346 protein-coding genes, 6 tRNA genes and 15 pseudogenes (1 of these 367 only partly in view) are annotated in these 375,656 nt (G+C 64.8%); 261 read left to right on the top strand and 106 right to left on the bottom strand.

Annotated features, from left to right (window positions below):
* Positions 1 to 38 precede the first annotated feature (38 nt).
* The 3 genes from BJF89_RS06690 (at position 39) to BJF89_RS06680 (ending at position 2,704) form a co-directional block, all read left to right on the top strand.
* Complete coding sequence (locus tag BJF89_RS06690; RefSeq protein WP_083650531.1) at positions 39 to 776, top strand: ABC transporter permease; 738 nt, start codon at positions 39 to 41, stop codon at positions 774 to 776.
* A gap of 95 nt (positions 777 to 871) precedes the next feature.
* On the top strand, positions 872 to 1,333 hold the full coding sequence (locus BJF89_RS06685) for a PaaI family thioesterase (RefSeq protein ID WP_075813322.1): 462 nt from the start codon (positions 872 to 874) through the stop codon (positions 1,331 to 1,333).
* Positions 1,334 to 1,396: 63 nt separating this feature from the next.
* Positions 1,397 to 2,704 carry a threonine/serine exporter family protein gene (locus BJF89_RS06680; RefSeq protein ID WP_075813320.1) on the top strand — a complete coding sequence of 436 codons (1,308 nt, stop codon included), beginning with the start codon at positions 1,397 to 1,399 and terminating at the stop codon, positions 2,702 to 2,704.
* A gap of 49 nt (positions 2,705 to 2,753) precedes the next feature.
* Here BJF89_RS06680 and BJF89_RS06675 read toward each other — a convergent pair whose 3' ends face one another.
* Positions 2,754 to 3,014 (bottom strand): hypothetical protein, encoded by a 261-nt coding sequence (locus BJF89_RS06675; protein ID WP_075813318.1) that lies wholly within the window; start codon positions 3,012 to 3,014, stop codon positions 2,754 to 2,756.
* A 99-nt stretch (positions 3,015 to 3,113) separates the two neighbouring features.
* On the opposite strand from BJF89_RS06675, the gene BJF89_RS06670 reads away from it, so the two are divergent.
* Positions 3,114 to 3,797: an SDR family oxidoreductase gene (locus tag BJF89_RS06670; protein WP_075813316.1), complete on the top strand. Its 684-nt coding sequence runs from the start codon at positions 3,114 to 3,116 to the stop codon at positions 3,795 to 3,797.
* A gap of 16 nt (positions 3,798 to 3,813) precedes the next feature.
* On the opposite strand, the gene BJF89_RS06665 is transcribed toward BJF89_RS06670, so the two are convergent.
* Entirely contained in the window at positions 3,814 to 5,397 is a 1,584-nt protein-coding gene (locus BJF89_RS06665) for a succinic semialdehyde dehydrogenase (protein ID WP_075813314.1), read from the bottom strand.
* A gap of 200 nt (positions 5,398 to 5,597) precedes the next feature.
* Here BJF89_RS06665 and BJF89_RS06660 point away from each other — a divergent pair, with 200 nt between their 5' ends.
* Complete coding sequence (locus tag BJF89_RS06660; RefSeq protein ID WP_075813312.1) at positions 5,598 to 6,479, top strand: Bax inhibitor-1/YccA family protein; 882 nt, start codon at positions 5,598 to 5,600, stop codon at positions 6,477 to 6,479.
* Between the two features lie 104 nt (positions 6,480 to 6,583).
* Here the strand turns inward: BJF89_RS06660 and greA are convergent.
* Both greA and BJF89_RS06650 read right to left on the bottom strand, forming a co-directional pair.
* Positions 6,584 to 7,104: pseudogene (gene greA / locus BJF89_RS06655) on the bottom strand (transcription elongation factor GreA).
* Positions 7,105 to 7,252: 148 nt separating this feature from the next.
* Positions 7,253 to 7,687 carry a DUF4307 domain-containing protein gene (locus tag BJF89_RS06650; protein ID WP_075813310.1) on the bottom strand — a complete coding sequence of 145 codons (435 nt, stop codon included), beginning with the start codon at positions 7,685 to 7,687 and terminating at the stop codon, positions 7,253 to 7,255.
* 120 nt (positions 7,688 to 7,807) lie between these two features.
* Here BJF89_RS06650 and mca point away from each other — a divergent pair, with 120 nt between their 5' ends.
* Genes mca through BJF89_RS06635 form a run of 3 tightly spaced genes read left to right on the top strand, consistent with a single transcriptional unit; the run spans position 7,808 to position 9,852 of the window.
* Positions 7,808 to 8,716, top strand: coding sequence for a mycothiol conjugate amidase Mca (gene mca / locus BJF89_RS06645; protein ID WP_075813444.1), 909 nt, complete (start codon positions 7,808 to 7,810; stop codon positions 8,714 to 8,716).
* A gap of 36 nt (positions 8,717 to 8,752) precedes the next feature.
* Positions 8,753 to 9,100, top strand: coding sequence for a hypothetical protein (locus BJF89_RS06640; protein ID WP_075813308.1), 348 nt, complete (start codon positions 8,753 to 8,755; stop codon positions 9,098 to 9,100).
* Positions 9,097 to 9,852: an isoprenyl transferase gene (locus BJF89_RS06635; RefSeq protein ID WP_075813306.1), complete on the top strand. Its 756-nt coding sequence runs from the start codon at positions 9,097 to 9,099 to the stop codon at positions 9,850 to 9,852. The genes BJF89_RS06640 and BJF89_RS06635 overlap by 4 nt, the downstream gene beginning before the upstream one ends.
* Positions 9,853 to 9,883: 31 nt before the next feature.
* Here the strand turns inward: BJF89_RS06635 and coaA are convergent, their stop codons facing one another.
* Positions 9,884 to 10,813: a type I pantothenate kinase gene (gene coaA / locus BJF89_RS06630; RefSeq protein ID WP_075813304.1), complete on the bottom strand. Its 930-nt coding sequence runs from the start codon at positions 10,811 to 10,813 to the stop codon at positions 9,884 to 9,886.
* 129 nt (positions 10,814 to 10,942) lie between these two features.
* Here coaA and glyA point away from each other — a divergent pair.
* The 4 genes and pseudogenes from glyA (at position 10,943) to BJF89_RS19950 (ending at position 13,640) form a co-directional block, all read left to right on the top strand.
* A pseudogene (gene glyA / locus BJF89_RS06625) lies at positions 10,943 to 12,249 on the top strand (serine hydroxymethyltransferase).
* A gap of 21 nt (positions 12,250 to 12,270) precedes the next feature.
* Positions 12,271 to 12,849 carry an isochorismatase family protein gene (locus tag BJF89_RS06620; protein ID WP_075813302.1) on the top strand — a complete coding sequence of 193 codons (579 nt, stop codon included), beginning with the start codon at positions 12,271 to 12,273 and terminating at the stop codon, positions 12,847 to 12,849.
* A gap of 6 nt (positions 12,850 to 12,855) precedes the next feature.
* Positions 12,856 to 13,173: pseudogene (locus BJF89_RS19955) on the top strand (enoyl-CoA hydratase/isomerase family protein); the annotation flags it as partial.
* A 26-nt stretch (positions 13,174 to 13,199) separates the two neighbouring features.
* Positions 13,200 to 13,640, top strand: coding sequence for an enoyl-CoA hydratase-related protein (locus BJF89_RS19950; protein ID WP_369803661.1), 441 nt, complete (start codon positions 13,200 to 13,202; stop codon positions 13,638 to 13,640).
* Positions 13,641 to 13,842: 202 nt separating this feature from the next.
* Here the strand turns inward: BJF89_RS19950 and BJF89_RS06610 are convergent, their stop codons facing one another.
* Both BJF89_RS06610 and BJF89_RS06605 read right to left on the bottom strand, forming a co-directional pair.
* Positions 13,843 to 15,012 carry an acyl-CoA dehydrogenase family protein gene (locus BJF89_RS06610; protein ID WP_075813300.1) on the bottom strand — a complete coding sequence of 390 codons (1,170 nt, stop codon included), beginning with the start codon at positions 15,010 to 15,012 and terminating at the stop codon, positions 13,843 to 13,845.
* 658 nt (positions 15,013 to 15,670) lie between these two features.
* A complete protein-coding gene (locus BJF89_RS06605; RefSeq protein ID WP_139311917.1) occupies positions 15,671 to 16,006 on the bottom strand; it encodes a DUF5997 family protein in 336 nt (111 codons plus the stop codon).
* A 57-nt stretch (positions 16,007 to 16,063) separates the two neighbouring features.
* Here BJF89_RS06605 and BJF89_RS06600 point away from each other — a divergent pair, with 57 nt between their 5' ends.
* From BJF89_RS06600 to BJF89_RS06590, 3 genes are all read left to right on the top strand, one after another.
* On the top strand, positions 16,064 to 16,663 hold the full coding sequence (locus tag BJF89_RS06600) for a LysR substrate-binding domain-containing protein (RefSeq protein WP_139311911.1): 600 nt from the start codon (positions 16,064 to 16,066) through the stop codon (positions 16,661 to 16,663).
* A gap of 62 nt (positions 16,664 to 16,725) precedes the next feature.
* Positions 16,726 to 18,102, top strand: coding sequence for a PhoH family protein (locus BJF89_RS06595; protein WP_075813294.1), 1,377 nt, complete (start codon positions 16,726 to 16,728; stop codon positions 18,100 to 18,102).
* Positions 18,103 to 18,151: 49 nt separating this feature from the next.
* Positions 18,152 to 18,691 (top strand): GNAT family N-acetyltransferase, encoded by a 540-nt coding sequence (locus BJF89_RS06590; RefSeq protein ID WP_075813292.1) that lies wholly within the window; start codon positions 18,152 to 18,154, stop codon positions 18,689 to 18,691.
* 6 nt (positions 18,692 to 18,697) lie between these two features.
* On the opposite strand, the gene BJF89_RS06585 is transcribed toward BJF89_RS06590, so the two are convergent.
* From BJF89_RS06585 to glpX, 6 genes are all read right to left on the bottom strand, one after another.
* Positions 18,698 to 20,275: an MDR family MFS transporter gene (locus BJF89_RS06585; RefSeq protein ID WP_075813290.1), complete on the bottom strand. Its 1,578-nt coding sequence runs from the start codon at positions 20,273 to 20,275 to the stop codon at positions 18,698 to 18,700.
* A 71-nt stretch (positions 20,276 to 20,346) separates the two neighbouring features.
* Positions 20,347 to 21,045, bottom strand: a complete 699-nt coding sequence (locus BJF89_RS06580) for a TetR/AcrR family transcriptional regulator (RefSeq protein ID WP_075813288.1) — start codon at positions 21,043 to 21,045, stop codon at positions 20,347 to 20,349.
* Positions 21,046 to 21,115: 70 nt separating this feature from the next.
* The gene (locus tag BJF89_RS06575) at positions 21,116 to 22,036 is read right to left on the bottom strand and encodes a ribonuclease HI family protein (protein WP_075813286.1); all 921 of its coding nucleotides are present in this window, start codon (positions 22,034 to 22,036) and stop codon (positions 21,116 to 21,118) included.
* Positions 22,014 to 24,602 (bottom strand): excinuclease ABC subunit A, encoded by a 2,589-nt coding sequence (locus BJF89_RS06570; RefSeq protein ID WP_075813284.1) that lies wholly within the window; start codon positions 24,600 to 24,602, stop codon positions 22,014 to 22,016. Before BJF89_RS06570 ends, BJF89_RS06575 begins: the two co-directional genes overlap by 23 nt.
* Before the next feature lie 92 nt (positions 24,603 to 24,694).
* The gene (locus BJF89_RS06565) at positions 24,695 to 26,092 is read right to left on the bottom strand and encodes a class II fumarate hydratase (RefSeq protein WP_075813282.1); all 1,398 of its coding nucleotides are present in this window, start codon (positions 26,090 to 26,092) and stop codon (positions 24,695 to 24,697) included.
* Between the two features lie 98 nt (positions 26,093 to 26,190).
* Positions 26,191 to 27,222: a class II fructose-bisphosphatase gene (gene glpX / locus BJF89_RS06560; protein WP_075813442.1), complete on the bottom strand. Its 1,032-nt coding sequence runs from the start codon at positions 27,220 to 27,222 to the stop codon at positions 26,191 to 26,193.
* Between the two features lie 138 nt (positions 27,223 to 27,360).
* Between glpX and BJF89_RS06555 the strand changes: the two genes are divergently transcribed.
* The gene (locus BJF89_RS06555; RefSeq protein ID WP_255372512.1) at positions 27,361 to 28,005 is read left to right on the top strand and encodes a DUF4245 domain-containing protein; all 645 of its coding nucleotides are present in this window, start codon (positions 27,361 to 27,363) and stop codon (positions 28,003 to 28,005) included.
* 229 nt (positions 28,006 to 28,234) lie between these two features.
* Here BJF89_RS06555 and BJF89_RS06550 read toward each other — a convergent pair whose 3' ends face one another.
* Together BJF89_RS06550 and xseA are read right to left on the bottom strand one after the other, a co-directional pair.
* Positions 28,235 to 28,510 (bottom strand): exodeoxyribonuclease VII small subunit, encoded by a 276-nt coding sequence (locus tag BJF89_RS06550; protein WP_075813280.1) that lies wholly within the window; start codon positions 28,508 to 28,510, stop codon positions 28,235 to 28,237.
* The gene (gene xseA / locus BJF89_RS06545; protein ID WP_075813278.1) at positions 28,503 to 29,858 is read right to left on the bottom strand and encodes an exodeoxyribonuclease VII large subunit; all 1,356 of its coding nucleotides are present in this window, start codon (positions 29,856 to 29,858) and stop codon (positions 28,503 to 28,505) included. The genes BJF89_RS06550 and xseA overlap by 8 nt, the downstream gene beginning before the upstream one ends.
* A gap of 35 nt (positions 29,859 to 29,893) precedes the next feature.
* Here xseA and BJF89_RS06540 point away from each other — a divergent pair, with 35 nt between their 5' ends.
* Positions 29,894 to 30,928 (top strand): 4-hydroxy-3-methylbut-2-enyl diphosphate reductase, encoded by a 1,035-nt coding sequence (locus tag BJF89_RS06540; RefSeq protein ID WP_083650535.1) that lies wholly within the window; start codon positions 29,894 to 29,896, stop codon positions 30,926 to 30,928.
* Positions 30,929 to 31,012: 84 nt separating this feature from the next.
* Here BJF89_RS06540 and BJF89_RS06535 read toward each other — a convergent pair whose 3' ends face one another.
* Genes BJF89_RS06535 through BJF89_RS06520 form a run of 4 tightly spaced genes read right to left on the bottom strand, consistent with a single transcriptional unit; the run spans position 31,013 to position 35,319 of the window.
* Positions 31,013 to 31,813 carry a DUF6542 domain-containing protein gene (locus BJF89_RS06535; RefSeq protein ID WP_255372511.1) on the bottom strand — a complete coding sequence of 267 codons (801 nt, stop codon included), beginning with the start codon at positions 31,811 to 31,813 and terminating at the stop codon, positions 31,013 to 31,015.
* 22 nt (positions 31,814 to 31,835) lie between these two features.
* Positions 31,836 to 33,437: an AI-2E family transporter gene (locus tag BJF89_RS06530; protein ID WP_075813276.1), complete on the bottom strand. Its 1,602-nt coding sequence runs from the start codon at positions 33,435 to 33,437 to the stop codon at positions 31,836 to 31,838.
* A gap of 44 nt (positions 33,438 to 33,481) precedes the next feature.
* A complete protein-coding gene (gene metS / locus BJF89_RS06525; RefSeq protein WP_075813274.1) occupies positions 33,482 to 33,661 on the bottom strand; it encodes a methionine/alanine import NSS transporter subunit MetS in 180 nt (59 codons plus the stop codon).
* A complete protein-coding gene (locus BJF89_RS06520; RefSeq protein WP_075813272.1) occupies positions 33,658 to 35,319 on the bottom strand; it encodes a sodium-dependent transporter in 1,662 nt (553 codons plus the stop codon). Before BJF89_RS06520 ends, metS begins: the two co-directional genes overlap by 4 nt.
* A gap of 171 nt (positions 35,320 to 35,490) precedes the next feature.
* On the opposite strand from BJF89_RS06520, the gene ychF reads away from it, so the two are divergent.
* A complete protein-coding gene (gene ychF, locus BJF89_RS06515) occupies positions 35,491 to 36,576 on the top strand; it encodes a redox-regulated ATPase YchF (protein ID WP_075813435.1) in 1,086 nt (361 codons plus the stop codon).
* Here the strand turns inward: ychF and BJF89_RS18485 are convergent.
* On the bottom strand, positions 36,566 to 37,006 hold the full coding sequence (locus BJF89_RS18485) for a hypothetical protein (RefSeq protein WP_158026043.1): 441 nt from the start codon (positions 37,004 to 37,006) through the stop codon (positions 36,566 to 36,568). The genes ychF and BJF89_RS18485 overlap by 11 nt on opposite strands.
* A 551-nt stretch (positions 37,007 to 37,557) precedes the next feature.
* Between BJF89_RS18485 and BJF89_RS06505 the strand changes: the two genes are divergently transcribed.
* Positions 37,558 to 39,114, top strand: a complete 1,557-nt coding sequence (locus tag BJF89_RS06505) for an LTA synthase family protein (RefSeq protein ID WP_075813268.1) — start codon at positions 37,558 to 37,560, stop codon at positions 39,112 to 39,114.
* Between the two features lie 50 nt (positions 39,115 to 39,164).
* Positions 39,165 to 39,350, top strand: a pseudogene (locus BJF89_RS06500) (YchJ family metal-binding protein); the annotation flags it as partial.
* A gap of 107 nt (positions 39,351 to 39,457) precedes the next feature.
* On the opposite strand, the gene arr reads toward BJF89_RS06500, so the two are convergent.
* Positions 39,458 to 39,883: an NAD(+)--rifampin ADP-ribosyltransferase gene (gene arr / locus BJF89_RS06495; RefSeq protein WP_075813266.1), complete on the bottom strand. Its 426-nt coding sequence runs from the start codon at positions 39,881 to 39,883 to the stop codon at positions 39,458 to 39,460.
* Positions 39,884 to 40,035: 152 nt separating this feature from the next.
* Here arr and BJF89_RS06490 point away from each other — a divergent pair, with 152 nt between their 5' ends.
* The 4 genes from BJF89_RS06490 to BJF89_RS06475 all read left to right on the top strand — a co-directional run bounded on the left by BJF89_RS06490 (position 40,036) and on the right by BJF89_RS06475 (position 44,453).
* Positions 40,036 to 40,761, top strand: a complete 726-nt coding sequence (locus BJF89_RS06490) for an endonuclease/exonuclease/phosphatase family protein (RefSeq protein WP_075813264.1) — start codon at positions 40,036 to 40,038, stop codon at positions 40,759 to 40,761.
* Positions 40,762 to 40,848: 87 nt separating this feature from the next.
* Positions 40,849 to 41,958, top strand: a complete 1,110-nt coding sequence (locus tag BJF89_RS06485; protein WP_075813262.1) for a magnesium and cobalt transport protein CorA — start codon at positions 40,849 to 40,851, stop codon at positions 41,956 to 41,958.
* Positions 41,949 to 42,422 carry an acetyltransferase gene (locus tag BJF89_RS06480; RefSeq protein ID WP_075813260.1) on the top strand — a complete coding sequence of 158 codons (474 nt, stop codon included), beginning with the start codon at positions 41,949 to 41,951 and terminating at the stop codon, positions 42,420 to 42,422. The genes BJF89_RS06485 and BJF89_RS06480 overlap by 10 nt, the downstream gene beginning before the upstream one ends.
* A 189-nt stretch (positions 42,423 to 42,611) precedes the next feature.
* Positions 42,612 to 44,453 (top strand): BCCT family transporter, encoded by a 1,842-nt coding sequence (locus BJF89_RS06475; protein ID WP_083650528.1) that lies wholly within the window; start codon positions 42,612 to 42,614, stop codon positions 44,451 to 44,453.
* On the opposite strand, the gene BJF89_RS06470 is transcribed toward BJF89_RS06475, so the two are convergent.
* The 7 genes from BJF89_RS06470 to BJF89_RS06440 all read right to left on the bottom strand — a co-directional run bounded on the left by BJF89_RS06470 (position 44,416) and on the right by BJF89_RS06440 (position 50,716).
* Complete coding sequence (locus BJF89_RS06470) at positions 44,416 to 45,345, bottom strand: DUF808 domain-containing protein (RefSeq protein ID WP_075813256.1); 930 nt, start codon at positions 45,343 to 45,345, stop codon at positions 44,416 to 44,418. The genes BJF89_RS06475 and BJF89_RS06470 overlap by 38 nt on opposite strands.
* Positions 45,346 to 45,425: 80 nt before the next feature.
* Positions 45,426 to 45,923, bottom strand: a complete 498-nt coding sequence (locus BJF89_RS06465; RefSeq protein ID WP_075813254.1) for a hypothetical protein — start codon at positions 45,921 to 45,923, stop codon at positions 45,426 to 45,428.
* Positions 45,924 to 46,006: 83 nt separating this feature from the next.
* Complete coding sequence (locus BJF89_RS06460; RefSeq protein WP_075813252.1) at positions 46,007 to 46,537, bottom strand: hypothetical protein; 531 nt, start codon at positions 46,535 to 46,537, stop codon at positions 46,007 to 46,009.
* A 46-nt stretch (positions 46,538 to 46,583) separates the two neighbouring features.
* Positions 46,584 to 47,483 (bottom strand): patatin family protein, encoded by a 900-nt coding sequence (locus BJF89_RS06455; protein ID WP_075813250.1) that lies wholly within the window; start codon positions 47,481 to 47,483, stop codon positions 46,584 to 46,586.
* Entirely contained in the window at positions 47,477 to 48,145 is a 669-nt protein-coding gene (locus tag BJF89_RS06450) for an SDR family oxidoreductase (protein WP_075813248.1), read from the bottom strand. The genes BJF89_RS06455 and BJF89_RS06450 overlap by 7 nt, the downstream gene beginning before the upstream one ends.
* Before the next feature lie 52 nt (positions 48,146 to 48,197).
* Positions 48,198 to 49,979 (bottom strand): hypothetical protein, encoded by a 1,782-nt coding sequence (locus BJF89_RS06445; protein WP_083650527.1) that lies wholly within the window; start codon positions 49,977 to 49,979, stop codon positions 48,198 to 48,200.
* Positions 49,976 to 50,716: a DUF4232 domain-containing protein gene (locus tag BJF89_RS06440; RefSeq protein WP_158026042.1), complete on the bottom strand. Its 741-nt coding sequence runs from the start codon at positions 50,714 to 50,716 to the stop codon at positions 49,976 to 49,978. The genes BJF89_RS06445 and BJF89_RS06440 overlap by 4 nt, the downstream gene beginning before the upstream one ends.
* Before the next feature lie 117 nt (positions 50,717 to 50,833).
* On the opposite strand from BJF89_RS06440, the gene BJF89_RS06435 reads away from it, so the two are divergent.
* Complete coding sequence (locus tag BJF89_RS06435; RefSeq protein ID WP_075813246.1) at positions 50,834 to 52,003, top strand: acyl-CoA dehydrogenase family protein; 1,170 nt, start codon at positions 50,834 to 50,836, stop codon at positions 52,001 to 52,003.
* A 251-nt stretch (positions 52,004 to 52,254) separates the two neighbouring features.
* On the opposite strand, the gene BJF89_RS06430 is transcribed toward BJF89_RS06435, so the two are convergent.
* Positions 52,255 to 52,800, bottom strand: a complete 546-nt coding sequence (locus BJF89_RS06430; RefSeq protein ID WP_075813244.1) for a DUF402 domain-containing protein — start codon at positions 52,798 to 52,800, stop codon at positions 52,255 to 52,257.
* A gap of 23 nt (positions 52,801 to 52,823) precedes the next feature.
* Positions 52,824 to 53,543, bottom strand: coding sequence for a hypothetical protein (locus BJF89_RS06425; protein WP_075813429.1), 720 nt, complete (start codon positions 53,541 to 53,543; stop codon positions 52,824 to 52,826).
* A gap of 311 nt (positions 53,544 to 53,854) precedes the next feature.
* Here BJF89_RS06425 and typA point away from each other — a divergent pair, with 311 nt between their 5' ends.
* The 7 genes from typA (at position 53,855) to dapC (ending at position 60,702) form a co-directional block, all read left to right on the top strand.
* Positions 53,855 to 55,765 carry a translational GTPase TypA gene (gene typA, locus BJF89_RS06420; protein ID WP_075813242.1) on the top strand — a complete coding sequence of 637 codons (1,911 nt, stop codon included), beginning with the start codon at positions 53,855 to 53,857 and terminating at the stop codon, positions 55,763 to 55,765.
* 42 nt (positions 55,766 to 55,807) lie between these two features.
* Positions 55,808 to 56,650, top strand: coding sequence for an ABC transporter substrate-binding protein (locus BJF89_RS18480; RefSeq protein ID WP_075813240.1), 843 nt, complete (start codon positions 55,808 to 55,810; stop codon positions 56,648 to 56,650).
* The gene (locus BJF89_RS06410) at positions 56,536 to 57,690 is read left to right on the top strand and encodes an ABC transporter substrate-binding protein (RefSeq protein ID WP_075813238.1); all 1,155 of its coding nucleotides are present in this window, start codon (positions 56,536 to 56,538) and stop codon (positions 57,688 to 57,690) included. Before BJF89_RS18480 ends, BJF89_RS06410 begins: the two co-directional genes overlap by 115 nt.
* Positions 57,683 to 58,630, top strand: coding sequence for an N-acetyl-1-D-myo-inositol-2-amino-2-deoxy-alpha-D-glucopyranoside deacetylase (gene mshB / locus BJF89_RS06405; protein WP_075813236.1), 948 nt, complete (start codon positions 57,683 to 57,685; stop codon positions 58,628 to 58,630). The genes BJF89_RS06410 and mshB overlap by 8 nt, the downstream gene beginning before the upstream one ends.
* 4 nt (positions 58,631 to 58,634) lie before the next feature.
* A complete protein-coding gene (locus BJF89_RS06400) occupies positions 58,635 to 59,090 on the top strand; it encodes a hypothetical protein (protein ID WP_075813234.1) in 456 nt (151 codons plus the stop codon).
* Positions 59,091 to 59,189: 99 nt separating this feature from the next.
* Positions 59,190 to 59,513 (top strand): ferredoxin, encoded by a 324-nt coding sequence (fdxA, locus tag BJF89_RS06395; RefSeq protein ID WP_038547609.1) that lies wholly within the window; start codon positions 59,190 to 59,192, stop codon positions 59,511 to 59,513.
* A gap of 61 nt (positions 59,514 to 59,574) precedes the next feature.
* Positions 59,575 to 60,702, top strand: a complete 1,128-nt coding sequence (gene dapC / locus BJF89_RS06390) for a succinyldiaminopimelate transaminase (RefSeq protein ID WP_187344679.1) — start codon at positions 59,575 to 59,577, stop codon at positions 60,700 to 60,702.
* Positions 60,703 to 60,722: 20 nt separating this feature from the next.
* On the opposite strand, the gene BJF89_RS06385 is transcribed toward dapC, so the two are convergent.
* From BJF89_RS06385 to BJF89_RS06375, 3 genes are all read right to left on the bottom strand, one after another.
* Positions 60,723 to 63,371: an ABC transporter permease gene (locus tag BJF89_RS06385; RefSeq protein ID WP_075813230.1), complete on the bottom strand. Its 2,649-nt coding sequence runs from the start codon at positions 63,369 to 63,371 to the stop codon at positions 60,723 to 60,725.
* Positions 63,372 to 63,537: 166 nt separating this feature from the next.
* Positions 63,538 to 64,482 (bottom strand): 2,3,4,5-tetrahydropyridine-2,6-dicarboxylate N-succinyltransferase, encoded by a 945-nt coding sequence (gene dapD, locus BJF89_RS06380; protein ID WP_075813228.1) that lies wholly within the window; start codon positions 64,480 to 64,482, stop codon positions 63,538 to 63,540.
* A gap of 33 nt (positions 64,483 to 64,515) precedes the next feature.
* Positions 64,516 to 65,952 (bottom strand): amino acid permease, encoded by a 1,437-nt coding sequence (locus BJF89_RS06375; protein WP_075813226.1) that lies wholly within the window; start codon positions 65,950 to 65,952, stop codon positions 64,516 to 64,518.
* 64 nt (positions 65,953 to 66,016) lie between these two features.
* Here BJF89_RS06375 and dapE point away from each other — a divergent pair, with 64 nt between their 5' ends.
* The 5 genes and pseudogenes from dapE (at position 66,017) to BJF89_RS06350 (ending at position 70,677) form a co-directional block, all read left to right on the top strand.
* On the top strand, positions 66,017 to 67,198 hold the full coding sequence (gene dapE, locus BJF89_RS06370) for a succinyl-diaminopimelate desuccinylase (RefSeq protein WP_075813224.1): 1,182 nt from the start codon (positions 66,017 to 66,019) through the stop codon (positions 67,196 to 67,198).
* Positions 67,199 to 67,249: 51 nt separating this feature from the next.
* Positions 67,250 to 68,097, top strand: a pseudogene (locus BJF89_RS06365) (TIGR00730 family Rossman fold protein).
* An 11-nt stretch (positions 68,098 to 68,108) separates the two neighbouring features.
* Entirely contained in the window at positions 68,109 to 68,288 is a 180-nt protein-coding gene (locus tag BJF89_RS06360) for a hypothetical protein (protein WP_075813222.1), read from the top strand.
* An 88-nt stretch (positions 68,289 to 68,376) separates the two neighbouring features.
* On the top strand, positions 68,377 to 69,747 hold the full coding sequence (locus tag BJF89_RS06355) for a hypothetical protein (protein WP_075813220.1): 1,371 nt from the start codon (positions 68,377 to 68,379) through the stop codon (positions 69,745 to 69,747).
* A gap of 48 nt (positions 69,748 to 69,795) precedes the next feature.
* Positions 69,796 to 70,677 (top strand): methyltransferase domain-containing protein, encoded by an 882-nt coding sequence (locus BJF89_RS06350; protein ID WP_075813218.1) that lies wholly within the window; start codon positions 69,796 to 69,798, stop codon positions 70,675 to 70,677.
* Between the two features lie 17 nt (positions 70,678 to 70,694).
* Here the strand turns inward: BJF89_RS06350 and BJF89_RS06345 are convergent, their stop codons facing one another.
* Together BJF89_RS06345 and BJF89_RS06340 are read right to left on the bottom strand one after the other, a co-directional pair.
* On the bottom strand, positions 70,695 to 72,209 hold the full coding sequence (locus BJF89_RS06345) for a GH32 C-terminal domain-containing protein (protein WP_255372509.1): 1,515 nt from the start codon (positions 72,207 to 72,209) through the stop codon (positions 70,695 to 70,697).
* Between the two features lie 61 nt (positions 72,210 to 72,270).
* Positions 72,271 to 72,927, bottom strand: a complete 657-nt coding sequence (locus BJF89_RS06340; RefSeq protein ID WP_075813214.1) for an O-methyltransferase — start codon at positions 72,925 to 72,927, stop codon at positions 72,271 to 72,273.
* Positions 72,928 to 73,166: 239 nt separating this feature from the next.
* Between BJF89_RS06340 and sigE the strand changes: the two genes are divergently transcribed.
* The 3 genes from sigE to tatB are packed head-to-tail and all read left to right on the top strand — an operon-like array spanning position 73,167 to position 74,787.
* Positions 73,167 to 73,754 carry an RNA polymerase sigma factor SigE gene (sigE, locus tag BJF89_RS06335; RefSeq protein WP_075813427.1) on the top strand — a complete coding sequence of 196 codons (588 nt, stop codon included), beginning with the start codon at positions 73,167 to 73,169 and terminating at the stop codon, positions 73,752 to 73,754.
* 58 nt (positions 73,755 to 73,812) lie between these two features.
* Positions 73,813 to 74,238: a hypothetical protein gene (locus tag BJF89_RS06330; protein WP_075813212.1), complete on the top strand. Its 426-nt coding sequence runs from the start codon at positions 73,813 to 73,815 to the stop codon at positions 74,236 to 74,238.
* A gap of 39 nt (positions 74,239 to 74,277) precedes the next feature.
* Positions 74,278 to 74,787, top strand: coding sequence for a Sec-independent protein translocase protein TatB (tatB, locus tag BJF89_RS19945; protein WP_075813210.1), 510 nt, complete (start codon positions 74,278 to 74,280; stop codon positions 74,785 to 74,787).
* Between the two features lie 32 nt (positions 74,788 to 74,819).
* On the opposite strand, the gene BJF89_RS06320 is transcribed toward tatB, so the two are convergent.
* From BJF89_RS06320 to BJF89_RS06310, 3 genes are read right to left on the bottom strand one after another with little or no spacing between them, the layout of a single operon-like run.
* Complete coding sequence (locus tag BJF89_RS06320; protein WP_075813208.1) at positions 74,820 to 75,950, bottom strand: Mrp/NBP35 family ATP-binding protein; 1,131 nt, start codon at positions 75,948 to 75,950, stop codon at positions 74,820 to 74,822.
* Between the two features lie 37 nt (positions 75,951 to 75,987).
* Positions 75,988 to 76,527: a DUF1003 domain-containing protein gene (locus BJF89_RS06315; RefSeq protein ID WP_075813206.1), complete on the bottom strand. Its 540-nt coding sequence runs from the start codon at positions 76,525 to 76,527 to the stop codon at positions 75,988 to 75,990.
* Positions 76,528 to 76,534: 7 nt separating this feature from the next.
* Positions 76,535 to 77,830, bottom strand: coding sequence for a magnesium transporter MgtE N-terminal domain-containing protein (locus BJF89_RS06310; RefSeq protein ID WP_075813204.1), 1,296 nt, complete (start codon positions 77,828 to 77,830; stop codon positions 76,535 to 76,537).
* 140 nt (positions 77,831 to 77,970) lie between these two features.
* Here BJF89_RS06310 and BJF89_RS06305 point away from each other — a divergent pair, with 140 nt between their 5' ends.
* Both BJF89_RS06305 and BJF89_RS06300 read left to right on the top strand, forming a co-directional pair.
* Positions 77,971 to 78,165, top strand: a complete 195-nt coding sequence (locus BJF89_RS06305) for a hypothetical protein (protein ID WP_075813202.1) — start codon at positions 77,971 to 77,973, stop codon at positions 78,163 to 78,165.
* A 78-nt stretch (positions 78,166 to 78,243) separates the two neighbouring features.
* Positions 78,244 to 78,900 carry a hypothetical protein gene (locus BJF89_RS06300; protein WP_139311908.1) on the top strand — a complete coding sequence of 219 codons (657 nt, stop codon included), beginning with the start codon at positions 78,244 to 78,246 and terminating at the stop codon, positions 78,898 to 78,900.
* A 101-nt stretch (positions 78,901 to 79,001) separates the two neighbouring features.
* Here the strand turns inward: BJF89_RS06300 and BJF89_RS06295 are convergent, their stop codons facing one another.
* Positions 79,002 to 82,739: a multifunctional oxoglutarate decarboxylase/oxoglutarate dehydrogenase thiamine pyrophosphate-binding subunit/dihydrolipoyllysine-residue succinyltransferase subunit gene (locus BJF89_RS06295; RefSeq protein ID WP_075813200.1), complete on the bottom strand. Its 3,738-nt coding sequence runs from the start codon at positions 82,737 to 82,739 to the stop codon at positions 79,002 to 79,004.
* 294 nt (positions 82,740 to 83,033) lie between these two features.
* Here BJF89_RS06295 and BJF89_RS06290 point away from each other — a divergent pair, with 294 nt between their 5' ends.
* Entirely contained in the window at positions 83,034 to 83,810 is a 777-nt protein-coding gene (locus tag BJF89_RS06290; RefSeq protein ID WP_075813198.1) for a hypothetical protein, read from the top strand.
* Positions 83,811 to 83,847: 37 nt separating this feature from the next.
* Here BJF89_RS06290 and BJF89_RS06285 read toward each other — a convergent pair whose 3' ends face one another.
* The 3 genes from BJF89_RS06285 to BJF89_RS06275 form a co-directional block, all read right to left on the bottom strand.
* Complete coding sequence (locus BJF89_RS06285) at positions 83,848 to 84,459, bottom strand: hypothetical protein (protein ID WP_075813196.1); 612 nt, start codon at positions 84,457 to 84,459, stop codon at positions 83,848 to 83,850.
* 79 nt (positions 84,460 to 84,538) lie between these two features.
* Complete coding sequence (locus BJF89_RS06280) at positions 84,539 to 86,011, bottom strand: glyceraldehyde-3-phosphate dehydrogenase (protein ID WP_075813194.1); 1,473 nt, start codon at positions 86,009 to 86,011, stop codon at positions 84,539 to 84,541.
* 102 nt (positions 86,012 to 86,113) lie between these two features.
* Positions 86,114 to 87,550, bottom strand: a complete 1,437-nt coding sequence (locus tag BJF89_RS06275; protein WP_075813192.1) for an amino acid permease — start codon at positions 87,548 to 87,550, stop codon at positions 86,114 to 86,116.
* A gap of 90 nt (positions 87,551 to 87,640) precedes the next feature.
* On the opposite strand from BJF89_RS06275, the gene BJF89_RS06270 reads away from it, so the two are divergent.
* Positions 87,641 to 89,788 carry a DEAD/DEAH box helicase gene (locus BJF89_RS06270; RefSeq protein ID WP_075813190.1) on the top strand — a complete coding sequence of 716 codons (2,148 nt, stop codon included), beginning with the start codon at positions 87,641 to 87,643 and terminating at the stop codon, positions 89,786 to 89,788.
* Positions 89,789 to 89,824: 36 nt separating this feature from the next.
* On the opposite strand, the gene BJF89_RS06265 is transcribed toward BJF89_RS06270, so the two are convergent.
* The 4 genes and pseudogenes from BJF89_RS06265 to BJF89_RS19375 all read right to left on the bottom strand — a co-directional run bounded on the left by BJF89_RS06265 (position 89,825) and on the right by BJF89_RS19375 (position 93,921).
* Positions 89,825 to 90,496 carry an HNH endonuclease family protein gene (locus BJF89_RS06265; RefSeq protein WP_255372508.1) on the bottom strand — a complete coding sequence of 224 codons (672 nt, stop codon included), beginning with the start codon at positions 90,494 to 90,496 and terminating at the stop codon, positions 89,825 to 89,827.
* A gap of 100 nt (positions 90,497 to 90,596) precedes the next feature.
* Positions 90,597 to 92,224: pseudogene (gene putP, locus BJF89_RS06260) on the bottom strand (sodium/proline symporter PutP).
* Between the two features lie 219 nt (positions 92,225 to 92,443).
* Complete coding sequence (locus BJF89_RS19380; RefSeq protein ID WP_255372507.1) at positions 92,444 to 93,376, bottom strand: MFS transporter; 933 nt, start codon at positions 93,374 to 93,376, stop codon at positions 92,444 to 92,446.
* On the bottom strand, positions 93,373 to 93,921 hold the full coding sequence (locus BJF89_RS19375) for an MFS transporter (protein WP_255372506.1): 549 nt from the start codon (positions 93,919 to 93,921) through the stop codon (positions 93,373 to 93,375). The genes BJF89_RS19380 and BJF89_RS19375 overlap by 4 nt, the downstream gene beginning before the upstream one ends.
* A gap of 156 nt (positions 93,922 to 94,077) precedes the next feature.
* Between BJF89_RS19375 and BJF89_RS06250 the strand changes: the two genes are divergently transcribed.
* The 4 genes from BJF89_RS06250 (at position 94,078) to BJF89_RS06235 (ending at position 102,303) form a co-directional block, all read left to right on the top strand.
* Entirely contained in the window at positions 94,078 to 97,266 is a 3,189-nt protein-coding gene (locus tag BJF89_RS06250; RefSeq protein ID WP_139311907.1) for a DEAD/DEAH box helicase, read from the top strand.
* Positions 97,267 to 97,516: 250 nt separating this feature from the next.
* Positions 97,517 to 98,329: a hypothetical protein gene (locus tag BJF89_RS06245; protein ID WP_075813186.1), complete on the top strand. Its 813-nt coding sequence runs from the start codon at positions 97,517 to 97,519 to the stop codon at positions 98,327 to 98,329.
* Positions 98,322 to 99,581: a metallophosphoesterase gene (locus BJF89_RS06240; protein WP_075813421.1), complete on the top strand. Its 1,260-nt coding sequence runs from the start codon at positions 98,322 to 98,324 to the stop codon at positions 99,579 to 99,581. Before BJF89_RS06245 ends, BJF89_RS06240 begins: the two co-directional genes overlap by 8 nt.
* 7 nt (positions 99,582 to 99,588) lie before the next feature.
* Positions 99,589 to 102,303: an AAA family ATPase gene (locus BJF89_RS06235; protein WP_075813184.1), complete on the top strand. Its 2,715-nt coding sequence runs from the start codon at positions 99,589 to 99,591 to the stop codon at positions 102,301 to 102,303.
* Positions 102,304 to 102,384: 81 nt separating this feature from the next.
* Here BJF89_RS06235 and BJF89_RS06230 read toward each other — a convergent pair.
* Positions 102,385 to 102,457 (bottom strand) — tRNA-Arg (locus BJF89_RS06230).
* A 100-nt stretch (positions 102,458 to 102,557) separates the two neighbouring features.
* On the opposite strand from BJF89_RS06230, the gene argS reads away from it, so the two are divergent.
* From argS to thrB, 5 genes and pseudogenes are all read left to right on the top strand, one after another.
* The gene (gene argS, locus BJF89_RS06225) at positions 102,558 to 104,234 is read left to right on the top strand and encodes an arginine--tRNA ligase (protein WP_075813182.1); all 1,677 of its coding nucleotides are present in this window, start codon (positions 102,558 to 102,560) and stop codon (positions 104,232 to 104,234) included.
* Between the two features lie 9 nt (positions 104,235 to 104,243).
* Positions 104,244 to 105,646 (top strand): annotated as a pseudogene (gene lysA, locus BJF89_RS06220) (diaminopimelate decarboxylase).
* 66 nt (positions 105,647 to 105,712) lie between these two features.
* Complete coding sequence (locus BJF89_RS06215) at positions 105,713 to 107,038, top strand: homoserine dehydrogenase (protein WP_075813180.1); 1,326 nt, start codon at positions 105,713 to 105,715, stop codon at positions 107,036 to 107,038.
* Positions 107,038 to 108,120, top strand: a complete 1,083-nt coding sequence (thrC, locus tag BJF89_RS06210) for a threonine synthase (protein ID WP_075813178.1) — start codon at positions 107,038 to 107,040, stop codon at positions 108,118 to 108,120. Before BJF89_RS06215 ends, thrC begins: the two co-directional genes overlap by 1 nt.
* Positions 108,120 to 109,097: a homoserine kinase gene (thrB, locus tag BJF89_RS06205; RefSeq protein ID WP_075813419.1), complete on the top strand. Its 978-nt coding sequence runs from the start codon at positions 108,120 to 108,122 to the stop codon at positions 109,095 to 109,097. The genes thrC and thrB overlap by 1 nt, the downstream gene beginning before the upstream one ends.
* 41 nt (positions 109,098 to 109,138) lie before the next feature.
* Here thrB and BJF89_RS06200 read toward each other — a convergent pair whose 3' ends face one another.
* Complete coding sequence (locus BJF89_RS06200; RefSeq protein WP_075813417.1) at positions 109,139 to 110,917, bottom strand: long-chain fatty-acid--CoA ligase; 1,779 nt, start codon at positions 110,915 to 110,917, stop codon at positions 109,139 to 109,141.
* A gap of 569 nt (positions 110,918 to 111,486) precedes the next feature.
* On the opposite strand from BJF89_RS06200, the gene rho reads away from it, so the two are divergent.
* The 27 genes from rho (at position 111,487) to BJF89_RS06065 (ending at position 138,508) form a co-directional block, all read left to right on the top strand.
* On the top strand, positions 111,487 to 113,409 hold the full coding sequence (rho, locus tag BJF89_RS06195; RefSeq protein ID WP_075813176.1) for a transcription termination factor Rho: 1,923 nt from the start codon (positions 111,487 to 111,489) through the stop codon (positions 113,407 to 113,409).
* Between the two features lies 1 nt (position 113,410).
* Positions 113,411 to 114,487 (top strand): peptide chain release factor 1, encoded by a 1,077-nt coding sequence (gene prfA, locus BJF89_RS06190; protein ID WP_075813415.1) that lies wholly within the window; start codon positions 113,411 to 113,413, stop codon positions 114,485 to 114,487.
* Positions 114,488 to 114,494: 7 nt separating this feature from the next.
* The gene (locus BJF89_RS06185; protein WP_075813174.1) at positions 114,495 to 115,487 is read left to right on the top strand and encodes a HemK/PrmC family methyltransferase; all 993 of its coding nucleotides are present in this window, start codon (positions 114,495 to 114,497) and stop codon (positions 115,485 to 115,487) included.
* Between the two features lie 56 nt (positions 115,488 to 115,543).
* Positions 115,544 to 116,218 (top strand): L-threonylcarbamoyladenylate synthase, encoded by a 675-nt coding sequence (locus BJF89_RS06180; RefSeq protein ID WP_075813413.1) that lies wholly within the window; start codon positions 115,544 to 115,546, stop codon positions 116,216 to 116,218.
* A gap of 2 nt (positions 116,219 to 116,220) precedes the next feature.
* Positions 116,221 to 117,396, top strand: coding sequence for an MraY family glycosyltransferase (locus BJF89_RS06175; protein WP_075813172.1), 1,176 nt, complete (start codon positions 116,221 to 116,223; stop codon positions 117,394 to 117,396).
* Between the two features lie 34 nt (positions 117,397 to 117,430).
* On the top strand, positions 117,431 to 117,889 hold the full coding sequence (locus tag BJF89_RS06170; RefSeq protein WP_186314542.1) for a hypothetical protein: 459 nt from the start codon (positions 117,431 to 117,433) through the stop codon (positions 117,887 to 117,889).
* A gap of 309 nt (positions 117,890 to 118,198) precedes the next feature.
* Positions 118,199 to 118,999: a F0F1 ATP synthase subunit A gene (gene atpB / locus BJF89_RS06165; protein WP_075813170.1), complete on the top strand. Its 801-nt coding sequence runs from the start codon at positions 118,199 to 118,201 to the stop codon at positions 118,997 to 118,999.
* A gap of 92 nt (positions 119,000 to 119,091) precedes the next feature.
* Positions 119,092 to 119,334, top strand: a complete 243-nt coding sequence (locus BJF89_RS06160) for an ATP synthase F0 subunit C (protein WP_038547733.1) — start codon at positions 119,092 to 119,094, stop codon at positions 119,332 to 119,334.
* A gap of 65 nt (positions 119,335 to 119,399) precedes the next feature.
* Positions 119,400 to 119,957: a F0F1 ATP synthase subunit B gene (locus BJF89_RS06155; protein ID WP_075813168.1), complete on the top strand. Its 558-nt coding sequence runs from the start codon at positions 119,400 to 119,402 to the stop codon at positions 119,955 to 119,957.
* 5 nt (positions 119,958 to 119,962) lie between these two features.
* On the top strand, positions 119,963 to 120,781 hold the full coding sequence (locus tag BJF89_RS06150; RefSeq protein ID WP_075813166.1) for a F0F1 ATP synthase subunit delta: 819 nt from the start codon (positions 119,963 to 119,965) through the stop codon (positions 120,779 to 120,781).
* A 72-nt stretch (positions 120,782 to 120,853) separates the two neighbouring features.
* The gene (gene atpA, locus BJF89_RS06145) at positions 120,854 to 122,488 is read left to right on the top strand and encodes a F0F1 ATP synthase subunit alpha (protein WP_075813408.1); all 1,635 of its coding nucleotides are present in this window, start codon (positions 120,854 to 120,856) and stop codon (positions 122,486 to 122,488) included.
* A gap of 62 nt (positions 122,489 to 122,550) precedes the next feature.
* Entirely contained in the window at positions 122,551 to 123,531 is a 981-nt protein-coding gene (locus tag BJF89_RS06140) for a F0F1 ATP synthase subunit gamma (RefSeq protein ID WP_075813164.1), read from the top strand.
* Positions 123,532 to 123,533: 2 nt separating this feature from the next.
* On the top strand, positions 123,534 to 124,982 hold the full coding sequence (atpD, locus tag BJF89_RS06135; protein WP_075813162.1) for a F0F1 ATP synthase subunit beta: 1,449 nt from the start codon (positions 123,534 to 123,536) through the stop codon (positions 124,980 to 124,982).
* 12 nt (positions 124,983 to 124,994) lie between these two features.
* Positions 124,995 to 125,369, top strand: coding sequence for a F0F1 ATP synthase subunit epsilon (locus BJF89_RS06130; RefSeq protein WP_075813160.1), 375 nt, complete (start codon positions 124,995 to 124,997; stop codon positions 125,367 to 125,369).
* A 205-nt stretch (positions 125,370 to 125,574) separates the two neighbouring features.
* Entirely contained in the window at positions 125,575 to 126,030 is a 456-nt protein-coding gene (locus BJF89_RS06125) for a DUF2550 domain-containing protein (protein ID WP_255372505.1), read from the top strand.
* Between the two features lie 71 nt (positions 126,031 to 126,101).
* Positions 126,102 to 126,803 carry an endonuclease NucS gene (gene nucS, locus BJF89_RS06120; RefSeq protein ID WP_075813158.1) on the top strand — a complete coding sequence of 234 codons (702 nt, stop codon included), beginning with the start codon at positions 126,102 to 126,104 and terminating at the stop codon, positions 126,801 to 126,803.
* A 16-nt stretch (positions 126,804 to 126,819) separates the two neighbouring features.
* Positions 126,820 to 127,131: a hypothetical protein gene (locus tag BJF89_RS19370; RefSeq protein WP_075813156.1), complete on the top strand. Its 312-nt coding sequence runs from the start codon at positions 126,820 to 126,822 to the stop codon at positions 127,129 to 127,131.
* 11 nt (positions 127,132 to 127,142) lie between these two features.
* The gene (locus tag BJF89_RS06110; protein ID WP_075813154.1) at positions 127,143 to 128,120 is read left to right on the top strand and encodes a tetratricopeptide repeat protein; all 978 of its coding nucleotides are present in this window, start codon (positions 127,143 to 127,145) and stop codon (positions 128,118 to 128,120) included.
* Positions 128,121 to 128,188: 68 nt separating this feature from the next.
* Positions 128,189 to 129,055, top strand: a complete 867-nt coding sequence (locus BJF89_RS06105; RefSeq protein ID WP_075813152.1) for an ABC transporter ATP-binding protein — start codon at positions 128,189 to 128,191, stop codon at positions 129,053 to 129,055.
* 152 nt (positions 129,056 to 129,207) lie between these two features.
* A complete protein-coding gene (locus tag BJF89_RS06100; protein WP_075813404.1) occupies positions 129,208 to 130,062 on the top strand; it encodes an NUDIX hydrolase in 855 nt (284 codons plus the stop codon).
* A complete protein-coding gene (locus BJF89_RS06095) occupies positions 130,059 to 131,291 on the top strand; it encodes a class I SAM-dependent methyltransferase (protein ID WP_075813150.1) in 1,233 nt (410 codons plus the stop codon). The genes BJF89_RS06100 and BJF89_RS06095 overlap by 4 nt, the downstream gene beginning before the upstream one ends.
* A gap of 162 nt (positions 131,292 to 131,453) precedes the next feature.
* Entirely contained in the window at positions 131,454 to 132,242 is a 789-nt protein-coding gene (locus BJF89_RS06090) for an electron transfer flavoprotein subunit beta/FixA family protein (protein ID WP_075813148.1), read from the top strand.
* Positions 132,243 to 132,290: 48 nt separating this feature from the next.
* Positions 132,291 to 133,244, top strand: a complete 954-nt coding sequence (locus tag BJF89_RS06085) for an electron transfer flavoprotein subunit alpha/FixB family protein (RefSeq protein ID WP_075813146.1) — start codon at positions 132,291 to 132,293, stop codon at positions 133,242 to 133,244.
* Between the two features lie 195 nt (positions 133,245 to 133,439).
* Positions 133,440 to 135,272, top strand: coding sequence for a sodium:proton antiporter (locus BJF89_RS06080; protein ID WP_255372504.1), 1,833 nt, complete (start codon positions 133,440 to 133,442; stop codon positions 135,270 to 135,272).
* The gene (locus BJF89_RS06075; protein ID WP_255372503.1) at positions 135,187 to 136,305 is read left to right on the top strand and encodes a cysteine desulfurase family protein; all 1,119 of its coding nucleotides are present in this window, start codon (positions 135,187 to 135,189) and stop codon (positions 136,303 to 136,305) included. The genes BJF89_RS06080 and BJF89_RS06075 overlap by 86 nt, the downstream gene beginning before the upstream one ends.
* A 146-nt stretch (positions 136,306 to 136,451) precedes the next feature.
* Entirely contained in the window at positions 136,452 to 137,558 is a 1,107-nt protein-coding gene (gene mnmA / locus BJF89_RS06070) for a tRNA 2-thiouridine(34) synthase MnmA (RefSeq protein ID WP_075813144.1), read from the top strand.
* On the top strand, positions 137,555 to 138,508 hold the full coding sequence (locus BJF89_RS06065; protein WP_255372502.1) for a hypothetical protein: 954 nt from the start codon (positions 137,555 to 137,557) through the stop codon (positions 138,506 to 138,508). The genes mnmA and BJF89_RS06065 overlap by 4 nt, the downstream gene beginning before the upstream one ends.
* 18 nt (positions 138,509 to 138,526) lie before the next feature.
* Here BJF89_RS06065 and BJF89_RS06060 read toward each other — a convergent pair whose 3' ends face one another.
* Positions 138,527 to 138,862 carry an antibiotic biosynthesis monooxygenase gene (locus BJF89_RS06060; protein WP_075813142.1) on the bottom strand — a complete coding sequence of 112 codons (336 nt, stop codon included), beginning with the start codon at positions 138,860 to 138,862 and terminating at the stop codon, positions 138,527 to 138,529.
* Positions 138,863 to 138,955: 93 nt separating this feature from the next.
* Positions 138,956 to 140,961 (bottom strand): annotated as a pseudogene (gene ligA, locus BJF89_RS06055) (NAD-dependent DNA ligase LigA).
* A gap of 452 nt (positions 140,962 to 141,413) precedes the next feature.
* Here ligA and BJF89_RS19365 point away from each other — a divergent pair.
* The 5 genes from BJF89_RS19365 (at position 141,414) to BJF89_RS06035 (ending at position 145,902) form a co-directional block, all read left to right on the top strand.
* Positions 141,414 to 141,536: a hypothetical protein gene (locus tag BJF89_RS19365; RefSeq protein ID WP_255372501.1), complete on the top strand. Its 123-nt coding sequence runs from the start codon at positions 141,414 to 141,416 to the stop codon at positions 141,534 to 141,536.
* 147 nt (positions 141,537 to 141,683) lie between these two features.
* Complete coding sequence (locus BJF89_RS06050; protein WP_075813140.1) at positions 141,684 to 142,370, top strand: 3'-5' exonuclease; 687 nt, start codon at positions 141,684 to 141,686, stop codon at positions 142,368 to 142,370.
* A 39-nt stretch (positions 142,371 to 142,409) separates the two neighbouring features.
* Positions 142,410 to 143,945 (top strand): threonine ammonia-lyase, biosynthetic, encoded by a 1,536-nt coding sequence (gene ilvA, locus BJF89_RS06045; RefSeq protein ID WP_075813138.1) that lies wholly within the window; start codon positions 142,410 to 142,412, stop codon positions 143,943 to 143,945.
* A 3-nt stretch (positions 143,946 to 143,948) separates the two neighbouring features.
* Positions 143,949 to 144,839: a hypothetical protein gene (locus tag BJF89_RS06040; protein ID WP_075813136.1), complete on the top strand. Its 891-nt coding sequence runs from the start codon at positions 143,949 to 143,951 to the stop codon at positions 144,837 to 144,839.
* A 64-nt stretch (positions 144,840 to 144,903) separates the two neighbouring features.
* Positions 144,904 to 145,902 carry a hypothetical protein gene (locus BJF89_RS06035; RefSeq protein WP_075813134.1) on the top strand — a complete coding sequence of 333 codons (999 nt, stop codon included), beginning with the start codon at positions 144,904 to 144,906 and terminating at the stop codon, positions 145,900 to 145,902.
* 23 nt (positions 145,903 to 145,925) lie between these two features.
* Here BJF89_RS06035 and BJF89_RS06030 read toward each other — a convergent pair whose 3' ends face one another.
* Positions 145,926 to 146,573 (bottom strand): amino acid-binding ACT domain protein, encoded by a 648-nt coding sequence (locus BJF89_RS06030; protein ID WP_255372500.1) that lies wholly within the window; start codon positions 146,571 to 146,573, stop codon positions 145,926 to 145,928.
* 141 nt (positions 146,574 to 146,714) lie between these two features.
* Here BJF89_RS06030 and gatC point away from each other — a divergent pair, with 141 nt between their 5' ends.
* Positions 146,715 to 147,020 (top strand): Asp-tRNA(Asn)/Glu-tRNA(Gln) amidotransferase subunit GatC, encoded by a 306-nt coding sequence (gene gatC / locus BJF89_RS06025; RefSeq protein WP_075813130.1) that lies wholly within the window; start codon positions 146,715 to 146,717, stop codon positions 147,018 to 147,020.
* 19 nt (positions 147,021 to 147,039) lie between these two features.
* Positions 147,040 to 148,548, top strand: coding sequence for an Asp-tRNA(Asn)/Glu-tRNA(Gln) amidotransferase subunit GatA (gene gatA, locus BJF89_RS06020; protein ID WP_075813128.1), 1,509 nt, complete (start codon positions 147,040 to 147,042; stop codon positions 148,546 to 148,548).
* A gap of 29 nt (positions 148,549 to 148,577) precedes the next feature.
* Here gatA and BJF89_RS06015 read toward each other — a convergent pair whose 3' ends face one another.
* From BJF89_RS06015 to BJF89_RS06005, 3 genes are read right to left on the bottom strand one after another with little or no spacing between them, the layout of a single operon-like run.
* Entirely contained in the window at positions 148,578 to 149,237 is a 660-nt protein-coding gene (locus BJF89_RS06015; protein WP_075813126.1) for a TetR/AcrR family transcriptional regulator, read from the bottom strand.
* Between the two features lie 29 nt (positions 149,238 to 149,266).
* Positions 149,267 to 151,021 carry an ABC transporter ATP-binding protein gene (locus tag BJF89_RS06010; RefSeq protein WP_255372499.1) on the bottom strand — a complete coding sequence of 585 codons (1,755 nt, stop codon included), beginning with the start codon at positions 151,019 to 151,021 and terminating at the stop codon, positions 149,267 to 149,269.
* A complete protein-coding gene (locus tag BJF89_RS06005; protein WP_222843804.1) occupies positions 151,018 to 152,838 on the bottom strand; it encodes an ABC transporter ATP-binding protein in 1,821 nt (606 codons plus the stop codon). The genes BJF89_RS06010 and BJF89_RS06005 overlap by 4 nt, the downstream gene beginning before the upstream one ends.
* Before the next feature lie 105 nt (positions 152,839 to 152,943).
* Here BJF89_RS06005 and BJF89_RS19865 point away from each other — a divergent pair, with 105 nt between their 5' ends.
* The 7 genes from BJF89_RS19865 (at position 152,944) to pntB (ending at position 162,462) form a co-directional block, all read left to right on the top strand.
* On the top strand, positions 152,944 to 153,627 hold the full coding sequence (locus BJF89_RS19865) for an NUDIX domain-containing protein (RefSeq protein ID WP_075813122.1): 684 nt from the start codon (positions 152,944 to 152,946) through the stop codon (positions 153,625 to 153,627).
* Between the two features lie 82 nt (positions 153,628 to 153,709).
* Entirely contained in the window at positions 153,710 to 155,098 is a 1,389-nt protein-coding gene (locus tag BJF89_RS05995; RefSeq protein ID WP_075813396.1) for an MFS transporter, read from the top strand.
* An 18-nt stretch (positions 155,099 to 155,116) separates the two neighbouring features.
* The gene (locus BJF89_RS05990) at positions 155,117 to 156,145 is read left to right on the top strand and encodes an ATP-dependent 6-phosphofructokinase (RefSeq protein WP_075813120.1); all 1,029 of its coding nucleotides are present in this window, start codon (positions 155,117 to 155,119) and stop codon (positions 156,143 to 156,145) included.
* A 398-nt stretch (positions 156,146 to 156,543) separates the two neighbouring features.
* Positions 156,544 to 157,569, top strand: coding sequence for a bile acid:sodium symporter family protein (locus BJF89_RS05985; RefSeq protein WP_075813118.1), 1,026 nt, complete (start codon positions 156,544 to 156,546; stop codon positions 157,567 to 157,569).
* A gap of 11 nt (positions 157,570 to 157,580) precedes the next feature.
* Positions 157,581 to 159,098, top strand: coding sequence for an Asp-tRNA(Asn)/Glu-tRNA(Gln) amidotransferase subunit GatB (gene gatB, locus BJF89_RS05980; RefSeq protein ID WP_075813116.1), 1,518 nt, complete (start codon positions 157,581 to 157,583; stop codon positions 159,096 to 159,098).
* A gap of 345 nt (positions 159,099 to 159,443) precedes the next feature.
* On the top strand, positions 159,444 to 160,979 hold the full coding sequence (locus tag BJF89_RS05975; RefSeq protein WP_075813114.1) for a Re/Si-specific NAD(P)(+) transhydrogenase subunit alpha: 1,536 nt from the start codon (positions 159,444 to 159,446) through the stop codon (positions 160,977 to 160,979).
* 1 nt (position 160,980) lies between these two features.
* Positions 160,981 to 162,462: a Re/Si-specific NAD(P)(+) transhydrogenase subunit beta gene (pntB, locus tag BJF89_RS05970; protein ID WP_075813112.1), complete on the top strand. Its 1,482-nt coding sequence runs from the start codon at positions 160,981 to 160,983 to the stop codon at positions 162,460 to 162,462.
* Here pntB and BJF89_RS05965 read toward each other — a convergent pair.
* Positions 162,459 to 163,529, bottom strand: coding sequence for a glutathione S-transferase family protein (locus tag BJF89_RS05965; RefSeq protein ID WP_075813110.1), 1,071 nt, complete (start codon positions 163,527 to 163,529; stop codon positions 162,459 to 162,461). The genes pntB and BJF89_RS05965 overlap by 4 nt on opposite strands.
* 190 nt (positions 163,530 to 163,719) lie before the next feature.
* On the opposite strand from BJF89_RS05965, the gene BJF89_RS05960 reads away from it, so the two are divergent.
* Together BJF89_RS05960 and BJF89_RS05955 are read left to right on the top strand one after the other, a co-directional pair.
* Positions 163,720 to 164,889 (top strand): hypothetical protein, encoded by a 1,170-nt coding sequence (locus BJF89_RS05960; RefSeq protein WP_075813108.1) that lies wholly within the window; start codon positions 163,720 to 163,722, stop codon positions 164,887 to 164,889.
* Entirely contained in the window at positions 164,847 to 165,035 is a 189-nt protein-coding gene (locus BJF89_RS05955) for a hypothetical protein (protein WP_075813106.1), read from the top strand. The genes BJF89_RS05960 and BJF89_RS05955 overlap by 43 nt, the downstream gene beginning before the upstream one ends.
* Positions 165,036 to 165,039: 4 nt before the next feature.
* Here BJF89_RS05955 and BJF89_RS05950 read toward each other — a convergent pair whose 3' ends face one another.
* Positions 165,040 to 165,810, bottom strand: coding sequence for a LysE/ArgO family amino acid transporter (locus tag BJF89_RS05950; protein ID WP_255372498.1), 771 nt, complete (start codon positions 165,808 to 165,810; stop codon positions 165,040 to 165,042).
* A 70-nt stretch (positions 165,811 to 165,880) separates the two neighbouring features.
* On the opposite strand from BJF89_RS05950, the gene BJF89_RS05945 reads away from it, so the two are divergent.
* Complete coding sequence (locus BJF89_RS05945; protein WP_075813392.1) at positions 165,881 to 166,765, top strand: ArgP/LysG family DNA-binding transcriptional regulator; 885 nt, start codon at positions 165,881 to 165,883, stop codon at positions 166,763 to 166,765.
* Here BJF89_RS05945 and BJF89_RS05940 read toward each other — a convergent pair.
* Entirely contained in the window at positions 166,755 to 167,537 is a 783-nt protein-coding gene (locus tag BJF89_RS05940) for an ABC transporter permease (protein ID WP_075813104.1), read from the bottom strand. The two genes, BJF89_RS05945 and BJF89_RS05940, sit on opposite strands and share 11 nt — an antisense overlap.
* Positions 167,534 to 168,496, bottom strand: coding sequence for an ATP-binding cassette domain-containing protein (locus BJF89_RS05935; RefSeq protein ID WP_369803653.1), 963 nt, complete (start codon positions 168,494 to 168,496; stop codon positions 167,534 to 167,536). Before BJF89_RS05935 ends, BJF89_RS05940 begins: the two co-directional genes overlap by 4 nt.
* Positions 168,497 to 168,659: 163 nt before the next feature.
* Between BJF89_RS05935 and BJF89_RS05930 the strand changes: the two genes are divergently transcribed.
* The 4 genes and pseudogenes from BJF89_RS05930 to tctA all read left to right on the top strand — a co-directional run bounded on the left by BJF89_RS05930 (position 168,660) and on the right by tctA (position 172,809).
* On the top strand, positions 168,660 to 169,430 hold the full coding sequence (locus tag BJF89_RS05930) for a TetR/AcrR family transcriptional regulator (protein ID WP_075813100.1): 771 nt from the start codon (positions 168,660 to 168,662) through the stop codon (positions 169,428 to 169,430).
* A 265-nt stretch (positions 169,431 to 169,695) separates the two neighbouring features.
* Complete coding sequence (locus BJF89_RS05925; RefSeq protein WP_075813098.1) at positions 169,696 to 170,727, top strand: tripartite tricarboxylate transporter substrate binding protein; 1,032 nt, start codon at positions 169,696 to 169,698, stop codon at positions 170,725 to 170,727.
* The gene (locus BJF89_RS05920) at positions 170,724 to 171,275 is read left to right on the top strand and encodes a tripartite tricarboxylate transporter TctB family protein (protein ID WP_083650520.1); all 552 of its coding nucleotides are present in this window, start codon (positions 170,724 to 170,726) and stop codon (positions 171,273 to 171,275) included. Before BJF89_RS05925 ends, BJF89_RS05920 begins: the two co-directional genes overlap by 4 nt.
* Before the next feature lies 1 nt (position 171,276).
* Positions 171,277 to 172,809: pseudogene (tctA, locus tag BJF89_RS05915) on the top strand (tripartite tricarboxylate transporter permease TctA).
* On the opposite strand, the gene BJF89_RS05910 reads toward tctA, so the two are convergent.
* The gene (locus BJF89_RS05910) at positions 172,806 to 175,178 is read right to left on the bottom strand and encodes an excinuclease ABC subunit UvrA (protein WP_075813096.1); all 2,373 of its coding nucleotides are present in this window, start codon (positions 175,176 to 175,178) and stop codon (positions 172,806 to 172,808) included. The pseudogene tctA and the gene BJF89_RS05910 sit on opposite strands and share 4 nt — an antisense overlap.
* Before the next feature lie 31 nt (positions 175,179 to 175,209).
* Here BJF89_RS05910 and BJF89_RS05905 point away from each other — a divergent pair, with 31 nt between their 5' ends.
* Entirely contained in the window at positions 175,210 to 175,956 is a 747-nt protein-coding gene (locus tag BJF89_RS05905; protein ID WP_075813094.1) for an SDR family oxidoreductase, read from the top strand.
* 33 nt (positions 175,957 to 175,989) lie between these two features.
* Here BJF89_RS05905 and ilvD read toward each other — a convergent pair whose 3' ends face one another.
* From ilvD to BJF89_RS05890, 3 genes are all read right to left on the bottom strand, one after another.
* The gene (gene ilvD / locus BJF89_RS05900; protein WP_075813092.1) at positions 175,990 to 177,837 is read right to left on the bottom strand and encodes a dihydroxy-acid dehydratase; all 1,848 of its coding nucleotides are present in this window, start codon (positions 177,835 to 177,837) and stop codon (positions 175,990 to 175,992) included.
* 107 nt (positions 177,838 to 177,944) lie between these two features.
* The gene (locus BJF89_RS05895) at positions 177,945 to 178,535 is read right to left on the bottom strand and encodes a PH domain-containing protein (protein WP_075813090.1); all 591 of its coding nucleotides are present in this window, start codon (positions 178,533 to 178,535) and stop codon (positions 177,945 to 177,947) included.
* A 114-nt stretch (positions 178,536 to 178,649) separates the two neighbouring features.
* Positions 178,650 to 180,428 (bottom strand): mechanosensitive ion channel family protein, encoded by a 1,779-nt coding sequence (locus tag BJF89_RS05890; RefSeq protein ID WP_075813088.1) that lies wholly within the window; start codon positions 180,426 to 180,428, stop codon positions 178,650 to 178,652.
* 356 nt (positions 180,429 to 180,784) lie between these two features.
* Between BJF89_RS05890 and BJF89_RS05885 the strand changes: the two genes are divergently transcribed.
* The 3 genes from BJF89_RS05885 to ilvC all read left to right on the top strand — a co-directional run bounded on the left by BJF89_RS05885 (position 180,785) and on the right by ilvC (position 184,301).
* Complete coding sequence (locus BJF89_RS05885; RefSeq protein WP_075813087.1) at positions 180,785 to 182,644, top strand: acetolactate synthase large subunit; 1,860 nt, start codon at positions 180,785 to 180,787, stop codon at positions 182,642 to 182,644.
* Positions 182,644 to 183,150, top strand: coding sequence for an acetolactate synthase small subunit (gene ilvN / locus BJF89_RS05880; RefSeq protein WP_038547880.1), 507 nt, complete (start codon positions 182,644 to 182,646; stop codon positions 183,148 to 183,150). The genes BJF89_RS05885 and ilvN overlap by 1 nt, the downstream gene beginning before the upstream one ends.
* A 137-nt stretch (positions 183,151 to 183,287) precedes the next feature.
* The gene (gene ilvC, locus BJF89_RS05875; protein WP_075813085.1) at positions 183,288 to 184,301 is read left to right on the top strand and encodes a ketol-acid reductoisomerase; all 1,014 of its coding nucleotides are present in this window, start codon (positions 183,288 to 183,290) and stop codon (positions 184,299 to 184,301) included.
* Between the two features lie 9 nt (positions 184,302 to 184,310).
* On the opposite strand, the gene BJF89_RS05870 is transcribed toward ilvC, so the two are convergent.
* The 3 genes from BJF89_RS05870 to BJF89_RS05860 form a co-directional block, all read right to left on the bottom strand.
* Entirely contained in the window at positions 184,311 to 185,564 is a 1,254-nt protein-coding gene (locus BJF89_RS05870; protein WP_083650519.1) for a site-specific integrase, read from the bottom strand.
* A 99-nt stretch (positions 185,565 to 185,663) separates the two neighbouring features.
* Positions 185,664 to 185,969, bottom strand: a complete 306-nt coding sequence (locus BJF89_RS05865; RefSeq protein WP_075813081.1) for a hypothetical protein — start codon at positions 185,967 to 185,969, stop codon at positions 185,664 to 185,666.
* A 140-nt stretch (positions 185,970 to 186,109) separates the two neighbouring features.
* Entirely contained in the window at positions 186,110 to 186,475 is a 366-nt protein-coding gene (locus BJF89_RS05860) for a hypothetical protein (RefSeq protein WP_139311905.1), read from the bottom strand.
* A gap of 849 nt (positions 186,476 to 187,324) precedes the next feature.
* Between BJF89_RS05860 and BJF89_RS05855 the strand changes: the two genes are divergently transcribed.
* A complete protein-coding gene (locus BJF89_RS05855; protein WP_075813077.1) occupies positions 187,325 to 187,636 on the top strand; it encodes a hypothetical protein in 312 nt (103 codons plus the stop codon).
* Between the two features lie 394 nt (positions 187,637 to 188,030).
* On the opposite strand, the gene BJF89_RS19355 is transcribed toward BJF89_RS05855, so the two are convergent.
* The 3 genes from BJF89_RS19355 to BJF89_RS18845 are packed head-to-tail and all read right to left on the bottom strand — an operon-like array spanning position 188,031 to position 189,759.
* A complete protein-coding gene (locus BJF89_RS19355) occupies positions 188,031 to 188,825 on the bottom strand; it encodes a PH domain-containing protein (protein ID WP_075813073.1) in 795 nt (264 codons plus the stop codon).
* 3 nt (positions 188,826 to 188,828) lie between these two features.
* The gene (locus BJF89_RS05840; RefSeq protein WP_075813071.1) at positions 188,829 to 189,314 is read right to left on the bottom strand and encodes an ImmA/IrrE family metallo-endopeptidase; all 486 of its coding nucleotides are present in this window, start codon (positions 189,312 to 189,314) and stop codon (positions 188,829 to 188,831) included.
* Entirely contained in the window at positions 189,196 to 189,759 is a 564-nt protein-coding gene (locus BJF89_RS18845; protein WP_158026041.1) for a hypothetical protein, read from the bottom strand. The genes BJF89_RS05840 and BJF89_RS18845 overlap by 119 nt, the downstream gene beginning before the upstream one ends.
* A 157-nt stretch (positions 189,760 to 189,916) precedes the next feature.
* On the opposite strand from BJF89_RS18845, the gene BJF89_RS05835 reads away from it, so the two are divergent.
* From BJF89_RS05835 to BJF89_RS05825, 3 genes are all read left to right on the top strand, one after another.
* A complete protein-coding gene (locus tag BJF89_RS05835) occupies positions 189,917 to 190,144 on the top strand; it encodes a transcriptional regulator (protein WP_075813069.1) in 228 nt (75 codons plus the stop codon).
* A 62-nt stretch (positions 190,145 to 190,206) separates the two neighbouring features.
* A complete protein-coding gene (locus BJF89_RS05830) occupies positions 190,207 to 190,989 on the top strand; it encodes an antA/AntB antirepressor family protein (RefSeq protein WP_075813067.1) in 783 nt (260 codons plus the stop codon).
* The gene (locus BJF89_RS05825; RefSeq protein ID WP_139311903.1) at positions 190,986 to 191,429 is read left to right on the top strand and encodes a hypothetical protein; all 444 of its coding nucleotides are present in this window, start codon (positions 190,986 to 190,988) and stop codon (positions 191,427 to 191,429) included. The genes BJF89_RS05830 and BJF89_RS05825 overlap by 4 nt, the downstream gene beginning before the upstream one ends.
* Positions 191,430 to 191,929: 500 nt before the next feature.
* Here BJF89_RS05825 and BJF89_RS05820 read toward each other — a convergent pair whose 3' ends face one another.
* Positions 191,930 to 192,598 carry a hypothetical protein gene (locus BJF89_RS05820; protein ID WP_075813063.1) on the bottom strand — a complete coding sequence of 223 codons (669 nt, stop codon included), beginning with the start codon at positions 192,596 to 192,598 and terminating at the stop codon, positions 191,930 to 191,932.
* Between the two features lie 293 nt (positions 192,599 to 192,891).
* On the opposite strand from BJF89_RS05820, the gene BJF89_RS05815 reads away from it, so the two are divergent.
* The 59 genes from BJF89_RS05815 (at position 192,892) to BJF89_RS05535 (ending at position 236,644) form a co-directional block, all read left to right on the top strand.
* Positions 192,892 to 193,155: a hypothetical protein gene (locus BJF89_RS05815; protein WP_139311902.1), complete on the top strand. Its 264-nt coding sequence runs from the start codon at positions 192,892 to 192,894 to the stop codon at positions 193,153 to 193,155.
* A 29-nt stretch (positions 193,156 to 193,184) separates the two neighbouring features.
* Positions 193,185 to 193,403 carry a hypothetical protein gene (locus BJF89_RS05810; protein ID WP_139311901.1) on the top strand — a complete coding sequence of 73 codons (219 nt, stop codon included), beginning with the start codon at positions 193,185 to 193,187 and terminating at the stop codon, positions 193,401 to 193,403.
* Positions 193,400 to 193,672, top strand: a complete 273-nt coding sequence (locus BJF89_RS05805) for a hypothetical protein (protein ID WP_075813057.1) — start codon at positions 193,400 to 193,402, stop codon at positions 193,670 to 193,672. Before BJF89_RS05810 ends, BJF89_RS05805 begins: the two co-directional genes overlap by 4 nt.
* Positions 193,669 to 194,208 carry a hypothetical protein gene (locus tag BJF89_RS05800; protein WP_075813055.1) on the top strand — a complete coding sequence of 180 codons (540 nt, stop codon included), beginning with the start codon at positions 193,669 to 193,671 and terminating at the stop codon, positions 194,206 to 194,208. Before BJF89_RS05805 ends, BJF89_RS05800 begins: the two co-directional genes overlap by 4 nt.
* Positions 194,201 to 194,458, top strand: a complete 258-nt coding sequence (locus tag BJF89_RS05795; RefSeq protein WP_075813053.1) for a hypothetical protein — start codon at positions 194,201 to 194,203, stop codon at positions 194,456 to 194,458. Before BJF89_RS05800 ends, BJF89_RS05795 begins: the two co-directional genes overlap by 8 nt.
* Positions 194,455 to 195,090, top strand: coding sequence for a phage recombination protein Bet (gene bet / locus BJF89_RS05790; protein WP_075813051.1), 636 nt, complete (start codon positions 194,455 to 194,457; stop codon positions 195,088 to 195,090). Before BJF89_RS05795 ends, bet begins: the two co-directional genes overlap by 4 nt.
* Positions 195,057 to 195,311 carry a hypothetical protein gene (locus BJF89_RS05785; protein ID WP_075813049.1) on the top strand — a complete coding sequence of 85 codons (255 nt, stop codon included), beginning with the start codon at positions 195,057 to 195,059 and terminating at the stop codon, positions 195,309 to 195,311. The genes bet and BJF89_RS05785 overlap by 34 nt, the downstream gene beginning before the upstream one ends.
* Positions 195,292 to 195,666: a hypothetical protein gene (locus BJF89_RS05780; protein ID WP_075813047.1), complete on the top strand. Its 375-nt coding sequence runs from the start codon at positions 195,292 to 195,294 to the stop codon at positions 195,664 to 195,666. Before BJF89_RS05785 ends, BJF89_RS05780 begins: the two co-directional genes overlap by 20 nt.
* Entirely contained in the window at positions 195,666 to 195,929 is a 264-nt protein-coding gene (locus tag BJF89_RS05775; protein WP_083650517.1) for a helix-turn-helix domain-containing protein, read from the top strand. The genes BJF89_RS05780 and BJF89_RS05775 overlap by 1 nt, the downstream gene beginning before the upstream one ends.
* Positions 195,926 to 196,234: an HNH endonuclease signature motif containing protein gene (locus tag BJF89_RS05770; RefSeq protein ID WP_075813043.1), complete on the top strand. Its 309-nt coding sequence runs from the start codon at positions 195,926 to 195,928 to the stop codon at positions 196,232 to 196,234. The genes BJF89_RS05775 and BJF89_RS05770 overlap by 4 nt, the downstream gene beginning before the upstream one ends.
* Before the next feature lie 457 nt (positions 196,235 to 196,691).
* Positions 196,692 to 197,108 (top strand): hypothetical protein, encoded by a 417-nt coding sequence (locus BJF89_RS05765; RefSeq protein ID WP_139311900.1) that lies wholly within the window; start codon positions 196,692 to 196,694, stop codon positions 197,106 to 197,108.
* A 100-nt stretch (positions 197,109 to 197,208) separates the two neighbouring features.
* Positions 197,209 to 197,649, top strand: a complete 441-nt coding sequence (locus BJF89_RS05760; RefSeq protein ID WP_139311899.1) for a hypothetical protein — start codon at positions 197,209 to 197,211, stop codon at positions 197,647 to 197,649.
* Complete coding sequence (locus BJF89_RS05755; RefSeq protein WP_075813037.1) at positions 197,649 to 198,131, top strand: single-stranded DNA-binding protein; 483 nt, start codon at positions 197,649 to 197,651, stop codon at positions 198,129 to 198,131. The genes BJF89_RS05760 and BJF89_RS05755 overlap by 1 nt, the downstream gene beginning before the upstream one ends.
* 103 nt (positions 198,132 to 198,234) lie before the next feature.
* On the top strand, positions 198,235 to 198,786 hold the full coding sequence (locus tag BJF89_RS05750) for a WhiB family transcriptional regulator (RefSeq protein ID WP_075813035.1): 552 nt from the start codon (positions 198,235 to 198,237) through the stop codon (positions 198,784 to 198,786).
* On the top strand, positions 198,783 to 199,154 hold the full coding sequence (locus tag BJF89_RS05745) for a hypothetical protein (protein ID WP_075813033.1): 372 nt from the start codon (positions 198,783 to 198,785) through the stop codon (positions 199,152 to 199,154). Before BJF89_RS05750 ends, BJF89_RS05745 begins: the two co-directional genes overlap by 4 nt.
* Positions 199,151 to 199,387: a hypothetical protein gene (locus BJF89_RS05740; RefSeq protein WP_075813031.1), complete on the top strand. Its 237-nt coding sequence runs from the start codon at positions 199,151 to 199,153 to the stop codon at positions 199,385 to 199,387. The genes BJF89_RS05745 and BJF89_RS05740 overlap by 4 nt, the downstream gene beginning before the upstream one ends.
* Complete coding sequence (locus BJF89_RS18470) at positions 199,384 to 199,587, top strand: hypothetical protein (RefSeq protein ID WP_139311898.1); 204 nt, start codon at positions 199,384 to 199,386, stop codon at positions 199,585 to 199,587. Before BJF89_RS05740 ends, BJF89_RS18470 begins: the two co-directional genes overlap by 4 nt.
* Positions 199,584 to 199,880 (top strand): hypothetical protein, encoded by a 297-nt coding sequence (locus BJF89_RS05735; protein WP_075813029.1) that lies wholly within the window; start codon positions 199,584 to 199,586, stop codon positions 199,878 to 199,880. Before BJF89_RS18470 ends, BJF89_RS05735 begins: the two co-directional genes overlap by 4 nt.
* Before the next feature lie 110 nt (positions 199,881 to 199,990).
* Positions 199,991 to 200,188, top strand: a complete 198-nt coding sequence (locus tag BJF89_RS05730; protein WP_075813027.1) for a helix-turn-helix domain-containing protein — start codon at positions 199,991 to 199,993, stop codon at positions 200,186 to 200,188.
* On the top strand, positions 200,185 to 200,697 hold the full coding sequence (locus tag BJF89_RS05725) for a hypothetical protein (protein ID WP_075813025.1): 513 nt from the start codon (positions 200,185 to 200,187) through the stop codon (positions 200,695 to 200,697). Before BJF89_RS05730 ends, BJF89_RS05725 begins: the two co-directional genes overlap by 4 nt.
* Before the next feature lie 55 nt (positions 200,698 to 200,752).
* The gene (locus tag BJF89_RS18465; RefSeq protein ID WP_139311897.1) at positions 200,753 to 201,355 is read left to right on the top strand and encodes a hypothetical protein; all 603 of its coding nucleotides are present in this window, start codon (positions 200,753 to 200,755) and stop codon (positions 201,353 to 201,355) included.
* Positions 201,356 to 201,388: 33 nt separating this feature from the next.
* Positions 201,389 to 201,652, top strand: a complete 264-nt coding sequence (locus tag BJF89_RS18460; protein WP_139311896.1) for a hypothetical protein — start codon at positions 201,389 to 201,391, stop codon at positions 201,650 to 201,652.
* 234 nt (positions 201,653 to 201,886) lie between these two features.
* Complete coding sequence (locus tag BJF89_RS05715) at positions 201,887 to 202,705, top strand: hypothetical protein (protein ID WP_075813021.1); 819 nt, start codon at positions 201,887 to 201,889, stop codon at positions 202,703 to 202,705.
* Positions 202,706 to 202,992: 287 nt separating this feature from the next.
* Positions 202,993 to 203,322, top strand: a complete 330-nt coding sequence (locus BJF89_RS05710; RefSeq protein WP_075813019.1) for a hypothetical protein — start codon at positions 202,993 to 202,995, stop codon at positions 203,320 to 203,322.
* A complete protein-coding gene (locus BJF89_RS05705; protein WP_075813017.1) occupies positions 203,319 to 203,711 on the top strand; it encodes a hypothetical protein in 393 nt (130 codons plus the stop codon). Before BJF89_RS05710 ends, BJF89_RS05705 begins: the two co-directional genes overlap by 4 nt.
* A 50-nt stretch (positions 203,712 to 203,761) precedes the next feature.
* Positions 203,762 to 204,649, top strand: a complete 888-nt coding sequence (locus BJF89_RS05700) for an oxidoreductase (RefSeq protein WP_075813015.1) — start codon at positions 203,762 to 203,764, stop codon at positions 204,647 to 204,649.
* A 268-nt stretch (positions 204,650 to 204,917) separates the two neighbouring features.
* Entirely contained in the window at positions 204,918 to 205,115 is a 198-nt protein-coding gene (locus BJF89_RS05695; RefSeq protein WP_075813013.1) for a CsbD family protein, read from the top strand.
* 18 nt (positions 205,116 to 205,133) lie between these two features.
* Complete coding sequence (locus BJF89_RS05690) at positions 205,134 to 205,397, top strand: lipopolysaccharide assembly protein LapA domain-containing protein (RefSeq protein WP_075813011.1); 264 nt, start codon at positions 205,134 to 205,136, stop codon at positions 205,395 to 205,397.
* A 36-nt stretch (positions 205,398 to 205,433) separates the two neighbouring features.
* Positions 205,434 to 205,733, top strand: coding sequence for a GlsB/YeaQ/YmgE family stress response membrane protein (locus BJF89_RS05685; protein WP_075813009.1), 300 nt, complete (start codon positions 205,434 to 205,436; stop codon positions 205,731 to 205,733).
* A 171-nt stretch (positions 205,734 to 205,904) separates the two neighbouring features.
* Positions 205,905 to 206,543: a hypothetical protein gene (locus tag BJF89_RS05680; protein ID WP_075813006.1), complete on the top strand. Its 639-nt coding sequence runs from the start codon at positions 205,905 to 205,907 to the stop codon at positions 206,541 to 206,543.
* A 356-nt stretch (positions 206,544 to 206,899) separates the two neighbouring features.
* Positions 206,900 to 206,965 (top strand) — tRNA-OTHER (locus BJF89_RS18840).
* Positions 206,966 to 207,134: 169 nt separating this feature from the next.
* Positions 207,135 to 207,205: transfer RNA gene (locus BJF89_RS05675), tRNA-Gln, on the top strand.
* A gap of 29 nt (positions 207,206 to 207,234) precedes the next feature.
* Positions 207,235 to 207,867 carry an SOS response-associated peptidase family protein gene (locus BJF89_RS05670; RefSeq protein WP_075813004.1) on the top strand — a complete coding sequence of 211 codons (633 nt, stop codon included), beginning with the start codon at positions 207,235 to 207,237 and terminating at the stop codon, positions 207,865 to 207,867.
* 322 nt (positions 207,868 to 208,189) lie between these two features.
* Positions 208,190 to 208,426, top strand: coding sequence for a hypothetical protein (locus tag BJF89_RS05665; protein WP_075813002.1), 237 nt, complete (start codon positions 208,190 to 208,192; stop codon positions 208,424 to 208,426).
* A 132-nt stretch (positions 208,427 to 208,558) separates the two neighbouring features.
* The gene (locus BJF89_RS18985; RefSeq protein WP_075813000.1) at positions 208,559 to 208,834 is read left to right on the top strand and encodes a hypothetical protein; all 276 of its coding nucleotides are present in this window, start codon (positions 208,559 to 208,561) and stop codon (positions 208,832 to 208,834) included.
* Positions 208,835 to 208,974: 140 nt separating this feature from the next.
* Positions 208,975 to 209,337 carry a hypothetical protein gene (locus BJF89_RS05655; protein WP_075812998.1) on the top strand — a complete coding sequence of 121 codons (363 nt, stop codon included), beginning with the start codon at positions 208,975 to 208,977 and terminating at the stop codon, positions 209,335 to 209,337.
* The gene (locus BJF89_RS05650; protein WP_075812996.1) at positions 209,291 to 210,838 is read left to right on the top strand and encodes a terminase large subunit; all 1,548 of its coding nucleotides are present in this window, start codon (positions 209,291 to 209,293) and stop codon (positions 210,836 to 210,838) included. Before BJF89_RS05655 ends, BJF89_RS05650 begins: the two co-directional genes overlap by 47 nt.
* Positions 210,839 to 210,855: 17 nt before the next feature.
* A complete protein-coding gene (locus BJF89_RS05645; protein ID WP_075812994.1) occupies positions 210,856 to 212,271 on the top strand; it encodes a DUF935 family protein in 1,416 nt (471 codons plus the stop codon).
* A complete protein-coding gene (locus BJF89_RS05640; RefSeq protein ID WP_075812992.1) occupies positions 212,264 to 213,631 on the top strand; it encodes a head maturation protease, ClpP-related in 1,368 nt (455 codons plus the stop codon). Before BJF89_RS05645 ends, BJF89_RS05640 begins: the two co-directional genes overlap by 8 nt.
* 13 nt (positions 213,632 to 213,644) lie before the next feature.
* Complete coding sequence (locus tag BJF89_RS05635) at positions 213,645 to 214,034, top strand: hypothetical protein (protein ID WP_075812990.1); 390 nt, start codon at positions 213,645 to 213,647, stop codon at positions 214,032 to 214,034.
* Positions 214,035 to 214,057: 23 nt separating this feature from the next.
* Positions 214,058 to 214,972 carry a hypothetical protein gene (locus BJF89_RS05630; RefSeq protein WP_075812988.1) on the top strand — a complete coding sequence of 305 codons (915 nt, stop codon included), beginning with the start codon at positions 214,058 to 214,060 and terminating at the stop codon, positions 214,970 to 214,972.
* Positions 214,972 to 215,343: a hypothetical protein gene (locus BJF89_RS05625; RefSeq protein ID WP_075812986.1), complete on the top strand. Its 372-nt coding sequence runs from the start codon at positions 214,972 to 214,974 to the stop codon at positions 215,341 to 215,343. Before BJF89_RS05630 ends, BJF89_RS05625 begins: the two co-directional genes overlap by 1 nt.
* A 16-nt stretch (positions 215,344 to 215,359) precedes the next feature.
* On the top strand, positions 215,360 to 215,785 hold the full coding sequence (locus tag BJF89_RS05620; RefSeq protein WP_075812984.1) for a Gp19/Gp15/Gp42 family protein: 426 nt from the start codon (positions 215,360 to 215,362) through the stop codon (positions 215,783 to 215,785).
* Positions 215,782 to 216,144 carry a hypothetical protein gene (locus BJF89_RS05615; RefSeq protein ID WP_075812982.1) on the top strand — a complete coding sequence of 121 codons (363 nt, stop codon included), beginning with the start codon at positions 215,782 to 215,784 and terminating at the stop codon, positions 216,142 to 216,144. Before BJF89_RS05620 ends, BJF89_RS05615 begins: the two co-directional genes overlap by 4 nt.
* 3 nt (positions 216,145 to 216,147) lie before the next feature.
* Positions 216,148 to 216,423, top strand: a complete 276-nt coding sequence (locus BJF89_RS18455; RefSeq protein WP_139311895.1) for a hypothetical protein — start codon at positions 216,148 to 216,150, stop codon at positions 216,421 to 216,423.
* Positions 216,420 to 216,821 (top strand): hypothetical protein, encoded by a 402-nt coding sequence (locus BJF89_RS05610; protein WP_075812980.1) that lies wholly within the window; start codon positions 216,420 to 216,422, stop codon positions 216,819 to 216,821. Before BJF89_RS18455 ends, BJF89_RS05610 begins: the two co-directional genes overlap by 4 nt.
* 71 nt (positions 216,822 to 216,892) lie before the next feature.
* The gene (locus BJF89_RS05605; RefSeq protein ID WP_075812978.1) at positions 216,893 to 217,801 is read left to right on the top strand and encodes an Ig domain-containing protein; all 909 of its coding nucleotides are present in this window, start codon (positions 216,893 to 216,895) and stop codon (positions 217,799 to 217,801) included.
* A 59-nt stretch (positions 217,802 to 217,860) separates the two neighbouring features.
* Positions 217,861 to 218,244 carry a hypothetical protein gene (locus BJF89_RS05600; protein WP_075812976.1) on the top strand — a complete coding sequence of 128 codons (384 nt, stop codon included), beginning with the start codon at positions 217,861 to 217,863 and terminating at the stop codon, positions 218,242 to 218,244.
* Between the two features lie 118 nt (positions 218,245 to 218,362).
* Entirely contained in the window at positions 218,363 to 218,755 is a 393-nt protein-coding gene (locus tag BJF89_RS05595; RefSeq protein ID WP_075812974.1) for a hypothetical protein, read from the top strand.
* Positions 218,756 to 218,790: 35 nt separating this feature from the next.
* Entirely contained in the window at positions 218,791 to 219,120 is a 330-nt protein-coding gene (locus tag BJF89_RS05590; RefSeq protein WP_075812972.1) for a hypothetical protein, read from the top strand.
* A gap of 9 nt (positions 219,121 to 219,129) precedes the next feature.
* Positions 219,130 to 224,646, top strand: a complete 5,517-nt coding sequence (locus tag BJF89_RS05585) for a phage tail tape measure protein (RefSeq protein ID WP_075812970.1) — start codon at positions 219,130 to 219,132, stop codon at positions 224,644 to 224,646.
* Positions 224,647 to 225,447: 801 nt separating this feature from the next.
* Positions 225,448 to 227,040, top strand: coding sequence for a hypothetical protein (locus tag BJF89_RS05575; RefSeq protein WP_083650514.1), 1,593 nt, complete (start codon positions 225,448 to 225,450; stop codon positions 227,038 to 227,040).
* 20 nt (positions 227,041 to 227,060) lie between these two features.
* Positions 227,061 to 227,588: a hypothetical protein gene (locus tag BJF89_RS05570; protein WP_075812966.1), complete on the top strand. Its 528-nt coding sequence runs from the start codon at positions 227,061 to 227,063 to the stop codon at positions 227,586 to 227,588.
* Between the two features lie 3 nt (positions 227,589 to 227,591).
* Positions 227,592 to 228,377 carry a hypothetical protein gene (locus tag BJF89_RS05565; protein ID WP_075812964.1) on the top strand — a complete coding sequence of 262 codons (786 nt, stop codon included), beginning with the start codon at positions 227,592 to 227,594 and terminating at the stop codon, positions 228,375 to 228,377.
* The gene (locus BJF89_RS05560) at positions 228,377 to 230,140 is read left to right on the top strand and encodes a hypothetical protein (RefSeq protein ID WP_075812962.1); all 1,764 of its coding nucleotides are present in this window, start codon (positions 228,377 to 228,379) and stop codon (positions 230,138 to 230,140) included. Before BJF89_RS05565 ends, BJF89_RS05560 begins: the two co-directional genes overlap by 1 nt.
* A gap of 565 nt (positions 230,141 to 230,705) precedes the next feature.
* Positions 230,706 to 232,046: a C39 family peptidase gene (locus BJF89_RS18450; RefSeq protein WP_075812960.1), complete on the top strand. Its 1,341-nt coding sequence runs from the start codon at positions 230,706 to 230,708 to the stop codon at positions 232,044 to 232,046.
* Positions 232,046 to 232,498, top strand: a complete 453-nt coding sequence (locus tag BJF89_RS05550; protein ID WP_075812958.1) for a hypothetical protein — start codon at positions 232,046 to 232,048, stop codon at positions 232,496 to 232,498. The genes BJF89_RS18450 and BJF89_RS05550 overlap by 1 nt, the downstream gene beginning before the upstream one ends.
* Positions 232,499 to 232,945: 447 nt before the next feature.
* Complete coding sequence (locus tag BJF89_RS05540) at positions 232,946 to 233,287, top strand: hypothetical protein (RefSeq protein WP_139311894.1); 342 nt, start codon at positions 232,946 to 232,948, stop codon at positions 233,285 to 233,287.
* A gap of 2,412 nt (positions 233,288 to 235,699) precedes the next feature.
* Positions 235,700 to 236,644 (top strand): cation diffusion facilitator family transporter, encoded by a 945-nt coding sequence (locus BJF89_RS05535; RefSeq protein ID WP_083650513.1) that lies wholly within the window; start codon positions 235,700 to 235,702, stop codon positions 236,642 to 236,644.
* 3 nt (positions 236,645 to 236,647) lie between these two features.
* Here the strand turns inward: BJF89_RS05535 and BJF89_RS05530 are convergent, their stop codons facing one another.
* Entirely contained in the window at positions 236,648 to 238,012 is a 1,365-nt protein-coding gene (locus BJF89_RS05530) for a CitMHS family transporter (protein ID WP_075813386.1), read from the bottom strand.
* A gap of 276 nt (positions 238,013 to 238,288) precedes the next feature.
* On the opposite strand from BJF89_RS05530, the gene serA reads away from it, so the two are divergent.
* From serA to BJF89_RS05515, 3 genes are all read left to right on the top strand, one after another.
* Positions 238,289 to 239,884: a phosphoglycerate dehydrogenase gene (serA, locus tag BJF89_RS05525; RefSeq protein ID WP_075812954.1), complete on the top strand. Its 1,596-nt coding sequence runs from the start codon at positions 238,289 to 238,291 to the stop codon at positions 239,882 to 239,884.
* Between the two features lie 160 nt (positions 239,885 to 240,044).
* Entirely contained in the window at positions 240,045 to 240,581 is a 537-nt protein-coding gene (locus BJF89_RS05520; RefSeq protein WP_075812952.1) for a MarR family winged helix-turn-helix transcriptional regulator, read from the top strand.
* A complete protein-coding gene (locus BJF89_RS05515) occupies positions 240,578 to 241,798 on the top strand; it encodes an MFS transporter (RefSeq protein ID WP_075812950.1) in 1,221 nt (406 codons plus the stop codon). Before BJF89_RS05520 ends, BJF89_RS05515 begins: the two co-directional genes overlap by 4 nt.
* Before the next feature lie 6 nt (positions 241,799 to 241,804).
* Here the strand turns inward: BJF89_RS05515 and BJF89_RS05510 are convergent, their stop codons facing one another.
* Positions 241,805 to 243,133 carry a glycosyltransferase 87 family protein gene (locus BJF89_RS05510; RefSeq protein WP_158026040.1) on the bottom strand — a complete coding sequence of 443 codons (1,329 nt, stop codon included), beginning with the start codon at positions 243,131 to 243,133 and terminating at the stop codon, positions 241,805 to 241,807.
* A gap of 151 nt (positions 243,134 to 243,284) precedes the next feature.
* Between BJF89_RS05510 and BJF89_RS05505 the strand changes: the two genes are divergently transcribed.
* A complete protein-coding gene (locus tag BJF89_RS05505) occupies positions 243,285 to 244,334 on the top strand; it encodes a 3-isopropylmalate dehydrogenase (protein ID WP_075812946.1) in 1,050 nt (349 codons plus the stop codon).
* 36 nt (positions 244,335 to 244,370) lie between these two features.
* Here the strand turns inward: BJF89_RS05505 and BJF89_RS05500 are convergent, their stop codons facing one another.
* Positions 244,371 to 245,018, bottom strand: coding sequence for a response regulator transcription factor (locus BJF89_RS05500; RefSeq protein ID WP_075812944.1), 648 nt, complete (start codon positions 245,016 to 245,018; stop codon positions 244,371 to 244,373).
* Positions 245,015 to 246,121 carry a sensor histidine kinase gene (locus BJF89_RS05495; RefSeq protein ID WP_158026039.1) on the bottom strand — a complete coding sequence of 369 codons (1,107 nt, stop codon included), beginning with the start codon at positions 246,119 to 246,121 and terminating at the stop codon, positions 245,015 to 245,017. The genes BJF89_RS05500 and BJF89_RS05495 overlap by 4 nt, the downstream gene beginning before the upstream one ends.
* Positions 246,122 to 246,387: 266 nt before the next feature.
* Between BJF89_RS05495 and BJF89_RS05490 the strand changes: the two genes are divergently transcribed.
* Genes BJF89_RS05490 through BJF89_RS05480 form a run of 3 tightly spaced genes read left to right on the top strand, consistent with a single transcriptional unit; the run spans position 246,388 to position 249,004 of the window.
* Positions 246,388 to 246,978, top strand: a complete 591-nt coding sequence (locus BJF89_RS05490; protein ID WP_158026038.1) for an ABC transporter ATP-binding protein — start codon at positions 246,388 to 246,390, stop codon at positions 246,976 to 246,978.
* Positions 246,978 to 248,273, top strand: coding sequence for an FtsX-like permease family protein (locus BJF89_RS05485; protein WP_075812942.1), 1,296 nt, complete (start codon positions 246,978 to 246,980; stop codon positions 248,271 to 248,273). Before BJF89_RS05490 ends, BJF89_RS05485 begins: the two co-directional genes overlap by 1 nt.
* Positions 248,274 to 248,323: 50 nt before the next feature.
* The gene (locus BJF89_RS05480; RefSeq protein WP_139311892.1) at positions 248,324 to 249,004 is read left to right on the top strand and encodes an ABC transporter ATP-binding protein; all 681 of its coding nucleotides are present in this window, start codon (positions 248,324 to 248,326) and stop codon (positions 249,002 to 249,004) included.
* A gap of 199 nt (positions 249,005 to 249,203) precedes the next feature.
* Here BJF89_RS05480 and BJF89_RS19350 read toward each other — a convergent pair whose 3' ends face one another.
* Positions 249,204 to 249,326, bottom strand: a complete 123-nt coding sequence (locus BJF89_RS19350; RefSeq protein ID WP_255372497.1) for a hypothetical protein — start codon at positions 249,324 to 249,326, stop codon at positions 249,204 to 249,206.
* Here BJF89_RS19350 and BJF89_RS05475 point away from each other — a divergent pair.
* Positions 249,314 to 250,891, top strand: a complete 1,578-nt coding sequence (locus tag BJF89_RS05475) for a hypothetical protein (protein ID WP_139311891.1) — start codon at positions 249,314 to 249,316, stop codon at positions 250,889 to 250,891. The genes BJF89_RS19350 and BJF89_RS05475 overlap by 13 nt on opposite strands.
* Here BJF89_RS05475 and BJF89_RS05470 read toward each other — a convergent pair.
* From BJF89_RS05470 to BJF89_RS05460, 3 genes are all read right to left on the bottom strand, one after another.
* Positions 250,878 to 252,377, bottom strand: coding sequence for a cell wall-binding repeat-containing protein (locus BJF89_RS05470; protein WP_158026037.1), 1,500 nt, complete (start codon positions 252,375 to 252,377; stop codon positions 250,878 to 250,880). The genes BJF89_RS05475 and BJF89_RS05470 overlap by 14 nt on opposite strands.
* Positions 252,378 to 252,500: 123 nt before the next feature.
* The gene (locus BJF89_RS05465; RefSeq protein ID WP_075813378.1) at positions 252,501 to 254,573 is read right to left on the bottom strand and encodes an NADPH-dependent 2,4-dienoyl-CoA reductase; all 2,073 of its coding nucleotides are present in this window, start codon (positions 254,571 to 254,573) and stop codon (positions 252,501 to 252,503) included.
* Positions 254,574 to 254,609: 36 nt separating this feature from the next.
* Complete coding sequence (locus tag BJF89_RS05460) at positions 254,610 to 255,221, bottom strand: PadR family transcriptional regulator (protein ID WP_075812936.1); 612 nt, start codon at positions 255,219 to 255,221, stop codon at positions 254,610 to 254,612.
* A 133-nt stretch (positions 255,222 to 255,354) separates the two neighbouring features.
* Here BJF89_RS05460 and BJF89_RS05455 point away from each other — a divergent pair, with 133 nt between their 5' ends.
* The 3 genes from BJF89_RS05455 to BJF89_RS05445 are packed head-to-tail and all read left to right on the top strand — an operon-like array spanning position 255,355 to position 258,876.
* Positions 255,355 to 257,337 carry a putative nucleotidyltransferase substrate binding domain-containing protein gene (locus BJF89_RS05455; protein ID WP_075812934.1) on the top strand — a complete coding sequence of 661 codons (1,983 nt, stop codon included), beginning with the start codon at positions 255,355 to 255,357 and terminating at the stop codon, positions 257,335 to 257,337.
* Positions 257,334 to 258,011, top strand: a complete 678-nt coding sequence (locus BJF89_RS05450; protein ID WP_075812932.1) for an exonuclease domain-containing protein — start codon at positions 257,334 to 257,336, stop codon at positions 258,009 to 258,011. Before BJF89_RS05455 ends, BJF89_RS05450 begins: the two co-directional genes overlap by 4 nt.
* Positions 258,012 to 258,069: 58 nt before the next feature.
* A complete protein-coding gene (locus tag BJF89_RS05445) occupies positions 258,070 to 258,876 on the top strand; it encodes a fumarylacetoacetate hydrolase family protein (protein WP_075812930.1) in 807 nt (268 codons plus the stop codon).
* A 46-nt stretch (positions 258,877 to 258,922) separates the two neighbouring features.
* On the opposite strand, the gene BJF89_RS05440 is transcribed toward BJF89_RS05445, so the two are convergent.
* Positions 258,923 to 260,065, bottom strand: a complete 1,143-nt coding sequence (locus BJF89_RS05440) for an isochorismate synthase MenF (RefSeq protein ID WP_075812928.1) — start codon at positions 260,063 to 260,065, stop codon at positions 258,923 to 258,925.
* Between the two features lie 76 nt (positions 260,066 to 260,141).
* Positions 260,142 to 260,924: an SDR family oxidoreductase gene (locus BJF89_RS05435; protein WP_075813376.1), complete on the bottom strand. Its 783-nt coding sequence runs from the start codon at positions 260,922 to 260,924 to the stop codon at positions 260,142 to 260,144.
* A gap of 97 nt (positions 260,925 to 261,021) precedes the next feature.
* Here BJF89_RS05435 and BJF89_RS05430 point away from each other — a divergent pair, with 97 nt between their 5' ends.
* The 5 genes and pseudogenes from BJF89_RS05430 to BJF89_RS05410 all read left to right on the top strand — a co-directional run bounded on the left by BJF89_RS05430 (position 261,022) and on the right by BJF89_RS05410 (position 264,601).
* Complete coding sequence (locus BJF89_RS05430; RefSeq protein WP_083650509.1) at positions 261,022 to 261,768, top strand: TIM barrel protein; 747 nt, start codon at positions 261,022 to 261,024, stop codon at positions 261,766 to 261,768.
* A gap of 11 nt (positions 261,769 to 261,779) precedes the next feature.
* Positions 261,780 to 263,269: pseudogene (gene gltX, locus BJF89_RS05425) on the top strand (glutamate--tRNA ligase).
* Positions 263,270 to 263,391: 122 nt separating this feature from the next.
* A tRNA-Gln gene (locus BJF89_RS05420) sits at positions 263,392 to 263,463 on the top strand.
* Positions 263,464 to 263,499: 36 nt separating this feature from the next.
* Positions 263,500 to 263,572 (top strand) — tRNA-Glu (locus BJF89_RS05415).
* A 216-nt stretch (positions 263,573 to 263,788) separates the two neighbouring features.
* Positions 263,789 to 264,601 carry a histidine phosphatase family protein gene (locus tag BJF89_RS05410; protein ID WP_255372516.1) on the top strand — a complete coding sequence of 271 codons (813 nt, stop codon included), beginning with the start codon at positions 263,789 to 263,791 and terminating at the stop codon, positions 264,599 to 264,601.
* 4 nt (positions 264,602 to 264,605) lie between these two features.
* Here BJF89_RS05410 and BJF89_RS05405 read toward each other — a convergent pair whose 3' ends face one another.
* Positions 264,606 to 265,634: a winged helix DNA-binding domain-containing protein gene (locus BJF89_RS05405; protein ID WP_075812924.1), complete on the bottom strand. Its 1,029-nt coding sequence runs from the start codon at positions 265,632 to 265,634 to the stop codon at positions 264,606 to 264,608.
* 154 nt (positions 265,635 to 265,788) lie between these two features.
* On the opposite strand from BJF89_RS05405, the gene BJF89_RS05400 reads away from it, so the two are divergent.
* Positions 265,789 to 265,864 (top strand) — tRNA-Glu (locus BJF89_RS05400).
* Between the two features lie 166 nt (positions 265,865 to 266,030).
* Here the strand turns inward: BJF89_RS05400 and BJF89_RS05395 are convergent.
* On the bottom strand, positions 266,031 to 266,795 hold the full coding sequence (locus BJF89_RS05395; protein WP_083650508.1) for an IclR family transcriptional regulator: 765 nt from the start codon (positions 266,793 to 266,795) through the stop codon (positions 266,031 to 266,033).
* 133 nt (positions 266,796 to 266,928) lie between these two features.
* On the opposite strand from BJF89_RS05395, the gene leuC reads away from it, so the two are divergent.
* From leuC to BJF89_RS05375, 4 genes are all read left to right on the top strand, one after another.
* A complete protein-coding gene (gene leuC / locus BJF89_RS05390; RefSeq protein ID WP_075813370.1) occupies positions 266,929 to 268,419 on the top strand; it encodes a 3-isopropylmalate dehydratase large subunit in 1,491 nt (496 codons plus the stop codon).
* Positions 268,420 to 268,424: 5 nt separating this feature from the next.
* The gene (gene leuD, locus BJF89_RS05385) at positions 268,425 to 269,012 is read left to right on the top strand and encodes a 3-isopropylmalate dehydratase small subunit (protein ID WP_075812922.1); all 588 of its coding nucleotides are present in this window, start codon (positions 268,425 to 268,427) and stop codon (positions 269,010 to 269,012) included.
* 166 nt (positions 269,013 to 269,178) lie between these two features.
* Positions 269,179 to 269,847 (top strand): VOC family protein, encoded by a 669-nt coding sequence (locus tag BJF89_RS05380; RefSeq protein WP_075812920.1) that lies wholly within the window; start codon positions 269,179 to 269,181, stop codon positions 269,845 to 269,847.
* Entirely contained in the window at positions 269,847 to 270,056 is a 210-nt protein-coding gene (locus BJF89_RS05375; RefSeq protein ID WP_075812918.1) for a VOC family protein, read from the top strand. The genes BJF89_RS05380 and BJF89_RS05375 overlap by 1 nt, the downstream gene beginning before the upstream one ends.
* Before the next feature lie 40 nt (positions 270,057 to 270,096).
* On the opposite strand, the gene BJF89_RS05370 is transcribed toward BJF89_RS05375, so the two are convergent.
* On the bottom strand, positions 270,097 to 271,182 hold the full coding sequence (locus BJF89_RS05370) for an NUDIX hydrolase (protein WP_075813368.1): 1,086 nt from the start codon (positions 271,180 to 271,182) through the stop codon (positions 270,097 to 270,099).
* Positions 271,183 to 271,348: 166 nt separating this feature from the next.
* Between BJF89_RS05370 and BJF89_RS05365 the strand changes: the two genes are divergently transcribed.
* Together BJF89_RS05365 and BJF89_RS05360 are read left to right on the top strand one after the other, a co-directional pair.
* On the top strand, positions 271,349 to 272,386 hold the full coding sequence (locus tag BJF89_RS05365) for an NAD(P)H-dependent glycerol-3-phosphate dehydrogenase (RefSeq protein ID WP_083650507.1): 1,038 nt from the start codon (positions 271,349 to 271,351) through the stop codon (positions 272,384 to 272,386).
* 48 nt (positions 272,387 to 272,434) lie between these two features.
* Positions 272,435 to 273,537 (top strand): annotated as a pseudogene (locus BJF89_RS05360) (D-alanine--D-alanine ligase family protein).
* Between the two features lie 47 nt (positions 273,538 to 273,584).
* On the opposite strand, the gene BJF89_RS05355 reads toward BJF89_RS05360, so the two are convergent.
* Entirely contained in the window at positions 273,585 to 274,577 is a 993-nt protein-coding gene (locus tag BJF89_RS05355; protein WP_075812914.1) for a DUF3515 domain-containing protein, read from the bottom strand.
* Between the two features lie 103 nt (positions 274,578 to 274,680).
* Between BJF89_RS05355 and BJF89_RS05350 the strand changes: the two genes are divergently transcribed.
* Genes BJF89_RS05350 through BJF89_RS05325 form a run of 6 tightly spaced genes read left to right on the top strand, consistent with a single transcriptional unit; the run spans position 274,681 to position 281,008 of the window.
* The gene (locus BJF89_RS05350) at positions 274,681 to 275,664 is read left to right on the top strand and encodes a thiamine-phosphate kinase (protein ID WP_075812912.1); all 984 of its coding nucleotides are present in this window, start codon (positions 274,681 to 274,683) and stop codon (positions 275,662 to 275,664) included.
* On the top strand, positions 275,657 to 276,379 hold the full coding sequence (locus tag BJF89_RS05345; protein ID WP_083650506.1) for a uracil-DNA glycosylase: 723 nt from the start codon (positions 275,657 to 275,659) through the stop codon (positions 276,377 to 276,379). Before BJF89_RS05350 ends, BJF89_RS05345 begins: the two co-directional genes overlap by 8 nt.
* Positions 276,373 to 277,929, top strand: coding sequence for a DAK2 domain-containing protein (locus BJF89_RS05340; protein WP_075812910.1), 1,557 nt, complete (start codon positions 276,373 to 276,375; stop codon positions 277,927 to 277,929). The genes BJF89_RS05345 and BJF89_RS05340 overlap by 7 nt, the downstream gene beginning before the upstream one ends.
* Positions 277,930 to 280,197, top strand: a complete 2,268-nt coding sequence (locus tag BJF89_RS05335) for an ATP-dependent DNA helicase RecG (RefSeq protein WP_075812908.1) — start codon at positions 277,930 to 277,932, stop codon at positions 280,195 to 280,197.
* A 22-nt stretch (positions 280,198 to 280,219) separates the two neighbouring features.
* Entirely contained in the window at positions 280,220 to 280,432 is a 213-nt protein-coding gene (locus BJF89_RS05330) for a biotin/lipoyl-containing protein (RefSeq protein ID WP_075812906.1), read from the top strand.
* A 6-nt stretch (positions 280,433 to 280,438) separates the two neighbouring features.
* Complete coding sequence (locus tag BJF89_RS05325) at positions 280,439 to 281,008, top strand: RsmD family RNA methyltransferase (RefSeq protein ID WP_075812904.1); 570 nt, start codon at positions 280,439 to 280,441, stop codon at positions 281,006 to 281,008.
* A gap of 30 nt (positions 281,009 to 281,038) precedes the next feature.
* Here BJF89_RS05325 and BJF89_RS05320 read toward each other — a convergent pair whose 3' ends face one another.
* Entirely contained in the window at positions 281,039 to 281,422 is a 384-nt protein-coding gene (locus BJF89_RS05320) for a hypothetical protein (RefSeq protein ID WP_075812902.1), read from the bottom strand.
* A gap of 87 nt (positions 281,423 to 281,509) precedes the next feature.
* Between BJF89_RS05320 and coaD the strand changes: the two genes are divergently transcribed.
* The 22 genes and pseudogenes from coaD (at position 281,510) to rplS (ending at position 308,990) form a co-directional block, all read left to right on the top strand.
* A complete protein-coding gene (gene coaD / locus BJF89_RS05315; RefSeq protein WP_075812900.1) occupies positions 281,510 to 281,998 on the top strand; it encodes a pantetheine-phosphate adenylyltransferase in 489 nt (162 codons plus the stop codon).
* Positions 281,999 to 282,080: 82 nt separating this feature from the next.
* Positions 282,081 to 282,863 carry a DivIVA domain-containing protein gene (locus BJF89_RS05310; RefSeq protein ID WP_075813364.1) on the top strand — a complete coding sequence of 261 codons (783 nt, stop codon included), beginning with the start codon at positions 282,081 to 282,083 and terminating at the stop codon, positions 282,861 to 282,863.
* A gap of 37 nt (positions 282,864 to 282,900) precedes the next feature.
* Positions 282,901 to 283,467 (top strand): DUF177 domain-containing protein, encoded by a 567-nt coding sequence (locus BJF89_RS05305; protein ID WP_075812899.1) that lies wholly within the window; start codon positions 282,901 to 282,903, stop codon positions 283,465 to 283,467.
* On the top strand, positions 283,467 to 284,198 hold the full coding sequence (rnc, locus tag BJF89_RS05300) for a ribonuclease III (RefSeq protein WP_075812897.1): 732 nt from the start codon (positions 283,467 to 283,469) through the stop codon (positions 284,196 to 284,198). Before BJF89_RS05305 ends, rnc begins: the two co-directional genes overlap by 1 nt.
* A gap of 3 nt (positions 284,199 to 284,201) precedes the next feature.
* Positions 284,202 to 285,035, top strand: coding sequence for a bifunctional DNA-formamidopyrimidine glycosylase/DNA-(apurinic or apyrimidinic site) lyase (gene mutM / locus BJF89_RS05295; protein ID WP_075812895.1), 834 nt, complete (start codon positions 284,202 to 284,204; stop codon positions 285,033 to 285,035).
* Positions 285,036 to 285,092: 57 nt separating this feature from the next.
* On the top strand, positions 285,093 to 285,641 hold the full coding sequence (locus tag BJF89_RS05290; RefSeq protein WP_075812893.1) for a helix-turn-helix transcriptional regulator: 549 nt from the start codon (positions 285,093 to 285,095) through the stop codon (positions 285,639 to 285,641).
* 224 nt (positions 285,642 to 285,865) lie between these two features.
* Positions 285,866 to 286,732, top strand: a pseudogene (locus BJF89_RS05285) (serine hydrolase domain-containing protein); the annotation flags it as partial.
* Between the two features lie 127 nt (positions 286,733 to 286,859).
* On the top strand, positions 286,860 to 288,338 hold the full coding sequence (locus BJF89_RS05280) for a sodium:alanine symporter family protein (RefSeq protein WP_075812889.1): 1,479 nt from the start codon (positions 286,860 to 286,862) through the stop codon (positions 288,336 to 288,338).
* A 9-nt stretch (positions 288,339 to 288,347) separates the two neighbouring features.
* Entirely contained in the window at positions 288,348 to 288,638 is a 291-nt protein-coding gene (locus BJF89_RS05275; RefSeq protein ID WP_075812887.1) for an acylphosphatase, read from the top strand.
* Between the two features lie 16 nt (positions 288,639 to 288,654).
* Entirely contained in the window at positions 288,655 to 292,188 is a 3,534-nt protein-coding gene (gene smc, locus BJF89_RS05270; protein ID WP_075812885.1) for a chromosome segregation protein SMC, read from the top strand.
* An 11-nt stretch (positions 292,189 to 292,199) separates the two neighbouring features.
* Positions 292,200 to 295,832: a hypothetical protein gene (locus BJF89_RS05265; protein WP_255372496.1), complete on the top strand. Its 3,633-nt coding sequence runs from the start codon at positions 292,200 to 292,202 to the stop codon at positions 295,830 to 295,832.
* Positions 295,833 to 296,044: 212 nt separating this feature from the next.
* Positions 296,045 to 297,568, top strand: coding sequence for a signal recognition particle-docking protein FtsY (gene ftsY / locus BJF89_RS05260; RefSeq protein ID WP_075812883.1), 1,524 nt, complete (start codon positions 296,045 to 296,047; stop codon positions 297,566 to 297,568).
* A 175-nt stretch (positions 297,569 to 297,743) separates the two neighbouring features.
* A pseudogene (locus tag BJF89_RS05255) lies at positions 297,744 to 299,158 on the top strand (ammonium transporter).
* A gap of 135 nt (positions 299,159 to 299,293) precedes the next feature.
* A complete protein-coding gene (ffh, locus tag BJF89_RS05250) occupies positions 299,294 to 300,901 on the top strand; it encodes a signal recognition particle protein (protein ID WP_075812881.1) in 1,608 nt (535 codons plus the stop codon).
* Positions 300,902 to 301,129: 228 nt separating this feature from the next.
* The gene (gene rpsP / locus BJF89_RS05245) at positions 301,130 to 301,609 is read left to right on the top strand and encodes a 30S ribosomal protein S16 (protein WP_075812879.1); all 480 of its coding nucleotides are present in this window, start codon (positions 301,130 to 301,132) and stop codon (positions 301,607 to 301,609) included.
* A 352-nt stretch (positions 301,610 to 301,961) separates the two neighbouring features.
* Positions 301,962 to 303,305 (top strand): NADP-specific glutamate dehydrogenase, encoded by a 1,344-nt coding sequence (gene gdhA, locus BJF89_RS05240; RefSeq protein WP_075812877.1) that lies wholly within the window; start codon positions 301,962 to 301,964, stop codon positions 303,303 to 303,305.
* 32 nt (positions 303,306 to 303,337) lie between these two features.
* Positions 303,338 to 303,931: a ribosome maturation factor RimM gene (rimM, locus tag BJF89_RS05235; protein ID WP_075812875.1), complete on the top strand. Its 594-nt coding sequence runs from the start codon at positions 303,338 to 303,340 to the stop codon at positions 303,929 to 303,931.
* A gap of 11 nt (positions 303,932 to 303,942) precedes the next feature.
* Positions 303,943 to 304,806, top strand: coding sequence for a tRNA (guanosine(37)-N1)-methyltransferase TrmD (trmD, locus tag BJF89_RS05230; RefSeq protein WP_075812873.1), 864 nt, complete (start codon positions 303,943 to 303,945; stop codon positions 304,804 to 304,806).
* 103 nt (positions 304,807 to 304,909) lie between these two features.
* A complete protein-coding gene (locus BJF89_RS05225) occupies positions 304,910 to 305,695 on the top strand; it encodes a hypothetical protein (RefSeq protein ID WP_139311889.1) in 786 nt (261 codons plus the stop codon).
* 49 nt (positions 305,696 to 305,744) lie between these two features.
* The gene (locus tag BJF89_RS05220; RefSeq protein WP_139311888.1) at positions 305,745 to 306,137 is read left to right on the top strand and encodes a hypothetical protein; all 393 of its coding nucleotides are present in this window, start codon (positions 305,745 to 305,747) and stop codon (positions 306,135 to 306,137) included.
* Positions 306,134 to 308,491: a Tex family protein gene (locus tag BJF89_RS05215; RefSeq protein WP_075812867.1), complete on the top strand. Its 2,358-nt coding sequence runs from the start codon at positions 306,134 to 306,136 to the stop codon at positions 308,489 to 308,491. Before BJF89_RS05220 ends, BJF89_RS05215 begins: the two co-directional genes overlap by 4 nt.
* Before the next feature lie 157 nt (positions 308,492 to 308,648).
* The gene (gene rplS / locus BJF89_RS05210) at positions 308,649 to 308,990 is read left to right on the top strand and encodes a 50S ribosomal protein L19 (RefSeq protein ID WP_075812865.1); all 342 of its coding nucleotides are present in this window, start codon (positions 308,649 to 308,651) and stop codon (positions 308,988 to 308,990) included.
* A 146-nt stretch (positions 308,991 to 309,136) separates the two neighbouring features.
* Here the strand turns inward: rplS and BJF89_RS05205 are convergent, their stop codons facing one another.
* Positions 309,137 to 310,114, bottom strand: a complete 978-nt coding sequence (locus BJF89_RS05205; RefSeq protein WP_075812863.1) for a phosphotriesterase — start codon at positions 310,112 to 310,114, stop codon at positions 309,137 to 309,139.
* Between the two features lie 194 nt (positions 310,115 to 310,308).
* Here BJF89_RS05205 and BJF89_RS05200 point away from each other — a divergent pair, with 194 nt between their 5' ends.
* The 10 genes from BJF89_RS05200 to BJF89_RS05160 all read left to right on the top strand — a co-directional run bounded on the left by BJF89_RS05200 (position 310,309) and on the right by BJF89_RS05160 (position 319,329).
* Positions 310,309 to 311,850, top strand: a complete 1,542-nt coding sequence (locus BJF89_RS05200; RefSeq protein ID WP_075812861.1) for a class I adenylate-forming enzyme family protein — start codon at positions 310,309 to 310,311, stop codon at positions 311,848 to 311,850.
* Positions 311,851 to 311,931: 81 nt separating this feature from the next.
* Complete coding sequence (locus BJF89_RS05195) at positions 311,932 to 312,888, top strand: alpha/beta hydrolase family protein (RefSeq protein ID WP_083650505.1); 957 nt, start codon at positions 311,932 to 311,934, stop codon at positions 312,886 to 312,888.
* Positions 312,889 to 313,122: 234 nt separating this feature from the next.
* Positions 313,123 to 313,881, top strand: a complete 759-nt coding sequence (gene lepB, locus BJF89_RS05190; protein WP_075813362.1) for a signal peptidase I — start codon at positions 313,123 to 313,125, stop codon at positions 313,879 to 313,881.
* Between the two features lie 20 nt (positions 313,882 to 313,901).
* Positions 313,902 to 314,564 (top strand): ribonuclease HII, encoded by a 663-nt coding sequence (locus tag BJF89_RS05185; protein WP_075812857.1) that lies wholly within the window; start codon positions 313,902 to 313,904, stop codon positions 314,562 to 314,564.
* Positions 314,561 to 314,866, top strand: a complete 306-nt coding sequence (locus tag BJF89_RS05180; protein WP_038548047.1) for a DUF2469 domain-containing protein — start codon at positions 314,561 to 314,563, stop codon at positions 314,864 to 314,866. Before BJF89_RS05185 ends, BJF89_RS05180 begins: the two co-directional genes overlap by 4 nt.
* Positions 314,867 to 314,997: 131 nt before the next feature.
* Positions 314,998 to 315,465: a YraN family protein gene (locus BJF89_RS05175; RefSeq protein WP_083650504.1), complete on the top strand. Its 468-nt coding sequence runs from the start codon at positions 314,998 to 315,000 to the stop codon at positions 315,463 to 315,465.
* The gene (locus tag BJF89_RS05170) at positions 315,462 to 317,048 is read left to right on the top strand and encodes a YifB family Mg chelatase-like AAA ATPase (RefSeq protein WP_075812855.1); all 1,587 of its coding nucleotides are present in this window, start codon (positions 315,462 to 315,464) and stop codon (positions 317,046 to 317,048) included. Before BJF89_RS05175 ends, BJF89_RS05170 begins: the two co-directional genes overlap by 4 nt.
* Before the next feature lie 22 nt (positions 317,049 to 317,070).
* Positions 317,071 to 317,766: a DNA-processing protein DprA gene (locus BJF89_RS19345; RefSeq protein ID WP_255372495.1), complete on the top strand. Its 696-nt coding sequence runs from the start codon at positions 317,071 to 317,073 to the stop codon at positions 317,764 to 317,766.
* Positions 317,763 to 318,308, top strand: a complete 546-nt coding sequence (locus tag BJF89_RS19340; RefSeq protein WP_255372494.1) for a DNA-processing protein DprA — start codon at positions 317,763 to 317,765, stop codon at positions 318,306 to 318,308. Before BJF89_RS19345 ends, BJF89_RS19340 begins: the two co-directional genes overlap by 4 nt.
* A gap of 40 nt (positions 318,309 to 318,348) precedes the next feature.
* A complete protein-coding gene (locus BJF89_RS05160) occupies positions 318,349 to 319,329 on the top strand; it encodes a tyrosine recombinase XerC (protein ID WP_075813358.1) in 981 nt (326 codons plus the stop codon).
* A gap of 44 nt (positions 319,330 to 319,373) precedes the next feature.
* On the opposite strand, the gene BJF89_RS05155 is transcribed toward BJF89_RS05160, so the two are convergent.
* A complete protein-coding gene (locus BJF89_RS05155; RefSeq protein WP_075813356.1) occupies positions 319,374 to 319,892 on the bottom strand; it encodes a peptidoglycan DD-metalloendopeptidase family protein in 519 nt (172 codons plus the stop codon).
* Positions 319,893 to 320,515: 623 nt separating this feature from the next.
* Here BJF89_RS05155 and rpsB point away from each other — a divergent pair.
* From rpsB to BJF89_RS05130, 5 genes and pseudogenes are all read left to right on the top strand, one after another.
* Positions 320,516 to 321,352, top strand: a complete 837-nt coding sequence (gene rpsB, locus BJF89_RS05150; protein ID WP_038548102.1) for a 30S ribosomal protein S2 — start codon at positions 320,516 to 320,518, stop codon at positions 321,350 to 321,352.
* Between the two features lie 54 nt (positions 321,353 to 321,406).
* A pseudogene (tsf, locus tag BJF89_RS05145) lies at positions 321,407 to 322,224 on the top strand (translation elongation factor Ts).
* Between the two features lie 215 nt (positions 322,225 to 322,439).
* Positions 322,440 to 323,135, top strand: a complete 696-nt coding sequence (gene pyrH, locus BJF89_RS05140; RefSeq protein ID WP_222843805.1) for a UMP kinase — start codon at positions 322,440 to 322,442, stop codon at positions 323,133 to 323,135.
* A 150-nt stretch (positions 323,136 to 323,285) separates the two neighbouring features.
* Entirely contained in the window at positions 323,286 to 323,843 is a 558-nt protein-coding gene (gene frr, locus BJF89_RS05135) for a ribosome recycling factor (RefSeq protein ID WP_075812851.1), read from the top strand.
* Positions 323,844 to 323,878: 35 nt separating this feature from the next.
* Positions 323,879 to 324,775: a phosphatidate cytidylyltransferase gene (locus tag BJF89_RS05130; RefSeq protein WP_083650533.1), complete on the top strand. Its 897-nt coding sequence runs from the start codon at positions 323,879 to 323,881 to the stop codon at positions 324,773 to 324,775.
* A gap of 15 nt (positions 324,776 to 324,790) precedes the next feature.
* On the opposite strand, the gene BJF89_RS05125 is transcribed toward BJF89_RS05130, so the two are convergent.
* Positions 324,791 to 325,294, bottom strand: a complete 504-nt coding sequence (locus BJF89_RS05125; protein WP_075812849.1) for a lipopolysaccharide assembly LapA domain-containing protein — start codon at positions 325,292 to 325,294, stop codon at positions 324,791 to 324,793.
* A gap of 68 nt (positions 325,295 to 325,362) precedes the next feature.
* On the opposite strand from BJF89_RS05125, the gene rlmN reads away from it, so the two are divergent.
* On the top strand, positions 325,363 to 326,475 hold the full coding sequence (gene rlmN / locus BJF89_RS05120; protein WP_075813352.1) for a 23S rRNA (adenine(2503)-C(2))-methyltransferase RlmN: 1,113 nt from the start codon (positions 325,363 to 325,365) through the stop codon (positions 326,473 to 326,475).
* A 169-nt stretch (positions 326,476 to 326,644) separates the two neighbouring features.
* Here the strand turns inward: rlmN and BJF89_RS05115 are convergent, their stop codons facing one another.
* Complete coding sequence (locus BJF89_RS05115; RefSeq protein ID WP_369803650.1) at positions 326,645 to 327,145, bottom strand: DUF2631 domain-containing protein; 501 nt, start codon at positions 327,143 to 327,145, stop codon at positions 326,645 to 326,647.
* A gap of 217 nt (positions 327,146 to 327,362) precedes the next feature.
* On the opposite strand from BJF89_RS05115, the gene dxr reads away from it, so the two are divergent.
* From dxr to BJF89_RS05075, 8 genes are all read left to right on the top strand, one after another.
* Complete coding sequence (gene dxr / locus BJF89_RS05110; protein ID WP_075812845.1) at positions 327,363 to 328,547, top strand: 1-deoxy-D-xylulose-5-phosphate reductoisomerase; 1,185 nt, start codon at positions 327,363 to 327,365, stop codon at positions 328,545 to 328,547.
* A complete protein-coding gene (locus BJF89_RS05105; protein WP_075812843.1) occupies positions 328,544 to 329,770 on the top strand; it encodes an RIP metalloprotease in 1,227 nt (408 codons plus the stop codon). Before dxr ends, BJF89_RS05105 begins: the two co-directional genes overlap by 4 nt.
* A gap of 86 nt (positions 329,771 to 329,856) precedes the next feature.
* A complete protein-coding gene (gene ispG / locus BJF89_RS05100) occupies positions 329,857 to 331,029 on the top strand; it encodes a flavodoxin-dependent (E)-4-hydroxy-3-methylbut-2-enyl-diphosphate synthase (protein ID WP_075812841.1) in 1,173 nt (390 codons plus the stop codon).
* Positions 331,030 to 331,127: 98 nt separating this feature from the next.
* Positions 331,128 to 332,999 carry a penicillin-binding transpeptidase domain-containing protein gene (locus BJF89_RS05095; RefSeq protein WP_075812839.1) on the top strand — a complete coding sequence of 624 codons (1,872 nt, stop codon included), beginning with the start codon at positions 331,128 to 331,130 and terminating at the stop codon, positions 332,997 to 332,999.
* A gap of 11 nt (positions 333,000 to 333,010) precedes the next feature.
* Positions 333,011 to 333,895: a type I methionyl aminopeptidase gene (map, locus tag BJF89_RS05090; RefSeq protein WP_075812837.1), complete on the top strand. Its 885-nt coding sequence runs from the start codon at positions 333,011 to 333,013 to the stop codon at positions 333,893 to 333,895.
* A gap of 74 nt (positions 333,896 to 333,969) precedes the next feature.
* Positions 333,970 to 334,563 (top strand): carboxymuconolactone decarboxylase family protein, encoded by a 594-nt coding sequence (locus BJF89_RS05085; RefSeq protein ID WP_075812835.1) that lies wholly within the window; start codon positions 333,970 to 333,972, stop codon positions 334,561 to 334,563.
* Positions 334,564 to 334,687: 124 nt separating this feature from the next.
* Entirely contained in the window at positions 334,688 to 335,476 is a 789-nt protein-coding gene (locus BJF89_RS05080) for a hypothetical protein (protein WP_139311887.1), read from the top strand.
* On the top strand, positions 335,469 to 336,326 hold the full coding sequence (locus BJF89_RS05075; RefSeq protein WP_139311886.1) for a hypothetical protein: 858 nt from the start codon (positions 335,469 to 335,471) through the stop codon (positions 336,324 to 336,326). The genes BJF89_RS05080 and BJF89_RS05075 overlap by 8 nt, the downstream gene beginning before the upstream one ends.
* 936 nt (positions 336,327 to 337,262) lie before the next feature.
* On the opposite strand, the gene BJF89_RS05070 is transcribed toward BJF89_RS05075, so the two are convergent.
* From BJF89_RS05070 to BJF89_RS05060, 3 genes are all read right to left on the bottom strand, one after another.
* Positions 337,263 to 338,294 (bottom strand): ABC transporter substrate-binding protein, encoded by a 1,032-nt coding sequence (locus BJF89_RS05070; RefSeq protein ID WP_075812829.1) that lies wholly within the window; start codon positions 338,292 to 338,294, stop codon positions 337,263 to 337,265.
* Positions 338,295 to 338,477: 183 nt separating this feature from the next.
* On the bottom strand, positions 338,478 to 339,980 hold the full coding sequence (locus BJF89_RS05065; protein ID WP_075812827.1) for a mannitol dehydrogenase family protein: 1,503 nt from the start codon (positions 339,978 to 339,980) through the stop codon (positions 338,478 to 338,480).
* A gap of 34 nt (positions 339,981 to 340,014) precedes the next feature.
* A complete protein-coding gene (locus tag BJF89_RS05060; protein WP_075812825.1) occupies positions 340,015 to 341,367 on the bottom strand; it encodes an RbtT/DalT/CsbX family MFS transporter in 1,353 nt (450 codons plus the stop codon).
* Positions 341,368 to 341,524: 157 nt separating this feature from the next.
* Between BJF89_RS05060 and BJF89_RS05055 the strand changes: the two genes are divergently transcribed.
* The gene (locus BJF89_RS05055) at positions 341,525 to 342,376 is read left to right on the top strand and encodes a DeoR/GlpR family DNA-binding transcription regulator (RefSeq protein WP_075812823.1); all 852 of its coding nucleotides are present in this window, start codon (positions 341,525 to 341,527) and stop codon (positions 342,374 to 342,376) included.
* Position 342,377: 1 nt separating this feature from the next.
* Complete coding sequence (gene xylB, locus BJF89_RS05050; protein ID WP_075812821.1) at positions 342,378 to 343,799, top strand: xylulokinase; 1,422 nt, start codon at positions 342,378 to 342,380, stop codon at positions 343,797 to 343,799.
* Positions 343,800 to 343,967: 168 nt separating this feature from the next.
* Here xylB and BJF89_RS05045 read toward each other — a convergent pair whose 3' ends face one another.
* The 4 genes from BJF89_RS05045 to BJF89_RS05030 all read right to left on the bottom strand — a co-directional run bounded on the left by BJF89_RS05045 (position 343,968) and on the right by BJF89_RS05030 (position 346,694).
* Entirely contained in the window at positions 343,968 to 344,282 is a 315-nt protein-coding gene (locus BJF89_RS05045) for a hypothetical protein (protein ID WP_075812819.1), read from the bottom strand.
* Between the two features lie 52 nt (positions 344,283 to 344,334).
* Complete coding sequence (locus tag BJF89_RS05040) at positions 344,335 to 344,667, bottom strand: VOC family protein (RefSeq protein WP_075812817.1); 333 nt, start codon at positions 344,665 to 344,667, stop codon at positions 344,335 to 344,337.
* Positions 344,668 to 344,772: 105 nt separating this feature from the next.
* Complete coding sequence (locus tag BJF89_RS05035; protein WP_075812815.1) at positions 344,773 to 345,696, bottom strand: ornithine cyclodeaminase family protein; 924 nt, start codon at positions 345,694 to 345,696, stop codon at positions 344,773 to 344,775.
* 38 nt (positions 345,697 to 345,734) lie between these two features.
* Complete coding sequence (locus tag BJF89_RS05030) at positions 345,735 to 346,694, bottom strand: LysR substrate-binding domain-containing protein (protein WP_075812813.1); 960 nt, start codon at positions 346,692 to 346,694, stop codon at positions 345,735 to 345,737.
* Positions 346,695 to 346,856: 162 nt separating this feature from the next.
* Between BJF89_RS05030 and BJF89_RS05025 the strand changes: the two genes are divergently transcribed.
* Genes BJF89_RS05025 through BJF89_RS05005 form a run of 5 tightly spaced genes read left to right on the top strand, consistent with a single transcriptional unit; the run spans position 346,857 to position 351,415 of the window.
* The gene (locus BJF89_RS05025) at positions 346,857 to 348,230 is read left to right on the top strand and encodes a CitMHS family transporter (RefSeq protein WP_075812811.1); all 1,374 of its coding nucleotides are present in this window, start codon (positions 346,857 to 346,859) and stop codon (positions 348,228 to 348,230) included.
* A gap of 20 nt (positions 348,231 to 348,250) precedes the next feature.
* Positions 348,251 to 349,606 (top strand): acyclic terpene utilization AtuA family protein, encoded by a 1,356-nt coding sequence (locus tag BJF89_RS05020; protein ID WP_075812809.1) that lies wholly within the window; start codon positions 348,251 to 348,253, stop codon positions 349,604 to 349,606.
* Positions 349,606 to 349,938: a hypothetical protein gene (locus tag BJF89_RS05015; protein ID WP_075812807.1), complete on the top strand. Its 333-nt coding sequence runs from the start codon at positions 349,606 to 349,608 to the stop codon at positions 349,936 to 349,938. Before BJF89_RS05020 ends, BJF89_RS05015 begins: the two co-directional genes overlap by 1 nt.
* A complete protein-coding gene (locus BJF89_RS05010) occupies positions 349,935 to 350,756 on the top strand; it encodes a CoA transferase subunit A (protein ID WP_075812805.1) in 822 nt (273 codons plus the stop codon). Before BJF89_RS05015 ends, BJF89_RS05010 begins: the two co-directional genes overlap by 4 nt.
* On the top strand, positions 350,753 to 351,415 hold the full coding sequence (locus BJF89_RS05005; protein ID WP_075812803.1) for a 3-oxoacid CoA-transferase subunit B: 663 nt from the start codon (positions 350,753 to 350,755) through the stop codon (positions 351,413 to 351,415). Before BJF89_RS05010 ends, BJF89_RS05005 begins: the two co-directional genes overlap by 4 nt.
* Here BJF89_RS05005 and BJF89_RS05000 read toward each other — a convergent pair.
* The gene (locus BJF89_RS05000; RefSeq protein ID WP_075812801.1) at positions 351,407 to 353,233 is read right to left on the bottom strand and encodes a DNA/RNA helicase domain-containing protein; all 1,827 of its coding nucleotides are present in this window, start codon (positions 353,231 to 353,233) and stop codon (positions 351,407 to 351,409) included. The genes BJF89_RS05005 and BJF89_RS05000 overlap by 9 nt on opposite strands.
* Positions 353,233 to 355,191, bottom strand: a complete 1,959-nt coding sequence (locus BJF89_RS04995) for a DUF2075 domain-containing protein (protein ID WP_075813350.1) — start codon at positions 355,189 to 355,191, stop codon at positions 353,233 to 353,235. Before BJF89_RS04995 ends, BJF89_RS05000 begins: the two co-directional genes overlap by 1 nt.
* Before the next feature lie 848 nt (positions 355,192 to 356,039).
* On the opposite strand from BJF89_RS04995, the gene BJF89_RS04990 reads away from it, so the two are divergent.
* Complete coding sequence (locus BJF89_RS04990; RefSeq protein WP_075812799.1) at positions 356,040 to 356,735, top strand: histidine phosphatase family protein; 696 nt, start codon at positions 356,040 to 356,042, stop codon at positions 356,733 to 356,735.
* Between the two features lie 86 nt (positions 356,736 to 356,821).
* A complete protein-coding gene (locus BJF89_RS04985) occupies positions 356,822 to 357,178 on the top strand; it encodes an exonuclease domain-containing protein (protein WP_075812797.1) in 357 nt (118 codons plus the stop codon).
* Here BJF89_RS04985 and BJF89_RS04980 read toward each other — a convergent pair.
* A complete protein-coding gene (locus tag BJF89_RS04980) occupies positions 357,150 to 358,184 on the bottom strand; it encodes a DUF3375 family protein (protein WP_075812795.1) in 1,035 nt (344 codons plus the stop codon). The genes BJF89_RS04985 and BJF89_RS04980 overlap by 29 nt on opposite strands.
* A gap of 376 nt (positions 358,185 to 358,560) precedes the next feature.
* Between BJF89_RS04980 and BJF89_RS04970 the strand changes: the two genes are divergently transcribed.
* From BJF89_RS04970 to BJF89_RS04955, 4 genes are all read left to right on the top strand, one after another.
* Complete coding sequence (locus BJF89_RS04970) at positions 358,561 to 358,854, top strand: helix-turn-helix transcriptional regulator (RefSeq protein ID WP_075812793.1); 294 nt, start codon at positions 358,561 to 358,563, stop codon at positions 358,852 to 358,854.
* 297 nt (positions 358,855 to 359,151) lie between these two features.
* Positions 359,152 to 360,069 carry a HipA domain-containing protein gene (locus BJF89_RS04965; protein WP_139311885.1) on the top strand — a complete coding sequence of 306 codons (918 nt, stop codon included), beginning with the start codon at positions 359,152 to 359,154 and terminating at the stop codon, positions 360,067 to 360,069.
* Positions 360,070 to 360,478: 409 nt separating this feature from the next.
* On the top strand, positions 360,479 to 360,979 hold the full coding sequence (locus tag BJF89_RS04960; protein WP_075812789.1) for a putative molybdenum carrier protein: 501 nt from the start codon (positions 360,479 to 360,481) through the stop codon (positions 360,977 to 360,979).
* A 151-nt stretch (positions 360,980 to 361,130) separates the two neighbouring features.
* A complete protein-coding gene (locus tag BJF89_RS04955) occupies positions 361,131 to 361,685 on the top strand; it encodes a TM2 domain-containing protein (RefSeq protein ID WP_083650501.1) in 555 nt (184 codons plus the stop codon).
* Between the two features lie 244 nt (positions 361,686 to 361,929).
* Here BJF89_RS04955 and BJF89_RS04950 read toward each other — a convergent pair whose 3' ends face one another.
* Together BJF89_RS04950 and BJF89_RS04945 are read right to left on the bottom strand one after the other, a co-directional pair.
* On the bottom strand, positions 361,930 to 362,550 hold the full coding sequence (locus tag BJF89_RS04950) for a hypothetical protein (RefSeq protein WP_075812785.1): 621 nt from the start codon (positions 362,548 to 362,550) through the stop codon (positions 361,930 to 361,932).
* Positions 362,551 to 362,593: 43 nt separating this feature from the next.
* On the bottom strand, positions 362,594 to 364,099 hold the full coding sequence (locus BJF89_RS04945; RefSeq protein ID WP_075813348.1) for an MFS transporter: 1,506 nt from the start codon (positions 364,097 to 364,099) through the stop codon (positions 362,594 to 362,596).
* A 402-nt stretch (positions 364,100 to 364,501) separates the two neighbouring features.
* Between BJF89_RS04945 and BJF89_RS04940 the strand changes: the two genes are divergently transcribed.
* The gene (locus BJF89_RS04940) at positions 364,502 to 364,702 is read left to right on the top strand and encodes a hypothetical protein (RefSeq protein WP_075812783.1); all 201 of its coding nucleotides are present in this window, start codon (positions 364,502 to 364,504) and stop codon (positions 364,700 to 364,702) included.
* Between the two features lie 39 nt (positions 364,703 to 364,741).
* Here the strand turns inward: BJF89_RS04940 and BJF89_RS04935 are convergent.
* From BJF89_RS04935 to BJF89_RS04925, 3 genes and pseudogenes are all read right to left on the bottom strand, one after another.
* A pseudogene (locus BJF89_RS04935) lies at positions 364,742 to 365,609 on the bottom strand (SDR family oxidoreductase).
* Between the two features lie 59 nt (positions 365,610 to 365,668).
* The gene (mtr, locus tag BJF89_RS04930) at positions 365,669 to 367,132 is read right to left on the bottom strand and encodes a mycothione reductase (RefSeq protein WP_075813346.1); all 1,464 of its coding nucleotides are present in this window, start codon (positions 367,130 to 367,132) and stop codon (positions 365,669 to 365,671) included.
* Positions 367,129 to 368,244: an alpha/beta hydrolase gene (locus BJF89_RS04925; RefSeq protein ID WP_255372492.1), complete on the bottom strand. Its 1,116-nt coding sequence runs from the start codon at positions 368,242 to 368,244 to the stop codon at positions 367,129 to 367,131. Before BJF89_RS04925 ends, mtr begins: the two co-directional genes overlap by 4 nt.
* Before the next feature lie 218 nt (positions 368,245 to 368,462).
* On the opposite strand from BJF89_RS04925, the gene mqo reads away from it, so the two are divergent.
* Complete coding sequence (gene mqo, locus BJF89_RS04920) at positions 368,463 to 369,944, top strand: malate dehydrogenase (quinone) (RefSeq protein WP_139311884.1); 1,482 nt, start codon at positions 368,463 to 368,465, stop codon at positions 369,942 to 369,944.
* A gap of 22 nt (positions 369,945 to 369,966) precedes the next feature.
* Entirely contained in the window at positions 369,967 to 371,010 is a 1,044-nt protein-coding gene (cobA, locus tag BJF89_RS04915; RefSeq protein ID WP_075812779.1) for a uroporphyrinogen-III C-methyltransferase, read from the top strand.
* Here cobA and BJF89_RS04910 read toward each other — a convergent pair.
* A complete protein-coding gene (locus BJF89_RS04910; protein ID WP_075812777.1) occupies positions 371,003 to 372,151 on the bottom strand; it encodes an ATP-binding protein in 1,149 nt (382 codons plus the stop codon). The genes cobA and BJF89_RS04910 overlap by 8 nt on opposite strands.
* A 243-nt stretch (positions 372,152 to 372,394) precedes the next feature.
* Entirely contained in the window at positions 372,395 to 373,156 is a 762-nt protein-coding gene (yaaA, locus tag BJF89_RS04905) for a peroxide stress protein YaaA (protein ID WP_075812775.1), read from the bottom strand.
* Between the two features lie 51 nt (positions 373,157 to 373,207).
* On the opposite strand from yaaA, the gene BJF89_RS04900 reads away from it, so the two are divergent.
* Together BJF89_RS04900 and BJF89_RS19335 are read left to right on the top strand one after the other, a co-directional pair.
* Positions 373,208 to 374,965, top strand: coding sequence for a proline--tRNA ligase (locus BJF89_RS04900; RefSeq protein ID WP_075812773.1), 1,758 nt, complete (start codon positions 373,208 to 373,210; stop codon positions 374,963 to 374,965).
* Positions 374,966 to 375,069: 104 nt separating this feature from the next.
* The gene (locus BJF89_RS19335) at positions 375,070 to 375,276 is read left to right on the top strand and encodes a DEAD/DEAH box helicase (RefSeq protein ID WP_255372513.1); all 207 of its coding nucleotides are present in this window, start codon (positions 375,070 to 375,072) and stop codon (positions 375,274 to 375,276) included.
* Here the strand turns inward: BJF89_RS19335 and BJF89_RS04890 are convergent.
* Positions 375,202 to 375,656, bottom strand: the 3' end of a protein-coding gene (locus BJF89_RS04890; protein ID WP_158026036.1) for a hypothetical protein. It continues 511 nt past the right edge of the window; 455 of the gene's 966 nt are visible here — the last part of the coding sequence; its start codon lies beyond the right edge, outside the window; the stop codon is at positions 375,202 to 375,204. The genes BJF89_RS19335 and BJF89_RS04890 overlap by 75 nt on opposite strands.

The following is a 375,656-nucleotide window of genomic DNA, read 5'->3' as shown; positions in this document are numbered from 1 at the left end:
GTTGTCGTCCCGACTGTAGGAAAGTAGGAGGAGAAATCATGACTAGTCTGCTTTATGCCCTTCGTTCTGAGATCACGAAGTTGTTCAGTATGCGGTCGACGGTGGTGTACGCGATCCTGCTGACCGGGTCCCTCTTCGGTCCCGTGACCTTGATGGGACTGTTCGGTGACCGCCCCGACTTCGACTGGTCGACGATCACCTTCGGCTACCAGATCTTCCTGCTCATCGCCGTCGTGTTCGCCGCGGCCACCACGGCCGGTGACATCCGGAACCACATGCACGCCCAGGCGTTCCTGACCCAACGGGGACGCTGGGGGTGGGTCGCGGCGAAGATGCTGACCACAGCCGTGTTCATCGCCGTGCTCTACCTCGTCGGTACGGCCCTGTCGCTGGGAGTCGCGGCCGTCCTCGGCTCCGGGACGGATCTTAGTACCGGTCTCAGCATGTTCTATGTACCACTGATCGGGTCGGTCATCTTCTCGGCGATGACGGTTGGACTGGCCTGTGTCATCCGTAGCCAGGTAGCCGCTGTCGCTGTCCCGGTCGCCTGGGTGCTGCTGATTGACAGCATGCTGGGGTTCGCTGCCGAACAGATCGAGGCGTTCCGTCCCCTCGCCGCGATCGCCCCGGTTCAGCGCCAGGACCAGTTGATCAGTGGAGCTGATCCGCTGGGGCTCGGGATCAGCACCGTGGTGTGCTATCTGATCATCGTGGCGTGGTTCCTGGTGCTGGCAGGTCTCGGGCTGTGGCGCAACTCGTCGTCCGACGTCCGTTAGTTTCTCTGAGTTATCCAGTTCCGGGGGTGGGACCGGTCGGGTCGATATAACATCAGCAGCAACCTGTTCTGTATTGACCACTCCATGGAGGAGCTATGCTGCGACCCAGCCCGCGCCAACTGAAGACCATGCTGGGGGTCTTCCCGCCGTACCTCGGTTCCGGTATCCGCATCAACTACATCGCGAACGACGGCTCCCGCGTTGTGACGTCCCACCGGCCCCGTCGCATCAACGCCAACCTGGTGGGCACTGCTTTCGGGGGGACGATCCAGACGATGACCGACGGGTTCTACCTCTTCATGGGGCTGACCCGTCTTGGCGGAGCCTACAACGTGTGGGACGCCGAGTCGCACGTGACCTACCGTAAGCCCGGCCGGGGCCGCCTCGTGGCCGACATGCGTACTGACGACGAAACCTTCGACATGATCCGGGAACGCACCGCTGACGGGTCGAAGTACCTCCACTGGTTCGAGACCGACATCGTCGATGAAGCGGGTGACGTGGTCGCCAGTGTCCGCAGCCGCGTCTACTTCCGGAAGAAGCGAGCCAGGAGCTGATCTCCGTGACCAGTGGGATAACGGAGGCGGTATTCCCGCCAAGGTGCCCTAAGCTTCAGAGACATGGACAACACCCGACCTGAACCGGACTACTGGCTCGGTGCCAAGGAGATCCGTGACCGCCTGGGTCTCCTCGCCGATCTTGCCTGCGGTTTCCTCGAGTCCGGCCAACCCGGATGGCGCGTCGGGGACACCCTGGCCGAATGTGCGGACGCACAGGGGCTGGCTGGTTTCGGATTCACCACGGTCGGGCGCGTCGTCATCGTCGAGGCATCTCTGCCGGACAGCGGTACTGTGACGGTCACCACGACGGCGAAAGCACTGGATCTGATCGACTGCACCCGGTCCTGGCGCCTGCACCGTCTTGCCGAGGAGATCGCGGCCCCCGCCGGGGAGCAGCAGGGGGCTGTCTCCGGTGACATCGGCGCGTTGCGCGCGCAGGTGGCCAGGCTCAGGGCCATCAGCACCCCGTGGTGGGCGGTCGCAGGAGGTACGATGATGCTGGCGTTCGTGATCTCCATGCAACTCGGGGTGGGGTGGCAGTCCTGGGTGGCGGCGGCGGTGGTGCAGCTGCTCACCGCCTTCTGCGGACAGTTGCTGACGACGTTCAGACTGCCTGAGTTGTTCGCGGCCGTCATCAAGAGCGCCGTTGCGGGGACGCTCGCCACTGTCCTGGTACTCGTCGACGTCCTTGATCCCGTTGCTGCTGCCGCCGCGATCGCGGTGAACTGGCTCCTTCTGTTGCCGTTGCCCCAGATCATCGGGGCGATGTCGGATGTCATCGACGGCGACTACCTGTCAGCGGTGACACGGGCGGGAAGTGTGGTCGTGACCGCGTTCGGCATCAGTATCAGCGGTGTCTACGTGTTCGCGCTCGGTGAAATGCTGGACATGGACCACCCGCTGATCAGCGAGGTTCCCGGACTGCCGTGGTATCTCGCGCTGGTCTTCTCGGCACTGGGAGCACTGGCCAATGCTTTCGCGAACGGGGGATGGGTCCGTCTGGCGGTCCCGGCGATGACCATCGGTGTAGTTACCGGCACGGTCAACCAGTTCCTGATTCTGGTCGTGGGAGCCTCAGCGGTATGGGCGGCAGCTGGTGCGGCCACGGTACTGGGTGCAGTGGCCGTGGTGATGGCTGTACGGACCGGGTACCCCGACCAGGTCTTCGCACTGATGGGGGTGACTGGAGCGCTGCTACCCGGTATCGCCGTGGTCACCGGGATTCTCCAGGTCATGGGAGGAGAGTCTGGGGCGGAGCACTTCACGACGGCGGTCACGACGTGCGTGAGTATCGGTACCGGTGTCGCTTTCGGTGCCTTCCTGACCAACAGGTGGCGCGCCATGCGGAAGGCAGGGAAGACAAGATAGACGGGCCCGGGCCGTGCGAGCTGCACGGCCCGGACCCGTCGGGGACAACTCAGGCCCGCGGCTTGGAGGACTTGTTCTGCAGCTGCTTGAAGCCGAGCCACGCCACCAGGATGATCAGCAGGATCGGCAGCAGCTTCACGACGACCGCCACGGCCCCCGCGAACGCGGTGGAGATCGCGATCACGGCGAAGATCAGGGTGAGTACGGTCAGTGCGACGGAGAGTCCCTTGCGGTTCTGGTCCCAGGCGAACCAGGCGCCGGCCCCCGAGATCGCGCCGAGAATCAGGGTGGTGAGTGCGGTTCCGAACATGACGGTGTCCTTTCGCGGTACGTAACCTCATGGCGTGCTCGCGGAGCAGGTCAGCCCCGGCTACCTCCGAGCATACGGAAGGGCGGCTACGCTCGGGGCATGGACACTATGACAGATCATGGACAGGACGCACCGCTGGCACTCGTTACCGGGGGATCCCGGGGAATCGGGGCGGCTGTGGTCGAGGACCTTGCCCGTACTCACCGGGTGATCTCCTGGTCCAGTGCAGATATCGACCTGAGTGACCCGCGTTCCATCAGCGAGGCCGTCGCGACGTTGAAGGAGACAGAGCCGGACGCCCTGGAACGGCTCGATGTCCTCGTGCATTCCGCCGGCCTGGCGGGGGAGTCGACCATCGAGGACATGGAGTGGGAGCAGTGGCAGAAGATGTTCGCAGTCAATGTCTTCGGTGTGGCTGAACTGACCCGGCTCCTGCTCCCCGCGCTGCGTGAGGCACGTGGGACTGTGGTGGCCATCAACTCCGGGTCCGGCTACCGGTCCGGAGTGGGGCAGGCGCCGTACTCAGGGACGAAGTTCGCTCTCCGGGCGCTGACGGATGCACTGCGGGAGGAGGAACGGGGGCGGGTCCGGGTCAGTTCGGTCCATCCAGGACGTGTCGACACTGATATGCAGGTGGCCCTGCAGGAGGGAAAGGGAAACACCGACTACGACGGTTCACTGTACGTGGCACCGTCCTCGGTGGCAGCGGCAGTCCGCCTGGCGGTGGACACGACCGACGAGTCGATCATCGAAGAGGTGTCCGTCCGCCCGGTCCGCGGCTGACCCGGCCGTCGGTGACCTACTTCAGGATCTTGAAGGTCTTGCCGGCACGCAACAGCACCGTCATGACGGTGGCGTAGGCACGGGGCTTCAGGAACTCCGGACCACGGATCGGCAGTACCCGCTCGTCAGTGACGTTCTGGGTCTCGGTGTACTTCAGCAGACCGTAGGTGCCCTGGCGACGGCCCTGACCGGACTCGCGGGTACCGCCCATCTCGTTGTCCACCGAGGCGAATGCCGCGGCATAGCCGTCATTGATGTTGACGGTCCCGGAGAACAGGCGCTCGGCGATGCCGGTGGCGGTCTTCGAGGGGCCGAACACGGCGGAGTTCAGACCGTAGTCGGTGTCATTGGCTTTCTCGACGGCCTCGTCGTGGGAATCGACCTTCTCGACGTAGACCACTGGTCCGAAGACTTCGCCGCGTTTGAGGTCGGCCTCCTCGGGAACGTCGGTGAACACCGTCGGCTCGTAGAAGTACGGCCCCAGATCCGGGCGGGCCTTGCCGCCGGCGACCAGGGTGGCCCCCTTGTCCACGGCGTCATCGACCATCTTCTCCACGGTCGAGATCTGGCTGGCACCGATCAGTGAACCCATCTGGATGTTCCAGTCGAAACCTGCGCCGAGCTTCAGGTCCTTCGTCGCCTGGGCGAATTTCGGGACGAAGTCGTCGTACTTGTCCTTGTGGACGTAGATGCGCTCGATCGACACACACAGCTGCCCCGAGTTGGAGAAGCAGCCGGTCAGCACCGTCGGCATGATCTTGTCGACGTCCGCGTCCCCGGTCACGATCATCGGGTTCTTACCACCGAGTTCGGCGGAGTAGCCGATGAGCCGACGTCCGGCGATCTCGCCGAGCTTCTTGCCGGTCTCCGTGGAGCCGGTGAACATCAGGTGGTCGCACTGCTCGGCGATGGCATTGCCGACGACCCGGCCGGGGCCGGTGACCAGCTGGACGATGTCGCGGGGCATGCCGGCCTCGAAGAGGAGCTTGAACGCGTACAGCGCGGAGAAAGGGGTGGACGAGTCCGGCTTGGCCACCAGGGCGTTTCCGGCGGCCAGTGCGGGCATGGCGTCAGACAACGCCAGTGTCAACGGGTAGTTCCACGGGCTGATCTGGCCGATGACTCCCTTGGGGAGGTGGCGCTCCGTGGTCTTGGTGAAGACCGGCATCACGCCGGCACGGTGCTTGTCCTTGAGGATCTTGTGGGTCTGGTTGCCGTAGTAACGGGCGGTGATCGCACAGTGGATCACTTCCTCGTAGGCGGAGTCGCGGGACTTACCGGTCTCCAGCTGGATGATGTCCATCATCAGCTTCTGGTTCTTCAGCAGAATGTCGTGGAACGCCAGCAGGATCTTGCCGCGCTTCTTCGGATCGACCTTGGCCCAGCGCTTCTGGGCGATACGGGCACGACGGAACGCCTCGTCGACGTCCTCCTCGGTGCCCCGGCCGACCCACCCGATGGTCTCGCCGGTGAACGACCCCTCGATCTCGAGGCGGTCGCCGTTGTCGATGCTTCCGGTCGCTGCGTTTACGGTCAAGGCCCGGAGTTCTGATGCAAGTGCATCGGGGAGGGGGCCGAGAGACAGGGTCTTTTTCGTCATGTGAAGCACACTATCCGAGACGGGGTCGGTATGTCCCTGGTTTGTGTAATTGGGCCTACGGGAACACGGCGGGCCCGTCGTACGTTGTTAGGGTGTACATGAGTAACCGCGTTCACGCGGACGCGTCGCCCACCCGTTCTGTCCGTCAAGGACGAAGGGGAGGCCCAAGAAACCGACAGTGACGGAAGGACAATGACGTCGTGAGAAGCTCGAACCCCTTTATGAGTTCGTTGACGAAGGCGGAGGGCGCCCAGCAGGGCCAGCGTGGCGCGTCTGCCGCGTACCAGCAGGGCTACCAGTCCGCCGGCGAGCAGTGGGGCCAGCAGGATCAGCAGGGGATGGCCTACCAGCAGTCCCCGAACTACGGTGCCCCCACCAAGGCATCCGACCGGCCGATGACCATCGACGACGTCGTCACGAAGACCGGAATCACCCTGGCCGTCATCGTCGTCCTGGCAGCCGTGAACTTCATGGTCGGCACCAGTAACCCGAACGCGGCGATGGGCCTGACCTTCGTCGGTGCGATCGGTGGCCTCATCGCCGTCCTGGTCTCCTCCTTCGGAAAGAAGTTCGGCTCACCCGTTGTCACGCTGGTGTACGCCGCTTTCGAGGGGCTCTTTGTCGGCGGATTCACCTGGATCTTCGCCGGGGGAGTGGAAATCGGCGGTGCAAACGCCGGAGCGATGATCTTCCAGGCCGTCCTCGGCACCATCGGCGTCTTCGCCGGCATGCTGGTCGTCTACAAGACCGGTGCCATCCGGGTCACCCCGAAGTTCACCAAGATGCTCGTCGGCGCTATGATCGGAGTGCTGGTCCTGGTCCTGGGCAACTTCGTCTTCGCCATGTTCACCGGCGAGCAGACGATGCTGCGGGACGGCGGGCCGATCGCCATCATCTTCTCCCTCGTCTGCATCGGTCTGGCTGCCATGAGCTTCCTGGCTGACTTCGACCAGGCGGACAAGCTCATCCGCGCCGGCGCTCCTTCCCGGTACGCCTGGGGCGTCGCCCTCGGCCTGGCCGTCACCCTGGTCTGGCTCTACACCGAGATCCTGCGCCTTCTGTCCTACTTCAACCAGGACTAGCGCAGGGGGCTCACGCCCCACGTTGAGGCACAGAAAACCGCCCCACCGGATTCATTCCGGTGGGGCGGTTGTCTGCTGCCAGGGGCGGGGAGCGCCGGGAAGCGCTACTGCTCGGCGCGCGGGACGTCCCGGTCCGGGTCATAAGGCTCGGCCTTGACCAGCGTCACGGAGATCGTGTCACCCGTCGGGCTCTTGTACTCCCGGGTCTCGCCCTCCTTCGCGCCGACCAGGGCGGCACCCAGCGGAGCATCGGTGGAATAGGTCTCCAGGTCCGGGTTCGAGGACTCCAGCCACGGGTCCCGATCAGGAACGTCTCCTTGTCGTCCTCGTCACCGTCGTAGTAGATGTGCACGACGGAACCGACGAGAGCGACGCCGGACTCCTGCGGGGCCTCGCCGATGGTGGCGCTGTCCAACAGCTCCTCGAGGTAGGCGATCCGGGCCTCCTCCTGGCCCTGCTGCTCGCGGGCGGCGTGGTAACCACCGTTCTCCTTGAGGTCACCCTCTTCACGGCGCTCGTTGATCTCGGCGGCCAGAGCGGGACGATTCGCCTTCAGCGCGTTGAGCTCGTCATTGAGCCGGTCAAAGGATTCCTGGGTGAGCCAGGTCGTCTGATTGTCTGCCATGAGCGTTCGCGTCCTCCTGCAGGTAGACCACAGTGTCTGACAGGGACTGAGGTCGTTCGGAAAGATCGTGGGGGTACCCACGACACAGTTGTCGGGGCACAGTGTATCACCGCCGACATCCCGTCCATGCGCCGGTCAGTGACCGCTGTCAGTCCTCCGCGTCACCGGTGGTCCGGGTGTCATCGAGGTAGTCGGGGAAGACCGTCGAACAGCCGTAGACGTCGGGGGCGACGGGCGAACTGTTGGTCGGGATGTCCACCGTGAGACGGGTGCTCTCGGAGCCTCCGGCGGCGACGACGGCCTCGCGACGACCGATCTCGGCATGGGACTCGTCGAGTGCGGTCACGATGCAGTACGCAGGCTTGTCGACGTCGTCGCGGGTGATGTCGAGGTTCATCCGCAGGGTACTTCCGTCGACGACCTCATGACCGGTGGCGGTGCCCGAGGCGTCACCACTGGTGCTGTTGCGGAACTGTGAGAACACGTACACGCCGGCGGCGACCAGAACGATCACGATGCCGATGACGATGAACTTGCCGCTCACGCCCTGTTGACGGGAGGAACCGTAGGTCGCCTTGCTCATTCCTCAGATCGTAGGCGGTGCCGTCAGTGAATAGCCAGCCGGACGGATTGGACGCACCCCTGTCAAGAGCGTTGAATGGGAGAGTTGACCGGTACAGACGACACCGAAGGGGTGCGACACGTGAGCGATGGAGCTCTTCACAACAGCGCAGACCGACAGCGGTCCAGGCAGGGGTTGAGGCTCCTGGCCATTCACGCGCACCCGGACGACGAGTCCAGCAAGGGTGCTGCGGCGATGGCGCGCTACGCCGATGAAGGTGCGGACGTCATGGTGTTGACGTGCACGGGCGGTGAACGCGGCAGCATCCTCAACCCGAACATGGACGTCCCCGGCGTCGTGGAGAACATGAACGACGTCCGACGCCAGGAGATGGCGCGGGCCGCCGACATTCTGGGGGTCTCCCACCGCTGGCTCGGGTACGTCGACTCTGGGTTGCCGGAGGGTGATCCGCTTCCTCCTCTTCCTGAGGGGTGCTTCGCCCTCGAGGACACCGAGGCAGTCACCCTCGAACTCACGAGGGTGATCCGTGACTTCCGCCCGCACGTCATCATCACCTACGACGAGAACGGTGGCTACCCCCACCCGGACCACCTCAAGACCCATGCGGTCAGCATGCGGGCCTACGACACCGCGGCAGATCCTGACTACCATCCGGAGATCGGCCGCCCCTGGGAAGTGCAGAAAGTCTACTACACCCACGGTTTCATCCGACGCCGGTTCGAACTGCTGGCGCAGGCCAGTCTCGACGCCGGCGACGACAGGGCGACGGTGGCGCTGGACCGGTGGAAGGGGATGCCCGACATCATGCCGCGTGTCACGACCCGTGTGGACTGCGCCCCGTGGTTCGACCGGCGTGACGACGCGCTGCGGGCCCACGCGACCCAGATCGACCCGGAGGGGCCGTTCTTCGCGGTGCCGACCGGACTGCAACAGCAGGTCTGGCCCACGGAGGAGTTCGAGCTCGCCCGCTCGAGAGTGGAGACGTCCCTGCCCGAGGACGACCTTTTCGCCGGCGTCGTGCCCGAATGAGGCCGACCGCCGCCACCTTAGATAGGCTCTGAAGACATGATCACGGTTTCCCCGTCCCTAACCTCAACTGTTTCCCTGGTGGCCCAGGAACAGGTCAACCGTGGCCCGCAGGGGCCGGAGTTCGGAAAGGCCGCGCCTGTCGGCCTGCTGGTGATCATCGGACTTCTCGTCGTCATCCTCGCACTGGGGTACTTCTTCAACCGTCGGATGCGGAAGATGCATAAACGACGTGACTTCGCCGAGGCTCACGGTCTGGACCCCTTCGACATCGACACGATCGACCGGCGTATGGCCGAGGCAGAAGCCACCGGTGCCACAACCGCGTCGGCGGACGCCGGTGACCAAGACAGCAGTACGGAAGATCCAGGTGGCGACCAGCGGTGATTCTCTACTCGCTCTATGAGCGACGACTGCAGCGCGAACTCAAGGGCCGCCGTCGGCCCAAACATGTCGCCATCATGTGCGACGGAAACCGACGGTGGGCCCGCGAGAACGGCTTCACCGACGTCTCCCACGGTCACCGTGTGGGGGCGAAGAAGATCGTCGAGGTCGTCGACTGGTGCGATGAGCAGGACATCGAATCCGTCACCGTCTACCTGCTCAGTACGGAGAACCTGCGGCGCAGTGCCGAGGAACTCGACCTGCTGATGCGCATCATCGGGGACGTCTCGGATGAACTCGCCGCCGCCAAAGGGCGGTTCCGTCTGCACGTCATGGGTCGGCTCGACCTCATTCCCGATGAACTCCGGGAGCGTATGAGGTGCGCCGAGGCGCGGACAACGGAGCACTCCGGTGTACACGTCAACATCGCTGTCGGGTACGGGGGACGGCAGGAAATCGTCGACGGTGTCCAGAAGCTGGTCGACGAGTTGGCGGGTAAGGGCGTCCCCTCGGAGGAGATGAGCGCCCACATCACCGATGACGCTATCGGCGACCACCTGTACACCTCCGGGCAGCCGGATCCCGACCTGGTGATCAGGACGTCCGGTGAACAGCGACTCTCCGGATTCCTGCTGTGGCAGTCGGCGTACTCGGAGATCTGGTTCACCGACACCTACTGGCCTGCGTTCCGCCGGCTGGACTTCCTCCGTGCACTGCGGGATTTCTCGGTGCGTGAGCGACGCTTCGGTCAGTGAGCCGGCAGTAGTCCGGCTGCCGGTCCGTCTGTCAGATCTTGCGCATACGCACCGATTCCACCAGATGGTCGGGCCCCTTACGCAGGACCAGTGACGCGCGCACCCTGGTGGGGAGAATGTTCTCCACCAGGTTGGGGAGGTTCACCGTCTGCCAGATCTCGCGGGCGACCACCAACGCGTCCTCGTCGGACAGTGCGGCGTAGTAGCGGAAGTGAGCGTCGGGCTTACGGAAGGCGGTGTTCTTGAGCTTCAGGAACCGCTCGACATACCAACGTTCGATGTCCTCCCGTTCGGCGTCGACGTAGACGGAGAAGTCGAAGAGGTCCGACACCATCAACGTCGGACCTGTCTGCAGGACATTGAGACCCTCCACGATGAGGATATCCGGACGGTCCACGATATGGACCTCGTCCAACCGGTCGTACTTCTCGTGTGAGTACACCGGGGCCGGCACCTCCGGGGCCCCGGATTTCACGGCGGTGACGAAGTTCAGCAGCGCTTTCTGGTCGTAGCTCTCCGGGTAGCCTTTGCGCCCCATCATGTGGCGTTGGTTGAGTTCGTCGGCGGGGTAGAGGAAGCCGTCGGTCGTGATCAGGTCCACCCGGGGACGGGACTCCCACCGCTGCAACAGGACCTGGAGCAGACGGGCGGTGGTGGATTTGCCCACCGCGACGGAGCCCGACACACCGATGATGAAAGGGACGTGCGGCATGTCCTCCCCGAGAAAGGTCTCGGTGGCGCTGTTGAGCTGTCTGATCGCTTCAAACCGCAGGTCAATCATGCGGGAGAGCGGGAGGTAGACCTCACTGACCTCGTCCATGTCGATGTCTTCGCCGATACCCCTCAACTCCTCGAGCTCTTCCGGGCTGAGGACCTGGGGCATGGCGCGACGCAAGGACCGCCACTGCGACCGGTCAAGCTCGATGTACGGTGAGTACTCGTCGGAGTTTCGGGCTGGCATGGAGGCTATTGTGCTACCCGAAGATGTTTTGGACCAATCACCCGGCAACAGTGGCCCGGGCTGCGGCAGGTTATGATGTGTCCTGATTGTTCTGATCCAGTGCGGCCGACGTGAAAGGCGATCCACCCCATGAGCCAGACGAACCACCCAGACCAGTCCCAGCACAATGCGGAACTGGCGGATTTTGATCCGGAGGTGGCCGCGGCCATCGCCGGAGAACTCTCCCGTCAGCGTGACACGCTGGAGATGATCGCCAGCGAGAACTTCGTTCCGCGTGCGGTACTCCAGGCCCAGGCTCCGTTCTGACCAACAAGTACGCCGAGGGGTACCCGGGACGCCGGTACTACGGTGGCTGCGAGAACGTCGACATTATCGAGGATCTCGCCCGCGACCGTGCCAAGGCCGTCTTCGGCGCAGAGTTCGCCAACGTGCAGCCGCACTCCGGTGCGCAGGCCAATGCCGCTGTCCTGATGTCACTGGCAAATCCCGGTGACAAGATCATGGGCCTCTCCCTGGCACACGGCGGTCACCTCACCCACGGCATGAAGTTGAACTTCTCCGGGAAGCTCTACGAGGTCGCCGCCTACGAGGTGGACCCCGACACCTTCCGTCTGGACATGGACAAGGTCCGTGAACAGGCGATCAAGGAGAAGCCGACGGTCATCATCGGTGGTTGGTCGGCATACCCCCGTCACCAGGACTTCGCCGCATTCCGCGAGATCGCCGACGAGGTCGGCGCCAAGCTGTGGGTCGACATGGCACACTTCGCCGGGCTGGTCGCCGCTGACCTGCACCCGTCACCGGTGCCGCATGCCGACGTGGTCTCCACGACGGTGCACAAGACTCTGGGTGGGCCGCGTTCCGGCATGATCCTGGCGAAGCAGGAGTGGGCGAAGAAGCTCAACTCCTCGGTGTTCCCGGGGCAGCAGGGCGGCCCGCTCATGCACGTCGTCGCTGCGAAGGCCGTCTCCATGAAGATCGCCCAGACCGAGGACTTCCGCGACCGTCAGGCCCGCACCCTCGAAGGAGCGAAGATCCTCGCTGAGCGTCTCACCGCCGCGGACACCACCGAGGCCGGAGTGCAGGTGCTCACCGGAGGGACTGACGTGCACCTCGTCCTCGCTGACCTGCGTAACTCCGAGCTCAACGGGCAGGAGGCGGAGGATCTGCTGCACGAGGTCGGCATCACGGTGAACCGTAACGCCGTGCCGTTTGATCCGCGCCCGCCGATGGTCACCTCCGGTCTGCGCATCGGCACCTCCGCCCTGGCCTCCCGCGGGCTCGACGCTGACGCCTTCACCGAGGTTGCGGACGTGATCGGCACTGCCCTGGCGCAGGGTAAGGGTGCGGACACGGAGACCCTGCGCAGACGGGTCGACAAGGTCGCCGCCGATTTCCCGCTGTACCCGGGCCTCGAGGACTGGAAGATCAACTAGTCCGGATCTACTGTGGGCGCCATGAGCGCCCCACGGAAAGCCTTGATCGTCGTCGACGTCCAGAACGACTTCTGTCCCGGGGGATCCCTGGGCACCGAACGGGGAGCAGACGTTGCCGCGGCGATCAGTGCCCGTCTGCGTGCGCACAAGGATGACTATGCCGTCGTCGTGGGCACGAAGGACTGGCACATCGACCCCGCCGGGCATTTCGCACCCGCCGGGGTCGCACCGGATTTCGAGGACACCTGGCCGGTGCACTGTGTTGCAGGTACCCCGGGCGCCGACTCGCACCCTGAGCTTGATGCCGGGTTGGTGGATGCCTGGTTCCTCAAAGGGGAGTACACGGCGGCCTATTCCGGCTTCGAGGGGCATCTGGAGGGCGCGGAGACGGGCCTGGCGGACTGGTTGCGCGAGCACGGGATCACCGGTGTCACCGTGTGCGGTATCGCCACTGACTTCTGCGTGCGTGCCACAGCGCTTGACGCCGTGGCGGAAGGCTTCGAGGTGGAGCTGCTCAGCGACCTCTGTGCACCCGTGAGCGTGACCGGTGGCGCTGTGGCGGTCGAACAGATGGCGTACGTCGGGGTGACTGTAGTGTGAGGTGGCATGAACCTTGTTGACACCACCACCAGTGACGGAATCCGCGTCATCACCATCAACCGTCCGGACGCGCACAATTCGCTGAACCGCGACCTGCGACTTGAGCTGAAGGACGCTTTCGCCACCGCAGCCGCAGATTCATCGCCGGACGGTCCGGTGCGGGTGGTCGTGGTCAGGGCATCCGGCAAGGCGTTCTGCTCCGGGCAGGACCTCAAGGAGCAGCTGGAGGAGACCCGGCAGGGCGTCGACACGGACAAGGTCATCACCGAGTACAACCCGATGATGGACGCTCTGCTGTCTATCCCGGTGCCGGTGATTGCGGCAGTCCAGGGGGCTGCTGCCGGGGCGGGCTGGGGAATCGCGATGGCCTGCGACTTCCGGGTGCCTCGACGGCGGCAGCATTCAAGGGGGCATTCAGCGGCGTCGGCCTGGCCTCGGACTGTGGGCTGTCCCGCTCCCTGGCAGACACGGTGGGCCAGACCAAGGCACTGGAGCTCCTCCTGTTCGATGAGCGGGTCAGCGCCGCAGACGCAGGTGCGCTCGGTGTCGTCACCTCAGTCGTCGACCCCGACAACCTGGACGACGCGGTGCAGGAGCTGGCTCGGCGCTTCGCGGCAGGGCCGACGGCATCCTACCGGGAGATCAAGGCCCTCGTGCGCGACACGGCGGCTGTGAGTGCCCGTGCGGGGGAGGAAGCCGGTGCACAACGACGGCTGTTCCAGACCGCGGACCACAGCGAGGCCATCCAGGCATTCCTGGAGAAGAGGGCTCCGCAGTTCCGCGGGGCATAACTACCCGGCCCGGGGGAATACGCGAGCAACCCCTCAGGTCGGTCCTACCGACCTGAGGGGTTGCTCCGGGGCTGATCTACGACACCCGCACGTTCTGCGGGGCAGCCACGACGGGCTCCGTCGTGTGATCTACCAGGGGTGTCGTGGGAAAAATGGGGGACAGCGGGCGCGAAGCACACTATCCGACCATTGTTTCCGCAGGTCAGGCTCCCTTGGCGAGCTTCCGGCTGATGATCTCCAGCATGATCTCGTTCGGGCCGCCGTAGATCGGCTGCACGCGGGAATCGAGGTAGTGGGTGGAGATGGGGTACTCCAGCATGAAGCCGTAGCCACCATGCAGCTGGACGGCGGTGTTGACGACCTTGATCTGCAGTTCGGTGGTCAGGTACTTGGCCATCGAGGCGGTGGTCTCGTCGAGTTCCCCCTTGACCTTCGCGGCGACAGCGGCGTCGACGAAGGCCTGTGCGGACTGGATCTCGGTGGCCATCTTGGCCAGCTCCCAGCGGTAGGCCTGGTGGTCGACGAGTCGGTTGCCGAAGGTCTTGCGCTCCTGGGAGTGCTTGTAGACCAGGTCGAAGGCGCGGCGGGACGTGGCGATCGACCCGACGGCGATGGAGACACGCTCCTGGGCCAGGTTGGTGCGCAGGTAGCCGAAGCCCGCACCCTCCTCGCCGAGGAGGTTCTCCGCGGGGACCTTCACGTTCTCGAAGGAGAGCTCCGCGGTGTCCTGGGCCTTCAGTCCGACCTTCTTCAGCGGTGCGGCCTTGGTGTAGCCCTCCATGCCGTCCTCGACGATCAGCAGGGAGACGCCGGCGCGACCCTTGGACGGGTCGGTGATGGCCACCACGATGGTGAAGTCGGCCTGGATGCCGTTGGAGATGAAGGTCTTCGAACCGTTGAGGATGAAGTTGCCGTCCTCGTCGCGCGGCGCGTTGGAGCGGATGCCCGCCAGGTCGGCACCGGCACCCGGCTCGGTCATGGCGATCGCGGCGATCTTGTCACCGGCGCAGAGCGGTCGGAGGTACTTCTCCTTCTGCTCGTCGTTGGCGAAGCGCTCGAGGTAGGGGATCACCAGGTCGTTGATCACCTGGAGGGAGACGATGACCGAACCGCAGTCAGCTTCGGCGAGCTCCTCGGAGAGGATCGCGTTGAAGCGGTAGTCCGGCATGCCGCCGCCACCGAACTCCTCGGGGGACGTGATTCCCAGCAGGCCCAGGTTGCCCGCTGCCTTGAACATGGAGCGGTCGCTGTAGCCCTGCTCGTGCCACCGGTCGACGTGGGGACGGACCTCTGCATTGACGAAGTCCTTGCAGGTCTCGCGGAACATGTCGTGTTCTTCGTCGAAGATGGTGCGGGGGAGGTAGTTCTTCATGGTGTCCTTCCGGATCAGAGCCGAGCGTCGTGGAAGGGGCAAACAGTTTGTCCGTGTGATCCACGTCTCTTACTTGTTACAATTTCATATTAACGAGCGGTACCCGGAAGTGTGTAACTTGATCCCATCCGGGGGAGGATTGTGGGGTGGGAAACATTTAGTGCACGGGTATGAGGTGCGGCGGACATGGGGGAGTGGTGCGGGGGTGATGGCTGTCATTGTCGATATCCGAAAGGAAAAGGCAGGTCAGTCCACTGCGCGACGAGCGGACGGGAATTAGGACACTCTTTTGTTGTCTAATTGTTGACAGACCGGTTTAGGTCTCGCTAACCTCATGGATGTGTCGACGGCTAGTCACCTCGACGCACTGCAGTTGTGGATCAGCCGCAACGGCAGGTGGAACCCAGGGTTCAGTCTGAATCCGCGCACTCCGGCTTCCTCTTCTCACCGGAACGGCGCGCTCGGGCTGCGGCACCTCCAACGCGCTGCCCTGGACTGCAGTTCACCTGCCTGCTGTGGCACAGCGGAGATACTTCGCGTCGTCGGATTCGTCACCCGGCGGCTGCACTCTCCACGAGGGCCCCGCCCTTCCGGTTCGTCACCCGGAAGGACGGGGGCCCTCAACTTCTTTCTGTGCGGTGGTGCCCGGTAGAGGGGTTCAGCTCTCGTCGGTTCCTGCGCCGGGACGGTTCTCCGCCAGTGAACTACGGGCGCTGCGCAGCCACTCGGGCTGATTCTCCAGGAGCGCCTTGATGTCTGCGGTCGTCAGCGGCTTGTCCATGTCATTGGCCTTGAGGGCGGTAATGGTGATGCCGAGTTTGCGGGCCACCTCGGGCCGGGGGTGGGGGCCTTCACGGCGAAGATCCTGCAGCCACTGGGGCGGGTCGTTCTGCAGCGCCACGAACTCATCGTGGCTCACCGTGCTGTCCTGGAACTCCTGGGGTGTGGCGGGCAGGTAGATGTTCAGCTTCTTCGCCGCCGTCTGGGGTTTCATCCGGTCACTCATGTCTGCAGAGTCTATCTGGTCCGGGCGGAGACTAGGATGGCCGTCATGCATTACCTCCATTACCTCAAGGTCGTCTTCGCCACCGGTGTCGTCCCCGGAAAGTGGTTCGGCAGGTTCGATGAGCGCATGGACGGGTGGAAAGCGGCGTCAGCGGCGTCGGACGACCCGCTGGCCCACGTGCTCGACGGGACCGCGGACATCGGGATCGTCCGTCTGCCGGGCGAGTGGGAAGGGATGCCCGAGAGCAATGTGGACGCCGCCGCAATGGAGTCCCTCGATGTCCACCGGGTTGTCCTGTACGAGGAGACACCGGGAGTCGCAGCACCCAAGGAGCACGCCCTGGAGGCGGTGGGGGAGAACGAGGCTGTGACTCTGGAGGACATCGAGGGGGAGACGGTGCTCTACCGCGGTGTCGATCCGGGGCAGGTGCGCGAGAATCTTGAGGTCGTCGCCGCCAATGTCGGTGTCGTCGTCGCCCCGCGCCCGTTGCTCCGTGCAGTGAACCGACGCGGGGTCGTCCACCGGTCCCTGGCGGGGGTGGAAGGGACGTCGGTTGCGCTGGTCTGGCGACGCGACCGGGACGACGAGATCATCCAGCAGTTCGTCGGAATATGTCGGGGAAGACGCGCCTCCAGTTCCCGTTGAGTTCACCCAGTCTTCATCTCACAACCATGTGATCTACACGTGCGGTTCCTAGCCTCGGGGACATGACCAGAGCCACCACCGCCACCCCGTCCACCCTGACTTCGGCCGATGTTCCCGACGCTCCCGGCACCGTTCGGACCTACGTCGTCGACACCTCGGTCCTGCTGTCCGACCCCTGGGCACCGTTGAAGTTCGCCGAGCACCATGTCGTCCTGCCCATCGTCGTCGTCGGTGAGCTGGAGGCGAAACGCCAGCACCCGGAACTCGGCTGGTTCGCGCGCCAGGCACTGGGGCTCCTCGAAGACCTGCGTCGGGCCAGCGGACGTCTCGACCGGGAAATCGAGGTCACCCCGGACGGTGGCACACTGCGTGTGGAACTCAACCACGTCGACCAGTCGGTGTTGCCCGCCGGTCTCCGGGCACGGCCCGACGACGGTGCGGACAATGACCGGAGGATCCTCGCGTCCGCCCTCAATCTTCGTGCGGAAGGCGAGCACGTCACGCTGGTCACCAAGGATGTGCCCCTGCGGGTGAAGGCCGGCGCCGTCGGCCTGGACGCCGACGAGTACCGCGCGCAGGACGTCGTCCTGACCGGGTACGAGGGCATGGTGACGGCCGAGGTTGCCCCGGACCTCATCGACCGGATCTTCGCGGAGGGTGTGGTCGACGCCACCGGGGAAGTCGATGACGTGGTGGACCTCCCGGTGCACTGCGGCGTACAACTGACCTCCGGGAGCCAGTCGGCGTTGGCACGTGTGACCACCCACGGGGTCCTCCGGCAGGTGCCGCAGGACCGTGAGGCGTTCGGACTGCGTGGCCGCAGTGCACGCCAACGCGTGGCGCTCGACATCCTGCTCGACGAGGAGGTCGGAATCGTCTCCCTCGGGGGATCGGCCGGCACCGGAAAGTCAGCCCTGGCGCTGTGCGCCGGTCTGGAGGCGGTGCTGGAACGGCAGAGCCACCGCCGGATCGTGGTGTTCCGTCCGCTGCACGCCGTCGGGGGCCAGGATCTGGGCTACCTGCCGGGAGACGGCATCGAGAAGATGAACCCGTGGGCGCAGGCGGTCTACGACACACTCGACGGTCTGGTCAGCGGGAACGTGCTCGATGAGATCGACGACCGTGGGCTCCTTGAAGTGCTCCCGTTGACCCATATCCGGGGACGCAGCATCCACGACAGCTTCGTCATCGTCGATGAGGCGCAGTCGTTGGAACGGAACGTCCTGCTGACCGTCCTGTCGCGGTTGGGACGCAATTCCCGTGTGGTGCTCACCCACGATGTCGCGCAGCGGGACAACCTGCGGGTCGGGAGACATGACGGCATCCAGGCGGTGGTGGAGAAGCTGAAGGGCAATCCACTGTTCGCGCACGTCACCCTCACGCGGTCCGAGCGCTCAGCGGTCGCGGAACTCGTGACCAGTCTGCTGGAAAAAGGGTGATGTGCTGCTCCGCTGCGCAGGCGACCGCGGCACGTTTACAATGTCTTCCATGACATTCACGATTCGTCCTATGCGGGAGGACGACTACGCTCAGGTCGCGCGCATCCAGCAGTCCGGCATGGACACCGGCCACGCCACCTATGAGGGGGAGACCCTCTCCTGGGATGCCTTCATGGAGCACAAGATCGCCGACCTGATGTTCGTCGCCGACGAGGACGGTGACGTGCTCGGGTGGGTGTCGGCGTCCAGGGCGTCCCGACGGTCGGTGTTCGACGGGGTGCTGGAGGATTCGGTCTACATCGCGCCGGACGCCGCGGGGAGGGGAGTCGCCGGAGCGCTCCTGGACCACATGATCGCGGCGGCGACCGAGGCAGGGTACTGGGCGATGCACTCCACCGTGTTCCCGGAGAACCAGGGCTCCCTGAAGCTGCACCTGTCGCGCGGGTTCACGGAGATCGGTGTCGCACACACGATGGCACGGATGAACTACGGCCCGATGGAAGGCCGCTGGCGCGACATCCTCCTGCTGGAGAAGATCCTCGAGGGAGGACCCGCCTACCCGGAGTACCGGGCGCGGGTCGAGGAGTAGCCGCTCCTATTCGACGGTGTCCTTGAGCTTGTCCTGGCGGGTGAAGACAAGGACGATGCCGGCGATGACGGCCAGGGGGATCAGCACGGTGAAGATCGGCACGAGGGCATCGTTGTAGCTGGTGATCACAGCCTCGTGCAGCTTCGCAGGCAGCTGCCCGACCATGTCAGGTGTGATGCTCTGGGATCCGCTGTCGGAGAATGCGTCGGTGTACTTGGCGGCATCCGGTCCCATCTCCTGCATGGCGCCGGGGACACGCTCGCCCATCAGCGACTGCAGGCGGGACGTGAACACCGACCCCACGACTGCCGAGCCCACGGACATGCCGATCTGCCGGAAGAAGTTGTTCGAGGCGGTCGCGGTGCCGACCATGCTGACCGGGAAGGCGTTCTGCACGATCAACACCAGGATCTGCATCGCGCAGCCCAGGCCGAAGCCGAAGACGAAGAGAACCAGGCCCAGGTGCACGAGACCGTCGTGGGTCTCCAGTCCGCCCAGGAGGAACAGGCCGACGGCGGTGATGAACATGCCCACGACCGGGTACCACTTGTAGTTGCCGGTCCGGCTGACGATGATGCCGACGACGATGGAGGTCGGCATCATGCCGAGGATCATCGGGATCATCATCAGGCCGGCCTTCGTCGGCGACATGCCGTGGACCATCTGGATGTAGGTCGGCATGTAGGACAGTGTGCCGAGCATGACGACACCGATGACCAGGCCCGCGAGGGTGCACAGCACGAAGTTGCGGTTGACGAACAGCGTCATCGGGATGAGCGGCTCCTTGGCGCGCAGCTCCGCGACGACGAACAGGACCGCGCACGCCACGCTGGCGATGATCAGGCCGATGATCGTGGCCGAACCCCACTCGTAGTCCTTGCCACCCCAGCTGAGGAAGAGGATGAGGCAGGTGGCGAAGCCGGCCATGAAGACGGTGCCCCAGATGTCCAGCTTCGCATGTCCGCCACCACGGGCAGGCAGGTGCATGGCGAAGACGGCGATGACGATGGCGACGAGTGCCAGCGGCACGTTGAACCAGAGCGCCCAGCGCCAGCCCGGACCGTCGGTGAAGAATCCACCGAGCAGCGGGCCCAGCACGGCGGACAGGCCGAACACGGACCCCATCAGGCCCATGTACTTGCCGCGCTGACGGGCCGGGATGATGTCGGCGATGATGGCCTGTGAGAGCACCATCATGCCGCCGCCACCGAGACCCTGGATGGCGCGGGCGATGATGATGATCCAGATGTTCTGTCCCAGCGCACCGACCACGGAACCGATGAGGTACATGCTCAGGGCGAAGATGAACAGGGGCTTACGGCCGATCTGGTCGCCGAGCTTGCCGTAGATCGGAAGGCCGATGGTCTGGGCGAGCAGGAATGCCGTGATCACCCAGCTCATCTGGTTGACGCCACCCAGCTCGCCGACGACGGTTGGCAGAGCGGTGGCAAAGATCGTCTGGCCCAGTGACACCAGCAGCATGCCGAGCATGAGGCTGGCGAAGACCAGAGGAATGTTGTTCTTTGAGGCGCGTGTGTCCTCATGAGTCGTCGGTGACGACTCGAGTTTCTCAACTGTGCTCATGAAGGATCTCTTCTCGTGCTTTCTTACGTGTGGATCGAACGGTCAGGGGTTAGTCGGGGGCTAGTCGGGGGCTAGTCCCAGCCACGGGAGTAATTGGCCGCGAGTGCGGTCATGTGCCGGCCTGCGTGGGTGAGGACCTCCCACTTGGTCAACTCCGGCTGCTCGCGGTGGAGAAGCCCTCCTGTGGCCAGTGCTGTACGGATAAGGGCGGTCAACTGCAGTGCCTCGTGATGGACCGTCACGTCCGGAAGATGCCGGTGTTCCGGGAAACGGGTGAGGAATGCGGTGATGGCGGCGAGGATGTCGCCGGCCAGCGCGTCGAACCGTCGCATTCCCGCGGCGCTGAGTTCCGGTGTCTCCAGGACGATCTGGCGTCGACGTTCCCGGACCATCAGGCTGGTGGCCCGGTCAGGGGACAGGCGCAGCGAGGAGTCCGGGTCATTGTCGACGGCTTTCCCGATGTAGTCGAGGACATCACGGATGATGTTGGAGGAGTCGGTGGTGGCGAAGGCCTCCAGGTCGACCGCGGGGATCGGGGGGACACCCCGGCCCGCGGCGACCTGGTCCTTGGAGTCGAAGTAGTTGAAGAACGTCCGACGACTCACCTCGGCCTTCTCACAGATCTCGTCGATGGTGACCTGGTGGAATCCGTGTTCCAGGATGAGCGCAGTGGCGCAGTCCTCGATGCGCAGCCGGGTCTCCCGGCGTTTGCGCTCGCGAAGACCGCAGTCGACGGCGCTCTGTGTGGATTCATTCCTTGCCTCAGTCACGAGACAGGTCTACACGGAGTGAAAAGTTGCACGCAATGCAAAAATATCGTTAACCCCCTTATGGGGGTGGTCAGCTCTTGACTGTCTGCTGGTGATGGCGCAGAACGAGATGAGGATCACGCGAATCGTGCCGGACCCAGAGTGACGTCCGCACCGTCGTGCCGTAGGCGCCGGAGGCGGTGGAACGCACCAGCACTGCGTTGTCGGACAGTGCCTCGGTGACGACGTCGGAGATCTCGAGCCGGTCGAAGCCCCGGAGGGGCGCCAGGGACGCCAGGTACTCCCGGCGGTCCAGGACCGTGCCTGCGCTGTCGATGACGCAGAGGTCGGGGTGCAGGAGCGCCTCGGCGAACTCGGGGTTGCCCCTAACGTCATCGGTGTAGAGTGCGAGCTCCCGCTCTGCGGCGTCAGCGGTACCTGCTGCGCCGGTGTCCCCAGTGCCGCCGGTGTCGCCGGTGTCTCTGCCGTCTCTGGCGTCCTGCGTCCCGGTCGAGCTCCTATCCCGGACACCGCCGTACACGTCGAGGCCCGGCCCGGTCTCCGGGCTCCGGCCCGCGGAGTATGCGGTGGCTGCGGCGTTGGCCCGCTTGTCCGCAGCTTCATTCAGCGGATGCCCTGCATGTCCCTTCACCCACTCGAAGTCGACGGTGCGTCCCTGCATGGCTGTATCAATCGCCTGCATCAGCTCGACGTTCTGGACCGGCTTGCCGTCCTTCTTCTTCCATCCCTTGCGTTTCCATCCCGGCATCCATTTCGTGACGGAGTTGATCACGTACTGGGAGTCGCACAGGATCAGCAGGTGCTCGCCGGCGGTGGAGGGTTCGGCAGCCGTAGCCTCCAGGAGGTCCAGGACGGCCTTCAGCTCACCCATGTTGTTGGTTCCGTGGGGCCAGCCTCCGGCGCGCCAGGTGTCGTCGTCGATGTACCAGGCCCATCCCGCCGGGCCGGGATTTCCGAGGGCGGAGCCGTCAGCGGCTGCGGTGATCGTCATGGGATGTATCGTCGCACACGGCACGTGCGCAGTGCTGTGCGAGGTACCGCCCGGTCACCGACGCGGAGTCAGCCGCCACCTCGTCCGGTGTGCCTGTGCTGACGACCCGGCCGCCGTCGGCGCCTCCGCCCGGGCCCATGTCGATGACGTAGTCGGCGTTGGCCACCATGTCGAGATCATGCTCGATGACGATCACCGTCGCCCCCTGCCCGGTCAGCCGTTGCAGAACCTCGAGGAGCGTACGGACGTCGCTGGGATGCAGACCGACGCTCGGCTCATCGAGGACGAACACCGCGTCCCGTTGGGTCCGGTGCACCTCATTGACAAGCTTCAGCCGTTGCGCCTCTCCGCCGGACAGGGCAGGTGTGGCCTCACCGAGGACGAGGTAGCCCAGCCCCAGGTCAGTCAGTGCCGTGAGTCGTCGGTGGACTTTCGGAAGTCCGCTGACCACCGTGCGCGCTTCTGCGACAGTCATCCCGAGCAGCTCCGGCAGGCTCACACCGTCACGACGGTAGCGGTCGGCGTCGGGGGAGTACCGGCGCCCACCGCACTCGGGGCAGGGGATGTCGATGTCCGGGAGGAACTGGACGTCCAGCGACACCTCGCCGGTGCCCTCGCAGCGCGGGCACGCTAACGGATGTTTCCGTGACGTCTTCCGGGACCGGGTGTTGTAGGAGAAGTCAGAGGCGGTCAGTCCGTCCGCCACCGCCTCCCCGGTTGCGGCGTATGCCGCGCGGAGATCGTCCATCACACCGGAATACGTCGCTACCGTCGACCGGACGTTGATGCCGATCGGCGTCGCGTCCACGACGTGGACCGTGGCACCGGACGGAGCGTCGCACGCGGTCACATGCCCGGGACGATCACCTCGCAGCGCTGGTACCAGGGACTCGAGAATCAGCGTCGTCTTGCCGGAGCCCGACATGCCCGTCACCGCCGTCACACGTCCGACCGGGATATCGACAGCGAGAGGGTGGACGGTGTGGACCCGGTCCGTTTCGAGATGGATTGCCCCACCGTCGAAAAGTGAGTCCGCTCCGGCGCGGTCGCGAACCACCACCGGCTCGGCACCGTCGAGAAACCCTGCCAACCGCGAGACACCCGAGCCAGTGAGGTCGGTGGCGTCGCCAGCGGCCACCACCGTGCCACCCTGGCTGCCAGAGCCGGGGCCGATCTCGACGAGGTGGTCCGCCTGTCGGAGCACCTGGACGTCATGGTCGACGAACACCACCGAGTTTCCGTCCGCCACCAGGTCCGACATGACGCCCAGTAGTCCGTCGACATTCGCCGGGTGGAGTCCGATCGACGGTTCATCGAGGACGTACAGGACCCCGGTCGTGCGGTTACGGACCGCCCGGGACAACTGGACCCGTTGGCGCTCGCCGGTCGACAAGGTGGAACCGGCACGGTCCAGCGACAGATAGCCGAGGCCCAGTTCCGTGAGCCGTTGTGCCATCTGCCGGAGTGTGCCGACAAGCCCTCCGGCGAGAGCATGCATCTCCTCCGGCAGTGCGTCCGGCACCCGTGCCGTCCAGGCGAGTACGTCGTCGAGGGGAAGCGCGGTGACCTCCGCCAGGTTCATTCCTCCGTCGTCACCGTCCTCGCCGTCCCCACCGCTCCTGCTGACCATGATCCGAGGCGTGCGTGCGGCATCGCTCAGCCGCGTGCCGTGGCAGTCCGGGCACGTCCCGGTGGACAGGAACCGGCTCACCCGGTCCAGCCTCTTCTCGGTGTCGGCGCGCTCAAGTTCGCGGATCACCGTCAACCGCGCATTGCGGAACGTGAAGTCGAGTTCATGGACACCTTTCACCGATGTGACGGAGATATGCTTCTTCTCCTCCGGCCCGTCCAGCACGATCTCTTTCTCGGCGTCGGAGAGCGTGTTCCAGGGGACGTCGGTGCGCACGCCGAACTCCCGGGCGATGTCGGGCTGCACGTTGAAGCCGAACATCGACCACGGGACAACCGCGCCGTCGTCCAGCGTCTTCGTGGGATCCGGTACCAGGGTCGAGTCGTCGACGGTGCGGATCGCGCCGGTTCCTTCGCACCGGGGACACGCCCCACCGGAATTGAAGGCGAGGTCCTCCGCCCCCGGCGGCGAAACCGTCTCGCCACAGACAGGACAGGAGAACGGTCGTTCGGCGGCGACCGCGATCGTGGGCGCGACCCGGTGGCCGTTCGGGCAGACGTGGGACGACAGCCGGGAGAACATCAGACGAAGGACGTTGAGGAGTTCGGTGAGGGTGCCGAACGTCGAGCGGACCCCGGGTACACCGGGGCGCTGCCTCAGCGCCAGAGCGGCCGGCACGTGCTCCACCGAGTCGACCTCGGCCCGGGTGCTCTGCGCCATACGCCGTCGGGTGTAGGTGGACAGGGCCTCGATGTAGCGCCGCGAGCCTTCTGCGTAGAGAACCCCCAGTGCCAGCGAAGACTTTCCAGAACCGGACACCCCGGCGATACCCACGAGCCTGTTCAGCGGGATGTCGACGTCGACGTTCTTCAGGTTGTTGACACGCGCTCCACGGACGGTGATGTGACTGGGGGTGGGAGGAGAATCGACCGGCATGCTTCCCAGCCTAGAACGCCGTAGGGCACCGCGGCGGTGGAGCCACGGTGCCCTACGGCGTATGCGGGGTTCGGCGGGTGGGCCGAAACGGATCAGTCGCGGTCGGTGTTGGCCATCGCCAGCACGTCGAGGCGCTTGTCCAGCTCTTCCTCGGACAGTGTGTCCGGGACATAACCGAGGTCGATGGCCGTCTGCCGGATGGTCTTGCCCTCGGCAAGTGCGGTCTTGGCGACCTTGGCGGCCGCCTCGTAGCCGATCGCCGAGTTCAGCGGGGTCACGATGGACGGTGAGGACTCGGCCAGGGTACGCATACGCTCGTTGTTCGGCTCGATGCCGTCGACGAGGCGCTCGGCGAAGACGCGGGAGGTATTCGCAAGGAGCTTCGTGGACTCCAGCACGTTGCGGGCCATCATCGGGATGAACACGTTGAGTTCGAAGTGACCCTGGGCGCCACCGAAGGCGATGGCGGCGTCGTTGCCGATGACCTGGGCGGCGACCTGGGTCGCGGTCTCACACAGGACGGGGTTGACCTTGCCGGGCATGATGGAGGAACCCGGCTGCAGGTCCGGCAGGTGGATCTCGCCGAATCCGGTGAGCGGGCCGGAGCCCATCATCCGGATGTCGTTGGCGATCTTGTTCAGGGACACCGCGATGGTACGCATCGCGCCGGAGAACTCGACGAGCGCATCACGCGCAGCCTGTGCCTCGAAGTGGTTCTCGGCCTCGGTGAGCTGTTCGACACCGGTGAGCTTCTTGAGCTCCTCGGTGACCTTCGCACCGAAGTCGGCCGAGGTGTTCAGACCGGTCCCGGTGGCGGTACCACCGATGGCCAACTCGCCCAGACGGGGCAGGGTGGCTTCGACACGCTCGATACCGAGCTCGATCTGGCGGGCGTATCCGCCGAACTCCTGGCCCAGGGTCACCGGAACGGCGTCCATGAGGTGGGTGCGGCCCGACTTCACCTCGTTCTTCCACTCCTTGGCCTTGGCCGCGAGGGAGGTGTGCAGAACCTTCAGTGCGGGGATCAGGTCGGTGACGGCCGCCTCGGTGGCCGCGACGTGAGTCGCGGTGGGGAAGGTGTCGTTGGACGACTGGCCCATGTTCACGTCGTCGTTCGGGTGGATCTCCACCCCGTCCTGCTTCGCCAGTGAGGCGATGACCTCGTTGGTGTTCATGTTCGACGAGGTGCCTGAACCGGTCTGGAAGACGTCGATCGGGAATTCGTCGTTGTAGGTGCCCTCGGCGATGGCCTTACCGGCGGCGATGATGGCATCGGCCTTCTTCGCGTCCAGTGCGCCGGAGTCCTTGTTGACCTGGGCACAGGCTGCCTTCAGCAGACCCATTGCGCGGATCTGTGCGGCCTCCAGCGGACGGTCGGAGATCGGGAAGTTCTCCACGGCACGCTGGGTCTGGGCACGCCACAGGGCGTTGACCGGGACCTTGACCTCGCCCATGGTGTCATGCTCGATGCGGAATTCCTGCTCACTCATAATGAACTGTCGTGTCCTTCCTGATTATTGTGTCGACTGACATATAAGGGTACCCGCACCGCGGTGGTGACGGGACGCTGCGGGGGTGGGGACGGGCGTCAGATGTAGTCCTGGACCGAGTAGTCCTTGAGCTTCTGCAACTGGTGGGTGGCCTCGATGTTCCGGATCGTGCCGGACCGTGAGCGCATGACCAGTGACCGGGTGGTTGCCCCGCCGGCACGGTAGCTCACGCCGCGGAGCATGTCACCGTTGGTGACACCGGTGGCGACGAAGTAGCAGTTGTCCGAGGACACCAGGTCATTCGTCCCGAGGACGGTGTCCAGTGCCAGACCCGCGTCGATGGCCTTCTGGCGTTCGGCGTCGTCGGTGGGGGCCAGGATGCCCTGGATCTCGCCACCCATGCACTTCATCGCACAGGCGGTGATGATGCCCTCCGGGGTGCCACCGGTACCCATCATCAGGTCGACGGCGTGGCTCTCACCGGCGGCGGCGACCGCTCCGGCGACGTCGCCGTCCCCGATGAGGCGGACCTTCGCACCGGCGGCGCGGATCTCCGCGATCAGGTCGGTGTGGCGGGGACGGTCCAGGACGACGACGGTGACGTCGGAGGGGTGGACGCCCTTCGCTTTGGCGACGGCGTTGATGTTGTGCGCGGCGGGGGCCTCGATGTCGATGCTGCCGGCAGCTTCCGGGCCGGCGGCGATCTTCTTCATGTAGAACACGGCGGAGGGGTCGTACATTGACCCGCGTTCGGCGGCGGCGAGAACGGAGATGGCGTTCGGGCGGCCCTCGGCCATCAGCGTCGTCCCGTCCACCGGGTCCACGGCGATGTCGACGGCCGGGCCTTCACCGGTGCCGACCTGTTCCCCGTTGAAGAGCATCGGGGCCTCGTCCTTCTCACCTTCGCCGATGATCACGGTCCCGTTCATCTGCACCGTGTTGATCATCCGTCGCATGGCGTCGACGGCGGCACCGTCGCCGGACTCCTTCTTCCCGCGCCCGACCCATTTGCCCGAGGCCAGCGCCGCCGCTTCGGTGACGCGGACGAGCTCCATGGCGAGGTTGCGGTCCGGGGAGGAGGCAGGCAGTGCCTCGGGAGGGGTGGGGACGGAGTCGGGTCCGGAAGTCATGGAAGACCAGCTTTCTGATATCGGGAGAGCATCGGGGGTGCCCTCCATTGTTCCACGACTCCTCCCAGGTGTCCCCACACGGTCGCCCGATGGTGACGGTTAGGGCTCCGGGTGCGGTTGTCTGCAATAATCAATGCCGTGAAACTCGAGAAACCGCGCATGTTCACCTCCACCCGCGACCTGCTGATTTCGCTGGGCGTGCTGGGGTTGGTGATGGCGTTCTCTGTCGGCTTCACCGGATTGTGCAGCTACAACCCTGGCCCGGCAGACACGTCGGGGCAGGTCAACGAGGTGGACATCGACGCGATCCTGGGTACCGAGGCGCGGAGTCTGGGCATTCCGGTGCGTAATCCGGACGTGCCGGACAACTGGGAGCCTAATTCGGGGCGCCGGACGACCGTGGACGGTGAGCCGTCCTCGATAGCGGGGTGGGTCGTCGACGAGAAGTACTACATCTCACTCACCCAGACCGGCGCCGAACTCGAGGACGCTGTCGCGGACGTGGATGACGACTACCGCGAGGAGACCGACTCCCACAGCAGCTCCGCGTCCGGAAAGACTGCACAGATGGTCAGGGATGCCGGGAACAGTGGGGACAGCGGGGGCAGCGGCAACAACGGGAACACAGTGACCTGGCGAATCTTCACCGGTGATGACGCCCGCACCATCTGGGCGGCCGACCTGGGTGAATCCACCGTGTTGCTGTCCGGAACGGCCACCGGTGAGATCTACGAGACCCTGGCTGACAAAGTGGTGACGACCGACCCGATCGTCACAAGCTAGGTCTGCGTCTCCTGAAGGTGGGAGCCAGCTGACGCCGACTCCGCCGACTCCGACGACTCCGACGACAACGCCGACGACCCAGCCGGGGGAATAGTTCTAGCCTCGGGCACGAGTTTTTCCCGGATGTGTGCTCGGAGCTAGAACTATTTCGACGGAAACCTTTCAGAGGGCTCTGTGGGTATCACGTTGATGATCTCACGGGGACCTACATCTACTCCGCCTACTCCGCCTACTCCGGTTCGTCGGAGGAGTTGCCTGGACTGTCTGCGCCGTCGTCGTCGCGGCGGTTCTGCAGGGCTGCCTCCACCCGCTCGGAGGCACCGTCGAGGTAGCGCTCGCAGTAGGCGGCGAGTTCCTCTCCCCGCTCCCAGAAGCGCAGTGATTCATCGAGGCTCATCTGCCCGAGCTCGAGGATCTTGACGACCTCCACCAGTTCGTCACGTGCCTGTTCATAGCTCAGTTCCTCCAGGGGGCGGAACGTCTGCTTGTTGTCGCTGTCACTCATCGGTGGCGGGGTCCTTTCGGTCGGTACTTCGGTCTGGGCTGGAGCTGGTGGATGTGTCGTCCGGGGTTGGCGCGGAGGTTCCTTCGGCGCGCTGCACCGCCATGGCCGCGGCGGTGACGGATCCGTCGAGGACACGGATCCTCAACTGGGATCCTGGAGTGACGTCGTCGACCGTCGTCACAACCTGGGCTGGGGTGTGGTCCCGCGGTAGCACCTGCACCACGGAGTAGCCGCGACGCAGGGTCTGTGACGGCCCGAGCGCGTTGACCTGGGCTTTCAGCGACGTGACCTGGGAGCGCATGTCCCGGATGGTGATTCCCAACGCGCGGTCGTTGCGCTCGCGGGCTTCGGACACGAGGTCCTGTTCACGCCGGATCGGCAGCAGAGGGTCGGCGAGGACCGGACGGGAGCGGACGGTGGACAGGCCCCGCTGCTCATTGGCCACCCACGATCGCAGGGCCCCGGCCGCGCGGTCCCTGAGTTCGGTGACGAGCTCGAGTTCAGCGGCGACGTCCGGGACGACCCGTTTGGCGGCATCCGTCGGCGTGGCGGCCCTGAGGTCGGCGACGTTGTCGAGAATCGGGTTGTCGGGTTCGTGACCGATGGCGCTGACCACCGGGGTGGTCATCCGACTCACCTGACGGACCAGAGCCTCCTCCGAGAAGGGGAGAAGGTCCTCCACCGAACCACCGCCACGGGCCACGATGATGACGTCGACCCGCGGATCGGACTCCAGTTGCTGGAGCGCGGCAAGGACCTGGGGCACCGCCTGGGGTCCCTGGACGGCGGTGTTGATGACCTCGGTCTGGACTGCGGGCCACCGGTCGTGGGCGACGGCCAGGACGTCCCGTTCGGCGGCGGATCCCCGCCCGGTGATCAGACCGACCCGACGGGGGAGGAACGGAAGAGGACGCTTGAGGCGGAGGTCGAACAGCCCCTCGGCGTCCAGCGCACGCTTGAGCTGTTCCATCCGTGCCAGCAACTCGCCGACACCGACATGCTGGACACGTGAGACCCACAGGGAGAATGAGCCGCGCCCCGAGTAGAAGGCCGGTTTCCCGTAGACCACCACCCGGTCGCCGTTCTTCAACGGTGTGGGCATGGAACGTAGCATCGATGTCGAGCAGGTCAGAGGGATGGACTGCTCCTTCTCCACGTCGCGCAGGGTGATGTAGGAGAGCTTCCAGGACGGTTTCATGTTGACCTGGGTGATCTGCCCTTCCACCCAGAGATGGCCGAGACGTTCGATCCACCCCTTCACCTTGTCGTTGACCACGTGGACCGGCCACGGTGACTCCGCAGAGGTCGGTGACGGCGGTGAACCTGACGGCGGCGAGGCATCTGACATGGCTCTGATTGTAGAGGTCCGATAGCATGGGGGACATGACTGAGGCTTCACCTGTGGATAACTTCACCACAACTGCCCCGACGACCACCATCGACAATCCGAGGCCGGGCGCCGACAGGCGTGACAGCAAGCGGGTGATGCTGGCGGCGCCGCGCGGATACTGCGCCGGCGTCGACCGAGCCGTGGAGACAGTGGAGAAGGCGCTCGAGAAGCACGGTGCACCCCTCTACGTCCGTAAGGAGATCGTGCACAACAAGCATGTCGTCAAGACGCTCGAGGAACGCGGCGTCATCTTCGTCGACCAGACGACGGAGGTACCGGAGGGCGCGAACGTCGTCTTCTCCGCCCACGGCGTATCCCCGCAGGTGCACCTGGAGGCGAAGCAGCTGAACCTGAAGACCTTCGACGCGACCTGCCCGCTGGTGACCAAGGTGCACAACGAGGTCAAGCGGTTCGCCAAGCAGGGCTACCAGATCATCCTCATCGGCCACCACGGCCACGAGGAAGTCGAGGGGACCGCTGGCGAAGCGCCGGACGTGGTGCACCTGGTCGACGGGCAGGAGGACGTCGATGCGCTGGAGTTCCCGGAGGACACCAAGCTGATCTGGCTCTCACAGACGACCCTGAGCGTCGACGAGACGATGCGTACGGTGAAGCTCCTCCACGAGAAGTTCCCGCAGCTGGAGACACCGCCGAGCGACGACATCTGCTACGCGACCCAGAACCGGCAGGTTGCGGTGAAGGCCATCGCCCCGCAGGTCGAGCTGATGATCGTCGTAGGGTCGCAGAACTCGTCGAACTCGAAGCGTCTGGTCGAGGTGGCTCTTCAGCACGGTACGAAGGAGTCCTACCTGGTCGACTACGCGGAGCAGGTGGATCCCGCATGGTTCGACGGTGTGACGTCGGTGGGAGTCACCTCGGGAGCTTCGGTCCCGGAACTGCTCGTGCGTGGTGTGCTCGATCTGCTCGCAGAGCACGGTTTCTCCAGCATCGAGGAAGTCACCACCGCTACTGAGGATCTCGTCTTCTCGCTGCCGCGTGAACTCCGGCCAGCCCGGAACGCCAGCTGACTGCACCCCGGGACTTGTCGCGTCAGACGGTTCCGGGGTGCGCGCAGAGGATGTGGGGACAGTGGGGGAGTAGTGGGGGTTGTTCTAGTCCATGTCGAGGGGGCGGTCCTGGCTCCGTGACCGCCGACGGCGGCTCGCCTCCCGGAGCTCTGCGGCCGTACGGGTACGGGTTTCTGGACTGTCTGCTTTCTCCGGTTCATCCCGTCGGGTGGAGTACCGACGATTCTCATCGCGCGGTGCAGAGTACCGGGGGTAGTCGTCCGTCCGGCGTTCTTCCCGGGTGTCCCGGGTGTCGCTGGCGTCGCCGGTCGTCCGGTACGGGCGGGTGGCCTGTGTGCTCCGGTCCGGGCGGTCGGTACGATCCGCCTGTCCCTCGCCTGATGTGCGGTCGTAGTCGCGCACCCGCGCGTTCAGACGCTGGTTACTCTGCTCGGCATCACTCATCTGGCGACGACGTGAACGCTCACGCCTGTGCTGACTCTGCAGTACTGCAGCATCGATTCGCTGACGCACGACGGCGATGATCACGCAGATGACAAAGGTGGCGGCCAACCAGAGGAACTTCTCGATCGCGGGGTAGGCAGCGGTGATCAGTGTGGTCTTGAGGTTCGACGCGGCCGAGGTACCTCCGGCCAGTCCCGCACCTGTGATGCCGAAGAACCAGTACACAGGCAACAGGACGACGGTGAGGAACAGTCCACGAAGTTCGACCAGGGCAGTACATACGACCGCAGAGACAGCGAAGAGAACAATGTAGGCGGTTCCGACCCCGCCGAGCACGATCCCGGTGAGGATCACGGCCGCCATCACGAGGAGGGGCGCCCATACCGGAATCAGGCCCCTTCGGTTCAACGGGGCGGACTCGTCAGTAGCGTCAGAAGTCACGGGCGCTGATGTTACCCGATCCTCACGACGGCTTCGAAGCAGAGTCGTCACTCGGCTTGTCGTCCTTACCGTCCTTGTCATCCTTGTCGTCGGGCAGGAGAGGTGCGAGGAACCGGCTGAACGGCTTGGGCTCGCCGGACTCGTCGCTCGTCAGGGACTTCTTCCAGTCCTGCCACCGTTGGGCGGCCTGCTCGCGCTGGGCACCGGTCTGTTTTCCGGCAGACGTGGCGAAGGTGATGTCGGCCGAGTGCTTCTCGCCGGTGGCCAGGTCGGTGAGATCGCCGATGTAACGGAAGACCTCGGTGATCATCGCGGCCACGGGGACGGCCAGGAAGGCGCCGATGATGCCGAAGAGACCGCCCCCGACGGTGACCGACAGCAAGACGATGACCGCATGCATCTTCATCGCCTTGGACTGCAGGACCGGCTGCAGCACGTTGCCTTCAAGCTGCTGGACGAGCAGGACGATGCCGAGAACGATCAGTGCGGTGGTGAAGCCGTTGGCGACCAGCGCAATCAAGACCGCCAGTGCGCCGGCGGTGAAGGCACCGACGATCGGGATGAATCCGCCGAAGAAGGTTATGATCGCCAGCGCTGGCCACAGGGGGACATCGAGGATCCAGAGGCCGAGGCCGATGAAGAAGGCGTCGATGAAACTGACGATGGCCTGGGTGCGGATGAAACCACCCAGTGTGTTCCAGCACCGTGTGAGGACCTCGGTCAGGTGCCAGCCGACACGGCGGCCGGTGATACGGCGAACCATCGGCAGGAACTTCTCGCCGTCCTTCAGGAAGAAGAAGATCAGGACCAGCATCACGAAGAGGGTGATGGCAGCGGACGTGACCGCGGACACGCCTGTGATGGCGGTCTGGGTGATCTGGTCGGTCTGGTCCTGGACCCAGTTGGTGGCCTGGTCGATCATGTTGTCGATCTGGTCGCTCTGGAGGTTCAGCGGGGGACCGGCGACCCATTCCTGGATCTGCTCGACCCCCTTGGCGCCGCTGTCCACCAGCTGGGGGATCTGCTTGGAGACGCTCGGCATGATCGCGGCGATGATGCCGCCGATCACGGCGAAGAACAGGATGATGGTCAGCAGCACCGCAAGCGCATTGGGCAGGTGCCCCTTACGCAGCAGACGCACGACCGGCCACAGGACGGTACAGACGATGATGGCCAGGATGACCGGGAGGATGCCGGACCAGAGCCCGGACAGTGCGAAGCCGAGAACCCACAACGCCGCGGCGATGACCAGGAAACGCAGGCTCCAGCCTGCCGCCCACCGTGCTGATGTGCCGATGACTTCGGCACGGTCGCGGAGTTCGTCGCCGGGCCCGGTGTTCTCGTCGGACTGGAGGACGGCGGACTGGTCATCCGGTTCCTGCATGGCAGGGTCGTCTTCGAGGAAGATCGAGTCCCGGGAGGCCTCGGCCGGACTCTTCACCGTATGATCTTCGCCAGGCAAGGGGAGCGACGACTCGGGGTCCATACGCCCGGACCCCATGAGGATATCGGCGAAGTCGCGGCCGTCGACGACGTCGCGTGGGTCGGGGCTGTTCGGTCCGTCGGACTTCTTCCGCCCGGAGGACTCGTCTGTGTTCTTGGAATCACTGCTCACCCGACCCATTGTGCCCTACAACGCGGTGTGCGTCATCGGGACGTACCGGGTACTCACCCCGCAGGGTGGGATGTCGCGTGAAGGATGAGAGTCTCGTCGTCGGTACCGGGTGCGGTGCCGAGTTCCCCGGACTCCTCATCGGAATGATTCCTGAGGTTGACAGCGGCGATGACAAGGCCGCCCCAGAGGAAAACCATGAACAGGACCATCATGACGATTGCCGTTGTGCTCATCGGGTCGCTCCTTCTTCCTTGAGTGGGGAGGTGGCGGTGGAGCCACCGGCGAGCGGGTTGGGGATGCCGCGTCCACGGCCACCCGGTGGTACACCGAAGTCCGAACCCGGGGTGCCGTCGAGCACCAGGGACCTCCGGCGGTACGGGACGACGTGCATGATTACGGCGGCCACGGCCATGATGATGATCAGCAGCCATCCCCAGGTGAAGACCTGGTTGTCCTGGTAACCGCCGTAGCCCTCGTCGAGGAGTGTGGAGACCTCGCTGAGGAGGGTGAACGTGAGGATCACCGAGGTCACGTACATCAGGAATGTGCGCCACGTCGGGCCTACCTTGAACGAGGAAACGGCATTGAGATGCTGCTCCAGTTCGTTGATCCTCATGGTCAGCACCCCGACAACGATGATGGCGACAAGAGCAGCCAGGACGATGCCGATGTTGTTGGTGAACTTGTCCATGATGTCGAGTGTGACCAGACCACTGGTGGCCGAGAACGCCAGAACCGAGAGCACGGCCATCGGCACCCCCACGACAAGTGTGGCGGTACGTCGGGGGAGGTCGAACTTGTCCCGGACCGCTGAAGACACGACCTCGACGATGGAGATCAGTGAGGTGACGCCGGCAATGGCGAGGCTGGCGAAGAAGAGGATTCCGAACAGCTCGCCGGCGGGCATCTCGTTGATGATCGTCGGGAACGCTTCGAACGCAAGTCCGATGCCGGAGGTCGCCACTTCACTGACCGGAATTCCCGATGCAGCGGACATGAACCCGAGTGCGGCGAACACTCCGATGCCGGCCAGCACTTCGAATGAGGAGTTGGCGAAAGCTGTGACCAGCCCCGTGCTCGTCAGGTTGGACCGGGGTTTGAGGTAGGAGGAGTAGGTGATCATGATGCCGAACCCGATGGACAGTGAGAAGAAGATCTGCCCGTAGGCGGCGATCCACACCGAGGCGTCGGTCAACGCGCTCCAGTCCGGGGTGAAGAGTGCGTCGAGACCCGTCGCGGCTCCGTCGAGGAACAGTGCGCGGATCACCATGATGACGAACAGGACCAGGAGCAGGGGTATGAAAATGACGTTGAGCCGCCCGATGCCCTTGCTGACGTCCAGTGCGAGCGTGACCAGGACGATGATCCACACGATGATCATGGTGATGAGGATGGGCATGACGAAACTTCCGGAGAAGACGGTGTCCGTGTCTGCCTGGAGGAACTCGCCGGAGAAGTAGTCGCCCGGGTTCTCCCCCCATCCCTTCGTGAAGGACTTCATCGTGTAGAGCAGTGCCCACCCGATAATCGCCGCGTAGTAGACCGCGATGAAGAACGAGATCCCGACCTGGAACCATCCGAGGATCTCTGCCCGGGGGTGGATGCGACGGAAGACCAGTGGTGCGGAACCGCGGAACCGGTGGCCGAGGGAGAAGAACATCCACAGCAGCGGAATACCCGCGGTGAGCAGGGCGATCATGTAGGGGACGAGGAAGGCGCCGCCGCCCGATTCGTAGGCGACGTAGGGGAATCGCCAGATGTTGCCTAGGCCGACGGCGGAACCGATGGCGGCGAACAGGAAGAGGAGCCGCGAGTTGAATGTGTCGCGGGTGACCTTTCCATCCTTGCCGTCGGATCCGACCTGCGGCCCGGAAGGAGCGTCTGCAGACATGTGCGTGGGCCTCCGGGTGTCTAGTTGTGGCAGGTGAACAGAAGAAATCGAATCTATCCTAGATTCCCATCAGACTTACAGGAAACAGACAGTTAAGACATGGTTTCGCCGGGACCTGTGCGGGTGGGGGTGGACGGCGGCCTGTGCACGGCACCGGTTAGGATGGGCGCCGTGACCCTTACTCTCGGAATCGTCGGCCTGCCCAATGTCGGTAAGTCCACGTTGTTCAATGCCCTGACCCGCAATGACGTCCTCGCGGCGAACTACCCTTTCGCCACGATCGAGCCGAACGTCGGTCTCGTCGAGCTTCCCGACCCGCGTCTGAACCGCCTGGCGGAGATCTACTCTTCAGAGCGGATCCTTCCCGCCACCGTGTCCTTCGTCGACATTGCCGGCATCGTCAAGGGAGCCTCCGAAGGTGAGGGAATGGGCAATGCCTTCCTCGCCAATATCCGTGAGGCAGACGCCATCTGCCAGGTCGTGCGTGCCTTCTCGAACGACGATGTGATCCACGTCGACGGGCGCGTCGACCCGGCGACCGACATTTCTGTGATCGAGACAGAGCTCATCCTCGCTGACCTGCAGACCGTGGAGAAGGCCGTGCCCCGTCTGGAGAAGGAGGGACGCAAGGATCGCGATAAAGCGGACCAGGCGACGGCAGCCAAGCAGGCGCAGGAGATTCTGGAGGACGGACGGACGCTGTACTCCGCGTCCGTCTCCGGGGAGTTTGATCTGGCCGCGGTCCGTGAGCTTCACCTGATGACCGCCAAGCCGTTCCTCTACGTCTTCAACTCTGATGAGGCGGTGTTGACCGACGAGTCCCGCCAGAAGGAACTGCGGGATCTCGTGGCCCCGGCGGACTGCGTGTTCCTGGATGCCGCAACCGAGGCGGAGCTTCTGGAGCTCGACGACGAGGAGGCCGCCGAGCTGCTGGCCTCGGTGGGGCAGGACGAGCCGGGTCTGCAGACGTTGGCCAAGGCCGGATTCGCCACGCTTGGACTGCAGACCTACCTCACGGCCGGGCCGAAGGAGGCACGCGCCTGGACGATTCCCCAGGGTGCGACCGCGCCCCAGGCTGCTGGCGTGATCCACACCGACTTCGAGCGCGGCTTCATCAAGGCCGAAATCGTCGGGTTCGCCGATCTGGACGAGTACGGTTCCGTCGCTGAGGCCCGTAACCACGGCAAGGTCCGCCAGGAAGGCAAGGACTACGTGATGCAGGACGGCGACGTCGTGGAGTTCAAGTTCAACGTCTGAGCGCTCGCCGGTGCCCGCGGTTCTGCAGGAGATAGCCGATCGACGCTGGAGCGAGAAGAACCGGCCACAATGCTGCCGTCAGATAACACGCGAGACTGAGCCACGCCCAACCGCCGTACGTCTCCCCGGCGAACGGGTCGACCTTCTCCCAGGCGATGCTCGACATGACTACCAGCACCAGGAGAACTCCTGCTCCTGTCAGGCCGGCAACGCCGATCGCCGTTGGTATTGCGCGGCCGAGTCGAGCTGATGCGCGTGGGGGTACGACTCGCTCGACGGGGACGGCGAGGAGGAGGCAACACGCGGCAGCCAGCAGTTGGACCCCTGAGAGTCCCAGGACGTACCACGTCCCGCTTCCCGGGAGCTGCTGGAACTCCCTCCAGTCGGCAGGCGTGCCCAGTGTCACTCCGAGCCCGGTAATACTCTCCACAGTGCAGTAGGGAGCGCGACGGCGAAGGCTCCGATCGCGCACCGGCGAGTCCACACCGCTGTTCGTGTCTCGGCCATATGCACACGGCTCCCCTCGTAAATGTGCAAGCATTTGATACGGTATGTGGTCCACCTGAGAACCACAAGAGGGGTATCGCTGGCGCTGGCGATAAGGCTGCCGGGGGCGGTGGCGGGTGATCCAACGGCACCTGGAACTCACACGGGCGGAGCCGGAGCGTGGAAGATTCGGGCGGGGGTGCCTACGAAGTCCACCGGAGACGCGTCCGGGAGAGTGAGCGGGGACGTGCGACCCTCGACGTCAAACGAAACTACGTTATATATCGTTCCTGAACAGGAAGGATGTGGGGAAGTTCATCAGATTCACCCGTGCCGGGAGTGCCCCGAACACGCGCCGATTCTCGCATTGAGACGGTGAACTGTGGTTGAATCCCAGATATTAATCGGATGAATCTTCTGCCGACCTCGTGCATGGCGGCAGGACGGAGCGACTTGCGCGTCATGCGCATTGTGTCGGAAAGGTGAGATGTCCCAGTGTCTGGACCCGTCAAAATCACGGCCAAACGGGTCGGTTCCATTGTAGGACACCTGGCCGTATACCTGCTGATCTGGCTGGCCCTGACGCTGTTCATCGTCGGCATCGGGATCCACATGTTCTGGGGCTCGATCACAGTCGACCAGATGATGATGAACCTGGTCTCCATGCAGACCGACGGCGGCGGCGGTGATCTCGTCTGGCTGGGTATCCTCGCCTTCGGCGTCCTGCCGGTTGTGCTGACCCTCGGCATCGCTTTCTGGCACCACCGGCGTGTCCGTAAGCACCGTGCCAACCAGGACGAGGAACGACCGGTCGGTCGAACATGGGTGAAGCGTACGGTCTCCATCGTGTTGGTCGCCGCTGTTGTCGTGAGCGGTACAGCGATGTTCGGAACCTCAGTCCATGTCGGCGCCTACATCAAGGCGGCGAATTCCGACTACACCATCGACCAGTACTACAGGGAACCCGAGGTCGACTCGGCCGAGAACGCCCGCAACGTCGTGATGATCTATCTCGAGTCGGGTGAGGAGACTCTGTCTGACACCACGTTGTTCGAGAAAGATCCGTTCGTGCCGCTCAAGGACGTCACCCGGGAGGAGGACGGCTGGAACAGCGTCGACAACTTCCAGCAGTACGAAGGTGGTGGCTGGACCATGTCCGGCATCACCGGAACGCAGTGCGGTGTCCCGCTGAAGGGCAATGGCCTCATCACGGGACAGTCCGGGCTCAACTCGCTCGGTGGCGACGTCGGAAACTACCTGGGCGGCCTGACCTGTGTCGGCGACATCCTCAAGGAACAGGGGTACCGGAATGTCTTCATGGGCGGAGCGAACGGTTCATTCGCCGCGAAGGACCAGTTCCTCACTACCCACGGTTATGACGAACAGTACGATCTGGACGACTGGCGGGCGAAAGGCGAGCCGAGTGACCAGTTCCGTGACGACTGGGGTCTGAGTGACAAACGGCTCATGGCGAACGCGAAGGAACACGTCGATGCTCTGCACGAGGAGTCGGAGAAAACGGGTACGCCGTTCAATCTCTCGATGCTTACGGTGGACACCCACGAACCGGTGCATATCTACGACTACTGCGACGTGGACACGGAAAGCGAAGTCACTTCGATGTTCGCCTGCTCTATGACGCAGGTCGCGGACTTCGTGAGCTACATGGAGAAGCAGGGGTACCTGGAGGATACGGCGGTGGTGCTCATGGGTGACCATCTCAAGCACATGGGGTCCAGCAACGCGTTCGCCGAAGAGCTCGGTGACCACCCGAACCGCACCATCTTCAACCGTGTCTGGGTCCCCGGGGACGACAAGAAGACCTCGACGTTGCGCGGGGGTGTCGATCAGCTGAACATGATGCCGACCATTCTGGAAGCCGCTGGCATCGAGATGGAGGACCGCCAGGCGGGACTTGGTGTGTCAGCGTTCTCGGACAGGATCCCCACCGACTCTGCACAGGACCTGGACCCGGACATCTACAAGCAGTTGCTCGACTCGCGCTCGCAGGACTTCTACAGTTCCGCCTGGGCGGGTGAGGAGCTGCAGTAGTGGGCCGGAGCCACGCCGGTTCGCAGGAACCCGCGACCGCCGAGGCGTTGATGAGGTCGCGATTTGATGCCTTTCGACGGGCCGATGAGGCCTGGTTGTTGCGGACCTGGCATCCGACGACGAGACCAGCCCAGGTGGACCTGTCGGACAATCCTCTCTGGCGTGGGCTCCAGATCATCGACACGGTCGCAGGAGGTGTGGACGATGACACCGGTGTCGTGGAGTTCTGGGCCACCTATATCGCTGACGGCGGCGGCATCGGTGTGATGCAGGAACGCTCCCGGTTCTCCGCGAGGGCGGACAGTGGTTCTACCTTGACGGCGAGGTGGAGTGAGAATGCCGGTCAGTTGATGATCTCGGCACTGCTGTCGCGCATCGCGGTCAACCGGGTTCTCCAGATGTCGAGCGCTTCGGCTGAGAGGCGTGGCCAGTCGGTGATCTCTTCGACGATCTTCAGTGGGGAGGAGGTCCGGAAGGACAACGTCGGGTTACCGGGGAACTTCTTGTCCGTGACATTCGGGTCGTCTTCGAACGGGCCAGTGGGGGCGACCACGTAGACGTGGGGTTCGCGGTCTGCTCCACCGAGCATGACGGCAATCTCCGCGGCGAGGCCGGCACCGTCCTTCATAGCCGTGAAGTAGATGTGGTTCATGATGATCTCGGGACGGTAGTTTGACGGGTGCCCGGCACGCAGCAGGTCACCCACCGGCAGTGCGGCGCGCGTACCGTGGAAGAAAGGCCCATTCACCTGCGGGGAAGCTTGATTCATCGCTCTATTCTAGCAGCACGTCCGACGAGAGAACGGTGCCGTGAACCCATGCTCATCGGTCGCCCTTCACGTGCTTTCCTGTGGAAGACGGTACCGATCTCACTAGATTCACTCATCTATTGAGACCTCGGATGGACTATGCTTGTACACCAATGAAGCTGATTAGCTACAACCTGCATAAACACAACGCTGTCACCGAGCTCCTCCCGCTCGCAGGTGTTCATGTCCCGGATGCCATCTGCGTCCAGGAGGCGGACACCCGTCGGCTTCCGAGCCGTCTCGGCGGCCTGGAACTCGTCCACGCGACCACGGAGAACCGTCTCGGTCTCGCCGTCTACCTGCACGCCAACCGGTTCGATGTGAAGGATCTGCAGGTGACCGCGCTGGAGAAGTCTTTCCATGACCGTGTCATGAAACCTGCGTCCGAGCGGCTTGTCATGGTCAGGGCTCATGATGCCAAGCATGACCGTGACGTCGTCATCGCGTCTTTCCACGCAGCCCCGTTGACGGCGACGAACGCGCTCCGTCGTCAGCAGATCCGCACGTCTTTCGAGGCGCTGGGCCAGATCGGCGCCGGAGTGCCCTCCGTCATGGTCGGAGACTTCAACTACCCGTTGTTCCAGAGCGGCCTGCGGCGGCACGTCGACGCCCATGGTTTCGAGATGGCCAGGAGCACCGGAGCGACCTACTCCCGCTACGGCGTCCTGCGGGGGAACTACGACTTCGCGCTGTCGCGTGGTTTCAGGCAGTCCCGGGTCGATGTCCTTCCCCAGGGACGCTCTGACCATCTGCCGATCCTCGTGCAGACCTCGGTGGAGCGGCGCGGCGACGGTGCCGTCGCGGCCCGACGTGGTCTGCAACCTGTCGCGACTGCCTGAGACGCGTGCGAGTTACCCGCCTGGCCTGCCGGGGGCTAGGGTAACTCACGGACAACAGAGCACACCTCAGGCCGAGAGGGTAGACGTATGGGGAACCGCAGGATCAATGACGGCAGGACCGGTAGGTTCACCCGGGCGAAGCAGCGGGTCGAGGGGGCAGTGCCGGCACCGACCGTGACACCGCCCGTCATGACCTACGTTGACGACGGAAGCGCACACCCTGCCCCGGAAGACACCACGGTGGCAGAGGCGACGGCGTCCGCCGTCGATCATCCGAAGCGCATGGTGATGCTTCTGTATCCGGCACCCGGCAGAGACGGCATCAGGGAACTCGCCGACGCGTGGGACCTGCACCCGCTGCTCGTCGAGGATCTGGTGAATTCCCACCAACGCCCGAAGCTCGAGCGGTACGGCGACGTCCTGTTCATCGTCGCCAGGTCCGCCCGCTACAACGATGCGGCGGAGGATGTCGCGTTCTCAGAGTTCCATATCCTCGTCCGGGACGGTTTCGTTGCCGTGCTGTGCCAGGACCGACGATGGGTCGACGGGACCGACAGTGCCGCATTGGCCGCGTCGGACGGTAGCGACCCCCGCGAACGGACGTTGTTGGCGGACCGGGACGTCCTGCGACTGGGACCGGAGGCCGTGGTCTACCGGATCCTGGATGCGATCGTCGACGGGTACCCTCCCGTCCTCCGCGGTATCGCGATCGACAAGGAGCAGATCGAACGGCAGGTGTTCAGCGGTGATGCTGCGGTCGCGGAACGTATCTACCGCCTGAGCCAGGAAGTCATCGACGTCCAACAGACCATCGCCTCGATGGCAGAGGTACTTGACGCGTTGCGGGCGGGATTCGTCAAGTACGACATCCCCGAGGAGCTCCGTTCCTACCTCGATGACGTCGCTGATCACCTGACGCGTGCGGGGACATTCGCCGCAGATCACCGGGAGGCCCTGGCCCAGATTCTCAACGTGAACGCCACCCTCGTCGCACAGCGTCAGAACGAGGACATGAAGAAGATCTCCGGATGGGCCGCCATCCTCTTCGCCCCGACGTTGGTCGGTGCGATCTACGGGATGAACTTCGACGACATGCCGGAACTGCACTGGGCCTTCGGGTACCCCATGGCGTTGAGCATGATGCTCGGGGTGGCCGTCCTGCTCTACGTCTTCTTCCGCCGCAGCAAATGGATGTAGATTCATCTCCGACGGGACGCCCGTCATTACGACCGTGCCGCGGAGCGCACGAATACCCCCAACTCGTGGGAATCTGGCGATCTGCCGTCGATGCCACCCATGACTTCCTGACGGACGGGGACCGCGACGCCATCGAGTCGGCCTTGCCTGCGGAATATTTCCCTCAGGTACTGTTGACCGTCGCCGACCTCGACGGTGTCCCTGTGGGTTTCGCAGGCACGAGCGAGGGCAACCTCGAGATGCTGTTCGTCGATGCTGCAGCCAGGGGGAGGGGCATCGGAACTCTGCTCCTGGACGACGCACTGGACCGTCACGGCGTGCGCCGGGTCGACGTCAATGAACAGAATGCTCAGGCGGTGGCCTTCTACCGTCGGCGGGGATTCACCGCCACCAGCCGGGACGACCTCGACGATGCCGGACGCCCATACCCGATTCTCCACATGTCGTGGTCGTGCTCTCTCTGACCGCTACGGGGGACCGTCGTGACGGTTCCTGCAGCGCAGGAGGTTCTTCTCTACCGTTGTAAGGGTTGGCAGTGACGAACCACAAGAGAAGACAACGGAGAGAGCGACCATGGACCCCTCAGAACCTGGAGAGAAACGCGAGCAGACCGTATCCACCCGCAGGAATCCGCGAAGAGTTTCATCCGGGAAGTGACCTACCCGCACAGCATCCACCCGGCCCTGGTACCGGGTGTCTCTGTGGAGGATCAACGCATCAGGTACTCCATCGACTGGCGCATCGTGAGTGTGGTCGGCGGCCTGATCGTCGCGTTCATCGCGTGGGGTGTTCTTGACCCACAGCAGGTGTTCGATGTCTCGTCGGCAGCACTGGCATGGGTCATGGAGAACATGGGCTGGGTGTTCACCGCTCTGGCGACCGGACTGATGTTCTTCCTGCTCATCCTGGCCTTCAGCAGGTACGGAAAGATCCCACTGGGCCTGGACGGTGAGAAGGCCGAGTACTCCACGATGTCCTGGACGGCCATGCTGTTCGCCGCCGGTATCGGTATCGGCATCATCTTCTTCGGCCCGTATGAACCGATGAGCCACTACCTCGATCCCCGCCCCGGCGGTTACGACGCCGCCACCCAGGAAGCGGTCAAGGGTGCGATGTCGCAGTCGGCGATGCACTGGGGGATCAACGCCTGGGCCATCTACGCCGTTGTCGGGCTCGCCGTAGCCTACGTGTCCTACCGTAGGGGCCGGGTACCTCTGATGAGTTCGATCCTCATGCCACTGTTTGCGGTGAAATCCACCGACACACTTCCCGCGCGTCTCATCGACGGGATGGCCATCGTCGCGACACTCTTCGGCACTGCGGCGTCGCTCGGCATCGGTGCCCTGCAGATCGCCAAGGGCGTGGAGGTGGTGTCCGGCTGGTCGCCGGCGGGAAACACCTTCGCGCTCGTGATCATCATGATCCTGACGGTCGGCACCATCCTGTCCGCGGTCTCTGGTGTGGCCAAGGGTATCCGGTGGCTGTCGAACATCAACATGGTGCTCGCCATCGGGCTGGCGTTGTTCTTCTTCATCGTCGGCCCCACGGCGTTTCTCGCCAATATGATCCCCGCGGTGATCGTCGACTACGTCGGGTCTATGCCTGAGATGTTGTCGGCGAACATGGGCGAAGGTGAGGAGATGCAGGCGTTCCTCTCCGGGTGGACCACGTTCTACTGGGCGTGGTGGGTCTCCTGGTCTCCGTTCGTCGGGGTCTTCGTGGCCAAGATCTCCCGGGGACGCACAATCCGCCAGTTCATCCTCGGTGTCCTGTTCATCCCGTCGACGATCATCGTGCTGGCCTTCACGATCCTCGGAGGCACCTCGATCTGGATCCAGCGACAGTCCGGGGGTATCGCGCCGGGCGATGACCCGGCCGGTATGCCGGCGGCTGAAGAGATCTTCTTCACGGTGCTGGATCACCTGCCCGGTGCCGGCATCGTGGCGCCGGTGGTCATCGTGATGCTGGCCGTGTTCTTCATCACCACGGCGGATTCTGCCTCGCTGGTGAACTCCCAGCTGTCGCAGCGGGGGAACCCGGATCCCCGAAAAGGTGTGACGGTGTTCTGGGGTCTGTGCATGGCGGGTATCGCCGTCGTCATTCTTCTCGCAGGGGGCGAGGACGCTCTCCAGGGACTGCAGAACTTCATCACGGTGACTGCCTTGCCGTTCGCCGTCGTCCTGGTACTGATGGCGGTGGCCCTGCTCCGGGAACTCCGTACCGATCCGTACACGATCCGCGACGACTTCCAGGAGCAGGCGTTGTCGAACGCGGTGGTGCACGGTGTGCGAGACCATGGCGACAACTTCGCGATCGCCGTTGAAGAAACTGACGCAGACAGCGACTACGCCACCGGCGGTGACTTCAACTCCCGTGCAGCCGAAGTCACGGACTGGTACACGCGGACGGACGAGGACGGGAACCCTGTCGACTACGACTACGAACGGGGGGAGTACATCACCGCGTCTGAACAGTCACCCGACGGACGGCCGTGACAATTCCGACGGCAACAGAACCGACGAGGAGCCCGATCAACGCTGAGCAGCCGGTTTCCACCAACCACTGCACGGCCGCGCCGGCGGACGACACCAACTCCTCCAGATGATGGACGGCAGCATAGGGCGCGTGCCAACCCAGGTCGTCCGTACCTACCAGGAGAATATGCCCGCCGACCCAGAGCATCGCAGCCGTGCCGACCACCGACAGCGCGGTCAGGATGCGGGGCATCAGCGACACCAGTCCACGTCCCAGGCGACGGACGAACTCTGTCCGATCGCGGGCAGGGTCGGCGAGAGCCAGGCCGACATCATCCATCTTGACCAACAGCCCGACCACCCCGTAGACGACGAAGGTGATCACCAGCGCGACGCCGACGAGGATCGCCGCACGCTGGGGCAACCCCCGACCCGTCAGCTCATTGAGGGACAGGACCATGATCTCGGCCGACAGGATGAAGTCGGTACGCACCGCCCCTTTCACCAGCGAATCCTCGTCGTCCGGAGCGTCGGCGGTGCTGTCGTCAGGGCCACCGTGGATTACGGCGTGCCAGATCTTCTCCGCCCCTTCGAACGCCAGATAGGTGCCGCCGACCATGAGGATGGGTGTCAGCGCCCACGGTGCCAGCCAGCTGAGGAGAAGGATCACCGGCAGGATCATGACGATCTTGTTGACCAGTGAGCCTTTCGTGATCCTCCAGATGATCGGCAGCTCACGGGCGGGACTGACCCCCTGGACGAAGCTGGGGGTCACGGCTGCGTCATCGACGACGACCGCGGCGGCTTTCGTACTGGTGGTCGCCGCCGCCTGCGCGATATCGCGGCTGCTGGCGGCTGCTTTCCTGGCGATGAGGGTGACATCGTCGAGCAGTGCGATCAGACCACCGGCCATGGCGTACTCCGTAGAAAGTCAGGGGATGGGGGAGAAGTTCCCTATCCTAAGACATCCTGGCCCCGGCCGGTGGGTGGACGTCACGGAACGCGGAACGTACCTGCCCCGGGCAACGACGGCTGCCCCGCATCCGGGAACATCGCGGAGTTCGTCACTCGGATCGACACCGCGACCTGTCCGCCGCCGGTTCTCTCAGTGACGTTCAGCGGTGTCGGGTCGAGGTAGGTCGCGCACGGCTTCACCGTGACCTCACCGGCCTTTCCCGTCATGAGATTCAGGTAGTTGACGGTCACGTGTGAGCTGGCTGCGCTTCCGTAACAGATGGTCGGGTCCGCCGGGGCGGAAATGTTCACCTCACCAGGAGTGCCGGTGGTTCGGGCCACGACGGAGGCGAAGTAGGGGCCGGGGACGACGAGCCCATTGACATGAAGCCCGAGCGCCGGGATCTGGTAGACGGCCAACGGTCGGCCCTCCTGGCCCTGTGCAGGGCTGGCGATGCCGACGGCCAGCGCTGTGGACGCGGCCAGTGCGGCGACTCCGGCGAGGAGCCGCTGAGGGAAAGAGCGTGAGGATGACATGGTGCATCACTTCCAGGGTGGTGAGAAGTCCGATAGTGGTTCACTCACAAAAACAATCGCCTGTGCTGCGGAAATGTTACCCGCTACCGCATCTCTTCTTCCCCGACGGCGTTGAGCTGACCGACCAACCAGGCACGACTGGAACCCGTGACTGCGGACCTTTGGTCGACCTCGGGCAACAATTCGTGCATGGCGGACCGGAATGCCCGGTCCTGCCGGATGGTCCGACGGTGCAGTGCGACGCCTGCCCACAGATAGACCACACAGAGTACGCCGCTGAAGAAGCCGCCGAGGACCAGAAGCAGACCTCCGGCCGTCCCCGCGATATCCCAGATCCGCGGTTCGGTGACGACGGTGATGAGGCGGAACCCACCGAGGACGAGCAGTCCCGCAACGACTGTGACCACGATCGTCCACGCCATGGCGGACGCGGGGGACTGTGCCCTGTCCTCATTCGCGGTGATCATCATGTCGATGCGCCGGAGATCGTCCGTGGAGGCGGCGAGCTCAGCAGTGGGCACACGGCTGCGGTGAAGGAGCGCGCGTCGGTGCGCGATGACCTCGGGAAGATCGGAGGGGCGGAGGAGCCCGTCTCCGCGGGGCCTGGCGTCCATGGATCGAACTGTACAGGGTGGCCGGCGGCCGGTCAGCGACTACGGGTTACGCCGTGAGGAACTCCATCCACCGCGGCCAGTCGGCACTGGTCTGCGCCGCGCCGTCCTCGTAGGACGCCCGCAGTTTGTCGATCTTGCGTTCGGTGTTCGCTATCCGCATATGGTCCGGGAAGAACAGGAGTGCACGCCCCTCGGCCTCCAACTCGAGGAGACGGCGCTTGGTCGCGTTGTAGCGTGCGGGCCGGGTGATGACGGCCTCTGCGACAGCCGGCGTATCTCTGAGCACACGTCGTACCGCCCCGGGGTACTTGACGTCAGGTTTGACGTAATCGCGTGGGCGGGTGCAGATGACCAGGAACTTCCTGAAACCATCGTCCTCGGCCGCTTCCAGCAGCACCCCACCGGAGGACCCCAGTGCTCCGTCGACATACGGCTCGCCGTCGACCTCAGGAGTCTTCATCAGTACGGGCATCGTCGAGGACGCCCTGACTCTCTTCATCAACGACTGCAGGTCCGGAATGTCGTCCCGGCCCCAGTAGACCGTCTCGCCGGTCCGGGCATGCATCGCACCGATGCGGAACGGTGTCGGGTCAGCGGCGAACTCGTCCCAGTCGAACGGAAACTCGTTGCCTGGCAGCCCTGAGGTCTCGTAGATGAACTCGGCGTTGAAGTAGCCGTCGCCACGGAGGAAGGAGCTGATACCACCGGTGCCCGGGGCCGCACCGAACTCCACGAAGCTCTGCCTGGCACGCTCTGCGTCGTGAGACAGGAAGTTCACGGTGTGTGATGCACCGGCGGAGATTCCACCGACCCAGCCGAATCGGACCTGGTGCTCGATGAGTTCGGACACGCAGGCCGCAGTGTAACTGTTGCGCATCCCCCCGCCTTCGAAAAGGAGGGCGACGTCGGGGGCTTCCACATGTGCCGAGTCGGAGGGGGTCACCATTCGATCCTCCGCAACGCCTCGTGGGGGTCTTCATTGCCCTCGTTGAACCTGATCGTCCGCGCTGAAGTCTGTGGGCACTCCAGTGCAGCGACAATGGTCTGGGCCACGGTCTCCCGCGGCACTTCGGTGGCGTCGGTCCGTCCGTCGCCCTCCGGAAGGATCTCGATCCCACCGCGGTCCCGGTCATCGGTCAGTTTGCTCGGCGCGATGATCGTCCAGTCGAGTTCGGAATCGCGGAGGTGCTGGTCGGCAGCCGCCTTCGACTCTGCGTACGGGTAGAAGTCGCTGTCCTCGGGAATGCAGTGGTCGAGGTAGGAACCCGACCACGACACCATGATGAAGCGGCTGATACCGACCTCTTCGGCGGCGTTGATGGTGCGGATTGCCGCGTCACGGTCCACCGCCCAGGTGCGTTCGGGATCTCCTCCGCCGGCACCCGCAGCCCAGATGACGGTGTCATGCCCCTCGAGGAGTTCGGCGATGGCATCGGTGCTCATGGATTCGATATCCGCCACAGTGGGGGTCGCGCCGGTTTCCCTGACCTCATTGAACTGGTCACGGGAGCGGATCACCGACGTCACGGTGCTGCCCGACTCGACGAGCATCGGTGCCGTCAGCAGGGCCACCTTCCCGTGGCCGCCGATGATGACGATGTCGTACATGATGTGGGTGCCTTTCGTCGAGGTCGTTTGTGTCCTGAGTCTCGTCCCCAGCCTAGCGGGCCAGAAGCGGACCGACCGCGCCGGCACCGACACAGACGTGGGATCCGGGCGGGCCGTCGACCTCTGCCAGGATCGTCCCCCCGCCGCCGGACAGATTGACCCACCTGGTCACGAGATCAGTGCCCACGTCGACGTCCACGGTCCGTGCACGCCACTGCGATTCCTCCTCGAGGCCGTTGGGGGTGGACAGCCCGACGGTGACAGGCTGGTCGGCGGTCGCGGTGAACTCCCACGTCCAGTCCCCGAAAGGAAGCGCGGGATCAACGGTGATGATCTGCGGCTGGCCGGCTTCTACCCGAATACCGCAGCCAGGGGAGCCTCCCGTAGCGCTTCTGGCGATGTCGAGCACGGCGGCATCCGCGACCCGTCCGTCGGGTGTCACGACCCGCGGATTCGTGGTGACCGCACCGATGCCGTCACCGCCGTGCAACCGACCGGCCACCGCACCGACCGTGTTGTACGGCGACATCAGGGGGGTAAGCACCTCAAGGGGGGTGTTCTGGTCCGGGAGAGGAATACCGGAGGATTCAGCGTCATCGACCGCCTGGCGAACTCCGGCAAGATAATCGCCGGTCTCATCCCCGGACCACGCCGAGACCCAGGTGACGGTGGACGCGGTCGAGCTGACGATGAAGAGGAGGCAGACCGCCGCCGCGGCTGCCGTCTGCGGTTCCGCCCGGTCAGCGGACCCGGCGCGGCCAGTACGACGGGCCTCCGGGCGCACGGCCCCGCTCACGGCGGCGACGAGAAGGAGGACGGTGACGGCCCACCAGTCGGCGTAGTAGTGCATGCCACGGGCCAACAGGTCTGTCGACCCTTCGCCGGTGCGTCCCTCACGAAGCAGCAGCAGGATGACCACAAGGTAGCCGGCAGAACCCGCCAGGGCGGCAAGACCGACGACGATTCGGCACCTCAGGCGGACAACAAAGGCAGTGACGAGTCCTGCCACCACGAGTGCGGCCACCACCTGGACTGCTCCGGGGGTCGTCGAGAACGCGGGCGACGGGTTCCACCGGTCCCAACTCCAGGGACCACCGAGGACGCCCGGCAGCACCGAGGAACCGAGCGCGGTGGAGATCCCGTCGAGGGCAGGAGTGAACGCCCCCGGCGACCGGTCGACCAGAAGCAGGTAGAGAACGACCCACCCCACGGTCAACACACCCGGCAGGCTGAACACGGGCAGCGAGGTCCGTCGTCCGCCCGCGCGCAGTACCAGCGCCACCACGAACAACGCAGGAACCACTGACAGGGACTTCTCCGTCATACACAGACCGGCGAACAACACGAGGCTCGCGGCCAGGGAACGCGCCATCGTCGCACCCAGCCCCGAACGCGCCGGGGTGGACAGCACAATGACGCCGACTCCGGCGGCCGCGATCTGCCAGGCGAGGGCATTGTTGCCTGCTGACCACCAGCCGGAGGCGGTTCCCAGGAACGGCGAGAACATTATCGCGGTGAAGGAGGCGGCGCGGACCAGTCGCCTGTCCGTGAGGTGACCGAGCAGACGCCACCAGAGGAACGCTGCCAGAGCGGTCGCAGCAACCGTCAGGACTGCAGGTAGCCACCACTGCAAGGGGGCCACGGAGTCTGCGAGGATCTGTACGGCAGCCGAGCCGGGCATGAGGTGACCGTCGTAGGGGACCCACAGGCCGGTGTCCCGGAATCGGGCGGGAATGACAAGGTCATCCCAGTAGAAGGTTCGTTGGCTCAACTGCCATCCCCGCAGTACCAGGACGGCGACCGCGATGACGACGGGAGTAAGTGCCCGGATCACGCGCCAGCAGTGAGGGGCTGGACGGACAGCAGCTCCACCGAGTCGTCGGTGCACGCGGTGACCTGGGCGAGGTCGCCGGAACCGTCGGCGAAGCTCAGGACTGTGGTGTCGGTTTCCTCGGGCACGATGACCTGCAGTCCGCCGGCGGGAGTCGGGCCGCAGGTCTGGTCATCGTAGTTCTCCGCCCTGCTGATCTTCAGGGCTGCAGTAGCTGAGTCGCCGGGGCGGAGGTCGACAACTCCGCCGGGGGCGTTGTCCTCGCGGACTGCGGGGGCACCGAGCGGATCGCCGGCGTCGTCAACGAGCGTTACGCCGGGGAACCCGGACAGGGTGCAGTCCTCGGACGTGGAGTTGGTGAAGTTCACGTCCACCAGCAGGCTGCCGGCCGCGCCCTGGCTCTGGCCCAGTGCGATGTCGAGACCGTCAGTCGTACAGCGGCCTTCACCGCCCGAATTACCAGTGTCCCCGGCGTTGTCACCGCTGTCGGCAGGAGTATCGGCAGGAGTGCCGGCGGGGTCTGCGGCAGAGTCACTGGTGGACCCGGCGCCCTCGATCGGCGTCGTGCCCGCGTCCGTCGAACTGTCTCCGTCGGAACACGCGCTGAGGACCGACATCGCCAGGATCAGTGACGCCCCCACAGCTCCCACAGCCGCGGTGCGACGAAACCTGGCGCGACCTGCCACGCTGGTGGTGGTATCTGTGCTGTTCGGAGTCCCCTGCGGGTGCTGAGTAACCATGGCCCCCAGTGTAGGCTGAATCACATCATCGGGTTCGGCGTACCTCGGTGCAGACGGACCGTCCCGGGTAACGTCCGGTGCGAGCATTTCCAACGATTTCCCAGGAGACTGACGTTCATGGCTTTCAACCCTGATTTTGACCTTTTCCAGTTGCCGGACGAGTACCGCGAGCTCCGCGATAGTATCCGTGGACTGTCGGAGCAGGAGATCGCTCCGTACGCTGCTGCCGTCGACGAGGACGAGCGCTTCCCGGAAGAGGCACTGAAGGCGCTCAATGACAGCGGGTTCAACGCGATCCACGTCGGTGAGGCCTACGGCGGACAGGGCGGCGACTCCCTGGCTGCGGTGATCGTCATTGAGGAAGTCGCCCGCGTGTGTGGGGCGTCCTCACTGATCCCGGCCGTGAACAAGCTCGGCACGATGGGGCTGATCCTGTCGGGGTCCGAGGAGCTCAAGCAGCAGGTCCTCCCGGACATCGCCAACGGTGCGATGGCGTCCTACGCGCTGACCGAGCGTGAGGCCGGCTCTGACGCCGGTGGCATGAAGACAAAGGCCGCCAAGGACGGTGACGGGTGGGTCCTCAACGGTTCCAAGTGCTTCATCACCAACGGTGGAAAATCCACGTGGTACACCGTGATGGCCGTGACTGACCCAGAGGCCGGGGCCAACGGGATCTCCGCCTTCATGGTGCACAAGGACGATCCCGGATTCCGGGTCGGTGGCCTCGAGCACAAGCTGGGTATCAAGGGGTCACCGACCGCCGAACTGTACTTCGAGGACTGCCGGATCCCCGGCGACCGCATCATCGGCGACGAGGGGACCGGGTTCAAGACCGCCTTGGCGACCCTGGACCACACCCGGCCGACGATCGGCGCCCAGGCACTCGGTATCGCCCAGGGCGCGTTCGACGCCGCAGTCGAGTACGTCAAGGAGCGCAAGCAGTTCGGTAAGCCCATTGCGGCCTTCCAGAACACGCAGTTCATGCTCGCCGACATGAAGATGAAGATCGACGCCGCACGGCTGATGATCTACACCGCGGCCTCCAACGCGGAGCGCGGCGAGGCAGAGGGCGGGGAGAAGCTGGGGCTGCTGGCCGCCGGGTCGAAGACCTTCGCCTCCGACATCGCGATGCAGGTGACCACCGACGCGGTACAGCTGCTCGGCGGGTACGGCTACACCCGTGACTTCCCGGTTGAGCGCATGATGCGCGACGCCAAGATCACGCAGATCTACGAGGGCACCAACCAGGTCTGCCGCATGGTCATGGGCCGCCAGATCCTCAAGTAGAGGCCGGGGAACCCCCGGACACACAGTTAACCCCCGGCCCAGAGGGTCGGGGGGTTAACTGCTGACGTTTCAAGAGGAGAATGCTCAGCTGCCGTATACGGGGTGTCCTTCCGGTCGCTTCTCTGCCTGCCGGCCACCGTTGCGGTGGCTCTGACAATCAACTTACGACCGTGATCTTGGAGGATGCTGGCAGTGCCCTGCAGTGTCGGTGGAAATTCACGTAGTGGTGGCGCAGGGGCCTCCGTGGAGGGCTACGTCGATTCAGGGGCCGCCAGTGTGACCTCGTCGGCCCAGGACAGGTGGAAACCCCGGGTCGTCAACCAGCCGTCTACCCCGCCCTGGTCCAGCATCCCGTTGATGAGGCGTTGGGACGACTCAAGCGCCCGCGCAGCCGTCGTGGCGTCGATATGACCAGCGAGAAGTGCATCACCGAGCTCCTCCAGGTCGAGAACCTCCCATCGGCCCCCGGCATAGGTGACCAGGTCGACATACAGGTCGATGGTACGCCACTGGAGATCGTCACGGTCGATCAAGGCGATGTCGACGTAGAGATCCTGGCCGGCGAACCGGCCGCCTTCCCCGTCACGGAAGTGGAAGCGGTTGACGCGCAGATCAAGTGGCGGGATCAACCAGCTCTCGAGGTAGCCGAAGCGAGGGTGGTCTGCCGGCCTGGCCATGTACAGCATGCCGTCATGCTGGTGCCACTGGTCCACCCGACGGATGAATCCCTTCGGGTCGGTGTTGCTCAACCCGGCGATGTCGAAGCTCTCGGTCTTGGGCGGATGCGCTGCACTCATGGAGATGTCGTGGCGGTACGGGGTCAGCGGACGTTGAAGATCCCGGCGGTCGGCAGGAAGGTGCAGTTGCCCTGCGCGCCCTCCTCGTTGGTGGTCACCCCGCCCTCCAACAGGGCGAGGACATTACCGGGGCCGGTGTCTGCCAGGCCGTTGATGGTGGCGGGTCCCTCCGGGTTGATCCCGCCGTAGGCGAGTTCCGTGTGGCCGATCCGTCCGTTGTTGATGTTTACCCAGTGCACCCGCATTCCGGTGTTCTGCTTCTCGGCAACGGTTCCGGTGCCCAGTGCAGTGAAGACGAAGGAGACGTGGCCACCGGGAACACCGGGGAGCGGCAGTTCGGCGGGGCCGGGGACGCCCATGGCCAGGCCGACCGCATTACTTGTGCCCCCGATGCAGTTCGACGCGAGTGTCGGCCAACCGAACTGGGTGAATCCCGGTGCGTTGTCCGGGAGACCGACACCGGGTTCCCCGTCGCCACGGAAGAAGCTGACGACCCGCTTGAGGATGTCACTGACGTTGTCGGGGACGTCGGGACTGTTGGCGAAATCCTCGATCTGCTGCAGGAGCTCCGGTGTGGGGCGTCCGAGGTTGTCGACGGGAAGATCGGGGAGGCCCGGCAGCGCAGGGGCGGCATGTGCCGCCGGTGCTGCGGCCAACGACGCGCCTGCGGACACGGCTACAGCGGTCAGGACGGCGGAGACGGCGCGGGTGATGCGACGGGCGGGTCGTCCGGTCCGTGCGATCCGCGAGGTGCGGGTGAACTGGGAAAGCACTGTCAGCCTCTCGGTGGTTGTGAATCGTGCCGTCGGCGGGGACGCCACGAACGCATCAAACGTCACATTAGTCACAACAGTAACATGAGTAACAGGCAGTGACCAAGGTTCGCTTTTGACCACCATAGCAGTGACGGACGTTAACCCGCGCTGGATTGCGTCGATGAGAAAAAATGGGGCTCTGTCGAGTACCCTGGAGCGTCGTTGTCACCCCGGGGCCGCTCAGCGGTGCCCCGGGCCCCCGACCTCGACTGACTCTCAATTAGGAAGCTGAAGGATCTGTGTCACTGACTGAATTCCGTAATGTCGCCATCGTCGCCCACGTTGACCACGGCAAGACCACCCTCGTCGACGCAATGCTGCGTCAGTCCGGGGTGTTTGATGCCCACGGCGAGGTCGAGGACCGTGTCATGGATTCGGGGGATCTGGAGAAAGAGAAGGGCATCACCATCCTGGCCAAGAACACGGCGATCCGCCGTGCCGGCCTCGGTAAGGACGGCGGTGACCTGGTCATCAACGTCATTGACACGCCCGGTCACGCCGACTTCGGTGGCGAGGTGGAGCGCGCGCTGTCGATGGTCGACGGCGTCGTGCTGCTGATCGACGCGTCCGAGGGACCCCTTCCCCAGACGCGTTTCGTGCTGGGCAAGGCACTCGAGGCAAAGATGCCCGTGATGATCTGCGTCAACAAGACCGACCGTCCGGATGCCCGCATCGACGAGGTCGTCACCGAGGCGCAGGACCTGCTCCTCGAGCTCGCTGCCGCTCTCGACGACGAGGAAGCGGCAGCTGCCGCGGAGACGCTGCTGGATCTGCCGGTTCTCTATGCCTCAGGGCGTGCAGGCAAGGCCTCCACCGAGAACCCCGGTAACGGGAACGTCCCGGATGCAGAGGACCTCCAGGCGCTCTTCGACGTCCTCTACGATGTGCTTCCGGAGCCCTCCGCGGACATCGAGGCGCCGCTGCAGGCCCACGTGACCAACCTGGACTCGAGCTCCTTCCTTGGCCGCATCGGCCTGATCCGCGTCTTCGCGGGTACGATCCGCAAGGGCCAGCAGGTCTCCTGGATCCACTACGACGCCGACGGGGTCGAGCACACCAAGACCGCCAAGATCGCGGAGCTCCTGCGTACCGTCGGGGTGTCCCGTGTCCCGGCCGAGGAAGTCATCGCCGGTGACATTGCCGCGGTGTCGGGTATCGAGGACATCATGATCGGTGACACCCTCGCTGACCCTGATCATCCGGTCGCGCTGCCCCGGATCACCGTCGATGAGCCGGCGATCTCGATGACCATCGGTGTGAACACCTCCCCGATGGCCGGGCGCGGCGGTGGCGACAAGCTGACCGCCCGTGTCGTCAAGGCCCGCCTGGATCAGGAACTGATCGGTAACGTCTCGATCCGCGTCCTGCCCACCGAACGTCCCGACGCCTGGGAGGTGCAGGGGCGCGGTGAGATGGCACTGTCCGTGCTCGTCGAGACGATGCGCCGTGAGGGCTTTGAGCTGACCGTCGGTAAGCCACAGGTGGTCACCCGCACCGTCGACGGCAAGCTCCAGGAACCCTACGAGCACATGATCATCGACGTCCCGGAGGAGCACCTCGGTGCCGTCACGCAGCTCATGGCCGCCCGTAAGGGGCGCATGGAAGGCATGGACAACACCGGTACCGGCTGGATCAGGATGAACTTCACGGTCCCGTCCCGTGGCCTGATCGGTTTCCGCACGATCTTCATGACCGAGACCCGTGGTACCGGCATCGCCAACCACTACTCGGCCGGCTACGAGGCCTGGGCAGGGGAGATCAAGGACCGGCCCAACGGTTCACTCGTCTCCGACCGCACCGGCCAGATCACCGCCTACGCGCTGACCCAGCTCGCCGACCGTGGTGACTTCTTCGTCGAGCCCGGCACCCAGACCTACGAGGGCATGGTCGTCGGACAGAACAACCGTGACGAAGACATGGACATCAACATCACCAAGGAGAAGAAGCTCACGAACATGCGCTCCGCAACGGCGGACGCGACCGTGACGCTGGCCAAGGCCCGCAACCTGACCCTCGACGAGGCCATGGAGTTCTGTGGCCAGGACGAGTGTGTTGAGGTCACTCCGGAGAACATCCGTGTGCGTAAGGTCATCCTCGGCGCCAACGAGCGTGCGCGCGCGCTGTCGCGCATGAAGGCACGCAACAAGTAGGCCAACCCCTCCATAGTCCGGACCATGAGGAGCCGTCGCCAGGTGAAGCAGTTCAGTAGATCTCGGCGGCGTCCGTCGTCCGTCGTCGCGGTTGCCTCGGTCGTCACCGCCTGCGGGCTGGTGTTGTCCGCCTGCCAGGCCGATCCCGGTGACGCGCCCACCGTCGATGACGCGGAGGAGGCGGGGGAGGGCCGGCCGGATGATTCCGCGTCCGGGGACACCGATGACGACGCCTCTGCGGTCCCGGAGGAACTACGGACGATCACCGTCGGCGTGGACCGGATCCCCGCCGACCTGAACCCCCACCTGGTGAGCTCCAGGTCGATGCTGACCTCAACTGTCGCAGACCTGACGTTGCCCAGTGCCTTCACCGTCGGGGACGACGGTCGACGGACCGTGCTGAACTCCGATCTGCTGGAGTCCGTCGATGTGCGCTCCGGCGAGGAGGATGCCCCGACGGAGGTCCGGTACACGCTCGCGCGTGAGGCACAGTGGTCTGACGGTACCCCGATCAGTGGCTCGGATTTCCACTACCTGTGGCAACAGGTCATGACCATGCCCGGAACCACGGACAACGCCGGTTACGCCGACATCAGCGACCTGGAGGTGTCCGCCGGCGGCAATACCGTCACCGTCACCTTCTCCCGGCCCCAGCAGGACTGGCGTGAGCTTTTCTCCCACCTGTTGCCCAGCCACATCTACGGTGCCGAGGGGCGGAACTTCACCACCGTGCTCGGAACTCTTCCGGCAGCCTCAGGCGGGTCTACACGGTGCGGCAGTTCGACCCGGGGAGAGGAAACCTGGTCCTGGAGAGGAACACCAGGTACTGGGGAACCTCACCGGCGAGAACGGACCGGGTGGTTTTCTCCGAGTCGGGTGACCTGAACACGTCGACGCAGATGCTGCGTGCCGGCCAGTTCCAGATGTTGACGACGAGAAGCGGTGCGGTGACTGCGGAGTCGGTGGGTAGTCTGCCCGGTGTTGGATCGACCACCGTCGATCTGGATACCCGGATGGACATGGTCCCGAATGTCGCAGCCGGGCGCCTGGAGTCCGCCGAGGCGCGCAGGGCATTGTTGTCGAGCGTCGACTCCGACCAGATCGCCAGGCTGGTGACCGGTGATCCCGATGCTGTCGCGCCAGAAGGCGGCACCGGCGCTTTCCGGGGACGTACCGACTCCGGGAACGCTGCCGAGACGATCGGTGCCACCGCAGCTGACCCGTTGCGCATCGCTGCCGACACGTTGGATGACGAAGCCGTCGAGGCCGCCCGCCGGATCGTCGACCAGTTGGGCTCCGCCGGCATCCCCGCGACCGTCGTCACTCCGACGGCATCTGACCTGTATTCGGCGTTTCTTCCCCGGGGGGAGGTCGACGCGGTGGTGGTCTGGCAGGACCGTGAGCGATCACGTACCGACCTTCGCAGTATGTTCACCTGCGATGAGGCGGACCGTCCGCTGAGGGCGCCGTCCCAGCAGCTCCCGACGGAGTCCGAACTGTCTACCGAGGCAGACGGTGACGGTGACGACGTGACATCCTCGCAGGCACCCGAGTCGACGACCTCGGAGGAGGCCCCACCCGCCACGACGGAATCGGACGAGGTGGCGCCGAACGCCCGGGCGTCGAATATCTCGGGGATCTGTGATGCGGAGCTGGACGCTCTCCTCGAGGACGGAACCGACGACCAGGTGGGCGAATACCTCGCCAGTCAGGCACTGTCCCTGCCGTTGACCGGCGACCGGGTCGTGGTGGGGCGGTCCGCCGAACTTGCGGGGCCCCCAGGTAGGGTCGCGTCCTGGCCGGTGGGGGAGCGGTCCGGTCCTTTCGTCACCGTTCCGGAATGGTTCAGGGCCGGCGGTTCCGAGCCACACGACGATGAGACACACAACGACACCGACACGACCCGGGAGGCCGACAATGAGTGAGACACGCCTAAACGGCGACCTGACAGGGCTCCGTGTCGTCGCCGTCCACGCCCATCCGGACGACGAGTCCATCTGGGGCGGGCTGGCGATGGCGAACTGGAGCCGTCGTGGTGCGGACGTGACCGTGGTGACCTGCACCCTCGGGGAGGAGGGGGAGGTCATCGGTGACAAGTACGCCAGCCTCGTCGCCGACAACTGCGACATCCTCGGCGGGTACCGCATCGCCGAACTCCAGCGCGCACTCGGGGAGCTCGGACTGGGCCGGCCGGTCTTCCTCGGTGGGCCGGGCCGGTGGCGCGACTCCGGGATGGCAGGCACCCCTGCCGCCGAGCATCCACGTGCATTCGTCAACTCGGGTCAGCTCGCCGTCGACCAGCTCAAGGAGCTCTTCGATGAACTCCGGCCCCATGTGGTCGTCACCTACGGCCCCGACGGCGGCTACGGGCACCCGGACCATATCCGCGCCCACGAGATCACCCACCGTGCCGCCACCGACGCCGCCCGGGAGGGCCACTGGGCTCCGGCCAGGATCTACTGGACGGCACAGGAACGTGAACGCGTCGACGAAGGATTGCGCGCCCTTGACGCCCACGGCGCGCCGCCCGAGGGCTGGCTCCGTGCTCAGCCCGGAGATCTGGCGACTGTCCCGTCACGGGTTGTCGACGCCAGGGTCGAGGGCAGCGAGCAGGACGTCGCAGCCAAGAGACGAGCGATGGCGGCGCACGCGACCCAGCTGTGGGTCGCGGACGGCTCGGTCTCTGACGTCAACGACCGCCCACGGTTCTCCTCCGGGCCGACCGCCTTCTGCCTGTCCAACCTCATCACCCAGCCGTTGTTGGATTCTGAGAGCTACACGCTGGGAGAAGACTTCTCCACGAGGGGCAGTGTTCCCCCGGACGCTCTGGACAGACTAGACTGTCTATTTGCCGAAGGGAGGTGATCCGATGAAGTCTGAAGACACGACAGCCGTAGACCCCGTCGCCGAGCCGCACTGGGGTGATCCGGAGCGTTCTCAGGTTCGTCGGGACACCGCACGCTCGGAACGGGTGGCCGGTATCGTCTGGCTCTGCGTCGGGTCGCTGGTGGCGATTCTGCTGTCAGCACTCTACCTGGGGTCGAGGATCACCGTAGGTGACGTCTCGGTGCCGTTCCCCTGGCCGGTGATCGTCGGTCCGTGGTTCAATTACGTGCTCGTGAAGACGGCTCTGCTGTGGACCGACAACCGGCGAGTTGCAGCGGCGCCGTTATGGGTGTGGCTGGCCGGGTACGCTCTGCTGCTGTTCTGGCCGGCGTTACCCGGCCTGGGTGGCGACACCATCCTTGCCGGTACCGTGTGGGCCCTGCTCCTCCTTCCACTGGGAGCGGCCGGCGGCGGTTGGGCATTACTGCGGTTGAAGTGAGAAGATCACAGCGACGACTGCAGCCCCGGTGACTCCGGGGCGGCTGATGAATACATTGAGAACTCTTGACAGTGACGAATTCCAGAAGGTGACAACCAGATGACCTACGTGATCGCGCAGCCGTGTGTGGACGTGATGGACCGGGCGTGCGTTGAAGAGTGCCCCGTCGACTGCATCTACGAGGGCAAGCGTTCGCTGTACATCCACCCGGACGAGTGTGTGGACTGCGGTGCGTGTGAGCCGGTCTGCCCGGTCGAGGCGATCTTCTACGAAGACGACCTCCCTGACGAGTGGGAGGACTACATCGACTTCAACGTCGCGTTCTTCGACGACCTCGGGGACCCGGGTGGAGCTGCGAAGCTCGGCCCGCAGGACTTCGACGTGGAGGGGATCAAGAACCTCCCGCCGCAGAACCAGGACTGATCCCCGCCACCGCTGTTCCGCCGACGCCACCACCACTGTTGAGGAAACCTGAGGAAAAATGATGTCGAGCCGTTCCCGCCGTACCCTCTCCTCCGAGCTCCCCGACTTTCCCTGGGACTCCCTGTCCGGTGCGAAACAGGTGGCGACCTCTCACCCGGACGGGCTCGTTGACCTCTCGGTCGGGACCCCGGTCGACGAGGTTGCCCCGTCGATCCAGCTGGCACTCGCGGAAAGCGCGGCTGCTCCCGGCTACCCGCAGACTGTCGGCACACCGGAGCTCCGCCGGGCGATCGTCGAGGCGCTGGCGCGACGGTTCGGTGTCACCGGCGTCGGTGAGGACGCGGTTCTGCCTGTGGTCGGTACGAAGGAAGCCATTGCATGGCTGCCTTTCCTGCTCGGCGTGATGCCGGGACAGACGGTGGTGATCCCGGAACTCGCCTACCCGACCTACGAGGTCGGTGCCCGTCTCGCCGGGGCGAGGGCTGTCCGGAGCGACTCACTGCTCAAGCTCGGCCCGGAGACGCCCACGCTGGTCTTCATCAATTCGCCGGCCAACCCGCACGGCAAGGTGCTGGGGATCGACCATCTCCGTAAGATCGTGGAGTTCGCCAGGGAACGTGACGTCGTCGTCGTCTCCGACGAGTGCTACCTCGGTCTCGGATGGTCGGAGGAGGACGCCCCGGTGTCGATCCTTGATCCGAGGGTGAGCGACGGCGACCACACCAACCTGATCGCGGTTCACTCGCTCTCCAAGACCTCGAACCTCGCGTCGTACCGTTCCGGGTTCCTCGTCGGTGACCGGGGGCTGATCGCCGAACTGCTCAGCGTCCGGAAGAACGCGGGTCTGATGATGCCCGGTCCTGTCCAGGCGGCCACTGTCGCGGCCCTGGAGGATGACGGACAGGAGATCCTGCAGAAGGAGCGTTACCGTAAGCGCCGCGAACTGTTGTCTGCTGCGGTGGAGACAGCGGGACTGCGTATCGACGATTCTGACGGTGGTCTCTACCTGTGGGCCACGGAAGGACGCCCCTGTCGCGATACCGTGGACCGACTCGCGAGGCTCGGCATACTGGTGGCACCCGGCGACTTCTACGGTCCTGGCGGTGCCGAGCATGTACGGATCGGACTGACTGCCACAGACATGCAGATCGTCACCGCCGCCCGACGGCTCGCCGCGGGGCTTGAATAGAGCGCATCCGGCACCGTCTCCTACGGCTGGGCCGCTTCAAGGGGAGGGATCCGTGCCGCCCGGGCAGCCGGGGCCAGTGCCGCGACGACACCCAGAGGCACGGACGCGGCCAGGACTGACCCGACGAGCGGCCACGGCGCCACGACGGTGGAGAGTCCGATTTCCGACAGGATGCTGAGCAGCGCCCACCCCGCGGCGAGTCCCACCCCGGTACCGAGTACAGCACCGTAGACCGTCGTCTGCAGAGCTTCCACGACGACCATGCGGCGCACCTGCCCGCGGCTCATCCCCACCGCCCTGAGCATCCCTATCTCGCGGCGGCGTTCCACCACCGACAACGCAAGGGTGTTCACGACCCCTATCACCGCGACAACCACGGCCAGTGCGAGCAGGGCGTAGACGGCGAGGATCATGCGTTCGACCAGTACTGACTGTTCGCCGGCGAACTCGGCCGGTGTCTGGACGGTCACTGCCGCCGTGTCGCCGAGGACGCCGGCGAGCCGGGTGGACAGGGTGTCCTGTGAGACGGAGCCGTTGCCGGTGACCAGTACAGCTATCACACGATGCCCGGTGCCTCCCTGGGCCCCTGGTGCGATCCGCCAGAATGCACTCGCGCCGATGACGACGTCGCCGAGAATCCGGGACGTCCCATAGGTTCCGGTCAGCTCGAGCTCGACGGCGCGTGCCTGCCCCTGTGCCCGTACCGGGACACGGTCTCCGATGCTCCATCCGTGCGCGGCTGCATAGGACGCCGACATCGTGACACCGTCGCGGGTACCGATCTCCAGGTCACCGTGCTGTTCGCCGATATCCAGGACCGCTGACGGATCCCCGTTGCTCACAGTCACCAGCGGGAAACCGGGTTCGGGGCTGTCACCGAGTAGGGCGACCCCCTTTCCCAGCGGGAACGCGGCGCCGACGCCCGGGGCGTCGCGCACCTCGTCGACGGTGGAACCGGGGACAGGGACCTCAACGGCACCCCCGGGCGCTGCGACCACCAGGTCGGCGGAGACTTCCGTGTCGACCGTCTGCCGCAGCGACGCCACCGTGGACGCACCCGTCATCCCGGTCACCGTGACCAGACACATTGCCAGAGTGACAGCGAAGGCGGTTCCCGCGGTCCGGCGGGGGGACTGCCGGGTGGTGCGTACAGCCACCGTACCTGCCACCCGGAACGGTCTGCCCAGGGGGAGCACCAGCAACCGACCGAGATGTGGCAGTGCACGCCGGGCAAGTGAGGGGGACAGGAGATAGACCCCTGTGAGCGTCACGAGGATTCCTGCCCCGCAGATGACCACCCTTGTCCGGGTGCCTGAACCGAGGCCTGCCTCCACGGCCATACCGGCGGCCACGGCTCCGGTGACACAGACGAGAGCACCTGTCAGCGTCCGCGCCGGCCACGATGAGGCTGGGGAGGCCGCGAGATCAGTCCGGGCGACCGCCAGTGGGGGAATGGACGCGGCCCGGCGCGCAGGCCCCCATGCCGCGAGGACAGTGGCGAACGTTCCGACTACCCAGGGAAGTACGATCGCCGTCGCCATGAGCACCACGTCGTCGGTGGGGATGTCCGGTGCAAGGGGACCGGACATGGTGACAAGTCGTGTTGCGGCAGCGACCAGCCCGGCGCCGAGAAGCACTCCCGACGTGGAGCCGAGGATTCCGACCGCCACCGCCTCGCACAACACCGAGGCGGACACCTGGCGTCCGGACATTCCCAGTGCCCGGATGAGTGCGAAGTCCCGCATGCGTTGCCCCACAGTCATCGCGAAGGTGTTGGCGATGATGAACATCCCGACGACCAGTGCGATGGTTCCGAAAGCGCCGAGTATGTAGCGCAGGTACCCGAGGCCTGTGTCCAGCATGGTCGAGTCGGATCGTTCCACCTCCGCCGCGGTGCGGACGGACGGTACCGTCGCGTCGGAAGCCCCGTCAGCGGCGGGGTCGGCGGGGTCGGCAAGGTCGGCAAGGTCGGCGGTCAGGGCCGTGGCCACGGTTGCGGGCTCCGCACCAGGCGCGACCCGTAGGGCCAGTCCCGGGAGTCCGGTGGGGGCGACGTTGTCACGGTAGGTCCGTTCACCCATCGCCAGGGCGAAGTCTCCTGCGTCGTCGCTGCTGCGGGACATCCCGCTGATGCTGAGCGGAAAATCGCCGACTGGTCCGGTGACGGAGATCCTGTCACCTATCGCCAGACCTGTGGCGTCGGCAGCGGCGGTGGTGACGACCACCTCGCCGGGACCGGGGGGTGAACCTGCGACGAGGTGTTCCCGGGGATCGAGTGAGCGCTCCGGGCCGTACCAGGGTGTCGGGCGCACCGGGAGGCCGCCGGTGTCCACCGTGGTGCCGTCCGCGTCCGGCGCCCGGGTGAGGACGACGCTACGTCGGTCGTCGACGGTGACGCGGTCGACCTGCGGGTTGTCGAGAATCCGACGTTCCACGTTCTCCGGGAGTTCACGGTGGCCGTCGGCGGGGCGGACGATGATATCGGCGTTGCTGTAGTCCGAGGTGGTGAGTCGGCTGACGGAATCACCGAGGATCCCTGACAGCAGGGCCGTTCCCGTGAGGAAAGAGGTGGAGAGGACCACGGACAGTGTTGTCAGTACCAGCCGGGCACGGTGGGCCCGGAGACCGCGGACGCTCAGACGGAGCAGGGTCCGTGCTGCGCGGGTCATCGCTCTGCGGCGGTGGGGCGGGGGCCGGGAGGTGTGATGCGGGCCGGGTGGGCAGGTGAGGCTGCTGGATGTCCCATGGGGAGGAGATCTTTCCGACGGAGGTGTCGAGGAGGAGAGGGGAAGGGGAGAGGAGAGACGGGGGAGGGGAGGGGAACCCCGGCGTCGGTCAGTTCTTGTGGAGGTCTTCGTTCAGTTCCACTGAACCGGTGGTGCGTGCGACGGCCTCGACGGCGCCGGACACGGAGTTGCGACGGAACAGGACATTGGAGACGCCCGAAAGGTCGGATGCCTTCACGGTGCTTCTTTCAGGGGCACCGACTGCCTCGGCGACAGCGCCGGAGACGACTGCCTTGGTCCCGAAGGTGACGTAGAGGCCGGCCTCGACGACGCAGTCGTCGCCGAGTGAGATCCCGAGTCCGGAGTTCGCCCCCAGCAGGCAGCGACGACCGACGGAGATCACGGCTTTGCCACCGCCGGAGAGGGTGCCCATGATCGAGGCACCGCCGCCGACGTCGGAGCCGTCGCCGACCACGACCCCGCCGGAGATGCGTCCTTCGACCATCGAGGACCCCAGGGTGCCTGCGTTGAAGTTCACGAAGCCTTCGTGCATCACCGTGGTGCCTTCGGCGAGGTGGGCGCCGAGACGGACCCGGTCGGCGTCACCGATCCGGACCCCGGTGGGGACGACGTAGTCGACCATGCGCGGGAACTTGTCGACGGAGAGGACCGTGACCCGGCCATGCCGGCTCAGGCGGGCACGGGTGGCCTCGAACCCCTCGACGGCGCAGGGGCCGAAGTCGGTCCAGACGACATTGGCCAACTTGCCGAAGATGCCGTCCAGGTTGCAGCCGTGGGGCCGGATCTTCCGACCGGAGATCAGATGGAGGCGGAGATAGACGTCGGCGGTGTCGACGGGCGCGGCGTCCAGGTCCTCGATGACCGTGGTCACCACCGTGCGTCGGACGTCACGGTCGGCGTCCTCACCCTCCAGGTGGGAGAAGTCCGACGGGTCCGACGGTGCTTCCCCGAGACCGAACTCGGGGTACCACACGTCGAGGACGGTGTCGTCAGGTGTCAGGGTCGCAATTCCGGTTCCATATGCGGCAGTCATGGTGTCACAGTCTACCTGTCGCTCCCCGGGACTCTACGAGGTACGTTCGGGTTCCTCGTTCGCCACCGTGCGGGCGTGGTGCCGGGTGACGTACACACCCAACAGGCTCACCGCAGTGAATGCGATGGCTACGGTGATCACCTGGTCACGTGCGGTCTCGTCGAAGAGCATCAGCACCGCCAGGCCGACCAGCGCCACCAGTGTGATGATCGGGAGGACCGGCCAGGCCCACATGCGCACCTTCAGGCTGCCCTCGGCCTCAAGTTGCGGCCGGAGCTTCAGTTCGCTGAGCACGATGATGAACCAGATCACCAGCAGGCACCCACCGACGGCGTTGAACAGGATGTTGATCAGGTTGTCCGGCCCCCAGACCTGCAGCCCGACGGAGATGAAGGCGAAGACCAATGAGCAGATCACGGCGGCCGTCGGCACCTTCTGCGACGACACCTTCCGGAACAGCTTGGGCGCATTGCCCTGGTGGGAGAAAGAGAAGGTCAGACGCGAGGTCGCGTAGATCTGCGCGTTGAATGCCGACAGCAGCGCCAGGACGATGATGACTTCCATGAACCCGACGACGCCGGGGATGTCGGCCATGGCGAGCACGCGGGTGAACGGGGAATCCGCGGCACCGTCGGCGTCATCGAGGGTGGCGACGTTCAGCAGTGCGGTGATCACCAGCACCGAGCCGAGGTAGAACACCGAGATACGCCAGACGACGGCCCGCACCGCAGCGGTGATCGCTTCACTGGGCTTCTCGGACTCGGCGGCCGCGATGGTGACGATCTCGATACCGCCGAACGCGAAAGCCACGGCGAGGAGGCCGGCTGCGATGCCGGACACGCCATTCGGAGCGAAAGGCGTGAAGTTGTCGACGCCGACGGCGTCATGGCTGGGGAGCAGCCCGAAGATCAACAGCGCACCGACGACGAGGAAGAAGATGATGACCGCAACCTTGACGAAGGAGAACCAGTACTCGAACTCGCCGAAGCCACGGACCGCGAACAGGTTCACCACGGTGAACAGGATCACGCACAGTAGGCCCGGAATCCACCCCTCGACACCGAACCAGTTGCCCATGATGGCACCGGCGCCGGTGATCTCCGTGCCCATGACCATGATGAGCATGAACCAGTACAACCAGCCCGTGGAGAAGCCGGCCCAGGGGCCCAGAGCCATTTTCGCGTAGGTGGCGAACGTGCCCGACGCCGGGCGGGCGGCCGCGAGCTCACCGAGCATGCGCATCACGAAGACCACCACGATGCCGGCGACGATGTAGGACAGCAGAACCGCTGGTCCCGCAGCCTTGATACCCACGCCGGTACCGAGGAAGAGCCCCGCACCGACAGCGGAACCGAGTCCCATCATCGTCAGGTGCCGGACCTTGAGGCTGTGTCCGAGGTCCCGGTTGCCGGCCTCGGTCGGTGCCGCACCCTGAGAATCGGTGGGGGAGTCGGTGTGCTGTGTGCTCATACTTCCGGATTCTCGCACACTCGTCCGGCGTGCGAGTCCAGAGCCCACTAGAGTGAGTGCCACGATGACGAATTCTGTGCCCACCCCGCCGCCCACCTCACCGACCACCACCCTGTCCGCGTCCGATCTGTCAGCCTGTCCCGTGGAGTTGACGCGCACACTTGTCGACATCCCGAGCCGCTCCCACGAGGAGCAGCCGATCGCCGATGCGCTCCAGGTGGCGCTCGAGGGACTGCGGGAAGAACACCCGCACGTCACTGTCGACCGTCACGGCAACACCCTCGTCGCCCGGACTCACCGAGGGTTGCCGACCCGGGTGATCCTCGCCGGCCACATCGACACTGTTCCCCCCGCCGATAACCTGCCGTCGACCCGGCGTCCGGACGGTGAGGGCAGGGACAGCATCCACGGTCTCGGTTCCGTCGACATGAAGTCAGGGGACGCGGTGTACATCCATGCCTTCGCCAGTCTCGCCGACTCCGCCGACCTGGCCCACGATCTCACGCTGGTGCTCTACGAGGGGGAGGAGGTCGCCACCCGTTACAACGGCCTGGGTCATCTCGTCGAGGCTCACCCGACATGGCTCGAGGGCGATGTGGCACTGCTGGGGGAGCCGTCCGGCGCGGTGATCGAGGCTGGGTGCCAGGGAACGCTCCGGATCCGTGTGACCGCGCGCGGTACCCGGGCACACTCGGCACGTGCATGGCTCGGTGACAATGCGGTCCACCGGCTTTCACCCGTCATCGCCAGGGTGAGTGACTACCGTCCCCGCGACGTCGACATCGACGGCTGCCTCTACCGCGAGGGGCTCAACGTGGTCCACCTGGAAGCAGGCGTCGCCACGAACACGATCCCCGATGAGGCCTGGATGTTCGTGAACTTCCGTTTCGCCCCGGACCGGTCGGGCGAGGAGGCACTCGCCCACGCGCTGGAGGTCCTCGGGGTCGGGACGCCCGACGCCCCGTCTGAAGGCTTCAGCCTGGAGATCGATGACCTCGCACCCGGCGCCCTGCCGGGACTCCATCACCCTGCGGCGTCTGCGCTCGTTGACGCCACCGGTGGCAACGTCCGCGCCAAGTACGGGTGGACCGATGTCTCGCGCTTCTCGTCCCTCGGGATACCGGCGGTGAACTTCGGGCCGGGCGACCCCGGCCTGTGCCACACCCCGCAGGAGAACTGCCCGGTGGAGATGATCGAGACGGTGAGCGCCCAGTTGACCGACTACCTGACCCGGAAGGCACGGTGACGTGCAATGGCGAATGACAACCCGCAACCGTTCACTTTTCAGGGGCCGGTGATGCGTCGAGGTATCAACGGCGTCTACCCGGGGACCCCGTACCCCCGGTCGACGACGGACCAGAGGCTGCTGGACGAACAGCCGAACACCGACTGGCTACACTCCGACCCGTGGCGGGTGATGCGCATCCAGTCCGAGTTCGTCGAAGGTTTCGGTGCGCTTGCCGAGCTACCTAAGGCGGTCACCGTGTGGGGGTCGGCGAGGATCGCCGAAGACCACCCCTACTACGAGACCGGTCGTGAACTCGGACGACGGCTGAAGGAAGCCGGGTACGCTGTGATCACCGGAGGAGGTCCCGGCTGATGGAGGCGCCGAACCGGGGAGCGGCCGAGGACGGTGGACTGTCCGTGGGGCTGGGAATCGAGCTTCCCCACGAGCAGGGACTGAACTCGTGGGTGAATCTCGGTCTGAACTTCCGCTACTTCTTCGTCCGCAAGATGATGTTCCTGAAGTACGCGCAGGCTTTCATCTGTCTTCCCGGTGGTTACGGGACACTTGACGAGCTCTTCGAGGCACTGGTGATGGTGCAGACCGGCAAGGTCCGGCAGTTCCCTATCGTCCTGCTCGGCTGCGAGTTCTGGAGTGGACTGGTCGACTGGATCACCACACGCCTCGTTGATGAAGGGATGATCTCCGAAGGTGACCCGGACCTGTTCCTCGTGACAGATTCGCCTGAGGAGGCCGTCGCGTACTGTGTCGCGGCGCACCAGGGGCAGGTCGAGGAACTGGAGGAACGGCGTAGCCAGCTTCTCCAGGAGCTCGAGAACCTGGAGAAGCAGGCCGGACGGATGTCCGGTGAGGCCGGCTCCGGGAGCCGGAGCGATTCTGACGGTCAGTCGTTCGGGTAGTCTCGGCTGCCATGTATCTGCTCATCACCCTCATCGCGTCACTGCTGGTGGGACTGGTCCTGGTCTATCTGGTGCTGACCGCGTTCGATCGTGAGCCGGCGGCGCCGGGGCGTCCCCGGAGACAGCGACGGGCAGCGCACGTGGACCAGAGCGATGACGGGCACGAGGAACAGCAGGGGAAGGCACAGTGAAGAGGATTCCGAATCTACCTCGGCCGGTACCGGAGATCACGGTGGGAGCCACGGTGACTGGCAGCGATGTCATCGACTGCCGGATCGTGTGCGCGGACGTGTCGGAGGGCCCGTCGGTCGGGACCTCGGAGCCGATCTGGCTGCCGACGGCGTGTGGGAGATCAGTGTTCCCCGGCATGCGCGGCCGTTGACGGATCTCACGGAGTTGGCGGAGGAACCCCGGTTAGGCGATGACGGCTGGCGGGCGGCGGGGGCCGTGCTCATCCGGCGCCTCGGTGCGCTCGTCGACGGGCACCCGGTGCGTGCCAAGCGGCATACGGTGCAGATCCGTGTGCCGGAAGCCACGACCGTCCAGCAGCTCCGTAACCTGGCCCAGGGGATCGTGCTGGGAGGACGCCACCTCGTCGTGACGCGGAAAGACCCTGCCGCAGCCGTCCGTTCTGTCCACGTCGACATCGCTGACGTCGCCGATGAGACTGTGGTGCGGCGGGCGGAGGACAGTGTCTATCGCGGACGGGTGCTGGGTGCGGCCACGGTACTGGCCAGGGACATCAACGCTGTACCAGCGCCGTCGGCGACGTCGGTGTGGTGGCGGCGCAAGGCCAAGGCTGTCCTCGGTGACGTGGCCGGTACCCGGGTGAAGACCCACGGGCGCGGGTGGCTGCAGCGTAAGGGTTTCGGCGGCATCCTCGCCACCGCGACCGCGGGGGCCGGCGTCAACGATCCGGACGGGGAGGATGAGGTCGGTTTCGTCGAGATGTTCTGGGACCCTGCGGCGGCGGAGGGAGACCTCACCAACGACCGTCCGGAGGTGCTGCTCGTCGGCGGAGCGCCGGTACCTGCGGTGATCCGGGCGTTGGCGGAGTTGAAGGGACCGCAGAAGATCGTCGGACTGGTGCCGGTCCACGGCTACAGCCTCCCCGCCTGGGTGCCAGGACGCGCCCGGCCGGTTGTGGAACACGTCAACGGGACCACCACCCAACTGCCGGGTACCGCCGGTGAGGTGGAGCAGGCGGAGGTGTGCCGCAGGTTGGCGTTGGCGGATGCGGTGGCCTACGGCGTCCAGCGGTACCGTCCCCGCCGCGTGGTCGTCGTCGGTCCGGTGTCGACGGCGTCGAAGACGGCACTCGGTGAACTGACGGGGGCCGTCACCGGAGACGCACAGGCAGTCCGCAGGGTGACCTTGCGCGGCGCACGGGTCGGCGAGCGGTGGTGGCCGTTGCCGATGCCGGGGTACCTGGAGAAGAATGTCAGTGCCAGAGACGCCGACGTCACAGCGGCGCCCGAGGGGCCCGGCGCACTGACGGCGGCCATGTACCTCCGGCGTTTCGCAGACGGAGTGCCCTGCGCTGTCCTCGACACCACGGGTCCGTCGTGGTCGGACTCCGTACGGGGTGACGTCGACCGGGGCAGCACGGGTTTCGCGGCCCGTACTCTTGTAGAGTGGTTCCGGAAGTAGCCGACCCGGCGCTTTTTTGTTCCGCTATCGAGGGGAGACCCCGCACCCGTGCTCTCTGATGTCATCGACCTTCTCGCCGACCCGGTGGACGGCACCCCGCTGCGTGCCGGTGACGAGGCGTGGAAGACCCTGGTCTCCGAGTCCGGCCACAACTACGATGTGGCGCGGCAAGGCTACGTCACCCTTGCCGGTGGCGCCGGACTGCGCTACACCGGCGATGACGCCGAAATGATCCAGGCGCGGGAGACCTTCCTGTCCGGGGGGCACTTCGCGCCGTTCGTCGAGGCGATCACCGACCATGTCGGTCAGGCCCTCGATGACGCCGGCGTCGCCGACGACGCGCACCCGTCCATCGTCGAAATCGGTGCAGGTACCGGCTACTACCTGTCCCATACCCTGGATTCGATCGAGAACTCCCGGGGTGTGGGGATCGACGTGTCGGTGCCGGCGGCGAAACGGTTGGCGTCATGCCACCCCAGGATCGGTGCGGTCGTCGCCGACGCCTGGTCACGGCTGCCGCTGCGTGACGGGGTCGTGGACGCCGTCACGGTGATCTTCGCTCCCCGTAATGCCGCGGAGTTCGCGCGGGTGCTGTCTGCGCAGGGGCAGGTCATCGTGCTCACGGCAGATGCCGGCCACCTGGCGGAGCTGCGTGAACCGCTCGGCATCATCGATGTCGAGGAAGGCAAGGTGGAACGGATGATCACGCAGGCGTCGGGTCACCTCGTGCCCGTCGGTGATCCCGAGAGCGTGGAATTCCAGATGAACCTGGACCAGGCGTCGATCGCCGCGCAGATCGGCATGAGTCCCTCGGCACGACACATTCACCCCACTGTGCTGGCCGAGCGTATCGCGGCGTTGCCGGAGACGATGACCGTCACTGCACGCGCCGCGATCACCCGTCTGCGGCGCGATCCGCACCTCGGCTGAGGGGCGCGGATCGCGCGCTATTCGCCGGGGTCGACCCCGGCGGAGAGGTCCCGGTCGGCCAGGACCGCCTCGCGGATGAGTTTCTCCTGCTCGGCCGGATCGTCCAGGTGGGCGAGCTGGCGCTGAAGTTGGCGCCCCAGCGACTCCATCGCGGACAGGACCCGTGCACCGCCGGTAGCGCTGACGGAGAATCTGTCGAAGGCCCGCGGGCCGGTCAGCGCTGTAGTGAGGGAGACCAGTCCACCGTCGGCGAAGACCTCGCACACCGGTCCGTCCACGAAGATGGTGAGGGTGTCGCTGTCACCGTCGGCGAGGGGGGCGACCCTTGTATCGCCGTCACGGGTGACTGAGACCTGCTCACCTGAGTGGGCGACACTGACGATGACGCTTCCGTCCTTGTCCAGCAGATCCACCGTCGCAGTGCCCGTCTCGACCTCGAGCTGTGCCGTGTATACGGCGGCACGGTCGGTGTAGGAGCGGACGGCGGTGGGCAGTCCGATGACGTCCTGGTAGAGGTGACCGTCACGGAGGCTGAGGAAGCGGGGTACAGAGAGGCAGTTGGCCCAGGTGGCTGGTTCGTCGCCGTCGCCACTGTGGGGGAAGGCACCGACCAGACCGGAGAGGACGGGACGGGTGCCGGGTACCAGGCGTGGACGGGTGAAGTCGTGGCCGTGGTCGAGGACCTGGAAACCCGTCGAGGTGTGGAACGTCGTTCCGTCGAGCGTGCCGACGATGTAGCCCGTGGTTTCGCCTGCCCGCTCCCGGGAATCGGCGACGTGGTCGACGCTGTCGTCAGGGTAGGTGATGAACAGGACGTCCTTGTCCTCACCGGTTCCGCGGTCGGTCATCAAGGTCAGGCGAGGGGCGTACGGGCGCCCCGGAGGGACCGATTCACCGGCGAACTCGAGGGGTCCACGGACGGTCCATGTCTGCCGGTCCGTCGAATCCAGCACGATGATCCGGGCGTCCACGTCATCGACGAGGTCAAGTGCGATCATGGTCCACACGTCGCCGCGGCGGACGACGGACGGTGTCGCGAGATCGTGGACGGGGTACGCGGAGTCGTCGATCTCCACCGGGCCGAGGCGCTCGACGAAGGACGAGACCACGCTGGGGTCGTCGGAGACTTCTGTGGTGGCGGCACCGAGGTCGGCGATCCGTGCCCGCTGGATGGTGAAGGTCCTGTCGCCGCGGTGGCCGTGTGGGACGGCGTTCGAGCGGAGGCCGGAGGGGTCGCTGTCCGCGGCGGGCGTCGTGGTGACGAAGAAGAGTTCGACGCCGTCTCCCACGGGGACCGAGGAACCGGCCAGGCAGTCGATCTCGTTGTCGCGGGGGACGAGGACGTCGTCGCAGACGTCCCAGCCGTAGGGGATGCCGGAGGCGACCTGGTGGGCCCACCGGGCCCCGGCGTCAGGTCGGGGCCGGAACTGGTGGAAGACATGGAGGGAATCCCCCCGGCTCAGGGCTCCGGCTGGTGCCTCGAGAACGCCGACTTCCGCGGTGACGTGTAGTTCAGGTCTGTAGCGGTTCACGTCATCCCTGTATACCATCGTCGCCGACCTCGGCGCCGTGTCACGCGATGAGAGGTGTTTATCAGGCGGCGTGCTTGGTGATGACGGTGCATCCGGCGCCCAGCGGCAGTCGGGCCACGGTGATGTCCTCCAGGGACCGCAGGTGTTCCTCGGCGTCGGCGGCCGCACGTGTCTGCCTGTCGGTGTGGTCCGGATCGGCCAGCGTGCCGTCGAGGAGCGAGTCCAGCAGTACCAGTACGCCGCCCGGGCGCAGGACGGGGAGTGCCGCATCGACTGTCGCTGAAAGGTGTTCGACCATGGACTGGGAGACGATGATGTCGTAGGCGTCCGTGGCCAACCGGGACACGCCGATCAGCGGGGCGGACGGCAGGAACCGGTACGCGTTGGAACGGACGCCTGCGGAGTTGAAGGCACTGCGTGCGAGCGCCTGGTGCTGGACTTCCGGGTCGATGCAGGTGACGTGGCCGCCACCGGAGAATCCAGCAAAGAGGTGCAGGCCGATCACGCCGAAGGCGGGGGACATGACGACCGCGGTGGGTGACGGTGTGGTGATCTGGGCCGCCAGGAATGTGAGGAACTCGCCGGTCATCGCGTCGGGGGTGAGCAGCCCGTACTCAGTCGCTGAATCGCGGGCGGCGTCGAGTGGCTCGTCGGTTGCGGCTGTGCTGTTGACGTAGTCGCGGACGGCGTCGAGGGCGGAGCTGGATTCTGCGTTCACGGGTGTAACTGTAAGGGTGCTGAGCTGCCGATGTGGTGACCGCCCCCGGCGAGTCGGGCGGACACTGCGTAACGTGGGAAAACTGTGTTTGGTGGGGCGCAAGTTACATCTTTACAGGGGCCTGGAACGCAGGATATATTCTGAAGGGAAAGGCACCAGCGCGACGTACTCACAGTCTCACAGTGAATCCGAAGCGCCCAGGCACACAAAGGTAATGGACGTGCGTCAGGATGGAGACCATGAACACCGCAGCAGACTCCGGCCCTGACGGGGCAACGGGCGCTTTCGATCGCGGCGAAGGTGCGATGCCGTCGTGGAGTGAACTCGTCGAGGAACACGCGGACAGCGTCTACCGTCTGGCCTACCGGCTCAGCGGCGACAGGCAGGACGCGGAGGACCTCACGCAGGACACGTTCATGCGGGCTTTCCGGTCGTTGAAGTCGTACCGGCCGGGCACCTTCTCGGGATGGCTGCACCGCATCACGACGAACCTCTTTCTCGACATGGTCCGTCACCGGGGGACGATCCGGATGGAGGCCCTGCCGGAGGACTACGACCGCGTCGAGGGGACACGTGTCGGCCCGGAACGTGCCTTCGAGATGAACAACCTCGATCCGGCGTTGGAAAAAGCTCTGGACGATCTGAGCCCCGAGTTCCGTGTCGCGGTGATCCTGTGTGACGGGCTCGACATGACCTACGAGGAGATCGCCGACACGCTGGGTCTCAAGATGGGTACGGTGCGCTCGCGCATCCACCGCGCAAGGAGCCAGCTCAGGGCCAGCCTGGCGCGGTCTGCCGGTGAGCTCAGCTACATCCCGCAGTCTTAGCGCTATCATCGATGGCAGATGAGGCACGCGACGTGCGAGTCGTCAAGGAGGTCCAGTCATGTCGGAAGTCGGGAAGCTGTCTGATGTCGGCCATCTGACCCCGGAGGTTGTCGCGGCACTCGTGGACGGGGAGCTGTCCCGCGGGGCTGAGCACCGGGCGCGGATCCACCTGGTTCACTGTGTGGAGTGTCGGGACGAGGTCCGGGCACAGCGGCAGGCGTCTGACCGCCTACGGGGCAGTATTCCGATGGACCAGCTCCATGCCTCGGGGAGCCTGCTCAGCCGTCTCGTCCGCATCCCCGACGACTGTGCGCAGGGCGACGGCACCCCGCAGGATGCCCCGCTCGACAGCGATACGGTCGGTATCGACGGCTGTCGTCGCCCGGACAGTATCACCGGCCGCATGGCTGCTGCAGCGCGCAAAGTTCAGCGACGGACCACCAAGGGAAGGGCGAAATCGCCGCGTCAGCGCAGTGAGGGTTAGAATCAGGCAGTCGGCAGTGTCAAGAGAAAGGCGTGTCTGGTGTTCTCCAGCATCGGATGGGGTGAAGTCCTCGTCCTGATTGTCGTGGGCATTATCGTCGTCGGACCGGAACGACTTCCTCGGCTGATCACCGATCTCAAGGCTCTGCTCCTCGCGGCACGTACCGCCATCGCCAACGCCCGGCAGGAGCTGGACCAGGACTTCGGTGAGGACTTCGAGGAGTTCCGCAAGCCCCTGTCCCAACTCAACAGTGTCCGTCAGATGGGTGCCCGTGGGTTCATCACGAAAACACTGCTGGATGACGACGACAGCTTCCTCACGGACCTGGAGTCCTCGGCGAAGGATGTCACCGGAGCAGTGCGGGGCACATCCGCTCAGATCTCCGGCCGGGCACCGAAGAACCCTCCGAGACCGAGTGAGGTTCCCACCGCGCAGGAAAGCGAGGCTCCCGCGGCGCAGGAAGAGGAACGGGTGGAACTCCCGCAGCAGGACGAGGTCGGCCAGTCCCGGGACTGGGGCGACGCCGGAAACTACGACGACACCATGTAGGCACCGGGGCGGGGGTGTGCGTCGGGGGAGTGCTACCGCCCTGCTACACCGAGATTCAGCTGACGCCCGGCAAGGGACTGACGTCGTGTGGCGAGCTTCGACGCGATCGCTCCCAGCGCCACCCCCGCCGGTGAGTCGGGTTCGGAGATGGCGATCGGATTACCGAGGTCACCACCGATTCGGAGATTCGGATCAAGCGGAATCTGGCCCATCAACGGCACCTCGCCGCCGGTCAACTGACTCAGGTGGTCGGCGACGACCTGCCCGCCACCAGTGCCGAAGATATCCATCCTGGAGCCGTCCGGCATGTCCATCCAGCTCATGTTCTCGATGACGCCGCCGATCCGCTGACGGGTCTGCTGGGAGATGCTGCCGGCCCGTTCTGCGACCTCCGCCGCCGCCACCTGAGGCGTGGTCACGATCAGAAGCTCCGCATTAGGGACCAGTTGTGCGACGGAGATGGCCACGTCGCCGGTTCCCGGTGGGAGGTCGAGCAGCAGGATATCCAGGTCTCCCCAGAAGACGTCCGCGAGGAACTGCTGGATGGCGCGGTGCAGCATGGGACCACGCCAGACGACCGGCGAATTGCCGTCCAGGAAGTGGCCGATCGACATGATCTTCACCCCGTGCGCCTGTGGCGGAATGATCATGTCGTCCACCTGGTGGGGACGGTGGTTCGACCCCATCATGTGAGGTACCGAGTGACCGTAGATGTCGGCGTCGACGACACCGACCTGCAGGCCGCGTTGTGCCAGTGCGGTGGCGAGGTTCACCGTCACCGACGACTTGCCGACCCCGCCCTTGCCGGACGCGACGGCGAAGACCCGGGTCGTCGACTCCGGTTGTGCGAAGGGGATGACAGGTTCCGCCGCTCCACCGCGCAACCTCGTGCGGAGCTCCCGTCGTTGTTCGTCACTCATGACGTCGGTGGTCACCGTGGCCCGTTCGACTCCCTCGACGCTCTCGGCGGCGTCACGCGTCCGCGTCGTCAGCGTCGATTTCATCGGGCAACCCGCGATGGTCAGATAGATCTCGACGGCGACATGGGTGCCGTCGATATCGATCGACTTGACCATCCCGAGGTCGGTGATGGGCTTGTTGAGCTCCGGGTCCTCCACAGTTGCCAAGGCACTGCGAACCGCTGATTCAGTGACAGTAGACATTGACCATGATGATACGCCCACCCCAGTTCAGGGCCAATCACCGTGCGGCGTCGGAAGGGCTTCCGTCGGACCGTTCGTCGTTACGCTGATCCTCGAGCTTGTCCTCGATACGGCGGAGCAGGTCACCGAGGTCATCGAGTTCGCGACGCAGATAGTCCCGCGTGACGTTCTCACCCACCGCGATGCGCAGCCCGGCGAGTTCTCTGGCGAGGAACTCTGTGTCGGCCTTGGTCTCCTCGGCACGCCGGCGGTCTTCGTTCAGGGACACACGGTCGCGGTCGTCCTGCCTGTTCTGCGCGAGCAGGATCAGAGGCGCTGCGTAGGCGGCCTGGGTGGAGAAGGCGAGGTTCAACAGGATGAACGGGTAGACGTCCCAGTTCCACCAGAATCCGCCCACGTTGAGGCAGATCCAGACCACCACGATGTTGGTCTGCCACATGAGGTAGCGTCCTGTCCCGAGAAACCGGGCGACCTTCTCGGCACCGACACCGACGGCATCGTCGTTGTACGCGATCAGTCGACGTCGGGGCCCTGTCGAGGGAGTGTCCAGGTCAGTTCTGGAGAAGTTGTCCGGCATGGTGCTCTCACTCTCGTCCTGCGGTCAGCTGTGTCGGGGCGGACCGGTTGCTGCGCCAGTCCTCGTCGCGCCAGTTCTCGGGCAGCAGATGGTCAAGCAGGTCGTCGACGCCGACCACACCGAGCAGATGACTGTCTTCGTCGAGGACCGGGGCGGAGACCAGGTTGTAGGTGGCGAAGTACCGGGCAGCCGTCTCCTCGGTGTCCTCGGGATGCAAGGCGGGGAGCTCGAGGTCCAGGATTCCGCCGACCAGTGAGGACGGTGGCTCCCGCAGGAGCTTCTGCAGATGGACACAGCCGAGGTAGCGCCCGGTCGGCGTTGCCTGAGGAGGCCGCACCACGAAGATCAGTGAACTCAGGGAGAGCGGGACTTCGGGATTTCGGGCATGGGCCAGTGCTTCTGCCACTGTCGCCTGAGGCGTCAGGATGATTGCCTCGGACGTCATCAGGGCACCGACGGTGTCGGGGGAGAAGCTCATGAGCCGACGCACCGGTTCGGACTCCTCGGGGTCCATCAGCTCGAGGAGGACGTCGGCTTTGTCGCCCGGGAGTTCTCCGAGCAGGTCCGCCGCATCATCGGGGTCCATCTCCTCCAGGATCGTCGCAGCGCGCTCGATATTGAGTTCCTCGACGAGTTCGGTCTGCTCGTCGTCGGGAAGCTCGGCGATGACGTCGGCGAGGCGTTCGTCGTCGAGTTCCGAGGCGATCCGGAAACGTCGGTCCGGATCCATGTCCCGGAGGGCGTGGGCGATGTCGGCGTTGCGCATCGTGGTGAATTCGGCGATCAGTTCCGCGTCCACGTCACGTGGGCCCGCACCGGACGCAGAGAGGCCGTGGACATGCATGAAGGGGATCACCGCCGGAGTCGTCCGACGCCCCAGCCGACCGCGGGTAATCACGGCCACCCGGCTGAGCTCCCACTCACGGGTGCGGGTCCGTTCGAGTTCGACGTCGGATATCTCGACCGCCCGGCCGGCGAGGTGGCTGAACTCGGGGTCGTCGGTGTGCACCTTCGCCCCGATCAGGTCGTCCATCACCGTCAGCTCTCCTGCCCGGGACCGGAACGGACGGAGATTCACTGAGCTGGTGTTGAGGGTGACTTCCTTGGGGTCGATGGAGATGACGCGTCCCATCGGCAGGAAGATCCTCCGTTTGCCGGCGACCTCGGCGACGAGCCCGAGTGCGACTGCGCGCGTCGAACGGATCGTCAGGACGACATCCCGGATCCGTCCGAGAGACTCGCCGTCCGCGCCGAGGAGAAGCATGCCGGCGAGACGTCCGGCGAATACCCGTGTGGTGTCCATGAGACTAGAGGTTACGGCACAGTATCCCGTGGGCGCGCTGTGAACCGGTGTCCCGGCGGCGCCGACGCTTCTTCCGGTAACAGTTGTGCGGGTATTCTTAGGCCGATGTCGAGGTACTGCTGGAAGCGCGGGAGGAAACCATGTCACGACTGATCGCCGGCGGTCTGTGTGGGATCGCGGTGATCCTGGCCCTGTTGGGGAGCCCGTTGTGGATTCCCCATGCGGTGGGCGGGGTGGTGGCCGTGGCAGGGGCACTGCTCTCGGACCGGGCACGTCTGTGGGGTGTGGTCCCGTGGCTTGCGCTGGTGGGTGTCTACGTCGTGGCATGGTGGTGACATGATGGTGGCACTACCGGTGGCGGGCGGGACCCCATGCCCCGGTGCGAATCGAGGAAGAACGGACGGTACATGGGTGTGAGACGCTTCTGGAGGGCGACGGCGACGGTGCAGCCGGGACGTCGGCGGGACCGACGCGTCACTCTCGCGACGGCGGTGGCCTGCACGACGGTAGCGGTGGGACTCTCCGGTTGTTCGGCGGGAGGAGTGACCGGCCCGGCGGAGCTGCAGATGGCGGAGGAGACGTCCGGTCCGATCTACCTGGGTCTCACGGATGATCCGGTGCAGCACCGGTTGGCCGAGAGCTACGAGAACGCTTTCGCCGGGACAGGCCGCTCGGTCGAGCTCCGGGACATTGATGGTGCGGACCGGCTGGATCTGCTCCACAACGGTGAGGTCAACGTCGTCCTGGGGTGTGTCGGTGAGTTGCTCGACGTTCTTGACCCGGTGAAGGGCGAGGAGCTCCGGGGTCTCTATGCACAGGCGCGTGACGAGGGCGCAGATCCGAGCCAGTGGCGTGATATCGCCCACACGACCATGTTCTCGGCTCTCCCGACAGATCTCCAGGCCAGCGACCCGGGGGAAGCTGTCGCGTGTGACGATGATTCGCTACCGCAGAACACGGTTGCCGTCTACCGTAAGACGGCACTGGAGCGGTCGGACCGTCGGGCGCTGAACAATGTGGCGGGAGGCGTGTCCAGCGACGATCTCGCCGCCGACGGAGACGACGACTAGCTGACAGACGGCAGAAAACCCGGCGGGGAAGGTCACTGTCGTGTCTTCCCCGCCGGGTTTTGCGGACTACCGGGTGCCTACCGGGAAGGCAGGCTGAGGGGCTACTTTGCGAACGCCTCGTTGAGCAGCTGCTCCTGCTCAAGCTTGTGGACCTTGGCCAGGCCGGTCGCCGTCGAGGACTGGGCCCGACGGGAGACCCGCTTCAGTTTCAGACCCTCGATGCGCTCCGGCAGGTTCAGGGCAACGAAGGGCCACGGGCCCTGGTTGGCGGGCTCGTCCTGCACCCAGCGGAACTCCGCGTTCGGGTACCGGTCGAGAACCTCCTTGATGCGGTTGTGCGGCAACGGGTGCAGCATCTCCACGCGGGCGATGGCGACGTCGTCGCGCTCGTCCTCCTGACGCTTCTTCTCCAGGTCGTAGTAGATCTTCCCCGAGCACAGCAGGACGGTGGTGATGTCGTCGTGCGTGGCGGCGGAGTCGCTCAGGCGGGGATCATCGAGGACGGAGCGGAAGCTCGTCACGTCGGTGAAGTCCTCCACCGCAGAGGTCGCCGCCTTGTTACGGAGCATCGACTTCGGGGTGAAGACCACCAGCGGACGGCGCATCGTGCCCATGGCATGGCGCCGCAGCAGATGGAAGTGGTTCGCCGGGGTGGACGGCTGCGCGATCGTCATCGAACCTTCGGCAGCCATCTGCAGGAATCGTTCGATCCGGGCGCTGGAGTGGTCCGGGCCCTGGCCCTCGTAACCGTGCGGCAGCAGCAGGATCACACTTGAGAGCTGACCCCACTTCGCCTCACCGGAGGCGATGTACTGGTCGATGATCGTCTGTCCACCGTTGACGAAGTCACCGAACTGCGCCTCCCAGGCCACCACGGCGTCGAGGTTGCCGACGGAGTAGCCGTACTCGAAGCCGAGACCCGCGAACTCGGTCAGCGGGGAGTTGTAGGCACGGAAGGAACCACCGTTGCCGGACTCTTCGGCGAGCTTCTCGAGCGGGCTGTAGGGCTCAGTGGTCTCGGAGTCGAAGAGCACTGCGTGGCGCTGGGTGAACGTGCCCCGCAGAGAATCCTCGCCAGCCAGTCGGACGAGTCGACCGTCCTGCGCGAGGGTGGAGAATGCGAGGAGCTCACCGAAGGCCCAGTCGATGCCACCCTTCCGGGTCATCTCCTGACGACGCTTGACGACCGGCTTGACCCGCTGGTGGACGTTGAAGCCCTCCGGCACGCCGGTGAAAGCGTCCCCGACGGCCTCGAGGACCTCGCGGGAGATGGAGGTGTCCAACCCGCGGGTCAGGGACTGCGAACCGGCGATGCCGGTCTGCTCGGCAGGGGTGGCGCCCTTCTCTGCTTCCCGGACCTGGTTGAACACGGTCTCCAGCTGTCCCTGGAAGTCATCGGCGGCGCGCTGCGCGTCTTCCTCGGACAGTTCGCCGCGTCCGACCAGCGTGTCGTGGTACAGGGCGCGGACGGTGGTCCGGTCCTGGATACGGTCGTACATCTCCGGCTGTGTCATCGACGGGTCGTCGGACTCGTTGTGACCACGACGCCGGTAGCAGACGAGGTCGATGAAGACGTCTTTACCGAAGCGGCGGCGGTACTCGACCGCCAGGCGTGCCACCCAGACGACAGCCTCCGGATCGTCGCCGTTGACGTGGAAGATCGGTGCGTCGAAGCCCTTGGCGAGGTCGGTGACGTAGTGGGTGGAACGTCCCGCATCAGGGGTGGTGGTGAAGCCGATCTGGTTGTTGACCACCACATGCACGGTGCCACCGACGGTGTAGCCGTCGAGCTTCGCGAGGTTGATGGTCTCCTGGACGATACCCAGTCCGGTGAAAGCGGCGTCGCCGTGCATCAGGATCGGCATGATCGGGTGATCGTGACCGTTGGTGGAGATGTCCTGGTGGGCGCGGGCGATACCCTCCATCACCGGGTTGACAGCCTCGAGGTGCGAGGGGTTCGCCGTCAGGGTGATGTCGATGTCATTGTCGCCGAACATCTGGGTGTACTGGCCGGTCTGGCCGAGGTGGTACTTCACGTCGCCGGATCCACCGGCCACCGTGGGCTCGATATTGCCCTCGAACTCCGTGAATACCTTCGAGTACGGCTTGCCGACGATGTTGGCCAGGACATTGAGACGCCCGCGGTGGGGCATGCCGATGACAACCTCTTCAAGGCCCTGCTCGGCAGCCGAGTCAACGGCAGCGTCGAGCAGCGGGATGAGTGACTCAGCGCCTTCCAGGGAGAACCGCTTCTGGCCGATGTACTTGGTCTGCAGGAAGTTCTCGAACGCCTCGGCGGAGTTCAGGGTCTGCAGCAGGTACTTCTGCTCCGGGTTGGACAGCTTCGGCTGGCCACCCTCGATCTGCTCCTCCAGCCACTGACGCTCGTCGTGGTCGAGGATGTGGGTGTACTCGGAACCGACCTTGAGTGTGTACGCACGGCGCAACGTCGCGAGGACTTCGCGCAGGGTCATCTTCTCGCGTCCGGCGAATCCACCGACGTTGAAGCTACGGTCATAGTCCCAGAGGGTCAGTCCGTGGGTCTCGATCTCCAGGTCGGAGTGGTCGGGCACCGGAAGCCCCGGCTGGGTCCACTGCAGCGGATCGATGTCGGCGATCAGGTGGCCACGGCTGCGGTAAGCCTCGATGAGCTGCATGACACGGGTGGACTTGTCGACACCGATGTTCGGCAGGTCCTGGCTCCAACGGACCGGAGCATAAGGCACCGACATCGCGGCGAACAGGTCGTCCCAGAACTCGTCGTTGATCAGCAGCCTGCTGATGTCGCGGAGGAACTCGCCGGACTCCGCGCCCTGGATGATGCGGTGGTCGTACGTCGAGGTCATGGTGACCAGTTTGCCGACACCCATGTCTGCGAGACGGTCCTCGGACGCCCCGGCGAATTCCGCGGGGTAGTCCATGGCGCCGACGCCGACGATCGTTCCCTGACCACGGGTGAGGCGGGGCACCGAGTGGCGGGTGCCGATGCCGCCCGGGTTGGTCAGCTGGATGGTCACCCCGCTGAAGTCGTCCATCGTGAGCTTGCCGATACGGGCGCGCTTGACGATGTCCTCGTAGGCGTCGACGAATCCGTCGAAAGTGAGCGTCTCGCACTCGCGGATGGCGGCGACGACGAGGTTGCGGGCACCGTTCTTGCTGACCATGTCGATGGCCAGGCCGAGGTTGATGTGCTCGGGGGTGACGAGGACGGGCTTGCCGTCGACGACCTTGTAGCTGTTGTTCATCGACGGGTGGGCCTGAACTGCCTTGACCATTGCCCAGCCAATGATGTGGGTGAAGCTGATCTTGCCCTTGCCGCGGGACTGCAGGTGGTCATTGACCATGGCCCGGTTCTCGAACATGAGCTTGGCGGGCATGTCGCGCACCGTGGTGGCGGTGGGGATCTCCAGTGAGATGTCCATGTTCTTCGCGATGGACTTCTGGGCCCCCTTGAGCGGGTGCTCACCGGCGGCAGGTGCCTCAGCGGGCCCCTTCGGGGCCGGAGGTGCGACGCGTTCCGGAATCGGGTTAACCGATGCAGAAAGCGACTTCTTCGGGGAGGCCGGCGCACCCTTCGGCGCGCTCTTGGTCTTGTTCTCGACGGAGCCTGTGGCCTTCGTGGCCTTTGCAGCCGGCGTGCTCTTCGTCTCGGCGGGCTTGCCGCCGTTCCCGGAGGTCGTGGAGCTCGGGGACTGAGTCCCCGAGGCGTGGTCAACCGTGTCCGGCCGCTTGTTGAAGAGTTCCCGCCACTCCGGATCAACGGACTGGGGGTCTTCCTTGAACTGCTGGTACATCTGGTCGACCAGCCATTCATTTTGGCCGAAATTGGTGCTGTTCACAGCAGGTCCTCGCCTCATTTCATGATGTGGTCAATCTCGACGCTCCACCCTACTACAACACCGCGAACGGTGAATCCGTCGGGGTTGGCGTCGAAACAGGCAGATGAGGGTATGTTTTCAGTAACTTTCCCGGCCTGGTGTGACGGACGTCCTGTTCTGTCGGCAAAATGACCGTTTTCCGTCTCCGCTGCCGCGGCGGAACTGGGCTAGCATGGGGGAGTTCCGGTAGGCGGGCCGCGTGAGACCGGCGCGTGCTGCACAACGTTTGGACTAGGTACCTAGGAGGCACCCGCCATGGGGTTCTATGAGGATGTTGCAGAGTCCCTGGATTCGGAGGGGATCGAGTCCAGGGTCAACGACGGGACCCTTTTCGTTCCGGTGTCCACGGACCTGGAGATTCAGTTCGTCGAGATCGAGGACGGTGTGCCTGCCGGCTTGTCGGCCGCGAACGTCTTCCTTGCCATGGCCGACGTGGCAGAGGACGACGAGGAGTTCGAGGCGGCACTGGTCGGCGTGGTGTTCTCCGTGGAGGACGCCGTTGCCACCGTCGCACGACATGTCGCCACGGACCTCGTGGTGGGTGTCATCCGTGACTTGATCGACGGAACCGACTCGCGGATTGTCGATCTGCAGTTCGAGCAGGACGCCAGCGACGCGCTCCGTGTTTCGGCGGAGATCGGGGAGAGTTCCGAGCTGGTTGTCACGCTTGACGGGGAGTCCGTGGAGCCCACCGCCCACGTCGAGTTCATCTCGTTGGGGGAGGGCTTCGAGGATCTGATGGATCAGGCGATTGCCGACGTGTGGGATGACGGTGCCTTGAGCGAGGAGTATTCAGAGATGGAGCGTCAGGCCATGTTCCGTGGTCTCGTCGCCAATGTCGCGGACATGTCCGAGGAAGTTCTCGACCTGGGGGAGTACACAGATTTCGACCGACTCTTCGATGTGCTTGCGCTCGCGCAGGTCCAGGCGGCCCACTGGGAGTCGCTCCTGGTTCCGCTGGAAACGCTCTGGGAGGACGACGCCGCCGGGGACGGCCCCGCGGAGGACGAGGTCGGCGACAGGGAGCTGTGATCTGTCCCTGGGACCGAACCGCCGCCGGTTCCTCTGATCAGGCGACGTTGCCGTGCCTGCCCCGGAGGTCGCGTCGGTGACCGTGCGGCACGGGACGCCCGGGCTCCCCGTTGGTCAGGGCATGCCATGTCCACTCCAGGCGTCGCCCGTCGGAGGTCGGCTCGCCGCATATGTCCTCTGACAGCCAGGGGACACAGTCAGTGACAGAGAGTTCTCCCTCCTCTGGACGGTCGGCGTAGTCCGGTGGAATCAGTATCCTACGAAACAGTGAGTGGACGTCCACGGTCATATTTCGTTCTGACCCGCTGATTTCTGACGGCGTCACCAACGCCGTCAGTGTGACCAGATGGCATGCAGGTGCGGACCGGGAGTCTGGCGCGTCGTAACCGGTGAGTCTGCGCCACATCGCGGGCGACACCCGGTGGCGTGACAGGAACACCTGAGCGGGGCCCGTCGGCAGGGCGATCTGCAGTGAGGGTGCCTGCCAGCCCGGCGCCACCTGGATCCGGCTACGAGGGTGGCGCAGAACGCCCGCACACCGGTCGGCTGCGCGGCTGACGGAGGGGGAGGGCTTCAGCGCGCTGAGTGGCCGACGCATGAGGGCGCGGAGGGAGACTGCCGGTGCGGTGGCGCGGTCGGTGTTGTCCATGCCCCGGCACGTTACGGCCGGTGGTGGACACGCGGGTCGACCGAGGCGCCCCTGTCGAACATCCGTTCGACAGACCCTTCTACTGGAAGAGCTCCGCCGGCGAGACCCGTCGTGGGAAGACCCGGGGCCGGGCCCCGGCGATCTCCTCGACAATGCGGATGACCTGGTTGGAGTAGCCGTACTCGTTGTCGTACCAGACGTAGACGACCAGGTTGTTGCCGTCAGCAATCGTGGCCAGTCCGTCCACGATGCCGGCATGGGTGGAGCCGACGAAGTCGGTGGAGACCACCTCAGGAGACTTGATGTAGTCGATCTGCTGGCGGAGGTTGGAGTGCAGCGCGACCTTGTGGAGGTAGGTGTTGACCTCGTCACGACTGGTGGCGTTGTCGAGGGTGAGGTTCAGTACCGCCATCGACACGTCCGGGGTGGGCACGCGGATGGCATTGCCTGTGAGCTTGCCTTCGAGCTCCGGGAGGGCTTTGGCGACGGCCTTCGCAGCACCGGTCTCCGTGAGCACCATGTTCAACCCTGCTGCGCGGCCACGTCGATCGCCCTTGTGGAAGTTGTCGATGAGGTTCTGGTCGTTGGTGAAGGAGTGGACGGTCTCCACATGACCGTGGCTGATGCCGTACCTGTCGTTGATCACCTTGAGGACCGGGGTGATGGCGTTCGTGGTGCAGGAGGCGGCCGAGAGGATGTTGTCGGCGTCGCCGTCGGTGATGTCGGCGTGGTTGATGCCGTAGACCAGGTTGCGGACGTCTCCCTTGCCGGGGGCCGTCAGGAGCACCTTCCTGACCCCGGGTGCTGTGAGGTGCTGGGACAGTCCTTCACGGTCGCGCCACCGTCCGGTGTTGTCGACGAGAACCGCATCCGTGATGCCGAACGAGGTGTAGTCGACCTGTGCCGGATCGTTGGAGTAGATGACCTGGATCGGGGTGCCGTTGGCCCAGATGATCTCCTTGTCGGTGTCGACGGTGATCGTCCCGTCGAAAGCGCCGTGAACGGAGTCGCGTCGTAGCAGGCTGGCGCGCTTCTCGAGGTCGTCGTCACCGTTACGTCGGACGACGATCGCCCGCAGGCGGACGCCACCGTACGCGGCTTCGCGGGCGATGAGGATGCGCGCCAGCAGTCGGCCGATCCGTCCGAAACCGTAGAGTACGACGTCGGTGGGCTCCTTCTCGGAGTGGCCGCCGACCACCTCGGAGAGCTCACGCTCGAGGTAACTGCGGAGGCTCCCGGCGGAGGCACCTTCGGCCTCATACCCGGTCGCAAGACGGCCGAGGTCGATGGATGCAGTTCCCAGATTCATCTCAACCAGTTCCTGCAGGATGGGAAGGGTCGAGCTCAACGGCAGTTCGCGGTCCGTGACCAGACGTGCATAACGGTGGGACTTGATGACGTCGACGCCGGTGACGTTGATGAGCAGTCGTCCGAAGACGGACGTCACGACATTGTGCTCGCGGTGCAGTCGCGACAGCAGGGGAAGGATCTGTTCGGCGAGCAGAATGCGGGAGTTCCAGTCACTCTGGGAATCGGGGGCCTGTGCACTCATGGGCGGGGGAGCTCCTTGGGGTGATGGGCTGGGAGGGGTTGAATATCCCCGGTAAGGGGGTAAAAGGACACTACAAAGGTAAGTTAACGGGCCGTCAGACACCTAGTCGGCCGCCGGTTCATCCCCCCGGAGTGAGGTGGAAGCCTGGACTGCTGCGGCCCGGCGACGGGCGAGGGGGTAGAAGGCGGTCATGACAACCAGGAAAATGACGCCGGCCCACAACGCAGAGTGGTACTCGTCCATCCAGACCATGGTGCCGAACGTGACGAGAATGACCGCGATGGCGAAGTACTGGCCGACGGGCCACAGAGGGACGGGGAACGCGCGGTCCTCAGGAGCTGCATCGCCCTTGTCGCGTGACCGGTACCGGCTGCCGAGATGTGCGAGCAGGATCATCAACCACACGAAAACCGTGGCGAAGGTCGCCAGCGCGGCGATATTCTGGAACATGTCCGCGGCGGTGTCGCTCGCCAACTGCAGCGCTACGCCGACCAGCAACACAACCAGCATCACGCCGATCGTCGTCACCGGGACACCGCGGTGGTTGAGCCGGGCGAAGATCCTCGGTGACAAGCCCTGTCGTGCCATACCGAAAACCACGCGTCCGGCCCCGTAGAGGTCGGAGTTGATCGCGGAGAGCGCGGCGGAAATGACCACCACATTGAGGGCCGCCGCCGCCCAGCCGATACCGAGACCGCTGAAGATCTGGACAAACGGCGATTCCTCGCCGGTGATGTCGCGCCACGGGATCACCGCCACGATCACGAGGATCGCCAGAATGTAGAAGAGAAGGATGCGCATCGGCACCGTGTTGACCGCTTTGGGGATCGTCTTCTCGTGGTCAGTCGCCTCACCGGCAGTGACACCGATGATCTCCGTCCCGCCGAAGGCGAACAGAACGAGGATGAGTGCGCTGAAGACACCGGTGACGCCGTTGGGGAACAGGCCGCCGTCGTTCCAGAGATTGTCGAATCCGGCCGAACCGCCGGTGTCCACGTTGAACACAAGAATCGCGGCGCCGCCGAGGATCATGGCGATCACGGCGGTCACCTTGATAGAGGTGAACCAGAACTCCAGTTCGCCGTACCAGCGGGCACTGGCCAGGTTGGCCGCCCCGACGACGAGGAGGGCGACGGCCACCCACACCCAGCCGGGGGTCTCGGGGAACCAGAACGTCATGTACACCGTGATGGCGGTGAGGTCGGCGAGACAGACGATGATCATCTCGAAGGCGTACATCCAGCCCGTGATGTACCCGGCCCAACCTCCCAGGTAGCGACGGCAGTACTCCGCGAAAGAGCCCGGTGCAGGATCCTCGACCGCCATCTCGCCGAGTGCCCGGAGCATGAAGTAGACGACTGCCCCGCCGAGGAGATAGACGAAGACGACACCGGGACCGGCGGCCCCGATGGCACCGGAGGAGCCGTAGAAGAGGCCGGTGCCGATGGCGGAGCCCAAGGCGATGAAATGTATGTGCCGGTGGGTCAGGGTGCGGCGCAACTGTCGCGGTTGCCGTGCGGGGGCGCTTGTGTCACTCACGGACTCACATACTAACCATCGGAGAGTCCTATATCACAGCACAGGGCGGCCGAATCGCTTTTGCCGCTCCGACAACGTACTGTGAAGTCAATGTCTGAAACTGAGAACGTGACCGGCGACGAGAAAATGCCGGAAACATCCCAGTCGTCAGTACCTCAGGAGAATCTGCACGAGGATGCCGCCTCCCCGGTCACGGGGTCGACGGACCTCGGTGACGTAGTGGGCGCAGAGATTCCCGAGAGCACTGTGGACGGGGACGTCACCGAGAACAACATCCGAACAGAGAACGAGAAGACCGAGGAGAGCGCGGCCGACACCAACGGCTTCGATTCACTCGGCCTGCCGCAGAAGATCCTCGACGCCGTCGCCGGTGTCGGGTTCACCACGCCGTCGCCGATCCAGGCGTCCACGATCCCGACCCTAATGGAGGGACGGGACGTCGTGGGCCTGGCGCAGACGGGTACCGGCAAGACCGCAGCGTTCGCGCTGCCGGCCCTGTCTCGTCTGGACATCAACCAGCGCACGCCGCAGGTCCTGGTTCTCGCTCCCACGCGAGAACTCGCACTGCAGGTCGCTGATTCCTTCGAGTCCTTCGCCAACCAGCTCGGTGGTGTCAGCGTACTGCCGATCTACGGTGGTGCCCCCTACGGTGCCCAGTTGTCGGGTCTCCGTCGCGGCGCGCACGTGGTGGTCGGCACACCCGGCCGTGTGATCGACCACCTGGAGAAGGGCAGCCTCGACCTGTCCGGTCTGCGGTTCCTCGTCCTCGACGAGGCCGACGAGATGCTCAACATGGGCTTCCAGGACGATGTCGAGCGCATCCTGTCCGACACCCCGGACGACCGCCAGGTCGCCCTGTTCTCGGCCACGATGCCGTCGGCGATCCGTCGCCTGTCCAAGCAGTACCTCAATGATGCTGCGGAAATCACCGTCAAGTCCACGCAGCGTACCGCGGAGAACATCGAGCAGGACTACCTGTACGTCACCTACCGCAACAAGCTCAATGCGTTGACCCGCATTCTCGAAGTCACGGACTTCGAGGCGATGATCCTCTTCGTCCGTACGAAGAACGACACCGAAGAGATCGCCGAGAAGCTGCGCGAGCGTGGGTTCGATGCGGCGGCCATCAACGGCGACATTCCGCAGAACCAGCGTGAACGTACTGTCGACCAGCTGAAGGACGGGCGCCTGGACATCCTGGTCGCCACCGACGTCGCGGCCCGTGGGCTCGATGTCGAGCGCATCACCCATGTGTTCAACTACGACATCCCGCGCGACACGGAGTCCTATGTCCACCGTATCGGACGCACCGGTCGTGCAGGCCGCCACGGACGTGCGATCCTGTTCGTGACCCCCCGCGAGGGACGTCTGCTCAAGAACATCGAGCGGGCGACGAAGTCCAAGCTCAACGAGATTGAGCTTCCCGGCGTCGACAAGGTCAACGAAGCGCGCAAGAACAAGTTCCACGCGTCGATCACTGAGGCTCGGAAGGGTAAGCAGGTTGATACGTTCCGCGACCTGATCTCGACCTACGCCGAGGAGAACGAGGTTGACCCCACGGAGATCGCCGCGGCTCTGGCAGCGAAACTGCAGGGCAAGGAACCGTTCTACATGGAGGAAATCCAGGAGCCTCCGCGGCGGGATCGTCGGGACCGCAATGACCGACCGGATCGCAGGGACGGCTCTGAATCGCAGTCCGGTGTGCACCGCCCCTTCAACGAGCGGTTCAACAAGCAGGCTCCCACGGTCACTGACCGTAACGGCAAGTCCCTGTCCGTGTACCGGATCGGCGTCGGCCACCGCCAGCGCGTGCGCCCGGGTGCAATCGTCGGAGCTCTCGCCAACGAGGGCAACATGAACTCCCGCGATTTCGGTCGGATCAGCATTTTCTCCGAGCACTCTCTGGTCGAACTGCCGTCCGATCTGCCGAAGGAAGTGTTCGAGTCCCTTGACCAGACGCGCATTTCCGGCAAGCTGATCAACATCGAACCCGATCCCGGAGCTCCCTCCGGACGCCCGGCCCGACACCGCCAGGACGGCGACCGCGACCGTGGTGGCCACCGCGGCGGCGGACGTCCTCGCGGCGACCGCGGTGACCGTGGTGACCGTGGAGGACGGGGCCGCAACGACCGAAACGACCGCGGTGGACGTTTCGACCGTGACCGCAGTGACCGTGACCGCGGAGACCGCGGCGGACGTGGCAGCTACCGCGGTAACCGTGGAGCCCGCCGGGACTGATCAGGGCGTATGTGGGGGAGTGGTCGTCAGTGACGGTCACATCCCGCATGATTGTCTCGCGGTGGCGGCGTCGTCGTCGCTGACGGTCAGTTCGTAGCGGAGACACACAGCGAGATATCTCGCAGCATAGGCACAGCCGGCTTCCGAAGGGGAGCCGGCTTCTGCTGTCGGTGGAAGCCATTCGCCCAGACCCGCGTCGCTCTTCGCCTGGTTGACGGCGCTCGCCACGGCGAGCAGGTTCACGTCGAGGTCATTGGCGAAGGACACGCGCTCCGCGCGGTTCCACGCCCACGCGCCGTGATCCCAGGCTGCGGACAGGGGGACGACATGGTCGATCTCCACATCGTCGGGTGAGAGTGGCTCCCCGGTGTAGACGTCGGTGATCAGGCCGACAGGGGTGGGGCAGGAGCCCTCGTCACCAGGAGACCGGACGTCGAAGGTGTGCAACATGACGACGTGCCGGGTACTGCACTGGGCACCAGTGTGCCCGTCTGGGTCGCCGCCGGGGTCTTTCCACCATTGTTGTGCCCACCCGCCGAAGTGGTCGCGGGAGTAGCCGAGAACATGGATACGTCGGGGAACGGTGGTGAGGTGCTCCAGCGACTGCGCGACTGTGGAACGGTCGACAGGACGTGGTGCGGCCGTCCGACCACTGGTACCCGGTCCGACTGCATACCAGACTGGTAGAGCCAGCAGCAGGATGACCATGAGGGGCACCGTGACAGACGAAACCGGCCGGGGGAGTCTCATGAGTAGAGAGACCCTCCCGGCCGGTCCAGAGGTTCCCCTCCGGGTCAGATCATCACAGTCAGATCTTCCCCTGTGAGGATTCGGCGTCGACCTTGTCGCGGACGGCGTCGAGGTCAGCATCTCCGTCGCCGACGGTGAGCTGGGCGAAGCGGACCGCTTCGTCGAACTCGTCGGTGATTTCCTTGCTGGGGGCCTTCGTGGCGAGCGTGACAACCACCATCAGGATGACGTTGAGGGCGACGCCCGGGATCATCTCGTACAGGCCGAACGGCTTGTCCATGACCCCGAACTGAGGCAGTCCGCCCCAGATGAAGGCAACGAGGGCGCCCCCGATCATGCCGGCTGCTGCGCCTTGGGCGTTAAGACGTTTCCAGTAGAGCGCGGCAATGACGACCGGGCCGAAGGCCGCACCGAATCCTGCCCAGGCGAACTCGACGAGTCCGAGGATCGCAGAGTCCGGATCCAGTGCAATCAGAGCGGCGACGACCGCCACGAGAATGACCATGATGCGGGACAGGTTCTTCAGCAGTGTGTCCGAGGCATTCTTGTTGATCATTCCGGCGTAGATGTCCTCCACCAGCGCCGAGGCGACCACCAGCAGCTGGGAGGAGACCGTGGACATGATCGCCGCGAGCACGGCGGTCAGGATCAGACCTGCGACCAGCGGGTGGAAGAGCACCTTCGCCATGTCGAGGAAGTTGGTCTCGTAGTTCGCGGTGTCGGAGTAGAACGCATCGCCGTTCTCCGCGAAGAAAGCCGGGGCGCTGATGGCGATGAACACAGCGCCGACGAGGCACAGGAACATCCAGGTCACACCGTAGCGACGACCGGCGACTGCATCGGCAGGCTTGCGCATGGCCATGAACCGCACGATGATGTGCGGCTGACCGAAGTACCCCAGTCCCCAGGCGAGGTTCGAGATGATGATGATGAACGCTGCCCAGGCGGTGGTGTCATTGAACTGGAACAGGTTGTAGAAGTTCGAGTTCGCACCGACCATGTTCGCGACATCGCCGTAGTCGTTGTCGAGCTGGAACGTGAAGATGTCACCCGGGTTGTCCAGCGACGTGATGGCGAAGACCGGCACCAGGATCAGTGCCAGGAACATCATGGAACCCTGCACCACGTCGGTGTAGGACACCGCGAGGAAGCCGCCGACGAAGGTGTAGATCACGGTGACAGCGCCGATGATCAGCAGTCCGGTGAGGTAGTCGCCGTTGAAGCTGGACTCGAAGTACCGCCCGCCGGCGACCATGCCGGAGGACACGTAGAAGGTGAAGAACACCAGGATGATGATGCCTGCGACGACGCGCAGGGTATGGCTGTGGTCACGCAGGCGGTTCTCGAAGAACGACGGAACCGTGATGGAGTTGTTGGAGACCTCCGTGTAACTGCGCAGACGGGGAGCCACCAGCTTCCAGTTCATCCAGCAACCGATCAGAAGACCCACGGCCATCCAGATCTCCGAGAAACCGGACATGAACAGTGCGCCGGGCAGGCCCATGAGCAGCCAGCCGGACATGTCGGACGCACCGGCGGACAGCGCTGCGACGAACGGGTGGAGGCCGCGGCCTCCGACCATGTAGTCTCGTATTTATCAGTCTTGGTGAAACTCCAGACGCCGATGCCGAGCATCACAGCCAGATAGATCACCATGGCGATAATGAACCATGTTTGTTCACTCACCGTGGGCCTCCTTGGGGGGTCGTAGTGGTCGCTTGGTCAACAATCAGTTACGGCCGTCTCCGGAAAACAGAGACGGCGACACTGCAAGGTTTCCATGTCCACGGCCCGAACACCAGCCGAATGGCGAACAACGCCCATATTCCTGCCAGGTTCCTCCAATGATTCCGGAGGGAACCGTGTCAGTTGTGCCTGGGTACCCCGAGGGCGCCAGGGGTGCCGTCAGCGGGAGCTGTCGGGAACCGGCATGGTGTCGAGATCATATTTGTCGTTGGCGTCCAGGGTTTCGAGAACGTCGTGGACCTCATTCTCATGGTCCACGGTGGGCATTGACCCCAGAAGGTTGCGTCCTGCGCTTTCCTTCATGCAGTAGACACCGATGCCGCCGATGAGACAGGCGAACATGATGTAGTACGCGCCTGCCAGATCGGAGCCGATCGCCGACTGGATCGCACTGATGACGAAACCGGTTGTCCCGCCGAAGAGGGCGACGGCGATGTTGAACATGAGCCCCATCGCCGTGTAACGACTCTCGGTGGGAAACAGGGACGGCAAGGCGGACGCCTGGATTGAGACCTGGAACATCATGATGACTCCGACAATCATCAGGCCAGCCAGAGTGGACCAGACATGCCCCATCATCATCAACAGGAATGCTGGGACGGCTAAGACCAGGCCGAGTGCGCATCCTGTCAACATGACCGGGCGTCTCCCGATACGGTCGGAGATCATCCCGAACAGCGGCAGACAGAGGGAGACGATGAGGAGAACGGGCACCAGCAGGGCATTGCCGTGGAGGGTGTCGTACCCCAGGGACTCGGTCAGGTAGGTCGGCATGTAGGTGGTCAGCGCGTAGCCCACCACCTGTGCGCACATGACCAGCGCGGCACCGATCAGCATCTGCGGCCAGAAGCGTCGGAGCAGGTAGCGGATCTGGGCGAGCATTCCCTGGCTCGGCGCGGGGGCGCCGGCCGCGATCGCGGCGTCGGCCTGCCGCTGGGACGAATCCTGCGATGCTTCGAACGTGTGGGACTCCTTGATCCGTGAACGCATGTACACCCCGACCAGGCCCAGCGGCAGTGCCAGCAGGAACGGGATGCGCCAGCCCCAGCTCTCCATCTGGCCGTCATCGGTGAAGATCTCGATGACGGTCACCAGTAATGCAGCTGCGGCAAAGCCAGATAGGAGCCCAGGTCCAGGAAGGAACCCCAGAAGCCACGGCGACGGTCCGAGGAGTACTCGGCGATGAAGGTCGCTGCGCCGGCATACTCGCCGCCGGTGGAGAACCCCTGCACGAACTTCAACAGGACCAGCAGCACCGGTGCCGCGACGCCGATCTGGGCGTAGGTCGGTAGTACGCCGATAAGGGCGGTGCCCAGGGACATCATCACGATGGTGAACGCGAGGATCTTGCGTCGCCCGATCCTGTCTCCCAGTGGGCCGAGAATCAGCCCACCCAGCGGGCGGACTAGGAAGGTGACGGCGAGCGTGGCGAAGCTCGCCAGCCCACCCCACGGGTCGGGGAGTGGAAAGAAGTTGAGCGTGATGTAGGTCATCACATAGGCGAATACGCCGATGTCGAACCATTCCATGAAGTTTCCCAGGAGCGTCGCGCGGAGCGCTTTCTTCATTTCGTCCTGGTCGACCACATGTATGTCGGCCTCCGTCAGGCGGCCACCCTGTGCCGTCGTCTCGGTCATCATTTCACATCCTTCGGTATGCGGACGTCTGAGCATAGACCAGAAAGTGTGCAGAACCCACCAACTATGGGAACTATTAATTATCTCTATGGTGACGGTAAGCGGGAGGGGCGATCGGTGTCGTTCGGTGTCCGTGCCGCGTGGTACACAAGGGGAGTGACTGAGCATCAGGTGCATCTGCTGTGGCTGGCGGGCAGCGGCCTCCATGTCTGGGCGGAGCGGACGGAAGGGCATACGGCTGTCGTTGACGCCTCCGAAATCCCGGATGGGGGCCTTCCCGGGCCTCTGCGCACACTGATGCTGTCTCGCCCCTTGCGTCGTCGTGGCGACATCCGTGTGGCGACCCCGAAGGGACATATTCTGTCGCTGGCATTGCCGACGCAGGCGTACACGCCTGACCAGGCATTGGTCGTTCTCGGCAGGTTGTCCCGTTACCGTAGGGCGGCAACTGGCGTTGGCACCCCGTCCGGGGAGGCCGTCGACGCGGCAGTCGACGGTCTGAGCCCTGAGACGATGTGGCTTGTTCGTCTCTATGATTTTCTTCTCGACGCGGTCCACGCCGGGCGCGTGATGATGAAGATGCAGTTCACTGACGGCCAGTGGTATCCCACCTGGTGTCTGTCCACCAGCGGAGGGCATAACCGTGCGCTTCGCGAGTTCCAGGCGTCCGCTCCTGCGGTGCTCACCCTCAACGGCGGGCCGGATGTGCTGCTGCGTGCTGCGGACGAACTGGTGCACTGGATGTGCGTCCAGTTACTTCAAGACCGGGTCGACCTGGTCGGCGGCGTGCCGGAGAATCACTTCATTTCGTCGCTGTTCACCGGAGAGGCGGATTCGCGCGCGAATCCTGTGACGGCAGAAGCCCTCAATACCTGGCGTGCCTCGGCGCGGCAGGCATCGACCAGGATGGTGCTCTCGCTGGAGGAACCTGATTCTCTCGCAGGGACGGTGTCTGGTCGGCCGGACGAGGGAAAGCTCGACCACGCTGAACCGCGGTGGCGTCTTGAGATCAGGATGTCCGTGGACGACGGACCTGCCGAGCCGATCCCTGCCGCAGAAGCCACGGAGTCGCTGAGGCGCTCGCTGCGCGAAGGACTGGACCAGGCCTACCGTGCCTGGCCCGAGCTCAGGCAGTTCTCCGTGGCCGTGGAGGCATGGCTCCGGACTAAAGTGTGGTTCCCGCCGGCGTCGTCCCTGACGGGACGTCCCGAGAAGGACCGGGTGGTCTACCTTGCCTTGTCCACCGACCAGGTCGAGAGACTTCTCGCGGACGGTGCGAAGGCGCTGACTGCAGGTGGTACGGAGGTCCTCGTGCCCCGTGCATGGTCGGTGGTGCGGCCGGAGGTACGGGTGAAGGTCACTCCGGTCGGCCAAGGGCCGGGCTCGGGGAAGATGGGCTTGGAACAGGTCCTGTCGTTCGACTGGTCGGTGTCGGTTGACGGAGAACAACTCAGTGCGTCGGAGATGTCGACGTTGATGACCACGGCATCGTCACTTGTCGAGATTCAGGGACGTTATGTCCGCCTTGATACGCATTCGCTCGGTGTGGCACGCAGCTACTTCGCGAAGCTCCGTGATGCGGAGACGGAGACCGGGGATGACGGGGGCACAGCGCAACTCACTCTCGCTGACCTTGTCGATGCGCAGTTGACGTCTGTCGCCGACGGGGCTCCGGAGGCTCAGGCCGGGGACATCACTGTCGACGCCGATGGATGGTTGGCACGGATGGTCCGTTCGTTCTTCCCTGCGCCGGGAGAGGAGGATCAGCGTCCGACAATTGCGCCGCCGGAGATCATCGAGGTGCCTTCGGCTGTCCGGACCCCGCTCCGTGACCACCAGCGTCGGGGACTGAACTGGTTGGTGTGGATGTACCGGCACCGGATCGGGGCGATCCTCGCCGACGACATGGGTCTCGGCAAGACCCTCCAGGTCCTCAGTCTCCTTGCCTGGGAGCGGGAGGCCGGTGACTGTGACGGGCCGACACTGGTCGTCGCCCCGACGTCTGTCCTGGATACGTGGCAGAGTGAGGTGCGCCGACACGTTCCCACCCTGACCGTGCTCGTTGACCACGGTGCGAAGAAGGTGGCCGGTACCGGGTTCGTGGAGAAAGCGCAGTCATCCGACATCGTGCTGACGACTTACGGGACGGTGAGCCGCAACCCGGACAGATACTCCGGACTCGTCTGGGGGAGGGTCGTCGTCGACGAGGCGCAGAACATCAAGAATCCCGGCACCGCCCAGAGCAGGGCGGTCCGGGCGATCAGAGCGGGCCATCACCTGGCGTTGACGGGGACTCCGGTAGAGAACCGGCTTGCGGAACTGCATTCGATCCTCGACTTCTGCAACCCCGGAATACTCGGGAGTGCCCACGCATTCCAGAACCGTCTGGCCATCCCGATTGAGAGGTACGAGGACGGCGATTCTCTGGATCGGCTTCGTCGGCTGGTTGAGCCGTTCATTCTCCGACGGGTCAAGAATGACGAATCCATGGGGCTGAACCTTCCCGAGAAGCGGGAAGTGGTCGACACCGTGCGGTTGACGGAGGAGCAGGCAGCACTGTACGAGGCTTACACGAAGAGTCTCGAACAGCGGATCGCAGAAGCTGAAGGTAAGGGCCGCAGCGGCATCATCCTCGGAGCCCTGGTGCGGATCAAACAGATCTGTAACCATCCGGCCCATTTCTCGGGGGACGGGTCAGGACTCCTGAAGAACGGCCGACACCGCTCGAAGAAGGTCGAGCGGTTGTTCGAGATCATCGAAGACGCCCTGGCACGCGACCGTAAGGTGCTGGTCTTCACCCAGTTCCCGTCGTTCGGGGAGATGCTCGTACCCGAACTCAGACGGCACTTCGGGGCGCTCGACGAGGGTGTTCCCGTCCTTCACGGAGGGCTCAGCAGATCAGCGCGGTCAGCCATGGTCGACGACTTCCAGTCCGACGGTGGCCCCAAGGTCATGATTCTGTCGACGCGTGCAGGAGGTACCGGGATCACTCTCACCCGTGCCAGTGTGGTCGTCCACATCGACCGGTGGTGGAATCCGGCCATCGAGGATCAGGCCACCGACCGTGCGTACCGCATCGGGCAGGGTAGAGATGTGACCGTCCACAAGCTGGTGACCACCGGTACGCTGGACGAACGGATCAATGACATTCTCAGTTCGAAGCGGGAGCTGGCCGGTGACATAGTCACCAGCGGTGAAGGGTGGATCGCGAGCCTCAATGATCAGGATCTGGCCGAACTCTGGCAGCTCAACCGCTCGTCTGTCGCCAGAGAGACCGCCGGAAGCGACAGAGCGAGACCGGTGACAAACCACGCAGGAAGGACGGGGGACGACGATGGTCGATGACAGGCGTCGACGCCGGGGCACAGACCGGAAACGCGTCGGCATACCGCAGCCCGAATGGGGTGACAACGTTGTGTCCGCTGACTTCACCCGGCCCCGCGACAGGTCTGTGACGAGGCGGAGAACGCCTTCGTCGCCCGGGTCGACTGTGCCGACCCCGTCGGGGGCGCGTGGGCCGGAGAAGCCGCAGAAGTCGGTCGCGGAGAGGGAGGAACAATCCTCATCGTCGGAAAGTTGGTCGGCCGGACAAGTGATGCGGACGGCCACTGCGCTGGCGGATTCGGCTCGACTCTCACGTGGGCGCACGTACTTCCGTGGTGGGAATGTCCTCCGTATCGACTACGAACTCGGGCAGGTCGACGGTCTCGTCAGCGGCACCCAACTCGAACCGTTCGAGGTGCAGATCCGGTGGCGCCCGCTGACACGTCGCCAGATCGACTTCGTCGTCGGGGAATGCGGTGACCACCCGGAGAGCGTCCGTAACCTGCTGGCAGGGCGACGCCCCCAGTCATCGATAGCCACCGTCCTGTTCGGTGTTGAACACTACGTCGATTCGTACTGTTCCTGCCCGGACCATGCGACATTCTGCAAACACCGGGTATGTGTCGCCTATGCACTCGCCGCAGAGTTCACCGCCGATCCTTCCGCATTCCTGGCGTGGCGTGGTATCGACATGGACCGGCTCCTCGAGACCGTTGACGGCGGGGAGGAAAACGCCGGTACCCCGACTGACATCCAGGGTGAGGCCGGCGGAGCCGGCGATGACCAGGAAGCCATGTACTCGCCGGCGGAGTTCTGGGGGACGCCTGTGGATATTCCCGTGTGGGAGCCACTCGAGGTCGAGTTCGGACTGGAACTCGGTGACACGACTGCCCGGGACGCGGCGCTTCGCAAGTTCAGCTGGAACAATGCCGACCAGCTCCGGGTCCTCGACACCCTGACGAGGTGCTTCGAAGCGTTGACTGTGCTCGACAGTCCCTCCGGTGAGAACGACGGGGGTGGGCAGGTGTTCGAACGCGAACCGTGGCTGTCCGGGCCGGATGATAGTAGTGGTCACCATGACTGATTCTTTGCGGCAACTGCCGACGACGCCTGATCCTGGTGTCTTCCGGTTCCTCCATACGTCGGACTGGCAGTTGGGTATGGACCGTTGGTTTCTCGGGGAAGAGGCGGGGCCCCGCTACCGTGAGGCGCGTCTAGCAGCGGTGGAGAGACTGTTGGCCATCGCGGAAACGCGTCAGTGCGCAGCTGTCGTCGTGGCGGGTGACGTCTTCGACGACAACCTTGTTGACCCGGTGACCTGGCGGCGCACTGTGGACGTCCTCCGCCGGAGTCCGGTACCGGTGTTTCTCCTCCCGGGAAATCATGATCCGTACGACGCGGCCAGTGTCTACCGGTCGAAGGAGTTTGACGGGCTCGCACCGGCGGTCCAGGTCCTCAATGACAACCGACCGCGACCTGTCCCGGGGCGTGCTGACAGCTCTCCGGCCGCGGAGATCATCGGGGCGCCGTTGCTGTCGAAGTACATGAGCACCGATCCGGTGGCCTCCGTTCTCGCCCGAGAGGCGGGAGCCGGAGGACCGGACCACCCGGAGCATGCGGGTGGTCGGAACGTGAAGATTCTCGTCGGCCACGGTGCCACCGAGTCACGGTCGTCCGGGGAGGATCCCGCCGTCATCGACGTTGATGCAGCGGCCAGGGCCTGTCGCGAGGGTGTCATCGACATGCTGGCCCTGGGGGACACCCACTCCGTCACGTCCCTCCACCCTGACGGGACCGTCTGGTACTCCGGGAGCCCTGAGGTGACCGACTTCCGGGAAGAAGGAGGCGGCGGCGAAGCGAGATCAGGATACGCCCTGGTTGTCGACGTCCTGCCTACCGGCGGGGATGGTGCAGGTCGGGCCTCGCAGGTCAGTGTCGAGGAGGTCAAGACAGGTCGCTGGAGTTTTCTAGCGCTCGCCGCACAGATCAACAGCAGTGAGGACGTGGCCGAGTGGATCAACAGGCTCGAGGATATCCGGGACAAACGCACGACGGTCGTGAAGTACGCCTTGGCCGGATCAGTTGATCTGGCTACGGCGGCGGTGCTTGACGAGGAACTTGACCGCATCGCCCCGGCTTTCGCAGCGCTGTATCCTCGTCGTCGGTTGATGGATCTCCACGTGGTTCCCGGGGACGACGAACTGGCGGACGCCGACTGGCCAGGAGTGGTGGGTGCGGCGGCCCGGGGACTCGCCGAACGTGCCTCCCACGATGACGCCGATGCCCGCGACGCATTGCGCCTCTTGTACCGGCTCAGCGCACAGAAGGGGAACTAGGACGAACATGCTGAACTTCAGGTCACTCACCCTGTCCCACGTGGCAGGTGTCAGCCATGCCCATCTCGAGTTTCCCGAAAGCGGCGTGCTGGTCGTGCACGGACCCAATGAGGCTGGGAAATCGACGCTGCTCCGTGCGGTCCGTCTCCTGCTCGACGACACCCCGACAAGTTCCCGGAGGCGGGACGTCAAGGCATTGAAAGACGTCAGCGTCGACGAGCCGACCACCATCTCTGCCGAGCTCGTGGTCGGGGACACTCAACTACAGTTGACCAAGGCCTTCAACAAAGGAAGCGGACGTTGTGAACTGCGGGTCACAGCACCCAGGGCGGAAAGCCTGACCGGAAGGGAAGCGTCGGACCGGTTCGCCGAGATCATGCGGGGGGAAGTCGACACCGACCTGCTCGACGCGCTGACGGTGGAACAGGGGGCGAGTCTCGACCAACTCGCCGCTGCCGGCCTCGGACCGCTGGAGAGGGCGCTGAACAGAGACACGGCGGAGGGGGCTGAGAAGAACGACGGTGTCGGTGTCGCCGATACCGCCGATGGCGGGGGAGCGGCAGTCCTGGCGGACAGGATCGCCACGGAGAGGGCCCGCTACTTCACCCCGGGTGGAAAACCGTCGAAAGAGTACAAAGCGGCGATGGACGAGCACACGGCGGCGCTGGAGGAGCACACCGCAGCGGAAAAGGCGTATGACCAGGCGCAGACGCTGATCATCGACTTGGAGCGTCTGCGTGCGGAGAAAGAGACCATTGCGCAGCAGGAGCCCCACGCCAGGGAGGAGGCGAGAACCGCGGCTGTCAACGTGGAGAAGGGACGGGAGCGACAGCGCCGACTGGATGAATGTCGCGCGGGTGTGACCGGAGCACAGCAGCGACTGGAGCTGGCGGGACAACGCCTCCAGGTACGTCGGGACCGTGTCACTGAGCTGACCGATGCCGTTGACCTGTACGACAAGGCCACCGCAGAGGCTGTTGCGGCCTCGGAGGCCGCAGAGGGCGCACAGCAGCAGGAGGCTGAGCTGCGGACGGCGTTGACACGTGAGCGACGACATGCGCGCACCACGACGGCGTTCATTCGCTACCTTGACACGGTCCAGCACCGCGACACCGTGGCGGAGACGCTGCAGACGCTCCGGTCGAAGCAGGAGGACGCCCGCGGCATTGCGGAGAAGATCACCGTCACCCGTGAACTCATCGACCAGAACCCCGTTACTGCGGAGGTGGTCGAGACGGTGCGGCGCGCCGATGCCGATCTGACCAGGGCAGAGAGCGTCCGGGATGCCTCGGCCACGTTGATCGAGCTGACCGGTGTGTCGGGTGCACGGTACTCGGTCGACGGAGACGAGTACGAACTCGGTGAGGCCACGGAACAGCTTCGTGTGACCTCCCGGCACACACTGCAGTTCGGCGACTTTTCGCTCACGATCACCCCGGCGCAGGGTGTCGGGAGGCCGGAGGACGGCGGTGACGTCGACAGCGCAGCGGAGCGTCTGCAGTCAGCGCTCGCCGACGCGGGCGTCGACACCGTTGAGGCGGTGACCCGGAAAGCAGAGACACGCCGTCAGCTCCAGGCCGAGCTCGCAGAACTCAGGATCAAGGTCAGTCAGGCGACCGGCGGGCTCGGACTGGAGGAACTCGACCGGAACATCGAGGAACACGACCTGCAGCACCGGCGGGCGGAACAGGCGGTGTCTGTGGCACGTGCGGCCCTCGACGCCGAGGACCCGGACGACGAGGTTGAACTACCGCACGCCGAGGAGGCAGACAAGGAGGAGATGCTCCAGGAGACTGAAGCGTGTGAAGGACGGGTCGATCGGCTCCGCGAGGAGCTGGACACCCTCGCCAGAACCGGGGCCGCTGCCGTTCTGAACAGTCGGCTCGAGGAACAGAAACGGGCGGCGGCGCGGGTGGCGGATCTCACGGCGGCACTGGAGGGCCTGCGGGCGGACGTCAGTGACGATGAGCTGCGAACAGAGGTCGATCAGTCGCACCGTGAGCTGGAGGACGCGACGGAAAAACTGGAGGCGATGACCGCCGAGCTCGATCCTTCCGTCAGCGACCTCGACACCCTTGAAGGGCTCCTGGTGGGAGCCGAGTCGCGGGTGACGACGTTACGTGACCGTGCCGACCGGGTCAGTCACGAGATCTCGAGGGCGAACGGTGCCTTGGGTGAGCACAGTGGTGTGGCCGAACGACTTGAAGCGGCCGCCGCACGACTCCAGCGGGCACAACGGACAGAGGAACGGGTCGGGCGGCAGGCGCAGGCGGCGGAGACCCTTCACCGTGCCGTCCAGGCAGCACGGGACGACGCGCGGCGTCGCTATGAAGCCCCTTACCGTGCCTCCGTGGAAAGCCTGGCCAGGACACTGTACGGCCGTGCCGTGAGCATCGAGTTCGACGAGGACCTCACTATCTCGCGCCGGGTGCTGGACGCCACCGCGCTTGACGCTGCACAACTGTCCGGCGGAGCGCGGGAGCAACTCGCCATCCTCTCCAGGCTCGCGGTCGCGGACATCATCGGGCGCGGTGAAGGAGTCCCCGTCGTCATCGACGACGCACTCGGTTTCTCCGACACCGCCCGGATCCACCGGATGAACGTCGTACTGTCACAGTTGGCGAGGACGAACCAGATCATCATCCTCACCTGTGATCCGGGACGGTTCGACAGCGTCCCCGGGGCGACAGTGACCTCGATGGCGGAGCTGCAGCGAGGGTAGCGAGGGGAGACACCTTAACCACCGTGCGCATGCAGAAAACGGCCCGGCCACCATCAATGATGGTGGCCGGGCCGCAGGATGTGCCCCCGAGACGATTCGAACGTCCGACCGCTGGTACCGGAAACCAGTGCTCTATCCCCTGAGCTACGGAGGCAATGCGGTTACTATAGCACCGTGGGTCCACGGCACCGCAAAACCCCCGCACGGGACGCGATTCGCGGTGTGTTCACCCCTCCTTGTTACTCTCGTGGGTTGTGACTCCAGCTGAACTCGCCTCCATCATCACCGAGACCACCCGCACCGTCCTGACGGAGCATGATCTCGACCCCACTGTCGCGCCGGACCCGGCTACCGTCGAGCGTCCCCGAAACCCGGAACACGGTGACTACGCCACCAATATCGCACTGCAGACCGCGAAGAAGGCGGGAACAAACCCCCGCGACCTCGGGGCCTGGTTGGCTGACGAGCTCAGCCGCGTCGACGGTGTTGATGAGGCGTCCATCGCCGGCCCCGGGTTCATCAACATCCGGCTCGCCGCCGACGCCCAGGGCAAGCTTGTCGCGGACATCATCGAGGCCGGAGACTCCTACGGTACCGGCGACGACTACGCAGACCAGCGCATCAACCTGGAGTTCGTCTCCGCCAACCCCACCGGCCCGATCCACCTCGGAGGCACCCGGTGGGCAGCCGTCGGTGACTCGCTGGGCCGTATTCTCACCGCCCGCGGCGCTGCGGTGACCCGCGAGTACTACTTCAACGACCACGGCACCCAGATCGACCGTTTCGCACGCTCACTGGTGGCGTCGGCGAAGAACGAACCTGCCCCGGAGGACGGTTACGGCGGAGAGTACATCTCCGACATCGCCAACCAGATCATGGAGGCGACCCCGGATTGGGCGGACCACGACGATGCCACGGTCCAGGAGCTCTTCCGTTCCCAGGGTGTCGAGCTGATGTTCGCACATATCAAGCAGACGCTGGCTGAGTTCGGCACGGAGTTCGACGTGTTCTTCCACGAGAATGCGCTCTTCGACTCCGGCGCCGTGGACAAGGCGATCGTCACGCTGAAGGAGAACGGCAACCTCTACGAGGCTGACGGCGCGTGGTGGCTGCGTTCCTCGGAGTTCGGCGACGACAAGGACCGGGTCGTCATCAAGTCGGACGGAAACGCCGCCTACATCGCCGGCGACATCGCCTACATCGCCGACAAGATCGACCGTGGGCACAACCTGTGCATCTACATGCTCGGTGCCGACCATCACGGATACATCGCCAGGCTGAAGGCCGCGGCGTCCGCGCTCGGTTACGACTCCGACCAGGTCGAGGTGCTCATCGGCCAGATGGTCAACCTGGTGCGTGACGGAAAAGCCGTGCGCATGTCCAAGCGTGCCGGCACGGTCATCACACTCGACGACCTGGTGGAGGCGATCGGGGTGGATGCGGCCCGCTACGCCCTGATCCGCACTTCCGTCGACTCGTCACTGGACATCGACATGGGCCTGTGGGCGAGCGAAACCAGCGACAACCCGGTCTACTACGTCCAGTACGGCCACGCCCGCCTGTGCTCGCTGCAGCGTAAGGCCGCTGACATCGGCGTGAGTCTTCCGGAGGACCTGTCCACACTCGATTTCTCGCTGCTCGACCACGACCGTGAAGGCGATCTCATCCGCACTCTGGGTGAGTTCCCGGGTGTCGTGGCCACAGCCGCGGAACTGCGTGAGCCTCACCGTATCGCCCGGTACGCCGAGCACCTGGCGGGAACCTTCCACCGCTTCTACGACTCCTGCCAGATTCTCCCCAAGTCCGACGAACCGACAGGGGACGCCACCGCTCCGGTGTTCCTGGCGCGGCTGGCGCTGGCGGATGCCACCCGTCGCGTCCTCGCCAACGCCCTTGGACTGCTCGGCGTCTCTGCCCCAGAGAGGATGTGACCCGACTCCATGGATCCCGACGTTCACCTCCCTCAGGTTCCGCTGCGTAAGCGGACCGAGACCCTCGAGGACTTCAACAAGATCCCGGCCCATGTGTTCCCGGCCTCATCCGGGCGGACTGAGGACGGCGAACTGGCCATCGCCGGTAACCGCGTCACACACCTGGCAGACCAGTACGGCACGGCAATGTTCATCATGGACGAGGCCGACTTCCGTGCGCGGTGCCGACGTCTGGCCGATGCATTCGGTGGCGGCGAGCGGGTGCACTATGCGTCCAAGGCCTTCCTGTCACGCACAGTCTGCCGGTGGGTCGACGAGGAGGGGCTCGCACTCGACGTGGCCAGTCACGGTGAACTTGCCGTCGCGCTGGCCGCCGGTTTCCCGTCCGAGCGCATCACCGTGCACGGAAACAACAAGAACCACGAGTTCATCACCGCCGCGGTGCGGGCCGGGGTCGAACTTGTCGTCATCGACTCGCTCATCGAGATCGAACGGGTTGCCGACATCGCCCGGCGGGAAGGACGGATCCAGGACGTCCTCGTGCGGGTGAAGCCGGGGGTTCACGCCGACACCCATGAGTTCATCGCCACGAGCCACGAGGACCAGAAGTTCGGTTTCTCGCTGGCGTCGGGTTCCGCGGAGAACGCCTGCCTGTCGTGCCTGTCCACCGACGGACTGCGGCTGCGGGGCCTGCACTGCCACGTCGGTTCCCAGGTCTTCGAGGCCGACGGCTTCGCACTGGCGGCGGATCGTCTCCTGGGGCTCTGGGCCCGTCTGGTCAGCGGTGAGAACACCGCGGACGCCGATGTGTCGGCCCTGGACGTCCTCGACCTCGGGGGCGGTTACGGAATCGCCTACACCCCGGACCAGGAGGCGCTCGACGTCGAGGAGGTCGCCGGTGACCTCCTGTCCCGCGTCGCGACGAAGGCGGCGTCCTACGGGGTCAGCGCGCCGGTGGTCAATGTCGAACCGGGTCGTGCCGTGGTCGGACCGTCTGCCGTCACCGTCTACCGGGTCGGTACGGTCAAGGACGTCCATACCGCCGACGACACGGTCCGTCGCTACATCTCCGTGGACGGGGGGATGAGCGACAACATCCGGCCGGCGCTGTACCAGGCGGAATACGACTGCCGCCTGGCGAACCGGTTGGCTGCCGGAGAGCTTGTCTCCACCCGGGTGGTCGGCAGTCACTGCGAGTCCGGTGACATCCTGATCAATGACGCCTGATGCCCGACGACATCGCCCCGGGTGACCTCCTCGTCATACCCGCCACGGGTGCGTACTGCTACATGATGGCCTCCCGTTACAACATGATGACCCGTCCACCCGTGGTTGTCGTGGCAGACGGGGAGTCCCGGGTGATGATCCGCCGGGAGACGGTAGAGGACGTGCTCGCGCTGGAGAATTTCTGATGGTTTATCATCGGGAAAACGAACTTTCACATGACAGACCCCACACGAGACAACTTCGGGAGAGTAATGGCTGATCAGGCTGACAACAATGCCGCCGCGCCCACCGTCGGCGTAGCGCTGCTGGGTATGGGAACCGTGGGCACCGAGGTTCTGCGGATCCTCCAGGACGACGCGCAGGACTTCACCGCCCGCACCGGTGGGCCGATCGAGGTCCGCGGGATCGCCGTGTCTGACCTGTCCAAGCCCCGCCCGGGTGTGCCCGCCGAACTCCTCACCGATGATGCCTTCGGGCTCGTCAACCGCGAGGACATCGACCTGGTCATCGAGGTGATCGGTGGTATCGACTACCCGCGGACCGTCGTGCTGTCTGCACTGCGTGCCGGCAAGTCCGTGGTGACGGCGAATAAGGCGCTGGTCGCCGCGCACGCCGGCGAGCTGTCCGAGGCTGCAGACTCCTCCGGGGCCGACCTGTTCTTCGAGGCCGCCGTCGCCGCGGCGATTCCCGTGGTCGGACCGCTGCGCCGTTCCCTGGCAGGGGACCGGGTCAACCAGGTCATGGGTATCGTGAACGGCACCACGAACTTCATCCTCGACGCGATGTACAAGCGTGGTGCGTCCTACGACGAGATGCTTGCCGAGGCCACCGCCCTCGGGTACGCCGAGGCGGACCCCTCTGCCGACGTGGACGGCTACGACGCCGCGTCCAAGGCTGCGATCCTGGCGAACCTTGCGTTCCATTCCCCGGTCGGCAGCGATGACGTGCATGTCGAGGGAATCCGTTCGATCAACGTCGCAGACATCGAGGCAGCCAAGGCCGCCGGCTGCACCATCAAGCTGCTTGCCATCTGTGAGCGGCTCGTCGACGACCAGGGGCAGGAGTCCGTCTCCGCACGGGTCTACCCGGCGCTGATTCCGCTGGACCACCCGCTGTCCAGTGTGAGCGAGTCCTTCAACGCGATCTTCGTCGTCGCAGAGTACGCCGGGCGCCTGATGTTCTACGGTAACGGCGCCGGCGGTGCCCCCACCGCATCTGCGGTGCTCGGTGACGTGGTCGCTGCCGCGCGCAATATCGTGCACGGTGGACGTGCCCCGGGCATGTCGACCTACGCCAACCTGCCTGTCGGCGATTTCGGGTCGGTACGCACCCGCTACCACGTCGACATGGTCGTCGACGACCGCCCGGGTGTGCTGGCGGAGGTCGCCTCGACATTCTCCGTGCAGGGTGTGTCGCTGAAGACCGTCCGGCAGGAGGAGGCGGGCGACGCCGGGGCACGACTGGTCGTCATCACCCACCACGCCGCCGAAAGCGACCTCGAGTCGACGGTGGACAACCTCAAGAACCTTGACGCCGTGAAGGCCGTCAACAGCGTGATCCGAATGGAAGGCAACTGATGACCGATAAGCGCACCCCGGTGCTCCACCACTGGACCGGCCTGATCAACGAGTACCGTGACTGGATGCCCTTCGCCGCGGACTGGGAGCCGGTGACCCTCAACGAGGGTGGGACCCCGCTGATCAGGGCGAACCACATTTCAGAGATCACCGGGTGCGATGTCTGGCTCAAGGTCGAGGGAGCTAACCCGACCGGTTCGTTCAAGGACCGCGGGATGACCGTGGCCGTGACGGACGCCGTCCATGCCGGCAAGAAAGTGCTGATGTGCGCCTCCACCGGCAACACCTCGGCCTCGGCCGCCGCCTACGCAGCGCGGGCCGGGATCGCCTCGGCAGTGCTGATCCCCGAGGGCAAGATCGCCCAGGGCAAGCTCTCCCAGGCGGTCATGCACGGAGCCCGGATCATCCAGGTCCGCGGAAACTTCGACGACTGCCTGGAGCTCGTGCGTAAGACCACCACCGACTTCCCGGAGATCGCCCTGGTGAATTCGGTCAACCCGATGCGCATCGAAGGGCAGAAGACCGCCGCTTTCGAGATCGTCGACGCGCTCGGCGACGCCCCCGACATCCACGCATTGCCGGTGGGGAACGCGGGGAACATCACCGCCTACTGGAAGGGGTACTCCGAGTACGCCGAGGCAGGCCTGTCGACGAAGCGACCGGTGATGCTCGGTGTGCAGGCCGTGGGTGCTGCGCCACTGGTCAGCGGTGAACCGGTGCTCGAACCCGAGACCGTGGCCACCGCCATCCGCATCGGCAACCCGGCGTCCTGGCACCAGGCGGTGGCGGCCAAGGAGGAGTCCGGCGGAGAGTTCCGTGCCGCGACGGATGAGAAGATCCTCGAGGCCTACCGTCTCATCGCCGCCCGCGAAGGTGTCTTCGTCGAGCCGGCGTCGGCGTCGTCGGTGGCCGGCCTGCTGGCCGCCCACGCTGAGGGGAAGATCGACAAGGGGCAGCGCATCGTGTGCACCGTCACCGGTCACGGGTTGAAGGATCCGACGACTGCGCTGAGCGAGATGCCGGAGCCGACCCCGATCGACGTCGACACCAATGCGGTCGCTGAGGCACTGGACCTCGCATGATGTCCGGTTCGACTGCGGGCACAGGTGGCGCCGAGGCACCGACGCGGACGGTCGCCCCCGGCCGCAGGGTGACGGTGACCGTACCGGCGTCCACCGCGAACCTCGGTCCTGGTTTCGACACCCTCGGTCTCGCCGTCGGGCTGTATGACACCGTCGAGGTGGAGTCGACCGACGCCGGTCTGGACATCACCGTGCACGGTGAAGGCGAGGGCGAGGTCCCTCTCGACGAGCGGCACCTTGTGGTCCGTGCGCTGCGTGCCGGTCTACACGAGGCGGGCGTGAGCGTCGGGGGCCTGCGGATCGTGTGCCGGAACAGCATTCCGCACTCGCGCGGCCTGGGATCCTCGGCGGCGGCCGCGGTCGCCGGCGTGGCGGCCGCCAGCGGTCTCGCGGGCGGAGACCACCCCACCGGTGCGCTGGGAGACGATACGCTGATCCAGCTGTCGTCGGCGTTCGAGGGGCACCCCGACAATGCTGCCGCGTGTGTCCTCGGCGGGGGAGTGGTCTCCTGGACCAATATCCCGGTCGACGGCCGTAGCGCCCCGGAATACCACGCCGTCGCCGTCCCCGTGCACCCGGATATCTCCGCGACCGCACTGATCCCGGACTTCCACGCGTCGACCGAGGCGGTACGCAGGGTTCTGCCGAGCGATGTGTCCCACCAGGACGCCCGGTTCAATGTGTCCCGAGCTGCACTTCTGCCCCTGGCACTGAGCTCGTACCCTGAACTGTTGTGGGAGGCTACACGCGACCGGTTGCACCAGCCGTACCGCGCGGAGGTTCTGCCGGTCACGACCGAGTGGGTCAACAGACTGCGAAACCTGGGTTTCCCGGCCTTCCTGTCCGGGGCCGGGCCGACGGTCATGGTCCTGTCGACGACCGCTGTCGATGCTCCGCTGCTGGAAGAGGCCAGGGGCAGGGGGATCGCCGTCCTGGAGACCGGTATCGGACGACGAGCTTCGGTCGAGGTCGACTGACAGCCCGGAAGCGGGCCTGGGACGACTTTCCCGGCAACCCCCTACGACGTCTCCGGGGGCGTGTCGTCGGAAGCGTCGTCCGGTTTCGGTTCCCCAGGACTACGCAGTTTGATCACGTCGAACTCCCCGGACGCCAGGTGCGCGCGGAGATCCTTCTTGTCGAACTTGCCGACCGACGTCTTGTCGATCCGGTCGACGAAGGTCCAGTACTCCGGCGCCATCCAGCGGGGCACTTTGTCGGCGACGGCCGCAGCGAGTGTCTCCGCGGTGTCCCGGTCGCGCTCGACGCCCGCGATCGTCACGACCACGGCGAGGGGACGCTGGCCCCACCGTTCATCGGGCACACCGATGACCGCGGCCTCTGCGACCATGTCGGACTCCATGACGATGTTCTCCAGGATCGCTGAGTAGATCCACTCTCCTCCGGACCGGATGGTGTCGGTCTGCCGGTCGTGTACGGTGAGGAACCCGTCCCGGGTGATCGTCCCGATGTCACCGGTGCGCAGCCAGCCATCGTCGGTGAAGCGTTCGGCGGCGTCATCGGAATCATCGACGTCCGTGCCGCGGAACACGTGTGCGGCACCGCCCGCGGCCGATGCGGGAGAGTGGTGGTAGTCGGTGGTGACCCAGTTGCCGCGGACCTGTATCTCACCGCTTGACCGGTCGTTGGGCTGCAGCGGAGAGCCGTCCTCAGACACCACACGGAACTCCATCCCGACGGGGAACCGCCCCTGGCTGTCGCGGTAGCGGCGTCGCGCCGCGCCGCCGACCCCCACCGGGGTACGGGCGACCGTGCCCACCGGTCCCGTCTCCGTCATCCCCCAGGAATGGATCATGTCGACGCCGTACCGTTCCTCCCAGGCGTCAATCAACGCGGGGGGCACGGGCGCACCGCCGGAAATGATCTCCTGCAGACTCATCTTCTCCGGTGGTGTGTGCTGGTAGTGCACGACGAGCTGCATCCAGACGCTGGGAGCGCCGTGTGCCATCCGTGGCATCGAGTCGGCGATGACATGTGCCAGGTGCGTGGGACCGGCAACTCCGCCGGGGAAGACCAGCGGTGTGCCTGCCATGAAGGCGGCGATCGGTACACCCCAGCTCAGTACGTGAAAGACAGGGACCGTACAGAGGAAGCTGTGACCGTTACGGATGCCGAAGGAGTCGGGGGTGCGGAGATTCATCGCGTGCAACCACATCGCACGGTGGGAGTACACCACCCCCTTGGGTGCGCCGGTGGAGCCGGTGGAGTACAGCAGAGCAGCCGGAGCGGTCTCGCTGACCTCCGGCCAGGTGTACGTGGTGGCGTACCCGTCGAGGATCTCCTCGTAGCTGAGGACGGTGATGTCCCCCCGGCCAGCCTCGGTGAGGAGCGCGTGGAGGTCGTCCCGCGCTTCGGCACCACCGGTGCCTGTGACGATCACCGTGTGGATCTCCGGGCAGTCCGGCATCACCGGGGCCAGCCGTCGAGACAGGCGGGGCGAACCGATGATCACCCGGTCACCGGCGTGGTTGATGATGTGCACGAGCTGGTCGGCGACGAGGTTGGAGTTCAGCGGTTGCAGTACCGCACCCATCGACGTCACCGCGAACAGCGACTCCAGGTGCTCGGTGATGTTGGGCATGAACGTCGCGACGCGGTCCCCGGGGCCGACACCTGCAATATCGGAGAGTGCATGCGCAAGAGCGGCGCTGCGACCCCCTATCTCACTGAACGTGGTGTCCTCGGGGGTTTCCCCGTAGTAGGTACGCACCGTCGTGGATCCGTGAACCACTCGTCCGTACTCGAGCACGGAGGCCATGGTGAGGGGGAACTCGCGCATCGTCGACGACGTGAGGGGCGCGGTGCTGGGGGCGGGGCCGGTCGTGTGACCGGGCTCTGTGCGGTGGGTGCCGTCCATGTCACCAAGGATAGGGGACGGGGTCGGCGCATGGTCGCATGGCCGCCGGGACACCGGCACGCCGGCGCGGATTAGGGATACCCGGGCGGCCGGGTGGTAGCATTGGTGCCGAGAACCGACCACCGCCATCCCGTCGGCCCTGAGAAGTCAGAGTCGTGAACCGGTCCGAGACGGTGGACGGTCATCCGGATTCACGGGAATCCACGCGGGAGCACTGCCCCGACAGCATTATCTACCGGGCGTGATCGTCTGCTCCGGTACCGGGGCTTCACGACAGTAGTCGGCATACGAGATGCCGGACCTGTTGCCCGCGCGCACCGTGGTATCCGTTCCACATATCGACGACTCACAAGAGCACGTCACCTTCCGTTGTTCTGCCGCTGTAAGGGACTGTGGACGCCTGTCGGGCGTGCACACCCGGTGTGGCGGGGTTCGTCCTTCGGTTACCGCCGTCGGTCGACAGCAGGGGGAGGTGAACCGAAAGGACACCTGTGACTTTGCCGGACATCGTCTCCCGGGCACAGAACGACGGGCTTGCCTCCCTGAAACTGGCGGAACTCAAGCAGATCGCGACATCGCAGGGTCTGCGGGGGATCTCCGGAATGAGGAAGGGCGAGCTGGTCTCCGCCATCGCCAGCGCGGGGATCGGCACTGGCCGTCCCGCAGGGGCTCAGGCCTCGGCGCCTGCCGGAGCGGCGAAAGCCCCGGCGAAGGAATCTGCCTCTGCACGAGCGAAGGAGGAGACCGCCGGACCAGCTGGGCAGGACAGGAACGACAGGCAGGACAGGGCAGGTAGGAAAGAACAGCAGGCACCCCAGTCGACGGCGGACAACGTGGAGAACGTGAACAACGGAAAGAACGCTGACAGCTCTGAGAGCGCTGCCAACACCGGCAATGCGGAGGGGCGGGGCTCAGGGGAGCACGACAGCAACGACCGGAACGACCGGCCTGAACGCAACGACCGGAATGACCGGAATGACCGGGGCGAGCACGGCGACGAGGAGGGTGGCCGTCGGGGACGCAGGAACCGCAGGAACCGGCGGAACAGAGGTAAAGGGGATCAGGGGGGAAACCAGGAGAACCGGGAGAACCGGGGAAACCAGCAGAACGCCGACGACCGTGGTGGACGTAACCGCAACGACCGCGGAAACAGGAACAACCGGGGCGATCGCGGCGACCGGGGTGGCAACCAGGGCGGCCAGAACAACCAGAACCAGAACAACGGTGGCGGCAACAACGAGCCACCCACGCCGGTCGCCGGCATCCTGGACTTCGCTGACGCCAACACCGCGTTCATCCGCACCACCGGCTACCACGCCGGTTCCACCGACGTGTATGTGCCGATCCAGATGGTGCGTAAGTACGGGATGCGGCACGGTGACGCGGTCACCGGCACAATCCGGCCCGGCGCCAAGGCCCAGCAGGCCGGAGGCGGGGGGCGGGGACGCAACCGCCAGAAGTACACCCCGCTGCATGCCGTAGAGACCGTCAACGGGCTGGCTCCTGACCAGGCGGCGCAGCGACCGAAGTTCAACAACCTCACCCCGCTGTACCCGAACCAGCGGCTGCGGCTGGAAACTGAGCCGAAGGTTCTGACCACCCGCGTCATCGACCTGATCATGCCGATCGGTAAGGGACAGCGTGCGCTGATCGTGTCGCCGCCCAAGGCCGGTAAGACCACGATCCTCCAGGACATCGCCAACGCGATCACGGTCAACAACCCGGAGTGCTACCTCATGGTCGTCCTCGTCGACGAGCGTCCTGAGGAGGTCACGGACATGCAACGTTCCGTTCGTGGTGAGGTCATCGCCTCGACGTTCGACCGTCCCCCGAACGAGCACACCGCCGTGGCGGAACTCGCCATCGAACGTGCGAAGCGGCTGGTGGAACAGGGCAAGGACGTCGTCGTGCTCCTCGACTCGATCACGCGCCTGGGCCGTGCGTACAACAACTCCTCACCTGCATCCGGCCGTATCCTCTCCGGTGGTGTCGACTCGAACGCCCTGTACCCGCCGAAGCGTTTCCTGGGTGCGGCCCGCAACATCGAGGACGGTGGATCGCTGACGATTATCGCTACGGCGATGGTTGAGACCGGTTCGGCCGGCGACACCGTGATCTTCGAGGAGTTCAAGGGAACCGGCAACGCGGAACTGAAGCTGGACCGCAAGATCGCGGAGCGTCGCATGTTCCCCGCCGTCGATGTCAACCCGTCCGGAACACGCAAGGACGATCTCCTGCTGGGGCCCGACGAGGCCCGCCTGATGCACAAACTGCGTAGGATCCTCTCCGCGCTGGATCCTCAGGCCGCTATCGACCTGTTGCTCAAGCAGCTGCGGAAGTCCAAGACCAACCGCGACTTCATGCTGCAGATCGCCTCGTCGGCGCCGTTGGCAGGGGAGGACGACGATGAGTGAGTTGGCGGGATCGCCGTCGAAGGTCGACGACATCCTCTCTGAGTACCAGGGTCTTGAGATGCAGCTCGCTGACCCTGAACTGCACAATGACGCCGCGGCAGCGCGGCGCGTGGCCAAGCGGTTCAGCGAACTCCAGCCGGTCATCCAGACCTACAACAAGCTCGTCGAGACCCGCGACGACTACGAGGCGGCGAAGGAGATGGCGGACGAGGACGCTGACTTCGCCGACGAGGCCGACCGGCTTGCCGCGGAGCTGCCTGGACTCGAAGAGAAGCTCACCGACCTGCTCGCCCCCCGCGATCCCCACGACAGTGAAGACGTCGTCATGGAGATCAAGTCGGGCGCGGGCGGCGAAGAGGCCGCGCTGTTCGCCGGGGAACTCGCCCGGATGTACCAGCGGTACGGCGAACGGCACGGCTTCACCTTCGAGATCCTCGATGTCAACGAGACGGATCTGGGTGGCGTGAAGGACATGACGATGTCCGTGCGGGCGAAGCAGCCCGGGCGCGACGGTGCATGGAGCGTCTTCAAGTACGAGGGTGGTGTTCACCGAGTCCAGCGCATCCCGGTGACCGAGTCGCAGGGGAGGATCCAGACCTCTGCCGCCGGCGTTCTGGTGTACCCGGAGCCCGACGAGGTCGAAGACGTCGAGATCGACGACAAGGACATCCGGGTGGACGTCTACCGGTCGTCCGGCAAGGGTGGTCAGGGAGTGAACACCACCGATTCAGCGGTGCGTATCACCCACCTGCCGACAGGCATCGTGGTCACCTGTCAGAAAGAACGGTCCCAGATCCAGAACCGCGCGCGTGCCATGCAGGTGCTCGCCGCCCGTCTTCAGCAGATGAAGGAGGAGGAGGCGGACGCCGCAGCTGCGGAAGGACGCGCAGCCCAGATCCGCACGATGGACCGCTCTGAGCGCATCCGTACCTACAACTTCCCGGAGTCCCGGGTCTCGGACCACCGCATCGGCTACAAGGCGAACAACCTCGACGCTGTCCTGGACGGCGACCTCGACGCGCTCTTCGGTGCACTCAGTGAGGCGGAACGTCAGAGCAGGCTGGAAGCAGGGGAGTAGGTCCACGGTGGCACTCAGTGGCGCGAGCACTGTCTCGGCGGCGCTCAGGGAGGCTGTTCCGGCTCTTGCGCAGGCCGGAGTGGAGTCCGCGGCACATGATGCTCGTGTGCTCATGGCGGCGGCCCTGGGATGGGAGACCGGAACGTCGGTCTCCCCGCTGGACCTGGTCATGCGGGGAGGGGACACCGTGCCGGCCACGTTCACCGGGCTGTTGCAGCGACGGATCGCCAGGGAACCCCTGCAGTGGATCCTCGGACACGGATCAGTGATGGGTATCGACCTCGCAGTCGCTCCCGGGGTGTTCATCCCCCGTCCGGAAACCGATCTTCTCATCGACTGGGTGGCGACGGAGGCGGAGCGCCGTGTGTCGCGTCGGGAGCACGGACTGTTCTCCCGACTGCTGGAACCGACTCTGACCGTTGTCGACCTGTGCAGCGGACCTGGCACGATCGCGTTGGGGGTGGCCCATGAGTTGAGTCTCAGGGGGATCCCGGACACGGTCTCTGTGCGGATCGTCGGCCTCGAGGTCACCGACGAGGGAGTGCAACTGGCACGCAGGAACGCCGGGCACTGGGTCGAACAGGGACATGTCGACGCCCGGATAGAGGTGTCCTTCCACCGGGCCGATGTTTCATCGTCGGCGGATATTGTGGGGCTCGGGCTCGTCAACTCCGCCGATATCGTGGCCTCCAACCCTCCGTATGTGCCGGAAGGCACCGCCGTGTCGCCGGAGGTGGCCCGGGACCCCCACGACGCGGTGTTCTCTGGGGAGGACGGGCTGACTCTGATGCGTCCTCTGGCCGGGACCATCGAACTGGTTGCGGCTTCCAGCGCGGCAGTCGCCGTCGAGCACGACGATTCGACGGGGAAGGCTGTCCGGGAGCTTCTCGCCGGAGCCGGCATCTCGGACCTGGTACAGCACCGTGATCTCGTGGGACGGGACCGGTTCGTCAGCGGGCAGGTGCACCGCGATCCCGGACATCGCCCGGTACGGGGCTAGAGTGAACGGGTCAGAGTTAGTGGCACAACGAGATGAAGGGACGGACGGCGCAGACGATGGCACAGACCTACGACTGTTCTGACGACGAAGGCCGGGAAAGCGGCGTTGCGGCGGCGCTCAGCGCCGTGAAGGCGGGGAGGCTGATCGTCACCCCCACCGACACCGTCTACGGCATCGGCGCCGATGCGTTCGACAATGACGCCGTGGCAGCGCTGCTGCGTGCGAAACACCGTGGCCCCGATATGCCGGTGCCCGTGCTTATCGGCTCCTGGGACACGGTGGCCGGGCTGGTCCGTGACTACAGCGAGCCACTACGGCTGCTCACCGAGGCGTTCTGGCCCGGTGGACTGACCATCGTCACCCACCAGGCCCCCAGTCTCCCGTGGAATCTCGGGGACACGCGGGGGACCGTGGCGCTGCGCATGCCTCTGCATCCGTTGGCCATCGAACTCCTCCAGCAGACCGGGCCGATGGCGGTGTCCAGCGCCAATATCTCAGGTAGCCCGGCGGCACTCACAGCCGGGGCGGCACGTGAGCAGCTCGGTGACTCGGTCTCGGTCTACCTCGACGCCGGCGAAGCTTCCATCGGGACAGCGTCGACAATCGTCGACCTCTCCGGGCACCGGCCCCGAATCCTGCGCGACGGCGCCATCGGTGCCGACCGGGTCGGCGAGGTGCTCGGGATCTCGGCCGCCGCTCTCCTCGACGACGGCTCAGCACAGGGGCACTGAGGATGGACCTCTACGCGGCGTCCTGGTCCGGGGTGGGTGTGCCTTTCCGGGAACTGGCACTGATCCTCCTCGTCGGCCTGGTCACCACGTACCTGACCACCGGAATCATCCGGATGCTGATGCTCAGGTTCGGACGGTTGGCAGCACCGCGTTCACGGGACGTGCACACGGTGCCGACCCCCCGGCTCGGCGGGGTGGCGATGTTCACCGGTTTCGTCGTCGCCGTACTTGTCGCCAACCAGCTGCCGGCGCTGAACCGGGGCTTCCCGCCGGTGACCCCGGACATGGTCGCGGTCGTCGCCGCTGCGTTCGTCATCGTGATCGTCGGAGTGGTCGACGACCTCTTCGACATTTCGTGGGTGTTGAAGCTCGGCGGCCAGGTGGCGGGGTCGGTGGTCATGAGTCTGGCAGGGCTGTCGTGGTACCTGATCTACTCGCCGTTCGGAAGCGGCACCACGTTAATTCTCGACCAGGTCCAGTCAACGCTCTTGACCGCGCTCCTGACCGTCGCCATCATCAACGCGATGAACTTCGTGGACGGGCTTGACGGTCTGGCGGCCGGTCTCGGAGCGATCGCGGCGACAACGCTGTTGATCTACTCACTGACGATCCTGCACGACCAGGGCGGTACGGTGAGCGCCTACCCGCCCGCGATGATCTCAGCGGGTCTGCTGGGCGTGTGCCTGGGATTTCTGCCGCACAACTTCTCTCCCGCGCGGATCTTCATGGGGGATTCCGGGTCGATGCTGATCGGCCTGCTGCTTGCCGCGGCGAGCGTGTCGGCGTCCGGACGGATCAACATGGCGTTGTACGGCCCGGCCGACTTCCTGGCGTTGATGACTCCGGTGCTCGTCGTGATCGCCGCCCTGTTCATCCCCATGCTGGACCTCCTGATGGCTGTGGTGCGCAGGCTGAAGGCGGGGAAGAGCCCGTTCGCGCCCGACAAGCAGCACCTCCACCACCGTCTTCTCCGGCTCGGCCACTCGCAGAAGCAGGTCGTTCTGGTGTTGTACAGCTGGGTCGGCGTCGTGGCGTTGGGTGCTGTGGGGTCAACGGTGCTGCCGCTCCCGATCGCTGCGATCGTTTTCGGTCTCGCGATACTCCTGGCGACGGCGTTCACGGCCGTTCCTCTGTGGCGCGAGCGCGGCGAGCACCGGCATGCTGCGGCATCCGGGTAGGCCACTGGCGTGGGGGACGGCTAGGCTGTAGCGCGTGACTGAGCAGAACAGCGAGCAGACGAACAATCTCCCGGATATCAACGAGTCCGACGGGGACCTGGCGGACCACCGACGCCCGCTGCTGAACGCGGCCCGGTCGGGTGCCGTCGGTCTCCTGGTGATCACTGTGATCTCCCTGGCCTTGTGGGGGAACTTCCGTGGTCTCGAGGGGTTGTGGGGTGTCCTCATCGGGGCGGCCGTCGGTGGCGGATTCGTCCTGGCGACGGTGGCCGTAGTGCTGTTGACCTCGAACACCTCACCGCAGACCACGATGATCGTCACCCTGGGATCGTGGCTGATCAAGATCGTGGTCGTCCTCGGTATTCTCCTCGTACTCCGCGAGATGGACTTCTTCGACCATACGGCGATGGGCGTCACGGTTATCGCTGCGCTGGTCGTCGCACTTGGCGCGGAGACGATCGGTATCATCCGGACGAACGTCACCAACGTCTGACCTGAGGTGTGATCCGGGGGTGAACGCGTGCACCGGGGCGGGGAGTGCCGTCTGTTGTGGGGGAGCGGGGGGGAGTTGGTTCGCGCACCTGCGCGGACGGCTGGTATGCTCTCCTGCGGGTAATCAGGTAGGCGGTCCCGTGTAGACACGCGTGCCCGCGAGTAAGCCTGGTATATCACCCCCGGTACCGTGCGGATGTGCGACGGAGTCCACGGTTCCGGGAACTCCTGACATCCTCCATCGCACCGCCTGACCACAATCACGCGGCCCAAACCACGGGAGAGAACGCTGAGCGTTACAACCTTGGCCATGAAGGGCGAATTCCACGCGCCTTCTATGGAGCATGAATTCTTCCCGGGGGAAGTGGATCCCAGCCAGCTCTGGTTCAGTGATTTCGCGAACGGCATCTTTGCAGTAGACCGCCTGATGATCATCCGTCTTCTGATGATCGTCATCCTGGCGGCCTTTTTTCTGTATGCCTTCCGTAAGCCGAAGCTGATCCCGAGGGGTGCGCAGAACGTTGCAGAGTACGCGGTCGATTTCGTCCGTGTGCACATCGCCGAAGAGATCCTGGGGAAGAAGGAGGGCCGGCGGTTCCTGCCGATCATCGGCACCATCTTCTTCGTGGTCCTCATCGGTAACCTGCCTGCGATCATTCCGGCGTTGAACGTCTCCGCCAATGCGAGGGTCGGCATGCCGATCGTCCTGGCGGCGGTGGCCTACGTCGCCATGATCTACGCCGGTGCCAAGCGTTACGGCTTCGGCAAGTTCGTGAAGTCCTCCGTGGTCATCCCGAACCTGCCCCCGTTACTGCACGTGCTGGTCGTCCCGATCGAGTTCTTCTCCACCTTCGTCCTGCGGCCGGTCACCCTGACCATCCGTCTCATGGCGAATATGCTGGCCGGCCACATTGTTCTCGTGCTGCTGTTCGGCGCCACGAACTTCTTCTTCTGGCAGCTCAACGGCTGGACGCTGTTGGCCGGAGGAACACTCGTCGCCGCCATCGCCTTCACTCTGTTCGAGATGCTGATCATCTTCCTGCAGGCCTACATCTTCAGCCTGCTGACAGCGGTCTACATCGAGCAGTCACTGCACGCGGACGAGCACTGACCCCCGACATCCACACATAACATTCTCGCCCCGCCTACCGGAACCACGACAGTGGACTCGGGTGGGGCACCACGAAAGGGAACGGAATCCTAATGAACGACCTGCTGCTCCTCGCCCAGGACACCACCACCAAGTTCGAGGGTCTCGGCACCATCGGCTACGGCCTCGCTGCCATCGGCCCCGGCGTCGGTATCGGTATCCTGGTCGGTAAGACCGCAGAGGCGATGGCTCGCCAGCCCGAGATGGCCGGCCAGCTGCGTACCACGATGTTCCTGGGTATCGCCTTCACCGAGGCCCTCGCCCTCATCGGCCTGGTCGCCGGCTTCCTGTTCTAGTGTGCGGTGCTCCGCAGGGAGCACTGTGACAAGACCTTCACACTCAAGAGCGAAAGCTGGAGACTATGACGAACTACCTCATTCTGGCAGCCGAAGAGCTGCCGATGGAGGAGCAGATCAACCCCCTGCTCCCCAAGTCGTATGACATCGTCTGGTCCCTCGTCAGCTTCATCATCATCTTCGTGATCTTCTGGAAGTTCGTTCTTCCCAAGGTCAAGCAGGTCATGGCTGACCGCACCGACCAGATCGAGGGTGGCATCGCACGTGCCGAGCAGGCACAGGACGAGGCCAAGGCCGCGCTGGAGAAGTACAACGCGCAGTTGGCCGAGGCCCGCACCGAAGCTTCCCAGATTCGCGACGACGCCCGCTCACAGGGTCAGAAGATCATCGCTGACATGAAGACGCAGGCGACCGACGAGTCCAACCGCATCATCGAGTCCGGCAACAAGCAGCTGCTCGCACAGCGCGAAGCCGTCGTCTCCGATCTGCGTAAGGAGATGGGGGAGAACTCCATCAACCTCGCCGAGCGACTGCTGGGCGACCAGCTGTCGGACGACGTCAAGCGTTCCGGTACGATCGACTCCTTCCTCGCTGATCTCGACAGCGTCGGATCGGGGAAGTGAGGCCCGTGCACGCAGCGAGCAGAACAACCCTGGACCAGCTGACTGAGTCGCTGGACGGTGCACTGTCCGGTGCCACCGACACCGCCGCCGCCGGCGCAGCCACCGGTTCCGAGCTGTTCGAGGTCGCAGACCTCCTGGACAGCGACCGGTCCCTGCGCACGGCGTTGGTGGACCAGACTGTTCCGGCCGACCGTCGCGCCGCACTGGCCGACGGGCTGCTGGCGGACAAGGTCTCCGACACGACACGCGAGACTGTCTCGCAGGTCGTCAAGGGCACCTGGTCCAACACCCGGGACCTGCGCCACGGGCTGGTCGAGCTGGGCCGCCGTGCCCTGCTGCGTGCAGCCCATGAGCAGGGCCAGCGCGAGAAGGTCGCCACCGAACTCTTCGACGTTGCGCGTCTCCTCGAACGGGAGCCGGAACTGGAGATGCTGCTGGCGGACCGTCTTGCGTCCGGCGAGAAGCGTCGGGAACTGCTGGCGAAGGTCCTCTACGGACACGTCAGCGCCATCACCGAGGCCCTCGCGCTTCAGGTGGTCGGTCGTCCCGTCGCCCGTCCGGTCGAGGACCTTGACGCACTGTGCGATTTCGCAGCTGGCCTGGATGGACGCCGCGTTGCCCGCGTCCGTTCCGCCGCTGCGCTGTCGGAGGCACAGGAGCAGGCACTGGGCCAGAAGTTGGAGAAGATCTACGGTTCCGCGATGTCCGTCCATTCCGAGGTTGACACCAGCCTCCTCGGTGGAGCGGTCATCCGGGTCGGCTACGAAGTGATTGACGGCAGCACAGCTGGCAAGCTGGAGCGCATGCGTCGGGCACTGGCCTAGCCCCCGGATAGAACCTCGATCGACAAGATAATTCACGTAATGCTGGAAGACGATACCGAGAGCAGGAAGAACATGGCGGAGCTTACGATCTCCTCCGATGAGATCCGTAGCGCGATTGCGAACTACACCTCAAGCACTTCCGCGGAGGCCTCCCGTGAGGAGGTCGGCGTGGTTACGATGGCAGCGGACGGCATTGCCCAGGTTTCTGGCATGCCCTCCGTGATGACCAACGAACTGCTTGAGTTCCCCGGCGGCGTCATCGGAGTCGCACAGAACCTCGAGACCGATTCGATCGGCGTCGTGGTGCTGGGCAACTACGAGTCGCTGAAGGAAGGCGACGAAGTCAAGCGGACCGGCGATGTCCTGTCCGTCCCGGTCGGCGAGAACTTCCTCGGCCGGGTCATCAACCCCCTGGGTCAGCCCATCGACGGTCGCGGAGACATCGAGTCCACCGAGACCCGTGCACTGGAGCTGCAGGCACCGTCGGTGCTGCAGCGGCAGCCGGTGCACGAGCCGATGCAGACCGGCATCAAGGCCATCGATGCCATGACCCCGATCGGCCGCGGTCAGCGTCAGCTGATCATCGGCGACCGTAAGACGGGCAAGACCTCCGTCTGCATCGACACCATCCTGAACCAGCGTGAGAACTGGGAGTCCGGGGATCCGACGAAGCAGGTGCGTTGCATCTACGTCGCGATCGGCCAGAAGGGCTCGACCATCGCCTCGCTGCGTCAGACCCTGGAGGAGCAGGGCGCCCTGGACTACACGACCATCGTGGCAGCCCCGGCCTCCGACTCCGCCGGCTTCAAGTGGCTCGCACCGTTCGCCGGCGCGGCCCTGGGTCAGCAGTGGATGTACGAGGGCAAGCATGTCCTCATCATCTTCGATGACCTGACCAAGCAGGCTGAGGCCTACCGAGCCATCTCCCTGCTGCTGCGCCGCCCGCCGGGCCGCGAAGCATACCCGGGTGACGTCTTCTACCTCCACTCCCGTCTGCTGGAGCGTGCAGCGAAGCTGTCCGACGAGGAAGGCGCCGGTTCGATGACCGCTCTGCCGATTATCGAGACCAAGGCCAATGACGTCGGAGCGTTCATCCCCACCAACGTCATCTCTATCACCGACGGACAGGTCTTCCTGGAGTCCGACCTGTTCAACCAGGGCGTTCGTCCTGCCATCAACGTCGGTGTCTCCGTCTCACGTGTCGGTGGCGACGCCCAGACGAAGGGCATGAAGAAGGTCGCAGGTAACCTGCGACTGGACCTCGCCGCTTACCGCGACCTCGAGGCTTTCGCGGCCTTCGCGTCCGACCTGGACGAGTACTCCAAGGCTCAGCTGGAGCGTGGCGAGCGTCTCGTCGAGCTGTTGAAGCAGCGCGAGACCGAACCGCAGGCTGTCGAGGACCAGATGGTCTCCATCTTCCTCGCGGGCGAGGGCGAGTTCGACTCGGTTGCCGTCGAGGACGTCCGCCGCTTCGAGGCTGAGCTGTGGGAGTACCTGCACGCCAACAACGCGGGGGTCTACGAGCAGATCAACGGCGGCACCCCGCTGTCGGACGACTCGAAGAAGACCCTCGTGTCCGCCACCGACGAGTTCAAGCGCGGTTTCCAGTCCACCGACGGAACCCCGGTCATCAACGAGCCCGAGGCTCAGGCTCTGGCCGACGAAGATCTCGATCAGTCCCAGATCACCGTCTCCCGCAAGAAGTAGGCGCGGGTAACTAAGACGATGACTGCACAGACCGAGTACACAGAAGAAGGGAGGTAGCAGCGATGGCAACACTTCGCGAACTGAGGGGTCGGATCAAGTCCGTCAACTCGACGAAGAAGATCACGAAGGCCCAGGAGCTCATCGCGACCTCCAAGATCACCAAGGCGCAGGCTCGCGTGGACGCGTCCCAGCCGTACGCCGACGAGATCACTCGGGTCATTCAGCGTCTCGCATCGGCATCCTCACTGGATCATCCGATGCTGGACGTGGAAGCAGAAGCCAAGCGTGTGGCTATCCTCGTTATCACGAGTGACCGCGGCATGTGCGGTGGCTACAACCACAATGTGCTGAAGAAGACCGCCGAGCTGCGCAAGCGCCTCGAGGGAGAAGGCAAGGACGTCGTCCTCTATGTCGCCGGTTCCAAGGGTGTGACGTTCTACAGCTTCCGTGGTGACGACGTCGCCGGTTCTTGGACGGGTTTCTCCCAGGATCCCGTCTACTCCGCAACGCACGATCTTCGCCGCCACCTCATCGAGGGCTTCACGGCCGGCGATGACGGCACGGTGCAGTGGCGTGACGGCCTGAACACCCCGGAGGACACCGAGGTCGCGGGCTTCGGTGAACTGCACGTCGTCTACACGAAGTTCGAGTCGATGCTGACGCAGACGCCGCAGGCGATCCGCATGCTGCCGATTGCGACCCAGATGGACGACGAACCGCTCCACATCGGCGACGACATGCTGTCTGACGGCGACGATGCGGTGTCTGCCGAGGTCGACTTCGAGCCGGACCCGGATTCGCTCCTGAAGGCGCTGCTGCCGCAGTACGTTTCCCGGAGCATCTTCGCGCTGATGCTGGAAGCCGCCGCAAGTGAGTCCGCTGCTCGACGTACCGCAATGTCCGCTGCGACGGACAACGCCACCGCGCTGGTCAACGACCTTTCCCGTGTCGCCAACCAGCTGCGTCAGGCAAAGATCACCCAGGAAATCTCAGAGATCGTCGGTGGCGTGAACGCGCTCGCCGACAGCGGAGAAAGTGACTAACTATGACTACAGCTACTGAGGTGCAGCGCGACAGCGCCGCATCGACTGCTGCCGGTCGCGTGGTCCGAGTCATCGGACCGGTCGTCGACGTGGAGTTCCCGCGTGGCGCGCTGCCGGCACTGTACAACGCACTTGAGGTGGAGGTGACTCTGGAAGCGGTGGCCAAGACCATCGTCCTGGAGGTCGCCCAGCACCTCGGTGACAACATCGTCCGTGGTGTCTCCATGGCCCCGACCGACGGACTCGTCCGTGGGGCCGAGGTCACCGACACCGGTCGTCCGATCTCCGTCCCCGTCGGCGACGTCGTCAAGGGCCACGTGTTCAACGCCCTCGGTGACTGCCTCGACGAGCCGGGCCTCGGCCGCGACGGCGAGCAGTGGGGCATCCACCGTGAAGCCCCGAGCTTCGACCAGCTTGAAGGTCGTACCGAGCTCATGGAGACCGGCATCAAGGTCATCGACCTGCTGACCCCGTACGTCAAGGGCGGCAAGATCGGCCTGTTCGGTGGTGCCGGTGTGGGCAAGACCGTGCTCATCCAGGAGATGATCACCCGTATCGCCCGCGAGTTCTCCGGTACCTCCGTGTTCGCCGGTGTCGGCGAGCGTACCCGTGAGGGCACCGACCTCCGCCTCGAGATGGAGGAGATGGGCGTCCTCCAGGACACCGCCCTTGTCTTCGGTCAGATGGATGAGCCCCCGGGAGTCCGCATGCGCGTGGCGCTGTCCGGCCTGACCATGGCGGAGTACTTCCGCGATGTCCAGAACCAGGACGTGCTGCTGTTCATCGACAACATCTTCCGTTTCACCCAGGCCGGTTCCGAGGTTTCCACGCTGCTCGGGCGTATGCCCTCCGCGGTGGGTTACCAGCCGACCCTGGCAGACGAGATGGGTGTGCTCCAGGAGCGGATCACCTCGACCAAGGGCCGTTCGATCACGTCTCTGCAGGCCGTCTACGTGCCTGCCGACGACTACACCGACCCGGCCCCGGCGACGACTTTCGCCCACCTGGATGCGACGACCGAGCTCAACCGTGCCATCGCCTCGAAGGGTATCTACCCTGCGGTGGACCCGCTGACCTCGACCTCGCGCATCCTGGAGCCCGGCATCGTCGGTGACCGCCACTACGCTGTCGCACAGCGCGTGATCGGTATTCTGCAGAAGAACAAGGAGCTGCAGGACATCATCGCCATCCTGGGTATGGACGAGCTGTCCGAAGAGGACAAGATCACCGTCCAGCGCGCCCGCCGTATCGAGCGCTTCCTGGGCCAGAACTTCTTCGTGGCCCAGAAGTTCACCGATATCCCCGGTTCCTTCGTGCCTCTCGAGGACACGATCGATGCCTTCGAGCGCATCTGCGACGGCGAGTTCGACGCCTACCCGGAGCAGTGCTTCGACGGTCTGGGTGGACTCGACGACGTCGAGGCCGCCTACAAGAAGCTCACCGAGAAGTAAGGGGTCACGCACATGGCTGAGATTGCCGCTGAACTGGTGGCCGTGGAGCGGATGCTGTGGTCGGGTCAGGCCACGTCCGTCACCGCACAGACCACCGAGGGCGAGATCGGCGTGCTGCCCGGCCACGAGCCGCTGCTCGGCCAGCTGGTCGAGAACGGCGTCGTGGTCATCCGGACCACCGAGGGTGAGACTCTGGTTGCTGCGGTACAGGGCGGTTTCCTGTCCGTGTCGACGGAGAAGATCACCATCCTCGCCGACTCCGCACTGTGGGCCCACGAGGTCGACACCGCTGACGCCGAGGCGCGCGAGCGCGACGCCTCGACCGAAGAGGAGCGGGAGCTGGCGCAGTCCGAACTTCGCGCCGTGAAGCGTCTGCAGGAGAGCTGACAGCCGCTGCACCTGCCGCCGGGCCGGTCACCTCACCGAGGTGACCGGCCCGGCGTTCTTCATGGGTTGTGGTGGCGGTGGCGGGGACCCGTTCTCTTTTGGTACTGCCTCCGGGCAGCGGTAACATCGTCGGAAAGTTCGGAGGCGCAATTCCCCCGACGGACGACTACCGTCGGCGGATGACGACCGAGAAGGGGCGTACCTGGTGCTGTTGAACATTCTGATCACCGTCGTGGTGATCGTGCTCGTCTGCGGAGCACTCATCGCAGGCGCGCGATTTCTCACTCTCCGCAGCAGGGGAATCCCCGTGGTGGTCAGAAGCCTTCCGAATCCGGACGGCAGGCACTGGCGCCACGGGGTTCTTGTATACGGGAGCGGGATCGCCAGGGTGTACAAGCTCCGGTCGGTGCGCCCCGAGTCAGACCTGCAGCTGAGCCGTCACCACACGGAGATCACGGACCGGCGTCCCATCACCCGCAGGGAATCGGCGTTCCTCGAGGCGGATCTGCACGTGATGACCTTGCTTGACGGACAGAAGACCTGGGAGGTCGCCCTCGACGACGCGGGAGACACCGCCCTGGTCTCCTGGTTGGAGTCGGCGCCGTCGGAACGGATGGTTCGGTCGGACATGCGGATGGCACGGAAACGCGGGATCCGTTAGCCATTCCGGGCGGGCAGTAGGGGCGGGGTGCCGGCGTTGGGACCGGCGGTTGATGGGGTAGCCTGTTCTGCATGCGTTTGGTCATCTGCCGCTGTTCCGTCGATTACGAGGGACGCCTGGCGGCCCATCTCCCGGAGGCCGACCGTCTGATCATGGTCAAGGCAGACGGTTCGGTGAGCATCCACGCCGACGACCGGGCCTACAAGCCTCTCAACTGGATGACACCGCCCTGCGCACTGACCGTTGCGGAGTCAGACGACGTGCCCGCGGACATGGCGGAGCAGGGCGTCCAGTCTGTGTGGACGGTGGAGAATCCCAAGAAGGAGCGTCTCACCATCCGTCTCTGGAAGGTGTACTCCGACACGTCGCACGAGCTGGGGGAGGATCCGGGCCTGGTCAAGGACGGTGTCGAGTCCCACCTGCAGGAGCTGCTGGCAGAACAGATCGACATCCTGGGCGAGGGGTACACCCTGGTCCGTCGGGAATACCCCACCGCAATCGGCCCGATCGACATCCTGTCGCGCGACGCCGACGGAAAGACTGTCGCGGTCGAGATCAAACGCAGGGGTGGCATTGACGGGGTCGAGCAACTCTCCCGGTACGTCGACCTGTTGAACCGTGACGAGCTTCTGGCGCCGGTACAGGGCGTGTTTGCGGCACAGGAGATCAAGCCACAGGCGAAGACTCTCGCGGAGGACCGTGGCTTCCGGTGCGTGACCCTGGACTACCAGGCGATGCGTGGTGTGGAGTCCGACGAACTCCGCCTGTTCTGAGAGCGGTCACGGGGCGATGCCGAGGCGAAACAGGAGACAGGGGAGCCCGGAGCGCGGCATGCGCAGGGACGGGGCGTCGTATCTCGGGACACGACGTGAGGATGCGCCGTCCTGGGCCGGTGGCCCGTCCGGGTGGGCTGAGTCGTATCTGGTGCGGCGCATCGGGTCTCAGTCGGCGGTGAAGTACTACGTGTGCCCGGGCTGTAACCAGAACATCCCGCCTGGGCTCGCACACATCGTCGCCTGGCCTGATTCGCATCGTGGAGGTGACGACCGTCGGCACTGGCACACTGGGTGCTGGGAGCGGCGTCGGACCGGTCAGCGCTAAGATGGGGCGCCATGACGACACCGAATAACCCGGGACACCATCAGCAGGGCGGCCCTGCGGCACCTAACCGTTTCGCGGCAGGTGCCGTGGACCTCGGCGCCGTGAAGGAGGCGGCGGATCAGCGTCAGCGGGCGGCTGAGCGGTCCAGAGAAGAGGCCGAGAGCGGGGTACGCATCGCACGCAGTGCGATGATCACTCCGGATACCTTTGAACAGGACCTCGTTGTCCGCTCGACACAGGTGGCGGTGATTCTCCTCCTGGGAAGCCAGCGCGCGGAGGGATGCGCGGACATGGCCGCGGAGTTCACCCGTCTCGCCGAAGCCCAGGATTCCTCAGGTGAGCCGGTCCAGTGGGTCTTCCGCGAGGTCGACGTTGACTCGACCCCGGAGATCGCGCAGGCACTGCAGGTGCAGGCGGTGCCTACGGTGTTGGCGCTGGCCGGTGGCCGCCCGCTGACCAACTTCGAGGGGGTCCAGCCGCCGGAACAGATCGCCCAGTTCGTCGCCGCTGTGGTCCGCGCCGTCGACGGAAGGTTGCCGGGACTTCCTGAGCAGCCGGGTCCCGGAGAGGACGCGGACACCGCAGGTGCCGACGGCGGTACCGGAGCCGGGGACAATGGAGACCCCCGCTTCGACGAAGCCGCCTCACTGCTCGATGAGGAGGACTTCCCTGGGGCCACCGCCGTGTACGACCGGATTATCGCGGACAGCGCGGCAGAGCCGGAGACCGTTGCGGAGGCCCGGGCTGCGAGGGTGACCGCCGTTCTCCTGGAGCGCTCGGCATCCGGTGCCTCCGACGAGATCGACGACCTGTTGCTGGCTGGTGCTCGCGAGGAGGCGTTCGACACGCTCATCGAGCGCATCAGGACCAGCGAGGGGGAGGACCGTGACTCCGCGCGTTCGCGGCTCCTGGAGATCTTCTCCATGTACGACACCGCTGACCCGGAGGTCATCGCAGCCCGGACCCGGATGGCCTCTGCGTTGTTCTGAGCCACGGACTTGAGAATTCCGGGCGACGGGGACCCCTGATCTGCCACCCGTGGTGCGGATAGGGCACGATGGGAAGGGTGAATGACACCATCATCTCGACTCCCGCCACCGCCGATGCCCTGGACGAGGACCTTGTCCTGGACCTTCACGACGTCGCCATGGTCCGCAACGGACGCCATGTCCTTCACCCGGTGACCTGGCAGGTCGAGGTCGATGAACGGTGGATTCTCATCGGTCCCAACGGTGCCGGTAAGACCTCACTGCTGACGATCGCAGGAGCGCGTCAGTACCCCTCCTCCGGCACAGCACGGATCGTGGGGGAGACGCTGGGGAAGACCGATGTCCGGGAACTCCGGACCGCTGTGGGGATGTCCTCGGCCGCGGTCGCACATCAGGTCCCCGGGGACGAGAAAGTCATCGACCTCGTCATCTCTGCCGGTTACGACGTGATGGGGCGGTGGCGTGAGAAGTATGACCGGGGAGATGAACTCCGTGCCATGGAGATCCTCGAGCAGATGGGTGCGGTCCACCTCGGCGAGCAGAGGTGGGAGACCTTGAGTGAAGGTGAGCGTAAACGGGTGCTGATCGCCCGGGCGTTGATGACCGACCCTGAACTTCTGTTGCTCGATGAGCCGGGGGCCGGTCTCGATCTGGGGGGACGCGAGGATCTGGTCATGATGCTCGGCGAACTGGCGGCGGATCCGGACGCACCGGCGACCGTTATGGTCACCCACCACGTGGAGGAGATCCCCCCGGGATTCACCCACGGTATGATCCTCGACGAAGGGCGTGTGGTGGCCCAGGGCCTGCTTGAGGACGTGATGACCTCAGAGAACCTGACGCGAGCCTACCACCAGCCGATCTCGCTGACTGTCGACGACGGGCGGTATTTCGCCCGTCGGACGAGGAACGCCGGTAGCCACCGAGCACGGTAGCGCCCGTCATCGCCCTGCAACTGAGACGACGTGAGAAGGCTATGGTGGAGGACATGGTGGATGGCAGTGTGAACAGCAGAAACCGTGCAGACGACGACGGTGCTACTGCGGCAGACTCTGCGGTGGTGCCTGCCCGGCACGCCTCGACACTGATGCTCCTCAGAGACACCCTCAGTGGCCCCGAGGTCTATGTGCAGGAGCGTGCGAGCACGATGCGCTTCTGCGCAGAAATGACGGTGTTCCCCGGCGGAGGGGTGGATGCCAGGGACATGCCCGGGGATGTCGACGGGGACGGTCATGCGTCACCGGAGATCGGCTGGCAGGGACCGTCGACCCGCTGGTGGTCCGAGCGACTGGGCACCACCCCTGATCTCGCCCGTGCCCTGGTGTGCGCGGCGGTGCGCGAGACTTTCGAGGAGACCGGGACTCTGTTGGCGGGCTATGCCGGGGAGTCGGCCGAGAACGGTAGCGGTCCCGTGCGGGACACGACCCCTTATCTGCCTTTTCGTCAGGAACTGGAGAATCACCGGCTCGCGTTCTCCGATTTCCTGAGCATGCACGACCTGGTTCTCCGTGGAGACCTGTTGCGTCCGTGGGCGAACTGGGTGACCCCCGAATCCCAGCCCATCCGCTACGACACCGCGTTCTTTGTCGCCGCGATGCCCGAAGGCCAGGAAGCTTACGGCGACACCCGTGAGGCGACGTCCACCGGGTGGTTCCGTCCGGCGACCCTTCTGGACGGCTGGCGTAACCGGAAGATCAACCTGATGCCGCCGACCTGGGCACAGCTCAAGATGCTCGACACATTCCGGAGTGTCGACGAGGTCCTGGACTTCGCCGAGACACTGCGGGTCGACCCGGTCCGTAGTGAGCCTGTCGACGAACCGTACATGGCCGAGTACTACCTGCTGGAGACCCGGATGTACGGCTATCCGGAACGGGTGTTCGCTCCCGGGATGAAGTTCGCCGTCGATCCGGGGGAACTGCCTCCGTCCCCGTTCTCGTGACGTACACCGTCGACGAGGTCCACTGGCTCGCCCGGAACACTGACGCCGTGGTAGACGCCGAGCGGCTCGAACTGTCGGCGTCGAGCACGGTGCGGGACACCGCCAGGCTCAGGGACCGTTACGGCGACAAGGCCAGGGCGCTCAGTGAGCTGGTGACAGCGCGGCGCGCCGCCCTGCGTGGCGGGAAGGTCCCCGACGACTGGTTGGTCTGCGGGGAATCAGCCCAGCAGGCGACGCCGGCCGTGGTTGCCGCAGAACGTGCGGACTTTCTCGCCGACGTCCTGGGGGGCGGCTCAGGAGGAGACGGGTTTGGACCGGTCGTCGCGGATGTGACCTGTTCTGTGGGGACGGAACTGCTCCATCTGTCCCGGCGCTTCGGCACCGTGTTGGGTGCCGACCTGGATCCTGCACGGCTGCTGATGGCACAGTACAACCTCAGGACCTCCGGAATCTCTGCAGCACACGTCGGTCTCGTCCGTGCAGATGCGGTGGTGCCGGCGTTCGCGCCGGGACGCGTGGACGTTGTGGTGGCGGATCCCGCGCGCCGGACGTCCCGCGGGCGGATCCGCGATCCGAAGGACCTTCTGCCGCCGCTTCCCGACCTGGTGTCGGCACATGCGGGGGCCTCTCTGGCGGTGAAGTGCGCGCCGGGCATCGACTACACCGACTGGGAGGGGCAGGTCGACGTCGTCAGTGTCGACGGTGGGGTGAAGGAGGCGTGTCTCTACACTCCGGACCTGGCACGGCACGACCGTCGTGCCGTGGTTTTCCGCAAGGGGGTACGACGGGTATTGACGTCGGATGATCCGGAGTCCGAGGACGTCGGCGCCCTCGGACGGTACATCCTCGACCCCGACGGGGCGGTGGTCCGCGCCGGACTGGTGCGCCAGTACGCCGCGGTGATCGGATGGTGGCGGATCGACCCGCACATCGCCTACCTCAGCGGGGATTCCCTCGACGCATTCAGGGATGGCGCTGCCGTGCCGGGGCAGCGCATCTTCGAGGTGGTGGACCAGGTGCCGCTGAAACGGCTGAAATCAGCTCTCGCATCGCTGGATTGCGTACGTCTGGAGATCCTCGTGCGGGGTGTGGACGTGGACCCGGATGCGCTGCGCCGCAAGATGAAGCTGAAACGGGGGCGGGAGGGCAGGGAACTGACCGTCGTCGTCGCACGGATCGGTGACACGGCGACAGCTGTCATCGCGGAGGAACTACACCTGCGGGGGTAGTGATATAAAAATGATTTTCAACGTACTCTTTCGTATCTTCGCAGGTGACGACGTTTATTCCGTGATCTGACCCCGGTGAGATTTTCTATGTGGGGTACATCACGGTGATTCGCAGGTAGACTTCTGACCGAAGAAAAGCACCCCAAGCAGGAAGGCCTATGAATGTCGAACATCGTGGTTCTGGTCAAGCAGGTGCCGGACACCTATTCCGAGCGCAAGCTGACTGATGACGACTTCACCCTCGATCGTGAGAACGCCGACGCGGTCCTCGACGAGATCAACGAGAACGCCGTAGAAGCTGCACTCCAGCTCAAGGAAGCTGGTGGCGACCGCAACGTCGTCGTGCTTTCCGTCGGTCCCGCGAGCGCCAAGGACGCGCTGCGTAAGGCACTGTCCCTCGGTGCGGACGAGGCCATCCTCGTTACGGACGACGCGCTGGCCGGTTCTGATGCCCTCGGCACCGCCTGGACCCTGTCCAACGCGCTGAACCTCGTCGATGACATCGAACTGATCATCGCGGGTAACGCCTCCACCGACGGTGTCGCAGGTGCGGTCCCCGGCCTGCTCAGCGAGTACCGCCAGATCCCGGCGCTGACACATCTGCGCACCCTCGAAGTCACCGACGACAAGGTGTCGGGCGAGCGTGTCACCGAGGACGGCGTCTACACCGTCGAGGCACCGAAGCCGGCCATCGTCTCTGTCACGGAGAAGGCCAACACCCCCCGCTTCGCCGTCTTCAAGGGCATCATGGCAGCCAAGAAGAAGAAGATCCGCGAGGTCAGCCTGGGTGACATCGGCGTCGCTGCGGAGAATGTCGGCCTCGCCGCTGCGTCCACCTCCGTGACCAACGCCGCCCCGAAGCCGGAGAAGACCGCGGGCGAGATCATCACGGACGAGGGTGACGGCGGCAACAAGCTGGTCGAGTACCTCGTGTCGAAGAAGCTCGTCTAGTTCACCCCGATTCCCCAGAACGAATCTGTCGAAAGGACATTCACAACCATGACCAACGTCCTGGTACTTGTCGAGCACACACAGGGTGAACTGAAGAACTCCACCCTTGAGCTCATCACCGCAGCACGCGCGTTCGGCACCGTCGGTGCCGTCGTCGTCGGAGCCCCCGGCACCGCAGAGAAGCTGCAGTCCGGTCTCGCTGCCGGCGGCGCTGAGACCATCTACGCCGCAGAGTCGGAGGACGCCGAGAAGTACGTCGTCACCCCCTCCGTCGACGCCGTCTCGGGCCTCGCAGCCCAGCTTCAGGTTCCGGTCGTCATCGCCGCAGGCGCGGCCGGTAACGAAATCGCCGGCCGCGTAGGCGCCCGTGTCGCTTCCGGCGTGCTCTACGACCAGATCGAGATCCACGCCGACCGTTCCGCCACCGGCTCGATCTTCGGCGGAGATTTCACCGTCGAGTCGACCGCCGGCGGGGCATCCCCGGTGTACACCCTGCGCGCCGGTGCGATCGACCCGGAGCCGCAGGCCGCGTCCGGCACCGTTCAGCCGGTCGAACTGCCTGCTGCCGGTCCGACCGCTGTGACTGTCACGGCCTTCTCCCCGGCGGAGAAGGCTGACCGTCCGGAGCTCACCGAGGCGAAGATCGTCGTCTCCGGTGGCCGCGGTGTCGCCGGCCCGGAGGGCTTCCGCGACGTCGTCGAGCCGCTGGCCGACGTTCTCGGCGCAGCGGTCGGTGCTTCGCGCGCCGCTGTCGACGCCGACTACTACCCGGGCAAGTTCCAGGTCGGACAGACGGGTAAGACGGTCTCCCCGAACCTGTACCTGGCCCTCGGCATCTCCGGGGCGATCCAGCACAAGGCCGGTATGCAGACCTCCAAGACCATCGTCGCGGTGAACAAGGACGACGAGGCCGGCATCTTCGAGATCGCCGACTTCGGTGTCGTCGGAGACCTCTTCAAGGTCGCTCCGCAGGCGACCGAGGCTCTCAAGGCCCGCGGCTAGCAGTACGTCACTGCAGGCACCTGGCGGTGTCTGCGCCGGAACCGCCGGGTAGACTCAGCGGTGAACCGGTGAGGTGTACCGTGCACGGCACGGCGAGGACCCGCACTCATCGAGTGCGGGTCCTCGCCGTATTCCCGGAAGTTTCGGCGGTATCCCACCACGCCACTCCGAGCCCACCACGAAGGACAGAACGCCGTGACCACCCTCTTCGTCATCATGTTCCTGATGCTCGCGACGGTACTGACGGTGGGCGTCGGCGACCGCATCGGCCTTCCGTGGCCGGTCCTCCTTCTGCTCGTGACCACTGCGGTGATGTTCATCCCGGGGACTCCGACGGTGTGGATCGAACCGGAGCTGATTCTCCCGCTGTTCCTGCCACCGCTGCTGTGGGCGCTGGCACGCAGAACATCGTGGGGCATGTTCCGGGACCAGTGGCGGACGATCCTCAGTCTGTCGGTGGGGCTGGTGTTCATCACTGTCGCCGTCGTCACCGGGGTGACCATGCTGATCATCCCGGGGGTCGGCCTGGTCGCTGCTCTGGCACTCGCGGCCGCTGTCGCTCCTCCGGACCCTGTCGCCGTCGAGGCCGTGGCTGAGCCCGCCGGTATTCCCCGCAGGATCATCGGGTCGCTGCAGTCGGAAGGTCTGTTCAACGACGCGGCATCCCTGGTGATCTTCAGCGCGGCTATCACCGCGGCTGAGTTCAATGACGACATCCACTGGTTCGAAGCCGGCGGGACGTTCATCTACAGCGCGGTGGGGGCGGTGCTGCTCGGCTGGCTCGTCGGGCGGGGATCGGCGTTGGTGCTGGGGTGGCTCGATTCGCCGGTCGCCGGTAACGCGTTCACCTGGGTCCTGCCGTTCATGGTGTACCTCGCGGCGGAGGAGATCCACGTGTCCGGCGTGATCGCTGTCGTCGTCGCTGCCGTGGAACTGACGTCCCGTGCGGATGCGACTGCGGCGGACTCCCGGCTGACGGGGTCTGCGTTCTGGGAGGTCACCGAGCTTCTGGTTACCGGCCTCGCCTTCGGGCTGATGGGCATGAATGTCCGCGACGCGATCATCGACGACGAGACCGACCACCTCAACCCGGTGTGGTGGGGGCTGGTGATCTCTGCGGTGCTGATTCTGGTGCGGTTCCTCTGGATGTTCTGGCTGCTGCGGGCCAATCGGACAAAGCGGGGGCGCTACCGTGCGCCGATCCGATTCACCGACGTCATCCTGCTCAGCTGGTCCGGGATGAGAGGTCTTGTGACATTCGCCCTGGTGCTGTCACTGAACCCGGCTGATTTCCCGCTGCGTGACGAGTTCACCATCGTCGCCTTCGTCGTACTCCTGTGCACGATGGTGATTCCGGGACTCACTCTGCCTGCATTGACCTCCTACCTGCGCACACATCACGGGCTGCAGGACCTGGACGACAAGCTGACGGAGGAGGCCCTCGACGAGGCGTACCGCGTTGCGCTGGATGTGGTCCGCAAACAGATGAGTGAAGGGCTCTCGCCGGAGCAGGCGGCACGCATCGAGGAGCGACTCGGTCTCGTGCGATCGGCGTCGAACCTGGACGACAGCTCCGATGACAGTGCTGATGATGCCCCGGATGAGGCGGGGACGACGGAAGCCGAGATCCTACGTAGGCGCCGGGCGCGCAGTCAGGCGCTGGGCCGAAAGGCACTCGAGGTCAGGCGTGAGGCGATGTACGCGGCCCAGCGAAGTCTGGCAGCCTCGAAGTCGCGGCGGGGGTCGACCCGAGGCGATCGGGGAGAAGATGCGCGAGCTCGACCGACGCCTTCTGGCATTCCCCGAGGAGAGGTGACCGGCTGTGACACCCACGACACCGACGATGCCGACGATGCCGACGATGCCGACGATGCCGACAACGCCGAGGATCTTCGCCGACCACGCCGCTACCGCGCCGTTGCGTGCGGAAGCGGCTGCCGCGATGGCAGACACGGGGGCGCTCCTGAACCCCGCCGGTCAGTACGCCTCAGGACGGCACGCACAACGGGTGCTGGAAGACGCACGTGAACAGGTCGCCGAGTTGCTGGGCGCCGACCGTGCTGAGGTCATCTTCACCGCGTCCGGAACAGAATCGGACAATCTCGCCGTCCAGGGGCTTGCGTACGGGGCGAAGAAGACCAGGGGCCCCGCGGCCCGGCGGATTCACGCGGCGGCGACCGAACATCCGGCCATCGTCGAAACCGTCGACTGGCTGTGTGGTGGCATGGTGGGCGGGGGCACCCCGCAGTTCGACCACAGCGAGATGCCCGTCGACGGGTGGGGACGGGTCCGCGTGAGCGAGCTACCGGAGCTCGAGGCATCGGTCGACGCGGTCATGACCTGTATGTGGGCGAATAACGAGACGGGCAACCTGCAGCCGGTCGCTGACCTCGCCGGGCGAGCCGTGGCCGCCGGTGTGCCGTTCCACGTCGATGCAGTCCAGGCCGTCGGCCACCTGCCCGTGGACTTCCATGCCCTCGGCTGTTCGACGTTGGCCGCGAGCGCCCACAAGTTCGGTGGGCCGAAATCCATGGGTATTCTGCTCGCCCGTCGGGACGCGGTACTGGTCAGCCCCCTGCGTGGTGGCGGGCAGGAGAGGGGCGTCCGGTCAGGGACAGCGAACCCGCAGGGAGCGGCCGGCACAGCCGCAGCCCTGGCTGCCGCTGTCAAGGAGATGGAGGAGGAACAACGGCGCCTGTCCGCTCTCCGGAAGAAGGTCCTTTCCGTCGTCGGGGCGATCCCTCAGTCGCGGATCTACACCGATCCGTCCGGCGGAGCTCTCTCCGGGCATGTCCATGTGGCATTCCCCGGGGCGGAAGGGGACAGCCTGATCATGTTGCTGGATGTCGCGGGAGTGGATGCTTCGACAGGGTCGGCATGTTCGGCCGGAGTGAACCGCGCCAGCCACGTGCTGACCGGGATGGGCGTCCCGGTTGAGGTTGCCCGCGGCGCGTTACGGCTGACCTTCGGGACGGCGACCACCGCGGACGACGTCGACCGGCTCTGCTCCCTGCTGCCGGGTGTCGTCGACCAGGCGCGTGCGGCCGGGATGGCTTCGTAGCGGCGGTACTGCCGTACCTGCCGCCGGCCGATTCGCACCTGACCTGCCGCGGTGTAGGGTGAAGGGTCGACTGCAGGGCCTCGGGAACTGACGGTCCCACACGATCACCGACGTGCACCGGTGTGCACGAGAGAGCAGAGGAAGGTATGCGGGTTGTCGCGGCGATGAGCGGGGGAGTGGACTCCTCCGTGGCTGCAGCACGGGCGCTGGAGGCGGGGCATGACGTTGTCGGCGTGCACCTGGCGTTGAGCCAGTCGCCGGAGGCTGTCCGTGCCGGATCACGGGGATGTTGTTCGCTGGAGGACTCCGCTGATGCCCGGCGTGTGTGTGATTCCCTCGGGATTCCATTTTACGTGTGGGACTTCTCCGACCGGTTCAAGGCCGATGTCATCGACAACTTCGTGGAGTCCTACGAGATCGGGGAGACACCGAATCCCTGCCTGCGCTGCAACGAGAAGATCAAGTTCGAGGCGCTGCTGGACCGGTCGATCGCGCTCGGTTTCGACGCCGTGGTCACCGGGCACTATGCCCGCCTGCACGACGGCGTCATGCGTCGCGGTATCGACGACAACAAGGACCAGTCCTATGTGCTCGGTGTGCTCGATGACGAGCAGTTGGCGCACTGCATGTTCCCGGTCGGTGACACGGTGAAGCCTGACATCCGCGCCGAGGCCAAGGACCTCGGGATGGGGGTGGCGTCGAAGCCGGACAGCCATGACATCTGTTTCATCCCCGACGGTAACACCCAGGCGTTCCTCGGTAACCAGATCGGCCTGCGTCCCGGGATGGTGAAGTCGGTCGAGGGTGAGACTCTCGCCGAACACGACGGGGTGTACGGATTCACCATCGGCCAGCGCAAGGGCCTCGGTGTCGCCGGACCCGCGGCCGACGGACAACCGAGGTACGTCACCGACATCGATGCCTCCACCGGGACGGTCACCGTCGGTGGCCGGGACGACCTGCGTATCGGCCACATCACGGCCGACCGGCTCAAGCGTCTGGACCCGGCGAAACACGGCACCACCTTTGACTGCGACGTCCAGGTCCGCGCCCACGGCGGCGTCGTCCCGGCGACAGCCACCCTGAACGACGGGTCCGTCGCCCTCGACCTCCACGAGCCCTTGCGCGGTGTCGCACGTGGGCAGGCGGCAGTGGTCTATCTCCCCGATGCAGACGGCGACATCCTGCTCGGATCAGGCACCATCAGTGCCACGGTGCCGTGGTCGACCGGCAAGCAGGCACAGTCGGCGTGAACGCAGGAGAGGATGGCCCACTGCGTCTCGGCTGGTGGGAGGATGTGCGGACCGACCACGGCGATCTCCGTTCTGCTCTGGCTGCCGCCTCTCGACGGACCCGTGACGTGGATGAGGACGTCGGCGTCGTCCCTCCGCTGAGCCTGCCACAGAGCGACTTGGTGCCGGTGACGGCCGCGATGGGCGCGCTCGTCGGCGGCCCGTACCTTCGGTCCCATGCACGCGGGTGGGAAGTGGCCCCAGGGAAGACCCTGGATGCCCGTCATTTCCTCGGACGGCTCCACGAACTCACCGACACTGTCGCCGAAACGATGCCCGGCGCCGACCGACTGATGGTGCACGTGTCGGGCCCATGGACATTCGGTGCTTCCGTCGAGTACCGCGGACACCCGCTGTGTTTCGACCGTCCCGCCTTCCGAGATGTCGCCCTGTCCCTCGGGGAAGGGGTGCGGGAGTTCTGCGATGCTGTCGGAGCCACCGTGGTGCACGTCCACGAAAGACGACTCGGTGAGGTCACGTCCCGGCTGCAGGGGGCCACCGAGTTCGAGACCATGCAGGTCGACCGTGAGGTCGCGGTGAATGTCGAACGTCGCTTCATCGGGCAGGTCCGTGGCGTGGGAGCACGGTCAGTCATCCTCGACAGTGGTGTCGAGTGGCCCGAGGTCGTACACACTGGAGCGGACAGTGTTGTCGTCGACGATCTGACGGACAGCGTCGCCCGGATGGTGGACGATGGTACGTCCGTCGCCTGGCGGGTCGATGACAGCAGAACCAGTGACGACATCGCACACCGTGTCATCCGGACGTGGAAACAGTGGACCTTCGATGTGGCGACGCCCGAGCCCCAGATTGACCTGGTCGCGGTAGGCGAGGGGATCCTGAAGCCCGGGGCGGCAGCGGAGCTGGCGCGGACCGTGCGGGGGGCCGCGGCGTTGTTGCACCGCAACTGAGCAGAGCCCGGGGCAGGTCTAGTCGTCGGAGGCCTGCGCGGTGATCGCGTCGAGATCCACGACCTCGAATTCCAGCAGGGAGGCCCCGGTCGCCACCGGCTTCTTCCCCTCACCGCCATGGGGGCCACTGTGCGCGGCCTTTGCAGGGCCTGCGGCCCACGCCTGGAAGTCTTCCTCGGTGGCCCAGGTGGTGACGACGAAATACCGGTCGTCGCCCTTGGTCGGCCGCAGCAGCTGGAAGCCCTCGAAACCGGGGGAGGAGTCGACGGTGTGGGCGCGGGCTGCGAATCGTTTCTCCAGCTCGGGTCCGGCTCCCTCGGGCACGGAAATAGCGTTGATCTTCACGACGGACATGGAACTCCTGACGATGGTCGCGGCGGATGTCGACGTCGAGCCTACCGCGGACCTAGTGTCCGTGGAGCGCGGCAACCGGTGCAGCCGGACGAGTCAACGCACGGCGTCCGGACCGGAAGCGAGCAGTTTCTCGAATCCCGCCTCATCGAGCACCGGCACACCGAGGTCCTCGGCCTTCGTGAGCTTCGAGCCTGCTTTCTCTCCGGCGATGACGAAGTCGGTCTTCTTCGACACGGAGCCGGACGCCTTTCCTCCCCTGGACTCCACTGCTTCCTTGGCCTCTGTGCGGTCGAAGTTCGCCAATGACCCGGTGACGACCACGGTCAGCCCTGCGAGAGTCTGCTCGGGCAGATCGGATGCCTCCACGATCTGTTCCATCCGGACCCCGGCGGCAGCCAGGCATCGACGATCTCCCTGTGCCAGTCGACGGCGAACCAGTCTTTGACCGACTGCGCGATGATTCCGCCGACTCCGTCGATCTCTGCCATGTCTTCGACGGACGTCTCGTCGATGACGGGAATGGACTGCAGGTTCGCTGCAAGCGCCTTGGCTGCTGTGGGGCCGACGTGGCGGATCGACAGTGCGGTGATCACCCGCCACAGGTCGACCCCCTTCGCCTCCTCAAGATTGTCGAGCAGGACCCGCCCCTGCTTGTTCAGCGTCCCCGCCTTGGTGGTGTACGCACTTGTCGTGGCCAGCGTCTCCTCGGTGAGCGAGAAGAGGTGGCCTTCATCCGGCAGTACACCGGAGGCGATGAGGTCGTGGGCGGCACGCTCGCCGAGTGCGTCGATGTCGAAGGCGCCACGTCCTGCGAGATAGTTCAACCGGTTCTGCAGTTGACCGGGGCAGTAGCGGGTGTTGGGGCAACGCCAGTCGGCGTCTCCCTCCTTGGTGGGGGACAGGGGGGTCCCGCACTCGGGACACAGTGAGGGATACACGTACTCCCGTTCGTCTCCGGTCCGGGCGGTCTCCACCGGGCCCAGAACCTCGGGAATCACCTCACCGGCCTTACGGATCATCGCGCGGTCTCCGAGACGGACGCCCTTGCGGTGCGCCTCAGTGGCGTTGTGCAGCGTCGCCATGGTGACCGTCGAACCCGCGACATAGGTGGGGGTCATCACTGCGTACGGCGTGGCGCGCCCGGTCCTCCCGATGCCTACGCGGATGGACTCCACGGTGGTCACCGCCTCTTCCGGGGGATATTTGTAGGCGATCGCCCATCGTGGGGCACGGCTGGTGGCACCGAGGTTCTGCTGCTCGGTGACGTCGTCGATCTTCACGACGAGTCCGTCCATCTCATGGGCCGCGTCGTGTCGGTGCTCGCCCCAGTACGTGACTGCGTCGAGGACGTCGTCGGTGGAGTGCACCTGCCGGGTGTACGGACTGACGGGAAGCCCCCACGCCTCGATCGCCCGGTAGGCGTCATGCTGGCTGGCAGGTTCGAACCCCTCCCTGGCACCGATGCCGTGGCAGATCAGACGGAGGGGCCGTTTGGCTGTCTCCTCCGGATTCTTCTGCCGCATTGCGCCGGCCGCGGCGTTCCGGGGGTTCGCGAACATCTTCTTCCCCTCAGCCTGGCGGTCCGCGTTCATCGTCGCGAAGTCCTCGACGGTGATGAAGATCTCTCCCCGGATCTCGACGACAGAGGGGACAGGGAACTCCTCGGTGCCGGTGAGCACGTCGGGGATGTCCGCGAGTGTCCGGGCGTTGTGTGTGACGTCCTCACCGGTGACACCGTCACCCCGGGTGAGGGCGAGACTCAGACGGCCGTCGACATAGAGGAGATCAATCGAAGCGCCGTCGATCTTCAGCTCGGTGAGGTAGGTGGGTGCGGGGGTCCTGGTCAGCCACTCCCGCATCTCGTCGAGGCTGAAGACGTTGTCGAGACTGAGCATCGGCTCCCGGTGGTCGACGTTGCGGAACGGCGAATTCTCCGGTGACGGGGCGACTTCCTGGGTCGGGCTCGGTCCCTGTACTGCTTCAGGATGAGCCTCTTCAAGCTCCTGCAACTCGCGCATCATCGCGTCGAAGTCGGCGTCGGAGACTTCGGGAGCCTCGTAGTAGTACAGCTCCCGGTGTCGGCGGATGTCAGCGGCCAGACGGGTCCAACGCTCCTCAGGGGTCCCGGGTGCCCCGGGTGCCCCGGGTGTCTCGGGAGTCTCGGGCGATGGCTCAGTCGGTGTCTCGGGCGGTGTCTCAGTCACCGTCGCCAGTGTAGTGAGCCCGGCGCCGAACGGGGAGCGACGTCCGGCGCACAGCCAATTGTTCTTTCGGTATGTGAGTGTGCCTTCACAATAGGCGGGGCTGGTGTGATTCGAGACATAATAGTCGGGGGTGGTGCTCCCTACGGTGGACATAACTAGACTCGGTCATCGCGAGCCCTGTGGACTGCGGTGATGGCTGGAATGTGATGTAGGTATCGGGGTGGCCCGCTACCCGGAGGGGTGGAACTGTTCACCGGGCAAAATCTAGCGTTGGCCGTGTCAAGAAGAACGCCCCCTCGCAGACCAGCGAATAGATCAGATGGCTGCATTTCAGAAAGGACGATCACATGTTCAACCTGCTCAGCCGTGAAGAGATCAACGAGATGACCTCCGGCGCCAACTACTTCCTCTTCGGGGACGACGAGGCCATCGCCGTCGACACGCCGGAGCATGACGACTTCCTCGTCTAAGTCCGCAAGGGCGCAGGGGTGTTTGCCCGTCATTCCCTGCGGTGACGCCGCCCGGGCACACGGCCATATCGACCGTGTGCCCGGGCGGCGTCGTACGTCGACTACACCGCGGCATTGGCGTCCGGGGGGCGTTATAGAGTGGCACCCATGACGACCGCCGCGCATTTCGATCCGACCCATCTCCTCAGCTTCGACCTGGAGACCACCGGTACGGACCCGCTCACCGCACGCATCGTGACCAGTGCCCTGATCTCGATCAACGGTCGTCAACGTGACGACCTGGAGATGCTCGCTGACCCGGGTATCCCCATTCCTGAAGGGGCGGCGAAAGTCCACGGCATCTCCACGGAGTACGCCCGGGAACACGGACGCCCTCACGATGAGGTCCTTGCCGAGACCATCGAGCGGATCCGGGCAGGGTGGCGCGATGGAGCGACACTGATCGTGTACAACGCCGCGTACGACCTCACGGTCCTCCGGAGCCTGGATCCCACGTTCACCGTGGACGGTCCGGTCGTCGACCCTCTGGTCATCGACAAAGCGAAGGATCCGTACCGCAAAGGTAAACGGCAGCTGGAACCGGTGTGCGCCCACTGGGGTGTGACGCTGGACAACGCGCACGAGGCTACGGCAGATGCTCTGGCAGCTGCCAGAGTGGCATGGAAACTAGCCCGCGCCTACCCCGAACTCACCGAGGTCAGTGCGGACGAACTCATGCTTAACCAGGCAACCTGGCACTACGAGTCGCAGTCCGGACTCAAGAAGTATTTCGAGGACAAAGGGCAGACGGACCGTGCAGCCACGGTCAACACCTCCTGGCCCGTACAGTCCTAGTGACCGGTCGGATACAGCCGTTCAGTACGATTGACAACCATGGCTAACTCCGTGACGAAGACCTCGGCCGAATACCTCCGCGACATCGTTGCCGCGCCGGTCTACCGCGCGGCCAAGCACACGCCCCTGGACACCATGGATGCGTTGTCGGAGAAGACGGGCAACCGTGTCCTGGTCAAGCGTGAAGACCTTCAACCTGTCCACAGTTTCAAGCTGCGTGGCGCGTTCAACCGGATGTCACAGCTCACCGGCTGTGCCGGTGTGATCACCGCCTCAGCGGGGAACCACGCGCAGGGCGTGGCGCTGTCCGGACGCGAACTCGGCATCCGGTCGGTCATCGTCATGCCGGTGACCACCCCTTCCATCAAAGTGGACGCGGTGCGCGGTTTCGGCGGCGAAGTTGTGCTGCACGGTGAGAACTTCGACGCGGCACAGGGGAAGGCCAAGGAGCTTTCGGAGACCGACGGCCTGGTCTACGTCCCACCGTTCGACAATGAAGCGGTGATTGCTGGCCAGGGAACCATCGGGCTGGAGATCTTCCAGGCAGGTCCCGTCGACCGTGTTTTCGTTCCCGTCGGCGGTGGCGGTCTCGCCGCCGGGGTCGCCGTGCTGTTGAAGGAACTGAACCCCGAAATCCAGGTCATCGGTGTGGAACCCGAGGAGTCCGCATGTCTCACTGCAGCGCTGTGGGCCGGTGAACCGGTCGAACTTGAGCACGTCAGCCTCTTCGCTGAGGGCGTGGCCGTCCGCAAGATCGGTGCCGAGACCTTCCGACTGTGCAAGGAGTACCTGGATGAAGTCGTCACGGTCAGCTCCGATGAGATCAGCGCAGCCATCAAGGACCTTTTCGACGACACGCGGGCGATCGCCGAGCCTGCGGGCGCGGTGTCCCTGGCGGGACTCAAGAAGTATGCCGCGGCCAATGACATCCAGGACGAGACCCTGGTGAACGTGCTCTCCGGCGCCAACCTGAACTTCCACACCCTGCGCTACATCTCCGAGCGGGCGGAACTCGGTGAAGGCGGAGAGGCGATCTTCGCGGTCACTATCCCGGAGGAACAGGGCGCGTTCTTCAAGTTCTGTGAGGTCCTCAACGGTCGGATGGTCACGGAGTTCAACTACCGTGTCGGTGAGCGCGGCGATGACCGCCGTGCGCGGATCTTCGTCGGCGTCCAGCTCAAGGAAGGCGTCACGGAGCGGGAGGCGATTGCGGATGCCCTGGCTGACGCCGGATACGACGTCGTGGACCTGTCGGACGATGAGGTCGCCAAGGAACATATCCGCTACATGATCGGTGGCGTGCCGCCTGCCTTCGTTAACGAGCGGATGTTCTCCTTCGAGTTCCCGGAGCACCCCGGTGCGCTGGTGCATTTCCTCGATGTTCTCGGCACGAACTGGAACATCACCGCCTTCCACTACCGGAGTCAGGGAATGGACTACGGGCGGATCCTCGCCGCCTTCGAGGATGCACACTCCGAGGACTTCGAATCCCATCTCAGTGATCTGGGCTACCCGTTCACCGAGGTGACCGACAACCCGTCCTACCAGCTGTTCCTGGCTCCGGCAGGGGAGTAGTCGATGAGCCCCACGGGTCGGCCGGAGGACACGATCGAGTGGAACGAGCTGCTCCCGGTCCTACTCGGCTACCCGTCCGCGTCATTGCACGCGATGCTGGAGACACGTGGTGACGGTGAACCGGACGTTCGTTACGAAGTGTGGCGGCAGGGCAGGAAACTCCGCGTGGAGAAAGACGGTTTGCCCGACTATGTCTGCGATGGCGAGACGCTCTGGTCTTTCGAGGAGGCAGCCGACGTGGAAGGATCAGACGTACGTCCTGTCGCTAGTGATGCACGGAAGGTGTTGTACTGCGGTCCCGCACAGGGGCTGTGCGCTCCCAGGCGGTCCAGCGACTGGCAGGGATCTGATTTTACGACTCCCGAAGGTCCGGTCACCGTGGAGGAGTTCCAGGGGCGGGACTGCTGGACAGTGGCGTTGAAAGCGCCACCGCGCAAGGTCGGGCCGTTGCGTATCTGGGTCGACCGCGATTCCGGGTACCCGCTGGGCGAAGTGAATGAGTCCCCGGAAGCGAAGGGCTACGAGCAATGGTTCGAATCCCCGGAAATCGGCATCGCTCTCGATGATTCGCTGTTCACCTGGGAGGGGCCTTCTATCACGAAAGCTGAGCTCGAAGATCGGAGACACCAGAGCCTGCAAGCACTGGAAGAGTCCCAGATGCAGTGGTTCCGGGAGAATGTTTTGGCGACCCGCTTGACGGTGTCGAGCACGGTGGACCTTTCTCCTGAGCAGATGCGTATCGAAGAAGGCAGCGTGTACGGGGGACCCCCGGGGTGTTCCAGTTCGAGAGAACCGCAGTGGATCAGCAGCAGGAGGCACCGCGACGTGAAGCTGATGTTGTCTGGCGTTCGGGTGATCACAGCTGGCGGGTCACCTTTCTCTCCCCGGAGGTGATCGTCGACGACAAGCTGACCTCAGAGGTTCGTCGACGCTTCAGCTGGCGGGATCGGGAAGGACGGTGAGCACCGTGGACTGGGAGGACCTGCGAGCCCGGCTGGTCGGTACACCGGACAGCACTCTGCATGCACGGGTGCAGTGGGATGACGGCGAAGCTGCCAGCATCCCGTTCATGGGCCCGTACTACCGGTGGGGTCCGGGGCCGCGCTGCATGGGCACAGATGAGGCAGGGGGTGCCCAGCCTGCGTCCCTGGAGCTGTGGCGGCACGGCCGGAAGATCCGGGTCGAGAGGAATGGACGACCCTACTACATATCCGACGGTAGTCAGGCGTGGTTTTTCCGGGAGGATCATGCCCGTCCGCTGGTTGTCGCTGGCGCAACCGCCAGTTACGGCGGAGCTTTGGTCTACTCCGGGGAGGCCCAGTGGCTTGTCCTCCCTCCTCCAGCTGCACATTGGACCGACGATAATATTCAGCCCGATGGCCCGGTTGAAGAAGACTCCGTCGAGGGGAGAAGTTCGTGGAGTTTCGTGATATCCGGAATCCGGGTCTGGATTGACCAGGCGTCGTTGCACGTGCTCGCCCTGCAGCTCGACGGTTCCACGTACCGGGAGAAGTTGGTGGCTCCGGAGATCGGCCAGCCGTTGGACGACGACCTCTTCACGTGGACTGGCCCCGTCGTGACCGCGCGGGAACGGAAGAAGCTGGAGAAGACCAGAGGCAACCGACAGTGGTTCGTGGACAACGTTGTCGAGAGTGAATCAGAGCTGGAGTCACTACCGGTCACTCTCGATCTCACCCCGACAGCTGTGCCACGCCGCAATGACGTCACCGGAGAATTTGAGGCCAGAGGACCCAACATGGCGTTGTCCAGGCACCTCCCTGACACCGACTTCCGCTGTGAGGAGCATGTGGACGCTCACCGGTGGACTGCACAGGGCTATCACTGGCAGCTGCATCTGTGTGACGATCTCACTCTCGGAAGAGAGGGCATCCAGGACGTCTGGAACCAGCTCCACCCCGGCGAGGAGGTGACCGGCTACCGCCCACCCGGGCAGTGATTCCCGGAAGGTGCCGGAAAGTGTCAGCTCAGTAGCGCGCCGAGGATCTCGCCGACCTCACCGAGATGCTCGATCTCCGAGAGTAGGAAATCCGGGCCGCCTGGCCGCCCGAGAATGAGGATGTAGTCCGTACCGGACAGGGGAGTGGCGGCCAAGGCAGAATCCATCACCGTCCAACTCGACGGCACCCAGGTGTCACGGTCGGTCAGAGCACGGGGCTCGGCGACGGGAGTTTCGGACAGCACCCGCCCGTCGTCCTCAGGCGCGGAGGATGAGGCGGCGACGCGCCTGGTCTTCTCCCCGGATTCGAGGATGACCGCCCACTGGACCGACATCGACTTCGGCAGTGCGTCGATCAGTTTCTGGAGGCTGTCAACGGTACGGCGACGATGCCGCGCCAGTTCGGCGAGCAGGCTGATCTGGCCCCGGCGGTCGACGGTTCCGGAGAACGGGCGGATGGAGTCGACGTAGACCCCGTCAACTTCCTGCGCGGCGCTGATCAGTGCGTCCGCAAGGCGGCCCGCAGGAAGATCGACGACGACATCGTCGACGACAGTGCCGTCAGGGTCATGCTCGACCACATCCACGCTGCGGATATCCGCGTCGATCGTTCCCATCGTGGCGGCAATGAGCCCGAGGGTGCCGGGAACATCGGGAAGACGGACGCGCATCAGATAGGACAAGGTGTACCTCAGCGAAAATAGGACGGTGGACGCCCCGATTGTAGCGAACCGGGGTGAGCGTACGCGCGACGCAGCGTCCTACTAGAGTGGTCGGGGTAAACCCAGCGAAGACGAAAAGGGGACCCACCTGTGTCCGAGATCTCCCGTGACGAGGTCGCGCACCTCGCCAGGCTCTCCCGCCTCGACCTGACCGAGGACGAGCTCACCCACTACGCAGCCCAGATCGACGGCATCGTGGAAACCGTTGCCGCCGTGCGTGAGGTCGACACCGCCGGTGTCGAGCCCCTGAGCCACCCCACCCAGAACGTCGACGGCGCAGTGTCGGTGATGCGTGAGGACGTCCCCCAGGAGTCACTCACTGCTGAACAGGCCCTCGACCAGGCTCCGAAGCAGGCACAGCAGCGTTTCCAGGTTCCCCGGATCCTGGGCGAGTAGAGGGCGAGACGACAGCGAAATGAGCGAAGTGAACAGCACCACCTACACCGTCGGCAGTCGGGACGACTCGGACCTGACGACCTGGACCGCCGCAGAACTCGCGGAGAAGATCCACGCCGGAGACGTCAGCTCCGTCGACGCGACCCGCGCGCATCTGGACCGGATCGCCGCCGTCGACGAGGCCGTCCACGCATTCCTCCACGTGGGGGAGAAAGAGGCTCTCGCGGCAGCTGAGAAGGCCGACAAGGACATCGCCTCCGGGCACGTTGCCTCCGCATTGGCCGGTGTTCCACTGGCGTTGAAGGATGTCTTCGTCACCACCGATGCACCGACGACCTGTGCCTCGAAGATGCTCGAGGGCTACATGAGCCCCTACGACGCCACGGTCACCCGGCGCATCCGCGAGGCCGGGATCCCCATCCTGGGTAAGACGAACATGGACGAGTTCGCGATGGGATCGTCCACCGAGAACTCGGCCTACGGACCGACGCACAACCCCTGGGACCTCAGCCGAACCGCCGGTGGCTCCGGCGGTGGCTCCTCTGCAGCTCTTGCCGCCGGCATGGCTCCGTTGGCGATTGGCACGGACACCGGCGGATCCATCCGCCAGCCCGCGGCGCTGACCAACACCGTGGGGGTCAAACCGACCTACGGCACCGTCTCGCGGTACGGCCTCGTCGCCTGCGCGTCATCCCTTGACCAGGGGGGACCCACGGGACGGACCGTGTTGGACACCGCACTGCTGCATGAGGTCATCGCAGGCCATGACGCGCAGGACTCCACGTCCTCCGAGCGCCCGGTCGCCCCCGTCGTCGACGCGGCACGGCAGGGTGCCGACGGCGACCTGACCGGTGTGACCGTCGGCGTGGTCAAGCAGTTGGAGACGGTCCAGGGCCTGCAGGCCGGTGTGGCGGAGAGCTACCGCTCCTCACTGGAGCAGCTCAAGGCGCAGGGCGCGACGATCGTCGAGGTTGACTGCCCCAGCTTCGAGTACGCGCTCAACGCCTACTACCTCATTCTGCCGTGCGAGGTCAGCTCCAACCTCGCCCGCTTCGACGGGATGCGGTACGGGCAGCGTCAGCTCGACGACGGACACCACTCTGCAGACCAGGTCATGTCCGCTACCCGTGCCGCTGGCTTCGGGCCGGAGGTCAAGCGTCGCATCATCCTGGGCACCTACGCACTCTCGGTCGGTTACTACGACGCCTACTACCTGCAGGCGCAGCGCGTCCGTAACCTCATCGCCCAGGATTTCGCCAAGGCATTCGCCGAGGTCGACGTCCTGGTGTCCCCGGTGACCCCGACCACGGCTTTCGAGCTGGGGGAGAAGGCCGACGATCCGTTGGCGATGTACCTCTTCGACCTGTGCACCCTGCCGCTCAACCTTGCCGGTGTATGCGGCATGTCCGTCCCCGGACCTCTGTCCGCAGACACCGGGCTTCCGGTCGGCCTGCAGATCATGGGGCCGGCACACGGTGATGACCGCCTGTACCGTGTCGGTGCGGCCTTCGAGGCGGGCCGACGGTAGCGCTGTTGAGCCGGGCCGGTGGCCGGGGGTCAGACCTCCGGCCAGTGGCGCTCCAGTCCCTCGATGATGAAGTCGACCTTCACGTCGACAAAGCCCCTTTCCGACCAGGAATCGTCCGGCTGGAAGAGATGGTCCGCGCTGATCCTGTCCTGCACCCGTTCGAGGCCCGACGTGCCGGCGGCGTCAGTCGCCCGCATGCTTTCGATGCCGAGGCGGCAGGCCATCACCGTGTCCCCGATGAAGTCCAGGGCGAACGCGGCCTGCATACGGGATCTGCCGTGCTCCTCCACCACACGGACATATCCGCGCAAGGGGTCCTCGATGTGGGCGAATGCGGTCGGATAGGCGTACAACGTCCTGGCCAGTCCGGGGACCTCCTCACACATGCGCCAGCACTCGGACGCCCAGAGGCGCAACGCGTCCTGCCATGCAGTGTCCGGCTCTGGAGTCCGGATCGTCGCGGCAACTCGCGCCAGGCAGGCGTCAAGGACGGCGTCGCGTGACGGGAAGACCCGGTACAACGCCGGGGTGACAACACCCAGGCGCCGGGCGATGGCGGACAGAGTGAAGTCAGCGATCCCGAGCTCGAGAGCTGTATCGAGTACGTCCGTTCGGGTGAAGGACGGCTTCGGCCCGGTTTTCCTCCCGGGGTTCCCGGTGGACAGAGGTGCGCGAGGTGAGCCGGTCATGCTCCCCAGCGTAGTGGGCGCCCTCCCGTCTACTCCACCAGCCGCCACCCCTGGGCATCGTGGAGATGTCTCCAGTACCGGGCGTAGGTGCCGTCCAGTTGCATCAGTTCCTCGTGAGACCCCTGTGCCTCGATGCGCCCCTCGCTATCCAACTGCACGATGACGTCAGCTCGGGCGATGGTGTCCAGGCGGTGCGCGATCGTGACCACCGTGGACTGTGCGCGCAGCCTATCCACCGCAGCGACGACGTTGGCCTCGTTTTCGACGTCCAGGGCACTGGTCGCCTCGTCCAGGAGGACGATCGGCGCTTTCTTCAGCACGGCCCGGGCTATGGATACACGCTGGCGTTCGCCTCCCGACAGGGCCCTGCCACCTTCACCGACGCGGCTGTTCCACCCGTCCGCCAGTCGCGCGGCAATGTGGTGGGCGCCGGCCAAGGTCGCCGCTTCGAGGACCTCCTCGTCAGTGGCATCTTCACGTCCCACACGGATGTTCTCCAGCAGGGTGTCATCGAAGAGGTAGACGTCCTGGAAGACCATCGACAGCTGTGCCATCAACTGCTTCGTCGTCTGGGAGGCCACCGGAACACCGCCGACGCGGACTGTTCCGGTGTCCGTATCGTAGAATCTGCTGATCAACCGGGCTATCGTCGTCTTACCGGACCCGGACGGTCCCACCAGCGCGACCATCGTCCCCACAGGGACATCGAGAGTGACGTCACGGAGTGCAGGCGTCTTCGCCGAGTAGCCGAATGTGACATGGTCCAGCGCCACGGACCCCGGGTCGGTCAGTTCTGCGGGGGTGGACGGCTCAGGTAACGGTTCTGCGGTGAGGACCTCGTCGAGTCCGTCGAGGACGGCACGCCGTCCCTCTATGCCCATGGCGCTCTCGGTGATTGTGGATAGTGTACTGGTGAAACGCATCGCCAACCCGATGAAAGCCAGCGCGGGGACCGGTTCCAGTACTCCGGATACGGCGAGGGAGCCGGTGACGGTGATCAGCATGACGATCACCCCCTGCGTAGCGGCACCACTGAGCAGGAGCCCGGCGGTCTCGGTGCCGAGAGCCCTCAGTTTTGTCGATCGAGCGTCCTCCATCGCGCGACGCAGGGGTGTGAAGTCCCCGCTACGGCCACAGGAACGCAGCGCCCCCTGGCACCGGGCGAACTCCACGATGCGCTCAGCGAGTTCCTCCTGTGCCGGTGTCGTACGGCGGGTTGCCCGGCGCATCAGGGCCGTCGACGCCGTTGTCAACAGAATGAAAACAGGGACGGCCACGGTCAGCACCAGTCCCAGCAACGGATCCCAACACCACGAGACCACAATGATCACACCGGCGGACGCCGTCCTGCTGATCAGGGGAACGATCATGTGAGCGAGGATCTCACCTGTGGTCATCAGCTCCGTGGAGACGATGCGGGAGAGCCTGCCGGCCCGGGATGCTGCGAACCACCCCAGGGGTTGCCGGGTCACGCGGTCACCGACGAGGCGGTGGATGTTCTTCAGGAAGTCCAGGGCAACGGAGTAGCCCCACCGGTTGGAAAGGTAGTTGGCGGCGAAGGTGATCAGTGTGAGTCCGCCGAGGGCCCACAACCAGCCGGAGAATCCGAGACCCCATACTGCCCCACCGGTGGCTAGGGCAGTCACTGCGGGCAGGAGCGCGCCGAGGGCGGCACCTTCGAGGAGACCGGCGATGACGGCGATGATGATCACGGACTGCATCGCCTCAGGGTGTGCGAGCATCCTGCGGCAGCGGGCGATGATATCCGTCAGAGGGAGGTTCACTGCGTTGATCCTTCGGAGTGGTCGGTCTGGGCGGTGTTCCACAGGCGGGCGTAGCCGGGGTGGGACAGCATGCTGTCGTGGTCTCCGGTCGCGATGACACGACCGTCGTCGATGAGAACGATCTGGTCGACTCCGGTGATCACCTCGGGACGATGCGCGATCAGCAGGACGGTGCGCCCTTGGACGAGGGTCGACAGTGCCTGTTGGATCTCATGCTGCGCCTCTGGGTCGGTCAGGGCCGTGGCTTCGTCGAGGACCAGGACAGGAGCGTCGACAAGTAGTGCTCGCGCGATGGCGATGCGCTGGGCCTGCCCGCCGGACAAACCTGAGTCTGTGCCGAGGACGGTGTCGAGACCATCGGGGAGCGCCTCGATCTCCGTGAGAACGTGGGCGGCCTGGGCGGCGTCACGGATCTGTGATTCGCTGGCATCGGGACGGCCGAGCGCGATGTTGTCGCGGATGCTGATACCGAGCAACTGCGGGTCCTGAAGGACGAAACCTACGTGTGAATACAGCTCGGGTATGTCGGCGACCGGAATGCCGCCGATGGTCACGGAACCGGAGTCCGGGTCCGCGAAACGTGCCAGCAGAGTGGCGATGGTGGACTTCCCTGATCCTGATGGTCCGACCAGTGCGGTGACGGTGTCCTCGCGCAGATTGAACGTGGCGTCGTCGACCGCCGGGGTGTCGGATCCGTCGTAGGCGAACGTCACATTCTCGAAGACGACGTCGTGTTTTCCGGTGCCGGGGGTGTGGCCGCGTGTTTCCTGCTCTGCTCTGCCGTCCTGGAGCACCGGGGTGCCCAGAAGTGTCGACAGTCGGAGCGCGGCCTGACCTGCGAGTTGGTGCGACCACAGCGAGTTCATCCCCACTTCGATGGCGAACGGGACCAGCAGAGCGATGAGCGACGTAGCCGTCACATCCGCGACCGACACATAGTCGTGACGGACCAGCCATGCGCCGCCGCCGAGGTTGACCAGGAGGATCAGGGGTACGGCGAGCGTCGACTGACCCAGTGCAGCCATTCGGATCATGGGCCGGCACCAGGCAAAGTAGAAACTGTAGAAATCGTCGGCGGCTTTCTGATACCGGCTGTGGGCGCGCCCCACCTGTCCGAAAGCCTTGACGACGGTGATGCCCGTGACGAACTCCACCATCCGCGCGGACACGTCGCTGAGCTTCCTGTCCATTTCCGCGGTCTTTTCACCCATTCCACGCAACATCACCAGGTTCGAGACAAGGTACAGCGGGATGGTCGCGATCGACAGCAGTCCGAGGCGCCAGTCGATGATGAAGGCGTAGACCATCAGCGCCAGTGGCATGACGACCGCATTCGTCCCTTCGACCGGTTGATGGGCGATGAGTTGGTGGACGGTGGTGATGTCGTCCTGCAGCGCTTTGCGGACCCGACCGGAGTTCGTTGCGCTGAACCAGGACAGTGGCACCCTCGCCAGACGAGCCACCAGATCGCCACGGATGGTGTGGCCCACGCGGACGTCGGCGAGGTGAGTCACGGTGAGGGCGCCGAAGTAGATGAGCAGGCGCGCGCTGAATGTGCCGATGAGGATGACAAGCCAGTGTCTGACGGCGAGACCGTCGACACCGCTTCCGGTCGCCGAGGCGTGGAGGAGGACCTCACCGATCTTCACCAGCGCCACATAAGGGATGACGGACAAAATCGCGGAGAGTGCGGCGAGCACGCGACCGGTGGCCAGGGAGCCGGACACCGGAGACAGCAGATCTCTCAGGGCCGCTGTGCCGGCGTTCTGCGCCTTTTCCTCCGGAGACGTACCGGGTGTCGGATCTGCGGGTGACATGGGACTCCGTAGGTATGCCATAGGTAATAATGAATGGCTTTCATGATATGCGGACAGAGGCTGTCCCACAAGGGCAGGAACGCGAAAAGGCGTACCCTTGTCCTCATGACCCAACAGGCACTGCACGGTGACGGGTGGGCGGTCGGCGTCGACGGCACCCGACGGTGGGGCACGCTCGGCGCGGCGGGCCTCTTCCTCACCACACGGGAAAATGACACGACGCTCCTGCTGGTCCAGCATCGGGCAAACTGGACGAATTTCGGAGGCACCTGGGGGATCCCCGGGGGAGCGGTGGAGCCGGGGGAGTCGGCGGTCGACGCCGCCCTGCGGGAGACGCAGGAGGAGACCGGGGTGGATCCTGCCGACGTGCAGGTCTCCGACCACCTCGTCACCGCCCGCGCCGAGCTTTCCCATGTACTGGTCAGGGTTCCGCTGGCCCCGGAAGACATGGTGTTGGCGGCACCGGTGACGGCAGCGGCTGAACGAGGAGGTTCACTCCTGGATGCTGTGCGGGCGCACAGGATCACCCACCCGGAGACAGGGTATCCACTGACAGTCACGATGAACGGGCAGCTGTGCTGGGAGACCCCTGACGACAGTGTCGGGGAATGGACCTATACGACGGTACTGGGGGCGTGTGACTCCCCGTTGGAGCTGTTCCCGTCAGCGGAGAGCGCGGACCTGGCGTGGTGCCCCCTGGACGAGGTCGCGGAGTTGCCGCTGATCCCGCCGTTTCGAGACGCGCTGCCAGGTCTCCGTGAACGGATGAAGGGGCAGGAACGGGACTGACATTCCGGTCGGCTTCGTGGCAGACTGGTCCGACGTGACCGAAACGAACGCTCCGGCAGCACCGGCGCCTCACTATCCCACGATGCCGTTACCGGCAAAAGACGCGTGGCCTGCCCTGTTCGCCCTCTGCACCGGCTTCTTCATGATCCTGCTGGATCAGACCATCGTGGCCGTGGCGACGCCCGAGTTTCAGCGACAGCTCCACGCGGACTACAACCAGGTCATCTGGGTCACGTCCGCGTATCTCCTCACTTTCGCGGTACCGCTTCTGGTTACCGGTCGACTCGGGGACAGGTTCGGCCCCCGGAATGTCTATGTCGCCGGCATGGCGGTCTTCACCTGCTCGTCGCTGTGGTGCGGCCTGGCAGGCAGCGTCGAGGAACTGATTGCCGCCCGCGCAGTACAGGGGCTCGGGGCTGCCTTGTTGACTCCGCAGACCATGGCGGTGATCAACCGGATCTTCCCCCGTGACAAGCGTGGCTCCGCGCTCGGCGTATGGGGCGCCACGGCCGGGCTGTCCACGCTGTGCGGTCCGCTGCTCGGCGGCCTGATCACCGGCACTGTCGGCTGGGAGTGGGTCTTCTTCATCAACGTGCCTATCGGGGTGTTGTCGATCATCGCGGTCATGGTGTGGGTACCGCGTTTTCCGCCGGCCGCCCGGCGTATAGACCCACTCTCCATCGTGTTGTCCGTCCTCGCTGTGTTTCTTCTCGTCTTCGGACTGCAGGAGGGCGAGAGCATGGACTGGGCATGGTGGATCTGGCTGATGATCGGCGTGTCCTTCATGTTGTTCGCCTTGTTCGTCCGTCAGCAGGTCGTCGCCGAACACCGTGGGCGTGACCCGTTGATGCCGCTGAGCTTGTTCCGCGTCCGCAACTTCTCGCTGGGCAACATCGGCATCGTGAGTATGGGGTTCACCGTGGCCAGCGTGCCCCTGCCGTTCACGCTCTACTACCAGCAGGTCCACGGGCTGAGCCCGTTGCAGGCCGGAATAATGCTGGTGCCCCAGGCCGCCACGTCGCTGGTCCTGTCACCGATCGTGGGACGTCTGACGGACAGGTACAGCTCACGCGGACTGGGGGCGTCGGGTTTCACGGTGATGGCCCTGTCCATCGTCGGGATGACCGCGGTGATGGCCTCCGGTGAACATCACTACTGGACGATCATTCCGTTGATCGGTCTGGGAATCGGGAACTCACTGGTCTGGGCGCCGAACTCGGCGTCCACCATGCGTGATCTCGAGATGAACCAGATGGGGGCAGGGTCCGGCGTCTACAACCAGACACGACAACTGGGTTCGGTCGTCGGTGTGGCGGCGGTTGGAGCGATGATGCAGTGGCGCCTGACCGTCGACGACCCCGGTACAGCGTTCGGCCTCTCCGTGCTCATCCCCGCCGCCATGATGATCGTGGGGGTGACCTCGTCCCTGTTGTCGACCAACAACCTGCACCAGTCGCAGGCGGGGAAGTAGCTGACTAGGATCGTCACCATGCGTATCGCAACCTTGACCAGTGGAGGGGACTGCCCCGGACTGAACGCCGTCATCCGGGGTGTCGTCCGTACAGCGGCAGGCCGAGGAGCAACCGTCATCGGGTACGAGGACGGCTGGCAGGGGCTGGTGGAGGATCGCAGGGTCCAGTTGTACGACGACGAGGACATCGACCGGATCCTGATCCGCGGCGGCACGATCCTGGGAACCGGACGGCTCAAGACCGCTACGTTCAAGGAGTCGATTGACCTGGTGAAAGCCAACCTGAAGGATGCGGGTATCGACGTCCTCATCGCCATCGGCGGAGAGGGCACACTCAAGGGCGCACAGTGGCTCCACGACAACGGCGTTCCGGTCATCGGTGTTCCCAAGACCATCGACAACGACGTCAACGCCACCGACTACACCTTCGGATTCGACACCGCCGTGGCCGTCGCCACCGACGCCATCGACCGGTTGCACACGACCGCTGAATCACACAACCGCGTGATGATCGTGCAGGTCATGGGGCGGCACGTGGGGTGGATCGCACTGCATGCGGGAATGGCGGGCGGCGCACATGACATTCTGATCCCGGAAGTCCCGTTCGACATCGACGAAGTCTGCAAACGCATGTCCCGTCGTTTCGAACTGGGTGAGAAGTACGGCATCATCGTCGTCGCCGAAGGCGCGGTGCCCAAAGAGGGCACGTTCGATATCGGGGACCGGGCGATCGACCAGTTCGGCCACCAGAAGTTCGACGATATCGGAGCGAAGATCGCGCACGAGATCGAGAACCGGCTCGACACCGACGTCCGTTCCACGGTCCTCGGACACATCCAGCGTGGCGGCACCCCCACCGCGTTCGACCGGGTGCTGGCGACACGGTACGCCGTCCATGCCACCAAAGCCGCGTTGCGTGGGGAGACAGGCCAGGTCGTCGCCCTGCACGGCGAACGCATTGAACTGGTCTCCTTCGACGATGCCGTCGGCCACCTCAAGGTTGTGCCGCAGCAGCGTATCGACTCAGTCGGTGCGCTGATCGGCTGACACCAACGGGTCTCGAGGTGCCTTCCGAGATTGGTGAGAGCTTCATCCCACCCGTCGTAGACGTAGTTGTCCCCGGGTCACGCTCGTCTGCCCACGCGCATCGCACAAGCCCACGCGACGAATCGAAAAGTTCGGTGAAGGGAAGACTGAGACTCTCGGGAGCCGTCATATAGCTGAGTCCTTGTTCAACGTGTTAGTGAAATACATGGTGAACAGCAGGTTTCCACAGCAGCCGGACTGGGGACGACGATGCATGATCACCTGCTTATGTCTCCCCGGAGCAATCCGCACGGCCGACAGAGTTGTAGTGTGTCGCTCACCGCCGGATTTCACTGTGATTCCTGAGGCCATGACCTGACCTCGACATTGCAGCACTATGCCCCTCCCATGAAAGTGTCATGTCATCCTCGTCTGCTTCCACCGAACCATCCACGCGACACGCTGAGTCTTCTCAGGACCGTAGCGCCTACATCGCATCCCTCGGCTTCCCACTGTTGGTGATTGTCGGCGGCATCGTCGGCTTCCTCGGAGGCGACGGCCTGTCCACCGCGACCTCCGGCTGGACCAACTGGCTACTTGGCCTGATCATGTTCGGCATGGGGCTGACCCTGCAGCCCCGTGACTTCCTCCTCGTCATCAAGCGCCCATTACCTGTTGTCATCGGGGTAGTGGCGCAGTTCGTGATCATGCCCCTCACTGCGCTGTTGGTGGTGTGGGTGCTCGGTCTACCCTCCGCCATCGCCGCCGGGGTGATCCTCGTCGGGTGCGCGCCGGGCGGTACGGCGTCGAATGTGGTCTCGTACCTGGCCCGTGGTGACCTCGCCCTATCCGTGGCGATGACTTCAGTCTCCACATTGCTGGCACCACTGCTGACTCCGTTGCTCACGTTGTGGCTGGCGGGCCAGTACATGCCGCTGGACGGGGGCTCCATGGCGTTGTCGATCGTGCAGGTCGTACTCGTTCCTGTCGTTGCCGGACTGGTGTTCCGGTTCTTCCTTCCCTCGGTGATCGAGCGGATTCTGCCGTCCCTGCCCTGGATCTCGGTGTTCGCCATCGCTGCTGTCGTGGCGATCGTCGTGTCAGGTAACCGTGACAACCTGCTCGAAGCGGGGCTGCTCGTCCTCGTCGCCGTGGTACTCCATAACACCCTCGGCCTGGTGCTGGGGTACGGCGCGGGGCTTGTCACGGGACAGCCGGTGAGGGTGCGACGCACCATGGCGATCGAGGTCGGCATGCAGAACTCCGGACTCGCCGCCGGGTTGGCGGCCCAGCACATGGAACCCATGTCGGCGTTGCCCGGCGCGATCTTCTCGGTGTGGCACAATCTCTCGGGTGCGATCTTCGCCGCACTGTGCCGCGCTGCCGACGGTCGGACGGCACGAAGAGAGCACCGCCCCAGCGACGGTACAGAGGCCATCCACTAGACTTGTCCACCATGACTGCCGTGGTGAACGATTACTCCGATGATGTGATGGACTTCGATGAGGTGCTCGAGCGCTTCGACCCCGTAATGGGTATGGAAGTCCACGTTGAACTGGCGACGCAGACGAAGATGTTCTCCGCCTCCTCGGCGGAGTTCGGTGACGCGCCGAACACCAATGTCGACCCCTGCAGCCTCGGGCTCCCCGGAGCCCTGCCCGTCGTCAACCGGCAGGGAGTGGAGTGGGCCATCAAGATCGGTCTCGCACTGAACTGCGAGATCGCCCCGTACTCCCGCTTCGCCCGGAAGAACTACTTCTACCCGGATCAGCCGAAGAACTACCAGATCTCCCAGTATGATGAGCCGATCGCCCACGACGGCTACCTGGACATCGTCCTCGACGACGGCACTCCGTGGCGTATCGAGATCGAGCGGGCCCACATGGAGGAGGACACCGGAAAGCTCACCCACCTTGGAGGGGCAACCGGCCGTATTCACGGTGCGACGGCGTCTCTGGTGGACTGCAACCGTGCAGGGATTCCGCTGATCGAGATCGTGACCAAGCCGATCGAGGGTGCGGGGGAGCGCGCTCCGGAAATCGCCCGCGCCTACGTCACCGCCTTGCGTGACCTCGTCAAGGCTCTCGAAGTGTCGGACGCCCGCATGGACCAGGGGTCGATGCGTGTGGACTCCAACCTGTCTCTGCGCGCGCTGGGGACGTCGGAGTTCGGCACGCGCACCGAGACGAAGAACATCAACTCGCTGAAGTCTGTCGAGCAGGCCGTACGTTTCGAGATGCAGCGCCAGGCGGCATGCCTCGTCAATGACGTCGAGATCATTCAGGAGACCCGTCACTACCAGGAGGCCGACGGCACCACCTCCCGGGGCAGGGTCAAGGAGACGATGGCCGACTACCGCTACTTCAACGACCCTGACCTTCCCCCGGTCCTGGCGCCCGCGGAATGGGTCGAAGCAATCCGTGAGACCCTTCCCGAGATGCCGTGGATCCGTCGCGCCCGCATCCAGGAGGAGTGGGGTCTCAAGGACGAGGAGATGCGCGACCTGGTCAACGCTGGCGCGCTCGACCTGATCATCGCCACCGTCGAGGCCGGTGCATCCCCGGCAGAGGCACGTAGCTGGTGGGTTGCCTACCTCGCCCAGAAAGCCAAGGAAGCTGGCGTTGAGCTAGAGGGACTGCAGATCACCGCGGACCAGGTTGCCAGGGTCAGCGCGCTGGTCAAGGAGGGGAAGCTGACCAACAAGCTGGCGCGTAAGGCGGTCGACGGTGTCCTGGCGGGCGAAGGGGACGTGGATGACGTCGTGGCGGCACGTGGTCTCGAGGTCGTCCGTGACGACGGCGCAATCGAGAAGGCGGTGGATGACGCTATCGCGGCTAATCCTGACATCGTCGAGAAGTACCGTGCGGGAAACAAGAAGGTCACCGGGGCAATCGTCGGCGAGGTCATGAAGGCGACCAGGGGCAAGGCGGATCCTGCTCAGGTGAACAAACTGATCGCGACGAAACTGGCCTGACGTCGGTCGTGCCCGGTCGGTGGGGCCGACCGGGTGGAGGCGGGGACGTTAGCTGTAAAAATGTTCCTTTGGGGCGAGAAAAGGAAAACTGGATCCGAATAGCGGCAACGGGGGTAGTGTAGCTGCAGTTTCGGGGGTGGTTAGGACTCTGCTGGCGGAAGATCCGGGCAAAATTTCGGAAGTTCCGTTGGACAGTCAGCTACATGTGCATAATAAACCGGACGTTAACATACGTGTACCCAATGACTGGGTTGACGTCTGGACGCGCGCGGAACCTCCAGCCACCATCCGGGAGGGGCCCGTGTGATTCCGGAGCGATCGACCACGCACCAGAGGAGCCCTCCGTTGCTCATAGGTATCCCCCGGGAACCACAAACCTTGGTCTCGGCGACACCTGACACCGTCGGCAAACTGATCAAGCTCGGCTACGACGTAGCCGTCCAGGCCGGCGCAGGTGACCAGGCGAACTTCCCCGACAGCCAGTTCGAGGCCGCCGGGGCCACGATCGTCGGCGAGGACGTATGGTCCTCCGACATCGTCACCACTCTCGACACTCCGTCCGCCGACCACCGCGCCGCGCTGAAGTCCGGAGCGATGCTGATCTCGCGGCTCGCGCCGGCGCGTAATGACGAGCTTGTCGCTGAGCTGGCAGAGAAGAACGTCACAGCCGTCGCGATGGACACCGTTCCCCGGATCAGCCGTGCTCAGTCCATGGACGTGCTCAGCTCCCAGGCCAACATCGCCGGATACCGCGCGGTCATCGAGGCCGCGAACACCTTCGGACGTCTGTTCACCGGTCAGGTGACTGCTGCGGGTAAGGTCCCGCCGGCCACCGTCTACGTCATCGGGACCGGTGTCGCCGGACTGGCGGCCATCGGTACGGCGAACTCGATGGGCGCGGTGGTCAAGGCCACCGACCTGAGGCCGGAGACTGCCGAACAGGTGGAGTCCATGGGCGCGGAGTTCGTGGCTATCCCCACGGCCTCGGAGAAGTCCGACGACGGATACGCCAAGGAGATGACGCAGGACCAGGCCGCCGCCGCCGCGAAGCTCTACGCCGAGCAGTCGGCAGCTGCGGATATCGTGATCACCACGGCGAATATTCCGGGTCGTACGTCACCGGTTCTGCTGACGGCAGCGGACGTGGCGAAGATGAAGCCCGGTTCCGTCATCGTCGACATGGCTGCCGCCAACGGCGGAAACTGCGAACTCACCGTCGCCGGCGAGGTGACCACCACCGACAACGGTGTGAAGATCATCGGTTACACCGACCTGGCCGGACGCCTGCCCGCACAGTCGTCGCAGCTCTACGGGCAGAACGTCGTGAACCTGTTCAAACTGGTGACTCCCGGCAAAGACGGTGAAGCGGTGCTGGATCTCGAGGACGAGATCGTGCGTGGTATCACCGTCACCAAAGCCGGTGAAGCAGGCTCTCCCGCCGACGTCCTGTGGCCGCCGCCTCCGGTGAAGGTTTCGGCCGCTCCTGCGCCGAGCCCGAAGGCTGAGACGGTCGAACCGTCCGAGGAGGAGGCGCCGGCGAAATCCACCCTGCCGTGGAAGCTGCTGGCGGGTCTGCTGGGCATTGCCCTGGTGTTGGCCAGCCCGTTGGCTGTGGCAGACGAGTACATGGTCCTGATGCTGGCCGTGGTGGTCGGGTTCTACGTGATCACCGCAGTGACCCACAAGCTGCACACGCCGCTGATGAGCGAGACCAACGCCATCTCGGGAATCATCCTGGTCGGTGCGATCCTCCAGGTCGGCTCATCCAACATCGCCGTGGCTGTCCTGGCGTTCATCGCCATTGTCGTGGCCTCGATCAACATTTTCGGTGGCTTCTTCGTCACCAGGCGCATGCTCACCATGTTCGAGGGAGGCAACTGACATGAACGTGACCAACCAGCTGATTCTTGCCAACGGTCCGAGTGCGTCTGTCCTGGAATGGACAGACAAGGTCACCAACCTGGCGTACATCGTCGCCGCCCTGCTGTTCATCCTTGCGCTGGCCGGGCTGGCCAAGCAGCAGACCGCATCACGCGGTAACCGGTTCGGCATGGCGGGTATGGCGATCGCCCTGATCGCCACCATCGTCAAGGCCGTCGTGGCCTCTGCCGACGACACCGAGAACTACAACAGCCCGTGGGTCACGCTGCTGCTCATCGCCGTGGCGATGCTCATCGGTGCGGCCATCGGCATCCCGAGGGCCCGCAAGGTCGAGATGACCGGCATGCCGGAACTCATTGCGATGCTCCACAGCTTCGTGGGACTGGCTGCCGTGCTCATCGGCATCAACTCGTTCATCCAGAAGTCCGGATCCGACGAGGACGTCGCCGGATTCAACCTCGGTGAGATCTACCTCGGTATCTTCATCGGTGCCGTGACCCTGACCGGTTCGATCGTCGCCTACCTGAAGCTGTCCGGGAAGATCAGCGGTTCCCCGCTGATGCTGCCGGGACGCAACATGCTCAACGTGCTGGTCATTGTGGTCTCCCTGGTCGGCATGGGCGTGTTCATCGCCGCCGGCACCGACAATACGGCGCTCTCCTGGACGATCCTGGGCATCATGCTGGTGCTCGCCCTGGCACTGGGTATCCACCTGGTGGCCGCCATCGGTGGCGGCGACATGCCGGTCGTTGTCTCGATGCTGAACTCCTACTCCGGATGGGCCGCTGCGGCAGCCGGCTTCATGCTGGCCAACCCGCTGCTGATCATCACCGGATCGCTGGTCGGTTCCTCCGGTGCCTACCTGTCGTACGTCATGTGTAAGGCGATGAACCGCTCGTTCATCTCCGTGATCCTCGGTGGGTTCGGTGCCGACTCCTCCGGCGGCGACGACCGTGACTACGGTGAGCACACCGAAGTTTCTGCCGAGGACACCGCGGAGCTGCTCAAGGGTGCGAAGTCTGTCATGATCACCCCGGGCTACGGCATGGCGGTGGCACAGGCGCAGTACCCGGTGGCCTCCCTGGTGGCCAAGCTGCGCGAGCAGGGGGTCGACGTCACCTTCGGAATCCACCCCGTTGCGGGTCGCCTTCCCGGTCACATGAACGTCCTGCTCGCCGAAGCCAAGGTGCCCTACGACATCGTCCTGGAACTCGACGAGGTCAACGACGACTTCGGAGACGTGGACGTCGTGCTGGTCATTGGTGCCAATGACACCGTCAACCCGATCGCCGAGGAGCCGGGTTCTCCGATCGCCGGCATGCCGGTGCTCAAGGTGTGGGACGCCGACAAGGTCATCGTCTTCAAGCGCTCGATGGGCTCAGGTTACGCAGGTGTGCAGAACCCGCTGTTCTTCAACGAGAACACCGACATGCTGCTCGGCGACGCCAAGCAGTCCGTCGAGGCGATCACCGCAGCCCTCTAGATTTCCTCGACGCCGTCACCCGGCCGGACGTCGTCGGGACGCGGCGCGGACGGTGCGGTGCCCTCGCCGAAGGGGGACCCGCCGAGCCGCTCCCTGCCGTGAGCCGTCATGAACCCTGCCGGGTCCGGCCCGACCGCCACGACCCCGGTGGGGTTCACGTCTGTGTGGACGATGTAGTAGTGGTCCTTGATCTGGCCGAAGTTCGTGGTGTCTCCGAAGCCAGGAGTCTGGAAGAGGTCCCGCAGATAGCCCCAGAGGTTCGGCCTGCTGGAGATCGTGTACCGGTTGCACTTGAAGTGACCGTGGTAGACCATGTCGAAACGGACCAGGGTAACGAAGAGGTAGATGTCCGCCAGCGTGATGTGCCGACCCACCAGGTACCGGTTCTCCGAAAGTCGGTCCTCGAGCATGTCGAGCGTCGCGAACAGCTCGGAGAACGCCTTTTCGTAGGCGGCCTGAGAGCCTGCGAACCCGCACTTGTAGACACCGTTGTTCACTGTCCGGAACACCCGGTCGGCGATATCGTCTATCTCCGGCCTGAGGTCGGTGGGGTAGAGGTCGGGTGCTCCGACCCGGTGCAGGGGAGTCCATTCGGTCACGAAATCCTGGACCAGTGTCCGGAAGTCATTGGTGACCACCGCCTTTGACTCGATGTCCACCAGGGCGGGAACCGTGATGCCCTTGGGGTACTCGGCGTAACGGTGGAGATAGCAGTCGCGCAGCCGACCTACTCCGAGTACCGGGTCGACGGAGTCCGGGTCGAGGTCGAATGTCCAGGACTTCCAGTCGTGGGTGGGGCCTGCCAACCCCAGCGACAGGGGTGCAGGATCTTCCGGAGCGTCGGCTCCGTCCAGCCCCAGGAGGCGACGGACGATGACGGCCCGGTGAGCCCACGGACAGGCCCGGGCAGCGACCAGTCGGTACCGGCCGGCCTCGACGGGCCAGGGCTGCCCCTGCCCCGAGGATGTGGAGGCCGGGCTGAACCCGGCCGGATCAGCGACGATGCGGTCGTCGATGTAGTTCATGTCCCTGTTGAAGCCTTCGTCCCCGCTGGCGACATACCCCATGGTGTCCTCCTTGTGTCCGCTGTGTCCTGCGTTCTGTCCTGCGGGTGCGACATACCGTGTCGTCCTACGCGGTTGCGCCCGGGTTCTAGCATAGGCTTGACGCACGTATCCATGCGGAAACGAGCACACGGACCAGCACGAGATCTGGCGCCAGAGGTCACCACGCCGGCGGCGCAGAAGGTGGAAGACCATGGGATTGTTTGACCGTAATCCGGAGAAGTCGGGGACGCCACGCAGCGAGGACTCGACCACCCCTGCCGGACGCGTAGACCACAGTGACGACGATCTGTTCGATGCCATCGACTCAGTGGACGGGATCGATGTCCCGGAGGCGACGCGGCCCCTGGCAGTGCCGGGAGCGGACGGTGGTACGTCCCGGGAGACCCGGGACGTACCGGTGACCGACGACGCACGGGAGCAGAATGCGCCGGAGACGCCGTCGACACCGGAGGCACCGGAGGCCACGGCCGTCACGGATGCCACAGAGCACACCGACGGTGTGGGTTCGGCCGATGCGGGGGAAGCGAAGCCGAAGCGGGACATCTACGCGATGTCGGGCAGGGCCCGGCCGCAGCGTATCGAACCGCGTACCGCCGAGCCGACGGGTACTCCTGCGGGCACTCCGGCGTCCTCGGACGGTGACCGTACCGAGGTCTTCGGTGCCGCGGCCGCCGATCCCGCGTACGGCGTCCCCGGCGAGGAGGAACAGCACGAAACCCGTGCGTTCGGTAGTTCGGTAGGTGCTTCCGGTGTGGCGGACCCGGCCTACGCAGACGGTTCGTCGACGTTCGCGGAGGACTCGGGGACGGGGCAGGATGCCCCGGAGACCTCGGTCTTCGCCGCAGGCGCGACCGGGGCGGGGACGGCTGCAACGACCCCGGTGGCTGCCGGGCCGACCACGGACGACCGCACGGTCGTCTCCCCTGATGATCCTGAGTCAGCAGATGCGGCGGTGGACCGGGCGCCCCGGGCCGGGGACATGGACGCCGATCCGAGGCGGGGGACGCTTGATTTCGGGCTGTTCATCCTGCGTGTCGTGGTCGGGGCTCTGCTCGTGGTACGTGGGCTGCAGACACTCTTCGCCTTCGGTGGTGACCCGGGTATCAGCGCTTTCGAACAGACGTTGGCCGCCTACAACTTCGCCGATATCCTGGCGGTCGCGGTGCCGGTCGCCAGATCGTGGCTGGAGGACTTCTGGTCTTCGGCCTTCTCACGCCGGTGGGAAGCGCTCTCACAGTGGTTGTCGCAGGCTTCCTCGCGTTGCACAACCTGTCGATCTGGGATTCGGGGTACTGGCCGTACACTCTCAGTCCCCAGGTGCAGTTCTGGGCGCTTCTCGGCCTCGCAGGTCTTGTCCTGACCTTCACCGGGCCGGGACGATATGCGGCAGACGCGTCCCGGGGCTGGGCCACCCGGCCGTTGGCCTCCGCCTGGGTGTTCGCGGTCATCGGACTGGCGGGTGCCGCGGGGGCATGGTTGGCAGTCGGCGGCGGCAACCCGTTCTGACCGGTCATCCCAGGGCGAGACGGGCTGCCATGCCGATCATCAGCAGGCCGATGGCCAGGTTGATCCATCGCCACACCCGTGGGCTGGACAACGGGCGACTGAGAAGGCGGGCTCCATACCCCACCACGAGGAAGAACAGGGAGGATCCGAGGACCGCGCCCACGGTGAACATCCATTTTCCGGTGTCGTCGTACTGGTTGGCCATCGTCCCGAACACGACGATGCCGTCGACGTAGGCCGCGGGGTTCAGAAAGGTCACGGCCAGTGCGGTGGGGAGCGCCGCGAGTGCGACTGTCCGGCGGGAGCGTAGGGGAGTCCCGACGGGGCGGGGGAGGGCGCGGGCGACGGTCGTCACCTGGCCTTCTCCGTGTGGGTAGTCGGCGATGGGGACGGGCCCTTCGGACGACACGACAGGGTCTGGTGAGACGGATTCGGGGGCGTGGTCCGGAACGGCACTGTCGATTCCGGTGGGGTGGCGGACGTCCCGCAGACAGGTGAAGGCGAACCAGAGCAGGTAGGCGACGCCTCCCCAACGCAGGATCTCCAGGAGAAGCGGAAGTTTGTCGGTGACGACGCTGACACCCGCGGTGCCCAGTGGCAGCAGGATCAGGTCACCGAGGATGAAGACCGAGACGACCAGCCCCACTCCCCAGCGTTTGACCCCCTGTTTCAGCAGAACGACGTTCTGCGGGCCGACTGCCGCGATCACGGACAGCTGGAACACCAGGCCGGCGAGACCGATGTGGAGGACGGGGAGGAAGTTTTCGTTCAGCACGGGCAAGAGCCTAGGAACGTCACGTTGTGAAGACAAGCAAGCTCTCCTTGAGATGCTTAAGATGTACTTCATGATGCCACGTCACATGGATACTCTGCTGCTTGTCGTCGATGAAGGGAGTTTCGAGGCTGCCGCAGACCGTCTCGGGGTGAGCCCGTCCGCGGTGAGTCAGCGCATCAAGGCTCTCGAGGCCGACGTCGGACGGGTCGTCGTGCGAAGGACGTCACCGGTGGGTGTCACGGATGCCGGCGAGGTGCTGGTCCAGACCGCCCGACGGATGCGGCTGCTGGAATCGGAGACAGATGACAGGTTACGTGGACGGATCGGTGAAAGGCCGGTCAGCGTCGGAGTCAACGCGGATTCGTTGGGTACGTGGTTCCGTCCTGTGCTCCGGCAGGTTGCAGAGGTTGGCGGTATATCCCTGGAGCTGAACCTGGAGGACGAACAACACTCCCTGGCGATGCTCCGTCGGGGAGACTGCATGGGGGTGGTCACCGCAGAAGCAGAGCCGGTAGCCGGGTGTGTCGTCGAGGAGCTCGGGAGCCTGCACTACTGGCCGGTCGGCGCCCCGGAGCTGGCCGACGAGCTCGAGGCCGCCAGGAGCGTCCGCGGTGAGGACGCGTGGGCTTCGCTGCCCCTGCTGGTCATCGGGCCGCACGACCGGATGACCGACGGAGTGCTGGAGCCGCGCGGTGTGACACCACGACCGGGCCGCAGAGTCTCCCGGATTCCGAGTTTCGAGGGGCTCAATGACGCGGTGGTCGCGGGTCTGGGGTGGACGCTGGTACCGGTGGCGTCAGCACGGCCGTACGTGGAGGAGGGGGCGATGGTGCGCCTGGCCGAGGACGTCATCGAGGTGCCGTTGTACTGGCAACACTGGCGCCTGGAATCGGACACCCTCGGTGTACTCACCGACGCGGTGCATGCGGCGGCGGCCGTGGGGCTCAGCGCCTGAGTCTCCGGTAGGCCCGGGCGGACAACGGAAGGAAGACCGACACGAGGGCCAGCGGCCACAGGAAAGCGGCCAGTACCGCGTGGTCTGCCAACGTTCCCCCAGTGAACCCGGTGGGGTTGCCGAAGAGTTCGCGGGCGGCAGTCGCGGTGGCGGACACGGGGTTCCAGGTGGCGACCGGTTCCAACCACGTAGGCATGTATTCGGGAGAGACGAAGGCGGTGGACAGGAATCCGACGGGCCAGACCAGCACCTGGACCATCGTCGCGGCTCCCTCGTTCCTGCCGAGGGTGAGTCCCAGGTAGATTCCGATCCACAGCACCGCGAACCGGAACCAGAGAAGGAGTGCGACGGCAAGGAAGGCCTCGGGGGCGCTTCCTGTAACTCGCCAGCCCAACAGGAGCCCGCCGACGATGATGACGACGAGCTCCACCGACGATGTGACCATGTCGGCTCCGACGCGGCCGAAGGCGACTGAGGCGTCGCCGATGGGAAGCGACCGGAAGCGGTCGGTGATGCCCTTCTTCGCGTCATTGGCCATTGCGCTGGTCGTGGCTTCGACTCCGAACATCATCGAAAGTGCCATCATGCCGGGCAGGAGGAAGTGGATGTAGTCTCCACCGCCGGGCAGGCTGATGGACCCGCCGAAGAGCAGGGAGAACATCAACAGGAGCATGACGGTGAACATGATGGTGAACACCGGTGTGAGAGGTTGGCGGCGCCAGTGGAGAAGTTCCCTGGCCGTGAGTGTCAGACCGTTCGTGATGCTGTTCATCGGTTCTCCTCGGTAGACGGTGACGACTCTGTGACGGAGAGGAAGACTTCGTCGAGCGTGGGACGGCGCAATGCGATGTCAGTCGGTGTCAGGTTCGCGGCGTCGAGTCGGCGGATGATGTCGACCATGTCGGCGGGACCGTCCGGTGCCGACAGGCTGACGAGAAGCTTGTCCGGATCCGGCGTGAACGACAGCTCACCCGGCGCCAGTGCACATTCAACATCGGCGCTGGACACCTGGGAGGTGAACGTGAGGTCCACACGGTCACCGCCGCGATTCGCCTTGAGCTCGTCCGGCGTGCCCTCGGCGATCACCCGACCGGATGACATGATCGAGATGCGGTCGGCGAGCCGGTCGGCCTCTTCCAGGTACTGGGTGGTCAGCAGGACGGTCGTGCCCGCGTCGGCGGCCCGGAGGACGGCGTCCCAGACGTCGATACGACCTCGCGGGTCCAGCCCGGTGGTGGGTTCGTCGAGGAAAAGGACGTCGGGATGCCGGATGAGGGACACGGCGATGTCGAGGCGGCGTCGCATTCCTCCGGAGTAGCCCGACACCGGCCGGTCGGCCGCGTCCGTCAGCGAGAACTGCTCCAGGAGTTCGTCGGCACGGCGTCGGGCGTCGGCTCGGCGGAACCCCAGGAGCCGGGCGAACATCACGAGGTTCTGGTGGCCGCCGAGAATCTCATCCACGGCGGCGTACTGGCCGACCAGCCCGATACGGGCGCGTACGGCGTTGCCGTCGCGTACATCGGTGCCGGCGATACGGGCAACTCCCTGGTCGAGTGAGGTCAGCGTGGTGAGCACCCCGACGGCGGTGGTCTTACCCGCACCGTTTGGTCCGAGTAGTCCGTGGATGCTGCCGGTGGGGACGGTGAGGTGGAAGTTGTCGAGGGCCCGATGGGCGCCATAGTTCTTGACCAGGGAATCTGCGTGGATGGCGGGAGGGGAGTCGGAACTCACCATAAACTCCTAACGGTGTACGGACTTAACGGGGATATTCAACGTACGCCGTTCGGAGTAAGCTGTCAACATGGAATCAGACGCCAGGCACGCGACCCCGCAATCCTCATCTGCACCGGCACCGGCACCGTCCACGGGAGACAGACCCCGGGAGCCCGACCGAATGCTGCGACTGGTGTGGCGGCACCAGGTGGGTGAAGAGTCCGGAGCTCGTGGTCCCCGGAAGAAATGGTCCGTCGACGAGGTTGTCGACACTGCGATCGAGGATGCCGATGTCGCCGGGATCGAGGGACTTTCCATGCGCAAGATCGCAGGGAAACTCCACACGTCTGCCGCGAGCCTGTACACCTACATCCCGGGGCGTGATGAGCTTCTCGGTCTGATGATCGACCAGGTGATGGGCCGGGTCGACCTCCCGCCTTTCCGGGGGGTGGCAACTGATCCCGACGTCGTCGGTGACCGGCTGCGGACGATCTCCCGGCTCACCTGGCAGGAGGTGCACCGGCACCCGTGGCTGCTCGCCGCCCAACGGCACCGTCCCTTGATTGGGCCGAACATCTCCCGACGTTATGAATGGCAGCTCTCGGCCCTGGACGGGTGCGGGCTCGACGATGTGTCCATGGATCACACCATCGCGCTGGTCGAGTCCCATGCTGTCGCAAGCGCCGCTGCCAGTGTCAATGCGCGCGAGCTCGCCCGGGCCTCCGGGTACAGTGACGCGGAATGGTGGCAGGTCAATGAACCCATCCTCTCCCAGGTCATGCAGGACGACGAGTTTCCCGTGTCGGGGCGGGTGGGTACCGCGGTGGGGGAGAAGTACCAGGCCATCACCGATCCGGCCGCCGTTTACGAGTACGGGCTCGGGGTGATCCTCGACGGGGTTCGGGCGCGACTCGGTGGCGTCGCCGATATCGGCGGCACCGACAGTCCCTGATTTTAGAAAGGGGCAGATCCTGCGGTGCGAAGCGCCCGTCAAGTTGGGGGTGTGGTGCGGATGCGGACCCCCGACCATGCGGTTTTGCCCGGTGAACACTTTCCTGCAATGATTGAACGTGTTCAAGGCTCGGCCTTCCGTGACCCCGCCGTTCTACCGCCCCTGCGGCGGTGCGCACCGCGCTGGTTTCCGGCAGCGTCCGGTGTCACAGTCACTCGAGCCACGCGTCCCGGCCATTTTCTCCGGGGCCCGTCAAGGAGCTCCAATGAGCCAAGCCAAGGCCACAGATCCCCCCGGCCCTGCGAAGACGCGGTTCCGCACGGTCGGCACCGCTGTTTTCGCCGTCGTCGCGGTCGTAGTCATCGGTGCAGCATCCTTCTTCTCGATCCGGTCAGCCTCGGGTGGCACGGATGTCCGGAGCAACCTCTCACTTATCGCCCCGGCGGCTGCCGGCGGCGGCTGGGACACATTCCAGCGCGAGCTGCAGCAGACCTTGAGAACCAACGGCATCGTCAACAACGTCCAGGTGGTCAACGTGCCTGGCGCTGGCGGCACCATCGGCGTGGGCGTTCTCGCCCAGCAGCCGGAGGCCAATAACCTCATGGTCGGCGGGTCCGGCCATATCACGGCGCAGGTCCAGTTCGGCACCCCGTCCAGGATCCAGGACGTCACACCGGTGGCCAAGGTCCTCGAGGAGTACGACATCATCGCTGTGCCCGCCGATTCTCCACTCGAGTCGATGGATGATGTCCGCGAGACATGGACGCAGGACGCTCGTTCACTGGCGTGGACCGGTGGCGGTTCCTTCGACCAACTTGTCATGACGGACATCGCTCTGGAACTCGGCGTCCCCGCGTCCGAAACCACGTACATCCCCTCGGACGGTGGCGGCGAGGCCATTCAGGCGCTGCTCAACGGTACGGCCGACGTGACGGCGGGCGGATTCGCCGACATCTACCCTCAGGTCGAGTCCGGCAGGTTACGGGTCCTCGGCGTCGTGGCTGAGGACCGGCTCTCCGGGAGCCCGGAGATCGAGGCGATTCCCACGCTGGCTGAGCAGGGTATCGACGTGACGATCACCAACTGGAGGGCACTCTTCGCCCCTCCTTCCGCCACAAGCGAGGACATCGAGGAACTTCAGGATCTCGTCGCCGAAGCCGTGGAGACTCCGGAGTGGCGTGCCACCGTGGAACGCAACTACTGGCGCGAGGCTCCGATGCAGGGCGAGGAGCTCGATCAGTACATCCAGGACGAGACGGACCGGATCACCACCCTGTTCGAGGAGATGGGACAATGACCGCAAGCACCGCAGGTAAAACTAGCGATATCGCCGAACCGCGGGCCACCGGGCCGGTCGGGGCGGGTACAGTCTGGGCCGGCAGATCCGGACTGATCATGCCTGTCGTGATCGCGGGGTTCAGCCTCTTCCTCATCATCGGTTCGATGACCATGGACGGCCCGGACGCGGATTTTCCGGGACCTGGGTTCTTCCCGACCCTGACCGGTGTCATCGGTCTCGTCCTCGCGACGGTGATTGCCGTGGGCATCATTCGCCGCCCCGAGCCCGTCGAGGGTGCGACGGAACAGACCACGAGGTTTCATTCGGACTTCTCCGCCCTCGGGTGGACGGTCCTGGGGTTCCTCGCCTTCGCGGTCCTGCTGCCGTGGCTTGGCTGGATCCTCGCGTCCGGACTGCTGTTCTGGTGCGTGGCACGGGGATTCGGCTCACGCCGTCCCGTGTTCGACATCCTGGTGTCGGTGTTCATGGGGTCGGTAGCCTATCTGGCATTCGACGTGGCACTCGGCCTCAGCCTTCCTTCCGGCATCATCGGCGGGGGGTTCTGACATGGATTCACTCAGTCTCCTGATGGAGGCTTCGCCGGGGCCCTCACACCGGTCAACCTCATGTGGGTGCTCCTCGGCTGTCTCCTCGGTACCGCCGTGGGCGTCATGCCGGGCTCGGCTCCTCGATGGCCGTGGCACTGCTCCTACCGATGACCTTCGCCCTCGACCCGACGGCGGCCTTCATCTTCTTCGCCGGCGTGTACTTCGGCGGACTCTTCGGCGACTCCACCATGGCGATCCTGATGAACACACCAGGGCAGGCCTCGGCTATCGCCTCGACATTCGAGGGACACAAGATGGCTCTGGCCGGCCGCGCACCGCAGGCATTGGCGACGGCGGCCATCGGTGCCTTCATCGGCGGTTTCGTCGCCTCGGTCGTGGTCGTCTTCTTCGCCCCGCTGCTCGCCGAGTTGTCGACCTACTTCGGGCCCGCAGAGTACTTCGCGCTGGCGCTGTTCGCCTTCGTCGCCACCTCCTCCGTGGTCTCCGACTCGGTCCCCAAGGGGCTGTCGGCCTCATCATCGGCCTTGGTATCTCGACGATCGGCATCGATTCGGTGACCGGCACCGAACGGTTCACCCTCGGAGTGCCTCAGCTGTTCGACGGGATCTCGATCGTCACTGTCACGGTAGCGATCCTCGCGCTCGGGGAGGTCTTCTTCATCGCCTCCCGCGCACGACGTGAGAACCAGGACCTCAAGACACGGTCCGCAGGGCGGCCGTGGCTCAAGCTCGCTGAGTTCCGGGAGGCGTTGCCCGCCTGGTTGCGGGGCACGGCCATCGGCATGCCTTTCGGCATGATCCCGGTGGGCGGCTCCGAGGTACCGACGTTCCTCGCCTACTCCGTGGAGCGACGCCTGGACACCCGTCGGAAATCGCCGAAGTTCGGTAAAGGCGCCATCCGCGGACTTGCAGCGCCGGAGGCCGCCGGTAACTCCACGACAGGTATGGCGATGGGCGCCCTACTGGCACTCGGTCTGCCGGTGTCCGCCACGGCGGCCATTCTGCTCGCCGCCTTCCGCCAGTACGGTCTGCAGCCCGGTCCGTTGCTCTTCGACCGCAACCCGGATCTGGTCTGGGCACTGCTGGCGAGCTTCTTCATCGCAATGGTGGTGTTGCTGATCATCAACCTGCCTTTCGCCCAACTCTGGGCCAAGCTGCTGCTTATCCCACAGCCCTACCTCTACGCTGGGATCGCCCTGTTCTGCGGGCTCGGCGTCTACGCCACCTCGGGCCGGGTGTTCGATCTCCTGCTCCTGCTGGGTATCTCGGTGATCGGCTTCCTGATGCGCCGCTACGGCTACCCGCTGGCACCACTGATTATCGGCATGGTCCTCGGACCGCTGGCTGAGACGTCGATCCGCGATGCCCTGCTGTCCTCCTCAGGCGACTTCACCGTCCTGGTCTCCAGCCCCATCACCTGGACCATCTACGGTGTACTGGCGGTCGTCCTCCTGGTGGCGATCCGCAGCATGGTGATCAACCGCATCCGCCAGCGAAGCCTGAAGGCGAAGGCCAGCGAAGCCGACGCCTAGGCGCCCGTGGATACCGACGTCAGCGCCGCTCCTGTCGCCGTTCCGCTGGCCGCGATCGCCGCGGGTGTCCCGTCGGCGATGATCCGGCCTCCGTCGACACCGGCGCCGGGACCCAGGTCGACGACGCGGTCCGCCTGTGCCACGACACGCAGGTCGTGTTCGACCACGACTACCGAGTCTCCGGAGTCAACCAGCCGGTTGAGCTCCTTGACCAGCAGATCGACATCAGCGGGGTGCAACCCCGTCGTGGGCTCATCGAGCAGGTGGACCGTGGGTGTACCCCGGCGCACGCGACGGCTGCGTTGAAGTTCGGTGGCCAGTTTGATCCGCTGGGCCTCTCCTCCGGAGAGTTCCGGGGCACTCTGTCCCAGGCGCAGGTAGGACAGCCCCACCGCCTCCAGTGCCTGAAGCGCGGTGTGCACCGCAGGTTCATCGGCGAAGACGTCCAGTGCATCGGTGACGGTGAGATCGAGAACGTCGGCGATGGTGAGCCCATGCCAGGTCACCTCCAGTGTCTCCTCGTTGTACCGGGCACCGTGGCAGTCCGGGCAGACGGTGTAGCTGCCCGGGAGGAAGACGAGCTCGACCTCGATCGTTCCTTCCCCGTTGCAGGTCGGGCACCGTCCCTCAGTGACGTTGTAGGAGAACCGCGAGACTGTCCATCCCCGTTCCCGGGCGCCGTCCGTGGCAGCGAAGAGCCTCCTGACATGGTCGAACAACCCGGTGTAGGTCGCCAAGGAAGACCGGGTCGTCCGTCCGATGGGTTGCTGGGTGATATGGACCGTACGGATCCCTGCTTCAGCGAGCACTGCTGGTAGCGCACTCGACACCAGCGTCGACTTGCCCGAGCCTGAGATCCCGGTCACCGCAGTGAACTGGCCGAGTCCCAGCGACGTGTCGATTTCCAGAGTTCGCTCGGTAGCCTGTACCGGCAGCGACGACGACGCCTCGCGGACCGGGAAGTCTCCGGACCCCTTCAGTGGCGGGGTGGGTGCGGACAAGGCACGGCCGGTAGGGGTGTCCTGACCGGACAAGCCGTCAACCGGGCCGGACCACAGGATCTCGCCGCCGTTCTCCCCGGCACCGGGACCGACGTCGACGACCCAGTCTGCGCCAGCCACCAGTGACATATCGTGTTCGACGAGGATCACGCTGTTACCCGCTTCCAGGAAGCGCGCCATCAGCTCACTGACGGCGACGCGTTCAGTGGGATGCAGCCCCGCAGAAGGTTCATCCAGGACGTACACCACGCCGAACAACCCGGAGTGGAGCTGTGAGGCCAGACGCAAGCGCTGCAACTCACCACCGGACAACGTTGAGGCGGGCCGGTCCAGACTCAGATGACCCAGGCCCAGTTCCACGGCAGCCTGCACTGTGGGGATCACCTGTTCCAGCAGTAGACGCTCTGCTTCCGACGGAGACGTGACCCCGGCGAACAGTTCAACCAGCTCCTCCAGCGGTACCGCATTGAGCTCGTCGATCGCCATACCCAGATAGGTCACCGACAAGGCATCCGCGGTCAGACGACGACCACCGCAGGTCGGGCACACAGAATGATCCATGAACGACAGAACCCGGCGCCGGGTCGAGTCCGACGATGACGACGCCAACGTCTCCTGGAGATAGGTCGACACCGACCTCCACGTCCCGTCATACGTCCGCTGGATCTGGTCGGCACCGCGGACCGGATGCACCGTCACCACCGGCTTGTCCGGCGTGAAAAGGATCCAGTCCCTGTCCTCACGGGACAACTCAGACCACGGTATGTCCGTCCGGTAACCCAACGTGACGAGAATGTCATGGAAGTTCTTCCCCAACCACGCCCCGGGCCACGCGGCGATCGCCCCGTCGTCGATCGACAAGGACGGGTCAGGCACCATCGACTTCTCCGTCGGCACGTGGACCGTCCCGGTGCCCTGGCACGTCGGGCACATGCCCGACGCCGTGTTCGGCGAGAACCGATCCGAATCCAGCCTCCCCACGCGATCCCTCACCTCTGCCGGATACGTTCCGGCCCGGGAGAACAACAGCCGTACCGAGTTCGACACAGTGGAGAAGGTACCCACGGTCGACCGCGCGCCACCACCGGTCCGCGACTGTTCCAGGGCCACGGTCGGGGGAAGACCGTCAATCCTGCCGACCCGCGGATCCACCGCACCGGCAATCAGACGCCGTGCGAACGGAGCCACCGACTCCAGGTAGCGTCGCTGGGCCTCACCGTGGATCGTGCCGAAGGCCAGTGACGACTTCCCTGAACCGGAGACGCCCGTGACAGCGACAAGCTGACCTCGGGGCAGACTGACATCGACATGCCGTAGATTGCGCAGGTCGGCGTCGTGGACGCGGACATCAGAACTCGTGTCGGTCATGGCCGCCCATTCTAGGCGGTAGCGTGGGGCCATGGACTTCGGGATACATGGGAAATGGGCCGTGATCGGGGCCTCCAGCCAGGGGCTGGGATTCGGATGCGCCGATGCGCTGGCGGCCGAAGGAGTGAACCTCGTCGTGAACGCGCGACGCGCCGGGCCACTGGCTGAGGCGGCTGACCGGTTGCGTTCACACGGGGTCGCGGTGCACGACATCGCCGGTGACATCAGCGACCCGTCCGTCCGCGCATCGTTGCTGGATGCGGCACCGCAGGTGGACATCCTCGTCACCAATGCCGGTGGGCCACCGCCCGGCGATTTCCGGGACTGGGGGGAGAGCGACTGGCTCGCCGCACTGAAGCGGAACATGCTGACCCCGGTCGAGTTGATCAAGGCCACGGTGGACGGCATGGCGGAACGCGGGTTCGGCCGGGTGGTGAACATCACCTCCGGCGCGGTGAAAGCGCCGATCGCGCAGCTCGGACTCTCCAACGGTGCCCGGGGCGGGTTGACCGGCTTCGTCGCCGGCGTGGCCCGGCAGCCGCAACTGGCCTCGGCGAATGTGACGGTGAACAACCTGCTTCCAGGACGGTTCGCGACAGCGCGGTTGGCCCAGACCGGAGGCGGTGGGGCACCCTCGACCGACGGTGTTCCGGCGGGACGCTTCGGTGACCCCGCAGAATTCGGCGCGACCTGTGCGTTCCTCTGCTCCGCTCAGGCGGGGTACATCACCGGACAGAATGTGCTCATTGACGGGGGAGCGTACCCGGGCACGATGTGAGCGTGGGGTCCCGGGCGAGCTTTCCAGCCGACCCTAGTCGACCTCGCGCACCGCGCCCTTGTCGGCACTGGTGGCCATCTTCGCGTAGGCGCGCAACGCCTTGGTGACCTTGCGCTGGCGGGTCGCCGGCTTCCACGGGTTCTCCGACGCGTCCATCGCGGCGCAACGCCGGGCGATCTCCTCGTCCGGCACATCGAGGGTCAGCTGGCGGTTGTGCACGTCGATCGTCACCGTGTCACCGTTCTCGACCAGTCCGATCAGCCCGCCGCCGGCGGCCTCGGGGGAGACGTGGCCGACAGAGATACCCGACGAACCACCCGAGAAGCGCCCGTCGGTGATCAGGGCGCACTTCTTACCCAGCCCCGAGCCCTTCAGGAAAGCGGTCGGATGCAGCATCTCCTGCATGCCCGGCCCGCCCGACGGACCCTCGTAACGGACCACGATGACATCGCCCGGGGTGACCTTCTTCTTGAGGATCACGTCGACGGCCTCCTCCTGGGACTCCACGACCAGTGCGGGGCCGGAGAAATGCCAGAGGGATTCATCGATACCGGCGGACTTGATCACGGCGCCGTCGGGCGAGAGATTTCCACGCAGGATGACCAGGCCACCGTCGGAGGTGAAGGAGTGGTCGACGTCGTGGATGCAGCCGTTCTCGGCGTCGAGGTCGAGCTCGTCCCAGACGTTCTCGGTGGAGAACGGCTCGGTGGTGCGCACGCCACCTGGCGCGGCATGGTAAAGGTCCACGGCCTCCTGCCGCGGTGAGGCGGCGCTGACGTCCCAGTCCTCCAGCCATTCGGCGAGGCTGGGGGAGTGGACGGTGTGCACGCCTTCGTTGAGCTTGCCACCGCGCCACAGCTCACCGAGGATACGGGGGATGCCGCCGGCGCGGTGGACGTCCTCCATGTGGTAGTCGGAGTTCGGCGCGACCTTCGACAGGCAGGGGACGGACTTGGACAGGTCGTCGATGTCCTGCAGGTCGAAGTCGATCCCGCCTTCCTGGGCAGCGGCGAGGATGTGCAGCACGGTATTCGTCGAGCCACCCATCGCCATGTCGAGGGCCATGGCGTTCTGGAAGGCCTCCTTGGTGGCGATGTTGCGGGGCAGCACGGAGGTGTCGCCGTCTCCGTAGTAGCGGCGGCACAGGTCGACGATGACGCGGCCTGCCTCGCTGAACAGGTTGCGGCGGGCGGCGTGGGTGGCCAGCGTCGAGCCGTTGCCGGGCAGGGAGAGACCGAGTGCCTCGGTCAGACAGTTCATCGAGTTGGCGGTGAACATTCCGGAACAGGAACCACAGGTCGGGCAGGCCGCCTGCTCGACAGTCATCAGCCCCTGCCGGGAGACCTGTTCGCTGGCGGACGCGGAGATCGAGGTGATCAGGTCAGTGGGGGCGTGGGCCACTCCGTCGACGACCACGGCCTTACCTGCTTCCATGGGGCCACCGGAGACGAAGACGACCGGGATGTTCAAACGCATGGCCGCGTTGAGCATGCCGGGGGTGATCTTGTCACAGTTGGAGATGCACACGATGGCGTCCGCCTGGTGGGCGTTGACCATGTACTCCACGGAGTCGGAGATGATCTCACGGCTGGGCAGGGAGTACAGCATGCCGGAGTGGCCCATGGCGATGCCGTCGTCGACGGCGATGGTGTTGAACTCGCGGGCGACGCCACCGGCCTCCTGGACGGCCTCGGCGACGATGTCGCCGACGTTCTTGAGGTGGACATGACCGGGGACGAACTGGGTGTAGGAGTTCGCGATCGCGATGATCGGCTTGTCGAAGTCACTGTCCTTCATGCCCGTGGCTCGCCACAGGGACCGCGCGCCGGCGGCGTTGCGTCCCTGGGTGGTCACTGATGACCGGTATGAGATCTCGTTCATGGTGGGAAAAGCGTCCTCTCGTCGGGCCTCGTGCAGCTGCCCGGCCCGTGGGCAGTCACGTCGGTGATAGTGCAGGTGTGGGGGAACTGGTGTCCGGGGGACAGTCGTCAGCTGTCGTCGGACGGGGAGGGGGTCTCGTCCGGTTCGGCTTTCGCGGCACGGCGCCGTTCGAGTTCTTCACGCGCCATGTGGCTGGCCCGTCGTGCGGCCTCGTACTCGCCGTACTCCTCCTCGTCCATGAGGACGGCCAGACCGCTGTCGCGTTCGACGACCCGGACCTTCTCGTCGATGGCGGAGAGACTCGGGGTCACCGGGTCGGGAATCCTGCCTCCGGTCACTTCTGCCAGGGTCACCAGCGAGTTGAAGCTCACACCAGGGAGCGGGAAGGTCGTCTCGTTCGTGCTGACGGCGAGCGCCTTGCCTCCACGGGTGAATCGTAACGCTTCGAAGTCGTCCCACGCCAATGACTTTGTCGGGCGAAAGAGGTAGCGCGCGGTGATCCCCCGTTCGGTGAATTCGGTGCGGGTCCGCAGGACTCCGATGATGAACAGGATCGGCAGCAGCGGGAGCCAGAAGAAGACCTTCGGTGCATAAGCGATGCCGACGACGGACATCGCCAGCATGAGAACGCCGGCGATCAGGTGTGCCTGATCCGTCCGGACCTGGTACGGCAGTTCGGGTGACTCCACAGAACTCATGGTTGTCCATTTAATCAGCCCGGTACCGTGACAGAGACATCGCCCGGACTCGGAGTCCGGGCGATGTCTCTGTCACGGTCTCAGTCACGGTGAAAACAGGTGTCGTGTGGCTGTCTACGGCGCGGTCGTTTCCCCGGACCCGGTGTCTCCACTGGAGTTGGAGTTCCGCTGTGCCTGGCCCTGGTTCTGGTCGGTGCCGCCCGTGGATTCACCCGTACCGGTATCCGTGTTGCCACCACCGGTGTCGGTGGAGTTTCCGCCGGTATTTCCCTGAGACCCGTTTCCATTGCCTGATCCGCCGGTGTTGCCTGTGGTGTCACCCGTGTCACCGGTGTTCCCCGAGTTTCCCTGGTTCCCCGTGTCGCCGGTGTCTCCGGTATCGGTGTCCCCGGTCTCACCTGGATCCTCGGTGTCCTGGGGTACCTCGGTGTTCTGGGGAACGTCGGTGTTGCCTGAGTCGGCCGGAGGCTCGGTACTCTCGGTCTCTTCGGTGGTTTCCACGGCAGCACCGGTATCCCGCCAGCGGTCGGGGGACAACCAACCAGGTTCAGCGTCATCCGGGTTGCTCGAGAACAGTGCGAGCAGCCCCACGATGACGAGTGCGATGAACAATCCGGCGGTGGACGGCCTGAACCTGCCACCGAAACTCAGCAGATTCTTCGTCTTGGACTCGTAGGGCCCCTCCACCAGCTCGGCGAGATCGGACTTGTCGGCACTATGTCCGTCACGTCCATCAGTGGCAGGCTCAGCTTCGGACGACGGAAGGACCTCGGTCGCCGGGTCATCGGGGTCCGGAAGTGTGGCAGCGCCTTCGGTGTCAATGACCTCGGTAGCGTCATCGTCATCGGCGTCGTCGATCGACATGTGGTCGCTGCCCGCGGTTGCGGCGGCGATCACGCGGTCCGTATCGCTCTGGCTACCCCCCTGACCATCGCCAGGTCCAGGTGCTGCGGCGGCCGCTCCTGCCGCGTCTTTCTTCTCGGCATGCTTCCCTGAGACACGGGGGTCATCTGGAAGCTGGTCGCCCAGTTCGGCACGTGCGGCGATCGCTTCGCCCGGTGCCTGGTAGCGGTCCCAGAACGTGTTGACGAGGTTCGCGCGGATAGCACGCTCGGCGGCCCACTGCGTCGCCGGACTGGTGTCGACGTTGACCCTCATGCCGACGGACCACGGTAATCCGGCCGCTGCCGGCGGTGTGATGCTGAGGGCGGGCTGCACCTCGATGTCTCCGCGGATGCTGTCGCTGACCCCAGCGGTCTCAATCGCCTCCTTCGAGGCGCGTTCGACGAGTGACAGCAGGTCGGCCATTGACTCGTTATCGGTCATGGGCACGTCCAGATCGACGACCGCCCTGGACCACTTCTGCGAGTAGTTGATGGTGACGCTCGCCTTGCTGTTCGGCACAGTGACCAGCTCACCCGCAGCGGTCCGGATCTGCGTCGACCGGAGCGTGAGTTTCACTACCGTTCCCGTGATCTGGCCACTGGTGTCATCGAAGGTGACGACGTCGCCGACCCCGTAGTGCCGCTCCGAAATGATGAAGAAGCCGGTCAGGAAATCGCCGATGATGTTCTGCGAACCGAAACCGATGGCGGCGGAAACGACGGTGGCGGGAATGGCCGCACCCATCGCCGGTACACCGAGGTTGGTCAAGGCCAGCAGCACCAGGACGAAGTAGGCGACGATCTCCAGTATGTAGACCAGGGCGCCGAGGAGCGCGAGCTTCGATTTCGTCTCCTCCTGCCCGTGCTCCAAGCGGTCGCTGAGGAGACGTACGGCCTGTCGGCCGACGCGGGGGACCAATACGGCCGCGATCAGCAGGGCGGACAGGGGGAGACCGTGCTGGATGATCCAGTCCCAGAGTGAGAACAAGAGGTATCTGACGTCGAACATGGGACACACCGTATCGGGTAAATCTTGGGGTTCCCTGGATTGTTGGAGAGGTGAAACCTGTCGTGCCCGACGCGCCCACGCAGTGGGACAGGGGGTATCAGCGGGTGGGAAATTTTCTCATTTTCCATTGACCGGGGGTCTGGACTCCACTATGGTCATTGGTTATGACGACGTTCCTGATTCTTGTATCCGCCGGGCGCTAGAGCCCCTGCGGTCACTTCGCGGAACAATCTGGCGCCCCCGCCCCGTACCCCGGGTAGCGGGGGCACAGTCGGTTCTACGGCGGAACCACACCTTGCGAGAACTCGAACGTCGGACATCCACAACACATGACCACCAAAAGGAGTGCACGGACGGTGAATGACACCTCACGCCCACACCCCAGTCCTGCGACAGTCGCTGCCTCAGGACGCAGCCGCAAGCCTGAACGCATCAATGGCGCCCAGGCGGTAGTCCGTTCCCTCGAGGAACTGGGTACCGATGTCGTCTTCGGCCTCCCCGGTGGTGCGGTCCTCCCGCTCTACGAGGCGCTCTACGGGTCCGAGAAGCTCAACCACATTCTCGTCCGCCACGAACAGGGTGCCGGCCATGCCGCCACCGGCTACGCCCAGGTTTCCGGCGAAGTCGGGGTGTGCATAGCCACCTCCGGCCCCGGTGCGACGAACCTGGTCACCCCCCTCGCCGACGCGAACATGGATTCGGTCCCGATCGTGGCGATCACCGGGCAGGTCGGCAGCAACCTCCTGGGAACCGACGGTTTCCAGGAAGCGGACATCCGTGGCATCACCATGCCGATTACGAAACACAGCTTCATGGTGACCCGTCCCGAGGAGATCCCGGCGGCGATCGCCGAGGCATTCCATGTCGCCAGCACCGGTCGTCCGGGTGCCGTCCTGGTCGACATCCCCAAGGACGTGCAGAACGCCGAACTGGACTTCGTCTGGCCACCGTCCTACCGGTTGCCGGGCTACCACCCGGTGACCACGCCGCACTCGCGGCAGATCGAGGAGGCGGCACGCCTCGTCGCCGAGGCCAAGCGACCGGTCATCTACGCCGGCGGCGGTGTCCTGAAGGCCAATGCCCACAAGGAACTCCTCGCGTTCGCGGAAGCCACCGGTGTGCCGGTGACGACCACGCTGATGGCCCTGGGCGTGTTCCCGGAGTCGCACCCGCAGTTCCTCGGTATGCCTGGCATGCACGGCACGGTGCCAGCCGTCGCCGCGCTGCAGAAGTCTGACCTCATCCTCGCGCTCGGTGCGCGTTTCGACGATCGTGTCACCGGTGACGTCGACTCGTTCGCCCCCGGGGCCAAGGTCGTCCACGCAGATATCGACCCTGCCGAGATCGGCAAGATCCGCGAGGTCAACGTGCCGATCGTCGGTGACGCGCGCGAGGTGCTCGTCGCACTGCGACAGGCAATGGAGACCCGACCGCAGGAGCAGGACACGTCCCGCTGGAGGGCGTACCTGGACGGTCTGAAGGAGGACTTCCCCCCGGGATACGACGAGCCGGAGGACGGCAAGCTCGCGCCCCAGTATGTCCTCGAACAGCTCACCGGGGCTGCCGGTCCGGAGGCTGTCTACGTGGCAGGCGTCGGTCAGCACCAGATGTGGGCCGCGCAGTTCCTGAAGTTCGAGAAGCCACGTACCTGGCTGAACTCCGGCGGGCTGGGGACCATGGGCTATGCCGTCCCGGCCGCCATGGGTGCCAAGGCCGCTGCTCCCGACACCGAGGTGTGGGCCGTGGACGGGGACGGTTGTTTCCAGATGACCAACCAGGAACTCGTCACCTGTGCCGTTGAAGGCCTGCCGATCAAGATCGCCCTGATCAACAACGGCAACCTCGGCATGGTGCGCCAGTGGCAGACACTCTTTTTCGACGGCCATTACTCCCACACCAACCTCAAGCCGGGAGAGAACTACCTCCCGGACTTCGTGGGGCTGGCGGAATCGATGGGATGCGCTGCCTTCCGGGTCACGGAGAAGGACGACGTGGCGGCGACGATCGCCAAGGCCCGTGAGATCAACGACCGCCCCGTCGTCATCGATTTCATCGTCGGTGAGGACGCACAGGTCTGGCCGATGATCTCCGCCGGTGCTTCCAACAACGAGGTCCAGTACGTCCGCGACCTGCGCCCGCTGTTCGACGAGGAGAACTCTGCGGCGGAGGATCCCGATGAGATCCACACGATGATCAAGGAAGGCGAGGAGAACTAATGTCTCAAGTCCACACTCTGAGTGTCCTGTGTGAGGATGTCGACGGCATCGCGTCCCGTATCACCGGGATGTTCACCCGTCGCGCCTTCAGCATCATCTCCATCGCTTCGGGGCAGACCGAGGTCGCCGGTGTCAACCGTTTCACCATCCAGGTGGAGGGGGAGGACCACGTGATCGAACAGATCACCAAGCAGCTCAACAAGCTGATCCCGGTGATCAAGGTCAGCCGCCACGATCCGGACTCCATCGTCTGTCGGGGCCTGATGCTGGTGAAAGTCTCCGCCGACAACTCCAACCGGACCCAGGTGGTCGAGTCGGCCAAGCTGTTCCGGGCGCATGTCGTCGACGTGGGCCCGGAGTCCGTGGTCATTGAGGCCACCGGAACGCCGACGAAGCTCAAGGCCCTGCTGGAGGTCCTGGAACCCTTCGGCATCCGTGAACTCGTTGAGTCCAGCGTGACCGCGGTCAGTCGCGGTCAGAAGGCGATGTACCCCGCGAAACTCTGATCGCCAGCGCCCATTCACGGGGTGGGATACCCTGTCTCACCCTCTGATACTTGTTGCTGATACGATGGTAGGCACTGAACGCTCCATCCGGTTCATGAACCGATTCATCCCCGTTTTCCCACGAAAGGCTGTACCTCATGGCAATTGACGTTTTCTACGACGACGACGCTGACCTGTCGATCATCCAGGGCCGCAAGGTTGCCGTGCTCGGCTACGGTTCGCAGGGGCACGCCCACGCCCAGAACCTGCGTGACTCGGGTGTCGAGGTCGTCATCGGCCTGCGCGAGGGATCCAAGTCCCGTCCGAAGGCGGAAGAAGCAGGCTTCAAGGTCCTGGGTAATGCCGAGGCCGTCGCCTGGGCCGACGTGGTCATGGTGCTGGTGCCCGACACCACGCAGGCCTCCGTCTACACCGAGGACATCGCCCCGAACCTGGAGGACGGCAACGCGGTCTTCTTCGGTCACGGCCTGAACATCCACTTCAAGCTCATCGAGCCGGCCGACAACATCACCGTCGCCATGGCTGCCCCGAAGGGCCCGGGACACCTGGTGCGTCGCCAGTTCGTCGACGGCAAGGGCGTGCCCTGCCTCATCGCCGTCGAGCAGGATCCGAAGGGTGAGGGGCGTGACCTGGCGCTGTCCTACGCTGCGGCCATCGGTGGTGCCCGCGCCGGTGTCATCCCGACCACCTTCGAGGCGGAGACCGTCACCGACCTGTTCGGTGAGCAGGCTGTTCTCTGTGGCGGCACCGAAGAACTGGTCAAGACCGGCTTCGAGGTTCTCACCGAGGCTGGTTACGAGCCGGAGATGGCCTACTTCGAGTGCCTGCACGAGCTCAAGCTGATCGTGGACCTCATGTTCGAGGGCGGCATCGCCAACATGAACTACTCGGTGTCCGACACCGCGGAGTTCGGCGGCTACCTCTCCGGTCCGCGCGTCATCGACGCCGACACCAAGGAGCGCATGAAGGGGATCCTGTCCGACATTCAGGACGGCACCTTCACCAAGCGTCTCATCGCCAACGTCGAAGGCGGTAACAAGGAGCTCGAGGGGCTGCGCGCCGACTACGCCAAGCACCCGATCGAGACCACGGGCACCAAGCTGCGTGACCTGATGAGCTGGGTCAAGAACCCGCTCGATGCGACCGCGTAGTCTGACCTGCTAAGAACCGGTTTCCGGCACCGCCTTCAGGTGCCGCCATCCCGCACTCATCCCGCAGCCGATGGCGCTGGAGATCGCATCCCGCATCCCTGACCCATCCCGGTCGAGGACGTGGGTGTAGACATCCAGCGTCATCGACGCGCTACTGTGCCCCATCACCCGGCTGACATCCTGGATCGGTCGACCCGCGGTGATGAGCGAACTGGCGAAGAAATGCCGCAGCGAGTGGAAGTGGACGCGCTCGGCACCGCAGTGCTTCGCCGCACGCGAGACACACACCGCCACCCGGCTTGAGTGCATCGAGTTCCCATTGGCCCCACGGAATATCCAATCCGTGGGGCCTTTCTCGTTAACGAGGCAGCGTAGGGTCGGCTCCAGCTCTGTACTGATCGGGATGACTCGCCGGCCGGCACGCGATTTCAACGGACCGCGCTTGCGGGTACGCACATCCATCTGTCGGGTCAGGCGGATTTCGCCGATGTCCAGGTTGACGTCCTCAACGATCAGCCCACAGATCTCGTTGATGCGTAGTCCGGTGAGCATGGCGGTGACCATCATGTCCGCCACGACAGCATTGGGGCCCATTGCGTACGTGCGCGGTTCAGCGCCCTTCCGTTTGCTCTCGGTGTACTGGGCGCCACCCTCACGGACGCAGTCGATAACGCGAATGATCTCGCCGATGGTGGGGATAGACTCGGTGAGCACGGCCGTATCGTCGTCGTCGAGTTTCGGGATGACGACGGGGGATCGGGTGACAATCCTCTCGTCGATGGCCCACCGGTAGGCGGAGCGTAGTCGGCGGAGTTGATCGCGTGCAGTGCCGGGGGATAGTCCTTTGTCGTCCTTCGACAGCCATGTACGGCACGTCGTCAGATCCGTGTACCAGTCGGTGACATCCTTGGTGGTTACCTGGCCCGCCGGATAGTCCGCGATCGGAGGGAGCTGGAGCCGAAGGGTGTTGTCGTACAGGTCCATCGTCGCCTGCCGGCGGGGCGTGCTGTACATCCACCGCTCGAAGATCTCGCCGACGGTGATCTTCTGCATGTTCGGGTCTATCCACGTGCCCTGGGCAATCTTGGTCAGCTGGTCGGCGTCGAATAGCTTCGCTGCTTTTTCGGGGGCATCGTACTCGTCGTAGGTGAAGGTCTTGGACCGTTCCTTGGCGCCGGGGTAGGGCCGGTAGCGCACCACCCACTTCGCTCGTTGGCCCTTCTTCAGCTTCACTCCGTTGGGAGGCCGCCTCTGTACGCTCATGATATAGTTCTCCTGTCTGACATAGTGCTTTGCGTTAGTAGTTGGACACTGGCCCTCATCGCCCTACCCGACGATGGGGGCCTCAGTTACGTGTGGTTGCTATCCGGCTTCGACGATGATGTCGAAGGTGATTTCCTTGCCGGTGTCTGGGTCCTTGATCGTGGCGGTCGTTCCCCCGAGGTTCAGCGGCGTGAACCCGGGGTTGAACGTTGCGGATCCGTCATCCCGCCCGGGGGTGAAGCGTGCGATGGTGTCGTCTGCGGTACTTCCCTCCGTCCACGAGGCGGGGTTGCTGGCCACGTTGATGACGAGGGGTCTGTACATCGCGATTGTTATGGGACTGTTTGCGGCGAGTTCTTCGGGAGTGAGGATGACGGGCGCTGGCATGGCAGCAGAGGTGTTCATCTCGGTTCCTGTCGTCGCGGCTTCTTGGTCGTTACCGGCACAGCTCGCGAGAGCTATTGGCATAGCGATTATGATGGCGATAGCAAGCACGCGAAGTTTCATCTGCTGTCCGTTCTTCTTTGGGGTTCTGGATCGCTGGCCTAGTCGACGTTGGTGATGGTCGGTGTTGACGTCATCTCGAGGTGTTCGGTTAGCTTGCATTGATAACGAATGGATCGTTGTTCGTTGTTCTTGTCGGTAATCTCTGTCTTCCCCTGGATGACCCATAGGTCACCATCTCGTTTTTCGACGTCCACGTCCGACCAACTGGCATCTTCTGCCACTGTGACTGTGCTATCGATCTTGTTCTGGCATGCTCGGATGGCTTCGCCTTCGGTCATTGACGTGAACATGATGTATCCGACGTAAGCTGCGCCCGCTACGACGAGGATCCCACCCATGAGACTCCAGGGCAGCAGTGTTTTGTACCACGGCTTTGCATCCGTTGTTTGGTCCTTATCGCTCACGGAGCGCTCGGGCAATGTCATTCTGTGGCCGCTTTCGGTCCTGAAGATCGGCAGGGGTCTTCTTCGTTATAGGTCGGGGTATGGCTCTGTATCGTTGAGGTGTACTACGCGGTCGCGGCCGAAGAGGAGTCTGTCTGCGTCGTCTGGGATCCACTGAGCTGCGTAGATCTGTTCGCTCTCGCCTGCTGGTACGTAGGTTGACCATCGTTCGTAACCTGCCGGTGGGTAGCAGGGGGCGAGAGTAGCTTGTTCCGGTTTGCCGCCTGGGCGTAGGTATTGGGGATGCCAGGTTGATGACGTGTTTGGCTTGCGGCTTACGACTTCTCTGGTGGCCCACACCTGGACGAGCTTCTTGCCTTCAACTTCGGGTGTTTCTAGTGTGCCGTTGACGTCGCTTGATTGCGCGCAGGGGCCGCCGACTGTGATGTGTTCGATGGTGGAGTATTCTTCGCCGCGGTCGGTCACGTGGTGGGTTCGTTCCCCTATGTGCATGGGCAGCGTGGGACGTGGAGCGGCTGTTGTGGCGTGTGTCGAGGTCGTGGGGCTGGGTGGTTCACTATCGGCGCATGCGGCAAGGACAAGGGGCACCGTTATGGCGGCGGCGAGGGTTGATGACCTGCGGGGGTTCATCCGTATCTTTCTTGTTAAATGGTCGGTAGTGCTCGCCCTCATCGCCCTGGCCGGCGGTGAGGGGCGTATTCGTGCGCGGGGTTAGATCTTGAGTACGAGCGAAATGATCATCAGTGCTACGAAAAAACCACCTGGTATAGCCACGATCGTGGCAATGGCAGCGATCAGCATGACGAGAGCACGTGGCGGTTTCTTGTAGGGCCTAGTCATCTGAGTGCCTTGCCCCTCGGCTACCTCTTACAGCTTTCCGGTCCAGACTGCTTCGTTGGTCAGGGGATCGATGTTTCCCCTGAACCGGAGCTCATAGCCGCCTGGGGTGCCGGGGGCGTTGTCGAAGCACACGGTTCCCTGTGCTTCCTGGCCTGGTTCGACGACGTCGGGAAGGTGCTGCGTGTCGTCGTTTGCTGTTTGGAGGCGAGCCGTGTTAGACGGGTCGTAGAGCTTCCATGCGGCGAGGCCGTGGATGTCGAGCGGTTCGGCGTCGCTGGCGACTTTGATGCTGATGTCGACGCAGGTGTGCTCGTGTTCTGATTGTTCGGCGGGGCGGAGGTTGGTAGGAGTAATTTCAGCTCCGGCGACGGTGAGGGGTTGCCCGATTCGGCGGCGTCATCTGCCGCCTCACTGGTCTCTGATGGAGTGCTGCTGGCGGTGGCCGTGGTCTGGCTGTTGTCGGCGGGCTCGTCGTCGGTTGTGCAGGCCGATAGTGCAAGGGGGACGGCAAGAAGCAGCGCGATTGTGGCGGTTCTTCTGATGGTCATGGTCTTGGATTCTCTCTGGGAGTGGGGAGGGGTGGTGATTGGCGGTGTTGTGATCGCCGGGTGCTTAGGGGTGGGAACTATGATAGGCGATTGTGGCGTCCTCTTACTGCTCAACGATGCCTGAACTTTCATCGCCCTGTCCGGCGGTGGAGGTCGTTCTTCTGTATCTACAGGCCGAGAGCCTTCGCCTTGGCCGCAGTGAACTCATCGTCGGAGAGAACCCCGGCAGCGTGGAGCTCGGCGAGCTTCGTCAGATCATCAACACTCGACCCCGCGGAGGTAGTTGAGTCTGTCGGCGCGTCAACGGAGTCCCGAAGTTTGCGAATGTGCTCGGCTATCTGACCTCCGCGACCGTGCTGCAGAGAGTCGATCTTCAGAGCCTCGCCCGACACTCTGAGTTTGATCCATTCGCCGGTCAGCTTTGATCCCGTGCTGATCGATGAAACATGCTTTGGGAGGATCTCACGGGATGCAGAGTCGAATGCGCCCTTGTCCTTCCCAATGATCCGCTTCGTCGTCACGGCAATGATCGCCACATGCTTGTCGATCTGCCCGGTGGCGAGCATCAAAACGTCCTCTCCGTGGCGAAGGTCGTTGAGCAACCCGTGGAGTTCGAGCCGGGAGAACACCCGCTCAGACTTCGCCATGCGCGCCTGCGCGGCATCTAGTCCATGATCGTCAATTGCACCGTCAGGAAGTAGGCCGAAGATCTCTTCAGCAAACTTCGGTTGATTCGCGCCCTTCGAGTCAATGGTGACCACAAGCTCCGGGCCGTCGATGGTGATTGCTGCTTGCATGGCCCACCGGTTGGCGAGCATGTTTCGCTTGCGTTTGACGATAATCGGATTTCCGGGGTCTGCGATGTCGCAGTCCTTGATGGTGGGGATGCCATCGATGAGCGGTTGGTAGGCATCTGTGGGAGAGATGGTCAGTGTCCGGCGGAAGGTGTGTTGGGGGGCCATGGGTCAGTGTCTCCTCTTGAGCCTCACGTAAGTCTTTATGTGGTGCTGAGAGCATTCGAGCTCTTCGGCGAGTGCGGGGATGTCGTGTCCGCACCAGTCGTAGGCGGCTTGGAAGTCGTCGTCGTCGAAGAGAAGGCGGATGGCGAAGCGGTCGGCTCGCATTTCCTGCTTCTGGTCGAAGTGGTCGTGTGTGGTGGGGTGGTCTCGGAAGGTGGCGTGGCCTATCTCGTGGGCGAGGGTGGAGCGGAAGAGTGCTGCGCTCAGGCCTTTCCGGGTGCTGATCGTTCTTGTCTGGTGGTCGTAGTATCCGGCGGGGCCGCCCTCGTGGTGGTCGGTGGTGACGTCGATGATCTCGCAGATGATGGCGAGGTCATGGAATCGGGTGGTCTGGATCTTCCCAATCTCCTTCCTGCTGGCGGCGGAGTTGGTCTTCGTCTTCTCCGCCGTAAGCGACGTGGCGGAGTGGATCGTAACCGCCGTCCTGGACATCGGGGGTGGACTCGTCTGATAGTTCCTGTTCGCCGCCAAAACCTTGGGGGGACCCTTGGCTCTTCTTGGCACGACGTTCCGCGAGCTCATCTCGCCGATCAGCCTTGGCCTTTGCTGCGGCTCCAAGTTCGATTCGGTCAGACAGGGGGAGTGTGTCTTCGGCTAGTTGCCTGACCAACTGTGCGGGGCTTGCGCTAGCCAGCAGTGTCCCGTCCTGGTCGAGGAACGAGAACACCTCGTCATAGGAGAGCTGGCCGAGCTCGACGAGTGCGTCTACCGGGGAGACGCCGAGTTTCCTCGCGACAACGATGATGTCGTCTGCGGATAGGCCGTCATTCAGGCGGTTCGTGGCCGTCCTTCTGCTGATGCCTAGGTACTCGCTGATGTCAGTGGCGGTGACACGTCGGCCGGCGGCGGAGGTGAACCATTCGCGTTCGTTGGTCATGGTGCGCACTCTAGTGGGTAATTTTTTACCCGTCAAGGTGGGTATGACGTGGGAAGTCAGGAAAGATAATGCCGACACGCCGGGAAAACACTTGCGCACACGGTTGTAACTAGGCAGGATAGTGCTCAGTTCCCCCGAACAAGGAGGTGAAGCGGGAATGTTTTTGCTTAGTCTTGACGAGATTGACCGGGTGAAGCGCGCTAACGGGCTGCGGACCATCCAGGACCTGGCGGATGCGACGGACGTTACGCGGAAGACGTGGTCGAAGGCGCTGCGCGACCGGGAGCCACAGAGCACGGTGCTGCAGGCGCTGGCGAAGCTCGGCGCTCGGCACAACCGGATTCTCGTCTCGGCGGACGACGCGCTGCTCTCCGCCGCCGCGTAACCCCCAGATACAGGAAACGACCCCGGGACGAATCCCGGGGCCACACACAGAAAGAGTATCACATGAACACTCTCATCCTCATCACCCAGACCGAAGACGGTCGCCAGGCAGTCAGTGGCCGCGCCCTGCACCAGTTCCTTGAAGTGTCGACCGAGTACCGGCATTGGTTCAAGCGGATGGCCGAGTATGGCTTCACCGAAGGTCAGGACTACACGGTCATTTCTGACCGGGTTGACCGCCAGGGCCGCGGCACTGTCGAACGCCAGGACCATGCTCTCACCCTGGACATGGCGAAGGAACTGTCGATGATCCAGCGGACCGAGCGCGGTCGCCAGGCGCGGGCGTATTTCCTCGAGTGCGAGAAGCGAGCGCAGAACCCTGTCGCGGCTCTTCCGGATCGTCGGGCCCTGGCTCAGATGGTTCTCGAAGCGGAGGACCGGGCCGATAAGGCCACGGCCGAGTTGGAAGCCGCTGCGCCTGCGATTGAGTATCACGACCGGTTCATTGCTGATGATCAGGATGTCATCACTGTGGAGGACTGGGGTCGTCAGTGGGGCTTGTCCCGCCCGCAGGCGTTCGGTCTGTTGACGGAGCGGAAGGTGATCTTCCGGAAGTCGGTGACCCGCGAGTTCTCGAACAAGGCGGGGCAGGTCGTGGACCGCAACGAGTATCGCCCGTACTCGGACTATCGCAACCTGTTCGACCTCCGCCCGCAGCACAATGCGCCGCGTTATCACAACGGGCAGGTGCGACAGACGTTGTACGTGAAGGCGTCAGGATCGTTCCTGCTGGCTAGCGCCATGAAGCTCCCGGGCACCCCGGCCGGAGAGCAGGTGTCGGCATGATTCCCGCTTTCGAGGAATGGTTCGGGTTGCCTGGCGATGGCCGGTATGAGGTCGCGGTTCGACCGTGGCAGCCCGGTGATGGTCTGACGTGTTCGTGTGCGAACCACGGAGGTCGGGTGACGTGTGGCAAGCCGGTGGTGGTCGAGAAGCGTCGCAAGCTTGAGGAGCCTGCATATCGAGGTAGGTGGGATAGGACGAGTACCAGGCGGGTGTTGTGCCTGAATCACTTAACGAAGCTGGTCACCGGGGATAGTCCGAGCAAGTCTGCTGATGATGTTGAACGCCGAGCGGCCGAGAAGGTCGTGATGCGGCATTGGGATGAGTATCAGGCGGAGTTGAAGCGGATTCGTGAGGATGCGCGTGAGGCTGTGTTTTCGGAGCTCCCGGATGATCTGCGGTCGGCCGTCGTAGAGAAGTTGCGGGCCGACGAAGAGCTGTAGCCCCTGGTCACCTGCATGGGGAAGTGCGGGTGACTCGCTCCACCGCCAGACTCGCTGGCCGTCCTCGTCGTGGGGGAGTGGGAGCACTAGGTCTCAATGACCTTGTTATTTGAAAACTACATACCCCCACTGTGGTGGCGAGATACGGGTGGCGAGCGCTGGTTCACAGACGCGCCATGACCCTCCCACACCCGGGTGTCGTCCTTAGCGGGAGCCCCGGAGGAAACGGCCACCACAGGTAGGGGACCGCAATTGCCCTACTGATGATCAGTCATCCACCGTCGTCACGGACGGGGTAGGGCACGGGCACCACACAGGTGCCACACTGACCATCGACTACAGGAGGTGCCGTATGGATGATCGACTCGTCCCGATGGAGATGACGCTGACGGAATGCGCTGCCGTCAACTGGGTATTGAGCAGAGTGAAGGACAAGGTACTTGCCGGCGTGCCGTCAGGTGTGGTCATAGATCAGGCGCTAGCCGAAGTTATCGAATCGGCTAGCTGTTCGTCCCGAGCATGAGTTCAAGGAACTGACGGCCTTCTTCTATCTGCGGCAAGTTCGCTACGGCGTAGGGCCAGACGAGGAAGTCGACCACAGTCCGCCACCGGGACCTCTGGGAGCTTCGCAGAGTGACAGTAGCTAGGACCCCGAGCAGTCGTTCAAAGGCTTTCCCGAATTCGAATGATCCTGTCACTGCGAGGTTGTCCACGCAGCTAAGCATGTGAACACAGACGGCACGAGCGGATTCACGGACCGCAGGCGACAGGGACTTGTCCTCGTCGAGGTTCCACTCGATGAGACGCACGTACTCGCGGAACTGGTCCAGGGTCTCTCTATCCGGGCTGACTACGAACCCGTCGATCATGTCGATCAGGTTGTCGAGTTGGTCGATCTGGTTCTGGTCTATCTTCGCGGTGTTCTGACCGCCCCATGAACCAGGGTAGTTGAACACAGTTTTTACCCAGAGAGGGAAGTAGTTGCGGTATGTGCCGACACGTTTCTTGTTCTTCTTAGCGATCTCGAGAAGTTCATCGATCTCGTCGAGGTATCGGACTGCGTTCCTGTGCTGAACAAGGTCAGGGTCCTTGCGGGCTGTAGACGCTGACGTGCCCTCTGCGTTCCAGTGCACGAAGAGATCGTGAAGAAGCTCTGCGGGGTTGGCCATGCCCCTTATTCAACCACGGCTATGTCGTTCCACTGCCGGGTGCGCCCGGGTCCGGTTCGTGACCGGGGTGGAGCACTGGGGTTGGGGTGTTCAAGCGGGGTTTGAATCTCCCTCGTGAAAGCGCTCGCCAATACGGCACCAGCAGCCATTTTGGCTGCTTGGTCCATGACCGGCGTTGAACCTTTCCACTGATGAGGAGTCAGCTGCACCCCACCCTGTCAATTGAGAATTTGAGAAGCCGCCCCTGGTCCTGGCAGATGCGGGGCGGCTCGTGAGGCAACCAGGAGGATGCCATGACTACACATTACAGCCCACCTTTGATGATCCCCGTTGATGAGGCGGCGGCCCTGATGTCGATGACGCCGGGGGCGTTGTACGGGCAGATTTCCCGTGGCACGTCGGGCCTGATCGTTCGCCGGGGCGCTAACGGCGGCAAGACCATCCGAGTGTCATTGAAGAGTGTTCTTGGCGTCGCTGGGATGACGTTGTCGGAGTACATCGCGTGGCGGGAAGAGGCCGCGGGTGCTCCCCACATGAAGATGCGGGGTGCGGCATGAGGCGTGATCTGTCTGATCAGGAGCAGTACGTGAAGTCCGCCACGGATCATCCGGCGGGCTCGTCGTATGTCGGTCGTCACCGGTCGGAGCGGCCTGGCCCGGAGCCGACACCGTTGGAGTTGATGGAGCGGGAGCCGTGGTTCCGCCGGCTGCAGGACGTGTACATGGTGCTCGGCGCGGTCACCGTGCTGCTGCTCGTGGCGCTGGTGTTCCGGGTGTTGTTCCTGGTGGTGATGAGCCTGTGGTGACGGAACAGCGACTGATGATCCTGGTCGGGCGTGACTATGTCGACGTCGCGAAGATGCGCGCTGCGGCCCAGGTCGCTCGTGGCGAGGAGCGTGTCCGGCTCGAGTGGTCCGCGTTGCTGCGGATCGATCTGGCCCGGCAGGAAGTGAAGCGCTCGGGGTTGGGGGATGTGTGGGCGCGTACCGATGCTGCTGCGTGGCGGGGGCAGGTCCGGCTGACGCACGGGCTGGCCAAGGATGCAGTGCACAAGATCAAGGAGGAAACGAAATGACGACGATGAAGGAACTGCTCAAGCAGCGTAACGACAAGGCCCGCCGGGTGGTGTTGCAGTCGGCAGTGTTGAAGGAACTGAAGGCCCGGCACGATGAGGACCGGGCGGAGTTGCAGGCGGATATGGAGCGCGGGGAGAAGATCACTGCGGCGGGGGAGACCGTGTCTCTGGGCACGGTGAGTTTCAGCGATCCGAAGCCGAAGGCACGGGTCACGGACCGGGCCGCGTTGCTCGGGTATGTCGCCGCCGAATCGCCGGGTCGGGTCGGGTTGCGGATCACGGACATGGCCCGGGCGCTGGCGGTGTTGGAGGCGGACTACCCGGATCTGGTGGCGCCTGCGCTGTCGTCGCAGGATGAGGCGCAGTATCTCCGGGCTGCGGAGAAGGGCGAGGAGGTGCCTGGCGTGGAGGTCAGCACTGGTAGTCCGGTCATGTCGGTGCGGCCGTCAGCGGCGGGCAAGGATGCCGCGGCGGAACTGGTCGCTGGCAACCGGGCACTGACGGCGCAGGTGGAACTGGAGGCCGGCGATGAGTGAGAACACCAGGCAGATGCGGCAGGTGGTGTGGTTCTTCAACCACAACCACGACTTGGCCGTGCCGTGCGGTGAGGACAGTTTCATCTACCGGCTTATCCGGGCTGCGTGCAAGGCCGATCAGGTCAACAGGGATCGTCTGCATGCGGGTTTCCCGGCGCTGGTGTGGGCGGTGGAGGTGATCCAGGGCGATGACTACGGCTACGACAAGGTCGCCCGGGCGATCCGTGAAGAGGAAGGAGCACCGCTGTGACGAAGGAACTCGCGATCCGCGACGACCAGGATGAGTTCGATTCCCGACAGGTCGCCGCGCTGCAGCACATCGGCATGAGCGGTGCTCACCCCGGCGATCTTGCGGTGTTCTTCCACCAGTGCAAGCGCACCGGTCTGGACCCGTTCGCCCGGCAGATCTACATGATCGAGCGCAAGGGCAAGCAGACGATCCAGACGGGCATCGACGGGTTCCGCCTGATTGCTCGTCGTGCGACCGATCGGCAGGCCGGGACGTTGGGGTATGAGGACACGCTGTGGGCTGATCCGAATGGGCAGTGGCATGACGTGTGGCTGTGGGATACTCCGCCGGCCGCTGCGAAGGTCACGGTTGTGCGTAATGGGGCGCGGTTCCCGTCGATCGCCCGGTTCATGGAGTACGCGGGCCGGAAGCGTGACGGTGGGCTGAATCAGATGTGGGCGACGAAGCCGGCGTTGATGCTGGAGAAGTGCGCGGAGGCTCTGGCGTTGCGTAAGGCGTTTCCGCAGGACTTGTCGGGGTTGTACACGTCGGATGAGATGCAGCAGGCGAATGTGGTTGAGCATCAGGGCCGTCGGCGCCGCAGCAGCAGAAGGCGAAGATGCCGCCGAAGCCGGATCCGGACCGTGAGTTGACCGAAGAGCAGCGGGTGTTCGCGGATCAGATCGGTGAGATGACGGATGTGCAGGCTCTGCGTGATCTGTGGCCGGATGCGAAAGCGCTGGACATGGTCAGTGAGTTGGCGTGGCGGGCGGTGGAGGTCGAGAACTTGGCCGAGCGTGCCGAGCGCCGGGAAGACGACAACATCGAGACGGTGACCCCGGAGGTGGAGCCGGATGGAGTCCCCGCCGACTGAACCGTTGAATCCGGTGACGGTGGAGCGCCGGATCCTCGAACTGTCGAACCTCATCGCCCAGGGCGTGAAGCAGGTGACCGATCACCTCCGGTCCTATCGTCAGGCGGATGCTGAGTACGACCGGGCGAAAGCCAGGGCTCAGCTCGCTGCGGAGGGTAAGACCGTCGCGGACCGGGAGGCTGCCGTGGAGCTCGCCACTGTCGCAGAGCGAGATGCGAGGGACGTGGCTGAGGTCGCGTACTCGCACGTGAACCGGCGGGTGAAGGCGTTCGAGAAGGAGTTGGACGCGATCCGCAGCATCGGCGCGAACGTGCGTCAGATGTACTCCGTCGCCGGCCGAGGGGAGGGCGCCTGATGGGCGGAACGAGGAAGCGCACCCCGATGTCCGTTGAGGAACGTGCGACTGTCCAGATCCTCCGGGAGAAGCGGATCGAAGCCGGTATTTCGCAGATCGAGGTGGGACGGCGCACGGACATGACCCGAGGCAGGCTGGCGAAGATCGAGAGCGGCTGCGCGCCGTTGTCAGTGACTGATCTGTTCCTCCTCTGCCGGTTCTACGTCCTTGACCCTGCGGTGATCGTCGGTGCCGCCACCATGCGAGCGGAGGAGCTGCGATGAGTAAGACACCCCGATGGCTTCGTGAAGCAGCGTGGGAGCGCGCAGATGCTGTCTGTGAGGCGATGATTCCCCAAGCGGTTTGTCAGTGGCATGGCACTGATGTGCATCACCGTAAGAAGCGTTCTGCCGGCGGCGAGCATGCCCTGGAGAACGCGTTGTGGGTGTGCCGGAACTGTCATAACTATATCGAAGCGCACCAGGCGTGGAGCTTTCCCCGTGGACTGTTGGTCCACAGCTATCACGAGCCGGTGCACCCGCCGGCGTATTACCGCGGTGTCTACACCCCCAGAGAGGAGGGAACGTGAGAATACGATCGATCAAACCCGAGTTCTGGCGATCAGAAGATATCGCTGTACTGCCGTTGTCGGCCCGGCTGATGTTCATCGGCTTGTGGTCGTACGTGGATGACAACGCGTCGGTGATGATCGGGTGTCGTCCATCGCTGCGGATCTGTTCGCGGAGGACCTTTCAAGAGACCCTCATGAGACCCTCCAGAGGGTGTCCGGAGACACTCAAACACTGGAAAACGCGGGTTTGATCGTCCGGTACTCGTCTGGACGTAAGCGACTTCTGTATATCACAAACTGGGAATCGCACCAGATTGTGAACCGCCCATCGAAGGGGCACGGATACCCGCTCCCACCTGCGGATATTATCGAGTGTGCACGAAACGGCATGAGACCCTCCGGAGACCCTCAAGAGGGTGTCAGTGCTGGAGCAGGGGAACAGGGGAGCAGGGGAGCAGGGGAACAGGAAGAACTCTTGCCCGAACCTCCGGTGCCGGCGACTGAGCCGAAACCGAAGCGAGCAACCTACCCGCCCGAGTTCGACGAGTGGTGGCGCACCTACCCCAAGCACAAGAACGGGTCGAAGAAAGACGCCTACGCCGAATGGCGTAAGGCAACGAAGATCATCAACCCGGATGAGCTTCTTCGACTCACTGATGAGTACGCCGCCAATCCTGGCGTCTCGGACGTGGACTACTGCCCGGATGCTCACCGGTGGCTGAAGGGTCGCAAGTGGGAGACCGTCGCTGAGACTGATCACCATGTCGTCGATGCCAAGCCCCAACACACCTTCGGTACGCGCCCGGAGGACTGGTTGCAGGGGTTCGCATCGACTGAGTCAGACGACGTCCTGGAAGGGGAGGTGGTCTCATGGCCGGAGATCGAGCACTAACAGACCGCGAGAAGCTGGCCGCGACCGTCCTGGCCTTCGGGAGTCTCTGGTCCCTGACCGTTTCCCCCGGGCGACACCAGAAGCGTTGATCGCGTGGGGCATGGTCCTTGGTGAGATGCGTGTGCCGGCGGAGGTGTGGCCGGAAGCGATCGCGTGGTGGTCGATGAACTCCGCGACGGAACGGATGGCCACCCCGCGGGAGCTGAAGGAAGCGGCGCAGCACATCGTCCGGGACGTGTGGGAAACGAATCCGGAGAAGCGGCGGATCCTTGATGCTCATCGTTCAGCCCGGTTGCGGGCGCGGGAGTCACGTGGGGAGCTGCCGCCAGGCACGGCGCCCGAAGCGCCGGGGGATACGGGAATGGCTGCGCTGGAGCCCAGGAGTGACGGGACGGCGAAGCGGTGGAAGGAAATCCGGGAAGGTATCGCGCAGCGTGCGCGGGACCGTCGGATCGCAGAGCGGGAGGCTGCCGGTAGTGGCGAGCTTTTCGCGGACATGAACAAACAACCCGGGGAGTCCCCGGAGAATGAGAGCAGGTAATGGCACATTTCGCAGGAACACTGACGCTGGGCAAAGACCCGGAGCTGAAGCAGTCACAGGACGGGCGGACGACGTTCGCGAAGTTCTCCGGTGCGTGGTCGGAGTCATCGAAGGACCGGCAAGGCTCATGGGTGGCGGGTCCAACAACCTGGTTCCAGGTGACCGTGTTCGGCCGGCAGGCGCAGAACGTTGCACAGTCGCTGCACAAGGGGGACCGGGCGGTGGTGATCGGACGGTCGAAGCCGGAGCTGTGGTCTTCGCAGCAGGGGGAGCAGACGGTGCACACGATCGTGGCTGACACTGTTGCCCCGGAGTTGACGTTCGCGACGGCTCAGGTGACTAAGAATCCGAAGCAGGGTGGTGGCGGGTACGGCGGGGGTCAGCAGCAGGGCGGTTTCGGTGGTCAGCAGGGCGGGGGAGACCCGTGGAATAGCGCTCCGTCATCCAACGGATTCGACGATGGCACCCCGCCGCCTTTCTAGGCATCGAATACCCCGAACCCCTACCAGTCTCACCCAACCACGCTTCGCCGCCCACAGGGCCAGCTGGCGGGGTTTCGCATACCTACAGCAAGGACCACACACCATGACCCGCGATCCATCCAACTGCATCCACGGACACATCGGCACCCGCTACACCCCACCCAGCGGCAACCCCCGATGCTCCGCCTGCGACAAAGAACGCGAACGACGACGACGCGCAGAAGGCAAAACCATCCGGCCACCCCGACGCGAACCCCAGCCGGACATCCGCACACTGCCACCCGGCCGGGCCGAGTGGATCCAGAAAGCAGCCTGCCGACACTCGGACCCCGCAGACTTCGACATCGTCGCGAACATCTCCTCCAGCGCACTCCCGGAGGCCCGCATCACCGCCATGTGGGAACAGGGCCGCATCTGCGCCGACTGCCCCGTCGTCGCACAGTGCGCCCGCGATGCCCTCGCCGGCGCTGACATCGGCATCGTCCGTGGCGGTGTACCGATCGTCGCGAACGCGGATCTCGCATGGCGACGCATGGAACGCGCCGCACTCAAAGCCATGTCGGAGTCGGACGATCCCGCGGAGTCGCGCCGGGTGTGGAAGGTCGCTGCACACCGCACCGCGGCAAAACGACGGACAGAGAGGAGTGCCGCATGACCACCTGGACGATGCCGCTGTCGTACGACAAGCCGCCACTGACACTGAACAGTCGGATGCACTGGGCCGCGAAAGCGAAGACGGTCGCCGCCATCCGCCACGAGGCAGCCACCCGCGCCCGGTCGATGGGCATCGGGGCGCAGGACTACATCACCGTGCAGCTGCACTACCGACCCCGCGACAGGCGGATCCGCGACCGGAGCAACCTGCTCGGCACCCAGAAGCCACTACTCGACGGTCTAGTCGATGCCGGTGTCGTCCCTGACGATGACGACCGCTACGTCGACGAGCACATGCCGAAGATCCACCCACCATCACCGGAGGGCCCGGCCCTCTGGCTCACCATCACGATCGGAGACACACCATGACTCCCGCATTCGACGGACCCCGCACCATCACCCGCGACGGGGAGACCTGCACCGAATGGCACCTCATCGAGCCGAACGGATACCCGACAGTCACGCTCCGTGCCCGGGGTGGCGTGGGCTTCCTCGTCGACCACACCAGCGGAGCGGAGGTCATGGTGCTTACCTCGGAATTTGGCTCCCTCGCCGCGATGCTCACCGACGCGCAGCAGCACCTGACAGGGGGCCAGCGATGAGACACACCGTGTGTGATGTTGTCCCGTCTGGCCGGCCTGATCCCCGCGACCCGTACCGGGAGGGCGAAGTGCGCATGCCACACCCGCACTGCCCCGCGTGCCGCGCCTGGGCCGAAGAGCACGGCGCCGACTGGGACCAGGCCGCGGAGTTCTACGGGCTGCGGCTCGATGACGACGGGGAATGGGAGGAAGCCGAATGAGTCGCCAGACCTGGGAACAGATTCGACCGGAGGATATCCGCCGAGGGGACGCTATCAGCGCTGACCTTGACGCTGGCCTCCGCACCGTCGCCGTCGTGGACACGTCCTTCTCGCCCGGCCGAGGCCCGATCCGGGGAGTGTGGGCAGACCCCACCGATGGAACGTGGGAGGACACCGGCTACAGCAGTCGCCGGTACTTCAGCATCAATGGCCCGGTCAAGCGCAAGCGCAGCGAAACATCCCCGCCGCCCGACGGATGGTCCCTGACCGGTCGGATGGAGATCCCGATATGACCCGCACCCCGCACACCCGACCGATCCGCCGCCTGCCGTGGCGTGTCCGCGCCGCCCGCTGGCTCGTCGGCTGGCACATACCCCGCAACCACTAACCCCGAGAGGACACCATGACCTGGCACTACCAACGCCGCGACCCCCTGACCATGAGCGTCGATGACGCCGCAGAACTCGTCGGCATCGCACCCGACACGATCCGCCGAGCAGTGAGCCGCGGTGAGAACATCGGCTTCCCCGTCATCAAGGCGGGACGCCGGTACGTGGTCCCGAAGGCCCCACTGCTGACCATGCTGGGGGTGGACCAGTGACCCCAACCACCATCGTCCTCATTGCCGTGGTGTGGGCCGTCGTGGGGCTCACGGTCGCAGTGTGGCGACTCCGGCAGGACGTGGCCGCATGGGACGACGACCTTGAAACCGAGTCCGACCTACGACGGTCGCTGAACCGGCGTCACGTCGAGCTGACCGCACGAGTCGGCGTTCTGGAAGACGCCCGCGACACCACCGCCGACCTCGACGTGCCGCGCGTGGACGACGCCCCGGACGCGACCGACACGCCCACCACCCGACGTACCGGCCCGTGCCGCCGGACGCCCCGCGGCGGCGTCCAGCTCATCATCTGCTATTCGTCCAATCTCAGCAACGCCGATTACGGCAAGGTGTCACCCCCCCTCCCTCTCGGAAAGGGGGAAGGGAATAGATCGAAAACCCATCCGCAACTATCGTATATAAGCTTCTTTAATATTCTATATGGGGGTAGTCTCCGATTGGTAAGAATAGGGAACCCTAGCGGCGACATGCGAGAGTTGATAACTTAACCATCAGATCGCGAAAACAGCATCGTGTCACCCCTCACCCCTTTTAGGAAAAATCATGATCAAGGCTCATCGACTAACTGCTCTTGGCATGGCAGTAGTTCTGTCACTCTCTCTCGCATCTCCTGCGATGGCGTCCTCCAGTGAGGGGCATCGCGGACCTGGCAGCGCAGCAAATTCGACAAACGTTGACGATCAAGAGAAGATCTTGTCGACTGGGCACGATGGATTCGTCAGGACTGTCGAAATTGCCAATGCGGATGACCATGGCAGGTACGAGCTACGCAACCGGCTAAACCTGCTTCCCGAAGATTCCGTTGAAGTTTCTCCCGCGAAGGACAGTGTTGTCATTCGCGACTCTGAAGGCCGTGAGTTGGGTTCATTCCTCGCTCCGACTGTGGTCGTCGACGGTAAAGAGATCTCCGCCCAATTCGATTACGCTGACGGGTACCTGTCAACGTCGCTGGAATCCGCGCAGGTCCCCGTCTCACGCATGAAGGGTTGCGGTCGTGGCACCGCGGCAAAATGGATCTGGCGTGGTGCGGGAACGTTGACGTGTACTGCCGCAGGCGTCGCTACGATCGTGGGCGGGGCCGCATGCGGTCTCGCTTGGGCAGGCGCTGAAGATGCGATGAATATCGACGGTCGAGCTTGCAAGTGATTTCGCCACGATCAGTCAAAAAGGAGCCGTATCATGGCTAGAGAGAAGAAGGAATTCGACAGGAACTCTGCAATGTCTTGGCTGAAAGTTTGGCTAAGTGTTGTGGCGGGAACATTTCTGGGGTCATCAATCATCCCTGCTCTTCTTGAAAAAGTGCGTACCAATGGAACTTGGGGCGAAGCCATCGACCACGGTGGAGAGTTTCTCTTCACGCAATGGTTCCCTACCTTCTTGGTTTTTAGCGCTATTGCCTGGGGTATTGCTCTTGTCGCTTGGCGTAGGGGAAATCTGCACTGAAGACGAGGCGCACAAACGATCGCATGAGCAGAAATGGCACTGCCGTCTCATGGTAGTATCCGGCGAGAACATTCGAGACGGCGACAAGATCGACCGCGAGAGCTAGAATCACATGCAGGCCCCCAAAGGCCCCCACCGTTCATGTTTGCGGCTAGGGGGCCTTTGGCCTATTCAGAATCCCGATACGACCCCGCCCCCGCAAAGCCGGGGGCTTCACTCATTCTAGGAGACCGTATGACCGACGCGGACCTGCGCAAGGCACGACAGTGGGCAATGGACACCATCGCGGAAGCAGAAGTGGAAGACCGACACCTTGGGTACCGCCACGCCGCCTGTGTGATTCTCGCTACCGTACCCGCCCCGCCTGCGACCCTCGCCGACGAACTGCGGGAAGCGGCGAACGATCCCACTGTCTGCACGCGAGTCAGCATCGAGGTGCGCTCCCTCGCTGATCGTGTGGAAGCCGTCGAGAAAGCACTTAACGAGGCATACGCCGATCGTGACGAGGCGTACCGCAGGATACAGACACTCCTCGGTGAGCGCGGTGAGTATCTGAACGAGATGATCAGTTCGGAACGGAAGCAGGAGAAGCTGGAGGCCGAGGTGGAGAGGCTGACCAGGGAGCGAACCGTTAAGGAATCCCGAACAGTTGCCTCTGACCTGCCCGACCCCGCCGACGTGCCAGACGGTGACGTCTGGCAGGTGGAGATTCGTGGCAGACGCACGGTGGCGGTACGGAGCTGCCATTATTCAGATGAACTGGTGTGGATAGACGCCTTCTCCGGCACGGCATGGTCGGACGGCGACGTCACCCTCATCGCCCGACTGGTGCCGGACACGCGCCGGGTGATCGACCGGCCCGAGGACCTCGACAAGCTGCCCGAGGGAAGCGTGGTGCTCGATGAGGACGGCTTTCCGATATACAAAATGACCCGGCCATTCTGGCGCTCCTACCAGGAAGTCCCGGAGCTGAACGCCGCCGCTGTCATCAATACCTACGGCCCGGTGACCGTGATCCACGAACCTATGGTCGATTCAGTGCGGCGCTCGTGAGGTGCTCCCATGACACGTCGCACGCCCGCATTACCCGAAACTTGGTCGTCACCCCGTCGTGACAGATTTCCCCGTCGCACCCCTCGGTCTGGCATCGCCATGACCGGTGTGGTGGGCGTCGTGCCCCGTGATCAGAGGTGCACCACCCCAGCAGGTTCGCCTTCGCTTTGTTCCATGGGTGCCCATTGGGGCAGTGGGTGGGGCACAGTTCGTAGGCGACGGGCCGGTGGGGATCATCAGGATGGTAGTTCGAAGACATGTTCGAAACGGTATAGGAGGACGCAGACATGAAAACCCGCATCGAAGGGGCCGCGCAGACGATCAACCTCACCGACGCCAACGCCAGCCCGATGGACATGTCCCGCGCCCTGGACGCTGGCGGGCACCTCATGCCCGACCTGCCGGAACCCCTCACCGATGCGAGTGGAGATCCGTACTGGCAGGTCGGCCCCTATACCCGCGTGTGGACCGCCACTAACCCCCACGGACCGAATCACATCTACGTAGGCGACCCCTACGACGTCGAGTGCATCGCCATGTTCATCAACCTAGACCGGGCTGAACAAGCCGCACTCGCCATCCTCCGCGCCGTACAGATCGAAAGGAACCAGGAATGAGCAACGAAGCAAAGTACCGGAAGATCGCGGAGGACGAGGGTAGAAACTTCCTCACCGAGTACGAGTTCATCAACCTCGCGGAGGTCTACGACGAAGACCTGACCGAGAGTGAAATGCGACGGGTCCACGACATCATCACCCGGGAGCTGAGGATCACCCCCGCCCCGCAGGCCATCCGCACACCCGCCGAACTCGAAGCCCTCGACCCGGAGACGGTAGTGCAGCGACCACCCCAGCACCCGGGGCAGCATTCGCGGACCGAACATGCTGGTGAACTTCTCTACGTAGTCCAACGGTGGGGCACGGACAAGCACCTCCCCGCCGTGGTGGTCGCCACCGGTGAGCACGTGCGTGCCTGCCGGGAAGCACTCGAAGGAGGGGAAGCGTGAGGTACAAATATTGCTATCCGGCAATATGATGTTCATGTAACCTATGATCCATGTCACGCGATACCTGGAACGCTACAGACATCACCCCTCAAACCGGCCGCCACTACATCATCACCGGAGCCAACAGCGGACTCGGACTCATAACCGCCCGCGAACTAGCTCGAGCCGGAGCGACCATCACCATGGCCGTCCGCAACGTTGATAAGGGTAAAGTTGCAGCCGCAAAGATCGGCGGCGATGTAACCGTCGAAGAACTCGACCTCGCAGACCTCGGGTCAATACATCGCTTCGCCGACCGAACTGATCACGACATCGACGTGCTCATCAACAACGCTGGCATCATGTTCGTGCCCTACGGAAAAACAGCCGACGGCTTTGAACGACACATCGGTACCAATCACCTCGGTCACTATGCGCTCACCAACCTGCTTCTTCCCAGGATTCAGGAGAAAGTCGTGACACTGTCCTCGCAAGCCCATCGGCGAGGCACAATAGACCTCGAGGACCTGCAGTGGGAGAACCGGAAATACTCCCCCACAGGAGCATACGGGGCTTCCAAACTGGCGAATCTACTGTTCTCGCTCGAACTACAACAACGACTGACCGCCACAGGATCCGACATTGTATCGCTCTCCAGCCACCCCGGCTACAGTGCAACCAACCTACAAAGCCACTCAGAAAGCCGGCCCGCCGAGCTACTCATGAAGATCGCGAACCGGACAGTAGCGCAACCCGCCGACATGGGCGCTCTGCCGACACTGTTTGCAGCAACCGAACCGCTCCCCCCTGCTAGCTACGTCGGACCAGATGGACTATACGAGTTCCGCGGCTACCCGACGCTGGTCGGGCGATCCAAGGCCGCAAGCAACCTCGACCTTGCGGCTCACCTTTGGGAGAAGTCGGAGGACGTAACAGGAATCGGCTTCCCTCTCCAGTAGACGCTGGATGGAGCAGCACCACAGTGGCTACCCAATCAGATCGGAGATGATTCACACCGCTCTATCGTCAGGAGCCATGCACCTAACTCGTCGCCGATGAACTTGCTCTACCGAGAGACACATCGGGGCCGGGGAGGTAGTGGAGACACCGAGCATCCCGAGGGAAGATCACAATTAGGACACAGATTGTCGATACGCCAGCGCTGCGCAATGTTCGATACATACACTCAGCTAGGTATCCATGCTTCCAACATGAAAGGTCAACACCATGGGTCTCGATGACAAGATCAAGAACACTGCCGAAGATGCCACCGGAAAGGCCAAGGAGGCCGCCGGCGACGTGACCGACAACGACAAGCTCAAGGGTGAGGGCAAGGCCGACCAGGCGAAGTCCAGCGTCAAGGACGCTGCCGAGAACGCCAAGGACAAGATTTCCGAAGGCATCAACAAGATCACCGGAAACTAACCAACACGGAGGGCTTCGATGACGAACACAAGTAGCACCACCCAGGCCACGACACGGCAACGCTCGTCTGTCGGACTTGTCGTCACTACAGCGATCGTCGTTATCGTGGCCATCGCCCTGGTCATCCTGATCGGGCAAAACACTGATCAGGTCGACATCGGTTTCCTCGGCTGGGAGTTCGCTTTCCCTCTGTCCGTAGGACTGGTCGTCGCCGCGATCGGTGGAGCTATCTTCGCTTTCGCGCTATCCGGTCTCATCGCCATCCGGCGCAAGAAGCACTAGCACGGCAAAATAGACATCACGAAGAAAGGGTGTCACGTGGATTCGAACACTGTAATCCTCGCTGCCGAGTCCGCCCCACCACTGGGGTTCATCGGCTGGATCATCGTCGGCGGCCTCGCCGGCTGGATCGGTTCAAAGATCATGAAGACTGATGCCTCGATGGGCATCATCCTCAACATCGTCGTTGGCGTGATCGGCGGCTTCCTCGGAGGCTGGCTGCTCACCTTGTTCGGCGTGGATGTTGCCGGTGGCGGCATCATCTTCAGCTTCATCACCTGCCTCATCGGTGCGGTGATCCTGCTGTGGATCGTCGGGCTCGTGACCCGACGAAAGTAGCTAGACAAGGGGCATCACGACCCCCGCGCACACCCCCGCGCCAGGTAGTAGTTACAGCCTGGGACGGGGGTTTCTGCATGTAAGGACAACTCCTCGACGACCGCGACAGACAACAACCTCATCACCCCGAACCCCGCCACCGAGCGGGGTTCTTCTCATTAGGAGCCGCAAATGACTGACGAGGAACTGCACCGCATCCTCACCGACCTCACCAACCACCTCAAGGCTATGCGCGACGACCGCCACGGCTCCAGCCTCAACGCCCCGTCCGGATCCGGCAACGGCGGCAAAGCACCCAAGGGCGGAAAGCCGAAGCTACCGTGCAGCGCGGACCTGCTGAACTGGGAGGCCGAGCTGCACTTCGAACTGTCCGAACCCGCCGAGGAACTACACTCCAACTACCCAGCAGACTGCTGGCCCACACCACGCATGGACCCCACCCGAGGCACCGACAGCGTCGCCTGGGCCCAGTGGCTCAACCACCCACGACACCGACCCCTCATCCTCACCAAGGAATGGGACCTACCGCAGTGGCTGCAGGAGAAAGAATCCGAGCTGCAGCACATGCTGCACCCCACCGACCCAGCACCACTCGCGCAGAAGCCAGTGGGGGAGCGCGACCACTTCGCCACCGCCTCCCGCACAGCTACTCTGCTCCGACAGATGGGGTTCACCGTCGACCGCAAGCAGGTGTCCTACTGGGAGATTAGTGGCCGGCTGACGGGCTACCTCGAGGACGGGGAGACCGTCTACAGCCTCGTCGAAGCGCAGGCCGTCGCCGCCGAGTACCAGGACCAGCGAACTGCCTAGACGAATTCGCCGTTCATGAGTTATGATCGATGTAGTGCATAGTGACCCCCGATGGTCGGCCGCACAGGCCGATCGCCGGGGGTTTACTCATGCGCTAGGGGATTGTGGTGATCCTCGAGTGGTGTTGTGGGCGCCGGGCGACGCGTTGAGCCAATGGCTCCGCCGCCCGGTGCAAGGCACACGCCCCACGGTCGGTGCCAGCCGGTGGCACCCGCAGCACGCCTACCCGGCTCCTTCACGCGTCCTCGTCACACGCACAGCTGCGGCGCACGGGTTCAAGTCCCGGCCGATCACGACTGACCGTCACGAAGCCCAACGTAGGCCGACGGTCAGCACCGCCCCGGACGCGGGGCAGAGCTGCTAGTTTAATCGGCAAAACGCCCTCCTAGGGGGAGATGTGGGATCGAGTCCCGCGCAGCGCACAGGGAGCCTAGCCACCCATGTTGGAAGAGTGCGAGTGCACCGTACCTAGGAGTCCACCCTGGTCTGCCTCTCAGTGACGCGCCTAGTCCAGGTTCTGCCCACGGCGGGGATAGCCGTAGCCGGTAAGCGGAAACCACAGCACGGTGTGGGGGAAGCTCCGGCAATCATTGCTCCGTCGTCTAGCGGCAGGACGCCTGGTTCTGGTTCAGGTAACCGAGGTTCGAATCCTTGCGGAGCAGCGCAGGCCAGATCGGCCTATCCTGGGATCATGTGCGCGACCTACGGTCTCCAGCCTTTCTTCGATCTCCCGCCGATGGACGAGCGGGAGAACCGCCTGATGCTCGAACAGTGGATGGAGGAGCGCGGCGGCACAGCCAAGATCACCGGCAAGAAGGCGCGCAACCTGAACCCATTGATCACGGCCGACGAGAAGGGTCGTCGCGAACTCGATCTCGCATGGTGGTGGATTCACCTCGGCAACCAGCCCGCCAAGTTCTCTGCCTTCAACGCGAGGGACGACAAGTTGCTCAGCTCCCGAGTGTGGAAGGGGCCGTTCCGGGAGCACCGGGCCCTCGCTCCGGCGAACTGGTACATCGAGAAAGGCAAGCGTTTCGTCCTCCCCGAGGGGGAGACGTTCGGCATCGCGTCGATTACCACCACCGCCCAGACCGATGACGGCGACATGTTGACTTACGCTCTCGTCACCCGCGACGCCGTGAACGAAGCCGCCACCGTCCACCCTCGCATGCCGCTGATCCTGCCCCGCGATCTCCACGACGACTGGCTTGATCCAACCATCCCCGGCGACGGGGACCTCCTCGCCGAAGCAATCTCCGCATCCGAGGAACTGAGCCGCAGCGTGCACATCGTGCAGCCTGGCTCACCCGACGCGCTGTTCTAACCACGGACCTCAGCAGCCCCTCCACCCACTCCGGGTGAGAGGGGCTTACTCATGCCCCACGCCAGGAGGACAGCATGACACTCGGATACGCGATTCTCGTCCATCGCGATGATGGCTATACTCGCCTCGTTCGCAGCATGCGGCATGCCCGGCGTCTCCGCGGTCGCGCTCTGCGACGTGGGCGAACTGTGACAACGGCCTGTGTGTGTATCTGCGGCGAGCCGGTGATGAGTCCTGATGGGACCACCGCGACCCTGCAACTCCGGGCGACTGTCGATGGTGTGCCTCCGCCACCGCTCGAGGTCTACCTCCGGGATGCAGCATGACGATCATGGTCCTCGCTCCGTACCTCGTCGATGGGCATAAGGTGGCCGACGCCCATGACCTACCACATTCGTCGGTCATCACCCCACGCTCGACCGACCGAACCCGAGGGCAGTGGTTCGATGGGCTGATCGTCGTCGGTGATGCCCGGCTCAATCATCAGCAGGCAATCGATATCGCACAAGCATTCGCTCATCGACCCGACCTCGGAGAGCGCATCTGGCAACTGACCTGATGGAGGCGAGTGCTCATGCCGAGCAAGGGCTCGACGACCTCCCGAGGCCTCGGGTGGAAACACCAGCAGAACCGCGAGCGACTCCTCCGGCGCCTACGACCGGGGGAGCAGTGCTGGTGGTGCGGCCGACCCATGGACAAGACCATGCGCCTGGACGCCGACCACGGACACAGTCGCCACCACGGCGGATCAAAGGCTGACCGGTTGATGCACTCACGGTGCAACCGGCAACGCCACGAAGGCGACAACGACGACCGACGTCCTGCGCTCGACACCGCGGACGCCTTCACCCCGCGCCCTATTCAACTGCTCGACGGCACCGACGACCCCCGGTGGCCCGGGCCTACCCGCCCCCCGGACGTCCCGGTGACCAGCGGGTTCGACTGGGGTGCAGTCAGTCTCAACTGACTAAGGAAAGCTTAAGTAAGGGTACCCTGCCGAAATGTTCGGCGGGTGCCCTTCCTGACCCCGCCGCTTGGTGCAGTCAGGAACATTTTTTACACGGACCGGAAAAGTTTCGCTGACCTGCGGGAACAGGAGGCCAAAAAGTGGACGATTTGGAGTCGCTTTTCGACCTCGAGACTTTCGAGCAGGGCGGCCGTGAGCTCTTCGCCGGTCTCCAAGATGACCGTGACCCTGCCGATGTGCAGTCCCTCGTCATCGAATTGTGCCGGATTAAGGATCGTTTGGACCGCCTGCACCGTATGTCGTCGCGTGATGACACGGAATGGGGGCGTGTCATCCCTGTGATGGACAGTGACACCGAGTTCGTCCTCCAGGTGGGCGGGGTCTTACGCGAGCAACGGCAGACCGAGGTTGTCTACAAGCAGCTTATGGCAGAGATCAGCCGCAGGAGGTCGGAGTATGACGACGGCGACGCTGACGAAGAGGGAGGACTTTCCGACCTGTGAGGCCTTCCCGGCGCTCACGGGTAAGCAGACGCCTCTGAATCTGCGTGAAGCCCCCGGCGAGCACGAGCACGGTCGCAAGAACATCGAACTCGCCCGCCGCTCTGGTGTTGAGCCGATGCCGTGGCAGGAGAACGAGATCAACGCGATCAACGCAACGGGCCCTGATGGCCGGTGGGTGCACTCTGATGCGATCTTGATCTGCCCCCGGCAGAACGGGAAGTCGTTGATCGTGGCTCTCATCGTGATCTACCGGATTTTCGTGTTGGGCCAGAACGTGTTGTTCACCGCGCAGCAGTGGGAGACGGCGAAGGAGCAGTGGGAGCAGACGTGGAAGATCGTCAAGGGGCGTCGGTTCTTGATGAAGTTGCATACTGCTCACACGTGTTCGCAGGGGCGGGGAACGATCGTGCTTTCCAACGGGGGCAAGGTCGTGTTCACGACTCGTTCGCAGGATGCGGGGCGTGGCCTGACGAAGGTGGACTTGTTGATCTATGACGAGTCCTACAACCTCAGTGAGTCTGAGATGGCGGCGTTGACGTTCTTGTCGCAGGCTGCTGAGGATCCGCAGGTGTTCTTCATGTCGTCTGCGGTGCATCAGGATTTCCCGCAGCACAAGAACGGGCAGGTGTTGTCCTCGATGCGTGCTCAGGCGCTCAATGAGTGGGAGGCGGAGGATCCGTTGTACCTCGCGGAGTACGCCGCTCCGGAGGATATGGATCCGCAGGCGGAGATCACCCACCGCACGGCGAACCCGTCCTACGGGGTGATTGCGAATGCCAAGAAGATGCACAAGATCATGCGCCGCATGAACACTGAGCTGGGACGCCGGAACTTCGGTGTTGAAGCACTGGGGTGGGCGTCGTGGTTCGATGAGACGGACGTAGACGAGCATCAGCCTGTTATCTCCGATGACGCGGTCAACAAGGTCATGACCTCCGGGCCGGTCACGATGGGCTACACCGTCTTGGCCATCGATGCTGCACCTGATCGCACCGCTGTGTCCGTCTCTGCCGGCGGTAGGACCAAGGATGGGGTGCACGGCATTGTCGGTTGGCGCGGAGACATGAGTGAGCCCGCTGTCGTCGCTGCTGTGCTCTCTGCTGTGGGGGAGACGACGCAAGCTGTGCTGATTGACCCCAAGTCCGCCGCTGCCGTGTTCATTGACCCGCTCGAGCGGGCAGGCCTGGAAATCACACAGATGAAGTGGAACCAGGTGTCCGGATCCTGCTCGGCGTTCCTGCAGGGCATCGACGATCGCCAGTACACCCTCAGCGAGGACGCGAAGCTGCGCGATGAGATCAACGTCGTCACCCTGCGCGAGGGCAAGGAGGGCGGCGTGATGTGGGAACGCTACTCCGGCGAGGTCAGTGGATTGACCTCGGTGGGCATGGCGATGTGGGGCGTCCAGCAGTTCGCCCCGCTGCCGAAGAAACCCCGCGGCGCGAAGACCTCAGTCGGCATCGATGCCGACGATAGCCCGGTCTCCGCCATCCGGTTCTGAAAAGGAGGTGCACGCCTGTGACCGAACAGGGACACGCCGTCTACGACGAAACATCTGTCGTCGCCGAATCCAACTGGGAACTGCGCTACCCGTTCTCACTGCGCCCGTACTCCCGGATGGGCCGCGAGGATTCCCAGGTCCGATCTGTGCTCAAGGCTGTGAAGCTGCCCATCCAGCGCACCACTTGGCGCCTGGATCCTCACGGAGCGGATGAGGAGATCGTGCGTCAGGTCGCCGAGGATCTACGTCTACCGATCATTGGCGACGACGCGTTCGACCCCTCCGAGCGTACCGGTGGCCATGCCTCGTGGAGCAAGCACCTGCACTGGGTGCTCAAGCAGCTCGACTTCGGACACGCCTTCTTTGAGGCCGTGTACAAGACCGATGAGACCACGGGCCGCGATCGGTTGCACAAGATCGCCTACCGACCGCCGGAGACGATCACGAAGATCAACGTCGCGGACGACGGTGGGTTGGAGTCCATAGAGCAGTCTGCTCCGGCCGGTCGCAAGAACAATGGTCGACCGATCGTCCTGCCGGTGTCCAACCTGCTGGCGTATGTTCACGATCCGGAGGACACCTCCTGGACTGGATCCAGCGTGCTGCGGGCTGCGTACAAGCACTGGGTCCTCAAGGACACGTTCATGCGGCTTGAGGCGAACGTTCTCGACCGCAACGGCATGGGCATACCCACCATCACCGCCTCAAGCGCAGAGGACCCCCACGAGGTTGACGAGAACGCCAAGCTCGCCGCCAGCATCCGCTCGGGCAAGACCGCCGGGCTCTCATTGAAGAACGGCGCAAAGGCTGAACTGATGGGAGTCTCCGGTCAGATCGTCAATCCGCGCACCGCGATCGACTACCACGATTCGCAGATCGCCCGATCCGTCCTCGCGCACTTCCTGAACCTGGACGGCGGCGGAGGCTCCTACGCCCTGGCCGACGTGCAGGCACAGACGTTCACCGACTCGCTGCAGACCATCGCCGAGGACATCGCAGACACCGCGAACCAGTTCCTCGTCGAACGGATGGTGAACCTCGGATTCGACCGTGATCACGGGCCCTACCCGCGCATCACCTTCGACCCGATCGGTTCGAAGAAGGAACTCACCGCTGAAGCGATGGCCGCGTTGATCAACGCCGGGCTGTTCATCCCTGATGCGGACCTCGAAGCCGAGTGGCGCCGACGCTACGGCCTGCCACCGAAGAAGCCCCTGAGCCAGGCGAAGAAGGACAACCCGAATCTTGGCAAGCCCGACCCCGCGGAATTGAAGACGCTCGTCGACGCGATGGCCGTGCTTGTCGAGAAGGGATTCACGACAGAGCAGGCCCTCGCCGCCGTGGGGCTGAACCCCATCGCCCCGGCGGGAGTCCCACCCGATGGGCTTCCGCCAGGGGCCCCACCACCCACACAGGAGGTGCACCGTGAATGAGCTGCTGATCTACGGCGAAATCGGTTGGGAGGTCAACCCCACCGAAGTCGCCCGCATCCTCGGCGAGATGGAGGGTGACCTCACCGTCCGGGTCAACAGTCCTGGCGGCGACGTCCACGACGGCCACGCGATCATGAACACCCTGCGCGGCTACCCGGGCACCGTCACCGTCATCATCGAAGGACTCGCAGCCTCCGCCGCGTCCTACATCGCCATCGGCGGTGCGGACCGGGTCATCATCCGCCCCTCGGCAGAGCTGATGATCCACGATGCGTGGACCTACGCCGACGGCAACGCCGCAGCGATGGAGAAGGTCCTCGCCGACCTCAACCGCATCTCGACCACCATGTCGGAGATCTACTCCGCCAAGGCCGGCGGCACCCCCGACGAGTGGCGCGACATCATGCGCGCCGAGACCTGGTACACCGCCGCCGAAGCCCTCGACGCCGGACTGGTCGATGCCGTCGAGGATGCCCGAGCCGTCGCCGCCGCGGTCATGCCTCGCGCCGGGATCATGGCGAATTTCCGCTACTCAGGTCGCCGGGACGCCCCGGCGCCAAAAACCCACCGCCCCACGGGGCGCAAAAGGAAGGAGGGCGGCATGTCCGCTCTTACTGATCTGGCCCGCGACCTGGGCCAGCCCGAAACCAAGGTCAAGTCAGCGCTCGCCCGCTTCTTCGCCGAAGAGCTGCAGGTGACCTCGACGGTGGAGGTCACCTACCCGGAGGACAGCACCGTCGTGCCGACCGGCTCCGCGACGATCACCCCGGTTGGTGAAGTCCCCTCGGGGCTGACCTTCGCCATCGACACCACCCCGGACGGCTGGACCGCCGAGGTTGACGAAGCCACCGGCGTCCTCAACGTCACCGCCCCCTCCGGTGCGGAGCCTGACGACGAGGTCGAAGTCACCGTCACCGCCACTGGCACCGAGGCCGTCACCCTCACCGCGGCGATCACCGTCAAGGCCGCCGCCGGCGAAGGCGACGAGCCCGGAACCGGCACCGGAGACCCGGTCGTCCCGGGGGCAGACACGCTCACCTCCGTGATCGACTCCTCCCGGCTCGCTGAGTTGGAGGAGGCCGCAGCCTACGGCTGGAAGGCCATGGAGCGCGACCGCGAGGACAAGGCCAAGGCCTTCGCCGAGAACGCGTTCCGGGACAACAAAATCGGCGCCGCCGCCCGCAAGCGTTGGGCTGCCGCGTGGGTCAACGACCGCGAGGACGCCGAAGCCCGCATGGCACAGATCCCGTCGGGAACCGTGCACCGCGGGGAGGACGGACATGCCCGCACCGACTCCGACACTGTCGCCACGGCGGAGTCCGAACGAGATGAGCGGGTCCGCCGCTCCCTAACCCGATAGGAGAACCCATCCCATGAGCGCCATCAACATCGTCTTCCACCACGGCCCGCAGACCTTCAAGGTCGCCGAGAAGGTCACCGGTGGACAGGTCCTCGCCCTCAACAACGACGGCCTCGCAGTCGTCGCTGCCGCAGACGCAGAGTCGGTGATCGGCATCGCCCACACCGACGCCGCACCCCGTCAGAAGGAGTACGCCTCCCTGCAGGCTGTCCCGCTGCCGGAATTCGTCGGCGCGGTCTACGCACCGGCCGCCGTGTGGCTTGAAACCACCGGCACCGTCACCCTCGGCGGCGCCGTCGGCGTCGCAGGCGCCGGCAAGGTCAAGGCCCACTCCGCCGGCGCCGTCGTCGGCAAGGTCACCGAAATCAAGGGCTCCCGGGCCCTGGTCCGCCTCGCGGTCTAACCCCACAGAAAGAAGGTCACGGTATGACTACCCCCATCACCGTCGGCGGATTCTCCGACAACCCGACGGCCACCGTCGAGGAGATCCTCGGCGCCCCCAAGGTCCTCAACCAGGACATCTACGACTACATCAAGGAATACGATGTCGTCGCAGACCTGTTCACCGACGCCGGCCCGAACTCCGGCTCCATCGCCTTCACCGAGAACGTCGCCCAGTTCTCCGAGGACGGACTCGCCGACGTCGCCGAGTTCGCTGAGATCCCGACGACCCGCGTCCAGACCGGCGAGAAGAAGGTCATCTTCGCCCAGAAGACCGGTCGCGCACTGGAGATCTCCTACGAGCAGCGCGACGACAACAAGCTCTACGATGTGCAGAACGCCATCAGCCAGCTGAAGAACCGCGTCGTTCGCCAGAACTCGCGATCCCTCCTGCGCTCCGTGCAGGAATCGGACATCCCCGACATGGCCGCCGCCGCAGCATGGGGCGCCACCGGCGGCGACCCCGTCAGTGAAACCGCCGCCGCCATCGACTCCTTCGCCGAACAGCTCGACATCGACGGCAACGAGGCCGCCCTCATCTTCGAGCCCGACACCCTCGTCCTGCCCTCCGGCATGCTCGGCGCCTTCTCTTCCTCCGACTCCGTGTGGAAGCACTACGCCGCAGGCACCCTCGCCCCGGACAACGCCGCGGTCACCGGCAAGGTCTACGACAAGTTCATGGGCCTCAACGTCGTCATCCCGAAGTGGTGGCCCGTCAAGGACGCCCTGGTCTGCCAGGCCAAGGACCTCGCGTTCTACTCCGACTCCCGACCACTGACCGTCTCCGGACCGATCGACGTCCCGACCAACGAGTACTTCCGGACCCAGGTCACCCAGCGCCGCATCGTCGGCGTACACAACCCGACCGCCGGGATCTGGATCAAGGGGGTCAAGGCCTAATGCGCATCGTCCTGACACGACCGGCGCTCAAGCGCCGTGACTCCTCGGGGCGCATCCACATCCACCAGCACGGTGACATTCTCAACCTCGACGACACCGAAGCCCAGCGCCTGCTGGAACTCAGCATCGCCGAACCGTACGCCGAGCAGGATGACGCCCCCAACACCGATGCCGCAGACAACAGCACCGCGGACGACGAGGATACCGACTCACCCTCTGACGAGGACGAGGACACCTCCGACTCCGACAGCACGTCGTCCCGTCCATCCCCAGCGATGAACCGCAAGGCCTGGGACGACTACGCCCGCTCCGTCGGCGTGGATCCCACCAAGTTCAAGAGCAAGCCGGAGCTCATCGCCGCACTTCCGTAAGAGGGGAGAACATCGCATGCTTGTCGACCCCGACACGTTCTTCACCCTCTTTCCACGCCCGCTGAGCACTGCCGAGAAGACCAGGGCCACGGCCCTTCTGGAAGAAGCCGAGTCCATTCTCGTGGATGCCTTCGCCCGTCGTCACCGCTCGCTGCCACTCGACATTGAGACAGTGCCATGGCTGGCTGGTGAAGCGTCCCGCGTCATCCGCGAAATGGTCTCCGCTGTGATGATCGTCGGCACCGACGCCGGAAGAATCTCCGGCTCTGTAACAGCCGGACAGGTCTCCGAGTCCGGAACCTGGGCTGACCCTGGTGCTACATCCTGGGGCCAGCTTGTGCTTACCGACGCCCAGAAGACACGCCTCGGCCTTGCTGCCGATGGCACCTCACAGGGGTACTTCCCGTCGCCGCCGCGCTACCCGGAACGGAAGGCCCGATGATCTGGCAAACACCCCTGCGGGTGGTCAAGGCCGGTCGCGAGCCTGACCCCTACAACCCCAAGGGCGGGAAGCTCACCCTCGACCCCGACAACGGCGCCACCCTTCAGGACGAAGAATTCCTCGTCGAATGCCAGCCCGTTGAACTCGCTGAGGACACTGCAGCAGGCACCCGGGTTCACACCCGCACCTCCTGGCAGGTCATCACCCGCCCCGGGGCTCATATCGATGGACTGGACGCCACCGACGGTGTCCTGGTCGATGGCATCGACGGTGTGCTCGAAATCGTGGGCGAAATCGGACGAGTGAACCACGACCGCCTGGGTCACGACGAGTTCACCGTCACCCGATGGGAAGGCTGACACATGGCAGATACTGCACTCTCCGCTGACGACATCTTCGCTCTTGCCAACAACACCCCAGAGGTAAAACTCGGTGTCAAGAAGCAGGCCGCGAAGATCGCTGCACGAACGCGCAAAGAACTCGCCCGCGCCGGCGTCGACGCTAGCGTATCGATTCGGGATCATCCCCTGTCCAGCGGCCGCACATCTGTGGATGTGGTTGTCGACGCCCCTGACGGGACCGAACGCATTGCCGGACGGATATTGCGCCGTGCCGGCAGAGAGGGCAGGGGCAGATGAACGATACAGATATTCTCCTGCAGACCATCAACGTCCTCAGTGAAGCACTGCCCGGCATCTGGGTTGCTGACCAGCTTCCCCCTGCCAAGGACATGGATGACAACCTCCCCTGCGTCATCGTTGACATCCTGCCCGGTGCCACCAAGAGCACCGCGTGGGGTGGTGACGGTTTTCCTGTACGTCTCGACGAGGTCGGACTCGACATCGAGGTGTTCGCCCAATCCAGGGGACAGGCCACACCACTGGCGGAGAAGGTACGCGCACTGCTCTACCAGCTTCCGCATATCGCGGGCACGGATGTCACTGCGGTCGATTGCCCCGTCTTCGCTACCCGTGAGGATCTCAACCCGCGGGTGAAAGTGCTCGGCGCCGAAGCGTCGCTGGATAAGCACTCGTAAACACTCCCATTCATTTAGCAACCCCACAGGAGCCTCCTGTGGGGTTTATTCGATCCACGAGGAGGATCATCATGGCTGATCAGACCATGCTCCAGGGCACCAACCGCGAAGCGGTACGCGTCGCTCTCACCGGCGCGGTGCGTACCGCACCGGTCGGCACCCCCATCGTCGGCACCGACGAGAGCTACAACACCGAGGTTCACCGCCAGGAGGGCTACCTGAGCCCCGATGGCGTCGAGGTGTCGTTCGACGAGAACCGTCAGGACTTCATTCCGTGGCAGGAAGCCTCCGCCATCCGCACGGACATCATCGAGGCGACGACCGCGATCGCCTACACGATGTGGGAGACCGGCCCGGGCAAGCTCGCCGAATACCTCGGTGTGCCCCAGTCCGAGATCGAGGACCTCGCCCATGGTGGTGTCGGTTTCTTCACCGGTGGCCTGCCGGAGTTCGACAACCTGCAGACCATCATCGACATGTTCGATAAGGGCAAGCACCAGCGCACGACGTTCCTGCAGACCCAGATCGCTGAGCGCGGCAGCATCACGATGAACAAGGAGGGCGTCTACGGCCTCCAGGTGACCCGCAACGTGTACCCGGCAGGCCCGGAGTACGCCACGGTCGCTCCGGAGGCTGTGGGCAAGACCGCGTGGTGGGAGTTCAACAAGAACTGGAAGGACGCTTCCCAGATCTCCACCGGCACTGACGGCACCACGCCGCTGTCCATCGCTTCGGGTGCGGTTCCCAGCGGAACTGTCGGCACCGCCTACAGCCACTCGTTCGTCGCCGCTGGTGGCATGTCGCCGTACACCTGGACTGTCTCTGCCGGGGAGCTGCCAGCCGGGCTGTCTCTCGCCGCCGACGGCACGGTATCCGGCACTCCGACTGCTGCCGGCACCGAGGGACTCACCGTCCGGGTCGCCGATGCGAACGGACTGTTCGCCACGCGTGCCCTGGAGATGACCGTGGACCCCGAGTAGCCGTGCCTGGCACGACCCTCTACCCGGGCACGGCTACCTACCCCACAGGAGGATGACCTATGGCATTCACCGAGCGCACCGACTGGGTCGATGATCCGGACGCGCCACCGTCGAAACCGGGCATGACCCCGATCCGGGCGCAGGATGTCCGACGCTGGGAAGCCGGTATCTCCGAGGCGCACCGTCTCGCCGAGGACGCGCAGACAGCGGCGGAAGCCAAGTCGGACTCCGGTCACAAGCACCCGGCGTCCGACATCACCGGCACGCTGGCCGCCGGGCAGATTCCCACGCTGGCTCAGTCGAAGATCACCGGGCTGACGTCGGCCCTTGAGAGCAAGCAGCCGTCGGGGGACTACATCACCCGGGATGACCACGAGTCAGCTATCGCCGCTCTGCAGTCGCAGATCGACTCGCTGTCGACTGCCGAACCCGGCGGCGTGTAGCGCCCAGCAACTCCGGAACGGGGGCGCGGGAACCCTTGTCAGGTCCTCGCCCGCGTCCCCACTCTATTTCACCTGCGTAAGCGGACCTGACACCCAAACTTCTATAGGAGGACCTGACATGGCCAATTCCAACCTCAACCTCACCGAACTGCTGGCTCAGCGCGCTGAAGCCACAGGCGTGGAGGAGGGCCGCGCTCCCTTCGACTTCGTCGCCACCGACGGACCGAAGAAGGGCGAAACCCTGACTTTCACCGTCCGCGACTCGATGTTCTTCACCGACGACGATTACGACGAGCTCAACGAGATCAGCGAGGACAACAACATCGAGGATGTTGCCGCGTTCTGGATGGGCGATGACGAGTGGGATCGCTTCGTGGAAGCCGGCGGCACCCCGCGCATGATCGTGCTGATCGTTCAGCGCAAGGCCGAACTCGAGCAGGGGACTGACGCCAACGGTCGCCCTACACGGCGCAATCGCTCGCAGCGGCGTGCGGCGGGCCGGAAGCGCTAGAAGCTGCACTCGAGCGGTTCTATCACCGCGACGTGATGGCGGAGTACTGGCGCGGGGACATCACCCTGCGAAAACTCCGCGTACTCACAGAGGGCCTGCCCCAGTCCGGACCACACACGAAGGCCGCGACCAACGGCATTGAGTACAGCTACACCGATTCGATGCTGTGGATCCTGATCTGGGCGACGTGGGTCAACACCGTCACCACAGCGAAAGCAGCCGGTGACAAGAAGGCGAAAATGCCTGCCGACAAAATGCCGACCTACCCGTGGACGAAACCTGAAAAGTCCGGTGGTCAAGGCATTTCCGGCGATCTGGGGGATTACGACCAGGACGAGGTCCTGGACTGGCTCGACAACCTGTAGGAGGTCTGCATGTCCGGTGTCTGGGTGCCTGTTCTGGCATCAATGAAGGGCTTCATCGCCGAGGTCAACAAGGGCGCTGGACAGGCAGCAAAGTCCGCAGGTTCACAGTTGGAGAAGGGACTCAGCGACGCTGGCAAGGCTGGCGGCCAGTCCGCTGCGGAGTCGATGGCCAAGGCGATGGGTAATGCCTCCTCCAAGGTCGCGGCCGCCCGGAGTAAAGAGGCTGGCGCGGCTGCAGAACTCCGCGTCGCCGAAGAACAGCTTGCCCAGGTCCGGGATGATAGCAACGCTTCTGCCGGGCAGATCATGGCTGCTGAGTCGAAGGTTGAGGATGCTCGCCGTCGTCAGCAGTCCATGTCCGAGCGTCTCGGTGCTGCGGAGAAAGATCTGCAGGCGGTACGTGACGGTGGGCAAGCACGCGCATCCTCGATTGTCACCGCAGAGAACCGGGTGGAGGATGCCCGACTGAAGTCGCAGAAAGCTGCCGCGGATGTAGCTGTGGCTGAGCAAAAGGCTCAGGATGCGCGAGCGGCTGCACAGTCGGCTTCCTCTCGTGTTACGGCTGCTGAGCAGGCTGTGACGGCGGCTCGTGAGGCATCTGGTGAGGGATCACGTGACGCGGTGAAAGCCGAGCGTGATTTGCAGCGGGCGCGCAAGGATGCCGATAAGACCACTGTGTCGGTGAAAAAGGCCGAGGGTGATGTCTCCAAGACCCGTGCTCAGTCCGAGACTGCTTCTGAACAGCTCGAAGTAGCTGAACTTGGCCTTGTCGCTGCCCAGGACAAGGCTGCTCGGTCGGCTCGCGAGGTCTCCGAAGAGGTCCGCGGCATGGAGGATAGTGCTTCCAGCGCGGGCGGTTCCATCGACGGCCTTGTGGGAAAGATCGGGGGCATCGCTGGAGCTGCTGCGGGTATCGCTGGGGTCGGTGCGACGTTCGCTGCCGGTTTCGACGTGTCGAAAGAGATCGGGCTGATGAACCGTCAGCTCGGGCTGACAGGTGAGACGGCGGCGTCCCTCGGTGACGAGGTCGGTGAGGTTATGCGCTCTGGTATCGCGGGGAGCGCTGATGTTGCTGCCGGGGCTGTCGGTTCATTGTCGTCCCAGTTCCGCTATCTCGGATTCGAGGGTGAGCAGACCGCAGCTGAGTTGGCGGACAACTTCATCGGGTTCTCCGAGACTTTCGGAGTGTCGATGGAGGAGGCCACGCAGACTGCCGGGCAGTTGGTTGTCAACGGTCTGGCCGGTGACGTTGAGTCCGCCGCGGACATGATGACCACCGCGATGCAGCGGGTGCCTGCAGCGATGCGCGATGAGATGCCGGAGATCATCAACGAGTACGGCACGAACTTCCGTGCGCTGGGGTTCTCTGGTGAGGAAGCCTTCTCCATGCTGGTGTCCCAGGCAGATAAGGGCAAGTGGGCGCTGGATAAGACCGGTGATGCTCTCAAGGAGTTCACTATCCGTGCGTCTGATGGTTCGAAGGCGACTTCCGACGCGTATGCCGCGATTGGTGAGGATGCCGAAGCGATGGCGACCAGCGTTGCCGCTGGCGGCGATTCGGCGCGTCTCGCACTGCAGTACACGGCTGAGTCTTTGATGGACATTGAGGATCCGGCCGAGCGCGCTCAGCATGCCATCGCTTTGTTCGGTACTCCTCTTGAGGATCTGTCGGTGGATCAGATTCCGCAGTTCCTTGATGCTTTGACGCAGGGTGAGGATCGGATGGGTGGGTTCGCTGGGTCGTCCCAGGAGCTTGCTGATTCGGTGTCGGATTCGTTGCAGGGCCGGTTGAATGCTCTGAAGGGTACGGTCCTTGATCTTGCTGGTGATGGCTTCATGAAGCTGTGGGATGCCGGGCAGAAGGTCGCCGACTGGGCAAAGAACAATCAGACCTGGCTCACCCCGCTGATCGTCACTGTCGGCGCAGCCGCTGGAGCGTGGGCACTGTGGACCGGCGCTATCAAGACGTGGCAGATGGTCACGAAGATAGCCACTGGTGTGCAGGTTGCCTTCAACGCTGTCATGGCGGCGAACCCCATCATGCTTGTTGTGATGGCCCTCGCCGCGGTCGTGGCTGGTTTGACGTACTTCTTTACGAAGACGGAGACCGGAAAACAGATCTGGCAGGGCTTCATGGACGCTCTGTCATCAGCGTGGGAATGGCTGACGAGTGTTTTCACCCCGGTGTTCTCCTGGCTCGGCGACGTCATCTCGTCTGTCTGGTCGGGGATCAAGACGGGGTGGGACATCCTGTGGCAGGGCATCCAGACAGCCTGGAACTCGGTGTTGAAGCCGACGTTTGATCTGCTGTGGACGATCGTGTCCACCACCCTCGGCGTCATCGGAATGGTCATCCTGACGCCACTGCTGTTGGCGTGGCAAGCGCTGTCTTGGGGCATCAAGGCTGCGTGGGAGAACTGGATCAAACCGGCGTGGGAGAACCTACAGACCGTCGTTCAGTTCATGTGGCAGAACGTGCTGCAACCCATTTTCGGTTTCATCAAGGCCGGGTGGAGCCTGCTTGGTCAGGGCATCCGAGCAGTCTATGACTCGGTCATTAAGCCCGCCTGGGATGCGGTGTCCTCAGCGGCAAGCTGGCTGTGGAACACCGTACTTTCGCCGATCTTCGGTTTCATCAAGGCAGCTTGGTCGGGTCTCGGCTCTGGCATCCGTTCAGTGTATGACTCGATCATCAAACCCGCGTGGGACGCTGTCGCCAACGCGATTCAGTGGCTGTGGAACACGATCTTCTCCCCGGTCGTCGACCGGATGAAGGAGGCGTGGGGCAACCTCGGATCGGGCATCCGCACGGTGTATGACTCGGTGATCTCCCCGGCGTTCGACGCGCTCAAGAATGGGCTGTCGAGGGTGAAGGACTTCTTCGACTCTGTCGTCGACGGCATCAAGGGCGTGTGGGATCGGTTGCGGGGCATCCTCGCTAAGCCGATCAACTTCATGATCCGTGAGGTGTATAACGGCGGAATCCTGAAGGCATGGAACACCATCGCCGGATTCCTTCCAGGGCTGAAGGAGGCGGAACCTGCCAAGGAGATCGGTGGCTACGCGACCGGTGGTCGTATTACAGGTCCCGGCACTGGCACCTCTGACGACGTGCTGATGTGGGGCTCCAACGGTGAGCACATGCTCACTGCCAAGGAGGTCGAGCTGGCAGGCGGGCACGGCACTGTGTACGCGATGCGCGACCTCCTGGCCGCCGGTCAGAATTTCACGATGAAGGATGGCCGGGTCTACCGGGATGAGCGCAACCCTTCAGACAACGGTCCGCTGTTGCCAGCTTTCAAGGATGGCGGCGAAGTCCGTCCTGCGTGGGAAGCCAAGGTCGAGGCTGGTCACGAGTGGGCAAGGCAGCAGAACGGTAAGCCGTATCTGACTGGTTCTCAGTGGCCGGCCGGTGGCGACTGCTCCGGCTTCATATCGGCGATCGCTTCGGTGATTCTCGGTGCCGAGCCAAACGCTGGGCACTGGGCGACTCCTGCCTTCCCCGCTTCTCAAGGAAACAATGTCCGCGCTGGAAACCAGACCTGGGCCGCTGGTCTGGGCCAGGGGTTCTCCATCGGCATGTCCGGTGGCCCGGACTCCGGTGGGCAGGGCGGTCACACTGCGGGCACCCTGTCCAGCGTCGGCAGCTTCTCGAGCGTCAACGTCGAGTCCGGTGGCGGGCACGGTGGCGTCGCGTACGGCGGTCCGGCTGCCGGTGCTGATGATGGCCAGTGGCGATCCGGTCAGTATCACCTGCCGATCGGTGCTGACGGTGACTTCGAGTCTGCCGGTGGCCCCTCACCCGCACAGAAGAAGGGTTTCCTTCGCGACAAGGTGAAGGGCATCTTTGATGACCTGCTCGAGCCAATTAAGGCGGCGTTTGCGTCGGCTATCGGCGAGCCTCCGCCCGAGTGGTTGGCGATCCCGCCGAAGGCCATGACGTCCACGAAGGACAAGACGATCGATTTCCTCTTCGATCGCATCGAGGACCTCGGAAGCCTGGTCGGCAAGACGTACGACGCCGCCAAGGGCATGGGCTCCAAGATGTTCGAGTGGGGCAAGAGTGGCTTGGGATGGCTCGGTGAGAAGACCGGACTGTACCGGGATCGTGGTGGTTGGATTCCTGACGGTCTGTCCATCGTCCGCAATGAGACTGGCCGCCCCGAGGCCGTTCTCAACTGGGATCAGGTCAAGGCAGTGGAGCGGATGATCGACAACTTCGGCCTGGGGTATAACCCGGTTGCTGAGGCGGAAGCGATTCTGCGCGGTCCGACCGCCCCTGCGGCCACGAACCCGGCAGAGGTTACTCCGGAGTCTGCCCCTGCATCCCCGCAGGCCGCACTCACTGGTGGGACTCAGGTCGCACAGCAGGTGTTCGCAGAGGAGATGGGCGACAAGTCCGCACTCGATATGGGCGTGGACGCGCTGTTCGACTTCTTCGGCGCAGGCGACAGCCTCACCAAGAAGCTGCTCATGACTCCGGCGAATGAGCTGGCACCGACGCCGGAGTGGTACGGCAAGAACGAAGCGGCCGATGCTGCGACGGTCACCGCTGGCGCAGTGTCGACTGACGAACTGGACGTCACAGCAACGCTTGACCCCGAATCTACGTCCGTGGCTACGGTGCCGGAGTCCTACACCGCGGCGGAGATGCCCGTGGAGCGGTCGGAGTCCCTTGTCGTTCCTTTGGACGAGATCGCCCCTGATCGGCACAAGACCCCAGAGTGGGGCATGGACTTCTTCGTCCATGAGATCGTCCGGCAGGCGCAAGATCATGGACTGCCGGCATCGGGAGCGAAGATCGGCGTCGCAACCTCGCTGGTTGAGGTTGGCGATCCGATGAAGATGTACGCCTCCCACGCCGTGCCGGATTCGCTGAACTACCGGCACGACGCTATCGGAAGCGACCACGACAGCGTCGGACTGTTCCAGCAGCGCAACAACGGAGCATGGGGCACCACCGCCGACCGGATGGACCCCTACCGGTCCGCCGGCATGTTCTTCGACGCGATGCTGTCCAAGTTCCCGAACTGGGCCTCGATGGACCCCGGTGCCGTCGCCCAGGGCGTCCAGGTCTCAGCGTTCCCCGATAAGTACGGGCAGGTCATGGGACGAGCCGAACAGCTCGTCCTCGACGCTGGCTTGTACGACACCGGCGGCACACTGCCCGACGGCGCTCTGGCGGTGAACCTGTCGGGAAGCCCTGAGCACGTGTTCACTGACCAGGCCATGCAGGACTTCGTTGAGTCGTCACAGCTACTCGCCGAAGCCGCCGCAGACCTGGCGGAGTACGCCGCCCCGTCCGAGCCGGCCATCGCTGCCCCTGCAGTCGACGCCCCGACATTGGACACCTCTGACGACTCGGCCGGGTCGGTCACCTTGGTGATCAACCTTAATGGCGAGCAGGTCCTCGAGAAGCGCGTTGATGCTGTCGAGGGTCGTGTGGAGGTCAATGAGAAGGACATCCGCGCAATGAAGACCGAGCGCAGAGCAGTCGACACGGCTACTCGTGTGCTGTTGGCATAAGGAGAAGGGGGAGACCGTATGGATCTGCTTCAGGTGTCCCTCACCGACCGGTGGGGTATCGAGTGGGCTTTAACCCGCGGCGCTCCGGGGCAACCCGGGGTGTACCTGATGGGGCCTGTCGGGCTGGCATCACCGATCCAGGTGACGGCCAGGGCGACGACCTCTCAGGTCGGTGTGACTCCGGTGAGTTGGAAAGCCGATCAGATGGAGGCGACGTGGAAACTGGGTTTTCGGGCTGATAGTACGCCGCTTCTGGAGGTCTGGTCGCTGTTTCTTCGGGGAGTGACCCCCTTGGTCGAGTCAACGTTGCGGGTCACTCATCCTTCTCGCGGGACGTTGACATGCCCGATCGTTCGCACCTCTGAGGATCCCGCGCCGGATAAGTCTCCGGCAACGCCGGGGCTGCCGTCGTTGACGGTGGATATCCCGGTGACGTCGTATCAGGGGTGTTGGCACGGTGAGACGAGCAACTATCAGGGCGCATCAACGCTGGGCAACAGTGGTGATCTTCCATCATGGCCGGTGGTTCAGTGGTCGGGTGCGGGAGCCTCGGTCACTGCGCCGGGAATCGGCCGGGTGATGTTGCCTGATGCTGGCGGTCGTACTGCGGTGCTGAACACTGATCCGGCGATGGCCTCTCAGGTCACCGTCGATGGCGTGGATGCCCCTGATCTGTGGCGTGGCATGCGGGGCCGACTGTTCCCTCTGCCGATTGAGCCACATTCGACAGCCAAGTGGTCTTTTGATCGCTGTGTTGGCCGATTGGTGTCGCGGCACTCGCACATGTGGAGGTGGTGACTGGTGGCTTTCGACTGGCAGTCGTGGCGTCAGGCCCGCTCGGCTGAGCATGCGATGGGCGCCCGGACGGTGTGGTTGTTTGATAATCAGCTCGAGCCGGTCGCCCCACTGACGGGATACCTGTCCGGTGAATACGGTGATCGTGCCAACGCTTCCGGGTCTTTGAAGATCACGGTGGAAGGTGATCACCAGGCGGTCCCGGATCTGCTCATGGCTGAGGCTGCTGTGGCCGGGAATCCATCAGGGTTGCTGGACCAGTGGTTCTGGATCGTGGTGGAGACCCCGGACTACCGGATGGCGTATCGGCTGGCGGAAATTGAGCTGATGCAGGACTCCGGGGTCGGCACGGTCACCGTGATTGGTGAGGGCTTGTGGGAGCACTTGAACCACATGCCGTTGTGGGCTTCACCGGCACTGCCGTTGCTCGCGCAGTTGATGTACGCCGATATCCAGTTTGGGGATGCGCTGCGCGTGGTGAAGAACTACATGTTCCGCAATCTGGCCCGCGAGTTCCAGGCATCCATGCTGGCATCGTGGGATCTATGGTCCACCTCGACGTGGTCAAAGCTTGATCCGTCGCGGTGGCCGATCATCGTCAACCCGATCCACGAGTCTTTAACGACGGAGTGGACGGTGTTGGATTCCCGGTTCAATCTCGCCGGCGAAATGTTCTCATCCACCCTCGATGCTGCAGGGCTACTGCTGACCGTTGAGCTGTGGCTACCCGGTGACGCCCAACCGTTTCCGAATCATGCGACGTTGTCGAAACCGACGATGGTGATCGATGTGAAGCCGCGTGCGTTCGACTCGTCATCAACGGGCACTCCGCGGGATATTATCCGCGGCATCCGGGCGACGATCTCCGGAGACCAGACCACCAAAGCACTGGTTCTGGATGACTCGTGGTTTGACGGTGAGAACGAACACGCGTGGTGTGTGTGGTCTGCCGATCACATGAATGGCACCGAGCATCGTCTTGTGGTCCGCAAGTCCACTGATTCGCACGTCATCGTTGGTGGCCGCTCGCCACAGATCGTCAACAGTCTCATCGCTGCCTCATCGGCTGCGATGTGGCAGGGCATTGGTGCTGGGGTGGGGATGTTGTTTCCACCTCTGGCGCCGTTCGCTGTGGCTGCGGGGGCTTTCATAGGGCACATGCAGGGCGAGCTGCTGAAGGACAAGTTGTTCGCGTGGGCTCAGTACAGTTCGCGGTCGCGGGCGCTTGCTCATGGCCCGTATCGCTATCGGGGGATTGTCATCCCCGGTGATGGCTTCAGTTTGTCGTCTCTGCAGCAGGGGTTCACCGGGCTGCAGGAGACCCAGGGCAGTGTCTCTACGGAGTTCACTGTCGGTGACGGGCAGCCGTACATCCTGGGGCGTCACTATTTCACCGGCGACCAGGGGGCTGTGGTGTCCCATGGAATCGTGTTTGCCACGTACGTCAATGAGTGGAATGTGGCGGTGACTCGTGAGGGCGATCAGGTGTCGTTGGGGTTGGGGGATCCGCGTTTGCGGGAGTCTCCGGCGCGAGCGCTTGAGCGAAGTATGAAGACCGTGTCTGCGGCCATTGATCGGGTGAAAACGGCTATCCCGTAACCCCAAGGAGGATCATCACTGTGACGAATCGTCAGTTGGACTTCATGTTTGAGAATGAGCCACCAGTGGATGTTCATCCTATGGCTCAACTGTTTCTGCACCCGCTGGGGATGAAGTTCACCCCGGAGATGATGAACGAGCTCGCGACGTTCATTTTCGATATGTGCGGCGCGAAGCTTCACGATGTCGCTCCGTCGACGGTGGAGTACTTCCGTGATTGGAAGGATGATCGCGAGGTTGACGAATACGTGCCTGGTGCTGAGTACACCGCGGCATGGTCGGAGAACCTTCCTACTGGCATCAGTGTGTGCCCGCGTACCGGCCATATGGCAGGGACGCTTCCGGCGGGGCAATACCGGTGGACGGTTCGGTTGGGTCCGCAGGTGCGTTATGACTCGCTGGGTGGGTCGGGTTCTCCGCATGAGGACGGGTTGTGGATCGGTGCTCTCGAGGAGCGCCAGGGGCCGGCCTCGCCGCAGGTGGATGTGTCGTCGATGACTCCGGAGCAGAAGGCTGCGCTGCGGGCTGCTTTGGATCAGGAGGATTAGCCGATGGGTATCTCTCCGGATCGGTATACCCCGAGCTGGGATGGTTCCCCGCAGGATCTGAAGTCGTTGGGGAATGCGGGTAATGATCTTGGTTCGGGGCTGGCGGAGTCTTTTCAAGGGACTGTGGGTGGTATTGGCACGGCAATCAGTAACGCGTTGAATGGCATTCTTACTGGTGGCCCGTTCGCGCCTGTCGAAGAGGCTGCCGAGGAGATCCGTAATGGGCAGCTTGACCTGACCGACCGTGTTGACCTGTTGTTCGGCATCTCGGGCTATGGCTTTTCGTACATGTCGAAAAACATCAACGCGCAGTGGTCGACCAACAACACCCGCCGTATGCGGTTCGATAAGCAGCTCGGCCCGGCGAAGAACACGAGTATCACCTCTGACGGACGACTATCCCTCGACGGCGCTGGAGCGTGGCTGGTGTTGGTGAAGACCCACGCGGCCGGCACAACATTCGGCGGCAACGCGATGATTCGACAGACGGTGAGGATCAGGCGACCGAACGGGACTTTCTATCACACGTGTATCGATGACGCATCGACGTTCTCCGAGGGCGGATTCGTCACCGACCCGAAGGGGGCTGGCACATTGCTCAGCATCTTTCCTGTGGTGATTGAGGAGCCAGGATGCAAGGTCGAAGTCGATACCTGGACGGGTGCGTGGCGCTGGTGGGACGGCGGCACCCGGTTTTCGATGATGGCGGCAATTCGGCACAGCACGGACACGCAAAACAGGGGCGATGAGGTCGTGCCCAATGAGACTGAAGAGGAGGCGAACAAGTAATGACTGTTCTTCATGGCTATCTGCACGACATCGCCGGTACTGCGTTCGACCAGCAGGGCACTGCTGTGGTTATTTCTGCGACGAAGGTGCGCCCGGCGATGGAGGGCGAGGGGTTGGTGCTGCGTGAGTTGGCGCGCATTGAGATGGAGGATTCCGACGGCAAGTTTCAGACGCCGGAGCTTGATCCTGGTCCTGTGGTGGTTCGTCTGGAAGGCGGCGTGTCTCACGGTCAGTCGTGGGAGATTGGTATCCCGATGGAGGGCCGCTGGAATCTTGCGGATCTGATCGGTGAGCAGGTGGAGTGGGAGCCGATTGTGGTGTCCCGTGCTGAGGCGGCTGCGCGTGATTCGCGTGAGCAGGCTGATCGGTCGGAGTCGGAGGCTGATCGTTCTGAGTGGGCTGCGGATCGCGTGGGCTCGGCAGAGCGGGTGCTTCAGGCTGAGGCTACGTCAGTGCAGGCTGAGGCGGATGCTCTTGCTCATCGGGATGAGTCGAAGGTGCAGGCTGATCGGTCGGAGTCGGAGGCTGATCGGTCGCAGGGGCTGGCTGATGCGTCTGCGGTGTCGGCGGGGGAGTCTTCTCAGTCGGCTGCTGATGCTGATGCTAGTGCGAAGGTTGCTGATGAGCATCGTGTAGATGCTCAGGCTGCGGCGGTTGCCACGGGTGAGGATCGTGTGGCGGTGCGGGAGGATCGTTTGGCGACGGGCCGGGCGTGTAATGAGGCGCAGGACGCGGCGACACGGTCTGATGGTCGAGCGACGGATGCGGAGACCGCGGCGACTATTGCTGGTGAGCATGAGGCGGGTGCGAAGCAGGCTGTTGATGATGAGGTGGCGGAGGCTACGGGTATCACTGCTGGGCATGCGACCGCCGCTGAGGACTCTGCGGGACGTTCCGCCACCTCGGCGCGTGAGGGCAAGGGCTACCGGGATGAGGCCCGGGAGGCAGCACAGCAGGCCGGGGATATTGCTACCGGTGATCTCCCAGCCGCATCGAACGCGGCGCGTGGTCTGATCCGCATGGCTGGTGATCTGGCTGGCTCTGGTGACGATCCGCGGGTACCGGGGTTGGCTATGACTGCTCCGGGTGCTGCGTTGCACCTGGAACCAACGAGTACCGGGTGGAGTAATGCGACGGATGATCCGGTGTCGTCATCGACGGGTTGGGTGTTTGATGGTGAGTGGTTGCGTCCGCCGCATTGGTTGGGTGAGGTGTTCGTCACGGTTGATTGGTGTGGCGCGTCGGCGGTGTCGTTGCGGGGTCGTCGTGCGGATAACACTGCAACGACGTTGGCGACTGTGGCGGCGGGGGAGCAGGACACTCACCGTCAGGTTGTGGCGAGGGTTGATTTAACGGAGCATTTTGAGGTCGCTGTTGCTGGGACGTGGGAGCAGGGTGATCTTGATGCTGGGTGTCGGGTGACGTTGTTTGTGCAGCCGGTGCCTGCGCACTCGCATCGTATTGATGATGTTGCGGGGTTGCGTTCTGCTCTGGGGTTGAAGGTTGACGGTAATGATGATCGGTTGACGGATGCTCGCCCTCCGACGGAGCATCAGCATGACATTGATGGGCCGGCGGGTGTGCGTGGGTTGCGGGCCGAGTTGGACTCGAAGGCAACGACCGCGGCGATGCGGTCCCGTGGTGCGACGTTCGGCGGGGCGGGTACGCCGCCTGCGTCGATCCCGGGTGCGGTGTCGGGGGACTGGTGGATTGATACGACGAACCCGGATGAGTTGAAGTTCTACCGGATTACGGGGGTGTGATATGGCGATCACTTACGAATACGTGGGAAAGACTGGCGGTGCGAAAGTTACGTCAGTTCCGATCAATTTTACGTCACCATCTGGAACCGGTGTCCATAACGTAACCACTGTGCAAGTGCCAGAAGGAAAAGAACATCGTGTGACGCTCATAGTAGCCACTACTGACGCGTCCGGAACGAATATGAACTCGCTCCCCGACCTTATTTTTGGTGGCGCGGAGAAGGGGAAGATCTTCTCTGGCGCATGTGGCGCATCGGTTGTTTCGCAAGGGAGTACCGGCATCCAGGTCAGGCGAAACTCTACAAGTAATGCATATGCACCGTCCTTTACGGGGACAGTCTACTACTGGCCTACGTCGTAAGGAGAAGGGTTTTTGGACACTTCGACACTAGCGAAAGCACTGGGGAATGTGCCTGGCGTTGACTACGCCGCGTGTTCCGCCCCCACTACATAGCCCCGGCATTTCACCGGGGTTTTCTATGCCCGAAGGAGGGCACATGGACGCACAGACACTCTCCACGGCGATGGGCTGCTCACTGGCCCGCGCTACCGAGATGCTCCTGGCATGGAGAACGCCATGCGGGCGGCGAACATCACGACCGCACTCCGAGCCGCGCACTGGTGCAGCCAGATCGGCCACGAATCCGTCGGCCTGCAGTACATGGAGGAGATCGCCAGCGGTACGGCCTACAACCCGCCGTCAAGAGTCGCCCAGAGCCTCGGCAACACTCAGGCCGGAGATGGGCCCCGCTACAAAGGGTCCGGCCCGATCCAGCTGACCGGGAGGAGCAACTTCCGCGCCTTCACTCGCTGGGCGCAGGCTCAGGGGCACACCACGATCGACTTCGAGGCACAGCCCCAGTTGGTGAGGTCCGACCCGCGGTGGGGGTTCCTCGCGGCGTCCTGGTACTGGACCGTCGCCCGCCCGAATCTCAACGGTCTGTGCGACGCCGACAACGTCGACGCCGTCACTATCGCCATCAACGGCGGCACGAACGGCATCGCCGACCGCCGCGCCCGTCTCGCCCGGTGTAAGAACCTCGGCACACGACTGCTGCCCTCGGCAGCGAAAGGAGGCACACCCGTGGCCACTGTAGAGAAACGCCTGGACTACTCCCGGGCACAGATCGCCCAGGACACCTACTACTGGTGTGGTCCGGCGACCGCACAGACCCTGATCCAGGCCCGCACCGGGAACATGGTTGCTGAGTCGGTCCTCGCCAAGGAGCTGGGCACGACGGTCAACGGCACCAATGGTGTCGTTCAGATCGCGAATGTGCTCAACAAGCGCATCGGCGGGGGTTGGAAGGTCGCCGCGATGCCGAATGATCCGCCGAACGCTGATCAGAAGAAGCTGCTGTGGGACCGCATTGTCGGCTCCATCAACGGTCGGGTCGGTGTGGCGGCGAACATCTGGGTCCCGCCGTCGAACTATCCCAAGGCGTCGTACACCTCGACGCAGAACCTGCAGTACTCCGGCGGCTTCATCAAGCACTATCTGTGCGTCATGGGATACGCGATTGACTCCGCCGGGGTGAAGCACGTCTGGCTCGCCGACTCCGGGTTCGCCCCGTACGGGTCCTGGATCACGTTCGATCAGTTCGCCACCATGATCCCGCCACGTGAGTACGCCTACGCCGCCGACTGGATGGCATCGACCGATGCCACCCCCTCAAAACCGAAGGAGACCACCGTGTCTGTGAACTATCCGAAGCTCGCACTCGAGCAGCTCGCCGGCTCCGGTGAGAAGAACGGCGAACCCACCTTCACCGGCTGGGGAATTGAGGACCTCATCGCCAAGGGGCGATCGAACCTGCAGACATACGGCTCCGCGACGCTGCCGCAGATGCTCGCCATCGCTCATGCGGACACGTTCCGTGCCATCATCAACGAGGGGAAGAAGTAATGTCCGATACCAAGCGTGAAACGAAGTTCAACCAACAGTGGTGGCAGCGCAAGATGTCCTACGCTGTCATCGCCCTGGCGGTCACCATCCTTGGTGGGCTGGGCATCATCCCGGAAGACCAGATCGATCCGCTGGTCAACCAGATCGGTAACGTCGTCGCTGGTGCGTTGCTGTTTGTGGCGACGGTGAAGACGAAGCCGGGGTCGGATGATCCGGCAACAACCCCACAGTTGCAGGCCGCTACAGCCCAGGCGCAGGGGGTTCAGGCGCAGGTGCAGTCGGCGTTGGCTGAGCTGCCGGTGCGGGTTGAACAGGCTATTGCTGGTATGCCGCAGCAGATTCAGGAGGCTGTGCGATCGGTGTATGACCAGCCGTACGGTCGGCATGATCAGGCTGTGGTGGAACCGGAGCCGGACTTGTCAGGGCCCGGTATCTATCCCGGGGGTCAGTGATGCCTGTTGATCACCTGCCCCAGGTGTTGCGCGGCCCGGTCGAGCGGGTCCGTGACGGCTTGCTGACCGACGCGACCGCCCTGGTGATCCTTGGGTTGGGTTCTGCCGCTAGAGGTATCAGCTACATCGACTATCCTGCGCAGTCGGGCAACGCGCATCCGGCTGAAACGTGGCTGGATATGCCTGTCTGGTCCGCGGTGTGGATGGCGATCGGTGTGTGGTGTCTGGTCAGTGCGGCATGGCACCGGAGCTTCCCCGCCGCACTAGCGGTCGGGTCAGGTGTCGGCATTCACCTCTTGTGGGCTTGCAGTTTCCTCATCGCCACGACCACCGGTGATATGCCCAGAGGGTGGGTGAGCAGTATTGGCTACTTGATGATCGCTGGTTTGGTGCTGTGGGCTGTGTGGCGTGGCAGCAGGGTTGAGGTTCGATTTCGGGAGGTGACGCATGCCCCAGATCGACACGGTGTGGGCGACGGTGATCGTCGCCGTGGTTAGTGCGGTGGGGGCGTGGTTGGCTGCTAAGGCGCAGGCTTCGTCGAACCGTGATGCTGCTCGCGGTAATGAGTGGCAGGGGTTGGTGACCCAGATTCAGTCGTGGACTGAGAAGCGGTTGGCGGAACGGGATGAGCAGATTGCGTCGTTGCAGTCGCGGGTGACGGGTTTGGAGACGCGGGTGACTGAGCTGCAACGTAAATATCGGTCGGCGTTGGAGACGATTCGGGAGATGTTTCGACGTCACCCGGAGAGCGATGTTGAGGTTGCGGATGATATTCGTGATGACCTGTAGGTACCCCTGGGGGTGGCTGGGGACGCTAGTTAGCGTTCCGATGGGATAGTGTCGCTGGTGCACGGGGTGGAGTGATGACCCCCCGGGCACGACCCTACGATCATGGGTCTTTCGCAAGAAGTTGGTTTTCACCCCAGGCCTGTCATGGCCTGGGGTGTTTTCTTTTTGCAGGTCAGGTGGTGCGCGCTACACCCGTGGGGGTAGGTAATGATCGGGGTGTAACGCTTTCGTTGGGGAACTCGGTAGTGTCACCAGTGCGGCAGGGAACAGCCCGGCCGCAGCATACTTCAACCGAAAGTGAGATCATCATGATCAACACCATCCAGGAAATCATCGCCACCGTCTCCGAGGCTATCGTTTCCGTTTTCGAGGCTGTCGTCGGCTCCCTCCAGGGCACCGAGAAGTAAGTCGCACTAGCGACTTATGGCCCCCGCACTTCGGTGCGGGGGCTTTTTCGCGTTCGGGTGCGCGGGACCCTGGCAGCGGATAAGCTGGCGTCTGGCAGGTTTGTTGAAGTGCCTGCCCGGGGTTGAGCGCCGCGTCCCTCGCGAGTGCTCCCTGCTACCCCCGTCATCGCTGCCCTGCATGGCGGGGGTTAGTTGCGGGTGGACGAGCATTCACCGGCAGGGAGAGCTTTCATTGAGTACGATCAACTGCGCGGGATCTATCGTCAGTCCCGCTTGGGTTGAGAGGCTGTTCATGGCTGAGCTGTGCTTCTCCCCGTGAGTCCCCGTCGTTGTTGCGGCGACGGGGGCTCCATATGTTTTCATCTGATAGTATTTTTCAAGGCGGTCTTGATTGGTGTCAGTGCCGCCAGGCCTCCATCATCTTCGGGTGGTGGGGGTTTTCGTTCGTAGGTGCTGATGGTTAACGAGCTGTAGTATTCGTCACGGCGGAGATTGGTCTCACCGCCACAAGGTGAGCAGGCCTCGTCGTCTCGGTAGTTCACCGTACGGCCCCCTCGCTGCTCCTGTTCTGCGCGGCGAGGGGCTTTTCACGTTTTGGCTCCTGTACTGACTACATGAGGTATTGTCGCGGTTGTGAGGGGCAGGTCCCTGGTCATCGTGGATGTAGTGCGTACTTGTCCTCGCCGGCGCCTGCCCTTCGCTCTTTTGTTCTCATTCCCGGCGTGGGGGAGCCCCGATGGGGGTCGAGCCTCGGGGAAGGGTGTCGGCAACACGGCGTAGGGGTCAGCGGGTTGATCGATATCGGTGGCGGGCTTCCGCCATGCGGCAAGGTGGCAGTTCTGCCGCCGTCGGCTTCCGACAGTGGTCCCTACTTTAGTTGCCCTGCAGGGTGCATCGGCACGTTTTCCTTTGCGGAGTTCAGATGGGTTGTAAGGTTGGCGTCGGTGGGTCAGTGGGTGACCTGCCTTGGGGAGTTCCTTCAGGCTCGATGCGTGCTCCCCAACTGGCCCCCGTCGTCCTCTCCTCTGGGCGGCGGGGGTCAGGAATGTGGCGGCGCCGATCGGCAACACTGTACGCTATGGGGCGGCGGGATCTTTCGTCAGTTCCGTCACGGGTCGAGGACGCGCTACTGGCATTGCGTGTCCTTGTTTTAGGTCCCCACTGTCGAGCTGCGGTGGGGGCCTTTTAGTTTTACGGTCGTAGTCGGTCTGGGTCGCTGGGGTGTCATACGGGGCAGTGTTGCTTTTTCCAGTTGCTGTACATTTAATGATGATATAGTTTTCTTGGCGGATCAATGTGGTGTTGCTACCGCCTCGGGGCCCGGTCGACGGAGTGACGGCCGGGCTCCCTCCATATCGATTGCGAACCCCCAGGGGTGCACTGACGGTCACGATCCGCACCGTAGGGGTAGAGTCTGGATCTAGCGGACTTCTAGCAGACTTCCACTAGGGTGAGCTTCGTTAGGTGTCGGAGTCTCTCCTGGCCCCCATCGTCTCCTCGACGGTGGGGGCTTTTCGCGCGTCTGGGGGTTGTTAGACGGTCGATCCCATCCCGCACTCATCCCGCAGTAGACCCGAGAGACCCCCTTTTCGGCACGATTGGCGTGACTGGCGAGAATGCTCTGACCTGCGTCTTCACCTCGACGTGCCCCTACGCAATCATGAGCTGGGTCAAGAACCCGCTCGACGCCACCGCGTAGCAGGAGTCTCCGACAGGAGGTCTCTGGTCTCCTGGTCGGAGGTGCACGCGCATACGCGAGGCTGACCCCACGGAACTCCGGTTCCGTGGGGTCAGCTGCTTTTTCGCCCCGGGGCGCTGTGTTGCGGAAGCCCGACCGGTCCTGCCTGCTATGAGGCTGAAATGCGCACGGGTGGCCGGAGCGCGGAACCGGAGTCGAGACGCTTACCTTAGTGATAATGATTACGGTACCCAAATACTACCCTTGACCTGCGGGATACGGAGACATACTGTGAGGTTCCACCGTTAATGAAAATGGAGGTTCCTGATGGCGCACGACCACTCTCACGGCCATGAGGCCGGACACGGGCACAGTCACGCTACCCAGGTCCGCGGCAAGGCGCTCTGGATCGTCATCGCGATGACCTCCACGATCTTCGTCGCCCAGGTCATCGGTGGCGTGGTGTCGGGGTCCCTGGCCCTGCTCGCCGACGCCGGCCACATGCTGTCGGACGCTGGCGGGCTCATCGTCGCAGCACTGGCGATGATGGTCGGGTCACGCCCGGCGACAGTACGGTCGACCTACGGATTCCGGCGTGCTGAGGTACTGGCTGCTGCAGTCAATGCCGGTGCGGTTGCTGTGATCGGGGTGTGGATCGCTGTCGCGGCGTTCCGACGCATGGGGGAGGGGCCCGAGGAGATTCAGACCGGGATGATGCTTGCCGTGGCCGTGGTGGGGCTGCTGGCCAACGTCGTGTCGGCGATTATCCTGCACCGCAATGCCGGAGAGTCGCTGAACATGAAGGGCGCCTATCTCCACGTCCTCGTGGATCTCCTGGGGTCGGTGGCCGTCATCGTTGCCGCGCTCGTCATCGCCGTCACCGAATGGTACTGGGTGGATGCCGTGGCTTCACTGATCATCGCCGCGATGATTCTTCCGCGGGCATGGTCCCTGATGAAGGAGGCCGGTACCGTGCTCATGGAGCAGGTTCCGGCGGGGGTTGATCCTGTGGAAGTGCAGGAGGCGGTCAGCGCGACGGACGGTGTCTACGGCTCGCACGACCTGCATATCTGGTCGGTGGACGGTGAATCGTCGATGGCGACGGTGCATGTGGTGACCTCCGGGGACGACCATGCCGTGCGCACCGGGGTCAAGAAGGTCTTCGCCGACCGCGGGATCGGCCACGTGACCGTCCAGACGGAGGCGGCTACCGCCCGGGAGGTCGCCCCGCGGGTGTGTGACACCGGGTGTGGGGACACCTGCAGGCAGTGACCGTCAGGCCGTGAGTCCCATGGCCAGGGCAACCAGCACCATGATGATGCCGAAGGCCCAGGCGATCGGGAAAGTGAGCTTGATGTGCTTGCCGATGGTGCCGCCGGACAAGCCGATGGCGAGCCAGAGGGCGGGGGAGAACGGGCTGACGAAGGTACCGATGATGTTGCCGATGATCAGAGCGGCTGCAGCACCACTTCCGGACACGCCGAATGTAGCCACGGTTTCCTGGACGACCGGAAGCACCGAGAAGTAGTAGGCGTCGGTGGAGGTCAGGAGGTCGAGGGGCACGCCCAGGAGGCCGACGATCACGTGAAGCTGGGCGCCGACGGAATCGGGCAGGACGTTGATGAGACTGAGCGCGATCTCCTCCAGCATGCCGGACTTGTTCAGCACACCGAGGAACATCGCGGCCGCGAGGATGACCCCGGCCATGGACAACGCGTTCGGGGCATGTCGCTTCAGTGTCTCGGCCTGCTCACCGGAGAGCGGGAAGTTGACCACCAGGGCGATGGTCGTACCGACGAGGAAGACGGGGCCCGGCTCGATCCAGCCGGACATCAGCAGGACGAGCATGGCGACCGACAGGGCGATATTGAAGACCGTGACCCACCGACCGGTCCGCATCTGTGCGCCGATCTCCTCCTGCTTCTCTTTCTCCCGGGCGACGAACTCCGCGGCCAGGCTGTGGACGTCGACACTTCCGGCGCCCACGAAGTCCGGACGCTGTCGGAGCTTCTCGATGCGCCGGGACTCCTTGAGACCGAGAAGGCCGGCGATGACGAAGACAAGGACGAGCGCGATTCCCTGGACGGGGAGGATATGCTGCCAGAGCTCTACAGGAGTCTGGTCGATGACGGAGGATGCACGTCCGATCGGACCGGCCCAGGGGACCATGTTCATTACGGATGCAGCGGTGGCGACGATGGCCAGCAGGACGTAGCGCGACATGTGCATCGCCTTGTACAGCGGCAGCAACGCGGGGATCGTGATCAGGAAGGTCGTCGCGCCGGCACCGTCGAGGTGGACGACCATGCCGATCGCGGCGGTGCCCAGCGCTACCAGTACGACCTTGCCTCGGGTTGCGATGATCAGCCCCTTCACCAGAGGTGTGAAAAGACCAGTGTCGCTGAGGATTCCAAAGTAGATGATGGCGAAGATGAACATCACCACGACGTTCATCACTGAACCGAGGCCTGCCTCGTAGAACTCGCCGATGCTCTGGATGCCGTAGCCGGCGATGAGGGCCCCTACGACAGGTACGAGCGTCATCACGACGGTTGGGTTGCTCCTGCCGCGCAGCAGGATGCCGACGGTGACGATGATAATTCCCAGACCTATGGCTGTTAGCCCGCCGGGTGACTGCATCGTTTCAGTGAATGAGTCCATGTGGGTCTCCTCAAGAAAGATAGGTGAACCAACACAGTATGGCAGTGTGAGATGGTCCCTGTCACAACGCCTGCTCGGGGTAGTCGTGGTCACGATGTCGGGGGTTCACGAACGTGACGGGCAAAGACGTACTAAGCTGTCCATGTCGCACGTCACCCCTGGGCTTATCGGTGTGGGGAGTCAGGCGTGGGCCCTGACCTTTCCGACGCGGTCGTGCCGGAGGGGTCGGGACATGCACATCCGTCAGGAGTATCCGTGAGTCAGAATTCCCGTCCCGTCGTTCTCATCGCCGACAAACTCGCCCAGTCCACCGTGGATGCGCTGGGGGACTCCGTCGAGGTCCGTTGGGTCGACGGTCCGAACCGCCCCGAACTGCTGGAGGCAGTCAAGGACGTTGACGCACTTCTGGTCCGCTCGGCCACCACTGTTGATGCGGAGGTACTTGAGGCCGCCCAGAATCTGCAGATCGTGGGTCGTGCCGGAGTGGGCCTGGACAACGTCGACATCGACGCCGCCACCGCCAAGGGCGTGATGGTTGCCAATGCGCCGACGTCCAACATTCACTCCGCCTGTGAACATGCGATTTCCCTGTTGCTCTCCACGGCACGTCAGATTCCTGCGGCGGACCGCACGCTGCGTGAGCACGAGTGGAAGCGGTCCTCCTTCCAGGGCGTCGAGATCTTCGGTAAGACCGTCGGCATCGTCGGTTTCGGTCACATCGGGCAGCTCTTCGCCCAGCGTCTCGCGGCTTTCGAGACCGATATCGTCGCGTACGATCCCTACGCCAACCCGGCACGCGCCGCGCAGCTCGGTGTGGAGCTTGTCGAGCTCGACGAGCTTGTGGGCCGGTCTGACTTCGTGACGATTCATCTGCCCAAGACCAAGGAGACCGCCGGCATGTTCAATGCCGAGCTGCTCGCCAAGGCAAAGGAAGGGCAGATCATCATCAACGCTGCCCGTGGCGGTCTCGTCGACGAACAAGCGCTGGCCGACGCCATCAAGAGTGGGCCGGTCCGGGGTGCCGGTTTCGACGTGTACTCGTCCGAGCCCTGCACTGATTCGCCGCTCTTCGAGCTCGACGAGGTCGTCGTGACCCCGCACCTGGGCGCCTCCACGGTGGAGGCCCAGGACCGTGCGGGCACCGATGTCGCCGCCTCGGTGCTGAAGGCGCTGGCCGGCGACTTCGTGCCTGACGCCGTCAACGTCACCGGCGGCAAGGTCAGTGAGGAAGTTGCGCTCTGGCTCGGCCTGGCGACCAAGCTCGGCAAGGTTGCCTCAGGTCTGTTGGACGATGCCGTCACCTCCGTGAATGTCGAGGCGCGTGGTGAGTTGTCCTCCGAGAACGTCGATGCGCTCGGGTTGTCTGCCCTGCGCGGGGTCTTCTCCGGTGTGGTTGACGAGCAGGTCACTTTCGTCAACACCCCGCAGATCGCCTCGGAGAGGGGGGTGAACCTCACGGTCACCACCGCTGACGAGTCGGTGACCCACCGTTCGGTCCTCGAAGTCACTGTCGTCACCGGCGACGGTACAGCGGTGTCCGTCATCGGTGCGCTGACCGGACTTGAGCGTGTGGACAAGATCGTCCGGATCAATGGCCGTGGCCTGGACCTGCGTGCCCAGGGGCTGAACCTGTTCCTCAACTACACCGACCAGCCGGGCGCACTGGGCACCGTCGGGACGTTCCTGGGACGCGCCGGCATCAACATCGACGCAGCTGCCCTGACCCAGGATGCGGACCAGGGTTCGGCGACGCTGGTGCTGCGCGTCGAGAAGGAGATTCCGCACGAGCTGCAGGACCAGATCGCCGATTCCTTGTCTGCTTCCCGCGCTGTGCTGCTTGACCTGAGCTAAACGGATTCTCTGGAGTAGTAGTCGCCCCCGGACCTTCTGTGAGAGGTCCGGGGGATTGGCGTATGTGTGGAGATGTGTGACCTGAGTGCAGAATCTACCGGGGGTAAGTAACGGGGGGACGGTTAGGTGAATAACTACCTTATGGTTTACACTGTGTCCCGTGACTGACAACAATGCTGCCAACCACACTCCGGCCCACGTCCCGACGGACGAGGACAACCAACTTGCCCACGAATTCCGTGACGCGTTACGGGAGGGTCTGCACATGGCGCGGTTGCTCGACCACCGGGGGAGCCTGACGCTCACCCAGTTGGGCATCCTCAACACGCTGACCGAGGAACCGCACTCCATCGGTCTTCTCGCCCGCATCAACGGCATGACCCAGCCCGGCATGACCCAGCAGATCGACAAGCTGGAACGCAACGGCGTCGTCCGGCGGGTGCGCAGTCCCCGGGACGCCCGGGTCACACTGGTCGAGATCACGGATGAAGGACGGTCCACGCGGACACGGGACAACGACCTGCGAAACAGGGCGCTGTCTGAACATTTCGACCTGCTCGACGAGGACGGGCGGCGACGCATTGCCGACGCACTGGAACCGCTGACGACTTTCGCCAGCGCGTACATCCGCCGGGTCAGCGAAGACACGACGAAGAACGACACTCCGAGAAACATGGAAAGGCACGACCGCGAATGAGACAGGACACCCAGGAGGCCACGCTCAACGGCGCGACACTCGAGTCAGAGAAGACGTCAATGATGCGACAGCCTGTCGCGGTGTGGGCCACCGCCCTGGCGTGTGTCTTCGCCTTCATGGGCATCGGGCTTGTTGACCCGATTCTCCCCGCCATCGCAGAAAACCTCGACGCGGGGGCGTCAGAGGTCTCCCTGCTGTTCACCAGCTACTTCGCCGTCACTGCCGTGATGATGCTGGTCACCGGCGCCGTCTCCAGCCGCATCGGCGGCAAGAAGACGCTGCTGTCCGGACTCGCCCTCATCGTCATCTTCGCCGGACTCGCCGGCACCTCGAACAGCGTCGGCGAACTCGTCGGCTACCGTGCCGGGTGGGGCCTGGGCAACGCACTCTTCGTGGCCACGGCGCTGGCCGTGATCGTGTCCGTGGCCAGCGGCGGACGGGCGGTCGCCATCATCCTCTACGAGGCGGCGCTCGGACTCGGTATGGCGGCCGGGCCGCTGCTGGGGGCGGCCCTCGGTTCGCTGAACTGGAGGGGCCCGTTCTTCGGTACGGCCGCACTGATGCTCATCGCCCTGGTCGTCCTGCTGTTCAAGCTGCCTGCGACGCCGCCGCCGGCACAGAAGACCAGTCTCACGGCGCCCCTGAAGGCCCTCAAGCACCGTGGTCTCTTCGGTGTCTCGTTCTCCGCCCTGTTCTACAACTTCGGGTTCTTCACGGTGCTGGCCTACACACCGTTCATCCTGGGGTTCGGCGAGATCGGCATCGGCGCGGTGTTCTTCGGGTGGGGCTGCTGCCTGGCAGTGTTCTCCGTGTTCATCGCCCCGCTCATCCAGAACCGTATCGGCGCGGCGAACACCACCATGGCCACGTTGGTCGGACTACTGTTGATCTACGTGCTTCTCGGAGTGTTCCATGACACCACCCCGGTCGTGGTGGTGCTCGTCGTCGTCTCCGGTGCGCTGCTGGGGATCAACAACACGATGTACACCGAGATGGCCATGAGCGTGTCGGACGCCCCGCAGCCGGTGGCGTCGGCAGGTTACAACTTCGTCCGGTGGATGGGGGGAGTCATCGCTCCCTTCACCGCCACCAAGATGGGCGAGGGAGTCGGAGTCTCGGTGCCGTACTACGTCGCCGCGGTGGTCGCCGTTGTCGCTGTCATCGTGATGCTCGCTTCCAGGAACCACGTCGAAGCCCATGGCCCGGAGGCTGTCTGACCGGGGTCAGTCCGTGGTGTCGGGGGTGTCGGGGGAGTCGGGGGTGGAGGATCGTCGCCGTTCGACGAGGCTCACCGTGGCGAACGCCGCCACGATGAGGAACCCCCAGAGCACCCACATACTGTTCAAGGGGGCGGACATGTTCTGCTGGCCGATGAATGACCAGTGCACGGAGATCTGGTGGCTGACAAAGGGGATCATCGCCACGTAGACCACCACAAGCGCCACGGCTGTCGTGGCCTGGACGACAACCCAGGAACGTACAGGGGTGCCGGGCGAGGGGTGGGCGGACCGTACACCCAGATCCACGAGGCACACGACCAGGGGGACGAGCCACACCCAGTGGTGGTGCCAGGAGAACGGTGAGACGAGACATGCGGTGATCCCACCTAACGCCATGACCAACGGCTGGTTGTCGTGCCGTGTCGCCCACCGAACGGCGGCGTACAACAGGACGACCACGACCAGGCAGGAGATCAGCCATACGACAGTGCCGAGTGAACTTCCGTCGAACGTCCGCTCCGTGAAGCCTTTCAGGGACTGGGACGCGGAGACGGTGTCACTGCCGATCCGGGTGGAATCGAATATCGCGGATGTCCAGAAGCGCATGGCGTCCGGGACGGTGACGAGCCCGATGACCACGGTGACGAGAAATGTGACGGACGCGGTGACGGCGTCCCGCCACCTCCGCTGCATCAGGAAGACCAGGATGAAGAACGCCGGTGTCAGCTTCAGTCCCGCGGCGATCCCCACCCCGATCCCGGTGAGACGGTCCCGGGTGCGGAGGAAGTCCAGGGAGACCAGCAGCATCAGCAGCATGTTGATCTGGCCGTAGAAGAAGCTGTCCCTGACCGGCGACAACGCTAGCGCGGCGAGAGCTGCGGCCGTCCCCAACGCCACCGTTCCGGCGTCAAGCCGGTAGCCGCGACGGACCAGCGTGCCGAGAATGACACAGACCAGCGCGCCGACACAGGCGAGCTGCCAGAACGTCGCGGACATCTCAGCAGGTGCGACGGCGAGGCCACGGAAGAGCGTGCCGGCGAACGGGGGATAGGTGAACGGGAGCGGGCCGTAGAGCGGACCGTCGTAGATGTTGCCGTGGTGGGCGAGAGCTTCACCGGCACGGAAGTAGACCATGAAGTCGGTCGGTACCTTGTAGAGGTCCAGTGCACGTCCGAAGACCACCGGGCGCGTCTCACGGTAGGCCACGAGGGCCACCACCGCGATCAGCGCGAGGGTCAGCACAGTCCGTCCGCCGAGCCGCCGGGCGGGGACGAGGGATGAGTCCTGGGCGGTCGGAGGAGTGACGACAGGAGTGCCAGAGGAAGTTGTCAAGGCCGGAGCCTTCCGGGAGAAGTTTCGTAGGATGAAAGTAGAGTGTAGCGCCGCGGCTTCCGGGAGGGGCGTAAGACGGGTCCGGTGGCGTGGTATTCTGACCGAGAATTTCCAACGATGTGAGACAAAGAAGCGAGAAAGGGTCCACAGAATGAAACTCGCGGTCATTGCCGGAGACGGAATCGGCACCGAAGTCACTGCCGAAGCACTCAAGGTCCTGGAGGCCGTAACCGGTGATGAAACCGTCGAGGTCACGGACTTCGACCTCGGGGCCCGCCGCTACCTCCGCAACGGTGAGCTGCTCACAGACGCCGACCTCTCCTCACTGCGCGAACACGATGCGATCCTCCTCGGAGCCATCGGGGATCCGCGCACGGTGCCTGCCGGGGTGCTGGAACGCGGGTTGCTGCTGCCGCTACGTTTCACCCTCGATCACGCCGTCAACCTGCGTCCGGCGAAGCTCTACCCGGGATCGTCGTCCCCGCTGACGCATCCCGGTGAGATCGATTTCGTGGTTGTCCGGGAAGGAACCGAGGGGTTGTACTGCGGTAACGGTGGAACGCTGCGGGTGGGAACCGACCACGAGGTGGCCAGCGAAGTCAGCCAGAACACCTGGTACGGGGTGGAGCGTGTCGTGCGTGACGCCTTCGGCAGGGCTCAGGAGCGGTCGCGCAGACTGACCCTGGTCCACAAGACAAATGTCCTGGTCAACGCAGGTGGTCTGTGGGCCCGTGCAGTGGAGACCGTGGGCGCAGAGTTCCCGGACGTGACGGTCGATTACTGCCACATCGATGCGGCCACGATCTACATGGTCACTGATCCGGGTCGTTTCGATGTCATCGTCACCGACAATCTCTTCGGCGACATCCTCACCGACCTGGCGGGCGCGGTCACCGGCGGTATCGGTCTGGCTGCCTCCGGAAACATCGACCCGTCGCGACGGAGCCCGTCGATGTTCGAGCCGGTGCACGGGTCCGCGCCGGACATCGCAGGGCAGGGGATCGCTGATCCCTGTGCGGCGATTCTGTCGGTCGCGCTTCTCCTGCGGCACCTGGCCGGGGACGAGGGCGAGAACGCGGAACTGCGGAACACCCAGGCCGATGCGATCGAGGCCGCGGTCCTCGCGGAGGCGGGCTCGCGTGACGGCTCCCCGGTGCGCACCGTCGACGTGGGCGACCGGGTGGCAGCCGCGGTCCGGTAGACACCCGGACACGGCTGCCGAGCAAGCAGCCGGGGGTCAGCGCCCGGAATGCCGCAGCCACGTCAGGACGGCGCGGACCCGGCGGTTCTCGTCCGAGGGCGCCATGCCCAACTTCATGAAGACGTTGGCGACGTGCTTGCTGACCGCACCGGCGGAGAGGAAGAGTTTCTCACCGATCTGAGTGTTCGAGTCCCCGGCGGCCATGTGCTCGAGGACTTCACGTTCACGGTCCGTGAGATCCTCGATTCCGCTGTGCCGCGCACTCACCAGAGCCTTGACCACCTCCGGATCGACGACGGTGCCACCTTCGGCGACACTCGCGATCGCCGTGAGGAAGTCATTGACATCGGCGACGCGTTCCTTGAGCAGGTAACCGAAGCCTCCGTGGTCCAGCAGGTCATCGAGATAGGCCGCTGCGACATACTGCGAGAGCATCACCGCCGGCAGCATGCCGCCGGACTCCGTCAACTCTTCACGGAGCCGGTGGACGGCGGCGAGTCCGTCGTCCGACATCGTCGGTGGCATCCGGACATCACTGACGATGAGGTCGGGCCGCCTGTCACGGGCCTCTCTGATCAGGGCATCGGCGTCTGCCACGGCAGTAACCTGGTGACCGGCGGCACGAAGCAGGCCCGCCAGGCCTTCCCGGAGCAGGGACGTGTCTTCAGCGAGCAGGATGTTCATGGCAGTGTCATCTCCAGTCGGGTTGTCCAGGTGTCCGCAGGGGACGGTGTGAGTGTCACGGTTCCTCCGAGGGCGGCAGCCCGTTCCCGGAGACCGGCTAGACCGGTACCACCTGTACCACCGGGGTCTCCGGTGCGGGCAGGGGAAGAACCGTCACCGAGTCCGGCGCCGTTGTCGTCGAGGGTGAGTACCGTGCAGTCCCGCTCGTTCTTCAGACTGATCCGTAGCGCGTCGGCACCTGCGTGCCGTACCGCATTCGTCATCCCTTCGGCGGAACAGTGGTAGAGCAGGAGGGCAGAGGTGTCCGTGAGATGTTCAGCCGCAGCATCCCGCAGGTCGACAACCTCACCCTCGATGCCGGAGTGGGCGATGAGTTCCTGCAGCGCTTCATACAGACCCTTGTCGGCCAGCACCTGCGGATAGATTCCCCGGACCGTCGTCCGGAGTGCATCGAGCGCCCGCCTGGCGTTGACCTTGATGTTCTCCAACTCGCCGGTGATGTCTCCACCGCTTCTCGCCGTCAGTTCGACAGTGGCGACATTGAGTTGCAGTGCCGTCAGGTACTGTTGCGGGCCGTCGTGGAGTTCCCGTTCGATCCGGTGTCGCTCACCGGTGAACGCATCAGCCAGGACCGCGCGGGAGCGGGCGAGCTCAGCAACTTCTTCCGACGCCGTGGTGTTGGACAGGACGGCGGACGCGACAGAGCAGCCGGTGATCAGCCACGAGGCATAGAGGAGCAGCAGGGCACCGCAGACGGTCAGGATCCAACACACAGTGAAGACAGCGGGTGCCCAGCTGGTCTCCCAGAACCCGAACGAGAGTTCTCCTCCGACCGAGTCGCGGTAGAAGAACGGGATCATCGCGAGGAAGACCGTGACGGTGCCCAACGCGACCACCAGGGCGAAGGCTGCGAACGCGAGAAGTAACTGCGCAAGTAACTCCATCGCCTGCGGCCAGTCGAACCAGCGGTTCGCCCGTCGTCGCGGTACCTGGACCTTCATCCACCGGGCGGCGAGCCGTCCGGTCAGGTCCGCCACTCTGGCGCTCAGCGGCAGCCAGGGCAGAAGGATCACCGTCGCCACAAGGGCCGGGATGAAGGCCACCGCAAGACACAGTGTCCACCCGAATGCCCTCCATACAGGTTGGCCGACCAGAAACCTCCAGGGACGAATGCTGAAACCACCCGGCCAGAACTGTCGTGGTGGGTCGGCTGTCATCGGCGTCGTGGTCACCCCTCGACTGTAACCCGTGTCCCGGACACCCTGCGGTAGAGCTGACTCCACCTTTTCCCGGGGGCCTGGGCCATGGGTGAGTCGCGCCCGAGAGGCTGGGATAGGTGGTCATGGACAATCACATAACATGCACTGAGTTGACCAAACGTTTCGGTTCCCGGACCGTCATCGACCGACTGTCGGTCACAGCGAGGGCCGGTGAGGTCACGGCACTCCTCGGGCCGTCTGGCGCAGGGAAGACCACGCTGTTGAACATGATGGCGGGGCTGGAACGGCTCACCTCCGGCGTGGTTTCCTCCCCCGGGAGACGGACACGGAGCTTCATCTTCCAGGACTACAATCTGCTCGACTCCATGAACGCCCGTGACAATGCACTGCTCACGCGACGCCTTGTGGGGAAAAGAGCGCGGAAGAAGGACGTGGACGCCGTCTTCGGCAGGCTCGGCATCGACGGCCTGCAACGGCACCTTCCTCACCAGTTGTCGGGAGGCCAACAGCAGAGGGTGGCGGTTGCCCGGGTTCTGATTGCGGAGGTTCCCTATGTCTTCGCTGATGAACCGACGGCTGCGCTGGATCCGGCAAGTACGTCAGTGGTGCTGCAGAGTCTGCGCGCCGTAGCCGACTCCGGCGCGACTGTCGTGATGGTGTCACATCAGCGGGACAACCTGCGGATTGTCGACCGCACGGTGGACGTGGTCAACGGTTCGACCACCCGGATCAGGTCCTGATGCTCGGCGCCATCCTGACGACCGCGTGGTCCGATATCCGTGCGACCCGGTACTCCTGGTTCGCTGTGGCGGTCACGTTGACGGCCGCGGGAGCGGCTACCGCGTACTCGTTGGCGTTCCTCATTGACGGTGAACAAGGCGCTGCGGAGGTCGGAGGCACTCTTCTCGGCCTTGCGCTCATCGGCACGGTCAGTGCGACCACGTCCGTCACCGGACTCGTCGTGAATGAGCGTCGACGCGCCTATGCCAGATGGAAGCTGGTGGGCATGTCAGGTGTCGCTGCATTCACCGTCGTGATGGCCCAGGTCCTCACGGTCACGATGGTCGCGGTGCTTCCGGGGGCGTTGCTGGCTTTTCCGCTGGTCCCGTGGGCAGCGGACTACTTCGCAGTTCAGGGAGCCCCGCTCGGTGACCCGGAGGTCGGGCTTGATGTCATCGTCATCGCGGTCGTGGTCTGCATGGGTGCTGTCGTCCTGGGAAGCCTGGGAAAAGTGTTGGCGGTGTCCCGGGTGCGTCCGGTCGTCGCACTCCGGACGGCAGTGGCCCCCACAGCCCGTCCAGGAATCCTCGCCACCGGGTGGAGCCTCATGATGACGGTTGCACTGGTCATGTTTCTCACCTCCGATGACATCCACGAAGATGGTGCGGTCCTCGGCGTCCAGGTGATCGTCCTGCTGACTGTCGTTCCGGTGACAGGCTGGTTGGTGCTGGTGCTGCTGCACTGGACGAGGCTGCTCCACGTCTTCGGACCGTCTGCGAGAGTGGCCGCAGGCGGTTCGCGGATTCGCTCGGCGTTCACGAACGCCCAGGTACTCCCGTGGTTTCTTCTGGCAGGCCTGATCGTCGGAATCGGGTCACCGATGATGGTGATGGTGCGGGCCGACGGCGCAGAGCTGACAGGGGCGGAACTCCTCGTGCCGATGCTGGCACCGGCGCTCATCCCACCGTTGGCTGCCGGAATCTCTTCGATACTGGTCCTGGTGCCGAGGATGAGGACCGATGCCCGCGTCCTGCTCCGCGCCGGCGCAGGCCGACGGCACCTTCTCGGGGTGATCGGATGGGATTCCCTCGTGGTGGTCGTTACCGCCGGGATGCTGACACTGGCAGTCACCGTTCCCGGCGTCGCCGTGGCGAATGCGGTGTGCAGAGGTGAACCATGGCCTCCCGGCTGGTGGACAGATATTCTGTGGTTGCCTTTCGGGGCCATCGCAGCGGCAATGTGGCTTCTCATGTCTGCCGTGTCCTGTCTGGTGCGACCGACATCGCCGGGGAGGGGGTGGAGCCAACTCCCGTAGTCGTCTGGGCCCCTTAAACTCCAGGGCGGTCCTCCCGCACAGTGGATGACATGGACATTGTGACGAAGGCCGTGAGCAAGACGTACCGGGAACAGGATGGCCCGGTCATCGGAGACACCGACGGGCACGGCGTCGACGGCATTGACCTCACGGTGCCCGCCGGGTCATTTCTGGCGCTGATGGGGCCGTCCGGGTCGGGTAAGTCGACGCTGTTGAACATGCTCGCCGGAATTGTCCGGCCCACCTCAGGTCGTGTCCTCTACGACGGCAGAGATATCTGGGCGCTCTCCGACAGCCGTCGTTCCCGGTTGCGGGCCGCATCCACGGCCACGGTCTTCCAGGAGTACAACCTGTTCGACTACCTCACCGTCCGCGAGAACATCGCCCTCGGTACGAGACTGGCCCACGCACCCGCCGAACGTCACGCAGTCCGGGACGCGCTGACGACAGTGGGGATGGAACCTTACGCGAACACCCGCCCCGACGAACTGTCCGGCGGACAGCGCCAACGCGTCGCCATCGCCCGCGCCGTCGCATCAGATCCCCAGGTCATCTTCGCCGACGAGCCGACGGGCGCTCTCGACGAGGCCAACGGCCGGGCCGTCGTCCGGCTTCTGCGGGAACTGGCGGACGCAGGAGCCAGCGTGCTCATGGTCACCCATGAACCGGAGATCGCAGCGGCGGCTGACAGGACCCTGATGCTTCGGGACGGGATGGTCGATCACGGATGACGGTACTTCGACTCCTCGCCACCGGACATCGCTCGGCGACCATGGCGTATCTGACGGTCGGCGCACTACTAACCGGTCTTGCCGGTGGGATCATCGGAACCGCTGTGCGAGCCACCGGCATCGCCGACGAACTCCGCGATGCGGACGTCGTGACCACAGACACCGCCGCAGAGTGGGGAAACTACCAGGGCGTCGCAGACTACACCTTCATGGTCGCAGCGATCGCGTGCATCGTCGGCATGATTCTGCTGGCTTCCGCGGCGCAGTTCCTCGTCGCCAGCTTCGGTACGACGAGTCGACGCCCTCCGTATGCTTGGGGCATCGCGGCGAGCCGTACGGTGGCAACTGACGGCTGCGGCGACGGTGGTCAGCGCTCTCGCCGTCCCCCTCGGCACCGTGCTGTCACCGGTGGTCTCCCTGGGCTTCCGGTCCCTCCTGGACCGGATCGGGTTGTCCACTGCTGGCTTCGGAACCGCGTGGATGCCACAGCCTGCCCTGATAGCCGGCTCATGTCTGATGGTGTGGGGCATCCTGGCGGTGTGGTGGCAGGCGCGTCACCTCACCGGCCTTGCGGATGACGCCAAGGTGTCGACGCGGTGTCGGCGCAGCCGTCACATCCTTGCGGTGCCCGTCCGCTACGGGGTGGGCATTACGGCCGGAGTTGGACTGTGGCTGATGCATGACGCTGACATGACCCTCGACAACTTCAATGAGATGGCCTTCGGCATCGCATTCTGCACCCTGCTCGTGGGCTGGGCGTGTACTGCGCCGGCGCTACGGAGCCTGGGGTGGATGCTGCGGCGGGGTGGTACCGGTCGAATGGTCGTCGGTGGTGTCACCGGCGAGCACGCGCGCCGGGTCGCCGGTATGTCGCTCGTCGCGTCAACGGTCATCGTACTCGGCGGCACCTCCGCGTTTGCTGCGCTCACCAGTACCACCGGAGAGGCGTACCGCAGTGAGGCGTCCCTGCAGGCCACGGCCGTCGCCGAGCAGAGACTGACGGCCTCGCAGACCGATGCTGCCCGTGACGCTGGACTGGTGGTCTCGCCGTTGCACACCGACTCCGGCTGGTTGGAGGGACACGACTCGGTGGACACGGTTCCGGTCCATCGGGTAGATCCGGCCGGCATCGGGACAATCCTCGTCCCCGGTACCGTCACGTCCGGATCACTGGGCGACCTCGGTGGTGACAATGTTGCGGCCGACGAGCGTCGGATGCTGGGGGACACCGTGCTCATCCGGGACGATGACGGTGAGCAGCGGGAGGTGACTGTCGTTGCCACGCTGGCCCGTGATTCCGCCCTGGGCAGCGGGATCACCGTGGATGACGGGTCTTTCCCGCTCAGCTCCGGTGGACAGCAGGGCTCCGTGACTGACAGGACGTATGTGTCGGGCCCGGCGGACGCCAGTGGCGTGGTGCCTGGCGTCAGTTGGGATGATCCACGGCACAGCACAGATGAGCAGATCGCCGACACCCAGGCCGGACAGCTGAGTTCCCTGGTCGGCATGGTCGGGGGAATCGGCGTTGTGGCGGTGGTGGCCCTGGTCCATGCGGTGGTCGGATTCGCCGCCGACTGTCGCGGCACACGCACCAGGATGCGGCGCATCAGCTTCTCCTGGGCGCGGGTCACCGGTGCTTTCGCCGGTCTCGGGATGATCATCGGTCTGGCGGCGGGGGTGATGGCGGCGGTGTCACTCTGGGTGGCACACCGTACCCTGGCCGGGATGCTCTCGGAGGTGGGGGCGGGCACGACGATCGGTGTGCCGTGGGCCCTCCTGGTCGGCCTGTGGGGCACGGTCGTTCTGGCAGGGGTGGCAGGCACGGCATCCCCGACGTTGGTCGATGCGGCCCGGTCCCGGCCACGGAGCCCGGCTACTGGTAGCTGACGATGTCCGGTGTCGGTTCAACCGCCGCCGTCTGGTCGGGGGTGAGCATCGGTTCATCCTCGTCGATGAAGTTCTTCCAGCCCAGGGCGATTGCCGGATCGAGTCCCCGGCGCACGACCTCCCAGGTCTCCGCCTTGACGCCCTGGGGCCCGTGTCCGTCACAGTGCACGGCGACGCTGACATGATCCGTGCCGGTCACCATGGTCTCGCGGTTGCGGATCATCTGCAGCTGGAACTGGTGGATCATCAGGAGTTTCTGGGGGAGCTTCTCCGACACCACCAGCCCCTCGAGCCATACGGCGACCTCGTTGATCTCCGAGGCGTCGACATGCCCGACTTCGACCATCGGCTGGTCATCGGGGCCGAGCCTCCACTCCGGATCCAGAGCGAGACCCACACCGGGATGCTTCAGCAGGTCGGCGTAGTACTGCGCCTGTTGCAGGAGCGTCTCGCGACCGGGCTGGATGTCGATGATCGCATATCCACCGGCGTCGACGATGGCCTCGATCCAGGGCCTGACCTCCTCCGGGTCGCTGTAATTGCTGAAACTCCCCGAGGGGCCCGGATCCTCGGCTGCGACGGTCACGATGATCTCGAAGGAGGGGATGACCGGTACGTCACTGGTCGGACCGTACTGCTCCGCGAGCTTTTGCGCCCTGGTGACGGCCTCGTTCGGTGGCTGCTCACCCATCACACCGAGCAGGGGCTCGTTCGCGTGCCCGTAGAGTGCGATGATCTTCCTGCCTGGGAACATCACCTGTCCACCGCCGGGGAGGCGTCCGTCCACGGTCTCGGCGAGCTCACCTCGGCGTCGCAGGTCGTCGTCGCTGCCGAAACTGCTGCCGAGGGCGACCAGGTTGCCGGCACCGTTGAGTTCGTCGACCGTGGCTTCGACGGACTCGTCGGTGGAACGCGGATCAGCGGCGACGACCGGTACCAGGGTGAAACCCGCTGCAGTGGCGGTGGCGACGCTGACCGGCGACGACGAGGGGACGGCAAGTGCGACACCTGACCGCTCGCGGTCGTCACCGTGGATACCGCCGGATGCCTCGTCCGGCCAGGCGACTTCCGTGCCGCCGTCACCGCCGGTGGTGTGGACGGTGACGTCGCCCTCTGTGCTGTCCGAGGGTGCAGACGGACTATCGGTACCGCCGACGAGGACGACCTCGGAGACTCCGAAACGTTCCAGTTCCGCGGTGAGTTCCTCCGTGGCGGAGTCGCTGTCCGCGAAGACGGGGACCCCGTGTTCACGGGCGAGGTCGCATCCTGCCTCCAGATGCTCGCCGGTGGCCGAGGCGGCGACGAGGACGGCGATGTCGGCGGAGGTGAACAAGATCCTGCTGGTGGCGACACCCGACGGGTCGTCCTGGATGACGGTCACACCGGTGTCGTCTGCCGGACGTGCGCGTTCTTCGCCACCTCCGGAACCGCTGCCGCCACCGGAGGAACTGTCACCGGAACATGCGCTGAGGGGCACAGTGGCCAATGCGAGCGCACCAGCGCCCAGGAGGAATGTACGGCGGGACAGTGGCACTACGGGAACGGCCTTTCGGGACGGCGGAAGCTGTGGCGTGGGTCGGGGAAACCTTCCCCGACCCTATCTCCCGGGTCAGGCGATCGCGGCGGCGGCCTCCGTCCCCTGCCGGATCGCACGCTTGGCATCGAGCTCGGCGGCGAGATCGGCACCGCCGACGACGTCGAAGGTGATGCCTGCCTCCTGCAATGGCTTGACGAGATCGGTGACCGACTCCTGGCCGGTACACAGGACGATGGAGTCGACCTCCAGCACACGACGGTCCGTCAGCGTCCGTGTACCATCCTTCTCCTCGTAGAACGCCAGGTGCAGCCCGGCATCGTCGATCTTCTCGTAGGTGGCACCGCTGATCTGCTCGACCTTCTTCATCTTCACCGCCGCCCGGTGGACCCATCCCGTCGTCTTGCCCAGCGTCTTGCCCTGGCGCGACGCCTTACGCTGCACCATGTAGACCTGACGCAGCGGTTCCGAGGGGCGTGGTTTCGTCAGTGCCCCGACGGCAGCGGGATCGTCGTCGACGCCCCACTCCTGCTCCCACTCCTTGAGATTCAACGAGGGTGAGTCCACACCGGTCGGGGTCGTGAGGAATTCGGAGACGTCGAAACCGATTCCCCCGGCGCCCATCACAGCGACCCGACCACCGATCTCACGTTCGCCACGGACGGCCTCGGCATAGGTCATCACGCTGGGATGGTCGACCCCCTCGATGGCAGGTACCCGGGGCGCGACTCCCGAGGAGATGATCACGTGGTCGAATCCGCCGTCCACCAGGTCCGTCACGGAAGCGCGGGTGTTGAGGTGCACGGTGACCCCGAGTTTGTCGAGCTGGGTGGAGAAGTAGCGGATCGTCTCGTGGAACTCCTCCTTGCCCGGTATCCGGGCCGCGATGGAGAACTGTCCGCCGATACTGTCCCTGGCCTCGAACAACTCGACATGGTGCCCACGTTCGGCGGCGGATACGGCAGCAGACAAGCCGGCCGGACCTGCACCGACGACGGCGACCTTCTTCGCGTGGCGGGTCGGGGTGAGAACCAGCTTCGTCTCCCGTCCGGCACGCGGATTGACCAGGCAGGAGACAGGCTTCCCGGCGAAGGCGTGGTCAAGACAGGCCTGGTTGCATCCGATGCAGGTGTTGATCTCGTCGGAACGGCCGGTGCGGGCCTTGGACATGAAGTGCGGGTCCGCCAACAGCGGCCGCGCCATCGACACCGCGTCGACCTTGCCGTTGGCCAGGATGCCCTCGGCGACCTCCGGGGTGTTGATACGGTTCGAGGCGATGAGCGGGATCGAGACCTCGTCGCGCAGACGCTCCGTGAACTTCACGAACGCGCCCCGGGGCACCGAGGTGACGATGGTCGGGACGCGGGCCTCATGCCACCCGATGTCGGTGTTGATCGCGTCGACACCGTGACGTTCCGCCCGCCGGGACATTAGCGCGATCTCGTCGAACGTCTGGCCGTTCTTGACGAAGTCGGCGATGGACTGGCGCAGGATCACCGGGAAGTCCCGGGGAACCTGGCGCCGGATCTCGTCGATGACCTCGACCAGGAAACGCTGCCGGTTGGTGGTTGACCCGCCCCAGCGGTCGGTACGGTCATTGGTGTGGGGGCACAGGAACTGGTTGATGAGGTAGCCCTCGCCGCCCATGATCTCGACCGCGTCGTACCCGGCCTTGCGCGCGAGGCGGGCGGCCCGCCCGTAGGAACGGATGGTACTCCGGATCATTCCCTCGGTCATCCGGATGTGCTTGAACGGGTGGATGGGGGAGGGTTCGGTACCCGGGGCAGCCTTGAACGGGGTCACCCCGTAGCGACCGGCATGCAGTATCTGCATGGCGATACGTCCGCCCTCCCGGTGGACGGCGTCGGTGATCCGTCGGTGGTGCAGGACTGCCAGCGGTGTCGCCATCCGGCCGCCGAGCGGAGAGAGGTCACCACTGCGCGTGGGGGTGATGCCTCCGGTGACGATGAGCCCGACCCCGCCGCGGGCGCGTTCAGCGTAGAACTCGCCCAGACGGTCGGCGTGCCAGAACCGGTCCTCCAGTCCGGTGTGCATCGATCCCATCACCGAGCGGTTGGGCAGGGTCAGCCCGCCGATCGTCAATGGAGTGAACAGGTGGGGATACGGGGGAGTAGTCGGTGTCGTCACTGCGTCTGTCGTGTCTGTCGTGTCTGTCACGGTCGGTCACTGTCCTTCTCGGTGGTCGTGGGTGAGGGCGTCACGTACTTCGGTGCACCAGTCCACGAAGCTGTCCTCGAGCCGGATACCGAGGCGCAGGACGAGGTGCTGGTGCAGTCGTCGCCCGGTGAGCACTCCCGTGGGCCCCTCCGTTCTCTCGGTTCCTCCCGTCCCTTCCGTGCCGGGTGTGGTGCCTGCGACTTCGGGGTACTGGGTGCGCTCGTAGTTCCGGTAGAGCCGGAGCAGCTCTTCGTGGGTGTCGCGATGCCGTCCGATGTCGGCGAGGAGGTCATCGAGGTCTCCGTGTTCGGCGCCGCGGATCTTCACCGACAGGTCGTCGCGGATCTTCGTCACCTCGGACGGGTCGGAAATCCAGGTGTGCAACGCCGTTCTGCCGGCGGGGGCGAGAGCGTAGATTTTCTTGTCCGGCCTGCCGTCCTGGGCGACATCTCGACATGTCACCAGTCCGTCGTCGTGCAGGCGGGCCAGGGTGCGGTAGATCTGCTGTCGGGTTGCGGGCCAGAAGTGACCCAGGGATGTGGCGAACTGTCGTCCCAGCTCATAACCGGTCCCTGGCCGTTCGGCCAGGGAGATCATGATCGCGTGTTCCAGTGCCATGTCTGTGAGCGTAATCCACGTCACACCCCAGGAGGGAACTAGAACACGAATTGATGTGAAACTTGTTTCATATACCCCCGGTTCGGGGTTGGTGGGGACGGCGTGCGGTACCCGGCCCATAGACTTGCCGACCATGAGTGTGGAACTTGATGAGGTCCGGCGCTTCCTCAGCGCGCACGAGCCCTTCAGTCATCTTCCGGACGAGGAACTCGACTCGCTCCCCGGCAAGATGGAGATCATCTACGTGCGGCGCGGCGAGACCGTCATCACTGCCGGACAGCCGAACGACACGCTGTACGTCATCCGTTCGGGTGCCGTCGACGTCCTCGACAGTCAGGACGTTCTGCTGGACAGGAGAGGCGCCGGCCGGTTCTTCGGCCACTCCACCATCGTGACGAAGGGAGGGTTCGGCGCGGAGCCCGGGCCGTCGCGGTACACCATGATTGCGGTGGAGGACAGCCTTCTGCTGACGATGGAACGCGATGAGGTCCGTGGGCTGATTGAACGGAACCCGGAGGTCGCCCGCTATTTCGCAGGGGTGTCGGAGCGAATCAGGGCCGCCGCAGAGCGGCTGAGCGTGCGCTCCGGGTCGGACGCGCTGCGCACCAGGGTCGCCGAACTGGTCGACCGGGACCCGGTGTCCGTGGGATGCGAGGCCACGGTGCAGGACGCGGCGAAGTTGATGAGCAGGAACGGGATCTCCTGCCTCCCGGTCATCTCGGACACCGCAGACACCGCAGACACCGCAGACACCGCAGACACCGCAGACACCGCAGGCACGGCAGACGCGGCCGGGCTCCCGCCGGTGTCGGGAAATGAGCTGGTCGGCATCATCACCGACCGGGACCTGCGTACCCGGGTCATTGCTGAGGGGCTGTCGACCGGCATTCCCGTGTCAGACATCATGACGCGGGATCCGTTCTCCACGACCGCGGACACCACCGCCTTCGAGGCGATGCTGATGATGAGTGAACAGGGGGTCCACCACCTGCCGGTCGTCGGCGGCCTGGACGGTGGGGGCGACGGGGTCACCGGTGTGATCTCGGCGTCGGACATCATGCGTGCGCTGCGCAATGACCCGATCTACCTCACCGCGGATCTGGCGAAGGCCACGGACACTGAGCAGATGCGCAGTATCTTCAACGACACTGCGGAGATGACCAGCGGTTTCATTGGCAGAGGTGCATCAGCTGAGGAGGTCAGTGAGATCCTGACGGTCGGTCTGGACTCTCTGGCGCGTCGGCTTCTGGTGCTCGCAGAGGAAGAACTCGGTCCACCTCCGGTGCCGTACGCCTTTATCGTGATCGGGTCCCAGGCCCGTCGCGCAGTCGGTTTCTCCTCCGACCAGGACAACGGACTGGTCCTGCACAACTCCTACGACGAGGACCGTGACGGCGAGTATTTCGCGGAACTCGGACAGATGGTCTGCACCGGTCTCAGTGAGGCCGGACAGCGACTGTGCCCGGGCGACATGATGGCGATGAACCCGGCGTGGAGGATGACGGTGGACCAGTGGAAGGACTCATTCCACACCTGGGTCACCGCTCCGAACCCGGATGCACTGCTGCACGCACAGACCTTCTTCGACATGCGTCCGATCTACGGGGCCCGCGAACTCGCCGACCAGGTTCACCGCTATTCAGTGGCACTGGCCCGCAGTTCCACACGGTTCCACGCCCGCCTGGCTGCCCTGGTGGCCCGCAAGGAGACTCCCCTCGGCATCTTCCGCGGTCTCGTCGTCCAGCGTGGCGGTGACTACCGCAACACCCTCGACGTCAAAGCTGGCGGAACCGCCCCGATCGTCCAGATCGCCCGGCTGTACGCCCTGATGGGCGGGGTCAAGGCGGTGGGGACCCACCAGCGGCTCGCGCAGGCGGCGTCCACCGGGGTGCTCACCCAGAAAGCAGCCCGCGACCTGACGGAGGCCTTCAACTTCCTCAAGGCTCTTTCGCTGCGGCACCAGGCCAGCCAGCTCCGCAGCGGAGGTGAGGCGGACTACCGCATCGATCCGGATAGCCTGGGGAAGCTCGACCGTGAGAATCTCCGTGACGCCTTCGGCATCATCAAGAGCATCCAGACGTCGCTGGCCGTCAAGTACCCGGTGAGGAACACATGAGCCTGCTGCGCCGACTGTGGGAGAAACGCCGGGCCGCCGGTGCACTCGCCGACTTCTACGCGGTGGCACCGCCGTCCGGCTCCACCCCGCTGGACGATCTCCCGGTGCTCGCCGTGGACGTCGAAGCGACCGGCCTCGACCTGGCCACCGACCGGCTGCTGTCGATCGGTTGGGTGCCTATGGACGGACGGAGGATCGTCCTGGCGGGGGCCCGCGAGGTGGTCATCTCCGGGGCCCGGGACGATGCGGACGGTGTCGGCCAGTCCGCCACGGTGCACGGTCTCACCGACGACATGGTCGACGCCGGCATGCCGTTGGCGGACGCCCTCGGAGAACTGCTTGACGCGCTGCCGGGACGGGTGATGCTGGCGCACTTCTCGATGATCGAGGAAGATTTCCTGTCCGCGGCGTGCCGGTCCGTCTTCGGCGCGAGGCTGGTCGTCCCCACCCTGGACACCTATGCACTGGAACGGCGACGGATGGAACGGGACTCCGTGCAACCCCGGGGGGAGGACCTGCGACTGCCGCGGATCCGGGACCGTTACGGCCTGCCGTCCTACCCGCCGCACCGGGCGGTCACCGATGCACTGTCGTGTGCTGAGCTGTTTCTCGCGATGACCTCCCCGGCGAACGGCCGGTCACCCTATTCGACGTTGCGGTCCGCACAGGTATAGAGAGCACAGGCGGGGGCGGTCTCAGTGTCCCCTGTTTTCCTCTGTAAGCTAAGTGACCATGAGAATTTCGCGCATTGCACACCCTGAAGGTATGGCCTTCGTGGCACTGGAGGGGGGAGAGGCCGACGGGACCGGGGCAACCTGCCGTGAGATCGCCGGCCACCCTTTCGGGGAGCCTGAGTTCACCGGACGGACCTGGAAGTTCGAGGACGTCCGTCTGCTGGCCCCGATCCTGCCCTCCAAGGTCGTCGCCGTGGGACGTAACTACGCCGACCACGTCAAGGAGGTCTTCAACAAGTCCGCGGAGCACCTGCCGCCGACGCTCTTCCTGAAGCCGCCGACGGCCGTCGTGGGTACCGGTGCGCCGATCCGGAAGCCGGAGTGGGCGACCCGGGTGGAGTTCGAGGGCGAGCTGGCGATCGTCATCGGCAAGCCGTGCAAGGACGTCAAGCGTGACGACTGGAAGAACGTCGTACTTGGTTTCACGATCGTCAACGACGTCTCCTCGCGTGACCTGCAGTTCGCCGACGGTCAGTGGTCACGTGCCAAGGGTCTGGACAGCTTCTGCCCGTTGGGCCCGTGGATCGAGACCGACCTGGACTTCACCGACCTGACGGACCTGCCGATCAAGGCCCATCTGACCCACGACGGGGAGACCGAGACCAAGCAGGACTCCAACTCGGACCAGATGATCAAGTCCATCCCGGAGATCGTGGAGTGGGTCTCACAGGCGTTCACGCTGCTCCCGGGAGACGTGATCTGCACCGGTTCACCGGCCGGTACGGCCGAGATGGTCCCGGGTGACACCATCGACATCGAGATTCCCGGTCTCGGACATCTGGTCAACCCCATCGAGGCGTACTGACCCGTTCCCGTCCCGATGGGCGGGATCATTCCAGGGGGACTCGCGCTCAGACCGCACGCATTGCGGCGGGTACATTGAGCGCCCGCAAGGCGGTCTGCAGTTTCGCGGTCGTCTCCGCCGCCTCCGCGGCGGGGGACGACGAGGCGATGACGCCACCGCCGGCCCACGCCCTCGCCGTGGCGCCGGCCACCTCAGCACAGCGGATACTCACCATGTACTCGCCGTCGCCGTCGTCATTGCACCATCCGACGAACCCGGCGTAGAAGCAACGGGGCTCCTCGACCTCGTTGATGATGCCGATGGCGTCGTCAGTGGGCGTGCCACCGACCGCGGGAGTGGGGTGCAGCATCAGCGCGAGATCCAGCGCGGAGAAGTTGAGGTCCGGCAGCGTGCCACGCACCGGGGTGGCGAGGTGCCACATCTCGTTGGTCTTGATCAACTCGGGCGCGTCGGGGATGGAGAGCTCGGAGCAGACACCGCTGAGCACCTGCCGGTAGTGGTCCACGACCAGTTCGTGTTCGGTGAGGTCCTTGGTGGAGTCCCGCAGCATCCGGCCGACGGTCTCGTCGGCCTGCCGGTCCGCCAGACGGGCGGCGGAGCCCGCCAGCGGGCGCGCTTCGACGGTGGTGCCACGCCTGCGGATCAGCACCTCCGGGGAGGAACCGACCAGCATCGTGCCACGGTCATCCGAGCGCCCGGTGGCGGACAGGTCTACCGCGAAACCGTCCCGGTGCGCGGACAGGTCGATGAGCCGGGCGGCGATGAGGAGGGGATCGACCTCCTCGGCGAACTCGATGTCGACGGCCCTGGCCAGCACCACCTTGCGCAGGGTGGTGTTGTGCATCGTCTCGATGGCCGCCGCCACGGTGGACTGGTGTTCCTCGGAGCTGCTCAACGGATGGACGTTGACGACCTCGAGCCGGTCGCCGAGATCCCGGCCACGGTAGTGGGCGGGTGGTTCCAACGGGCCTTCGGTTTCAATGACGGTGCCAGGAACCGTCAGTGCCGCACGGTTATCGGTGTCGAAGGGGACGGCGCCGACGACGAGCCGTGCGCTACCGTCGCGCAGGGCCGTGGCGGCCTCGAACGGATCGGGGTAGGACGCGCGTGTCCCCTGGGTGCGGATGCTGCCCGACGCGCGGGAAAGGAGAAAGTCCGGCGCTGTTGACGGGCGATCGTTATTGATCACACAGCCACCGTACTCAGGGGGGCGAAACAAACTGAAATTGCTGGCCCCACATGTGCGGGTACGAGTGCCAGCGCACTCAACCACGGCCGAGGTACGGCATTCCGGCGGCTGTCACCGTCACCCGGTCCACACAGACGTCGGCCGGCATCTCTGCCACACTGACCAGCAGTCGGGCCGCTTCGGCGGCATCGAAGGTGGGCTCGGATGCGGCACTAGTGGTGAATGTGTCCAGCAGAGCGGTGCGGGCATTCCCGATATCGAGTTCAGTGGCGGTGATTCCCACGTCGCGACCGTCCAACGCCGTCGACACCGTCAGTGAGGCCACTGCGGCCTTGGATGCGGCGTAGGCGGCGGCGCCCGCCCGTGGGGCGTGCGCTGCGATGGAGCCGTTGTTGATGATCCGTCCACCGCCGTGGGCCGCCATCCAGGCGAAGGCGGCCCGGGTGCAGAGGAGGGTTCCGGTGAAATTGGTGCGCAGTGTCGTCTCGACGTCCCCGGGGTCGACGGTGTCGATGCGACCGGTGGGACCGGGGACACCGGCGTTGTTGACCAGAAGATCGAGCCGTCCGGATTCCGCGGTGACACGGTCGAAGGCGGCGGCGACGGACCGCCGGTCGGTCACGTCGCACGGGACGGCGAGGTGGCCCTCGCCCGGGACGGCGAGGTGGCCCTCGCCCGGGCAGGAGTCCACGGTCTCCTCGAGAGTCCGTCGTGTACGGCCCAGAGCGGCGACGGTCCAGCCTGCGTCCGCCAGGGCGACGGCGAAAGTCCGGCCGAGGCCACCGCCGGCACCGGTGATGACGGCGGTGCGGGCGGCGGTGCGGTGGTCAAGGTGTGGTGGTGTCTCTGAACCAGTCATGTCCGCCATTCTTCCTGATCTCTGACGGCTCCGGACGGTAGGTTGGGATAACCGGTACCCGTCCCGCGCACTATCCCGGGAGAACGGAGACGACAGCATGTCAATGGATCTGACCATCATGGTGGACTCGGTGAACTGTTCCATCGGCAGGCCGCCGGGCGACCCGGATCTGGGCCGGGCCGCAGCTCTCGGCCTGGACAGGATTGAGCTGTGGTGGCCGTGGACCACCCCTGAACCCACCGACCGCGACATCGACGACCTGGTGGGCGAGCTGAAGCGTCGGGAACTCACCCTGACCGCCGTGAACTACTGGGGTGGCGACACCTCGGCAGGTGAGCGGGGAGTATTGCACGAACGTCCCTTGAGTCGACGGCACGTCGACGCGATGTCGCGGCTGGCTGACGCCACCGGGGCCGACCGTTTCAACCTGCTGGTGGGGCGGGGAGGCGGGAAGCTCGGGCCCGATCAACTCGACAACATCGCCGCGGTGGCGCACACGGCGGAAGGGAGGGGTCAGGGGACGGTCCTGATCGAGCCGAGTTCCGGGGTGGACGACTACCCGATCGCCACCGTCACTGACGCGCGTGCCGTGATCAGCAGCATCTCCAACACCGCACTGCTGGCTGACCTGTGGCATCTCAGCCAGACGGACGACGTCTCGGCGTGGCTGGACGCGCTCGGGACGTCGGACGACGATGACGCGGTATTCCCGGCGCACGTCCAGGTTGCCGACGACCCCGGTCGTGGTGCACCTGGGAGTGGCGCCCTGCCGCTGCAGGATTGGGTGGGTGCGCTGCGCTCCGCCGGGTACTCCGGCGACGTGGCGGGGGAGTGGATGTGGTGAAATAGGGCACCATGAGTGAAGTACGCGTACGTTTCTGCCCCTCGCCGACTGGGACCCCGCACGTCGGCATGGTCCGCACCGCACTGTTCAACTGGGCCTACGCCAGGCACACCGGCGGCAAGCTGGTGTTCCGGATCGAGGACACCGACGCCGCCCGCGACTCGGAGGAGTCCTACGAGGCGATCGTCGACTCCCTGACCTGGCTCGGCCTGGACTGGGACGAGGGTGTCGGAGAGCCCGGAGGCCCGCACGGCCCCTACCGGCAGTCGCAGCGTATGGAGATCTACACGGAGGTCCTCGAGAAGCTCAAGGCGTCCGGCGACGTCTACCCGGCGTACTCGACCGCCGACGAGGTCGAGGAGCGCCACCGCGCGGCCGGGCGCGACCCGAAGCTGGGGTACGACAACTTCGACCGCGACCTGACCCCCGAGCAGGTCGCGGCCTTCGAGGCAGAGGGACGCTCCCCGGTGTGGCGGCTGCGTATGCCGCAGAAGTCCTGGACCTGGACCGACCTCGTCCGCGGTGACATGGTCGTCGACGGTACGACGGTGCCGGACTTCGTGGTGGCACGGTCCAACGGTCAGCCGCTCTACACCCTGGTCAACCCGGTCGACGATGCCCTGATGCGCATCACCCACGTGCTGCGTGGTGAGGACCTGCTGCCCTCGACCCCCCGCCAGCTCGCACTGTACGAGGCCCTGGTACGCATCGGTATCGCCGAGGCGACCCCCACCTTCGGCCACCTGCCGTTCGTCATGGGTGAGGGCAACAAGAAGCTGTCGAAACGTGATCCGGAGTCCAACCTGTTCAACCACCGGGACAACGGCATCATCCCGGAGGGCATGCTGAACTACCTCTCCCTGCTGGGCTGGTCCCTGTCGGCAGATGAGGACGTCTTCGGTGTCGACCAGCTGGTGGCGAACTTCGACGTCGCGGACGTCAAGCCCAACCCGGCCCGGTTCGACCAGAAGAAGCTCGAAGCACTCAACGCCGACCACATCCGTCTGCTGGATCTGGAGGACTTCACCGGGCGGCTGCGCAGCTACCTGGAGGAGTACAAGGGGTTCCCGACGGACTATCCGTCCGACAAGTTCGCTTTCGCCGCAGACCTGGTGCAGACCCGGATCAAGACCCTCAGTGACGCGGACGGCCTGTTGCGTTTCCTGGTTACCGCGGACGAGGACCTCGAGCTCGACCCCAAGTCGGCGAAGAAGAATCTCAAGGACGACGCGGTCGAGGTCCTTGACGCCGCCATCGAGGAGGTCGAGCGGATCGGGGACGGGGAGTTCGTCACCGATACGATCGAGGCTGCTCTGTCGTCCAGGTTGATCGAGTCGATGGAACTCAAGCCGCGCAAGGCCTACGGGGCCTGCGGGTGGCGGTTTCCGGGGCTGCGGTCTCGCCGCCGCTCTTCGAGTCGATGGAGCTGCTGGGGAAGGAGTCCACTCTCGCCCGCCTGCGTGCGGCCCGCGCGGTCACGCCGTACGTCGCTGCGGAGTGATGCGGGTGGTGATGCCAGGATTGGTGCTTTGACCTCGCAATTTGCGACTCGGAGCACGTCCTGGTTATAGTATCCACCGTTGCAAGGCAGCGCGGGGAACACGCGGTGCACAGAGCAACGAATGGCCTATGGTGTAATTGGCAACACAGCGGTTTCTGGTACCGTCGTTCTAGGTTCGAGTCCTGGTAGGCCAGCGGAAACGCTGAATATGATGTGCAGTTTGTTTTCATGCCCCGTTCGTCTAGCGGCCTAGGACGCTGGCCTCTCACGCCGGTAACACGGGTTCAAATCCCGTACGGGGTACAAGGTATGTGAGCGCAGAGCCCGGTCTTCGGACCGGGCTTTTCGTATGTCCGGGGCCGCCCACCGCAACGTGAGGGAGCAATCCTGGAGGTTGGTCCGACCGGCCTCCGGGGTTGCTGCGTGACGCGGGTGCGGGGGCTCTGATCCGCGCCTGCCTCGCAGCAAAAGGGGGTTCAACTGTTCGTGAACGAAAGGTCTAGGGTGGGTGGGGTGACCATGCCGAAGAACCTGATCCTCGTCCGCCACGGCCAGAGCGAGGCCAACGTGATCCAACGTGCAGACAAGGCCGGCGACCAGGCGCTGTTCAGTGAAGAGACGATGCTGGTGGCCGACCGCTCGTGGCGGCTCACCGATGCCGGTGTCTCCCAGGCCCACGCGGCGGGTGAGTGGATCACCAACCATGTCGACGACCTCGACCGGTGCATCACCTCGCCATACGTCCGTACCCGGGAGACCGCGGCGAACCTCGGACTGGTGGGTGCGCGGTGGGAGGAGAACCGGGTGGTCCGGGAGCGTTCGTGGGGCGAGATCTCCCCGTTGCCGCGCAAGGTCTTCGAGGAACAGTACGCCCACAACGCCCTGCTGAGGAGGAAGGATCCGCTGTACTGGGCACCGCCGGCGGGAGAGTCGATCGCGAATGTCGCCGAGAACCGGGTGCGGAACATGCTCAGCACCCTGCACCGGGAAAGCAGCGAGCAGAATGTCCTGGTGGTCACCCACGGGGACTTCATGTGGTCGACCCGCCTGGTCCTCGAGCGGTGGAGTGACGAGGAGTTCCTGCGCTACGACAAGGATCCGGAGATGACCATCTTCAACTGCACGGTGCTGCACTACACGCGGATCAGCCCCGATACCGGGGGGGTGGCCCCTTGGATGCGGTGGGTCCGTGCGGCGCACCCGTTCTGCGACAAGACCACTGGACAGTGGCGCATGGTGGAGCAGCCCTGGCAGCGATTCGACCGCGACTACCTCAGCAATGAGGAACTGCTGGCGGTGGCCGAGGAGCAGGCGCGCCTGCTGTCGGAGTAAGAGGTCAGGACCGGCCCGTCACAGTGCCGTTCTCGATGTGGAAGGCATGGAAGAGACCGTTCTTCGTGGGGCCGACCTCCGCTGCCACGGCGTCCGTCATCACGTCTGAGCGGTCCGTGTAGCCCAGCAGATACTCGTCGAAAGCGGGAAGGTCCCGTCGAGTGCCGAGTGCGTTGTCGACTTCTGCGTCGGTGACATCCGGCTGCCAGTCGGCCACGTGAAGAGTCCGGCCGTCTGGGCCGTCGACGGTGACGACAGTGCCGGTGTCGAGAGCGAGAGCGGTCGCTGCGCGTACGTCCCGGAGCGTCAGTCCCGACCACCACGCCAGGTCCTTGACAGTGGCGGGCCCGCGTGAGCGGTAGTAGCGCACGGCGAGCTCGCGCAGTGCGTCCTCCCCGGTGAGGTCGCGGGGTTGGGACACGACGGTGTCGTGGAGGACGAAGGTGTCCTCGCTACGCCCTGTCCCGAAGGTCCCCTCTGTGCCCGCCGACTGAGCGGAGCGCGGTCCCTGGATGATCTCACCTTCACCGCCGAAATGGCGCAGCATGTGCGGCCCTCGCCCGCCGTCCGGGTCCACCCCTGCCTCCGCGAACACCAGGTAGGCCTCGCTGCGTGGCAGGGGAGCGGCGGCGGTTGTGAGCCGGGCGAGGAGTGCTGTTCGGCACGTGTCGACGTCGCGGTCGGAGAGCCCCAGGCCGCCCCGGCGCTTCTTTGAGGCGGCCTGGACCCGTGGCGTGCACAGGCGGGTCATCCACCGCACGTCTTCTGCGGCGAGCAGGTGATGGGTGCCGCGCTGGGACCAGCTGCGGACGACCCCGACCTCGTCGAGTGCGGCTACGTCGAGGTCAGTCACTCCTGTGCGTAAGCCGAGTGCGGTGGCGCCCGCCCGGAGATTCTGCGCCTGCATGGCGAGCATGTGGGCGGCTGTGATGTGGATGTCCGGTGCTGCAGGGAACGGTCGGGCTCGTGACGGTGCGGGCAGTTGCGCGATGAGCCGGAGGCCTCGGAGACGGTCGGCACTGAGCGTGGTCATGGGTCCAGCGTAGTCGGTGGGGCCGACCGGGGTTCAGACAGGATCTTCGCACGTCACGGACGTGATTATGTGCTTCTTCCGACAGTCCTATATAGTTCTCCCCGTTGCACAGCGCGGACACACGTCCTGCTGGTCAATCTATGTGAAAGTCCTTGCCCCGTTCGTCTAGCGGCCTAGGACGCTGGCCTCTCACGCCGGTAACACGGGTTCAAATCCCGTACGGGGTACCAAATTTGTTCAGCCCGGTCTTCGGACCGGGCTTTACTGCGTCCGCGGGGAGCGGTGGAGAGCAGTGTGGCGCTGGGACAGACGCTCAGGGGTGGGCAGGTCCCCATTTTCCGACCCACGGTGTCCGTCTCAGCGCGCCGCGGTGTGCGCCCGTGTCACCCGGCCCCCTCAGCGCAGGTAACGCTCCAGTTCAGCGGCGCTGTGCTGCAGTGCCTCGCGGTGCCGTGCCGCCGGCGAGGGGCCCATACGCTCGGCGGGCCCGGAGATCGACAGGGCGGCAATCACACCCGAGGCGTCCCGCACCGGCACCGAGACGCTGGCCAGGGCGGCGTCGCGTTCCCCGACGGATTCGGCGATCTGGCCGGCACGGACGAGTTCGAGGTCCTCGGCGGTGTAGTTCGCGTTGGCGAGGATATCGTCCTGGAAGACCTTGGGGGAGTACGCCACGAGGACCTTCGCCGCGGACCCTGCGGTGAGGGTCAGGCGGTTTCCCACTGGTACCGTGTCCCGCAGGCCCTGCCGGGGTTCCGCCGTGGCGATGCACACGCGTTCCCGTCCGGACAGCTTGTAGATCTGGACGGCTTCGCCGGTGCGCTCGACCAGGTCGGGCAGCACATGCTCGGCGGCTTCGTCGAGCCGCGTGGAGGACTTCGGTGCCAGCTCGGCGAGTGCCGGACCGGCGGTCCACTGACCGTCCTCCAGGCGGGTCACCATGCGGTGCTTCTCCAGTGCAACGGCGATCCGGTGCGCGGTGGCGCGGGGCAGGCCTGTGGTCTCGCACAACTCGGACAGGCTGTGTGGCCGACGCGCGACGATGCCCAGGATGAGCAGAGCGCGGTCGAGGACCTGGATGCCGCTGGTGGTCGTGGACGCCGTGGCCGACGCAGGTGCAGAGTTCGGCGAGGACGTCTCGGTGTAGGTGGGGTTTCCCATGATCTGATACTATACATTCCAACCAGTGGAACTTCCAGGCTGCCACGCAGTGACGAGCGGGCACCGCCGGATTCTCCGGAAGGCTGAAGAGGCTGAAGAGACAGTGGAGAAAGTGGAGACCGAGGAGAGAACTGTGAATGCTGTGACCCGGCAGACGCAACCAGACGACAAGACCACCACCGCGCCTCCGCGCACTCTCGCGCAGAAGGTGTGGGACTCCCATGTCGTGACCAGAGGGGAGAACGGCGGGCGGGACCTGCTGTACATCGACCTCCACCTGATCCACGAAGTCACCAGCCCACAGGCATTCGACGGACTGCGGCAGAACAACCGGCCGTTGCGTCGTCCCGACCTGACCCTGGGCACCGAGGATCACAATGTCCCGACCCTGGGTGTTCACTCGGGAAACCTCCTGGAGATCGAGGACAAGGTCTCACGGCTGCAGGTCGAGACCTTGCGCAAGAACTGCGAGGAGTACGGAGTCGTCCTGCACTCCATGGGCGACGGCGACCAGGGCATCGTCCACACCGTCGGCCCGCAGCTCGGCGCGAGCCAGCCCGGGATGACCATCGTCTGCGGCGACTCGCACACCTCGACCCACGGGGCTTTCGGCTCCATCGGCATGGGGATCGGCACCAGCGAAGTCGAACATGTGCTGGCGACCCAGACCCTGCCGCTGGCACCGTTCAAGACCATGGCGATCGAGGTCAGCGGTGAACTGCAGCCCGGCGTCACGGCCAAGGACCTGATCCTCGCCATCATCGCGAAGATCGGTACCGGTGGAGCGCAGGGACACATCATCGAGTACCGCGGTGAAGCCATCCGCAAGCTGTCCATGGAAGGTCGCCTGACGATCTGCAACATGAGCATCGAGGCAGGCGCACGGGCCGGGATGATTGCCCCGGACGACGTGACCTTCGACTACCTCAAAGGTCGCAGGTACGCGCCGACCGGCCAGGACTGGGACGAGGCGGTCGAGTACTGGCGCTCCCTGCAGACCGACGAGGGCGCGACCTACGACACCGTCGTCGAGATCGACGGGTCTGCACTGACCCCCTTCGTCACCTGGGGCACCAACCCGGGCCAGGGGCTGCCGTTGGACGGCGCTGTCCCGTACCTGGAGGACATCACCGATGAGACCGCCCGGATCTCGGCGGAGGCCGCGCTGGAATACATGGGTCTGGAGCAGGGCACGCCCCTGCGCGAGATCGGCATCGACACCGTCTTCCTCGGATCGTGCACCAACAGCAGGATCGAGGACCTGCGGGCCGCCGCCGAGGTGCTGCGTGGCCGCACCGTCGCCTCGTCGGTGCACATGATGGTGGTGCCGTCATCCACCTCGGTCAAGACCCAGGCGGAATCTGAGGGACTCGACAAGGTCTTCCTCGACGCCGGCGCGGAGTGGCGTACGGCGGGGTGTTCGATGTGCCTGGGTATGAACCCTGACCAGCTCGCCCCTGGGGAGCGGGCGGCATCGACATCGAACCGCAACTTCGAGGGCCGCCAGGGTAAGGGGGGACGCACCCACCTGGTCTCACCACCCGTCGCTGCGGCGACCGCGGTCCTGGGACACCTCGCCAGCCCGTCCGATCTGCCCGCCCTCAGCGTCGAGAAGGGAGCCTGAGCACCATGGAGAAGTTCAGCACACACACCGGTGTCGCCTGCCCGCTGCGCCGGTCGAACGTGGACACCGACCAGATCGTGCCCGCCGAGTACCTCAAGCTGGTCACGAAGACCGGATATGAATCGGGCCTGTTCAAGTCCTGGCGGCGCGACCCCGAGTTCGTGCTCAACCAGGAGCCCTTCGCCGACTCGACGGTACTGGTCGCGGGACCCGACTTCGGCACCGGCTCGTCCCGTGAGCATGCTGTGTGGGCGCTGCTGGACTACGGGTTCCGTGTCGTCTTTTCCCCGCGCTTCGGTGACATCTTCCGGGGCAACACCGCCAAGAACGGCCTGCTCGCTGCCACGATGACCCCAGAGGACATCGAACTGATCTGGAAACTGATCGAACAGCAGCCCGGTGTGGAGATGACCGTTGATCTCGAGGCACGCACCGCCACCCTGGGCGAGTATGTCTTCGCCTTCGAGGTGGACGACGACACCCGGTGGCGTCTGCTCAACGGCCTCGACGACATCGGCATCACTCTGCAGGACGAGACGGCGATCTCCGACTACGAGTCGACCAGGCCGTCCTTCAAACCCGTCATCAGGTAGCAGGTAGGGCCCGCGGCAGAGGACTCGGCCGACTGGCAGGGGTAAGCGTCGGTTTCCGTCGGAGATCCGACCTGCGGCTCGGCCGTCGGGCCAATTCCGCTGCCACCTCTGCGGCCCCTGCCGTCCAGGTTATATCGCCACCGAAAGTGACGTAGGCTCAGGGAGTATGGAACGTCACCAGCACATCATTCCGCGCATACGCCTGCAGGCGGGGGACCACGGCGTGGTCGGTGCCGCCCGCTTCTACACCGACGTCTTCCGCCCCTTCGAGGAGGCGGGCCTGGAGCTCGGCGCGGCCGGGGTGGTGGGGACCGACGGTGGTGTGGAGCTCGCCGTTGCGGGGCTCCGACTCCACCTCACCGATGCCGCTGACAGCCGCGACGGGGCACCGGTCACACCGGCGACGAACTTCCTGGTGAATATGGACCCGTTGTTCTTCGGCTGGTCCGCGGACGGCAGCGAGGATGATCGTCGTGCCGCCTCGGCCCGGGCCCGGGCAGTCCTGGAGACAGTCTGGGAAGGTCTTGTCGCCGACGGGGCGACGGTGCTGATGCCGCTGGGGGAGTACCCGTTCAGCGCCCGCTACGGGTGGGTGCAGGACCAGTTCGGGATGAGCTGGCAACTCATGCTCACCGATCCCGCCGGTGCACCCCGCCCGGCCCTGATCCCGTCTTTCCTGTTCTGTGGCGCGGCACAGAGCCAGGCGGGCGAGGCGGTGGAGACCTGGACGCGGGTCTTCGGCGAGGTATTCGACGGTGACACCTCCGGACGGTCCCGTCCGGGGGCACTGGTCACCTACACTGACGACACCGGGCCGCTGTCGCCGGATCGGTGATGTTCAGTGACGCCCAACTGGCAGGCGTCTGGGTGTCAGCGATGGACTCCGGTGCGGAGCAACCCTTCACCTTCACCGACGCCGTGACATTCCGGGTCGACTGCGACACTCCCGTGCAGGCGGAGATGCTACGACGTGAACTCGGCCTCGACGGTGCAGGCCTGGACCGCTTCGGGGTGAGGTGGGAGCCGGTTCTGACCGACGGCTGAGCCGACTGACATGGCTGAGAAGCCCGGGAAGCTGGAGGCGCTACCGCACCGGCAGTGGTGAGGCCAGGTAGTCTGCACCGAGCAATGTGTCGTCTGCTCCGAAGTGCAGGACCCACACACTGCCCTTCTTCGTGCGCAGATCCTCGATCTCGAAGCCGGCGTCCTCCGCCAGACCGGCGACGACGGTGGGAATGATCTCCCCCTGGGAACACACCACGCTCACCGGCGCGGAGCTGGCCTGGACCAGCGCCTCCATGACGGTACGGGCGGAGTGTTGCAGCGCGGCATCGCCGAGGTTGACGTCGGTCTCGATGTCGAGGCCGAGCTGGTCCGCCGTCGGTTCCACCGTGGCACGGCACCGTTCGGGCACGGCGGTGAACACAGACTTCGGCTGGTACCCCTCCAGCACCGTGGGAAGGGCGGTGGCCTGGCGGTGTCCCTTCTTCGTCAGGGGACGGAGAGCATCGTCCTCTTCCCAGTTGTCCCGGGACATCGCCTTGGCGTGACGCACGTAAAGCACCCGCCGGGTGCACCCGAGGGAGAGCACCTCCTCGGCGGCTGTGATGACGTCCCGGTCAGCGTCGTAACTGACCTTCGCTTTGGCGTCATCGGGGGACAGCCAGCACAACTCGTCGACCTCGTTGTTGTCCTGGAAACGGCCGTCGGTGACCTCGGCGGTCCAGTAATAGACGACCTTGGTCTTGCTGCCGAGCGGGTAGTGGATGTAACCGAGCAACCATCCCAGGGTGGGGGTGTACCCGGTTTCCTCGGCGATCTCCCGGGTGGCGGTGGCGATCATGTTCTCCCCGGGATCGACCTTGCCTTTCGGCAGGGACCAGTCGTCGTAGTGGGGGCGGTGGATCACGGCGATCTCTATCGCGTCGCCGTCGTCACCGTTGCCGGCGGTTTCGGGGGTGCCGGGCCCGGCGGGCCTCGTGCGGCGCCACAGGACGGCGCCGGCGGCGAAGACGGGACGCTCGAACTCATCGGCAGGTGCGCTGCCGATCCGGGCGACGTGGCCGACCGGGGCGTCCCCCGTCCCGGTGGTCTGATTGGACGTCTCCTTGTCGAGGTTTCTCGATGCCAGGGAGGTTGACAGGTCTCCGGTGCCGGTGTGGCTGATCAAGGGGGGACGCCTTCCCGAGCACACCGGTCCGGTCGAGCCGTCACCACGGACCGGGTGCGTCATGGTTCAATGTTGGGGAGCAGAAGTGCCGGAACTTTTTCCGTCCACCAGCGTAGCGGTGATGGTCGCGGAGAACGTAATAGACGAGACAGAGGAGCGCACAAGAATGGTTCGGGTAGCGGTGATGGGGTCGGGCTCCTGGGGGACGACGGTGGCCAAGGTCTGTGCCGACACCGAGATCGGGGTGCGCCCGGCGCCGACAGGGTCCGCGGCCAGCCCGTCGGTGACATTGTGGGCTCGGCGGGCGGAGATCGCCGCGGAGATCAACGACGAGCACCGGAACTCGACCTACCTGCCGGGGACCGTCCTGCCGCCGTCGGTCACCGCCACGACGGATCCCGCCGCGGCGCTCGACGGCGTCGACGTCGTCTTTCTCGGCGTTCCGTCACAGTCCCTGCGGGAGAACCTGGAGCAGTGGCGCGACCTCATCCCGGCGGACGCTACCCTGGTGAGTCTCGCGAAAGGCATCGAACACTCGACAGGTAGACGCATGAGCGAGGTCATCGCGGAGGTGGCCGAGGTTGACCCTGGTCGTGTTGCGGTGCTGTCGGGGCCCAACCTGGCTGTCGAGGTCGCCCAGCAGCAGCCTGCGGCGAGTGTGGTCGCCTGCACCGACGACCGTCGTGCACGGCTGGTGCAGTCCGCGTTGGCCACCGACTACTTCCGTCCGTACACCAACGACGACGTCATCGGCTGCGAGGTCGGTGGAACCTGCAAGAACGTCATCGCCCTGGCCTGCGGCATGGCCGCAGGGATGGGGATGGGCCATAACACCATTGCCACGGTGATCACCCGCGGACTCACGGAGATCACCCGGCTGACCGTGGCGCTCGGCGGACAGGAACGTTCCATGGCGGGACTGGCGGGTATGGGAGACCTGGTGGCGACGTGTAACTCGCCGCTGTCACGTAACCGCACCTTCGGTGAGCGTCTCGGTATGGGCGAGTCTCTGGAGCAGGCCAGTGGTGCGACCAAGGGGCAGGTCGCCGAGGGCGTGATCTCGAGCATGTCCGTCGCCGAGCTGGCGGAGGCACACGGCGTGGAGATGCCGATCACGCGCGAGGTTGTCAGGGTGTGCCACCACGGTGGGGACGTGCAGACCGCGATCCGGGCCCTGATGGGCCGTACCAAGAAAGCCGAGTGACCCGGGATCCGGGTGCGACCGCTACACTTGGTCCCCGTGAATCTCCCCGTGAATACCCCCGCGACCCCGGCCGGCGACACCTCCGCAGGACACACCCGTACCACTGTGGCGGTGCTCTACGGAGGTCAGAACACCGAACACAGCGTGTCCTGCATCTCCGCCGGTGCGGTGATGGCCCACCTGGATCCTGAGCGCTACACCATCGTGCCGGTGGGCATCACCCGCGACGGGGTCTGGGTGAAGGGGACCACCGACGTGGAACAGCTGCGTGCCCACGGCCGTGAGCTCCCGGAAGTCTCCCGGGGGCGTGCCGTCACCTTCGACCTCGGAGGGACGCGTGGTGCTCAGCTACGTTTCGGTGACGGTTCCCTGTACGCCGAGGTCGACGTCGTCTTCCCCGTCCTGCACGGCGTCAACGGTGAGGACGGCACCGTCCAGGGGTTGCTGGAGCTGGCGAACGTCCCCTACGTGGGCAACGGTGTCTTCGCCTCAGCGACGTGCATGGACAAGCAGTACACCAAGGCCGTCGCCCGGCATGCCGGAATTCCGGTGGGCGAGAGGTGATCGTCACTGAACGCCGGATCCTCACAGACCACGAGAAGGAATCGTTGGGACTGCCGGTGTTCGTCAAACCGGCGCGGGGTGGGTCGTCGATCGGGATCTCGAAGGTCAGTGACTGGGAGGATTTCCCAGCCGCCCTGGAGACCGCCCTGGCCGCAGACAGCAAGGTCCTGGTCGAATCTATGCTGCAGGGCCCGGAAGTCGAGTGCGGCGTGCTGCAGTACCCGGACGGGACGATCCAGGCGTCCTACCCCTCGATGCTGATGGGCACCGAGGACGGGCCTGAGGGGTTCTACGGTTTCGACACGAAATACCTGGACGACATCATCACCTACGAGATCCCGGCGCCACTGCCGGACGACCAGGTCGCCGAGGTCCGTCGTCTCGCCGTGGAGACTTTCCGGGCATTGGGCTGCTCCGGCCTGGCACGGGTCGACTTCTTCGTGACAGCTGAGGGGCCGGTCCTCAACGAGCCGAACACCATGCCCGGCTTCACCCCGATCAGCATGTACCCGAAGATGTTCGCCGCCAGTGGCGTGGACTACCCCGACCTGCTGGACATCCTGATCGCTCAGGCGCTGGCGACGTAACGACGGCGCGTACCGTCGCCGATGACGCCGCCGGACCCGGGCCCCGTCTACTGTTCGGCGGTGCGCTCCAGATTGTCGTCGATGGCCTCGGAGACAGCGGTGAGCACGCTGTTCCCCGCGTCCAGTGGCAGGGACATCGCCACCGTGTCGGCGTATCCCAGCGCGTACCAGACTCCTGCGGTCGACCCTTCCGCCAGGGCGGTGTCCTGGAACCAGGGGACCTCGTCGATCTGGGTCAGCTGTGCGCCGGCCTCGTAGCTGTCCGGAAGTTCCGCACCGCACCGTAGGACGACCGGTTCACGGCCCTCGGCGACCCAGACCAGAGAGCCGTCGACTGCGTCGGCGGTCTCCGGATCCATCGTGTCCGGGTCAAGGCGGCGGTAGTCGCCGAGAGCGTCCGGCAGTGCGTCTTCCAGTGCCGAGCAGTCGGGGCTGTGCGCGGCGGGCTGGTCGGCCAGGGGGACATCTCCAGGCGTGGGGGCGTTGTCGCTGTCGCCGTGACGGGCGATGACCTCGCCCAGGTCACTCAGGTCACTGGCGGTGATCCGGCCGTCGGTGGTGACGGCGACGACGGGGGAGTGCCCGACGGAGTACCACGTGGTCAGTTCGGACCCCGGTGTTGCATCGGCGACCTGCAACCACTGTTCGCCACCATTGTCCTCGACCGAACTCAGCAGGGTGTACTGGGCGGGGGCGTTGACGCCGCACCGCAGGGAGAGTTCTGTACCGCCGCTGTCCCGGTAGCCGGCGGTTCCGTCCGGCGCGGGGTCGGCCACGCCGACGTCCCGGTAGTCCCCGAGACGGTCAGGTAGATCGTCGGTGATGTCGGTGCAGACGGACGTGTCGGCGTCCGGTGCATCCACCGGTCCCATGGCCACCGGGGTGTAGACGCTGCGGTCCACCAGGATCTTCGCCCCGACAAGAACGAAGACGACGAACACTACCGCGATCAACAGTGCCAGGACGGCTCCCCTGCGTCGGACGATTCCTTGTCCGTCGGTGCTGCTACCCTGATCGGTGACCTTAGACCGTGAAGACATGCGGATGATTCTACGGCCCCCGGGGCGAAAGTCCCGATCCCCGGGGTGAAGTGGACCCGCTCGCTGTCGGCCAGGCACGGTGCGTGACGATTCGAGGAGACCGATGACGGGAAAGGCACCAGGGAAGCTCACCGTGGCGCAGGCGGGCGAGGCGGCGACGATCGCGGCGATTCGTGAAGCAGCCCCCAGTGAGATCAACGGTGATGACGCGGCGGTGCTTGACCCTGCACCGCCGAACTCCCGCCATCTCGCGACCACGGACGTCCTCGTGGAGGGCGTGCACTTCCGTTTCGACTGGTCGAGCCCGTTCGAGGTCGGCGCGAAGGCGGTGACCCAGAATTTCGCGGACATCCAGGCGATGGGCGGACGGCCGACGGCTGTGCTGATGTCCTTGGCTGCGCCTGCGGACCTGGAGCTGGAGATCGTCTCCGAGATCGCCCGTGGAGTCGGGGAATGTGCCGCACCGTGGGCCGTGGAGCTCGTCGGAGGCGATGTGGTCTCCTCGACCCAGCTCGTGGTGTCGTTGACCGCGATCGGTGTACTGGCGGGGCCGGATCCGGCAATGACCATTGACGGCGCCCTCCCCGGTCATGAGGTGATCGCCAGCGGGGTGATCGGGCATGCTGCTGCCGGGGAGGCGATCCTGCGTTACTTCGGCTCGCGGGACGCCGTCCCGGACAACGCTGTGCTGCAGGACCTGGTGCGACGGCACTGTGCACCGGAACTCGTGGTCGGGAGAGGTTCGGTGGCGCGTGCCGCCGGTGTGTCGTCGATGACGGACAACTCCGACGGCCTGCTGCGGGACCTGACGACACTCGCGACCCGTTCGGAGGTCGACCTGGACCTGGACGGGGCTGCCCTGACCCCGGACGCCCAGCTCTACTACGCCGGAGAGGTGCTCGGAGTGGACCCGTGGGAGTGGGTGCTCACCGGCGGTGAGGACCACACCCTGATTGGCACCACCGCGCAACAGGTGCCGGCCGGCTACCGGACGCTCGGAACCGTGCGTGAGGCCGGGGAGGCACCGGCGGTCACCGTGGACGGTCAGCCACCGATCTACACCGGAGGATGGGATTCCCTTGGCTGAATCCGACACCGTCGCCGGGCGGATCCTCGCGACGATCCACGCGTCATGGCGCAACGTGCTTGACGCCTCGTCCGTGGAGTCCGCGGCAGAGTGGACCGCTGCCAGGCTCGCGGAGGGGGAGCCTGTCCAGCCCGCCCCGGAGAACATCTTCCGGGCACTGTCACGCCCTGTGTCCGAGACCAGGGTCCTGATCCTCGGGCAGGACCCGTACCCCACCCCCGGCCATGCGGTGGGACTGTCCTTCGCATCGACACCGCAGACCCGCCCGCTGCCGAAGTCACTGGTGAACATCTACACCGAGTACGAGTCTGACCTGTGCCTGCCACGGCCCAGCTCGGCTGACCTGTCGCCGTGGACAGATGCCGGTGTCATGTTGCTCAACCGGGTGCTCACCGTGCGGGCCGGTGCAGCGAACAGTCATCGCGGCCACGGATGGGAGGGCATCACCGGGGCGGTGGTCGAACACCTTGCACAACGTCCGATGGTGGCGATCCTCTGGGGTAAACAGGCTCAGGACATGGCTGCGGTCATCGGTCGCGACCGGTGCATCCTGTCGCCGCATCCGTCACCGCTGTCGGCGTACCGGGGTTTCTTCGGCTCCCGACCGTTCACCAGAGCCAATGAACTTCTCGAGGCGCAGGGTGCAGCCCCGGTCAACTGGGATCTCTCCGGCCAACGGGACGGCGGTTCCTACGGTGAGGAGGCGTCATGCTGACAGGAGCGCACGTCGCCTCCTGGGCGGAGCAGGCCGCAGCCGGTCTGAGCCGGCACAAGGACGAGATCAACGAACTCAATGTCTTTCCGATCCCGGATTCAGACACCGGGTCGAACATGACCGCGACCATGGAGGCGGCGGTCAACCGTATGCACCAGGATCACGGGGACGCGCGGTCCGCTGCCGTGACCCGGACGAGTGTCGCTGATATCGCAGGGTCCCTGGCGGCCGGGGCAGTCACCGGTGCCCGAGGAAACTCGGGTCTGGTGCTGAGCCAGTTCCTCCGGGCACTGGCCGATTCTGCTGCGGCCTCGCGCCGGGATGAACTACCGGTCACAGCCCTTCCCGGAATGTTGCACCGGGCGGAGAAGCTCGTCCGGCGGGCAGTGTCGGTCCCCGTGGAAGGGACAATCATCACGGTTCTGCATGCAGCGGCGGAGCAGGCCTCGAAGAGCCTGGAGTCCGCCGACCCCCAGGAACCGGTCACCGCCGCCGACGTCGTCCGGGCCACCCGCGACGCCGCCATGGAGGCGCTTGCCGAGACCACGTCCCAGCTTCCGGAACTCGCGTCCGCCGGAGTCGTCGATGCCGGCGGACGAGGGCTGGTGGTGATCCTGGACGCCCTGGTCGATGCGTTGTCCGGGAAGGAACCGGTGTCATCCGATGGTGACGACGGGTCTGGCAGGGCTGGTGACGATGTCGATGACGTGCAGGTCACAGGCCGCGCGGGACGGACTCCGGTCGCCGAGATTGAGGTCATGTTCACCTACCAGGCCGATGACCGTCAGCTCGATGAGCTGCGTGAGCAACTCAATCTGCGGGGGAACAGCGTGGTGATCGTCCCCGGAGAGGCCACCGGGACGTGGCGGGTGCACGTGCATACCGTGCACGGCGGTGCCCTGATCGAGCTGGCCTACCGTACCGGTACGGTCAGTGACCTCGTCCTGGAAGTCCTGCCGGAAGTGAAGGAACCTGAGCCGTCCCGGGGCACTGCCCCCGTCCTGGCTTTGGCTCCGGAGGGTGGCCTGCGCGAGATGTTCGCGGGTGCCGGCGCCACGGCCGGCGACACCCAGACGATCATCGCCGAGTTCGAGCGCCGGGGTACTGGGTGCATTGTGTTGACCAACGGGCAGGACACCACCGAACTCTTCGGCCGCCTGTCCTCATCGACGGGAGAGGCGACGGTGGTTGACACCGAGTCCTTCGTCGGCGGACTGGCCGCACTGGCGGTCTACAGTCCCACCTCCGACCTGGACGAGAACGCAGAGGAAATGGCCGATGCAGTGTCCGCACAGCGGTGGAGGGAGACTGACGGTGGCCCTGGAGCGCTCAACGCGATCGTCGAAGATCTGCTCGCTGACGGGGGAGAACTCGTCACGGTCCTCTACGACCGGCTTCGTGACGGGGACGAAAGCCCCGCGGACGCCGGTGACTCCGATGATCCTGTCGCCGACATGGTCGAGTCACTCCGGTCGCTCCACCCGTCGGTGGAGGTCCACTGCTACCGCGTCCCCGGACTGGGTGCCCGGGCGCAGGTCGGGGTGGAGTAGATGCTCGGGTGGGACGATCCGCGGCCGTTGAGCCTGGTCATCTCCCCGGAGCGGGCGCGCAAGCTCGCCGGCAAACCCGGGCTGGCGACGCTCGGACAGGCGCTGATGAACTTTCCGACCGGATATGTCCACACCAGTGGCACCGGGACGATGACCGGCGACGACACCGACGCGGTCCACGGTGGGGTCTGGACCGATGCCCTCATCGAGGGGGAGCTCCTCACCTGTCTCGGTGAGGTGACGTGGGTCCAGCTGCAGGACAACCGGGCGAGGAAGGGGCCCCGGGAGATTCTCGCGTTTCGATTCAGGGTCGACGGGGAGGATTTCTCTTCCGCACTGTTCGGGGCTGCCCGGAGCCACCAGCCGTTCATCACCGTCGGCGCGAAACTGATGCTCTCCGGCAAACTCAAGCTGTTCCGCGACGAGTGGCAGTTGCGTAACCCGAGCTACATCACCCTGCACCCCGGGCCCGGCCCGGACGGTCAACAGCTTGAGGGTGAAGCCTATGACGCGGCTTTCGGTGCTTTCGGTCCACTGGAGACCATCGTCGAGGTCGCCGGGGGAATGCGTGCCGCGCAGGAGCTGCTCTCGGTCCCGTGGCTGCCGACCTATCCGCGCAGGACCGGCACCACCGGGGCGGAGGTCCTCGCTGTCACCGGACATGTCCTCGAGGCGATGGGACGACCGTCGGACATGCTGCCTGCTCCAACGGAGGTCACCGGTGCACCCGCATGGCCGACTGTCGACGGACTCCCGCTCGTGGACTTCGCCACCGCGCTCCATGACATCCACCGCCCGCCTGAAGACGGGCCGCAGGAAGCCCGGAACCGCCTGATCTTCAATGAGGCACTTGCCCTGCAGCTCGTCATGGCGTTGCGGCGGGCAGACACCACCGCCCGACAGGGACGTGCGGTGGTCGACATTGAAGACGAATCACGTTACTCGACCCTGGTCAGGGCCTTACCCTACGAACTGACTGAGGCACAGCAGGCGGCGCTCGACACCATCGGGCAGGCGATGGGCACCGACACTCCCATGAGCATGCTGCTACAGGGTGATGTCGGGTCGGGCAAGACAATTGTCGCGCTGTTGTCGATGCTGCGCGTCGTCGATTCCGGGGCCCAGTGTGCGTTCCTGGCGCCCACGGAGGTGTTGGCTGCACAGCACTACAAGACGCTCACCGGTCTGCTCCAGGGAACCGGGGTGACGGTGTCCCTGCTCACCGGCTCCCAGTCGGTGTCCGAGAGACGTGACACACTGCTCGACATCGTCTCCGGAACCACCGACATCGTCATCGGCACCCACGCGGTGATCCAGGATGCCGTGGAGTTCTACGACCTGGGCATCGTCGTGGTCGACGAGCAGCACCGCTTCGGCGTGCGGCAACGTGACAAACTACGCGAGGAGTCGCCGGTCGACAGGACTCCGCATCTGCTGGTGATGACCGCGACGCCGATACCCCGCACGGTGGCGATGACGATGTTCGGGGATCTGTCGGTGTGCACGCTCGACACGTCCCCGGTCGGACGCGGTGTGGTGCAGTCCCACGTCGTCCCGATGTGGAAACCCGCCTGGGTCGACCGGCTGTTCGCCGTGATCCGGGAGCAGGTCGAGGGCGGGCACCGTGTGTTCATCGTGGTGCCGAAGATCGAGGGCTTCGGTGGAGTCGACAATGTCGCTGACCGGCTGGAGTCCGGCCCCTTGCAGGGGCTGAGGATCGGGCGTCTCCACGGAAAGATGTCGGAGAAGAGCGAGGTCATGGATGACCTGGCCAGAGGAGGGATCGACGTTCTCGTGTCGACCACCGTCGTCGAGGTCGGGGTGGACATCCCCGAGGCAACGGTCATGGTCGTCATGGACGCCGAGAACTTCGGAGTCAGTCAGCTGCATCAGCTGCGGGGACGGGTCGGCCGTGGATCGGATGCCTCGTTGTGCTTCCTGACCACCATGATCAACCCGGAGGCGGAGGAGACGACGCCGACGGCCGCGGCATCGTACCGACGGCTGGAGGCTGTCGCCGGGACGACTGACGGTTTCGCCCTGGCGGAACTGGACCTGCAGACCCGTACCGAGGGAGACGTCCTCGGTGAAAGCCAGTCGGGCGCACGGGTGCGACGCGCCCGGCTGCTCAACCTGGCCACCGACGGTGAGATCGTCGCTGAGGCCCGGCGCTACGCGGAGGACCTCGTGGACTATGACGAGGCCCTGGCCAGGGCCCTGGTCGCGGATTTCACCGAAGGCGACCAGGAGTACATCGAGCGGAGCTGACCGGCACGATAGAATCCGGGGCATGGACATTCACGCCCCCTTTGCCGGGATCGTCAGATTCGCTGTCGCCGACGGTCAGACCGTCGCCACCGGCGACCGGCTCGCCGTTGTCGAAGCCACCAAACTCGAGAGCGCCGTAGACGCACCGGGCCCCGGTGTCGTGCACCGCGGCGTGGTTGAGGATTTTGCCCGTGTCGACGGCGGCGACCTGCTGCTGAGCCTCGGGGAGGACTGATCTCCGGTGACACGTATTATCTCGGGCACCGCCCGTGGACGGAAGCTCCGGGTGCCTGCCGACGTCACACGTCCGACCGCCGACCGCGCGAGGGAAGGCCTCTTCTCTTCTCTGCAGGTTCGTTTCGGGTTCGAGGGAGAGGTGGTCCTGGACCTCTTTGCGGGGTCGGGCGCGCTCGGGCTCGAAGCAGGTTCGCGGGGAGCCGCCGAGGTGACGTTGGTCGACGACAACCACCGGGCGTGCGAGACGATCCGGTCCAATGCCGCCGTGGTCGGTCATCCCAACGTGCACGTCGTTGAATCGAAGGCTTCCAGCTTCCTCACGACCGCCCCACACAACCGTTTCACCATGGTGCTGGCAGATCCTCCGTACGAACTCGCCGACGAGGCGGTCGATGAGATGGTCGTCGCGCTGGTGCCGACCTTGATGAAGGATGCTGTCGTCGTCGTCGAGCGTCACGTCGATTCCGCCGAGGTCACGTGGCCGGACGGTTTCGAGAAGACCAACCAGAAACTCAAGAAGCGTACCTACGGGATCGCCCGCATGGACATGGCCATCTGGCGGGGGACCGCCTAGACACACCCGGGTACGGGAGGGGCGGGGCGCTCAGCCACCGGACGGACGCTCGCGTTCATGTCCGATCACCGACGGCCGACGGATTCTGTCGATGTCGACGTCGAGCCCCGGGTACCGGTTCGTGAGCGCCCTGGTCGTATCGCGGACGTAGTTGTCCCATGACGGGCCATTCCTGCGGATACGACGCCACGTGACCCGGACGCCGTCGTCGACGTCGGTTACCTCGGCTCGGGCGACCCGACCCGGCCACACGTCGGCAGGATTACGGACCAGAGACTCGGCGATGGAAGCCACGTCACCGGTGCCACGGCCACCGGCTCTCCACCGCAGCCGAATATGCGCGGACCGTCCGGCGAGATCTCCCAGGCTACTTGTGATCAATCCGGTGAGGGCGTCGAAAATCGTAGAAAGCATGACCCGCCACCTTACCGGTGTCCGTCAGCACAGTTCCGGCACACTTGCGGGATACTGAGGGAGAGCCCGGAAGGTAGGATCAACCCCATGCGAGTCTGCTGCCCCGGGTCATTCGACCCCGTCACCAATGGTCACCTCGACATCTTCACGCGTGCTGCGCGGAACTTTGACGAGGTGACTGTCCTGGTCACCTACAATCCGAATAAGTCCGGTCTGTTCACCGCAGAAGAGAGGATGATACTGATCCGCGAAGCGCTCGACGCCAGCGGTGCGCCGGAGGCCGAGAGAATAACGGTGGATACCTGGGACCGGCTCCTGGTGGACTATCTCGCCGACAACAGTATTCCGGCCATGGTCAAGGGACTACGAAGCTCGCTCGACTACGAGTATGAGTTGCCGATGGCGCAGATGAACCAGCGTCTCTCCGGGGTGGAGACCTTCTTCCTGCTGACGAATCCAGAGTACGGCTACGTTTCCTCGACGATCTGCAAGGAAGTTGCCAAGTACGGCGGTGACGTCAACGGCCTGTTGCCGGAGAACGTCGCCACTGCGGTGGCGACCAAGTACGGCAACTGACGGAAGCTGCGCCGACGGGTCTCGTCCCGGCTCTGCGTGTCACATCCGTACCGTCCGCCACATTTCTGGCATGCTGGGACGCATGTACAAGACTTTCCAGGGCCTCGATGATCTCCAGAACATGGTTGACCAGGCGTACGGCGTTCCCATGACGTCCAACTGCATGGTCCCGCGCCGCGAGGTCCAGGACCTGCTGGACGAGGTCCGCACCGCTATCCCGGTCGAGATGGACGACGCCCAGGATGTCCTCGACCACCGTGACGGCATCATCGCCAACGCAGAGGACGAGGCGGACACACTCGTCCGCGACGCTGAGGCACAGCGGGACCGTATCCTTGAAGACGCACGTCGTCAGGCCGAGGACATGGTCAATGACGCTGAGGAACGTGCCCACTCCACGGTGGCACGTGCTGAATCCGAGGCGGACCGCCTGGTGTCTGACGCCCGCGCCGAGTACGAGCAGACGACCTCACGCGCCGAGGCGGAGGCCGAACGCCTTGTCACGGCAGGTAACGAGTCCTACGACCGGTCGGTCAACGAGGGTATCGCCGAGCAGCAGCGGCTCGTCGGCGAGTCGGAGGTTGTGCGTGTCGCGGAAGAGGAAGCCCGCAGGATCGTCGAGTCGGCACATTCCGACTCCGACCGGTTGCGGCGCGAGTGCGACCACTACGTCGACTCCACGCTCGCCCAGTTCGAGGAGTCGCTCACCGGGACGCTGCGCACTGTTTCCCGTGACCGGTCGGCCCTGCGCAAGGGTGCCGGTGTGTCGGGGGTTCGCCAGAGTGACAACGGGGGACGGGACGCTGTGCGACGGGAGTCGCGTGGTGAGTACCGCGAGGAGTACCGGGACGGCTACCGCGACTGATTCGCACAACCCCCGGTCTCAAGGGTAGAAACATGGTGTGAGTAACGATCCTTTTCTCCTTGATGTCCGAGAGCCGCTCGTGTCCGTGGGTGCGCCGCACCATGTGACGACTTCCGGGGCAGCTCCCGTCCGCCTGGGCGGTGAAATGCTCGGCGTCGCTGAGGGGGCACCGGTCGAGGTCGTGGCCGACATCACGAACCTGGGGGAGTCGCTGCTGGTGGACGCAACGGCATATGCCCAGGTCAGCGGCCAGTGTTCGCGGTGTCTCAGCGAGATCAGCCAGGAGGTTTCGCTCCATGTCAGTGACGTCTTCGGGACGACACCCGACTTCATCTCCGGTGATGACGCGGACGAGGGCGACGAGCCCCACATGGTGCAGGACGACCGGGTGGACATCACCCAGCTGCTCGTGGACGAGGCAGGGTTGAACCTGCCGTTCAATCCGGTGTGCGAGGACTACGGGCAGTCCTGTTCCGACGCGACCCCGGCACCTGACGGTGTCTCGGGGGAAGAGGAGATCGTGGACCCGCGGTGGGCGGCCCTCGCCGACAAATTCCCCGGTGCGGGGCAGGATGCTCCGTCTGACTCGGACGAGGATGCCTGATGGCACGCAAACGCCGTCTCACCGGTGAGGCCGCACTCGAGGCCGCTTACTCGAAGACCGACCACGCCCCACTGCTTGAGGCGTGGGGCGTGGACCTGCCGGACGACATGCTCCGGCTGGCTCTCTCTCACCGTTCCTTCGCCAACGAGAACGGAAATCTGCCCAACAACGAGCGTCTGGAGTTCCTCGGCGATGCCGTTCTGGGGCTGAGTGTGGCCGAACAGCTCTACGTGCAGTTCCCGGAACGCTCGGAGGCGGACATCTCCAAGATGCGCGCCGGCGTGGTCAACATGTACGCCCTCGCGGACGTCGCCCGCGAGCTCGGCATGGGTGACAACATCCTGCTGGGTCGCGGCGAGATGCTCACCGGTGGCAGCGACAAGCACTCGATCCTCGCCGATTCGGTGGAGGCCATGCTCGGGGCGATCTACCTCGTCCACGGATTTGAGACGGCTCGCCAGGCCGTCCTGCGGATCTTCGAGGACCGCATCACCACGGCACCGTCCACCGGTCTGACGATGGACTGGAAAACCGTACTGCTGGAGAAGCTCAGCGATCTCCGCATCTCCGGCGACCCGGCATACGCCTCTGCCGCGGAGGGGCCGGCTCACGACCAGACATTCCATGCCACCGTCACCATCGGCGACACCGTGCGAGGGCAGGGGAGCGGCCACACAAAGAAGGAAGCGGAACACAACGCCGCCCGTGAAGCCTACAAGGCCCTGAGCTGACGCATGCCCGAACTCCCTGAGGTCGAGGTCGTCCGACGAGGTCTGGCTGAGCACATCCTCGGAGCCGAGTTCGAGCACACCGAGGTCCTCCATCCGCGTGCGGTCCGCGGGCAGGACGGCGGGGCGGCGGCGGTCGTCGCGGGGCTGCGTGGGGCCCGTGTGGGCGATGTACGCCGACGCGGGAAGTACCTGTGGTTGGACCTTGCAGAACGAGGCAACCTACTGGTGCACCTGGGCATGTCCGGCCAGATGCTGCTCGGGAAACCGGGACAGGTCGTGTCGCCGCACGTCCGGATCCGGTCCCGGCTGACGACAGCGCCGGGGGAGCCACTGGAGCTGACGTTCGTGGATCAGCGGACCTTCGGACGCTGGGAACTGACTACGGCCGACCCGGTACCGCATATCGCGCGTGACCCGATGGACCCGGCGTTTGATCCGGTCGGGGCCGCCAGGTCGGTACGTCGTCGTCGGTCCGAGATCAAACGGGTGCTGCTCGACCAGACTGTGGTCTCCGGTATCGGCAACATCTACGCGGATGAGGCGCTGTGGGCTGCCGGGGTGCACCCTCGCAAGCGGGCAAGCGCGATGCGCCAGCAGGACGTCCTGCGGGTGCTCGATGCGGCACGCCAGGTGATGGCACGTGCTCTGGAGGCGGGCGGAACGTCTTTCGACGACCTCTACGTCAACGTCAACGGCGCATCGGGGTACTTCTCCCGGTCTCTGAACGCCTACGGACGGACGGGGGAGCCGTGCCACCGGTGCGGGACGCCGCTGGTGCGGGAACAGTGGATGAACCGGTCCTCGCATTTCTGTCCGGTGTGCCAGACAATGCGCTGACGCCGAGAACAATATTTCGCTATTACGTAATTACGTAAATGTGCTATCCTCTCGACCATGGCCGATCGTGACTCCTTGAATGACAGGGTTTCCCAACTCGAAAGCCGGGTCCGGGATCTGGAACGCGCGTGTGCCGGCAACAAGCCGGATCCTGGTGAGGCTGCAGCACCACAGTCTGATGCCGCGGGGCCCGATGACAACGACACGTTCTGGGCGCTCAACGGGCTCGTCGACCAGATGGGGCAGTCCGGCGGAGTGACCTACACCGGCCATGTGACACCACCAGGCAGCGACTCGCCGGTGTCCTGGCAGATGGGACTGGCGGCCGCTGACCTCGAGGACACCGATTTCTCGGGAGCCGCTGAGATTCTCTCTGCTGTCGGTCACCCCGTCCGACTCTCGCTGCTTCAGGCGATTTACGAGGGGAAGACGACTGCAGCCCAGCTCGGTGCCGATGAGCGCTTCGGTACAACGGGCCAGATCTACCACCATCTCCATGCGCTGTCGGGCGCGGGATGGCTCGAAAACACCCGACGCGGGCACTGGAGGATACCTGCACAGCGGATCATCCCGCTTCTCACTCTCGTTCTCATCGGCACCCACTGACGATTCCGTACCTCATAAGGCAAGGAGAAGACGGCAATGAAAAAACCGACGCCGCAGTGTTGGTCGGCGCGGTGCTGGTAGCCGGCACACTGATCGCTGCTGCACCTGCCCCACGGGGTTTTCAGGGTGAGCCGACCGGTGATCCGGAACTGGCTGCGGAGGTGACGTCATCCGTCGGACCAGGTCACTAGCAGCATTATTCTGCTGCGCACGTCACGGGAGACGAGGTGACATGGGCAGGGCAGGGTGCCGACGAGGATACGGAGTTCGAGATCGGATCGATCACGAAGACCTTCACCGCGGCACTGTTCGCCGACGCCGTCGGGCGGGGCGAGGTAACGCCGTCCACCAGGCTGGACGAGATCTGGCCGGAGCTCCATGGGAAGGAGGCGGGACCGGTCGACCTGGAGTCCATTGCCATGCAGCGGTCCAGGCTCCCGGCCATGATGCCCCATGCCAACGCGGTGGATGCGACCATGTCGGTGATGTCATCGCTGGCCCTGCAGGATCCTTACCGTGCCAGCGATGAGGAGGTTGTGCAGTCGCTTGCGGATGCCCCGGTCGGTGAGCAGGTTCCGGAGTACTCCAACTACGGTTTTGCGGTCCTGGGCCAGGCGTTGTCCGAGGTGACCGGCCAGAACTATGCTGACCTCGTGCGACAACGCATCACCGAGCCATTGCACATGGAGAGTACCTACGTGCCTGGGGGTGCCTACGGGTTGTCTCACGGTTACAGTGCGTCCGGTCTGCCCGCGGCCCCCTGGACCCTGGCGGGTACAGCGCCTGCCGGTGCTGTCCGTTCCACCGCGCACGATCTGAGTGCCTGGCTCCGCGCAGTCAGAGAAGGTCATGCTCCTGGGGCGGATGCGGCGGTACCGCGTGAGAGCTTCGATGATCATGATGACATCGGCTGGGCCTGGTTCACGACAACAACCACTCCAGCGGTGACGTGGCATAACGGCGGGACGGGCGGTTACCGCTCGTACCTCGGTTTCGACCGGGACTCGGGCGAGGGCATCATCATGTTGTCGGATGCCGCCGTCGGCGTCGACGGAGCAGCCGATGTCATTGCGCAGGCCGATGACTCCTAGTCACTGCGGCGGCGACAGCCGGTCCAGGAAACACGGCCGTAACATGGTGAGCCACACAAAGTGATCTGTGCCACCTCCAAGCGTGTTGATATGGGACATTGCTCCACTGCCCAGTAACGTCCGGAAAATGACGGATTTCATCACCTCCATGAACGACGGCGTGTGGAGCGTCGTCGTCTGGGCACTCGTCGGCGCCGGCCTGTACTTCGGTGTCCGTACGGTCCTGGTCCAGCTGCGATTGTTTCCCCAGATGTTCGGTGCGGTCGCCGAGTCACCGTACGAGGACGACGAGATGCTCAGTCGAGATTCCGACGCAGCCTCGAAGAAGGGCATCTCTCCGTTCAAGGCCTTCACCATCTCCGCGGCATCACGTGTGGGCACGGGGAACGTTGCCGGGGTCGCGGTGGCCATCACCCTCGGCGGCCCCGGAGCGGTGTTCTGGATGTGGATGATCGCGATTCTCGGTGGCGCCACCTCGTTTGTCGAGGCCACACTCGCGCAGCTCTACAAGACACGCGACTACGCCAACAACGCCTACCGTGGTGGTCCTGCGTACTACATGACCCGCGGTCTGAACAAACCCGTCCTCGCCGTTATCTTCGGCATCGTCATCACCCTGACCTTCGGGTTCATCAACAATGCACTGCAGACCAACTCGATCGTCGAGTCCATGGGCCGCTCCGCGGATAATGACGGACTGACCCTCAAGATCATCATCGGTCTCGCCGTCGCCGCACTCACGGCGGTCATCGTCTTCGGTGGAGTCCAGCGCATCGCATCGTTCACCCAGGTAATCGTCCCGTTCATGGCGGTGGCCTACATCGGTCTGGGACTCATCGTGGTCCTGATGAACCTGTCCGAGATTCCAGGTGTCTTCGCCGAGATCGTCTGCCATGCCCTCGGCTTCCGTGAGGTCGCTGGTGCGGCAGTCGGTGCAGCATTCATGAACGGGATGCGGCGGGGACTGTTCTCGAATGAGGCAGGTCAGGGTTCCGTGCCCAACGCAGCCGGAACTGCAGCAGTCTCGCACCCGGTCAAGCAGGGCCTCGTGCAGACCCTCGGCGTCTACTTCGACACCCTGATCGTCTGCTCGGTGACCGCCTTCATCATCCTGCTGTCCAATCCGCCGTTCGGTGAAGAGATTCAGGGAGCCAGCCTCACCCAGGACTCGATGGCCTCCCAGGTCGGTGACTGGGGAATCCACGCGGTCACGTTCATCCTGTTCTTCCTGGCGTTCTCCTCGGTGATCGGCAACTACTACCTCGCCCAGTCCAACGTGGAGTACTTCACGAAGAACCCGGCGGTCATGTTCGGCTTCCGGCTGCTCGTCGTCCTGTGCGTCTTCCTCGGAGCCATCGTCAACGTCCCGGTCATCTGGGCGCTGGCAGACACGTTCACCGCGATCATGGTCGTGGTGAACCTGTGCGCCATCATCCCGTTGTGCCCGGTTGCGCTCAAACTGCTGCGTAACTACACCGACCAGAAGAAGCAGGGACTTGACCCGGTCTTCCGTCGCAGCATGCTTCCCGAGCTGAAGAACATCGAGTGTTGGGATGACAAAGACGAGTCCTTCAACGCGGTTCCGGCGCAGACGCTCCGCGGTTAAGCTGGCCCCATGAGCCGCGCTGATGCACCGACCACCCGACTGACCGCCTGGGTACACGGCCATGTCCAGGGTGTCGGCTTCCGTTGGAAGACCAGGACGAAGGCCCTTGAACTCGGCCTCGTCGGTTTCGCGTCAAACTACCCGGACGGCCGTGTGCTGGTGGTAGCCGAGGGGTCGGGCGACGCGACAGGCGCGCTGTTAGCCTGGCTGCGTTCGGGTGAGACCCCGGGGCATGTGGACCAGGTGGTGGACTCGGTGACGGGCCCGCGTGGCGACTACACCGGGTTCGAGACCCGCTGAGGTAAAATCCACGCCCATGCACCTCAAGTCGTTGACCCTGAAGGGTTTCAAGTCCTTCGCGTCGGCGACGACCCTGAAACTCGAACCGGGTATCTGTGCGGTCGTCGGGCCGAACGGGTCGGGGAAGTCGAACGTCGTGGACGCCCTCGCCTGGGTGATGGGGGAGCAGGGTGCGAAGACCCTGCGTGGCGGCAAGATGGAGGACGTCATCTTCGCCGGTGCCGGCGACCGTAAGGCGTTGGGACGCGCCGAGGTGACCCTCACGATCGACAACGCCGACGGTGCCCTCCCCATCGACTACACCGAAGTATCGGTGACTCGTCGCATGTTCCGCGACGGGGCCAGCGAATACGAGATCAACGGGGCCAAGGCCCGGTTGATGGACATCCAGGAACTGTTGTCGGACTCCGGCATCGGCCGCGAGATGCACGTGATCGTGGGTCAGGGGCGCCTGGCACAGATTCTTGAGTCGCGGCCCGAGGAGCGGCGCGCCTACATCGAAGAGGCCGCCGGCGTGCTCAAACACCGGCGGCGCAAGGAAAAGGCACAGCGCAAGCTTGTCTCAATGCAGGGCAACCTGGACCGGTTGCATGACCTCACCGATGAACTGGCCAAACAGCTCAAACCGCTCGCGCGACAGGCCGAGGCGGCCCAGCGTGCCGAGCAGGTGCAGGCCACCATCCGGTCGAACCGGCTGCTGCTGACCGCCGACAAGGTCCGTCGTCTCTCTGATGAACTCAACGACGCCGACGCCCAGGCGAAAGTCCTGGAATCCGACATCGCAGAGCTCAAGGAGGCACTCGAGGAACACACCGGCGAACTGGCGGTGACCGAGGAAGAGCTACGCACCGCCCTCGAGGACGCGGAGGCGGCGAAGTCGCTGTGGTTCCGTCTGTCGACGATCGCCGAGAAGAATGCCGCAACTCTGCGGATCGCCTCCGACCGCGCGGAGGACTCCGGCGCAGACACTACCTGGACCGGTCAGGACCCCGACGAGCTGACCGCCCGTGCAGAACAGGCTGACGAAGAGCAGGCGTTGCTCGACGAGGAGGTCGAGGTCGCCACGGAGCGGTTGGAGAACATCCGGGACGACGTCGCTGCCCGGGACGAGGCGGCGCGTGACGCTGAACAGGAGCACCTCGCGCAGGTGCGGGCGATTGCCGACCGTCGGGAAGGTATCGTCCGTCTCCTGGCACAGCAGGAGGCGGTGGACCAACGCCGCCGCGCGGCAGGCGAGGAGATCGACCGTCTCCAGCAGTCCGTGGAGGAACAACGTGAGGCACTGGAGGCCACCACCGGCTCTGAGGAAGCCGACGCGGCCGACGCGCTCGCCGAACTGCAGAATCAGGGATCGGGCCTGGAAGACGCCGCTGCCCGGGCCGCCGAGGAGTCCACCGGGGCGGAACGACGCGTCGCTGAACTCCGTGCCGCAGAACGCGACCTGGAACGCACCATCGCGTCCCTGGAGGCTTCCGTGGAGGCATGGCGTGACCGACTGCGTCCGTCGGACGGGGCGGCGGTGGCGGTGCGCGCCGCTGAGGAACGGGGTATGGAGGCACTCCGCCCCCTCGCCGAGCTGCTGACCGTGCGCGACGGGTGGGAGAAGGCGGTGGCAGCCGTCCTGCCGGCTGGACTCGCCGGCGAGAATTCCGAGGCACTCGACACATTGGTCGACGCGCTCGTCGACGCGGCGGAGGGGCGGACCGTCCTGCTGGCCGGGGACGGTGCCGGCACCACCGCGGAGTCATGGCGTCTGGACCGCGGCGCCGGTGGCACCGGAACCCCGTCCACCGACTGGCTCCTCGACCACATCGACATCGCCGATGCGGTTGTTCCTGCAGTCACTGCCCTGCTCGTCGACGTTGTCGCCGTCTCTGACGTGGAGGAGGGGCGCCGGACGGTCTCAGCCGATGAACGGCTCCGGGCGGTCACTCCCGCCGGAGTGGTCGTCGGTGCGGGATGGGTAGCGGCCGGGTCGGGTGGCACGACTCCGGTTGAGCTGTCCACCAGGATCGATCAGGCCGCTGCCGATATCAGCGCACGCACGGCCGAGCTGGCCGATCTGCAGGCGACACTCAGCGGTGCAGAGCAGGCTGCAGAGGAACTGCGCACCGCGGCAGCCGGAGCGACGGCAGCCGTGCAGGACCACCGCACCAGGCTCACCGCCGCCCGCCAGCGTGTGGAGGCCGCCGAACGCACCGCAGGTCAGGCCCGTCGACTTCTCGAGAAGGCGGTGGCCCAGCGTGATGAGGCAGAGAAACGGCGTGATGCCCTGGCTGTCGAGGCCGACGATATCGCCGACCGGCTCGCGCGCCTGGACGCTGACGGTGACGAGGACGGAAGCGGGGCTGAGCCGTCCACCGCCGAGCGTGACTCCACCGCTCAGGCGCTCACCCAGGCCCGTGCCATGGAGATGGAGGCCCGTCTCGCCCTGCGCACCGCGGAAGAACGCGCCGGCAACCACCGGGGACGTGCTGAGGGGCTGCGTCGCCAGGCACGTCAGGAAACTGCGGCCCGGGAACAGTTCAACCGTGCCGCCGCGAAGCGTCGGGCTGCCCGGGAACGCGCCCGCGTCGTCGCTGAGCAGGCGCGGAGGGTGGGCGTACGCATCCGGGACGCCCTGGACCGCGCCGAGGGAACCCGTGCCCGCACCGACGAGGCCCACCGTCAGTGGCAGGCGGCGCTGAACGAACGCAAGGACAAGGTCAACACCTTGACACTGCGTCTCAACCATCTCACCAACACCGCACACTCCGCTGAGATCGCCCGTAGCCAGGCACAGCTGCGCATCGAACAGGCGCTGGAACAGGCCATGGACCAGCTGGGTATGACCGCCGCCCAACTACTGGACGAGGCTCCCGGAGACGACTTCGACCGAGATGCCGCCACCCGTGACCTCAAGGCCGCGGAAAAGTCGCTGCGCTCCCTGGGCAAGGTCAACCCGCTGGCGCTGGAGGAGTATTCGGCGCTCGAGGAACGTCACCGCTTCCTGGCCACCCAGCTCGACGACGTAGAGAAGGCGCGGGACGACCTCGAGGGGGTGATCAAGGACGTCGACGCCACGATCCTCGCCCTGTTCACCGACGCCTGGACCGACGTCGAGGACGAGTTCCCCCGTGTGTTCAACACGCTTTTCCCCGGCGGTGCCGGCCGACTGATCCTCACCGAACCGGATGACATGCTCACCACCGGCATCGAGGTCGAGGCCCGACCGCCAGGCAAGAAGGTCAAGAGGCTCTCACTGCTCTCCGGCGGGGAGAAGTCCCTCACCGCGCTGGCGCTGCTCGTCGCGATCTTCCGGGCCCGTCCCAGCCCCTTCTACGTCATGGACGAGGTGGAGGCGGCGCTGGACGACGTGAACCTGCGTCGGCTCATCGCACTGTTCGAGGAACTCCGCGAGGATTCCCAGCTCATCGTGATCACACACCAGAAGCCGACCATGGATGTGGCCAATGTCCTCTACGGGGTCACAATGCGCGGTGACGGGGTCACCAGGGTCATCTCGCAACGCATGGACCCCAAGCCAGCCGAACCCGCGGACCCCTCCTAGAATGGGATGACGTGAGCAACACCTCGAGCCCCGCACAGGGGCCCATCGCCGACCTGTCCGACAACCTCCTCGCCTGGGCATCCAGTACCGAGATCGACCTTTCCCGACGTCTGGGTGAACTGAGCGGCGACCCTGCGGTCTTCGTGGACCTCGACATCACCGGTGATGAGCTGGAACGCATCACGATTTTCTTCGGTGAGTTCCTCTCCCGCCAGATCCGCGCCGGCGCTGACGAGGACGCCCTGTTGCGGACGTGCCCCGCACTGACCGCGACCACACTGCTGTTCCGTGCGGCACGTCTCAACGTCGTCGGCGAACTCGAATCGGAGTTCTGGACGGGGCTCGGTCTGGAGCCGACGGACGCACGCGTCTCACTGATCGACTACGCGGAGATCCTCACCCGTGCCGGGCTCGACCCCATGGACGCCGCCGCAGCAGGTTCCGACGGTGACAAGGGACGTCTGTTCGCCCATGTCGGTATCGCGACCGACTGGGTCCCCGAGCTCATCGAGCTCATCGACACCCGTAGGCTCGCCGGCGATGCCCTGCCCACCCCCGCTGAAGAAGCTGGCGCAGTGGTTGCCGTCCTCGCCGAGGAATCGCTTCAGGCGGGGCCGTTGTGTGCAGCGTTGCCGGACCTCGCTGTCCGGCTGATCACCCCGGTGGTCCGGGTCGTGCAGCTCGCTGCGGAACACCCCGACCACTGGGTCAACTCCCTCGTGGACGCCGGCGAGGAAGCACAGGTGGCGCCTCTGGTGCTCGAGGACGTCATCGAGGAGCTGCGTGAACGTCCCGCCGGGACGACTGCGCGTCGGCACCGTGTCGGAGTCGGCACCCGTGAGGACCGCCCACGTCTGGCGATCGACCTGGCCCGCCAACGTGTCGTCCTGCGACTGCCCGAGCAGCCGCTGGAGTCTGTCCGGGGAGCCGGAGACGAACGAGACGACAGCGACGCTGCGGAGGGCGAGGTCCGCTGGCATGTGGACGTCGACGGGCGGCCGGCTGGCTTCCGGACCCGCCGTTCCGATGCGCCCGGGCGCCCCGTCACCGAGACACTGGATCTGCCGGTCCGCCGACCCGTCCGTGAGATCGGCGTGCGGGACCTGACCCACGGGGAATCCTGGGTACTGCCGGTCGTCGACGACGCCGACCCGGTCATGGTCTTCACCCGTCGGGGCAAGGAACTCACCGACCGGGTGTCCCTGCATCATTCCCGTGTGCTCGTCGTCTGCCCCGAGGATTCCACCGCCGTGGATCCGGTCGCCGACCGCGAACTCCCGGTGCTGGGGGAGTGGCAGGTCAAGGCCTGGGACGGTTGGGTCATCCGTGACCTGGACCTGTCCGCAGCCAGGGCTCTGCACGTCGACCGACCCGGTGTCGCACGGCCGCCGATGGGCACGGTGCGGTGTGTCGACGCCCGACAGCGAGTCTGGTTCCGCGAACCGGAGGACGTGCTCCCGGCGATCCGGACCCTCGGTGGCCTGCCCGTGCACGCCTCCAGCCTGCAGGCGGTCTTTCCTGCCACCGTGTCCGGGGCACCGGAGATCTGGTTCCTCTCGGTCAGCTCCTGGGCCGGGCCCGACGAGACCGGCGAAGAAGTCACTGAGGAGGAGCCGCTGGAGGTCCCCGCCGAAGGCGGGATGTTCGACGTCTTCGACCCGGAGGCGTATGAGACCCCGTGGGTAGGCGAGTACCTGGTCCGCCTGCGCGGGCCCCGTAATGAATCGTTCCGGCACGAGTTCGCCATCGTGGAGGGCCTGGACATCGAAGCGCCGGCCAGCCCCCGACTGGGCCTGGCCGCCGGTCTTACTCCGGTGACCGTCTCCCTGTTCCCGGGGGAGAAGCAACTCTTCATCCCGAAGTCCGTGGACATCACGGCCGAGGAGAAGTCCGTCCAGGTCATTGCAGAGACTGACGCCGGCGACGCACTGCCGCTGGTCGTGGAACCGCCACGCCTGCGGTTCCAGCTTCCGCTGATCGGGGAGGACCCGATGTGGCGGACCGAGTCATTGGTCGCGCCGGCGGTGGAGATCAATTCTGCGACCCGGTTCCGTATCCGGCCGGGTATGCCGGTCGAATCACCCCGGCTGGTGATCCGTGACCGCCACGGTGCGCCGGTACGCACTCTCCGTCTGGGCACCGTCGACCAGGTGACGTGGTCGGTGTCGTTGTCCTCGGTCCGTGCATCATTGCCGCAGCTGACCGAAGGTTCCTGCGAACTCGAGTTCGTCGCCGACGGGCGCAGCCACAGCGTGCGGTTGGTCACCATGCGTCCCGCAGAGAAGCGGACGCTGAGTTACTCGGCCGCCTCCGACAACGGTTCGGCCGCCAGCCTGACGGTGGAACCGAAGACCGACTCGCCTGCATGGGTGTGGCCCCTGACTGCGCCATGGATGTCTGCGCGGGTGCTGTCCTTCGCCAACGGGGTCGCGGAACTCCCCGAGGAGCTCACCGACGCCGGTGCGCTCAGTGTCCAGTTCTACAACCGCGACCGGTTCAGCCCGCTGCATCCGGCCGCGTCGCCGGGTCCGGGTGCCCTGCGCGTCGACGTCCCGGGGCATGCCCGTCCGGACGACGGCGGCCCCTGGACCCAGCTTTCGGCCTATCTCGCCGGTGCGTCGGACGAACTGCCGGAGGACACCGACGTCCTCACCGTACTGTGGGACGTCCTCGCCGGCTGGTTGACCGGGGAGGCCACCGCGGATGCCAGCGCGGCAATGCATGCGGCGCTGGCACGCCACCCCCGTGAGGCACTCCGGGCGATGTCCCGGTCGCTGGTGCCGTCCACCGATCGTCCCGCTCAGTTCATTCTGTCCGGGCTGGTCCACGCCTCGTTGCGCTCGTCCACGCCGGACCCGCGTCCCGGTGTCGCCTGGATCGCCGCGCTGGAGATCCTCGGTGAACTCGCCGCGACCGATGACGAGGACACCGCTTCACGCCGTGAGATCGGGCGTCGGCTCTCCGCCATTGGCGGGCTGCCGCTGTCCCAGACTGTCGAGACCGGACGAGACGCGACCTTGGAGACGTCCTGCATTGACGCCACCACGGTGCAGATCGCGCAGTTGTCGCCGGAACAGCAGGAAGCCGTGCTGAGCACGTTCTTCGCCGGGTCCCAGGTTGTCCCCGGCGCCCTGTCGGAGGAGAACTCCCGGCTGATCGCGGTGTTCGAGACCTTCCGTCACCGTGAAGAGCTTGGTCAGGTACTCGCCGACCCGGGGCTGCTGCGCGTGGCGTTGGCGCTGCTGCGCCGGATCCGTCAGACCAACCGGCAGCTGTACACTTCGGCGCGGGTTCGCTTCGACAAGCTCGACAACGTCGACACCGACAACCCCGACAACCGCTGGGCCCTGACCCCGGTGATCAGTATGATCCTGGCGATAGCGGCGCGCATGCACGCCCACGGACGGCTGGGCTCGACAGGGCAGCTGTCATCGGCGTACCCAGGGTGGGCCGAGATTGCCCGTATTGTCCCGGACCTGGTCACCGGCGACCTCGTGGCGGCTGATGCGATGGTGCTCGGTGTCTTCGGCCCCGACGAGGAGGAGGATGAGGGGGAGGACGAGGACCCGGCAGGAGGTACCGCAGGTGGTGGCGGCGGAGCTGGCGCTGCTGAGGCTGCGATCGAGTCCGTCGTCAGCGAATAGCGTCGCCCCGATCCGGGCCGACGCCGCAGAATGACCTGAACGCTCACGGTTTCCGTACCGTGAGCGTTCAGGTGATCTTTCGGGGTCCTCGGTGACTCGGGGGACTCAGGACGTCGACGCGCTGGATGGCTCCGGGAGTGCCGAAGGCTACCAGCCGGAGAAATCCTCGCCCTCCGGCACACAGCGGAGGAGACATTTGGTTCACTGGTGGGATGGACCCGATTATCTGGATAGTCATAGCCGCCGTCGCGGTCATAGTCATCGTCGCTCTCCTCATCATCCTCGGCCTGCGCCGCGGGAAGCAGAAGGAGATCTCCTTCGAGAAGAAGACGGAGATCGAGGAGAAGAAGCCGTCATCCGGTAACTACCAGGCGCAGGGTGGATTCAACTTCAGCGCCGGTACCGCAGCTGGCGTAGAGGAGAAGGAGCCGGAGGTTCTTCCGGGCCAGGAACTCGGCGGAGCAGCGACACCGGCCCCGTCAGCACCGACGGAACCAGCGGAACCCTCCACACCTTCCTCAGTTCCGGAACCCGAACCAGCCCCGGAGCCGGAACCCGAACCAGCCCCGGAGCCAGAGCCGGAGCCTGAGCCCAGTCCCGAACCGGAGCCGACTCCCGAACCAGAATCCGCCCCGGAGCCGGAGCCCACACCTGAACCTGCCCGGGAGCCGGAGCCCGAACCAACTCCCGAGCCAGAAGCCGTCCCTGAACCAGAGCCCACACCTGAACCTGCTCCAGAACCCGAACCGGAGCCCGTCCCCGAGCCCGAGCACACTCCGGAACCTGAGGCAGAGCCAGAATCTGTCGAGGACATCGCCCCGGTGGAGGGGCGCCTCGGCCGGTTGCGCGGCAATCTGTCCAAGTCGCAGAACGTTATCGGACGCGGTGTGCTCGGCATCCTCTCCGCGGGAGATCTGGATGAGGATGCGTGGGAGGAGATCGAAGACACCCTCCTCATGGCGGATCTGGGCACCAAGACCACGCTCGCGGTCGTCGAAGACCTGCGGGAGCGCATCACCACCCAGGGCGTCTCCAGCGAGGCAGAGGCACGGGCACTGTTGCGGTCCTGCCTGATCGATGCGTGCAAGCCTGATCTTGACCGTTCGATTCACGCCATGCCGTACGACGGCAAGCCGGCGGTGATCATGGTCGTCGGGGTCAACGGGACGGGGAAGACGACCACCACCGGAAAGCTCTCGCGTGTGCTTGTCGGGATGGGCCACTCCGTCCTTCTTGGTGCAGCAGACACGTTCCGCGCCGCTGCCGCCGACCAGTTGGAGACATGGGGCCGACGGGTCGGCGCGGAGACCGTGCGGGGCAAGGAAGGTGCCGATCCTGCCTCCGTCGCCTTTGACGCGGTGGCCAAGGGCGTCGACGACGGTATCGACGTCGTCGTGGTCGACACCGCAGGTCGACTGCACACCTCAGTGGGACTGATGGACCAGTTGGGCAAGGTCAAGCGTGTCGTCGAGAAGAAGGCCAAGGTCGACGAGGTAATCCTCGTGCTCGACGCCACGGTCGGCCAGAACGGGCTCGTTCAGGCGCGGATGTTCCGCGAGGTCGTCGACATTTCCGGTGTCGCGCTGACCAAGTTGGACGGCACCGCCAAGGGTGGCATCGTCTTCCAGATCCAGGAGGAGCTCGGGGTGCCGGTGAAGCTCGTCGGACTCGGCGAGGGTGCCGATGACCTCGCCCCCTTCGAGGTCGAGGGATTCGTCGACGCACTACTGGGCTGACCGTCCGACGACCCCCTGACACTGAAACACCGTCGTAATCTTGCGGCGGTGTTTTTCATGCGCTGGAAATCATGGTGCATGAACAGGTGAAACATCGGGGCAGTTAACTACTCAGCGTGAGACACCGGCGCGAGGTGCCGGAGACAACCCCCGCAACCCTGAGGAGTTCCCCGAAATGACACCCGAGGAAATGGCGGCAGCTACAGGCGACTCAGCCTGGATGCTCATGTCCGCTGCGCTGGTCCTGTTGATGACGCCGGCGCTGGCCCTGTTCTACGGTGGCATGTCGCGCCAGAAATCCGCCCTGAACATGATGATGATGTCCTTCGGCACGCTCGGGCTGATCGGTGTCATCTACGTGCTGTGGGGATGGTCGATGTCCTACGGTACCCAGACAGTCGGCGGACTGTTCTCGAACCCGTTCGAGTTCTTCGGACTGAAGGACTCCGTCACGGACGCGGAAGGCAACTTCATCGCTGGTGCCGAGGCTACGCCAATGTCATCGACATCGGATTCCAGCTGACGTTCGCCGTGATCACCGTCGCCATCATCTCCGGCTCGCTGGCCAACCGCGTGAAGTTCTCCACCTGGATGGTGTTCGCGGGTATCTGGGCTACGTTGGCCTATTTCCCGATGGCACACATGGTGTGGGGCGGCGGTCTGCTCTCCGACGGGGAGGACGGACTGGCTGCGATGATGTTCGGGACCGCGACCGCGGACGGCGAGACCGTCGCGGCAATCGCTCCGATCGACTTCGCCGGCGGCACCGTCGTGCACATCAACGCCGGTGTGGCGGCACTGGTGCTGGCACTGATCATCGGGCGGTCCCGTACCTTCATGAAGGAAGGCTCCAGGCCCCACAACCTGCCCCTGGTGATGCTGGGCGCGGCCCTGCTGTGGTTCGGCTGGTTCGGCTTCAACGGTGGCTCGGCCTTCGGGGCCAACGGCGAAGCCGGCCTGGCGTGGCTCAACACCACTGCAGCGACGTGTGCCGCGATGTTGGGCTGGTTGCTGGTGGAGCGTCTCCGCGACGGCCACACCACATCCCTGGGCGCGGCGTCCGGCGTCGTCGCAGGCCTGGTGTCCGTCACTCCGGCTGCAGGCGACCTGACTCCGCTCACCGCAATCATCCTGGGGGCGATCGGTGGTGCTCTGGCCGCTGTCGGTGTGGGTCTGAAGTACCGCTTCAAGTTCGACGACTCCCTTGACGTCGTCGGCGTGCACCTGGTCGCCGGAATCTGGGGAACGATGGGAATCGGACTTCTGGCGACGGACCGTGGTCTGCTCACCGGCGGAGGTTCGGACGGGTTCAAGCTCTTCATCGTCCAGATCGTCATCGCACTGGTCGCGGTGGTGTTCTGTGCCGTGGTCACCGCTGTCATCGGGCTGGCACTGAAGTACACCATGGGGTGGAGGATCTCCGGCGACGACGAGAACGCCGGAATCGACAGCACCCAGCACGCGGAGAGTGCGTACTCCTACACCGACGACAACGACCAGGAGTTCGAGGAGGTCACCGACTTCGACTCCGCGCAGGGGGACGCACACCGGGCCAACGACCTTGCCGACGGGGCACACCAGAAGAACTGAGGTCGTACCCTCACAGTCCGAATCCGCCGGGCACGTGACAAAGTCTGTCTCCGAACCATGTGTGAGTAGGCAGGCCCACGGACACCGGGTACGGTGGAGGGGTCAGAAGTCATTGTGTAAGGGAGATTTTCCACTGTGTTTGAGTCCTTGTCCGACCGCTTGTCCGGCGCCCTCAAGGGCCTGCGCGGGAAAGGACGGCTGACCGAGGCGGACATCAACGCCACCGCCCGTGAGATCCGTCTGGCTCTCCTCGAGGCGGATGTCTCCCTGCCGGTCGTCCGTGCCTTCATCAAGAGGATCAAGGAGCGCGCCAACGGTGTCGTTGTCTCCGAGGCACTCAACCCTGCACAACAGGTCATCAAGATCGTCAACGAGGAACTGCAGGGCATTCTCGGTGGCGAGACCCGGCGACTGAACCTCGCCAAGAACCCGCCGACCGTGATCATGCTCGCCGGTCTCCAGGGCGCGGGTAAGACCACCCTGGCCGGAAAACTCGCGAAGCACCTGTCCAAGCAGGGGCACACCCCGATGCTCGTGGCGTGTGACCTGCAGCGTCCTGGTGCGGTACAGCAGCTGCAGATCGTCGGTGAGCGCGCGGAGGTGCCGACGTTCGCCCCGGACCCGGGCACCTCGCTCGATTCCCTCGACCATGAGATGGGGACCAGCCACGGTGATCCCGTCGCCGTGGCCCAGGCGGGTATCGAAGAGGCCGGGCGCACCAAGCACGACGTCGTCATCATCGACACCGCGGGCCGGTTGGGTATCGACGAGACCCTCATGACCCAGGCCCGCAACATTCGCGATGCGGTCAACCCGGACGAAGTGCTGTTCGTCATCGACTCGATGATCGGGCAGGACGCCGTGACCACCGCCGAGGCCTTCCGCGACGGCGTGGACTTCACCGGTGTCGTGCTCACCAAACTCGACGGTGACGCACGAGGTGGTGCGGCACTGTCGATCCGTGAGGTCACCGGCAAACCCATCATGTTCGCGTCCACCGGTGAGAAACTCGAGGACTTCGACGTCTTCCACCCCGACCGGATGGCCAACCGTATTCTCGGCATGGGTGACGTGCTCAGTCTCATCGAGCAGGCCGAACAGGTCATGGACCAGAGGAAGGCGGAGGACTCTGCGGCCAGGATGGCCTCTGGTGAACTCACGCTGGAGGATTTCCTCGACCAGATGCTCATGATCCGTCGGATGGGGCCGTTGGGCAACGTGCTCAAGATGCTCCCCGGCGGCAAGCAGATGAACGACATGGCTGACATGGTCGACGAAAAGCAACTCGACCGGATCCAGGCAATCATCCGCGGTATGACTCCCGCCGAGCGTGAGAACCCGAACATCCTCAACGCCTCGCGGCGTAAGCGCATCGCCGCTGGCTCGGGTGTGACCGTCGCCGACATCAACCAGCTGGTCAGCCGGTTCCACGAGGCCAAGAAGATGATGGGCAAGATGGCAGGACAGTTCGGCATGGGTGGTGGCATGGGGCGGTCCGCGACGAAGAAGAAGCCCAAGGGGCGGAAGGGTAAGAACGGTAAGCGTAAGCCAGCGAAGAAGGGCCCCTCGCAGCCGAAGACACCGCAGGGCATGCCTGGAATGCCGGGCATGGGCGGAATGCCGGGGATGCCCGGAGGTGGCGGAATGCCCTCGATGGCCGACCTGAAGAAGATGCAGCAGCAGATGCCCGAAGGCTTCGAGAACATCGACATGAACAACCTCGACTTCGGCAAAGGGCGGTAGCTGATCCGTCTGAACCGTTCTGGTGTGTGCCGGATTTGTTCGTATGACCTGCTTCCCTGTAGTGTCGAACGGTCTGCGTAACACCGATCACGACCCCGGTCGTCCGGTGGTCACGCGCAGGATAAATCCAAGGGTTGAACCGGCCCGCAGCCATGCGCCCCTACGTGGGGCCGTCGGATGCGGGTGTCCGTACTGCCCGGTGACCGTCAACAGGAAAGAGGACCTTTCATGTCCGTCAAGATCAAGCTCCAGCGTCTCGGCAAGATCCGCACCCCGCACTACCGCGTGGTCATCGCTGACGCCCGTACCCGTCGTTCCGGCAAGGTGATCGAGAACATCGGCATCTACGAGCCCAAGGCCGAGCCGTCCGTCATCAAGATCGACTCCGAGCGCGCACGCCACTGGCTGAGCGTCGGCGCACAGCCGACCGAGCCGGTCCTCGCCCTGCTGAAGGTCACCGGCGACTGGCAGGCCCACAAGGGTCTCCCGGGCTCCGAGGGAACCCTGAAGGCACAGCCGGAGAAGGCATCCAAGCTGGATCTCTTCAATGCCGCACTGGCAGAAGCTGCCGATGCACCGACCGCCGAGGCCATCACCGAGAAGAAGCGGAAGGCCAAGGAAGAGGCGGAAGCCAAGGCTGCCGCTGAGGCTGAGGCGGCCGACAAGGCTGCTGAGAAGGAAGCAGACGAGGCTGCTGAGGCCGAGTAGTCTGTCTTCTTCGTCGCTTGTCGGAGTCCCGTGAGACTCCGAGCGTAACTTCCGGGGCGCCGTCTCCACCGCACACGCGGTGGAGACGGCGCTTCCGTCTGTCAGGACCGGGCGGTAATGGTGATAGCTATATGCGCCGTTGGGGGTGGCCCACGGGGGTGAGGTCAGTGACCCCTGGTCGGCTGACATAGATTTCGCAGGTGTTTCGACATTATTTCCTGCGCAGGCCGACCTTGAAACAAAGCAGGTCAGATGGTGTGTCCTGGGTCACTGATGTGGCGAACCTGTTAAGTCGACTGTGTCAGGCAGGTAAAATACCGACGGTACAGAAGTTTTCACCGAAGGGAGCACGATGGACGTCGATGCCACAGTCAAGACCTACTACGAGCAGATCCTCCAGCGGAACGCAGGTGAGCCCGAGTTCCACCAGGCGGTCTCCGAGGTCCTCGACAGCCTCACACACGTGCTGCGCAAGGACCCCCATTACGCGGACATGGGGCTGATCCAGCGGCTCACCGAGCCTGAGCGCCAGATCATCTTCCGGGTTCCGTGGGTCGATGACCAGGGCAACGTCCACGTCAACCGTGGCTTCCGAGTTCAGTTCAACTCCGTGCTCGGTCCGTACAAGGGTGGACTGCGTTTCCACCCGTCCGTGAACCTCGGCATCATCAAGTTCCTCGGTTTCGAACAGATCTTCAAGAACTCGCTGACCGGCCTGCCGATCGGCGGCGGCAAGGGCGGTTCCGACTTCGATCCCAAGGGCCGTAGCGATCTCGAGATCATGCGGTTCTGTCAGTCATTCATGACAGAGCTCGGCCGTCACATCGGCGACAAGATCGATGTCCCCGCCGGAGACATCGGTGTGGGCGGCCGTGAGATCGGCTACCTCTTCGGCCAGTACCGGCGCATGGCCGGTCGTCACGAGTCCGGCACCCTGACCGGTAAGGGCCTGCAGTGGGGCGGTTCGCTCGTGCGTACCGAGGCGACGGGCTACGGTGCGGTGTACTTCACCCAGGAGATGATGTCGGCCCGCCGCGAGCGGCTGCACAATGCCAAGGTCATCGTCTCCGGTTCCGGCAATGTGGCGATCTACGCCATCGAGAAGGCACAGGAACTCGGCGCAACTGTTGTGGCGTTCTCCGACTCCTCCGGCTACGTCACCACCCCGGACGGTGTCGACGTGGAACTGCTCAAGGACATCAAGGAGGTCCGGCGCCTCCGGGTCGCCGATTACGCCAAGGAAGCCAAGGGTGCAACCTTCCACAAGGGCGGCAACGTCTGGGAGGTCGAGGCCGACGTCGCTCTGCCGTGTGCCACCCAGAACGAGTTGGACGGCGAATCTGCCGAACTGCTCGCCGACAACGGTGTGAAGTACGTGGCAGAGGGTGCGAACATGCCGTGCACACACGACGCGATCCGCGTGTTCGGCAAGCGCAAGATCGACTTCGCACCAGGCAAGGCAGCCAATGCCGGTGGTGTGGCGACGTCGGCACTGGAGATGCAGCAGAACGCGTCCCGCGACTCCTGGACCTTCGAGTACACCGACAAGCGGCTGCGGGACATCATGGGAAATATCTTCCGGACGACGGCGAAGACTGCGGCGGAGTACGGCATGGAGGGCGACTACGTGGTCGGCGCCAACATCGCCGGCTTCCGCAAGGTCGCCGACGCCATGGCAGCACAGGGTGTCATCTAGGGTACGGGGTTCTGTGCGGTACGCTGACCTCCATGTCAGGTACTGAACAACTCCAGATCGGCCGGGTGATCAAGCCGCACGGTGTGCGGGGGGAGCTGGTGGTCGATGCGACCACCGATGACCCGGCGGGACGGTTCGCCGTAGGTACCGTGCTGACCGGGCGGCACCGGGGGACCGAGCGGTCCCTCACCGTGGCGGCGACGCGGCCCCACCAAGGCCGGTTGCTGGTCACGGTCGAGGAGGTCACGGACCGTACCGAGGCAGAAACGTTGCGGGGTCTGCGTTTCTTCGGTGATCCCGTGACAGAACCGGGGGAGGACGGGTTCTACGACCATCAGCTCGAGGGCCTGCGTGTGCTCGACTGCGGCCAGGTCGACGAAGAGACCGCCAACGCCAGGGCCTACGACGGCGCCAGTCCGGAACCGGTTGATATCGGTGTGGTCAGTGGGGTCACTCACGGTCCCGCCGGCACGTTGCTCGAGGTGTCGGTGGACACGGATGCCCCGTTGTCTACGGCCGGCGGGACGATTCTGGTCCCGTTCCGCCACGCCATCGTCCCGATCGTCGATCTGGACAACGGTGCGCTGGTGCTGACCCCGCCGGAGGGGCTGCTCGACCTGGGGTAAGATCAACCCCCATGCGTCTGGACGTCATCACGATCTTTCCCGAGTACCTGGACCCGTTACGGCACGCTCTGCTGGGGAGGGCCATCGAGCGCGGAATCCTCGACGTCGCCGTCCACGACCTGCGGTCCTGGACACATGACGTGCATAAGGCGGTGGATGACACCCCTTATGGTGGTGGACCCGGAATGGTCATGAAACCGACGGTGTGGGGCCCCGCGCTCGACGACGTCGAGGCCCTTTCCGGCCCGGCAGCCACTGTGAGACGGCTGGAGAGCGCCCAACCACATGTACCGGCCGACGCGTTGGATACCGGGCAGGCTCACGCCGATCACGATGACCGACCCGTACTGGTCGTCCCGACCCCCGCCGGGGCACCCTTCACCCAGGACACGGCTGAACGATGGGCGGCGGAGGATCGGCTTGTCTTCGCCTGTGGTCGCTACGAGGGGATTGACCAGCGGGTCTTCGACGACGCAGCGGCGCGGTACCGGGTGGAGGAGGTGTCCCTCGGCGACTACGTGTTGATCGGCGGGGAGGTCGCGGTGCTGGTGATGGCAGAGGCGGTGGTACGGCTGATTCCTGGTGTTCTGGGCAACCGCCGGAGTCATGAGGAGGATTCTTTCCAGGACGGCCTCCTCGAAGGCCCCAGCTACACGAAACCGAGGATCTGGCGGGAACGGGAGGTCCCTGAGGTGCTGCTCTCAGGAGATCACGCGAAGGTGGACCGGTGGCGCAGGGACCAGGCACTGTTGCGCACCGCGACAACCCGACCTGAGCTGATCGAGGCTCTGCGGCAAGAGGGTGCGCTGGACGCCAGGGACCGCAGCGTCCTGGACTCGACGGTGGACTCGACGGTGGACTCGACGGGGGAGTAGCACCATAGACGGCCCTGTGTCGCGGGCGGGTTGTCCCCAGGAGTGGTTCTGTCCACAACGTCCTGGCGATTCTCCGGGAGCGGAGGGTGGTGAGGGGCCCACCGTGGCTACTGTTCTCCTGGACGGCCGGATATGTTTCCGGCCACGGGAGAAGGGGGAGATCATGCCAGTCACCGAACCGGTGAACAGTCCGTCGGTGGAGGAACTCACCGTTTATCCGTTCAACAGGATGGAACTCAGGATGGCACAGAGTGGCCTGCGGGGTCGCTCCGCAGCCGAGCGCGCCGCCATCTCAGAGATGGTGCGCACGCGTGGGGCAGCGTACGCTGCGCGGTTCCGTCACGCCGCGGAACTGTCGTGGAGGATGCCGGAGATGTACTGGTCGGCTGTCGAGGACGGCCGGATGACGCTGGAACATATGGACGCGGTCTGGCGCCGGATCGACCGCCATGCGGGGCTGCGGGCGAGGATCGAGAATCAGGAGGCTGAACTGCAACGGCAACGGGACCTGGCGGGCCGGGAGAACGACGGGGAGGACGGGACGAGCTGCGGTACCGGTGGCTCCGGGGAGGAGGATTTCTACGGGGAGCCCGTGCCGTGGGAGGTCAACGATGCTCCGTGGCGACGTCGCTTCCCGGACGTCGAAAGCCCGTACTGCCCCTCGGCGGACCGGTCCGTGGAACAGGCGGTCACCGACTGGCTGCTGGCATGTCCACACCGGTTGATCACCTCCTCTGGTGCCGGCTCACTGATACCCAGGTCCACCGTGACGATCCACCGGCTCCGTGAAGTCGTCGATGCGGCCGTGGACGACGACCTCGCCAACCGCGAGGCCTATGAACAGCAGGGCAGTCCGGCGCATCCGGACGCCTCCACGCATCCGTTCTAGAACGGACACCCGGCGGCGCGGGGCTGTGAACGCGACTAGCGTGGTGGCCATGACAACACCCGGGCGAAACGTCACCACTGCAACGGACATGAATGTCCTGGTCCGCCCGGATCATGTCGCGGCGCTGGCTGACGCGATCAAACATGCGCTCGGCGACCACGGTGCCACTGGTGTCGAGGTGAGGTTGACCGGTATCGAGTCAGCCTGTGAACCGGACAACATGCTCGTGGCCGAATACCAGCAACGATTCGACACGCCGCCGATCGGCGAACAGGTGCACCGGCTGACGGTAACCGCCTGCTGGCAGGATTCGCACGGGCAGGACAAGGCGCTGAACACCGCCGATGTCACCCGCGTCATCGCAGCGTGTCTGCCGGGTGTTCCCGACGGGTCGCCCGGGCTCTGGTTCGGACAGACCTCCACGCTACGATCATCCGAATGAACGTCCGACACACCGCAGAAAACAGCGATTCAACGATCACCACGGCTCTTGCGAAGGAACTCGACGTCAGCGAAGCCCAGGTGCAGGCCACCGTCGGTCTCCTGGACGAGGGAAACACCGTCCCGTTCATCGCCCGCTACCGCAAGGAAGTCACGGGGGGTATGGATGATTCGCAGCTGCGGACCTTGGAAACCAGGTTGCGCTATCTGCGTGAACTCGCGGAGCGGAAGCAGACGATACTCGCGGCCATCGACGACCAAGGCAAGCTCACAGATGAACTCCGCGACCTGATTCTCGGGTGCGACACCAAGGCCCGCCTCGAGGATCTATACCTGCCCTTCAAGTCCACACGTCGCACGAAGGCCACCATCGCCAGGGAGGCAGGCCTGGAACCGTTGGTGGAGCAGTTGCTCGGAGACTGCGCCACCGACCCCGCCGAACTGGCGGCCGGCTTCACCACGGACGGGTTCGCCGACGCCAAAGCCGTGCTGGCGGGAGCCAGGGCAATCGTGCTCGAGGAGATCTCCACGGACGCGGACCTGGTCGGGGAGGTCCGCGAGAAGTTCTTCACCACGGGCGCGATGACAGCTGGTGCCGTCGCAGGGAAGGAGAAGTCAGCTGAGGCGCAGAAGTACCGTGACTACTTCGAGTTCTCCGAGCCGTTCACGACACTGCCGAGCCACCGCATTCTCGCGCTGCTCCGGGGTGAGTCAGAGGGCGTGCTGCAACTGACTCTCGACGCCGGCGACGATGAGATCTACCAGGGCATGATCGCTTTGGCCCGTGGACTGGAAGCACGGGGAGACGCGGCAGACGGGTTCCGTGCGGAATGTACGAGGTTCGGGTGGCGTACGAAGCTGCAGGTCTCCTCGGGCGTGGACGTGCGGATGCGGCTCAAGGAGCGGGCGGACGAGGCAGCGGTGGAGGTGTTCTCACGTAACCTGCGCGACCTTCTGCTGGCAGCGCCGGCGGGGCAGCGGGCCACCCTCGGGCTTGACCCCGGGTACGCCCACGGTGTGAAGTGCGCGGTGATCGACCAGACCGGCAAGGTGCTCGACACCGCAGTGGTTTACCCCCACAAGCCCCAGAGCCGTTGGGACGCATCGGCGTCCACCCTGGCCACGCTGTGTGCCCGACACAATGTCGAGCTTCTCGCTGTGGGCAACGGCACGGCGTCCCGGGAGACCGAGAAGTTGGCCCGGGAGATCGCCGAGACCGTCTCCGCCGCGACGGGTGACCGCCCGACCCCGGTGATGGTCAGCGAATCCGGGGCATCGGTGTACTCCGCCTCGGAGCTGGCCGCCGAGGAGTTTCCGGACATGGACGTGGCCCTGCGCGGCGCGGTGTCGATCGCCCGTCGACTGCAGGACCCGTTGGCGGAGCTCGTGAAGATCGACCCGAAATCCATCGGCGTGGGCCAGTACCAGCACGACGTGAACCAGGCACTGCTTGCCTCCGGGTTGGATTCCGTGGTGGAGGATGCGGTGAACTCCGTCGGGGTGGACGTCAACACCGCGTCCGTCCCGTTGCTGCGCCGGGTGGCCGGGGTGAACGCCACCCTGGCCGACAACATCGTCAGCCACCGTGAGAACAACGGTGCCTTCTCCACCCGGCGGCAGCTCAAGGATGTGGCCAGACTCGGACCGAAAGCATTTGAACAGTGTGCCGGCTTCCTGCGCATCCACGGTGCCGCGGATCCCCTGGACGCGTCCGCTGTACACCCGGAGGCGTACCCCCTGGTGCGTCGAATCACCGAGGCCACCGGGGTGCCGGTGCCGGAACTCGTCGGAAATACCGCGGTGCTCACCAGGCTCAACCCGCGTGACTTCGCCGACGACACATTCGGTGTACCGACCGTGACCGACGTCCTCGCCGAGCTCGACAAGCCGGGGCGCGATCCGCGTCCTGAATTCCGCACGGCGTCGCTGGCCGACGGGATCGAGAAGATCTCGGATCTTAGCCCGGGCATGGTGCTGGAGGGGACGGTGACGAATGTCGCGGCTTTCGGAGCTTTCGTCGACGTGGGCGTGCACCAGGACGGCCTGGTCCATGTCTCGGCAATGTCCGATAAGTTCGTCTCGGATCCGCATGATGTCGTCAGCTCTGGCCAGGTCGTGAAGGTCAAGGTCATGGAGGTTGACGTCGACCGTCAACGTATCGGCTTGAGCCTCCGACTTCAGGACGAACCGGGGGAGCCCACCCGCAGGAACTCCGGCGGTGGGAATCGTCGTCAGACGAAGAAAGCGCCGACCGGTGGGCGTGACCACCGGACGAAGAAAGGCGGAGGACAGAAACAGGGCGGGGCCGCGGGGTCGATGGCTGACGCACTCAAGCGGGCCGGGTTTGGCCGGTAGGGTCTGACGCTGGCATAATGGCTGGGTTGCGTGAACTCCGCCTCCTCACCGGGGCGGGGACGTGCCAAAATTCAATGGTGTGGGCATGAACGCGTACCGCTCGTCTGAGCAGGTCGTGGGTCCTCTGTCCGATCGAAGACACAGCAAGGAAACTAACATGCACTATCTCGACAAGGTCGACGCCGCACAGCTGCGTAGCGACATCCCCGACTTCCGTCCCGGCGACACCCTCGACGTCCACGTCAAGGTCATCGAGGGCACCAAGAGCCGTGTCCAGGTGTTCCGCGGCGTCGTCATCCGCCGTCAGAACTCCGGTATCCGCGAGACCTTCACGGTCCGCAAGGTTTCCTTCGGCGTCGGCGTGGAGCGTACCTTCCCGGTCCACTCCCCGAACATCGATCACATCGACGTCCTGACCCGCGGTAAGGTCCGTCGTGCGAAGCTGTACTACCTCCGCGACCTGCGTGGTAAGGCAGCCAAGATCAAGGAGAAGCGCTAAGTATCACTGTGACTCCACCGTACGAGTGACGGTGGAGGGTGCAGGACTTACGCCGAACCGGCAGAACGCCCCGGAGCATCTCAGCTCCGGGGCGTTCTGCGTGTCTCCTGGCCTTCGCCTCATCAGGGGCGCGTCGCGTGGAGAGGTCAGGGCTTGGTGAAGTACTTCCGTGGGTTGTGCACCATCATGGTCTCGATCTGGTCGTCGGTGACCCCGCGCTCCCGCAGCGCCGGGAGCACGTCATCGTGGATATGCGTGAAGTGCCAGTTGGGTAGGGCCGTGGTGACGTCCTCGATGCTGTAGAAGTCCGAGTAGCAGGAGGCGTCGTGCGACAACACCATGGAGTCGGTGTACCCCAGGTCCACCATCGCCACCACCGTATTGACCCGGTCTTCGAACGGGGAGAAGGTGTCGATTCCGAAGCGGTCCATTCCCAGAACGGCGCCGCTGTCGGCGAGTTCCCTGAGGTAGTCGGTGTCCGTCGTGTCTCCACTGTGCCCGACCACGACCTTGGTCAGGTCCACGCCCTCCTCGCCGAGGACGCGTAGAGCAATAAGACCGGTCCTGTCGGCGGCGTGGGTGTGCACGGTGATCGGCGTGCCGGTTTCGACATGAGCCTGTCCGACGGCTCTCATCACCCGTTCCACATCGGTGGTCAGATGGTATTCGTCGATGGCGCACTTGAGCAGGCCGGCCTTCACCCCGGTATCGGCGATTCCGTTGCGGATGTCGCCGATGAACAGTTCGGTCATCGGGTCAACCTCCTTCGGGAAGACCCGGCCCGGCCCGGTGAAGTGAAACTGCACCGGTGCCTCGTGGTAGGTGTAGATGCCGGTCGCCGCGATGATGTTCATCTCGACCTGCTCGTTGATCCGCTGAATCCGCGGTATGTACCTGCCGAGGCCGATCACCGTCGGGTCGACGAGAGTCCGCACACCCTTCTCGTAGACGGCATTCACCTTGGCGACAGCGTCGGCGACACGCTGCTCCTCATCCCAGGGGTCCGGATAGTCCGGGAAGTTCTGGCGCATTTCCGTGCCGATCGTGAAGATGTGCTCGTGCATCAGGGTGATGCCCATGTCATCGATGTCAATGGGGCCTTTGACGGTTTCCACGGTGCTCATGTCTTCTCCTTTACTGGCGTGACGGATGCAGGTGGACCTCGATGAAGAAGAGGACTGATACCGCCCCGGTACTTCTTGAATCCGGTTTCATTTTCAGCAAGTATGCCCTAGTGTGTTCTGCATCACAACTATATTGTGGGCGACCGGCACTGCGTCCGGCCGTTTCGTCGTCCGGATCGCACAGGAGTTCTTCGATGGTTTCAGATCGGATCACGGTCGTGGGTCGCAGGCACAATCCGTACGCTGACCACGGCATCGTTTGTGACGACGCCGGAGTGCGCCGGTGGGCGGAACTGCCGGAGTCACTGGTTGCCATGCTGGGGGCGTCGGTCCAACGGGGACCCGACGAAGAGGCGGTCAGTGAGGTCGGCGGAGACAGTGCGACGTACCGTGAACTCTGGGAGACCGCACAGCGGGTCGCGGGAGGACTGAAGGAGGGCGGTCTTCAACGTGGCGACCGTGTGGCTGTCAGGTACCACGCGGGAGTGAACTGGGTGACAGCTTTCTGGGGTGTGATCATGGCGGGTGGTGTCGTTGTCGCGGTGAACACCCGCTCAACACCGGCTGAAACCGCATTTGTCCTCGAGGATTCCGGTACCACCGTCGACCTCGTTGACGGTATGCCGTTGCCGGTCGGCGACCCTTATCTGGAGGAGGGGCTGGGCCTCGACGATATTGCTGCACTCTTCTACACCTCCGGGACCACCGGGGACCCGAAAGGTGTACCGACGAGCCATGAGGCTTTCCTCTCCAACGTGGCCAACTGCCTGCGCAACCTCGACTTCGGTCTGATGGCACCCGGTGAACTACGTACCTTGATCAGCGTTCCGCTGTTCCACGTCACCGGATGCAACACCCAGTTGCTCACGGCACTCTGGATGGGTGGAACCGCGCGGATCATGCCGGCGTTCGACCAGGACGTCTTCATCGATTCGTTACGGGACGATCACATCAACTTCATTGTGACGGTGCCGGCCATCTACGCGTTGCTGGTGCGGCACGACAGATTCGCTGAGGTGGACACCGCAACGTTGAGGTGGGTCACGTACGGGGGCGCGCCCATTGCGCCGTCGCTGGTCAAGACGCTGCACGAAGCTTTTCCCCAGGCCGAGGTGGGTAACGGCTACGGCATGACCGAGACAAGCTCGGTGTTGACGATGCTGCCGCACGCTGACGGTGTCGAGCACGCTGACTCGGTAGGTTATGCTGCCCCGTCCGTGGAGTTGGGGGTTGACCCCATAGACCCTGATGATCCTCTGGTCGGAGAACTCGTTGCCCGCGGTGCGAATGTGGCCACCTGGTACTGGCGGCGTCCCGAGGAAACTGTGGAGACGGTCATCGACGGATGGCTGCACACCGGTGATATCGTCCGCGTCGACGAAGCCGGTCGGGTGTACATCATCGATCGGGCGAAGGACATCATCAACCGAGGTGGTGAGAACATCTCCAGTATTGAGGTGGAGTCCGCACTGACGGCTCTGCAGGAGGTCGTTGACGCTGCGGTGATCGCGGTGCCCGATGACGTGATGGGGGAGAAAGTTGGCGCGATCCTGTACACCGATGGTGTCGACATCGACCAGGCTTCCGTGATTGACAGGGTCTCCCGGTCACTGTCTGATTTCAAGGTCCCGCAGTACTTGATCGTCGTTGATGAACCGCTGCCACGCAACCCCGGCGGGAAACTTCTCAAAGGCAAGCTCCGGGACGAGGCGCGGTGGGGCCCGCCGTTGCGGTAACCGACACGGACGGGTGTGGTGACCGGGGCTATTGCGGCGGAAGCCGCATACGGGGAGGGGCACCGCTGTACCTTGTCCAGCATGACGATTTCATGTGGGGGTATCGCCCGTAAAGTCCTGGCCACTCTGGTGGCGGCCACCGGAGTTTCGCTGATCTCCGGCGTGCCGGGTGCTGCCGCCGACACGCCGGACACGTGTCGACACCACACTGCCGCGTCTGTGACGTGCAACGTCTGGTCCGAGTCGATGCAGCGGGCCGTCCCGGTGGTGGTGAAGCCTGCCGTCACGCCGGGCAATGACAAGGTCATCCAATTCCTCGACGGGGTTGACGGGGGAGACGGGTGGAGCGGCAGGGCGATGGATTACGTCGCCGACGATGATGCGACGATCGTCTTTCCCTCGGCGGATTCACGATCGTTCTGGGTCGACTGGGACTCCACCGCACCGAACGGCAAGGAACTCAAGTACGAGACTTTTCTCACACGGGAGCTGCCCGCCTATCTTGAGAGGGAATTCGATGTGCCGGACGGGGGACGCGAACGGACGGGAGTTGTGGGTTTGAGTATGGGAGCGTATTCGGCGGTGAACCTCGCCTCGAAACACCCGGGGATGTACCGGTCTGTTCTGGCGCTGAGCGGTTTCTACAACAACCAGATGTTGGCTGGGCGACTGGCGGTGGACGGTACGGCGATCACCCACGGTGAGGACAATGCGGGTGTTCCATGGGACTCTGAACGCTCCCGGATGCAGGACAACCCGTGGATCAACGTCGGGAACCTCACCATGCCGGTACATATGGCGGTCGCCACGGGTATCCCGGACGCGCGCAGCGATTACGATCTCGGAACCACAGTGGCCGGAGCAGGGATTGAGGTCGGCAGCCTCGGGGCCACAGCGGCATGGGACCTGTGGACCAGGTTGCACGGAAAGGACAACGTGACCATCACCTACACCCCGGTCGGCATCCATGCCTACGACACCTGGATCAACGCGGCCTTCAAGGAACAGAAGCTGTACTGGCGCTTCGCGGAGTTCTGAGTCGGCATCCGGGCCGTAAAAGGGGAGACAGGCCTCGTTGGGAAGCGGACCTGGAACCATTGACTGGTAACGTCTGTTGCCGTGACTGATCCGAACGACCCCGACGACACGGGCACCACGACCGACGGCGCTGCTGCAGGAAGTGCAGGCCGCACTGATGTGCCGGACACGACAGACGTGGACGACACGTGGGGGTCCCGTCAGAGTACGCCGAGCACCGTCGAGCAGGCCCCGATGACGGAACGGCAGAAGGTGGCCGCACGACGGGAGGAGGCCGCACGGAAGAAGAAGCGGACGTACCCGTGGTGGGTCGAGTTCCCCATCATCCTGGTGATCGCCCTGGTGCTGCTGGCGCTGTTCAACTCGTTTGTCGGGCGCCCCTATCTGATTCCCTCGGAGTCGATGGAGCCCACGTTGCACGGGTGTGAGGACTGCGTCGGTGACAGGATCTTCGTCAACAAGCTGTCCTACAGTTTCGGTGGCGAGCCGTCGCCGGGCGATGTCGTCGTCTTCAACGGCCCTGAGTCCTGGAACGACCAGTATGTCTCACAGCGGTCCGACAACAGTGTCGTCAGCGGTCTCCAGACCGCGTTGTCTTACATCGGCATACTCGCCCCCGACGAGAATGCTCTGGTCAAGCGAGTTATTGCTACCGGAGGACAGACCGTGCAGTGTCAGGCGGGTGACCCCGGGGTTATGGTCGACGGCAAGAAGGTCGACGACTCGTACACGCGTTCACCCCTGACGTACCAGGTCGATCCGATGACCGGATCGGACGCCTGTCAGGGCGCCTACTTCGGCCCGGTGACCGTCCCGGAGGGAAACCTGTGGGTGATGGGTGACAACCGGACGAACTCCGGCGATTCGCGGTTCCACATCGGCGATGAACGCCAGGGAACGGTGCCGGTTGACGATGTCGTCGGCAAGGTCACCGCCAGGATCTGGCCGTTGGACCGTATCGGCGGTGTCGCTTCGCCGGATATCCAGCAGTAGAGGTGGCACCGGTGCGGAGCATGCCGGACGGCAGGACGCTGGAGTGGGCTGTGCACAAGGCTGGTCTGGGGCCGGTCGCAGGAGTCGACGAGGCTGGACGCGGTGCGTGCTGCGGTCCCGTGACCGTGGCGGCCTGCGTCCTTCCGCCCGGCCCGATTCCTGAGCTCTGCGGGCTGACCGACTCCAAGAAGCTGACACCGAAGAAGCGAGACCACTTCTTCGACGTCGTCAGGGAGGTCGCCGATGACTGGGCGGTGGTGCATGTCCCGGCGTCCTACGTGGACACCTGGGGCATCCAGCACGCGAACCTGGGCGGGATGCGACGCGCCGTGGCGCGTCTCGAGGTACGCCCCGGCTATATCCTCACTGACGCGATGAAGGTCAACGGTTTTCCGCGGCCGCACCTTCCCGTGGTCAAGGGGGATCTGATCGCCCGCTGTATTTCTGCGGCGAGTGTGTTGGCGAAGGTCTCCCGCGACCGGGTGATGGCCCGGATGGACAGCGAATATCCCGGTTACGGACTGGCCGGACACAAGGGTTACGGTACTGCGTCGCACATGGTCTCGGTGAGTCTGCTCGGTGGGACCCCCGAGCACCGTTACACTTACTCCAATGTGGCCGCCGCCCACCGACGGTGGCAGGCCGGACCGCCGATCGAAGAGGGAGATGACCAGCAACCGTGAGCGCCGAGGAGCTTGAGGACTACGAGGCCAACGTGGAGCTGTCCATGTACCGTGAGTACCGGGACGTGGTCAGCCAGTTCAGTTACGTTGTGGAGACCGAGCGTCGGTTCTATCTCGCCAATGCCGTGGAGCTGTTGCCCCGTAACGCAAACGGAGAGGTCTACTACGAGGTGCGGATGTCGGATGCCTGGGTGTGGGACATGTACCGCCCGGCCCGGTTCGTCCGCTACGTCCGGGTGATCACCTACAAGGACGTCAATATCGAGGAACTCGACAAGCCTGATCTGCGTATGCCTGACTGACCCCTGAGCGGGGTGGTGTTTCGGGTCAGGCGGTCCGTTTGTCCACAGGTATCCGGTTCTCCACAGCATCATGCAGAGATGACGGTGAACCGGCACGGGGTAGTCCCGGTGGTGTGCCAGAGTGCTGAGCTATGTCGCCAGCCACGAACGCTCCCAACCACAGCAACCACAGCAACCACAGCCACCGTGGGCCCCAGGACCCGTCTGGAGGACCCTCACCCCGCGGGATACGTCCGCGCAGGAATCTCCGGCAGGTCGGCCAAGCCGGTGAGGACGAGGCAGCCGCCTATTTCGTTGACCGCGGGTACCGGTTGCTCGACCGCAACTTCTTCACCGCGCGTGGAGAGGTGGACATCGTTCTCGCCGGTGGAGAGACGGGCAGCGACGACACCATCGTTTTCGTCGAGGTCAAGTGGCGTCTTGACGGGCGCTACGGCACCGGTGCGGAGGCGGTGACCCCGGCCAAGCTCGCCGCGATGCGGCATGCCGGCGCAGAGTGGCTCCGCCGCAATCCGGACCACAGGGCGCCGGTGGTGCGCTTCGACGTCCTGGATATCACCGCAGGTGAGATCACCCACTATGAGGGGGTGGGCTGGTGACCACGTTCAGTGAACGTTCTCCGGTACGGGTGGGACAGGCACGCGGCATGGCCCTGAGCGGAGTCAGCGGCACACCGGTGATGGTGGAGTGCGACATCAGTCGGGGACTGCCCGGAATGAGCATTGTGGGGCTGGGTGACACGGCGGTGGTCCAGGCGCGTGACCGTGTACGTTCGGCGATGATCAACAGCGGCCTGGAATGGCCGAAGAGCAGGGTGGTCATGAGCCTGTCGCCGGCTTCTGTCCCCAAGAGAGGGTCGGGGTTCGATCTTCCGATGGTCCTGGCGATCCTCGTGGCTCAGGGAGTGGTCCCGGCAGAGGAATCCCGGTCGACGATCGTGCTCGGGGAGCTCGGCCTCGACGGCACGGTGCGGCCCGTGGACGGCGTGTTGCCGATGCTCCTGGCGGCGGACCGCGCCGGCTTCTGCCGTGCGGCGGTGCCGCGGGGGAACGGGGTCGAGGCCTCCCGGGCTGCGCGGGTGACTGGTCTGGAGGTCGTCGGTCTTGCCCACCTGCGAGACCTGGCTCCGTGGATCCGCGGCGAGCTGGTGGAGGGAATCGGGACGTGTGAACTGCAGCAGCGGGATGTCCTGCCGACGTCTGCCCCCGGACCGGACCTTTCGGAGGTGTGCGGTCAGCAGGAGGCCCGTCGCGGCCTTGAGATAGCGGCTGCAGGAGGACATCACCTGTGGTTGTCGGGACCGCCGGGATCCGGAAAATCGATGCTGGCGGAACGACTGCCGGGTATTCTCCCTCCTCTCCGGGAGGACGAACAGCTCGAAACGGCGGCGGTGCTCTCGGTTGCCGGCGCCCGGGACAGGTTGGAGCAGGTCTGGCGCGGTGATCGGCCGTTCGTCGCTCCACACCACTCGGTCACGAGAGCAGCGCTGACCGGTGGCGGAAGTGGCAGGATCCGGCCCGGTGCCGTGAGCATCGCCCACAACGGTGTGCTCTTCATTGACGAGGCCCCCGAGGTCGCCACCGGGACACTGGAACTGCTACGCACCCCGATGGAGACCGGTCGTATCGACGTGGCACGCCATCACGGCACAGTGCGCTTCCCCGCACGGTTCCAGCTGGTACTTGCCTCGAACCCGTGTCCCTGTGGGGCGGCGGAGCCGGTGGACTGCCGGTGTCGGGGAGGTGTCCGGGACCGTTACCTTCACAGGCTGTCGGGGCCGTTGCTGGACCGGGTGGACCTGTCGGTGCGCACCTGGACCGACCCCACCAGTGGCCTCATCCCGGTGGATGATGTGGCATCTGTGGCCGGAGAGTCCAGCGCCAGGGTCCGGGACCGGGTTATCGAGGCGAGGGACCGTTCAGTGCACCGGTGGAAACGCTGGGCCTCCAATGCTGCGGTCCCAGGCCCGATCCTGCGCCGGGAGCATCCCGCCGACGATGCCGGCATGGCACTTCTGCAGGAGAAACTGCGGGTGGGGGTGGTATCGCACCGTGGGGTCGACCGTACTCTCCGCGTTGCATGGACGATGGCCGACCTCAGCGGCGGCGCCAGGCCCGGGACATCCCAGGTCCTGGATGCACTTGAGCTGTACACCAGTCCGGTCGACCGGGCCGGAGCGTGAGGGGATTATGAGGGAGACAGAGATGGGGGACGATGACGTGGCGCGACAGAAGGCCTGGATGTACCTGCGCCGGGTGGTGGAGGCATCGCAGACGGAACTGCTGGACCTGCTGTGGCCTGACGGTGTGGAAGACGGGGCACCCGCCAGCGTGGACACCACCGCACCAGCTGATGTTGAACGAGCGGCGGGCATGATCCGTCGGCGTGATCCCGCTCTGCCGGATGCTCTTCTGGAAAGTACCCGCCGCCGAGCCGACGTCGACGCTGAAAGCGACCTCACGTTCGCCCGGGAAAGCGGGTGGAGACTGCTCACACCAGACTCTGATGAGTGGCCCACGGAGTTGCTCGCCGCCTCGTTCATGAATATCGGGCCGGACACCATGGTCGACGGAATCCGGGGGCAGGCCACACAGCCTTTCGCACTCTGGGCCACCGGCGCCGCGAAGCTCAACGAAGTTGTCGACCGCAGCGTGGCCATGGTCGGCACGCGGTCGTCGACGGCGTACGGCAACCGCACCACCCACGCCATGGCGGGTGAACTCGCCAGCGCCGGGTACACGGTGGTGTCCGGTGGTGCTCTGGGCATCGACACCGCGGCCCACTCCGGAGCTCTCAGTGCCGGAGGAAGGACGGTCGTAGTCACAGCCACCGGCCCCGGCCAGGTCTACCCCAGGTCCAATGAACGTCTGTTCCACGCAGCGTCCGGCAGAGGCTGGTGATCTCGGAGTATCCGCCACACCAACGGGCGGCCCGACACCGCTTCCTCACCCGTAACCGGCTCGTCGCGGCGCTCTCACAGGGCACCGTCCTGCTCGCTGCGGGATACCGGTCGGGTGCGGTGAACACAGCGAACTGGGCCGATACGATGTACCGGCCGGTCATGGTGCTGCCGGGGCCGGTCGATTCCGCCGACTACATCGGATGCCACAAACGGATCCGCGACGGTGCAGGGATACTGATCACCCGGGCCGCGGACATCCGTGAAATCCTTGAGCCGCTGGGGACCGTCGACACCGAACGTCAGCTCAGTCTGGAGTTCGGTGCCACGCCCGTACAACGACTCAACACGGACCAGCTCCGGGTCTACGACGCCTGCGGGGTGGACAACGACACCCTCGGTGGGTTGGAACAGATCAGTGCCGAGACCTCCCTCCCGATCAACGCGGTGGCGAGGATCATCACCGACCTCGAGACACTGAATCTGGTGACCCGGTCCCGTGACCGATGGATCAAGGTCCGGGAGCACAGCGGCAGAACATAAGGAGGTCGGAACCGGGCCCGGGGGACTAGGATCTGTGGTCATGAGCAGTCTCCGTGTCCCTGAAGAGCCCGGTGATGAGGGCCCCGTGAACGAGACCATCGACTCCTATCTCGAGTATCTGTCGCTGGTGAAAGGGCGTGCAGCCAACACCGTCACCGCCTACGGTCGTGATCTCCGTGCTGCCTGCGAGGGGCTCGACGACATCGACCAGTTCACCCTCGACCGAGGTCGCGATGTCCTGGACTGGGCCCTGGAATCCGGGGCCTCCCGGGCCTCTGTGGCGCGACTCGTTTCCAGCATGCGGGGGTTCGGCAGCTGGCTCAGCCACACCGGACGACTCCCGCATAACCCGGTCTCCGCACTGCAGGCGCCCGGCCCCCAGCGGCATCTGCCGAGGGTGCTCGACAACGACCAGGCGGACACTCTCCTCGACCACGCGCGGGAGCGGGCCGAGTCGGCGCCCGTTGACCCGGACAATCCGACAGACGACCACCGTCGTGTCCTGGCGCTGCGTGACTGGGCGATCCTGGAACTGCTCTACGCCAGCGGTATCCGGGTCTCTGAACTCTGCGGCGCCGACCTGGCGGACCTCGGGGACCGCGACCTCCGGGTAACGGGAAAAGGAAACAAGACCCGCGTCGTCCCGTTCGGTTCCAGGGCGCGTGAGGCGATGGACGCCTGGATCGCCGTCCGCCCTCGCTTGTCGGCTCGCCGGTCCGGTAACCAACCCACGGTGTCCGCGCTGTTCCTCGGAAGCAGGGGAGGAAGAATCGACCAACGACGGGTCCGTGAGATCGTCCATACTGCAGCAAATGAGGCAGGAACACCCGGTATCTCCCCACACGGGCTCCGACACAGCAGCGCTACTGCAGTCCTCGAAGGGGGCGCCGACCTCCGGGTAGTCCAGGAACTTCTCGGACACGCGTCGATGCAGACGACCCAGATATACACGCACGTCGGTTCGGAACGACTCCGTCAGGTCTACCGGCAGGCCCACCCCCGGTCCGGATACCAGCGATGACGGGACAACGGCCGGAGCCTCCTCTTCTGCGACCAGCGGGACCGTCAGCTCCACAGGCGCACAACGACGGGTGCGAGCAGACTCATCGGGTCGATGTAACGTTCATGACCGTCTCCGGTGCGTGCGCCCCACGACAGCCCGTCCTCGCGCCGTGCCGTCTCCGGCAGCGAGCCGGCATCGGCCAGGACGCCGATGACCTCGCCCGGAGAAACGTGGTCACCTCCCGACACGCTGGCTATGACCGGCTCGTATGTGGTGCGTAGGGTCGGGGAGTGGTTGATCGAGACCACGGGGTTTCCGGCCACTACTCCGGCGAAATGTACGGTTCCCCCGGCACTGGCCGCCACCGCATCCCCGGGAAGAGCGTGGAGGTCCACGCCTCGGTGTCCCGGCAGCCAGTTCTCTGTCGGGATGTCCGCCGGACGCACCACCTGCCCCGGTACCGGCCGCACGTGGTGTCGTTCGGTCTGGGCTCCTGCCGGCGTCAGCGACGACACCGCGAGCACCACACTGAGCCATGCGGTGAAGAGCGCCGGTCGTCGCTGTCGATGTGTCTGTGTCATCCCCGTCATCCCCGTCATGGCCCCATTCTCCCCCTGGCCGCAGAGCATGTGTCGGGGTGATACCGGAGTTGTGGACAACTCATCCGTCGACTTTGGAGTCGTGGCACCGATGCGGGGCCAGAGTGGTGGGTGGGGCCTCAGTGGCGCCGGAGTCGCTGCGTGGCCGTCCCCCCGGTGGGACTTGCACACACCCACAGGTGAAAGAGTTGTGGGATCCCCTGGCAGCAGGTAGATTCAACACCCGCAGTATGTCCGCCAGTGCGGCGCGGCACTCAGCCGGCGGGTTCCGTCGGTTGCCGAGAACGGTCTCCGGGAACGTCACAGTCACACGCGATCTGTGCCAGGAACGGGGGAGGGCCCGAAACGTCGCATCCGACGGGTGTGCTGACATCGCGTAGGTATCGCGTGATCCGACTCTGTGGCCCGTCCTTCAACGGTCCCCGCTGAACCAGCGGGGTTAAGTGGGCGGGGACAACCCGGGGATGCCTGCCAGGACGACCGATGAACCGACGGAAACCGTGGGCAAGTCGGCCGTAGAAGAACCGTCAACCTGAACTTTTGAAAGCGAGGAAGGGGAGCGGCGGCCGGGAGGATCCCCGGTCAGCGAACTCTCCTGAACTATCATGGCTGTTGTCACCATGCGCGAACTGCTGGACGCCGGCGTCCACTTCGGTCACCAGACCCGTCGTTGGAACCCGAAGATGAAGCGTTTCATCTTCACCGACCGTAACGGCATCTACATCATCGACCTGCAGCAGACTCTGACCTTCATCGACGAGGCCTACGAGTTCGTCAAGGAGACCGTTGCCCACGGCGGCAACATCCTCTACGTCGGCACCAAGAAGCAGGCCCAGGAAGCTATCGCCACCGAGGCGGAGCGCGTCGGGATGCCCTACGTCAACCACCGTTGGCTCGGCGGTATGCTCACCAACTTCCAGACTGTCGCGAAGCGTCTGCACCGTCTCAAGGAGCTCCAGGCAATGGAAGCGGCTGAGGACGGCTACAAGGGCCGCACCAAGAAGGAGGTCCTGATGCTGACCCGCGAGCGTAACAAGCTCGAGCGCGTCCTGGGCGGCATCTCGGACATGTCCAAGGTCCCCTCCGCACTGTGGATCGTGGACACCAACAAGGAGCACATCGCCGTCTCCGAGGCGAAGAAGCTCAACATCCCGGTCGTCGCCATCCTCGACACCAACTGTGACCCGGACGACGTCAACTTCCCGATCCCGGGCAACGACGACGCCATCCGCGCCACCACGGTGCTGACCTCCGTGATCTCCTCCGCCGTCGAGGCAGGGCGCACCGCCCGTGCCGAGCGTCAGGCTGCTGCAGCCAAGGAGTCCGCCGGCGACGCCGAGAAGACCGCCGAGAAGGCAGAGAAGACCGAGAAGACGGAACAGGCTGAGGCTCCCGAGGCTGACGCTGCTGCGGAGACCCCCGCAGCCGAGTCTGCAGAGTAATTCTCTCCACGTCTGTACTTTTCACTTCCACCATCTGAAGGAGGATCGCCTCACATGGCGAACTACACCGCCGCCGAAGTCAAGAAGCTCCGCGAGCTCACCGGCTCCGGCATGATGGCCTGCAAGAAGGCCCTCGAAGAGTCCGAAGGGGACTTCGACAAGGCCGTCGAGATCCTGCGCATCAAGGGTGCCAAGGACGTGGGCAAGCGCGCCGAGCGCACCGCGGCCGAGGGCCTCATCGCCGTCTCCGGTAACACCATGGTCGAGATCAACTCGGAGACCGACTTCGTCGCGAAGAACGCCGAGTTCATCGAACTGGCCAACCGAATCGCCGAGGCTGCTGCCGCCGCCAAGGCCAACAGCCCGGAGGCCCTGGCAGCTGCCGACGTCGACGGCAAGTCCGCCGAGACCGTCATCCAGGAGCTGTCCGCCAAGATCGGTGAGAAGCTCGAACTGCGTCGCGCCGTCACCATCGAGGGTGACAAGGTCGCCGTCTACCTGCACCACCGTTCGTCCGACCTGCCCCCGGCAGTCGGCGTGCTCGTCTCCTACACCGGTGACGACGAGGGTGCAGCCAAGGCAGCTGCCATGCAGGTCGCCGCGTTGAAGGCACCTACCTGTCCAGCGAGGACGTCCCGGAGGAGACCGTCGCCAAGGAGCGCGAGATCGCCGAGGCCACCGCTCGCGAGGAAGGTAAGCCGGAGAAGGCTCTGCCGAACATCATCGAAGGCCGCCTCAAGGGCTACTTCAAGGATGCCTGCCTGCTGGATCAGCCGTCCGTCACCGAGTCCAAGAAGACCGTCAAGCAGGTCATGGACGAGGCCGGTGTCACGCTGAACGGTTTCGTGCGCTTCGAGGTCGGCCAGAGCTAGGCTCCCGGCACCCTCGCCCCGCCCCACAGGCGAAACGGCACTGGACCCGTCGCCCCCGCTCATGCGGGGTCGGCGGGTTCAGTGCTGTCCGGAGCAGTCCGGCACGCTAGGATGATCAATCGGATACAGACCGTACCTACACCCCACAAGGAGATCCCACGGTGGCCGAAAGCACTGCAAGCACTGGAGACACCTCGACCGGCTACAAGAGGGTCATGTTGAAGCTGGGGGGAGAGATGTTCGGCGGCGGCAAGGTCGGCATCGACCCCGACGTCGTCGAGAACGTGGCCCGCCAGATCGCCGAGGTTGCGGCCACCGGTGCGGAAATCGCCGTGGTGATCGGTGGCGGCAACTTCTTCCGGGGTGCCGAACTGCAGCAGCGCGGCCTTGACCGTGCGCGTTCCGACTACATGGGCATGCTGGGCACGGTGATGAACTGTCTGGCCCTGCAGGACTTCCTGGAGCAGCAGGGTATCGACTCCCGCGTCCAGACTGCCATCAACATGGCGCAGGTGTCCGAGCCGTACCTCCCGTTGCGCGCCGACCGGCACCTCGAGAAAGGTCGCGTGGTGATCTTCGGTGCGGGTATGGGCATGCCGTACTTCTCGACGGACACCACGGCCGCCCAGCGTGCCCTGGAGATCGGTTGTGAGGTCCTGTTGATGGCCAAGGGCGTCGACGGCGTCTACGACGACGACCCGCGCACCAACCCGGACGCCGAGCTTTTCCACGAGATCAGCCACCGCGAAGTCATCGAACGTGGGCTCAAGGTCGCCGATGCCACGGCATTCAGCCTCTGCATGGACAACAACATGCCGATGCTCGTCTTCAACCTCCTCACCGACGGCAACATCGCCCGCGCCGTGGCGGGGGAACAGATCGGCACCCTGGTCGCGACCCCGGCGTCCTGATCTCCGCACCCGTCTCTGACGGCAGAATTGACCACCCCTGCATGAGGTAGTGGTGAACTTCTGGGAAACTCAGGTCCGGTGACTGGTAGATTCGTCACTGGAACAGCAAGACCTGCCCGCAACAGTTTTATCTTCGACAAGAGGACCGCAATGATTGACGACACCCTGCTCGAGTCCGAGGACTACATGAGCCGCTCGGTGGAGCACGTCCGTGAGGACCTGATGACCATCCGGACCGGCCGCGCGAACCCCGCCATGTTCAACGGCGTGTTCGCCGAGTACTACGGTGTGCGCACCCCGATCACCCAGATGGCGACGATCAGCGTTCCCGAGCCCCGCATGCTGATCATCAAACCCTACGAGATGTCGGCGATGCAGGAGGTCGAGAATGCGATCCGCAATTCCGACCTCGGGGTGAACCCCACCAACGACGGCCACGTCCTGCGTGTGACGGTACCGCAGCTGACGGAGGAGCGGCGTCGCGACCTGGTCAAGGTCGCGAAGTCGAAGGGCGAGGACGCGAAGATCGCGATCCGCAACATCCGCCGGAAGGGCATGGACAGCCTGTCGAAGATCCAGAAGGACGGGGAGGCAGGCGAGGATGAGGTCAAGGCGGCAGAGAAGGAGCTGGACAAGGTCACCCAGCAGTACGTCGGGCAGGTCGATGCCGTCGTAGAGTCGAAGGAAAAGGAGTTGATGGAGGTCTAGTGTCTGCTGGACGTCCATCAGAGCCAGACGGCGCCGTGAATGCCGCGAACACCGTGGGACGGGCCGGCTACCGCCTGCCGCAGCCGAAGAACTCCGCCGGGCGGAACCTTCCCGTCGCCATCGCCAGTGGGGTCGCCCTCGGCGTGCTGGTGGTGGCGGGCCTCGCCATCCCGTACGTCTGGTACCCCCTGATCGCCGCGGCCATGGGGTTGGCCACCTACGAGGTCTGGAGCCGACTGCGGGAGAACGGCTACGGACTCAACCTCCCGGTCATCCTCATCGGCGGACAGGCCATGATCTGGCTGTCCTGGCCGTTCGGCGTGACCGGCCTCGTCTCAGCCTTCGCCCTGAGTGCTGTGGCGGCGGTGGTGGCCCGTCTCTTCCACAACGGCAGGACGGTGCCGCCGACGAACTGGTTACGCGACATCGGCATCTCGCTGTTCGTCCTGGTGTGGATACCGATGTGCGGGGCATTCGCGGGGATGCTGTCACAGCTGTCCTACCAGGATGTTCCGTGGTGGAGCTTCGTCCTGACATTCATGCTGTGCGTGATTGCCTCAGATGTGGGCGGGTACGCGGCCGGTGTGTTCTTCGGAAGTCATCCGATGGTGCCCGCGATCAGTCCGAAGAAATCCTGGGAGGGGTTCGCCGGCTCGGTCATTTTCGCGGCACTGGTCGGCATGCTGTCGGTGCTGTTCCTCCTGGACCTGCGCGACCCCATGCACTACGTGCTGGGGCTGTCGCTGGGTGCCGGACTGGCACTCTGCGCGACCGTAGGGGACCTCGTCGAGTCGCAGTTCAAGCGCGACCTGAAGATCAAGGACATGTCCGCGATGATTCCGGGCCACGGTGGACTGATGGACCGCCTCGACGGCATGCTGCCGGCGGCAATGCTCACCTGGATCGTGATGACCGCCGTCGCGGCACTGTGAGAGCGGGGACAGGGGTCAGCGGTTCTTTGCCTTGGCTCCCTTTCCGCGAGCACCGTCCGGATGGTTGATCTGCCGTCGCAGCTGCAGGATCCTCACCGCGCCGACACACGCCATGACGAGCGCTCCGGCGATGGCGGCGATCAGCATGCCTACGCCGATGGGGAAGTTCCACTGCCAGACGAACATCTGCAGCCGGACCGAGTCCTGGTTCTGCAGGATGAAAACGAGCAGCAGAATCAGGATGACGGCGCCGATGGACAGGCCCACCCACGTTGACCCTGCGATCGATCCCGCGACGGTCGGCTTCTCGTCCGCAGGCTGCGCTGAGTCTGTGGGGCCTGCCGGTTCTCCAGCAGCTCCGGAGTCCACGGTGTCGGGGCTGGTGCCCGAGGCTGTCGTCTCGGCGAGGTCTGTGCCGGTGGTGCCTGTGCTGAACTCGGCGTTCTCGGCTGCTTCCGCCGCATCGGTGGCGGGGACGGACAGGTCGTCTGAGTAATCATTCCCGGGGCTCTTAGTCATGCCGCCCAGTGTAGTGGCATGACACGATGTGCTCACCCCCTCCTCGACGTGCAATAATGGCCGACACCATGACTACACCGGTACAACTGCAGTTCCGTGCTCCCACCAGGGGCATGCCACCCACCCATCTGGCTGACCTCACTGACGACGAGGTCAAGTCGGCGGTCACCGACGCCGGTTTGCCCGGCTTCCGTGCCAACCAGATCGCGCGTCAGTACTACGGGCGCCTGGAGGGGGACCCGTCGCAGATGACGGACCTTCCGGAGGGCCTGCGCGGCACCGTCAAGGACACACTGTTCCCCACGCTGATGGAGTCGGTGCGCAACATCTCCTGTGACGACGGACAGACCCGTAAGACGCTGTGGAAGTTGCACGACGCCACCATGCTCGAGTCCGTCCTGATGCGTTACCCGGACCGCGCGACCCTCTGTATTTCGTCCCAGGCTGGTTGCGGCATGGCCTGCCCGTTCTGTGCCACGGGTCAGGGTGGGTTGGACCGTAACCTGTCCACCGCGGAGATCGTCGAACAGGTCCGCGCGGCGGCGAAAGCGATGCGCGACGGCGAGGTCGAGGGTGGCGAGGGGCGCCTGTCGAATATCGTGTTCATGGGGATGGGGGAGCCTCTCGCCAACTACAAACGCGTGGTCAAGGCGATCAGGCGCATCACCTCCCCGTCTCCGGAAGGTTTCGGTATCTCGGCGCGTAACATCACGGTCTCGACCGTGGGGCTCGCTCCGGCGATCCGTAAGCTCGCGGACGAAGGCATGCACATGCGCCTGGCTGTCAGCCTGCACTGCCCGGACGATGAACTGCGCGACACCCTTGTCCCGGTCAACAACCGTTGGTCCGTCGACGAAGTCCTTGAGGCGGCACGGTACTACGCCGACAAGTCCGGTCGCCGTGTCTCCATCGAGTACGCTCTCATCCGCGACATCAACGATCACCCGTGGCGTGCCGATCTGCTCGGCAAGAAGTTGCGGGGAGCGCTCGGCAACCAGGTGCACGTGAACCTCATCCCGTTGAACCCGACGCCCGGCTCGAAGTGGGATGCGTCGCCGAAGCCCGTGCAGGACGAGTTCGTCCGGCGGGTCGTGGCGCAGGGTGTCGCGTGCACCGTGCGTGACACCCGCGGCCAGGAGATCGCGGCCGCCTGCGGACAGCTCGCGGCTGAGGAACGCTGATCGCCTCAGCCCGTTCAGCCGGCCCCTGACACGGACGCTCCCGGTTGGTCTCCTGGACTGGAACCAACCGGGAGCGTCCGTCTCAGGGGCCGGGGAACGACAAAGCCCCGCACCGTCCGTTACTCGACGGACGATACGGGGCTTTGTCGACACCGGAGTGTCAGCTCCGCTAGTGGTGCAGGGCGTGCTTCGGCGTCTCGACGCTCTCGACACCGTCGGACCCGACACCGGGCAGGTTCCAGGACCGGAGCTCGGCGGTGGTCATGTTGGCGTAGGCTCCGGTGAGGTTACGCTGGTCGGCGGCCCAGTCCGGTTCCTGGTGCCCGGCCGGCTTGTTGTGCGCGGTCACAGTCGCACGGGCAGGCTTCGGCTTCCAGTTGGGGGAGGAGTGACGCGCGTACAGCGTGGTCCCCAGCAGGACGAGGACACCGATGGCGATCAGCCAGATGCTCTCCACATGACCCTTGTGGTTACCGAACAACATGCCGAACATGGAGAGCCCGCCGAGGTAACCGACGACGATCGTCGTCTTCCGGGGGAACTGGTGCCAGCCCCAGGCAGCGGACGGCTCATCCTCGGTGGAGACGCCGTTGTACACTGCCACCTTCGTGCCATGATTTCCGTGATCGGCCACGTCGATATCCTCCTGAACTAGGACGGCAGTGGTCACCTGCCGAATTATCGGATCCATTGTGACACATCCCCGCGGTGGGGAGAACTTCCGACCCGGTGCGGGTTCCCCCGTTTGGGTCCGTTCCCGGCCCGTGACCCAGTCCGCGCCGCCCTCACCCTCTTGCTGACCGGCAGCTGGAGGGTTGCTGGAGGTCTCCTGGGGGAGTTGCAGGCGTGGCCTCCCGACTACCGCGCGGTCGTGGAGGCGTGGAACAATGGGCTGGGTGAAGAAACGAGTAGTGGTGCTCGGAAGCACCGGTTCGATCGGTACCCAGGCGCTCGAGATCATCGCACAGAACCCCGACCGCTTCGACCTGGTCGGGGTCTCTGCACACGGGTCGAAGCCGGACGTCCTGCTTGACCAGATCCGGGCCTTCGGCCTGGCCGCCCACCAGGTGGCGGTCGCCAGCGAGCGCACCGCTGACGAGGTCGACCGGGAGTTGGACGGTCATGTCGTCCGCGGGGTGGATTCCGCCCGCCAACTGGTGGAGGGACTGACCGACTCGCTGGGACTGGGCGCCGAGGACGTCGTCCTGAATGCTCTCGTGGGTTCGCTGGGTCTGGATGCCACCCTGGCGACACTCAACGGGCAGGTACGACTGGCGCTGGCCAACAAGGAGTCTCTGGTCGCCGGCGGTGAACTCGTGATCACTGCGGCGGCGGAGGGACAGCTGGTGCCGGTGGATTCCGAGCATTCGGCGATGGCGCAGTGTCTCTGGTCCGGACGTCACGAGGACGTGGACTCCCTGGTGCTCACCGCGTCCGGCGGGCCTTTCCGCGGGTGGACGCGCGAACAGCTGCAGGACGTGTCCCCGTTGCAGGCGGCGAATCATCCGACCTGGTCCATGGGGCAGATGAACACGCTCAACTCGTCGTCGATGGTCAACAAGGGACTCGAACTCATCGAGGCATCGCTGCTGTTCGGCGTTCCGGCCGACAGGATCGACGTGACCGTGCACCCCCAGTCCATCGTGCATTCGATGGTGACCTTCCGGGACGGTGCGACGATCGCCCAGGCGTCACCGCCGTCCATGAAGTTGCCGATCAGTCTGGCGTTGGGCTGGCCGGAACGGGTGCCCGGCGCCCAACGCGCCCTGGACTTCTCCACGGCCTCCAGCTGGGAGTTCGAGCCTCTCAACGACGAGGTCTTCCCGGCGGTCCGCCTGGCACGCGAGGCAGTGTCCGCCGGCGGGTGCATGCCGGCCGTGTACAACGCCGCGAACGAGGAGGCTGCCGTGGAGTTCCTCGCCGGTGCATTGGCTTTCCCCCGGATCGTGGACACCATCGCCGACGTCATGGAGGACTGCGCTGACCGGGTCGGTCGCCCCCGCGACATCGGGGACGTCCTCGATGCGGAACGCGAGGCACGCGCCAGGGCCCACGAAAGGATGGGCCGGTGAGCTTTGCGCTAGGCGTCATCCTCTTCGCCCTGGGTATCGGCGTCACGATCGCCCTGCACGAGGCGGGACACATGGTCGCCGCACGAGTGTGCGGCATGCGCGTACGGCGCTACTTCATCGGTTTCGGACCGACCGTGTGGTCCACCACGCGTGGACACACCGAGTACGGGCTCAAGGCCATTCCTCTGGGAGGGTTCTGCGACATCGCCGGGATGACGGTGAATGACCCGTGGACGGAGGAGGAAGAACCCCACCTGATGATCAACAAGCCCGCGTGGAAGCGGGTCTTCGTGATGATGGCGGGGATCCTGGTCAACATCGTGCTGGGGGTGTTGATCATCTTCGGGGTGGCGGTGAGTTTCGGTCTGCCCGACACGACCCCGCCGCCGCAGCCTGCCACAGCTGCCGAGCTGGTCTGTTCGCGCGGAAGCGACAAGGGTGACACCTCCTGCACCGGTGACGGCTCCGCGGCGGCGTCCGGCCTGCAGGTCGGTGACACATTCCGCGAGGTCGGCGGTCAGACGATCGAGGAGTTCCCGGATGTCGTCGCCGCGGTCCAGGATGCGGGGCGCGTCGCCGGCGAGGGTGGAGCGGCCGTGGGGGAGACTGTCACCGTCCCCGCCACCATTGAACGCGACGGGCAGGACCGGAACCTGGATTTGCAGGTGGAGCTCGTCGAGCGGGAAGGCCAGACCGTCGGCGCGATCGGTGTGCAGTTCGAGGTGCAGCCCACGCCGAACGTCGACTACAACCCGGTGACCGCCGTCGGCGGCACGGCGGACTTCACATGGAACCTCGGCAAACAGACCGTTGACGCCCTGATCCACCTGCCGGAACGCTACTGGCCGGTTGTGCAGTCCATCTTCGGGGCAGAACGTTCCGTCGACAGTCCGGTCAGCGTGGTGGGTGCCTCGCACATCGGTGGTCAGATGGTGGAGAAGGACCAGTGGATGAGCTTCCTGCTGTTGCTGGCGAACCTGAACTTCTTCCTGGCGGTGTTCAACCTGGTGCCGCTGCCACCACTGGACGGCGGACATGCGGTCATCGTCATCTACGAGAAGCTCCGTGACCGGTTGCGGCGACTGCGGGGACTGGAGGCCGGTGGCCCGGTCGACTACGTCAAGGTGATGCCGGTGACCTACGTCGCCACCGCAGTTCTGCTGGTGTTCGGGCTGACGGTGATTCTCGCTGACGTGGTGAACCCACTTCAGTTGCCGCAGTGACGTTGCCGCCGTTGTTTTAGCCCGTCACGGCAGGCGGGAGTAGACTGAGCACGTAGATCCACACGGAAAGAAGGACTAGACCACACATGACCGGAATTTCCCTCGGTTTGCCCGACGCCCCGCCGCCGGTGCTGGCTCCCCGTCGCAAGACCCGCCAGCTCATGGTCGGCAACGTCGGCGTCGGAAGTGACTACCCTGTCAGCGTCCAGTCGATGACGACGACGAAGACGCACGACGTCAACGCGACCCTCCAGCAGATCGCCCAGCTGACCGCGTCCGGCTGCGACATGGTGCGCGTCGCCTGCCCGAAGACCATCGATGCCGAGGCGCTGCCCGCCATCGCCAAGAAGTCGCCGATCCCGGTGATCGCGGACATCCATTTCCAGCCCAAGTACATCTTCGCCGCGATCGACGCCGGCTGTGCCGCGGTGCGGGTGAACCCGGGCAATATCAAGGAGTTCGACGGCCGGGTCAAGGAAGTCGCCAAGGCTGCCGGAGACGCCGGCATCCCGATCCGTATCGGTGTCAACGCCGGTTCCCTCGACAAGCGCATCATGGAGAAGTACGGCAAGGCGACCCCGGAGGCGCTGGTCGAGTCGGCGCTGTGGGAGGCGAGCCTGTTCGAGGAACACGGTTTCGGCGACCTGAAGATCTCGGTGAAGCACAACGACCCGGTGATCATGGTCGAGGCCTACCGTCAGCTGGCCGCGCAGTCGGACTACCCGTTGCACCTCGGTGTCACCGAGGCAGGCCCTGCCTTCCAGGGCACCATCAAGTCCGCGGTGGCGTTCGGTGCACTGCTGGCCGAGGGCATCGGCGACACGATCCGTACCTCCCTGTCGGCTGACCCGGTGGAGGAGATCAAGGTCGGCGACCAGATCCTGCAGTCGATGAACCTGCGTCCCCGGAAGCTGGAGATCGTGTCCTGCCCGTCCTGTGGACGCGCCCAGGTGGACGTCTACAGTCTCGCCGAGCGGGTCACCGCCGGGCTGGAGGGTATGGAGGTGCCGCTGCGTGTCGCCGTGATGGGCTGTGTGGTCAACGGTCCGGGTGAGGCGCGCGACGCTGACCTGGGTGTCGCCTCGGGTAACGGTAAGGGCCAGATCTTCGTCAAGGGCGAGGTCATCCGTACCGTGCCGGAGGACGAGATCGTGGAGGTCCTCATCGAGGAGGCGATGAAGATCGCCGAGGACATGGACCCCGAGGTTCTCGCCGCGGCTGGTCTCACCGGCACCCCACAGGTCAAGGTCACAAGCTAGACGGCCGTCCTGGACGCATCGTCCGCCGCGAGTACGTGACGGATGATGCGTTCGTGTTTGTGCGGGGAAGCAGCGCTGTGCGCTGCTAGCGTCGGAGCATGATCCAGATTCCGGGGACGCAGGCCCCGAGACGCACCATCGCCGCCACCGTCCTGTGCCTGATCCTCACTGCCGTCACTGTCGCGGCTACCGCATGTACTCCACGTCCGGACGTCGCCGACGACGTCATCGGCGACTTCCTCGCTGCCGTCGAGTCACGGGACATCGATGCGGCCGCCGACCTCACCGATGATTCATCGGTGGCGTCCACGGCGTTGGACGAATCCTGGTCGGCGCTGCAGGCGGAATCCCTCGATGCCGAAGTGAGTGACATCCGGACCGACGACAACGTGGCCACTGCCGACTACACGATGGCGTGGACCTTGCCGGGGGACCGCACCTTCCGTTATGACGCGACGCTGACCGCCACCCGCACCGACGGTGACTGGACGGTGCGGTGGCGGTCGTCCGTCCTGCATCCCGACCTCGGGGCGGACCAGCATCTTGAACTGCGTCGCGTCGAGGCCCAGGTCGCTGACATCGTCGGCTCCGACGGTGCCGTCCTCGCCACTCCGGGCACCACGTGGCGGGTTCTGCTGGACACGGATGAAGCGAAGAAGAACGGCGGCATCCAGGGGACGGTCGATCAGATCGCGCGTGTGCTCGACGCAGCACATGCTGACGAAGACGCGATCCCCACGATCGACACAGCGCGGGTGTCCTCGGCGGCGTTGGACGCCGACGGGACCTACTCGGTGACGACGATCCCGGGAGAATTCGGTGACCGTGTCCGGCAGGACCTGGAGTCTGTCAGTGGTGTCCGGCTGAACGAAGAGCCCGACATGGTGCGCCCCGATCCCGGTTTCGCGCCGGACATCATGTCCCGTGTCACTCAACTGGTCGAGCCCGAACTGGCGGGTGAGCCGGGGTGGGAGGTTGTGGCGGTGAACCAGAACGCGTCAGTGGTGCGCACCATGGAACGTACCGCCGCCGAACCGTCGCCTGCGGTCAAGGTGAGCTTGTCGAGGCAGGTGCAGGAAGCGGCGCAGAAGGCAGTCGACACCCGTCCGAATGACCAGGCGATGATGGTGGTGATGCGTCCCTCCACCGGGGAGGTCCTGGCCGTCGCGCAGACAGCCGAAGCGGACAAGCACGGTGACGTGGCGCTGTCGGGACAGTACCCTCCCGGATCGACCTTCAAGGTGATTACCGCCGCGGCAGGAGTGGAGAAGGAGGAGCTGACCGCCGACTCGACAGTGTCCTGCCCGTCGACCCAGGACATCGGTGGACGTGTCGTCACCAACTACAACTCTTTCTCGCTCGGGGACACCTCGATGCGCAATGCATTCGCGCAGTCCTGTAACACCACGTTCGCCCGTATCTCGACGGACATGGCACCAGGGGAGCTGAAGGAGGAGGCCAGGAAGTTCGGTCTGGGGCGCGACTACGACATTCCGGGACTGACCACCATGACCGGTCAGGTACCGGAAGGTGAGGTCATGCTCGACCGGACCGAGGCAGGGTACGGCCAGGGGCTCGACCTGGCCAGCCCGTTCGGTATGGCGCTGGTGGCTTCGACCGCTGCGAACGGCCGCACCCCGGTGCCGAACCTCATCGACACCGATGACGTGCACACCCTGGACCCCGACGGCAAGGATGCCGTGGAGGGCGAACCGCTGGCCCCGCACGTCCTGGATAACCTGCGGGACATGATGCGGGCGGTGGTGACCAGCGGCTCGGGTTCGGCGATCTCCGGCGCCGGCGAGGTGTACGGCAAGACCGGTGAGGCCGAGATCAACGAGGGTTCCCATGCGTGGTTCATGGGCTACCGCGACGACCTGGCTTTCGCGACGATGATCGTGTTGGGTGGTGGCTCCGAGCATTCGGTGGCGGTGACCCAGCGGTTCTTCGACAATCTGGACGGGGAGTAGGCTGGGGCCTCATGAGTAGAGCGCTTCTGACACCCGGTACACCCACCCCGATCCGCAAGGTTCCGGACAGTATTGAACGTCCGGAGTACGTGTGGAAGGACTCCGTTCAGGAGAATGTCGGTGAGCCGTGGGTGCAGACACCGGAGGTCGTAGAGGCGATGCGTGAGTCGTCGCGGATCGCAGCAGGCGCACTGTCCGCTGCCGGGGCGGTGGTGGCTCCAGGGGTGACCACCGACGAGATCGACCGTGTCGCGCACGAGTACATGTGCGACCACGGTGCCTATCCGTCGTGCCTGGGCTACCGGGGTTTCCCGAAGGCGTCGTGCATCAGTCTCAATGAGATCGTCTGCCACGGCATTCCGGACACCACCGTGGTTCAGGACGGTGACATCGTGAACATCGATGTCACCGCCTACAAGAACGGCGTGCATGGTGACACGAACGCCACGTACCTGGCGGGGGACGTGGCGGAGGAGCACCGTCTGCTGGTTGAACGGACCTACGCCGCGATGTGGCGGGGCATCAAGGCGGTGAAGCCCGGTCGGGAGATCAATGTGATCGGACGGGTGATCGAGGCGTACGCGAAGCGGTTCGGGTACTCGGTGGTCCGCGATTTCACTGGCCACGGTGTCGGCCCGACGTTCCACAACGGGCTGGTGGTACTGCACCACGAGGAGCCGGCCTACGACACGGTTCTCGAGCCGGGGATGACGTTGACGATCGAGCCGATGCTGAATCTCGGCGATCTTCCCTACGATATCTGGGACGACGACTGGACCGTGCAGAACAAGGACGGCAAGTGGTCGGCTCAGTTCGAGCACACGATGGTCGTCACCGAGACCGGCGTGGACGTTCTGACCCTGCGTGAGGACGAGAAGGACCAGACGGTCAAGTAGCGCACTGTTGTTCCGGGACGTGAATTCTCTGAAGCACGTCGCCGAGGCAGGGGGCTCAGGTAGCGTGTTGGGGTATGAACGTATCTGGGTCCGAGTCGGTGTCCACGGAGGGTGCGAGGCGTATCGTGCGCCCCGGCGAGAAAGTGCCGGGGGTGCGAGAGCTGGGGGTGGTCAACCACCTGATTGCGCGTCTCGGGGCCCGGGTGCAGGGGACTGAGACGATGGGGGTCTTCTCCACGATCGGACGGGCCCGCCGCCTGTTCAAGGCGTGGCTGGTGTATTCGGCGACGATGATGCCGTTCGGCTACCTGTCACGCAAGGAGACGGAGTTGGTGATCCTCCGTGTCGCTCACCTGAAGGGGTCGGAGTATGAAGCGTCCCACCATCGGAAGCTCGGTATGTCGGTTGGGCTGACCGGTGCCCAGATTGAGGCGATGGAAGGGGAGTCGCACGGGCAGACGCGTCGTTGGGGCGTGATCCTGGATGCGGTGGACCAGATCGTGGCCGTCGGTGAGGTCGATGAGTCGACCTGGTCGGCTCTGGCCAGCTATCTGTCTGACCGGGAGCTCGTGGCTCTGGTGATTCTGGTGACGAACTATTCGGGTCTGGCGACGGCGTTGTCGGTGCTGGGAACGCCGGTTGACAGGAAGAAAGGGCAACGAGGGTAGTTTTACCTCTGGACGTTCCTGTGAATGTGGGTTACCCTGTGTTGGTCTGACCCATCGGGGGTGTGGGCGGGGGCCGCGGGGAACAGTGGCTGTCTGGATGTAGTGAAGGGGTGGGGTGGGGCCTATGGTCCACCAGGATTCTGTTGTGGGGGATGACGGTTCGCACCGGTTGTTGGTGGTGCCGTGCGCCCTGGTTGTGCTGGTGTTGGTGCTGATGGTCACCGCCTGTTCATCGGTGGGGGACGAGGCCAGCGCCGGGAGATCTTCCGGGGAGGAGCAGCCCAACGCGACTGCCGCAGCTCCACCGGTGGGAGAGGGGGTTGACGAGCCCGTGGTGACGGAGGACGGTCGGATGATCCAGCCGACCGGGCACACGGGACTCTGGTTTGAGACGGAGCCTCCTGACCCGTTGGAGAAGCTGGTCTTTGAGTCGCAACGTTTCGTCGGTCACCCGGTTGCTCTGGAACCGATCGGGGAGAGGGCGCTGCTACCGCAGTGGGAGGACATGCCTGATCCGTGCCATCCGGAAGTGATCCGGAGGATGGAGGAGCTTGGGTTTGAGGCGCTCGAAAGAGGGGAAGTGGGGCCGGGGCAAGTCCAGTGTGCAATGGTTCCAAATCCGAGTGAGCAAATGATCTCGATGGAAGTTCGAGGCGTGATATGGGGTACTCAGTATCAGATTGAAAAAGTTATACCGGACGGGCGATTGGAACAGTCAAATTATTCGCGTTATGAATACGTGGATTCTGGCGAACTCGCAGAGAGTGTGGGGTGTTTTTCAGTCAAAAGGTTGACGAAGGATGATTATAGCTTGCGGGCAACGCATAGTAATTCCGGGGGTATGGATGAATGTAAGGGATCGGAGAAAATGTTGCAGGTAATAGTGAATTCTATCGGAGGCAAAGTTGTTTAAGTTTGATGGTGGTGAGTTCGAATCGGTCATTCGAAAAATTGATTCAGCTTGGGCTGTTATAGGGTTTGGTGCGCATAATTTGGCTAGTGCGGCAACATTCACAACCTCACCCGCACTCGGTGCGGTGGCCACGCAGTACTCTGCGTATCTCGGTGCGCACCCGGGCTCTCTGACTGTTGCGACCCAGGCAGCCACCACGAACGTACAGTGGCTGCACGATTCGCTCGTGCCGTTGATCGGTGCATTGACGGAACAGGAATACCTGTCGGTGGACACATTCACCGGTATGCTCAGTTACACAGACGCACCGGACAAGGAAGTCCACTTCGGCATGCCGCCACGACCGGAAATCCCAGTGCTGGATCTCGCCTACGTGCCGCCTGTTGCGGCAATTGAAGCGGCCACTCCGCTGAAAGCACTCACCATGATGTTCGCCGGAGACGACAGTGGAATCATCGCCGCATCGGAGTCATGGGCGTCGGCCGGTCGCAGGATGCTCCAGGCGTCTGAATCACTGCAGAGTGCAGCCGCCCTGATTGCCGGTACCACCGAAGGCAGCGCGTTCTCCATGGCGGAACAGGCAATATCGACCATCGCGAACCAATGTGCAACAGTCGCCGCCAACTCCACAGCGATGGCAACCTCGATGCTGCAACTACCGCCGATCAGAGTGGCCGCCCATGCACAGCTCGTCGCGATGGAGGCTGAGAATGCGCCGAAGCTACCGCTGCAGGTGTTGCCACCGGCGGGGCAGGTGCTGCCGCTATTGCGGCAAAATCCCAGGCGCAGGTCGCAGCTTTCGTTTCCGGTTACCTGCAACCCGCGCTCGACACGGCGCGTCCTCTGGTGACGAACCTGACCGTCCCCGTGGTCAATCACACCGGCACCGGGACTCTCCACTCCGGCGGCGCCGCGACCATGGCCGCCCAGGAGACTGTCACCCAGGTAGCTGGCGGAGCCACAGCTCCCGGAGCCGGCCAGGCTGCGGCCCAGCCCAATGCTGCAACGCCACAAACAGGGCAGGTTGCCACGACTCCAGCCGGAACTTCACAGGCCGCGCAGGTCGGTCAGACTAGCCCGGGACCGGCCGGTGCCATCCAGAACGCGTCCGGTGGAGCGCAGGCAGCGTCACCGGCGTCCGCCACTGCCGGACGGTCAACTGCCAACGGTATCGCCCCCGGACCAGGTGCCGGCGGCCGGTCGACACCGACGGGCACCACGTCTCCCGGAAGCCCCCGGAATATCGCTGGTGGTGTCACACAACCCCTTTTGCCCAAGGGTGTCAGTGTCACTGCCCCTCGCTCACCCTCCACAGGTCACACCATCGGGGGCGGACCTCATGCGGGGGCGGGCGCCACCCAGAACGGAACTGGTGCCCGAGGCGCGGTCCCAGGCACGGGTGGGGCAACACCCGCCGCCGGAAACGGCAACGGCGCTCAGGGTCATCGTGCGGGCAGTGCCGGTACCGCACCTGTCGGTACAGGCGGGCAGAAAGGGACCAGAACCGGCCAGGGAAAAGGTGCTTCGACAGGTTCCCTGTTCAGTAGCGGGCAGGGGAGGCGTCAGAAAACCCGTCGGACAACCGTAGGTGGCTCCCTGCTGGACACTTACTTCCGTCGCCAGTTCCTGGGTGAGAAGAAGACAACAGTGAAGAAGGTTATCCGGTAGCAGCGGGGTTCACCCGGGCCCCGGCGGGGGCCACTGTGCAACGAGGGGCCTGGAGACCAGTGAACGGTCTCCAGGCCCCCTCTGTAGTGCGGGTAGCCACGTGCACTACAGCGATGCTCTATTCCGCGTCGACCGCGTCCTCGCCGTCGACGATCTCCAACTGGTCGCGCACCTGCTCCAGCAGCCATGCGTTCGACAGTGAGGACGGAATGTTCAACGCCGCCATGACGGCCTTGTTGTCCTCGATCACGGCACCGGACTCCACCTGCGGCAGCTGGTCGTAGCCGGAGATAGCGCGGATCTTGTCCATGCCCTCTGTGGCGTACATACCCATGAAGTTCGCCGCCAGATCCGACACACGTTCGTAGGAGATCTGGGCACGACCACCCTCGATCTTCAGCGAGCCGTCGGTGAACGACGCCGGCAGAGTCATCCCCAGTCGGGAGTAGAACTTGTTGGCGATGTTCTCCGGATCGGCGATCACGCCGAACTGTCCGCCGCGGTCCTGCACGGTCAACGCAGTCTTTCCCTCGAGTCCGGGCAGCTCATCGCGCACGGCAGCGAAGGCCTCCTCGTCGGCGTCGATGACCTCCTTCGCCTTGTCCTCCAGGCCGTAGATCTCGGCGAGCGCCTCCAGCTGAGGTTCCCAGCTGGCGTCCTCGTCCATACCGGGTAGAACGTCGGTGACCTTGGACAACTCGTCGTAGGCGTCCTCCTTGATGCGGTAGGTGTCACCGACCACAAGGTCAGGGTTGTGCGAGGCGACCTCCTCGAGCGGGAAGTCCTCGGACATCGGGATGCGCTCGACACCCTCCAACTGCGGGTTCTTCCAGTCTGCGTCGGCGTCGTCGCCACGTTCGACGATGACGTCCGGGGTGATGCCCAGAGCCAGGAGATTGTCCACCGCGGTGCCGATGGCGACAACGGTCTCCGGGTTGGTGTTGTACGTCGCCTCACCGTACATGTTCGTGATGGTGACCTCGGACTCCTCGGCACCGGCTCCGGCACTGTCGGAGGAGGTGTTGTCCTCCGAGGCGTTGTCGGAGTCGTCGGAGGAGCAGCCGGCGAGCACCAGTCCACCGGCGAGGACGGTGGCGGTCAACGTGCGGCGGACGGTTCGCGCGGGGAAGCGACGGGCAGTGTGCAGCATGAAGGGGGATCCTCTCCTGCCCGGCGAGGGGAGCGTGGGCGCCGTGTGTGGCACTCAGCCGGGCTGTTGTCTCAGTGAAACGTCTATAACCGTAGGCTACGTTTACTTGTAGCGGGCCGTACCGAACCTACTACAGGTGAAACAGCCCAGACAAGAGCCCGGCCGGGTATGTGTTACCCCCGTTCACGCACGCAGCAGCATGTCGAGGGTGGCATCCGCCCCCGAACCGTGCAGGGACCGCAGAACCGTTGCGTAGGCGGACGTGAACTCGGCGGAGTCCGCCAGGTCACCGAAGATCTCACGGTCACGCAGGAACGCCAGGACGTCCTCCCCGTTCCGGGCGGCCGTGGTGGTGATCCGGCCAGCCATGCGGTCGATGACGGTGATTGGCTCACCGTTCTCGTCGAAGCCCTCGGCGTAGCGGGCCCACGAGGCGACGATGGCGGCGGACAGGCGGACCGGCCGTCCGGCAGCAAGGTTCTCCCGGACGACGGGGAGCAGCCACTTGGGGATCCGGTCCGAGCTTTCCGCACACAGCCTGGGCACGGTGTCCTTCACTGCGGCGTTGCCGAAGCGGCGGATGAGCGTCCGGCGGTAGGCGTCCAGGTCAACCCCGGGCAATGGCTTCAGGGTCGGTGTCGCTTCGTCGGTCATGTAGGCCAGCAGAAACTTACCGAAGCGGGGATCGGCCATGACGTCGTGCACCATCCGGTGTCCGGCCAGATAGCCGAAGTAGCACAGGCCCTGGTGGGATGCATTGAGCAGCCGCAACTTCATCAGCTCATAAGGGACGACGTCGTCGACGAGCTGGACCCCGGCGTCCTCGTAGCGGGGACGCCCCGCGGTGAAGTTGTCTTCCAACACCCACTGGGTGAAGTCCTCGGAGACCACCGGCCAAGCGTCGGTGTAGCCCCGGGCAGCGACGTCGGAGCGGTCGGCCTCGGTGGTTTCGGGGGTGATCCGGTCGACCATGGAGTTGGGGAAGGCGACTGCGTCGTCGACCCAACGTCCGAGCCCGGCGTCGACGGAGCGGGCAAATGCCACGAACGTGGCGCGGGCGACGTCCCCGTTTCCCTGGATGTTGTCGCAGCTCATGATCGTGAACGGTGCGTTCCCGGCACGCCGTCGCTCGGCCAGCGCGGCGGTGACCAGGCCGAAGAACGTGCGGAGGCTGGCGTAGTCACCTGCCCGCAGTGCGGCACGGTCGTGCGCGATGTGCTCGGAATCCTCGACGAAGGAACCGGTGACGTGGTCGATGTTGTAGCCGCCTTCGGTGACGGTCAGGCTGACGATGCGTATCTGTGGGTCGGTGAGCATCGCGACTGCGGCGGCGGGGTCGTCGGGGGCGAAGACGTAGTCGATGATGCTCCCGATGATGCGGGCGTCCTCGGTGTCGTCCGGCGCTTTCGTCGTGAGGGTGTAGAGGTGGTCCTGGCCGGCGAGTGCGTCGCGCATGCGAACGTCGGACGGCATCACGCCGAGGCCGATGATGCCCCAGTCCATCGCCCGGCCCTGGTTCATCAGGCGGTCGAGGTACATTGCCTGGTGGGCGCGATGGAAGCCGCCGACGCCGATGTGCACGATCCCGGGGGACACCTGTGAGCGGTCGTAGGACGGGACGGCGGTACGGCCCCCGGTGATGTTTGCGAGCTCGGGGAGGAGGGAGGTGGTCAGGGGGTGGGACATGGTGGCGGGGCTCCTTGGGCAGTGTGGGGGGGGGTCAGTTATTCTCGGCCGCGGCGGCGGCCTGTTCGGCGAGGGGTTCGGGGACGTTGTCAGGCACGCCGTCGAACCCCGGTTGGTTTCCACGCAGGGTCAACGAGAGGTAGGCGGCGACGAGGTACAGCGCGATCATGATCAACGTCAGCCCGGTCGCGCCGACCAGGGGCAGGAAAACCGCGACCAGCAGGGGGCCGACGGCAACCGCGGCACCGACACCGAGGTTGTAGGTGGACATCGCAGCCCCCGGGTGCTCCGGGTCGATGGCCACGGCGATCGCGGAGAGGGGGACGTAACCGGCCAGCGAGACTCCGAACAGTGCACCGAAGAAGAGCGTGACCCCGTAGACCACCGGGTCGGAGACATTCAGGGAGCGCCCGATCAGCGGGGTGAAGTACACCGCAGCGAGGGTGACGGCACAGGCGACCGCCCCTGCCCAGAACATGGTGGTGGCCCAGCCGAGGCGGTCGCCGATGCGTCCGTAGAGTGGGTTGAACGGCAGGTTGACCGCGTAGATCACGGTGGTGAGGATGAGGAACCATCCGAGTTTCCAGCCGAGCTCGTCGGTGAAGTACGCGGGGAAGTAGACGGCCATGGCGTAGGTCGGTACAGAGTTGATGGTGCGGATGTAGGTCACCCGTCGTGCCCTCTTGTCGGTGGCCAGCAACTTGAACCCGCGGGAGAGTGTGGCGCTGACCTCTTCGGGGTTGTCGACCAGGGGGCGGCGCCCGACAGGCTCACGGATGCCGGTGAGCGCGATGCCGGCACCGATGACAACCAGCGAGAGGGAGAGCCAGAGTGTCTGGTAGAAGTCCAGGTTCAGCAGGGACAGCGATACCGTGGCCGTCAGTGCGCCGAGGGTGGGTAGTCCGGCGGAGAAGCCGACGTAGAACCATCCCACGCCGGTGGCCCGGTCTTCGGCAGGGGCCACGGCGGTGATCCACACGAGGAAGCCGTAGGCGAACAGCGGGTAGCCGAAGCCGCGGAGTCCGTAGGTGATGAAGATCAGCCACGGGTTCGAGGTGGTCAGTGCAAGGCAGAGAAACGCCAGTTCCAGGGTGACCCACACCCCCACGCCGAGCATCATCACCCGGCGCGGTCCCCACAGGTCGGAGAGTGCGGCGGCGAAGAAGGCGGCGACGGCGACGGCGATGCCGTAGACGGTGACCAGTGTGCCGACCCGGGAGGTGGAGAACCCGTGGTCGTCGCGCAGGAAAGGCTCGAGGATGTTGGTCTCCACGCCGTCGCCGATCATGAAGATGGTGAGTCCGATGAAGCCCCAGATCAGGGCGCGTGGGACGCCGAGCCGGTCGAGGAGCCCGGCGGTCCTGGGTTGGGTGGTGAGGGTAGTCATCTGTGCTCCTGGTGTGGGGGAGGCAGGGGATGTGGGTCACATGTCATGAGCCACTGCGGTCAACCTACCGTCATGATGTTAGAAAGTCACGACTTACAACAGAACGATGTTTAAAACGGGGGCTACCTCACAATGTGGCCGTGCTATCGTGGCCGTTATGCCACAGCCAACACCTGCGCCGGGTGCGGAGAAACGTCCCGACAAGCGCCGTGAGAACATCGTGGCCTACGTCACCCGCCACGGCACGGCCCGGGTCGAGGAACTCGCCCGCCATTTCGACGTCAGCCAGATGACCGTGCACCGCGACCTCGACAGTCTTGCCGCCGACCATCTGCTGGAGCGTGTCCGTGGTGGGGCACGCTCGGTCACCCCGTCGATGAGTGAACTCGGCGTCGGTCAGCGGCGGCAGTTGCACCGGGACGTCAAGAGCAGGCTGTGCACTCTCGCCGCAGAGCTCATCGAGGACGGTTCGGTTGTCGCCATCGACGACTCCACCACGCTCGAACCACTGGTCACCCTGCTACCGGAACGCAATCCGTCAGCACTGATCACGCATTCACTGGCGGCGATGAGTCTGCACCGACAACGCACCGGCGCCGCGAATATCCGGCTGATCGGGTGCGGCGGCCAGTACATCCCCGAGACCGACTCTTTCCTCGGGGCGATGACCTCCGAACAGCTGCGCCGGTTGTCGGCGGACGTGACCTTCGTGTCGACGACCTCGCTCCGTCCGGTGCCGGGTACCGCCGGGGGAACGTCAGGTATGGCGTTGTTCCACCCTGACACCGAGGCGGCCGAGACCAAACGTGCGTTACTGGACATCGCCCCGGTCAGGGTTCTCGTCGTCGACTCGACGAAGTTCGGTGCCCCCGGAGTCTTCAAGGTCGCCGATGTGGAGGAGTTCGACCACGTCATCGTCGACAGCGATGTCAGCGATGCCGACCGGACGCTGCTGGAGAGCGCCGGGGCGGCTCTCCACGTGCTCGCATCAACCGAAGGAGACAACTGAGATGGCTCTGGTTCTGGGGATCGACAGTTCCACACAGTCCTGCAAAGCCCTGCTGGTGGACGCGGACACCGGGGAGGTCGTCGACGAGGGGCGCGCCAGTCACCCGGACGGTACCGAAGTCGACCCACGGGCCTGGGTGGAGGCCATGGCTGAGGCGACCGAGGGACTGCTCGACCGGGCTGACGCCGTCTCCGTGGCGGGACAACAGCACGGCATGGTGGCGCTCGACACCGACGGTGACGTCGTCCGTGACGCCCTGCTGTGGAACGACACCCGCTCGGCGCGCGCCGCAGAGGACCTCATCGCCGAGATCGGCGGGGAGCGCGCCTGCGTGAACCTCACCGGCAGCCGGTACGTCGCCTCCATCACCGCGACGAAACTGCGCTGGATGCGCGACCATGAACCGCACAATGCCGCCAGCACCGCCAGCGTGCTCCTCCCGCACGACTACCTGACGTGGTACCTCTCCGGTTACGCGGAGAAGATCACCGACCACGGGGAGGCCTCGGGCACCGGGTACTACAGCACCCGGGAGCGACGGTGGCTCCCCGAACTCGCCGAACGCGCGCTCGGCCACCCGGTCGAGCTGCCGCGGCTGGCCGGCCCCAATGAGAGGGTTGGGACGGTGGCCGCCTCAGCCAACCGCGCCGCTGCTGCCCGCGGCACGATCATCGCGCCGGGCACGGGGGACAACCAGGGCGCCGCGCTCGGCCTCGCTCTGCAGCCCGGGGACGTCTGCGTGTCGATCGGCACCTCCGGTGTGGCCTCGGCGGTCGTCCCGGACAGCGTGCACGATTCGGCAGGCATGGTCACCGGATTCGCCGATGCTTCGGGACGCTACCTGCCACTGGTGGCCACACTGAACGCCGCCCGGGTTCTGGACATGGGACGCCGCCTGCTGGGCGTGGACTGGGAGGAGTTTGAGCGGCTGGCCCTGGCGTCCACCCCGGGTGCCGGTGGACTGGTGCTGCAGCCGTACCTCGACGGGGAACGCACCCCGAACCGTCCGGATGCGACAGGCATCCTGCAGGGCATCACGACCGCGACCACCAGGGAAGATTTCGCCCGCGCCACGGTGGAGGGACTGCTGTGCTCGATGAAGGACGCGGTGGAGGCACTGGTCGGAGCGACCGGGGTGGAGGCTACCCGTGTCTTGTTGATCGGTGGCGGCGCCCGGTCCGCGGCAGTCCGCGCCGTGGCACCGTCCATCTTCGGTGTCGACGTCCTGGTCCCGGCCCCTGCCGAGTACGTCGCTCTCGGTGCGGCCCGTCAGGCAGCGTGGGCGCTGTCCGGGGACCGCCGACCACCGGAGTGGTCGATTGCGGGGACGTCCCCGGCTTCAGCCCCCTTCAACGGCCGGACGGTGCGCTCGTACGCCCACCTGCGCACCGCGACGAAGGACTGGAACTGGGGCCTGGCATAGGGCAGTCGTGCGTGGGGACTGGGGTGCACCATCCGTCGCTCCGGTCTGCGGCCCGATAGGTCCTGCGACATCTGAGTCACCCGTCAGACCAGAAAATGGCAGTGTCGTGACCTGGCGGGTGACTCAGATGACATGTCAGGGCGGGGACGCAGGCAGCCGTAGTCGGCTCTACCTCCCTGAGAATAGTTCCCAGATCACGCCGGGACTGTCGTAGCGGGCGCCACCGGTGTTGCCCCGGCGTCCGGTCGCGGTGGGGGAACAATGGCCGCTGTGATGCCCCGCGATGAGCTGGACAGGAGAGTCACCGTCCCAGGCGGTGGTTTCGGCGTTCCCCGAGACGATGCCTGTGACCAGGTCGGGAGCTTCGTAGGCCAACCGTTGCACCATGTGCCAACCACTGTCGGTGGTGCACACACTCCAGGTGCGTTCGAGGCCGTCGACTGCGTTGGAGGGGCGTGTGGAGGAGCCGGGGCATGGGGACATTGGGGGCACGGTGACGGTGACGATATCCTGCCCGGTGAATCGTCTCCATCATCTAGGTACCGAAGAAGACGACCCGGTTGCCGTCCGGGTCGGACAGCGGGAGGATCCGTGCGCCGCCACCGGGTTGCGGACCATCGTGGTCGATTCCCAACCTGGTCATCCGTGCCGCTACAACGTCGATGTCGGTGTCTCCGAGCACCACGCTCGACGCTCCGGCCCGATCTGGTTCCGACCAGACCTGGAGACCGGCGCTGTCACCGATGTGCCATTCGATCAGCCCGGGCATCGGCTCGGCATCCGGGGTCCGCTCGAAGAGTCCGCCGTACCAGTCCCGTGCCCGGGCGAGGTCGGAGACGGTGCAGTGGGCAAGTACACGGGTGATCATGGTGGATTCCTGTCCTGGCGACGGCGGTGTTGGGCACTCTGTCTTTCCACGATACGACAGGGGGTGGGTGCTGTCACCGGTCTCGACGGTCGCCCCCCGCACCGGTCATCCCGCCGGACGGTAGGCCACCTGCGCCACGGCGAGATCCTGCCAGCCCATGCCCACCGTCTTGAAGAAACTCGGCCCGGCAGCATCGTCCGCTCCGTGGTTCACCAGGTCGCTGAGGGTGTGCAGCGCATCGACGCCGACTGTCCCGTTGTCGACCGCGATGCGTACGTCACCGGCCTCACGCAGGGCGGTGTCGACGTCCTCGACGTAGACCGTCGACCGTGCCAGCAGGGCATCGTCGGTTTCCCGCGCGTCGGGTTCGTGCGACCCCATCGCCACCACCAGTGCGTCGTCACTGACCAGGGCGCCGTCGAACAACGGTTCACGGGCACTGGTGCAGCAGAGCACCAGGTCGGCTGCGGGGATGTCCTGTGTCGCATCCGTGCCAGCCCGGGCGGTGACACCGTCGGCGCTGAGGCGGTCCACGAGCTCCGTGACCTTTTCCCCGCGACGTCCGAACACCGTGACCGAAGCGAGGTTCCGCACCGCCGCGGTGGCATGGACGTGGCGGTAGGCCTGCGGCCCGGTGCCGAAGAGAACCACATCCAGCGGCTTGTCAGCCGCCAGGTGCCGGACGCCCAGGGCAGACAGGGCAGGGGTGCGGATCTCGGTGAGCGAGCTGCCTTCCATGACCGCGGTCGGCTCCAGAGTCTCACCGTCGAAGAGGAGGTAGAGGCCCTGGATCTTCGGGAGCCCGGCGGCCGGGTTCGCCGGTGCGACAGAGGCGACCTTCACCCCGGCGGACCCGTTGATCTCGGCAGGCATGAGCAGGAAACTGCCGTGGTCGAGAGGAACACTGCTGCGGGGTTGGGCGGCCGCCGTGTCGAAACCGTCGCGGAGAGTCTGCTCGATCGCATCGACGGCCGCGGCCATCGGCACCCGTTCGCGGACGGTGTCGGCGGAGATGAAGGGGATAGACATGGTGGTCCTTCCTGATGGGTCAGTGGGGGACAGGTTACCTAACCGGACAATCCCGTCCAGGTGGTGAAGTCCGGCAGCGACACCTCGTCCGGCGGTGTGGTCGTGATGAGCGCCAGGAACTCTTCGGCGGCGGGGGAGAGTCTGCGCGTGGTGTCCACCAGGACCCCGATTCTTCGGGTGACCGGCTCCCCCCGGAACGGGCGGAGGGCGACGCCCGGCACGCGGGTCATCGGGATCACGAAACCGGGGACCGCGGAGATCCCCAGGTTCGCCGCACACAGCCCCGTGACCGCGGAGATCGTCCCGGCGGTCACTGTCTGGGACGGGTGGATGCCCCGCGCCGCCAGTTCGCGGTCGGTGATGCGTCGGACCGAGCTGGCCTCGGTGAAGGAGACGAAGGAGCGTCCCGCCAGATCGTCCCAGTCGATGCCGGGCTTCTGGGCCAGGGCGTGCGTGGCGGGCAGGATGCAGGCGAAGCGCTCCTCGGCGATGGGGGAGAAGTGGAAGTGCTCCGGAAGGCCTCCGATGAGTTCCGGGTCCTCGGCGGTGATGGCGAGGTCCACGGAGCCGTAGCGGCATTCCTCGATGATATTGGCCGCCATGAGGTCCTGGAGGTTGATGCTGACGTTGGGGAACGCGCGTCGGAACCGGTCGATGAACGGGGGCAGGAGTGTCGCCGCCAGTGACGGCAGCGTGGCAAGACGCAGACGGCCGTTGGGACCGTTGATGTAACTGGCGACGTTGTTTATCTCGCGGTCATAGGTCTGCAGGATCACCCGCGCAGCACGCAGGAACTCGGTGCCGGCGTCGGTGAGGGCGAAGCTGCGTGTGGTCCTCTCGAACAGTCGGGTTCCGGCAGCCTTCTCCACCTGCGAGACGATCCTGCTCAGGGAAGACTGGGACTGGCTCAACCGTTCGGCGGCGGGGGTGAAACCTCCCTGGTCGGCGACACACGCGATGACCCGCATCTGGTCGACTGTGATGTCAGTTATCCGCATACCGCAAGAATCTATGCAATATTGTTGTTTGACGCAACTAAATGGGATTGTTCATACTGAGGACGTCCACGCGACCCAGGTCACAGGCAGTCACCGGCCGTCAAAGACTGCCACAGGCTGATACAGACCACGGGGTCGCCATTACGTCGATAGGAGAGCCACGTGCTTGCTCTGTTCGGATTCCTCACGGTGGGGATCTTCCTGGCGCTGACCCTGTTCACCCGGACCTCGGTCCTGGTGGGTCTGGTGCTCGTGCCGATCATCTTCGCGGTCCTCGCCGGACAGGGAGGCGACCTCGGAGAGTTCATCGGCGACGGTCTGCTGCAGGTCGCACCCATCGCGGTGATGATGACCTTCGCCATCCTGTTCTTCGCCGTCATGATGGAGGCAGGTCTGTTCGACCCGCTGATCCGACGGATGGTCAGCTGGGCCAAAGGTGACCCGGTGAAGATCGCCATCGGCACGGCGGTCGTGACGATGTGTGTCCACCTCGACGGCGACGGCGCGGCGACGTTCCTGATCACCCTCTCGGCCTTCCTGCCGATCTACCGGCGCATCGGTATGCGACCGCTGGCACTCACCGCCATCGTCGCTCTCGGTGCCGGCCTGATGAACATCCTGCCCTGGGGCGGTCCCACACTGCGCGCCATGGCCGCGCTGGACATGACCGCGGGTGAGGTCTTCACCCCGATGATCATCCCCATGATCGCCGGCGGGGTATGGGTCCTGTTCGCCAGCTACCTCATCGGGCGCATGGAGCGCAAGCGTCTCGGGACGATCTCCCTGGACACCCCGGCACCGGTGGCCGTGGGCTCCGGAGGCGACGAGCTCCCCGCGCAAGACGGGACCGTCGATACTCCCGCGGAGGAGGATCACGCTGATCACGCCGACCATGCCCGCCGCGACCACGGGGTCCCCAAGTGGCGGATGGCGGTCAACCTGATCCTCACCCTCATCCTGGTCGTCGTGTTGTTCACCCACGCGGTCCCGATGGAGGTCTGCTTCATCGTGGCGTTCACCATCGCCGCCTGCGTGAACATCCCGAAGTGGAAGGACCAGCAACAGCTGTTCCGTGAGCACGGAGCCAACGTGGTCCTGGTGACCTCCATGGTCTTCGCCGCCGGCGTGTTCACCGGCATCCTCGGCAACACCGGAATGATCGAGAACATGGCCCAGAGCCTGGCAGACGTCATCCCCGAGAGCTTCGGCGGATTCCTGCCCGTCCTCGTCTCGGTCGTGTCAATGCCGCTGAGCCTGGTGTTCACCCCGGACGCATTCTACTTCGGCGTGCTGCCGGTCTTCGCCCACACCGCCGACGTCATGGGCGTCGACCCGGCGATGATCGCCCGCGGTGCCATCGCCGGGCAGATGACCACCGGCTTCCCACTCAGTCCGCTGACCGCCTCCACGTTCATCCTGATCGGCATGGCGAAGGTGGAACTGGGCAAGCACCAGCGCTTCACATTCCTCTGGGCATGGGGAACCACCCTGGTGATCACCGTGACCGCGATCATCACCGGCGCCCTGACGTTCTAGCTTTCTAGGAGATATCTTCGATGCCAACCATCAGAATCGGATCCGGCGCAGGATTCGCCGGTGACCGCCTCGACCCGGCCGTGAAACTCGCGAAGGACGGGAACCTCGACTACCTCGTGTTCGAGTGCCTCGGGGAACGCACCGTCGCCGCCGGGCAGCTCCGCCGGCTCAGCAATCCGGCCACCGGCTATGACCCGCTGCTGGAGACCCGGATGCGCGCCGTCCTGCCGCACACCGTGGCACAGGGAACGACCGTGGTCACGAACTCAGGCGCCGCGCACCCCGAGGCCGCCGCCCGACTGATCGCCCGTGTGGCCGCCGAGGTGGTGCCGGACCGGCCGGTCACCGTGGCCTACCTGACCGGCGACAGCGTGCTGTCCGAGATCCGCTCGGAGGACCCGGACGTCTGGGAGACCGGCCGGCCGCTGTCGTCCGACGACGCCGGACTGGTCTCCGCGCACGCCTACCTCGGCGTCGAGCACGTCCTCCCGGCCTTCGGGGCAGGTGCGGACGTCATCGTCACCGGACGGCTCGCCGACCCCTCCCTGTTCCTGGCACCCATGGTCCACGAATTCGGCTGGGACCTCGACGACTGGGGACACCTGGGTGCCGGGACGTTCATCGGCCACCTGCTGGAATGCGCCGGGCAGGTCACCGGCGGCTACTTCGCCGACCCGGTGACCAAGCCCGTGCCCGGCATGGCGGACCTCGGGTTCCCCTTCGCCGACATCAACGACGACGGCACTGCGGTGCTCGGCAAACTCGCCGACACCGGCGGCATGCTCACCCGGCAGACGGTGCGTGAACAGATGCTCTACGAAGTCGCCGACCCGTCGGCCTACCTCACCCCGGACGTGACTGCCGACTTCTCCGGCGTCCACCTCGAGGAGGTGGGAACCGACGCCGTGCGGGTCAGCGGGGCGACCGGACGTCCCCGCACCGGGACCCTGAAAGTCACCCTGGGGTTCCGGGGCGGCTGGCTCGGTGAAGGGCAGATCACCTACGCCGGACCCCGCGCCCGCCAGCGGGCGGAAATGGCCTGGGACATCGTCCGGCACCGGCTGGAGCACGTCCACGGCATCGACCCGACAACCGTCAGCGTGGAGTTCATCGGCGACGGCGCCGCCTTCCGCGGCATGATGCCGTCGACGGACCGTCCCGACCCACCGGAGGTCCGCCTGCGCGTGGCCGCACGCGTCGACACCGACACTCAGGCCCGCGCGATCGGCTGGGAGGTCGAGGCGCTCTACTGTGCCGGACCCGCCGCCGGTGGGGGAGCACGCACCGCGAGCAGTGAAGTCCTCGCCATCCGATCGGCACTGCTGCCCCGCGAACGTATCGCCGCCCGAGTCACCACCGTGAAAGGAGACCGCTGATGAACACGCTCGACGACTACGCCGACGCGCGCACCGGCGACAAGGGTGACACCCTCATCGTCGCCGTCCTGCCCCGCACCCCTCACAACTACCGGCAGCTGCGCGCACACCTCACCGAAGACGCTGTGGGAGAGCACTTCTGCTGCGATGTCCGGGACGTCACCGTCCGGGACGTGGCCACCGTCGAATCCTTCGTCTGCGAGCTGCGCGGCGTGCTCGGCGGCGGCGTCACCGGCTCCCCGGTGCTCGACGGGCACGGGAAGACACTCAGCTACCACATGCTCACCCTCCCGATCCGTGAGCACGACGACCGAGAAGGAGAACAACGATGACCGACTCGCCTCACTCCACGCACTCCACCCGCCCCACCAGCCTCACAGCGAAAGTCGTCGCGACACCGCAGAAGGCCGTCCGCGACATCGCCGACGGCGCCCGGCTCGCCGTCGGCGGCTTCGGACTCAACGGCATCCCCGACAACCTCATCGCCGCCCTCGTCGACACCGGCGTCGGCGACCTGGAGATCTACTCCAACAACTGCGGCGTCGACGACTGGGGTCTGGGCCTGCTGCTCAACAACCGCCAGGTCCGCCGTGTCGTCGCATCGTACGTGGGGGAGAACAGGGAGTTCGCCCGCCAGTACCTCGCCGGGGAACTCGAGGTTGAACTGACCCCGCAGGGCACTCTGGCAGAGAAGCTACGTGCCGCTGGTATCGGCGTCCCGGCCTTCTACACCCCCGCCGGGGTGGGCACACCCATCGCCGACGGCGGACTGCCGTGGAGGTACCGGGAGGACGGCTCGGTCGCCGTCGCCTCCCCGCCCAAGGAGGTCCGCGAGTTCGGCGGACGCCGGTACGTCCTGGAAGAGGCACTGCCCGCGGACGTCGCCCTGATCCACGCCGAGATCGGCGACACCGAAGGCAACCTGGTGTTCGCGAAATCCGCGATGAACTTCAACCCCCTGTGCGCCATGGCGGGAACGGTCACCATCGCCGAGGTGGAGCGACTCGTGGAACCCGGCGAGATCGATCCGGCGCAGGTCCACCTGCCCGGCATCTTCGTGCAACGCATCGTGGAGACCGGTCCGCAGGAAAAAAGGATCGAGAAGCGGACCGTGCGGGACGACAACCACGAGAGCGAGCAGAAGCGATGAGCTGGACGAAAGAACAGATGGCGGCACGCGCCGCGCAGGAACTCGAGAACGGGCAGTACGTGAACCTCGGTATCGGCATGCCCACGCTGATCCCGAACCACCTGCCCGAGGACGTGCACGTTGTCCTGCACAGCGAGAACGGCATCCTCGGCACCGGACCGTACCCCACACCGACGGAGCTGGACCCCGATCTCATCAACGCGGGCAAGGAGACGGTGACCGTGAACCCGGGTGCGGCATTCTTCGACTCCTCCCTGTCCTTCGGCATGATCCGCGGGGGACACGTGGACGTCGCGGTGTTGGGAGGAATGGAGGTCTCCCGGCACGGGGACCTGGCCAACTGGATGGTGCCCGGCAAGATGGTCAAGGGCATGGGCGGGGCCATGGATCTGGTACACGGTGCGCGGAAGGTGATTGTGCTGATGAACCATGTGGCGAAGGACGGTTCGCCGAAGATCCTGCCCGAATGCACGCTGCCACTGACCGGACAGGGCGTGGTCGACCGCATCATCACCGACATGGCGGTCATTGACGTGGTGCGGGACGGTGGTTCTGGGCTGGGTGGACAACTCGTTCTCCGGGAAGTCGCGCCGGGAGTGACGGTGGAGGAGGTCGTGGTGGCCACGGGTGTGGAGCTGACTACCTCGGAACTATCGTAACGTCCAATTGGGACTTTCCGCTCTCGGGGTTAACACCGGAAAATACCTGCCCAGGTACTCGCGCAAGCCGGGGTCAACCACATGGATGAAGGTCCCGTGGACCCCGCGGGTCATCAGTACGTAGTAGATGTTCGTGACGAACTCCAGCAACATCTCATCGGTGGTGTCGCGACCGGCGAGCTTGTTGTTCCGCTTGCCCGTCTTGTCCCGGTAGTCCTCGCGACTGACGATCAGTCGCTCATTCTCGAGGTCGTACTGCAGATCCCGACCGAAGATCACGCCTGCGTAGTTCAGGTCGTGCCCCTGGACAGTGTGGATCGACCCGGCCTCGTCGGAGGACTTCGACGAATTGATCCAGTCGGTGACCGTCGAATTCCACCTCAGTTGCACGCCGTGGTCGAGGTGAATGTCGAACTTCTCCGGGTTCTTCTTACTCACCCAGTCCCAGGCATAGCCCGCCACCACCCTGGACAACCCGTGGGCATCATTCTTCGTCCGAATCAGGTCGACGAGAGTACGTGGATCGTCGACGAGACCGATCTGATAGGGGCCGAAGTCCGTCCGCGCCTCCGGTGGATAGGACGAGAGCACCTGCTTGACGTAGTCGATGTAGTCATTGCCGCCGATTGAACGCATCTGCGAATGCAGCACATACTCGCGCCTGTGATCAGCATCCCGGGCATCGATGAGTGCCCGCAACACCGACGTCGACAGGTCGATCGGTTTCACCGTCTGGGACGTGTCCACCAACAGGATGGTGTTGTCCGACCGCTCCCGAAGCCAGTCCAACTGGGACGCCGCCGGACGCTCACCGTGGAAGAGCCTCTCGTTGATCTCGCGGAACTCCTTGGTCAACGCGCCGATCGACTGGGCTCCGAACTGGCTGAGACGGTGGGCCTCATCCACGATCAACAGGTCATAGCGTTCAGCATCAAGGGCCACTTCGCGTGGGCTGCGGACCATCTCCGCAGACAGTCCCGGGGTTGAGGCGAAGACCCGGGTCAGTGTCTTACGCAGATCCTGCATGGGAACCACCAGTCCGATCCTCCTGTTCCGGAAGAGCGCCCGCACGTCGTCCAGGTAGAAGTCTTCGAAGAGCGACTCTCTCTTCTCGTCCGTGTCGTCGACGAAGGAACCGAGGTCTGCCAGTAGCTTCATCAGGAAGGTGGCGACGATGGTCTTTCCCGTTCCCGGGTCCCCCTGCACCACGGCGACCTGGTTTTCGTCGGGCGGTGACGCGAAGTCCTCGACCAGCCCGTCCAGGATGTCGCTGACCACCGACATCTGGTCCTCATTGAGTGACTTGAACGGCGAATACTTGAACATCTCGGAGTTCTCGATCTGCTGGATCGACTTCGAGAAGATGCCTTTCGCCCGGAGATCGTCGAAAATCTCCCGGAACCGCAGTTGGTAGTACGAGCGGTTGTAGTAGTTCTTCTCCTGCTGACCGGCATTGCTGTTCAGCGTCCTGTTCGACTCGTCTCCCGAACTGAGGTTGATCAGGAAAGACTCCAGGTCCAGGCAGGAGGACTTGTTGAAGGTGTCGTCGACAATGACCTCGGCCACGTCGAGGTGCGCTTTCGCCTCGTTCTTCAGATGGTCACCGAAACGCTTGTCCATGTTCAGCGATTCGCCGATGTAGACCTCGCCCTGGCCCTTGGACGAGGTGGCGGGCCGGTGCAGCACGTACACCACAGGCCAGTCGTGCATCGTGGTGTCAAGATGAAGGGCGCGGTGTCCGTCCTGCGAGAACGCGTACGTCCTGATCTCGTAGGAATGTGCGGTCAACGGGGAGTCCGACGGTGCGGAGGAAGACATCAGTTTGCCTCCTTACCGTGGTCGTCGTGGTCGTTGACCAGCCGCCTCAACGCGTTACGGGTCTGCCGGTCGGGGGAGTAGATCACTGTCCCCTGCATCCCGCGGGTGAGGAGCACCTTGTAGACGTGCCGGATGAGGGTGTCGAACTCGTCGTCGGTGAGGTCCTTCTTCGCCAGTCCGGGGTCGGCGTTGTGGGCCCGGACCGTGATGAAGTCGCCGTCCCTCCACACCAGGTCAGGGCCGATGATCACACCCGACCAGTCGTACTCGAAGCCCTGTGCGGTGTAGATGCACCCGATCTGTCCGAAACCACCGTCGCCAGTAGCCCACCGGAAACGAGGGGGAGCGTCACCGACCTTCCGGTCCTCGGGGTTGTTCCACGGGCGCGACCAGTCGCCGAGCTGGACATCGTTGACGAGGTCGTGGTCACCCTTCCTCGGTTTCGACCAGTGCCAGCAGAAACCGGCTGACATTCTCGCCGAGTAGCCTTCATCCAGCTTCCTCCGGAGGAACGACTCCATCTGCTCCGGTGACTCTGCCACCGTCACCGACACGTGCGGGTCCGGCGGCAGGAACGGCGGCCCGTCCTCGTCGGTGGTGCGGTGGGCGACTCCGTGCACTTCGGCGTAGTCGAGATCGCTCCGCACAGTGGTGCCCGCGGCGGCGGAAATCCTGGAACCCCGGACGTCGGATCCACCGTCGGTGTCAAGCCGTAGCAGGCTCTCCACCCAGTTCGTGTAGGCCAGGCTGCCGCCGCACCGGAACTGTTCATCCAGTTCAACGTGCATCACCTCGAGCCCCTTGTCCTCGGCGAAGCGGGAGATCTCATGGAGCGACCCCACCTCGCCAGGACGGACCACCTGTTTCTCGTCCAGGAGGAACACCGGTACGCGGGCGACGTCGATCAGTTCGTCCAGCTGTGGCCGTTTCATCGCCCTCAGGTGGGCCGGGCTGTAGCGACTGGTGGAGGTCTCGCGGATGCGGTGTGACTCGTCGGCGACCAACACATCGAGACTGTGTTTGTCCGCCTCCTGGAAACTGTTGAAGTACTTGAAGAGCTGCTGGGTTTCCTTGCTGCGGTGCCCGGCGACCTTCCGCAGGGTCTGGGTGAAGGCATTCGAGCCGGTGGCGTGGAGCACCCGCCGTCCGTCACGGGCGAGTTCGCCGAGCAAGGACAGGGCGACCACGGACTTTCCGGAGCCGGGCCCACCGGAGACGACGATGACCCGTTTGTTGTCCGACTCGTAGGCCTGCCTGACCTGGTGGAGGACCAGGCGTACAGCGTCGTGCTGCCGGTCGATCAGAACGAATTCCTCGCGCTCCCGGATCTCTGTCGCAGCGTGGGCGAGCAACTGGCGGGACGGGGCGAAGGAGGTGTTCGTCAGCTCGTCCGCCGGTGAGGAGGCGTCGGACGGCGCGATCCGTGAGGTGAGGAAGTCGCTGAATGCGCCGATGTCGGCACCGGTGAACAACCGTGTCGCCGACTCAGGAACAGTAGTCGGGTGGAGGTCATCCAACCCGTCGATGTCGGTGCGCGATGTCGCGTTGTGCAGGTAGGCGACCCCGTGGACGCGTTCGGGATGACCAGCAAGGACGGTGGCGAAGCCCGTGAGATACGACCGGTAGTCGTCGACCTGGAGGACAGGGTGTGAGCGGGGTGGGCCGAGGATGCCAGGGATCTCCACCAGTTCGGTGCTGTCCTCGAAGAGTGCGGCACGTGACCACTGCTTCAGCTCGACGACGATATAGGACGGCTGACCCGTGACAGGATGCGTCCCGGCGATAATCGCGTCCACACGCTTCGAGGTCAGCGGGAGCTGGTGCTCCAACAGAACCGGGACACAGCCGAGCCCGGCCTGATCCAGTACCGAGGCGAGTGCCGGGATGCTGGCAGCCCAGGATCGCTCCTCGGCCGGCGAAACCCGGCCGTGACCGTCGAAGTAAGCCTTGGTGGTCATGGCGTTAACGAGGGCGGTGGGACCCGCGAAGTTGTTCAGGATGTCGGAACCTGAGGTCCGGAGCAGGGGCAAGTCTTTCTCCAGGCAGCACGAAATCTCGTGCGACGTGGAGGCATGTCCCAGCGGAAGCCTGTCGGGTCGCTCTTACCCGATTCACACTACCTGCCGGTCTGCCCCTATGCGTCAGAGTCCGTGGTTGAAAGGGACTCAGCCTGGTCATCAGGGATTCGGTAACGGTATTTGCTGGCGACCAGGTCTGCATCGTCGGGCTGCCAGTTCCGGAGGATCCGCGCCTCGCCACCACCGGTGGGGTAAAAAAGGTCCCTCCGTCGACGCCGGTTTTCTTCGCCGCATGGATGTTGGATACCACGAAGAGTTCCGATGGGTGTTCCCGCGCACTGGAGACCTCATTAACTGTGAGTTCGACTTCGCCGGCACCGCCAGTTGTTCCCTTTCACCTCGACGCGGAGATACTCGTGGCCACGGTTGCAGGCAAGGCCGAACGGAGCACCATTGGTATCGACGGTTCACCTCAAGGACTCGTAGCGAGTGACCGCGAGGACCTCCGCGTGAAGCTCGACTGCCTTGCTCTTCTTTGAGTCGTGCCGGCGCCCGGGCTCTTTTCCACCTTGGGCGTAGACCTTACGACCGAAACTGTGTCGACAAAGTCGAAGGATGGTCCGTTACGGACATCGACCAGCCCGTGCCAGTTGTCCGCACCGGCGTGGTGTGTCGACCATGGTGGGCTGCCTCAGCAGGTGAGGGGCAGGAGATCTACAGTGTGGTTGCGGACAACACCGGCGCAGCCGGTACCGGAAAGAGGAGACCGACTGAATGAGAGAAGCTCGATGACGCACGCGCCGCAGACTGTGACGATCTACCTGACCCGGCACGGACGGACCTGGCTGAACGAGTTGGACCGTGTGCAGGGTTGGTCGGACTCGCCGCTGACAACAGCGGGTAAGGAGGACGCGGTCCGACTGGGTGCAGCACTCAGCGATGCCGACATGACGATCGACGCCGCCTACTCCGCGGACATGGTTCGCCACCGAGAAACTGCGGAAACGGTTCTCGCCGTTATGGGCGTGGATATCCCGGTGACGGTGACGCCGAACCTGCGTGAGATGTCTTTCGGAGGATTCGAGGGAGGCCCCAACCGGGTGATGTACGACGCCGTGCTCGCACAGGCGAACGTCGACTCGCTCGCGGGGTTGGAGGAGAGGGTTGACGGAGAATCCGTGCTCCTCAAACTATTCGAGTCTCTGGAGGAGGCGAATCCCGTTCCGACGATGCCGACGGAGACAGCACGGGAGGTGGCAGCCCGTGTGCTTCAGGAGTTCGAGGACATTGTCGCTGAGGCAGGGACCAGGGGGCATGAGAATGTGCTCGTTGTCTCCAGCGGGGTCACCATCCTGGTTGTGCTGCATGCTCTGGGACATCCGTTCAACGAAGCGATCAAGAACGCTTCGGTATCCACGCTCGTCTACGCAGCCGGGGAGTGGTCTGTCGAAAGGGTGAACGACACGTCACTGATCGGTGAGTGAGCAGGTAGGAACTGGCCGCTCACGGTGGGCAGACCCACGGTCTACCAGCCTTCCATGTCCGTCCTGCACGATATAGTTTCCTCTCGGTGACCACTCAGACTCATCGCAGCCCCTTCGCCGTCGTTGACGTGGAGACCACCGGATTCAGCAACCGGGAACGCATTCTTGAGGTAGCCGTCGTCCATGCAGCCCCCGACGGCACTGTCACCGACCGCTGGACCACGCTGGTCAACCGTCAGCGTGACATTCGGAAGACCCGGATCCACGGCATCAGCGGCAGCGTCCTGGTGCATGCCCCGACCTTCGGCGACATTGCCGGTGAACTCGCCGAGCAACTCAGCGGTCGCGTCTTCGTCGCCCACAACGCGCCGTTCGACACCCGGCTCCTCGGCGCCGAGTTCTCCCGGCTCGGTCTCACAGGCTCACCGTTCTCCGACGCATAGTCATGCGTGACTCTCGGTTTCTGGAGGTGTCTCGGGTGCCTGGGGAGTCTGCGGCGAAGATCCAGCGGGAGATGGTGGCGGTGCGTCGCTGACCGTCGGCATCGTCCCAGGTGACCCGCTCCACTCCGTCGGCGGGTGTGCCATGGCGGATCGCCAGGTGCAGCGGTCCGACCACGGATGCCAGGCCCTGGCTGGCGGGGTGATGATGAAGGACGGTGACGACGGATGCAGTGGTCCGGCCTGTGTCCGCGGACAGCGTGGCATCGATGTTGTCGTGCAGCTCCGCCACATCGATCTCGCTGACACGGACGGCGGCGAGCAGTTCGGCGGTGCCTACGGTCGCCTCGGTGACGGTGCCGGGGGCGTTTTCCACCGTCTCGTCCCCGGGGTTGCGCAGCGACAGCGTGCTCACCGACGTCCCCGGCATACCGATCCGTACCAGGGGTGCCTCCATCTTCCGGTAGGTGCGGACGTCCTGCCCGCCGCCGGAGACAGCGTCTGCCGCGGCGGTACGGGCGGACCGCAGGAGTTCCACCATGCGCCGGTCCTCGGCGAACTCTTCGGAGGTCACGTAGTTGCGAGTGTCGGGAGGTCCGCGCCCTGCGGAGAGGTGAGGACGTTGTCGATCCGCCGGTCGGATCCACGCGGCTCGCTCCTTGTCGAGCAGGACACGGTAGAAACCGTTGAAACTGCGTTCGGCGTCGGACTCTCCGATGAGGTCCACTCCGTCGAAGATCTCGTCCAGGACATCGCCGCGTGAGTAGTCGGAGTCGAGGAGTTGCCGGCGCAGTGAACGGTTCAGGTCCTCCAGGTCGCGTGACGCCCGGGCGAAGTCACCGGGGATCGCCGACGCTTGGTCGAGGATGTCGGCGACGCGCTCGGCGACCTGGGACGGACCGAGGACCTCGTAGCCGCGGTATTCGACACGTTCGATCTGCCGGTCGAGATCAATCGCGTTGATCCTGCAGGGTTTGCAGGCGCGTAGCGATATCGGGGTCGATGTCACGGGCCAGGTTGCGCAGGGAGTCGGTCAAGGATTCCACCCGGGTGGCGGTCGCTGCCGAGCGGGGCAGATCGAAGATGCCGGGGTGGTGACCGGTGAGTGCGCGGAGGTCTGCATTGAGAAGTTCGTATACTTCGGTCGCCGGGCGTTGGCGGGTGCCCTGGGAGGAAGTGCTCGTCGACCATCGCCAGCAGCGCCGGGGCCATGGAACTGCGCAGAAGCGTGACAGCGGGAGACGCCTACTGCAGGCGGGCCACTGACAGTGCCCGGGCTTCGATGCTCATGGGCGCCATTGTTCCATGTGGTCTCATCACGGGGAGGAGGACAGGCGTCTCGTGAGTGCAAGTCGCCATACGGCGACATATCGTATTGTCGCTGCATGACGACAATAAGTGTCCATCGCCCCGACGATCTCGGGCCTCTGCTCAGGGATGTCCGTCTGGAGCTGGGGGTCACGCAGTCAGCGTTGGCGGCGAAGGCGAAGGTTGGACGCCAGTGGCTCAATGCGTTTGAGTTGGGAGACAAGTGGACTGCGCCGTTGGACATGGTCTATCGGGTGTTGAGCGCCCTGGAGGTTACCGTGGAGATGTCGCCGGAGCCTGCGCCACACCCAGACCCCGATGACGACCTCATTGACCTGAATGAGTTGCTTGACAGGACGCTGGAGCATTGAGCGCGCGGCTCGGCCCTCGCCCCGAAGAAACCCTGGCCGTCGTAATGAACGGCAGGGTCGTCGGCGACATCCAGCGGAACGGGCCGAAGAAGATGAGGCTGCGATACTCGGATTCCGGTGTCGGGACGTTCACTCCGCTCTCGGTCACTATGCCCGGACCGTCCCGAGGCTCTCCGTCAATGGCGCCGACGATTCTCCATAGCTAAGGACTCAAGCACCTTTGCACTTCTGCGCTTTGTCGGAGAGGATGTTGCCGGTGCGGCACAGTTTGTCCGTCCCGAGCGACTGGAGGCAGCGTTGTCACGCAGTGGCGACCTGCGACCCGTGGACAACTCCGAGATCGGCGACATGTTGCGTAGAGCGATGGCGGATCTTCCGGTCTCGTCGGAAGCCGTGCCGGACGGAAAATTCTCACTCGCCGGTGTGCAGGCGAAGATCGCCCTCCGGAAGGACGGGAGTGTGTGGTCAAGCCCCCACGGTGCGTCACCGTCGACGCACATCCTTAAGCCGGCAAACCCCGGTATGGAGGACCAGGATCTTGTCGAGGCCGTTACGATGGGCACCGCTCGCCGACTGGGGTTGAGCGCAGCGCATGTCGACGTCAGTGAATTTGACGGTCTCCGCTGTCTCGTCGTCGAACGCTACGACCGCGCTCGTCTTCCTGACGGCCGGTGGGTCCGCGTGCACCAGGAGGATATGTGCCAGGCAACAGGGACACCGCCATTCAGAAAGTATGAGTCACAGTGGGGCGCGGGAGCACGCGAGGTGGCGGAACTCATCGCGAATCTCAGCAGTAACGCCGATGAAGACACTCGGCGCCTTGTCCAGGCGTTGACCTTCAACTGGTTGATCTGCGGAACAGACGCCCATGCGCGGAATTACTCAGTTGTTCTGCGTGGTGGGAACGTGCGGCTTGCCCCGCTGTACGACGTCAACTCCCATCTTGCTTACACCGACGGGGGTTCCGGCGATCTGTCGATGGGGATCGACGGCATCTTCCGGGTGTCCCTACTGACCCGCCGACGGTGGGTTGACGAGGCGATGCACCTCCATGTGGATCCTGACTGGATGGTCACGGAGATTGATCGGCAGATGGCGCGTCTCATCGATAGTATGCATGCGGCGGCAGACGTGGACAGCGTCAGCAGGTACGGGAGTTCCGTGGTGACGCGGCTGCTGGAGACGACTGAGCGGTGGGTCGGCCGGCTGGAATGAGACTACTGGTTGCAAGTGTGAGGGCACGCCTACGGTGATGCCGTCTCTCAAGCTCATGATGGTCAGTGTCGCTCACTGACAATCCTGGGATGTGTCGCCGCTCGACGACACGGTTCATTGGAGTCATTCACTTGTGGAACGGATTGCCGGTAGTCTGTCGTGCCGGATCCAGTCAACAACCGCGTGAGCGTCGCGGCTGCCAGCGTGGGCAACAGGATGAATGTCTTGGAACTTCAGTGAATCGGCGGCATTCTGGTGCGGGACGGGCTCTGCTAGATTGAGTGCCGACTCAATGAGGGGAGGGCCATGTGGTGCAGGTGTGCGATGGTGGCCACCCTGAAGGTCAGATTTCCCTTAGTGTATCTGTTGTGAATGCCAGTTCCGTGTGTACCCGAGGAAAGTAGCGCAGATGATCGCCACCATCCGCTCCGGCGGTCAGTCAGGTGTCGACAGGGGAGCGCTCGATGCTGCCCGAGCTGCTGATATTCCCGTCGCGGGCTGGTGTCCTGCAGGCGGGTGGGCGGAGGATCACCCGGCACCTCCGGGGCTCCTCGCGGAGTACCCGGAGTTGACGGAGACTCCGTCGTCAGGGACGAGGCAACGCACCGGGTGGAACGTCCGTGACAGTGACATCTCGCTCATACTGACCGCTCCGGGCGGGACGTCGCCGGGTACCGACCTGACGGTGGGATTCGCACGCCATTGGCAGCGTCCCCACCTGGTTCTCGATGCCTCAGCATGGGACCGGAGCAATATGACCGTAGTTGTACACGACGTGTCAGAGTGGCTGCGACAACAGGGGAGCGGACTCGTGGTGAATGTCGCGGGACCGCGCGCCAGCGAGTGGGCAGGAGCGTACGCAGCCAGCTACCGCCTGGTCACAGGGATCCTGGAGGCCGGTGCCCGGTAGATCCTGCTGTCGCGATAGGCTGTGCGCACTCTTATATTTCCGATACTAGGTGGGAGAACACACTGTGACTGGCCCGGGATTCCTGAGCTCTCAAGGCTCCGACAATGAACGTAGTGCAGATGGTGCCGTGGGACGGTGGTCCGGGGAGCCTATGCAGGACAGTCCTTACGGTAGCCCCGCTAGCCCCGCCACGGGAGACCAGACCCAGGCGTACGGCGCTCCTCATGGGCCCGGGAACGGCCTGCCCGGGTACCCGGGCCAGTACGGCAACCCTGCCCAGCCCGGCCCCTACGTGGGCGCCGCCATGTACCCGGGATACCCCGCGCCGCCACCGTCCACCAAGAAGAAGGTCGTGGCGGCGCTGCTGGCGTTCTTCCTGGGCGGCACCGGCGCCCACAACTTCTACATCGGCAACAAGGGCTGCGCGATCGCCCAGTTGATCTTCCTCATCGTCACCTGGGTGATCGTGATCGTGGGTTATTCGCTCGCCATCGCGGGTACCGGTACCGAAATGGTCAGGACATACTCCGGGGATACCTACTACGTTGACGAGGACGCGGACATGATCATCGGCGGCGGGCTTCTCGCGATCCTGGGCTACCTGATGATGGGAGCTCTCTGGATCTGGACGATGGTGGAGTTCATCATGATCCTCACCAGCAGCGGCCGCTATGGTCGGGACCGCGAGGGCTACATGCTGGTGTAGTGGTTCCCACCGTGCCAGGGGAGCAGGCTGATCTTCCCGGACGACGTGTTCAGGCGGACAGGCGTACGTCCTGACCGGAGTAGCGGGCGGTGACTTCTTCGACGAGACCCGCAAACTTCGCCGACCGCGTTTCCACGGGTTCGCCCCAGGGCGCACTGCGCCACGAGAGTTCCGCTCCACCTCACGCTGCACGGCGACGACACTGTCCTTGATACACAGCTGCCGGCCCGGAATCCGCAGCGGGTTACGCCCACCACGCTACCGCGGCCACGGAGTCGCTGTGGATCACCACCGTGTCCGCGAATCCGTCGAAAAGCGGCGCCGCTGCCGCCACACCTGTGAGCTCAGCAGCCGAGATATCGAGGTTCTGTCGTGACCGTGCACGTGGCAGCACCCCGGAGGCGATCATGGAGAGCTCCGGACACACCAGTCCGATGGCGGCGAAGGATGATCCGGGAGCGGTGGAGGCATCGGTGTACACGTTGACCAGGCGTGGACGCTGCTCGAGTTCGGGAACTCGATTACAGAGCAGTTGCGACGTCGGCGACGACCATTTCTTACGGACCCGTCCCAACCGGCGGTTGAGGGTCGGCGCTGTCGGAGGCGGGACGGGCCACGCCCGCGGTGTCTTGAGCTTGTTGCCGCTGCGAACCCGCACCACGATCACGCCGGGTGGCACATGCCCCCGGGCGACTGCGCGCACCGACATAGTCGCGGGATCCACGCCGCAGGGGAAGCTCGTGGACACGCTGCCCAGCCAGGCGTCGTGAAAGGCCCGGGTGACTGCATCGCCGTCGTCTTCGGCGGTTTCTTCTGTCTCGGGACGGTGTATCCGCCCCTCCGGGACATGGTCGGCGGTGGACACGGCCCCGGTGGTGGAGAGTCGCGTCGCTCAGTCCGGCCTCTTCCTACCGCGCACCGACGGACGCGCCGCTGGCGTCATTGGCCTCGTGCTCCAACTCGTCGATCTGTCGGTTGAGTTCTTCGGCATGGACCACAGCCTCCTGCTCGGTCTCCGCTGCGGGGTTGGACCCCCACATCGGACGACCGTTGCTCTCCGGCAGGAAGCGCAGTGCGACCAGTCCGATCACACCGGCGAGCATGAGGTAGAACCCCGGCCACATGAGGTTGCCGGTCGCCGCGATCAGCGCCTCCATCACCGTGGAGGTCGTGCCACCGAACAGTGAGATCGAGACGTTGAAGGCGATGGCCAGCGCCCCGGCCCGGACCACGGTGGGGAACAGTGAAGGCAGGGTGGACGGCATGATCGAGCTGAAACAGATCAGGGACAGCCCCATGATCAACAGGCCGATAAACACGCACGCCAGGTTGTCGACGCGGATGAGCAGGATCGAGGGCACGGACAGGACGATCAGTGACAGGCAACCCGCCAGGACGACGGGACGGCGCCCGACCCGGTCGGAGAGCTTTCCGAAGACGGGGATCAGGACCAGGCACACCGCCATCACCGCGATCTCCAGGACGTTGGCGGTCAGGCTGGAGATCTCGTAGCCGTCCTGCCGGTTGCCGACCTCGTCGAAGTAGGACGGCATGAATGACGTCAACATGTAGTTGGTCACGTTCCATGCGATGACCAGCCCACAGCACACCAGGATCGACGGCCACAGGGAGAGAATCTTCTTCGCTTCGTTGCCCTCGAAGTCCCGTGCTGCGTGGGACTGGCTCTCGGGGGCATCCTTCGCGGCTTCCTGCTGTTCGAAGGCAGGGGTGTCCTTGAGCTTGGTGCGCAGGTAGATGCCGACGAATCCGAGCGGTAGGGCGACGAAGAACGGCAGGCGCCATCCCCAGGACTGCATCTGGCCGTCTGACAGGACAGATTCCAGGATGACCGCGACGGAGGCGCCGAGGATGTAGCCACCGAACGTGCCGACTTCGAGCAGGCTGCCGAAGTAGCCGCGTTTGCGGTCGGGCGCATACTCGGAGATGAACGTCATCGCGTTGGAGTACTCGCCTCCGGTGGAGAATCCCTGGAGCAGGCGGCAGGCCAGCAGCAGGAACGGGGCCAGCATGCCGATGGCGGCGTAAGACGGGATGACGCCGATGAGGAAGGTGCTGGTGGCCATCATGATCATCGTGATCGCCAGGACGCGGTTACGTCCGATCCGGTCCGACAGTGGACCGAACACCAGGCCGCCGATGGGGCGGACGAGGAACGAGACCGCGAAGAGTCCGGCGACGATGATTTTGCCGGCGGGCCCGGAGTCTTCGGGAAGAAACACCCCCTCGATGGTGAGGGCGAGGTAGCCGTAGACGCCGAAGTCGTACCACTCGGTGACGTTTCCGATGGCGGCGGCGTTGATGGCGCGCTTGACGGTGGCGGGTTCGGTGACGGTGACGTCATCGGCTTTCCAGCGTCGTGCGGGGGTCTGTGTCTTCGGGGGAGTTCCGAACATGGTCGGGTTCACTGTCCTTCCGGGGCCGGTGTGGGGGTTCGCGCGGGTGGGCCTGGGGCGGTTCCTTTCCCTGGGGTGAGGGGCATCGGTCAGGTGCCTGATTATTGCGACGAAGATCGAGACTATAGCGTGCTTATTTATATAGTCAAGCCCCGGAGTTGGACAGCGACATTGTCTACGCAGTACAGCTGAAGCTGTGCCGGTTGGCGTTAAGGTCTACGGCGCCATGGCGCGGATGGTGTCCACTGTCGACCACGGACGCATTCACCTGCGTAAGATGCCGATAACCCCGGGGGTACTATCGTTCACCGAAGAAAGGCGCATCGGTGCCGTACCGTTTATGCTCTGAGTTGAGACACTGAAAGAATCAGCTCTCTCCCACTTCCTGAAAGGTAAATTCTTATGGACACCAGCATCGTCAGCTCCCTCGGCGACGGCATCTCCACCCTCCTCCACGGCCTGTGGCAGGGCTTCAAGCAGTTGATCGACAACGTCGGCGGCAGTGCGGCGGAACTGGAGAACGGCATCGGCAGCGGCGAGCACGACCAGGGCACCGCGGGCTCCATCGCCGACGTCATCGGCAGCTCGGGATCCTCCGAGTAGGCCGGACAGTCCGGGAACGGCACAGGGGCGCACCTTCTTCTACCGGGTGCGCCCCTGTTCTGCGTCTGCAGCGGCCCAGCGTAGTCCCCGGTTCAGCAGCCGCATCACTCCCCGGTACGCCCACGGCAGATTGACCTGCGCCCAACGTCCCAGCCGGATGTCGCCGCTGGTGTAGAGCAGGTACCTGCCTTTCCGTGTCCCGTCGACGATCTTCTGCGCAGCCTGTGGAGGGGTCGCTGCATGCCCCTGGAACAGCTTCTTGACCTTCTGTACCCGCTCAGCGCTCTGGTCCACCCCGTTAATGTCGATGGTGCGTACCAGGGGAGTGTCCACCGCTCCGGGGACGGCAACATGCACACTCACCCCGTGCGGGCGAGGTCGAAGCGCAGGACCTCACACATGCCCAGTACACCGCCCTTCGAGGCGGAGTACGCCGCGTGCCAGGGAAGTCCGATGATCCCAGCTGCCGATGACACGCAACACAGGCGGCGTGGCCGCGCCCTCCGACCCGTCCCGATCCTCCCCGCCTCCGTCATCGCCGGGACGAGGGTCTCGACGATGTGCACTGTGCCCATCAGGTTGACGTCGATGACCTTCGCCCACTTCTCGTGCGGCAGGTGCGGGGATCACCCCAGATCGCGATGCCGGCGACATGGAAGACCTCATCCGGGGCCCCGAACTCACCGGTGATCCGCGACGCCCAGGAACGGACCTCGTCGATCTCGGTGATGTCCAGGGCCTGGTCGTCCAGCAACGCCCCAGGACGGATCTCCGTGATGTCACGCGCCGTCGCGTCCAGACCGTCCTCGTCCCGGTCGGTGATCATCACCTCATGTCCCTCACGCGCCAGGAGTAACGCCACCTCGCGCCCGATACCGGATGCCGCTCCCGTGACCACACACCGCATCGTCGTTCCCTTCCGGCGACCGGTATCGGTCCGGCGCCACACTAGGTTCCCCTACAAACCTAGCGCAGATCCAGGCCCAGGACGGCGTTCTCCACCAGCTCGCTCAACGAGGGGTGCGGCCAGTACTGCCTGGTGGCGAACTCGGCGAGATCGAGGTCGAACTCGATGGCGGTCACCAGCAGCTGAATCAGCGTCGCGGCCTGCGGGCCCATGATGTGGGCCCCCAGCAGGCGGTGCGAGTCCGCGTCCGCGATCAGCTTGCAGAACCCGGTGGTGTCCTCCATGGCCCACCCGTAGGCGACATCGGCGTACTCCTGCACCTTCACGGTCACGGTGCGGCCGTTCTCCTGTGCCCAGGTTCGCGCCTCGTCCTCCGTCATGCCGACATACCCGATCTGAGGGTGGGTGAAGATCCCGCCCGGGACGTTGTCGTGCTTGAACTTCTCCAGGTCGTCCTCCGGCGCGCCGACCTCGCCGACCTTGCCGACCTTGGCTACATTGTGGAAGACCGCGCGGGCCTCCTGGTTCGCCACATGCTTGAGCTGCAGCTCATTGGCGGCATCGCCGAGTGCCCACACCCCGTCCGCTGACGTGCGACCGTAGTCGTCGACGAGGATTCTGCCGTCCTCGGCCAGGTCCACACCTCCGGCCGAGGCATTCAGCAGGTCGCCGTTGGGGACGCGCCCCTGGGCGAGCAGTACCTCGTCGCAGTCGATCTCCCGGCCGTCGTCCAGCGTCAGAGTGACAAGGCCACCCTCGGCACGGGCACCGGTGACCGTGTGTCCCAGCAGGTTCGTCCACTGGGACCCCGCCAACTCGGTGAATCTCGAGGATACGGTCGAATCGAAACGGCGTAGCAGGGACCCCGACCGGTTGATGACGATCACCTCCACGCCCAGTGCCGAGAAGATGTGGGCGAACTCCACCGCGATGATCCCGCCACCCAGGATCACCAGGGTGCGGGGCAGCTCATCCATCCTCATGATGTCGGCGTTCGTGCGGTAGGGGATACCTGATTCCTCGATCACCTCCGGCACCCACGTCCGTGTGCCGGTGGCCAGGACAATCTGGTCGCCGGTGATTGTCCGGGCACGGTCGCCCTCACCGATACGCAGGGTGCGCTCGCCGGTGAAGGAGGCCATGTCACTGAACAGGGTGATGTTCGGCGTCTCGTCACCGCGCCGGTACTCCTCGCCACCCCGGGAAATCGGGTCGATCCGCTTTCCGAAGACCCGCTCCTTGAGGTCGTCCCAGTTCACCCGCCAACCGGCCACCGGCATCGGAGTGGCCGCCGCCCCGCCGATCGGATAGAGGTTGTACCGGCCGGCATCCGCCAGCTCGCGTGCCACATCGGCGGCGTAGACGTACATCTTGGTCGGGATACAGCCGACGTTGATGCAGGTGCCGCCGAAGACACCTTTCTCGACGACGGCGATCTTCCGGTCGTTCAGGTCCTCGGGAATCGAATTTCCCGAGCCGGTGCCGACGATGATGAGGTCAAAGTGTTCAGGCGTGTCAGTCATGGCACCGATGGTACGTCCACCCACGCGTCGACGGCGTCGAACGCCGTGGCCCTGACATCCGGACGCGAGAGAAAGACGTCATGCATCGCCCCGGGAATGACGCGGACCTCGCAGTGCGGGTCCACCAGGTGGGCGGCCGCCTGCATCTGTGACGGTTTCAGCACGGTGTCGGTCACGAAAGCCTGCTGCTCCGGCACGTCTGTCCCGGTAGCGTCGGACACCATCTTTCCGGCGCTGTCGGCATCTGAACACAACAGCAGGGTGGGGACTCCGGTGGAGAATGACCCGCCGTGCAGCTTGTTGATCTCCCGGCTGACACCCACCAGCCAACTGACCTGTTTCGGACGGGGGAGCGGTGGCTTGAGCTCCAGGTCGTAGTCCCACTCGCCGTGCTTCGAGACGTGCAGGGTCTGCCCGTAGGTCGGGTTGATGCCGCCGGGGACGTGCCACGTCGGCCAGAACCGGGCGACATGGGGGAGGATGCGGCGGATGATCAGGTTCGTCACACGGTCGAACTGCAGGTCCAGCCACGGGCTGTTCAGGATCACCGCGTCGATACTGGCGTGCAGTGCAGCGCGCGCGGTGTCACCGAGCTGCATCGCTGTATGCAGGCGGGATACGAACATCGTCACATCCAGCCCGCCGGTCGAATGGCCGACGAGCGTGGTGGACCCGTGCCCGGCGCTGAGCAGCGACAGCGCGACCGCCAGGTCCTCGTCGTAGAGCGACTGGGAGGTCACATGGTGCCAGGTCTGCCCCTCGCGGTGCGACCGCCCGCACTTGCGCAGGTCGATACCGTAAACGGCGTAGCCCAGTCCGTGGAAGTGCTCGGCGACGTGGGTCTGGAAGAAGAAGTCGGTCATTCCGTGGACGAACAGGACGGCGGGGCGCTCCCCCCATTCCGGTGTGTCTGTCGGACGGTAACGGACGAGCGTGCAGCACACCGTGCCCGGTGCTCCGTCGGGCTCCCCGTCCGGGTCGGCACCGAAGCCGACGGTGTGGCGTGTGTAGCCGTCACCCAGGATATCCGGCTCAAAGTCCAGTTCATGGACGCTTTGTCCCAGTGGGCGGGAAAGTACGGTGGCGAGATTCTGATGGCTGAGGGCGTTCACGGGATGCCAGTGTATCGCTCCCCGACGGCGGGAGGTCACGCATCGGAACCGGTTCAGAAGACGACCGTAGGTTGCCACGGGCTGAGGGGCGGGTTGTACCAGTAGCCGCAGTGGGACGTATCATCGCACCATTGTGGACGCCGCGTGTGGCTTATGGCAGTGCCCAGAACGCCACCGGCTGCGGCGAACAAGCAGCGATGAAAAGGATTGAGCTTAACGTGTCACCTTCCCAGAATGATCACGTCGACGTCGCCCTCATCGGCGCCGGTGTCATCTCCACCACCCTGTCCGTGATGCTGCGTCAGCTCCAGCCTGACTGGAGCCAGCTGATCATCGAGCGTATGGATGTCCCCGGTGCAGAGTCCTCCTCCCCGTGGAACAACGCCGGTACCGGCCACTCGGCCCTGTGCGAGCTCAACTACACGCCCGAGGTCAACGGCAAGATCGACATCTCCAAGGCTGTCGGCATCAACGAGAAGTTCCAGGCCTCCCGCCAGTTCTGGTCCTACCTCGTGGAGAACGGAACCCTCGGTGAGCCCAGCGAGTGGATCAACCGCACCCCGCACATGTCCTTCGGTCACGGTGCCGCACAGGCGGACTACATCAAGGCCCGCTATGAGGCGTTGAAGGACCACCCGCTCTTCCCGGACATGCAGTACACCGACTCGGAGGAGGTCTTCAGCGAGAAGCTCCCGCTCATGGCCGACGGCCGTGACTTCTCCGAGCCGGTCGCGATCTCCTGGACCGACGCCGGTACCGACATCAACTACGGTGCGCTGACCCGCCAGTACCTGGACGCCGTCACCGCCGAAGGCGTCGAGGTCCGCTACGGCAACAATGTCACCAACATCTCCCGCGACGGTGCGGGCTGGAAGCTCGAGGTGAAGAACCTGCACAACGGGGACACCTCCACCGTGCGTGCGAACTTCGTGTTCGTCGGCGCCGGAGGTATGGCCCTGCCGCTGCTGCAGAAGGCCGGCATCCCGGAGATCCGCGGTTACGCGGGATTCCCGATCTCCGGTGAATGGCTGCGGTGCACGAACGACGAGGTCATCGAACAGCACTCTGCGAAGGTCTACGGCAAGGCCGCCAAGGGCGCTCCGCCGATGTCGGTACCGCACCTGGACACCCGCATCATTGACGGCAAGAAGGGCCTGCTCTTCGGCCCGTACGCCGGCTGGACCCCGAAGTTCCTGAAGAACGGCTCCTTCCTGGACCTGTTCAAGTCCCTGCGCCCGGGCAACATCCCGTCCTACCTGGGTGTGGCTGTCCAGGAGATGGGTCTGACCAAGTACCTGGTCGAGGAGGTCCTCAAGGACCAGGCGGCCCGCGTGGAGTCGCTGCGCGAGTACATGCCCAACGTCAACGGCGACGACTGGGAGCTGGTCACCGCCGGACAGCGCGTCCAGGTGATCAAGCCGATCGGTGCGCCGAAGTTCGGTTCGCTGGAGTTCGGTACCGCACTGGTCAACTCCGGTGACGGCAGCATCGCCGGTCTGATGGGTGCGTCCCCGGGAGCGTCCATCGCCCCCTCGGCGATGATCGAGGTGCTGGAGCGGTGCTTCGGTAACCGGATGGCAGACTGGGCTCCGAAGCTCAAGGAGATGATCCCGTCCTACGGTGGCCGTATCTCCAAGGACACCGCGCTGTTCAACGAGCAGTGGGAGCGCAGCCAGAAGACCCTGAAGCTCGAGAAGTAGCAGGGGACTAGACTCTGAACCCATGAGTCTTGTGTTGACCGGCGTGCCGGTGCTCGTGGTGGACGGCCCGGACGCCGCCGTCGCCGCCGAGCTGCTCCGTGACCAGGGTGCCGTGCCGATCGTCGGTTCTGTGCCGACGGATACGCATGTCGCCCTGGTGCGCGTGCCTGCGGGCACGGCGCCTGCTGCGGCTGCCGACGCCCTGGATTGGGCGTCGGTCCACGGTGTACCGGTGGATGACCGGCGGGGGGCGGCGGAGATGCCGTCGGATCCCGAAGCGGGCTCTGCGAACAAGAGCCACGGTGGTGGCGGGCGTTCCCTCGGCAGCGTCACCCTCGTCGGCGGTGGTCCGGGGGACGCGGATCTGGTCACCGTCGCCGGAACCCGGGCCGTGCACGAGGCCGACGTGGTCCTCACCGACCATCTCGGAGCTGTCGCACTCGCCGAGGAGGCCGCAGAGCGGGGAGCCGAGGTCATCGACGTCGCCAAGATCCCGTACGCCACCCAGGTCCCGCAGGAGCGCATCAATGCGCTGATGATCGACCGGGCGGCAGCCGGCAAGCACGTGGTGCGTCTCAAGGGCGGGGACGCCTACATCTTCGGGCGGGGCCATGAGGAGGTCGTGGCGTGCGCGGAAGCAGGAATCCCCGTGCAGGTGATCCCGGGCGTGACCTCGGTGACGTCCGCGCCGGCGGCGGCGGGGATCTCGCTGACCCATCGGGGGCTGAACCACGACGTCACCGTGGTCTCCGGTCACGTCCCGCCGGGGCACGCGAAATCACTGGTGAACTGGTCGGCTGTCGCCGGTCTCACCGGCACCCTGGTTCTGATCATGGCGATGCGCCACGCTGGGGCGATCGCCGCGGAACTCATCGACCGTGGACGTGACGGCGCGACCCCGGCGGTCGTGGTCGAACATGCGTCGACCCCGCAGCAGCGGGTCACGGAGGCAACGTTGGCCACCCTCGGCGAGACCATCGAGCGTGAGGGGCTGGGATCGCCGGCGATCATCGTCATCGGTGAGGCTGCCGCACGGCGGGTTGACACCGCGGGGCTGTTCAACTGATCCGTCGTACCGTCCCGCTGCCCCGCAGCCAGTCACCCAGGTAGGGCAGTGTGAACTGCACCTTGCCCCAGCCGGCGGGGGAGATCAGGTCCCGGTCGATCAGCTTCGCCCGTGGATCGCTGGCGGCTCGCTGGGTCTTGCCGAGGCGTTCGGCGATCGCGGCGGTGGCGACCGGGCCGTCCGTGCCCTCAGGTCCGTCCACCGCTAGCGCAGCCATTGCCTCGAGGTACTCCCGTTGAACGGTGGGTACCCCTTTCAGCGACGGGTGGTGCACCTGGGCACCCATCGTCGACACCGCTTCATCCCTGATCGAGTCGACCTGCTGCACTGAGATCACGTCCGCATCGACACGGCGGGCAGCGTTCCACGCCAGGGATCCCACCAGTTGCACCAGGTAGGGGTAGCCGGCGGCGAGGTGGACGGCAGAGGCGAGGCCGGCCCCGTCGAATGCCAGGCCGGAGTCCCGCGACGAGGTGGCCAGCACGTCCGTGGCATCCTCCCTGGTCAGCGGTCCGAGGTCGTAGCGGTGTGCCCGTCGCATGAAGGTCGTCCCGGGCAGGTCGAGCAGTGCTTCCACCCCGTGGGTGAGTCCCGCCATGGCCAGGGAGACCTCCAGGTCGTCACGGATGAGGTTCTGGTAGGTCGTGGCAAGCCGACTCAGCGCATCGCGGTCGGCGTCCTGGATCTCATCGACGGTGATCAGCACCCCCGTGCCGGACATCAGTGCCAGCAGATCACGGAGCCGCGAGTCGAGTGTGGGACGGGGGAGGTCGTGCTCGTCCGGGCCGGTGAGAGAGGTCTTCACCGAGCCGAGGCCGGTGATCCCCACACCGGTGACCCGACGGGTCGTCGGTGGACTGAGCTCCTGGATCTTCGCCGGTATCACCGAGTCGACGAGCTCGGCGACGATGTCGCCGCGGGCGGAGGCACGCAGGATGATCCAGCCGTGGGTCGCGGCGATGTCCTCGAGTTCGTTGAGCAGGACGGTCTTGCCGATCCCACGTGATCCGGTGATCACCAGTGTGCGTGCGGCGGCGCCGGGGCCGGAGGCCAGGGCGTCGGCGTAGTCGTCGAGGATGATCCGTCTGCCAGCCCAGTAGTGCGGTGATGCTCCGAAAGTCGGACGGAAGGGGTTGGTCATGTCACCGAGTGTAGCGCCGACGCCGCTGCAGGTTGAGATTTTGAGAATTTGAGAAGTATTGACGGATTGAGAATTTGAGAATCCGCGCCCGGCCAACCACCTGGCCCTATGGTGGCGGCCACGGGAAGTCTTACCACTTCAGAGTGATAGGTTTTTCTCTGACCTGGCCTTTCGCGGAAGAAGAACTCTGAAAAACGGTAACACCTCGCCGGCTCCGCCCCAGTCACACTCAGCTGTCACTGCTCACACCACCAGTGTCAAGGAGTCTTTCGCGGAATCCGCGTCATTGACTTCCACGGTCATCCCGGCGCGCCGAGCGATGTCAGCCACACCGTCGACGTCCCCGGCGGCGCTCAGGTCGGTGTCGGCGGAGGCCAGTTCGCGGGCCAGCAGCCCCTTGTAGTGCTTGTTGAAGTGGCTGACGACCTTACGGGAGCCGTCCTCGCGAACGGACTCGACCCGCACGGTCACCGCACCCGGCAGTCGGCCCAGCTGCTGATAGCCGCCGGAGCGGAGGTCGACGACGGTGCCGGGAACCTGCCGCAACGCGTCGGTGACGGCCGAACCCCAGCGCGCCTTCATCGTCGGCAGCCTGTCCGTTGCGGTCCCGGCGTACGGCAGTTTCGTCCCGGCGGACAACCGGTAGTGCGGCACAGGGTCATCGGCCGAGAGCAGACCGAACAACGCCGAACCCACCCCCAGCCGGGCGCGGGCAGAGGGGGACAGGGTGGACACGTCGAGCGCGTCGTAGAGCACCCCGGTGTAGCGCATCACCGCCGGGACGGTCGGTGCCTCGCGTAGCCGGTTGTTCGCCTCGGCTTCCCCGCGGAGCTTCTCCGATATCCCGAGAACCTGCAGCGCATCGTCGGGGTGGAGGGCGGAGAGGTCGTCGATGTTCTGCTGCCGGACCTCATTGAGGGAGGGGAAGGAAAGTCCCTCGATATCGAGCGCGGGGCCGTCGCCGCCGGACGCCTTGGTTTCGGACGGGGGGAGCAGGATAAACATGCGCTACACCCTAGCGATACACACATAGTGCTTTGAACTAGAGTACCGGTCATGATCACCCGGATGTCGTCTCTTTTCCTGCGCACGCTGCGCGATGATCCCGCCGATGCGGAGGTCCCCAGCCACAAGCTTCTCGTTCGTGCGGGGTATATCCGGCGGTCGGCTCCGGGAGTGTACTCGTGGCTGCCGCTGGGGCTGAGGGTGCTGCGCAACGTGGAGAAGGTCGTGCGCGAGGAGATGGGTGCCATCGGTGCCCAGGAGATCAGTCTGCCGGCCCTGCTGCCGCGCGAGCCGTATGAGACGACGGGGCGCTGGACGGAGTACGGCGACGCGTTGTTCCGGCTCAAGGACCGCAAGGGGCAGGACTACCTTCTCGGACCGACCCACGAGGAGTTGTTCACCTCGCTGGTGAAGGGGGAGTACAGCTCCTACAAGGACTTCCCCGTCACCCTCTTCCAGATCCAGACGAAGTACCGGGACGAGGAGCGCCCCCGTGCGGGCATTCTGCGGGGACGCGAGTTCATCATGAAGGACTCCTACTCCTTCACGATGGACGACGAAGGGCTCGAGGAGGCTTACCAGGCGCACCGGCGTGCCTATCAGGCAGTCTTCGACCGGCTCGGAGTGGAGTACGCGATCTGCGCCGCCACGTCCGGGGCCATGGGCGGGTCGGCCTCCGAGGAGTTCCTCGCGGTCTCCCCGAACGGTGAAGACACGTTCGTGCGTGCGTCCGAGGGTGACTACGCCGCCAACGTCGAGGCCGTGGTCACACCCCACCCTGAGACGAGGCCGGTCGAGGGCCTGCCGGCGGCGACGGTCTACGAGACTCCGGACGCGCCGACGATGGACACGCTGGTGGAGTGGGCGCGGTCTGAGGGCATCACCGTGGACGGCCGTGACGTGGAGCTCGCGGACACGCTCAAGTGCCTGGTCGTGAAGGTGACCGAACCCGGCGGCGAACCGGAGTTGACGGGCATCCTGCTGCCGGGTGACCGCGAGGCCGACATGAAGCGGTTGGAGGCGTCCCTGGAACCGGCCACGGTGGAGCTCGCCGAGGACAAGGACTTCGAGGCCAATCCGTTCCTGGCCAAGGGATACGTGGGTCCGAAGGGACTGGCGGACAATGACGTGCGGGTGCTTGCGGATCCGCGCATCGTGACCGGGACGTCCTGGATCACAGGTGCGGACAGGAAGAACCACCATGTGGTGAACATGGTGGCCGGACGTGACTTCACCCCGGACGGTTACATCGAGGCGGCGAACGTCCGCGAAGGTGACGCCGCCCCGGACGGGATGGGCACGCTGACTCTGGAGCGCGGCATCGAGATCGGCCACATCTTCCAGCTCGGCCGCAAGTACACCGAGGCCTTCGACATGCAGATCCTCGATGTCAACGGCAAGCGTTCGGTCCCCACCATGGGGTCCTACGGGCTGGGGGTCTCACGGCTCATCGCCGTGCTGGCCGAGCAGATGCACGACGAGAAGGGACTGCGGTGGCCCAGTGAGGTCGCACCCTATGACGTCCATGTCGTCATCGCGAACAAGGACGCCGCCGCCGGCGAGGCCGCGGAGAACCTGGTCGACCGGCTGGCGGAGGCAGGGCTGGAGGTCCTCTTCGACGACCGTCCGAAGGTGAGCCCGGGGGTGAAGTTCAAGGATGCTGAACTGCTCGGTGTGCCATTGGTATTCGTGGTCGGCCGTGGGTTCGCCGACGGGACCGTCGAGCTGCGGAACCGCTTGACCGGTGACGTCGACAACATCGCCTACAACACCGCCGTGGATCTCTTCCTGGAACGCCGCGGGAGGTAGAGCCCGGAGGCGTGTTAGTCTGCGTCCTGTACCAGGACCGTCTGCGGAGGGCGGCCCGTGACTCGACGTGGGAGGTGAGATTCTCGGACCACGCGAACTGGAAGATGTCGCCGGAACAGCTGCAGGAGCATCTGAAGCTGCGCACCCGGGCACGACGCATCCCAGACAAGAAGAAGCAGCACGACCGAAGGGCCTGCCGGAACACCCGGCGGGCCCTTCCCGCGTGCCGGGACCGCCTACTCGCCCCGGACGCTGACGGCCAGTGGATCCTCGCCCAGCGCGTCCTCCAGTGCGGCCTCGGAGCGTGCTGACACGGCACACAGCATGGCGGTCAGGGCACGGTCGTCGTCGCTGACCTCGTCGACCGCGTCGCGCAGGGAGACGGTCACCGCGTGCACGGCGTCGAGAAGAACGGATGCGGCAGACGACGCGTCGGTGGGGGTGGTGAAGTCGTCAGGGGTGCTGTACCCGGCCTCGGCGGCGACGCCGGAGGCGGGGGTCACCGTGTCACGGATGGTCCGCATCCGGGTGCTGACGGTCGTGACGGTGTCCCGGTTCGTTCCGGCGACAGGCAGCACAACCCCGGAGAGGTAGACCGCCTGGTTGACCAGTTCCGTCGCCGGGGCAAGTGCGGAAGCGGTGTCCTCGGAGACGTCAGAACCACCGTCGAACCCGGCGTCGATCATGTCCT

It is taken from the genome of Corynebacterium sp. CNJ-954 (genome assembly GCF_001942345.1).
Lineage (GTDB): Bacteria > Actinomycetota > Actinomycetes > Mycobacteriales > Mycobacteriaceae > Corynebacterium.
Note: the sequence above shows the minus strand (reverse complement) of the source record. Positions and strands in the feature narration are given on the sequence as shown.

Excerpts from the sequence above, each read along its gene's own strand:
- lepB (WP_075813362.1), top strand. The coding sequence starts at position 313,123 with ATGACGGAACGGCAGAAGGTGGCCGCACGACGGGAGGAGGCCGCACGG.
- BJF89_RS06160 (WP_038547733.1), top strand. The coding sequence starts at position 119,092 with ATGAACGACCTGCTGCTCCTCGCCCAGGACACCACCACCAAGTTCGAG.
- BJF89_RS06650 (WP_075813310.1), bottom strand. The coding sequence starts at position 7,687 with ATGAGCAAGGCGACCTACGGTTCCTCCCGTCAACAGGGCGTGAGCGGC.
- BJF89_RS05700 (WP_075813015.1), top strand. The coding sequence starts at position 203,762 with ATGTCACGCGATACCTGGAACGCTACAGACATCACCCCTCAAACCGGC.
- dapD (WP_075813228.1), bottom strand. The coding sequence starts at position 64,482 with ATGACTGCCGCATATGGAACCGGAATTGCGACCCTGACACCTGACGAC.
- cobA (WP_075812779.1), top strand. The coding sequence starts at position 369,967 with ATGAGTCTTGTGTTGACCGGCGTGCCGGTGCTCGTGGTGGACGGCCCG.
- BJF89_RS06485 (WP_075813262.1), top strand. The coding sequence starts at position 40,849 with ATGGGGAACCGCAGGATCAATGACGGCAGGACCGGTAGGTTCACCCGG.
- BJF89_RS05030 (WP_075812813.1), bottom strand. The coding sequence starts at position 346,694 with ATGCGGATAACTGACATCACAGTCGACCAGATGCGGGTCATCGCGTGT.
- BJF89_RS06215 (WP_075813180.1), top strand. The coding sequence starts at position 105,713 with ATGGCTGATCAGGCTGACAACAATGCCGCCGCGCCCACCGTCGGCGTA.
- BJF89_RS06320 (WP_075813208.1), bottom strand. The coding sequence starts at position 75,950 with ATGTCTACTGTCACTGAATCAGCGGTTCGCAGTGCCTTGGCAACTGTG.
- BJF89_RS05635 (WP_075812990.1), top strand. The coding sequence starts at position 213,645 with ATGAGCGCCATCAACATCGTCTTCCACCACGGCCCGCAGACCTTCAAG.
- BJF89_RS06140 (WP_075813164.1), top strand. The coding sequence starts at position 122,551 with ATGGCAACACTTCGCGAACTGAGGGGTCGGATCAAGTCCGTCAACTCG.
- BJF89_RS05475 (WP_139311891.1), top strand. The coding sequence starts at position 249,314 with ATGCTTGGGGCATCGCGGCGAGCCGTACGGTGGCAACTGACGGCTGCG.
- BJF89_RS19345 (WP_255372495.1), top strand. The coding sequence starts at position 317,071 with ATGGGGGACGATGACGTGGCGCGACAGAAGGCCTGGATGTACCTGCGC.
- BJF89_RS05730 (WP_075813027.1), top strand. The coding sequence starts at position 199,991 with ATGACCTGGCACTACCAACGCCGCGACCCCCTGACCATGAGCGTCGAT.
- BJF89_RS05565 (WP_075812964.1), top strand. The coding sequence starts at position 227,592 with ATGGGTATCTCTCCGGATCGGTATACCCCGAGCTGGGATGGTTCCCCG.
- BJF89_RS05275 (WP_075812887.1), top strand. The coding sequence starts at position 288,348 with ATGAGCCGCGCTGATGCACCGACCACCCGACTGACCGCCTGGGTACAC.
- BJF89_RS05985 (WP_075813118.1), top strand. The coding sequence starts at position 156,544 with ATGTCATCCTCGTCTGCTTCCACCGAACCATCCACGCGACACGCTGAG.
- BJF89_RS06680 (WP_075813320.1), top strand. The coding sequence starts at position 1,397 with ATGGACAACACCCGACCTGAACCGGACTACTGGCTCGGTGCCAAGGAG.
- BJF89_RS06595 (WP_075813294.1), top strand. The coding sequence starts at position 16,726 with ATGACCAGAGCCACCACCGCCACCCCGTCCACCCTGACTTCGGCCGAT.
- BJF89_RS19365 (WP_255372501.1), top strand. The coding sequence starts at position 141,414 with ATGTTCAACCTGCTCAGCCGTGAAGAGATCAACGAGATGACCTCCGGC.
- BJF89_RS05690 (WP_075813011.1), top strand. The coding sequence starts at position 205,134 with ATGACGAACACAAGTAGCACCACCCAGGCCACGACACGGCAACGCTCG.
- BJF89_RS19370 (WP_075813156.1), top strand. The coding sequence starts at position 126,820 with ATGCCGAGGCGAAACAGGAGACAGGGGAGCCCGGAGCGCGGCATGCGC.
- BJF89_RS04955 (WP_083650501.1), top strand. The coding sequence starts at position 361,131 with ATGCAGGACAGTCCTTACGGTAGCCCCGCTAGCCCCGCCACGGGAGAC.
- BJF89_RS06435 (WP_075813246.1), top strand. The coding sequence starts at position 50,834 with ATGGCTTTCAACCCTGATTTTGACCTTTTCCAGTTGCCGGACGAGTAC.
- BJF89_RS05280 (WP_075812889.1), top strand. The coding sequence starts at position 286,860 with ATGACGGATTTCATCACCTCCATGAACGACGGCGTGTGGAGCGTCGTC.
- BJF89_RS06430 (WP_075813244.1), bottom strand. The coding sequence starts at position 52,800 with ATGAGTGCAGCGCATCCGCCCAAGACCGAGAGCTTCGACATCGCCGGG.
- BJF89_RS05560 (WP_075812962.1), top strand. The coding sequence starts at position 228,377 with ATGACTGTTCTTCATGGCTATCTGCACGACATCGCCGGTACTGCGTTC.
- BJF89_RS06400 (WP_075813234.1), top strand. The coding sequence starts at position 58,635 with ATGAAGTCTGAAGACACGACAGCCGTAGACCCCGTCGCCGAGCCGCAC.
- BJF89_RS05755 (WP_075813037.1), top strand. The coding sequence starts at position 197,649 with ATGGCACATTTCGCAGGAACACTGACGCTGGGCAAAGACCCGGAGCTG.
- BJF89_RS06490 (WP_075813264.1), top strand. The coding sequence starts at position 40,036 with ATGAAGCTGATTAGCTACAACCTGCATAAACACAACGCTGTCACCGAG.
- BJF89_RS05650 (WP_075812996.1), top strand. The coding sequence starts at position 209,291 with ATGACGACGGCGACGCTGACGAAGAGGGAGGACTTTCCGACCTGTGAG.
- rimM (WP_075812875.1), top strand. The coding sequence starts at position 303,338 with ATGTCAGGTACTGAACAACTCCAGATCGGCCGGGTGATCAAGCCGCAC.
- BJF89_RS05865 (WP_075813081.1), bottom strand. The coding sequence starts at position 185,969 with ATGAACACCTCTGCTGCCATGCCAGCGCCCGTCATCCTCACTCCCGAA.
- metS (WP_075813274.1), bottom strand. The coding sequence starts at position 33,661 with ATGAGCACAACGGCAATCGTCATGATGGTCCTGTTCATGGTTTTCCTC.
- BJF89_RS06155 (WP_075813168.1), top strand. The coding sequence starts at position 119,400 with ATGACGAACTACCTCATTCTGGCAGCCGAAGAGCTGCCGATGGAGGAG.
- BJF89_RS06270 (WP_075813190.1), top strand. The coding sequence starts at position 87,641 with ATGTCTGAAACTGAGAACGTGACCGGCGACGAGAAAATGCCGGAAACA.
- BJF89_RS06175 (WP_075813172.1), top strand. The coding sequence starts at position 116,221 with ATGGACCTCTACGCGGCGTCCTGGTCCGGGGTGGGTGTGCCTTTCCGG.
- BJF89_RS06675 (WP_075813318.1), bottom strand. The coding sequence starts at position 3,014 with ATGTTCGGAACCGCACTCACCACCCTGATTCTCGGCGCGATCTCGGGG.
- BJF89_RS06550 (WP_075813280.1), bottom strand. The coding sequence starts at position 28,510 with ATGAGTGACAGCGACAACAAGCAGACGTTCCGCCCCCTGGAGGAACTG.
- BJF89_RS05200 (WP_075812861.1), top strand. The coding sequence starts at position 310,309 with ATGGTTTCAGATCGGATCACGGTCGTGGGTCGCAGGCACAATCCGTAC.
- BJF89_RS05035 (WP_075812815.1), bottom strand. The coding sequence starts at position 345,696 with ATGTCTATCCCCTTCATCTCCGCCGACACCGTCCGCGAACGGGTGCCG.
- smc (WP_075812885.1), top strand. The coding sequence starts at position 288,655 with ATGCACCTCAAGTCGTTGACCCTGAAGGGTTTCAAGTCCTTCGCGTCG.
- BJF89_RS04900 (WP_075812773.1), top strand. The coding sequence starts at position 373,208 with ATGATCACCCGGATGTCGTCTCTTTTCCTGCGCACGCTGCGCGATGAT.
- BJF89_RS18470 (WP_139311898.1), top strand. The coding sequence starts at position 199,384 with ATGAGACACACCGTGTGTGATGTTGTCCCGTCTGGCCGGCCTGATCCC.
- BJF89_RS05735 (WP_075813029.1), top strand. The coding sequence starts at position 199,584 with ATGAGTCGCCAGACCTGGGAACAGATTCGACCGGAGGATATCCGCCGA.
- BJF89_RS06240 (WP_075813421.1), top strand. The coding sequence starts at position 98,322 with ATGACTGATTCTTTGCGGCAACTGCCGACGACGCCTGATCCTGGTGTC.
- BJF89_RS05770 (WP_075813043.1), top strand. The coding sequence starts at position 195,926 with ATGAGTAAGACACCCCGATGGCTTCGTGAAGCAGCGTGGGAGCGCGCA.
- BJF89_RS05020 (WP_075812809.1), top strand. The coding sequence starts at position 348,251 with ATGCCAACCATCAGAATCGGATCCGGCGCAGGATTCGCCGGTGACCGC.
- BJF89_RS05815 (WP_139311902.1), top strand. The coding sequence starts at position 192,892 with ATGACTACACATTACAGCCCACCTTTGATGATCCCCGTTGATGAGGCG.
- BJF89_RS05670 (WP_075813004.1), top strand. The coding sequence starts at position 207,235 with ATGTGCGCGACCTACGGTCTCCAGCCTTTCTTCGATCTCCCGCCGATG.
- BJF89_RS05055 (WP_075812823.1), top strand. The coding sequence starts at position 341,525 with ATGCCACAGCCAACACCTGCGCCGGGTGCGGAGAAACGTCCCGACAAG.
- BJF89_RS05925 (WP_075813098.1), top strand. The coding sequence starts at position 169,696 with ATGAGCCAAGCCAAGGCCACAGATCCCCCCGGCCCTGCGAAGACGCGG.
- BJF89_RS05605 (WP_075812978.1), top strand. The coding sequence starts at position 216,893 with ATGGCTGATCAGACCATGCTCCAGGGCACCAACCGCGAAGCGGTACGC.
- atpB (WP_075813170.1), top strand. The coding sequence starts at position 118,199 with ATGAAGGGCGAATTCCACGCGCCTTCTATGGAGCATGAATTCTTCCCG.
- BJF89_RS06670 (WP_075813316.1), top strand. The coding sequence starts at position 3,114 with ATGGACACTATGACAGATCATGGACAGGACGCACCGCTGGCACTCGTT.
- BJF89_RS05340 (WP_075812910.1), top strand. The coding sequence starts at position 276,373 with ATGCTGACAGGAGCGCACGTCGCCTCCTGGGCGGAGCAGGCCGCAGCC.
- BJF89_RS05010 (WP_075812805.1), top strand. The coding sequence starts at position 349,935 with ATGACCGACTCGCCTCACTCCACGCACTCCACCCGCCCCACCAGCCTC.
- BJF89_RS05375 (WP_075812918.1), top strand. The coding sequence starts at position 269,847 with ATGTTCAGTGACGCCCAACTGGCAGGCGTCTGGGTGTCAGCGATGGAC.
- fdxA (WP_038547609.1), top strand. The coding sequence starts at position 59,190 with ATGACCTACGTGATCGCGCAGCCGTGTGTGGACGTGATGGACCGGGCG.
- BJF89_RS05070 (WP_075812829.1), bottom strand. The coding sequence starts at position 338,294 with ATGCTGCACACTGCCCGTCGCTTCCCCGCGCGAACCGTCCGCCGCACG.
- xseA (WP_075813278.1), bottom strand. The coding sequence starts at position 29,858 with ATGTCAGATGCCTCGCCGCCGTCAGGTTCACCGCCGTCACCGACCTCT.
- BJF89_RS06050 (WP_075813140.1), top strand. The coding sequence starts at position 141,684 with ATGACGACCGCCGCGCATTTCGATCCGACCCATCTCCTCAGCTTCGAC.
- BJF89_RS05215 (WP_075812867.1), top strand. The coding sequence starts at position 306,134 with ATGAACGTCCGACACACCGCAGAAAACAGCGATTCAACGATCACCACG.
- BJF89_RS05175 (WP_083650504.1), top strand. The coding sequence starts at position 314,998 with ATGTCGCCAGCCACGAACGCTCCCAACCACAGCAACCACAGCAACCAC.
- BJF89_RS06600 (WP_139311911.1), top strand. The coding sequence starts at position 16,064 with ATGCATTACCTCCATTACCTCAAGGTCGTCTTCGCCACCGGTGTCGTC.
- BJF89_RS05185 (WP_075812857.1), top strand. The coding sequence starts at position 313,902 with ATGCCGGACGGCAGGACGCTGGAGTGGGCTGTGCACAAGGCTGGTCTG.
- BJF89_RS05480 (WP_139311892.1), top strand. The coding sequence starts at position 248,324 with ATGGACATTGTGACGAAGGCCGTGAGCAAGACGTACCGGGAACAGGAT.
- BJF89_RS05910 (WP_075813096.1), bottom strand. The coding sequence starts at position 175,178 with ATGACCGACACGAGTTCTGATGTCCGCGTCCACGACGCCGACCTGCGC.
- BJF89_RS05625 (WP_075812986.1), top strand. The coding sequence starts at position 214,972 with ATGCGCATCGTCCTGACACGACCGGCGCTCAAGCGCCGTGACTCCTCG.
- ilvA (WP_075813138.1), top strand. The coding sequence starts at position 142,410 with ATGGCTAACTCCGTGACGAAGACCTCGGCCGAATACCTCCGCGACATC.
- mutM (WP_075812895.1), top strand. The coding sequence starts at position 284,202 with ATGCCCGAACTCCCTGAGGTCGAGGTCGTCCGACGAGGTCTGGCTGAG.
- BJF89_RS05665 (WP_075813002.1), top strand. The coding sequence starts at position 208,190 with ATGACGATCATGGTCCTCGCTCCGTACCTCGTCGATGGGCATAAGGTG.
- BJF89_RS06005 (WP_222843804.1), bottom strand. The coding sequence starts at position 152,838 with ATGTCACCCGCAGATCCGACACCCGGTACGTCTCCGGAGGAAAAGGCG.
- BJF89_RS06570 (WP_075813284.1), bottom strand. The coding sequence starts at position 24,602 with ATGCCGGTCGATTCTCCTCCCACCCCCAGTCACATCACCGTCCGTGGA.
- BJF89_RS05195 (WP_083650505.1), top strand. The coding sequence starts at position 311,932 with ATGACGATTTCATGTGGGGGTATCGCCCGTAAAGTCCTGGCCACTCTG.
- BJF89_RS06265 (WP_255372508.1), bottom strand. The coding sequence starts at position 90,496 with ATGGTCATCCTGCTGCTGGCTCTACCAGTCTGGTATGCAGTCGGACCG.
- BJF89_RS06280 (WP_075813194.1), bottom strand. The coding sequence starts at position 86,011 with ATGAGTGCACAGGCCCCCGATTCCCAGAGTGACTGGAACTCCCGCATT.
- ispG (WP_075812841.1), top strand. The coding sequence starts at position 329,857 with ATGACCGGAATTTCCCTCGGTTTGCCCGACGCCCCGCCGCCGGTGCTG.
- glpX (WP_075813442.1), bottom strand. The coding sequence starts at position 27,222 with ATGACTTCCGGACCCGACTCCGTCCCCACCCCTCCCGAGGCACTGCCT.
- BJF89_RS05695 (WP_075813013.1), top strand. The coding sequence starts at position 204,918 with ATGGGTCTCGATGACAAGATCAAGAACACTGCCGAAGATGCCACCGGA.
- BJF89_RS05405 (WP_075812924.1), bottom strand. The coding sequence starts at position 265,634 with ATGACCACGCTCAGTGCCGACCGTCTCCGAGGCCTCCGGCTCATCGCG.
- BJF89_RS05085 (WP_075812835.1), top strand. The coding sequence starts at position 333,970 with ATGAACGTATCTGGGTCCGAGTCGGTGTCCACGGAGGGTGCGAGGCGT.
- rpsB (WP_038548102.1), top strand. The coding sequence starts at position 320,516 with ATGGCTGTTGTCACCATGCGCGAACTGCTGGACGCCGGCGTCCACTTC.
- BJF89_RS06385 (WP_075813230.1), bottom strand. The coding sequence starts at position 63,371 with ATGACCCGCGCAGCACGGACCCTGCTCCGTCTGAGCGTCCGCGGTCTC.
- BJF89_RS06040 (WP_075813136.1), top strand. The coding sequence starts at position 143,949 with ATGAGCCCCACGGGTCGGCCGGAGGACACGATCGAGTGGAACGAGCTG.
- sigE (WP_075813427.1), top strand. The coding sequence starts at position 73,167 with ATGAACACCGCAGCAGACTCCGGCCCTGACGGGGCAACGGGCGCTTTC.
- map (WP_075812837.1), top strand. The coding sequence starts at position 333,011 with ATGAGTAGAGCGCTTCTGACACCCGGTACACCCACCCCGATCCGCAAG.
- BJF89_RS06610 (WP_075813300.1), bottom strand. The coding sequence starts at position 15,012 with ATGAAGAACTACCTCCCCCGCACCATCTTCGACGAAGAACACGACATG.
- BJF89_RS18455 (WP_139311895.1), top strand. The coding sequence starts at position 216,148 with ATGGCAGATACTGCACTCTCCGCTGACGACATCTTCGCTCTTGCCAAC.
- BJF89_RS05680 (WP_075813006.1), top strand. The coding sequence starts at position 205,905 with ATGACTGACGAGGAACTGCACCGCATCCTCACCGACCTCACCAACCAC.
- gdhA (WP_075812877.1), top strand. The coding sequence starts at position 301,962 with ATGGACGTCGATGCCACAGTCAAGACCTACTACGAGCAGATCCTCCAG.
- BJF89_RS06285 (WP_075813196.1), bottom strand. The coding sequence starts at position 84,459 with ATGGACAACACCGACCGCGCCACCGCACCGGCAGTCTCCCTCCGCGCC.
- BJF89_RS06470 (WP_075813256.1), bottom strand. The coding sequence starts at position 45,345 with ATGGCCGGTGGTCTGATCGCACTGCTCGACGATGTCACCCTCATCGCC.
- BJF89_RS06685 (WP_075813322.1), top strand. The coding sequence starts at position 872 with ATGCTGCGACCCAGCCCGCGCCAACTGAAGACCATGCTGGGGGTCTTC.
- BJF89_RS05000 (WP_075812801.1), bottom strand. The coding sequence starts at position 353,233 with ATGTCTTCCTCCGCACCGTCGGACTCCCCGTTGACCGCACATTCCTAC.
- BJF89_RS05785 (WP_075813049.1), top strand. The coding sequence starts at position 195,057 with ATGCCGCCGAAGCCGGATCCGGACCGTGAGTTGACCGAAGAGCAGCGG.
- BJF89_RS06565 (WP_075813282.1), bottom strand. The coding sequence starts at position 26,092 with ATGAGTGAGCAGGAATTCCGCATCGAGCATGACACCATGGGCGAGGTC.
- BJF89_RS05995 (WP_075813396.1), top strand. The coding sequence starts at position 153,710 with ATGCCGTTACCGGCAAAAGACGCGTGGCCTGCCCTGTTCGCCCTCTGC.
- trmD (WP_075812873.1), top strand. The coding sequence starts at position 303,943 with ATGCGTCTGGACGTCATCACGATCTTTCCCGAGTACCTGGACCCGTTA.
- BJF89_RS06015 (WP_075813126.1), bottom strand. The coding sequence starts at position 149,237 with ATGACCGGCTCACCTCGCGCACCTCTGTCCACCGGGAACCCCGGGAGG.
- nucS (WP_075813158.1), top strand. The coding sequence starts at position 126,102 with ATGCGTTTGGTCATCTGCCGCTGTTCCGTCGATTACGAGGGACGCCTG.
- BJF89_RS05040 (WP_075812817.1), bottom strand. The coding sequence starts at position 344,667 with ATGATCACCCGTGTACTTGCCCACTGCACCGTCTCCGACCTCGCCCGG.
- dxr (WP_075812845.1), top strand. The coding sequence starts at position 327,363 with ATGGGCTGGGTGAAGAAACGAGTAGTGGTGCTCGGAAGCACCGGTTCG.
- BJF89_RS06110 (WP_075813154.1), top strand. The coding sequence starts at position 127,143 with ATGACGACACCGAATAACCCGGGACACCATCAGCAGGGCGGCCCTGCG.
- BJF89_RS05065 (WP_075812827.1), bottom strand. The coding sequence starts at position 339,980 with ATGTCCCACCCCCTGACCACCTCCCTCCTCCCCGAGCTCGCAAACATC.
- BJF89_RS05125 (WP_075812849.1), bottom strand. The coding sequence starts at position 325,294 with ATGACTAAGAGCCCCGGGAATGATTACTCAGACGACCTGTCCGTCCCC.
- ftsY (WP_075812883.1), top strand. The coding sequence starts at position 296,045 with ATGGACCCGATTATCTGGATAGTCATAGCCGCCGTCGCGGTCATAGTC.
- BJF89_RS06090 (WP_075813148.1), top strand. The coding sequence starts at position 131,454 with ATGTCGAACATCGTGGTTCTGGTCAAGCAGGTGCCGGACACCTATTCC.
- BJF89_RS06100 (WP_075813404.1), top strand. The coding sequence starts at position 129,208 with ATGCTCCTCAGAGACACCCTCAGTGGCCCCGAGGTCTATGTGCAGGAG.
- BJF89_RS19865 (WP_075813122.1), top strand. The coding sequence starts at position 152,944 with ATGACCCAACAGGCACTGCACGGTGACGGGTGGGCGGTCGGCGTCGAC.
- BJF89_RS04940 (WP_075812783.1), top strand. The coding sequence starts at position 364,502 with ATGGACACCAGCATCGTCAGCTCCCTCGGCGACGGCATCTCCACCCTC.
- BJF89_RS05890 (WP_075813088.1), bottom strand. The coding sequence starts at position 180,428 with ATGTTCGACGTCAGATACCTCTTGTTCTCACTCTGGGACTGGATCATC.
- thrB (WP_075813419.1), top strand. The coding sequence starts at position 108,120 with ATGTCCGGTTCGACTGCGGGCACAGGTGGCGCCGAGGCACCGACGCGG.
- BJF89_RS05595 (WP_075812974.1), top strand. The coding sequence starts at position 218,363 with ATGGCCAATTCCAACCTCAACCTCACCGAACTGCTGGCTCAGCGCGCT.
- BJF89_RS05610 (WP_075812980.1), top strand. The coding sequence starts at position 216,420 with ATGAACGATACAGATATTCTCCTGCAGACCATCAACGTCCTCAGTGAA.
- BJF89_RS05045 (WP_075812819.1), bottom strand. The coding sequence starts at position 344,282 with ATGTCCCCATGCCCCGGCTCCTCCACACGCCCCTCCAACGCAGTCGAC.
- BJF89_RS06200 (WP_075813417.1), bottom strand. The coding sequence starts at position 110,917 with ATGCGCGAGTTCCCCCTCACCATGGCCTCCGTGCTCGAGTACGGACGA.
- BJF89_RS06690 (WP_083650531.1), top strand. The coding sequence starts at position 39 with ATGACTAGTCTGCTTTATGCCCTTCGTTCTGAGATCACGAAGTTGTTC.
- BJF89_RS05455 (WP_075812934.1), top strand. The coding sequence starts at position 255,355 with ATGAGTGTGGAACTTGATGAGGTCCGGCGCTTCCTCAGCGCGCACGAG.
- BJF89_RS05485 (WP_075812942.1), top strand. The coding sequence starts at position 246,978 with ATGCTCGGCGCCATCCTGACGACCGCGTGGTCCGATATCCGTGCGACC.
- ilvD (WP_075813092.1), bottom strand. The coding sequence starts at position 177,837 with ATGAACGAGATCTCATACCGGTCATCAGTGACCACCCAGGGACGCAAC.
- BJF89_RS05410 (WP_255372516.1), top strand. The coding sequence starts at position 263,789 with ATGCCGAAGAACCTGATCCTCGTCCGCCACGGCCAGAGCGAGGCCAAC.
- BJF89_RS05380 (WP_075812920.1), top strand. The coding sequence starts at position 269,179 with ATGGAACGTCACCAGCACATCATTCCGCGCATACGCCTGCAGGCGGGG.
- BJF89_RS06375 (WP_075813226.1), bottom strand. The coding sequence starts at position 65,952 with ATGAGCACACAGCACACCGACTCCCCCACCGATTCTCAGGGTGCGGCA.
- mshB (WP_075813236.1), top strand. The coding sequence starts at position 57,683 with ATGAGTGAGACACGCCTAAACGGCGACCTGACAGGGCTCCGTGTCGTC.
- BJF89_RS06030 (WP_255372500.1), bottom strand. The coding sequence starts at position 146,573 with ATGCGCGTCCGTCTTCCCGATGTTCCCGGCACCCTCGGGCTCATTGCC.
- yaaA (WP_075812775.1), bottom strand. The coding sequence starts at position 373,156 with ATGTTTATCCTGCTCCCCCCGTCCGAAACCAAGGCGTCCGGCGGCGAC.
- BJF89_RS05450 (WP_075812932.1), top strand. The coding sequence starts at position 257,334 with ATGAGCCTGCTGCGCCGACTGTGGGAGAAACGCCGGGCCGCCGGTGCA.
- BJF89_RS05320 (WP_075812902.1), bottom strand. The coding sequence starts at position 281,422 with ATGCTTTCTACGATTTTCGACGCCCTCACCGGATTGATCACAAGTAGC.
- BJF89_RS05015 (WP_075812807.1), top strand. The coding sequence starts at position 349,606 with ATGAACACGCTCGACGACTACGCCGACGCGCGCACCGGCGACAAGGGT.
- BJF89_RS06465 (WP_075813254.1), bottom strand. The coding sequence starts at position 45,923 with ATGTCATCCTCACGCTCTTTCCCTCAGCGGCTCCTCGCCGGAGTCGCC.
- BJF89_RS05705 (WP_075813017.1), top strand. The coding sequence starts at position 203,319 with ATGAGCAACGAAGCAAAGTACCGGAAGATCGCGGAGGACGAGGGTAGA.
- rplS (WP_075812865.1), top strand. The coding sequence starts at position 308,649 with ATGCACTATCTCGACAAGGTCGACGCCGCACAGCTGCGTAGCGACATC.
- BJF89_RS05365 (WP_083650507.1), top strand. The coding sequence starts at position 271,349 with ATGGTTCGGGTAGCGGTGATGGGGTCGGGCTCCTGGGGGACGACGGTG.
- BJF89_RS05715 (WP_075813021.1), top strand. The coding sequence starts at position 201,887 with ATGACCGACGCGGACCTGCGCAAGGCACGACAGTGGGCAATGGACACC.
- BJF89_RS19350 (WP_255372497.1), bottom strand. The coding sequence starts at position 249,326 with ATGCCCCAAGCATACGGAGGGCGTCGACTCGTCGTACCGAAGCTGGCG.
- BJF89_RS05870 (WP_083650519.1), bottom strand. The coding sequence starts at position 185,564 with ATGAGCGTACAGAGGCGGCCTCCCAACGGAGTGAAGCTGAAGAAGGGC.
- BJF89_RS05160 (WP_075813358.1), top strand. The coding sequence starts at position 318,349 with ATGAGCAGTCTCCGTGTCCCTGAAGAGCCCGGTGATGAGGGCCCCGTG.
- BJF89_RS06520 (WP_075813272.1), bottom strand. The coding sequence starts at position 35,319 with ATGTCTGCAGACGCTCCTTCCGGGCCGCAGGTCGGATCCGACGGCAAG.
- BJF89_RS05530 (WP_075813386.1), bottom strand. The coding sequence starts at position 238,012 with ATGCAGTCACCCGGCGGGCTAACAGCCATAGGTCTGGGAATTATCATC.
- BJF89_RS04910 (WP_075812777.1), bottom strand. The coding sequence starts at position 372,151 with ATGACCAACCCCTTCCGTCCGACTTTCGGAGCATCACCGCACTACTGG.
- atpD (WP_075813162.1), top strand. The coding sequence starts at position 123,534 with ATGACTACAGCTACTGAGGTGCAGCGCGACAGCGCCGCATCGACTGCT.
- pyrH (WP_222843805.1), top strand. The coding sequence starts at position 322,440 with ATGTTGAAGCTGGGGGGAGAGATGTTCGGCGGCGGCAAGGTCGGCATC.
- BJF89_RS06330 (WP_075813212.1), top strand. The coding sequence starts at position 73,813 with ATGTCGGAAGTCGGGAAGCTGTCTGATGTCGGCCATCTGACCCCGGAG.
- mnmA (WP_075813144.1), top strand. The coding sequence starts at position 136,452 with ATGCGGGTTGTCGCGGCGATGAGCGGGGGAGTGGACTCCTCCGTGGCT.
- arr (WP_075813266.1), bottom strand. The coding sequence starts at position 39,883 with ATGAATCAAGCTTCCCCGCAGGTGAATGGGCCTTTCTTCCACGGTACG.
- BJF89_RS05600 (WP_075812976.1), top strand. The coding sequence starts at position 217,861 with ATGGCATTCACCGAGCGCACCGACTGGGTCGATGATCCGGACGCGCCA.
- BJF89_RS05745 (WP_075813033.1), top strand. The coding sequence starts at position 198,783 with ATGACCACCTGGACGATGCCGCTGTCGTACGACAAGCCGCCACTGACA.
- BJF89_RS05080 (WP_139311887.1), top strand. The coding sequence starts at position 334,688 with ATGGTCCACCAGGATTCTGTTGTGGGGGATGACGGTTCGCACCGGTTG.
- BJF89_RS05840 (WP_075813071.1), bottom strand. The coding sequence starts at position 189,314 with ATGTCCAGGACGGCGGTTACGATCCACTCCGCCACGTCGCTTACGGCG.
- BJF89_RS04970 (WP_075812793.1), top strand. The coding sequence starts at position 358,561 with ATGACGACAATAAGTGTCCATCGCCCCGACGATCTCGGGCCTCTGCTC.
- rnc (WP_075812897.1), top strand. The coding sequence starts at position 283,467 with ATGGCACGCAAACGCCGTCTCACCGGTGAGGCCGCACTCGAGGCCGCT.
- BJF89_RS06310 (WP_075813204.1), bottom strand. The coding sequence starts at position 77,830 with ATGGACACCACACGGGTATTCGCCGGACGTCTCGCCGGCATGCTTCTC.
- BJF89_RS05435 (WP_075813376.1), bottom strand. The coding sequence starts at position 260,924 with ATGACTGGTTCAGAGACACCACCACACCTTGACCACCGCACCGCCGCC.
- frr (WP_075812851.1), top strand. The coding sequence starts at position 323,286 with ATGATTGACGACACCCTGCTCGAGTCCGAGGACTACATGAGCCGCTCG.
- BJF89_RS06105 (WP_075813152.1), top strand. The coding sequence starts at position 128,189 with ATGGGAAGGGTGAATGACACCATCATCTCGACTCCCGCCACCGCCGAT.
- BJF89_RS05095 (WP_075812839.1), top strand. The coding sequence starts at position 331,128 with ATGATCCAGATTCCGGGGACGCAGGCCCCGAGACGCACCATCGCCGCC.
- BJF89_RS06085 (WP_075813146.1), top strand. The coding sequence starts at position 132,291 with ATGACCAACGTCCTGGTACTTGTCGAGCACACACAGGGTGAACTGAAG.
- BJF89_RS05515 (WP_075812950.1), top strand. The coding sequence starts at position 240,578 with ATGAGACAGGACACCCAGGAGGCCACGCTCAACGGCGCGACACTCGAG.
- BJF89_RS06290 (WP_075813198.1), top strand. The coding sequence starts at position 83,034 with ATGGGGTTCTATGAGGATGTTGCAGAGTCCCTGGATTCGGAGGGGATC.
- leuD (WP_075812922.1), top strand. The coding sequence starts at position 268,425 with ATGGAGAAGTTCAGCACACACACCGGTGTCGCCTGCCCGCTGCGCCGG.
- BJF89_RS04945 (WP_075813348.1), bottom strand. The coding sequence starts at position 364,099 with ATGTTCGGAACTCCCCCGAAGACACAGACCCCCGCACGACGCTGGAAA.
- BJF89_RS05430 (WP_083650509.1), top strand. The coding sequence starts at position 261,022 with ATGTCAATGGATCTGACCATCATGGTGGACTCGGTGAACTGTTCCATC.
- BJF89_RS05940 (WP_075813104.1), bottom strand. The coding sequence starts at position 167,537 with ATGAACAGCATCACGAACGGTCTGACACTCACGGCCAGGGAACTTCTC.
- gatA (WP_075813128.1), top strand. The coding sequence starts at position 147,040 with ATGAGCGAAGTGAACAGCACCACCTACACCGTCGGCAGTCGGGACGAC.
- BJF89_RS06575 (WP_075813286.1), bottom strand. The coding sequence starts at position 22,036 with ATGACGATCACCGCAGCCGCTGACGGCTCCGCCCTCGGAAATCCCGGC.
- BJF89_RS04960 (WP_075812789.1), top strand. The coding sequence starts at position 360,479 with ATGATCGCCACCATCCGCTCCGGCGGTCAGTCAGGTGTCGACAGGGGA.
- BJF89_RS06075 (WP_255372503.1), top strand. The coding sequence starts at position 135,187 with ATGGCAGACACGGGGGCGCTCCTGAACCCCGCCGGTCAGTACGCCTCA.
- BJF89_RS06605 (WP_139311917.1), bottom strand. The coding sequence starts at position 16,006 with ATGAAACCCCAGACGGCGGCGAAGAAGCTGAACATCTACCTGCCCGCC.
- BJF89_RS05540 (WP_139311894.1), top strand. The coding sequence starts at position 232,946 with ATGCCCCAGATCGACACGGTGTGGGCGACGGTGATCGTCGCCGTGGTT.
- BJF89_RS05830 (WP_075813067.1), top strand. The coding sequence starts at position 190,207 with ATGAACACTCTCATCCTCATCACCCAGACCGAAGACGGTCGCCAGGCA.
- BJF89_RS05060 (WP_075812825.1), bottom strand. The coding sequence starts at position 341,367 with ATGACTACCCTCACCACCCAACCCAGGACCGCCGGGCTCCTCGACCGG.
- BJF89_RS05500 (WP_075812944.1), bottom strand. The coding sequence starts at position 245,018 with ATGAACATCCTGCTCGCTGAAGACACGTCCCTGCTCCGGGAAGGCCTG.
- BJF89_RS05760 (WP_139311899.1), top strand. The coding sequence starts at position 197,209 with ATGGTCCTTGGTGAGATGCGTGTGCCGGCGGAGGTGTGGCCGGAAGCG.
- BJF89_RS05290 (WP_075812893.1), top strand. The coding sequence starts at position 285,093 with ATGGCCGATCGTGACTCCTTGAATGACAGGGTTTCCCAACTCGAAAGC.
- BJF89_RS05505 (WP_075812946.1), top strand. The coding sequence starts at position 243,285 with ATGAAACTCGCGGTCATTGCCGGAGACGGAATCGGCACCGAAGTCACT.
- BJF89_RS06665 (WP_075813314.1), bottom strand. The coding sequence starts at position 5,397 with ATGACGAAAAAGACCCTGTCTCTCGGCCCCCTCCCCGATGCACTTGCA.
- BJF89_RS04995 (WP_075813350.1), bottom strand. The coding sequence starts at position 355,191 with ATGACCACCAAGGCTTACTTCGACGGTCACGGCCGGGTTTCGCCGGCC.
- xylB (WP_075812821.1), top strand. The coding sequence starts at position 342,378 with ATGGCTCTGGTTCTGGGGATCGACAGTTCCACACAGTCCTGCAAAGCC.
- BJF89_RS06530 (WP_075813276.1), bottom strand. The coding sequence starts at position 33,437 with ATGGGTCGGGTGAGCAGTGATTCCAAGAACACAGACGAGTCCTCCGGG.
- rlmN (WP_075813352.1), top strand. The coding sequence starts at position 325,363 with ATGACTACACCGGTACAACTGCAGTTCCGTGCTCCCACCAGGGGCATG.
- BJF89_RS05825 (WP_139311903.1), top strand. The coding sequence starts at position 190,986 with ATGATTCCCGCTTTCGAGGAATGGTTCGGGTTGCCTGGCGATGGCCGG.
- BJF89_RS04990 (WP_075812799.1), top strand. The coding sequence starts at position 356,040 with ATGACGCACGCGCCGCAGACTGTGACGATCTACCTGACCCGGCACGGA.
- BJF89_RS05965 (WP_075813110.1), bottom strand. The coding sequence starts at position 163,529 with ATGGGGTATGTCGCCAGCGGGGACGAAGGCTTCAACAGGGACATGAAC.
- BJF89_RS06585 (WP_075813290.1), bottom strand. The coding sequence starts at position 20,275 with ATGAGCACAGTTGAGAAACTCGAGTCGTCACCGACGACTCATGAGGAC.
- BJF89_RS06315 (WP_075813206.1), bottom strand. The coding sequence starts at position 76,527 with ATGCCGGACAACTTCTCCAGAACTGACCTGGACACTCCCTCGACAGGG.
- BJF89_RS19355 (WP_075813073.1), bottom strand. The coding sequence starts at position 188,825 with ATGGCCCCCCAACACACCTTCCGCCGGACACTGACCATCTCTCCCACA.
- BJF89_RS06440 (WP_158026042.1), bottom strand. The coding sequence starts at position 50,716 with ATGGTTACTCAGCACCCGCAGGGGACTCCGAACAGCACAGATACCACC.
- BJF89_RS05590 (WP_075812972.1), top strand. The coding sequence starts at position 218,791 with ATGGCGGAGTACTGGCGCGGGGACATCACCCTGCGAAAACTCCGCGTA.
- BJF89_RS05835 (WP_075813069.1), top strand. The coding sequence starts at position 189,917 with ATGTTTTTGCTTAGTCTTGACGAGATTGACCGGGTGAAGCGCGCTAAC.
- BJF89_RS05920 (WP_083650520.1), top strand. The coding sequence starts at position 170,724 with ATGACCGCAAGCACCGCAGGTAAAACTAGCGATATCGCCGAACCGCGG.
- BJF89_RS05780 (WP_075813047.1), top strand. The coding sequence starts at position 195,292 with ATGGAGTCCCCGCCGACTGAACCGTTGAATCCGGTGACGGTGGAGCGC.
- ilvC (WP_075813085.1), top strand. The coding sequence starts at position 183,288 with ATGGCAATTGACGTTTTCTACGACGACGACGCTGACCTGTCGATCATC.
- BJF89_RS06180 (WP_075813413.1), top strand. The coding sequence starts at position 115,544 with ATGGCACAGACCTACGACTGTTCTGACGACGAAGGCCGGGAAAGCGGC.
- ilvN (WP_038547880.1), top strand. The coding sequence starts at position 182,644 with ATGTCTCAAGTCCACACTCTGAGTGTCCTGTGTGAGGATGTCGACGGC.
- BJF89_RS19375 (WP_255372506.1), bottom strand. The coding sequence starts at position 93,921 with ATGACCGAGACGACGGCACAGGGTGGCCGCCTGACGGAGGCCGACATA.
- BJF89_RS06245 (WP_075813186.1), top strand. The coding sequence starts at position 97,517 with ATGCGGACGGCCACTGCGCTGGCGGATTCGGCTCGACTCTCACGTGGG.
- BJF89_RS05945 (WP_075813392.1), top strand. The coding sequence starts at position 165,881 with ATGATGCCACGTCACATGGATACTCTGCTGCTTGTCGTCGATGAAGGG.
- BJF89_RS05355 (WP_075812914.1), bottom strand. The coding sequence starts at position 274,577 with ATGTCTTCACGGTCTAAGGTCACCGATCAGGGTAGCAGCACCGACGGA.
- BJF89_RS18845 (WP_158026041.1), bottom strand. The coding sequence starts at position 189,759 with ATGACCAACGAACGCGAATGGTTCACCTCCGCCGCCGGCCGACGTGTC.
- gatB (WP_075813116.1), top strand. The coding sequence starts at position 157,581 with ATGACTGCCGTGGTGAACGATTACTCCGATGATGTGATGGACTTCGAT.
- BJF89_RS06360 (WP_075813222.1), top strand. The coding sequence starts at position 68,109 with ATGTATCTGCTCATCACCCTCATCGCGTCACTGCTGGTGGGACTGGTC.
- BJF89_RS05620 (WP_075812984.1), top strand. The coding sequence starts at position 215,360 with ATGCTTGTCGACCCCGACACGTTCTTCACCCTCTTTCCACGCCCGCTG.
- BJF89_RS05005 (WP_075812803.1), top strand. The coding sequence starts at position 350,753 with ATGAGCTGGACGAAAGAACAGATGGCGGCACGCGCCGCGCAGGAACTC.
- dapE (WP_075813224.1), top strand. The coding sequence starts at position 66,017 with ATGACGAATTCTGTGCCCACCCCGCCGCCCACCTCACCGACCACCACC.
- BJF89_RS06130 (WP_075813160.1), top strand. The coding sequence starts at position 124,995 with ATGGCTGAGATTGCCGCTGAACTGGTGGCCGTGGAGCGGATGCTGTGG.
- thrC (WP_075813178.1), top strand. The coding sequence starts at position 107,038 with ATGACCGATAAGCGCACCCCGGTGCTCCACCACTGGACCGGCCTGATC.
- BJF89_RS05615 (WP_075812982.1), top strand. The coding sequence starts at position 215,782 with ATGATCTGGCAAACACCCCTGCGGGTGGTCAAGGCCGGTCGCGAGCCT.
- BJF89_RS06540 (WP_083650535.1), top strand. The coding sequence starts at position 29,894 with ATGACTGAGGCTTCACCTGTGGATAACTTCACCACAACTGCCCCGACG.
- atpA (WP_075813408.1), top strand. The coding sequence starts at position 120,854 with ATGGCGGAGCTTACGATCTCCTCCGATGAGATCCGTAGCGCGATTGCG.
- coaD (WP_075812900.1), top strand. The coding sequence starts at position 281,510 with ATGCGAGTCTGCTGCCCCGGGTCATTCGACCCCGTCACCAATGGTCAC.
- BJF89_RS05335 (WP_075812908.1), top strand. The coding sequence starts at position 277,930 with ATGCTCGGGTGGGACGATCCGCGGCCGTTGAGCCTGGTCATCTCCCCG.
- BJF89_RS05895 (WP_075813090.1), bottom strand. The coding sequence starts at position 178,535 with ATGAGTTCTGTGGAGTCACCCGAACTGCCGTACCAGGTCCGGACGGAT.
- BJF89_RS05820 (WP_075813063.1), bottom strand. The coding sequence starts at position 192,598 with ATGGCCAACCCCGCAGAGCTTCTTCACGATCTCTTCGTGCACTGGAAC.
- BJF89_RS18985 (WP_075813000.1), top strand. The coding sequence starts at position 208,559 with ATGGACAAGACCATGCGCCTGGACGCCGACCACGGACACAGTCGCCAC.
- BJF89_RS18460 (WP_139311896.1), top strand. The coding sequence starts at position 201,389 with ATGGCTAGAGAGAAGAAGGAATTCGACAGGAACTCTGCAATGTCTTGG.
- BJF89_RS05155 (WP_075813356.1), bottom strand. The coding sequence starts at position 319,892 with ATGACACAGACACATCGACAGCGACGACCGGCGCTCTTCACCGCATGG.
- BJF89_RS05330 (WP_075812906.1), top strand. The coding sequence starts at position 280,220 with ATGGACATTCACGCCCCCTTTGCCGGGATCGTCAGATTCGCTGTCGCC.
- BJF89_RS05445 (WP_075812930.1), top strand. The coding sequence starts at position 258,070 with ATGAGAATTTCGCGCATTGCACACCCTGAAGGTATGGCCTTCGTGGCA.
- BJF89_RS05205 (WP_075812863.1), bottom strand. The coding sequence starts at position 310,114 with ATGAGCACCGTGGAAACCGTCAAAGGCCCCATTGACATCGATGACATG.
- BJF89_RS06450 (WP_075813248.1), bottom strand. The coding sequence starts at position 48,145 with ATGTACGACATCGTCATCATCGGCGGCCACGGGAAGGTGGCCCTGCTG.
- BJF89_RS18450 (WP_075812960.1), top strand. The coding sequence starts at position 230,706 with ATGGAGAACGCCATGCGGGCGGCGAACATCACGACCGCACTCCGAGCC.
- BJF89_RS05310 (WP_075813364.1), top strand. The coding sequence starts at position 282,081 with ATGTACAAGACTTTCCAGGGCCTCGATGATCTCCAGAACATGGTTGAC.
- BJF89_RS06640 (WP_075813308.1), top strand. The coding sequence starts at position 8,753 with ATGATCACGGTTTCCCCGTCCCTAACCTCAACTGTTTCCCTGGTGGCC.
- BJF89_RS05710 (WP_075813019.1), top strand. The coding sequence starts at position 202,993 with ATGAAAACCCGCATCGAAGGGGCCGCGCAGACGATCAACCTCACCGAC.
- rpsP (WP_075812879.1), top strand. The coding sequence starts at position 301,130 with ATGTCCGTCAAGATCAAGCTCCAGCGTCTCGGCAAGATCCGCACCCCG.
- BJF89_RS05930 (WP_075813100.1), top strand. The coding sequence starts at position 168,660 with ATGCTGCGACTGGTGTGGCGGCACCAGGTGGGTGAAGAGTCCGGAGCT.
- BJF89_RS06480 (WP_075813260.1), top strand. The coding sequence starts at position 41,949 with ATGGATGTAGATTCATCTCCGACGGGACGCCCGTCATTACGACCGTGC.
- BJF89_RS05535 (WP_083650513.1), top strand. The coding sequence starts at position 235,700 with ATGGCGCACGACCACTCTCACGGCCATGAGGCCGGACACGGGCACAGT.
- BJF89_RS05220 (WP_139311888.1), top strand. The coding sequence starts at position 305,745 with ATGACAACACCCGGGCGAAACGTCACCACTGCAACGGACATGAATGTC.
- pntB (WP_075813112.1), top strand. The coding sequence starts at position 160,981 with ATGAACGTGACCAACCAGCTGATTCTTGCCAACGGTCCGAGTGCGTCT.
- mtr (WP_075813346.1), bottom strand. The coding sequence starts at position 367,132 with ATGACTGACACGCCTGAACACTTTGACCTCATCATCGTCGGCACCGGC.
- BJF89_RS06235 (WP_075813184.1), top strand. The coding sequence starts at position 99,589 with ATGCTGAACTTCAGGTCACTCACCCTGTCCCACGTGGCAGGTGTCAGC.
- BJF89_RS18465 (WP_139311897.1), top strand. The coding sequence starts at position 200,753 with ATGATCAAGGCTCATCGACTAACTGCTCTTGGCATGGCAGTAGTTCTG.
- BJF89_RS06460 (WP_075813252.1), bottom strand. The coding sequence starts at position 46,537 with ATGGACGCCAGGCCCCGCGGAGACGGGCTCCTCCGCCCCTCCGATCTT.
- BJF89_RS05960 (WP_075813108.1), top strand. The coding sequence starts at position 163,720 with ATGGGATTGTTTGACCGTAATCCGGAGAAGTCGGGGACGCCACGCAGC.
- BJF89_RS05585 (WP_075812970.1), top strand. The coding sequence starts at position 219,130 with ATGTCCGGTGTCTGGGTGCCTGTTCTGGCATCAATGAAGGGCTTCATC.
- BJF89_RS06305 (WP_075813202.1), top strand. The coding sequence starts at position 77,971 with ATGTCACGACTGATCGCCGGCGGTCTGTGTGGGATCGCGGTGATCCTG.
- BJF89_RS05775 (WP_083650517.1), top strand. The coding sequence starts at position 195,666 with ATGGGCGGAACGAGGAAGCGCACCCCGATGTCCGTTGAGGAACGTGCG.
- BJF89_RS05350 (WP_075812912.1), top strand. The coding sequence starts at position 274,681 with ATGACGGGAAAGGCACCAGGGAAGCTCACCGTGGCGCAGGCGGGCGAG.
- BJF89_RS05800 (WP_075813055.1), top strand. The coding sequence starts at position 193,669 with ATGACGACGATGAAGGAACTGCTCAAGCAGCGTAACGACAAGGCCCGC.
- coaA (WP_075813304.1), bottom strand. The coding sequence starts at position 10,813 with ATGCCAGCCCGAAACTCCGACGAGTACTCACCGTACATCGAGCTTGAC.
- BJF89_RS06620 (WP_075813302.1), top strand. The coding sequence starts at position 12,271 with ATGAGCGCCCCACGGAAAGCCTTGATCGTCGTCGACGTCCAGAACGAC.
- BJF89_RS05460 (WP_075812936.1), bottom strand. The coding sequence starts at position 255,221 with ATGGCACTGGAACACGCGATCATGATCTCCCTGGCCGAACGGCCAGGG.
- BJF89_RS05550 (WP_075812958.1), top strand. The coding sequence starts at position 232,046 with ATGTCCGATACCAAGCGTGAAACGAAGTTCAACCAACAGTGGTGGCAG.
- BJF89_RS19335 (WP_255372513.1), top strand. The coding sequence starts at position 375,070 with ATGTCGCCGGAACAGCTGCAGGAGCATCTGAAGCTGCGCACCCGGGCA.
- dapC (WP_187344679.1), top strand. The coding sequence starts at position 59,575 with ATGTCGAGCCGTTCCCGCCGTACCCTCTCCTCCGAGCTCCCCGACTTT.
- BJF89_RS05750 (WP_075813035.1), top strand. The coding sequence starts at position 198,235 with ATGACCCGCGATCCATCCAACTGCATCCACGGACACATCGGCACCCGC.
- BJF89_RS06590 (WP_075813292.1), top strand. The coding sequence starts at position 18,152 with ATGACATTCACGATTCGTCCTATGCGGGAGGACGACTACGCTCAGGTC.
- BJF89_RS05740 (WP_075813031.1), top strand. The coding sequence starts at position 199,151 with ATGACTCCCGCATTCGACGGACCCCGCACCATCACCCGCGACGGGGAG.
- BJF89_RS05905 (WP_075813094.1), top strand. The coding sequence starts at position 175,210 with ATGGACTTCGGGATACATGGGAAATGGGCCGTGATCGGGGCCTCCAGC.
- BJF89_RS05990 (WP_075813120.1), top strand. The coding sequence starts at position 155,117 with ATGCGTATCGCAACCTTGACCAGTGGAGGGGACTGCCCCGGACTGAAC.
- BJF89_RS05630 (WP_075812988.1), top strand. The coding sequence starts at position 214,058 with ATGACTACCCCCATCACCGTCGGCGGATTCTCCGACAACCCGACGGCC.
- BJF89_RS06455 (WP_075813250.1), bottom strand. The coding sequence starts at position 47,483 with ATGGTGACCCCCTCCGACTCGGCACATGTGGAAGCCCCCGACGTCGCC.
- BJF89_RS05795 (WP_075813053.1), top strand. The coding sequence starts at position 194,201 with ATGAGTGAGAACACCAGGCAGATGCGGCAGGTGGTGTGGTTCTTCAAC.
- BJF89_RS05395 (WP_083650508.1), bottom strand. The coding sequence starts at position 266,795 with ATGGGAAACCCCACCTACACCGAGACGTCCTCGCCGAACTCTGCACCT.
- BJF89_RS06060 (WP_075813142.1), bottom strand. The coding sequence starts at position 138,862 with ATGTCCGTCGTGAAGATCAACGCTATTTCCGTGCCCGAGGGAGCCGGA.